The organism is Streptomyces xanthophaeus (assembly GCF_000725805.1).
GTDB classification, from domain to species: Bacteria; Actinomycetota; Actinomycetes; order Streptomycetales; family Streptomycetaceae; genus Streptomyces; species Streptomyces xanthophaeus.
In genome coordinates, this window is sequence record NZ_JOFT01000017.1 from 54,816 (window position 1) to 412,597 (window position 357,782).

The following is a 357,782-nucleotide window of genomic DNA, read 5'->3' on the forward strand; positions in this document are numbered from 1 at the left end:
GCCGTGGACGACGCGGCCGTCGCCTCCGAGCAGAAGATCGCCGACACCTTCACCGAACTGAAGCTCATCCCCGGCAAGGTCGTCTTCAAGGACTTCGTGGACACCCGTTTCAACCGCGACCTGCCGCCCTCCACCACCGCCCCCCGCACCTACGGGAAGGACTCCTGATGACGGTCCGCCTGCACTGGTTCCTGCCGACCGGCGGCGACGGCCGCACCCTGGTCGACCGGCACGCCTACGCGCACAACAAGGCCGCGCCCGGGGTGCGCGAGCCGGACATCGAATACCTCGCACAGATAGCCAAGGCGGCCGAACGGCTCGGCTTCGAGGCCGTGCTGACGCCCACCGGGACCTGGTGCGAGGACGCCTGGCTGACCACCGTGGCCCTCGCGCAGCACACCGAGCGCCTGAAGTTCCTGGTGGCCTTCCGGCCCGGCGTGATCTCGCCGACGCTGGCGGCGCAGATGGCCGCGACGTACCAGCGGATCACGCGCGGCCGGCTGCTGCTCAATGTGGTGACGGGCGGTGACTCGGCGGAGCAGCGGCGCTTCGGGGACCACCTCGACCACGACCGCCGGTACGAGCGGACCGCCGAGTTCCTGTCCGTCGTACGGGGACTGTGGCGCGGGGAGCCCTTCGACTTCCGGGGCGAGCACTACCGGATCGACGGCGGGCTGACCGCACTGCCGCCCGACCCGCTGCCGGAGGTCTTCTTCGGCGGGTCCTCCGCGGCCGCCGGCCCGGTCGCCGCCGAGCACGCCGACGTGTACCTGACCTGGGGCGAGCCCCCGCAGCAGGTGAAGGAGAAGATCGACTGGATCCGTGCGCTGGCCGAGGAGCGGGGACGCACGGTCCGCTTCGGCATCCGGCTGCACACGATCTCGCGGGACTCCGCGAAGGAGGCCTGGGGCGCGGCGGACCGGCTGCTCGCCGACCTGGACGAGGCGGACATCACGCGGGCGCAGTCGCTGCTCGGGGCGAGCGAGTCGGTGGGCCAGCAGCGGATGCTCGCCCTGCACGGCGGCTCGCGGGACAAGCTGGAGATCGCGCCGAACCTGTGGGCGGGCGTCGGACTGGTCCGCGGCGGGGCCGGTACGGCTCTGGTCGGCAGCCACGGCGACGTGGCGGACCGGATCGAGGAGTACCACGCGCTCGGGATCGAGAACTTCGTCCTGTCGGGGTACCCGCACCTGGAGGAGGCCTACTGGTTCGGCGAGGGGGTGACCCCGGAACTCGCCGCGCGCGGGCTGCTGGCGCCGTAGACGGCCGGGGGGTCGGGGGCCGGGGGAAGATCCCGCGGCCCTCGCGAGTTAGTAGAACCGTGAACGACATGGTGCGGGATGCGGCGGACGCGGCGGAGGTCGACGTCGTGGTGATCGGCGCCGGACAGGCGGGACTGTCCAGCGCCTACCACCTGACGCGGGCGGGGATCGGGCACGTGGCCCTGGACCACGCGCCCCGCCCCGGAGGGGCCTGGCAGTACCGCTGGCCCTCGCTCACCTACGGCAAGGTCCACGGGATGCACTCCCTCCCGGGCATGGAGCTCACCGACGCGGACCCGCGCCGGCGCTCGTCCGAGGTGGTCCCGGCGTACTTCGACGCGTACGAGCGCCGCTTCGGCCTGCACGTACGGCGCCCCGTGGACGTGACGGCCGTGCGCGACGGGGGTGACGGCAGGCTGCGGGTGGAGTCCTCGGCCGGCACCTGGTCCGCGCGCGCCCTGATCAACGCCACAGGGACCTGGGACCGGCCGTTCTGGCCGCGCTACCCGGGCCAGGAGACCTTCCGCGGGCGCCAGCTGCACACGGCCGGCTACCCGGGGCCGCAGGAGTTCGCCGGTGCCCGGGTGATCGTGGTGGGCGGCGGCACCTCGGCCGTGCAGCACCTCCTGGAGCTCGCGGAGGTCGCTGCGCGGACCACGTGGGTGACCCGGCGGCCCCCGGTCTTCCGCGACGGGAGCTTCGGCGAGGCCGAGGGGCGGGCTGCGGTGGCTCTGGTGGACGAGCGGGTGCGCCGGGGACTGCCGCCGCAGAGCGTGGTCAGCGTGACCGGTCTGCCGCTGAACGAGGCGGTCCGGGCCGGACTGGCCTCCGGGGTACTGGACCGGCGCCCGGTGTTCGAACGGATCACCCCGGACGGTGCGGTCTGGGCCGACGGCAGCCAGGTGGACGCGGACGTCATCCTGTGGGCCACGGGCTTCCGCCCGGCCGTCGACCACCTGGCACCCCTGCGCCTGCGCGAGCCGGGCGGCGGCATCCGCGTCGAGGGCACCAGGGCCGTGCGCGACGAGCGGATCCACCTCGTCGGCTACGGACCCTCCGCCTCGACCGTCGGCGCCAACCGGGCGGGCGGCGCCGCGGTGCGCGAGATCCGCCGCATGCTGTCGCGGGACCGGGCCGGGGCCCTCACCGCGTGACGCGCGGCGGAGAGGGCGCCGCCGGGAGGGCCGGTCTCATCTGTCTGCCGCGGCTCCCTGGCCGGCCGGGGAGCCCGCCCGGGCGCGGATCCGGTTGAACTCCGCCACGTGCTTCTTGTGTTCCGCGTACGTCGCGGAGAAGCGGGTGTCCCCCGGCTTCACGGTCACGAAGAACAGCCAGTCCCCGGGGGTCGGCGCCACCGCGGCCGCCATCGCTTCCAGCCCCGGGCTGTCGATCGGGGTGGGCGGCAGTCCCTGGCGCCGGTAGGAGTTGAAGGGGCTGTCGATCCGGGTGTCGGCGAGGGTGGTGTCGAGCGTGCTGCGGTTCAGCGCGTAGTTGAGGGTGGAGTCCATCTGGAGGGGCATGGACCTGGCCAGCCGGTTGTGCACCACGCGTGCGACCTTGCCCATGTCACCCCGCCGGTCGGCCTCGGCCTGGATGACGCTGGCCAGGGTGGCCGTCTGGTACGGGGTCATCCCGTGCGCCTTGCCGCCGTCCGCGACGGCGCGGGTGGCCAGCTTCTGGTGCGCCGTCCGCACCATGTGCGCGAGGAGGGCGGCCGGGGTGCTCTTCGATGTCACCGGGTACGTCGCCGGGAAGAGGTAGCCCTCGGGGTTGCCCTTGGCCTCGGCGGGCAGATCCAGTCCGGCGGTGGCCACGGCCGCCTTGGTGGAGCCGGCCGGGAGCTTCAGTTCACGGTCGACCGCCGCGTACACCTGGGGGGCCCGCCAGCCTTCGGGGATCACCAGCAGGCGCGGTGGTGCGGGCTCTTCGGCACCCCGCAGGAGCGGTATCAGGACGACTGCTCCGACTGCGAGGAGAGTGCCGAGGAAGAGCGCCAGCCGACCCCGACGGGTGAGCCGGGAGCGGGGCTGCGGCGGCCGGTACGCATCACGCATGCGGGAACGCTAACGCGCGAAGCCCTGCATTTCCGGCATCCGGCCCGTGCGCCCGTCATACGATCACACATTCACCGGAGCCAGCTGGGATCCCGGTTCCGTGCCCTGCACCGGTTCCGGCCGGGCGGCGCTCTCCGCGGGAAGTGCGGCGTCCCGGTCGCGGCGTACGAGGGCCGCGTACCGGCCGTCCGCCTTCAGCAGTTCCTCGTGCGTGCCGCGCTCGGCTATCCGTCCCGCGTCGAGGACCACGATCTGGTCGGCGTCCCGGACGGTGGAGAGGCGGTGCGCGATGGTGATGGTGGTGCGCCCCGCGGACAGGTTGTCGATGGCCTGCTGGACGGCGTGCTCGGTGCGGGTGTCCAGGGCACTGGTGGCCTCGTCCAGGATCAGGACCGGCGGGTCGCGCAGGATCGTGCGGGCGATCGCGAGCCGCTGCTTCTCCCCGCCGGAGAACCGGTAGCCGCGTTCGCCCACGAGGGTGTCGTAGCCCTCGGGGAGGGAGGCGATGTGGTCGTGGATCTGGGCCGCACGGGCCGCCTCGGCTATCTCGGCGTCGGTGGCGTCGGGCTTGGCGAAGCGCAAGTTGTCCGCGACCGAGGCGTGGAAGAGGTAGGTCTCCTGGGAGACCACGCCGATGGACCGGGCCAGGGAGTCGAAGTCGAGGTCGCGCACGTCCACCCCGTCGAGGGCGACCCGGCCGCCGGTCACGTCGTAGAGCCGGGGCACCAGGTAGCTGAGGGTGCTCTTGCCCGAGCCGGTCGGACCGACCACGGCGAGGGAGCCCCCGGCCGGGACCGTGATGTCGATCCCCTTCAGGGTCGGCCCGTTCTTGGCCTCGTAGGCGAAGTCCACGCCCTCCAGCCGGACCTCCCCCTTGGCCCGGTCCAGGCGCACCGCGTCCTCGCGCTCGGTGATGTCCACCGGCAGGTCGAGGTACTCGAAGATGCGGGCGAACAGGGCGAGCGAGGTCTGGATCTGCACGCCGGTCGACAGCAGGCTCACGGCGGGCCGGAAGAGGCCCTGCTGGAGGGTGACGAAGGCGACGAGGGTGCCGACGGAGAGGGAGGGGGCACCGGACTGGAGCGCCAGGCCGGCGGCCCAGTAGATCATCGCGGGCATGGCGGCCATCACGATGCCGATGGTCGACATCCGCCAGCGCCCGGCCATGCTGGAGCGCACTTCGAGGCCGACGAGCTTCTCGGACTCCTCGGAGAAGGCGGAGGTGAGCGAGTCGGAGCGGCCCATGGTGCGGCCCAGCAGGATGCCGCTCACCGACAGGGACTCGGTGACCGTGGCGGCCATGGCGGCCATCTGCTTCTGGCGCTGGAAGGTGATCTTCTTGCGCTCGTGGCCGACCCGGCGGCTGATCCACACGAAGACGGGGAGCAGGAGCAGGGAGACGAGGGTGAGCCGCCAGTCGAGCGCGAGCATGGCGACGACGGAGGCGATGACGGCCGTGAGGTTGGAGACCAGCGAGGTCGCGGTCGAGGTGACGGTGGCCTGCATGCCGCCGATGTCGTTGGCGATGCGGGACTGCACCTCGCCCGTGCGCGTGCGCGTGAAGAAGGCCAGCGGCATCCGCTGGAGCTGCGCGTAGACGGCGGTGCGCAGGTCGTGCATGACGCGCTGGCCGACGGTCGTCGAGATGAACGTCTGGAGCACGCCGAAGACGCTGGTGACGACGGCCGTGAGGATCATGCCGAGCGCGAGCAGGCTGAGCAGTCCGGTACGGCCCTGCGGGATCGCGACGTCGAGTATCTCCTTGAGCAGGAACGGCGAGGCGACGCCGACCAGCGAAGAGGCGCCGACCAGCAGGCCGACGACGGCGAGCCGCCCGCGGTAGGGCCGGAAGAGGCCCACGATGCGGCGCAGCTCGCGCGGACGCTCCGCCGGACCCGGGCGGGAGGGGTCGAGTGATTCTTTCGATGGGATCCACTTCGGTTCTTCGGGGCGCATGGGCCTCCTTCTGACGAGACTCGCATGAGCATAGCTCATTGTTACCTATACTCACAATGAATCTGGTCCTGATACTGTTTCCCAGTATGAGGACCTCTTCCGAGACCGACACCACAGACGGCGTTCTCGCGGAGCAGCTGCTGCGCCTGACCCGGCGGCTCCACCGCATCCAGAAACGCCATCTGGAGCCGCTCGGCATCACTCCGGCCCAGTCCCGGCTGCTGCGCCTGGTCTCGCACTACGACCGGGAAGAGTCCCCCCGAATGGCGGATCTCGCCGCCCGCCTGGAGGTCGTGCCGCGCGCCGTCACCACCCTCGTGGACGGCCTGGAGGCCGCCGACTGCGTGCGGCGCGTGCCCGACCCCGCGAACCGGCGCGTCATAAGGATCGAACTCACCGACACCGGCCGCGCCACGCTGCGCCGCCTGCGCAACGCGCGAACCGACGCGGCGGAGGAGATCCTGGCTCCATTGACCGCCGACCAGCGCGAGGTGCTCGGCGGCCTGCTGAACGCTCTGGCGGACGCTCCCCCGGAGCGCCACTGCTGAGAAGCCGAGAAGGCGAGGGGCCGCACATGCCGCTGCTGGAACCGGACCCCGGTGCCCTGCGCCCGCGCGGCGTCGGCGGCCCCGCCCCCGACCGGGTGCCCGGGCACCGGTCGGCCGGCACGCCCGAGCCGCTGCGCACCGAGCTGTGCGAGCTGCTGGGCCCCGAGAAGGTGCTGTGGAAGGTGTCGGACCTCGTCCGCTACGCGTCCGACGCCTCGCCCTACCGGTTCGTCCCGCAGGTCGTGGTGATCGCCGAGGACATCGACGACGTCTCCGCGGTGCTCTCGTACGCCCACGGCAGACAGCGCGACGTCGTCTTCCGCGCCGCCGGGACCTCCCTCAACGGGCAGGCCCAGGGCGAGGACATCCTCGTCGACGTACGCCGCCACTGGGCCGGGATCGAGGTGCTCGACGACGGGCACCTCGCCCGCATCCGCCCCGGCACCACGGTCCTGCGGGCCAATGCCGCTCTCGCCCGGCACGGCCGGATCCTCGGCCCCGACCCGGCCAGCGCCATCGCCTGCACCCTCGGCGGGGTCGTCGCGAACAACGCCTCCGGGATGACGGCGGGGACCACGAGGAACTCGTACCGCACGCTCTCCTCCCTCACCTTCGTCCTGCCCGGCGGCACCGTCGTGGACACGGCCGACCCGATGGCCGACGAGGAGCTCGCGCGGGCCGAACCGGCGCTGTGCCACGGGCTGATGGAGATCAAGCGGGAGATCGAGGCCGATCCGGCCCTCGTCGCCCGCATCCGCGCCAAGTACGAGATCAAGAACACCACCGGCTACCGGCTCGACGCCTACCTCGACGGCAACACCCCCGTCGAGATCCTGCGCGGTCTGATGGTCGGGTCGGAGGGCACCCTCGGTTTCATCGCCGAGGTCGTCTTCGACACCCTGCCGCTGGACCGCGAACTCACCAGCGGCCTGCTGTTCTTCCCGTCGCTGACCGCCGCGGCGGCGGCCGTCCCCCGCTTCAACGAGGCGGGCGCCCTCGCCGTCGAGCTGATGGACGGCAACACCCTGCGCGCCTCGGTCAGCGTGGCGGGCGTCCCCGCCGACTGGGCGGACCTGCCCCGGGAAACGGCCGCGCTCCTGGTGGAGTTCCGCGCTCCGGACGAGACCGGCCGGGCGGCGTACGAGCGCCGGGCGGCCGAGGCCCTCGCCGGGCTGGACCTGGTCGCGCCGGTGGCCTCCGTCACCAACAGCTTCACCCGGGACCCGGGGACCATCTCCGGCTACTGGAAGGCCCGCAAGGCCTTCGTCACGGCGGTCGGCGGGGCCCGCGCCCCGGGCACCACCCTGATCACCGAGGACTTCGCGGTGCCGCCGTCCCGGCTCGCCGAGGCCTGCGAGGCCCTCCTGGAACTCCAGGCGCGGCACGGATTCGACGCCGCCGTCGCCGGTCACGCGGCCCACGGCAACCTGCACTTCCTGCTCGCCTTCGACGCCGCGGAACCCGCCGACGTCGAGCGGTACGCGGCGTTCATGGACGCGTTCTGCCGGCTCACCGTGGAGCGGTTCGACGGATCCCTGAAGGCCGAGCACTCCACCGGCCGCAACATGGCCCCCTATCTGGAACTGGAGTGGGGCCCCGCGGCCACCGAGCTGATGTGGCGCACGAAGCGCACCGTCGACCCGGACGGGGTGCTCGCCGCACGGGTCCTCCTCGACCGGGACCCGCGGGCCCACCTGCGCGGCCTGAAGACCATCCCGCGCGTGGAGGCCGTGGCCGACCCGTGCATCGAATGCGGGTTCTGCGAGCCCACCTGCCCCAGCGAGGACCTGACGACCACCCCCCGCCAACGGATCGTGCTGCGCCGCGAGATGATGCGTCAGCAGCCCGGCTCGCCGGTGCTCGGCGAACTCCTCGACGCCTACGGCTACGACGCCGTCGACACCTGCGCGGGCGACTCCACCTGCAAGCTCGCCTGCCCCGTCGGCATCGACACCGGCGCCCTGATGAAGGACTTCCGCCACCGGCGGCACGGGCCGCGCGAGGAACGGGCCGCCGCGCTCGCCGCGCAGCGGTTCGGGACCGTCGAGGCCGCCGCCCGGCTGGCGGTGTCCGCGGCCGCGAAACTGACCGGCCTGGTCGGGGACCGGCCGCTGGCGGCGCTCACCGGCGCCGCGCGCAAGGCCGTGCGGCCCGACCTGGTGCCGCGGTGGCTGCCGCAGATGCCGGGCGCCGCCGCGCGCAGACTGCCGGCCACCGAACGGGTGGGCGCCGCGGCCGTCTACTACCCGGCCTGCGTCAACCGCATCTTCGGCGGCCCCCGCGACCGGCCCGGCCCCTCCCTGCCGGAAGCCGTGGTCGCCGTGTCGCAGCGGGCCGGCCTCCCCGTGTGGATCCCCCACGACGTGACCGGCACCTGCTGCGCGACGATCTGGCACTCCAAGGGCTACGACGCGGGCAACCGCCTGATGGCGAACCGGATCGTCGAGGCCGCCTGGGGCTGGACGGCGGGCGGACGGCTGCCCCTCGTGGTCGACGCCTCCTCCTGCACCCTGGGCATCGCGCACGAGGTGGTCCCGTACCTGACCGAGGACAACCGGGCCCTGCACGCGGAGCTGCGGATCGTCGACTCGGTCGTGTGGGCGGCGCAGGACCTGCTGCCGCACCTGGAGATCCGCCGCACGGTGGCTTCGGCGGTGCTGCACCCCACCTGTTCCATGCAGCACCTGGGCGACGAGGCACAGCTGCGCACGGTGGCCGGGGCCTGCGCCCGCGAGGTGGTGGTCCCGGCCGAAGCGGGCTGCTGCGCCTTCGCGGGTGACCGCGGCATGCTGCATCCGGAGCTGACGGCCTCGGCCACGGCCCGCGAGGCCGGGGAGGTGACGGCGCGGGCCTTCGACGCGTACCTGTCGGCGAACCGGATGTGCGAGGTGGGCATGGAGCGGGCCACGGGCCGGAGCTACTGCTCCGCCCTGCTCGAACTGGAGCGCGCCACCCGTCCCTGAGCCCCGGCCCCGACCTGCTGCGACGTCGTCCGGCACGACCGAAAACCCCTTGGCGAAAGCCCCTGGCCAGCGGAAAATCGTTTGCCGCGGCCAGGTCCGGAAGACGAACCTTGCACTGTTTGAGCCACCCGACCAGTCATGAGGCGTCATGCAGATCAGCGATCTTCCGTATCCGGATCCCGGGGTGCCCGACGCCCGTTCAGGTCCGCGTCTCCTGGCCTGGCTGGGCCGGGGGCAGATCGGCGGTCAGCTCAAGAGCCTGGCCTGGGGCATGCTGCACTTCTCCGGGGTCGTCGGACTTCCGTACGCGATCGGGCTGGGCGTCGAGGCGGTCGTCGACCGCGACTCCGACCGCCTGCTGCTCGTCGGCGGGCTGCTCGTGCTGCTCGGCATCGCCATCGCCGTCGGCGACACGATGCTCCACCGCACGGCCGTCACCAACTGGATCACCGCCTCCGCACGCGTGCAGCAGCTGCTGGCGCGCAAGACGGCCGAGCTGGGCGCCGCCCTGACCCGCCGGGTCGCCGCGGGCGAGGTGGTGGCCGTGTCGACCGGTGACGTGGAGAAGATCGGCTGGTTCGTCGAGGCGGTCTCCCGCTTCCTCGCCGCCGCCTTCGCGGTCGTCCTCGTCTGCGTCGGCCTGCTGTTCTACGCACCCGAGCTGGGCGTCGTCGTGGCGATCGGCGTACCGGTGGTCGCGCTGGCGGCGCTGCCGCTGCTGCCCCGCGCCACCAAGCGCGCCGACGTGCAGCGTGAGAAGGCGGGCAGGGCCACCGAGCTGGCGTCCGACACCGTCGCGGGGCTGCGCGTCCTGCGCGGCATCGGCGGCGAGGAACTGTTCCTCAGCCGCTACCGCGAGGCCTCCCAGGACGTCCGCGAGGCGGCCGTGCGCAGTGCCCGGATGTGGGCGCTGATCTCCGCGATCCAGGTGCTCCTGCCGGGTGCGCTGATGATCACGGTGGTCTGGTACGGCTCCGCGCTGGTCCTGGACGGGCGCATCGAGGTGGGTGAACTCGTCGCCGCGTTCAGTGCGGTGGCCACGATGCTCTATCCGCTGCGGCACTTCGAGGAGATCGCCATGGCGTACTCCTTCTCCCGGCCCTCCGCCAAGCGGGCCGCCCGGGTGCTGGCCCTGACCCGGACGGACGCCGCCGGCGAGCGGCCCGCGTCGACCTCAACGTCCGCGTCCGCGTCCGCGGGGACGGTGCAGGCCCCGGCTCCGGGCGGGGACCTGTACGACCCGGGGACCGGACTGCTGGCCCCCGCCGGCCGCTTCACCGCCGTCGTGTGCGGGGACCCGGACCTGGCGGGGCGGCTCGCGGAGCGGCTCGGCGGCCACCCCATGGCCGAGGCGTCCGCGGAAGGCGGCGGACCTTCGGTCCTGCTCGGCGGGGTCGCACTCGACGAGCTCGCGCTGGACACCGCGCGCACGCTGGTCCTCGTACAGGACAAGGACCCCGTGCTGCTGTCCGGCACGCTGCGCGACCTGTTCGCCGTACCCGCCTCGGGAGCGGTCGAGGTGGCGGACGCCCTGGAGGCGGCCCAGTGCGCGGACGTCCTCCAGGCGCTGCTGCAGTCCGCCCCGGACGGCACCTCGGACCCGATGGACGCGCGGATCACCGAGCGGGGGCGCTCCCTGTCCGGCGGCCAGCGCCAGCGGCTCGCGCTGGCGCGGTCCCTGGTCACCGACCCGGAGGTGCTGGTGCTGGACGAGCCGACCTCGGCGGTCGACTCCCACACCGAGGCCCGGATCGCGGAGGGTGTCGCAGCCCTGCGCGCCGGTCGCACCACCGTGGTCATGGCCTCCTCGCCGCTGCTGCTGGACCGCGCCGACCGGGTCGTCCTCATCGACGAGGGCACGGTGGCCGCGGTCGGGACGCACCGGGAGCTGCTGCGCGACGAACCGCGCTACCGGGCGGTCGTCACCCGCGAGACGGAGGACGAGCAGGAGAGCGCCCGCCTGGAACTGGACCGGCTCGAAGAAGCACTCACAGAGATCGAGGAATCCGCATGATCGGCGTGGCGCCACCGGAGTACGATCCGGCGGCCCCCGAGACGGCCGCGACGCTGCCCGTGGGCACGTCGCAGACCGTACGGGCTTATGTGCGCGGCCTGTTCCGGCGCCACCGGCGGGCCTTCCTGGCGCTGGTGTCGGTCAACGCGGTCGCAGTGATCGCCTCCATGGTGGGCCCGTACCTGCTGGGCGGGGTCGTGGACGATCTCGCGGAGGGGGCGCGGGAGCTGCACCTGGGGCGCGTGGCGCTGCTGTTCGGCGGGGCGCTCGTGCTGCAGACGCTGTTCGTCCGGCTGGTCCGGCTGCGCGGCGCGATGCTGGGCGAGGAGATGCTGGCCGATCTGCGCGAGGACTTCCTCGTGCGGTCGGTGGCACTGCCGCCGGGCGTCCTGGAGCGGGCCGGCACCGGTGACCTGCTGTCGCGGATCACCACCGACATCGACCGGCTGGCCAACGCGATGCGCGAGGCCGTGCCGCAGCTGGCCATCGGCGTGGTGTGGGTGGGACTGCTGTTCGGCGCGCTCGCGGTCACCGCGCCGCCGCTGGCGCTGGCCGCGATGGTGGCGCTGCCGGTGATGGTCCTGGGCTGCCGCTGGTACTTCCGGCGGGCGCCGTCGGCGTACCGCTCGGAGGCCGCCGGTTACGCGGCGGTGGCGGCAGCGCTGACCGAGACGGTCGACGCGGGCCGTACGGTCGAGGCCCACCGTCTCGGGCGGGACCGGATCGCGCTCTCGGAGCGGCGGATCACCGAGTGGGTCGCGTGGGAGCGGTACACGCTGTTCCTGCGGTCGGTGCTCTTCCCCGTCATCAACGTCACCTATGTGACGATCCTCGGATCGGTGCTCCTCATCGGCGGCTACTGCGTGATCCAGGGCTGGATGTCGGTGGGACAGCTGACCACGGGTGCGCTGCTGGCGCAGATGATGGTCGATCCGATCGGCCTGATCCTGCGCTGGTACGACGAACTGCAGATCGCCCAGGTGTCGCTGGGCCGCCTGGTGGGCGTACGGGAGATCGAGCCGGACGCGGGCGACGCGAAGGTCGCGCCCGAGGGCCGGGGCGTGCGCGCGCAGGAGGTCCACTTCGGGTACCGGGAGGGCGTGGACGTCCTGCACGAGGTGTCGATGTCCGTGCCGCCGGGCACCCGGATGGCACTGGTCGGCCCTTCGGGCGCGGGCAAGTCCACCCTGGGCCGGCTGCTGGCGGGCATCTACGCACCCCGGACCGGCGAGGTCACCCTGGGCGGGGCCCGGCTGTCGCAGATGCCGGCGGAGCGGGTGCGTGAGCACGTGGCACTGGTCAACCAGGAGCACCACGTGTTCGTGGGCTCGCTGCGCGACAACCTGCGGCTGGCCCGGACGGGCGCCGCGGACGCGGAGCTCTGGGCTGCGCTGGGCGCGGTGGACGCGGAGGGCTGGGCGCGGGCCCTGGAGGCCGGCCTGGACACCGAGGTCGGCTCCGGTGGTACGGCGCTCACCCCGGCGCAGGCCCAGCAGGTGGCGCTGGCCAGGCTGGTGCTCGCGGATCCGCACACGCTGGTCCTGGACGAGGCCACCTCGCTGCTGGACCCGCGCGCCGCACGGCACTTGGAGCGTTCGCTGGCCCGGGTGCTGGACGGCCGTACGGTCATCGCGATCGCCCACCGGCTGCACACCGCGCACGACGCGGACGTCATCGCGGTGGTCGAGGGGGGCCGCATCAGCGAGCTCGGCTCCCACGACGACCTGGTCGCGGCGGACGGCGCCTACGCGGCCCTGTGGCGCTCCTGGCACGGCTGACCGGCCGTGGTCCCGGCCCGGCCCGGCCCGGCCCCTGACCGGGTCAGGGGCCGGGCCGGGTCTAGATGAAGCCGAGGGCCGAGGCCCCGCCGAAGCCTCCGAGCAGGAGGAAGACCGGCATCAGGACCTTGAGCTCGACCCAGCTGCCCGCGCGGAAGCGCATCATCTTGGGCGGGCCGATCGGGTACCAGCGCTTGCCCGCGATGGGGAGCGGCCACAGGATCGGGCAGCCGGAGACGGTCAGGGCGTCGCCGATGTCGTGCACCAGGGCGCCGAGGAGGATCGGCAGGCCCAGCCAGAGGTACTCCTGGCCGGGTGCGGTGAACAGCCAGCCCGCGCCGTTGCCGGGCTGGTCGAGCACGCCCGCCAGGATCCAGGCGCTGGTGGCGCCCAGCAGCCAGACGAGGATGTCGCTGGACATCCGGGCGGCCCGCCACAGCAGACCTTCCACGGCCAGCACCAGGTGGACGAAGAGGATCGCCAGCACGCCCCAGCGGTCGGCGCTCACGGCGATGGCGGAGGCGCCGCCGCCGATCAGGACCGCCCAGAGCCAGGTGTGCGTCAGGGTGCGGTGGCCGCCGGTGCGGCGGGCGTCCTTGGTGGAGCGGGTGGCCTTGTAGACCGCGTAGGAAATCTTGTCGACCACCTCGCACATGCCCTTGGAGAGGGGGCCGAAGGCGCGCGAGATCGTCGCCGACTTGTGGTCGAGGTCGGGAGCGAGGGCGGCGCCGGCGCAGATCAGCGCGCCGACGACGAGGACCGGCCACGGCATGGGGTGTCCGGCGGCCGCGGTCGCCGCCCCCACCCCCAGCCAGGCCGCTGCCCCGGACAGTGAGTGAGCCGGACCCATCATGGTCGTTCCCCGCCCCGGTGGTGTGCTGGTCGGGCCCCGTCGACGGTTCGTTCGGGCCGCATCGACGGCACAGCGTACCGTCGGTGATCTTCCTTCCGTCCGCCGGTTCCCTCATCCGGGGGGAAGCCAGGCAAGATGGGGGGTGTGACCCTCATTGATCAGCTCCCGCCGAACGCCGACCCCGACGCCCTCTTCGAGGCTTTCTCCTCGTGGGCGGAGGACCAGGGCATCACCCTGTACCCGGCTCAGGAGGAGGCGCTGATCGAGGTCGTCTCCGGGGCGAACGTGATCCTTTCCACCCCGACCGGCTCCGGCAAGAGCCTCGTCGCGGCGGGCGCCCACTTCACGGCCCTGGCCCAGGACAAGGTCACCTTCTACACCGCCCCCATCAAGGCACTGGTGTCGGAGAAGTTCTTCGACCTGTGCAAGCTCTTCGGCACCGAGAACGTCGGCATGCTGACCGGCGACGCCTCCGTGAACGCGGACGCCCCGGTGATCTGCTGCACCGCCGAGGTGCTGGCCTCCATCGCCCTGCGCGACGGCAAGCACGCCGACATCGGCCAGGTCGTGATGGACGAGTTCCACTTCTATGCGGAGCCGGACCGCGGCTGGGCCTGGCAGATCCCGCTGCTGGAGCTGCCGCAGGCGCAGTTCGTCCTGATGTCGGCGACCCTCGGCGACATGAAGCGGTTCGAGGAGGACCTGACCCGGCGCACGGGCCGGCCGACCTCCGTGGTCCGCTCCGCCACCCGGCCCGTCCCGCTGTCGTACGACTACGTGACGACGCCGATCACGGACACCATCACCGAGCTGCTGGAGACGCGGCAGGCGCCGGTCTACATCGTGCACTTCACGCAGGCCCAGGCCGTCGAGCGGGCCCAGTCGCTGATGAGCATCAACATGTGCACGCGCGAGGAGAAGGACAAGATCGCCGAGCTCATCGGCAACTTCCGCTTCACCACCAAGTTCGGCCAGAACCTCTCCCGCTACGTCCGGCACGGCATCGGCGTCCACCACGCCGGCATGCTGCCCAAGTACCGGCGGCTCGTCGAGAAGCTCGCCCAGGCCGGTCTGCTCAAGGTGATCTGCGGTACCGACACCCTCGGCGTCGGCGTCAACGTGCCGATCCGTACGGTGCTGTTCACCGCGCTCACCAAGTACGACGGCAACCGGGTCCGGACCCTGCGCGCCCGTGAGTTCCACCAGATCGCCGGACGGGCCGGCCGGGCCGGCTTCGACACGGCGGGCTACGTGGTCGCGCAGGCGCCCGAGCACGTCATCGAGAACGAGAAGGCCCTCGCGAAGGCCGGCGACGACCCGAAGAAGCGCCGCAAGGTGGTCCGCAAGAAGGCCCCCGAAGGCTTCGTCGCCTGGTCGGACACCACCTTCGAGAAGCTGATCGCCGCCGACCCCGAGCCGCTGACCTCGCGGTTCAAGGTCACCAACATCATGCTGCTGTCGGTCATCGCCCGGCCGGGCGACGCCTTCAAGGCGATGCGGCACCTCCTCGAGGACAACCACGAGCCGCGCAAGGCCCAGCTGCGGCACATCCGGCGGGCCATCGCGATCTACCGTTCGCTGCTGGACGGCGGAGTGGTCGAGAAGCTCGACACCCCGGACGCGGAGGGCCGCACCATCCGGCTCACGGTCGACCTCCAGCAGGACTTCGCGCTCAACCAGCCGCTGTCCACCTTCGCGCTGGCCTCCTTCGACCTGCTGGACCCCGAGTCCCCCTCCTACGCACTGGACATGGTGTCCGTCGTCGAGTCCACGCTGGACGACCCGCGCCAGATCCTGGCCGCCCAGCAGAACAAGGAACGCGGCATCGCGGTCGGCCAGATGAAGGCCGACGGGATCGAGTACGAGGAGCGGATGGAACGTCTCCAGGACGTCACCTATCCCAAGCCGCTCGAGGAACTGCTCCTCCACGCCTACGACGTGTACGCCAAGAGCCACCCCTGGGTCCGAGACCACCCCGTCTCCCCCAAGTCGATCATCCGCGACATGTACGAACGCGCGATGACCTTCACCGAGTTCACCTCCTTCTACGAGCTGGCCCGTACCGAGGGCATCGTGCTGCGCTACCTGGCCGGAGCGTTCAAGGCGCTGGACCACACCATCCCCGACGACCTCAAGTCCGAGGACCTCCAGGACCTGATCGCCTGGCTCGGCGAGCTGGTCCGCCAGGTGGACTCCAGCCTGCTGGACGAGTGGGAGCAGCTGGCGAACCCGGAGGTGGAGACGGCGGAGCAGGCCCAGGAGAAGGCCGACCAGGTCAAGCCGGTCACGGCGAACTCCCGCGCCTTCCGCGTCCTGGTCCGCAACGCCATGTTCCGCAGGGTGGAGCTGGCCGCGCTCGACCACGTGAACGTGCTGGGCGAGCTGGACGGCGAGTCCGGCTGGGACGCCGACGCCTGGGGCGACGCCCTGGACGGCTACTGGGACGAGTACGACGACCTGGGCACCGGCCCCGACGCCCGCGGCCCGAAGCTGCTCCAGATCGAGGAGGACCCGGCGCACGGCCTGTGGCGCGTCCGCCAGACCTTCGCCGACCCCAACGGGGACCATGGCTGGGGCATCAGCGCCGAGGTCGACCTCGCGGCCTCCGACGAGGAGGGACGGGCGGTCATCCGCGTCACCTCGGTCGGCGAACTCGGCGCGCTCTGACCGGACCCCCCGACCCGCCGGATCCTTTGGACCTGACAGTGGAGAACCCCTGATGACGAACCCGGCCGAGAGACTGGTCGATCTGCTCGATCTGGAGCAGATCGAGGTCAACATCTTCCGTGGCGCCAGCCCGCAGGAATCCCTCCAGCGCGTCTTCGGCGGCCAGGTGGCCGGGCAGGCACTGGTGGCCGCCGGCCGGACCACCGAGGGCGACCGTCCGGTCCACTCGCTGCACGCGTACTTCCTGCGCCCCGGCATCCCCGGGGTGCCGATCGTGTACCAGGTGGAGCGGGTGCGCGACGGGCGGTCCTTCACCACGCGCCGGGTCACCGCGGTCCAGCAGGGCAAGACGATCTTCAATCTCACCGCCTCCTTCCATCAGCCGGAGGAGGGCAGCATCGAGCACCAGCTGCCTCCTCGCCTCGACTTCCCCCACCCGGACGCGCTCCCCAAGGTCGCGGACGAGATCCGCGAGCACCTGGGGGCGCTGCCCGAGGCGCTGGAGCGGATGGCCCGCCGCCAGCCCTTCGACATCCGCTACGTGGACCGGCTCCGCTGGGCTCCCGAGGAGCTCAAGGACGCCGACCCCCGCAGCGCGGTGTGGATGCGCGCGGTCGGTCCACTGGGCGACGACCCGCTCGTGCACACCTGCGCCCTCACCTACGCCAGTGACATGACCCTCCTCGATGCCGTGCGCATCCCCGTGGAACCGCTGTGGGGCATGCGCGGCTTCGACATGGCTTCCCTGGACCACGCGATGTGGTTCCACCGGCCGTTCCGCGCCGACGAGTGGTTCCTGTACGACCAGGAGTCACCCATCGCGCACGGCGGCCGCGGCCTGGCCCGTGGCCGCATCTACGACCTGGAGGGCAGGCTGCTGGTCTCCGTGGTCCAGGAGGGCCTGTTCCGTCCGTACTCCCCGCGGCCGGCCACGCCGGCCGAGCCGTCCCCGAAGAGCTGAGCGCCCCCATGGCCACCCCGGTCCTCCCCTGCCCCTGCGGGCTGCCCGCCGCCTACCCGCAGTGCTGCGGCCGCTTTCACTCCGGCGCGCAGCAGGCGCCCACGGCCGAACTCCTGATGCGCTCGCGCTTCAGCGCCTTCTCCGTGGGCGACACCGCCTACCTGATGCGGTCCTGGCACCCCTCGACCCGCCCGGGCCGGCTCGACCTGGATCCCGGACAGCGCTGGGAGCGGCTGGAGATCCTCGGTACGGAACGCGGCGGGATGTTCGAGACCGAGGGCTCCGTGGAATTCCGGGCGCACTACCGCGAGGGACGGCACACCGGTTCGCTGCACGAGCTGAGCGGCTTCTCCCGCGAGGCAGGGGCCTGGGTCTACGTCGGCCCGCTCTCCCCCGTCGACTTCGACTGACCGCGGGCCCCGGTCAGGGCGAAGTCGAGGCTGGTGCGGTACCAGAGGGTCTCCTCCCCGGGCCCGGCCTTCAGCAGCGTCAGCGCCACGGCGGCCGCGGCCGGGGCCTGCGGGTGCCCGTACGGCGGGGGCGGGGCCAGGACGGCGAGCACGATCCGCTCCGCCGGGTCGGGCACGGCCTCCCGCAGTTCGTCCTCGGGGAGCACGCAGGCCAGGACGGCCGCGCGCTCCCACGGGTCGGCGGTCCGTCTGAGCAGCAGCCCGACATGCCTCGCCCGCCATCGCCGCGGGCGCAGATCGGCCCGGGCTGCGATCAGCTCCCGGTCCTCGGGCGGCGCTGTCCCGCGCAGCAGGGCGGGCTCCCGCTCGGCGAACTCCCTCAGCTCCGCGGCCAGGTAGAGCCACACGACGGCCCGGTAGCGGTTGATCCGGTACCCCACCGGTGTCAGGTGCCCGCAGCGCGCGAGCCGGGTGAACCGGCTGGGTCCGACCCCCAGGACCTCCGCTCCGGCGTCCGCACCCGCCACGGCCCTGACCTTCTCGCGCAGGGCGTGGGCCCCGCTCTCCGCCGGCAGGCCCGCTGCCGCTGCGACCCGGTCCAGCTCGGCCCGGGCGTACCGCGCGCCGCCGCCGGGAGCCGGCCGTCCGGCGCGCACGATCCCGAGCTGGACGGCCCGGGCGAACTCACTGCGGCTCAGGCCCAGTTCCCCGGCGGCCTGCACGCCGCCCACCAGCCCGTCCGCCTCCGGCGCCGGCTCCGGCCGCCCCTGCGCCCGCGCCGGCCGGCAGTCGGACTCGGCGTCCCGCAGCGCGGTCTCCATCTGCATCATCATCACGGTCTCCCCCACCAGAAGTGATTACTCTGTGTGAAGACCGTAACTCCGGGCGACGGCGTCCCGCGAGGCCTGTGGACAACTCCCGGAACCTGCCCCGGACCTGCCCCGGACCTGCCCCGGACCGCCGCGGATCGGGCCGTTCAGCCGCCCGTGATGCGCCGCTCCGCCACCCCGAGGTGCTCACCCACCCGGTTGACCAGCAGGGTCATCTCGTACGCGACCTGGCCGATGTCGGACTCGGCGGCGCTCAGCACGCACAGGCAACTGCCCGCGCCCGCCGCCATCACGAAGAGGACCCCCTCGTCGTACTCGACCATGGTCTGGCGCACCTCACCGGCCCGGAAGTGCCGCCCCGAACCCTTCGCCAGGCTCTGCAGACCGGCCGCCACGGCCGCCAGGTGTTCGGCGTCCTCCCGCGCGAGACCCGCGCTCGCCCCCGTGACCAGCCCGTCATTGGACAGCACCACCGCGTGACGCACCTGTTGGACCCTGCGCGTGAGGTCGTCGAGCAGCCAGTCGAGCTGCTTGTCCAGTGCCATTCCGAGCCCCTCCCCGTCGACGCGGCCGACATGGCCGCGCCCCGCCCCGCGTAGTCGTCCCGCCAGCCTTCCCCACCAGTGCCTTTCCGGCAAGGAGGATGTCCCCATGGCGAAGAAGATGACTCAAGAGGAATGGCGGACTTTCGTCTCCCACTCCACCCGCACCGGAAAGCTGTCCACCGTCCGCGAGGACGGAAGCCCCCACATCGCTCCCATCTGGTTCGTACTCGACGGTGACTCCTTCGTGTTCAACACCGGCAAGGACACCGTCAAGGGGCGCAATCTCGCCCGTGACGGCCGGGTCGCGCTCTGCGTGGACGACGACCGGCCGCCCTTCTCCTACGTCGTGCTCCAGGGCAGCGCCGAGATCAGCGAGTACGCGGACGGACCGGAGGAGATCCTGACCTGGGCCACGCGCATCGGCGCCCGCTACATGGGGGCGGAGCGGGCCGAGGCCTTCGGCCGCCGCAACGCCGTCCCCGGCGAACTCCTCGTCCGGGTGCCCATCGCGAAGGTGATCGCCCAGGCGGGCGTGGCCGACTGAACGGGCCGCGCCCCGGCCGGACCTGCGGGCCCGGTTCACACGGAGCCGGACTGCGGCTCCACCGAGTCCAGCAGCCGGGCGGTGTGCACCCGCCCGGCGTACTCGACCAGCCTGATCAGCACTTCCTTCCCCGAGTCCTTGTCCCGCGCATCGCACAGCACCACCGGTGTCCCCTGTTCCAGATCCAGCGCCCGGGACACCTCGTTCGCCCCGTAGCGCCGCGCCTGCGTGAAGCAGTTGACGGCCACGACGAACGGGATGCGCCGGTGCTCGAAGTAGTCCACCGCCGGGAAGCAGTCCTCCAGCCGCCGGGTGTCGGCGAGCACCACCGCGCCGAGAGCGCCCTGCGACAGCTCGTCCCACAGGAACCAGAAGCGGTCCTGTCCCGGGGTCCCGAACAGGTACAGCGACAGCCCCGACCGGATGGTGATCCGGCCGAAGTCCATGGCCACGGTGGTGGTCGTCTTCTGGTCCACCCCTCCCGTGTCGTCGACCAGTTCGCCCGCCTCGCTCAGCAGCTCCTCGGTCCGCAGCGGCCGGATCTCGCTCACCGCGCCCACCAGCGTGGTCTTCCCCACCCCGAAACCGCCCGCCACGAGGATCTTCAGCGCGAGCGAGGCCAGTTCGGTGTCGGCTTCGGCATCGTGTCGTCCCATCACAGTGCTCGCAATCCCTCGATGACTTCCCGCAGAATCCGCTCGTCCGGCAGCTGGGCGGGCGGTACCGGCCTGCTCACCTTGACGTGCCCGCCCTCCAGCAGGTCCCCGAGCAGGACCCGCACCACCCCCACCGGCAGATCGGCGTCGGCGGACAGCTCCGCCACCGACTGGGTCTCGGACCGGCAGAGTCCGAGCAGCGCCCGGTGCTCGGGGCCGAGCAGCGACTCGGCCGCCGCGTCGGTTCCCTCCGGGTCCACCACGACGAGGGCGATCAGGTCGAAGCGGACCCCGTGGGGTCCCGGCTTCGTCCGCCCGCCGGTCATCGCGTACGGACGGACGAGGGGGCCCGCGTCGGCGTCGTACCACTGGCCTTTCATGTGCCGGACCGCCGCCCTCAACCGGCGGCCGGCGGCTGCGCCGCGAACCTGGGCGGGGTGTAGAGGTGCTCGCCGACCCGCTTCACCAGCCGGGCCATCTCGTACGCGATCAGGCCGATGTCGGCGCTGGCAGCGCTGAGGACGGCCAGGCAGGAGCCGTCGCCCGCGGCCGCGACGAAGAGGAAGCCCTCGTCCATCTCGACCATCGTCTGGCGCACGCCTCCGGTGTGGAAGTGCCGGCCCGTGCCCTTGGCCAGGCTGTGGAAGCCGGAGGCCACGGCAGCCAGGTGCTCGGCGTCCTCCCGGCTCAGTGCGCTGGAGGCGCCGACCGCCAGACCGTCGTTGGACAGGACCACGGCGTGGCGGACCTCGCGGACCCGGACGACGAGGTCGTCCAGCAGCCAGTCCAGTTCACCCGACCGGCGGACGCCGTCGAGGTCGATCCTCTGGTGTTCGATCATCACACTTCTCCTTCGCTGCCTGCGTGAGGGGAGTTCTCCCGGGTACCGCGGGCCCAGCCGTCCCGGTAGGCCGCCATCCGGTCCCGCGCCTGCTCGGGGCTGCGGTCCGGCGCGTCCGCGGGGTGCCCGTCGCGCGCCGGGTCCTTGGCGGGGGGCGCCTCGCGCAGCTGGGGGACGAGGCTGGCCTGGCGCACCCGGCGCGGCAGTTCGGTCACCGAGGCCGGGGGCTGGCCGGGGGCGCCGTGGGCCGCGGACGGGTGGGTACGGGTGGCCGCGGGGCCGGACCCGCGCGGCCGGAGCGAAGCCACCGGAGCCGGACGCTGCTCCGGTGGGGCAGCGGCCCGGCCCTGCCCCAGAGGAGCATTCGCGGGCCCGGGAGCCCGGTCGTGCCCCTGGGGCCGGTCGCCGGGAGCGGCGGCCCGGTCGGGGGCCGGGCTCCGGTCGGGGGCCGGGCTCGTGTCGGGTGCTGAGGGCCGGTCGGGTGCTGAGGGCCGGCCCGGGGCCGCGATGCCGCGTACCTCGTCCCGTACCGTCGCCCCGGCGTGCGCGTCCTCCCGTACGACGGTCATGGCGGGTGCCTGCTCCGCCCGCGGCGCCCGCGCGTCGTGGCGGTCCGGGCGGCGGACCGGCATCTCGGCCGGCTGCTCGGGGGCCGCGGCTCCGGCAGTGATGGCGCTCTGGAGCAGGGAGTTGGGCAGCAGGACCACGGCGGTGGTGCCACCGTAGGGCGACGTGCGCAGGTGCACCTTCACACCGTGGCGGGCCGAGAGGCGGCTGACCACGAAGAGCCCGAGCCGGTCACTGTCGAAGAGGTCGAGCGCCTCGGACTGCTCGATGCGGCGGTTGGCGTCGGTCAGCGTCTCCCGGCCCATGCCGAGCCCGCGGTCCTCGACCTCCAGGACGTAGCCCGCACCGACGGGCTCGCCGCTGACGCGGACCTTGGTGTGCGGCGGGGAGAACTGGGCCGCGTTCTCGATGAGTTCGGCGAGCAGGTGGGTCAGGTCGGCCACGGCTCCGCCGACGACCGCGGCCTCGGCGAGCTGACGGACCTCGACGCGCGGGTAGTCCTCGATCTCGGAGACGGCCGCCCGGACCACGTTCGTCAGCGGGACCGGCAGCCGCCAGGCCCGGCCGGGCGCGGCGCCGGAGAGGATGATCAGGCTCTCGGCGTGCCTGCGCATCCGGGTGGTGAGGTGGTCGAGACGGAAGAGGTCGCCGAGCTCGTTCGGGTCGTCGGCGCGCCGTTCCATCGAGTCGAGCAGGGTGAGCTGCTTGTGCACCAGGACCTGGCTGCGCCGGGCGAGGTTGACGAACACGCCGGAGACCCCGCTGGCCAGTTCCGCCCGCTCCACCGCGGCGCTGAGGGCGGCCCGGTGGACGGTGGCGAGGGCCTCGCCGACCTGGGTGATCTCGTCGTCGGCCGGAGGTCCGGGCGGTGCCTCCGCCTCGACGTCGATGTCCCGCCCCGCCCGCAGCCGGTCCATGGCGTCGGGAAGTTTGCGGTGGGCGATCTCCAGGGCGGTGTTGCGCAGGGAGACGAGTTCGACGACCAGGGCGCGGCCGATGCGCACCGAGATGAAGAGGGAGGCGGCCACGGCGGCCAGGCCGAGCAGTACGGCGGCGCCCGCGGGGCTCAGCGCTCCTTCGGCGAACGGGTCCGCGCGGTCGGCGGCCGCGGTGTGCGCGGCCTCGTCGATCTCCCGCATCGCGGCGCCGATGCCGGTGTGGGCGGCCTCCCAGCCCTGCGGGGCTCCCACCGCGTCCCGGGAGGTCCCGGCGGCCAGCGCCCGGTCCTCGGCGCCGGTGAGGTCGGCGTAGGCGGCGCTCTTGGCCACGGACTGCCATGCGGTCTGCTGGGCCGCGGGGAGGTCCGCGGTGGCGTCGGCGGTCAGGAAGCGGCGGGTCTCGACGGCGCCGGTCAGGCGGCGGACCGTTTCGGCAGAACGCGGGCCCGGCAGCGCCAGCAGTGCGTCCTCCCGGGAGAGGAACTCGCGGGCGCGGGCGAATTCGAGCAGCACGCGGGCGTCGGGGCCGAGTTCGGCATCCTGTCCGTCGGAAAGGGAGCCGACGACGGCGAGGGCCGAATCGACCACGCGCGTGTAGATCTCGAACGCCGCCTCCGGCGTGGCCCGGCGGCCGGCGATGTCCTTGCGTTGCGCGGTGAGCGCGTCGGCGGCGGCGACGAAGGCGTCCAGGCGGACCACCACATCGGTGCGGTAGCCGCCGGAGTCGGCGACGGTGTGCTGTTCGCCCAGGCGCAGCCGCTGGACGGCCGCGTCGGTACGGCGGGTCTGCTGGTCCAGGGCGGCGCCCGGGTCCGCGGCGGGATCGGCCAGCAGGCGGACCGCGGCGCGCCGTTCGGCCTGGAGCTCGGTGACGGCGGCGGAGACGGGGGTGCGTATCTCCGCGTCGACCTGCTGGACGCGGCTGAGCCGGGCGATGTCCTGGGCGGTGCTGACGGTGGCGAAGCCCCAGAGGGCGAGCAGCGAGACGACGGGGACCATCAGGAGGGAGACGATCTTGGCCCGTACGGTGCGGGGGCGCAGTCGCAGCCGGGGGCCGTCGCCGTGGACCGGCTCGGGGGCGCCCTGGGGGGTGCGGCGCAGCGGCGGTTCCTCGGCCGGCGGCCCGGCGTGGGCCCGGCGGCCGCGGGCCGCAGGCGCGGGCAGCCGCGGCGCCGCTGCGTCCGTATTTCTGCGGGGTGTGCGCATGGGCTCCTCGTTCCGGGGCGCTACGTGCCGGTGCGGTGGTGGGCGGCTGGGGTGCGAAGCGGTGGTGCGGAGGGGGCAGAGGCAGTCGGGGGCGTGCGGTCCCGGTTCAGTGCGCGGCGACCCGCTGGTCCCCCAGGTGCTGTGCGGAGGCGGAGGCGGCGCGTTCGTCAGCGGTCGGGGACAGCGCGACGAAGGCGGAGGTGATGAACAGGTAGGAACCGAGTCCGACGGCGAGGGGGAAGATGAACTGCATGGCCGTGGCCCCCGGCAGGGCGCCGTCCGAGGGGGTGACGCTGACGCCGACGGCCATCATTCCGGTGTAGTGCATGCTGCTGACCGCGGCGCCCATCACGAGGGAGGCGACGGCGACCGCCACCGGTGCCTTGATGTTGAGCGCGGCCCACAGGGCCGCCGTGGCGGCCACGACGGCGATGGCCACGGAGAGGCCGACGGCGAGAGGCTCGTACGATATGTCCCCGTGCAGGCGCAGGGCCGCCATGCCGAGGTAGTGCATGCTGGCGACGCCCAGACCGGTGGTGAGGCCGCCGAGTACGAGGGCCCGGCCGCGGTCCTTGCCGTAGCCGACGGCGAAGACCCCCGCGCCGACGACCAGCATGGCGACCAGCAGGCTGAGGATGGTCAGCGGCACGTTGTAGTGGATCTCGGTGCCGGTGACGTCGAAGCCGAGCATGGCGACGAAGTGCATCGTCCAGATGCCGGTTCCGATGGCGGAGGCCGCGGTGAGGAGCCAGTTGCGGCGGGAGGATCCGGTCGCGGCGAGCGCGCGGACGGTGCAGCGCAGGCCGAGGGCGGCGCCGATCGATGCCATCACGTATGACAGCGCGGGTGTCAGCCAGCCATAGGCGGCGTGGTCCAGGTGTCCCATGGCCACGGGACGCTAGTCCGGGTGAGGGCGCGAACAAGGGGCGCATTTCGAAAGACGCTGGAACTGCTGGAATATGACAGAGCTACGTTCAACTCCGATCACGCCACGTACCACCTTGCACACGGTCCGCACGCACAGGGGCGCGCGCCGGTGCGGGATCATGGGCTCATGAGCGAAGACCACACACACGTGCAGGAGTTCTTCGGGGCGCGCGCCGCCGACTGGGACCGCAAGTTCCCCTCGGACGGACCCGCCTTCGCCACCGCCGTGGCCGAGTTCGGGCTGCGCCCCGGTGACCGCGTGCTCGACGCGGGCTGCGGCACCGGGCGGGCACTGAGCCCGCTGCGCGCCGCCGTCGGGCCCTCCGGGCTCGTGCTCGGGGCCGACCTCACCCCGCAGATGCTGACCGCCGCGCAGCAGGCCGGGCGCGCCGCCGAGGGCGCGCTGCTGCTCGCGGACGTGGCGAGGCTGCCCCTGCGGGACGCGGCGCTCGACGCGGTGTTCGCCGCGGGGCTCATCGCCCACCTGCCCGATCCGGGGCGGAACCTGCGCGAACTGGCCCGGGTGGTCCGCCCCGGCGGCCGGCTCGCGCTCTTCCACCCGATCGGGCGCGCGGCCCTCGCCGCCCGCCACGGCCGCGAGCTGACCCCGCAGGACATGCGGGCCGAGCACAACCTCGGCCCGCTGCTGGCCGGTTCGGGCTGGGAGATGACCTCGTACGCCGACGAGGACGAGCGCTTCCTCGTGGTCGCGCTCCGCACGTCCTGACCCCGGGGGTCAGGACGGGGGCTGGGCCTCGGCCCCGGCCGGCCTGCGGGGCGGCGGCACGGGGCAGCCGCCCGCGCCGGGCACCGGGAAGGTGCCGAGTTCGCCCACGTCGTAGCCGCCGGGGTAGCTCTTGATCTCCGGGTTCTGCCGCCCGTAGTGCGGCTCCTTGCGCGGGGGCAGCAGCCGCACAGCCCTCCCGCGCAGCCGCAGCGCGCCCCGGACCAGCCGCCGGACCCGGGGGTGGGGGCGCTCGAAGCGGAAGGCCTCCAGCAGCGGCTCGTCCAGCAGGGCGAGGCTCGCGCCGCGCACCGCGGGGGCGAGCGGCGCCGGGTACCAGGAGGCCATCAGGCCGAGGGTGGCGTCCGCGACCTCGCGGGCGCCCGCGTCCCAGCCGAAGTGCTCCTTCTCGTAGGCGTCCAGGGTGGCCTCGAACTCCTCGAAGGAACCCGGGACCTCCTTGATGCCCAGGTGGCGGCCGAGCGTGGCGTAGTAGTTCGCCGAGGCGCGGCGCTCGTGACCGGTCAGCGCGCGCCAGCCGTACGCGTCCAGCCAGCGCGCCGGAATCACCACGAAGGTGCACAGGACGTACCGCATGTCCTCGTCGGAGATGTCGTAGCTTCGGTGCATCTGGTTGACGCGGCGGATCGCGGTGCGCGCGGTGTCGCTCTCGAAGCCGTGCTCCACCACCGCGTCGAGGAGCAGCGCCGTGTCGTCGTAGCGCTTCTGGGTCCGGGCGGTGAACTCGGCGGTCTCGGCGAGCAGCCCCCCGATGGCGGGCACGGCGTAGGTGCGGAACAGGGCGAGTTCCAGGGCCCGGGTGAAGTCCCACGGGAACTCGTACGTCGCGCTGAGCCGGTAGATGGCGAGGAAATCCTTGTCGGGATCGAGCCGGAGGATCTCCCTCAGCCGGTCGTAACGCTGCACCGGGTGCCCCTTTCTGTGGCGGGGTCCCAACTCTACGTGCAGGTAGCAGCCTTGGAAATCGTCACCTGCGGGCTCTCGACGCGCGGGTTACCCGCTGGTTAGGGTGCGCCGACGAGAGAGCTACCGGGAGGCCACGTGTCCGACGACGAGGGGGGCGGCTCGCTGTACGTGCTGACCGCCGTACTGCTGACCCCCGCGCAGTTCCCGGGCGTCCTGGGCGACGATTTCCCCGCGGCCTGCTCGCAGCTCGGCGTGGAGCCGTCCGGCGAGGGGTACGGGCTGGTGCTGGGCCAGGACGAGGAGGGCGCGCGCTGGACGGTCGTCGTGGACGACGTCTCGCTCGTGGCGACCGCGATCGCCTCCTGGGACTGCGGGATGGACTACGACCTCTCGCCCGACGAACGGACGATCGTGGTCTCGCTCGCGGGCTGGCCCCTCGACCTGTCGGTGGCCGCCCAGGGCATCCCGGAACCGCACGATCCGGAGCAGGGCGCGGACGGCACGGGCCGGGTTCCCCTCGCTCCCCCCTCGGCGGAGGCCTGGGGTCCGGTGCAGCGGCGCATGGGCGCGGACCAGATCGCCCGCGAGTGGGCGGACTGGCACGAGCGGGTGGCGGCGGACGGCGGGGCCGCGGCGGCCGCGCATCCGGGTCTGGCGCGGGCGCTCGACGAGGCGCTGGAGTACACACGGACGCCGCCGCCGCCCGGCCGGGTGCGGTCCTCGTTCGCGGGCGGGGGGGCGCGGACGCTGCGGGCGGACGGCCCCGGCTGGTCGCTGGTGGCCCGCACCGACGGCAACGCCTTCGTCCTGCTGGACGAGGAGCCGAGCGAGGTACTGCCGGTCCCCCACGACGGGGAGCCGGGACTGGCGCAGCTGCTGGCCGCGCTGGACGGCGTCGCCGTGCGCCCGGCCTGACGGACGGGCGGACGGGTGGGCGGACGGACGGACGGGTGGGCGGACGGACGGGTGGGCCCGTACGGGGACACGAGAGGAGAGTGGGCCGTGGAGTTCGAACCGGTCGGCACGGTGGTGGGTGGCCGCACGGAGGCCGTGGACGACGACTGGGGGCGGGAGACGGCCGTGATCCGCCTGGACGGCGGCCGGTTCGGCCCCGAGGCGCTCTTCGGTCTGGCCGACTTCTCGCACGTCGAGGTGGTGTACCACTTCGACCGGGTACCGGTGGAGAAGATCGAGACGGGCGCCCGGCACCCCCGGGGCAATCCGGACTGGCCCCTGGTCGGCATCTTCGCCCAGCGGGGCAAGAACCGCCCGAACCGGATGGGCGTCTCGCGGTGCCGGGTGGTGCGGGTGGAAGGTCTCGACGTCCATGTGGAGGGCCTGGACGCGGTGGACGGCACCCCCGTGCTCGATCTCAAGCCCTACATGGCCGAGTTCGGTCCGCGCGGAGAACTGCGGCAGCCCGCGTGGGCGACGGCCCTGATGCGGGACTACTACGCCCCGAACGGCGCGGACCGCGGCTGAAAATCGCTCTAGATCCACCTGGCTCAGAATGATCGAATCAGCGCCATAACGCGACACAACGGACGCACGCATGTCGTGATTCCGTTTCGAGCAGGAGGCCACACCATGAATTCGACGTCCTACCTGGACCTGCACCGGCAGTTATCCGAGGAGATCGAGACGGAGGTGGCAGCCGCCCTCGCGGGGATGGACGCGTCCTCCCGGGCGACCGGGAACGCGGTCGCCGCACTCCTGCGGCACCGGCAGCTGCGACATCCCCTGTCGGTGCTCCCGCTGCTCGTGCACGCGGTGGAGACCGGCAACCCAAGACCGGCCCTGCCGCTGTCCGCCGTTCACCTGCTGTGGTGGACCTCTGCTTGCTACCTGGACGACCTCGCCGACGGTCACGGCGTGGACCTGTCCTGCGCGCTCAGCGGCAACGAGGCCTTGCTCGCGTCCGTGGTGGCCGGCAACATCCTGCCGCTCCAGATCATCCAGTCGGAGCGGATCCCCGAGGCCGTACGCGGCGCCCTGACGGCCGAGTTCGCGAACTGCGGGGTCATGGCCGCCGACGGCCAGATCGCCGACATGCGCGGGGCCGTCGTGAGGGCCACGAGGGAATCGGTGGTCGCAACCTACCGCGGCAAGTCCGGAGCGCCCTTCGGCATGATCACCGCCATGGCCGCGATACTCTCCGGCGCGACGGGCGAGAGGATCGCGCTGTGGCGCGAATTCGGCTACGTCTTCGGCATCCTGTGGCAGTTGTTCAACGACCAGGAGGACATCCTCTCCGGCCGGAACGAGGACCTGCTGAACGGGACCGTCACCTATCTCCTGGCCTGCGCGGCCGAGGACGCCCCGCCGGTGTCCCGGGCCCACATCCTGGGCTTGTGCGCCGCCGCGGGAGGTTCCCGTCCGGCGAGGTCCGCACTGGCCGAGATCCTGCGGGGCCCGGCCCTGCTCCGCCGCTACGCCGAGGACCTCGACGCCTTCCGCGACGAAGCGCACCGCCTGCTGCGCCAGCTGGGCGGCGACGAGGGCTACCTGCCGGTGCTGCGGCGCCTGGTGGACCACTCGGCCCAGATGCTCCTGGAAGCCGACCGGGTCCCCGCCGGCGCTGCCCCGGGCGGATTCTGACCCGCCGGACCGCGACCCCGGCCCTGGCCTCAGCCCCGACCCCGTGAGGCCGGGGCCCGTGAGGCCGAGGCCGGGCGGGGCCAGGGCCGGGCGTCAGACCCGTTCGAGCGGGACGTGCGGGGTGGGAGGCAGCGTCACCGTGATCGGGTCGCCGGGGCGGATGGTGCCGCCCTCCCGGACCACGCCCATGATGCCTGCCTTGCGGATCAGTTCCCCGGCCTCGTCCCGGCTCACGACCTGCTTGAGCAGCCCGTGCTGGAAGGCGTCGATCTGAAGGCACGGATTGCGCAGGCCGGTCACCTCCACCAGCGCCTCCTCGCCGAACCGCAGCAGGGTGCCGGTGGGCAGGCCGAGCAGGTCTATGCCCTCGGTGGTCACGTTCTCCCCGAGCTGACCGGGCTCCACGCTGAAGCCCGCGTCCGCCACCTCTTCGAACAGCTCCCGGTGGATCAGGTGCACCTGGCGCAGGTTCGGCTGCGTCGGGTCCTGCGCCACGCGGGAGCGGTGCTTGACGGTCACTCCGGCGTGCACGTCCCCCTCCACGCCCAGCCCCGCGAGCAGCGTGATGCTCTCGCGCGTGGGCTTGGTGAACGAATACACGCCGTTGCTGCTGACCGCAGCGACCTGTGCCGCCTGCGCCGTGCTCATGAATGCCCCCCTCGCCGCCGTCAGCGGCCGATCTGTTTCCTGTTCCTGGATACGCCCCGCAGCCGACGGCGCTGGGAGGAGTCCAGCAGCAAGTAAGCAGCTGCCGGTACACCGATCAGGACCAACAGCCCCGCCCAGAACCCGACCGTCCAGAACAAGACGACAGCTGCCACGACACCGGCAACCGCGATCTTTCCGCTGGTGGACATCTGCGGACACCTCCTCCTGATCGTCGACCACTACCCTCTCAACGTGCCGCCGCATCCGCACGTTCCCGGACGGACCGTCCGGGTGGGGTACCCTCGGCCACCCCGTACCGAGTAGTCAAGTTTGAGGAATGCGTGCTGACCGAAATCGCCGGCCTCGTCCGCTGCTCCACCGTCTTCCTGCCCGCCGACCCGGCCCGCCGCGGCCGGATCGCCTTCTGGCAACCGGCGGACGCGGCCGCCCCGCAGGAGCAGGTGGCGCGGGCCACGGCCGGGGCCTTCGAGGACCTCACCGTCATCACCCCTGACCTGCGCCGGACCACCGTGACCGCGCTCGTGCTCCCCGTGGACGAGGCGCTGCCGCTCCTCACCCGCGCCCGGGCCGCGGCGGCGGCCGCCGCTGGTGCCGCTGCTGCCTCGACTGCCTCTTCTGCCTCTGCTGCCGTCACCGAGGGGCAACCGGAGGAGGACCCCGCCGGCCCGGCCGCAGCGGATCGCTCCACCGTCTTCTGGGGCGCCGCCGCGCTGCTGGCCCTGCGCTTCGCGGCCCGCGGCCTGCTCCTGCCCGGGCTGAGCCCGACGGGCCACGACGCCTGGCGGCTCGGCCCGCTGGACGCCTCCGACCTGACCGAGGTACGCGAACTGGCGGCCGCCATGCCGCCCGCCGCCCACTGCGTGCCCCTCGGCCCGGAAGCCGCGCCCCGGCTGCCGGCCCCCGAGCCGCTGCTGCGCGCCTTCCTCGACGCGGTCGCCGACACCCTGCCCCGCTCCCCCGCCGCCCCGGCCGCCGCGGGCGCACCCGCGTACGCCGCCCGCCCTCCCCGGCTCCACCCGGAACTGCGCGACTGGGCCGCGGAGGTGGCCGCCGGGCACGACGCGGGCGTCCGGATCTCCCTGCGGATCGAGCTGGACGGGCCCCCGGGAGCGGACCCCGCCTTCCGGGCCGTCCTCCAGCTGCACAGCCCTGCCGACGCGGGCCGGGTCGCCGACGCCGTGGACGTCTGGGCCGGTTCCGGGGCAGCGGCCGACGCCTTCGGGCCGCGCGCCCGGATGGACGCCCTGCGGGCCCTGCGGCGCGCCGCCCGGCTCTGGCCGCCGCTCGCCCCGCTGCTCGGCGCGGCGGTCCCCGACTCCGTCGAACTCGCCGACGAAGAGGTCACCGCGCTGCTCGGCGAGGCCGCCGCGACCCTGGCCGCCGACGGGGTACAGGTCCACTGGCCGCGCGAGTTCGCCCGTACCCTCGTCCCCCGCGCCGTCGTCCGTACGACCGCCTCCGCCGCCGCCTCCTCCGCTACGTCCTCCGCCGCCGCCTCCTCCGCCGCCGCCTCCTCCGCCGGCCTCCCCTCCGGCCTGCTCTCGCCCGGGGCCCTGCTCTCCTTCGGCTGGCGCCACGCCCTCGGCGACCAGGACGACCTCACCCGCGCCGAGCTGGACCGGCTCGCCGAGGCGAGCCGCCCGCTGGTGCGGCTGCGCGACCGATGGGTCCTGATCGACCCGGCCGAGGTCCGCCGGGCCCGCGCCCGCCAGGCCCGCGAGGTCCCGGCCGTGGACGCGCTGGCCGCCGTACTCACCGGGTCCGCGGAGATCGACGGCAAGCGGATCGAGGTGGAGGCCACCGGTCCGATGGAGCGGCTGCGGGCCCTGCTCACCGCCGGCCCGGAGCAGGACGACGGCCGGGGCGCACCGCCCGCCCCGCCCGCCCTCCGGGCCGACCTGCGCGCGTACCAGCTGCGCGGCATGCGCTGGCTGGCCCGGATGACCTCGCTCGGCCTCGGCGCCTGCCTCGCCGACGACATGGGCCTCGGCAAGACCGTCACCCTCATCGCGCTGCACCTCCACCGCGCCCAGGACCCCGCCACCGCCGGACCCACCCTGGTGGTGTGCCCGGCCTCGCTGCTCGGCAACTGGCAGCAGGAGATCGAGAAGTTCGCGCCCGGCACGCCCGTGCGCCGGTTCCACGGCGCCGGCCGCAGCCTCGCGGACCTGACCGACGGCTTCGTCCTCACCACCTACGGCACGATGCGCCTGGACGCGCCCGTACTCGCCGCCACCGGCTGGGGCATGGTCGTCGCCGACGAGGCCCAGCACGTCAAGAACCCGCACTCCTCCACCGCGAAGGCGCTGCGCACCATCCCATCCGCGGCGCGCGTGGCCCTGACCGGCACTCCCGTCGAGAACAACCTCTCCGAGCTCTGGGCCGTCCTCGACTGGACCACTCCCGGACTGCTCGGCCGTCTCGGCACCTTCCGCACCCGCTACGCCGAACCCGTCGAGAGCGGCCGCGACCCGCAGGCCGCCGCCCGGCTGGCGGCGCTGGTGCGGCCGTTCCTGCTCCGCCGCAAGAAGTCCGACCCGGGGATCGCGCCCGAGCTGCCGCCCAAGACCGAGACCGACCACACGGTGACGCTGAGCCGCGAACAGGCCGCCCTGTACGAGGCCGTGGTGCGCGAGACCCTCGCCGCGATCTCCGAAGCCGACGGGATGGAGCGGCGCGGCCTGGTGGTCAGACTGCTGACCTCCCTCAAGCAGGTCTGCAACCACCCCGCCCAGTTCCTGAAGGACCCCGCCGCCCGCGACACGGGCGCCGGGCCCCGCTCCGGCAAGCTGGAACTGCTGGACGAACTGCTGGACACGATCCTGGCCGAGGGCGGCTCCGTCCTCGTCTTCACCCAGTACGTGGCCATGGCCCGCATCCTGGAGAAGCACCTGGCGGCGCGCGGCATCCCGGCCCAGCTGCTGCACGGCGGTACCCCGGTCCCGCGGCGCGAGGAGCTCGTGGAGCGGTTCCAGTCGGGGCAGGTCCCCGTCTTCCTGCTCTCCTTGAAGGCCGCGGGCACGGGCCTGAACCTCACCCGGGCCGGACACGTCGTCCACTACGACCGCTGGTGGAACCCGGCCGTCGAGGAGCAGGCCACCGACCGGGCCTACCGGATCGGGCAGACCCAGCCCGTCCAGGTGCACCGGCTGATCGCCGAGGGCACGGTGGAGGACCGCATCGCCCGGCTGCTGGAGCGCAAGCGGGCGCTGGCCGACGCCGTCCTCGCGGGCGGCGAGGGCGCGTTGACCGAACTGACCGACGCCGAGCTGGCCGAGCTCGTGGCGCTGCGCCCGACCACGGGGAGCGAAGGATGAACGACCACGACCACCGGCAGGAGAAGACCTTCCCGGCGCTCCCGCCCGCCCCCGGACGCGGTTTCGCGACCACCTGGTGGGGCCTCGCCTGGCTGCGCGCGCTGGAGGACAGCGCTCTGGACGGGGAGCAGGTCAGGCAGGGCCGGCGGTACGCGCGCGCGGGCGCCGTGGGCGCGGTGTCGGTACGGCCCGGCGGGCTCACGGCGGTGGTGCGCGACCGGGACGGCACGGCGCACCGTACGGACGTGCTGGTGCAGGAGTTCACGCAGGCCCAGTGGGACCGGCTGCTGGGCCTGGCGGCCGCGGAGTCCGGGCACATCGCGGCGCTGCTGGAGCGGGAGGTTCCGCCGGAACTGGCCGAGGACGCGGCGGCGGCCGGGGTGGAACTGCTGCCCGGCATCGGCGACCTCGACCCGAGCTGCGACTGCGGCGAGTGGGACCACTGCCCGCACACCGCCGCGCTCTGCTACCAGGTGGCCCGGCTGCTGGACCAGGACGCCTTCGTGCTGCTGCTCCTGCGCGGGCGCGGCGAGCGGGAGCTGGTGGACGAGCTCGGGGAGCGGAGTACGGCGGAGGCGGCCGACGCCCAGGAGCCCGCGGCGGAGGGGATCGCCGCCGCCGAGGTCTACGCGGCCTGGGAGGGCGGGCCGGTGCCACGGCCGCCCTTGCCCGAGCCGCCCCCGCTGCCGGACGCGCCGGGGCAGGCGCCGATGCTGGACACCGAGGCGGAGCCCGAACTGGACGTGGATGCAGTGGAGTTCCTGGCGCAGGCGGCCGCGGCCGAGGCCTACCGGCTGCTGGCGCGGGCCCTGGCTCCGGGCCACGCCGACCGCCCCCTGCCGGCCCCGTACACGGTCGGCGAAGACGCCGTACGACTCACGGCCGAGGCCGATGACTTGCGGGTCCGGTCCCGCCTGGCCACGGCTTCCGGAAGGGACCGGGCCGCGATGCAACGGGCCGTACGGGCCTGGAGCTTCGGCGGGGCACCGGCCCTCGCCGCGCTGGAGGACGACTGGACGCCGGACCGGGCGACACTGGCCCGGGCCCGGGCGGCGCTGGCCGCGGCCTGGGCCGACGGCCAGGCACCGGAGCTGCGCCGGATCCGCGCCCGCTGGACCGAGACGGGCGGCGGCGGACGGCAGTTGCGGCTCGGCCGGGAGGGACGCTGGTGGCCGTACCGTGCCGAGGCGGACGGCTGGACCCCGGCGGGCCCGTCGGCCCCCGACCCGGCCTCGGCCCTGACGGCACCGGACCAGACGGACCAGACGGACCAGACGGACCAGACGGACGGGGCGGACGGGGCGGGCGGGGCGGGCGGGGCAGTCCGGGCAGTCCGCCAGGCGGCCCCGTAGCCCTCCGGCGGCCCCGCGCGGGGCGGCGCACGTACCGGCCACGGCGCTGGCCGACGTACGGCTTGCCGGGGCCCGGGGCCGGGACGACGATGGGGGGCGCTACGGGTACCGCGCACCACGGGAGGCCGGCATGGACGATCCTGCGGTGGCGCTGCCGGGCGGTGCGGATCCGGCCGTGCGCACGCGCGAACTGCAGCGCGCCCACGCCGCGTTCACCCGGGACGGGCGGGTCGAGACTCCCGTCCGGGCGGTCATCGCGAGGTCCTGGCGGCGGTGCGCCCGGGCCCGGGTCAGTCCGGAGTGCACCCCTCGGGTGGAGTTGACGGAGGCGGAGCTGCAGGCCTATCGCGAGGAACATCCGCTGGCGCGGGTGATGCCGCTGTTCCGGGACCTCGTCGGGGCGTTCGCGGCCCACGGGGCGCACCTGCTGGCGGTGTGCGACGCACGGGGCAGCCTGCTCTGGGTGGAGGGCGAACCGGGCACGCTGCGGCGGGCGGAACGGCTCGGCTTCGTCCCGGGGGCGCACTGGGCGGAGACGGCGATGGGCACCAACGCACCCGGCACGGCGGTCGCGGTCGGTGCACCCCGTGCAGGTCTTCGGGGCCGAGCACTTCAGCCGCCGGGTGCACCCCTGGACCTGTGCGGCGGCGCCGGTGCGCGACCCCCGGACGGGGCGGCTGCTGGGCGCGGTGGACATCACCGGCGGCGACGGCCTCGCCCACCCGCACTCCCTGGCCCTCGTCCAGGCGGTGGCCCGGGCGGCGGAGGCGCAGCTGACCCTGCTGGGCCCGCCACGGGAAACGGCACCGGCAGCCCCGCGGGACACGCTGGCCGCGCTCGGCCAGGACGAGGCGTTACTGGTCAGCGGCGGGGTGGCGACCCGGCTGGGCCGACGCCACAGCGAGATCATGGCGCTCCTCGCGCACCATCCGCAGGGCCTGTCGGGCGAGGAGCTCGCGATCGACCTGTACGAGGACGAGTCGGTGTCACCGGTCACCTTGCGCGCCGAAGTCTCCCGGCTGCGGGGGCTGCTGGGCCCCCGGGCCCCGCTCTCACGCCCGTACCGTACGGCCGGTCCGCTGGAGGCGGACTTCACCCTCCTGACCCGGCACCTGGCCTCGGGAGCCGTGTCCGCCGCCCTCGGCCGCTATCCCGGTCCGCTGCTGCCCGCTTCCACCGCGCCGGGCATCGTCCGGCTGCGCCGCCGCATCGAGGACCAGGCACGGGCCGCCGTGATCGCCCGGGCGGACACCGGGCTGCTGACCGACTGGGTGTGCAGTCCGTGGGGCGCGGACGATCCGGAGGCCTGGCGCGCCCTCGCGGCGGCGCTGCCGCCCGGGGCCCGCTCCGCCGCGCTGGCCCGCGTAGCCGCACTGGACCGCGAACTGGGCGCGTCCCACCGGGATCGGGCGGATCCGGCGGAGCCGCCGGGCGGCCCGCGGCGCGCAACGTATCCGCAACCTGCCCGCGCCTAGCCTCCTGCGCAGCGCCGTCCGGCAGTGGCCGGCGCCCGGCAAGGGGAGGACACCATGGCCCGTTACGCTGCGCCCGGTACCGAGGGGGCGCTCATGTCGTACGCGTCCCGCTACGACCACTTCATCGGCGGCGAGTACGTCGAGCCCGCCCGCGGCCAGTACTTCGCCAACCCCTCCCCCGTCACCGGCGAGACCTTCACCGAGGTCGCCCGCGGCAGCGCCGAGGACGTGGAACGGGCCCTGGACGCGGCCCACGCCGCCGCCCCCGCCTGGGGGCGGACCTCCGTGGCCGAGCGGTCGGGCATCCTGCTGCGCATCGCGGACCGGATGGAGCAGCACCTGGAGGCCCTCGCGGTCGCGGAGACCTGGGAGAACGGCAAGCCGGTACGGGAGACCCTGGCGGCCGACCTGCCGCTCGCCGTCGACCAGTTCCGCTACTTCGCGGGCGCGCTGCGCGCCCAGGAGGGGGCGCTCAGCCAGATCGACGACGACACCGTCGCCTACCACTTCCACGAACCGCTGGGCGTGGTCGGCCAGATCATCCCGTGGAACTTCCCGATCCTGATGGCGGTGTGGAAGCTGGCACCCGCGCTGGCGGCGGGGAACACCGTCGTCCTGAAGCCGGCCGAGCAGACCCCGGCCTCGGTGCACTACTGGCTGAGCCTGGTCGCGGACCTGCTGCCGCCGGGCGTCGTGAACATCGTCAACGGCTACGGCGAGGAGGCCGGCAAACCGCTGGCCTCCAGCCCGCGCGTGGCGAAGATCGCCTTCACCGGCGAGACCGCCACGGGCCGGCTGATCATGCAGTACGCGGCCGAGCACCTGAAGCCGGTCACCCTGGAACTCGGCGGCAAGAGCCCGAACCTGTTCTTCGACGACATCTGGACCGCCGACGACGACCTGCGCGACAAGGCCCTGGAGGGCTTCACCATGTTCGCCCTCAACCAGGGCGAGGTGTGCACGAGCCCCTCGCGGGCGCTGATCGAACGGGGCCGCTACGGGGACTTCCTGGACGCAGCGGTGGCGCGCACGGAACTGATCGTGCCGGGGCACCCGCTGGACACGGACACGATGATCGGCGCGCAGGCCTCCGAGGAGCAGCTGCGGAAGGTCCTCTCGTACGTGGAGATCGGCCAGCAGGAGGGCGCGAAGGTGCTCACCGGCGGTCGGCGCCAGGAGCTGGGAGGCGAGCTGGCGGGCGGCTTCTACGTCCAGCCGACCGTCTTCGAGGGCGACAACCGCATGCGGATCTTCCAGGAGGAGATCTTCGGGCCGGTCGTCTCCGTGACCTCCTTCGAGGACTTCGACGACGCGGTGCGCATAGCGAACGACACGGCGTACGGCCTGGGCGCGGGCGTCTGGACCCGCGACATCAACACCGCGTACCGCGCGGGCCGCGCGATCCAGGCGGGCCGCGTCTGGACGAACTGCTACCACGCCTACCCGGCACACGCCGCCTTCGGGGGCTACAAGCAGTCGGGCATCGGCCGCGAGACCCACAAGATGATGCTGGAGCACTACCAGGAGACGAAGAACCTCCTCGTCTCGTACTCACCGAAGAAGCTCGGCTTCTTCTAGCGGCACGAGGACCCGCTTCTGACCAGCGCTTCCGGACCGGTCACGGTCGAGCACGACCGCCCAGTCCTCGATGGCCGCCTCGGCGGCTACCGTGCAGGCCCTCCGTGCCGACCCCTGAGACCAGAGCGCGCACGGGCTCATTGGCTGGTGCGGATCTCGTCGATGCGGCGCGCCAGGGCCTCCGTCTCCGCGATCAGCCGTGCATGCGCCTTCTTCTGCTCCTCATCGCCCTGGGCCTTGAACGCCACGCTGAAGTGGGGTTGCAGCTGGGTCCACCAGCCGTAGTCCAGCATCGCCCACGCCTGTGGGCAGAGGGGGGCGCGGGTCTTGGGGAGCCAGCCGCTGTCGACCAGGGACTTCTGGTATTTCTTCGGGTCGCTTCCCTCCAGGTAGCAAAGGAAGTTGAAGGCCCGTTGCCGGGTGACGGGATGGTCGCTCGCCAGGCTTTCCAGGGTCGGCTGGCCTTCCTTGCGGGCGAGCTCTTCGAAGAGGACCGCGGCGGCCAGCGACGGGCCCGGCCCGACCTCGTTGACGGTGTAGAAGGATGCGAAGCCGTCAGCCGCGTCCTCTTCGAGGCCGAGGTTGGCCAGGAGGAGCTGGCGTTGCAGGGCGTGGCCCATCTCGTGGCCGAAGACGAACTCGGTCGCCAGCACGGTCAGATCGTCGGTGTTGTACTCGGACGCGGGGAACGCGGCGGGCCGTTCGACGGTCTTCACGACGTCGGCGAGGGCCTTCTCGATGGCCGTCAGGAACGACGGCGGGATGAAGATCGTCCTGCCGTCGGGCTGGGTGACGGCGTCGGTGACGCCGGGCGGCACTTCGGCGGTGACCTTCACGACCATGTCGTGCGGGAGGGTCAGAGCTCTGTTCACCCATGCGGCGGACCGCTCCAGCACGCGGGACTTCCGGATCAGCGCCACGGCCTGCCGGTCCTCCGCTTTGACCGTTCGGGCCTCGTAGACGACGGTGACCCTGCCGGAGCGCGCCGCCTGGGGGCGAGGCCCCGCTCCGGGCGGCTGCCCGGCGTCGCGGGCCTCGCCGCCGCACCCGGTCACGACGACCCCGGCGAGGGCCAGCACGCCGGACAGGACGATGCGCGCCCGCTTCGGGCGACCGGCGGTGTTCGGCATCATTGGTCGGCTCCCATCGCGTGCCCCCGCAGTGATCCTCCGGCCGTCCGGCGGCGGGCGCCCGTCGAGCCGCCCGTACGGGGGACCGTCCGCCTCGGTGTCGACGAAGACGACGATCCGAACATGCAGGCCAGCCGCCCGGACAGCGTCCACCCCGTCGGGGGTGCCCGCCCCCTGAGCGGACCTGCTCCAAGCCGGCGAGCGCACGGAACCTCGGCACCCGCCTGTACACCTTCATACCCACCAGGGAGGGGGCCCGGGCGGCGGTCCGGCGGCCATCGACCCGCGTGAAGATCACCCGTCGGGCCGAGGCGCGGAGGACCGCGCGGAGGACTGGCGCGGACGACCGGGTTTCCCGCTCGGGTGTACGGAAGCCAGTACGCCCGCCCCTTCTGCCGTATCCACGACATACGTGGCGTACACGCCGTTCGATGCACTCTCCGGGTCCCGCGCGCCGAAGTGCGCCGCACGCGCCTGCCCGGGGTCGCGCGCGGCCGCGAGGGGTCACCCGGTCAGCAGACCGCTCCTGCGGAGCTGCTGTCGTGTGGCGTCGGCCGATTCGAAGGGAATGCCGAGACCTCCGAGCCCTGCCAGCGCGTCCGTGTTCGCCCGCGTGTCGTCGATCAGGACCAGATCCCGCGGCTCGACGCCGGTCTTCTCGCACAGCAGGTGAAAGAACCGCTCGGACGGCTTGCGCACTCCGAACCGGTAGGAGGCGTAGATGTCGAGCCCCGTACCGTCGAGCACGTCCCGTGCGATCTCCTCGATCCACGACGGGTAGTTGGACGCGATCACGGTCCGATGCACCGCTGCGCACTCCGACACGAGCTCGCGCATGCCCTCCAGCCACGCGTAGCCGCTCCTCCTCGCGCGGTGGAAGACCGACGTGTCGAACGACAGCCCGGCGTCCCGCAGGGCGGCCCAGTAGGCCTCCTCCTCCATCTCACCGCGTTCCAGACGGTGATAGAGGCCCTCGGGGCGACGCTGCTCGAATTCCTCGTAGGTGATGCCGAATGCCTGTTCGTGCGCCGATCGATAGGGGTCCGATATCAAGGTGTCCATCAGATCGAAGGCGATGATCATGAGGTCTTCTTCCCTCCGGCGATCGCGAGAAGTGCTGCCACGTATGCCTTCAGGACCCGGGGCTCACGCTCGTGGACGATGTGGACGGGGCATCCCGAACCCATCGGGGTACCGACGGTCACGACTGCGGCATGGCGCCGCATCACGTAGCGCTCGGACGCCGCGGCATGGAAGGCCGACGGATCCTCAAGGGCCAGCTCGGCCCAGTCGTGCTGACCCTTACCCAGTGCCGTACGGGACGTCTCCAGCAGATCGGACCCGCACAGGCCGGGCCGCAGGGCGTCCACCATGATGCCGTCCACCGTGGTGGTGAGGTCCACGCAGACCGGCCCGTCGCGGAACCGCTGCTCCTCGACCGCGCCGAGTGCGGTCTCGGCGGCCCAGTCCTGCTCCGTCCCCCGACGTGGCAGCAGGAGCGCCAGGGCGAACGTGCAGGGCTGCTGCTGACCGGGAGGGACGCTCACTCTCCAGATCGCACAGATCCGGCGGGAGTTCCCCAGGGCGACCGCATTGATGTGGAGCCCCGTAGTCATGGATGTCATGCATTCGTTCCCGCGGTTGTTTGTGAGCGCCGGGGTCCGGCCTCCGGGACCGGACCCCGCCGGGCAGAGGTGCTCAGTGACTCAGCACGTAGCCGTCGCCGGGGCGATGGCTACGGGAGCGCCGTAGATCAGCCACCGCGAAGGTGCGCAAGAGCCAGCGGTCGCACCCGTCGTAGCGCGGCCGGAAGGCAGTCCTCCCGTGCGTGGTCACGCGGTTGTCCACGATCGCGAGATCCCCCGGGGTCAGCCGGACCGTGTGCGCGGTGGCGGTGATGGCCGCTTCCAGCTCGACGAGCGCCTGGCGCGCCTCGGGCGTCAAGGCCGTGGTGGCGGAGAAGTCCACCCGCAGGCCGGGGTCCCCCGGGGCGCCGTGGAGCACCGGGCGTGGCGGCGTGGCCCCGCCGGCCGTCCCGAAGGAGGGCGGCGGCTGCGTGCTGAACTCCGGGCGGGAAAGCACTTCCTTCGTCTTCTCCGACAGGGTCGGCAGCGCCTGGCGTATCGATCCGGTGCGCAGCCCCGCCGCGCCGTCGTGGTCCGCGCGCAGGCACAGCAGCATCACGAAGTCCGGACGGTGTGCGTGGAAGGCGTTCTCGATGTGGAAGGAGAGCAGGGTGGACCCGGCGTTGCCCTCGAAGTCCTCCTTGCCCGGCACCGGCACGACGTCCTGCACCAGCGCGCCGGACTTCTCCGGCACGTACGCGACGGGGTCACCCAGGCCCCCGGCCGCCATCATCAGCAGGATGGCGGCCGGTACCGTCGCCTCCCGGCGGACGGAGCCGTCCACCGTCGGAGTGGGCGGAAGCAGGGCCTCGTCGACGGGGAGCCCCCGCACCAGCATCACCCCGCTGTCCCCCGAGTCCCTGCGGAAGGTGCGCACGGCCGCCCGGAGGCGGCCCGGCAGCTCCTCCCAGCTCCCGCGTGCCGCGGCGGCCGTCTCCGGGTCGTCCAACTGGCCTTGCTCGGCGCGGCACATGCGCTCCGCGGCCCGCCGCACCTCCGCTGTCTCATCGGCGGACAGACCCAGCGTGAAGGGGGAACTCAACTGGAGGCTCGTGGAGTTCATCGGTTGTTCCCCGGTGTCTGCCAGTCCGTGGCCAGCTCGGCGGAGACCGGCGCCCGGGTGGGGTCGGCGTCCGGCGTCCAGGCGAGCACCCGGCTGTCCCAGGAGGCGGTGATCGCGTCGTCGCCGAGCCAGGACACCGCGCTCACCGCGCTGCCGTGCCCCTCCAGCACATGGCTGTGGAGCGGGGCGAGGCTGTCGGGGTCGAGGACCCACAGCCGGCCGGTGTAGTCGTACGAGCCCGTGACGAGCATGGGTTCACCGCCCGGGTGCCAGGCCGCGCATTTGGCCGACTCGTCGTGGCCGACCAGGACCTGGAGCAGCTCTCCGGTCTCCAGGTCGTAGATGCGGCTGGTGCGGTCGCGGGAGACGGTGGCAAGCAGCGCCCTGCCTGCCACGACGGTCACGGACCCGCCGTTGATCAGCTCGCCGTGACCGCCGAAGGAGCGGATCAGCGCACCCTCCGCGGTGATCAGATGGGCTTGGCGGTCGGTCGAGTAGGTGACCAGTCGGTCGGCGTCCACCCAGGACACGTCCTTGATGGACCCGTTGTGACCCTCGTAGTGGACCCCGGGGACCAGTTCGCTCCCCGTCCAGGTGTACAGGTCGAGCCCGCCCTCGTAGTCGGCGACCGCCAGTCGCTTTCCGTCCGGCGACCAGGCGGCCCGGTTCACCGGGTGCTCACGCTCGACGAAGGCGACATCGTGTCCCGTTACGGCATCGGCCACGCCCACCCGTCCGGAGAACGAGCCGTAGGCGACGAGTCCGGGCAACTCGGTGGAGACGGCGACCGTGTTGATCAGACTGCCGTTGCCCACCGGCACCTCGGTCGCGGTGGCGCCGCGGTGACTCCAGACGCGGACCGTGCCGTTGTCGCTGCCCGCCGCCAGCACCTCGCCGGCGGCGGCGACGTGGTTGACCCCGTGCGTGGACACCGGTGCCTGGAGCGTGATCTCCAGTACCTCGTCGGGCAGGGCGCCCGCCGGGATCTCGGGCACGTCGATCACCGCGGGCAGAGCCGAGAACGTACCCGCGATCACGGTGCTGCCGTCCGCGGACCAGTCCACCGAGCGGGGCCACAGGTGCGCGCCGTACCACCGCACCAGAGGGCGGCAGTCGGCGATGTCCCAGAGGGTGATCGTGCTGTCATAGGCGCCGATGACGATCCGGGAGCCGTCCTGGGACCAGGCGACCGACTTCACGGCAGCGGTGTACGGGCCGACCTTGGCGACCAGCTCACCGTCGGTGCGCACGATGTGCACGAAGCCGTCGTCACAGCTCGCGGCGAGCAGGGTTCCGTCGGGGGACCAGCGGCACATCTCGGCGTGACCGGCCTGGGGCAGGTCGCGCAGCAGCGCGCCGTTGGTGTCCCAGAGGCGGATGGTCGCATCCTCTCCGCAACTGGCCAGCACGCCCGTGGGGGCCGCGTCGACGGACATGCAGTGGTCGCTGTGGAAGATCACGCCCTCTTCGAGTACGCCGGTGCGGATGTCCCAGATCCGGCCCGTACCGTCCTGCGAGACCGTGACCAGACGGTTCTCGTCCAGCCACGCAAGTGCGTTGAGGTCATCGGGCTGCCGTGCGAGCAGCTGGATCTGGCGGCCGGTGGCCACATCCCAGATGCGGCAGGTCTTGTCGGCCGAACCGCTGGCGAGAAGCCGGCCCGAGGGCGAGAACCGCACCCCGTTGACCAGGCGCGAGTGACGGCCGATCCAGAGCGGAGCGCTACCGGAACGGTCCCACAGGGCCACGCGGCCGTCGTAGCCGGCGCTGGCGTAGTGGACGCCGTCCGGGCTGAACGCCACGGAGGTCTGGGGGGAGGCGTGAACAGCGGTGCCGTTGCTCGTGGGCTGCGGGTGGAATACGTCGACTGTCCGCATGATCTTCTCGAACTCCTGACAGAGCAGATGGAAGGAAAGGGAAGGAAAAGGGGAATGAGGGAGGGGAAGAGAGACGGCAGGCCCGGGGCGGGCCCGGGGCTAGGTCGTCTCTTTCGGATCTTGTCGGTCAGGTCCGCGTCGTCCGGTGCCGTGCCTCGGCGTGCTGCCGGGGCTGCCGTGTACTGGACGTACTCGGTTGCCCCGGCAGTGCGGCGAGGCGCGGTACCGGGCGGCGCGGACCCGGCAAGATCCGAAAGAGACGGCCTAGTGGTCGATGCCGAGTGGTGCCGCGGCGGCTGCCAGCTCCGCTCCGGCGTTCAGGCCCACCTCGGTCAGCCTGCGCAGCGGGTCCATGACCCGGTGCAGCAGCGGGAGCCCGACCACCTGGGCCAGGCCGCCCAGCGGGATGGTCTCGACAGCCCGCGCCCGGACGGCGGGGTCGGGGCCCGGGGAGCCTGCCGGTGCGAGATCCGGGGCGGCGGAGAGCCGTTCCAGGGCGATCCCGTACAGCACGGCGGCCGTCCAGGCCGCGACCGCGTGGTGGATCTGCAGTCCGGCGTTGGCGAGATCACGCAGCAGCACCGCGGGCGTCGGCTCGCGCCGTGCCAGCTCCCTGACCCGGCTCGGGTCGATTCCCAGCGCCCGGACGCTCTCGTCCCAGTAGGTCTTCACATACCTGCCGTCCGGGCCGTCGGGGGTGATCCCGTAGACGTGCCCCTTGAAGAAGTGGGGGTAGAAGTCCAGCGCTCCGAGCGTGACCTGGCTCCCCCGGCCGCCCGCCGCGTCGTCGGCGAAGCAGGGCGAGAGCCGGGGCCCTTGTACGTCGTTGCCCACCAGGCTGTCGCCGCCCTTGTGCTCGACCAGGTTGGGCACGGCGATGAACAGGGCCGTGTTCCGCTCCCGCAGGAACGCGGCGAGAGCCTCGTCGTCCGGGGGCGTGTCATGCGAGAGCAGCCGCTGTGCGTAGTCGGCGAACTCGCCTGCCAGGGCACAGGGCAGTGACACGGCCAGTGAGGGTGCGTACTCGTCCGGGATCGCCCTGGCCCAGCCGGCGCCGCTGAGCGCGGCAAGCCGCACGGCCGAACCGTTCCAGTGGTTCCAGTTGCTGTAGAAGGCGATCGGGTCGGTGGGGCGGTTCTCGATGGCCTCCGCGACCAGGTCCAGGAAACCGTTCGCGGGGAGCACGTCGTCCTGGAGTACGAGCCGGTGGCTCGCTTCGCCGTACGGCCCGGCCCAGGCGCACGCCGCGGTGCGCAGGGGGCTCGGCGGCCCGTCCGGATCCGGATCGAGGACGAGCAGTTGGTCATCGGTGCGCAGTTGGGCCAGCAGGGCCTCTGCCTGGTTCCGCCGCCGGGGATGAGCCATGACCCTGATGCCGGGGTATCGGGCCGTACGGGGGCCGTGTGCACCGGCCGAAGACTCGGTCATTTCACGTCCTTGGTGGATACGGGGGCGCGGCTTTCGTCCTGGCTGCTCCCGGGGGCAGCCGGTTCGTCGCTCCGGTGGTCCGCCGCAGGAGCGTCCGGTTGCTCCTCGGTCTCGGCGGGAGCGACCCGGTACGCGGTGGCCTGGATCCCGATCGCCGCGAGCAGTGCGATCCCGCCGAACGCGGTGCACACCCACAGGGCCCCGCGGTCCAGCACGAACCCTGCCAGCAGGGGGATGAAGAGGCCGGAAACCGCCCATGAGAGCTGGAAGAGCGACATGTACCGGCCACGGATCGCCGCGGGCGCACTGCTCGCCACCAGGGCGTTGGCCGCGGGCAGGCTGATCATTTCGCCCAGCGTGAAGACGAGCATCACGGGGACGAGCAGGACGATCGCGGTGGTGGCCGGCAGCTTGGTGACCAGGTACAGCCCGGCGAAGACCACGACGAAGACCAGTCCGGCCCTTACGATCAACCGCGGCCGCGGGACATGGGAGACCTTCGCCGTCACCGGCATCTGCGCCAGCATGATGGCGACGCTGTTGATGCCGAGGAAGAGGGCCGGAGCCCAGCCGGGCAGGTCCATGATCTCCACGGCGTAGGCGGGCAGGATCGTCGCGGGCAGCGCCCAGGCGAAGGTGAGGAGCATGAAGGAGAAGCAGAACCCGGTGAACGCGTGGTCCTTGAACGCGGCCCGCCAGCCGAGCTCCCCCTCCTCCTCTCCCGCCTTCGGGGCGGGTCGGTCCGTCGAGACCCGTACCCCGGCGAGGAGCACCGCGGCGACGAGCGACGTGATCACGTTCAGGGCCAGCACCAGGTCCGCGGCTCCGTGGCCGAAGGCGACGGTCAGTCCCGAGCTCACCAGGGCTCCGGTGGCCACGGTGAAGTTCTTGATGGTCCCGACCGTCGCGTAGGTGGCGTCGAGCGTGCGCCCCGACGCCAGGTCCACGACGATCACCGGCCAGCTCGCCCAGTACAGCCGGTCTCCGGCCATCACCAGGAACGTCGCCAGCGCGATCAGTGTCCATGTGGAGGCGAACGGGTAGAGGCCGTAGCCCACAGCCGTGACCAGATTGCTGGTCACCAGCACGGTCTTCGGGGAGAACCGGTCCACGAGCCAGCCGGCCAGCAGAGCCATGGGAAGGGCCGCGAGCGTACCGGCGCTGACCGCCGAGCCGATGGCCGAGAAGGACAGTCCGGTGCCGAAGGAGAAGTAGAGGAACGCCAGCGGGGCGAACAGGCCCCAGCCGAAGGTGTCGATGAAGACGGAGGAGAAGATGCGGCCGCGCTGCGGGATGCGGGGCAGACCCAGATCGATCACACCGTGTCCTTCCCCGGCTCCGGTCGTACCGTGTGCCATGTGTCGCGGCCGGTCGCCAGCTCCCAGACCGCGCGCCAGGCGGACGTCGACTCGAGGAGCTCGAACGGCAGCAGGAAGACCCAGCCCGAGCCCACCCTGAGTACGTCCCACACCGGATCGCGGGAGACGCTGCGGATGCGCAGCGCCTCACCGGCGAGCAGCGCGGCAGCGGGAACGCGCAGCGAGCGGTAGCGCACGGCTCCGGCCATCACCGGCAGCACGCTGAGCTGGCCGAGCAGGCTGAGGGTCATCAGCGCCACGGCGGTCCGCGGCTGCGTCGGCAGCGGCGCCCCGCGCAGCAAGCGGAATCCGATGTCCAGTTGGCCGCGGATCCATCGGGTGCGCTGGCGCAGCGCGGGCCCGACCACCGAGGTGCGGGTCCCGTACGAGAAGGAGACGATGCGCCCCATGCGCACACCGGCGGCGGCAGCGCGCACCGCCCACTCGTACAGCTCCTCGACGCCGTCCTCGCAGAGCGGTCCGACGTCGATCAGAGCCTTGCGACGAAAGTAGATCGAGCTGCCGAGCAGCATGTGCATGCCCGTACGGCGGTTGACGTACTCCATGGCGCCGAAGAACGCGGCCGACTGCGCGAGCGTGACGCGGTTGACCAGGTCGCCACCCGCCTCGGGCAGTTCGATGGCGTCGACGACATCGAGGTCGCGGGCGTCGAGCGCGGCCACGGCCTGGCGGATCTGATCCGGGTCCGGGACCGTGTCCGCGTCGTAGACCGCGACGATCGGGTCATCGACCTCGCGCAGCGCATGGTTGAGGGCCTTGGCCTTCGGTGTCATCGAGGGGACTGCCACGACCCGCAGCTCACCGCCGAAGCCCGCCCGCGCCGACGCGGCGACGGTCTCGGCGGCCGCCACGTCCTCGGGGCGCCGGGCGTCGACGAGCCAGCGCACGGACAGTCTGTCGTGCGGATAGTCCAGGAACTGGAGCATGCCGGCGGAGCGCCGCAGGATCTCGGCGGTCTCCCGGTAGAACGGGATGAGGATCGTGACCGGGGGCAGTTCCGGCACGTCGGTCCGGGGCTGCTCCTGAGGTGCGAGACGGGCGTTGGGGAGGAGAAATCCAGTCACTGTGTCCCTCTGGTCCAGGCGGCGGGCCGGAGTTCGACCCGCAGATCGCTTCCGATCCGCTCCACCGCAGTGATGCGCAGGCGTTGTCCCTCATCGATCGACCCGACTCCCAGCTCTCCCGTGGCACTCATGCCCTCGGAGCCCAGCAGCAGCGGCGCGATGTAGGCGACGACCCGGTCGGTGAGCCCTGCGCGGACGAAGGCGGAGGCGAGCGCCGGGCCTCCCTCGACCAGCACGGACCGCACTCCCCGTTCGTGGAGCGCTTCGAGCAGGGCGAGGGGTGGGAAGCGCCCGTGCGCGTCGGTCTTCAGACGCAGGACCTTGTCCTCGTCGATACCCGTGAGCGCGGTTCCGGGCTCGGTCACCACGAGCGTCGGGATGTCACCGTCCAGCAGCCGGGAGTCCGGCGGCAGCTCGCCGCGGGCGTCCAGCGCCACCCTCAGGGGAGGGTGCCCCACGACGCCGTGGCGCAGGTCCAGTCGGGGGTTGTCCGCACGCCAGGTACCCGACCCGACGAGGATCGCGTCGTGCCGGGCGCGCAGTTCATGCGCGTCCGCCCGGGACTCTGCAGAGCTGATCCAGCGGGACGATCCGTCGGCGGCGGCACTGCGGCCGTCCAAGGTGGTGGCGAACTTCCAGGTGACGAAGGGCCGTCCGGTGCGTACAGCGGTGAGCCACATCTCCAGGACGGTCTCGGCCTCGGCCTGGAGCACCCCGCCGACGACCTCGATGCCGGCGTCCCGCAGTCGTCGCGCTCCGCCGGCCGCGACCCGGTTCGGGTCCGCCACTGCGTACAGCACCCTGCGGACCCCGGCTTCGATCAGAGCCGTGGAGCACGGGCCCGTACGCCCCTGATGGTCGCAGGGCTCCAGGGTGACCACGGCGGTGGCGCCGCGCTGCCGGCCGCCCGCCTGCTGCAGCGCGGCGACCTCCGCATGCGGGGTGCCGGGCCCTCGGTGTACGCCGGTTGCGACGGTGGCACCGTCCACGTCGAGGATCACACAGCCGACCGCCGGGTTCTCACCGGTCGACCCCACCTGCGCCGCGGCGAGTTCCAGAGCTCGGCGCATGGCATCCAGCTCCCACGGGGCGGCGGCGCCCGCGGAGGAAGCCTGCGCCTCAGACTTCGAGGGCATGACCGGCTCGTTCGCGCTTGGCCGTCAGGTATGCGTGGTTGTTCTCGTTGACAAAGGTCCCCGTGGTGACGACTTCGGCGATGGCAACGCCGTGCGCACGCAACTGACTTGCCTTCTCCGGGTTGTTGGAAAGGAGCCGGATCTCGGGCACGCCCAAGGCCCTCAGCATTTCGGCAGCCACCCGGTAATCCCGCATGTCGTGACCGAAGTTGAGCACCGCGTTCGCTTCGAAGGTGTCCAGACCACTGTCCTGCAGCACATAGGCATCGAACTTGTTGTAGAGGCCGATACCGCGCCCTTCCTGTCGCAGATACAGGATGATGCCGCCTTCGTGCGAGCAAATGGCGAGGGCCTCATGGAGTTGTGGCCCGCAGTCACAGCGCTGCGAACCGAACACGTCGCCGGTGAGGCATTCGGAATGCACCCTCACCAGCGGATGGCTCCTGTTCTGCCATCCCGGCATGAGCAGGGCGACGTGCTCGCGACCGTCATGCAGCCCATGAAAGGTGACCATGGTGCTCGCCCGGCGTCCCAGGCCGGGAACATCGATCGGAACCTCGACCCGCGCCCTCACGCGAACGGACTCCGCGGGCGCAATGATCACGCCATCTTTTCCTTCTGTGCGCATGCCTGACCACCCTGCAGCTGGATTTGCGAATAGGAAATGCCGAGCGGAGCGGGGGTCATCCCCATTGCGAGTCGTCCGCCCCGGCGGCGGAGACAGACACCTCGGACCGGGGCTCGTGGGAGCTTGCAGCGAGCGATCCGAAAAGAATCAGAACCGAAAGGACAAACGCACCGACCACCCTGCGAAGATTCTTGCTGTTAACCATTCCATTACCCCTTGATTTCCCACCGTTGACGCCGGGACAAGTTGCCGCGGCGCTTGATGAGAATCTTGCTGCTCAAATCAATCTGAGAACAGAGGAGATTTGTGGCATGATCGTGCATCGCAAGAACCTGAAGGATGTGCAGATGTGTATCAAAGCGGACATGTGTGACGATATCCAGGCGCCTGAGATCTGCGAGAAAGGGCTCAAGTTCTATGCGCGAATTTTGAAAGGACACTCAATAATTCAGCAGCCCCCTGAGTGCCTGACGCGCCTGGGACTTCTGCGGCGGACAGCCGACAATCGACTGGTCGCCATTCAGCCCGGGCTGGCCGCCAGCGGTCTTTTGCGACCCATGGAAGCGGCCATCGACCGCCAGCGTCACGCCCTCGACTCGGTCCGCGCATCGATACTCCGCGCCGAGGAGGTCTACCGCGACAGTTACCGCGAGGACGGCGTCCAGGCGGCCCGTGTCATCAGCGGTGCGGACATCATCAGCACCACCCTCGCCTCCGCCGTGGAGTCCTGCCAGGAGGAGCTCCTCACCGCCCACCCCGGTGGCGGCCGGCCGCAGGAACTCCTGGCGAAGGCCCTGGACAGCGACCTGCCGGCACTGCGGCGCGGGGTGCGGCAGCGCACGATCTACCAGCACACCGTCCGCACCCACAGCCCCACCCTCTCCTACGTGGAGCAGATCTCCGCCGCAGGGGCAGAGGTGCGAACGCTGGACGATGTCTTCGACCGGATCATCGTGTGCGATCAGCGCATCGCATTCGTTCCCGACCCGGGTGAGCAGCGGAGTCAGACCGCCTTGGCGATAGAGCACCCGGGGCTGATCCGATACCTCATCAAGATGTTCGAGCACGCCTGGGAACGCGCCACCCCCCTCCAGTACTCGCCTGGCGCGCACCGACCGCCGCTGCTCGCCGATGAAAAGCGCCGGGCCGTCCTGCAGCTCATGGTGAACGGCTACACCGACGAGGCCATCGCCGGGCGGCTCGGCATGAGCGTCAGAACCGTGGCCACCCACGTACGCAAGGCGACGGAGATCTTCAACAGTCGAAGTCGCGCTCAGCTCGCCTATCTCATCGCCAAAGCCGGCTTTCTGGACGAAGGGATCGATGCTTGACGCCGCGGTCTCCCTCCGCACCCGGCACCGGTGATCGCGGGTGGACGGTGCATCCTGGCGAGTCCTGGACGGTGCATCAGGTGGCTCCGATACTGGGCCATGTCGGGCGGTTCGCGCACCTGCTTGGGGAGTTGTCGTGAGTCCTGGGGTTCGGCGTGGGGTGGGGGCCGTCGCGGCCGTGGCGGTGGCGGCCCTGGTGAACATCGCTACGGGCTGGTTCGCCGACGGGGCTGTGGTGTGGTGGGTTTCGGGTGGGGTTCTGCTGGTGGTCGGGATCGCCGTCCAGTGGTGGCTGACGTCGCCCCCGCAGGGCGATGGGGCGAGGTCGGTTTCCGCCTCGGGCCAGGGTGCTGTGGCTGCGGGAGGCTCGGCCCGTGACGTGTCGACCACGTTCCTGCGTCGAGGTGCAAGGCGGCCTGCGCGGCGGGGTTCCGGTGAGCAGGCCGAGCATCCAGGTGGCGTGTCCGCGTCGGGCGACGGGTCGGTGGCCGCTGGTGCGGATGCGACCGGGGTGCGTACCGAGGTCACGGACGACGGCCGTCCGGCGTGAGGCTTCCGTGGCCCGCCCGGCGCAAGAGCGGGGTGTCGGCGTCGGGGGACGGCGCGGTCGCCGCGGGCAGGGATGTGATCAACCCTCGTACGGCGGTCCACTATCACCTCCACCGTCCTGCGGAGTCTGCTGGTCCCGGGAGTGGCGACATCGCGCCCGCCGTCATCTTCGAAGCCCGGCCCCTCTACCCCCGCCTCGAGCTCTCCATCATCAACAGAGGTCGGACACCGATCCAGATAACTTCGATCCGTGTCATCAAAGCGTCCTCCATCAAGGCTGCCCATCGCGGTGACGGTGTGGATTTCCTGCCGGGCCCCCGTCTGAATCTCGACTTCGACCTCCGAACGGCGGGACAGGGCACCTGGACTTCGGCATTTCCCGGACAGGTATCGAACCTCGCACCTTATGAGGCGGAAGCGTTCGTCTTGGACCTGTCCACCAGAAACACGCTCAATCTCGTCGATATTGAATTCGAGTACATCCACTCGCTGACGCCGCACGTTCTGGTCGCCAGACCTTCCGAGATCATTTACGTCGACAGCCCCATCCCGAATGAGGGCTACGCCGGATCGATTCAGCTGATCTCCCGGTCGGCGGCATTCTCTTCACTCCTCGACGGATCGACTGCCCCCATCCATGGCCCCGCCATAGAATCCTGCCCGGAAGACGCAGGCATTCTCTTCCTCAGGGGCGTGGCGCATCTGTGCCATGACCATGTCGCCGATGGATGGCACGATGTGGTGAACCATTTCGAAGGCTCTTCCGGGCTCGGACCGGCGGTCGCCTCATTTGCGGAATTCGGTCAGGCTTGCGGCCTGCCGGACTCGGTACGCGACGGGCTGGAAGCGTGGCTGGGCGACCCGGCCGCGATACGCAGGGCGCCGATCTGGGACAACGAGTCGCATGCCGGGATAGTCGAGAAGTACCTGATCACGGAATTCCCTTCGCAGCTGGGCTCCCAAGAATTCACGATCACCCGGAGGGCCGTTCAGTGCTTCGAGCTGCTCGACTCGACCCTCACCGTCGACAAGGACGAAGGGCCCTCCGATGGCGATTTTTCTGAGTTTGCACGATATATTGCAGCGGAATCTGCCTTACAGATGACTCGGGAAGCCATCCTGCATCGGCTCATCGCATGCTACGGCGCAGGAACAGTCGAGTACCTCCTGGTCAATCTCAGGCTCTCGTCGCTCGGTGAAGTCCTGATGGAGCGCCTTCTTGAGGAGGTTCTCGGCAACGCGGCCCCTCCTCCAGGTCCATCGTCGGGTTCGGGTCCCATTCAAGAACGGTGGCGAGCGTGGTGGGAGTCGCAGGGCGATGTCCCGGTCCACTCGAAGCTGGGGTGGCGCCCGCTGTCTCCGCGTACCGCCGCCGCGGCGAGCGCGCTCTTTGCACGCACTCCAGAAGACGTACCCACCGCCAGGGATGGGCTCGTGATGCTGGCGGTCGCCCGCAACCCGTACATCGTCGATCGCTTCGCTTCGGAACTCATCAGGGCACCCGAGGTACAGATCCGACGAGAACTGGCGATGAGCCGCCATGTGTCTGCGAGGACACTGGAGATCCTCGGGCGGGATCCGTCTTCGATGGTCCGTCGATGGGTTGCCTCGAACCCCAACGCGGACGACACGACGCTGGCCGTCCTCCGCGAGGACGAGGAGGAGATCGTACGCTCGTTCCTCCACCAGAACCCGCGCCTCCCGGACGACTGAGTGGGCTTCCCACGTGGCACGTTCGGTGAATTCTCCGTCAGGAGTTCTGAGCCTCGATGTGCGCGGCCGACCTGGCGGCCTGCTCGATCTTCGCGCAGTGGGCTGCACGGGCTTCCTCGTCGATCTGCCTCTCGTGTTCGGCGCGCAACCCGGTCCGGCCGTCGACGCCCTCGCGCAGGACATCGGCTTGCCCGGCATGCCGGATGGACTCGCCGAGGACATGGACCATGATCGCGAACAGGTTCGTGCCGGCATACGGCTCCGGCCACCACGGCACGCGGCCGGGGGCGTCGAGGGGAAGCTCGTCGATCGTCGCGTCCGAGTGTTCCCACGTGCGCCGGTAGAACCTGATGATCTGGTCGCGGGTCTCGTCCTCGGTCGCCCACAGATCGCTGCCGTCGGAGTCCTGCCACCGGGGCAGCGGTTCCGGGGAGGGGCGCTCGAAGACCTCGCCGAAGTACCTGGCCTCGACGGTGGCCACGTGTTTGACCAGGCCGAGGAGGTTGGTCCCGGTCGCGGTCAGGGGCCGGCGGGCGTCGTATTCGGACAAGCCGTCGAGTTTCCAGAGCAGCGCCTCGCGGTCCCGCCGCAGTCTGCCGTGCAGGTTGCGCTTCGCGAATTCATCGATCATGCGGCACGAGCCTGCCACGGGCTGCTCGCCGTCTCAAGATCCCGTACGTGGTCCACGACGACGCAGGGCCCCCGGCCTGGCCATGGCCGCCGCCCTGACCTGCTACGAGCAGCCCGCGAAACAGGCAGCACATCCACCCTGCGGAAGATCGTCACGGTAGCGTGACCCTCTGCTGTACGGGGTGGCCAGGTGTCCGGCCGGTCCGTGCGGGGGCTTTCGACGGAGAGTGATGAGGATGCATGAGTGAACTGACGAAGCCCGAGGTCGACGTTCCGAAGGGTGAGGCTCCTACGGAGCTGACCATCCGGGACCTGGTCGTCGGGGACGGGCCCGAGGTGAAGCCGGGCATGGTGGTCCGGGTCCACTACGTCGGGGTGACCTTCGCCTCCGGGAAGGAGTTCGACGCCTCCTGGGACCGGGGCCAGCCGTACAAGTTCGCCCTGGGCAGTGGCAAGGTCATCAAGGGCTGGGACCGGGGGGTGAGGGGGATGAAGGTCGGCGGCCGGCGCGAGATCATCGTCCCCCCGCGCCTCGGCTACGGCAACCAGTCACCCTCGCCGTTGATCCCGGCGGGCTCGACCCTGGTCTTCGTGGTGGACCTGGTCGACTCGTACTCCAGCACGACCGGGTGGAGCAACACCCAGTGACCCTGGGCCGCTCCTAGGCAGTGTCTGAATTTGACGTGCGCCGGCGGCGTGCTGGTGATCACGCCCATCCGCTCCCACGCCGCCTCCGTCAACTCACCTCGGCCTGCCACAAGATCACTTCTTTCAGACAGGCCTTAGCATGGGCACGCCATCCCCCGTGCCGTGTCCAGCCGACGGAAGACACCCATGCGCCTCCAGCGGATATCCGCCGCGACCGCGGCCCTCGCCGCGCTCACCACCTTCGCCACCGCCTGCGAGGACTCCCCCTCCGCGAGCGCTGGGGGCGCCGCCCCCGCCTCCCCCACGGCCGCCGGCGCCACGCTGGCCGGGGCGCAGGCCCACGTACAGCAGTACACGTCCTGCGAGAATCTCAGCACCGACCCGAACGACAGCCGGGTTCCGCTGAGCGGGTTCATCGGCGCCGGGGACTGGGGCATCACGGAGCGCGGCGTCTGCACGGACAAGAAGGCGCGGGGCGAGATCGTCCTCTTCCTGACCCCGGACATGAAGGCCTTCCAGCAGGCCGCCAAGGACCACACCGCGAAGCTGCTCGCCGAGGGCCGAAACGACACCGACCTCGCCAGTCGCACGGTCGTGGGCAAGAACTTCGCCCTGACCGCGCTCGAGACCGCCACCGCCGTATCCCTGGTCGACCCGCCCAACTCCGACCTGCGCATCCTGAGCTGCAACCCCGACGTCTTCGTCCCGCAGGGGTTCAAGAAGGAGAAGGCCCTGGTCGAGGGCTGCTTCCTCACCGACTACGTCAACAGCCCCGACGGCCAGGGCAGCCCCCACCGCGGGGCGGTCCGCGACCCCTCCACCGTGGGAGCCGCGAAGCCGGGCCAGCCGTCCACCGGCAGCCTGGGCCTGCCGAGCGCCGGCAGCATCGCCGAGCTGAAGAAGCTCGTCAGCCCGCACACGGTCGACTGCACGAGCATGAAGGTCACCGACGAGCAGGTGCAGTCGATCGACTACATCCCGGTCGTCGACGGCCCCGCGATCGCTTGGGGCGTCAAGCAGCGAGCGGTCTGCGGCCAGCTCGGCGGGGAGCAGCGCGCGCACAACCTGAACTGGCTGGACACCGTCTCCGACATGAAGACCCTCCAGACCAAGGCCAAGGCGGCGCAACTGGCCGACCTGCAGGACGACGGGCGCCTCAAGGCCACTGCGAGCAAGCTGCTGGTCGGCACGGACATCGCCGTGGAGACCAACAACGCGAACGTCCGCCGCGGGCTGTACCAGCTCCAGTTCCTGTACCTGAACTGCGAGACCGGCTTCACCGCCCCGGCCGGCCACCGGCTGGAGAAGGCCCAGGTCGAGGGCTGCGTCCTGACCAACTACGAGCGCCCGAGCTGACACACGGCCGTCCGGGGCGTGCGCGGCGCACCCTGTCCGAACGGTTGCGATGCACGGCGGTCTTGGTCAGCGGGCGAGTACGTGGCCGTCGTGGGGGCGGTGGTCGCGGGAGCGGCGCAGGTCGGTGGTGACGTAGGTGCGTTGCAGCCAGCGGTCCGCTCCGTCGTAACGGGGCTGGAAGGCGGTGCGGCCGTGAACGGTGACGCGGTTGTCGATGACGACCAGGTCACCCGGCGTCAGGCGCAGGGTGCGGGCGGTCGCCTCGCAGGCGCGGCCGAATTCGGTCAGCGCCTCGGCGGCCCGCGGGGTGAGCGGGGTGGTGACGAGTTGGGCCATCCGTATGTCGGGATCCTCGGCCGATCCCGACAGCACCGGCCGGGGCTCGACGCCGGGCCCGGTCGCCGCGGTGCCGGGGCTGAAGGAGGGTGGCGGCGTGGTGATGAACTCCGGTGCGAACAGGGTCCGGCGGGCGGCCGGGGTGAGGAGCGGCAGGGCTCGGCGGATGCCGGCGACGCGCATGCCCGCGCGCCGGTCGTGGTCGGCGCGCAGGCACAGGAAGACCACGTAGTCGGGCGGGTGGGGGTGGAAGCCGTTCTCCGTGTGGAAGGACAGCGGCACCGATCCGGCATTGCCGTGGAAGCTCTCCTGCCCGGGTACGGGCACGACGTCCTGCACGAGGGCACCGGATTTCTCCGCCCGGTAGGCGAGCGGCTCGCCGAGCCCGCAGGCCACCATGGTGAGCACCGCCGCCGGGACGGTGGCCCGGCGCTGGACCGAGCCGGGTACGGACGGAGTCGCGGGCAGGGCCGCGCGATCGACGGGCAGGCCGCCGATCACCAGGGTGCCGTGCGGGCCGGAATGCCTTCGGAACCGGCGCACCCCACGGCGCAGCGGTAGCGGGAGGTCCTCCCAGGCGTCCCGGGCCCCAGCCACCCACTCGTGGCTGTCGACCTGATCGTGCCCGCCGGTGCACAGGGTGCGGGCCAGTCGCCCGCACGCGTCGGCATCGGCCGGGTCGAGTGCCCAGTCAGCGGCGACGGCAGAGCTTCGGGTGGTGCCGGGCGTCGTCTCGGGCATCGGGGTCTCCTGCCGGAAGTGAGGGCGGCGGACACGCGGACTCACGCGTGGCGCAGGCCGGCCACGGCGTCGGCGATGTAGTGGTCCCCGAATCGGATCAGCGGGGCGTACTGGGCCGCGCGGCGATGGCGCATGAGCCGCAGTTCGGCGACGGCGTTCTCGGGGCCTTCGGGTTTCTGAGCGATGGAACGACGCAGGTGCACCATCGAGTACGCGAGGGTGACGTGCCGTTCACCGTCCACGATGTCGGCTTCCAGCAGTGCGCCCCGCGCCTCGGCCAGTTGCGGGGCGCGGGCCGCCAAGTGCTCGTAGGAGTCGGGAACCACGGACAGCAGATCCCTCATCTCCGCCCGGAACAGCTTGTATCCGCGGTGCTGGCGCCCGCTCAGCGGGGCGTCCACCGACGGAGGCGCCATGGTGTGGCGTATCTCCGCCATGTAGTAGTCGGCCGGGACCGTACTGGCGTGGGTCATGGCCGCCGGGAAGCCCCGCACGTACACCGTCGCATCTGCCAGCCGCAGCAGGGCGGCGTCGCCGTCGCCGTGCCGCAGATGGCGGGTGGCGTCGGCCACGGCAACCGCGGCGCAGACGTTGAACAGGACGTGGACCTGGTGCCCGATGAGCCACCGGGCACTCCACACGCCCTCCAACGCCGCCCCCGCAGGCGCTTCGGGGGCGGCGACCGGCGGTACGGGGTCAGGGGCGGAGCCCGGCGCCGCGCCGGTGAGGTCGAGCACCGCCTGCCGCATCCCGGCCACCTCCAGCGCCAGGTCGGCACCTGACAGCGGGGCCTCGCACAGGTCTTCCAGGCCGCGGTGGACGACCAGGACGCCGTGCAGGGCGGCCTGCTGATCCGACAGTTCCTCCTCACGGACCCGGAAGAACGACTGGCTGGTCGACTCCGGGGGCAGGTCCTCACCGGCCACGGCCGGAGCCAGAGCCGACAGCGCGGCCACCAACTCACCTGCGGTCGCCGCGGCTTGCCGCAGCGCGACGGTCCTCTCGTCAGGTCTCGCATGGGTCGCCAACCCGGCCAGCACGCCCGCGGTCCGCTTCGCCTCGGCATCGACCCGCGGGCCCAGCAACGGGACGGACCGCCCGCCTCGGGGCTCTCGGAAAACAGCGACAGCAGGATGACCGGCGACCGGCGATAAGCCCATGGTTGAAGTACTTCGCCACGAACGCTGCATGCGAAACCCGATCTGCAAGACCAGTCCCGTTCGGTGTCACCTGTCCAGGTGGGCGAGGAGGAGGTTGGGGTCCTTGGCCGTGACGTAGGCGGCGCTCAGGACGTAGACGGTGTCGCCGCGCAGGGCGACGGACGTGGGGTTCTGCAGGCCGTCGGCAGCGGTCAGGACGGTGGAGCGGGTGCCGTCGGGCTGGACGAGGGCGACCTCGCCGGGACCGTTGAGCGCGGCCAGGATCTGATCGCCCCGGCCGGTGAAGGCGAAGTCGTCGATACCGGTGAGACCGGTGGCCCGGGTCTGGACCGCGCCGGCCCGCCCGTCCCGGAGGATGGGGATGCGAAGGAGGGTGCCCCGGTCGAGGTTGGTGGCCCACAGTGCCCCGTTGCGGATCTTCAGCCCGTTGGCGCCGAGGAATCCGGTGGAGGCCAGTTCGGGGGCGGTGGACCAGGTGCGGGGGGTACCGCCGCTCGTGGGCACGCTCGAGATGGTGCCGAGGACGGAGTCGGTGACGTAGAGGGTGTGGGTGCGCGGATCCAGGGTCAGGCCGTTGGGCAGACCGGCCGCGGGGAGCGCGGCGATGCGCTGCGGTTCGCCGCCCGGGCGCAGCCGCCACAGGCCGGTCAGGTCGGCGGTACCGGTGGCGTACAGGAAGTACAGGGTGCCGTCGTGCGCGCGGACGATCCCGGTGGTCAGGGCGAAGCCCAGGACCGGGGTGTGGATGCCGCCGTCGGCGGGTGCGGGCAGGGTGGCGAGGATCCGGGTGGTTCCGCGGGAGTCGATGCGGGCGACCTGGCGGGCGGCGGCGAAGGTGACGTACGCGCTGCCGTCGGGAGCCAGGGCGATGTTCTCGGGCATCTGGTGCCGGGTCAGGTCGAAGTGCGCGGCGATGCGCGTACAGCTCAACGGGGCGGAGGCGGCCGATGCCACGCCGGGGCCGGTTGCGACGGCGGTGGCCGCGGTCAGCACGGCGGCTGACAGGGCGGTCTTGGACCACTTGTTCTTGAACACGGGTTCCTTCACTCACTGGTTGTGGGCATGCGGCAGCGGTACGCCGACGCGCAGGGGTCTGGGGAGGTTTCGGCCGGGACGTCGTGCGCCGGTCAGCCGGCGTCGGCGAGGGCTCCCGGTCGCGCCGGGGCATCCTGGGGGCCGATGTGGGCGAGGAGGGACAGCGCGGTCCGCGCGGGAGAGCCGGCCTCCGTGGTGGCGACCACGATGTTCTGGCCGGGGCCCTGGCTCAGGGTCTGCTGGGTGACGGTCAGCGGGCCGAGCAGCGGATGCCGCATCTCGTAGGTGGCGACGGTGCATGCCTTGACGCGGTGGTCGGCCCACATCGAGGCGAAGTCGGCGCTCTTCGAGCTCAGTTCACCGACCAGCGTGTGGAGGGCGGTGTCGTCCGGATACCGGCCCGCCACCAGGCGCAGATTCCCCACCACGGCCCGGGCCTTGGCCGGCCAGTCCGCGTACAGGTCACGGGTGTGCGCGTCGAGGAAGACCAGCCGGGCCATGTTGGGCCGCTGCGCCGGCCGGTCGACGGAGCCCGGGTCCAGGTGTCCGGCGAACAGGGCGTGGCCCAGCCGGTTCCAGGCCAGGACGTCGCTGCGGCGGCCGGTCACGATCGCGGGAACGTCGGCCAATGCCTCCAGGAGCTGGCCGGTCGCCTCCGTCACCCGTTCCGGGGCGGGCCGCCGGCCTCGGTCAGGGCGCTGGGCGGACGACCGGGCCAGGTCGTGCAGGTGCAGGCGCTCGGTCTCCTCCAGCCGCATGGCCCGGGCGATGGCGTCCAGCACCTGCGGTGAGGCGTTCAGGGACTGCCCCTGTTCCAGGCGGGTGTAGTAGGAGGCGCTGACACCGGCCAGCAGCGCCAGTTCCTCGCGCCGAAGGCCCGGCACGCGCCGCCGCTCCCCGTAGGTGGGCACTCCGATCTCCTCGGGCAGCAGCTGGGAGCGTCGTGTCTGCAGGAATTCCCCGAGCTGCACTTTTCCGTTCATGGATCCGAGTATGGGTCGGGCCGAAGCGCACAGCCTGACCCTGGCGGGGGTAGGCACCGGGCCCCGGGGCGGGTCCGGGTTCGGGTCCTGGTTCGGGTCCTGGTTCGGCGGCCGCCCGTCCGGTGGTCATCGGTCATCGGTCATCGGTCATAGGGAGATCCTCACCTCCCCGTTGGGAAGGACGCACAGGTACACGGCGTCGAGGACCGTGCCGATCGGCGGGAAACGGTCCGGGGTGACGTGTTCGCGTCCATCGGTCAGATTGATGAAGTCGATGAACGCGGGCCTCCCCGGCTGCGGGGAGAGCAGTTCCACCTCCACCCCGAACCGGTGCCTATGGCCCGTGACCACGCAGCGCACCGGCTGGAGGAACTCCAGCTCGCCGTACGGTTCGGCCGACTCGTCACTCACCAGCGAAGCTCCCTGCTCGAAAACTGCCGTGCGCGGTACGGAGGCGACCGTTAGGGTCGTCCGCATGTGTTTCGTCATCCACAACTGGCAGGCCCTGCGCACCCGGTCGACGCGCTGACCGTGGTGTCGGCCGTTGCCGACGCCGGGTCCCGCGTCCACCGTTCACCTCAGGATGACGAGGATCTCCATCATGCGCGCAGATTCGCGCCCCACTTTCGTATGTGTTCACGGCGGCTCCAGCAATGCCCGGGCCTGGGGCCCGTTGCAGAACGAGCTGGCCCTGCTCGGCTACCGTTCGCACGCCGTCGACCTGCCCGGTCACGGCGACCTCGCCGATACGCCTGCCGCCTACTACCGGCAGCCCCAGGACCTTGCGGCGCTCGCTGCCGCTCCCTCCGCGCTGCGCGGTGTCACGCTGAAGGACAACGTGCGCCACGTGGTGGACACCCTGCGGCGGCTCGCGGCGTCCGGGCCGGTCGTCCTGGTCGGCAACAGCCTCGGCGGTCTGACCGTCAGCGCTGTCGCCAACGCCGCACCGGAGCTGCTGACCCGGGTGGTCTACCTCTCCGCGCTCTGCCTCAGCGACCCGGCGATGCTCACCGGGGCGTGGGACGGGGCCGACGACAGCCTGCTGGACGCCGCAGTGGCCCGGATCGCCGTGCCGGGCGTACGCGATCCGGGTGTGGTCCGGCTGAACTGGCGGGCCGCACACGCCGATCCGGAGCTGTTCGGCGCACTGAAGGCCGCTGTCATGGCCGACTCGACCGACCACCAGTTCCGGCTGCTGCTCGACTCCCTGGACCCGGACGAGACCTACTCGGCGATGGAGCCGGGTGCACTGGTCCGGGCCGATGCGTGGGGGCGGGTGCCGCACACCTACGTCCGGCTCTCCGCCGACCGGAGCCTTCCCCTGGCGGTCCAGGACCAGATGATCCGCGCGGCGGACGCGCTGACCCCGCACCACCCCTTCGACGTGCACACCCTCGCGGCCTCGCACATCGGCTACTTCAGCCGGCCGCAGGTCTTCGCGGAGCTCCTGGCGAGCCTCGTCTGAGACACCCCCGCGCCCCGGCCGACCGGGGCGCGGGGCACACCCGCGCTCGCTCCGCCGGCCGCGGTTGTGCCGGCAGCCCTGGCGCGATCACGGCCCGGTCTGTGATACTCGATCTTGATTGTCGACGGTGGAACGAGGAAGCCGGTGTGATTCCGGCACGGTACCGCCACTGTGAAGGGGGAGCGACTCCACACTGCCACGACTCCGTACGGGGGTCGGAAGGCGTGGAGGAGCCAGGATCCCGAGTCAGGAGACTCACACCGTCGAACCTCAGCAACCGGGGCGGATTTCCCCGAGAGAGGCCGGTGGTACCCATGTGCCAGTACCCGTACGGCGATTGCGCACTGCGCAGCGGCGACAGATCCACGGCGGTCCGCTCCGCCCGGCCGAGACGCCGCGGCAACCACGCGCCGCACCTGAACGTCTCCGCGTAACCACTTCTCCCTGATAACCGCCCGACGCGTGTGCGACTGCACCCCGGGCTTCTTCGGCGCGCCCTGGAAAAGAATAAATGGAATGACGCGTTTCACCGAACTCCCTTGGGAGGGGGTTGACTTCCGCTTCGCGATCGCTAAATGATCGTCGGGCAATACCAACTGTTCACCCAACTCCCGTGTCGGTGACGCGGGAAGAAAAGAGGGAGAGAGATGGCAAGCACCGAAGGAAAGAAGCTCCAGAAGTCCGACATCGACACGCTGAAGGCGCTGATCGGCAACCTGGAGAACGCCTCGGGCAAGAAGCCGAAGGCGGCCAAGGGCACCAAGATGTTCCACCACTACACCCGTTGATCCTCGTGATCGGGTGATCTCTCCGGCCGGAAGCCTTCAGGCTTCCGGCCGGAGTCCCGGCGAAACCGACCGGTGCAGGCAGCGCACAGGAGGCCGACCATGCAGCTTGGATTTCTCGGGCACAACGGATTCGCGGTGGGCGACCAAGGTGCCCCCGTACTGATCGATGCAATTCTGCTTCCGAGATACGGCGAGGAATACACGTCCAGTCCGGTGGAGATCTACCCGCCCCGGAAGATCACGCACGACCTGATGCCCACGCCGTCGGCAGTCGTCATCAGTCATGAACACTCCGATCACTATCACCTGCCGTCCCTCGACAAGCTGGACCGGTCCGTCCCGGTCGTCGTGGGGCCCCTGATGATCGACCGGGCGGTCGAAGCCGTCGAGGCGCTGGGCTTCACCGTCCACCGGCTGGCATTCGGCGAGACCCATCAGTACGGAACAGTCCTGATCACCCTCTTCCCGCCGGGGGCGGACACCGTCCTGTGGGAGAGCCGGGTGAGCCAGGTGTACGTCAGGGACGCCGAGGACCCGGAGATCGGCGGGATCTACCTCGGCATCGACGCATTGATCTCCGACGAGTTCGTGGCGCAGGTCGAGGACGGCTCGCTGCCCAGGCCGGCGGCCGTGGCGGTGAGCAACAACGCGCAGATCACGCCCCCCGGGGTGTTCGGCTCGCTGGACAACCTCGGCTCCACGGACTTGGCCGAGCACCAGGGCAGGCGAGGTGCGTTCGCCGGGCTGGAAATCCTTCAAGGCATCATCGCCGAAACAATTCGTCAGACAACCGTCTTCCAGGGAAGCCATTTCCTCGTCTGCGGAGGAGGGTTCCTGAAGGACTATGAACAGATGGGGCCTTTCCCTTTCTCCGAACAGAAGACCCTGGCAGAACTCGCCTCCCGGCTCATGCGCTGGGTGGACGTAGCAGGACCTGAACCGGGAGATCTCGTCGAGGTCGACCCCGACGGAATCCGCCGTATCGGGGAACTGTCCTGGCTGAAGACCGACCGCCGACGCTTCGCGGAGCTGCAGAACCGACGGGAGACCTTTCTCCGGTCGGGTGAATCCATCCCGCTGCGCCAGATCATTCCGTCGGGTAGTGCGGAGCAGGAACAAGCAGCCCTCCATGACATCGAGAAGGAGCTGACCTATCTCGCCCGGGTCATTCTGCTGTCTCCGCTCGGCCAGGACCTGATTCGGTCCGCCCGCTCGGGAACCCACGGCGTCCGGCCTCTGGTCCTCAAGCTTCTCGGGTCCCATTCCGGGGACACGTCACTGGCATTCGACCTCACCCACGGCGCCTTCGTTCCCGTCGAGGACATCCCGCTGGCCGACGCGCTCCGCACGTATCCGTACGGCATGGTCGTCCACGCCGGCGACCTCGCGGGCGTACTCCGCGGCAGCCTGCAGATCTGGGACATCGTCGGAATCGCCCTGCATTCCTGGTACGCCAACGATGCTTTCGGATCGCCGGTCGCCCTGCTGTTCGACGCACTCGGCGAACAGGCGCGTCCGGACATCAGCTGCCAGGTGTACGACCTGCAACTGGAAACAGTCGAGAAGGGGATCGAATAGAGATGCCGGACGCCATCACGTTTCTCGGGCAGCAGTCATGGCTCGTGGAGGTCGGGGGGACCCGGATCCTGGTCGACCCGGTGGTCGAAGCGTCCTTCGGGCACTCGCCCCGGCTGCGCTTCGAGATCCACCCCGCCCGCCGGATCGACCTGGACCTGATGCCCCGGGTGGATGCCGTGGTCGTCACCAACGAACATCTCGACCACTTCCATCTGCCCTCGCTGCGGCGCCTGCCCGCCGGCGTACCCGTCGTCACGCACCGGTTGATGCCCAAGGTCTGCACCGATGAACTCGAAGCGCTCGGACGGGAGGTACACCTTCTCCACCACGCCGAGACCCTGAAGATCGGCGGCGCCGAACTGTCGCTGCTTCAGGGCGACCCGGACGTGCCGGTCTGGGAGAGCCGGGTCACGAGCCTCTACGTGAAGCCCGTCGGCGCCGCGGGCGGAGGCGTCTTCATCCAGTCCGACACGGCCGTGAGCCAGGACGTGCCGGCCGACTGCACCCCCGAGGTGTTCATCGCCACGCACAACGCACAGGTGCCGCCCGCCGGTGAACTCGGCGCCTTCGACAACCTGCTGCCCTTGCCCGAGGCACAGGCGCCGGAGGTCGCCGGACTCGATCTGCTGTCCTCCCTGCTGAACGACACCGCGGCGCAGTTCCCGTCCGTACGGCTCTTCGCCCTGAGCGGCGGCGGCTACGTGCAAGTGCCCCGAAAGCACGGGGAGTTCCTGTGGAACGACTTCGGGCAGCTGGAGGAGATCGCCAACGCGCTCTCCATCGACAAGCAGCTGATCGGGCTGGCACCCGGCGAATCGGCCGTGTACGAGCGGGACGGGGCCGGCAAGGCCGACAAGGCCGGCGTGCCGTGGATCACCAGGACCGAACCGACCGTCCCCGTCGAGCCGTCGGACAGGCAGGCGCGCGGTGACTTCGACCCGGCCACCCCGATGCCCCCGGTCTTCGAACGCACCGCCGGCGAAGCGGACATGCGCCTCATCCATGAAGAACTCGCCGGGCTGGCCCCGTTGATCATGCTCTCCCCGCTCGGCCGGGAGCTGGTCAACACCAACGACTACCTCGGGCAGCCGACCGGCCCCCTGCGGTTCGCGGTCCATCTGCGCGGAACGCCCCAAGGGGACGTGGTCCACGCCCTCAACCTGAACAGCGCGCGGTTCGAGCCCCAGCCCGGGGGCTTGCGGGACGCCCTCTTCACGATTCCCAGTGGCATCGACGTCAACAGCGTCGACCTCGTCTCCGTACTGCGCGGTGAGATCCACATCTGGGAGCTCGCCGTGAGCCGACTGCGCCAGTGGTACGTGGGAGACAGGATGGACAGCCCGGTCGCCTTCCTCTACGGAGCCCTGAGCGAGCAGGTGCGCCCGGACCTCGCCGCCAGCCTCTACCGGTCCCTGCGGACCTGAGCCGTGGCCGTCGTCGTCGTCGGTCCGCCCGGTGCGGGGAAGAGCACCGCGGCCACGTCCATCGCCCGCGCCCTGGGCCGGGACGTGGTGCACTTCGACACCGTCCGCGCCCGGGCGTACCGGCCGTACGGGTACACCCCGGCCCGGGCGGACCGGCTCTTCCGGGAAGGCGGCGCGGGCGGGCTGCACCGCTACGAAGCGAGGTTCGAGGCCCGGGCCCTCGCCCGGGGCGCCGTGACCCACGCCGGATCGGTGCTCGACACCGGCGGCGGTGTGCTCCAGCAGTACACCGACGCGGACACCCTGCGCGTCCACCGGGCGCTCGCCGCCGCGGAGTTCACCGTCCTGGTCCTGCCCTTCGCCGAGGACCCGCAGCGGTCCGCCGACTGCCTGACCGACCGCGTCCGGGCCCGCGGCGCGGAGGACCCCTTCACCGACGAGTGGCTGGACGGCGGCGGCAGGCAACTGCTCCACGTCCTGGTCCTCGCCGCGCACGCCCACCTGCCGCTGGCCGATCTCGTCCTGGACACAGCCCGCCCGGTGCCGGCCGCGACCGGCACCGGCAGGAGGCCGGGGTCACCCCTGGCAGACCGCATCACGAACGCGCTGGGAGCCCACTGATGCCTTCACCCCGATCCGCCGGACGCGACTACGTCGTCCTCGCGACGCCGAGATCAGGCAGTACGTACCTGTGCGACGCCCTCGCCGGTGCGGGAGCCGGAGACCCGCAGGAATGGTTCTCCAGGGCGCTGATCCATCACCACGCGGGCGAGTGGGGCATGCGCAGCGCTTCCTCCACCGCGCAGAGCCCTGCCGTGCGCAGCCCCGTCGCGTACCTCGACGCCGTGGCGGCCCGCGCCCGGTTCGAGGGCATCCTCTCGGTCAAGGTGCACTGGCACCAGTACCGATCGGTCCAACAGCGCTTCGGTGTCGACCCGTTGCAGGTCTTCGGGGACCACGCGCGGCCCGCTGCGGTGCGGATCTACCGGAAGGACCTGCTGGGCCAGGCCGTGTCGAGCCTCATCGCCGACACCACCCACGTCTTCTTCCAGCGCAAGGGCGAGGAACCGTCGGTCTCCTTCGAGTACGAGGGGTCGGAGCGTTCCGAGACGGTGGTGTACGACTTCCACGGGATCCTGCGCCGCGTGATCCGCTTCGCCGAGGACGAGGAACACTGGTCCCGGTTCGTCGCGGACCGCGGCCTGCGGTCGGTGGGGGTCGCCTACGAGTCCCTCGTCGAGGACTTGGCGGGCACCGTCAGCGGGGTCCTCGACCACCTCGGCATCGCGGCCCGGAGCGAACCGGCGTCGAGCCTCGCCAAGCAGGCCACCGAGCTGAACCAGGAGTTCGGCGAACGTTTCCGGGCCGACCTGCGCACGTACCGGGTGCCGGATTCGCTGTCCGAGGGCATGGTGCACCGACTGGGGCTGGGAGGAGCGGCGGCATGATCATGCGTTCCCTCGGCGCCTCCGGGCTTCTGCTGCCGGAAATCGGGCTCGGCACGTGGAACTGGGGCAGGGAGGTCTCCCTGGAGGAGGCCAGGGCCTGCCTGCACGGCTATCTGGACGCGGGCGGCTCCCTCCTGGACACCGCCGCCTCCTACAGCGCCGGTGCCTCCGAGGAGTTCATCGGCTCCCTCGTGCGCAAGGGGCTGCGGGACCGGCTGGTCATCGCGACCAAAGCCGGTGTCGATCCACGGACCAAGGAGCTGGACGTGTCCCGGCGCGCGATGCTGCACGCACTGGACGCATCGCTGCGCCGGCTCGGCACCGGCCATGTGGACCTGTGGCAGGTCCACGCCTGGTCGGACGCCGTCGGCCTCGACGAGACCCTGTCCGCGTTGGAGACCGCGGTCGCCACCGGCCGCGCACGCCACGTGGGCCTGTGCAACTACCACGGCGAGCAGGTCACACGGGCGTGGACGTGGCAGCGCGAGCACGCGGCCGTCCCGCTGGTGTCCGTCCAGGCCGAGTACTCGCTGCTCCGGCGCGGCATCGAGCAGGACACGCTGCCCGCCGCCGCCCGCGCCGGAATGGGCTTGCTCGCCTGGTCACCGCTGGCCGGGGGCGCCCTGACGGGCAAGTACGGCGAGGACGAGGCGGCCACCACCGGCGCGCGCGCGGACAGCCCGCACTACGCGGGGTTCTCCGAGCACTACCTGGAACCACCGGACGGGAGGCGCGTGGTCGAAGCCGTCCGGCTCGTCGCCCGGGCCATGGAGGTACCTGCCGGTGCAGTCGCCCTGGCCTGGCTGCGTGAGCGCCCGGGGGTGGTCTCCGCCCTCGTGGGTGCCCGGAACGCCGCCCAGTTGCGCGACTCGCTCACCGCCTGCGCGGTACACCTGCCCGACGAGCTGGCCCAGGCCCTGGACGCGGTCTCCGCGGCAGCGCCGGAGCAGGCGGGCCGGAGCGGGCGGGCCGGCCTTGAGGACGGGCCGCACTCCCCCGGCCTGTCCGGCGCATCCCGTACAGCTCATGAAGAGGCCTAGTAGGAGGTGACAGTGTTCTCTGTTCTGCGGACCCCGAAGCTCGGGCGCGTGTGGGCGGGTCAGTTCGTCAGCATGGTCGGCGACGGGGTCTACGCCATCACCGTCTCCCTGTACCTGTTGCCCCGAGCCGACGCGGCGCAGGCACTGGGCACCCTGCTGGCGGCGACCGCCTTGGGCAGCATCATCACTCTGATCTTCGGCGGGGCCGTCGCCGACCGGGTCCGCAGGTCCCTGGTGGTCTGCGCCGCCGACCTCCTGCGGATCGTCGGTGTCGCCGCCCTGCTGCTCGCGGGGCCGGACGCCCCGATCGCGGTCCTGGCGGTCCTGGGAGCCGTGTTCGGCTGCGGGGCGGGCATCCACCGCCCGGCGTACACGGCGCTCATCGCCCAACTCGCCGGACGCGACAAGCGCCGTGAGGCATCGGCCCTGCGCTCGGCCACCAGCCGCTTCACCGGAATCGTCGGCCCGGTCATCGGTGGGTCCGTCGCCGCTGCCTCGTCCCCTCGGTGGGGCCTGCTGATCAACATCCTCACCTTCGTGTTCAGCCTCGCGACCCTGGTGAGACTGGATGAACCGGATGTGAGCTCGGGCAAGGCCGGACCGGACGGCCCGGACGGAACGGACGGCAAGGCCAAGCCCGGTTTGGTGCGCGAGGCGTTAAACGGCATCGGCTACGTCCGCGGCCAGAAGTGGATGATCGGCGTCATGCTCCAGGGGACGGCCCAGGCTGCCCTGGTCATCGCCCCGATGGCAGTGGTCGTGCCGATCGTGATGGGTGGCCGGGGGCCGGCGGCGCTCAGCCTCGTCACGAGCGCCACCGCGTGCGGCGCGCTCGCGGCGACCCTCACCGCCTCCCGGATACGCTCCCGGCGGCCCGGCACCGTCGCCATGCTCGGCCTCCTGTGCGAGCTGCCGCAGATCGTCGCCGTGGCGGTGGACGCGCCGACCGCGTGGGTGGTCGCCCTCAGCGCCCTGGCCGGTGCCGGAGCCTCGGTCTTCGCGGTCCTGTGGGGCGCGGCGCTGCAGGAACGGACCCCGGACCACATGCTCGGCCGGGTCTACGCCCTGGACGCGCTGCTCACCCAGGCCCTCATGCCGCTCTGCGTGGCCGCGGCGGGCTTCCTGCTGGGCGTGCTGTCCGCCTCGGCGATCGCCGGCTTCGCCGCCTGCGCCCTGCTCCTGACCGTGGTCGCCGTCCTGCCCGTGCCGGGGGTGGCGATGCTCGGCAGCGCCACCGCGGACGAGGAGCCGGACAGGACGCCGCACGACCAGAAGCCGGCCGGGCGCGCCTGACGGCGGCGCACCCGTCAGGCCGGAGGGGTGACCGCCCGGGCGACCCTGACCGCGTCCGCCGTGGCCCGTACGTCGTGGACGCGGACGGCCCAGGCGCCCTGGTGGGCGGCGATGGCCGACAGGGCGGCCGTTGCCGCGTCCCGGCGATGGGCCGGGGGCGGAGTTCCGTCGGCGTCCGCCAGGACGTGCCCGAGGAACCGCTTGCGGGAACCGGCGACCAGGACCGGCCGGCCCAGGGCGCGCAGCTCGGCCAGTCCGGCCACCAGGGCGAGGTCGTGCCGCGCTTCCTTGGCGAAGCCGAGTCCGGGGTCGACCACGAGCCGCTCCGGTGCGATGCCCGCGGTGACCGCGGCGTCCATGCGGGCACCGAGCTCTGCCACGACCTCTGCCACCACGTCCCCGTAGACGGCGCGGCTGTTCATGTCGCGGCTGAAGCCGCGCCAGTGCATCAGGACGAAGGGGACGCCGCAGGCTGCCACGGACGCCATCATGGCGGGGTCGGCCAGGCCCCCGCTGACGTCGTTCACGAGGACCGCGCCCGCCTCGGCCGCCCGCCGGGCGACAGCGGCGCGCATGGTGTCGACGGACACCAGGACGCCCTCGGCGACCAGTCCCCGGACGACCGGGACGACCCGGCGCAGCTCCTCGCGCTCGTCGACGCGGGACGCGCCGGGACGGGTCGATTCGCCGCCGACGTCGACCAGGTCGGCGCCGTCGGCCACAAGGCTCAGGCCGCGCTTGACGGCTGCGGCCGTGTCGAACCAGCGGCCGCCGTCGGAGAACGAGTCCGGGGTCACGTTGACGACTCCCATGACCGCGCAGCGGTCCCAGTCGGGCAGTCCCTCGACGGGCCGGGAGGCTGGGGTCGGTGCCCCGGCTGCGGGTTTCGCTGTCACGGAACTCTCCTTCGCGAGATGTGTCCAGGAACGTCCCGGCGAGGGGACTCGGACGCGAAGGAACGACACAACGGGCGGGCCAGGCACCGTAGTTGCCGCACGTGCCGCTCGATATGCACGCCGACCCGCCCACGAGGTCACCGGGATCTCCGCACGCGGAATCGTCCGTGCGCGGGCAACGGGCAGGTCTTCGGACTCGCGGACACGCCTGCCGGTCTCCCGGCGGGCCCCTACTGGCCGTCGCTTCCCAGGACCTGATCCGGTCCCAGTGCTCATGACGGCGGTCGTTCCCGCTCACCGCTGCGGGGCAGTCCCGGATTCCCACCGGGTTCCCTCTTACGACGCATCCCGCCTGGCGGACGGGGGCGAACCAGCTGCTCGGGCCACCCTAGAGCGTCCGGCCGGAATGCGAGAAGAGTCGGCCGCGACCGGGCAGCCGTAGCCGCCCGGCGCGGGACCACGGCTCACCCGCCGGGCCGTGCCCGGGACGCTCGGGTGGGGGCACCCGCCAGGGGGCGGCCTCAGACCCGGCGCCTGGCCGCCGCCAGGGCGTCCTTGACCTCCTGCGTCACGCGCGCCGCGTCCTCGGGGCGGTGCACCACGTCGGTGTGGTTCATGTCGACGACGAGGACCTCGCTGGCCGAGTAGTGCTTGTGCACCCAGTCGTCGTAGCCGGACCACAGCGTCCGGTAGTACTCGACGAGGCTCTCGTCCTGCTCGAAATCGCGGCCCCGCAGCCCGATGCGGTGCAGCACCGTCTCGAAGTCCGCCTTGAGGTAGACCATGAGATCGGGCGCCTTGCGGTACGGCAGGCCGTCGATCTCGCGCATCATCTCGCCCAGCAGTCCCTCGTACACCCGCATCTCGAGGGAGCTGATCCGGCCCAGGTCGTGATTGATCTTGGCGAAGTACCAGTCCTCGTAGATGGACCGGTCGAGGACGTTGTCGCCCTGCTTGTACGCCTCCTTGATCGCGGCGAACCGCGTCTGGAGGAAGTAGAGCTGGAGGAGGAAGGGGTAGCGCTTCGCCTGGATCTCCTCGGGGCTCGCCGTGTAGAAGAGCGGAAGGATCGGGTTGTCTTCCACGCTCTCGTAGAAGACCGTGCTGCCCAGCTCCTTAACGAGCAGCTCGGCCACGCTCGTCTTGCCGATTCCGATCATGCCTCCGACGCAGATCACTGGCATCCCTCGCTTCTCCCTGGGGGTCTTCTGTTCGCGTACGGGCGGGCTGGGCACCCCACACCGCATGGACGCGTGTCGGCGGTCACTCGATTCCCCAAGATCCTCATGATCAGCGTCATCCGGGTCCCCGTCCGGACCGGGGCACCGACGTACGCCGCGCTCCTCGACCGGCCGGACGGTCCGTTCCGCAGGAGCCGCGGTCACCGCGACGAGCCACCGCTCCGCGGCCGCCTTGAAGCATAAATGACGACGCGACCCACCCTGGCCAGAGCGCCGGCGCCCAGCCCGCGGCCGCGGCCCGTCAACTCCACGGCTACGAGGCGCCGCCCGGCCGTCTACGCGAAATCCCCCCACACGGCGGCCGCGCCCGCCGTGGGGCCGGCCGTGGCGTCGATGCGGTACGTGTCGTCCTTCGCATCGCGTCCGCCGACGGCGTGGTCGTACTGGCCGGCGAAGACGTGCTCGCCGGGCGGGACGGTCCTGCCGGGTTTGAGGGTCCACCGGTAGACGAGGAAGCCGCCTTCCCGGCGGGCGGAGAGGTCGAAGTCCGCGGCGGGGCGGGTCCGCCAGCTCCCGGTGTCCTCCACCCCCTCGGTGAGGGCGATGCGCAGCTCGACGACGAGTGCGGTGAGCGGCTGCCCCGCCTTGAGGGTGACGTTGCTCTGCGCCCAGTAGGCGTTGCTGTGGGGGTCGACCGAGCCGTCGCTCCACAGGGGACCGTCCTCGGTCCGGCTTCCCTGCATCGGCGGCGCCGAGGGGCCTGGGGCGGACGGCGCGGACGACGTCGACGGGGCCACGGCCGCGGCCGGCGGATCGTGCGGCGGGTCCGGGGTGTGCACGACGGCGACCACCGCGAGGGCGCTCACCGCCAGGGTCCCGGCGGTGGCCAGGCTCGCGAGGAGGGTCTTCGGCCAGGACAGGGGGCGAGTACGGGCACGGGCACGGGCACCGGTGCGCCCGCGGGCGGCGCCCGGGCCGGCCGCTGCCGTGCCGCGCTCGACCCGGGCCAGCATGCGGGCCCGGTCGGGCAGGTGGGCCTGCGCGCTCTCGCGCAGCCGGTCGCGCAGTTCGTCGGTCACCGGCTTCCCCTTCCCGCCAGCTCGTCGGCGGCTCTGCCACCGAGCAGCCGCTGCAGTTCCGCCGTCCCCTTCGAGGTCTGGCTCTTGACCGTACCCACCGATATCCCGAGCGCCTGCGCGGTGTCCTTCTCCGAGAGGTCGAAGGCGTACCGCAGTACCACGCAGGCCCGTTTGCGGAACGGCAGCCGGTCCAGCGCGGCCCGTACGTCCATGACGGCGGCCAGGTCCGGGCCGTCGGTGCGCTCCGGGCGGTGCGCCCAGAACAGCAGGACGCGCCGCCGCTCGCGCACCGTGCTCCGGATCCGGCTGCGGGCGAGGTTGGCGACGACCCCACGGGCGTAGGCCGCTGCGGAGTCGGCGCGGCGGGCCCTGTCCCAGCGGTGCCAGAGCGCGACCATCGCGTCCGCGGCGAGGTCGTCGGCGGCGTCGGCGTCCCCGGTGAGCAGGTACGCGAGGCGGGAGAGCTCGGCGTGGTGGCGTTCGAAGAACGCGTGGAAGTCCGCGGCCGCCTCGTCTTCGGTCATGGCCTCGGTACGGCCTCTCGGTGCGACGGGGGCGGTCTCGGGCAGGTGCCGGAGCGTAGCAGTGCGTTCGGGCGCCCTTCCGGGCGGCCGTTCGGGCTCCTCGGTTCGCCCGGGCCCGCCTCGTACGGTGGCGGTGGCGGTGGCGCCCATCAGCCCGTGGGGTTCCAGCCGTCGGTGCCCGCCAGGTAGGCGCGGGCGGTGTGGGCCGCGGCCTGGTCCGGGGTGAGCTGGGGCCGGTTCGCCCCGGTGCCGGCGCCGGGGCCCGTGTTGGCGTACTCGGCGAACCGGGCGGACTTCCAGGAGAAGCCCCCCATGTCGGTCCACGGCCCCTCGGTCTTCACGGCCGCGGGCAGGCTCGTGTTGCGGATGACCATCTGGCCGACCGCGCTCGCGCCCGGGTGCCAGGGCCGGCCGAGGTAGTAGGTCCCGGGCCGGGCGGGGCTGCTGATCGTGCTGTCGGTGATGAGGATCCCGTACGGCTTGGCCGCATCGGTGTTCGGCGCGGCGAGGTATCCGCCCAGTCCCCCGGCCGCGGCGCCCCGGTCGCGCAGGGTGAAGTTGACGTGGTCGTAGACGGCGGTGGCGTTGCCGAAGACGAAGTCGACGTCCCCCGCGACGAAGCAGTGGCGGAAGTACTGCCGGTACTGGCCGGTGGCCGAGGGGGCCCAGTTGAGGACGGTGTCCTGGTGCCCGATGAAACGCGAGTTGAGGTACTGCTGGCGGTCGCCGGACGCATTGACCGCCACGGCCTGGGTGTCCTTGACGCCCGGGTGCGCCGACCGCTCCCAGGTGTTCTCGATCGTGACGCCGGTGACGGTGATGTCGTTCGCCGAGAAGGTCGCGGTGGCACTTCCCGCGGTTCCGTGCGTACCGCCTCCGGGCCTGGGCGTGCCGGAGGCGTTGTCGTGGGTGATGACGACGTCCTCGGCGTTGCCGGTGGCGCCCTTGAGGGTCAGCCCGTGCTTGGAGGCGGGGACGTTCACCGTCTCCCGGTAGGTGCCGCGGGCCACGAGGACGGTGTCGCCCGGCGCGGCGGCGTCGACGGCGGCCTGTACGGAACGGTGGGCTGCGGAGCCGTCGGCGGCGACCGTCAGCGTACGGCCGCCGGCCGGGCCGGACGGGGCGGGAGCCTTGGCTCCGGGCTCGGTGAGGACGCCGGCGCCCGCCTTCGCCGCCAGCTTCGCCGGCAGCCCTGCGGCGGGCTCCAGTCCGGCGGTGAGGGTGGGCCGCCAGCCGACGGTGGTCTTGATCTTCTTCCCGGGGTTCGCGGAGTTGTATGCGGCGACGAGGTCCACGGGGGCCCCGTCGACGAGGTTGCCGCTGCCCTCGACGGCTCCGGTGCCGTCACCGCTGAGCAGTTGGGAGGTCTTGCGGTCGGGGGAGAGCTTCCAGTGGTTGTTCTGCGCGACGACCTGGGCGCCTGCGCGGGAGTTGATGCTGTAGCTGTGCGCGTAGCCCGCCGACGCCGTGGTGTCGTAGTGGTTGTCGTAGAGGTGGATCCGGCCCACCCGGGCGAGGGGGGCGCGCTGGACGACGCCCTGGAAGACGTTGTGGTGGAGGGTCACCCGCAGTTTGGTGTCCTGGTCGCTGCTGCCGATCAGCATGGTCTTGTCGTGGTTGCTGAACCTGTTGTACCCGACGGTGACCAGGTCGGATGCGTGGGTGATGTCGAGGGCGCCGTCGTGGACCTGGTACGGGCGGCCGAAGCGGACCGGATTGCCGGAGTCCGGGTGCGGGGCGTCGGAGAAGGTGTTGTGGTCGACCCAGACGTGGGTGGCGCCGCGCAGGCTGACGGCGTCGTAGGCGGAGTTCCAGTTGCCGGTGGAGCCGTCGGTCGGGTCCCACTGCGGGAAGCAGTCCCGGACGTCGGTGAGCGACAGGTTCCGGATGATCACGTCGTCGGCGTTCTTCACCACCAGGCTGCCGCCGGTGATGCCCGCTCCGGTACCGGGTACGCCGATGACGGTCGTCTTCGCGGGCACCGTGAACACCATGCGGGCGGCCTGCCTGGCCTGGGCCGCCCTGCGGGCGTCCTCCTGGGTGCCGGACGGCACCTTGGTCCGCCCCCAGACGGCGGGGTCGTAGGCCTTGAGGTAGGAGTCGAGCGAGTAGCCGGTGCCCGCGGCGTGGTCGGCGCAGCTCTGCGGCTTCCCGCTGTCGTCGGTGTTCGCGTCGATCAGGCCCTTGATCCGGACGATCCGCGGGGCGCCGGCCGGGCCCGCGGCCAGGGCTCTCGCCAGCTCGGCGCGGGTGGAGACGGTGAAGACGCGGGCTGCGGCCGCGTCCCGGCCGCCGGTTGTGCCGGAGCCGCTCGCGGCCCAGCCGTCCCGGGCGGGCAGTACGCCGTGGGCGAGGTCGGCGGGTGCCACGGCATCGGCCTTCACGACCAGCGGCACGGCTCCCAGGCCGGCGGCGGCCACGGCGGCCGCCGCGACCAGGGCGAGCCTTCGGCGTCCGGTCGGACGGCGGTGGGGGGAAGGGGACATGGGCGGCGGCTCCTTGGGGTGCGGTGCACTGTTCACCCGTCAGTTGCCGCCGGAGCCCGAAAGGTTGCCGGGCCCGCCCAGGAAGTTCCTCCACGCTGCCGGAGGAGGCGCAGCGGACGCGAATTCCACAAAATGTTGACGCACCTCTATCGGAACTGCCATCGCCCGATGGACGATTCAGGTAGCCTGCCCGCCTTCACCTGGCGTCCCGCCGGTGCGCGGAAGGCCGATCCCGTCCCGCGTTCGTTGGGAGGCCACACGACATGAACCCGCTCAGTGAGTGTCCAGGCTCCGCCTCGATCCCCTTACCGCCGACAACAGCAGGGCCCAGCCGTCGCGGCGTACTGGCCGGCCTGGGAATGGCCGCAACGGGGCCGCTCGTCCTGGGTGCCGGGAGACCCCGGCCGCACGGCGGTACGCCGACGGGGCGGCCCGTCGTCGTCAGGAACGCCGCACTCGTCCTCACCATGGATCCCTCCCTCGGTGACGGCCCCCTCGGTGCGGTCGAGCACGCGGACGTCCTCATGCGCGACGGCGCCGTCGCGGCCGTGGGCCGGCGGCTGCCGGCACCGCCCGGAACCCAGGTGATCGATGCCGCCGGCAAGCTGGTGATGCCGGGGTTCGTCGACATCCACACCCACCTGTGGCAGTCGTCGATGCGGGGCGGCTGCGCGGACCGGGACCTCTTCGGATGGCTGGCCGACTGCAACCGGGCGACGTTCTCCCGCATCACACCGGCGGACATGTACCGCTTCGTGCGCCTCGGCGCCCTGGACTCCGTGCAGTCCGGCGTGACCACGCTCGTGGACTGGGTGGACGCCCTCCCCTACGACACGACGGTCCAGTACGTACGGGCCCTGACCGACACCGGGGTGCGCTTCACCTACGCGATGTTCCAGGCCGAGCGGGAAGCCGCGCTGATCGCCCGGACGAAGAAGGAGCTCATCGACCCGGCCCCTCTCGCCTCGGCGCAGGTCGCCACCCACGCGGCCCGGGCCATCAGCGCTCTCAACCGGCTGCACTGGGACATCGCCCAGGACCTCGGGGTCATGCTCAACAGCCACGTCCTCGAACGCACCGAGCAGCGTGGGGACGACCCGATCGGCACCCTCACCGACATCGGCGCGATGGGTCCGCGCCTGCTGATGAACCACGCGATCCACCTCACCGACGACGAGGTCTCCGCGATCGCCGCGCAGGACGTACGGGTCGCGCACTGCCCGCTCAGCAACATGCGCCTCGCCTCGGGCGTCATGCGGCTGCCGGACCTCGGCCGGCGCGGCGTCAAGACCGGGCTCGGGCAGGACGGCGGCACCAACGACAGCTCCGACTTCTTCGCCCTCATGAAGACGGCCGTCGGTCTCCAGCGTTCCCGCGCACTGGAGACCTCGGTGTTCCCCCAGGTCCACGACGTCCTGCGGCTCGCCACGCTCGGCGGCGCCGAAGCGATCGGCATGGCCGACACGGTGGGATCCCTGACACCCGGCAAACGCGCCGACGTCATCGTGATCGACCCCGCCGCGCTCAACTTCGCGCCGCGCTTCGACTGGGTGAACCAGATCGTCTTCAACGGCCGGCCGGAGAACGTGCACGCGGTCTTCGTCGACGGCCGCCCCCTCAAGCTGGGCGGCCGCCTCGTCGACATCGACCCCGAGCGCGTCGTACGGGAGGCGGAGAGCGCAGCCACGCGCCTGCGGGCGGCCTCCTGAGCCCGGTGCCTCAGCCGGTCCCCCGCCGTAGCTGACGGCGGACCAGGTCGTGGAACGGACCGGCCGTGTCGGAGAGCAGCGCCGCGGGCGGGCCCTGCTGGACGATGCGGCCGTCCGCCATGACGATCACCCGGTCGGCGTCCATCACCGTGGACAGCCGGTGGGCGATCACGATGCGGGTCACGTGCAGGGAGCGGGTGGATTCGATGACCACGCGCTGGGCCTCGTTGTCCAGCGCGCTGGTGGCCTCGTCGAGGAACAGGACGCGCGGCTTGCGGATGAGGGCCTGGGCGATCATCAGCCGCTGGCGCTGGCCACCGGACACGGTGCCGCCGCCCTCGGACAGCATGGTGTGCATGCCCATCGGCATGGCCTTGATGTCCTCGGCCAGGCCCGCCATCGCAGCGGCCTCCCACGCCTCCTCCAGCGAGAACACCCCGGCGCCGCAGATGCATTCGAGGATCGAGCCGGTGAAGGGCTGGGCGTTCTGCAGGACGACACCGCACTGGCGGCGCACGGCCGCCTGGTCGAGGGCCGCCAGGTCCTGGCCGTCGTACAGCACGCTGCCTTCGGAGGGCTTGTCGAGGCCGATGAGCAGTCGCAGCAGGGTCGACTTGCCGCAGCCGCTGGCGCCGACGATCGCGACGAACTCGCCCTGCCGGACCTGGAGGCCGATGTCGTCCAGGACCAGCGGGCCGTCCTCGCTGTAGCGGTAGGACAGGTTCCTGGCCTCGACGGCGCCGGTCAGCTCGCCGGGCCGGGTGCTGGAACGGGCCACCTCGGGGGCCTCCCGCAGGAGCGGCACGACCTGCTCGAACATCGGCAGCACCGAGGCGGCCGAGATGAGCACGCCGGTCAGCTGCGTGACCGAGGACAGCATCATCGTCAGTGCGGTGCTGAAGGTCAGGAACTCTCCGGCGGACATGACGTCACGGGCCGGTCCGGCCAGCAGCACGAACATGATCAGCGTGCACAGCGGCAGGTGGACGGCGCCCAGCACCGTGGTGACGTTCTGGATCCGGCCGATGCTCTGCTGGAGATCGCGGGTACGGGCGAACTCCCGCGCCCAGGCGGCGTAGGCGAAGCTCTCGGCCGCGGCCACGCGCAGTTTGGACAGCCCGCGCAGGGTCTGGAAGGCCTGGTTGTCGAGCTGGTTGCCGAGTCTGACCAGCCGGCGCTGGTAGCGCAGCTGCCACAGCCCGAGGCCGAGGAAGACGGCCGCGATGACGACCAGCATGGCGACGGCGGCCATGGCCAGCGGGACGCTGTGGACGAGCAGCAGGACGAGGTTCATCGTGCCCATGGCGCCCGCCTGCACGCAGACCGGGCCGATGCCGGACAGCACGCGGCGGATGGCGCTGATGCCCATGGCCGCACCGGCCAGTTCCCCGGTGGAGCGGCCGGCGAAGAACTTCGTCGGCAGCCGCAGCAGCCGGTCCCATACGGCGGGTTGCAAGGTGGCCTCGATACGGCCCTCCATGCGCAGGATGGAGACGTTCTGCATCAGCATGAAGGCGGCCGAGACGACGCCGGTCGTGATGAGTGCCAGGGCCGTCTGCACGATGAGACCGGTCTCGGCGTCCGGTACGAACCGGCCGAGCACCTGGCCGGTGGCGATGGGCACCAGGGCGCCCAGGCACACCGCGACCAGCCCGCCCAGGATGATGCTGCGCAGCTCGGGGAGGGTGCCGCGGAGGCTGAAGCGCAGCAGTGCCGGCAGGCCCACCCGCCCGTCGGGGAGCGGGCGGTAGAACATGACGGCGGCCGGTTCGAAGGCGGCCGCGTTGCCCTTGCCGATGCGTTCGCGGGTGCCGGTGGCGGGGTCGGCCGCCTCGTAGCGGCCGCGGCGCCACAGCAGGGCGACCGGCGTCCCGTCCTTCTCGCGCCGGCCCACCAGGGGGCCGCTGTTCTCCCGCCACCAGGTGCCGGTGAGTGCGACCGTGCGGGTGCGGATCCGCGAGGCGAGCGCGATGCGCTCGACGGGGTCCCGCCGCTCGGCAGCGGTACTCGCCTCGCCCGGTTCGGTCAGGGTGATGCGGGCCTCGTGGGCGACGAGGCGGCACGCGGCGAAGGTCGCGTCGGTGCCCGCGCCCCGGTGGTCGCGTCCGCCGGAGCGGTCGATGGAGGCCAGCAGCGCCCGGTCGGCCTGGGTACGTGCGCACCGGCCGGCCTCGATACCGGCTGCCGTGCGGTCCTCGTGGGCGCGTTCGAGCTGCTCGATCCAGCGGTCCAGGGCGTACAGGAGCCGGTACTGCTGGTCGACCATGCCCTGCCACACGGCCGCGTCGACCAGGAGGGTGCCCACCGCCTCCGCCTCGTAGGCGGCTCCGTACTGCACGGCGCCGGGGGCGGTCTGCATCCACAGGATGTCCTCGTCGGCTCCGCCCTGCGCGGTGGTGGCGCGGCCGTCCAGGGGTGCCTGGTAGAGCACGCGCAGGCCCCGGCCGATGCCGCGCGCGAACGCGTCGTCGAGAGGGCTCGGTGGCGCGGCGGGGGCTCCGTACGCCCCTGGGGCGGCCTGGCCGTCCCACCACTGCCGGCCGGGGGCCCCGTACTCCGGGCCGGGCAGTTCCCGCAGCTCGATGCGGCGCAGCAGGCATCCTTGCAGGGGGCGGCCGACCAGGGTGTGTTCCGGGCCCTCGGCCGGGCCCAGCAGGAGCGTGCCCGGCCCCAGCCGGCCCAGGAAGTGCCAGTGCCCGGCCTGCGCGGCGTCGACGGCGAAGAGGTCCAGCTCGCCGTGGACGACGAGCCACAGCACGAGCGGGCCCTCCAGCGCCAGGCTGCGCAGGCCCGTGCAGTCGACGGGCGAGCCGAGTCCGCCGAGGGCCGCGACGACCGCGTCGACGCCCTGGGCCGGGGCAGGGGCCGGGTGTGCGGGGGGAGCCGTGGCCTGGACCTGGTGCGGGTACGTCACCTCAGTGCTCCTTCACCAGTCGGGCGTACGGGCCCTGCGCGGCGGCCAGGTGCTCGTGCCGCCCGCGTTCCACGACCGTGCCGCGGTCGAGCACGAGGATCTCGTCGCTGTCGCGCACGGTGCTCAGCCGGTGGGCGATGACCACGCAGGCGCAGCCGCGGCGGCGCAGGTTGTCGATGATGACCTGTTCGGTCGCCGCGTCCAGGGCGCTGGTCACCTCGTCGAGGACCATGATGCTGGGGCGGCGCACCAGTGCCCGGGCGATCTCCAGTCGCTGGCGCTGGCCGCCGGAGAAGTTGCGGCCGTCCTGTTCGACGCGGCTGTGGATGCCGCCGGGGCGGCGGGCGACCACGTCGTGGACGGCGGCGTCCTCCAGTGCGGCGACGACGGCCTCGTCCGTGATGGAGGGGTCCCACAAGGTGACGTTGTCGCGGACGGTTCCTTCGAAGAGGAAGACGTCCTGGTCGACGAAGGAGACGGAGGCGGCCAGCGCGCCGCGCGGGATGTCCTCCAGCCGCATCCCGTCGATGCGGATGGCCCCTTCCCAGGGGGTGTGGAGGCCGGAGATCAAGCGGGAGACGGTGGACTTGCCGCTGCCGGAGCCGCCGACGAGCGCGACCTGCTGTCCGGGGCCGACCGAGAGCGAGAAGTCCTTGAGCAGCGGGGCGTCGAGCGGGCTGTAGCCGAAGGTGACGTGGTCGAGCTGTACGTGGCCTTTGAGGCGACGGGTGGCGGCGGCGGGTTCGCGGCGCGCGAAGACCGGGTCGACGGGGAAGTTCTCGACGTCCCTGAGGCGGGCCACGTCCGCCGCGAAGTCCTGGATCCGTCCGGCGACGCCGCCCAGCCGGGAGATCGGCGCGGTGAAGCTGGTCACCAGGGCCTGGAAGGCGACGAGCAGACCCACGGTCAGGTGCCCCTCCACCGCCCGCAGGCCACCGATCATCAGGATCAGCGCGCTGTTGAGCGCCGCCAGGGTGGGCGCGACGACCGCCAGCCACGCACTGGGCACGCCGAGCCGCTGCTGCACGTCGAGGGTGACCGCGTGCTGTCCGGCCCAGCGGCGGAAGAAGCCGTTCTCGCCGCCGGTGGCCTTCATGGTCTCGATGAGCTGGAGACCGCTGTAGGAGGTGTTCGTCAGCCGGGCGCTCTCGGCGCGCAGCTTCTGCGTACCGGTGGCCCTCAGGTGGATCACGATCCGCATGGCCACCACGTTGAGCAGCGCGATCATCACGCCCACGAGGGTGAGCTGCGGGTCGTACGTCCACAGCAGGACCGCGTAGAGCACGACGACGACGGCGTCGACTCCCGCGGCGGCCAGGTCCCGGGCGAGGGTCTCGGCGACGGCGTCGTTGGACTGCAGGCGCTGGACCAGGTCGGCCGGGTTGCGCTGGGAGTAGAAGGCGACCGGAAGTCTGAGCAGGTGCCGGAAGAAGCGGGCGCTGCCCAGGGTGGAGGTGATGATGCGCCCGCGCAGCAGGTTGGCCTGCTGGAGCGCGGTGAGCGTCGCGGTGAGCACCAGGGTGGCGGCCATCGCCGCGAACAGCACGCCCAGCAGGGACGTCTGCTCGCCGATGAGGAACATGTCGATGTACGTACGGCTCAGGGCGGGCACCGCCGCGCCGACGGCCACCAGCAGGAGGCTGGAGATCACGACGGCGGTCATGGTGCCGGACGTTCCGTGCAGGCGGGCCGGCATGGCGCTCAGGACGCCCGGCTTGCGGCCGCCGCGGCGGAAGCCTTCGGCGGGCTCGAAGGTGAGCACCACACCGGTGAAGCTGGTGTCGAACTCCTCGATGGGTACGAACCGGCGTCCGTTGCCGGGGTCGTTGACGTACACGCCCCTGCGGCCGAAGCGGCGGCCCATGCCGTCGTAGACGACGTAGTGGTTGAACTCCCAGAAGAGGACGGCCGGGGCGCTCACCCCGGCGAGCGCGGCCAGGTCCATCTGCATGCCCTTGGCCCGCAGCCCGTACCCGCGGGCGGCCTTGAGCAGGTTGCTGGCGCGGGAGCCGTCGCGGGAGACGCCGCAGGCGATGCGCAGCTCCTCCAGGGGGACGAAGCGGCCGTAGTGGCCGAGCACCATGGCCAGGGCGGCGGCGCCGCACTCGACCGCCTCCATCTGCAGCACGGTGGGAGTGCGTACGGTGCGGGGCGTCCTGCCCTTGGGGGCGGGGGCGGCCTTGCGACGCGTGCCGCCCTTGGGCTCGGGGCGGTGGCGCCGGCGTCCGGCGGGGGGCAGCCGGGGCAGGGGTGCGGGTGCCCCTGTCTGCGGCGCGGTCACGGCAGCAGCCAGTCGACGGGACGCTGCGCGGCCAGGCGGACGGTTGCGGTGACGGGCGTCGTCGAGTCGACGGCGTACGGGGGCCCGTCGGCGGAGGACCACTTGTAGCCGGATCTGGTGGCGGAGGAACGCTCCAACTGCACGAGCACCGCTACGGGGTTGCCCTGGCGGGCGAATTGCGCGGCGAGCCCGCTGTCGCCGAGGAAGCCGCTGATCTGGGCCTGTGTCTGGGGCGCGCGGCCGACCGCCTTGACGCGGCCGCGCAGGACGCCGAACTGGTGCCGGGGTACGGACTGGACGCTCAGGTCGACCGGGGCGCCGACCGGGATCGTCGATCCGGCTCCGCCCGGCACGTACACCATGGCGACCAGGGGGTCGTCGGGATTCTCCACCCGTTCGACGGTGGCCACGTCCGCGCCGGTCGCCACGATCGAGCCGACTTCGGCGAGCAGGGCCGTCAGCCGGCCGCCGGTCACCGCGCGTACGGGCCGGTCGCCCTGGTCGGTACGGACGGTGAGCAGGGGTTCGCCCGGGGACAGGAGCCGGCCCTCCTCGGCGTTGACGCCGGTCACCTGCCCGGCGACCGGGCTCTGCAGGACGTAGCTGCCCTCGGCGTGGGTGAGGATGCCGGGCGCGCTCAGCGTGGAGGACACGGTGCCGGTGACGGCCCAGAAGCTCGCGGCGGCCACGGCCACGAGGGTGACGGCCAGGACGAGCCGTCCCTGCGGGCGCGCGAAGCGTACGGGCAGATCGAGTTCCTCGGGCGATTGCAGCTTGGAAAGAGCCTTTTGGCGAAACTGCACGGACTATTCCTTCAGCTGCATTCGTATCGGTCGGGCACGCGGGTACCTGTGAACCCCGGAGCCGTGGGGGATGCTCCGGGGTTCACGGGGTCACACCGGTCAGAAACCGGCGCGACCGGCGTTCACCGAAACGCCGGTGATGCCCGTGGCCAGGCCGGGGACGTGGGAGACGAGACCGGTCACGGCCTGCACGGTGTCGAGGGAGCCGACGACACCCACGACGCCGTTGACGTCGCTGGTCACGGCGCCGGCCAGGCCACCGTTGATGCTGACGAGACCGCCGGAAACGGCGTCCAGCTCGGCGTCGGCGATCTCACGGGTCTCGATGTCGTTACGCATTACGCGCACCTTTCATTTGATGGGGGGATTCCGCGGCAGCCCGGCGGACCGAAACTCGACCGCCATTCTTTTCAACAGCCGCAGCGGCCAAGATGAAAGCACGCGGACAGTCCGCGCAGCCAATCCGGTTGACGCCCTTTCACGGGCGGACGTCCACTCCGGACGGCCGGTGTGCAGCTTCATTCACCGAACGGTGACGACTTCTCCGCGAAATCGAGTAACAGATACGGGCACCCCGTCGCCCTCACGGAACTTAAGGGACAGAGAGGGATGAACCACACGAGGCAAGTCCGACATTTCGCGGAACCGTGAAGGCCCGCCGCCCCGGCCGCACACACCATGTGCAGGTTTTTCGAAGGCACACGGCGTGACGGACCCGTCACGACGGGTGCGGGGTCACCAGGTCACGTACAGCGTCTCCGGGGAGCGGTGGATCAGGGTGGGCCGCATCACCGGCGGCGGCCGGTCCTCGTCCAGCCGCAGGTCCGGCAGCTCGCGGGTGAACAGCTCCAGGGTCAGGCGCAGTTGCCCGCGGCCCAGCCGCGACCCGGGACAGCCGTGGGGCCCGTGCCCGAAGGCGAGGTGACTGCGGTCCTCCGGCCGCCTGATGTCGAACTCCTCGGCGCGCCCGTACCGTTGCTCGTCGCGGCCGGCCGCGCCGTACGCCACGAGCACAGTGGCACCGGCGGGCAGCTTCGTACCGGCGAGCGTCACCGGCCGGGTCGTGGTCCGCCGGAATGCCTGGACGGCCGAGTCGTAGCGCGCGCCCTCCTCCACCGCGGCCGGCACCAGCGCCGGATCGGCGCAGAGCAGCCGCCACTGCTCCCGGTCGGCGAGCAGGTGCAGCAGGGTGGTGACGATGAGCGCGCTGGTCGTCAGGAATCCGGCGATCAGCAGATTCTGCAGGTTCGACACCAGCTCGTGGCGCTGTTCGAGGGTCAGCTCGTCGTCCCCGGGGGCCAGGGCGGCCACCAGGTCCGAGCACAGGTCGTCGCGGGGTTCGGCCCGGCGGGCACGGACGTACCCGTCCAGCAGGTGCTGGAGAGCGACCACGTCCTCGGCGGCGGCCGCCTGCTCGGGCGGCGGGAGCGGGCGGAACAGCAGTTCCTCGGCCCGGTATCCGCCGTGCACGGCCGCGGGCACGTCCGCCGGGTCCAGTCCGATCAGCCGCCCGACGACCTGCCCGGGCAGCTGCCGGGCGTACGCCGCCACCAGCTCCGCGGACCCGTCGCCGGAGAAGGCGTCCACGAGCTCCCGGGCACACTGCTGCGCGTACGGCAGGAGCGCCGACACGCGTGCGGAGGACAGCCCCCGGTTCAGCGGGGCCCGCAGGCGCCGGTGGTCGGCCCCGTCCGAGGCGACGACGGTGGGCCGCGGCGCGAAACCGCGTGCCAGGACGCCGAGCGCCTCCTGCGACAGTGCGATGTCCGCCGTCAGGGCGTTCGCCGAGGAGAACTCCTCCGCACGCCCCAGCACCTCCCGTACGTCCCGGTCACGTGCCACCAGCCAGGCGTCGGCCTCCGGCACGAACACCAGCCCTTCGGCCCGGCGGGCGCGGGCGTAGAGCGGATGGGGGTCGCGGTAGAACTCGTCCCGCCTTGCCTGGTCGTGCTGTGCCGCCACGCGGGCCTCCGGTTCCGGACGGGGCCGGGCACCGCCCTGCACAGCCCTCGGTACGAGGATGCCCTGCGCCCGCCGCTCCGGGGAAGTACGCCGCCCGCCGCCGCACCGCCAACTCCGCCTTTGCAGGCGGGGGATGACGCGCGCCGGGGCGGCTCAGACAGGCGGATCCGCGGCCTCCTCGCTCCGGTCGACGAGGATCACCGCCACGTCGTCCGCCAGGCGGCTCTCGGTGTGGCGGAGCAATGCCTGGCGCAGGCCCTCCAGGAAGGCCTGCCTGGTGTGGTCGCGCAGGGTCAGCATGGCCCCGGGCAGGTCGAAGAAGGTGCTGTCCCGGTCGCGGGCCTCGATGACGCCGTCGGTGTGCAGCAGCAGCCGGTCCCCCGGTACGAACGGATAGCTGTCCGGACGCCCCGGAGGGCCGCTGATGAACTCCTCCAGCCCGAGCGGCGGCATGGGGACGCCGGGCATCAGGGAGCGGACCGTTCCGTCGTGCAGCAGGAGCGGCGGCGGATGACCGCGGTTGATCACCTCGATGTGGGGGCCGTCCGGGATCTGGGCCACCAGGGCGGTGACGAACCCCTCCAGCAGGATGTCGTCGCCGTCGGCCAGTCCCGCCACGACGGCGTCGCGCCGCAGGGCCGCTCCGCAGTGGTTGATGACCTCCACCAGGTCGGCCTCGTAGTGCACGGACTCCCGGAACGCACCCAGCACGACCGCGGCGGCCCGTACGGCGGGCAGTCCCTTGCCCCGGACGTCCCCGACGATCATCCGGACCCCGTACCGCGTCTGGACCACTTCGTACAGATCGCCGCCGATCTGCGCGCCCTTCTCGGCCGCCAGGTACATGCTCGCGGCCCGTACGGAGCCCAGCCGGTCCGGCACGGGCCGCAGGATGACGTCCTGGGCGGCCGTGGCGATCCGGCGGACCTGGTTGAGCTCGCTCTCCCGGCGCGTGCGCGCGGCGCGGCTCGTCATGAAGCTCGCGACCGAGACCAGGAACAGGGCGAGGAAGTTCGTGTAGACCTGCTGGCCGCCCCAGGCCTGGTTGTAGGTGGCCGTGGTCACGCTGACGCCGACGGCCACCCCCACCGCCGCGAGCGTTCCCCTGGGCCCCATCGTCACCGCCGCCAGGGCGGGCGTCGCGACCAGCAGGGGGCCGGTGTACAGGACGTGGGCGGGCGTGAACTCGATGAGGAGCACCAGCAGGGCGATCGCGAAGGGCACGCACTCTGCAAGGGTGAAAAGGACCTGGTGGTGACCGCCTGCTCCCGGTCCCGGGGGCGAGCGCACGGGCGCTCTCATGAGTACAGCCTGCCTCGCGCGGACACCAGGCCGCCACTCCGGTCCGCCCGCCGAGCCCGCCGAGCCCCGCCGAGCCCGGGGAGGGAGGTCACGGACGGGCATCCGTACCGGCCCACCGGTCCGTGATCAGCGCGGCCTGTTCCAGCAGCGCCGACACCAGCTCCTGGGCGCTGCGGGCCGCCGTCGAGTGCAGTACGACGACGCTGATCTCCCGGGTCAGCTCCGGCCCGGCCAGGGGGCGTACGACCAGGTCGGCGCGGGGAGCGCCGAGGGCGAGGCGCGGGACGAGGGCCACGCCCGTACCGGCGGCCACCAGGCCCTGGACGACCGCGTAGTCGTCGGTGCGCATGGCGTGAACGGGTTCGAACCCCTGCTGCGCGCAGGCCCAGGCCAGCACCCGGTCGCAGGGGTCGTGGGGGTCCGCGGCGCCCACCCACGCGGTGTCGCGCAGCGCGGTGAGGGGGACCCGGTCCAGGGCCGCGCACGGGTGGTCCTGCGGCATGACGAGGAGGAGCGGGTCGGCCAGCAGGGGGTGCAGTTCGAACGCGTCGTCCAGGTCGAGCCGGTCGCCGGGCTGGGAGAAGACGAGGGCGGCCTGGAGCTCCCGGGCGCGCAGCCTGCGCAGGAGCAGGGGAAGTTCGCCCTCGGTCAGGGAGATGTGCACGCCCTGCTGGTGGAGCCGCTTGACGGCGGGTGCCAGCAGCAGGGCGCCGGCGGTGGGGAAGGTGCCGATGTGGAGGGTGCGGGCGCCGCGCTCCGCGAGGTCGCGCACCTCCAGCTCGGCGTACCGCAGGCGCTCCAGCACGGCCTCGGCGTGCGGCAGCAGGGCCTCGCCGAGCTCGGTGAGCGCGGCGCCCCGCGGTCCCCGGTGGACCAGACGGGCGCCGAAGTGGTTCTCCAGGGCGGCCAGGTGGTGGGTGACGGTGGGCTGGCTGTAGTGCAGCGCGCGGGCGGCGCCGGCGAGCGAGCCCTCCTGGGCGATGGACCGGAGCACCTGGAGATGACGTACCTCAAGCATATAGACAGAGTATGGAGGGATACATAAAAGTCCACCATTCCTCAATAACCGGCCAGGTGTCACGCTCCCGGGGTGAACATGCGAACCACCCCTCCTCCCGGCCGCTCCCCCGCACCCGGCCAGGCCCGTGCCCCGTACGCCGAGGCCCTCCTGGCCCATGCGGGACGGGACTGGCTGCGGTTGAACGTCCCCGGCCACGCCGCCTCCCCGGGCTCGGACCTCGCGGACTTGTTCGGCCCCGGGGTCACGGCCCTCGACTTCCCGCCGCTGCTCGACGGCATCGACCTCGGCTCCGGCACCCCGCTGGACGAGGCCCTGGACCTGGCCGCCGATGCCTGGGGCGCGCGGCGCACCTGGTTCCTGACCAACGGCGCCTCCCAGGGCAACCAGATCGCCTCCATGGTCACCCCGGCCCTGGGACGCACCCTGGTCGTGCAGCGCAGCGTGCACTCCAGCGTCGTCGACGGTCTGGTGCTGTCCGGCCTGGACGCCGTCTTCGTGCGGCCGTCCGTCGACCCCGTCCAGGGCATCGCCCACGGAGTGAGCGCCGAGGACGTGGCGCAGGCGCTCGCCCGCACTCCGGACGCCGCGGCCGTGTACATCGTCTCCCCCAGCTATTTCGGTGCGGTGGCCGACGTACGCGCCGTCGCGGACGCGGCCCACGCCGCCGGGGTGCCCCTGATCGTCGACGAGGCGTGGGGCTCGCACTTCGGCTTCCACCCCGCCCTGCCCTCCGGCGCCCTCGCCCTCGGCGCGGACCTGGTCACCTCCAGCACGCACAAGCTCGCGGGGAGCCTGACCCAGTCGGCGATGCTGCACCTGGGCCACGGGCCCTTCGCGGACCGGCTCGAACCGCTGGTGGACCGGGCCTTCCGGCTCGTGCAGTCCACCAGCGCGAGCGCCCTGCTGACCGCCTCGCTGGACATCGCCCGCCGGGCCCTCGTCACGGGCACCGACCGGATCACGGGCTCGGTGGAGGCCGCGGACAAGGTGCGGGGCGTCGTGCGCGCGCTGGGCCGGTACGGGGTGGTCAGCGACGGGTTCCACGCGTTCCCCGACATCGTCGCGGCCGATCCGCTGCGCATCGCGATCGACACCCGGGCCGGCGGCATCACGGGGCACGAAGCCAGGCGCCTGCTCTTCCGTGACCACCAGATCATGGTCGAGGTCGCCACCGACTCGGCGGTCGTGGCCGTGATCGGCGCCGGGGCGGTGCCCGACACCGACCGCTTCATCGAGGCCCTGCACTGCCTGCCGTCGCCCCTGGCCGGCTCCGCCGCCGACGGGCCGGCGCCGCTCGCCCTGCCGCGGCCGGGCCCCGCACGGCTCACGGCCCGCGAGGCGTTCCTCAGCCCGACCGTCGTGGTGCCCGCGCAGGAGGCGGTCGGCGCGGTCAGCGCCGACACCCTGGCCGCGTACCCGCCGGGCATCCCCAACGTGCTGCCCGGCGAGGTCATCACCGCCGAGACCGTCGCGTTCCTGCGGCGCACCGCCGCCGCGCCGGGCGGCCACGTCCGCGGGGCCCTGGACCCCGCCGTCTCGCACCTGCGCGTCGTCGCCCCCTGACGGCCGGGCCCTGCCCGGACCTGCTCGCACCATCCCGGCCGAGCCGGCTCCCCCCGTATCCCTGTATTCAGCCCATGGAGCAGCCACCATGACCGTGCGCACACCTGCCCTCCTGCGCCGTAGCCTCGCGGCCCTCACCGCGCTCGCCGCGATCTCCACCGTCTCCGCGTGCGGTGACCAGACCAAGGACGACCGGACCGCGCTCCCGTCGGCCTCCGCGGGGACCGGGGCCCCGCTGCACGACCGGCTGCAAGAAGGTCGTCGTCCAGCGCGCCACCGCAGCGCACGACCTCGCCACGGCGGAGTCCGCCAAGTGCCCCGGCGGCAGACCGATCACCGTCGAGGCCTACGACAACGACCTGGAGGCCCAGACCCGCCTGCGCAGCGGCGGCGCGGACGCGGGCTGTTCGGACTTCCCCGTCGCCGCCTACGCCGTCAAGACCTCCGGCGGCGGCCAGGACTTCCAGCTCGTCGGCGCGCAGACGGGAGCCGCTCCGTACGGCATCGCGGTCGCCAAGGACCGGACGCAGATACGCGACGCGCTCGCCGCCGCCCTGGACGCCGTCATCGCCAACGGCCGGTACGCGCAGATCGTCGCCGAGTGGGGCGTCCAGGACGGCGCCGTCACCAAGGCGACCGTCAACGGCGGTTCCTGATGCCGGAACAGACCGATGCGATCAAGGCGGTCCCCGTCCGCCACCCCGGGCGCTGGCTCTGCGCCGTGCTGGTCCTGGGCGCGCTGGCCTTCCTCGTCCGCGCGTTCGCCCGCGGCCGGGTCGACTGGACCGCCGTTCCCTCCTACTTCTTCGACGACCTGATCCTGCGCGGCGTCGGCAACACGCTGCTGCTGACGGTGGCCGCCATGCTCCTCGGCGTCGTCCTGGGGCTGGTCCTGGCCGTGATGCGGATGTCCAGCAACCCGGTGACCAACGCCGTGGCCTGGGGCTACGTCTGGTTCTTCCGCGGCACCCCCGTCTACGTCCAGCTGCTCGTCTGGTTCAATCTCGGCCTCGTCTTCCAGTACATCGACCTGGGCCCGCTCTACCGCGACCAGTGGTCGGACTTCATGACCCCCTTCCTCGCCGCGCTGCTGGGCCTCGGCCTCAACGAGGCCGCCTACATGGCGGAGATCTGCCGGGCCGGTCTGCAGGCGGTCGACGAGGGCCAGACCGAGGCCGCGCACGCGCTCGGCATGAGCCGGGGCAAGACCCTGCGCAGGATCGTCGTCCCGCAGGCGATGCGGGTGGTCGTACCGCCCACGGGCAACGAGGTGATCAACATGCTCAAGACCACCTCGCTGGTCGTCGCCGTCCAGTACGACGAGCTGCTGCGGTCCGCGCAGAACGTCGCACAGACCTCGGGAGCCACTGCGGAGATGCTCTTCCTCGCCGCCGGCTGGTACCTCGTCCTGACGACCGTCTTCAGCACGGGCCAGTACTACCTGGAGCGGTACTACGCCCGCGGTTCGCTGCGCAGTCTGCCGCCGACCCCCTGGCAGAAGATCAGCTCCACCGTCCTCTCCTTCCGCCGTACGGAGGTGACCAAGTGACCGCCCAGCCGATGGTCAAGGCAGAAGGCGTCCACAAGTCGTACGGCGCCGCCCACATCCTCCGCGGCATCGACCTGGAGGTCGCCCCGCGTGAGGTCTTCTGCCTGGTCGGCCCGTCCGGCTCCGGCAAGTCGACCTTCCTGCGGTGCATCAACCACCTGGAGCGCGAGGTCGGCGACAACCTCGTCTTCATGGACGGCGGCGTCGTCGTCGAATCGGGCAACCCCCGAGACGTCCTCGGCGACCCCCAGCACGACCGCACCAAGGCATTCCTGTCCAAGGTGCTCTGACCCGCAGCACACACCGGCACACGCCCGGCAGACAGGCGCTCGCCAGACGCCCGAGGGGCGGTACGGCCACCCGTACCGCCCCTCACACGTCGGACCGTGCCGGGCTGTCGTCGAGGAAGCCGCCCGACTGGTGCTGCCACAGCTTCGCGTAGGCGCCCTGGGAGGCGAGGAGTTCATGGTGCGTGCCCTGCTCGACGATCCGTCCGCGGTCGAGGACGACGAGCCTGTCCATGTGGGCGACCGTGCTCAGCCGGTGCGCCACCACCAGTGCGGTGCGGCCCTCCATGAGGCGCCACAGCGCCTCCTGCACCAGGATCTCGCTCTCGGAGTCCAGGGCGCTGGTCGCCTCGTCGAGCAGGAGGATCGGGGCGTCGCGCAGGATCGCCCGGGCGAGCGCGACCCGCTGGCGCTGCCCGCCCGAGAGCTTGACGCCGCGCTCGCCGACCATCGTGTCGAGGCCGCAGGGCAGGGCGTCCGCGAACTCCGTGACGTGCGCCGCCTCGGCCGCGCGCCGGATCTCGGCGTCGGTGGCGTCCGGCCGGGCGAACGCGATGTTCTCGCGCAGGGTGCGGTGGAACATCGCCGGGTCCTGCGGCACGTACGCCATCAGCGAGCGCAGGTCCCGCTGGCGCAGCCGGCTGATGTCCCGGCCGCCGATCATGATCCGGCCCGCGTCCACGTCCGTCATCCGCAGCAGCAGCCGCGTGAGCGTGGTCTTGCCGCCGCCGGACCGCCCGACGAACCCGATCTTCGCCCCGCCGGGGACGGCCAGGTCCAGCCCCTCGAAGAGCGGGCCGGAGCCCGCGTGGGCGAAGGTGACCTGCTCGAAGCGGATGTCGGCGGCCTCGGCCGGAGGCGGCTCGGGCGACTCCGGGTCGATGACGGTCGGGGGCTTGAGCAGCAGCTCGGTGAACTGCGCGGCCTCCGTCATCGAGCTCTCCAGGCGACGGTAGATCTGGTTGAACTCGAACATGATCCGCGTGGCGTTGGAGTAGTAGGTGAAGGCGACCACGACCGCTTCCACCCCGTGCCCGTTCCCGGCGATCGTGACGGCGAGCAGCAGACCCAGTGCGTTGGTCAGCACGGACATCGGTGCGACCACGGTGTCGATGCGCAGGTTGCCGTAGTCCCAGGAGCGCAGCATGAGCCCGCGCGACTCGGCCACCCGGGAGCGGTGCTCGGCGGCCTCGCGCTCCTCCGCGGCGAAGGCGCGGACCGTGTCCATGTTCATGAGGCTGTCGGCGACGTGTCCCGACACCCGGGCGATGGCCTCCTCGCGCCGGTCCACCAGTGCCTGGCGGCGCCGGATGAGGGGCAGCACGCACACCGCCGTCACGGCGATCATGGCCAGGAGCGCCACGACGAGCAGCGGTTCGTAGTGCCAGAGCACGACCGACCCGAACAGCAGCGGCACGAACCTGCCGACGACGGAGAAGGTCAGCGTGTCGACGAACTCCTCGAAGCGGGAGGCGAAGCTCAGGACCCGCTTGGTCAGCGATCCGGCGAAGTTGTCGTGGAAGAAGGCGGTGTCCTTCGCGAACAGCTCGTCCATGCCGATCACGTAGAGGTGCTCGATGCCGAGGGCGTCGACGCGGTTCAGGCAGTGCAGGCCGATGCGCCACAGGGCTTCCGAGAGCAGCAGGACACCGGCGAAGACGAGGACGTAGGGGAGCATCGAGGCGAAGGTGGGAGCGGTGTCGTCGGCGATGCTGCCGACGAGCTTGGCGACGACCAGCGGGGCCACGTAGTTGACGCCGATGTTGCCCAGGGCCGGCAGCAGCATCGTGGGCGCCGTCAGCCACTTCAGCCGCGCCAGCTCCCGTCCGTAGTAGCGGAGTGCAAGGACAACCGGACTCTGTCCGGGCGGAACCCCTCGTGCAGCAGTCGATCCCATCGCAACCCTGTGGTGTCGTGGGCGGACGCGGAACCCGAAGTGTCCCGCGAGCGCGCCCGCGACGTCCAAGCGTTTTCCGTGTGGGCGACGCCCCGCACGGATGAACGATGTCCCCTACTGCCAGTCGTCCCAGGGCGGGTCGGTGTCGTCGTGGTCGGCGGGCGGCTCGTCGTCGAACGGCGCGTCCGGGTGCTCCTCCTGGCGGCCCGCCGCGCGGTCCGGACCTGCGGAGGCGACCGGGGCGGAGCCGGCGGCGGCGGTGCCGGCGGCCGCACCGCCGGCGGCGGTCTCCGCCAGGGTGTCGAGGACGCCCTGGGCGTACTTGGTCAGCTTGGCCTCGCCCACACCGCCGATGGTGCCGAGCTCCTCCACCGTGCCGGGCAGCCGCGTGGCGATCTCCCGGAGCGTCGCGTCGTGGAAGACCACGTAGGCCGGTACGCCCTGTTCGCGGGCCGTCGCGGCCCGCCAGGCGCGCAGGGCCAGGAAGACCGGTTCGGCCTCGGCGGGCAGGTCGACGGGTACGCGGGCGCCCTTCCCCGAGCGGGAACCGGACTCCTTGCGGGAGGGGGCGGCGGGCGCCTTCTCCTTGCGCATCTGGACGGTCCGGCGGCCTCCGAGCACCTCGCCGCTGTCCTCCGTCAGCACGAGCGTCCCGTAGTCGCCCTCCACCGCGAGGAGTCCCTGCGCCAGCAGCTGGCGTACGACCCCCCGCCACTCCGCGGTGCTCAGGTCCGCGCCGACACCGAACACCGAGAGGCCGTCGTGGTCGAACTGGATGACCTTGGCCGTCTTCTTGCCCTGCAGGATGTCGATGATCTGGCCCGCGCCGAACTTCTGGCGGCGCTCCTTCGCGAGCCGCCACACGGTGGACAGCAGTTTCTGCGCCGCGACCGTCCCGTCCCAGGACTCGGCCGGGGTCAGACACGTGTCGCAGTTCCCGCAGGGTTCGCCGGACTGCCCGAAGTAGGCCAGCAGCCGTGTCCGGCGGCAGCTGACCGTCTCGCACAGGGCGAGCATGGCGTCCAGGTGCATGCCCAGGGACCGTCGGTGGGACTCGTCGCCCTCCGATCCGTCGATCAGCTTGCGCTGCTGGACCACGTCCTGCAGGCCGTAGGCCAGCCACGCGGTGGCCGGCTCCCCGTCACGGCCGGCGCGGCCGGTCTCCTGGTAGTAGCCCTCGACCGACTTCGGCAGATCGAGGTGGGCCACGAAGCGCACGTCGGGCTTGTCGATGCCCATGCCGAAGGCGATCGTGGCGACCACCACGACCCCGTCGTCCCGCAGGAAGCGGGCCTGGTTCGCCGCCCGCGCCCGGGCGTCCATCCCCGCGTGGTACGCGACGGCGTCGATGCCCTGCTCGGCCAGGAAGGCCGCGGTCTTCTCCACCGAGGCCCGGGAGAGGCAGTAGACGACTCCGGCGTCCCCGTCGTGCTCGGTCCGGATCAGCTCCAGCAGCTGCTTGAGCGGGTTGTTCTTCGCGACGATGCGGTACTGGATGTTCGGCCGGTCGAAGCTGGCGACGAAGTGCCGGGCCTCCTGCAGACCGAGCCGCGCCACGATCTCGGCGTGCGTGGCCTCGGTGGCCGTCGCGGTCAGCGCGATCCGCGGCACCTTCGGCCAGCGCTCGTGCAGCATGGACAGCGCGAGGTAGTCGGGCCGGAAGTCGTGGCCCCACTGGGCGACGCAGTGTGCCTCGTCGATCGCGAAGAGCGACACCTTGCCCCGGTCGAGCAGCCGCTGCGTGGCCTCGCTGCGCAGCCGCTCGGGGGCCAGGTAGAGCAGGTCCAGCTCGTCGGCGAGGAAGGCCTGCTCGACGGCCTGGCGCTCGTACGGGTCCTGCGTCGAATTGAGGAACCCGGCCCGCACCCCGAGGGCGGTGAGCGCGTTCACCTGGTCCTGCATCAGCGCGATGAGCGGCGAGATCACCACGCCCGTGCCTTCTCTGACGAGCGCCGGGATCTGGTAGCAGAGCGACTTGCCACCGCCGGTCGGCATCAGCACGAGGGCGTCGCCGCCGCCGACGACCTGCTCGATGATCTCCTGCTGCTCGCCGCGGAAGGAGCTGTATCCGAAGACGCGGTGCAGTACCTGCAGGGAATCGGAGACGGTCTCGGGGGAAGCGTCGGAAAGGGCCATCCACGAAGCGTAACGGCCCCCGCCCACACCCCCCGCCCGGTCGCCCGGACCTGTGGACAACCGTCGGCCGGTGCCAGGAGCCACCCCGGTGCCCCACCGGGGCCGGGGGGAGCGTGCGGCGTACGCTGAGGGCTCCGTGGCGCGGTGCGCGCAGGCGATACGAGGAAGGCAGATCGTGCGAACTCCCCTCTCCTGGCTTGCCGGCAGGTACTCGCTCGAAGCGAGGAGCGTCCGGCTGGCCGCCCTGGTCTCGGTCCTGGCGGGCATCGCGATCATCCTGACCGGCGGGATCGTCCGCGTCACCGGATCGGGGCTCGGCTGCACGGACTGGCCGATGTGTACGGGAGAGACCCTGGCCCCCACCGCGGAAATGGGGATGCACGGGGCGATCGAATTCGGCAACAGGCTCCTCACCGGAGTGCTGTGCGCGGTCGTCGGGTGGGTGATCATCGCCGCGCGCCTCCAGAGGGAGCCCGCACCGAAGGTGCTGCGGGGTGCCTGGGCGCAGTTCTGGATCGTCGTGCTGAACGCCGTCGTAGGCGGCGTCACCGTGTGGATGCGGCTGAGCCCGTACATCGTCGCCGCGCATTTCATCGCCGCCACGCTGCTGCTCACCGCAGCCGTGTACACCTGGCACGCGGCGTACGCCGGCACCGGTGACGGGGCGGCCGCGCAGGAACCGGCCGGCGCCCGGCCGTCCGCACGCTGCCGGTCGCTGTCGGCCGCGCTGGTCGCGGTGACGGCCGCTCTGGTCGTCGTCGGAACGCTCGCCACGGGTACGGGGCCGCACGCGGGCGACTCCTCGGACGTGGAGCGCATGCCCTTCAACTGGACGGCCGTGACCGTCGTCCACGGCGTGCTGGCCGCGTCGGTGCTGGTCCTGTCCTGGTGGCTGCGGACCGCACTGCCCCGGGAGGGCGAGGCGCGCCGCAAGACGACGGTCTTCCTCGCCGTGGTCCTGGCCCAGGGCGGGGTGGGGCTGGTGCAGTCGCTGACGGGCCTGCCGTCGCTCGCCGTCGTCCTGCACCTGCTGGGGTCGGCGCTCGTGTGGGTCGGAGTGCTCCAGGTCCACCTCACCGTCAGGGGGCGGCATTCCGGGCCCGTGGACGCGGCCGGCGGCGCTCCGCTGTCCGGCCCGCTGAGCGAGCCGGCGCGCACCTGACCGTAGTATCAACTGGTCATCGCCGCGACGGGAGACAGGAAGCCGGTGCGATTCCGGCACGGTCCCGCCACTGTGACCGGGGAGTGCACCCTTCCGCACGGCACTGCGCACACCGCGCAGCGAAGGCCGGGGGGTACGTCGATCCGGGAGTCAGGACACTGGCCTGTCGCGGGCCCGTTCCGAGGAGCGCGGACTCCCCAGGAGGCTTCATCTTGTACCCCCGCACGCCCAGCGGCCAGGCCGGCACCCCCGGCACGCCGCCCCCTTCCCCTGCCCGCCGCTGCGTACGCCTCGCGGCGGCGGCCGCTGCCGTCGTCCTGTCGGCGACCCTGCTCACCGGCTGCGGCGGCTCCCGGGACGCGGACGGATCACCGGCTCCCACCGCGGCGGCAGCCGCCGGTTTCCCGGTGACCGTCGAGAACTGCGGCACGAGCACGACGTACGACCGGCCGCCCGCCAAGGCGGTCACCATCCACCAGCACCCCGCCGAACTGATGCTGGCCCTCGGCCTGAAGGACCGGATGGTCGGCACCGCCTTCCCCGACTCGGCCGTACTCCCCTCCCTCCAGAAGGACTTCGCGGCGATCCCGCAACTCTCCGAGAAGGAACCGTCGTTCGAACGCATCCTGGAGGCGGAGCCGGACTTCGTCTACGGCGGCTACGGCAGCGCGTTCGCCGAGAACGAGGGGCGCTCCCGCAAGGCGTTCGCCGACGCGGGCATCAACACCTACCTCAACCGCGAGTACTGCGGGAAGGACCAGGTGTCGATGCAGGACACCTACGACGAGATCCGCACGATCGGTTCCGTCTTCGGCGTGCCCCAGAAGGCGGACGAGCTGGTGGCCGACCTCCAGGGGCGCGTCGCCAAGACCACCGAGGCCGTGAAGGGCGTCACCCCCGTACCCGTGTTCGTGTACGACAGCGGGGACAAGTCGGCGTTCACCGCGGGCGGCAAGAGCCTGGGCAGCGAGATCATCTCGCTGGCCGGCGGCACCAACGTCTTCGACGACCTCGACAAGGTCTTCGGGGACGTCTCGTGGGAGCAGGTCGTGGCCCGCAAGCCGGAGGTCATCGCGATCTACGACTACGCGGGTGAGGCGGGCGTCGAGCAGAAGAAGGAGTTCCTGCTCGCGCAGCCGGCCCTCGCCGACGTGCCCGCGGTGAAGAACAAGCGGTTCGTGGTGCTGCCGTTGACCGCGACCCTGGTCGGTGTCCGTCCGCCCTACGCGGTCGAGGACCTGGCCCGCGGGCTGCACCCCGAGCGCTTCCGGTGACGCCCCCGGCGAAGGCCGGACCCGCCGCCGCATCCGCGGCACCCGCATCCGTACCCGTGTCCGCCCCCGCCGCGTCTGCGTCGCGGGGGCGGCGCCGCGGCGGCTTCGCGCTGACCCTGGCCGTGCTCGGGGTGCTGCTCCTGGTCTCCATGACCGCGGGCATGGCGATCGGTTCGGTGCGGGTGCCGCCCGGGGAGGTGTGGGGCATCGTGGTGCACGCGCTCGGCCTCGACGGGGCCGAGCCCACCTGGTCCCGGGCCCGCGAGACGATCGTGCTGGACGTCCGGGCGCCCCGGGTACTGCTGGGTGCGGTCGCGGGCGCGGGGCTCGCGGTGGTGGGCGCGGCCCTGCAGGCCCTGGTGCGCAATCCGCTCGCCGAGCCCTACCTCCTGGGAGTGTCCTCGGGGGCCTCGCTCGGAGCCGTCGCGGTGATCGTCTTCGGGGTGAACCTGTTCGGCGCGGTGTCGCTGTCGGCGGCGGCCTTCGCCGGCGCCCTGCTCACGCTGCTGCTCGTGTACACGACGGCCCGGTCCGGCGGCCGCGTCACCTCGGTGCGCCTGGTGCTGTCGGGCGTGGCGTTCGCCTCGCTCCTCACCGCGCTCATGGACCTGCTGCTGCTCACCGGGAACAAGGGCAACGAGGCCCGGGCGGTCCTCGCCTGGACCCTCGGCGGTCTCGGCGGCGTCCAGTGGGACACCCTGTGGCTGCCCGGCGGGGCGCTCACGCTGGGCATCGGCGTCCTGCTGGTCCAGGCCCGTTCGCTGAACCTGCTGCTGACGGGTGAGGAGGCGGCGACCACGATGGGCCTGGACGTGGGCCGCTTCCGGGGCCGGATGTTCGTCCTGCTGTCGCTGGTCACCGGGGTCCTGGTGGCGGCGACCGGGCCGATCGGCTTCGTGGGGCTGATGCTGCCGCACATCGTGCGCCTGTTCGTCGGGGGCGACCACCGCAGGGTGCTGCCGGCGGCCGCGCTCGGCGGAGCCACCTTCCTGATCTGGGCCGACATCGCGGCCCGTACGGTCGCCGCGCCCATGGAGATCCCCGTGGGCGTGCTCACCGCGCTGTGCGGGGGGCCGTTCTTCCTGTGGCTGATGCGCCGGGACGCCCGGCGCAGGACCGACCGAGGAGTGGCATGACCGCGACCGAACTGTCCTTGGAGGGCATCACCCTCACCGCGGGCGGCCGCCGGCTCGTACGGGACGTGTCGCTGACCGCCCGCCCCGGCGAGGTGATCGGCCTCGTCGGCCCCAACGGCAGCGGCAAGTCCAGTCTGCTGCGCGCCGTCTACCGGGTCCTGCGGCCCGCCGCAGGATCCGTCCGGGTGGACGGGGCCGACGCCTGGGCGATGCCGGTCCGGCGGCTGGCGCGCACCCTGGCCGCGGTGGTGCAGGAGCCGGGTGCGGACTTCGACCTGTCGGTGCGCGAGGTGGTCGCGATGGGCCGCACCCCGCACAAGCGGCTGCTCGACGGCGACACCGCCGAGGACGCCGCGCTCATCGCGGACGCACTGGAGTCGGTGGACGCGGCCGGGCTGGCCGGCCGGTCCTTCGACCAGCTCTCCGGGGGCGAGCGCCAACGCGTGCTGATCGCCCGCGCCCTGGCCCAGCAGCCCGCGCTGCTGGTGCTCGACGAGCCGACCAACCACCTCGACATCCGGCACCAGTTGGACGTCCTGGCCATCCTGCGCCGACTGCCCGCCACCGTCCTCGTCGCCCTCCACGACCTCAACCTCGCCGCCTCCTACTGCGACCGTCTGTACGTGCTGCGCGACGGGGAGGTCACCGCTACGGGCACGCCCTCCGAGGTCCTCACCCCACACCTGCTGGCCGAGGTGTACGGGGTGACGGCCGAGGTCGCCGTCCACCCGCGCACGGGAGCACCCCAGGTGACCTTCCTCCCCGACGAACTCCCCCGCCGGGCCCCGGCCGTGGAAAACCCCTGGCGGACGGGAGCGGCGCAGCCGTAGTCTCCGCGGTGATGAAGACCGATTCCGTTCACAGATCGGAGGTCCCGTCCGCGCAAGGTGAGTGCTGATGCCCACCGAGAACGCGACGGGGACCTCCCGCCTTTCCTTCTGGCCGCGCGTACGCGAGTTCGCCGTGCCCGCTTCCCTGATCGAGACCGCGACCGCCCGCCGCAACGCCGGCGACTGGGCCGGGGCGTGCGCCGCCGCGGGCTTCGACCTCGATCTCAGCCCACGGACCGTGGCACGTACCCACGGCCACGAACTCGCCGCGCTCCTGCGGGCCGACCTGCGCCACCTCGCCCCCGACCTGCTGCGCTGGCACATGCCGCGGGTCGCGCCCGACGGCCTGCTGCGCCCCGGGCTGACCGTCTCCCTCGCCGTGTACGACACCGCGGGGCGTGACGGCGTGCCTCCGGTGCACCTCGTGGCCCGGACCGCGCCGGCATGGGCGGACGCTGGCCAGCGGATCAGCCTCGCGCTGTGGGACGGGTCCCGTTCCGGGGCGGCCGCCCGCCGCCATCCGCACCCGCATCCCGACCGGCGGTTCCGCCTCGACCTGCACCGCCACCTGTGGGACGCGCGCAGGGCCGGTGAGCTGCGGGTCCGCTCCGGGGCCGGCCTGCCGCCCGGGCCGGACCCCGACGAGCGCTGGGCCGTCGGCCGCTGGGCGGCGGAGGCACGGCTGCTCCTGCGGGCCGAGGGCGGCGGCGCCGACACCGTCGCCGTACGCCTGGGCACCCGGGACAGGCTGCTGCTGGAGCCGGGCCCGGACGGGGACGGCCTCCACGCGGACGGCCCGCACGGGGACGGCGCCGCCGGGCCGCCCGCCGTCCGGGCCGAGGCGGTCTCCGCGCAGGCCTGCGACCCCGCGCTGCCGGTCCTGCCGGACGCCGCGACCTGGCTGTTGCCCGACCTGCGGCTGCTGCGCGCCGGTGCGATCGAAGCGGACGCGCTGCACCCGCTGGTGGCGGCGGCCCTGGTGCCGGGCCACGCGCCGGCCCCGCCGTCCCGCGGCACCGGCCCGGACCCGGGCGCGGACCCGGCCGAGCGGCCGCGCCTCGTGGACTGCCGGGGCGAGCTGCACCGGATCGCCCTGGTCGACGGGGTGCTCGCCCCGCTGGACCACGACCCGGAGGAACTCCGCCGCGAGGAACTGCTCGTCGCCCTGACCGGCACTCCCCTGCCCTGCCTCCAGGCCATCGACGTGGCGCACCGCCGCCCGGACTGCATCACCGCCGTGCGCGAACGCCTGCGGCACGGTGACGTCCGCGGCGCCCTGGCCGTCGTCGAGGGCCTGCTGGGCCCCGACGCGGTGCTGCGCGACGGCGTGCTGCGCGACGAACTGGAGGCGGCCGCGCGGCAGCGGATCACGCACGGCCTGTTCCGGGCCGGCCTGACCGGCCCGGCGCCCGCCTGGTTCCTGCCCGATGAACGCCGTGCCCCGCACCGCCGTCGGCGTTCGCGCCACGCCGCCGACCGCTGAACCCGCGGGACTGCACCCCCGCACCCCTTGCCGTACCCGTCACGAACCCCTGAGGTGATCACTCATGCCCGTACGCACCCCGCCCGCCCCCGCCGCACAGCTCGACGTCGCCGACGCCCTGATCGGCCTGCTGCGCGAGACCACCACCGAACCGCGGCCCGACATCCAACTGGATGCGCTGGCCCTGGCCGTGGCCGCCGACCTGCCCGTCCTCCTGTGGGGCGAGCCGGGCATCGGCAAGACGGCCGCCCTCACCCAGCTCGCGGACTCCCTCGACCTGCCGCTGACCACCGTCATCGCCAGCGTCCACGAACCCTCCGACTTCTCGGGCCTGCCCGTGATCGGGGACGACCCGGCGGAGCAGGGCGTCCCGATGGCCCCGCCGGACTGGGCGGTGCGCCTGGTCCGGGCCGGCCGCGGACTGCTCTTCCTGGACGAGCTGTCCACCGCGCCGCCGGCCGTCCAGGCGGCCCTGCTGCGCCTCGTACTGGAGCGGCGGATCGGTTCCCTCCAACTGCCGCCCGGCGTCCGCATCGTGGCCGCCGCCAACCCGCGGGCCTCGGCGGCCGACGGCTGGGAACTGAGCCCGCCGCTGGCCAACCGGTTCGTCCACCTCCAGTGGGTCCACGACCACGAGGTCGTCGTCCGCGGTCTCGGCGGGACCTGGCCGCGGACGACGCTGCCCCGCCTCGACCCGCAGGCGCTGGCCCCGGCCGTGGCCTTCGCCCGGCGCGCCGTCTGCGGGCTCCTCGGCGCCCGCCCCGCGCTCGTGCACCGGCTGCCCGGCGGCGAGGCGCGGCGCGGCGGGCCGTGGCCCTCGCCCCGCAGCTGGGACATGACCCTGCGGCTGGTCGCCTTCGCCACCGCGGCCGGCTCCGCCCGCGACGTCCTGTCGCTGCTGGTCAGGGGGACCGTGGGGGACGGTCCGGGGCTGGAGCTGCTGGCGAGCCTGGACCGGCTGGACCTCCCGGACCCCGAGACGCTCCTCGCCGATCCGGCCGGGGCCGTCCTGCCCGAACGCGGTGACCTGCGGCAGGCGGTGCTCGACGGGGTGGTGGCGGCGGTCCGCGAGCGCCCGGAGAAGTCCCGCTGGGACGCGGCGTGGGCGCTCCTGGTCCGGGCGCTGGAGACCGGGGCCCCCGATCTGGTGGTCGTCCCCGCGACCACGCTCGCCGCGCTGCGCCGGGAGGAGTGGGACGTCCCCGCGTCGATCGAACGGCTGGCGGGGGCGGTCTCCCTGTCCCGCCGGGCGGACCGGGTGGCGGCCCGGAGCGAGGCCCGCGCCGCCGCACGGGCCGTCACGGCGGGCCGGTGAGCGGCACTGCGCCGGGGGCGCTGGACCTGGACAAGCTCTACGCCGCCCGGCTGCACGCCGTACGGGCCCGGCCCTATCTGGCGACCGCGCTGTTCGCCCTGCACACCGTGGAGTCGAAGGCCGTGCCGACGATGGCGGTCGACCGGCACTGGCGTTGCTACGTCTCGCCCTCCTTCGTGGCGCTGACTCCGGTGGAGGACCTGGCCGGGGTGTGGGTGCACGAGGTGTCGCACCTGCTGCGCGACCACCACGGACGCAGTGACCGCTTCGCGCGCGCCCACGGGCTCACCGGCCGGGCGGAGCGGCTGCGGATGAACATCGCCGCGGACTGCGAGATCAACGACGACGTGTTCGGCGACGGGCTCGTCACTCCCGGGGGCGCCGTCCAGCCCTCGTCGCTGGGGCTGCCGTCCGGGGAGCTGATGGAGGACTACCTGCGCCAGTTCCGGCTGGGCTCCCGCACGGAGGACCTCGCCTGGCTGGACTGCGGCAGCGGCGCCGACGGGCTGGAGCGGGAGTGGGAGCTGGGCCCGGGGGGTGCGCACGGGCTCAGCGAACAGGAACGGGACGCGGTCCGCTTCCGGGTGGCGCAGGGCATCACCGGCCGCCCGGGAACCGCCTCGGCTGGCTGGCGGCGGTGGGCGCAGGAGGCCTTCCATCCGCCGCAGCCGTGGCGGGACCTGCTGGGGGCCGCACTCCGCTCGGCGGTGTCCGGCTCCGGCGCGGGCGACGACTACACGTACGGGCGGCCGTCGCGGCGCTCGGCGGGTGTGCCCGGGGCCGTCCTGCCCAGCCTGCGGCGCAGACCGCCGCGGGTCTGCGTGGTCGTCGACACCTCGGGTTCGGTCAGCGACGCGGAACTGGGCAGCGCGCTGCACGAGGTCACCGCGATCTCCCGGGCGGTGGGCGGCCGGCGCGACCTGGTCACCGTCATCTCGTGCGACGCGTCGGCCCAAGCCGTGCACCAGCTGTGCAGCGCCGAGGGGATCGCTCTGGTCGGCGGCGGGGGTACGGACCTGCGCACCGGGTTCGCCCGGGCGCTCGGCGCGCGGCCCCGGCCGGACGTGGTCGTGGTGCTGACGGACGGCCAGACCCCCTGGCCCGACCGGTGTCCGCCGTGCCGCACCGTGGTGGGCCTGTTCCCGCGGCCCTCGGCAGGTCGGTGGACGGACGACGAAGACGACGAGTACGTGCCCGACCGGCCGCCCGAGTGGGCCCGCGTGGTCGAGATCGGCTGAGGCCCGGCGGGCCTGCCGCGCGCGGTCACATGCCGGGGACGTCGTAGCCCGGGTCGGGGTGCTGGCGCGGGTTCCACCACTCGGTGAGCCCCCACGCCCCGAGGGCCAGCGCGGCCAGGGCCGCGAGGACCGCGGTCCAGGGACGGCTCGCCCCCCTGGTGGTGAGCGTCCAGACGGACAGCGGGACCAGCACCCCGCCGAGCACGATCAGCGGCAGGTCGACGTAGACCACGCTCAGGTCGCGGGCGTGGCCCTCGAATCCGCCGTCGATGCTGAAGGCGGCCCGCGGCAGCCACACGGTCACCGCGACCACCGCACCGAGGCCGGCCAGCAACCGCCCCATCGTTGTTGTGTTCATGCCCTGGACGGACGCGGCGGTGCGGTACGCGGTTCCGCCGGGCCGCGCTACCTGACGGCCCCGCCGTTGGAGGGCGGGTACCCGGGCCTGGCCGGTGCCGAGGGCCGTACGGGGGCGGGCCGGGGCAGCGGCGGCAGGGCGGGCTCGTACAACCAGGCCGCGAGCAGCTCGTCCAGCGGTTCGGCCGTGTAGCGCGCCGCATGGGCGGTGAACCCCGCCGTGGTCACGACGCCGTGGCGGTGCAGGGTGGCCCAGTCGCGCAGCATGCGGAAGAAGGCGACGTCCCCCAGGGCGCAGCGCACCGCGTGCACCACGAGCCCCCCGCGCTGGTAGAGCCGGTCGTCGAACATCAGCTTGCGGCCCGGGTCGGCGAGCCTCAGGTCCTGGGCCTGCGAGGCCAGCAGCCGGTGCGCGGCGGCGGCCAGGTCCTGGGCGCTGCGGCCGCCGGAGCGCTCCGACCAGAGCCACTCCGCGTACTTGGCGAAGCCCTCGTTCAGCCAGATGTGGCGCCAGTCGGCGATGGTCACGCTGTTGCCGAACCACTGGTGTGCGAGTTCGTGGGCGATGAGGCGCTCCGAGCCGCGCGCACCGTCGACGTGGTTGGCTCCGAAGAGGGACAGGCCCTGCGCCTCCACCGGGACGTCGAGTTCCTCGTCGGCGACGACCACCGCGTACTCGCCGAAGGGGTAGGGCCCGAAGAGCTCCTCGAACAGCTGCATCATCGCGGGCTGCCGGGCGAAGTCCAGGGAGAACTGCGACAGCAGGTGCGCCGGGACGTGGGCGCTCTGCGGGACGCCGCCGAGCCCGGGGTCCCCGAGGAGCACCATCTGGTAGGTGCCGATGGCCAGGCCGACCAGGTAGCTGGAGGTGGGCGCGGACTGCTCGTACACCCAGGTGGTGGTGCTGGCCCTGGTGGTACGGGTGAGCAGCCGGCCCCCGGCCACCACCGTGTAGGCGGAGGGCGTGTTGACGGAGATCTGGTACGAGGCCTTGTCGGCGGGCCGGTCGTTGCAGGGGTACCAGGAGGGCGCGCCGACGGGCTGGCTGGCGACCAGCGCGCCGTCGGTCAGTTCCTCCCAGCCGAGGCCTCCCCACGGGCTGCGCACGGGCTTGGGGTTGCCCGCCCAGTGCACCTCCACGGTGAAGGCGGATCCGGCGGGCAGCGGCTTGGCCGGCCGGATGCGGAGCTTGCCGCCCCGGTGGGCGTAGTGCGGGGCCCGGCCGTTCACCAGGACCCGGCCTATTCTGAAGTCCGCGAGGTTCAGGTGGAACTCGGCGAGCGGCGCCCGCCCCGCGATGGCGCTGAGCCGGGCGGTCCCGGCGAGCCGGTTGGGGCCGGGGCGGTATTCCAGAGCGAGTTCGTACCGGTGCACGCGGTAACGGTGGTCGCCGTTGGCCGGAAAGTACGGGTCCGATGCCGTTGTCTTCTGGCCGCTCACTGCCGCTTCCGCTCCCTGCACTGTGCTGTGGTGGTGCTGTGCCGTTCGGCGTGCCGGGCCGTGGCCCGTCCGGTCAGGACCGCCACGCCTCGATCGGGTTGCCCAGCCAGCGGGTGTCGGCGGGGACGGATTCCCCGGCCATCACGAGCGAGGCGGGACCCAGGGTGCTGCGGGCTCCGACCATGCTCCCCGGCAGGACGATGCCGCCCGGGCCCAGGGTGGCGCCCTCGCGGAGGACCACAGTATCCGTCCTCAAGATCCGATCGTGGAAGAGGTGGGTCTGCAACACACAGCCCCGGTTCACGCTGACCGCGTCGCCCAGTTCCACCAGGTCGGTCTCGGGCAGCCAGTAGCTCTCGCACCACACGCCCCGCCCGATCCGGGCCCCGAGCGCGCGCAGCCAGAGCGGCAGCAGCGGCGTACCGGGTACGGATCCGACCAGCCACGGAACGGCCAGGACCTCGACGAAGGTGTCGGCCAGCTCGTTGCGCCAGACGAAGCCGCTCCACAGCGGGTGCTCCCCCGTCCGGTGCCGGCCCACGAGCAGCCACTTCGCGGCCACGGAGACCGCGCAGGCGGCCAGGCCCGCGGCGAGCAGGACCACGCCGGAGAGCAGCGCGGCACCCCAGAGGTCCAGGGAGCCGGCCGTGGCGAGCGCGCAGAGCGCCGCCACGGTCAGGACGGCCAGCGCGGCCGAGCAGAAGACGGGGACGAGCCGGCACAGCTCCACCAGGCCGCGGGCCCACAGCAGGTGCGCGGGCGGGTCGTAGGTGCGGCTCTGGTCGGAGTCCGCGGCCGGGCGCGGCAGCCGGACCGGTGGCAGGCCCAGGTACGAGCTGCCCTTCTTGGCCTTCTTCGGGGTGGCGGACAGGACGCCGACCAGCCCGTCGTCGGGCACGCTGCGGCCCGGCGCGGTCATGCCGGAGTTCCCGAGGAACGCCCGGCGGCCGATCTCGGAGTGCCCGATCCGCATCCAGCCGCCGCCCAGTTCGTAGGGCGCGGTCAGGGTGTCGTCGGCGAGGAAGGCGCCCTCGCCCACGGTGGTGAGGCTCGGCAGGGCGAGGACGGTGGACACCTCCGCGCCCCGGCCGATCTTCATGCCGAGCAGCCGCAGCCACACCGGTGTGATCAGGGAGGCGTACAGCGGGAAGAGCGTCTCCCGGGACAGGTCCATCAGCTGGGTGACGGTCCAGGCCTGCCAGCCGGTCCTGCTGTGCGTCGGATGGTTGCCGCTGCGCAGTCCCAGGCTCAGCAGGCGTACGCAGACCAGCAGGAGCAGGGCGTACGCGAGCCCGAAGGCGAGCGCCCCCGGGACGACGGCGAGCAGCGCACCGCGCAGCGCCTCGGCGAGCGTGGCGTCGGCGGGCACGAAGCGGCTGAGCACGAGCAGGGCGGGCACGGCGGCGAGGACGGGCAGCGCGGTGAGGCAGAAGCCGGCCGCCCCGTACATGGCCCGCCAGTGGACCGCGCGCGGCGGGCGCTCCTTGGGCCAGTTGCGCTTGGCCTTGCCGGTCTTCCCGGCGGGCGCTCCGGCCCAGCGCTGGCCGGTCGGGATCTGACCGGCCACGGCGGAGCCGGGGGCCACCTCGGCCCGCTTGCCGACCCGTGCGCCGGGGAAGAGCAGGCTGCGGGTGCCGACGACCGCTCCGGCGCCGACCCGGACCGGGCCGATCTCCAGCCGGTCCCCGTCCAGCCAGTACCCGGAGAGGTCCACCTCGGACTCCACGGCGCAGCCCCGGCCGAGCCTGAGCATGCCGGTGACGGGCGGCAGGGCGTGCAGGTCCACCTCGGGGCCGATCTTGGCGCCGAGGGCCCGGGCGTAGCGCTCCAGCCAGGAGCCGGTCAGGGAGGTCGCTCCGGAGAACTCGGCCAGCCGCTCGGCCGTCCAGAGCCTCAGGTGCACGCTGCCGCCGCGCGGGTGGCGTCCGGCCTGCACACCGCGCAGCAGCAGGCGGGCGCCGCCCGCGGCGATCGCGAGGCGGCCGGGCGGGCTGAAGAGGAGCGCCGCACCCGCGGCGACGAGCCACCACGAGGCGGTCGGCGCCCACGGGTGGGCCCCGTAGTGGTGCAGCACGTTGCCGAGGGCGAGCAGCGCCACGGTCCAGCGCAGGCCGACGAGGGTGAACAGCGGGACCAGCAGGAGGGTCTGGATGACCTTGGCCCGCAGCGGGACGGGCACGACGGTCCGGACCGCGCCGTCCTCCTGTACGGACTTCTCCAGGCGGCGGGCCAGTTTGCGCAGCGTGGGCTGCTGATAGATGTCGAGGACGGCCGCGCTGGGGTAGCGGGTGCGCAGCCGGGTGGTGAGCTGGGCGGCGGCGAGGCTGCTGCCGCCGATGGCGAAGAAGTCGTCGGCGGCGCCGGTGACGGCCACTCCGAGGGTCTCGGCCCACTGTTCGGCGAGCCAGGCCTCGGTGCCGTACAGCTGCTCGGCGGGGCCGGAGGTCTCCAGTTCGGGCAGGGGCCAGGGCAGGGCGTCGCGGTCGACCTTGCCGGAGGTACGGGTCGGCAGTTCGGCGACGGGTGCGAGCAGCGGTACGAGGGCCGCGGGCAGCTCGGCGCGCAGCCTCGTGACGGCCGCGGCGTGGTCCCAGCCCTCCTGGGTGACCAGGTAGCCGACGAGCAGTTGATTGCCGCTGCGGGCGGTGCGGACGGCGGCGGCCGCGCCGGCGACGCCGGGCAGGGCCTGGAGGGCGGAGTCGACCTCGCCGAGTTCGATCCGGCGGCCGCCGAGTTTGATCTGCTCGTCGCCACGGCCGAGGAAGACCAGGCCCTCCGGTTCGGCCCGGACGAGGTCGCCGCTGCGGTAGGCGCGCTGCCAGCCGAGGGACTCCAGGGGGGCGTACTTCTCGGCGTCCTTGTCCGGGTCGAGGTAGCGGGCCAGGCCGACGCCGCCGATCACGAGCTGGCCGCTGCCGCCCATGGGCACGGGTTCGCCGGACTCGTCGACGACGGCCAGCTCCCAGCCGTTCAGCGGGAGGCCGATCCGGATGGGTTCCTCGCCGGTCAGCAGCGCGGCGCAGGCGACGACGGTGGCTTCGGTGGGGCCGTAGGTGTTCCAGACCTCGCGCCCCTCGGTGACCAGGCGCTGGGTCAGTTCGGGCGGGCAGGCCTCGCCGCCGAAGATGAGCAGCCGGACCTCGTCGAGGGTCTCGGGCTCCCAGAGGGCGGCCAGGGTGGGCACGGTGGAGACCACGGTGATCTCCTGCTCCACCAGCCAGGGGCCGAGGTCGGCGCCGCTGCGGACCTGGGCGCGGGGCACGGGCACGAGGCAGGCACCGTAGCGCCAGGCCAGCCACATCTCCTCGCAGGAGGCGTCGAAGGCCACGGACAGTCCGGCCATGACCCGGTCGCCGGGGGCGATCGGTTCCTCGGCGAGGAACAGCGCCGCTTCGGCGTCCACGAACGCGGCGGCGCTGCGGTGGCTGACGGCGACGCCCTTGGGCTTGCCGGTGGAGCCGGAGGTGAAGATGATCCACGCGTCGTGCTCGGGGCCGGGGCGCGCGGCGCCCTGGCCGCCGTGGCCGGGGGCGGCGGTGACGTCGATGCGCGCTCCGGCGCCCAGTACCGCCCGGACCCCGGCCTCGCCGAAGACCAGCTCGGCCCGCTCGTCGGGGTCCTCGGCGTCGACCGGGACGTAGGCGGCGCCTGCGGCGAGGACGGCGAGGACGGACACGTACAGCTCGTTGGTCCCCGACGGGACGCGTACGCCGACCCGGTCGCCGAGGCCCACTCCGGCGGCGGCGAGGGCGCGCCGCCTGCGCTCCACTTCGGCGGCCAGCGCCCGGTAGGTCAGCCGGCCGGTGCCGTCGTCCAGGGCGAGCTCGTCGGGGTACGCCCGGACGGTGGCCTCGAAGACGTCGACGAGGGTGCGGGCGGGGGCAGCGGGACCGGCACGGAAGAGGGCGGATTTCCCGGACCCCTCGGGGGTGTCGGCCCCGTCGAGGAGAGTGGTCTCACCGTGCTCTGGTGTTGCTGCCATCAGCCCTCGCGTCTCGTTCCCGGTCGCGTCCGGTACGTCGGCGGGACCCGGGTCTGCCCGGATCGTTCCGGTCCGGCGCCGAACAACCTGTCAGTCTAGTGCGTCATCAAGAATTTTCTGCTTGAAGCCTTGCGTGTGGCCGGGAAGTACGCCCCGGTGTCGCGGCCCGGCGGCTGCCTGATCAGCCCAGGAACGCCGCGGTGGCCGCCACGAAGCGCCCGGGGTCGTCGGTCCACGGGTAGTGGCCCGCTCCGGGCTGCACGACGAGCGTGGCGTCGGGGAAGAGCTCCGCGCAGGCGGCCGTCGGCTCGGGCGGGCTGTTCAGGTCGAACTCCCCGGTGAGCAGCAGAACGGGCGCGGCGAGGCGGGCGATCCCGGCGCGGGTGGCCGCGGGGTCGAAGGCCCCCTCGGCGCCGAAGAGGGCGACGACCTGCGGATCGGCCGGGCGGGCGGCGGCGTGGTGGCGCTGCGCCGCGGCGTCCCACCGGCCGTGGAAGAAGGGCGCTACGGCCTCCCAGTCGCTGCCGGTGCCCGCGGTGATCGCCTCCAGGGCGGCGAAGGCCGTCGGGAACCACGGCTCGGCGCTCCTGAGCAGCGCGAGCTCGCGGCGGGTCCGGGCCGTGACCGGTACGCCGACCGCGCGGGTGCCGGGCCCGATCAGGGCGAGCCTGCCCACCTGCGCGGGGTAGCGGGCCGCGTACTGCACGGCGAGGTTGGCGCCCGCGGAGTGGGCGAGCAGGTCCGCCCGGGGCAGGCCGAGGTGGGCCCGCAGGGCCTCGACGTCCTCGACCTGGCGGTCGCAGCGGCAGGAGGCGGGGTCCTCGGGCACGGCGGAGCGGCCGGTGCCGCGCGGGTCCAGGGCGATCAGCCGGCGGTGCGCGGAGAGTCCGCCGAGGTCGCCGAGGTAGCCGGCGTCCGTGGGGCCGCCGGGGAGGCACAGGAGCGGCTCGCCGGTGCCGTGGACCCGGTAGGCGAGCCGGGTGCCGTCGGGTGCGGTGAAGGTGGGCATGCCGGGGATACTGCCACCCACAACCTGGTTGTACAACCAGGTTGTACAGACCCTGGATACGGCACGCCCTCTGGGTGTATAACCGGGTTGTGGATGGTGAACGGAGCGGTACTGGCACACCCGGCGCCCCCGGGGCACTGACCGAGGAGCAGGCCGGGCGGATGCTCGCCGGGATGAACGAGGTCATCCGCGCGGGCGAGGAGATGCGGCAGCTGCGAGCCGAGATGATCAAGGTGCTGGCGGGCCTGGGCTGGACGCAGGAGCGCATCGCGCGGATCGCCGGGATGAGCCAGCCCGCCGTGTCCAAGCAGGTGGTGAAGTACCAGGCCGGGGCCCCGCTGCCACAGGTCGGGCTCGCCCTGGACCAGGGCGACGGCCCCTGGCTCGAAGGCCGTCTGTGGGGGCTCGCGGAGGAGCTCGCCGAAGTGCTCTCCGGGTCCCCCCACGGACCTGCCTCCTGCGCCCGCCGGACCGACGCCCTCGCCCGGGGCCGCGAGCGCTTCACGCCGCAGACCGTGGACGCGCTGCGGCGGCTGGTCGAGGAGGACCTGCGGCGCCACCGGGCGGAGCTGCCCGCGGGCTACCGGGGCGCGTACGACCGGATCAGCCGCGGTCTCGACGTGCCCGCTCCGGCCGCCGCCGCAGCGGTCGCCGGACCGCCGGCGGTACGCCGCGCCCTCGCCCGTCAGCTCCAGCGCGACGGGCTCCGCGACGCGCAGGGGCCCGGGGACTCGGCCTGACGCGACCCGGCCCGTCCGGACCCCCCGTCAGAGATCGGCCTCGTCCAGGTCCAGGAAGGCCGCGAGGTCCGGTTCGCGTCCGCCCTCGGCGCCGGGCAGGGCCTGTTCCGCCCAGATGACCTTGCCCTCGGGCGTGTACCGGGTGCCCCAGTGCTCGCTGAGCTGCGCCACCAGGAAGAGACCACGGCCTCCCTCGTCCGTGGTGGCGGCGTAGCGCAGGTGCGGGGCGGTACTGCTGCCGTCCCAGACCTCGCAGGTCAGCGCGTGGTCGAGGAGCATCCGTACGCGCACGGGTGCGCTGCCGTGCCGCAGCGCGTTGGTGATCAGCTCGCTGAGCATCAGCTCCGTGGCGAAGCCGAGCTCCGCCAGGTCCCATTCGTCGAGCTGCTTGGCCGCGAGGCTGCGCAGCGTGCCGACCGCGCTCGGCTCGAAGGGGACCTCCCACTGCGCCACCCGGTCTGCGCCCAGGGTCCGGGTGCGCGCGATGAGCAGGGCCACGTCGTCGGTGGGCCGCTCGGGCAGCAGGATGTCGAGCACGGCCCGGCAGCTCTCCTGCGGGTCCCGGTCCGGGTGGCTGAGCGCCGCGCGGAGCATCTCCAGGCCCTCGGTGATGTCCCGGCTCCGCTCCTCGACCAGCCCGTCGGTGTACAGGACGAGCTGGCTGCCCTCCTGGAGGTGCAGTTCAGCGGTCTCGAAGGGCATGCCTCCCAGTCCCAGCGGCGGCCCCGCGGGCAGCTCCACGATCTCCGTCGTGCCGTCGGGTGCGACGACCAGGGGCGGCAGGTGGCCCGCACGGGCCATGGTGCAGAGCTGGGACACCGGGTCGTAGACGGCGTAGAGGCAGGTCGCGCCCAGGACCCCGCCACCCGCCTCCTCGCCCTCCTGGTCGTGGTCGATGCGGTGCACGAGGTCGTCGAGGCGGGCGAGGATCTCGTCGGGCGGCAGGTCGAGGGTGGAGAAGTTGTGCACCGCGGTGCGCAGCCGGCCCATGGTGGCGGCGGCGTGCAGGCCGTGCCCGACGACGTCCCCGACGACCAGGGCGACGCGGCTGCCCGGCAGCGGGATCACGTCGAACCAGTCCCCGCCCACGCCGGACTGCGCGGGCAGGTAGAAGTGCGCCACGTCCACGGCGCTCTGCTCGGGCAGGGCCCGCGGCAGCAGGCTGCGCTGGAGGGTCTCGGCGAGGGCGTGCTCCCGGGTGTAGCGGCGGGCGTTGTCCATGCTGATGGCCGCGCGGGCGACGAGTTCCTCGGCGAGTGAGAGCTCGTCCTCGTCGAAGGGCTCCGGCTTGCGCGAGCGCCAGAAGTTGACCACCCCGAGCACGACGCCCCGGGCCGTCAGCGGGGCCGCGATGAGCGAGTGGATCCCGTAGTCGACGATGGCCCGGGCCCGGGGCGGGTCCTGGGCGTGCCAGCCCGGGGCGTCGGCGAGGTCGGGCACGAGCTCGGGGCGGCCGGTGCCGTAGCCCCGCGCCTGCGGGGTGGAGGGCAGGAAGTCGATCAGCCGGCCGCAGGGGTAGAGCGGATGGTCGGAGCGGATCCCGTTGACGGCCGTGCGCCGCATGTCGGCGCCGGGGCCGGGCTCGTCCCCGTCGAGCACGGCGTCGGCCAGGTCGACGGTGACGTAGTCGGCGAAGCGGGGTACGGCGACGGCGGCGAGTTCCTCGGCCGTGCGGACCACGTCGAGGGTGGTGCCGATGTCGCCCCCGGCGTCGTAGAGCAGCTTGAGGCGCCTGCGGGCGGTGTCGGCCCGCGTGGTGAGGACCTGCATCTCGGTGGAGTCGCGGATGGTGACGACGGTGCCCGTGGGCCGGCCCCGCAGGGAGGTGAGCCGCTGGTTGACCACGAGCAGCCGGTCGCCCGTCTCCAGGACCTCGTCGGTGGCCACCCGGCCGGACAGCAGCAGGTCGGCCATCCGGCGGTCCAGGCCCGGCACCTCCCCGATGTGGCGGCCCTCGGCGTGCTCCGGCAGCCCGAGCAGCCGGGCGGCCTCGTCGTTGGCCAGCAGGAGCCGGCCTTCGCCGTCGGTGATCAGCACCCCTTCGCGGACCGCGTGGAGCACCGCGTCGTGGTGCTCGTACATGCGGGTCATCTCCTGCGTGCCGAGCCCGTGGGTCTGGCGGCGCAGCCGTCTGCTGATCAGCGCGGTGCCTCCGGTGGCCAGGGCGAGGCCGGTGGCGATGGCGAGGAGGATGACCGGGAGCTGGCGGTCGACGACACCGCTCACGTTCTTCACGGTGAGGCCCGCCGACACCAGCGCGACGACCTTGCCGTCGGGCGCGGTGACCGGCACGACGGCCTGGATCTCCTTGCCGAGCGGGCCGTCCACGCTCTCGGTGTAGGTGCGTCCGGCGAGCGAGGGCTCGATCGTGCCGACGAACGGCTTGCCGATGCGGTCCGGCTGGGGATGGGTGTAGCGGATGCCCTCGGTGTCCATGACGACGATGAAGTCCACCCCGGCGGCCTTGCGCGTCTCCTCGGCCAGGGGCTGCAGGATGGCGGACGGATCCTGCGTCCGGAGCGCGTCCTGGAGGCCGAGGGAGTGGGCGAAGGTCTGCGCGACGGAGACCGACCGGTTGCGGGCTTCCCGGTCGATGTCGTGGCGGGACTGGAGCACGAGCGCCAGCAGTGCGGCGGCAGCGAGCAACACCACGATCGCCACCTGGAGGACGAATACCTGTCCGGCGACGCTCCTGAACCTGTTGCCTAGGGGTGACCGCACCGACGTGCCCGGCACGGGTGGCGAGGAAGGGTCACCCACCCAGTTGTAGCACTTCCCGGCCGCCCTGGCTGCCGAAATGCACATGCCGCGTCCGGCCGGTCGCGCCGGGCAGCCGGACGCGGCCGGGCGGGCCGCCGTTATCGCAGGGCGTGAACGGTGCTCGCGGGCGTGACGGAGGAGGGCCGAGGGGTCTGGACGGGCGGCGCGGACGGCCGGGTTCCGGGGGCCTGCGGGCTCTGGGAGGCCGGGGCCTGCGGGGTCCCGGGGGTCTCCGCGGGCTCAGGGGTCTTCGGGGAGCCGGGGGTCTTCGGGGAGCCGGGGGTCTCGGAGGCCTCAGGGGTGCAGGTGACCTCGTCGCGCGGCGTGTAGTGGGTCGTGAAGTCCTCGCGCCTGACCTCCTTGCCGCCCTGGACGAAGACCCGGCCGACGGCCACGTCGAAGCCCTCCAGCGGGGTCTGGACCTCACAGGTGGGTCCGGTACCCGTGCGCTTGCCGGGCGGGGTGACGTTCGTGCGCGGCCCCTGGGTCGCCCGGATCTCGTCGTACTTCTTCGTGCCCAGCAGGGTGATCGTCAGCGAGGTGTCGGTGGAGGTGGCCCGGACGTACAGGGCGTGACCGGTGTCGTTGACCCAGCGCAGGTCGAGGGAGCCCCAGGCGACGGTGGCCTCCCGGCCCTCGGGGTAGCGCTCGATGTAGAACGAGTGGGCGCCGTGCTCCACCGTCTTGACCCCCGCGAAGAACGCGGCGTTGTACATGGTGGTGGCGACCGCCGAGACGCCGCCGCCGGGCGACTTCACGAACTGGCCGTCGTTGATCATGATCCCGTCGACGAAGCCGTTCTCCGGGGTGCGCTCGCCGACCGTCCGGTTGAAGCTCCACTCCTTGCCCGGGAGGACCACCGAGCCGTTGATGAGCTCGACGGCGCGGCCGATGTTGGTGGTGCGGTAAGGGGCGGCCGGGAACTCGACGGTGAAGGACGAGACCTTCTCCTTGATCCCGAGGCGCTGCGCCTCGGCGCTGGTGAGGTCGGGCTGGACCTCCACGGTGGCGACCTCGGCGCTGCGGGCCGCGCCCGCCCGGGTCAGCAGGGGCATGACGGCGCGGCCGAGCGCCGCCTCGGTGACCTGCCGTCCCGCACGGCCCTGGTCCCCGACCACCACGCGGCCGTCGGCTCCGAGCCGCAGCGCGGCGTCGCGCGGTGCCCGGGTGACCGCCTCGACGGGGCGGGCCACTGCGGGGTCGGCGAGCAGGCCCTTGGAGTCCAGGGCGGGCACGAGGCGGCCCTGGGCGTCGGGCTTCATCTCCAGGTGACCGCTCAGAACGGCGGGGCCTATGGGTATCCGCTGACCGGCGACGGTGAGCGTGACGGGGCCGGACATCGCGGGCTCGGCGAACTGCCGCAGGGCCCTGCCGGTCTCCTCGGCCCCGATGCGCGGCTCGGTGCGCTCCACCGGCAGGACGACGGGGCCGGCCTGGGTCTTCAGGTAGGAGTCGCGCAGGGTCTGCACGGCCCGGTCGCCGATCAGGGCGACGCCGGGCAGGGGCGTGACGGTCTTGGGTGCGCCCTTGTCGAAGGCGATCGATCCCTCGCGGACCTGCTGGCGGGTGCTCGCGCCGATGCGCTCGACGGCGGCCCGGGCGGCCCGCTCGTCGAAGCGGGTGACCGGCTCCACCGCGCGCTCGCGGTCGGTGAAGAGCCTGCCGATGACGGTGACGGGGTCGTGGCCGGTGCGCGCGGCGCGCTCGACGGTGGCGGCGGTGTCCAGGGACAGCCCGAGCGAGGCAGGATCGGCCTGCTCGACGCGGTCACCGATCTTCATCGAGACCGGGGCCGCGGCCAGGGGTCCGAGCTCGCGGTCGAGCGTCCGCTGCGCCTCGGCCCGGCTCATCCCCCCGATGTCCACGCCCCGGACCCGGGTGCCCGGGTCGACGTCGCCGCCGGTCACGAGCCCGGTGACGTAGAGGCTGCCCAGCCCGAGCACGGCGGCGCCGCCTGCCATCGGCAGTGCGATCCGCCAGTCACCCGTCCAGCTGTGCGCGCGTCCCATGTCTCTCCCTGGCGCCGACCGACGGAGCGGTGGCGCGGGCCGCAGGAGCAGCCCCTAGATGACGGTTCCGGACCGCAATGATTCCCGCAAAACGGACTATTTGGGGGCGAATGTAATGGTTCTCACGGAGACGGAATCCGGACCGGCGCACCACGCAAGAGCGCCCGACACGAACAGGTGTTCGTGTCGGGCGCTCCGGTCAGGCCTTCGGAAGGCCGGGGGTCCGTCGAGGTCAGACCGCCGGGACCGGGTAGGTCGGGTACTCCACCCCGGACACGTGCTGGACCACGCGGATGACCTGGCAGGAGTAGCCGAACTCGTTGTCGTACCAGAGGTAGAGGATCGCGTCGTCGCCCTCGACCTTGGTGGCGCCCGCGTCGACGATCGAGGCGTGGCGCGAGCCGATGAAGTCGCTCGACACCGCGTCCGGGGCGGTCGTGAAGTCGATCTGGCGCTTCAGCGGCGAGGTCAGCGACACGTTCCGGAGGTAGTCGAGGACCTCCTCGCGGGTGGTCTCGCGCTTCAGCCGCAGGCTGAGGATGGCGATCGAGACGTCCGGCACCGGGACGCGGATCGAGCTGCCGGTGATCCGCGCGTTGAGGTCGGGCAGCGCCTTGGCGACGGCCGAGGCGGCACCGGTCTCGGTCATGACCATGTTGAGCGGCGCGGAACGGCCGCGGCGGTCGGAGCTGTGGTAGTTGTCCAGCAGGTTCTGGTCGTTCGTGAACGAGTGGACGGTCTCCACGTGACCGCGCAGGACGCCGTACTCGTCCGCCATGGCCTTCAGCGGCGGGACGATCGCGTTGGTGGTGCAGGAGGCGCAGGACAGGATCTGCTCGTCCGGCTTGATCGTGTCGTGGTTGACGCCGTGCACGATGTTCGGGACGTCGCCCTTGCCCGGCGCGGTCAGGACGACCTTCTCGATGCCGGGGCGCAGGTGCTTCGACAGACCGGCGCGGTCGCGCCACTTGCCGGTGTTGTCGATGAGGATGGCGTCCTTGATGCCGTACGCCGTGTAGTCGACCTCGGACGGGTCGTTGGCGTAGATCACCTTGATCTCGTTGCCGTTGGCGATGATGGTGCTCTTCGCCTCGTCAACGGTGATCGTGCCCTGGAACTGTCCGTGGATGGAGTCGCGGCGCAGCAGGGAGGCGCGCTTGACGAGGTCCTGCTCGCCACCCCCGCGGACGACGATGGCGCGCAGGCGCAGGCCGTTGCCCGACCCGGCCTTCTCGATCAGCAGGCGGGCGACGAGGCGGCCGATGCGGCCGAAGCCATAGAGGACGACGTCGCGCGACTCGCGGCGCTCGATCTTGTTCGCACCCGTGGCGCCGGCGACGGCCTCCGCGGTGAACGCCTCGACCGACAGACCGCGGCCGTCGACCTTGTACGTCGCGGCGAGCATGCCGATGTCGATCTGGGAAGGCCCGAGATCGAGGGTGGTGAGGGCCTGCAGGAACGGCAGGGTCTCGGTGACCGAGAGCTCCTCGCCGTCGATCTGGCGGGCGAATCGGTGGGTCTTGAGAATGCTCACCACGGACTTGTTCACCAGGGAGCGGCTGTGCAGGACGACCGTGACGTCCCGCTCCCGGTGCAGCTTCCCGATGATCGGGATCATCGACTCCGCGATCTCCTCGCGGTTCTTCCAGTTGGTGAACGAGTCGTCATTGACAGTCACAGGTTTATCTTTCGAGCTAGGCGGCGCTCACATGCTAACCCCCCTGTACTTTGATCATTCAAACGGTGCCCCCCGCCGCGCAGCTTCGTACGATTTACCCGGCCTTGTTCTCGGCGGTCCCGGCGGCCCCGGCGGCCTCCGGGACCCCCTCCGCGCCCGCGGGAACCTCGTGGATCCGCCCGTCGACCCCGGCCCGGTAGAGGCGGCCCGCCGAGAAGCCGCGCTCACCCTGCCCGTAGGCGACCTGGGTGGACAGGCGCAGCCCCGACTCCACGGCACACAGGCTCCCGCCCTCGGCCCGCCATATCTGCCCCGAGGCGTGGGTGGCGATCAGCGGGCGGCCCCGGCCGTCGAGGGTGAGCCCGTCGGGCAGGGCGAGCACGTCGGACGCTCCGGCGGAGATCCACCGGCGCGGGTGCGCCGGATCGCCGACGGGAATCCGGTAGAGCCCGGGGGCGACGGTCGTCTGGACCACGTAGACCTCGGACCCGTCCGGTGACACGGCGATCCCGTTGGGCTGCGGCACCGCGGCCCAGTGGGGATCGACCCGCCCGTCGGGCGTGACCCGGCCGATGCCGCGGCCGCCCAGGGTCGTGGTGTACACGGTGCCGTCGGGGGCGAGGGCCACTCCGTCGATGCCGCCGAGCCCCGAGGCGTAGGTGGAGACCTCGCCGGACTCCGGATCCACCTCGAGGAGCTTCGACACCGGGAACAGGTCACCGGTGAGCGAGTGGGCCAGGTCGTTGCCCGTACCGACGAGGAGCCGGCCGTCGGGGCGGACGACGACGCCCCCGTTGGCGCCGATGTCCCCGGTCAGGGCGACCGGGGCGCTGCCGGGCGCGTCGATGCGGTAGACCCGGCCCGTGAAGTACGCGGTGGCGAACATCCGGCCCCGCCGGTCGACGGCGATCGACTCGACCCAGTCGGGCAGTTGCGCCACCTGCACGGGCGGCGCGGCCGGTGCGCCGGCCGCCGCGCACGCGGGCGCGGCCGCGGCGGGGACGGGGGCGAGCACGCCCGCGGCCGCCGCCGCGGCCAGCACGCCCGCTGCCGCGTTCCCCGAGAAGGTGTGCAACAAGCTGCGCAGCCGCATGAGTTCCCCTCCGTGGCCACCGCCCCCGCGGCGGCCGGCCGACTCTCGTCGAAGGGGTCCACGATAGGGCCGGGGCCCCCGGCGCCGCCTGACGTCCGATAAGGGGACCGGAGTTGGCCGTAACCCGGCGGTCCGCGGCTGCGCCCCGCAGATCGCCCGGATCAGCTCTCGCGGGACTCCGCGAGGTAGGTGCGCGCCAGGGCCCCGGCGCGGGTGAACCAGTCCGTGAGGACGGCGGTCTGCTCCGGCGAGTACTGCGCGAAGAGCTCCGCGAGCAGCACGTAGTACGGCTCGTAGACCGCCTTCACGCGCTCGGCCGCGTCCGGGACGGCCACCACCCGCACCCGCCGCCGGTCGGCCGGGTCCGGCCGCCGGGCCACGAACCCGCCGCGCTCCAGGCGGTTGAGGATCCCGGTGACCGCCCCGGTCGTGACCTGGGCGCGGGCGGCCAGGTCGCCGGCGGTGACCGGATCGTCCCCGGCCTGCAGGACGTAGGCGAAGCACACCAGGTCCGTGACGCTCAGACCGAGGTTCCGGGCGAACTCCTGCTGGCCGACGATGCTCACCGCGATCAGGTCGTCCATCGCGCCGATCGCGTCCAGAGCGGTCGCTCCGGGCCTGATCTCCATTGAAATCCCTCACCATCCGTGCGATAAATCTCTTAGTTGCTAAGACATTATGGGTCGGGCAGCGCGGTCGGCGCTGCCCTGCCGGTCACGAGGAGGCAGGCACATGAGCGCACACCCTTACGACGAAGGCCACACCGTAGCCGGATGGACCGGTACCGCCGTGGCCACGGTCGGCAGCTCGCTCCTCGCCCTGGGGGTCATCGGCTGGACCCCGGGGCTGTGGCTGGGCGGCGCCGTCACGGTGGCGGCGCTGCTGATCACCTGGGGCCTGCACCTCTCCGGCTGGGGCAAGGGGCCCGGCCGCCGGCCCGCTGCGCAGTGGCGCATGGGGGTCAAGGACACGTCGGCGCGCCGGGGGCACGAGGACTGCCTCGGCTGCCGGCTGGCGGGTCGGGGCCCGTCCGCCGCAGCAGCGGACCCCGGGGCCCTCGTCGTCCCGCGCAGCGCGCCCGACCTCGCCTCCTGAGGCGGTTCCTCCGTAGCCGCTGGGCTCAGCGCGCCGCGACGGCCCATCCGTGCTGTGCTCGAAGGGGGACTTCACGACACGGGGGGGGACCCAGGACGAGCCGAGCGAGCCGAGGAGGAACCATGAACAGGAACCTGCGGGCCCGGGACATCATGAGCGAGGGCGTGCAGTGCATCCGGGAGGACCAGTCCCTGGTGGAGGCCTCGCGCATGATGCGCGACCTGAACGTCGGGTGCCTGCCCATCTGCGGCGCCGACGAGCGCCTCCAGGGCCTGATCACCGACCGGGACATCGTGATCAAGTGCTGTGCCGAGGGCATGGACCCCTCCCGGATGCGCGCCGGTGAACTGAGCGGGACCCTGCACTGGATCGACGCCGAGGCCAACGCGCAGGAAGCGGTGGACACGATGGAGATCCACCAGATCAAGCGGCTGCCCGTGATCGACGTGGCCGGCGGCCACCGCCTCGTCGGCATGATCACCGAGGCCAACCTGGCGAAGAACCTCTCCGACGAGGACATCGCCGAATTCGCCGTTCGCGTCTACGCCGCCAACTGACCGGGCAGGAGCACGGCCATGGGCACCCTCTCCATAGACCGACTGCGCGAACGCGTGCGCGGGCCGGTCGTCACCCCTGACGACGAGGGGTACGACGAGGCCCGCACGGTCCACAACGCGATGATCGACAAGCGGCCGTCCGCCGTGGTGCGCTGCGCCAATGCCGGGGACGTCATGGCCGCCGTCGACTTCGCCCGCGCCAACGGGCTCGACCTCGCGGTGCGGGGCGGTGGACACAGCGTTCCCGGCTTCGGCACCTGCGACGGCGGCCTGGTGGCCGACCTGTCCGCGATGCGCGGGGTCCGCGTCGACCCCGTACACCGCACGGCCCGCGCCGAGGGCGGCGCCACCTGGGGCGACTTCAACGCGGCGACGCACGCCTTCGGCCTCGCCACGACCGGCGGGATCATCTCCACCACCGGCGTCGGCGGGCTCACCCTCGGCGGCGGCATCGGCTACCTCGCCCGCGGGCTGGGGCTGAGCTGCGACAACCTCGTCTCGGCCGATGTGGTGACCGCGGACGGCCGGCTCCTCGTCGCCAGCGAGCAGGAGCACGCGGACCTCTTCTGGGCGCTGCGCGGAGGCGGCGGCAACTTCGGCGCCGTGACCTCCTTCGAATTCGCCCTGGCCCCCGTCAAGGAGGTCTACGGCGGACCGATCCTCTACGAGATCGGCAGCGCGGGCGCCGTACTGCGCGCCTTCCGCGAGCTGATCGCCGACGCACCCGAACAGCTCGGCGCCTTCCCGGCCTTCCAGATCGCCCCGCCGCTCCCGTTCATCCCGGCGGACCGGCACGGCGAGCCCTTCATCCTGATCGTGGCGTGCTGGTCGGGACCGGTGGAGGAGGGCGAGCGGGCCCTGCAGCCGTTCCACGACTTCGCACCGGTGGTCGCCGAGCACGTCGGCCCCATGCCGTACCCGGCGCTCAACAGCGCCTTCGACGCGCTCGTGCCGCCCGGCCTCCAGCACTACTGGAAGGCCAACTTCGTGACCGAGCTCAGCGACGACGCCATCGACGCGCACACCCGGCACGGGCCGCTCGTCCCCGCGGTGAACTCCACGGTCCACATCTACCCGATCAACGGCGCCTGTCACCGCGTCGCCGCCGATGCGACGGCGTTCGCCTACCGCGACGCCTCGTTCGCCACCGTCATCGCCGGCATGTGGCCCGACCCCGCGGACAACGAGGCCAACACCGCCTGGGTCCGCGACTACTACGAGGCGACGGCCCCGCACTCCGAGGAGGGCGGCTACGTCAACTTCATGGCCGGGGACGACCAGTCCCGGATCAGGGCCAACTACAAGGGCAACTACGACCGCCTGGTCGCGGTCAAGCGCAGCTACGACCCGGGGAACCTGTTCCACCTGAACCAGAACATCCAGCCCTGACACCCCCACCCGGCCCGGCAGGACGGCCGGGGGCGGCCCCACCGGCCGCCCCCGGCCGTCCTGTCGTGCGCCCGCTCAGCGTTCGGACAGCTCCGACGGCGCTTCCTGGACCACCCAGCTGTTGCCGTCCGGGTCCTCGAAGGACATGAACGAGTTCCAGGTGTCCCCCTTGCCCTCCGCCCAGCCCTTCTCCCCCACGTGCCGGATCACGGAGACCTCCACGCCCCGGCCCACCAGCTCCTGACGCGCCGCCTCGATGTCCGTGACGCAGAGCTGGAGTCCGTGCAGCGTGCCCGGCACCATCTCCGTCATGCCGGGCGCCTTGGGCATCCCCTGGATCATCGCGATCGAGCAGCGCGAGCCGGCGGGGGTCAGCTGGATGATGCGTACGCCGGGGGCGACCTCGTCGTCGAGGTCGACCTTGAACCCTGCCTTGACGGCGTAGAACTCCTTCGCCCGGTCCATGTCGGTGACGGGGACGGGGATGACTTCGAGCGTCCAGTTCACGGAGGAACTCCTCACGAACCTCGGGGACCAAAGGGCCCATTACAGCAGCCGCGGATGCCCTCACCGCTCAACCGGACGGTGTGGCCGCGCGGCGTACCAGGAAGCGTTCGACGGCCCGGACCGCACGCACAGCGGTCCGGGCCGCCCCCTGTGCCGCCCGGCCCGTACCCCTGCCCGGGTGACCCCGCTCCGGAGCGCTCGACGATCTTCCGTAAGCTCGTGCCGCTCGGTACGACCAACCGGGCGCTTGCACCGTCGAGTCCGCGAAGGCCTGCCCTGCGCGGGCGACTCAACCGACCAGGGGAATCCATGCACCTGCCCGTCAACCGACGTCTGGCCCTCGGCGCCACCGCCCTGCTGGCCCTGGTGGCCACCGCGGCGCCGGTGACCGCCGCACACGCCGCCCCGGTCTCTGCGGCCGAGGCCGCGCAGACCCCCGTACCGGCCCCCGACCTCGAGGGCCTGGCCCAGGCGCTGAAGAACACGACCGACGCGGGTGCACCGGGTGCCATGGTCCGGCTCACCGGCCCGCGCGGCGTGCTCACCAAGACGACGGGCGTGCGCGACAGGACCACGGGCGCGGCGATGGACACCCAGGCCCGCTTCCGGATCGGCAGCGTCAGCAAGACCTTCTCCTCCGTGGTCCTGCTCCAGCTGGTGGCCGAGAAGAAGATCGACCTGGACACCTCCGTCAACCAGTACCTGCCCGGCCTGCTGCCCGACGACCGGATCACGGTGCGTCACCTGATGACCCATCGGAGCGGGCTCGCGGACTACACGAACGCGATGTTCGAGCACACCGTGCCCGGCTTCGAGGCCGTGCGGAACAAGGTGTTCACCTACGAGGAGCTCGTAGGCCTGTCGCTGAAGGAGCCCAGGACCACCGAACCCGGCGCGGCGTACAAGTACTCGAACACCAACTTCGTGGTCGTCGGCATGCTCATCGAGAAGGCCACCGGCAACAAGGTGGCCAAGGAGTACGACCGCCGCATCATCAAGCGCCTGGGCCTGCGCAACACCTCGTACGTCCACCCCAGCACGGCGATCAAGGGGCTGCACACGCGCGGCTACCTCCACCCGGACGAGGAGGGCGGGCCCCTGGTGGACTCCACCGAGCAGACGGTGTCCTGGGCCCAGTCGGCCGGCGCGGTCATCTCCAACCCCGCTGATCTGAACACCTTCATGTCCGCGCTGCTCGGCGGGCGGCTGCTGTCGAAGCCGATGCTGGAAGCCATGATCACCATGACGCCGACCGACACCACCAACACCCGCTTCTACGGGCTCGGTCTGCGCCGCTACGACCTGTCCTGCGGCACCTCGGTCTACGGCCACACCGGCACCGTGCAGGGCTTCTACACCTACGCCTTCGCCACGCGGGACGGCCGCCGCAGCCTCGCGGCCATGGCCAACACCTCGAACAGGGGCTCGGCGAACACGGCGCTCGGCGGCACCCTGGAGGCGGCGTTCTGCGGCAAGCCCGCGCCCGCGGTGGCGCCCACCGCCCGCGGCTTCGCGGCCGCCGCCACGGCTCCGGTCCTGGCCCCGGCCGAGGTGGACCTGCCGGAGCGCAACGCACGCTGACACCGCGTACGCGAAGGCGGCGCGCGGGAGCCCACACCCCCGGCGGGGTGTGGGCTCCCGCGTTTCCCGCCGGGCGGATCCATCCCGTCTCCTGGCCCTTCCCGGACCGGTGCGGGACCCGCGACCGTACCGATCCGGCCGTCCGGCGGCGTGTTGCAGTCCCTCCGGCGTCCGGCCGGGGTGCAAAGGGCCCGGTGAGGGTTACGGTCGTACGGCCGTTTTGCCGAAACCGGTACGTATTCCTCGTCGGGGAGGAACAGCTGGGATGAGCGACGCACCTCTGTACCTGGAACCACGGCTGGCACCACGTCTGGCGTCCCTGCTGGACACGTCCGGCTTGCCGCACGCCCTCGTGGACGGGCTCGGATCGCCCCTGAACCTGGTCCTGCCGGAGCAGTTCGCGCAGAACGCGGCGGAGTTCCACTCCGTCCTCGGACGCCGGCGGCTCGGCGGCCGGATCTACTTCGCCCACAAGGCCAACCGCTCCAGCGCCCTGGTGCGGCGGCTCTGCGCCACGGGCGCCGCCCTCGACGCCGCCTCGCTCGGCGAGTTGCAGCACGCGCTGGCCTCGGGGTTCACCGGTGACCGGATCATGGTGACCGGTCCGAAGGACCCCGAGTTCCTGTGGCTCGCCGCGCGCTGCGGGGCGACGGTCAATGCCGACGGGGCCGGGGAACTGGAGGCCGCCGCCGCCCTCGTCGGCGCGTACGGGCTGCCGCGGCTGCGGGTGCTGCTGCGGCTGTCGGGCTTCGAGGTCTCCGGCGTGCGGGTGCTGTCGCGGCGCAGCCGCTTCGGGACCTCCGTCAAGGACCTGGACGCCCTGCTCGACGTGCTCGGACGCCACCGGGACGCGCTGGAACCGGTCGGGGTCGGCTACCACCTGGACACCACGAGCCTGGACGAGAAGGCGGCGGCCCTGGAGGGATGCCTGCGGGCCGTCGAGGAGTTACGGCTCCGCGGGTTCCAGCCGCACGTCGTCGACGTCGGGGGCGGCTTCGGCGTCAACTACCTGGCCCACGCAGCCCAGTGGGAGCGCTACACCACCGAGCTCACCCGCGCCGTGACGGGGCGGCGGCCCCCGCTGACCTGGGGAGGCCACGCGTACGGGCTGCGCGTGGAGAACGGCACCGTCAAGGGGGCGCTGGGGCTGTACCCCGCGCACCGCCCCCTCGCCGGGCCCGGCTACCTCGACGAGCTGCTCTCCCTGCCCGCGCCCACCCTCGGGCGACCGCTGGGCACGCTGCTCCTGGAGAGCCTGTGCGACCTGTACGCGGAACCGGGCCGGGCCCTGACGGACCAGTGCGGGGTCACCCTCGGCCGGGTGCTGGAGGTACGGCCCGACGCGGAGGGCGGACCGCACCTCGTGCGTCTGGCGCTGAACGCGGGGGACGTAGGCCTGGAGGACCACGGCGTCCTGGTGGATCCGGTGCTCCTGCGCCGCGGGAGCACCCCGCCCGGTCCGGGCGGCCCGGTCGGCGTGCACCTCCTGGGCAACCTCTGCCTGGAGGCCGACCTGATCACCCGCCGGACGGTGTTCCTGCCCGCGCTGCCGGATCCCGGCGACCTGCTGGCCTTCGCCAACACCGCCGGGTACTGCATGGACTTCACCGCCACCGGGGCGCAGCGGCAGCCCACGGCGCGCAAGGTGGCCGTGGAGGAGGTGGACGGCACCTGGCGCTGGTGCCTCGACGAGGAGTACTGGCCGGTCACACGTTCGGGGGGACGGTACGCATGAGGTACGAGAACATCACCGACGCCATCGGCAACACCCCGCTGGTCCGCATCGATCCGGCCGTGCACGGACTGCGGCACATCGACCTGTACGCCAAGCTGGAGATGCTCAACCCCTTCGGGTCGCTGAAGGACCGGGCCGCCTGGAACATGGTCCGCGGCCGCCTGCCCGGGGCCGGGGAGCGCGGCGAGACGGTCGTCGAACTGTCCAGCGGCAACACCGCCAAGGCCCTGGCCCTGATCGCCGGGATGCACGGGCTGCCGTTCAAGAGCGTCACCAACCGCATGCGCGTCCCCGAGATCAAGGACCTGCTCCTGCTGCTGGGCGCCGAGATCGAGGAACTCCCGGGCCGCAGCGAGTGCCTGGACCCCACCGACACCGAGGATCCGCTGACCCTCTTCCACCAGCAGCTCGGCCGTACGGGCGGCGCGCACCTCCACACGGACCAGTACTTCAACGCCCTCAACACCGCGGCGCACGCGACGGGTACCGGTCCGGAGATCGTGGCCGATCTGGACGGGCGGGCACCGGACTGGTTCATCGCCTGCGTGGGCACCGCCGGTTCCTCGACGGGGGTGGCCTCGGCGCTGCGCGCCCACGACCCGGCCGTGCGGGTCGTCGGTCTGGTCGGGGAGAAGTCCGACTTCATCCCCGGCATCCGCACCATCGACGAGGTCCAGGAGGTCGGCATCTTCGACCCGGCCACCTACGACGCGATCGAGCCGGTGAGCGCGGACGAGGCCCTCGACGGCATGCTGACGCTGCTGCGCCGCTGCGGGCTGCTCGCCGGGCCGACGGGCGGGGCGGCGTACTCCGGGGCCGTGCGCCACCTGCGGCCGCTGGACCGCGAGAGCGGCGGACCGGGGCGCAGGACCGCGGTCTTCATCGTCTGCGACCGGGTGGAGAGCTATCTCGGCTACGTGCGCCGGCGCCGCCCGGAGCTGCTGGGCGGGCCCGCGGTGCGCAACTCGGTGGCCGCGCTCACCGAGGCGGAGGTCGCTTCGGCTTCCGTGATCGAGGTCGCCGACGCGCGCAAGTGGCTGGAGGAGAGCCGTCCGCTGGTGGTCGACCTGCGCGGCCCGTTCGCGTACGCCGCGCTGCACATCGAGGGTTCGGTGAACATCGTGGACGAGCTCTTCGACGAACTCCTGCGGGGCGGCATGCCCTTCGGCAGGCGGCAGCCGGTGCTGCTGGCCTGCCCGGTCGGCGAGAAGTCCGCCCGGTACGCGGCCCTGCTGACGCGGATGGGGCATCACGACGTACGCAGTCTCGCGGGCGGCATCGTGGCCTGGCGGGACGCCGGGGCGCCTCTGGTGCGTGACTGACGTGGCGGCGGACCATGCGGGGGACCTCGCGGAGCTGGCGTCCTGGCAGCGCGGACTGCGCGCGCAGTTCCCGATCGTGCACGGCCACCCTTCCCTGGCGTACCTGGACAGCGCGGCCACCGCGCAGAAGCCGCAGGCCGTGCTGGACGCCGTGCAGGACTACCTCACGCGCTCGAACGCGAACGCGGGCCGGGGCTCCTACCCCTGGGCCAACACCACGACCGCGCTGGTGGAGGGCGCCCGTGAGCGGGTGAAGGAGTTCCTCGGCGATCCGCGGCCGGAGCGGTCGCAGGTGCACTTCACCAGCGGGACCACGGAGGGGCTGCGCACCCTCGCGCGGGACTGGCTGGCGGACCTGCTGAACGACGGGGACGAGATCGTCGTCCCGTTCGCCGACCATCAGGCGAACCTGTCGCCGTGGCTGGAGGCGCGGGACCTGCTGGCCCGTCAGGGGGTCCGCGTGCGGGTGCGGGAGCTGCCGCGCCAGGCGGGCTCCGGCGACTACGACCCGCGGGTGCTCGGCCGGATCACGGGACCGCGCACCCGCTTCGTCGCGGCCACCCACGTGCACCACGTGTTCGGGGTCGACATGAACGTGCACCGCATCCGCCGGGTGGTCGGGCCGGACGTGCCGATCTGCCTGGACGCCGCGCAGAGCGTCGGCCACCTGCCGGTGTCCGTGGCCGATCTCGACGTGGACTTCGTGGTCTTCTCCGGCCACAAGGCGATGGCGCTGCCCGGGACGGGCGCGGTCTGGGCCCGGCAGCAGCGCGGGCCCGCCTTCCGGCCGGGCGGCTGGAGCGGCACGCCGAACACGGTCGGGATCGTCTCGCTGGCGGCGGCCCTCGACTGGCTGGACGGCGCGGGGACCGGACGCATCGAGCGCTGGACCGTGGCGCTGACGGCCCGGCTGACCGAGGGCCTGCACCGGATGCCCGCGTACGAGGTCCTCGGCTGCCGTTCCAGTCTGCCGGCCGCGTCCGCGGTGCAGCGGCGGAGCAGCATCGTGACGTTCCGCCATCGCGGGATCGATGCGCAGGACCTCGGGTTCGTCCTGTTCAGCCGCGGTTTCATGGTGCGGTCCGACGGTCACTGCCAGGCGGGCGCGGAGGACCGGGAGGGGTCGGTGCGGGTGAGCCTGCACGTGCACAACACACCGGAGGAGGTGGAGGAGTTGCTCTCCGTCCTCGCCAGTCTGCAATGATTTCCATTATGGGTATGAGTACGGCGACGGCGGCGCACTGGGTGGAGCGCTGGGAGAACCAGCAGGAGCGGTACGCGGTCGACCGGGAGGAGCGGTTCACGGTCATGGCCGACGTGGTCGAGCACGTGACGGCCGGTCAGCCGGCCCCGCTGGTGCTCGACCTGGGCAGCGGACCGGGGGCGCTGGCCGCCCGGCTGGCCGCCCGGATGCCGGCCGCCGAGGTCCTGGCCGTGGACGCCGATCCCCTGCTGCTGGAACTGGGCGCCTCCTACTACGGGCCGGTCCTGCGCCACGTCGAGGCGGTGATCGGCGGGCCCGGCTGGCTGGACTCGCTCGGCCTGGACCGCCCCGTGGACGCGGCCGTGTCGGCGACGGCCCTGCACTACCTGGGCGAAGCCGCGCTGCGCCGGGTCTACGGGGAGCTGGCGGCGCGGCTGCGGCCCGGCGGCGTCCTCGTCAACGGCGACCACATCAGCCCGGACGCCCCGGCGCTCTCCCGGCTCGCGCTGCACATCGGGCTGCGCCGCTCACGGCCCCACCTGGACACCGCCGAGGACTGGGAGTCGTGGTGGTCCCAGGCGGCCGCGGACCCGGAGCTGGCCCCGCGGCTCGCCCGCTGCGCGCCGCACCGGCATCCGCAGTGCGAGGGCAACGACCTGACCCTGGCGGGCCACCTCGCCCTGTTGCGCGAGGCCGGTTTCGGGCAGGTCGGCACCGTCTGGCAGTACGGCCACAGCCACGTGGTGGTCGCCGTGCGCTGAGCGGCGGCGCCGCTCCCCCGGTTGGCGGACGGCTCGCGGGGTAGCCCTGGGTACGGACGGCGGTGATCACGAGGAACCGCCGGCCCGCCGGGTCACGGCCCCGCGCCCGCCACCGAACCCAGGAGTCACGTGTGTCTGCCGCGTCGAGCTATGCGTCCGGGGTCTGCGAAGTGCCGCTGCTGGGCGACACGATCGGGGAGAACCTGGACCGCACCGTCCGCAGGTTCCCCCGGCACGACGCCCTGATCGACCGGGCCGCCGGACGCCGCTGGACGTACGAGGAGCTGGCGGCGGACGTCGACGCCCTCGCGCTCGGCCTGCTCGGCCTCGGCATCGTCAAGGGGGACCGGGTCGGCATCTGGGCCCCCAACCGCGCCGAGTGGACGCTCGTGCAGTACGCCACTGCCCGGATCGGGGCGGTGCTCGTCACCGTGAACCCCGCCTATCGCTCGCACGAACTGGCCTACGTACTGCGGCAGTCGGGAATGCGCATGCTCGTCGCCGCGGAGCGCTTCAAGCGCTCCGACTACGCGGCGATGATCGAGGAGGTGCGGCCGGACTGTCCGGAGCTGGAGTTCGTCGCGCTCCTGGAGGGTCCGCTCTGGTCCTCCCTGCTGGAGCGGGGCCGGCGCGGCGACCCGGCCGACCTCGCCCGGGCGCAGGCCGCCCTGAGCCCGGACGACCCCATCAACATCCAGTACACCTCGGGCACCACCGGCTTCCCCAAGGGCGCCACCCTGTCCCACCACAACATCCTCAACAACGGCTATTTCGTGGGCGAGCTGTGCCACTACACCGAGCTGGACCGGGTGTGCATCCCGGTGCCCTTCTACCACTGCTTCGGCATGGTGATGGGCAACCTCGCCTGCACCAGTCACGGCGCGGCCATGGTGATCCCCGCGCCCTCCTTCGATCCGGCGGCCACCCTGGCGGCGGTCGAGGCGGAGTCCTGCACCTCGCTCTACGGCGTGCCCACCATGTTCATCGCCGAGCTGGCGGACCCCGGGTTCGACGGGTACGACCTGTCCAGCCTGCGGACGGGGATCATGGCGGGCTCGCCCTGTCCGGTCGAGGTGATGAAGGAGGTCATCGACCGGATGGGCATGGCCGAGGTCTCCATCTGTTACGGGATGACGGAGACCTCCCCGGTGTCGACGCAGACCCGCGCGGACGACTCGGTGGAGCGCCGGGTCTCGACGGTGGGCCGCGTGGGACCGCACCTGGAGGTGAAGGTGGTGGACCCGCAGTCCGGGCGGACCGTGCCCCGGGGGGAACCGGGGGAACTGTGCACCCGCGGCTACTCCGTCATGCTCGGCTACTGGGCCGAACCGGAGCGGACCGCCGAGGCGGTGGACGCGGCGCGCTGGATGCACACCGGCGACCTCGCGGTGATGGACGACGAGGGCTACCTGAGCATCACGGGCCGCATCAAGGACATGGTGATCCGCGGCGGGGAGAACCTCTACCCGCGGGAGATCGAGGAGTTCCTGCACGCCCACCCCGACGTCCTGGACGTGCAGGTCATCGGCGTCCCCGACCCGAAGTACGGGGAGGAGCTGATGGCGTGGGTCCGGATGCGCGAGGGCGCCGAGCCGCTGACGGCGGCCGCCGTCCGTGCGTACTGCGACGGACGGCTGGCCCACTTCAAGATCCCGCGCTACGTCCACGTCGTGGAGGAGTTCCCGATGACCGTCACCGGGAAGATCCGCAAGGTCGAGATGCGCGAGGAGGCGGCGCGGCTGCTCGGCCTGTGACGGTGCGTGACGGTCAGGGACGCGGGGACAGCTCGGCCATGGCGCTCCAGCCCTGGCCGGGCACCTCGACGTTGATGATCTCCGGGGTCGAGGCGATGGCTCCCGCCAGGGTCTCCATGCCGGCCTTGAAGTGCTCGGACGCGACATGCAGAGCGCCCGCGTCGGCGTCGACGAAGGCCTCCAGCAGGGTGTACTTGTTCGGGTCGTCGACGCTGCGCGACCAGTCGTAGAAGAGGTTGCCCGGCTCGTTGCGGGTGGCTCGGGTGAAGTCGTCGACGAGCGCGAGCCAGTTGTCGCTGTGCTCCGGGCGGACGTCGAACCTGACTGCGATGAAGATCATGGGTTCAGCCTCTCAGGAGGGGACCGGGGCCGCACCCGGGGCGTGGCCGGATTCCGGCAGGGCCGGAAACCCGGCGGCCGCGGGCCGCCGGGTCAGGGAAGCAGGGCCGCGGCCCGCTCCAGCGCGTCGCGGATCTGCGCCGGACGGCGGCGGAACTCCTCGGTCGGCAGCGACACCGACAGGGCGTGCACCGCGTCCCCCTCGGGCGGCCCCGGCAGCGGCACGGCCACGCAGGTGTACGCGGGATCGGCCTCCCCGAGGGAGACCGCGTAGCCCTGCCCGCGCACCCGGGCCAGCTCCGCCTCCAGGGCGTCCGCGCTGACGATGGTCGAAGAGGTCAGGCGGGCCATCCCGTGCTCGGCGAGATAGCGCCGCCGCACCGGCCGGGGCAGCTCCGCCAGCAGGGCCTTGCCGTGCGCGGTGGCGTGCGCGCGGGTCTCGCGCCCCGGGGCGAAGGGGTGGGCGGTGTCGGTGACCGGAGCGGTGGTGTCGACGACGGTGATCAGCCCGCCCCGGTAGGCGGTGTAGTACGCCTCGGCCCCGGTGGCCCGGCGCAGCCGGGCCAGCAGCTCGGTCATGGGGGCGGCGGGCTCCAGATGGCGCAGGTAGCCCCGGTGCAGCCGCGGGATGCGGGGCCCGGGCACGTACCCGCGTGCCGTGCGCAGCAGGTAGCCGCGCTCGGTGAGCGGGCCCAGCAGGTGGTACGCCGTGGACAGCGAGCACCCGGTCTGCCGGGCCAGGGCCTTCGCGCTGACCGGGCCGGGCGCCTCGGCCACGGCGTCGAGGACCGCCAGCGCGCGGTCGACGGACTGCGGACCGCTCTGCGGCATGACGGCTTCCCCCGGGGCGGACGGTACGACGGACCTCCGAGCCTACGGGGCGTGCCGGGGCCCTCCGCGGCAGCCTGCGGAACGTGACACCCGTCACTTCGAGTGACGGATGGGACATGACTGCCGGAGCCCGGGGCACGCGCGGTGCTTGCAACACCACCGCGGGTCCACCGCGGTGCCGGAACCGGAGGTACAGCGCGTCGTGTCGGAACAGAAGACCATTCACATCGCCGGAACCTGGCGGTCCGCCGTCTCGGGCGCGGTCAGGGAGGTCCTGGACCCAGCGGACGCGCAGGTGCTCGCCGTGGTCGCCGAGGGCGGGACGGCGGACGCCGACGCGGCCGTCGGCGCCGCCCGGGCCGCCTTCGACGGCGGCGAGTGGCCGCGTACGCCGGTCGCCGAGCGCGCCGCGCTGCTGCGCCGCACGGCGGACCTGCTCCAGCGCGACCGCGAACGCATCGGGCTCCTGGAGAGCCGGGACGCGGGCAAGACCCTCGAAGAGGGCCGGGTGGACGTGGACTGCGTCAGCGACGCCTTCCGCTACTTCGCCGACCTGGTCGTCGCCGAGGGGGCGGGCCGGGTCGTGGACGCCGGGTCCTCCGAGATCCACAGCGTGGTCGTCCACGAGCCCGTCGGGGTGTGCGCCCTGATCACCCCGTGGAACTATCCGCTGCTCCAGGCCAGCTGGAAGATCGCTCCGGCCCTGGCTGCGGGCAACACCTTCGTGATCAAGCCCAGCGAGCTCACCCCGCTGACCACGGCGGCCCTGATCGGGCTGCTGGCGGAGGCGGGGCTGCCGGCCGGGGTGGCCAATCTGGTGACCGGCGCCGGCGATCCGGTCGGCGCCCGCCTCGCCGAGCACCCCGACGTCGACCTGGTCTCCTTCACCGGCGGCTTCACCAGCGGGACGAAGGTCATGCGCGCGGCCGCCGACACCGTCAAGAAGGTGGCGCTGGAACTCGGCGGGAAGAACCCCAACGTCGTCTTCGCCGACGCCTGCGCCACCGAGGCGGGCTTCGACACCGCCGTCGACCAGGCCCTCAACGCCGCCTTCATGCACAGCGGCCAGGTGTGCTCGGCGGGTTCGCGGCTGATCATCGAGGAATCGGTCAGCGAGCGCTTCGTCACCGAACTCGCCCGCCGCGCGGAGCGTATCCGCCTCGGCCGCGGCACCGACCCGGGCGTGGAGTGCGGGCCGCTGGTCTCGGCCGCCCAGCTCGCGCGGACCGAGGCGTACGTCGCCTCCGCGCTGGAGGAGGGCGCCGTCCTGCGCTCCGGGGGCGAACGGCCCGAGGTGCCGGGCTACTTCTACCGGCCGACCGTCCTCGACCGCTGCCACCGCGGGATGCGGGTCGTACGGGAGGAGGTCTTCGGGCCGGTCCTGACCGTCGAGACCTTCCGCACCGAGGCCGAGGCCGTCGCCCTGGCCAACGACACCGAGTACGGGCTGGCCGGCGGCGTGTGGACGACGGACCAGGGCCGCGCCGCACGGGTGGCCGGACGGCTGCGCCACGGCACCGTCTGGATCAACGACTTCCACCCCTACCTGCCGCAGGCGGAGTGGGGCGGCTTCGGCAGGTCCGGGACCGGGCGCGAGCTCGGCCCGGCGGGCCTCGCCGAGTACCGCGAGACCAAGCACGTCTACCAGAACCTCGCTCCGCGCCCCGTGCGCTGGTTCGCTGGCTGAAAGGGCATGAGAGAGATGACCACGGACACCACGCAGCACCACGATCACGCGCCCGGACAGGGACACGAGCAGGAGTACGACTACGTCGTCGTCGGCGGCGGCACCGCCGGATCGGTGATCGCCTCGCGCCTCACCGAGGACCCGGACGTCACCGTCGCCGTCATCGAGGGCGGACCGAGCGACGTCGACCGCCCCGACGTGCTGACCCTGCGCCGCTGGATGGGCCTGCTCGGCGGGGAGCTCGACTACGACTACCCCACCACCGAACAGCCCCGCGGCAACTCCCACATCCGGCACAGCCGGGCCCGCGTGCTCGGTGGCTGCTCCTCGCACAACACCCTCATCTCCTTCAAGCCGCTGCCCTCCGACTGGGACGAGTGGTCGCGGGCGGGCGCCGAGGGCTGGCACGCGGCCGCCATGGAGCCGTACTTCGACCGGCTGCTGAACAACGTCGTGCCGGTCGCCGAGGCGGACCGCAACGCCATCGCCTCCGACTTCGTCGAGGCCGCGCAGGGCGCCCTGGGCGTGCCCCGCATCGAGGGCTTCAACCAGAAGCCGTTCCACGAGGGCGTCGGCTTCTTCGACCTCGCCTACCACCCCGAGACCAACAAGCGGTCCTCCGCCTCGGTGGCGTACCTCCACCCGGTCATGGACGAGCGCCCCAACCTGCACCTGCTGCTGGAGACCTGGGCGTGCCGCCTGGAACTGGAGGGCACCCGCGCCCGCGGTGTGCACGTCAAGGCCAAGGACGGCACCCGGTCGCTGGTCACCGCGCGCCGCGAGGTGCTGGTGTGCGCGGGCGCCGTCGACACCCCGCGGCTGCTGCTGCACTCCGGCATCGGTCCGCGCGCGGACCTGGAGGCCCTGGGCATACCGCCCGTCCACGACCTGCCCGGTGTGGGCGAGAACCTGCTGGACCACCCGGAGTCGGTGATCGTCTGGGAGACCGACGGCCCGATCCCCGAGAACTCGGCGATGGACAGCGACGCGGGTCTGTTCGTGCGGCGCGACCCGGACTCCCCCGGGCCGGACCTGATGTTCCACTTCTACCAGATCCCCTTCACCGACAACCCGGAGCGGCTGGGCTACGAACGCCCCGCGCACGGCGTCTCGATGACCCCCAACATCCCCAAGCCGCGCAGCCGCGGCCGTCTTTACCTCACCAGTGCGGACCCGGAGGTCAAGCCCGCCCTCGACTTCCGCTACTTCACGGACGAGGAGGACTACGACGGCCGGACCCTGGTGGACGGCATCAAGCTGGCCCGCGAGATCGCCGCGACCGAGCCGCTGGCCGGCTGGCTGCGGCGCGAGGTCTGCCCGGGTCCCGAGGTCACCGGTGACGAGGAGCTGAGCGCGTACGCCCGTTCGGTGGCCCACACCGTCTACCACCCCGCCGGGACCTGCAAGATGGGCGCCCCCGACGACGAGAGCGCCGTCGTGGGCCCGGACCTCAGGGTCCGCGGGCTCGACGGCCTCCGGATCGCCGACGCCTCGGTCTTCCCGACGATGCCCGCGGTCAATCCCATGATCGGCGTGCTGATGGTCGGCGAGAAGGCCGCCGAGCTGCTGGCGGGTGAGACCCGGTGAACGCCCCGCATACCGGCACGAGCGCCGGCCCCGGCCGTACTGCTTCTCCCGCGTCCGACGACTCCCCCGTCTTCTCGGTCAGGGGCCTGTGGAAGGTCTTCGGCCCGAAGGCCGCGGCCGCGAAGGTACCGGGCTCGGCGCACGCCGACCTGCCCGCCGCCGAACTGCGCGAGCGCACCGGCTGCACCGCGGCCGTCCGCGACGTCGGCTTCGACGTCCGCAAGGGCGAGGTCTTCGTCGTCATGGGCCTCTCCGGCTCCGGCAAGTCGACGCTGGTGCGCTGCCTGACCCGGCTGATCGAGCCCACGGCCGGGTCCCTGTCCATCGACGGGGAGGACGTCCTCGCGATGGACGCGGCCCGGCTGCGCTCCCTGCGCCGCCACCGCGCCGCCATGGTCTTCCAGCACTTCGGCCTGCTGCCGCACCGCAGCGTGCTCGACAACGTGGCCTACGGCCTGGAGATCCAGGGCATGAGCCGCACGGACCGGCGCGCCAAGGCCGCCGAGATGGTGGCGAAGGTCGGCCTGGAGGGCCTGGAGGACCGCAGGCCCGGACAGCTCTCCGGCGGTCAGCAGCAGCGCGTGGGGCTCGCCCGCGCCCTCGCCGCCGACCCTGAAGTGCTCCTGTTCGACGAGCCGTTCAGCGCGCTCGACCCGCTGATCCGTCGCGAGATGCAGGAGGAGGTGGCCCGGCTCCACCACGAGGAGGGCCGCACCATGGTCTTCATCACCCACGACCTGAACGAGGCCCTGCGGCTGGGTGACCGGATCGCCCTGATGCGCGACGGCCGGATCGTCCAGCTCGGCACCCCCGAGCAGATCGTGGGCTCGCCCGCCGACGACTACGTACGGGACTTCGTCCGCGACGTGCCGCGCGAGCAGGTGCTCACGGTGCGCGGCGCGATGCGTCCGGCGGCCCCCGGCGAGGCCGACCGCGGTCCCGCGCTCTCCCCCGGCTCCACCGTGGCCCAGGCCATCGAGGCGGTCGCCCGCAGCGGCGAGCCGGCCCGGGTCGTCGACGGCGGCAGGTGCCTGGGCGTGGTCGACGACGCGGCGCTGCTCGCCGTGGTGGCCGGTCTGCCCGGCGCGCACGCCGGGGAGGTGGCGGCATGAGTGACCGTACGCGTGTCCGCGTGCCCGGCCCGGGGCGGTGGTGCAGATGACCACGACCACCCCGTCCGTACGGGAGCCGGGCGAGCCCGGGCGGTCCGCCCGGACGTCCCTGTCCAAGACCGCGGAACGGCCGGCCGGGGGCTCACGCGCCGCTCGTAGCGCGACCGGCGCGACCGGGGCGACCGGTGCGACCGGGGCGACCGGGGCTCGGACCGGACGGCTGCGGGGCCTGAGCCCGCGCCGGGCCGGCCGCGCTCTGCTGCCGCTCGCGGTGGCCGCCCTGGTCCTGCTGCCGCTCGCGGTGCTCTTCCCCGGCGCGGGCAGCTGGCCCGCCGCCCTGGACGTCGACCTGTCCGGGCCCCTCGGCCGGGCCGGCGACTGGATCGTCGACAACCGCGACGGCCACCCGCTCTTCCTCTACTTCTTCGGCCACGTCAGCAACGTCGTGGTGGTGTCCGTCCGCGCGGTGTACGTGGTCCTGCTCGCCGCGGGCTGGACCGGAGTCACCGCGCTGGCGGGTCTGGTCGCCTGGCGCCTCGCGGGCGTCCGGCTGGCCCTGACCTGCGTCGCCGCGTTCGCCGCCTGCGGACTGCTCGGCATGTGGGTGCCGACGATGCAGACCCTCGCCCTGATGGCCGTGGCCGTCGCCGCCTCCGTGGTGGTCGGCGCCCTGCTCGGTCTGGCCGCCGGGCTCTCGCCGCGCACGGGCCGCGCGCTGCGCCCGGTGCTGGACACCATGCAGGTGCTGCCCGCCTTCGCGTACCTGCTGCCGATGGTGCTGGTCTTCGGCATCGGCGTACCCGCCGCCGTCCTCGCCACCGTGGTGTACGCCGCCCCGCCGATGGCCCGCCTCACCGCCCTCGGCCTGCGCGAGGCCGACGCCGGGGTGCTGGAGGCCGCGGACTCCCTCGGCGCGACCGGGCGGCAGCGGCTGCTGACCGCGCGGCTGCCGTTGGCCCTTCCGCGGCTCCTGCTCGGTGTCAACCAGGCCGTGATGATGGCGCTGTCGATGGCGGTCATCGCCTCCGTGATCGGTGCGGGCGGCCTCGGTGACCGGGTCTACCAGGCCCTCGCCTCCGTCGACGTGGGGGCCGCGCTCGCCGCGGGCGTCCCCATCGTGCTGCTCGCCGTGGTGCTGGACCGCACCGCCGACGCGGCGGGCCGGCGACTTGCAGCCGATCCGCCCCCGCTGGCCGAACGGCACCTGCTGCGCCGGGTGTTCGCGGGCTGGTACGGGCGCCTGCTCACGGTCCTCGCCGCGGTCGCCGTCGCGGTCGCGGGCCGGATGGCGGGCACCTCCCTGTGGCCCGACACCTGGACCGTGCCGGTCGCGGAACCGGTCAACCGCGTGGTCGGCTGGATGACCGACCACCTCTACTCCGGCGTCCCGCTGGTCGGCGGCACCGCGGACTGGGCGGCCGGCTTCACCGGCTGGGTCCTCGACCCGCTGCGCACCGGACTCCAGGCCATGCCCTGGTGGCTGGTGCTGCTGCTGGTCGCCGCACTGGGCCTGCTCGCCGGCACCTGGCGCACCGCGCTGACCGCGGTCCTCGCCATGGCCGCCATCGGCGTCCTCGGTGTCTGGGAGCCCTCGCTGGACACCCTCTCGCAGGTGCTCGCCGCCGTCGCCGTCACCCTGGTGCTGGGCTTCGCGACCGCCGTCGCCGCCGCCCGCAGCGCCCGCGCCCAGCGGTTGCTGCGGCCGGTGCTCGACGTCTGCCAGACCATGCCGCAGTTCGTCTACCTCATCCCGGTGGTGGCGCTGTTCGGCGTCGGACGGGCGCCCGCCGCGGCGGCCGCCGTCGTGTACGCGCTGCCCGCCGTCGTCCGCATCACCGTCCAGGGTCTGAGCCAGGTGAATCCGGCCGCCATGGAGTCGGCGCGCTCGCTCGGCGCCACCCGCTCGCAGCAGCTGTGGCAGGTCCAGCTTCCGCTGGCCCGGCCCGCGTTGCTGCTGGCCGTCAACCAGGCGGTGGTCCTGGTCCTGGCCGTCGTCATCATCGGCGGCCTGGTGGGCGGAGGTGCGCTCGGCTACGAGGTCGTCCTCGGCCTCGCCCAGGGCGACCTGGCCACCGGTCTGGTGGCGGGCGCCGCGATCGTCTGCCTGGGCCTGGTGCTCGACCGCGTCACCCAGCCCGCGAAGGAGGCCTGAGATGCCGGACCGGCACCAGGGGCGCAGCCCGCGCCGCCGTACCCGTACCGCACTGACCGCCCTGACCGCGGCCGTGGGCTGCCTCGCCGTGCTCACCGGCTGCGGCGCGGCCGACATGACCCGCCAGGCGTCCCCGTACGCGGCGGCCGAGGACGCGAAGACCGTCACGCTCTCCGTGCAGTCCTGGGTCGGCGCCCAGTCGAACACCGCCGTCGCCGCCTACCTGCTGGAGCACGAGCTCGGCTACCGCGTGGACACCGTCCAGGTCGACGAGGTCCCCGCGTGGGACGCGCTCAGCCAGGGCCGCGTCGACGCGATCCTGGAGGACTGGGGTCACCCGGAGCAGGAGAAGCGGTACGTCGAGGGCAAGAAGACGATCGCGCCCGGCGGCGAGCTGGGCGTGACGGGCCACATCGGCTGGTTCGTCCCCACGTACTTCGCCGAGGCCCATCCCGACGTCACCGACTGGAAGAACCTCGACAAGTACGCGGACCAGCTGCGCACTCCGGAGAGCCGGGGCAAGGGCCAGCTGCTGGACGGGTCCCCTTCCTACGTCACGAACGACAAGGCGCTGGTGAAGAACCTGGGGCTGGACTTCGAGGTGGTCTTCGCCGGGTCCGAGGCTGCGCAGATCACCCAGATCAAGCAGTTCGCGAAGGAGCGCAAGCCCTTCCTGACCTACTGGTACAAGCCGCAGTGGCTGTTCGAGCGGGTCCCGATGACGGAGGTGCAGCTCCCGGAGTACAAGGAGGGCTGCGACGCCGAGCCGGAGGCGGTGGCCTGCGCCTATCCGCACACGCCGCTGCGCAAGTTCCTCAACGCCCGCTTCGCGCAGTCGGGCGGGAAGGCGGCCGACTTCCTCAAGGCCTTCCGCTGGGACACCGCGGAGCAGAACGAGGTGTCCCTGATGATCGCCGAGCAGAAGCTGTCACCGGAGCAGGCGGCGAAGAAGTGGGTGGAGTCCAACCGCGAGGTGTGGGAGCCCTGGCTGCGCTGACGGGTCCGCCGCAGCCACGAACGGGCCGGGGCCGCCGCACCCTTGGAGGGTGCGGCGGCCCCGGCCCGTTCGGGTGCGTCCGCTACTCGGCGGACACCTTCAGCAGCTTGTTGGGGGTTCCCGCGCTGGGGTTGGTGATCTTGCCCGCGGTGGCCCCGGTGGTCAGGGCCTGGGCGACCTGCGCCGGTGACGCGTCCTTGTGGGCGGCCAGGTAGAGCGCCGCCGCTCCGACCACGTGCGGGGTGGCCATGGACGTGCCCGAGATGGTCTTCGTGCCCGTGTCGCTGTCGTTCCAGGCCGAGGTGATGTCCGAGCCGGGCGCGTAGAGGTCCACGACCGAGCCGAAGTTGGAGAAGGAGGACTGGGAGTCGTCCGCCGCGCTGGAGGCCACCGTGATGGCTTCCTGGACCCGCGAGGGCGAGCCCTGTCCCGCGTCGCTCGACTCGTTGCCCGCGGCGACGGCGAAGGTGACGCCGCCGCTGACGGCCCTGCGCACCGCCTCGTCGAGCGCTTCGTCGGCTCCGCCGCCGAGGCTCATGTTGGCGACCGAGGGCCCGCTGTGGTTCTGGGTCACCCAGTCGATGCCCGCGACCACCTGTTCGGTGGTGCCCGAGCCGTTGTCGTCGAGCACGCGGACGGCGACGACCTTGGCCTTCTTGGCCACCCCGTGGGCCTGGCCCGCTATGGTGCCGGCGACGTGCGTGCCGTGGCCGTTGCCGTCGTCCGCGCTCTGGTCGTTGTCCACGGCGTCGAAGCCGTGCTGGGCCCGGCCCTCGAAGTCCTTGTGGGTGATGCGGACACCGGTGTCGATGACGTAGGCCGTCACGCCCTCGCCGCCCGCGTCGGGGTAGGTGTACTTCTTGTCGCCGGGCGTCGCCGTCTGGTCGATGCGGTCCAGCCCCCAGGAGGGCGGGTTCGGCTGGGTGGTGCTGAGGGAGAACTTCTTGTTCTGGACGACCTTGCCGACCTTGGGGTCGGCGGCCAGCCGCTTGGCGTCCGTCTCCGAGAGCCCGGACGCGGAGAAGCCGTTGACCGCGGAGCTGTACTCGCGCCGCAGTTCGCCACCGTACTTCTTGGCGAGCGCCTGCTTGTCCGCGTCCTTGTCGAGCATGACGATGTAGCTGCCGCTGAGGGCGCCGGGCGCGCCCAGTCCGAACACCGTCCCCTCGGCCGGAGTGGTCGCACCGGCGAAGGGTGAGAACAGGATGCCGGCGCCGGCTACGGTCGCAGCGCCTGTGAGCACGGCCAGGAGCCGGACTTTCCGGGACCGGGTGGAGGCGTGCCTGTGAGTTGACATGAAGGAAGTACTCCTCGCGTTGACGTGTGGGGCGTCAAGAAGCGCTGTCGCGCTGACCTCCAAGAGCTGCAAAATCTCCGGGGGTTGGTTCGAAACCCTGACCGATTCGCGGGAGCGTTTCAAGGTCGCCCAGACCTCTGCGCGTTATTCAACAAGGTTTCTTAAGGGGACCTCCCCATCCGCTCCTCGGAACGGGCACACTCTTCGAATCTTCTGCACAACTAGGGCACTTCTCGTGTGCGTGAGCGAAGTCGGGCACGCGGAAGACCCCCGTCCGCAGTTGCGGCGGGGGTCGGTGACAGGGGTTCAGGCGTCGGCGGGGCCGCCGCCCGGGGGTACCTCCGGGGGCCAGCGGTGCGTCGTGCGGGCCGAGGTGAGCTGGTCCACCACCTCGGCGAGGTCCTGGCAGGCCTGTTCGATCCGCATCCGGATGTTGATCTGCTCCGTGACGAGCGCCGACAGCAGCAGGGAGGTCAGGGCCGCACTGCCGTTGAGGGCCTGGAGGTTGACCATGCTCTCGGTCGTGGTGTGGTGCGCGAACGGGCCGGCGAGGGCGTCGGCCGAAGCGTTCGCCAGCACGGACACCAGCAGCATGCAGGGCGCGCTCCCCGCCAGCTGGAACCGCAGGGCCGCCCAGATGAGGACCGGGAAGACCAGGAAGAGCAGGGCGAGTTCGCTCCTGGTGGCCAGCAGCGTGACGGCCACGGCCGTCACCGCCAGGGCGGCCGCCTCGGCCCACCGGTAGGTGTCGGCGTCCCGGGGGATGCGGGCCCTGCGCAGGACGAGGAGGAGCGGGGTCACCACGAGCACGCCCATGGCGTCGCCGGCCCACCAGGTCCACCACGCGGTCCAGAACCCGCTCGCCGGCATGCTGCCGGTGAGCAGCAGCAGCCCGGCCCCGACCGTGGCGCTGATCAGCATCGGCACCAGGCCGCCCAGGAAGACCAGGGCCAGACCGTCCCGGAGCCGGTCCAGCCCGACCCGGAAGCCGACGCGGCGCAGCATCAGGTAGGCGCACACGGGGGCCAGGGTGTTGCCCACCATGATGCCGAGGCCGACGGGTTCGAACGGGCCGAGCGTCTGGATCACGAGGTAGGTGCCGAGGGCGATCCCCGGCCAGACCCGCAGCCCCAGCCAGAGCAGGCAGGCGAGGGCGATGCCCGTGGGCGGCCACAGGGGGGTGATGACAGCTCCGTCGATCACCACCTGCTGGAGCAGGCCGATCTGTCCGCCCGCGTAGTAGGCGCCGGCCACGGCGAGGATCCGGAGCACAGCCAGGCACAGACGTCGGAAGCCCTCGGTGCGCATCACTTCATCAGACAGGAACCGGCCCCTCCGGCGGCGTGTGACACGCCCTACGGGCCGGCGGCGTCCGCCCCGCCGGTCCCCCGGAAGGTGTCCTGGCGGCCCGGGGCCCCTTCGTGGCTGAGGACGAGCACCGCGGCGTCGTCCGCGTGGCCGGTGGAGTCGGCGACCTTCATCACCTCGGCGGCCAGCTCCCCCGGGTCCGACCCGGCGGCGGCCCTGACCACGTCGGCGACCCGTGCGAGCCCGGCCTCGATGGGGAAGGACGGCCCCTCCACCACCCCGTCGGTGACCAGGACGAAGGAACCGGCCTGGCCGAGGCTGCGGCGGGTCACGGGATAGGACGCGCCGGGCAGCATGCCCAGCGGCGGGCCCCCTTCGTCCTCCACGACCCCGTACCGGCCGTCCTGCGTGGCCCAGACCGCCGGCACGTGCCCGGCGCGGGCGCTCTGGATCTCCCAGGTCACGGGGTCGAAGCAGAGGAAGGTGCAGGTCGCGAAGAGGTCGCAGTCCACCGAGAGCAGCAGGTCATTGGCCCGGCTCAGGACCTCGCCGGGGTCGGCCGCGGCCGCGGCCACGGCCCGTACGGCGATCCGCACCTGCCCCATGAAGGCCGCGGCCTCGACGTCGTGGCCCTCCACGTCGCCGATGGAGAAGCCCAGCGCACCCTCGGGCAGCAGGAAGCCGTCGTACCAGTCGCCGCCCACGCTCAGTCCGTGGCGGGCGGGGGCGTACCGGGCTGCGGTGCGCAGTCCCGGCACGCTGGGCAGGGAGGCGGGCAGGATCTCCCGCTGGAGGGCTTCGGCGAGCTCCACCCGGGCCTGATGGAGCTCGGCGCCCTCCTTGGCCTGCGCCGTGAGCCGCCCGAGCCGGGCCAGCAGGTCGTCGGCGCTCGCCGCCCGCGTGGACCGATGGGGGGTCATGGACCGCTCCGAGATGCTGTCGACGTACGCCGGCTTCCAGGCCCTGGCTCAAGAACCCCGTTCATCATATTTCCGCCGCCCGTGGATCACATCCCGGCAGCTCGTGGCCCCTGCGGCCGCCACCGGGATCGTGGCGGCCGCCGGGGCCCGGTCAGCGCACGGATCCGGCCGGGTGCAGCGCGGACTCCGTGCAGGTGGCGAAGGTCCGCTGGTGGTAGACCAGCGGGGGCTGCGGGTCGGAGACCGCCTGCTCCACCGCCCCCTGCACGATCACGTGGTCCCCGCCCGGCGTCAGTGCGACCACCCTGCAGGCCATCCAGGCGGGGACCCCGGGGAGCCGCGGCACTCCGCCCTGGCTGCTCAGCGGTATCCCGTCCGCCTTGTCCCGCCCCTTCGCGGCGAAGGCCCGGGCCCAGTCCTCCTGGCCGTCGGCCAGGACGTTGATCCCGAACCGTCCGGCCTTGCGGATGATCCCCAGCAGCTCGGAGTCCTCCGCGAGGGCGACCATGACCAGGGGCGGGTTGCGGGACAGGGAGGCGACCGCGCTGACGGTCGTACCGTGCGCGCGCGTGCCGTCGTAGGCCGTGACCACGGTGACGGCGCAGGGGAAGGACGCCATCGCGTCCCGGAAGTCGGCGTCGTCGACCGCAGGTGGTGCGTACCCGTTCATACCCGCTCCCTCGGAATCCGGCCCGGTCATGAGGCCTCGGCCTTGCGACGGAGCAGCTTCGGCCCGGCCACGGCCAGAACGGCGCCCACGAGCATGAACAGCGAGCCGATCAGCTGGCCCGTGCCGATGGACTCGTCCAGCAGCACGAAGGACAGCACCGTGCCGGAAACCGGGACCAGGAACATCAGCACGGAGGCGGTGGTGGGTCCGACCTGGCGCACGCCGCGGTAGAACAGCGCGTACGCGATCGCCGTGGGGCCCAGCACCAGGAAGGCCATGGTCCACCAGAAGCTGCCCGAGAGGCCGCTCCAGGCCACGTCCCCCACGTCGGGGACGGCGAGCGCGGCGAGCACGAGCGAGCCGAAGGCCATGGAGTAGGCCGTGGCCCGGACCGGCTCGATCTGCACCAGGATGCGCTTGCCGATCATGGTGTACGCGGCCCAGCTCACGGCCGCGACCACGTACGCCAGCTCGCCCAGGAGACGGTCCCGGCCGCCTCCGTCCTCGGCGACGCCGAGGAAGAACAGCACCGCACCCGCCGCACCCGCGGAGAGTCCGGCCACCCGGTGCCACTGCGCCTTCTCCCAGCGCAGCAGGAGAGCGGCCGCCGTGGTGAGGATGGGACTCAGGATGGGCACGATGATCGCGCCGTCCACGGCCGGTGCGTAGGAGAGGCCGAAGAACAGCACGGCGTTGTACACGAAGACGCCGAGGAAGCCCGCGATGGCCAGCGGGCGGATCTCGGACCGGCTGATGCCGGCGCGTCCGGGCAGGAGCAGCGGCAGGATCAGCAGGAGCACCAGGGCTCCCGAACCGAACCGGACGGCCGCGGCGACGCTGTGGGGGATGTCCTCCACGACGATCTTCGAGACCACGAACCCGCTGCCCCACAGCGCCATCGTGATCAGCAGGGGCGGCATCGGGTGGTGCAGGGCTCCGGGGGGCCGGCCCGTGGTGGCGGCGGGGGCGTCCTTCGCGTCAGTGGACATGTGCGGGTGTCTCCGGCTGCTCGGGCAGGCTGCTCAGCGACACGGCCAGCTCTTCCATCGACAGGCCGCTGTCGTCGAGCGTTCCCTGCAGGTGGGCGTCGTAGGCCGCGAGGTCGAACTGGCCGTGCCCGCTCAGGCAGAGCAGGAGGACCGGATCGGCGCCCTCGGCCGTGGCCTTCCTGGCCTCGACGATGGCGGCGTGCACGGCGTGGGAGGACTCGGGCGCCGGGATGATGCCCTCGGCGCGCGCGAACTGCAGCCCGCTCGCGAGGACTTCGTTCTGGCCGTAGGCGACGGACTCGATCGTGCCCGTGGAGTACAGGGAGCTGACGATCTTCGCCGTGCCGTGGTAGCGCAGTCCGCCGGCGTGGATGGCCGCCGGGGAGAAGGCGTGTCCCAGCGTGTACATCTTCTGCAGCGGGGTGGCGCGCGAGGAGTCGGTGAAGTCGTAGCGGTAGACGCCGCGCGTCAGCTTGGGGCAGGCGGTCGGCTCCACGGCGATGCACCGGGGGCCCTCGCCGCCGCGCAGCTTGTCGCGGAGGAAGGGGCCGGCGAGGCCGCCGAAGTTGCTGCCCGCGCCGAGGCTCGCGATGACCACGTCGGGCCGCTCGCCGAGGGCGGCCATCTGCTCCTGCGCCTCCAGGCCGATGACGGTCTGGTGCAGGAGCGAGTACGACTCGCCGCTGCCCGTGGCGAACCGGCTGCCGCTGTCGAGCCGCGCGTCCTCCAGCGCCTCCGCCATGGCGATGGCGAGGCTCCCGCCGGTCCCGGGGTTCTCGGCGAGTGCCGCGCGCCCCGCGTCCGTGCCGGGGGTGGGGCTGGGGACGACGGTGGCGCCGAGCATCTCCATGACCACGCGCCGGTAGGGCTTGGCCGCGTAGCTGTTGCCGACCATGTAGACGTGGCATTCGAGGCCGAAGGCCCGGCAGGCCGCCGCCAGTGCGGTGCCCCACTGGCCGGCGCCGGTGGCGGTCACCAGGCGCTTGGCGCCCGCCTGCTTGTAGTAATAGGCCTGCGCGAGGGCGCTGTTCAGCTTGTGGCTGCCGCTGACGTTGCCGCCCTCGTACTTGTAGTAGATGCGCGCGCTGACGCCGAGCTCGCGCTCCAGGTTCTCGGCCCGGCGCAGCGGCGTGGGCCGGAAGGACCGGTAGTGCTCCAGGACCTCGGCGGGTATGGCGATGTCGCTCGCCTTGCTGAGTTCCTGCCGCACGAGCCCGGTCGGGATCTGCGGGTTGAGTCCGGGGCCGCCGCCGGGGGCGGGCAGGTCCGGGGCGATCGGCTCGGGCAGGTCGGGGATGATGTTGTACCAGGTGGTGGGGATGCTGGTCATGGTCAGGCTCCCTTGGCGGCCGCGACGGCGCTCTGCGCGTATCCGACGACGTCGCCCAGGGTCGCCTTGCGCACCTCGGCGAAGAGCTTGTCGGCGAAGGCCACGCCCAGTTCGTCCTCCACGGCGATGAGGCCCTGCACGTAGGCCATGGAGCCGACCGGGAGTTCCTCGGAGCCGATCTCCGCCGTGAGCGCGACGGTCGGGTCCAAGGCGAGGCCGGCGGCCTCGGCGAGGTGGCGGATGACGAGCTCCGGGAGCTGCTGGTCGATACCGGTGTCCGGCATGGTGGTCCTCTCGTACGGGATGGAGCGGTAAGTGGTCAGTTGTCGTGGCCGGCGGGGCCGGCGGGCGCCGGTACGGCGCTCTCGTCCGCCGCCAGTTGTCTCAGGGCCGCCACCAGCGGCTGGGTGCGCGGCCCGCCGGGGCGCAGCAGCGACAGGCGCGCGAAGCGGATCATCATGGGCAGGCGTGCCCAGTCGGCCGCCAGCGCGGTGAGCCGTTCGACGGCCGCCTCGTCGGGGGCCTCGGCGGTGCTGCCCTGCCGGGTCAGGTACCGCAGGTGCAGTGCGCGCTGGCGGGCGGCGGTCCATATCTCGTCCGCCTGTACGTAGCCGTCCTCGTGCCCGCCGTACTGCTCGAAGTGAGCGGCGAGCGCGTGCACGGCGTCCGGTCCGGACAGCCAGTCGCCCGGGCGGGCGTCGGGCGCGGGTCCTTGGCCGGCGGCGCCCCGCACGGCGAACCACTGGTGGTCGTCGTAGAGCGCGGCGTCGTCCTCGTCCCCGAAGGCGTGCCGTTCCTGGAGGAGGAACGGCAGGGTGAGCTCGGGCACCCGGCGCGCCCAGGCGCGCAGGTGGGCGTCCTCGGCCCAGCCGCTCCAGGAGCTCTGGTCACCGAGGTCGTCGCTGGCCCGGAAGTCGTCGCGGACGTGCCACCGGCCGTCCTCGTACCCGTCGACCACGAACCAGTGCGGTGCGTGCCGCTGTTGGTGCGCGGTGAGCCAGGGCAGGTTGAAGGAGTCACCCACGACCACGACCGCGCCGTGGGCCGCGTGCTCCGCCGCGATGCCCGCCAGTGCCTGCGACGCGTGCGGGGCGCCGCGGCGCACCAGCGGGAGCGGTCCCCCGGCGGCCCGCAGTCCGGCGGGCAGGTGGCGGAAGGCGTGGACGCCGTCGGCTTCGGGCCGCACGTCCAGGGGGCAGGAACTCCCCAGGGCGGAGAGCCAGTTCCGGCCGGTCGCGTCGAGGTACGCCGCGAGCGCCGCCCCGTAGCAGGACAGCAGTTCGCCGTCGACGGCCGGTACGTCCGGCCGGGCCGCGGTCACCATGAGTACTCCCGGTCGTGGGCGCCGGCCGGGGCCGTGGCCACGGCGAGCGCGAGGTCCTGGCGGCTGTCCAGCCGCATCCAGCGCACGGCCCCCCAGGCGCCCTGGTCCCGGCCGGATTCGACGGGGATCTGCCAGGGCCGGGCGGCGAGGCCCTCGCCGACGGCCTTGGCGCAGGCCTCCTGGACGGTCCAGGTACGGGTGAACCGCTGTGCCTGCTCGGTCCCTTCGAGCTCGGCCAGCCCCCGGTAGGAGGGGTACGAGGCCCAGCGGCGCAGCGTCGCCGCCTGGGGGACGGTCACCGGTTCGACGTCGATGCCGACGCTGGCGCCCACGCAGACGGCTACCGCTGCCATGCCCCCGCTGTGGGACACGCTGGTGCCGAGCCCCGGTGCCTGGGCGAACCGCGGCGGGCCGCCGTCGGTGTCCTCCGCGGGAGTCAGCTCCCGGACGGGGCGGTGCAGCACCAGGGCGGCGGCGCGGCGCAGCAGGCTCCGCCCGAAGGCGAACTCGGCGCGCCGGACCGGGGTCATCCGGGCGGCTGCGGCCCGCTCGGTGGAGGTGAGCAGCGACAGGTCCGGGTCGCGGGGGATCTCGCCGAGGAGCGTGTGCACCTCGGCGTCCCCGAGGCGCACGGACGCGTGCACCACACCGTCAGGCAAGGCGCACCTCGGGGTCGAGGAGCGTCAGGGTGCCGTTGGCCGTGGTGAGGCGGTCGTTGGAGTAGTTGAGCCGGGCCGACTTGATGTCCCGGAACAGCCGCTCCATGGGTATCGCGGAGCTGCGCATGTAGCCGTGCCGCAGGCCCAGCAGGTCCATCAGGCGGTCGGCGGCGTCCATCAGGGTCTCCGAGGCGAACACCTTGAGCCCGTTGAGGCGCAGTTGGACGGGGGCCGCGCCGATGTCGCCGCCGGTGAGCCGGAGGTCCTCGATCTCCCGGACGACCGTGCCGAGGAAGGCGTCCACGGCGTCCACGTCCATGCGGATGCGGGCGATGCGGTCCAGCACCAGATCGGAACGGAGGTTGAAGTCCCGCCGCTTGGCCGGGTCGCGGAGCATGGTCAGGGTGTCGCGGAGCACGCCGCAGACGGCGCCGAGCCAGCTCGCCGACCAGCCGATGTGCGCGGCGGGGGCGAAGACCGCTCCGGAGATGTCCGCGAAGGCGCCCGCCCCGCCCACCTGCTGGTCCGCGGGGACGGTCCCGTGCAGGGTCATGGCCACGCTGTGCGTGGCGCGCATGCCCATGGGGTTCCAGCCGTCGCGCTGGGTGGTCTCCAGCTGTTCCCGGTCCGCGTAGACCAGGGTGACCGCGTTGGAGGAGGCGTCGGCCGCGTCCCGCATGGTGATGAGGAAGCCGTCGGCCTGGGCTCCGCCGGTGACGATCGGGGCCTCGCGGTGGATCAGCAGGTCGTCGGTCTCCCGGTCGAGCGCGGCCCCGGCGGAGGTCAGGTGGCCCCCCTTGCCGGCCTCCGAGGTCACGGAGGCCACGTAGACCTCGCCGCGGGCGATGCGGGGCAGCAGCCGGTTCTTGAGGGCGGGCGTCGCGTACTCGGCGAGGGTGACGACCTGCTGGCAGTGCATGGCCCAGATCAGGGCGGTGGACAGGGAGCCGCGCCCGAGTTCCTGGGCGACGGCCGCCATGTCGGCGAGGGAACCGCCCAGGCCGCCGTACTCGACGGGGACGGACAGGCCCATGAGGCCCGAGGCGCGCAGCGCGTCGAGCGCGGCCACGGGGAAGGACGCGCTCTCGTCGGCCGCCGCGGCGGTGTCCCGCAGTACGGGGACCAGCTCGCGGGCCAGTTCGGTCGGGACGAGGGGGCGGGTGCGCGTCTGCGCGCCGGTGGCGCTCATGCGGAGACCCGCGCCTGCTCCAGGGCCGCGCGCAGGCCGCCGAGGCTGTTGAAGGTGTCGGGCCGCAGGGCCGCATCGGGCAGGCTCACGCCGAAGGTGTCCTCGATGTCGAAGAGCACGTCGACGGCGCGCATCGAGTCGAGGCCGAGTTCCGCGAGGGGTGAGTCCTCGGTGATCTCGGTGTCCTCCGTGAGCTCCGGCAGATGGCGGCGGACCACGGCGAGGAGCTCGGGGTCAGGGGTGGTCATGGTGTCAGGTCCTCTCGACAGGGATGCGGGTGAAGACAGCGCGCGAAGCGGTGGTGGGGCGTCCGCCGCCCGTGACCACCTCGACCGGTGCGGGGTAGCTGAGGAATCCCACCAGGCTGGCTGTCAGGCCGTACGCGCCTGTGTTGGGCACCGCCAGCAGGTCGCCGGCGTGCAGCTGGGGAAGGTCGGAGGGGCTGCCCCACTGGTCCAGCGGGGTGCACAGCGGGCCCACCAGGTTCACGGTCCGGCCGGTGGGCTCTTCGTCGCGCCCGTCGCCGGACAGCCGCAGCACGCCCGGGCGCAGCGGGGGCAGCCTGCGCAGCCCGGCGAGGCCGCCGAGGTGGTGGATGCCGCTGTCGAGGAGGGCGTACTGCTGGCCCTTGGACTCCTTCACCTCGACGACCGAGGTGACGAGGGTGCCGCTGGAGCCCACGAGGTAGCGGCCGGATTCGAAGGAGACGGCGGGGCCGCCGTCGCGCCAGGTGGGTACGTGCTGGTCCAGGAGCTTTTCGAGTCCGGCGCGCAGGCCGGGGAATCCGGGGCGTTCGCCGGGCACCGCGTAGGGGGTGCCGAACCCGCCGCCGAGGTCCAGTTCCTCGAAGTCCCGGCCGAGGGCACCGGCCAGCTCCCCGCACATGGCGAGGGCGGCGTCGAACTGGCCGAGGAGGACCTCCTCGGTGGGCAGGTTGGTGCCCATGTAGAGGTGCAGGCCCGTGATCCGTACCCGTCCGGCGTCCTGGAACGCCTGCGGGTCCTGGAGCACCTGGGCGAAGTCCACGCCGAACTTGGTGCTGACGCCGGCCATGGCCAGGCCCATGCCGGGCACGGGCCGGTCGGCGTTGATGCGCAGCAGGACCTCGATCGGGTCCGCCGCGCCGGCCGGGTCCTGCCCGGCGGTGTGCGCCACGGCGACGAGGGTCTCCAGGTCGCGGACGGACTCGACGGAGAACCGGGTGACGCCCGCGCTCAGCGCCTGTCCGATTTCCAGCGCCGTCTTTGCGGGGCCGCTGTAGGTGATGTCTGCTGCCGCAAAGCCGGCCACCAAAGCGGAATCGAGCTCTCCAGTGGAACTGACCTCGGCACGGCATCCGAGTCCGGCCAGGACTCCGGCGACCTCGGGGTGCGGATTTGCCTTCAGCGAATAGTGGATGACCGCCCCCTCGGGGAGGGCCGCCACGAGGTCCGCATGGGATTCGGCCACGACGTCGAGGTCGTAGAGGTAGAGCGGCGTGCCGAAAGTGATGGCGGCGGATTCCGGTGTTGTCGCCGGAAAAAGCGGAATGCTCTCTGTCATCGTGTCCCCGCAGAGGTGAGTGAGCCCAGGGCCGCCTTGTCGATCTTCCCGTGGGGAGTCAGCGGAAGCGTCTGGAGAACCTCGCACACTTCGGGAATTTTGTGCGGCTCAAGACGGTCCCGGAGTCCGGCCAGGATTTCCGGAACGTTTACTTCACCACTCACGAACAGGCGCGCGGGCCCGTCACCGACGGGCGAAAGCGCCGCCGCCTGGTCGACTCCGGAAATGTCCAGCGCCGCCTGTTCTATCTCCATGGTGCTGACGCGGAATCCCTTCCGCTTGTAGACGTCGTCGTCGCGGCCGAGGAAGTAGATGTAGCCGTCCTCGTCCATGCGGCACTGGTCCCCGGTGTACAGGGAGGTGCTGCCGTCCGGGCCGGGCCGGAAGCGGCGCGCGGTGAGCTCGGGCGCGTTCCAGTAGCCGGGCATCACGTGCGGACCCGACACGACCAGTTCGCCGCCGGTGCCGGGCGGGAGCACCCTGCCCTGCTCGTCCACGACCGCGCAGGAGGTGCCCGGCAGCGGGCGCCCCACGGAGCCGGGCCGCGCGTCCACGCCCTCCGGCTCCAGGACCGACACCCGCTTGCACTCGGTCAGCCCGTACATGGGGGCGACCTGCAGCCCGGGGATCGCGGAGCGCAGCGAGGAGATGTGGGACTCGCCGAGGGCGGCGCCCGTGTTGGTCACGAGCCTGAGCTTCAGCCCGTGGCTGCCGGCGCGGGCGGTGAGGCGCACCAGGGTGGCGGCCAGGGCGGGGACCAGCGGGAAGACGGTGGCCCCGGTCTCCTCCAGCCTGCGCAGCAGGGCGGGTCCGGCCGAGGCGTCGCCGTCCAGGACCAGGTGCGCGCCCGCGGCCAGGGAGAGGAAGACCTGGTAGAGGCCGTAGTCGAAGGAGAGCGGGGTGCACGAGAAGACGGTGTCCTCGGCCGCGTAGCCGAGCACCTGGCCGATCGCACCGACCGCGAAGGCCATCTGCCGGTGCGGGGACATCACTGCCTTGGGCATGCCGGTGCTGCCCGAGGTGTAGATCAGGCAGGCGAGGTCGTCCTCGGAGCGGTCACCGGCCCCGGGAAGGACCGCGACGGGGTCCGGGCCGGCCTCCCACAGCTCCTCCTCCAGCACGAGGGTCCGTACGCCCGTGCCGGTGTGGGCTCCGGTCAGGTCGGGCGCGACGAGGGCCAGCGCCGGAGCGCAGTCCGCGGAGATGTGGTCGAGGTGGAAGGGGCGGACGCGGGGGTTGAGGACCACCGCGACTGCGCCCGCGTAGGAACAGGCGAAGAGCGCGGCCACGGTGCCCGGCCCGTTGGGCGCGTGGATGACGACCCGGTCGCCCTTGGTCACTCCGAGACCCGAAAGGCGCCCGGCCAGGTTCACGGCCCGGTCGCGGAGTTCGGCGTAGGTCCAGGTCACGCCCCCGGCCGTGAGCGCGGGACGGGTCTCCTCGGTATTGCATTGTTCGTCGAGCAGATCATGTAGGAAACGCAAGACTTACCCCTCGTAAGCATGACGGACGCTCCAGCCTCTCAAAGAGGGCAGGGCGTGTCTCAGCGGGAGCCGCCGGAATGTGTTGCAGGTTCGTGAAAATCGCGGTGGTACCGGAGACGTCACGGCCCGGAGCGCAAAAGAGGACGACGACGGCCGCGCTGCCGTCGCCGAATGCATGCTGCATCCGCGTTCACTTGCCATGGCCCCCGCCACTCTCCCCCGCCCACGCACCGGAATTCCAGATTTCGCTTTCTGGGAACCGATGGAATGCGGAGTTGCCATCCAATGGCCTGCGGCGCACAGAAGATCATTTGCGGTATCGGATCGCAACCCCTTATCCGAATACCGAGACGAGAAGGTGAGGTCTCATCGGGGCCATTTCCGAGTATGTTCGCCCCGAACCGGCCATAGCCCGCCGATCCCGCACAGACCTGCGATCGCACGAGGTGGAGTACGCGGGCGGGGTCCCGGAGGGCGGCGGGAAGCACGGTGCCGGGCCGCTCGCGTCGGACGGAGCGGCCCGGCACCGTGGCGGGGCTGGGCGGGGTGGGGAGGGGTGGGGAGGGGTGGTCGGCGGGCCCGGGCCGTCAGCCCGTGCGCGTCCACTTCTGGTTCGCGGCGCCGGTGCAGGTCCATATCTGCAGCCGGGTGCCGTTCGCCTGGTTGCCGCCCGCCACGTCCAGGCACTTGTTCGCCTGGGGGTTGACCACGTCCCGCGCCGCCGGGAAGGCCCACTGCTGGGCGGGGGTCCCGTTGCAGTCCCAGAGTTGTACCGCGGTGCCGTCGGCCGTACCTCCCGATGCGACGTCCAGGCACTTGCCGAGCGCGCGGACCGTGCCGTCGCCTCCGACGCTCCACTGCTGGGCAGCGGTGCCGTTGCAGTCGTAGAGCTGTACGGGAGTCCCGTTGGCGGTGCCGGCCGCCGCGACGTCCACGCACTTGCCGCCGAGCCCGGTGATGGCCCCGGCTCCCGGCTGGCCGCCGCCGGAGGTGACCCGGACGTAGTCGACCAGGAGTTGCTGGGGGAAGGCCGTGCTGCCGTCGGGGTCGCCGGGCCAGTAGCCGCCGACCGCGAGGTTGAGGATCACGAAGAACGGCTTGTCGAAGACCCATTGGCGGCCGCCGAGGTCGGCGGGGGTGCGCCGCTGGTACACCGTGCCGTCGACCGACCAGGTGATCGCGTTCGGGCTCCAGTCGACGGCGAAGGTGTGGAAGGCGTCGGCGAAGGCCTGCCCGCCGGGCAGGGTGTACCCGGCGCCGATGCCGCCTGACCCGGAGTAGCCGGGCCCGTGGAGGGTGCCGTGGACGGTGGACGGCTCGAAGCCGACGTTCTCCATGACGTCGATCTCGCCGGAGGCCGGCCAGCCGACCTGGCCTATGTCATCGCCCAGCATCCAGAACGCGGGCCACATGCCCTGCCCGCGCGGGACCTTCATCCGGGCCTCGACGCGCCCGTAGGTGGTGGTGAAGCGTCCGGCGGTGTTGAGCCGTGCGGAGGTGTACTCGCACCGTCCGTACCAGCACTGGTAGTTGCCCGGGTTCTCGCGGCGGGCGGTGACCACCAGGTGGCCCTGGCCGTCGAGGGCGGCGTTGCGGTTGCCCGCCGTGTAGTACTGCCGCTCGTGGTTGTTGACGTTGTCGCCCGTCTCGGTCTGCCACTTCGCTCCGTCGACGGCGGCGCCCGCGGGCCCGTCGAACTCGTCGGAGAAGGTGACCGCCGCCGCTGCGGCGGCCGGAGCGGGAGCGGGTGCGGGCGCGGCGGGTACGGGGCCGCCCTGGGCCGTTCCCGTGGACAGGGCCGCGAGGGCGAGGACCGAGGCGAGGGACAGCAGCAACCGCCGGGATAAGCGCGGGGAGCGGGGGGAGCGGGGGGAGTCCATGACTCTCCCTTCCGTGAGCGTGGGGGGAGACGCTTAGTTCAGTACGTGATTTAAGAAGTGAACAAATTCCCCGTCAAGGGGTTGGTGTGGACCAAAGCTCCGAACGCGGGCCACGGCCGGCCGGCACCTGACGGGAATCGGCCGATTCCGCAAGACGCTCCGGGCCGCCGCACGACCGGCTCCCGCACGCCCGCCGTCCTGACCTCCGGCGGGTTCCGCAGCACAGCGCGCCGGGCGCGCCCATGCCCGCGGGCCAGCGGCGCCAACGGTTTTCGGACAGGACGCGCGACGCCAACTGAACGAGTCCGTCCGCATCATGACCTGTTGTCAAGACCTGTGCATTGAACCGATAAGATCCCGGGCTGTTGTCCAATGATCTTTCGCTTTCGATCGTTTGAGGATTCTGATGGTTCGAGAGGGATCGTCGCCCGGTAGTCCAGGGCCCGCCTCACCCGTCGCATGGGCGCTGCCCGCCGTGCTGACCGCCGCGGCCGCCGCGGTCGCCGTCTCGGTGGTCTCCGCGCCCGCACGCACTCCCGTCGCCTGGATCGGCGCCGCGGCCTTCGTCGCCGTCGCGCTGGCCTGTGCCGAGGCCGCCCGGCGCGGCAAGGCCGTGGTGGCGCTGCGGGCCACGGTGGCCGCGCAGGAGGCGGCCCTGTCACGCCAGCAGGACGCAACCGTGCGGCTGGCCGAGACCCTGCTGCCGGACGTCGTGGCGCGGCTGCGCAAGGGCGAGTTCCCCGAGGACGTGCTCTCCTCGCTGGAGGACCCCGACGCCTACCGGTCCGGCCTCACCCCCGCGTTCATGGCCGCCCACCAGGCGGTGCTGCGCTCGGTGCTCGACGCCGTGGTCGCGGAGGAGGACCTGCGCGACTCGGCGCAGCGCGCCTTCGTGAACATCGCCCGCCGCGTCCAGGCCATCGTGCACCAGCAGGCCACGGAACTGCGGGAGATGGAGGACCGGCACGGTCAGACCCCGGCCGTCTTCGGCGACCTGCTCCGGCTCGACCACGGCACCGCGCTCATCGGCCGTCTCGCCGACTCCATCGCCGTCCTCGGCGGTGCGCGGCCCGGCCGCCAGTGGAGCAAGGCCGTACCCCTGTACAGCGTGCTGCGCGGTGCGATGTCCCGGATCATCGACTACCAGCGCGTGGAGCTCCACTCGGTGTCCCAGGTCGCGGTCGTCGGCCCGGCCGTCGAACCGCTCATCCACGCGCTCGCCGAACTGCTCGACAACGCCACCCGCTACTCCCCGCCGCAGACCAAGGTCCACCTGACCGCCGTCGACGTGAACTCGGGCATCGCGGTGGAGATCGAGGACGGCGGCCTGAGCATGAGCGAGGAGGCCCGCAGCCGGGCCGAGCGCATGCTGCGCCAGGCCCAGCAGGGCATCGACCTCACCGACCTGGGCGAGACCCCTCGCCTGGGCCTGGCCGTGGTCGGCCGCCTCGCGCAGGCCTACGACTTCCAGGTCTCGCTGCGCTCTTCGGCGTACGGCGGCGTGCGCGCCGTCCTCGTCATCCCGCAGGACCTGATCACCACCGTCTCCGCCGCGACCGGCGTGGCCCACGGCATCGGCACCTCGTCGGGGCCGCGGACCGCCCTGACGCCGGCGACCGGCCCCGGCAGGGAACCGGCCGTACGGCAGAGCGCGGCGCAGCCCGCGCCCCGGGCCGCGGACCCGCGGGTGGCGCGCCCGGCCACCGGGCCGCGCCCCGTGGCGGCGGAGCACGCCCATGCGGGCGAGGAACTGCCCGCCGTGGTCGAACGGACCACCAACGGACTGCCCCAGCGGCGCCGCAAGACCCGCGCCACGGCGCCGGTCCAGACCGCGGCCCCCGACCAGGCCGGCAGCTGGGCCCCGGAGCGGGCCGAAGCCGAGCCCGAGCCGCAGGTGCAGCCGGGCATGTGGCTGGCCGCCTTCCAGAGCGGCCTCGCCGAGGACAGCCAGACCGGTCCCGGGCGGACCGGAGCAAGCCAGAACAGTGACGCCTCGCCGGACTCGGCGAGCAAGGGGGAACAGCCATGAGTCAGCTGCAGACCAATATGGACTGGATGCTCAAGGACCTGGCCGAGAGCGTTCCGCAGACCCGCCACGTGATCGTGCTCTCCGCCGACGGCCTGCGCATGGCCCAGTACGGTGCGGAGACCGACACGGCCGACCGGCTCGCCGCGGCCTGCGCCGGACTGCAGAGCCTGGCGGGCGCGGTCGCCTCCGAACTCCCCAACAGCAACGGCCGGATGCGGCTCGTCGTGATCGAGATGGACGGCGGGTTCTTCTATCTGATGGCGGCCGGCGCCGGTGCCTACCTCGCGGTGCTGGCCAACGAAGGCGTGGACGCCGGACTGATGGGGCAGCGCATGCGGGACCTGGTGGCGCGGATCGGAGAGCACTTGAGCAGCCCGCCGCGCCGCGACGGACAGACCGCGTGAGTGACCCGGGCCCGCACTGGGAGGACGGCACTCCCGAGCGGCTCTACGTCATCACGAACGGCCGCAGCGGACCGTTAACGACCAGCACCCTCGACCTGGTGACACTGATCATCGCCAGGTCGGGGCCCAGGCCAGGGATGCAGCCGGAGCACGCGGCGATCATGCGCATGTGCCAGTCGCCGCTCTCGGTGGCGGAAGTCTCCGCGTACCTCGCCCTGCCGGTGAGCGTGGTCACCGTACTCATCGGTGACCTGCTCGCCGCCGACCACGTGCTCTCCCGCGCACCGGTCGCCCTCGCCCAACTCCCGGACCTGGCATTGATTGAGGCAGTGATCGATGGACTTCGAAAGCTCTGACCCTCCCGCGGGGCCGCGGCGTGAGGACGCGTTGCCCGCCACGGCCGCCGCTGCGGTCAAGGTGGTGATCGTGGGCGGTTTCGGGGTCGGCAAGACGACCCTGGTCGGCTCGGTGAGCGAGATCCGCCCGCTGACCACGGAAGAGACGATGACCCAGGCCGGGGTCGGCGTCGACGACACGGCGGGCGTGGAGCGCAAGAGCTCCACCACCGTGGCCATGGACTTCGGCCGGATCAGCATCAACGAGGAGTTGGTGCTGTACCTCTTCGGCACACCGGGCCAGCAGCGCTTCTGGTTCCTGTGGCACGGCCTGTTCGAGGGCGCGCTGGGGGCCGTGGTGCTGGTCGACACCCGTCGGCTGGAGGTCAGCTTCGACGTGATCGGCCGGCTGGAGGAGCGCGGGGTGCCCTTCGTGGTCGCCGTCAACTCCTTCCCCGAGGCGCCCGATCACCCGGTGGAGGAGCTGCGGGCCGCCCTGGACCTGCCGGACTCCGTACCGCTGGTGCTGTGCGACGCCCGGCGCCGCGACTCCAGCCGGGACGTCCTGATGACCCTGATGCGCTACCTGCACTCCCTCGCGGTGACCCCGGAGGCCTCGTGACCGCCCCGTCCGCCGGTCCCCGGGGCGCCGCACCGGCGAAGTGAGCACGCGTGCGGGCGGAGCCGGCCCGACGTCAGTTCGGCTCCTCCCGTACGCGGATGACGAGCTTGCCCGCGGCGTTGCCGTCCATCAGGTCCCGTACGGCCGCCGGGACTCCGTCCAGCGGGTAGCTCCGGCCGACGGCCGGGGTCACCGAGCCCGCCTCGATGAGCTCCGTGAGCTGGTCGAGTTCCTCGCGCCGTGCCACGGCGAGGAGTCCCCGGAGCCGGTGGCCGACGAACGGTGACAGCAGCAGGGCGCGCAACTGGCGGTCGTTGCCGCCGATCCACGGGCCGCCGCCCTCGCCGCCGACGATGACCAGGGTGCCGCGCGGGGTGAGGGCGCGGCGCAGGGCGGTGAGGGAACGGTTGCCCGCGATGTCGAGGACGAGGTCGTAGCGGCGGCTTCCGTCCGTGGGGTCCACGCGCGTGTAGTCGATGACCTCGTCGGCGCCCAGGGAGCGGACCAGCTCCGCCTTGGAGCCGCGGCACACCCCGGTGACGCGGGCCCCGAAGGCCTTGGCCAGCTGGACGGCGTAGCTGCCGACGCCGCCCGAGGCCCCGATCACCAGGACGCTCTGCCCGGCGGTGACTCCCCCGGTGTCCCGCAGGGCCTTCAGGGCCGTGCAGGCGGACACCGGGACGGCTGCCGCCTGCTCGAAGTCCAGGTTCCGCGGCTTCGGGGCGAGCTGGTCCTCCTTGGCGCAGGCGTATTCGGCGAACGATCCGCTGCCCGTCCCGTACACCTCGTCCCCCACCCGGAAGCGGCCGGCCTGCGGCCCGACGGCCACCACCCGCCCCGCCAGGTCCAGGCCGCGCACCCGGGTCCTGGGTGCGCGCAGGCCGAAGCCCGCGCGGACCAGGTACGGCCGCCCCTCCAGGAGGTGCCATACCCCGCGGTCGACGCCGGCCGCGTGGACCCGTACGAGCACCTCGCCCTTCCCGGGGAGCGGCTGCTCCACCTCGGCCGGTCTCATGACCTCGGGCGGGCCGTACACGTCGTGGACGACTGCTTTCATGGTGCGTCTCCCTCTGTCTCGGGGTACTGGAACACCTGGTCGAGCGGGACGGCGAACACCCGGGCGATCTGGAAGGCCATCTCCAGGGTGGGCGAGTAACGGCCCTGCTCGATGGCGATGACGGTCTGACGGCTGACGCCGATCCGGCGGGCGAGCTCGGCCTGGGTCATCTCCTCGTGGGCGAAGCGCAGGGTCCGGATCGTGTTGGTGACCCGCGTCGACCTCACCACGGGTGGAACCCGAAGCGGTAGGCGACGATCTTCGCGACCGAGGACAGGACCGCGGACAGGACGAAGGCCAGGTAGATCGCGTTGGCGATCCAGAACGGTGCGGCCCCGGCCATGGCCAGGACCAGCCCGGACACTGCTCCGACCACCACGAACGACTGCCCGACGTACTCGCCGAACCGGTGGATCTCCCGGTCGCGCTGGTCCTTGGTGTTCTCGCAGTCGGGCGAGAAGGCCGTCACGAGCACGTGCAGCAGGATCGACGCCGCGATCGCCCCGCCGACGGTCCACAGCAGTGCGGCCCGGTACGGCGTCTCGGCCAGGGCCGTGCCCGCGGACGGCCCGAGGACCACGCCCAGGTAGACGAGGTACGCGACGACCGTGACCACGAGCATGGTCCAGGCCCGTCTCTCTTCTGCGGCCATTCCCGCCCCCACTCTCCATGTAAAGCAAACCTGACACCGCCAGTGTCAAGGAGTCGCAACATGGTGTCAAGTTTTCTGTACATCACGCGGGACCGGGAACCCGGGGCTCCCGCCGTCCGACTACTGCCCCGTGGGCGGGCGACGGCCCGCGGACCGCCGGGACCCACCCGGCCGGGCAGGAGCGAGGAGCGCGATGGGCGGGCTGGACGTACGGATGCGGGAGGTCGCCTGCCGTCACGGCCGGGTGGAGGCCGTCAGTGCGGTGGACCTGGAGATCGCGGCCGGTGAGCGGGTCGCCCTGACCGGGACCAACGGCTCGGGCAAGAGCACCCTGCTGCGGGCCGTACTGGGCCTGCACCGGCAGGTCACCGGCTCGATCCTGGTCGGCGGCAGGGGCACGGCCACACCCGCCCAGTGGGCCTGGCGGCGCCGGGCCTGCGCCTGGATCCCGCAGAAGCCGGTGGCGGGCCGCTTCCCGCTCCTGGGCGAGGAGTTGCTGGCGGCGAGTGCGGCCCCGGCCGAAGCCGCGGAAGCCGCTGCCCGGCTCGGCGTGGCCGGGCTGACGCGACGCCCCCTGCACACCCTGTCCGGCGGGCAGCTGCAACGCATGTACCTGGCCCGGGCCATGGGCTGCGTCGCCGCCGGGGCGCAGGTCCTGCTGGCCGACGAACCCACCGCCGCCCTCGACTTCGCCGGGCAGGACGAGGCGGCCGACGTCCTGACCTCCCTGCCGGTCACCCTGGTCGTCGTGACCCACGACCGGGCGCTCGCCGAACGCTGCGACCGGGTCCTGGAGATGGCCGCCGGCCGGCTGCGGGAGGTCCGGTGAACCTGGCCGCCACCGCCGACCTCGGCGAACTGCTCCAGCTGATGCCCGTCCGCAGAGCCGCGGCCGCCCTGCTGCTGGCCGCGGTGGGACTGCCCGTCATCGGGGTGGTGATCGTCGGGCTGGACATCATGCCGGTGCGCTTCGCGATGATGCACGTCGCCCTGCTGGGCATCGCGACCGGGCTGCTGACCGGACTGGACCCGATGCTGTGCGCCCTGGTGGCCTGCGCCCTCGCGGGCGCCGGGGTCGCCCCGCTGGCGCGCACCCCGGACGGACTGTCCGGGGCCATGGGCCTGCTGATGAGCCTGGCCATCGCCGCCGCCCTGCTCCTGCTGTCCGTGTCGGGAGTCAACGCCTCCGGGGCCTTCGCCCTGCTGTGGGGGTCGATCCTGTCCGTCGGCACCGCCGACCTGATCGTCCTCGGGCTGCTCGCCGTGGCCGTACCGGGGCTGTTCTGGTGGAAGCGGCGCGAGCTGGCCCTGCTGCTCCACGACCGCGAACTCGCCCAGTGCTCGGGCGTACCGGTGGGCCCCCTGACCCTCGTCCTGCTCGTCCTGGTCGCGGTCGCCGTGGCCGGGGCGATCAAACTGACCGGCGCCCTGCTCGTCGACGCCCTCACCCTGCTGCCCGCCCTCGCGGCCCGCCGGCTGGGGACCTCCCTGAAGTCGATCACCCTGTGGGCGGTCGGCATCGGCGTCACCGTGAACCTGACGGGCTTCCTCCTCGCCCTCTGGCTGGACTGGCCCCCCGGGCCGGTCCTCGTCCTGACCGCGGGGGCCGTCGTCCTCGCGGTCCACCTCGTCCCCGAACGGAGAACCAGCTCATGGCGCGCACCCGCGTCCGCATCTCTTCCCTCCTCGCACTGACCACGGCGGCCCTGGCCCTCGTGACCGGCTGCGGCAGCGACGACGCCCCGTCCGAGGCGGGCGGGTCCCCGCGCGGGGGCAAGCCCGTGGTGGTCGTGACCACCACCTGGGAGGGCGCCTTCGCCAAGGCCGCCGGAGCCGAGGACGTCACGGTGATCGTGCCGACCTCCGTCCACCACGCGCCCGACTACGATCCCAAGCCCTCCGACCTCGCCGCCGTGGCCAAGGCCGACTTCGTGCTGTACGCGCCGTTCGAGCCGTACGCCGCGAAGATCAAGGAGGCCGCGGGCTCCAAGGCCCGGCTCGTGGAGGTCTCCCTCGACAACGACGCCGACAAGGCGGGCGCCGAAGTGGCCCGGCTGGGCAAGCTGTTCGGCACCGAGGAGGCCGCCGCCCGCTGGAAGACGGGCCTGGACACCGAGCACGCGAAGCTCAGCGCCGAGCTGAAGGCCGCCTGGCCCGGCGGCCGCAGCCCGGCCGTGGTCTCCCAGGTCTTCACGGCCTGGTCGGCGAAGCTGGCGGGCGCCACCACGGTCGGCACCTACGGCCCTGAGGCGGTCACCCCCGCCCAGCTCGCGGAGCTCTCGGGCAAGGAGCCCTCCCTGGTGCTGGACAACGTCCACATGTCGACCGGGGCCGTCCTGCCCGACTCGGGAGCCCGGCAGGTGCCGATCGTCAACTACCCCGGTGACGACCTCGACCTGCTGGCCGTCTACCGCAACGCGGCCGCCGAACTGAAGAAGGCCATGGCCGCCACCTCCTGAGGCCCCACGGCCGCGAGGGGGCCGCACCGCCCATGAGCAGCCCGCCTTCCGGGGCGGGCCGCAGGGCGTCGCAAGCGCGTGTGGTCCCCACCCTGTCCGAACCTGTTCGCCGGCGAGGACGGCGCCGCCTGCGGACGGCGCTACCTGCGGTACGCCAGCACGTGCCGCCCCTCGTGGCGCTCACAGTCCGGGCTGCCGTCACGATCGACCAGCGTCAGCCAGCTGCCCGCCTCCCACTGGAGGCCCATGCCGCAGATCATGCACGTGCCGGCGTACCGCCGGTACGGCGGGGGCACTTCGTGCGGCTTTCTCTTCGCCATCCCCTGAGCGTAGGACACCCCGCGCCGCCTCCCTTCCCTGGGCGACGGGCGCGGGGCCCTCTTCCGGTGGCCGGACCCTCAGGCCGTGAGCCGTGCGCGCAGCGCCGCCCGGTCGGGCTTGCCCGCCGGAGTGAGCGGCAGCGCGGTGACCAGCAGCAGCCGCTCGGGGTGCTTGCCCCGCTCCAGCCCGCACCGGGTGAGGTGCTCGCCCAGCGCGGCGAGGGTGAGCACGGACTCCGGGCCGGGCGAGGTGGCGTCCGCCCGCGGGACCACGCAGGCCGCCAGCCGCTCCCCCATCAGCGCGTCGGGGACGCCGAGGCAGACCACGTCACGGACCAGTGGGTGCGAGGTGAGCTCGCGTTCCACCTCGGCCGGGCTGATGTTCGCCCCGCCCCGGATGACGATGTCCTTGAGGCGGCCGACCACGTGCAGTACGCCGTCCTCGTCGAGGAAGCCGAGGTCACCGGTGCGGACCCAGCCGTCGGGGGTGCGGTAGCGGGCGTCGAGCTCGGGGGCGGCCACGTAGCACAGCGGGGTCATCGGGCCGCGCGCGACGATCTCCCCGACGGCGCCGTCCGGCAGCGGTGCACCGGTGTCCGGGTCGGTGATGCGGATGTCGGCGACCCGGGGGTCGGGCCGTCCCGCCACCACGTCGGAGCCGTCGCCGAGCGGTGTACAACCATCCAGACCCGTATGGCAGTTGACCCCGTCCGCGGAACCGTACAGATTCACGACCGGGCAGCCGAATGCCTTCGCGGCGCTGACGGCGGTCGTCCCGTCGAGCGGAGACCCGCCGAGGACGAGGGCCGTGGGAGCGGGCAGCGGCGGCCCGTCGTCCTCCAGCCGGTCTAGCATCATCCGCACCATCGTGGGCACGCCCAGGACGTGGGTGGGCTCGTGCTCCCGGATCGCCGCGAGGGCCGCCTCGGGGGTGAACCGGTCGAGCAGGACGAGCGTGCCGCCGTGCCGGGCCAGGGTGACCGCGGTGCCGTTGGAGCCGAAGGCGGAGGCGAGCGGTACGAGGAACAGGCAGCGCGGCGGGGTGCCGTCCGGGATGAGGGAGGCGAGGAAGTTGCCGCGGCCCCCGGCCAGCGCGTTGTGGGAGTACGCGACCATCTTCGGCTCGGACTCGGAGCCGGAGGAGACGAGGATGCGGGCGGCGCTGTCGGGGTCGGGACGGGCGGGGACGAAGCCGTTCGGGTCGCTGCGCAGCAGCCGGGACAGCGCCACCGTGCCCTGCGGGACCGTCCCTTCGGGTCCGGCGGCCACCACGTGGCGCAGGGCGGGCAGGGCCGGGGCGAGGGCCTGGAGTTCGGCGGCGTGCGGGATGCCGCGGTGCTCCACCGCGGCGATGACGGCGACGGCCCCGGAGCGGCGCAGGAGGTGCTCGGCCTCCAGGACGCCGCGGCCCACCGGGAAGGGCAGGGCGACCGCGCCGAGTGCGGCCAGGGCCAGGTCGGCGATGACCGCGTTGCGGTCGTCGGGCAGTTGGACGCCGACCACGTCGCCCGGGCCGGTGCCGAGTGCTCTGAGGCCGGCGGCCAGACATCGGACCTTGCGGTCCAGGGCCGTGTAGCAGAGCTTGCCCTTGGCATCGAGGACGGCCGTCCGGTGCAGGTCCGCGATCTGACGGGCCCGGAAGAGGCTGTAGAGGTCGAGGTCGGGGCAGGTGCCGTCCACCACCCAGGAGCGGCGCAGCGCGGAGGGCAGCAGGTCGTCGAGGGCGGGTGCGTCGGCGGTCATACGAAGCTCCAGGGGTCGGGAACAGCGGGGGCGCCGTACGCGTCGCGGCTGATCGAGCCGGCGAAGCGCGGGTCGTGGTGCAGGTCGGCCAGGTCGGTGGTCACGCGGGTGGCGGTCAGTCCGTGCTCCCGCAGCAGCCGCAGGGCCTGCCCGGTGGGCAGGTGGCGCAGGCCGTACGCGGCCGCGGCGGTGGCGCAGGCGTCGGAGGGGGCGACCCAGCCGTCCGCCGTGGGCAGCGGGCGGCGAAAGCCGGGGGGCCGTCTGGCGCCGGAGCCGCGGGCCGCCCGCGCGAGGGCCGGGGCGGTCAGCAGGTCGGCCGCGCCCAGCAGGGAGGAGTCCACCCGCACGCCCCGGCCGGTGCGTTCGCGCAGCAGCAGGCCGGCGAGCACGGCCTCGGCTCCGAGCAGTCCGCCGAGCACGTCCAGGAGGGTCATCAGGGAGGGCGCGGGCGGTTCTCCCTGCGGGCGGACGGCTTCCCCGACGCCGGTGCGGGCCTGGACCATGAAGTCCGTGCCCATCGGGGCTCCGGGGAGGCGGTCCGCCCAGCCGCTGGTGTACGCGTAGACCAGGGCGGGGTTCGCCGCGGCCAGGTCCGCGGCGTCCAGGCCCAGGGCGGCGGCCTTGCCCGGGGCCCAGTTGTGGAGGAAGACGTCCGCCCCGGCGGCCAGCTCCCGCAGCCTGCGCCGGTCCCGCTCCGCCTTGATGTCGATCTCGACGGCCCGCTTGCCCCGGTTGAGGGCGAGCCAGCGGGCGGAGATCCCCGAGCAGGCGGGCGGCATCCCGCGCAGCGGGTCCCCGCCGGGCGGTTCGATGCGGATCACCTCGGCGCCGAGCAGGCCGAGCAGGTGCGCGGCGAGCGGGGCCTGGATGCGCCGGCCCGCCTCCAGCACGGTGAGCCCGGTGAGGGGCCGCCCGGCGCTGACGGCTGCGGCGCTGACGGCTGCGGCGCCGCCGGTCCGCGGGGCGGCGGGGCCCGTCGGGGCCAGCGACCAGGGGGCGGCGCCGTCGTGCTCCGCAGCCCGTTCGGCGAGGGTGCGCAGGGCGCACACCTCGGCGCCGGAACCGGCCGCGGCCCGGCGGATCCGCTCCCAGGGGTGGGCCCGGGCCGTGGTGTGGAGGGAGCCGGGGAAGGGCGCGCAGGCGGTGGCGTACCGGAACTGGAAGGGCCGCCAGCCCGCCCGGACCGCGTCGCGGGGTGCGTCCAGGGCGTACCAGAAGGCCGCCCAGGCGCCGGGGTCCAGCGTCTCCAGTTCGAAGAGGACCCCGTCGCCCGAGGTGAACGGCGGTCCGCCGGGGGCGAGTTCGGCCGCCTCGCCTTCGTCGGCCCCGGTGGCGGCGAAGTACTGGGAGACGGCCAGCAGGCCTGCCCGGTCTGCGCCGGTCCGTACGGAGACCGCGTCGGCGCCGCGGGCCTGCGCCAGCAACGCGGCCAGGAGGCCCTGCACGGCGAGGACCCCGGCGGCGGTCGCCGCGTAGTCGGCGGCGAGGGCGCGGGGCTCCCCGTCGCGCCGGCCGTGGACGGCCATCATCCCCGTGGCGGCCTGGACGGTGGCCTCGTCGACGACCCCGCCGGCCCGGTCGCCCCAGGACAGCCGGGCCTCGACGGGCCGGAAGTCCGCCCCGGTCAGCACGGTGCGTCCCGCGTCCTGCGGCCCCGAGCCGTCCGTACCACCGCCCTGGGAGGTGGTGCCGGCAGCGCCGAGCAGCCGGAGGTGTCCGGCGACGACGTCGGCGGTTCCCGGGGGCCCCGACGCGGCGAAGCTCAAGGCGTCGAGCGGCCGGGCCGTCCGCGTGGTGACTGGTGACGCCATGCCTGTCCTCTCCTGGCGCGGCGGTGGCCTCGCCTGCGGGTGTTCGCTGCCTGCGGGAACCAGGGGGCCGGTGCGCCCGACCAGTTCCACAGAGGAACAGTCGGACAGCCGTTCCCACGGGTTCCCGGCGAACTGGAGGAAAGACGTGCCCGATCGAGCCCTACCGCAGCGCGTTGCGGAGTTCGTGCGCACCCGCGTGGTGCCGCAGGAGCCGGTCCTGGACGCGGGCGGCCCCGCCGCCGCAGCCGTCCTGCGCGCCCTGCGCGAGGAGGCCCGCACGAGCGGACTGTGGGCCCTGCCGCTGCCCCGGGAACTGGGCGGCGGCGGACTGACCCTGCGCGAGTACGCGGTCCACGCGGAGGCGGAGGGCGCGAGCGACCACGGCCCGGCGGCGCTGGGCTCGGCTCCGCTGCTCGACGTACGGATGCTGGCGCGGCACGGCAGCCCCGCGGTGCGCGAACGCTGGCTGCGGCCCCTGGTCACCGGGGAGCTGCGCTCCTGTTACGCGATGACCGAGCCCGGGGTCCCGGGCACCGAACCCCGGCTGACGGCGGCCCGCGCGCACGCCCGGCCGGACGGCAGCTGGCGCGTCAGCGGCCGCAAGTGGTTCACCTCCGGCGCCGCGGACGCCGCTCTCGTGACCGTCCTCGCCCGTACCGACGGGACGGAAGGGGACCGCGAAGGCCTGTCCCTGCTGCTGGTGCGCACCGACTCGCCCGGCTTCCGCCTCGTGCGCGAACTGCCCGTGTTCGGCGCGGGCGGCCAGTGGGAGATCGAGCTCGACGGGGTCCCGGTGCCGCAGGACCACGTGGTCGGAGCGCGCGGCGGAGCCCTGGCCGTCGCCGGGGAGCGGCTCCAGTGGGGCCGCACCCTGCGCTGCCTGCGCTGGCTCGGCCAGGCGCAGCGCGCCTTCGACCTGATGTGCGCCCGGGCCGCCTCCCGGACCGGGTCCGGTGGTCCGCTCGGCGGGCACCAGCTGGTCCAGCAGCACGTGTTCGAGGCCCTGCTGGCCCTGCGCACCACCCGTCCGCTGGTCCACGAGGCGGTGGCCCTGCTGGATGCCGGGCGCGACGCCCGTACCGAGACGGGCCTCGCCAAGGTCGCCGCGGCCCGCATGCTCCAGCGGGTCGCGGACTCCGCCATCCAGGTGCACGGCGCGGCCGGCCTGGGACCGGACACCCCCCTGCCCGCCCTGTTCCGCAGCGGCCGCGCCGCCCGCATCCTGGACGGTCCGGACGAACTGCACATCACCTCGGTGGCCCGGCGGGTGCTGCGCGCGTACGGCGAGGAAGGCCCCTGCTGAGCCGCGCGTGAGGCCAACTCTCGGCCAGAGCGCCGAATTGGCTGCTTCTCGTCTGCCTCCCGGCGCCGCCCGGGCGCTTAATGGTGCTCCCGCCCGCGCAGGTGGGAGCCACGAGCACACGGGGGGACACATGGACACCAGCAGCGCCGCGGCACCACCACCCGGGCCCCCGCCCGGACCGCCTCCCCAGCCGCCGTCGGGAGCAACTCCCGGGCCTCCGCCGGGGCCGCCGCCCGGACCGCCGCCGCCTCGGTCGCCGTCCGGGCCGCCGCCGTTCGCATCGATACCGCCTGCGCCCAGCAGGGGACGCGTCCTGGTCCTCCAGGTCAGCCGCAGGATGCTGTGGATCGGCTCGGCGGCCTTCCCGTTGCACAACATCACCCGGGTCGAGGCCTTCAAGGTCAAGCCCGACCTCGGCGCGACCCTCCTGCGCCTCCTGAAATGGCTCTTCGTCACCGCGGTGGTCTACGCCGTCGTCAACTACGCCAGCAGGGGCGACGCGCGGGTCGGCGAGGACGGCAACCCCTTGTTCCTCGTGATACTCGTCGTCCTGGTGGTCCTCTGCCTCAAGGACCTGTTCCAGGCGTCGAAGCCGGTACTGGCCGTCGAGACCGCCAGCGGCTCGGCGGTGGTCGTGACCCTGCCGAACATGGACGAGCTGCGGCAGATCGCCGGCCTGATCACCCACGCCATCGACAATCCGGCAGCCGAGTTCAGCGCCTACGTCAATCAGATCAACAACACCACGAACCACTACGGCCCCGTCGTCAACATGAACAACGGGCAACGGAACACGGGGTTCAGGCTGTGAGCGACGCGTCGAACTACTACGGTCCCGTGGTCAACATGAACGACGGGCACCACAACACCGGCATCAGCTACGGCGCCCCCGGCGGCTCCCAGGACGAGAACCTCCGCGCGCTCGTCGCCGAGCTGACCCGGCTCCTCCAGGAACTGCACCAGCACCTCACCCCGGAACAGGCCCGGACGGTCGAGGAAGCCCTGCCCGCGCTCACGCCCGACCGCACCGCCCTGCGCGAACGCGGCCTCCTCCTGGCATCCGTCGCGCAGATCGCCGCCGCGGTCGGCACGGTGGGCCAGCCGGTCACGGACGTGATGGGACGGCTGCTCGCCCTGCTGGGCCCGTGACCCTCATACACGGGTGATGTCCACCAGGCCGGTCACCGAGGCGAGCGCGAGCGCCAGGAAGAAGTCGCCCCACACCAGTTCGTGCCGTACGGCGCTGCCCCCGGCGGCGTCGTAGCAGCCGTCCAGCAGCATCCCGGCCGGGCGGCCGCCGCCGGGCGCGGACAGGTGCGCACCGGTCAGCCGGGCGAGGATCTCCCCGGCCCGGTCCGTGTACGCCGCCTGCCGGAGGCCCGGCAGGCGGGCGAGCTTGAGCAGGGCGACGGCGGTGACGGCCGCGGCCGAGGTGTCGCACGGGCCGCCGGGCCGGTCCTCGTCGGCGGGCGGCACGAGCGGGCCGTGGAACCCGCCCGGTCCGTGCGGCAGCAACCGCCGGAGCGCCGCCTCCAGCCGGTCGGGGCGCCAGTGCGGGCCGCCGCCGGAGCGGTGCAGGGCATCGGCAACGGCCAGCAGCAGCCAGGCCCGGCCCCGGCTCCACCCGGCCGCGGGTTCCACGCAGGGCCGCCAGCCCGCCTGCGCGTCGAAGCTCCAGGCGGGCCTCAGCCCGTCGGCGCCCAGGCACAGGTCGAGGTGGCGGTGCAGGTGCGAGGCGGCCGCGGCGCCGTCGGGCTCGGCCTCGGCCAGCAGCGGCACCATGCCCGGCACGCCGTCGGCGCGGGCCAGCAGCCGGGGCCCGCCCAGGGCCGAACCCCAGGGCACCAGGCCGAGTTCCGGGTCCAGAGCGGCCAGGCAGGAACGGGCGGCCCGGGCCCGCAGCTCCCCGGCCGCCCCGTCGTCCGGGGCTGCGGCCGTCCCGTACCAGAGGATCAGCCCGCGGGTGGCGGTGTCGGCCCCGGCCCACGGCGCGAGGCGGGCGGTGCACCGTACGGCGGCCGCCCGGTCCGCCGCGTCCCCGGTGTGCCGGGCCCGCAGCCGGAGCAGCCCGGCCCAGAACCCGCCGGCCCACGACCCGCGCCCGGTCGTCGTCCACCGGCCGGTGCCGGGGTCCGCGAACAGGGGGAAGCGGGGCCCGACTTCGGCGGCGGTGACGGCCACCCGCCCGAGTACGGCTGCCAGGGCCCGCTCCGCCCCCTCGGGCGCGGTCATGCCCGGACCCCGGCGGAGTCGGTTCCGTCCACCCGCCCGGCCCGGCCCGCCCGGTCGCGTACTGCCCAGGCGAACGCGACGACGCAGGCCGCCCCGAACTCGGCGGCCACCAGGCTCCAGCCGAGCCCGTAGCGGCCCGCCTCGGCGAGCAGGCCGAAGAGCGGCGGCCCCACCGCGAACCCGGCGAAGAACCCCGCGGCGACCAGGGCCGAGTCCTGACCCGCCCGGCCCGGCAGGGCCCGCTGCATCACCAGCACCATCGAGACCGCGTTGCCGGAGACCGCGAACACCCCCACGGCCACGGCGGCCGCCCAGGCCGCCGGGCCCGCGGCCTGGGCGGCCGCCGCCACCAGCAGGGCCGCCGCCACGACCGCGCCCGCCGCCAGGACGCCCGGCAGCCACTCGGCCCGGCCCGGCCGGGCCGCCTTCGACCAGCCGATCCGGCCCACGACCCCGGCCACGCCCAGTACCGCCACGAGGGCCCCGGCGGCGGTGGGGCCCAGGCCGAGGCGCTCCGTACCGAACAGGGCGAGATAGGTGTTGACCGAGGCGATGCCGCTGCCCAGGAAGAGCGAGAAGACCGCCAGCCAGAGCACCACCGACGGGACACGGCCTCCGACGTCGGGAGCGGGCCCCGCCGTGGGCGGATCGGGCGGCAGCACCCGCAGCGCCCACAGGCCGGTCAGCAGCGCCGCACCCGCCGCGGTCCACACCGCGCCCCGCCAGCCGACCCCGGCGGCGAGCGCCGCGAGCGGCAGCCCGGCGACGAACGCCCCCAGCTGCACCCCCGACTGCTTCGTCCCGGTCACCTGGCCGCGCCGCCCGGCCGGTACGGCCGCCACGACGGCCTTGTTGGTGGCGGGATTGGCCAGCGCCTGCGGCAGTCCGCCCAGGGCGACCGCGCCCAGCAGCACCCCCGTACCGGGGGCGGCCCCGATCAGGGCGAGGGCCGCCGCGGAGGTCAGGAGCAGCAGGACGAGGGCGCGGCGCGGACCGATCCGGTCCACCGTCCGGCCGCTGGAGGGCGACAGGACCGCCGCCGTCCCGAAGCCGATCGTCGTCGTCAGCCCCAACACGGTCGGCGAGAGGCCCAGTTCGGCCACGAGGCGCGGTCCGAGCGCCCCCAGCAGGAACAGCTGCAGCATGGAGAAGGCCATGGCGCAGGTGAGCAGCGCGGTGAACCGCCGGCCGGGTGCACCGGCCGTCCGCGCCGTCTCCCCGGTCGCTCCCATCGCGCCATCCCCTCCCCCACCAGCCCTGCGGATCAGGACAGTTGTCGGCTCCGCCCTCCACCCGGTTCCCCAACGCCCTTGTGGTGTCTCTCACATCACTGGTGGCCCTTGTCGTCGGGTGACAAGTTCCTTACCTGCTCATCCCCTTGTCGGGCGGGGACTGCGAAGATGAACCCGCCATGATTCCGGGCCGGTGTTGCCGAGCGGTACGGGCCGCGGTGTTCGCGGCCACCTGCGGGCTGCTCGCGGCGCTCGGCCACGTCCTGATGTCGGGGACGTCCGTCCCCTGGTGGGCGATGGCCCCGGCGCTCGCCGGAGCGGGCGCGGCGGGCTGGTCACTCGCCGGCCGGGAACGCGGCGTACTCGCCGTCACCTCGGTCGCCGTCCTGGTACAGGCGGCCCTGCACGGCGGGTTCTCCCTGGCCCAGGCCGCCGCCGCCCGAAGCTCCGGCACGGAAACCGGCTCGCTGACCCGCGCATGGGTGCGTCACCTGCTGTGCGGCGCCCCGGACGCCGTCGCCGCACCGCTGCCGGCCACGGCCGACGCACTGCACCTCGTCACACGGGCCGGGCACGGCGGTCCGGCGCACCTGCCTCCGGGCACGGCCGACGCGGCCCTGACGGGCGCCGCGCACGCCCACCACACGGCCACGGCGCTGACGCAGACCGCCGCGCCCGCGCACGACATGTCCGGCGCCTCGTCCGGCGGCATGCTGGCCGCCCACCTGCTGGCCGCCCTGCTGTGCGGCCTGTGGCTCGCGTACGGGGAGAAGGGCACGTTCCGGATGCTGCGGGCGGGCGCCGGCTGGCTGCTCGCCCCGCTGCGCCTGGTCCTGCGCCTGCCCGCGCCGCCGCACCGGCCGCGGGTCCGCCCGTACCGCGAGTGCCGCACGCACCCGCTGCTCCAGCTCCTCCTCGACCACACCGTCACCTCTCGGGGTCCGCCGCCCGGGACCGCTGTCCTCTGACAGCCGGCTCCCCGGCGGCGCGACCCTGTGCGTCACGCCCCGGGCACCGGCCGCGCACTGCTGTGCGCGGCCGTGGACCTCACCGGCGCCGCTCCTCCCGCGGCGCCGGATCCCGCATCCTTCCCGAAGGACCCCAGGCGATGACTCCTGCCCTGAGCACCCTCCGCACGCCCGAAAACAGGCCGGCCCGGCACACCGCGACCTCCGACGAGGCGGTGACCCGGCTGGCGCTGGCCGCCCGCGGCGGCGACCCGCGGTGCACCGACCGGTTCGTCCGCGCCCTCCAGCGGGACGTCTGGCGCTACGTGGCCTACCTCAGCGCCGATCCGCAGGCCGCGGACGACCTCACCCAGGACACGTTCGTCCGGGCCCTGGGCGCCCTGCCCCGCTTCGAGGGCCGTTCGTCGGCCCGGACCTGGCTGCTGTCCATCGCCCGCCGGACGGTGGTGGACAGCCTCCGGTACGCCGCCGCCCGCCCCCGGACCACGGACCGGACGGACTGGCAGGCCGCGGCCGAGCAGGCGCAGCCTCGTGACGTGCCCGGCTTCGAGGACGGCATAGCCCTCGCCGAGCTCCTGGCGGCCATCCCCGCCGAGCGCCGCGAGGCCTTCGTCCTCACCCAGCTGCTGGGGCTGCCGTACGCCGAGGCGGCCCTGGCGGTCGGCTGTCCGGTGGGGACGGTGCGCTCCCGCGTGGCGCGCGCCCGCACCGCGCTGATCGGCCTGCTGACGGACACCGGGGAGGCGTGGGTCGAGACGCCCGCGCCGCGGCCTGCGCACCAGGCCGGTGATCCGCGTCCGGGCGACGGGCTCCGGCAGGCGGTGACGGCCACGACCGCTCCGTGAACCGAGACGGCCCGCCGCCCCGGGAGGGGCGGCGGGCCGTCTTCGGTCCTGCGTGCGTGGCTAGCGGCCGCGCGGCTTGCCGCGCTTGGCACCCTTGGCACCCTTGGCACCGCCGGAGGCGCCGCGCGAGCCCTTGCCGGACCCGGCGGACTTGCCGGAACCCGCGGACCTGCCGGACCCGGAGGTCTTGCCCGCGCCGGGCTTGCGCTGGGCGCCGCCCGTCTCGGCGCGCTTGCCCTTGGGCTGCGGGGGCGTCGGGGGACGGCCCCGGGTGCTGTTGACGGTCCGCCCGCGGACGATCCCGATGAACTCCTCGACCAGGTCGGTGGTCTCCTCCTGCGGCCAGGACAGCGCGACGCGCGACTCCGGGACGCCCGAGACCGGCCGGTAGGTGAGGTCCCTGCGGTGGTAGAGGCGGGCCAGCGACTGCGGGACGACGAGCAGGCCGACCCCGGCCGCCACCAGCTCGATGGCGTCCTCCGTCGTGGCGGGGCGTTCCATCGCGGGGCGCCCCGGGGGGTTCTCCCAGTCCAGGGTGTCGTCGAGGGGGTGCAGCACGATCTCTTCGGCGAGGTCCTCGGCAGACACCTCCTCGACGGCCGCCACGAGGTGGTCCTTGGGGATCACGACCACGGTCGTCTCGGTGTAGAGGGGGATCGCGCTGAGGTCGTCCCGGTCCACGGGCAGGCGTACGAATCCCGCGTCGGCGCTGCCGCCGCGCAGCACGCCGAAGGCCTCGGCGGCCGGGGCCGCGACGAGGGTCAGGGGGACGTCGGGCAGCCGCTCGTTCCAGATCCGCACCCACTTGGTGGGCGTCACTCCAGGGACATACGCGAGCCGGAACGAAGGGGATGTTTCCGAGCCTGTCACTCCGCCAGGTTACCGGTCGTGGTCGGCGGTAGCGCACATGCTCGATACCCTTGGCAGCATGACGTCGCACCAGAGCACCCAGACCATGAAGCCCGCGACTGCGGCGAAGAAGCTGGGTGTGTACCTCGAGGCCACCCCCGCAGAGTTCCAGGAGGGTGTCGTCTCGCGCACCGAGCTGGCCGCGCTGCAGGCCGACCCGCCCCAGTGGCTGCAGGACCTGCGCGCCAACGGCCCGCACCCGCGTCCCGTGGTCGCGGCCAAGCTCGGCGTCTCCATCGCGGGCCTGGCCCGCGGCGGGGTCACCGAGCCGCTCACCACGGAGCAGATCGACGCGCTGAAGAACGAGCTGCCCGACTGGCTCCAGAAGGAGCGCGCCACGCAGGCCGAGGTCCGCAAGGAGACGGTCCGCATCAAGGAGAAGAAGGCCGAGCAGGCCCAGAAGCAGCAGGGCGGGACGTCTGCTTCCTGACGTCCTGGACGTCCTGCACGTCCTGGACGTCCTTCGCAGGAAAACGCCGTGGGGCGGGGGTCCGAAGACCCCCGCCCCACGGTGGTTCCACAGGTCAACGGGTCAGTCGTTGACGCAGACGTTGCCGGCGGCCGGGTTCAGCGCACCGATCACGTTGATGCTGTTGCCACAGAGGTTGATCGGGATGTGGATGGGGACCTGGATCACGTTGCCCGAGAGCACGCCCGGGGAGCCGATGGCCGCACCCGAGGCGTTGGAGTCGGCGGAGGCCGCCGACGCTCCGCCGGCGATCGCCATGGCAACGGCCAGGGCCAGGCCGGCACTCTTCAGAACACGGGACATGGAAAGTCTCCTCGTTGCTGCAGGACGGCACCTGAGCGCCGCGCGTCCCCAACGGGTCCGCATCTTCTCTTCGGCACGAAAGCCCTCCACGTTCGGCCTGAGCGGGCCGGTTCCCTCGAAAGGGTGGGCCCGGCCCTGCTGCATTCGGGCCCTGCGCCGCGGCCTCCGACGGGTCAGGAGCGGCCCAGCAGGGTGCTCATCACCTCGTGCAGGACCGCCTGCGGATCGTCGACCGCCTGCGTCCAGCGCCAGGCGACGAATCCGTCGGGGCGTACGAGGACCGCACCCTCGGGGTGCGTGCCGTGGACCTCGGCCCAGTCGGCCCCGTTCTCGGGGATGACGTCGGCTTCCGCCCCGATGCCGATGGCGTACGCGTCCAGGCGCATGCCCAGCTGTTCCGCGACCTCCTGGGCCGCCGCGCGCCAGGGCGTGCCCTCGGAGCTGAGCAGGACGAAGGAGCGCTCGTAGAGGTCGATGGTGGACTTCCGCTCCCCGCCCAGGCCGATCCACATGTGCGGGGCCCGGGTACCGGGGTCGGCGGAGAGCTGCATCCGCTCGGGCACGACGGGCCCGTCGGGGTCGGTGCCCACGACGGCGCCGCGGTTGTAGTGGTAGCCCATGGCCACGGCGAGGACGCCGCCGGGACGTGCGCCGGAGGCCCCCGGGGCGGGCGCGTACCCCGGGTGACTGTGCTCCGCCGAGCGGGCCGAGGCCCGCTCGCCGGTGGCCTGTGCCACCGGCTGCCGCTCGGCCTCGTACGTCTCCAGCAGGCTCGGGCCGGCCCAGCCCTCCAGCACGGCCGCGAGCTTCCAGGCGAGGTTGTGGGCGTCCTGGATGCCGGTGTTCGAGCCGAACGCCCCGGTCGGTGACATCTCGTGGGCGGAGTCCCCGGCGAGGAAGACGCGGCCTGATCCGTACTGGCGCGCGACCCGCTCCGCGGCGTGCCAGGGCGCCTTCCCGGTGATCGTGACGTCCAGGTCGGGTGCGCCGACCGCCCTGCGGATGTGCTCGATGCAGCGCTCGTCGGTGAAGTCCTCCAGGGTTTCGCCCTGGTCCGGGTGCCAGGGGGCGTGGAAGACCCACTGCTCGTGGTTGTCGACCGGCAGCAGGGCCCCGTCCGCGTCGGGCTTCGTCAGGTAGCAGACGATGAAGCGCCGGTCGCCGACGATGCGGGCCAGCGCGTGGGACCGGAAGGTGATGCTCACGTTGTGGAAGAGGTCGCCGGAGCCGCTCTGGCCGATGCGCAGCTGTTCCCGGACGGGGCTGCGGGGGCCGTCGGCGGCGACGAGGTAGTCGGCACGCACGGTGGTGTGCTCGCCGGTGTCCCGGTTCTTCACGATCGCGGTGACGCCGGTCTCGTCCGGGTCGAAGGACAGGAGTTCGGTGGAGAACCGCAGGTCCGCACCGAGGGTGGGGGCCACCGACATCAGGACCGGCTCGATGTCGTTCTGGCTGCACAGGCACCAGGTCGACGGGCTGAAGCGCGCGATGGCGCCCCCGGGGTCGATCTCCTCGAACAGCCACTCCTGGTCGTCCCCGGTGAGCGATCCGCCCTGGAGGATGCCGTGGTTGTCCGACAGCACCGAAGCCGCCTCGCGGATCCGTCCCTCCACGCCGGCGACCCGGAACACCTCCATGGTCCGTACGTTGATTCCGCGTCCGCGGGGATGCATCGAGGTGCCCGAGTGCTTCTCGACCAGCATGTGCCTGATGCCGTGCCGGCCCAGGAACAGGGAGGTGCACAGACCCACCAGGGAGCCACCCACGATGAGGACCGGCACACGGTGTTCAACGTTTTCCGTCATGTCTCATTCATGCCCTTTCGTACGGGGTTTCCCCCGCCCATTCACCCGCTTGGTTCTCCCCTCTCGCGCCGATCGCAGTACCGGACCACGATCGATTCCGGGTAGCGCCGCCCCCTCATCCGGGGGCTGACCGACCGCATCCGCAGGCGGATCACCCACGCGGATTCCACCGACGACTGACGACGTGCCACGGGATGCGGCGAACACGCGCGGTCTCGAAGGAGTGTGAACGATGACAACTTTGTCGGAACGGATATCGCAGTCCGCCTTCGACGGCTCCAGGCTTCGGGTCGTGCTGCTGCTCGACCTGTACGACGGCGCCCAGAACCAGTTCCTCCAGGTGTACGAGGACCTGCGTGCCCAGGTCTCCACCGTCCCCGGTCACATCAGCGACGAGCTGTGCCAGTCGATCGAGAATCCCTCCCAGTGGCTCATCACCAGCGAATGGGAGAGCGCACCGCCGTTCCTGGCCTGGCTGGGCAGCGAGGAGCACGTCCGGTCGGTCCAGCCGCTGCACGGCTGCGTACGGGACACCCGCTCGCTGCGTTTCAGCGTCCTGCAGGAGAGCGGCAAGACCGTGGTCACCGACGTCCCGGTACCCGTCAAGGGCCGTCTGCAGAGCGCGCCCCGGCGCGGGGACGGCGTGGTCCGCCACGCCCTCACCTTCACCGTCAAGCCGGGCAGCGAGTCCGTCGTCGCGAAGCTGCTGGCCGGGTACGCCTCCCCGCAGGCCCGCGTCGACGAGAACACGCGGCTGCGCCGCACCTCGCTGTTCATGCACGGCAACCGGGTCGTCCGGGCGGTCGAGGTGGAGGGCGACCTCCTCGCGGCGCTGCGGCACGTGGCCCGCCAGCCCGAGGTCAGGGCCCTCGAAGAGGCCGTCAACCCGTACCTGGAGCATGACCGGGACCTCGACGACCCGGCCTCCGCCCGGCTCTTCTTCACCCGGGCGGCGCTCCCGGCCGTGCACCACGTGGCGGCGGGCGGGGAGGAGTCCGCGGGCGTGGAGCGGCACGCCCTCTCCTACTGCGCCAAGCCCGGGTACGGCATGGCGCTCGCCCGGCTGCTCGCCGGGCAGGACGAGGCGGCCGTCGACGACCAGACGAGCCCCCTGGAGGCCAGCACCGTGTTCCAGCGCGACGACCTCGTCGTACGGCTGCTGGACGTGCGCGGCCCGCTCGACGCGCGGCCCGCCCTGGCGCTGGGTGTCGAGGGCGAGCGCAAGGCGGCGGTGCTCGCCCGGCTGCTCGACGACGGCGACGGCAGCGGAGCGGGCGCGGGCGGGGAAGGTCTCCTCGCCACCGACCGCGGGCTGTCCCGCTTCCTCGCGCAGTCCACCATGCGCCGGATCACCGACCGGCGGGCTTCCTCCGAAGCCTGACCCGCCCGTCCCACCGTGAGAAGGAGAACTCCGTCATGACCGCTCAGCTGACCATCGAAGAACTGGCCGCCCTGATGAAGAAGGGCGCCGGTGTCACCGTCGACCCCGTCGACATGGCGAGCCGCCCCGACTCGGCCTTCGACGAGTGGGGCCTCGACTCCCTGGGGCTCCTGGGCATCGTCGGCGAGCTGGAGAACCGGCACGGCCGGCCGCTGCCCGCCGACGCGGACCGCTGCAAGACCCCGCGGGAGTTCCTCAGCCTCGTCAACGACACCCTGGTGGCGGGCGCCTGAGGTGCGCCGGCACCCCGAGTCCGGCGCGGCGCCGGACTCGAGGTGCGGTCGCGGGTGCGCCCGCAGTCACCCGGGCACGCTGCATTCGAACGCGTGCAGGTAGGCGTTGACGGGGCGGACCTCCCCGATCACCAGCCCGGCGTCCGTCAGGCGGGTGACGAGGCTCTGCCGGGTGTGCTTCGCACCGCCGACGTTGAGCAGCAGCATCAGGTCCATGGCCGTGGTGAACCGCATCGACGGGGTGTCGTCGACGAGGTTCTCGATGACGACGACCCTGGCACCGGGGCGGGCGGCCGCGAGGACGTTGCCCAGGGTCCGGCGGGTGCTGTCGTCGTCCCACTCCAGGATGTTCTTGATGATGTAGAGATCGGCTTCGACCGGGACGGCCTCGCGGCAGTCACCGGGGACGATCGTGGTCCGCCCGGCGAGCGATCCGCCGTCCCGCAGCCGGGGGTCCGCCTTGGCGGCCACCCCGGGGAGGTCGAGCAGGGTGCCGTGCACCGCCGGGTGCTTCTCCAGCAGGCTCGCCAGGACGTGGCCCTGGCCGCCCCCGATGTCGGCGACCGAGCTGACGCCGGTGAGGTCCAGCAGGGCCGCGACGTCGAGGGCCGACTGCACGCTGGAGGTGGTCATGGCCCGGTTGAACACGTGGGCCGACTCGTGGGCGTCCTGGTGGAGGTAGTCGAAGAAGCCCTTGCCGAAGACGCCCTCGAAGACGTTCCCGCCGGTGCGCACGGCATCGTCGAGGAGCGGCCAGGCCTGCCAGGTCCAGGGCTCCGTGCACCACAGGGAGATGTACCGCAGGCTGTCCGGGTCGTCCTCGCGCAGCAGCCGTGACATCTGTGTGTGGACCCACCTGCCGTCCTCGGTCTCGGCGAAGACCCCGTAGCAGGACAGGGCGCGCAGCAGCCGCTGGAGGGGCTGCGGCTCGGCGTGGACCGCGGCGGCGAGTTCCTGCGCGGTGGCGGGCGTGTCGCCGAGGGCGTCGGCGACGCCGAGGCGGGCGGCGGCGCGCACGGCCGCGGCGCACGCGGCGCCGAAGACGAGCTCCCTGAGCCGCATGCCCGGCGGAGGGGCGAGCGGGGTGAGCGGTGCGGGGGACGCGGGGTCGGCGACGGTGGTGGGGGTGGGGCTCACGGTGGTCATACAGCCTCGTTTCTCCTGATGACGGGGAACACCGGTCAGCACATCCCTGCGGGCTGGGAGACCTCGCACCGGTTGCCGGCGAACGTGTTCCCCGTGCCGGTGCCCTGGTTGGCCAGGTCCGCGGGCTTGTTGCCCAGGACGACGTTGTCCCTGATGACGTTGTCGGTGTTCTGGGCACCCACGAAGCTCTTGAAGAGCAGGATTCCGCCCGAGATCGGCGAGTTGCCGACGTTGTCGCGGACGGAGTTCCCGCGCAGGGTCGTCTCCTCGGCTCCGGTCAGGACGATGCCGGCGCCCTGGATGTCCGGGAGGCGGCTGTTGCCGCGGCAGAACTTGTTGTTGGCGTGGATCTTGTTGCCCTGGACGGTCATGTCTCCGGCGCCCGGATCGCCCTCGTCCCCGACGACGAACACGCCGCCGCAGTTGCCGGTGAGGGTGTTGTCCTCGATGGCCAGGTTCCTGACCCGTCTGGCCGTCACCCCGATGCGGTTCCCGGTCATCGTGTTGTGGCGGACGACGGCGCCCAGGGTGTCGGTGGCGCCGCCTTCCCGTTCGACGGTGTTGGCGATGAAGATGCCGGACTCGGCGTTGTCGCGGGCGAGGTTGTTGAAGAACCTCCCCCGGGTGGAGCGCTCCTGGGCGATGCCCCAGGTGCCGTTCTTCTCGGAGAGCACCCCTTCGACGGCCAGCCGGTCGGTGTAGGAGGCCCAGAGTCCGTTGCGCTTGAAGCCGGAGAGGGTCAGCGACCGGATGGTGACCCGGTCGACCGTCTGCTCCGCGGTGCCCATGACGCAGATTCCGGTGTCGGCCTGCGAGCAGGCGGTGGCCGCCCGGCCGGGCAGCGGGGCCGGAGCCGCCGCCGGCGGCGTGATCACCGTCCGCTTGCCCCACCCGCGCAGGGTCAGCGGCTTCGTGATCAGCACGTTCTCGCGATAGGTGCCGGGCATGACGGTGATGACGTCTCCCGGCTTTGCGGCGTCCACCGCTTCCTGGATCGACTCGCCCGCGCGCACCATGTGTCTGGCCGCTGCCGCCGTGGGGGTGGCGGTGGCGGTCGGCGCGACGGCGCCGATTCCCGTGGCCATGACGACGGAGATGCAGGCGAGGTACTTCAACTGTCGGTTCGTCACATTCCGAAGCTAGGGGCGATCAGCACCTCTCGCCACACCGGGTAAGCGGATGGATACATATGGTGCGCAAACGGCCTCATTTTCCTCCCGGACGGAGGCCCGGACGCGTACCCGGACCCGACCCCCTCCCGGTTACTCGCGAGGAAACACGGCCTGCGGCTATGGTGAGCGCCCTCGATCAGGTGTTCCTTCGGATCGCATGAACAAAGGCGCATTCGCTGTGCTGATCGAAGGATGTCCCGCCAATCCGGGGCGCAATCGCAGTGCAGAGCGATGTTCCGTCGGCAACACCGCCCGACGTCGGCTCGGCACGAGCCGGCCTGCCCCCGTCCTGCCATCCGGGACCGGGGGCGGCGGCCCTCTCTCATTCACCTACCTCGCGAAGGCAAGGCAGAGATGGCACGACGCATCCCCCGACAGTCCCCCCGACGGACCCCGCACCAGCAGGTGCACCCCGTCGACGAGTTGCTCCCCCTCCCCCGGCTCGCCCTCTACGGCCTCCAGCACGTCCTCGCGTTCTACGCGGCGGCGGTCATCGTCCCCGTCCTGCTCGGCAACGCCCTGGGCCTCTCCCGCGAGGAGCTGGTCCACCTCATCAACGCCGACCTGCTGACCTGCGGCATCGCCTCGATAGTCCAGGCGCTCGGCGTCTGGAAGGTCGGCGCCCGGCTGCCCCTGGTCCAGGGCGTCACCTTCACCGCGGTCTCGCCCATGATCGCCATCGGTACGGGCGCCGGCGGCGGCACCGCGGGCCTGCTCGCCGTGTACGGCGCGGTGATCACGGCCGGCATCGCGACCTTCCTGTTCGCGCCGGTGTTCAGCAAGCTGGCGAAGTACTTCCCGCCCGTGGTGATCGGCACGATCCTCACGATCATCGGCATCACGCTGATCCCGGTGGCCCTGCAGGACGCGGCCGGCGGCGCGCAGCTGATCGGCAGCCCCGCGTACGGGGACCCGAGGAACCTCGCGTACGCGCTGGGCACCCTGCTCTTCATCCTGGCGGTCGTCCGCATCGGCAAGCCCTTCCTCGGCAGCCTCGCCGTACTGCTCGGGCTGGTGGCGGGTACGGCCGTCGCCTGGTTCCTCGGCGACACCGATTTCGGGGCGGTGCACGACAGCGCCTGGTTCGGCGTCACCACCCCGTTCCACTACGGCATGCCGCGCTTCGAGCTGCTGCCGGTGGCCGCCATGCTCGTCGTCATGCTGATCACCATGGTGGAGACCACCGGCGACGTGTACGCCATCGGTGAGATCACCCGCAAGCGGGTGGACGGCGACACCGTCGCCCGGGCGCTGCGCGCCGACGGCGCGGCCACGGTGCTGGGCGGCGTCCTCAACTCGTTCCCGTACGTGGCCTTCGCCGAGAACATCGGTCTCGTGCGGATGTCCCGGGTGATGAGCCGGTACGTGGTCGTCGCGGCGGGGGTGTTCATGATCGTCCTGGGTCTGGTGCCGAAGGCGGGCGGCCTGGTCGCGGCGATCCCGCACCCGGTGCTGGGCGGGGCGGCGCTCTCGATGTTCGGCATGGTCGCCGCGGTCGGCGTCCAGATCCTCGCCAAGGCCGATCTGCGCGAGGAGCGCAACGCCCTGATCCTCGGGGTCAGTCTCGGCGCCGCGATGCTGCCCTCCACCGTCGGGCCGTTCTTCGACCGGATGCCCGACGGCCTGCGGACCGTGCTCGACAGCGGCATCACCCTGGGCGCGCTCACGGCCATCGCCCTGAACCTGCTGTTCAACGTCTTCACCACCCGTACGGCGATGGAGATCGACTGGGACCGGATCGGCGAGGGCGGCGCGGCCGGTCCGCCCTCCGGCGCGACGGCCCGCTGACGCCCTCGGGCCCACGGGCATGAGCCCGCGGGTCCCGCTCCGGCGGGGCCCGCGGGCGCGCGACACTCCGTCAGCGGCCGCCCAGGGGGAAGGGCGAGGCCTCGCCCGCCTCGCCGACCAGCTCCCAGAAGTGGTCGACGAGCCGGTCGAGGAAGGCGGCGCGCTCGGCGGCGATCTCCTTGAGGCGGGTGTCGTCGTTCAGGGCGACCACGTGCCCCATGTACCGCTCCGAGAACTGCGCGAACTCCCCGTGCATGGTCCGCAGGGCGTCGCCCACGCTGGTGGCGTCGACCACCGCGATCCGGACCACCGGCTCCACGTGCGCCTTCCAGCGCCCGTCCACGGCCGTCCGCAGGTGAGCGGCCAGCTCCTCGCCGCGGCCCATGATCCCGATGAGCTTGCTCAGGGACAGGCCCAGGGCCTCCACCAGGGCCCTGGTCTGCCGGGCGTCACCGTGCCACTGCCGGGCCGACTCCGCCGCGCGGTACTCGGACGGGTCCATGCCGATGCGGTACGCCAGCCGTTCCACGGTGAGCTGACGGGCCAGCCGGTGCTCGGCCAGGGTCCGGGGCTCCACCCCCATCAGGGCCGTGGCCTCGCACCACAGGACGTCGGCCAGGGAGAACAACTGCTGGTCGGAGGGCACGTGGGAACCGTGCTCCCAGGCGACCACCAGGTCGGGGTGGACGGGGACCCCGCAGGCCGCCATGGAGCGGGCCACCTGGGCGGGGGTGAGGCCCATGCGGGCCCGCGCGGACCGGGCTTCCGCGGGGGAGAACGGAGTGCTGTACACGTACAAAACACCTCGCAGCACCCTCGGACGGCGGGCGCCCGAGGGGAGACGGATCGGTGGATGAACATCCAGGAGCGGGCACATTAACAGATGTTCTATGGGTACGATCATCCATATCCCTTCGATCCGAAGGTGATACTCCCTGTTCGGCAAATGATCGTGCTTCTTCGCGTCAACAGGTCCCCGCGGAGCAGATGTTCCTCCCGGGCCTCCTCCCGGGCCGTTGCCTCCCCCCTCACGAGCGGCCAGGTCAGGGCGGGTTTCCCGGCCGGGCGGCCGAAGGGCAACAGGAAACCCGTCGACCCCCGGCCGGCCGCGGGACAGGCTGAAGGTGTCCGCACGAGGCAAGACCCACGAGGGGAAATCATGCGCAAGATGTTCCGCGGCGCTGCCGCGCTCGCCACCGCAGCCGTCGCCGTGATCGCGCTGGGCGGTACGGCCGGGGCCGCGCCGGCCGACGCCTGGGCCGGATGCCCGGACGGAGCGGTCTGTATCTACCCGCAGAACCAGAACCCGGCCGTCAAGCCGACCCACATCTTCTACGCCTACGGGGCCCACAACCTGAGCAACCAGTTCGGCAACCACTGGGTCCTCAACAACCAGACCGGCGGCGCGACCGCGAACCTGTGCAGCGGCTCCAACGGCGCGGGCTGCGGCGGCGCCATCCTGGCAGGCCACGGCGTCTACGCCGACCTCGGGCCGATCAACTCGATCCGCCTGAACCGCCCGTGACCGCGGGCTGACGGGGGGGGTGTCCGGAGCCGCCGACCACGGCTCCGGACCGCCCCGCCCCCGCCCGTACCGGAATCGTCAGTTGGCTGTCCGTCCGACCCCCGCGATAGCCTTGGCGGCGTCATCTCGCTGCCTGGGCGTGCTGTGCCATGGGGGATGTTGTGGGGGATCCGGACCGCCGGCGGAACGCCGATCACCAGCACGAGCCGTCCGAGGACGCCGCGCCGGCCTTTCCTGCGCAGCTGCGGCGCCTTCGGGTGCAACGCGGCCTGTCACTCGCCGACATGGCCCGCCAGACGCACTACAGCAAGGGCTACCTCAGCAAGATCGAGACCGGCTCCAAGCGCGTCACCGTCGATGTCGCACGCCGTTGCGACGAGGTACTGCGAGCAGAGGGTGAGCTCCTGCGCATGGCCCGGGAGGCGGAATCGCCCGGCGGCAACGCCCTTGCCGCCGTCAGCGCGGGCGACCCGCGCACGACCGGAAGCGGAACCGGAATCCAGCCGCCCGGTCCGCAGTCGGAGGGCGACTGTCCCTACCGCGGCCTGCCCGCCTTCACCTGCCTGGACGCCGGGTGGTACTTCGGGCGGGAACGCGCGACGGCAGAGCTCGCCGAGCGGGTCTTCGAACGCATCGGCCACGGACCGCTGATGCTGGTCGCCCCCTCGGGCGCGGGCAAGTCCTCACTGCTGAACGCCGGTCTGCTGCCGGCCCTGCGGCGCCGGGGCGGCTTCCCGATGCCGGGCGCCGAGAACTGGCCGGTGGTCAGGTTCACCCCCACCGCGCACCCCCTGGAGGAACTCCTCGACTGCACCGCGAAGGTGCTGGGCAGCGACCTGGGCATCACCGCCGACCAGGTGCGCGCGCGGCCCGCAGCCCTGCTGGAGGCCGTCCGCCGGCTCTCGGACGCCGGCACGGACGCCGGCACCACGGGCGCCGCCCGGGACCCTCAGCCTCCGCCCGTCCGACCGGTCCTGGTCGTGGACCAGTTCGAGGAGCTGTTCACGCTCTGCACGGACGAGGCCGAACGGCGGTCCTTCGTACGGGTGATCCGGGCGCTCGCCACGGCCGCCCCGGGCGGCTGCGGGCCCGACCCCGCGGTCGTGGTCCTCGGCCTTCGGGCCGACTTCTCCGGGAACTGTCTGGACCTGCCCGAGCTGGCCTCCGTCTTCACCGAGGGCCTGTTCGTCCTGCCCCCGATGTCCCTGGCGGAACTGCGGGAGTCGATCGCGCGCCCGGCGGCCCTCGCCGGACTCACCCTCGAACCCGGCCTGGTCCCGCTGCTGCTGCGCGACGCCGGCCTCAGCGAGGAGCCCGGCCCCTCCGACCCGGCCGGGGTGCCGGGCCACACCCCGGCCGGTGTGCTGCCCCTGGTGTCCCACGCGCTGATGGCCACCTGGCAGCGGCGCGAGGGCTCCACCCTGACCGTCGCCGGGTACGAGCACAGCGGCGGCATCCGCGGGGCGGTCGCCCGTACCGCCGAGAACGTGTTCGCCCGCCTGTACCCGGCCGAGCAGCAGACCATCCGCCGCGTCCTGGTGCGCCTGGTCCACGTCGCCGACGGTACGGGCGCCACCCGCCGCCGCGTCGCCCGGAGCACCCTGATGGGGCAGGCGGCCGATACCGAGGGCGTCACGGCGGCCCTCGACCCCTTCGTCCAGGCCCGGCTGGTCACCATGGGCAGCGACACCGTGGAGATCACCCACGAGGCCCTGCTCCAGGCCTGGCCCCGACTGCACGGCTGGATCCACGCCGACCGGGCCGGGCTGCTCCTCCACCAGCAGCTGACCCACGCGGCCGACGCCTGGGAGAGCGAGGGCCGCGACCCCAGCGCCCTCTACCGCGGGACGCGGCTGGACGGCGTACGGTCCTGGGCCGACGAGTTCGACGGGCGCAGCAGGCTCGCCCCCCGGGAGGAGGCCTTCCTGCGGGCGAGCCAGGAGGCCGAGGACCTCCGGGAACGGCAGGGCAGGCGTCAGGTCCGGCTGCGCCAGGGGATGCTGGCCACCCTCGTCGTCCTGCTGACCCTCGCCCTGACCGCGGGCGCCCTGGCCTACCAGCAGCGGACGGGCGCCCTCGCCCAGGAGCGCGCGGCCCGCTCGCGGGCCCTCGCGCTCCAGTCCACCTCGCTCGCCGCCGGTCAGCCGGAACGGTCGATGCTGCTCGCCGGTGCGGCCTACGGGGCCGGGACGACGGCCGAGGCGCGCGGCGCGCTGCTGAGCACCCAGGCGCAGCCCTTCGTCGCCCGGCTCGGCGGGCACGGCGGGCCGGTCAACGCGGTGGCCTTCGCGCCCGGCAACCAGCTGCTCGCGACGGCCAGTTCCGACGGCACGGTGACCCTGCGCCGGCTGGCGGACCGGGCGACGACCACGACCTTCACCGTCCCCGGCCGGGTGCGCTCGGTGGCCTTCGGTCCCGACGGCCGCACCCTCGCCGCGACCGCCACCGACGGGCCCGCGCGGCTCTGGGACCTCACCGGTCCCCCGGCCGAGTCCGTCCTGCCCGCGAGCACCTCGGGCGCCCGCGCGGTGGCCTTCGCACCGGACGGGAGGACCCTGGCCACGGCGGGCGCCGACGGCACCGTACGGCTGTGGGAGGCCGCCGGGGACCACCGGGAGCCGACCGCCTCCCTCACCGGGCACACCGGCAGGGTCAACGCGCTGGCCTGGGCGCCGGACGGCCGGACCCTGGTCTCGGCCGGTGCGGACCGGACCGTACGGCTGTGGGACGCGGATCGGGCGCGGCCGCTCGCCGTGCTCCCCGGGCACACCGACGAGGTCCTGGGCGCGGCGTTCTCACCGGACGGGAAGACGGCCGCGACCGGTGGCGTGGACCGGACCGTGCGGCTGTGGGACGTGGCGGCGCGCCGCCAGAGCGCGACACTGACCGGGCACAGCGACGACGTCAACGCGGTGGCCTACACCCCCGACGGGACGACCGTCGTCAGCGCGGGCGGCGACGGGACGACCCGGCTGTGGGACGTCGCGGGCGCCCGCCCGGTCGCCACGCTCGCCGGGCACACCGACTACGTGCTCGGGGTGGCCGTGGACTCCGCGGGGACCCTGCTGGCCACCGCGGGGTTCGACCAGTCCGTGGTCCTGTGGGACCTGCGCGGCCGGATGCTGACGGCGCGTCCGTTCACGGAGGTCTGGGACGCCGCCTACAGCCCGGGGGGCGAACTGCTGGCCACCGCAGAGGCCGACCACGCGGTGCGACTGTGGGACGTGGCGCGGCGGCGGGTGGTGACCTCCTTCACCGGTCACAGCGAGACGGTGTTCTCGGTGGCCTTCGCACCCGACGGGCGCACCCTGGCCTCGGCCGGGTCGGACGGCACGGTCCGCCTGTGGGACGTGTCCGCCCGGGCAGAGCTCGGCACGCTCACGGGCGGGCAGGGGACGGTGTTCTCGGTGGCCTTCGCACCCGACGGGCGCACCCTGGCCTCGGCCGGGGCGGACGGGTCCGTCCGCCTGTGGGACGTACCGGGCCGCCGGCTCCTCGCCACGCTGACCGGGCACACGGACTTCGCCAACGACGTGGCGTTCGGCCCGGACGGGCGGACCCTGGCGAGCGCCGGTGACGATCTGACGGTCCGGCTGTGGGACGTCGCGGCGCGGCGACCGCTGGCCGCGCTCACCGGACACACGGGGGCGGTGCGGGGCGTGGCCTTCAGCCCGGACGGGCGTTCCCTGGCGAGCAGCGGCAACGACGGGACCGTACGGCTGTGGGACGCCGGCCGGCACCGCCTGCTGGCCTCGCTCGCCGGGCACACCGGATCCGCGCGCGGCCTCGCCTTCTCCCCCGACGGGCGCACCCTCGCCTCCAGCGGCAACGACCGTACGGTGCGCCTGTGGGAGGTGGCAGGGCGCCGGCTCGGGGCCACGCTGACCGGGCACGCCAACGCGGTGTGGGGCGTCGCCTTCGCGCCCGACGGGCGGACGGTGGCCAGCAGCAGCACCGACGGCACCGTGCGGCTGTGGGACCTGGACGTCGGGAAGCGGCTGGCGCAGGTGTGCCGGATGCGGGCGGCCCTCGGCCCGCGGCAGCTCGCGGCGCTCCTGCCGGAGCTGACCGGCGCCGCCGGGCCCGGCTGCCCGGGGACCTGACGCGGGTGCGGGGCGCTCGGCCCGGAGGGTTTCCCCGGGGGTTTCCCGTTGCCCGTCCCGGTGGGGCGTCCCCGGAGCCTCGACGCGCGGGAGCCACGGCCACCAGGCTGCGACACGACCGACCACGACCCGACCCGGCCGACCTGCCCGGCCGCCCACCCGCCTGACTGCCCGCCCGACCGACCGACCGCCCAGACGAATCGAGGTCCGCATGCCCCGCAGGTCCGCACCCTTCGGTCCGCTCCTCACCTTCCTCGCCCTGCTCTGTCTCCTGCTGTGCACGCCCGCCCCGGCCGCGGCCGCCGCCGACGGCGCGTGCGCCGTCCTGGCCCCGGGAGCCTCCCCGGCGGCCGAACGGGCCGTGGCCGCGACCTGCGCCCAGGTCGACGCCGACGTCTGGTACACCTGGGGCGGCGGCCACGGTCCGCAGCCCGGTGCCACGTACGGGCAGGTAGACCCGTCCGACCCGGCCAGCGAACACGACCCCGAGCGGCTGGGCTTCGACTGCTCCGGGCTGGTCCGGTACGCCTACGCCCAGGCCACCGGTTCGGACCTCCTCAACGGGGTCGCCAGCAGCCAGTACTACACGCACCGGGCCGCCGGACGCTTCACCGCCGAGCAGGGCCTCGGCCCGCTGCTCCCCGGTGACCTGCTGGTGTGGGGCACCTCCCGCAAGCTCCACCACATCGCCGTCTACCTCGGCGCGGGCAAGATGGCCGAGGCCCGGCAGTCCGGCACGAAGCTGATGGTCAGTGACGTCCGGCTGGACGGCGACTACTACGGGGCGGTGCGCATCGACCCGGGCCCGGTGACCGGGCACGTCTTCCAGACCTGGGGCACCGGCGTGTGGACCAAGGCCGAACCGTCCCTCGCGGCCGCCCGGGTCTACGCCTTCCCGGGGCCGACGACGGTCCGGGTCGGATGCCAGAAGCACGCCGAGGAGGTCACCTCGGACGGCTACACCAACGACGCCTGGTCCTACCTGCCCGACTACCGCGCCTGGGTCAGCAACATCTACGTCCGCGGGCCCGCGTGGCTGGACGGGGTGCCCACCTGCAAGGACTGACCCCGCGCGCACCGTCACCCCTCACCCGTCACCCGTCGACGACGGTCAGCACCTCGCGGTGGACGGCGTACGGGCCCTCGGCCTCCAGCCTCAGGACCCAGGTCCCCGCGGCCCCGGCCGTGAGCGCGGCGCGCAGCAGGCCCTCGCCGTCCGGGGTGAGCGCGACCGGTTCCCCGGCCGGCTGCGCCGCGCCGGCGGCGGAGAGGCTCGCGCGGACGGGCCGGCCGGCCTGCGCCCCCTCGACCAGCACCTCGAAGGGCTCCCCCGCCACCGCGAAATCGGGCGCGAGGACGCCGAACTGTTCCTCTCCGGTGAGCGTCTGACCGGCTCCGCGGCCCCGGACGACGGACGCCAGCTGGTGCCCGACGGTGTCCGCGCCGGTCAGGTCCACGTGGCGGTGCCCGCTCCAGACCGCGTCGCTCATCTCCTCCAGGGCCCAACCCGCGAACGCCGACTCCTCGGGCACCGTGCCGTCCCCGGTCCAGGGCTCCACCTCGTCCAGCGCGGTGGGGAACTTCAGTCCCTCCGGGGCCAGCAGCACACCGTGCACCGTGGGATGGGCCCGTCCGCCCAGGCAGTGGACCTTGTACGGCAGCCCGCCCTCCCCGCTGCGGCGCCGGTTGCGGGCGAGGGCGTCCTCGAACTCGGTGTGGAAGGCGAACGCGTCCTTGACCAGCTCCGACGGCAGGTCCGGTACGGAGATGCCCTCGTCGTCGAGGTAGCGGGTACGGGTCAGCCCCGGCAGCATCACGGCCCGGTACACGGGCAGCAGCTGCCCGACCGAAGGGAAGCTGCGGCACAGTTCGGCGAGGGCCGGGTTGAGCCAGGTCCCGGCCAGGGTCAGCGCCTTGCGCCCCAGCAGCCGCTGGTCGTCGCCGGGCCCGATGCCGTTGCGGGTCAGGAAGCGCACCGCCTTGGCGGCCCCGCGGTGCGGGGTCCCCAGGGTCACCAGCGAGCGGGCGGTCTCCCGCCCGCCGAGGCACTCCAGGTAGTAGCGGGTGACCAGGCCGCCCATGGAATGGCACAGGAAGATCACCTTGGGCTCGTCGGCGGCCTGCGGGTAGTACGCGCGCACCCGTTCCCGCCACCGGGTCAGGGCCCGTCCCACGGCGGTTCCGAGGTCGGCGGCGGTGAGCCGGTTGGAGAGCCGCCAGTCGTAGGTGAAGGCGAGGTACTGCTCCTCGTGCAGGTCGCCGACGAGGGCGCGGAGGTCCGGGTATCCGAGGGAGGACAGCAGGCCCGGCAGCGCGGAGGGCGTCTTGACCAGCCCGTCGGCCGCGACCGCCCAGGGCGCTTCGGGCCGGTTGTCCCCGATGCCCGGCGGCAGCGCGAGCCGGTCGAAGGCCGCGCCCGGGCTGCGCGGGTGCGCGGCGAGCTCCTTGGCCAGGTGCAGGGCGGTGCGCAGGGACTGGTGCCACACGTCCTGGTCCCCGCGGGTGAGCCTGCTGCCGAGGATGCCGGGGACGTAGACGACGAGGTCGTGGCGCAAGGCGGGGTCTCCCGTTCGGGGTCTTCGAGGTTTTCGGGGTCTGGGATTCGGGTGCGGGGGAACGCGGACTCGCGGGCACGGGCTCGCGGGCACGGGCTCGCGGTTCCCCGGGCGGGCGGGCCGGTGGCGCGGGTTCCCGCGGCGTGCCCCGTCACAGGCGCGCCGTGCCCCTGCGCCCGGCCGGGCGGGCCGGGAGCGCGGCCCGCAACCGGATCAGGTCGCAGCGCTGGAGTGCCTGGAGCGCGACGGTGATGCCGCGCTCCGCGTCGAAGACCGCTTCGAGGGCGGCCACGTCCGTACCGCGGTAGGGCACGGTCAGCCCGGGCACCCAGGCTCCGTACCGCACGTCCCAGACGGTCAGGGGCCGTTCGCCACCGCCGACCAGGAGCAGCGGGCGTTCGGGGCCGCCGGAGAAGGCCAATGCCGTGACGCCGGGCTCCCCGGCCCGGACCGTGGTCCGCTTCCAGCGGCGGCCGACGCACTCCGCGAGCTGGACCAGCGGGCCCTCGGCCCAGGCCAGCAGGGGGATGGACTCGCCGTCGACGCGGTACTCCCCCAAGGCGGCCGGTGCGGTGGGCTCCCAGACCTCGGTGGCGCCCGCCTCGGCGAGTCCCTCGGGGGTGCTGCGCCACAGCCGGTGGCGGTTGCCGACGTCCGTGACGACCCAGGTGGAACCGTCCGCCGTGGTGCGCGCCGCGAGGCCGCAGACGAGGATCCCGGCGTGCGCCGTCCCCGCGTCGCGGGCGTGCGTGCCGGTGACCGTCCAGCACCTGACCCGGCCGCCGGCCGGTACGAAGAGCCGCACGGACCCGTCGGCGGCGGTGAGGCCGATCCCGGGGACCTTCAGGCCGGGGTCCCCGCCGAGTTCGAGCGGTTCGCCCTGGTCGCAGGTGTCCAAGCCGGGCGAGAGCCGCCACAGCCGGGTGCGCCGGCCCGCGGCGACCGCCACCGTCCAGCCGTCCTCGTGCCACAGCGCCCGTACGGCGGTCACGGGGTCCTCGTGCGGCAGGACCACGGGTTCCGCGTCGGCGCCCGGCCCAGCCGTGAGCCCGGCGAGGACCTCGCCGCCCCATACCCGGCACAGCAGGGCGGCTTCGCCGGGGCCTGCGGCGAGCGCGAGCACCGGCCGCTCGTGGTGGGCGCGGCGCCGGGCCCGGCTGCCCGTGCGGACGGCGGAGCCCACGTCCAGCAGCCGCACGTCGGGCCCGTCCCCGGCGGCCACCAGGCCGGAGCCGCCCGGGTCGAAGGCGAGGGCCTCGGGTTCGCGCTGGCTGCGCAACGGGAACGAGCACTCCGCCGCGGTCTCGTCCAGGACCCGTATGCGGACGGCGCCGCCCTCGTGCAGGGCGATCACCGGCCGGTCCCCGAGCCGCCCCAGGGCCAGGCCCCGGGCCTTGGAGTGCAGGGTGAGGTGGGTGTGCCAGCTCGGGTCCGGCTGCGCGGTCGCGTCCGAGCCGAGTGCGAGCCGCCACACCGTCACCGCCTGCCCGTCGGCGGTGGCCAGCCAGGCGCCGCCGCCCGTGGGATCGGGCAGGGCCCCGGCCGCGTACACCGGACGGCCGCCCTCGCGCAGCACCCAGCTGCCGCCGAGGAGTCCGGATCCGCTCCGGGCCTTCGGGTGCAGCTCGCGCAGGGTCACCTCGGCGTCGGCCAGGAGCAGGAAGCTGCGGCGGTCCAGGTGGAGCAGGGCGATCCGGCCGGCGGCGGCGCCGCTGACGTCGGCGAGGCCGCCGTCGGCCGGGCGGCCCCGGTAGGGCCAGCGCCAGGCCCAGGTGCGGTGGCCGTCGGCCACGACGGTCAGGGCGGTGTCCTGATGGCGGAGGGCCGTCAGGCTGTGCGGCGCGCCGCCCCACCGGTAGACCTGGGAGGGGAGGCGTTCGGTTCCGATCCAGAAGTGGACGGCCCCGCTGTCGCGGGCGGCCGTCACCCGGTGGGCTCCGGTGCCCAGTTCGCGGACCTCGGTCAGTGCCTCGCGCCGTCCGCCGCGTTCCGCGGCGGTGCGGCGGGTGAGCAGGCGTTTGCCGGTGAAGGCGTCCTGCACCACGATCTCGCCCTGGCCCGCGACGGAGAGGGTCCGGCCGTGGTCGGCGGTGCTCCAGTTGACGGCCCGGGCGCCGCCGAGCGGGGCCGGCCAGCGCAGCTCCAGGGCCTCGGGCGGCGCGTCGGTCCACAGTTCGCGCCACGGCAGTGCGGCGAAGTCCGGCCGGTCGCGTAATCGCCGGTACAGGCCGGGGCGGTGGCTGACGAACGCCGTCGCGAGGAGCAGGGCCCGGCGCTCCGCGGCGGTGGTGCGGAAGCGGAACTCGTCGGCGACGCGCGCGTACAGGGCGGCGCCCTCGCAGGTGCGCAGGACGGGGGTGCTGAGCGGCAGCAGCACGTCCGGGTCGGTGTGCACGAGGAAGTCCGGGTCGTCGAAGAGCAGTTCCAGCAGGCCCGATCCGGCGCCCGCGGCGTGCGCCCCGAGGTGGCGGCGGACGTAGGGATGGGCGTGTTCCCAGGCTCCCGTGCCCCGGGCGCGCAGGGTCTCGACGAGGCGGCGGTGTCCGTCGGCGGGGGCCAGGCCCGCACTCTCCAGGAGGTAGGCCCCGTAGCTGGGGTGGGCCAGGCCCCAGACGGTGCGGCCGTCGGGTTCCGCCTGGGCGGTGACGAGGCTGCCGGTGGCCGCGGTCAGGACGCGCCGCAGGGCCTGCGCGGTGAGGGCGGGGGTGCCGTCGTCGCGCAGGGCGTCGGCCAGGTCCAGCCAGAGTCTGCGGTCGGCGGCGGACCCGTGGGACAGGCCCGGGCCGTGGACGAGCGCCAGGGGCCGCAGGAGTTCGGCGGTGCGCAGGGTGCCGGTGGCGCCGATGTGGCCGATCTCGTCGGCGAGGCGGTCGCGGAGCCCGGCGCCGCCGGCCCGGATGTGCTGTGTCAGCCGGTCCTCGGGGACGCGCTGCGGGCGGCGGACCAGTTCGGCGGCGATGAGCCGGGCGATCAGGAACAGCCGGCCGCTCTCCTCGGCGATGCGCGTGGCGGCGGCGGTGCGTTCGGCCTCGGCCCCCGGTTCGGCGTACGGGGAGCCCGGTGCGCCGAGGACGGTCTCCACCATGTCGGCGATGTCGCGCTCGGTCTCCTCGTCCTCGTCGAGGACGAGGGAGGGCGCCGTGCGGTCCAGGGTCTGCAGGAGGCTCTCGTCGGGCTCCCGGTAGGCGATCTGCTGGCGGGGCTGGGGGCGGGTGCCCACCACGACCTTGACGCCGGCGCTGCGGGAGAGGGGGTTGAGCAGGTGGCGGGCTATCTCGTGGCTCTGTTCGGGCATGGCCTCGTCCAGGGCGTCGAAGACGAGGTTGACGGCGCCTTCGCGGGCCACGAGCGCGCCGATGGCCGCCAGCGTCTGTTCCACGGTGACGGTCCCGGCGGGCGGGACGGCCATGCCCTCGAAGGCGGTGAGCAGCTCCCACAGTGCCCGGGTCAGGGTGGTCACGGACTGGCCGCGGCAGGAGACGAGGGCGTGTACGGTGCCGGGGCGCGGGCGCACCTGCGGGGGCGGCGGCGGGTCGAGCCGGTCGCACTTGCGGGGGACGGACATCAGGGCGAGGCGCCCGAGCAGGGCGGTCTTGCCGCAGCCGGCGGGTCCGGTCACCGCGAGGAGCCCCTGCTGGTAGGTCTCCAGCCAGCGGACGAGACGGCTCAGGGGTCCGTGGCGGCCGGAGAAGGTCCGCTCCAGTTCGCCGCCGTCCTCCAGCCCGAAGTGCTCGGCGCCCAGCCAGGGGCCCGGTCCGTCCTCCCCGAGCTGGGCGGTGCCGCGGATCACGCCCTCGTCGGCGTAGTACGGATTGTGCAGGAAGCCGTTGGGCAGCGAGCGCACCTCGACGTGGCCGGGGCGCTCCTCCGGTTCGTCCAGCCCGGACGCGGCCGCGGCCCCGTCGATGCCCTCCAGCAGGTACTCCACCGGCAGGTAGAGGGCGGAGGGGTCCAGGGGGCGGGCGTGGTCCCTCATCTCCAGGTCGGGGGCGGCGAGCACCTGCTCCAGCCACTCCACCCAGCGGCCTTCGGGGATGACCCGGCCGACTCCCGAGGTGCCGACGACGACGAAGCCGCCCGCGCGCTCCCGGTAGGCGCGGCCGACCGTCTCGCGCTCCTTGCTCAGGGCGCGGTCGAGGGCCTCGGGCAGGTGGCCGTGCGCCGAGCAGGCGTCGATGACCAGCAGGGTGTCGGCCGTGTGGGAGGGGTCCAGGAGGCGGTCGACCAGATCGGCGACGGCGATCGCCCGGGCGGGGTCGAAGCCGCCCGCCGCCCAGGTGTCGCGGCAGGCCAGGAAGTAGCCCGCGGCGCCGCGGTCGATGCCGTGGCCCGTCCAGTAGAGGACCTTGCGGCGCGCGTCGTGGGCGACGAAGGCGTCGAGTCCCGCCGAGAGTCCGGCGCGGGTGGCGCCCTCCTCGTCCAGCCGCATCCGGTGGCCGAAACCGAGCCTGGTGCCCGCGAGTTCGGCGACCCGGCCGCGGACGGCCTCGACGTGCGCGAGGGTCTCCCGGCCGCCCGGCCGGGCCGGGTTGTCGTAGTCGGCGACGGCTGCCGTCGCGACCAGTCCTTCGCGCCGGTACGCGCCGCGCTCCGCGAGCCGGGACACGCCCCCCACCCCCACCCAGGCCCTCCCCCAAGATCCTCAGCCTGGGTCATACTCTCACCAACTACCCCACCATGAAAGGACTTTGATGGCACAGCGCGACAGGTTCACTCTGGCCGGGCGACAGACCGACTGCCATGTCTTCGAGGGGGACGGGACCCGTCCGATCAGCGAGGAGAACGTCCGCGTCCACCACATCCCGGAGCGGGTGGAGTTCCCCGAGGAGATCGCGGGCTGGCGGCGGGCCATCGAGGACGAGGAGCGGCGCAAGGAGGCCGCCGGCCTGCCGCACCGCTGGAACAACCCCCGCTTCGCGGTCGACCGGCTGGTGGTGACCCGCACCGACCGCCTGGAGGAACCGGTCGCCACGCTCACCCTGCGCGACGCGGACTACTACGACTTCCTCACCACGTCCATCAACCTGGACCGGGCCCAGAAGAACGGGCTGACGCTGCGCCGGCAGTACCTGGAGGGCCAGGACCCCGTCGACGCGCCGCCGTACATGTTCTGCAGTTTCGGCGTGAACGTCGCCGTGCGCACCGGCCCGGACGACAAGGTGCTGTTCTCGCACCGCAGCCCCGCGGTCGTGGGCCCCAACCGGTCGCGCTGGAACTCCTCGGCGAACGAGGGCATCGCGGCCAACCACGACCTGGCACCCGACGGCCGGATCAGCCTGCACGCCGTGGCCCGGCGCGCCCTGCGCGAAGAGCTGGCGGTCCAGGAGTCCGACGCGGTGGAGCTGGAACTGCTCGGCTTCGGATTGGACCTGCGCAACAACCAGTGGGCGGGCTTCTTCGGGGCCGTGCTCCACGACCTGGACGAGGAGGCCCTGCGCCGCCGTTGGACGCGCGGCGTCGAGGACAAGTGGGAGCACGACGAGCACGCCTTCGTGCCCGCCGATCCCGAGTCCGTGCTGTCCTTCATGATGGACAAGCCCGCCGAGTCCTGGACCCCGTGCGCGCCCGCCCTGTTCTACCTGGCGCTGGTGCGCGCCGCCGTCCGCGCGCGCGGCGGCGACCCGTCCGCCCGCCTGGACGTCGAGGCCGCGGAGCTACGGGTGCTGCGCCGCCTGGAGCAGGCCGCCGACTGACGGACGGCCCACGGCCACGCGCTAGGCGTTCGCGATGACGAGGAGGGTGCGGGCGGCGTCGGGGCCGGGCAGGCGGCAGCGGTGCGGGACCTCGCCGCGGTGGTGGGCGCTCTGGCCGGCGCGCAGGAGCAGTGGTTCCTCACCCTCGACCTCCAGCAGGATCTCCCCTTCGAGGACGTACAGGAAGTCCTCGCCGGGGTGCTCGAACCAGCCCCGCTCGCCCCGGCCGGGCTCGAAGTGGTGCTCGTAGGCCTCCATGACGCCGCTGCGTCCGCCCGGGATGAGGACCTGGGCGACCTGTCCGGCGGCCTCGTTCACCCTGATCACCTGCGGGTCGCTCTCGTGGCTGACCTCGCCCGGGCGGGCGGGCGGCCTGAGGAAGGTGCCCGGGGTGACGTCGAGCGCCTCGGCGATCCGGTAGATCGAGCTGAGGCTGGGCGTGGCGAGGCCGCGCTCCAGCTGGCTGAGGAAGGGCTGGGAGAGGCCCGAACGGGTGGCGAGGGCGGCCATCGAGACTCCGCGCTGCTTGCGGCAGCTGCGGATCACCCGTCCGACCTCGATCGCCTCGGGCGTGGGTTCGGGTCGCGACACGCAGGTGAACGTACCCCATCGACGATCACCGGCCGGGAGGCCCCGGAAGGTTTCGCACTGCCGCAACACTGCCGTCATAAGCGTGGTCAATTATTGACCTCACTTATCGACGACAAGGAGCCGCACCGTGCACGCCACCCCCTCACCACCCGGCCGCGTCCAGGTCCGAGCCCTGCGCCGGCTCGGCCCGGCCCTGGCCGTGGCCGGTGCCGTGCTCGCGCTGTGGTACCTGACCGCCCGGTCCGGGGCGGTGGCCCCCGGGCTCCTGCCCACCCCCGCCGAGACCCTCGCCGCCCTCGTCGACAGCGCCCGCAGCGGCGTACTGGCCACCGACCTCGGCGCCAGCCTGACCCGCGCCGGCCAGGGGTTCGCCCTGGGCGCCCTCGTCGGCAGCGCCCTCGGCTTCGCCACCGGCTACCTGCCCTGGCTCTCCGCCGCCGTCACCCCGGCGATCTCCTTCCTGCGGCCGATCCCGGCCATCGCCCTGGTCCCGCTCGCGACGGCCTGGTTCGGCATCGGGGAGACCGCCAAACGCCTGCTCATCGCGTACGCCGTCCTGCTCGCCGTATGGCTGTACGTCCACGACGGGGTCTCCCGGGTACCGGCCTCCCACCTGCGGGCCGCCCGGTCCCTCGGGGCGCCGCTGCACCGGCGGTTCACCGAGGTGCTGCTGCCCGCCGCCACCCCCGCCCTGCTCGCGGCGCTGCGCTACGGGGCCTCCGTGGCCCTGCTCGCCCTGGTGGCCGCGGAACTGGGCGGCGCCGACAGCGGACTGGCGTACCGCCTCCAGGTGGACGGCCAGTTCCTGCGCGTGGACCGGATGTTCGCCGGCCTGCTGGTCCTCGGCCTGCTCGGCGTGGCCGTCGACCTCGTCCTGGCCGCCGTCGGCCGCCGGTTCGCCCACTGGAGCACGTCATGAGCCTGGACGTACGGCTGGAGGCACTGTCGCTCGGGTACGGGGCCGCGCCCGTACTGGAGTCCACCGACCTGGAGTTCCCGGCGGGCTCGTTCACGGCCCTGCTCGGGCCCAGCGGCTGCGGCAAGTCGACCGTCCTGGGCGCCGTGGCCGGATTCGTGGCGCCCCTCGCCGGCCGGGTGACCGCGGGCGGCCGGGCCGTCCGCGGGCCCGGGGCGGACCGCGGCGTGGTCTTCCAGCACTACGCGCTCTTCCCGTGGCGCACGGCCCGCGGCAACGTCGAGTTCGCCCTGAAGCGGCTCGGCCTGCCGCGCCGGGAACGCCGCAGGCGCGCACTGGAGGCGCTCGCCGAGGTCGGCCTGGCGGACGGCACCGGCAAGTACCCGGCGCAGCTGTCCGGCGGCATGCAGCAGCGGGTGGCCCTCGCCCGGGCCCTGGCCGCCGAGCCCGAAGTGCTGCTGATGGACGAGCCGTTCGGGGCGCTGGACGCCCTGACCCGGACCCGGATGCAGACCCTGCTGCGGGAGCTGTGGCAACGCCGGGGCACCACCGTCCTGTTCGTCACCCACGACATCGACGAGGCGCTGGCCCTCGCCGGACGGATCGTCGTCCTCGGCGGGACACCCGGCCGGGTGCTGGCCGACCACCCGGTCCCCGACGGTCCGGCCGACCCCGGCCTGCGGGCACTGATCGCCCGCCACCTGGGCTCGGACTGAACCCTCCCCTTCGGCACCCTCCTCTCCCCCCTCCGTCCCTGGAAGGACACCCCACCATGCCCAGACCCGGACCCCGTGCGGCGACCGCCGTGCTCGTGGCGCTCCTGCTCTCCGCCTTCGCCACGGCCTGCACCGGCGGCTCGGCCCCGGCGGGCTCCGGCGGTGCGGGCGGCCGCCAGGCCGTCAGCGTCGCCGCCAGCGACCACCTCGGCGGCGCTCCCGTCTACGTGGCCCAGGAGCGCGGACTGTGGTCCGCCGAAGGCCTGGACGCCACCGTCACCACCCAGCCCACCGGACGGGACGCGCTCAATGCCGTGCTCGGCGGGCAGGCGCAGCTCGGCGTCGTGGGCGATCTGCCCGCGGTGACCGCCGTCCTGGGCGGGCGGGAGCTGCGCATCGTCGCGGACCTGTCCCGGTTCTCGGACTGGCGCCTGCTCACCCGGACCGACCGCCAGATCACCGGTTTCGCCGCCCTGAAGGGCCGCAAGGTCGGCGTCCCGCAGGGCACGAACGTGGAGTACGCACTGTCGCGGATGCTGGCTTCGGCCCAGCTGACCGCCGCGGACGTGACCGTGGTCAACCTCGCCCCGAACCAGGTCCCCGCGGCGCTGGCCCGCGGGGACGTCGACGCCGGGGTGACCTTCCCCAGCTTCTACGACGCCGCCCGCACCGCGCTGGGCGACCGGTACGCGGAGCTCCCCTTCACCGGCTACACCGCCCGGACCCTGCTCGTCGCCGGCCCCTCGGCCGAGGAGGGGACCACCACGGCCGTGCTCCGTACGCTGCTGCGCGCCCAGCGCGAGATGACCGCCGATCCGGCCGCCACCCGCAAGGACGTGCTCACCCAGTCCAAGGGCGCCCTCCAGGCCGGGTACGCGGACGCCTTCCAGCCCCGCTACGGCTACGGCGCGACCCTCTCCCCCGAACTGCTGGCCGAGCTGGAACAGGAGGCCGCCTGGGCCAAGGCCGCCCAGGGCCTGCCGGGCTCCGCCGACCGCGCCGCGCTGCTGCAGCACCTGCAGCCCGGGCCCCTGACGGCCGCCGACCCGGCCGCCGTCACCGTGCGCTGAACCCGCCCGACCTACCCCTCCCCACCCCGTCCCGCTCCACCCCGACAGGAGATCCCCATGACCGTCGACCAGAACACCCTGCGCCGCCGCGGCGTCGGACTCATCGCGCATGACCCCGACCGCAGTTACGGCGGCTACACCCTCTACACGCCCATCACCAGCAGCGGCGCGATCCACCTCGTCGACATCGAGGGCCGGCCCGCCCACACCTGGAACTCCCCGCACCCGCCCGGCCGCCAGGCGCAGGTCCTCCCCGGCGGCAACCTCTTCTACGCGGCCAAGGACACCAGCAGCCCGACCCTCTTCCCCATCTGGGACGTCTACCACGGCGGGATCTTCCAGGAACTGGCCCCGGACTCCACGGTCCTGCGCGAGACCCGGCACGCCTTCCACCACCACGACGCCTCGGTCCTGCGCAACGGCAACCTCCTGGTCACCGTCGTGGAGCCGCTGTCCCCGGCCGACGCGGCCCGGATCCGGGGCGGCATCCCGGGCTCCGAGGCGCCCGGCGGGGTGATCTACGGGGACGTGGTGTACGAGCTGACCTGGGACGGGGAGGAGGTCTGGCGCTGGGCAGCCATCGACCACCTCGACCCGGAGGTGTTCCCGCTCAACGCGCACTTCGCCCGCGAGCACTGGCCGATGGCCAACACCGTCAACGAACTGGCGGACGGCTCGGTCGTGGTGGGCTTCCGCAGCGCGTCCACGACCGTGGCCGTGAACCGGGCCGACGGCTCGGTCAAGTGGCGCATCGGACCCGACGTCCTGGCCCAGCAGCACCACCCCCACGAACTGGCCGACGGCAACATCCTGGTCTTCGACAACGGGACCTACCGCGACACCACCTCGGTGCCGTACTCGCGGGTGCTGGAGCTCGACCCGCGCACGGGCAAGGAGGTGTGGTCCTACGAGGACAACCCGCCGCAGAACTTCTACAGCCCCTACATGTCCAGTGCCCAGCGCCTGCCGAACGGCAACACCTTCGTCGCCGAGGGTTCCTTCGGGCGCCTCTTCGAGGTGACCCCCGGCGGGGACGTGGTCTGGGAGTTCGTGGTCCCGCAGTTCCGGTCCTTCGGTGAGGGCGTGGGCCTGGAGTCCTCGGCCGGTGCCCAGAACTCCGTCTTCCGCGCCTACCGTTACTCCGCCGAAGAGCTCCCCTGGCTCTGATCCGGGGACGGCCGCCCGGCCCCCGGGCCCGCCAGCCGGGCGAGCTCGTCCCGGCGCCGGGTGAGCCGGGCGATCTCGGCGTCCAGGGCGGCGATGCGCCGGTCGACGACCGGCGCGAAGCCGCCGTTCCCGCCCGGGGAGCCGTCGCACCGGGGCGGCGGGTCCCCGGCGAGCAGCGGCAGCCGGTCCGCGCGGGTGCGCAGGTCCTCGATGGTGAGTCCGTGGGCGAGCAGCTCGCGGATGACGCGCACCAGGGCCACGTCCTCGGCGCCGTAGCGGCGCTGGCCGGACGGGGTGCGTCCGGGTGGGGGCAGCAGGCCGCGCTGTTCGTACAGGCGCAGTGCCCGCGCCGTGGTCCCCGCGGCGGCCGCCGCGTCACCGATCCGCATTCCGCTGCCCGTCCCCTCGTCCGTCGTCGGCCGTCCGTCGTCCCGTGCCCGTCTCCGTCACCCCCCGCCTAGGGGAGCCGTACCACCACCGCGCCGAAGTGGCGGCCCGCGATGAGGTCCGGCAAGGCCGCCGCGGCCCGGTCCAGCCCCTCGATCTCGGTGTGGGGGAAGCGGATCTCCCCGGAGCGCAGCCACCCGCCGAACCGGCGGTTCCACTCGCTCTCCACATCGGGGTGGTCCGCGCCGCTGTACCCGTGCAGGGAGATGCCGCGGAGCACCAGGTGGAAGGTGTCGATGGCGACGGGTGCCCGGTCGCCCGCCGTATCGGGCGAGAGCTGCCCGCCGAGGGCGCCGACCAGTGCCACCCGGGCTCCCTGCCGGGCCGCTCCCAGGGCGGCCGCCAGCTGCGCGCCGCCCACCGTGTCCAGGACCACGTCCACCCCCTCGGGGGCGGCCTCGCGGAGCTGCTCCGGGAAGGGCTGCCGGCCGGGCGCGTCCACGAGCACGTGGTCGTAGCCCAGTTCGCTCACGAGGCGCTCCGCCTTGTGCGGGGAACGGGTGGTGCCGATCACCCGTGCGGCTCCGAGCAGCCGGGCGATCTGGCCGGCCAGCGTCCCCACCGCTCCCGCGGCGCCGGTGACCAGGACGACGTCGCCCGGGCGGACCCGGGCCAGCCGGGTGAGGGCCCCGTACGGCGCCGCTCCCTGGGCGAGGTGCGCCACCGGCGAGGGCAGCACCTCATCGGCCGGGACGGCCTGCTCGGCGGGCAGCAGGGCGTGGTCGCACCAGCCCGCCATGTGGACCACGAGGTCCCCGGCGCGCAGGCGGCCGTCACCCGGGGCCGCGACCACCTCGCCGACGGCGGGTCCGAAGAGGGCGTCCCCGGCGGCGAGGGAGGGCAGCGGCAGCCCTTCGGTGCGGCCTCCGATGAGGGTGCGCAGTCCGGGGAAGACCAGGAAGTACCGGTTGCGCACGAGCACCTGGCCGGGTTCCGGGGCGGCCAGGGGTGTCCGGTCGAGGCGGAAGTGCCGGGGTTCGGGCAGGCCGTCGGGGACGGCGGCGAGCCGGATCCGGAGTGCGGTGCGGGGCAGGGCTGCGGTCGTCATGCGCGGCCTCCTGAAGGCTCGGGCGGGCGGGTGCGCAGACGCTAACCCCTGACCCGCGGGTCAGGGGCAAGCAGCGGCCGGGGGCCGGACGGCACGGGTCTCGTGCCGTCCGGCCCCGGGTGGGGGTTTCGCGGGTGTCAGCGGGTGTCAGCCGCGGTCGCGGACGGCGACGATGCCGTTGAAGACGCCGATGTAGGCGGTGCCGTCCGGGCCGAGGGTGATCGGTGCCCAGTTGTTGTCGTACAGGGGTCCGGTGCCGGTCAGTTGGCGCCAGCGCCGTTCACCGGTGCGGAAGTCCACCGCGGTGAGGTACCAGGCGTCGATGCCCCAGGCGTTGGGCTCCTTCTCGTAGAAGTAGAGCAGCCCGTTGGCGGTGGAGAGCTTGGGCACGGTGGAGGGCGAGCGGATCCCGCTCTCCCACACCGTGTCGCAGCCGCTGCCGTCGGCGCGGACGTCGATGCGGCTGACGCCGCCGACGACGGACTTGCCGAGGAGCAGGGTGGTGGGGTTCTCGTAGCCGTAGTTGTTCTCGACAACGATGCTGTTGCCCCAGGTGATCAGGGAGTTGTCGGTGGTCGAGGCCCCGGATCCGAAGACCGGGACCTTGCAGACCAGCCGCCGGTCCGCCGGGACGTCCGTGCCCCGGCGGTAGACCAGGACGTTCATCCGGTCGTCGGCGTTGTCGGTGATGGCGACGTAGCCGTTGCCGAAGAGGTCCGGGGTGGTGCCCGAACCCTGGTTCACGGAGCCGGGTTTGGCTGCCGTACCCCGGTCGTAGGTCTGGCGCCACTGCACCTCGGGGGTGCCGTCGGCGGAGGCCCGGAAGCTGTAGAGCGCGTGGTCGGTGACGATGGAGACGCCGTCCACGGCGACCGAGAAGGAGTTCTGGATCTCCTCGCCGCGCAGCTGGACGGAACGGATCTGCGAGGTCGCCGGGTCCACGGTGCCCACGCGGCCCTGGCGGGTGACCCACCAGATGCGGCCGTCCCAGTCGGGCATGACGGAGGTGACGGGGTCACAGGTACCGCTGGGCCACAGGTTGGTCCAGCTGACGCAGTCGTGCGGGACCTGGCCGGTGAGGTCCCAGTCGTCGTCGACGGTGAACTTCCAGCTGCCGTCCGGGTTCTGGGAGTGGGACAGGCGCAGGATGTGCTGGCGGGAGTCGGCCAGCACGGCCCGGTCCTGGTTGTCCAGGTAGAAGTAGGCGCCGCCCGAGGTGTCCTTGAATATCTTCGAGAAGTCGAGCGAGGTGATCGCCTCGACCGTCGAGGAACGCTGCGGGAGCTGGTGTTCCGCGAGCGTGGCGAGCGTACGGGGATCGAGGAGCTTGACCTTGAAGCCGGAGAAGGTGCCGCACACCGTGACCAGGCGGCCGCCCGTGTCGAAGGTGGCGGTGGCGCACTCGCCGCCGAGGGCGGCGATCTTCTCGCTGGTCACCTGCGGGTCCTTGCCGAGCGGCCCGGACCAGGGGGACGTGGCACTGCCGGCCGCGTCGGAGTGCATGCCGCTGCGGCCGTTGGGCGCGAGGTGGGGGTGCTGCGGCGGGGCTTGCCCGGGCAGCGGGGCGGCAGTGGCGGGGCTGCCGTCGTAGTGGCTGACCAGCCGGTGTCCGGGGGCCTTGGGTATGTCCTCGGCCTGGGCCGGGGAGATCCCGTACAACGCCGTGAGGGCGGCGAGCACCGGGACCACGGCGCAGTTCAGCGTTCTTCGGAGCATGCGGGGGCTTCCTCCGTCTCTCTTCACTCTTGTTGACAATGCGTCTGACATCGCGCCGCCGCCCGACGCTAGGTCGCGTTGTCCGAAGAGTCCATGGAGGTGCCGGATGATTCATGAACGCGCAACAGTCGCCCCGGGGCTACGGCTTGAGGCCGGAGACGACGTTCGCGGTGGCGGCCAGGCCGTTGTGGATCGTCGCGGCCATGCTGCTGCTCGCGAGGTAGAAGCCCAGCAGGACGCAGACGAGGGCGTGCGAGAACTTGAGACCGCCGCTGCGCACGAAGATCCACGCGAGGACGAGGAGCAGGACGACCACGGAGAGGGAAAGCACCATCGAAACCTCCTTACTCGGCGCCATGGTGGCGCAGCCAGGGGTGCCTCCGGGCGAAAGACGTGTCCGCCGTACGGGTGTTGACCGTCCGTGACGGGCGGTCAGTCCTTGACGATCTCGTCCCAGTGGGTCGTACGGTCGCACCAGCGGGCGAGCAGCACCGGGTCGTGGCCCACCGCGAGGAGCCCCGCCCCGGACTCGGCCCGGTACTCCTCGACCACGCCGACCAGGGCGGCCGTGGTGGAGGCGTCCAGCATCGCGGTCATCTCGTCGCAGACCAGCCAGCGCGGACGCAGCACCAGGGCCCGGGCCAGGCAGGCGCGCTGGAGCTGACCGTCGCTGACCTCGTGCGGACGGCGGCCGAGCAGATCCGCCCCGAGGCCGACGCGTTCGGTCAACCCGGGCAGGGTGGACTCCACTTCCGCCCGGCGGCCGGTGGCCCGCAGTGGCTCGGCGACCAGGTCGTACAGGCTCAGGCGGGGGTCGGCGGAGAGCCGGGGCTGCTGGAAGACGACACCGACCGCGGTGCGCAGGGAGCGGGGGGCCCGGTGGCGGAAGCCGGTCACGGCGTGGCCGTCGAGGGTCACGCTCCCCCGGTCGGGACGGTGCAGCAGGGCGGCGACCCGGGCGAGCGTGGACTTGCCGCAGCCGCTGGGCCCCAGCAGGCCGAGGGAGGCACCGGGGTGCAGGGTGAGGCGGGCTCCGCGTACGACGGGGTCGCGGCGGTCGTACCCGGCGGTGATGTCCTTGAGCTCAAGCACGGTGGCAGGCCACCCCTTCGGTGAGCACGGGCCGTTCGGCGCGGCAGAGCGCGTCGGCGAGGGGGCAGCGGGCGGCGAAGGCGCAGCCGTCGGGCAGGGCGCCGAGTTCGGGCGGGGCGCCGGGCACGGGGACGAAGGCGCGTTCGGGCAGGGCTTCGAGGAGTCCGCGGGCGTAGGGGTGGCGGGGGCCGGGCGCGCCGAAGAAGGCGCGGGCCGGGGACAGTTCGACGATCCGTCCGGCGTACATGACGGCGACGGTGTCCGCGATGCGCTCCGCCGCGGCGAGGTCGTGCGTGATCATCAGCAGCGCCCGGCCGGCGTCGCGGGTGTGGGCGCGCAGTTCGTCGGCGGTGCGGTGGACGAGGTCCCGGTCGAGCCCGGTGGTCGGCTCGTCGGCGAGCAGCAGCGGCGCGTCGCCGACGAGCGCGAGGGCGGTGGCGGCGCGCTGGGCGAGGCCGCCGGAGAGTTCGTGGGGGTAGCGGTCGAGGTGGTCGGCGGGAAAGGCCGCCCGGGCACCCGCCGCCTGCGCCGCCACCCGCACCCGGCCCCGCGAGGGGCGCCTCCGGCGCCGCGGGAACAGCCGCGGCGCGGCCCCGGAGGCGGGCGCGGACGCCGACGCCGAGGCGTGCCCCGAGGCAGGCTCGCACCCGGACACGGACGCGGGCCCGGACACGGACGCAGACGTGGGGTCGTGCGTGGGGGCGGGCGTGGGCTCGGGCCTGGGCTCCGGATCGTCCGGGCCCAGTTCTCGGACGGTTTCCTCCAGGTGGGACCGGACGGTGCGGACCGGGGTGAGGTGCGCCGCCGGGCTCTGCGGGACCAGGCCGACGCGGCGGCCCCGTACCGTCCGGGCGAGGGTGCGTTCGTCGGCGGCGAGCAGGTCCAGGCCGTCGGCCAGCCGGGCCGATCCCGCGGTCTCGGCGTTGCCCGGGAGCAGGCCGAGCAGGGCGGAGGCGAGCACGGACTTGCCGCAGCCGCTCTCCCCGACGAGGGCCAGGCACTCGCCGGGGGCGAGCCGGAAGCCGGCGTCGGTGACGGCCTCGACGTAGCGGCCTGCGGGCATCCGGAAGCGGACGGAGAGCCCCTCGACGCTGAGCACTGCCGGAGCAGCGGGCGCGGCGGGCGCGTCGGGCACCGCCCGCGCGGCGGGTACGGGGTGGTTCACAGCGAGAGCTCCGAGCGGCGGCGGGGATTGAGGCGGTCGCGCCAGGCGCCCGCAAGCCCGGCGATGGCCAGGGTCGGGACGATCAGGAGCAGGCCGGGGAAGAGCGCGGGCCACCAGTCGCCGGCCAGCAGGGAACCCCGCGCGCTCTGGACGAGGGAGCCGAGGCTGGCCTGGTGCGCGGGCAGCCCCAGGCCCAGGAAGGACAGCGCGGACTCGTGCCACATCGCGTGCGGGACCATCAGCACGGCGGCCAGGCCCGCCTGCGGGAGGACGCCCGGCACGAGGTGCCGTACGGCGACCCGCCACCGCGAGGCGCCGCCCGAGACCGCCGCGTCCACGTACGGCCGGCCCCGCAGGGACAGGACCTCCGCGCGGACGATGCGGGCCGTCGACAGCCAGTGGGTCACGGCGACCGAGACGATCACCGGCCAGACGCCCGGCCGGAACATCGCCACGACGAAGATGCCGAGGAGCAGGTGCGGGATCGAGGACAGCGCGTCCACCACCCGCATCACCAGACGGTCCGTCCAGCCGCCCAGGGCGCCCGCGGCCGCGCCGACCGCGGTGCCGAGCACGGTGGCGGCGAGCGCCGCGACCAGGCCGACGGCCAGTGAGACGCGCAGCCCGTAGACGCACCGCAGCAGCAGGTCGCGTCCGACGTCGTCCGTCCCGAAGGGATGGGCCCACGAGGGCGGGAGGAGCTTTGCCGACAAGTCGACCGCCTGCTGGTCCAGCTGTGCCAGCGGCGGGACCAGCAGCACGGCTGCCACGGCCAGGGCGACGAAGGCGGCCGAGGCCCGCACGCGCAGGGTCCGCGTCGAACGCCGGGTGCGTCCCGCGGACCTCCACTCACGGTCCTGGGTCCGGCCCGCGGTCAGGTCAGCCATCGAAGCCCACCCTGGGGTCGGCCAGCCCGTAGAGCAGGTCGGACAGCAGGTTCCCCGCCAGCACCGCCGCGGTGGCCAGCACGGTCAGGGCCGCCAGCAGCGGGAAGTCCACCGAGGTGGCCGCCTGGACGGTCGCCGCGGCGATGCCCGGCCAGCTGAAGACGGTCTCGACGAGCAGGGCGCCGGTGATCAGTTCCGGGACCCGCGAGCCGATCAGGGTCAGCATCGGCAGCATGCCGGAGCGGAGGCCGTGCCCGAGCAGGACGGTCCGCTCCGCCAGGCCCCGCGCGCGGGCCCCGCGTACGGGGTCCTCCGCGAGCGCGTCGGCCACGCCCTGGCGGACGTACAGGAAGAACCAGGGGAGTTGGGACAGCCCCAGCACCAGTGCGGGCAGCACCAGGTGCGAGGCGACCTGCCCGAAGGTGACCACGTCGCTGCCCGCGTCCGTCAGGCCGCCGGAGGGCAGGGCGCCCAGCCGGACCGAGAAGAACCAGATGGCCAGCAGGCCCAGCCAGAACGCCGGGGCGGCTTCCAGGGTGTACGCGAGGCCGGACACGGCCCGGTCCAGGAGGCCGCCCGGCCTGCGCGCGGCGAGCACGCCGAGCCCGGTGCCGGCGAGCACCGCCAGGGTGAAGGCGCAGGCCGCGAGCAGGGCGGACCAGCCCAGCCGCCCGGCGATGACGTCGGCGACCGGCTGCCGCATGACGGACGAGGTGCCGAGGTCTCCGGTGAGTGCCGAGGTGAGCCAGTCCCACCAGCGCGTGACCAGCGGCTGGTCCACGCCCAGATTGGCCCGCAGCTCGTCCAGGCGGTCCTGGGAGGCGGTGAGGCCGGCGGTGCCCGCGTACGCCTTCACGGGGTCGAAGGGCGACAGCGCGGCGACGGCGAAGACCCCGAAGGTGACGGCGAGCAGGACGGGGGCGGCGAAGAGGGTCCGCCGCCCCGCCATGCGCGCCATCGGCCCCCAGGGGAGCCGGACGGAGCGGGAGGTCACTGTGCTCGGCTCACTTCTGCTTCGGCTTCCAGCTCTCGACGTTCCACCACGGGCCGGAGCCGAGGCCGTGGTCGTGCGGCTCGACCTGGGTGGTGAGCCCCTCCCACTTGTCGTTCACGACGTACAGGTGGTCGATGTGGGTGAGGAAGACGTAGCCCGGGTCCTTCACGAGCTCGCGCTGCACGGTGTCGTAGGCCGCCTTGCGGGCGGCCGGGTCACCGCTCCTGCGGGCGTCGGTGAGGGCCTGGTCCACCGTCGGGTTGGCGTAGCGGGCCATGTTGTTGAAGCCGTCGCCCGCGAGGGAGGAGGTCAGCAGCTGGTACTGGTCGAAGTCGGGGTCGGCCGGGGAGCCGCCGCCGGCGAGGACCGCATCGGTCTTCATCCGGGGCTCGATGACCTCCCAGGTGCCGGCCTCGGTCCTGACCTCGATGCCCGCCTTCTTGGCGTCGGAGGCGAAGGCGAGCGCGTGGTCCTGGCGGATCTTGTCGCCGGAGGTGTACCAGAGCGGGAAGGAGGCGCGGACCCCGTCCTTGACGCGGATGCCGTCGTCGCCCGGCTTCCAGCCGGCCTCGTCGAGGATCTGCCGTGCCCGGTCGGGGTCGTACGGGCGCTCGGTGCCCTCCGCGAACCAGGGGCTGCCGGTGGGGACGGGTCCGTAGGCGGGCTTGCCCGCGCCTTCCAGGAGCTTGTCGACCATGGCGCCCCGGTCCACGGCGACGTCCAGCGCCCGGCGGACGGCGACGTCACCGGTGACCTTGTTCTCCGTCGGGAGGGTCACGTTGCGGTAGTCGAAGGTCTTGGCCGCGTACGTGCGCGCGGCGCCCTTCTCGAAGCCCTTGGCGAGGTTCGGCGGGAGGATCGCCGCGTCCAGCTCGCCGGAGCGCAGCCGGGTGAGGCGTACGTCGTCGTCCTTGATGACGGCCATGGTGAACTTCTTCACGGCGGGCTCGCCGCCCCAGTAGCCGGGATTGGCCTTGAAGCTGAGCTTCTCGCCCTTGGACCAGCCGGTGAGCACGTACGGGCCGGTCCCGACGGGCTGCGTGGTGAAGTCCCCGCTGTTCACGTCCTGCCGTCCCGCGACGTGCTCGGGGGCGATGGGCAGGACGGTGCGCTCGGCGAACGGCGCGTAGGGGTACTTCAGGGTGAAGACGACGGTGTCGTCACCGCGGGCCTCGACGCTCTCGACGGCGTCCAGTTCCGTCTTGGACGCGTTGTTCGTCGCGGGGTCGAGGATGGTCCGGTAGGTGAAGACGACGTCCTTGGCGGAGAAGGGCACCCCGTCGCTGAACTTCACGCCCTGGCGCAGGACGTAGGTGTAGGTGCGCCCGTCCGCGGAGACCTCGGGCAGGGCCTGGGCCAGCGCGGGCTTCAGCTTCATGTCCGCGTCGTGCGTGAGCAGTCCGTCGAAGACCTTGGAGTTGCCGTCCTTGCCGTAGCCCAGGAGCGGGCTGAGGCTCTCCGGTTCGGTGGCGATGCCCACCACGGCGGAGGCTGCGTCCCCGGTACCCGCCGCGGCTCCTCCCGCGGGGTTCGAGCAGGCCGCCACGCCCGTGATGAGTGCGGCGGCCAGCATCGTGCCGGCCGCTCCCCGTACTGTCCGGGCCGTCATGCTGTGCACATCCCTGTTTACGATCATCTGTTATTGCAAAGAGATCGCAATAATGCCAGACGAGGGCAGAAGAAGACGAACCGGGCCACATCGAGGACCATTTCCGGCCACCGGTCCGACCGCGCACGGGTCTTGCCGGGCCTCCGCCCCGCGTGCCATATATGTCTAGACCTTTACGAGGACGCGGAAGAAGGCACCCCCCGTGCGACGCACCGCCCCCACGCTCGCCCTCTGCCTGGCCCTCTGGGGTGCGGCGGCGTGCACCGCCGCCGACACCGAGCCCCCGCCCGCCCCGGCCGGGCTCACCGCCCAGGCCGGCAGCGCCACCACCGTGCACGTCATGTGGGAGGCCGCGGCGCCCCGCGACGGGGTGACCGGCTACCAGGTCTTCCAGGGCGGCCAGCTGGTCCGGGAGCTCCCGGCCGAGAAGACCATGACGGATGTCACGGGGCTCAGCCCGCAGACCGGCTACGCGTTCACCGTCCGGGCCCGGGACGCCGCCGGGAACCTCTCCGCGGACAGCCCGGCCGCCCAGGTGACCACCCCGGAGGCCAAGGCCGAGGACCGCTCGCCGCCCACGGCCCCCGCGACGACCACGGCCCGCCCCACCGGCCCGCGCACCGCCCGGGTGTCCTGGTCCGCGGCGACGGACGACACGGGCGTGACGGCATACGACGTCTACCAGGGCGGTGTCCGGATCCACACGGCCGGCCCGGCCGAGAGCGGCACCGACCTCACGGGTCTCCAGCCCGACGCCGTCTACACCTTCACCGTCCGGGCCCGGGACGGGGCGGACAACTCCTCCTCCGACGGCCCCGCGGTGGACGTGACCACCCCGCCCGCTTCCGGACGGGGACCGGGCACCGCACCCGCCGAGTTCACCGCCACCGCCTCACCGGGCACGGTCACCCTGACGTGGACGGCCCCGGAAACCGGCCGCGAGACCAGCGAGTACCAGCTCTACGTCAACGAACAGCCCACGACCGTCATCCAGTTCGGTGCAGGAGCGGTACCGAGCGGCAGAGCCGAACACCAGCTCACCGTGACCGAGCCGGCGGGTACCGTCTGGGCCGTGAAACTGCGGGCCAGACTGCCCGACGGCAACTGGGGCGCCTTCTCCGCCGAACGCCGGATCGTGCTCGTAGCGTGAAATCCGACAGTCGATCTGGCTCGATCGGCACTGCCGCGAAATAAGATCACGCACAATACATCCGTGTTCGGTGAGTACTCGGTCAACAACAATCAGGCAGGACCCGCGGACGGCGACCCTGCGCCAGACTGTGGCGCCGTGCCGGGAAACCTGCCGCCGGAATCGGCGAGCTTCGTCGGCCGGGAGCACGAACTCGGCTTATTGAAAGACCTCTTGGGGGAACGGAGACTGATCACCCTCACCGGGGTGGGCGGTGTCGGCAAGTCCCGCCTCGCCCTGCGCGCCGTCAGCGGCGGCCGCCAGGCGCGGCGCGACGGCGTCTGGTGGGTGGAGCTGTCGCCGATGCGCGACCCGGCTCTGCTCACCACCACCGTCGCGCACGCCATCGGCCTCGCCGACCATTCCTCGCGCCCCCTGGACGAGGAACTGTGCGCCTGGATGGCCGACAAGGACCTCCTCCTCGTCCTCGACACCTGCGAGCACCTGGTGGCCGAATGCCGGCACCTGGTGGGCGAACTCCTGCAGTCCGCACCCGGACTGACCGTGCTCGTCACCTCCCGTGAGCCGCTCGGCTCCCCCGGGGAGACCCTCTTCGAAGTCCGCCCGCTGCCCTGCGACGGCCCCGACAGCGACGCCCTCGCCCTCTTCCGGACACGCGCCCTCGCCGCCACCCCCAGGGCGGCCGCCGCCTTCGAGGACCCGGCGCTGTGCGCCGTCGCCGCCGAGGTGTGCCGCCGCCTGGACGGGATCCCGCTCGCCCTGGAACTCGCCGGTGCACGGCTGCGGTTGTGGACGCTGGAGGAGATGGCCGAACGGCTCGGCACCCGCCTCGACGTCCTGTCCGACCCCCGCCCCGAACTGCTGCCGCGGCACCGGACGATGCGCACCGCGATCGGGTGGAGCCACGAACTGTGCGAGCCGCTGGAACGGCTGCTGTGGGCCCGGCTCTCGGTCTTCACGGGGGACTTCGACGTCGCCGCCGCCCGCGCCGTGTGCTCCGGCGGCCCGCTGCCCGCCGCGCGGGTGGAACGGGTACTGGCCGGCCTGGTCGCCAAGTCGGTGGTCCGCTGCACCGACGAACGGGGGGCGGGCGCCCGCTACCGGATGCTCGACACGATCCGCGAGTACGGCCACGACTGGCTGGACGAGCTCGGTGAGACCCGGGTCGTCGCCGACCGCCACGCGCACTGGTACGCGGCCCTCGCCCAGGCCGCCGACCGCGGCTGGCTCGGCCCCTCCCAGGTGGACTGGTACCGCAGGACGACCGCCGAGCACCCCCAGCTGCGCACGGCCCTGGAACACCTGCTGGGCGCCGACCCGACGGCCGCGCTGGAGATGGCCGGCGCCCTGTGGTTCTACTGGTTCGCGTGCGGGCACGTGCACGAGGGCCGGAACTTCCTGGAACGGGCCCTGCGGGCCGCCCCGCACGCCGGAGCCGCCTACACCCAGGCGCTGTGGGCCCTCGGGCTGACGACCCTGCTCCAGGGCGACCTGGCCGTGTCCCGGGAGCTCGGCATGGAGTGCACCCGTGAGGCGGCCCGGCTCGCGGACCCCGAGCGGGAGCTGCGGGCGGCCTATCTGCACGCGGTGGCGGTCCTCATGCCCGGGGACCCCGTACGGGCCCTGGAACTGGCCGGTCCGCGGGCCCGGGCGGGCCACGGCGGCCGGACCAGCGCGCCCGGCTGGCTGCTGTGCCGCCTGGCCACGGGGTACGCACTGTGCGACCTCCAGCGCTACGAGGAGGCGGCCGAGGAGGCACGGGCCCTGCGGGAGGCCTGCGCGGAGCTGGGCGAGCGCTGGCTGCGGGCCTACGCGGACTACATCCTGGCGGTGTCGGCGCTGGGCCTGGGCCACCACGGCGAGGCCGCCCGGCACGTCCGGGCGATGCTGTCCGGGAAACGGCTGCTCGGCGACCGCTTCGGCATCGCGCTGGGCCTGGACGTACTGGCGGCGGCGGTGGCGGCGCTGGGCGACGGGGAACTGGCGGCGCGGCTGCTGGGCACCGGGCACGCCTGGTGGCGCACGGTGGGGCGGCCGCAGATGGGCGGCTCGCCCTCGCTGACGGCCCTGCGGGACCGAGGCGAGCGCCAGGCGCGGGCGGCGATCGGTGACGCGGCCTTCGAGGCGGCGTTCCTGGGCGGCGCGGCGGCGCCCACCGGCTGAGCGGCTGCCGGTGGGCGCGCCGGGTCCTGGGCTCCCGTCAGTACGGGAGGGGTCTGCCCGACGGTGTGCGCAGGTCCAGGTCTCGGGGGGCGGGCTTGGGGACGGGCTTGCGGATCAGCTGCTGGCGCATGCTGCCTCCTCGGTCAGACCAGGGCCGGGCGGCGGGGTTCCACCGCGCGGCCGTCGGGGAGCAGTTCACCGGTGTCGTCGAAGACCACCGCGCCGTTGCAGAGCAGGCTCCAGCCCTGTTCGGGGTGGAAGGCCACGGTGCGGGCGGCATCATGATCGGCGCTGTCGGCCGTAGGGCAGGGGGGCTGGTGGGAGCACATGGCGCACCTCCTCGCAGAGTGGGGCGGGAGGGCCGGTGGTCACCCGGTCGAATCCGCGATCCACGGTGGCGGTGAGTATTGCTGATCGCCACCCCTGGACGGAACCCATATTCGTGGTCCAGTTCAGGGTGTGTATGCCCGATTACGATGCGCTCATGCCCGTTATCCGGATCGTTCACCGCACGTTCCTGCCGCCCTCCGAGGCATGGCTGAGGCTGACGGACTGGGAGCGGCACGGCGCCCAGGTCCCCCTCACGCGGACGATCGTCACGACGGCGCCGCCGAACGGAGCCGGGACGGTCTTCACGGCGCGCACCGGAGTGGGCAGGATCACCTTCGACGACCCGATGGAAGTCGTGCTCTGGCAGCCTCCGACGCCGGGGGCGCCGGGCACGCCGGGGCTGGTCCGCCTGGAGAAGCGCGGGCGGACGGTGACGGGCTGGGCGGAGATCGAGGTCAGGCCGGTGCCCGCCGGGGGCAGCGAGGTCCACTGGCGCGAGTCCCTGCGCGTACGCCCCCTCCCCCGGTTCCTGGACCCCCTGGTCACGGCGGCGGGGCGGGTCTTCTTCGGCCGCGCCCTGCGCGGCCTGCTGCGCCCCTGAGCCCGGGGCGCCCGGGGCGGCGCCCAGGGCGCGGCCGGGCGTGACCCGGGCACGGCCCGGGTGGGGGTCCGGGCCGTGGCCGGGTCACGGCCGTGCGGGGGTGCGGGCGTACGGGCGTACGGGCGTACGGGCGTACGGGCTGGTGCCTAGCGGATCGGCATGTCGGAGATCGTCCGCGCGATCACCAGCCGCTGGATCTCGCTCGTGCCCTCGAAGATGGTGTAAATGGCGCTGTCACGGTGCATGCGCTCGACCGGGTACTCGCGGGTGAAGCCGTTGCCGCCGAGGATCTGGACCGCCTGGGCGGTGACCTTCTTGGCCACCTCGCTCGCGAACAGCTTCGACATGGAGCCCTCCGCCGAGGTGAAGGGCCGGCCCGCGACCGCCATCCAGGACGCCCGCCACACCAGCAGCCGGGCCGCGTCGATCTGGGTGCGCATGTCGGCGAGCTGGAAGGCCACGCCCTGGTTGTCGATGATCGGGCGGCCGAACTGGGTGCGGGTCTTCGCGTAGTCGAGGGCGACCTCGTACGCGGCGCGCGCCGTGCCGACCGCCATGGCGCCGACGGCCGGGCGCGAGGCCTCGAAGGTGGCCATGGCCGCGTTCTTCACGCGCTCGCCGGAGCCTCCGCTGCGGGCCCGCTCGTGGGCCCGGGCGAGCCGCTCGTCCAGCTTCTCCTTGCCGCCGAGGAGGCAGGAGCCGGGGACCCGGACGTCCTCCAGCACCACTTCGGCGGTGTGCGAGGCCCGGATGCCGTGCTTCTTGAACTTCTGTCCCTGGGTCAGCCCCGGGGTGCCCGGCGGGACGATGAAGGAGGCGTGCCCCTTCGTGCCGAGGTCCGGGTCGACGACGGCCACGACGATGTGGACGTTGGCGATGCCGCCGTTGGTCGCCCAGGTCTTGGTGCCGTTCAGCACCCACTCGTCCTTGGCCTGGTCGTAGACCGCGCGGGTGCGCATCGCGCCCACGTCGGAGCCCGCGTCCGGCTCGGAGGAGCAGAAGGCGGCGACCTTCACGTCGTCCGGGGTGCCGTACATCTGCGGGATCCAGGTGCCGATCTGCTCCTCGGTGCCGTTGGCGACGACGCCGATGGCCGCGAGCCCGGTGCCCACGATCGACAGGGCGATGCCCGCGTCGCCCCAGAAGAGCTCCTCCATCGCCATCGGGATGCCGAGGCCGGTGGGGTCGAAGAACTGCTGGGCGTAGAAGTCCAGGGAGTAGATTCCGACCTTGGCGGCCTCCTGGATGACGGGCCAGGGAGTCTCTTCGCGCTCGTCCCATTCCGCGGCCGCGGGCCGGATCACGTCGGCGGCGAAGCCGTGGATCCAGTCGCGGACCTGCTTCTGGTCGTCGTTGAGCTCCATGGTGAACTCCGCCATGTCCCCTCCAGCTGTCTGTGCTCGTCCACGTGCATGTTACTACCGGTAACCGGCAGAGTGGCCACAGTCTGTTACCGGCGAGTAAGCACTGTCAAGCAGCGTCGGAACACCCGGAGGACCACCACCGATTCGATCGCGAGGGTGTGCGGGGTGTTACGTTGCGTGGGCGTCACGCACATCGCAAGGGCGGGGAGAGAAACACGTCATGGAGACCACGCAGCGGGCCGGCGAGCCGGGAGCGGCCGAACGCCGGCGGCGGGAACTGCTCGAAGCGGCCGACCGGGTCGTGCTCAGGGACGGCCCGAAGGCCTCCATGAACGCCATCGCGGCCGAGGCGGGGATCACCAAACCCATCCTCTACCGGCACTTCGGCGACAAGGCGGGGCTCTACCAGGCCCTCGCCGTCCGGCACACGGACGCCCTGCTCGACTCGCTGCGGGCGGCGCTCGACGCACCGGCCGAGCGCAGGCAGCGGGTGGAGGCCACGCTGGAGACCTACCTGGCCGCCATCGAGGCCCGCCCGCAGGTCTACCGCTTCCTGATGCACCCGGCCGAGGACCCGCAGGCCACCGAGCGCGGATTCGACGTCGGCCAGCACTCGGCCCCGCTGCTGCGCCGGCTCGGCGAGGAGCTGGCCCAGGTCATCGGCGAACGCGTGGACCTCGGCCCCGGCGGCGAACGCCTCGCCCGCATCTGGGGCCACGGCATCGTCGGCATGATGCACGCGGCCGGGGACTGGTGGCTCGTCGAACGCCCCTGCACGCGTGCGGAGCTGGTCGCAGGCCTGACCGACCTCCTGTGGGGGCGGCTGGCCACGGCGGGCAACCGGGCCGACGGCCCCGGCTTCTGAGAGGGGGCCGGGCCGGGCCGCCCGGCCGGCCCGGCTCAGACCGCCGAAGCCCCGGCGCCCCACGGGGTCTTGCGGATCGCCCGGCGGAGCCTGCGCGCGCGCAGCCCCGTGACCCGGTCCGCGTACACCGTGCCCGCCAGGTGGTCGCACTCGTGCTGGAGGCAACGGGCGAAGAAGCCCGTACCGGAGATCCGCACGGCGGCTCCGTCGGAGGTGACCCCCTCGACCACCGCGTGGTCGAAGCGGGCCGTGCCCGCCTCCAGGCCCGGCAGCGAGAGGCAGCCCTCGGGGCCGAGGAACTCGTCCCCGTCGGCCGTCAGCAGGCGGGGGTTGACCACGTGCCCGACGTGGCGGACGTCCTCGTCGTCGGGGCAGTCGTATACGAACACCCGCTGCCCGACGCCGATCTGGTTCGCTGCGAGGCCGACGCCCTCGTGGGCGTACATCGTCGCGAACATGTCCTCGATGAGCCGGTCGAGGGCCGGGCCGAACTCGGTGACCTCCGCGCAAGCGGAATGGAGCACCGGATCGCCCAGCAGGCTCATGGTGCGGACGATGCCGGAGGTACCGGGGATGGGGCGCTGTCGCATGGCGGTAAGAGTACGACGGGCGAATATATGAGGAGATCTGCGGCGACCCGGGGGCGCCGCGGTCAAGGCCCCGGCAGGTACTGGATAGGCTGGGGCCGACCGACGCAAGGAGGACAAGGGACGATGGCAGGCAACACGGAGCCGCTTTCGCCGCGGGCCAAGCTGGCCGTGACGGCGGGCAAGGCCGCGGCGGCGGTGTCGCGGGCCGCGGGACGCGGAAGCGGATCGGTGATCGGTGGCAAGGTCGCACTCAGGCTCGACCCCGATCTCCTCGGAGCGCTGGCGCAGCATCTCGATGTCGTCCTCGTCTCCGCGACGAACGGCAAGACCACGACGACCCGGCTGATCGCGGAGGCCCTGCGGGCCAGCGGTCCGGTCGTCTCCAACGCCCTCGGCGCGAACATGCCGGCGGGCATCACCTCGGCACTGGCGGGCGGCTCGGACGCCAAGTACGGCGTCATCGAGGTCGACGAGAAGTACCTGGCCGGAGTGGCCCGGGACGTCACCCCCAAGGTGATCGCCCTGCTGAACCTCTCGCGCGACCAGCTGGACCGCGCCGCCGAGACCCGCATGCTCGCGGAGAAGTGGCGCGAGGGCCTCTCGGGCTCGAAGGCGGTCATCGTCGCGAACTGCGACGACCCGCTGATCGTCTGGTCGGCCTCCTCGTCCCAGAACGTGGTGTGGGTCGCGGCCGGCCAGGAGTGGAAGGACGACGCCTGGTCGTGCCCCTCCTGCGGTGGCGTGATGCAGCGCCCGGGCGACGACTGGTTCTGCGGCGAGTGCGGTTTCCGCCGCCCCACCCCCAGCTGGGTGCTCTCCGGCGACCACGTGCTCGACCCGCACGGCAGCGCCTGGCCGATCCACCTCCAGCTGCCCGGCCGCGCCAACAAGGCGAACGCCGCCACCTCGGCCGCAGTGGCCGCGGTCTTCGGCGTCCCGCCGCAGGTGGCCCTGGAGCGGATGTACCAGGTGCAGGCCGTGGCCGGCCGCTACGACGTGGTGAACTTCCAGGGCCGCGAACTGCGGCTGCTGCTCGCCAAGAACCCGGCCGGCTGGCTGGAGACGTTCTCGCTGATCGACCCGCCGCCGACCCCGGTGATCCTCTCGGTGAACGCGCGCGGCGCCGACGGCACCGACACCTCCTGGCTGTGGGACGTGGACTACCCGCGCCTGGCGGGCCACCCGATCTTCGTGATCGGTGACCGCAAGCTGGACCTGGCGGTCCGCCTCGAGGTCGCGGGCCTGGACTTCCGGGTGTGCGAGACCCTCGACGAGGCCGTGCAGCTGGCGCCGCCCGGACAGATCGAGCTGATCGCCAACTACACCGCCTTCCAGGACGTGCGCCGCCGCGTCGGCAACTAGTACCCATAAGGACAAGAGCATGAGCGACAACAGCCTGCGTCTGGTGTGGGTCTACCCCGACCTGCTCAGCACGTACGGAGACCAGGGCAACGCCCTCGTGGTGGAGCGCCGCGCGCGCCAGCGCGGCCTGGACGTGCAGCGCGTGGACGTGCGCAGCGACCAGCCGATCCCCACCTCGGGCGACATCTACCTGATCGGCGGCGGTGAGGACCGCCCGCAGCGGCTGGCCGCGGAGCGCCTGGTGCGCGACGGCGGTCTGGAGCGGGCCGTCTCGAACGGGGCGATCGTCTTCTCCGTCTGCGCCGGTTACCAGATCCTCGGCAACGAGTTCGTCAACGACATGGGCGAGCGCCAGCAGGGCCTCGGCCTGCTCGACGTGGTGACCGTGCGCGGCGAGGGCGAGCGGTGCGTCGGCGACGTCCTCGCCGACATCGACCCGCGCCTGGGCCTGCCGCAGCTGACGGGCTTCGAGAACCACCAGGGCGTCACCCACCTCGGTCCGACGGCGCGGCCGTTCGCCCGGGTGAGCATGGGCCGCGGCAACGGCACCGGCGACGGCACCGAAGGCGCGTACAACGACACCGTGTTCGGCACCTACATGCACGGTCCCGTGATGGCGCGCAACCCGCACATCGCGGACCTGCTGCTGAAGCTGGCCCTCGACGTGAACGCGCTGCCGGCCATAGACGACCGGTGGTACGACGCGCTGCGCGCCGAGCGCATCGCGGCGGCGACGCAGCCCGCGTAGCGCCGCGCGGGCCGCTCATCGGGGCGGCCCCGACGCCATATGTTCGGCCCGGATTCCCTTGGGGGGACCGGGCCGACGTGGTTTCGCACGAGGTGCGCGACCAGGATGTGGAGGATGGTTCAGTCCACTGCTCCGGCGCTTGTAGGGTGACGTTAGTTCCCACCGGACGACGTGGTCCGGTCCTCGGCCACGTTGCAAAGGTCTCTTCCTGCCATGCGCATTGGTGTGCTCACTTCCGGTGGCGACTGCCCCGGCCTCAACGCCGTCATCCGCTCCGTCGTACACCGGGCCGTCGTCGACCACGGCGACGAGGTGATCGGCTTCCACGACGGCTGGAAGGGCCTCCTGGAGGCGGACTACCGCAAGCTGGACCTGGACGCCGTCGGCGGCATCCTGGCCCGCGGCGGCACCATCCTCGGCTCCTCCCGGGTCCAGCCCGCGCATCTGCGCGACGGCGTGGAGCGCGCCCGCGGGCACGTCGCCGACCTCGGTCTGGACGCCATCATCCCGATCGGCGGCGAGGGCACACTGAAGGCCGCCCACCTGCTCTCGCAGGCCGGTCTGCCGATCGTCGGCGTCCCGAAGACCATCGACAACGACATCGCGTCCACCGACGTCACCTTCGGCTTCGACACGGCCGTCGGCGTCGCCACCGAGGCGCTGGACCGGCTGAAGACCACCGCCGAGTCCCACCAGCGCGTGATGGTGGTGGAGGTCATGGGCCGCCACACCGGATGGATCGCCCTGCACTCCGGCATGGCGGCCGGCGCGCACGCGATCGTCGTCCCCGAGCGCCCCTTCGACATCGACGAGCTGACGGCGATCGTCGGCGAGCGGTTCTCCGCGGGCAAGCGCTTCGCCATCGTCGTGGTCGCCGAGGGCGCCAAGCCGCGCGCCGGCTCGATGGACTTCCAGGAGGGCGGCACGGACATGTACGGGCACGAGCGGTTCGCCGGCATCGGCAACCTGCTCGCAGTCGAGCTGGAGAACCGCCTCGGCAAGGAGGCCCGGCCGGTGATCCTGGGCCACGTGCAGCGCGGCGGCACGCCCACCGCGTACGACCGGGTCCTGGCCACCCGCTTCGGCTGGCACGCCGTGGAGGCCGCGCACCGCGGCGAGTTCGGCATGCTGACCGCCCTGCGCGGCACGGACATCGTGATGGTCCCGCTCGGCGATGCGGTGCAGACCCTCAAGACGGTCCCCGGGGACCGGTACGCCGAGGCGCAGAACGTGCTGTGACGCCCGCCCCGCGGGTGGCGGCCCCCGGGTGCGGATGCGCCCGGGGGCCCCATTACTGTGGTGGGGCGTCACAGTCAAGGGAGTGAACAGATGGATCACAACGGGCACGGCATGGACATGCACATGGACCTGCCGCCCTTCACTCTCGGTCGCGGTCTGGAGTTCTCACCCGACGGCTTCTTCCTCGTCGGCTCGCTGCTCGGGCTCGCCCTGTACGGGTGGGGCGTGCTGCGGCTGCGCAGGCGCGGGGACGCCTGGCCGCTGGGCCGGACCGTGGCCTTCACCCTGGGCGTGCTGAGCGTCGTCCTGGTGATGTGCACCAAGCTGAACGACTACGGCATGGTCATGTTCAGCGTGCACATGGTCCAGCACATGGTGATCAGCATGATCACCCCGATCCTGCTGCTCCTCGGGGCGCCGATGACACTGGCGCTGCGCGCGCTGCCGCCCGCCGCACGCGGCAGCAAGGGGCCGCGCGAGCTGCTCCTGATGCTGCTGCACAGCCGGTACATGCGGATCGTCACGCACCCGGCCTTCACCATCCCGATGTTCATCGCCAGCCTCTACGCACTGTACTTCACTCCGCTCTTCGACTTCCTGATGGAGAGCCGGACCGGGCACATCGCGATGATGGTGCACTTCCTCGCGGTCGGCCTGATCTTCTTCTGGCCGATCATGGGCATCGACCCGGGTCCGCACCGGCCCGGCTACGTGATGCGGATGCTGGAGCTCTTCGCCGGGATGCCGTTCCACGCCTTCTTCGGCATCGCGCTGATGATGGCCAGCGAGCCGATGATCAAGACGTACGCGAACCCGCCCGCTTCCCTCGGCATCGATCCGCTGCTGGACCAGCAGTGGGGCGGCGGCATCGCGTGGGCCTTCAGCGAGATCCCCTCCGTGCTGGTGCTGATCGCGCTGGTCTACCAGTGGTACCACTCCGAGCAGCGGGCGGCGAAGCGCTCCGACCGGGCCGCGGACCGTGACGGCGACCAGGAGCTGGAGGCGTACAACGCTTATCTGGCCTCACTCCAAGCGCGTGGTCAGTAGCGGATTCCCGCCTCGGCGCGCCACCATGGGGCATGACCGGATCTGTTAAGGCGATGGCTGTCATGACCTTCGCCGCTCTGGTGGCCGTCGCCGCGTATTCCGTGGCCCTCGGCAGCAACGGCTGGCTGTGGTTCGGCTGGGTGGTGCTGGGGCTCCTGACCGCCGGGATGGCCGCCTCCCGCAGCACGTGAGCGCGACCGGTGCCCGGACCGCTCGATCAGGCCAGTGTGATCAAAGGTGGCCCCGCGCTGCCGGACCGGCACTGACTGTCCGTACGATGGCCGTGACAACGGGACATCGACGGGAGCGGCCTGGTGTTCTACCACTTGCTCAAGCACGTGTTGCTCGGTCCGCTGCTGAGGCTGCTGTTCCGGCCGCGGATCGAGGGACTTGAGAACATCCCGGCAGAGGGGGCCGCGATCATCGCGGGCAACCACCTGTCGTTCTCCGACCATTTCCTGATGCCCGCGATCCTCAAGCGGCGCATCACCTTCCTGGCGAAGGCCGAGTACTTCACCGGCCCCGGGGTCAAGGGCCGGCTCACCGCCGCGTTCTTCCGCAGCGCCGGCCAGATCCCCGTGGACCGCTCCGGCAAGGACGCGGGGCAGGCCGCCCTGCGCGAGGGGCTCGGGGTACTGGCCAAGGACGAGCTCCTGGGCATCTATCCCGAGGGCACGCGCTCGCACGACGGGCGGCTCTACAAGGGCAAGGTGGGCGTGGCCGCGATGGCGCTGGGCGCGGGGGTGCCCGTCGTACCGTGTGCGATGGTCGGCACCTTCGAGATCCAGCCGCCCGGGCAGAAGATCCCCAAGGTCCGGCGGGTGACGATCCGCTTCGGCGAGCCGATGGACTTCTCCCGCTACGCGGGGCTCGAAGGCGAGCGGGCCGTCCTGCGGGCCGTCACCGACGAGATCATGTACGCCATCCTCGGACTGTCCGGCCAGGAGTACGTCGACCGCTACGCGGGCGAGGTCAAGGCCGAGGAGGAGGCCGCGCGGAAGAAGGCCCGGCGCACCTCGCGCTGAGCCTTCTCCCCCTGCGTGCCTACGCGGCCACGGGACTGCAGGTCTTACGGGACTGCAGGACCTACGGGACTACGGGCGGACCGTCTGGCGGACCGCCGGGAGCTCCTCCTGCGCCGGGAGGTCCGAGGCCGGAGCCTGCTCCAGGGACTTCGCGGCGGCCGGCGCCGGGGCGACCGGGGCGGCGTGCGAGGCGCACGTCACGTCCTTGGCGTCGACCTTGCCGGTCAGCAGGTAGGCGTCCACCCGCGTGTTGATGCAGGGGTTCACCAGACCGGTGACCCCGTGGGAGCCCGCGTCCCGCTCGGTGATCAGACGCGATCCGGCCAGCCGCTTGTGCAGCGAGACCGCACCCTTGTACGGGGTGGCGGCGTCCCGCTCGGACTGGACGATCAGCACCGGCGGCAGACCGCGCTTGGCACCGACCTCGATCGGGGTGCTCTGCTTGGACTTCCAGGTCGCGCAGGGCAGGTTCATCCACGCGTTGGACCAGGTCAGGAACGGGTACTTCGCGTGCAGCTTGCTGTTGTCCCGGTCCCACTTCGCCCAGCTGGTGGGCCACTTCGCGTCGGCGCACTCGACGGCGGTGTACACGGCGTTGCCGTTCTCGGAGGCCGCGTTGCCCTGGATGTCGGACATGTCCGGGGCGATCGCGTCGACCAGCGCCTGGGTGTCCCCGGCGAGGTACTTGCTCCAGGTCTGGGCGACGGGCACCCAGGAGGAGTCGTAGTACGGGGCGCCCTGGAAGAAGCCGATCAGCTCGGCCGGGCCGACGACCCCGCCGATCGGGTCGGCCTTGGCCGTGGCGCGCAGCTCCTGGTACTTGGCCTCGACCTTGGCGCGGGTGTCGCCGATGTGGAAGACCGCGTCGTTCTTGGCGACCCAGTCCTGCCAGTCGTGCCAGCGGGTCTGGAAGGCGACGTCCTGACCGAGGTTGGCCTCGTACCAGATGTTGTCCTGGTCCGGGTCGACCACGCTGTCGACGATCATGCGGCGCACGTGGGTCGGGAACAGGGTCGCGTAGACCCCGCCGATGTAGGTGCCGTAGGAGACGCCGAGGAAGTTCAGCTTCTGCTCGCCGAGCGCGGCGCGGATGACGTCCAGGTCGCGCGCGGTGTTCGGCGTGGTCATGTGCGGCAGCATCTCGCCGCTGCGCTCCTTGCAGCCGTCCGCGTACTCGGCGGCGAGTTTGCGCTGGGCACGCTTGTCGGCCTCGGAGTCCGGGACCGGGTCGGCCTTGGGGGCCTTCACGAACTCCTGCGGGTCGATGCAGGAGATGGGCGCCGAGTGGCCGACGCCGCGGGGGTCGAAGCCCACGAAGTCGTAGGCCTTCGAGGCGTTCACCCACAGCGGGCTCTTGGTGGTGACCCGGCGCGGGAAGCGCATGCCGGAGCCGCCGGGGCCGCCCGGGTTGTAGATGAGCGCGCCCTGGCGCTCCTCCTTGGTACCGGTGCTGCCGATCCGGTCGACCGCGATCTCGATGGTCTTGCCGAACGGCTTGGTGTAGTCGAGCGGGACCTTCACCCAGCCGCACTGGATGGGCTTCTCGAAGCCCCAGTCGGCAAGACAGTCCTTCCAGTCGATCCCGGTGCGCGCGGCGCGGGCGGCGGCGATCTGCACGCCCGCCGCCTCCGCGGCCCCGTTGTCACGGCCGGCCGAGGCCGCTCCGGCGGGCGGGGCGAGCAGCAGGCCCGCCGCGAGTGCGCCGGTGATGAGAGTGGCGGCGCTCCCGAGCGTCGCGGTGCGTATCACGTGGTGGTTCCCCCTGCGTCATGTGCCGCCGTGGGCAGCCTGGTTCGGTCGGGTTCGGTCATCCCGGGTGCAAGGGGATCCTTGTCGCTCACCAGTACCCGGCAACAGGGCGTGGCCGCGTTCTTTGCCAACCCGATAACCGGGGAGGTGTGTACCGCTGAGCGGAGCCCGCTTCGTCCCCCCGCGCCCGGCCCTCCGTCACCAGCCGTACGACTCCAGGGCCGCGTCGAGGAGTTCGCGCAGCCGCAGGGCGTCGGGGGCGAGGGCCGTGACGAGGAGGGCGGGCCCGGCCAGCGGGGTGACCGCGGCGAACTCCCCGAGTACGGCCGCCTCGGGGGGCGCCTCGGCGAAGGCCGGGTCCACGAGCAGGAGTTGGCCGAGCGCCCGGTGGCCTGCCAGTCCCGCCGGGCCGTCCCAGCCCCCGGGCGCCCCTGGTCCGCAGCGCAGCTCCTGGTCCAGGAGCGGCCGGCCGCCGCGGTTGACGGTGAGGCGGCTGCGCAGCAGGCCCGGGCTCTCCCCCGTACGGCCCAGCACCTGTTCCTCGCGCAGCAGCAGCCGTGCACCGGGGGCCAGTTCGGCCCGGGTGTGCATCCGCAGGTCACTGCCCCGTACGGAGACCAGCGGCTCCGGCAGCCAGCGCACCTCGGCTCCGTCCTCCAGGGTCAGGCGTACGTCGTAGCGCGCGGGTTCGCCGCCGCGGCCGGGCAGCGCCAGGGTGGCCGCCGCAGAGGTGAGGGCGAGCCGGGCCCCCGGTCCGGCGGTGGCCTCGACGGTGAGGTGGTCCCCGCCCAGCGGGGCGCTCATGGCACCGACCAGCACGACCCCGGCCCCGGCCCCGCGGCCCCGGACCCGGCGCAGCGCGAGCGGCCCCTCCCCCGCCAGCAGGGGCAGGGCGGTGGAGCCCCGCCCGTCGGCGACGGCGTGGATCCGGGCGGTGGCCCGCAGACCCGCAGCGGGCGGGGCCGGCACGGTGGGCGGGGTGACGGGCGGGGCAGGCGGGGCGGCAGCCGGGGCGACGGTCACCGTGCGGCCCATGCGGCGATCCGCTCGCGCACCCAGGCGGCCACCGGTGCCACCCCCTCCGGCCCGCGCAGCGACTGGAAGGCGACGGGCAGTTCGCCGCGCTGCTCGGCGGCGTCGCGGGCCATCCGGTCCAGGTCGGAGCCGACGTGGGGGGCGAGGTCCGTCTTGTTCACCACGAGCAGGTCGGCGGTGGTGACGCCGGGGCCCCCCTTGCGCGGGATGTCGTCCCCGCCTGCCACGTCGATGACGAAGATCTGGGCGTCGGCCAGGCCGCGGGAGAAGGTGGCGGTGAGGTTGTCCCCGCCGGACTCGACGAGGATCAGGTCGAGCGGACCGCTGTCCCGGAAGGCCTCCTCCAGTTCCTCGACGGCCTCCAGGTTGGCGGAGATGTCGTCGCGGATGGCGGTGTGCGGGCAGGCCCCGGTCTCCACGGCGGTGATCCGCTCCGGCGGCAGCACGGCCTCGCGGAGCAGGAACTCGGCGTCCTCGCGGGTGTAGATGTCGTTCGTGACGACGGCCATGGAGAACTCGCTGCGCAGGGCGCGGCAGAGCGCGGCGACGGTGGCGGTCTTGCCGGAGCCGACGGGCCCGCCGAGGCCGATGCGCAGGGCCCGGCGCGAGCCGTCCGCGCGCAGGGGCGCGGCGCTGTGGGTGTGCCGGTGCGGGTAGGTCACGGCGTGGTCGAGGTGCACGGGGTTCTCCTTGAGGTGGTGGGTCGGTCGTCCGGGGCGCCGGTTCAGGAGGCGAAGAGGCGTACCGCCCAGTCGGCATGGACCTGCGCCGCGATCTCCAGCAGCGGTGAGGAGGCGGCCGGCAGGGCGTCCGGGCCCTCGGTACGGGCGCGCAGCGCGGCCCGCTCCGCCCGGGCGGCCACGGCGTCGAGCTCCGGGGCGAGCCGGGCCAGCACCCCGCTCGCCTCGAAGGGGTCCAGGCCCAGCAGTCGCACGGTCGCGGTGGCGGGCCCGCCGACGGCCTCGTACGCCGCCACGTGCGCGGCGTCGCGCGGTCCGAGTCCGGCCGCCCGGGCGGTGACGCCGAGCACCACCGGCTGGTGCGCTCCGCGCGGGAAGGCGGCGGCCAGGTCGTCCAGTTCGGGGGCCGGCCAGGTGGCACGGGCGGCCCTCATCAGCTGCCGGCCCAGCCTGCGGGCCGCGGTGCGCAGTGCGGGCGAGGGGGTGCGGGCGTCGGCGGCGGCGTCGAGCTGCGCCGGGTCGAGCCCGAGGGCCGCGGCCGCGGCGAGTCCGGCGGCGGTGAGGCCCGCGGTGTGCAGGCGGCCCCGGCAGAACTCCTCCAGGGTGGCGGCGTCGTGGATGCGGCCCGCCTTGCAGGCGGCCTCGGCCCCGCCGGAGTGAGCGTGGCCCCCGGCGGGGAAGCGGCCGTCGGCGAGGACGAGGAGCGCGGCGAGGCTCATCGGGTGAGGTCTCTCATCAGAAGAGGAAGTAGCGCTGGGCCATGGGCAGTTCGTGGGCGGGGGCAGGTTCCACGACTTCTCCGTCGATGCTGACGGTGAAGGTGTCGGCGTCGACCTCCACGCGCGGCATCGCGTCGTTGCCCCGCATGTCCGCCTTGCTCACCTTGCGGGTGCTCTCGATGGCCACGAACTCCTTGCCGAGGCCGAGCCGTTCGGGGAGTCCGTCGTCGAGCGCGGCCTGCGCGGTGAAGTTGAGCGAGTTCAGCCCCGGTGCGCGGCCGCGGGCGCCGAACATGGGGCGGGGCAGGACGGGCTGGGGGGTGGGGATGGAGGCGTTGGCGTCGCCCATCTGCGCGTAGGCGATCTGGCCGCCCTTGATGACCAGTTCGGGCTTGACCCCGAAGAAGGCGGGGCTCCACAGCACCAGGTCGGCGAGCTTGCCGGTCTCGACGGAGCCGATCTCGCGGGCCAGTCCCTGGGCCACGGCCGGGTTGATCGTGTACTTGGCGACGTAGCGGCGGGCCCGGAGGTTGTCGGCGGGGCCGTCGCCGGGGAGGAAGCCGCGGCGCTTCTTCATCACGTGGGCGGTCTGCCAGGTCCGCAGGATCACCTCGCCGACCCGGCCCATGGCCTGGGAGTCGGAGGAAATGATGGAGATGGCCCCGAGGTCGTGCAGGACGTCCTCGGCGGCGATGGTCGAGGGCCGGATGCGGGACTCGGCGAAGGCCAGGTCCTCGGGGACGGCCGGGTTGAGGTGGTGGCAGACCATCAGCATGTCGAGGTGTTCCTCGACGGTGTTGACGGTGTGCGGCCGGGTGGGATTGGTGGAGCTGGGCAGCACGTTGGGCTCGGAGACCACGGTGATGATGTCGGGCGCGTGCCCGCCTCCGGCGCCCTCGGTGTGGTACGAGTGGATGGTCCGCCCGCCGATGGCCGCGAGGGTGTCGCCCACGAATCCGGCTTCGTTGAGGGTGTCGGTGTGGATGGCGGCCTGGACCCCGGTCTCCTCGCACACGCTCAGGCAGGCGTCGATGACGGCGGGGGTGGTCCCCCAGTCCTCGTGGAGCTTGAAGCCGAGGGCGCCGCCGCGCAGCTGGGAGTGCATGCCCTCGCGGGACATGGTGTTGCCCTTGCCGAGCAGGCCGATGTTGACGGGGTAGGCCTCCAGCGCGGCGAACATCCGGGCCAGGTGCCAGGGGCCGGGGGTGACGGTGGTGGCCTTGGTTCCCTCGGCGGGTCCGGTGCCGCCGCCCACGAGGGTGGTGGTCCCGGAGGCGAGGGCCGCCTCGACGACCGTCGGGGAGATGAAGTGCACGTGGGCGTCGACGGCTCCGGCCGTGACGATCTTCCCGTTGCCCGCGATGATCTCCGTCTCCGGTCCGATGACCAGGGCGGGGTCCACCCCGTCCATGGTGTCGGGGTTGCCCGCCTTGCCGATGCCGCAGATCCGGCCGCCGCGGATGCCGAGGTCGGCTTTGACGACCCCCCAGTGGTCGAGGACGACGACCCCGGTGATCACGGTGTCCGCGGCTCCCTCGGCGCGGGTGGTGCGGGCCTGGCCCATGGATTCGCGGATGACCTTGCCGCCGCCGAAGACCGCCTCGTCGCCGGAGCGGCCGGGGCCGCCGCTGAGGTCCTGCTCGATCTCGACGAAGAGGTCGGTGTCGGCCAGCCGGATCCGGTCACCCGCCGTCGGCCCGAAGAGGTCGGTGTACTCCTGGCGCGAGAGCTCAGCCATCGAGCGGCCCCCCGGTCTCCCCGCGCAGTCCCGGTACGGTGCGCAGTCCGCCCAGCGGTACGAGTTCCACCGCGACCGGGATGCCCGGCTCGAAGCGGACGGCTGTGCCCGCGGCGACGTTGAGCCGCAGTCCGCGGGCGGCGGCGCGGTCGAAGTCGAGGCCGGGGTTGACCTCGGCGAAGTGGTAGTGGGAGCCGACCTGGACGGGGCGGTCGGCGGAGTTGAGGACGACGAGACGGGTGACGGTGCGGCCCTCGTTGAGGAGCACCGGGCCGTCCCCGTGGGCGATTTCGCCGGGGATCATGCGGATCCGCCCCTTCAGACGATCGGGTCGTGGACGGTGACGAGTTTGGTGCCGTCCGGGAAGGTCGCCTCGACCTGGACGTCGTGGAGCATCTCGGGGATCCCCTCCATGACCTCATCGCGGCCCAGGACCGTACGCCCGGAGGACATCAGCTCGGCCACGGTGCGGCCGTCGCGGGCGCCTTCGAGGATGTGCGAGGTGATGAGGGCGACCGCCTCGGGATGGTTGAGGCGCACCCCCCGCGCCTTGCGCTTCGCGGCCACGTCGGCGGCCACATGGATGAGCAGTCTTTCCTGCTCGTGCGGTGTCAGGTGCACACGTATCACCAAGCTTCCGGGACAAGATCAACATCGCGCCGGGGCGACCGTACCGCCCGTCAACTCTCTGTTGACCTGCGCTTATCCGAGCCGATCGAGTCTTGCCCAACGCAGTGCAAGGCTTTCCGTCCCGACCACCGCCGCTTTACCGGATCATGGGCGATCATTGGCGGAGCGACGTGGCCGCCACGCTAGGGGCCGCGCTTTTCCGTTGAGTTAACCCACGTTTCGGGAAGGCACCCGGTTCAACGGCCGGGCCCGGCAGAGCCCGTTCCGTATACAGCCGCCGGACGGCCGTCCGGCGGTCCTGCGGGCAGCACCCACTGAGGAGAACCGTGTTCATCAACCCCGTCGCACACATCACCTTCGACGCCCTCGACCCCTACCGGGCCGCCCGGTTCTGGTCCGAGGTGACCGGCTTCGCGGTCCACCCGGACGACAAGGAGGGTGACGACGAGGTCCTGCTGGAGCCGCAGCCCGCGCAAGGCGGCGTACCGGGGCTGCTCTTCGTCCGCGTCCCCGATGCCAAGTCCGTGAAGAACCGGGTCCATCTGGACATCCGGCCGCCCACCGGTACGCGGGACGAGGCCGTCGAGCGGCTCACGGCGCTCGGCGCCCGGATCGTGGACGACCGGCGCGCACCGGACGGCGTCCTGGGCTGGGTCGTGCTCGCCGACCCCGAGGGCAACGAGCTGTGCATCGAGCGCGGTGCGGCGGAACGCGGTCCCGCCTGAGCGGGCGCCCGCCGCGGTTCAGCAGCCGGTGACGGCGGTGCGCGCGGGGGCTCCGACGGTCCAGGGCAGGGCGATCCACACGGTCTTGCCGCCGTCCTCGGTGGGGGTGACCGAGAGCCTGCCGCCGGCTTCGGCGGTGAGCCACCGGATGATGACCATCCCCCGCCCGTTGTCCTGCTGCACCGCCGCGGGGAGGCGCTTGGGCCAGCGCGGGTGGCTGTCGGTCACCCCGACGCGCAGCCACTCCTCGCGCTCCAGGCGGACGTCGACGGTGAAGGTGGGGGACTGGCCGAAGGTGTGCTGGACGGCGTTGGTGGCGAGTTCCGAGACGATCAGCCGGACACTGTCCGCGGTGTCGGTGTCATCGGGCAGTCCCCATTCGTCCAGCACCTCCGCGACGTAGCGGCGGGCGGCGGCGACCGAGGCCGGATCGCTCGGCAGAGTGACGGATGCTTCCTGGTGATCTGCCATGGCGACGGTCCCTTTCCCACCGGGGCCAAGCCGCCCCGGATCTGTGCTGGACGCCAGAGTGCCACCCATCGTGCCGCCGTTTCTGCCGTTCCCCCAAGATATGCATATATCTGTCCCTCAATGCGGTGAACTCTGCTACGGAAGAGCGTATTTGGACGGCAAACTGGTGCGAGCTGTGCCGGTGGAAGGAGGCGGGTGTGCAGCACGGTCCCGCGGTGCGCCGACGCAAGCTCGGCGAGGAACTGCGTGCCCTGCGCGACCGGTCCGGACTCACCAGTGGTGAGGCGGCCCGGATCGTGGGGTGGCACCAGTCGAAGATCAGCCGCATCGAGACGGGTCGCAGCGGCGTGAAGCCGCAGGACATCCGGCTGCTCCTCGATGCCTACGGGGAGATCGTGAGCCCCCAGCAGCGCGCCCTGCTCGAAGCCCTGTCGGCCTCGGCCGCGGGTCCCGGGCCGGGCGTGGACACCGGGCGCGGCCGGCAGTGGTGGCACGACTACCGGGGGCTGCTCCCCCAGGAGTACCGCGACTTCATCAGCCTGGAGGCCGGCGCCCGGTCGGCCCGTACGGTGGAACTCTCCGTGGTGCCCGGCCTGTTGCAGACCTCCGGGTACGCGCGGGCGGTGACCCGGGCGGCGCTGGGCGGACTGCCCGAGCCGAAGGTGGACGCGCTCGTCGAGGTGCGGCTGGCGCGGCAGGCGGTGCTGCGGGCCGATCCCCCGCTGGAGCTCAGCGCCGTGCTGGACGAGGCGGTGCTGCGCCGGCAGATCGGCGGCCCGGGGGTGATGGCGGAGCAGCTGAGGCACCTCGTGGAGGTGGGGCGGCTGCCCCAAGTGCGCCTACAGGTACTGCCGTTCAGCGTGGGGGGTCATCTCGGCCTCACCGGACCGTTCGTCATCTTCTCATTTCCGAACATCGCCGATCTGGATGTGGTGGTACTCGACCATTTGACGAGTAGCCTCTATCTGGAGCGGAAGGAAGACCTTGAGGCGTACAGCGCCGCGTTCCGCACCATCCAGGCGCACGCCCTCCCGCCCCAGGACTCGTCGGACCTGATCAGCTCTCTCGCTGACGACGCGTAAGGAGGCACCCCCCGTGTCCGCAACCCCCTTATCCACCAGCGGACTTATGAACAGCGCGCGGTGGCGGCGGAGCAGCCGCAGCACCGGAATGAACAACTGTGTGGAAGCCGCCGCCCTCAGCGGCGGCCTGCTCGCCGTCCGCGATTCCAAGCGGACGGACGGCCCGGCCGTACTCTTCACCGGGCCGGCCTGGCAGGGCTTCCTCGCCTCGGTCCGGGCGGACCTGCACGTGTGACCCCGCCTAGCGGTCCGTGGCACCGGCGGGCGCGGTCCGCAGGATCGTCTCGACGGCCCGGTTGATCTCCTCCCCCGTGAGATCGGCCCGGGCGGTCAGCCGCAGCCGGGAGATGCCGTCCGGCACCGACGGCGGACGGAAGCACCCCACGGACAGACCTGCCTCGCGGCAGTCGGCGGCCCAGCGCAGTGCCGCCGAAGCCGACGGGGCCCGTACCGACACCACGGCCGCGTCCGGCCTGGCCGCGGTCAGGCCGGACGCGGTGAGCCGTCCGTACAGCTCGGCGGCCACCTCGCGGGCCCGGGCCGCGCGCTCCGGTTCCTGCTGGAGCAGACGCAGGCTCGCGAGCGCCGCGCCCGCGGCGGCGGGCGCGAGCCCGGTGTCGAAGATGAAGGTCCGGGCCGTGTTGACCAGGTGCCGGATCACCTTGGCCGGGCCCAGCACCGCACCGCCCTGGCTGCCCAGGGACTTCGAGAGGGTGAGCGTGGCGACCACGCCCGGCGCGCCCGCGAGCCCGGCGGCGTGCAGCGCGCCCCGGCCGCCGTCGCCCAGGACGCCCAGCCCGTGCGCGTCGTCCACGACCAGGGCCGCGCCCTCGTCCCGGCAGGCGGCCGCGTACTGCTCCAGCGGGGCGGCGTCCCCGTCGACCGAGAAGACGGAGTCGCTGACCAGCAGCGCCCGGCCCTCGTGCGAGGCGAGCGTCTTGCGCGCCGCGTCCGGGTCGGAGTGCGGGATCACCGCGGTCCCGGCCCGCGAGAGGCGGCAGCCGTCGACGATCGAGGCGTGGTTCCCGGCGTCGGAGACGACCAGGCTGCCCCGGTCGCTGAGCGCGGTGACGGCCGCGAGGTTGGCCGCGTACCCGGAGGAGAGCACCAGCGCCGCCTCGAAGCCGCAGAAGGCCGCGAGCTCCCGCTCGAGCTCGGCATGAAGCTCGGTCGTGCCCGTCACCAGCCGCGATCCAGTGGCTCCGGCCCCCCAGCGCTCGGCCGCCTCACGCGCCCCGCGGACGGTTTCGGGGTGGCGGGACAGCCCGAGGTAGTCGTTGCTCGCGAGGTCCAGCAGCGGCGAGGAAGCAGGGCGCGGACGCAGCGTCCGGACCAGTCCTGCCTGCTCTCGGGCCCGTTCGGCGTCATCAATCCAGGCGAAGACGTCAACGGGATCGGGGCTGTGCTCGGGCATCGGCGCGTCCTCGGTTTTTGTCGGCAGTCCACAGACCTGCCCGACCTTAACCGCCGGGACTTGTGCGCCAGGTGTGGCGATACACACACTCGGATCAGGCCATGTTGTTCATTCTCTCCTTGGCCGGGAGTGGTCGTGTGGTCCAGGATCGGCGTCATGGATCTGCTGAACACCCTGGTTGACAAGGGCCTGCGGCGCGAGCTGCCGACCCGCGAAGAGGCACTCGCCGTGCTGGCGACCTCTGACGACGAACTGCTCGACGTGGTGGCCGCCGCGGGCAAGGTGCGCCGCCAGTGGTTCGGGCGTCGGGTCAAGCTGAACTACCTGGTCAACCTGAAGTCGGGCCTGTGCCCCGAGGACTGCTCGTACTGCTCCCAGCGTCTGGGATCCAAGGCCGAGATCCTCAAGTACACCTGGCTGAAGCCGGAAGAGGCCTCCCAGGCCGCTGCCGCCGGCGTCGCGGGCGGGGCCAAGCGGGTCTGCCTGGTCGCCAGCGGCCGCGGTCCGACCGACCGGGACGTGGACCGCGTGGGCAAGACCATCGCGGCGATCAAGGAGCAGAACGAGGGCGTCGAGGTCTGCGCCTGTCTGGGCCTGCTCTCCGACGGCCAGGCGGAGCGGCTGCGCGACGCGGGCGCGGACGCGTACAACCACAACCTCAACACCTCCGAGGCCACGTACGGCCAGATCACCAAGACCCACACCTACGCCGACCGGGTCGACACGGTGCAGAAGGCGCACGCCGCCGGCCTGTCCGCCTGCTCCGGTCTGATCGCGGGCATGGGCGAGAGCGACGAGGACCTCGTCGACGTCGTCTACTCGCTGCGCGAGCTGGACCCCGACTCGGTGCCGGTCAACTTCCTGATCCCGTTCGAGGGCACCCCGCTCGCCAAGGAGTGGAACCTCACCCCGCAGCGCGCCCTGCGGATCCTGGCCATGGTCCGCTTCGTCTGCCCCGACGTCGAGGTCCGGCTGGCCGGCGGCCGCGAGGTGCACCTGCGCTCGATGCAGCCCCTCGCCCTGCACCTGGTCAACTCGATCTTCCTGGGCGACTACCTCACCAGTGAGGGCCAGGCCGGCCAGGCCGACCTCGACATGATCGCGGACGCCGGTTTCGAAGTGGAGGGCGCCGGTACGACGACCCTTCCCGCGCACCGCGCCGACGTGGCCGAGTCGGCCACCGGCGGGGGCTGCGGCTCCCACGGCGGCGGGGCCTCGGTCTGCGGACCGGCGGCCTCCGCCGACACGGCCGACGGCGCGGGCTGCGGCTCGGCGTGCGGCGGCTGCTCGGGCCACGGGCACGCGGAGCAGGCGCCGGCTGCGGCCGCGGCCGCAGCCGTGACGGGTACGACGGCGACGGGCACGAGGGCGACGGCGGTCCAGGCCGCGGCCGGTGAGGTCCGGTCCGACCTGGTGTCGGTGCGGCGTCGCGGCGCGGGGACGGATCTCGCCCCCAATGCCTGATCCGCACCACGCGCACGACTCGCTGCCGGTCCAGGACCTGCTCGCGCTGGACCGGCAGCACGTCTGGCACCCGTACGGCCCCATGCCCGGGCGGCAGGAGCCGCTGGTCGTCTCCTCCGCCTCGGGGGTCCGGCTGCGGCTCGCCGCCGAGGCCGAGGGGCGGGACGAGCTCGTCGACGGCATGTCCTCCTGGTGGTCGGCGATCCACGGGTACAACCACCCCGTGCTGAACGAGGCCGTGACCGGCCAGCTGGGCCGGATGTCGCACGTGATGTTCGGCGGGCTCACGCACGAGCCCGCCGTCCGGCTGGCCGCGAAGCTGGTGGAGATCACCCCGGCAGGTCTGGAGCACGTCTTCCTCGCCGACTCGGGCTCGGTCTCCGTCGAGGTCGCCGTCAAGATGTGCCTCCAGTACTGGCGTTCCCTCGGCCGGACGGGCAAGACCCGGCTGCTGACCTGGCGGGGCGGCTACCACGGGGACACCTGGCAGCCGATGGCCGTCTGCGATCCCGACGGCGGGATGCACGAGCTGTGGCAGGGCCACCTGCCCCGGCAGGTCTTCGCGGACGCCCCGCCCGGCGGCTTCGACACGCCGGTGGATCCCGCGTACACCGCCCACCTGCGGTCCCTGGTCGCCGCTCACGCGGACGAACTGGCCGCGGTGATCGTGGAACCGGTCGTACAGGGCGCGGGCGGCATGCGCTTCCACAACCCGGGCTACCTGCGGGTGCTGCGCGAACTGTGCGACGAGTACGGGGTCCTGCTGATCCTGGACGAGATCGCGACGGGCTTCGGACGTACGGGCGCGCTGTTCGCGGCCGACCACGCGGGGATCACGCCCGACGTGATGTGCCTGGGCAAGTCGCTGACCGGTGGTTACCTCACGCTCGCCGCGACCTTGTGCACCGAACGGGTGGCGCAGGGGATCTCGCAGGGCGAGGTCCCCGTTCTTGCCCACGGCCCCACCTTCATGGGCAACCCGCTCGCCACCGCCGTGGCGCTGGCCTCCGTCGACCTGCTGCTGGGCCAGGACTGGGCCCGTGAGGTCAAGCGGATCGAGGCGGGCCTGCGCGTGGGCCTGGCGGCGGCCTCGGACCTGCCCGGGGTGCGGGACGTACGCGTCCTCGGCGCCATCGGCGTGGTCCAGCTGGACCACGAGACCGACGTGGCGGCCGCCACCCGGGCGGCGGTGCGGGAAGGCGTCTGGCTGCGCCCGTTCCGGGACATGATCTACACGATGCCGCCCTTCGTCACCGGCGACGCCGACGTCGCCCGCATCTGCCGCGCGGTGTGCGCGGCGGCGCAGGAGGGCTGAGATGTCCGTACTGATCGTGTCCGGCACCGGCACCGAGATCGGCAAGACGGTGGTCACCTCGGCGATCGCCGCTGCCGCGCAGGCCGGCGGCCTGTCGGTGGCGGTGCTCAAGCCCGCGCAGACGGGCGTGGGCCCGCAGGAGCCGGGGGACGCCGCCGAGGTGGTCCGGCTGGCGGGCCCCTCCGTCACGGCGGTGGAACTGGCCCGCTACCCGGAGCCGTTGGCCCCGGACACGGCGGCCCGCCGCTCGGGGCTGGCGACGCTCTCGCCCGCGGACGTGGCGCAGGCCGCGGAGCGGCTGTCCGCGGACCACGACCTGGTGCTGGTCGAGGGCGCGGGCGGGCTGCTCGTCCGCTTCGACGAGGCCGGGCACACGCTCGCGGACGCGGCCCGGCTGCTCGGCGCACCGGTGCTGGTGGTGGCCCCGGCGGGACTCGGCACGCTCAACTCCACCGCTCTGACGGCGGAGGCCCTCCGGGCCCGGGAGCTGACCGGGCTGGGCGTCGTGGTCGGCAGCTGGCCCGCGGCTCCGGACCTGGCCTCGCGCTGCAACCTCGCGGACCTGCCGAAGGTCTCGGACCTGCCGCTGCTGGGCGCGGTCCCGCACGGCGCGACGGCCGGCTCCCCGGCGGACTTCCGCGCGGCGGCCCCGTCCTGGCTGGCGGAGCCGCTGTACGGTACCTGGTCGGCCCGCTCCTTCCTGGCCACCTGGCCGGCATGACCCCGGGGCCGGCCGGGCCGGCGTGACCCGGGGACTGGGCCTGGCCGACATGACCCCGGGCCGGGCCCGGCTGCCGCGGCCGCCTGCCGGGCGTGGACCCCGGGGCCGGGCATGGCCGGCGTCACCGCAGGCCGGGCGTGAACTCCGGCCTGGCGGCCCGCTCCCTCCCGGCCGCCTGGCCGGCATGACCCCGGGGCTGAGCCCGGCCGGCGCAACCCCGGGGCCGGGCGTGGCCGATGTGACCCCGGGCCGGGCCCGGCTGCCGCGGCCGCCTGCCGGGCGTGGACCCCGGGGCCGGGCCCTGTCGGTGTGACCCGGGGCTTGGCCCGGTCGGTGTGACCGTCTGCCGGGCGTGAACCCCGGCCCGCACTGCCGGTGAGGCCCGCACGGCCAGGCCGGCGTGACCCCGGGCCGGGCCCGGACGGTGTGACCGTCTGCCGGGCGTGAATCCCGGCCCGCCGGGGCCCGTCGCTTCTGGCGGCGGGGCCGTGGCGACGTGGCGCCCTTTCCTCGGGGCGCCTCCCCGGCCGGGCCGGATCGGGGAGCGGCGTCCGGCGGCGGGATCGCCGGGCGGCGGGCCCCCGTACCGGAGGTTCCCCGAAGCCCCGGCGAGGTCCGAAAGGGACTGCCCCGGCCGCCACCGGGGATGAGCCGCCGCGGACCGGGCACCCTGGAGGTATCGCGCCCGTCCGTCGCCCCCGGAGGTCCGTCATGTCGTCGCGCCCCCATCCGGCACCGTCGCCCGACCCCGTCCACCACCCCCTCTTCGCCCGGTTCTACGCACGCGCCAGCGCCACCGCCGAGACGCGCGGGGGCGTCGCGGCCCTGCGCCGCGAGCTGCTGCACGGCGTGTCCGGCCGCGTCATCGAGATCGGTGCCGGCAACGGCCTGAACTTCGCGCACTACCCCCGCGCGGTCTCCGAGGTGGTGGCCGTCGAGCCCGAGGCCACCCTGCGCCGGCTCGCGGTCTCCGCGGCCCTGCGCGCCGAGGTCCCCGTGGACGTCGTACCCGGCGTGGCCGAGGCCCTGCCGGTCAAGAGCGAGGCCTTCGACGCCGCGGTCGCCTCCCTGGTGCTGTGCACCGTACGGGACCTGCCGCGCACCCTCGCCGAGCTGCACCGCGTGCTCCGCCCCGATGCCGAACTGCGCTTCCTCGAACACGGGCTGGCGCCCGGCCCGGGGATGGCCGCCGTCCAGCGCGCGCTGGACCGGACGCTGTGGCCCCGGCTCTTCGGCGGCTGCCACACCGCCCGAGACCCGCTCGCCTCCATCGAGGCCGCGGGCTTCCGGATCGTCTCGCAGCGTGCCTTCCGGCTGCCGGAGCGCGGTCCGGCCTTCCCCACCTCGTACTGCGTGATCGGTTCGGCCCGCCGGTCCCCCGCGTGAGGGTCAGCGGGCGAGGGGCTTCACCCAGCGGGTCCAGTGGTCCTCGGGGCCGTATCCGGCTGGGTCCCAGGCCCCGTGCGCCTGCGCGTTGCGGTCGAGCACCATGGCGTCCGCGCGACGCCCGCCGAGTGCGGCGAACCGTTCCTCGGCGGCGGCCAGGAGCGCCGTCCCGATCCCCTGCCGGCGGTGCCCCGGGTGGACCGCGAGCCGATACAGGTGGCAGCGCCAGCCGTCGAACCCGGCGATCACGGTGCCGACGAGCTCGCCGTCGCGGCGGGCGAGCAGCAGCGCGTGGGGGTCCCGTTCGTGGAGCCGCTCCATCCCGGCGAGGTCGTCGCTGATACTCGTTCCCTCGGCCGCGTTCTTCCAGAAGCCGAGCACGGAGCTGAGATCGGCTGCCGTCGCGGGGCCGATATGAAGATCACTCATGTCCGGATCCCATCATCCGGCGCACCGGGCCGAAAAGGACGAGGCCCCCTCTTTACCCCTCCTTTGCCCGGTGGACGCCAGTCCGCCCGAACGAAAGGTGTGAGCGTCCGCCCATGGGCGAGCCCTCCGGTCCCCGGCACCGCGGTGCACGACACCGCGCGACACCCCGCCTCCTGGCCGATCATGGGACGGAGGTGATCCACCGATGACCGAAGTGCTCCTGCTCGTCGTGGCGCTGTTGCTCTGCCTTGCCTGCGGCGTCTTCGTGGCGGCCGAGTTCTCGCTCACCACCGTCGAGCGCAGCGAGCTCGAACGGGCCGTCGAGCGGGGCGAGCGCGGCGCCGAGAGCGCCCTGGCCGCCGTCCGCAGCCTGACGTTCCAGCTCTCCGGTGCCCAGCTGGGCATCACCGCGACCGGCCTGGTCATCGGCATGATCTCCAAGCCCTCGATCGCCGCCCTGCTCCAAGGCCCCTTCGAGGCCGTCGGGATGTCGTCCGGCGCCGCCGCCTCCACCGCTCTGGTCCTCGGCACCGCGCTGTCGACCGTCGTCCTGATGGTCGTCGGCGAGCTCGTGCCCAAGAACTGGGCGATCTCCTCCCCTCTGGCGATCGCCAAACGCGTGGCGACGATGCAGCGGATCTTCAGCCGGGCCTTCAAGCCGCTCATCGGCCATCTGAACACGACCGCGAACCACATGGTGCGCCGGTTCGGCATGGAGCCGGCCGAGGAGCTGGCCTCGGCCCGTACCCCGCAGGAGCTGGTCGCGCTGGCGCGGCACTCGGCCAAGGCCGGGGCGCTGGAGAAGGACACCGCCGAACTGTTCGTGCGGACCTTGAACCTGGCGGATCTGACCGCGGAGAACGTGATGACCCCGCGCGTCCAGGTTACGGCCCTCGAAGTGCAGGCCACCGCCGAGGACGTGGCGAACGCGACGCTGGCCACCGGCCTGTCGCGCTTCCCCGTGTACCGCAGCAGCCTCGACACCGTGGTCGGGACCGTCCACATCAAGGACGTACTGGCCCTGCCCGCCAAGGAACGCCCCCGCACGCCGGTGTCGCAGCTGATGCGTGAACCGCTCCTCGTACCGGAGTCCCTGACGGTGGACCGGCTGCTCGACCGGCTGTCGGGCAAGCGGACGATGGCCGTGGTCATCGACGAGTACGGCGGCACGGCCGGTGTGGCCACGCTGGAGGACATCGTCGAGGAGGTCGTCGGCGAGGTCCGCGACGAGCACGACCCGCACGAGACCCCCGACCTGGCCCCGGCCGGTACGGACGCCTCCGGGCGCCCGCTGTACTCCGCCGACGGCGCCGCACGCACCGACCAGCTCCAGCGGATCGGGCTGCGGGTGCCGGACGGCCCCTACGAGACCCTGGCCGGCCTGATGGCGACCCAGCTGGGCCGGATCCCTGCCGTGGGCGACAGCCTGGAGCTGGACGGCTGGCGGCTGGACGTGGTGGACGCCACCGGACGGCGCGCCGCGCGGGTGCTGCTGCACGCACCGGACGGGCTGGACGGGCTGGACGGGCCGGCGGGGAACCAGAGCGCGGAGGGGGACCGATGACCGCGATCCAGTTGCTGATCGGCCTGGCGACCCTGGTCGTCAACGCCTTCTTCGTCGGCGCGGAGTTCGCGCTGATCTCGGTCCGGCGCAGCCAGATCGAGCCCTACGCCGAGGAGGGCGACCGGCGCGGCCGCGCCGTCCTGTGGGGCCTGGAGCACGTGTCGGCCATGATGGCGGCCGCCCAGCTGGGCATCACCCTGTGCACCCTGGTGCTGGGCGTGGTGGCCGAGCCGGCCATCGCGCACCTGCTGACCCCGGTGTTCGACCTGATCGGGGTGCCGGCCGGTCTGACGCACGCGATCTCCTTCGTGATCGCGCTGACGCTGGCCACCTACCTGCACATGCTCTTCGGCGAGATGGTGCCGAAGAACGTGGCGCTGGCGGAGCCGGTGCGCACCGCCCTGGCACTGGGCCCGCCGCTGGTGACCCTCACCCGGGCGCTGAGGCCGGTGATCTTCGCGATCAACGCCTTCGCCAACGCCCTCCTGCGCCTGCTGCGGGTGGAGGTGAAGGACGAGGTCGCGGCGACGTTCACGGACGACGAGCTGGCCCGGATGGTCAAGGACTCGAGCGACGCGGGGCTCCTGGACGACCGGGCGAGCGAGCGGCTGCACGACGCACTGGAGCTGGGCCGCCGGCCGGTCACCGACGTGGTGCTGCCCGCGGACAGCGTGGTCACCGCCCGGCTCGGCATCACCCCGACGGACCTGGAGCGGCTGTCGGCCACCTCGGGCTACTCCCGTTTCCCCGTCGTGGACGCCCAGCACGGGATCCTGGGCTACCTGCACGTCAAGGACGCCCTCGACGCGGAGGGGGCGGAGCGGGACGAGCCGTTCCCGGCGACGGCCCTGCGGGCCATCGCCCAGGTGCGCGCGGAGACCCCGCTGGACGACGTGCTGACCGCCATGCGGCGCAGCCGTACCCATCTGGCGGCCGTGCTCGGACCGGACGGCACCATGGCTGGCCTGGTGACGATGGAGGACGTCCTGCGCGAGCTGTTCGGCAGACCGGCCTCTGCCTGAGCCGCCCTGCACGGCCGGGGTACCGGGCGGTAGCATCGCTCCGTCATGGAGATGAATGCCTCTTACACCAGTTTCGTCGCGGTCGGCGACTCCTTCACCGAGGGAATGTCCGACCTGCTCCCGGACGGCTCCTACCGGGGCTGGGCCGATCTGCTGGCCGCCCGGCTGGCCACCCGCGAGCCGGGCCTGCGCTACGCGAACCTCGCGGTCCGCGGGAAGCTGATCGCGCAGATCGCCGAGGAGCAGGTGCCCCTGGCCGCGGCGATGCGCGCCGACGTGGTGACCCTGGTCGGCGGGCTGAACGACACCCTGCGGCCCAAGGTCGACATGGGGCGGGTGCGCGCGCACCTGGAGGAGGCCGTCGGCCTGCTGGCCCCCTCCTGCAAGCAGCTCGTCCTGATGCGCTCCCCGGGACGCAACGGGCCGGTGATGGAACGCTTCCGCCCGCGCATGGAGGAGCTCTTCACCCACATCGAGGAGCTTGCCGCCCGGCACGGCGCCCTGGTCGTGGACCTGTACGGGACCCCTGCGCTCGCGGACCCGCGGATGTGGGACGTGGACCGGCTGCACCTGACCGCGGAGGGCCACCGCCGGGTGGCGGAGGCCGTCTGGCAGGCCCTGGGCCTGCCGCCCGAGGAGGACTGGCGCACCGAACTCCCCGTCACCGCGCCCCCCGGCTGGGCCGTCCGCCGCTCCCAGGACCTGAGCTTCGCCCGGCAGCACCTGCTGCCCTGGGTCGGCCGCCGCCTGACGGGCCGCTCCTCGGGCGACGGCCGTCCTGCCAAGCGTCCGGACCTGCTGCCGTACGAGCCGCTCGGGGGCGAGCGGCTCTCGTAGCAAGGCACAATCGGAGGCGGGGTCCCTACCTGCGTAAACACACAGCTGCGGCCCAAGTAGAATCCCTACACGTGACAGCCAAGCCCCGCATCCCCAATGTCCTGGCCGGCCGCTACGCCTCTGCGGAGCTCGCCGTCCTGTGGTCCCCCGAGTACAAGGTGACGCTGGAGCGGCGGCTGTGGCTCGCCGTGCTGCGCGCCCAGAAGGACCTCGGTATCGAGGTCCCGGACGCCGCCCTCGCCGACTACGAGCGCGTCCTGGAGACGGTCGACCTCGCCTCCATCGCCGAGCGCGAGAAGGTCACCCGGCACGACGTGAAGGCCCGCATCGAGGAGTTCAACGCCCTCGCCGGCCACGAGCACGTCCACAAGGGCATGACCTCGCGCGACCTGACCGAGAACGTGGAGCAGCTGCAGATCCGGCTCTCCCTCGAGCTGGCCCGCGACCGCACCGTCGCCGTGCTCAGCCGCCTCGGCAAGCTCGCCGGCGAGCACGCCGAGCTGGTCATGGCCGGCCGCTCCCACAACGTGGCCGCCCAGGCGACCACCCTCGGCAAGCGCTTCGCCACTGCGGCGGACGAGCTGCTCGTCGCCTACGACCGCCTCGAGGACCTGCTCGGCCGCTACCCGCTGCGCGGCATCAAGGGCCCGGTCGGCACCGCCCAGGACATGCTCGACCTGCTGGGCGGCGACGCCGCCAAGCTCGCCGACCTGGAGCAGCGCATCGCCGCCCACCTCGGCTTCGCCCAGGCCTTCACCTCGGTCGGCCAGGTCTACCCGCGCTCGCTCGACTACGACGTGGTCACCGCCCTGGTGCAGCTGGCCGCGGCCCCGTCGTCGATCGCCAAGACCATCCGCCTGATGGCCGGCCACGAGCTGGTCACCGAGGGCTTCAAGCCCGGCCAGGTCGGCTCCTCGGCGATGCCGCACAAGATGAACACCCGCTCCTGCGAGCGCGTGAACGGCCTGATGGTCATCCTGCGCGGCTACGCCTCGATGACCGGCGAGCTGGCCGGCGACCAGTGGAACGAGGGCGACGTGTCCTGCTCCGTGGTCCGCCGCGTGGCCCTGCCGGACGCCTTCTTCGCCTTCGACGGTCTCCTGGAGACCTTCCTGACGGTCCTGGACGAATTCGGCGCCTTCCCGGCGGTCGTCGCCCGCGAGCTGGACCGCTACCTGCCCTTCCTCGCGACCACCAAGGTCCTGATGGGCGCGGTGCGGGCCGGGGTGGGCCGCGAGGCAGCCCACGAGGTCATCAAGGAGCACGCGGTGGCCTCCGCGCTCGCCATGCGCGAGCAGGGCGCCGAGCGCAACGAGCTGCTGGACAAGCTGGCTGCCGACGAGCGGATGCCGCTGGACCGGTCCCAGCTGGACGCCCTGATGGCCGACAAGCTGTCCTTCACGGGCGCCGCCGGTGACCAGGTCGCCGCAGTCGTCTCCCGTATCGAGGCGATCGCCAAGCAGCACCCGGAGGCCGCCGGGTACGCGCCGGGGTCGATCCTCTGACTCCCGACGAGCTGAACGCCGCCCGTGACCGCGTCCTCCCGGACGTGGTCACGGGCGGTCTTCGTGTGCTGTTCTGCGGAATCAATCCGGGTCTCCTCTCCGCCGCGACGGGCCACCACTTCGCCCGCCCCGGCAACCGCTTCTGGCCCGTCCTGCACCTGTCGGGCTTCACCCCGCGCCGCCTGGCTCCCGCGGAGCAGGAGGAGCTGCTGACCTACCGGCTCGGCATCACCAACGTCGTGGCCCGGGCCACGGCCCGCGCCGACGAGCTGAGCCCCGAGGAGTTCCGCGAGGGCGGCCGCATCCTGACGGCCAAGGTGGAACTGCTGCGCCCCCAGTGGCTGGCGGTCGTCGGCGTCACGGCCTACCGCACGGCCTTCGGCGAGAAGAAGGCGCAGATCGGCCCCCAGGAGCGGATGATCGGCTCCACCCGTGTCTGGGCCCTGCCCAACCCCAGCGGCCTCAACGCCCACTGGACCGCCGACACCATGGCCCAGGAGTACGCCCGCCTCCGCATGGCCGCGGAAGCAGCAGAGGCGCCCGACACCCCGTAACTCCCGTCCCCTGGCGCCCGGCCCCGGGTCACTCGCGCCGGGGGCCACGGCCGGGGGCTACGGCGGGTCGACGACGGTGACCCCCGCCATCAGCACGTACGCGTCCTCGGCGCCCCCGTCGACCACCCAGACCACCAGCCACTGCTCCCCCGCCCGCCAGGCGTGCACATGGCTGGTGGAGCCGCTCAACTCGCCCCAGGGCTCCGGTATCTCCTCCCCGCCGGACCCCCGGTCCAGCACCGAAGTCAGGGCGAAGACCTGCGGCTCCCCCCACCGCTCGGCCAGGGCCTGGGTGAGCGCCCCGTACTCGGCACCGATCTGGTCGGCGGCCTCGGCACGGCCTGCCCCGCCGTCCTCCCGGAAGTCCGCGGTCCAACCGACCTGTACCAGGTGGTAACCGGGGCCGCTGCTCTGCCCGCCGGACCGGACCGGCTCGGGCGGGAATTGCGTCACCCGGAGCCGGTCGATCCTTTCGAGATGCTCTGCCGTGGTCATACCGTCAGTATCCCGACCGGCACTGACAACTGGCCCGGCGTCACGCGTCCCTGCGCCGCACCGCGATCCAGCCCGCGACGACCGTGACCACGGCCCAGAGCGCCATCACGCCCAGCCCGGTCCACGGACCGAGGTCACCGTGCGGCTCGATCCGCATCACCATCTGCCCGGCACGGTCGGGCATGTACTGCCCGAACCCGCCCACGGCCTCGCCGACCACGAAGGACACGATGAGGACGAAGGGTATGAGGAGGCTCAGTACGGCCGCACCGCTGCGCAGCACCGCCGTCAGCCCGGCCGAGAACAGCGCCATGACGGTCAGGTAGAGGCCGCTTCCGACGATCGCACGCAGCGTCCCCGGGTCCCCCAGCTCCAGGGCGTACGGACCCATGAACGCCTGACCTGCCAGGAAGGTCAGGAGCCCGGTGATCTGGCCCGCGACGAGGGCGAGTCCGCCCACCATCGCGATCTTCGAGAGGTAGAACCGGGTGCGGTCGGGCACGGCAGTGAGGCTGGTGCGCAGAGCGCCGTTGTGGAACTCGGCGGAGAGGGCGCTCGCGCCGAAGGCGATGGCCGCTATCTGGCCGAAGTTGAGCCCGTAGAAGGCGGCGAGGAGAGGATCCTCGCCCATGCTGCCTTCTTCCGCCTGGCCTATCGCCGCAGCTGTCAGCGCTTGGATCCCGACGGTGGCGACCAGGACGGATATCAAGGCCCCGAAGGTGCCCCGGAGGGACCGGATCTTGATCCATTCCGAATGCAGGACGGGCAGGGTGGGCAGGGCGGAGCTCATGGCAGGGCCTCCTGGGGAGTGGGAAGAGCGGGAAGGTCAGGGGGTGGCGGCGAACTGTGCGTGGCCGGCGGTGAGGTCCAGATAGGCCTGTTCCAGGGAGGCGCGCTCGTCGGCGAGCTCAAGCATCGGGATCCCTTCGCGGGCGGCCATGGTGCCGATCTGTTCCGCCCGTATGCCTTCGACGGTCCAGCGCCCGCCGTCGGCGCCCACCAGCTCGAGGCCGTCCCGGGCGAGGGCGGCGCGCAGCCGGATCGCGTCCGAGGTCCGCAGTCGCACCCTGGGGGTGCTGCGAGCGTCGATGAACTCCTCCATCGAGGTGTCGGCCAGCAGCCGTCCCGCGCCGAGCACCACCAGGTGGTCGGCCAGGGCTGCCGTCTCGGACATGAGATGGCTGGAGACCAGGACCGTGCGGCCTTCCGCGGCGAGTCCGCGCATCAGCTCACGGATCCAGATGATGCCTTCGGGGTCGAGCCCGTTGGTCGGCTCGTCGAGCAGCAGCACTCCGGGGTCGCCCAGCAGGGCAGCGGCGATGCCCAGACGCTGGCGCATGCCCAGGGAGAAGGTCTTCACCCGGCGCCGGGCCGCGGCTGCTATGCCGGCCTGCTCCAGCACCTCGTCCACCCGGCGCACCGGTATCCGGTGCGTGGCGGCGAGGAAGCGCAAGTGGTCACGGGCCGTGCGCCCGCCGTGGATGGACTGCGGGTCCAGCAACGCCCCCACGTGGCGCAGCGGGTCGGTCATGGCGGTGAACTGGCGCCCGCCGACGGTGGCGGTGCCGGAGGTCGCCCGGTCCAGGCCCAGCAGGAGCCTCATCGTGGTCGACTTGCCTGCGCCGTTGGGGCCGAGGAAGCCGGTGACCCGGCCGGGCAGCACGTCGAAGGTGAGGCGGTCCACGGCACGGATCGCGCCGTATTCCCTGGTCAGTTCTCGGATCTCGATGCTGTTCATGTCTCAAGGTTCGCTGTCGCCCGCACCCCCTGCCCTCCCCCGTGCGGGGGGACCGTCTCCCCCGCACGGGGGAGACGGCGGCCGGGCGCCGACTGTCAGGATGAACGCATGTACCGATTGCTTCGTGCGCCTCTCCGGGGGGTCACGTACACACGCTGGCTGCATCTGCTCGTCCCGATCCTGATCGTGTCCATCTGGCTCTTCATAGAGCCTGCGTGGCCCTGGATGCCCGCCCTGATCGTCGCTCCGTTCGGGCTGCTCCCGTGGGTCCGGCTGGCCGAGGGGCTCCAGGCGCAGTTCCTGCTGACCCCGCATGAGCGGGGCCGGCCCGACGGTTCCATCAGCACGGCGGCGTCGGCGCGTTGGTCGGACCGCTGGCGGACGGTCGCGTGGCTGGAGATACGCCTGCTGCTGGCCGGCGCGGCCATGATGGCGACGGTGTGGCTGCCGATGATGACGCTGGAGCTCGCCTTCACGGGAGCGGGGCGCAGTCTCGGGTCGGACGTCGAGATCCTGCCCTTCGTCCCTCCGCGCTGGGCGGCCCTGCTGCTGCTCCCGGTGCCGGTGATCCTGCTGCTGGTCATCGTGGTCCTGCTCGGCGAAGCCGTCACGGCCATCGCCGCACGGCTCCTGGGGCCTTCGGCGGCGGAGCGGCTCAGCGCCCTGGAGGCGCGTACCGAGCAACTGCTGGAACGGACCCGGATCGCGAGGGAGTTGCACGACTCGATCGGGCACGCGCTGACGGTGGCAGTCGTCCAGGCGGGGGCCGCCCGGGCCGCGGGTGACCCGGCGTTCACCGAGCGCGCGCTGTGCGCGATCGAGGAGACCGGCCGGGCCGCGATGGAGGACCTGGAGCGGGTGCTGCTGGTGCTCCGCGAGTCCTCGCAGCCTCCCTCCCAGCGGCCGACCCTGGCCGACGCGGACCGGCTGCTGGAGTCGGCGCGGGCTTCCGGCGCCTCGGTGGATGCCGAACTGTCCGGCCCGCTGGAGCAGTTGCCGGGCCCCGTCACCCGGGAGGGGTACCGGATCCTCCAGGAGGCGCTGACCAATGTGCTGCGGCACAGCGGGCCGGTTCCGGTGCGCGTACGGATCGAGATGGCGGTGGGGAGACTGGACCTGGAGGTGACCAATCCGCTCCCGTCGGGGCCCGCGCTCATGACGGGCCGCGGCAGCGGTCTGCGCGGTATGCGGGAGCGGGCGGCCCTCCTCGGAGGGGAGGCCGAGACCGGTCCGCACGAGGGCAGTTGGAGAGTGCGCGCCCGGCTTCCGCTGGAGCGAATACGCTGACCGGATGCCGGTTACCGTAATGATCGTCGATGACGAACCCCTGGTCCGCGCGGGTCTGCGCGCCGTCCTGGATGCCCAGCCCGATATCGAGGTCGTGGGTGAGGCGGCCGACGGCGCCTCCGTCGTCCCGCTCGTGCGCCAGCTGCGGCCGGACGTCGTGGCGATGGACGTGCGGATGCCGCTGCTCGACGGGATCGAGGCGACACGGGCGGTCCTGCGCTCGGTGGACTCCCCGCCGAAGATCCTCGTGGTGACCACCTTCGAGAACGACGAGTACGTGTACCAGGCCCTGCGGGCCGGCGCCGACGGGTTCCTGCTCAAGCGCGCCCGGCCTTCGGAGATCGTGCACGCGGTACGGCTGGTGGCGGAGGGCGAGACGCTGCTGTTCCCGGCGGCGGTGCGGGCCCTGGCCGCCGAGTACGGCAACCGGCAGGCCCGGGCGGTGCTGGAGCGGGCCGCCCTGACGGAGCGGGAGGAGGCGGTCCTGCGCCTGATGGCGCGGGGCCTGACCAATGTAGAGATCGCCGCCGAGCTGATCATCGGCGCGGAGACGGTAAAGTCGCACGTCAGTGCGATCCTGGCGAAATTGGGGGCCCGGGACCGCACCCAGGCCGTGATCACGGCGTACGAGTCGGGGTTCGTCGCCCCGGCCTGAGGGAGGCCGGTTCCGGCCGATGGGGGGCTGCTTCTCGCCGCGGCCCCCGGTGGGCAGTACGATCCGGCTGACAAGCTCGCTAGCTGGGAGGACACACGTTGGGGCAGCTGACCGGCGGAGATCCCTCTCTGCTCCGGCGGATCAATTCCGCCGTGGTGCTCAGAGCACTGCGCGCGGCCGGATCGCCGACCCTCACCGACCTCACCCGGGTGACCGGGCTCTCCCGGCCCACCGTCGAGGGGGTCGTGGAGGGGCTGATCGGGACAGGGCTCGTCATCGAGGCCGACGCGGAGGAAGGCGCCCGCCGCCAGGGACGACCGGCCCGGCGCTTCCGGTTCCGGGCCGAGGCCGGGCACCTGCTGGGCATCGAGATCGGCTCGCGCCGGATCGCGGTGCTCCTGTCCGGGCTGGACGGGCGGGTGATCGGGGCCGGTACCAAGGACGTCGCCGAGACGGCCTCGGCCGACGAGCGCCTGGAACGGGTCCGCACGGCGGTCGCCGACCTGTTGCGCCGGGCCGGTGTGCCCCGGGACAACCTGCGGGCGGTCGGCGTCGGCAGCCCGGGCATCGTGGAGGCGGACGGCACCGTCCGCCTGGGCACGGCGCTGCCGGGCTGGACCGGACTGCCGCTCGGGGAACGGCTGCGGCGCTCGTTCCGCTGCCCGGTGCAGGTGGAGAACGACGCCAATGCGGCGGCGGTCGCCGAGCACTGGAAGGGGGCCGCGCGGGACACCGACGACATGGTGTTCGTGATGGCGGGGCTCAGCCCCGGCGCCGGTTCGCTGATCGGCGGACGGCTGCACCGCGGCTACGGCGGGGCGGCCGGCGAGATCGGCGCGCTGCACCTGCTGGGCCGCGAGGTCACGCCGGAGAAGCTGCTGTCGACCACCGGCGAGCCCCTGCACCCGCTGGACGAGGCGGCGGTCGCCGAGGTCTTCGCCATGGCCAAGCGGGGCGACGAGCGGGCGGTGGCCGCGGTGGAGCGGTTCCTGCAGCGGCTGGTGCACGACGTGGCGGCCCTGGTCCTGGCCATGGATCCGGAACTGGTCGTGGTCGGTGGCTGGGCGGCCGGGCTGGACGGGGTCCTGGAGCCGCTCCGGCAGGAGCTGGAGCGCTACTGCCTGCGGCCGCCGCAGGTGACCCTGTCCCTGCTCGGTGAGGCGGCCGTGGCCACCGGAGCGCTGCGGCTCGCGATGGAGCACGTCGAGGAGGAGCTCTTCGCCGTGGAGAAGACGGTCACGGCCCGGCGCCGCTGACGGCTGCCCGGCCGGCTCCGCCGAGGTCCGGGTGCGCCCACGCCTCGTCGACCTCGTCGCGGTCCGGGCGGATCCACGCCCTGCCGACTACGTCGAGGTCCGGGCGGATTCACGCCCCGCCAACCACGTCGAAGTCCGGGCGGGCTCACGCCCCGCGGGCCCTGACGAGGTCCGGGCGGATTCATGCCCCGCAGGCCCTGACGAGGTCCGGGGGGGATTCATGCCCCGGCGGGTCCGGGGAGTCCGGGCGGACCCGCCCCCAGCAGGATCCGGCGGGCCCGGCGGATTCACGCCCGGGCGGAGCCGGCGGCGTCCGGCCGATCGGCACCCGGCCGACTCCGGCGAGATGCCGACGGACGCATGTCCCGGCCCACTCCGGCCAGATCCCTGCGGACCCGCGCACCGGCCGACTCCGGCAGAGGCCCGGCGGAGGCCCGGTGGAGGTCAGGAAGCCACGCGGGGTTCGTGGGTGATCTCGACGGCGCCCGAGTCGCCGAAGGTGAGGCGGCAGGTGTCGGCGCGGTAGGTGGCGACCGAGACGGCGGCCGTACCCGCGGCGGTGAAGTAGCGGGTGGTGACCAGGAGGACCGGAGCTCCGGGCAGCCGGTCGAGTTCCTTGGCGTCGTCGGCGCGGGCGGAGCCGAGCTCCACCGAGCGGTCCTGGCCCTCGAGGACCAGCCGCTGGAGTTCGCGCAGGACGGCGCGGGCGCGGGCGGGTCCGGCCGGGGCCTCGATGGCGGGGAGGCCGGGCACGGAGACGGCGGGTACGTAGAGCAGCTCGGCCGCGACGGCCTGGCCCTGTGCGACGCGGGTCCGGCGCACCGAGTGGACCGGCTGGTCGGCGGCGAATACCCCACCGGTGGCAAGGAGCTTCAGGACCGCGGCCGGAGCCACGCCCTCGATCGCGTCCACCGGCTCCCAGCCGTCGCCGCCCTCGCCGGGCCAGTCCTGCTGCGCGGTGCCGACGTCGACGCCGACGCGCGGCGGGGCGACGGTGGTGCCGACACCCCTGCGGCGCTGCAGGCGCCCTTCGAGTTCCAGCTGTTCCAGGGCCTGGCGCAGGGTCGCGCGGGCAACTCCGAAGCGGGCGGCGAGCTCACGCTCGTTGGGCAGGACCTCGCCGACGGCGAAGTCCTGGTCGAGCGCCTCGCTGAGGACGGTCTTGAGGTGCCAGTACTTCGGCTCCGGCACCGTTTCGAGCTGCGTGGTCCCCACCCTGACTCCTCCTGCTGCCATCGCTGCACTCGCCGTGTTCCAGCGGCAGTTCCGCGCCCTTGTTTATTAAAGGTTCCTGCACTATCCCTGCGACGATAGGACGGCGCACCCCCTTGGTCAAGACCAATGCTCATCCCTTTGCGGGCAGACCGGGCATAGGTATCAAGCCGTTCATGGGATGTTCTCGTGCGCACCGAAGGCTTGTAGTCAAGGGCTACCGGACGGTAGTCATGGCGGTAGCGACTACTGACAGCCTGTCTCACACGCGTCCACCCGACGAGGAGCAGCATGACCGCCACCGTCTCCTTCACGATCGATTCGCCGCTCGGCGCCCGCACCGCCACCGTCGCCTACGAACGCAAGGGCGCGGGCGAACCGCTCCTCCTCCTGCACGGCATAGGCCATCACCTCCAGGCCTGGCAGCCGGTGACCGACATCCTGGCCGCCGAGTACGACGTGATCGCGGTCGACCTCCCCGGCTTCGGCGCCTCGGAGCCGCTGCCCGAGGGGGTCCCGTACGACCTGGGGACCGTCGCGTCCGCGCTCGGGGCGCTCTGCAAGGCCCTCGGCGTCACGCGTCCGCACGTGGCGGGCAACTCCCTCGGCGGCCTGCTCGCGCTGGAAATGGGCCGGAGCGATCTGGTCCGCTCGGTCACCGCCCTCTCCCCCGCCGGCTTCTGGACGCAGGGCGAGCGCCGCTACGCCTTCGCCGCACTGCTCGCGATGCGCGCGGGTGCCAGGGCGCTGCCCCTGCCAGCCGTGGAGCGGCTCGCGCACAGCGCCGCGGGACGCGCAGCCCTCACCGGCACCATCTACGCCCGCCCCGACCGGCGTTCGCCCGCCGCCGTGATCGCGGAGACCCTCGCCCTGCGCCATGCCACCGGCTTCACGCAGACCCTGGCCGCGGGCGGTTCCGTACGGTTCACCGACGACGTGCCCGGTCTGCCCGTCACCATCGCGTGGGGCAGCCGGGACCGGCTGCTGCTGCGCCGTCAGGGGGTGCGCGCCAAGCAGACCGTCCCGGGCGCCCGGCTGGTCCGGCTGCCCCGCTGCGGCCACGTCCCGATGAACGACGACCCCGCGCTGGTCGCCCGGGTGATCCTGGACACGGCCCGCAGCGCGAGCCGCCCGCTGCCCGTCTGAGATCCCGGAGCCCAAGGCTCCGGGCGGACGGACGGAACGGCGGGAGCGCAGGAGGCCGGACGGAAGGGCAGGCGGGGCCGGGCGGCAGACGGGTGTTCATCCGCGGTTCGCGTGGCGGACGCGGCCGGGCCGGTGTGCGACGGCACGCTGGTACGGCCCGTCCCCGCCGGCCCCTGGAGAAGCACCGATGGCACCGATGCCGCACACCCGACGGACCCTCCTCGGCGGGTCCCTCGCCCTGTCCTCCGCGCTGCTCGCCACGCCGTTGCTCGGGGCCCCCGCCCTCGCCCGCTCCGGCCGCCCGAGCGCGGCCTGGGGCGTGCAGTCCGGTGAGATCACCGCCCATTCGGCCACCGTCTGGACGCGCTCCGACCGCCTGGCCCGGATGTTGGTGGAGACCTCCCCGAGCGAGTCGTTCCGCTACGCCGTACGCCGCCACCGCGGTCCGCTGCTCGGCCCGGCCACCGACTTCACCGGGACCACCGTCCTGCGCGACCTGCCGCCGGGGCAGCAGATCCACTACCGGGTGGTCCTGGCCGACCCGGACGACCCGCGGCGCACCGGAGCACCTGTCCACGGGACCTTCCGCACCACCCCCGTCTCACGCCGCCGCGACGTGCGCTTCCTGTGGTCCGGGGACCTCGCGGGCCAGGGCTGGGGCATCAATCCGGACCTCGGCGGCTACCGCGTCTTCGAGGAGATGCGGCTGCGCGACCCCGACTTCTTCCTCTTCAGCGGGGACACCATCTACGCCGACGGCCCGATCCAGCCCTCGGTGCCCCTGCGCGACGGCAGTCTCTGGCACAACATCACCACCGAGGAGAAGGCCAAGGTCGCCGAGACCCTCGCCGAGTTCCGGGGCAACTTCCGCTACAACCTCCTCGATGGCAGCCTGCGCGGCTTCAACGCCCAGGTGCCGGTCCTGGCCCAGTGGGACGACCACGAGGTGCGCAACAACTGGTACCCGGGCCAGGTGATCGACGACCCCCGCTACACCGTCCGCGACGTCGACACCCTCGCCGCGCGCGCCCGCCGCGCCTTCGGCGAGTACTTCCCCGTCACCGACCTGCGCGGCGGCCCCGCCGAGGGCCGGATGTACCGGGTGATGCGGTACGGGCCGCTGCTCGACGTGTTCGTGCTCGACATGCGCACCCACCGCAACCCCAACTCCCCCGGTACCCAGGCCGAGGACCCGATCGGCATCCTCGGCCCCGAGCAGCTGGCCTGGCTGCGGCGCGAGCTCTCGCGCTCGCGCGCCACCTGGAAGGTCATCGCCTCCGACATGCCCCTGGGCATCGTGGTGCCCGACGGCGCCACGGACTTCGAGGCCGTGGCCCAGGGCGACCCCGGTGCGCCACTGGGCCGCGAGCTCCAGATCGCCGAGCTGCTGCGCCACATCAAGCACCAGCGCATCACGGGCACCGTCTGGCTCACCGCCGACGTCCACTACACCGCCGCCAACCACTACGCCCCCGAGCGCGCCGCCTTCACCGACTTCGCGCCCTTCTGGGAGTTCGTCTCGGGCCCGATCGGCGCGGGCGGCTTCCCGGCCGGGCGGCTGGACGCCACCTTCGGCCCGCGGACGGCATACGTCCAGTCGGCTCCGCTCGCCAACATGTCCCCGTCCGAGAACCCTCCGTACTACGGTGAGGTGGACATCGACGGGGCCACCGGGGAGCTGACCGTGCGCCTGCGGCGCCAAGGCGGCGGCGTACTCTTCACCCAGACGCTGCGCCCCGGGCAGGTGGGCCAGTAGCCCCGCATTCCGGGCACGGGGCCCGCACCGGCATGCGGACGCCGCATTCCGCAGATGGCGCGGAAAAGCGGGTGAAATCGGCCAGATGGATACTTAACCAGTCGGTCACAGATCGTTCGCGATCACGCAACACCCCTGCGCCACAGTGATGTGCATGACTGACCGTAACCCCGCTTCCGCGCCCGCGTCCGCCGCCACCACTGGCGCCGCGACCTCGTCGAACTCGCCGCCCTGTTCTGCGCCGTCGCGGTCGCGGACGCCATCGCCAACCTCGTCGTGCACGGTCCGAGGGGCCCGGTCCTGCTGGTCGCCTCGGCCGTCGCACTCCTGGTGACCGCCGCGTTCCACACCTGGTGGGCGCGGCGCCACAGCCATGCGCCGCCGCCGGACACCACCGCGCCCACGGATCCGGCGGCGTACCCCGCGGCTGCCCCCCTCGCGACCGCGTCGAGCGCCGCGCTGTGGCGCATGCGGACGACCGTACGGGACGAACCCGGCTCCCTGGCCGCGCTGTGCACCGCCCTGGCCGGGAGCGGTGTCGACATCCTGACCCTCCAGACGCACCCGCTCCCCGAGGGCGGCACCGTCGACGAGTTCCTGCTGCGCGCACCGCAGCAGCTGCCCTCCGCCGACCTCACCCGCGCCGTCGCCCGGGCCGGCGGCCACAGCACCTGGATCGAGCGGGCCGACGCCCACGACCTCGTCGACACCCCGACGCGCGTCCTGGGCCTGGCCACCCGCACCGCCCTGGACGCCGCCGAACTCCCCCTCGCCCTGCGCCAGCTCCTCGGCCGCTGCACCATCCACTCGATCCCGGCGACCACCCTCTCCGGGCGCCCCAACGCGGGAGCCGACGCCCCCGTCGAAGGCGTCCTGGAGGCCACCGTCATGCGGCTGCGCGACCCTTCCGGCGGCGCCATCACCGTGGAGCGGCCCTACCTGCCCTTCACCCCGACCGAATTCGCCCGGGCCCGCGCCCTCGTCGAGCTCGACGCCCGGCTCGGACCCCGCGTCCCGCGCAGCCAGGACGTGCTGACCCTGCCCGAGGGCAACGAGATCACGGTGCGCCGCGCCGACGGCTCCGACCAGGCGGCCGCCCGCGCGATGCACGACCGCTGCTCCGAGCGCACCCTGTCGCTGCGTTACCACGGCCCCGTCGCCGACGCCGACCGCTACCTCGGACACCTGCTGAGCCCCCGCTTCGGCCGCACCCTCGCCGCCACCACCGCCTCCGGCAAGCTGGTCGCCCTCGGCCACCTGCTGTGGGACGGCGACGAGACCGAGGTGGCACTGCTCATCGAGGACGACTGGCAGCGCCGCGGCGTCGGCACCGAACTCCTGGGCCGGCTGATCGCGATGGCCGTCGAGGCCGGGTGCGACAGCGTGTACGCGGTCACCCAGGCCTCCAACACCGGCATGGTCGCCGCCATGCGCGGCCTCGGCCTCCCCCTCGACTATCAGATCGAGGAGGGCACCCTCGTGATCACGGCCCGGCTGGACGCGACTCCGGTCAGCTCCCGCCTGCCGTACGAAACCCCGCGCTAGCGGGTGTCCCCTTCGGGGCACGGCGGGCCATTGGTCCTGATCAGGTCAGCAGGTTGACAGTAAACGGTGATGACGGGAGCGCCCGGCCGTACGAAGATGGCCCCATGTCAGAGATCCTCCAGGGTGGCAGCGCCACCCGGCTGCCCCGCCAGGTGGCCGACGCCTACGTCGACGACCTCATCGCCCTCGACCCCATCGCGGGCACCTTCCTCGGTGTCGCCGCGAGCTCCAGCAAGCTCCCGGACTTCTCCCCCGCGGGCGCCGCGGCGATGGCCGGGCTGGCGCGGACCACCCTCGCCCGCCTCGACGCCGCCGAGCAGCTGCCCGGCGCGGACAGCGACGCCGAGCGCCGCTGTGGCCGGCTGCTGCGCGAGCGGCTGAACGCCGAGCTCGCGGTGCACGAGGCCGACGAGCACCTGCGCGCCGTCAGCAACATCCACTCCCCGGCCCATTCCGTCCGCGAGGTCTTCACCCTGACCCCCGCCGACACGGACGAGGACTGGGCCGCGATCGCCGAGCGGCTGCGCGCCGTACCGGCCTCGTACGCCGGCTACCGCGAGAGCCTCGCGCTCGGCCTGGAGCGGGGCCTGTACGGTGCGCCGCGCCCGGCTGCCACCTTCATCGAGCAGCTCACCACCTGGGCCGGCCAGGACGACGACGGGGCGCGCGACTTCTACGGCTCCTTCGCCGCCGCGGGACCCGAGTCGCTGCGCGCGGAACTGGACGAGGCCGCGGCCACGGCCACGGCGGCGGTCGTGGAGCTCCGCGACTGGATGCGCGACGTGTACGCCCCGGCCGTCGCGGACGCGCCGGACACGGTGGGCCGCGAGCGCTACGCCCGCTGGTCGCGCTACTTCAACGGCACCGACCTGGACCTGGACGAGGCGTACGCGTACGGCTGGTCGGAGTACCACCGGCTGCTGGGCGAGATGAAGGCGGAGGCGGCCAAGATCCTGCCGGGGGCCGGGCCCTGGGAGGCGCTGCGCCACCTGGACGAGAACGGCACCCACATCGAGGGGGTCGACGAGGTCCGGGCGTGGCTGCAGGGCCTGATGGACGAGGCCATCGAGAACCTCGACGGCACCCACTTCGAACTCGCCGAGCGGGTCAAGCGGGTCGAGTCCATGATCGCCCCCTCGGGCGGCGCGGCCGCTCCGTACTACACCAACCCGTCGGAGGACTTCTCCCGGCCGGGCCGCACCTGGCTGCCGACCATGGGCCAGACCCGCTTCCCGGTGTACGACCTGGTCTCCACCTGGTACCACGAGGGCGTTCCGGGCCACCACCTCCAGCTCGCGCAGTGGGCGCACGTGGCGGACCAGCTCTCCCGCTACCAGGCCAGCGTCGGCCTCGTCAGCGCGAACGTCGAGGGCTGGGCCCTGTACGCGGAGCGTCTGATGGACGAGCTGGGCTACCTCAAGGACGCGGAGCAGCGCCTGGGTTACCTGGACTGCCAGATGATGCGTGCCGCGCGGGTGATCGTGGACATCGGCATGCACCTGGGCCTGGAGATCCCGGCGGACTCGCCGTTCCACCCGGGCGAGCGGTGGACGGTCGACCTGGCGCAGGAGTTCTTCGGGCTGCACAGCGGGCGCCCGGCGGACTTCATCGTGAGCGAGCTGACGCGCTACCTGTCGATGCCGGGGCAGGCCATCGGGTACAAGCTCGGTGAGCGCGCCTGGCTGCTGGGCCGGGACAACGCCCGCGCCGCGCACGGTGAGTCCTTCGACCTGAAGGCCTGGCACATGGCGGCGCTGTCGCAGGGTTCGCTGGGGCTGGACGACCTGGTGGACGAGCTCTCGAAGCTCTGACCCCGCGCGTCCACCTCGTACGGGCCGCCCGTTCCCCCGAGGGGGAGGGCGGCCCGTACGCGTGCGAGGGGGCCTCGGTTCAGCAGCCGCAGTCGTCCGAGTCGGTGGGGGCGGTCAGCGGGTCGGCCTCCGCGCGCCGCTCCGTGCCCTGCCAGGTCTCGACCTCGAAGCCCTCGCGGATCCAGTACTCGATCCCGCCGAGCATCTCCTTGACCTGGAAGCCGAGTTCGGCGAGGGCCAGGGCGGAGCGGGTGCCGCCGTTGCAGCCGGGGCCCCAGCAGTACGTGACCACGGGCACGTCCTTGTCCAGGAGCCGCTCCGCCTGTTCGGGGACGAGGGCGGTGGGCAGGTGGACGGCGCCGGGCACGTGGGCCTGGTCCCAGGACGGGGTGGAGCGGGAGTCGACCAGCTGGAAGCCGAGCTCGGCGCCCTCCTCGCGGTGGGCCTTGAAGGCGGCGGCGACGTCGGACACGTCCGCATGGAAGGCCAGGCTCGCGGCGAAGTACGCGGCGGCCGCGGCCGGGGAGGCCGGGGGCACCCGGAGCACGGGGTTCACGGTGGCCGGGGCGGCGGCGCCGGTGGTGGCGGCAGGGGCGGCGGCGGTGTTCCGGTTCGTCGTCATGACTCAGAATCTACGATCTGTTGATCTTCGGGAGAAGTGACTTTCCCCGGCCTTCTCCCTGTCGCTCCGGGGATTCCACTGCTAGACATGCGAGATGACCGCATATTCCCCTGACGCCACCGACTGGCGGATCCTTGAGGTCCTCCAGCAGGACGGACGCGCCAGCTTCACCGAGCTGGCCCGTGCCGTGTCCATGTCCGCCAGCGCCGTCACCGAGCGGGTGCGCCGCCTGGAGGAGTGCGGGGTCATCACCGGATACACGGCCGTGGTCGACCACGAGAAGCTGGGCAAGTCGATCCTCGCGCTGGTGCGCCTGCGCTACCCGCACGGCAACTACAAGCCGTTCCACGACTTCCTGGACTCCACCTCCGAGATCCTGGAGGCCCACCACGTCACCGGCGACGACTGCTTCGTCCTCAAGGTCGCCGCCCGTTCGATGGCACACCTGGAGGAGGTCACCGGCCGGATCTCCGGGCTCGGCCCGGTGACCACGAGCATCGTCTACTCGTCCCCGCTCGGCAGGCGCCCGCTCAGTCCGTGAGCGCGGCCGTACGGTGGCGCACCACGGAGCCGCCGCGCTGCTTGACGATCTCCAGCTGGGCCTGGACCCGGGACCTCAGGTCGGCGACGTGGCTGACGATGCCGACGCTGCGGTCGCGCTCGCGCAGCGAGTCCAGCACGTCCAGCACCTCGTCCAGGGCCTGGTCGTCGAGGCTCCCGAAGCCCTCGTCGATGAAAAGGGTGTCCAGCCGCATGCCGCCCGCCTCGTCGGTCACCACGTCGGCGAGGCCGAGGGCGAGGGCGAGGGAGGCGAAGAAGGTCTCGCCGCCCGACAGGGTGGCGGTGTCGCGCTCGCTCCCGGTCCAGGCGTCGACCACGTGCAGACCGAGGCCGGAACGGCCCCGTCCGCCCGCCCGTGCGTCGGAGTGGACCAGGGTGTAGCGGCCGCCTGACATGCGCAGCAGGCGTACCGTCGCCGCCGCGGCGACCTGCTCCAGGCGGGCCGCCAGTACGTACGCCTCCAGCCGCATCTTGCGCTCGTTGTCGGCGGAGGTGCCCGCGGTGAGTCCGGCCAGCCGGGCCACCCGGTCGTAGGCCTCCCGCAGCGGGCCGAGCGCCCGCAGCTCCTGTTCCGCCTGGCGCGAGAGCCGGTCGAGCTCCGCGCAGCGCACCCGGGCCGCGTCGAAGGCCGAGCCGGCCGTACGGAGCTTCGCGGCGGCCGTGGCCGCGTACGCCTCGGCCCGGTCCGGTTCGGCCGGGGGCAGGGCCGCGGCCTCGGCGGTGCCGGCCTCGGCGCGGCGGTCCGCCAGCGTGGCCTCCTCCGCCTGCCAGGCGTCCATCCGGTGCTGGAGGGCAGTGCGTTCGTACTCGGGCAGGACGGCGTCGGAGGCGGCCTCGACGGTGTCGAAGCCGGCCCGGAAGGCGGCGTCGGCGAGCTGGTCGTCCGCCTCCTTCAGCCGGGCGGCGGTGGTCTCGGCCCGGCGCAGCGCGGCCGCGGCACCCGAGACCATCCGGACGCGGTCCTCCAGGGTGCGGGCACGGGCCGCGACGGTGGGGGCGTCACCCCGTACGCGGGCCAGTTCGGTCTCCAGCGAGGCCTGTTCCCGGTCCAGGGCCTCGCGGCGCGACGCCCTGGCGGCGACCCGCCGCTCGGAGTCGAGCCGGTCGGCGCTGCGCGCGGCGTGCTCCCGTTCGGCGCGGGCGAGCCGCTCGCGCGCGGTGTGCAGCCCGGCCGCCGCGGCGTGGGCGGCGGCGTGCCGGGAGCTCAGGTCCGAGGTCAGGTCGAGGAGTTCGGCGGTGGTGGCGTCCCCGGCGGCGGCCGCGGCCTCGGTACGGGCCTCCTCGACCGCGGCGAGGCGGCGCTCCACGGCGGCCCGTGCCTCCTCGGCCCGTTCGAAGGCGGCGTGGGCGGCGTCCTCGGCGGCCCGGTCCACGTGGCCGGGCGCCGGGCGGGCCGGGGCGGGATGTTCCGCGGAACCGCACACCGCGCAGGCCTCGCCCGGCTCCAGCGCCTCGGCGAGTTCGGCGGCGATCCCGCGCAGCCGGGCCTCCTTCAGCTCCAGCCAGCGCTCGCGTGCGGCGGCGGACTCCTCGCGTACGGAGAGCAGTTCGCCCGAGGCGCGCTCCGCGTCGGCGGCCAGCGCGTCCCGCCGCCGGGCGGCGTTCAGGTGCAGCCGGGCCGGTTCGAGCCGTCCGGCGAGCTGCTCGGCGAGGGTGGCGGCCTGCTGGGCGGCGTCGGCGCGCTCCTGGAGGGCCGAGCGGGTGGCTTCCCAACGGGCCAGCCACTCGGCGGACTCCTGGTGCTGTTCCTCGGCCGCGCGGGCCTCGCGCTCCAGGTCGGCGCGCTCGCGGCCGATCTCTGCGCTGCGCTGCTCGGCCCGGCGGGCGGCGCCCAGGGCGCCCAGGTCCTCGCGCAGCCGCTGCTCGACGGAGGCCAGTTGCGCGGTGCCCGCCTCGGCGAGGGCGGGCGGCAGTTCGGCCCGGGCGGCCGTCTCCGCGTGTGCGGCGGCCAGGTGGGCGGCGGAGGCCGCGCCGCGCAGTTCCAGGGCGGGTGCCACCAGGGCGCCCCGCCGGGCCCGGTCCAGCAGGCCGCGCACCCGCTCCCGGTCGGGCGCGGCCTCGTCGAGCAGGGCGGCGCGCCGGGCGGTCTCGGCGTGACGGCGCTGGAGCCGGTCGAGTTCGCGGGCGTCCTCGGCGGCCCGGCGGGCGGCCGCGTGCCGGCTCTCGACGGCGGCCAGCGCGTACTCGGCGACCGTGAGGCGTTCCCGGGCGGAGCAGCGCGCGACGGCCGCCCAGGCCCGGACGGCCGCGGCGAGCCCGGGATCGCCGGGCTGGTGGCCGGGCAGCGGCCAGGCCCGCAGGTCGGCGCTGTCGCCACAGGCCTGGGCGAGGCGCTGGGCGGTGTGCAGCACCTTCTCGTCGCCGGCCCGCACCTTGGCCTCGGCGGCCCGGCGGCGTTCGCCGAGGAGGGCCTCGACGGCGGCGAAGCGGCGGGTGTCGAAGAGCCGGCCGAGCAGTCGGCCGCGGGCGGCCTCGTCGGCCCGCAGGAAGCGGGCGAACTCCCCCTGCGGCAGGAGCACGACCTGGCAGAACTGCTCGCGGCTCATGCCGAGCAGCTGCTCGATCTCCTCGCCGATCTCCTGGTGCGAGCGGCTGAGGGCGGCCCAGCCCTCGCCGGTGTGCTCGCGCAGCCAGCTCTGGGCCTTGTCCTTGGTGGTGCCGGTGCCGCGCTTCTTGGGACGGTCCTGTTCGGGGCGGCGGGTGAGCTCCAGCCTGCGGCCGCCCGCGGTGAGCTCCAGGGTGACCTCGGTGGGGGTCTCGGCCGCCGCGTGGTCGCTGCGCAGGCTGGTGCCGGGGGCCTGGCGCGGGCCGGGGACCGATCCGTAGAGGGCGTAGCAGACGGCGTCCAGGACGGAGGTCTTCCCCGCACCGGTGGGTCCGTGCAGCAGGAAGATCCCGGCGCCGGACAGCGCGTCGAAATCGATCTCCTGGGGTTCGGCGAACGGCCCGAAGGCGGTGATCGTCAGCCGGTGCAGCCTCATCGATGGGTCTCCTGGCGGCTGTCCTGGGTCCGTACGTCGTCGAAGGCGTCCTGGAGGACGGCCCGTTCTGCGTCGTCGGCGTGGCCGGAGCCGCCGCGCACGTGGGCGACGAAGTCCTCGGCGATCTCCTGGTCGCTGCGGCCCTTGAGGCGCTGCGCGTAGGACCCGCCGGTGTCCTCCTCGCGGCCCTCGGGGTCGAAGGCGAGGCTGAGGGTGTGCGGGAAGCGGGTGGCGAGGCGGGCCATGGGGTCCTGGGGGCGGACCGGGTCGGTGAGCGTGGCCTCGACCCAGCGGTCCTCGTACGGCTCGTACGCCGGGTCCTGCAGCAGGGCGTCGAGGGGGCCGCGGAGGCGGGCGAGGGCCCGCGGGACGGGGGTGTCGATCCGCTCGGCGGTGGTGATCTCCCCGTCGGCGCCGAGTTCGATCAGCCACACGGTCTTGCGGTGGCCGTCCTCGGAGAAGGAGTAGGCGAGCGGGGAACCGGAGTAGCGGACCCGTTCGTTGATCGTCTGGCAGCCGTGGAGGTGACCGAGGGCGGCGTAGTCCACCCCGTCGAAGACGGAGGCGGGCACGGCCTCGACGCCTCCGACGGCGATGTCGCGCTCGCTGTCGCTGGCCTGGCCGCCGGTGACGAAGGCGTGGGCCAGCACCACGGAGCGGGTGCCCGGCGCGCGGGTGGCCAGGTCGGCCCGGACCCGGTCCATGGCCGCCGACAGCACTGCCTCGTGGCTCACCCCGGCCGCACCGAACTCCTCCTTGACCAGGGCCGGTTCCAGGTACGGCAGCCCGTACAGCGCCACGTCCCCGTGTACGTCGGCCAGCACCACGGGATCGGCGCAGCCGGCCGGGTCGGTCCGCAGGTGGATCCCGGCGCGGTCGATGAGCCCGGCCCCGACACCGAGACGGCGGGCCGAGTCGTGGTTGCCGGAGATCAGCACGGTGGGCACGCCGAGCTCGGCGAGCCGGTGCAGGGCCCGGTCGTACAGCTCGACGGCGGGCAGCGGGGGAACGGCCCGGTCGTAGACGTCCCCGGCGATCAGGACGGCGTCGACCTCGTGCGCGCGGGCGGTCTCGACGAGGTGGTCGACGAACTCGGACTGGGCGCCGAGCAGGTTCACGCGGTGGAAGGACCGGCCGAGGTGCCAGTCGGAGGTGTGCAGGAACTTCACTCGCCGGCCCCGCCGCACATGCCGTCTCCCCCTGGTCGTCTCCCGCTCGCTGAACCCCTCTACGCTAACCCGTCCCCAGGACGCTCAGGGCGCGTACGTCTCCCCGCCGAGGGTGAGGGTGGCGCTGCCCGCCGTGCTGTCGGCGAGCCAGGCCTCGAAGGCGGGCAGCTCCGCCTCCGGGAGGGCGACCTCGATCTCCACCGCCGCCCCGTAGCGCAGGTCCACCACGGTCCGGCCGGTGGAGCGCAGGTCGTTCTGGGTCTTGCCGGCCCGCTGGTGGTCGACGGTGACGGTGGCCAGCCGGTAGCGGCGCCGGGTGACGGTGCCGAGCTCGTCGAGGGCCTCGCCGACCACGCCCCCGTAGGCCCGGATGAGACCGCCCGCACCGAGCTTGACGCCGCCGTAGTAGCGCGTGACGACGGCGACGGCGTAGCGGACGTCGCGCCGCATGAGCATCTGCAGCATGGGCACCCCGGCGGTGCCGCCGGGCTCGCCGTCGTCGCTGGCCTTCTGGACCGCGGCGTCGGCGCCGATGACGTAGGCGAAGCAGTTGTGCGAGGCGGTGGGGTGCTCCTTGCGGATGCGCGCGACGAACTCCTGCGCCTCCTGCTCGGTCGCGGCGGGCGCGAGCGCGCAGAGGAACCGCGAACGGTTGATCTCGGACTCGTGCACGCCCTCACGGGCCACCGTCACGTACTGGTCTGCCTTCACCGCTCCACCCTACGGGGAATCGGACATGTGTCCTTTCGGTTGTACGCGGCAGCAGAGCAGCTCCATACCCGCAGGAGGCGGCACACGTGTACGGCGATCCGGCAACCATCCGCAAGATCCTCACCGAACTCGGCGACACCTGGGCCGTGGTGGGCCTGTCCAACAACCGGGACCGGGCGGCGTACGGGGTGGCGCGCGTCCTGCAGGGGTTCGGCAAGCGGGTGGTCCCGGTGCACCCCAAGGCGGAGACCGTGCACGGGGAGCCCGGGTACGCCTCGCTGGAGGAGATCCCGTTCAAGGTGGACGTCGTGGACGTCTTCGTGAACAGCGCGCTGGCGGGTCCGGTCGCCGACCGGGCGGCGGCCATCGGCGCGGAGGCCGTGTGGTTCCAGCTCGGTGTGATCGACGAGGCCGCCTTCGAGCGGACCCGGGAGGCGGGCCTGACCATGGTCATGGACCGCTGCCCGGCGATCGAGATCCCGGCGCTCTGACGGCCGCGTCGGTGCCGGTCAGCGGCGTGGAGCCGGGTCCGGCGGGGTGAAGCGGTGAACTACCGTGAACGGTGTCCGACGCTGCACCGCAGTGTTCACCGCACCGCACTGCGAGGCTCCGCATGACCGCCCTCTTCGCCCTGGCCACCGCCGTGCTGTGGGGCCTGGCCGACTTCGGGGGCGGGCTGCTCACCCGCCGGATACCGGCCCTGACCGTGGTGGTCGTCTCGCAGGTGGTCGCCGTCGTCGTCCTCGGCGCCCTCGTGGTCGCCACCGGCGCCTGGCGGGAGGCCGGGCCGCAGCTGTGGTTCGCCGTCGCGGCGGGGCTGGTCGGGCCGGTGGCCATGCTCAGCTTCTACAAGGCGCTGGCACTCGGCCCGATGGGCGTGGTGTCCCCGCTCGGCTCCCTCGGCGTGGTCGTACCGGTCACCGCGGGCCTGCTGCTGGGCGAACGGCCCGGTCCCGGCCAGTTCGCGGGGATCGCGGTGGCGGTCGTCGGCATCGTCCTCGCGGGCGGCCCGGAACTGCGCGGGGCGCCCGTGCAGCGGCAGGCCGTCGTCCTCACCCTCGTCGCCGCCTTCGGCTTCGGCGCGGTGATGGCCCTGATCGCCGAGGCCTCCACCACCCTGACCGGGCTGTTCCTGGCCCTGTTCGTACAGCGGGTCACCAACGTGGCGGTGGGCGGCGGCGCCCTGTGGGTCCGGACCCGGCGCGGCACCCCGGCCCTCCCGGCGGGTACGGGCCCGCGCATCCTGTGGACCCTGCTGCCCGCCCTGGCCTTCGTCGGCCTCGCGGACGTCGCGGCGAACGGCACCTACTCCGTCGCCGCCCAGAACGGCCCGGTCACCCTGGCCGCCGTCCTGTCCTCGCTGTACCCGGTGATCACCGCGCTCGCCGCCTTCGCCGTACTGAAGGAACGCCTGCGCGCGGTCCAGGCAGCGGGCGCCGGCCTGGCCCTGGCCGGTACGGCCCTCCTGGCGGCGGGCTAGGCCGGCTAGACCTGCTGGGCCTGCTCGCCCTGTTCGGCCTCCGCCAGTTCTGCCAGGCCGCGCAGTTGCTGCGGGGTCATGCCGTCCGGGATCGGGACCGGGGCGGGGGTGCGCAGCGGCGGCTGCCAGCCCGTCTCGGGCTCCCAGCGCCGTACGATCCGCGCCGGGGCGCCCGCCACCACCGCATGGTCGGGCACCTCGCCCCGTACGACGGCGCCCGCGGCCACCACCACGTTGCGGCCCAGCCGCGCCCCGGGGAGGATCACCGCGCCCGTGCCCAGCCAGCAGCCGGGGCCGATCTCCACGGGCTCGCTGCGGGGCCACTGCTTGCCGACGGGCTGGTGGGGGTCGTCGTAGCTGTGGTTGGTCGAGGTGATGTAGACGCCCGGACCGCAGAAGGTGTCGTCCCCGATGGTGATCCGGTGGTCGGCGATCACGTGGCTGTCCCGGCCGATCACCACGCCGTTGCCGAGCACAAGCACCGGTTCGGCGCCGAGGTCGAGGTCCGGCATCATCCCGGCGGTGAGGGTCACCTGTTCGCCGATGATGCAGTAGTCGCCGAGCCGGATCCAGGGCTCGCCGAAGACGGTGCCCTGGGGGAAGGCGAGCCGGGTGCCGTAGCCGATCGCGCCGAAGCGCAGCCGCCCGGGGGTCTGCGCGGTGACGGCTCCGGCCTGCTGCATCCAGCGCCAGCCGGCGTGGACGGCACGGTTCGCGAGCCTGCGGCGCAGGGCCGTCAGAGATGAGAACGTGTTCTGGTTCTTCGGCACCCGGCCACGGTAGTGCGCCGCACCACGGTCGTCCGGGCGGTGATCCTGTGATGTTCACCCCATCACCCGGTCCGGGGGCCGCGTGCTCTACGGTGCCGGTAGGCGCGGCATCCCCACGACGAAGCACAGAGGTAGAGCGACATGACGCATCAGGCGGCCCCGGCCCTCGTGGCAGCGGTGGGCGGGAAGACCCCGGACATCGACCCCACGGCCTTCACGGCGCCCACTTCCGTCGTGGTCGGCGACGTCACCCTGGCGGCGGGTGCGAGCATCTGGTACTCGGCGGTGCTGCGCGCCGACTGCGGCCCCATCACCCTGGGCGCGGACAGCAACGTGCAGGACAACTGCACCCTCCACGTGGACCCCGGCTTCCCGGTGTCCGTCGGTGAGCGCGTCTCCATCGGCCACAACGCCGTCGTGCACGGCTGCACCGTCGAGGACGACTGCCTGATCGGCATGGGTGCGACCGTCCTGAACGGCGCGGTGATCGGTGCCGGCTCGCTGGTGGCCGCGCAGGCGCTGGTCCCGCAGGGCATGGTGGTCCCGCCCGGTTCCCTGGTCGCCGGGGTTCCGGCGAAGGTGCGCCGCCCGCTGACCGACGAGGAGCGCGAGGGCATCAAGGTGAACGCCGCGATGTACGTGGAGCTGGCCAAGCAGCACGCCGCCGCGATGGCCCCGCAGGTCTGAGACCCGGTACCCGGTACGGGCGCATGGCGCTGCCCGTACGCGCCGCGGCCCGCCGTCCTCGACGGCGGGCCGGAGCCTCAGTCGCCGACGGCCACCGGCACCGGCTCCTCGGCCGGACGCGCCGCCGCGGCGGCCTTCTTCATCCGGCTGCGCAGCACCAGCGTGACCGTGAGCCCGATCAGGACGGCCACCAGCAGCGCCATCCAGGAGAACCGCTTCAGCCACGGCTCCGCGACGATGCCGACCGAGTAGATGACGGCCGTGGTGCCGCCCGCCCAGAGGATCCCGCCGAAGACGTTCGCGACGAGGAACCGCCAGTACGGCATGTGCAGCACGCCCGCCAGCGGCCCGGCGAAGATCCGCAGCAGGGCCACGAAGCGGCCGAAGAAGACGGCCCACATGCCCCACTTGTCGAAGGCGCGCTCCGCCATGGCCACCTGGTCCGGCCCGAAGTGCTTGGGGAAGCGCCGCCCGAGCCGCTCCAGCAGGGGCTTGCCTCCCCGGCGTCCGATCGCGTAGCCGATCGAGTCGCCCACGATCGCCCCGGTGATCGCGCAGATCCCGAGGACCACGGGGTCGATCTCCCCGTGCTGCGAGGCCAGCAGCGCCGAGCTGACCAGGATGATCTCCCCCGGCAGCGGGATGCCCAGGCTCTCCAGCCCGATCACCAGCCCCACCAGGAGGTAGATGGCGACCGCCGGAATCGTCTCCAGCCATTCCTGGATGTGCACCGGTGTGTCCTCCAAAGTCGTCCCGGCGCGCCCCCTGTGACACGCCGAACGGGCAGCCTATCGGCTCCTCACCACCGCCTTTGACTTCAGTGGCAGTTCGCGCGAGGACCGGCCCGCGAACACCTCCCGGCGTCCCCGGCCCAGGACCCAGGCGTGCTGCTCCGGGTCCCAGGACGACAGCGCCCTCGCGTCCACGTCCACGGTGACCCGCTGCGCCTCGCCCGGCGCCAGGGTGAGCCGCCGGTAGCCGGCCAGGGCGCGCACCGGCTGGTCGAGCTTCAGCTCCGGGGAAGGGCCGACGTAGACCTGGGCCACCTCCGTGCCCTTGCGACGGCCGGTGTTGCGGACGGTGAACTCCACGCGCAGCCCGCCGCCGTCCGCGCGGGCACCGCCCGGCCGGACCGTGAGCTTCTCGTACTGCCAGGTCGTGTACGAGAGCCCGTGCCCGAAGGGGAACAGCGGGGCCACCTGCTGGGCGTCGTACCAGCGGTGGCCGACGTGGACGCCCTCGGCGTACTCCTGCCGGCCGCCCACGCCCGGGTAGCGCAGCACGTCCCCGCCGACCGGGGTCGACCGCTCGTCGGCCGGGAAGGTCTGGGTGAGCCGCCCGCCCGGGTCCGTGTCCCCGAAGAGGATGCCGGCGGTGGCGCCCGCGCCCTCCTGGCCCGGGTAGTACATCTGCAGGACGGCGCCGGTACGGGACAGCCACGGCATGGTCGTGCTCGAAGAGGTGTTGAGCACGACCGTGGTGCGCGGGTTGACGGCGGCGACCGCCTCGATCAGCCGCTCCTGTCCTCCCGGCAGGGCGAGGGAGGTGCGGTCGCGGCCCTCGGTGGCGTCCTCGTAGGCGAACAGCACCACGCTGCGGGCCGCCCGGGCGGCCCGCACGGCCTCGGCGAGGTCGGCGGCCCGGGTCGCCCCGGTGGTGTGCCGGAGCCGGAAGCGCTGGCCGCCGGCTCCGCCCTGCGCGTTCACGGAGAGCCGGTGGGTGCCCGCCTTGAGGGCGAGGGTGCGGCGGCGGACGGACATCCCGTCGGGCGCGGTACCGAGCAGTCCGCCCGCGAACTGCTCGGCCGCGCCCTGCTGGACGGGGAACAGCTCCTCCCCGTCCAGACGTACGCCCGGGCGCTGCCCGGTGTAGTGGACGAGCAGGGTCCACTCGTCGTCCGCCGCGAGGCGGAACTCGCCCTCGTGGCTCCAGGCGCGCCCGGCGTCCACCCTGCGGTCGTCCAGGGCGGCCGCAGGGGTGAGCAGCCGGGGCGGCAGGGGCCGCCCGTACAGGTCCTCGCCGAGGGCGTACCGCACGGTGGAGCCGTTGCCCGCGCGGCGGCGGATGGCGTCGAACGGGGCGGCCGCGGCGTCCGGGACCACGTGCGCGCTGCCGCCACCGCTGACGAAGGGCACCTGGCCGGTGGGCCCGATCACCGCGATCGAGCGGGCGGCGGCGCCGGTCAGCGGCAGGGTGTCGTGCTCGTTGCGCAGCAGCACCGCGCCCGCGGTGGCCACCTGGCGGGCGATGCGGGCCCCGGCCGCGGCGTCGCGCGGGGGCCGCCGCGCGGGGCGGGCGGCCAGCAGTCCGAGGCGGTCCCGGGTGGCGAGGACGCGGCGTACGGCGAGGTCGACGCTCCCCTCGGGTACGGAACCGGCGCGCACCGCCTCGCGCAGCGGGCGCCCGAAGTGGGTGCCGCCCGGCAGCTCCATGTCCAGGCCCGCGCCGATGGCGGCGACCGTGCTGTGGGTGGCGTCCCGGTCGGACATCACCCAGCCGTCGAACCCCCAGGTGTCCCGCAGCAGTTCGCCGAGCAGCGGTGCGCTCTCGCAGGCGTGGACCCCGTTGACCTTGTTGTACGCGGCCATCACCGCCCCGGCTCCGGCGGCCACCGCGGCTTCGAAGCCCCGTAGTTCGGTCTCGTGCAGGGTCTGTTCGGCGGCGATCACGTCGAGGGTGTCGCGGTCCTTCTCCTGGTTGCCGAGGGCGAAGTGCTTGACGGTTGCGGCGAGCCCCTCGTCCTGGATCCCGCGGACCACCTCGGCGACCAGGTCCGCGGTGAGGCGCGGGTCCTCGGCGAAGGTCTCGAAGTTCCGCCCGGCGTACGGGGTGCGGATGAGGTTCGCCATGGGCGCCAGCAGGACGTCCTGGCCCAGTGCACGCCCCTCGCGGCCGAGGACGCGGCCGTACTCGCGGGCCAGCGCCGGGTCGAAGGCGCAGGCCAGCATGACCGGCGCGGGCAGGGCGGTGGCGGTGGCCGCGACCCGGACGCCGGCGGGCCCGTCGGCCAGCCGCAGCTCCGGGATCCCGAGCCGCGGCACGCCGGGCACGTAGGCCGCCTGGCCCAGCGGGGCCGGGTCGGGGGCGCCGTGCAGCAGGGCGGTCTTCTCCTCCAGGGAGAGCCGCTCCAGCAGGGAGTCGATCCGGGCGGCGCGGCCGGGCCCGGCCGCGCCGCCCGCGGGGGCCGTCGGGGTCGGGGGCGGGGGTCTGCGCAGGGCCGCGTCGGGCGGCACCGTGGCCATGCAGCCGCCCGTGCCGAGGACCGTGCCCACCGCTGCGAGCAGCCGCATCGCCGAACGTCTGGACACGGCCTGGTTCATGGGCGCTCCCTGCGGCGTGGGGGGGGGGGGGGGGGGGGCGCCGGGCCCCCCCCCCCCCCCCCCCACGGGGGCGCCCGCCGCAACTCCCTGCCGGGCTAGGCCGCCTCCCTGCCGGTCTAGGGGGTGTCGCGGGGGACCCGCGCCTCCGTGCGGTGCCCGCGGGCGATGTAGTCCCGTACGACGGCCTCCACCGCGTCCTGCGGCGAACCGACTCCGGCGAGGACCATCACTTCCACCACGAGCTCGGCATCGAGGCTGATGTTGACCTTGGCCACGGGTACCCCCTCCATCGTCGTGCGGGGACTCTATCCGGCCGGGGCCGCACGCGAGAAGCCGCCGCGGATTGCGCCGTTCTGCCCCCGCGGGAGTGGCCGGAGGTCTATGCATGTCCCTGGGGCCGGCCTGTCGTCGAGGACCGCGCGGCCCACGCCTTCCGGTGCGCCCGCACCCGCGCGCGCGGGGTGGGGGCCGTCTCGCTCCGTGTGCCGCCAGGCAGCGGAATTCAACATTCTATGTAATCTCGCTGCGCGCTCATGGCAATCCGTGCCACGCGCACTCCGATCCCCTTGCAGGAGCCCCCGTGCACCCGTCGCCCGGCCAGCCGCCGTACCCCTACCCTCCGGCGCAGCCCCAGGACCGCCGCTGGAATCCCGCGTGGGCCGTACCCACGGTGATCGCCGTCGGGCTCTTCCTCCCGCCGGTCGCGGCCGCGCTGGCCTTCGTCGCCCGCTGGGGCAAGGCGGCGAGGATCGTGACCGTGGCACTGGCCTCGGTGTGGTTCCTGGTCCTCGTCACCATGGGCGCGGACCCGAAGAAGCCGCAGGACGACGCGAAGCCGCTGCCCGCGGTGACCGTGACGGCCACGGTGACCGCGGCGGCCGTCGCACCCCCGAGCCCCACGCCGACGCCGACTCCGACGCCCCCGCCCAGCTCCACGCCGACCCCTGAGGCGCCTGCGAGCCCCACGCCGCCGCCCGCACCGGCGCCGGCCCCCGAACCGACCCAGGAGGCCGCGCCCCGGCCGGACCCCGACGAAGGCGGCGCCTCCGGTTCCTCCGCCACCGGCGGCAGCGTCTCCTACAAGAACTGCACCGCGGCCCGCGCGGCCGGCGCCGCCCCCGTACGCCGCGGCGACCCGGGCTACGGACGCCACCTGGACCGCGACGGCGATGGCGTGGCCTGCGAATAGGGGCGCCGGAACGCACGAAGGCCCCCGCCCCGTGAGGGGGCGGGGGCCTTCGCCGGTCCCGGCGGCTACGCGTTGGGGCGCAGGGTCCAGACGACGGTCCTTTGGATGCCGTGATCTTGCACCTGGGGCAATGACCGGCAATACCGCTACTGACCTGTGGTTTCACGTCCCTGCGCGTCCCGACACATCCCGGGGTTTCCCGCTGACATGTGCTCAGTGGGTGCTCAGTGGCGAGCAGTTGGTTCCGATGCCGCCGTAGCGGCTCCCCGGCGGGGCCTCTGCACATGCAGAAGGCCCGGAGTTGGACGCTCCGGGCCTTCATGCATCAGGGCTACGCCGACCCGAAGGCCAGTGACCGCTAGGAGCAGCAACTCCGTCCCGGTCTCAAGTTCTGCATCACCAGAACCCGGTTACCCCAATGCCTCGAAAGACTTCGGGGGCCACACCTCACCCCAGCGGTGCGGACGCCTCCAGGATGGCACAGCGCCCGCGGGCCGTGCATCCCGCTCCCCCCTTCGAGGGGATCACTTTTCAGCCGACCTCTGGCCGATCACAAGATGTAGACCCGGGACGTACCGGGACACCCAGGGATAGTCATGCGCTGTCGGAACCTCGTGGGCTGTCCGGGGTACAAGCGGCGCGTCGTGCTGACGGCGGTGTCCGATGACTGTCGGCACGGCCGTAAAGAATACGGCCCAGCGATCCGCGCCCTGGACGAACCGCACCGGCAACCACGGTGACCATCTTGACGTCCGCTTCCACGCCCGGCGCGAGGTGCACGACGAAACACGCTCCCCCTTCGCCGCCGAGCGCGCGGCCGTCGTGCGGCACCTCGTCAAGCTGGTGGAGTCGGGCAAGGTCGGCGCCTTGCGCCCCGCCGCGGATGCCGGGGAGTGGCGCCACGCCGTCGAAGCGCACCCCGCACTCGGCACCGTCCGCAGCGACTTCCACGCCGTCCTCGTGGCCGTGTCCAAGGCCCTGGCGGTCGTCTCCCACCAGGAGGCCGCCACGGTGCGGCAGCGGCACGTGCTGCTCGCCGAGAAAGCCGCCGAGCTGGCCGGCCGCGCCATCTCAACGCGGCAGGTGGCCCGCTCCATCAAGCGCCTCGCCGAGCACGGCCTGATCGTCGTCCTCGTTGCCGGTCGCGTCGGCAACCCTGCCACGGGGGCCTCGCCCGTCGTCCCGCTGTACGCGCTCACAGTGCCCCAGGTCGTCGAGGACGTGATCCCGGACCGCACCCCGAACGGGCGTGGCCGCACCGCCGCCGACCGCACCGCCGACCGTGAGCACCGGATCCGGAAGGCCCTCGGGCTGCCTGTGGATGAAAGTGGTCACCTGGAGCGACCTGCGGTTTCTTCCGACGCGTCGGAGCGTTCGGAGGACCGGCGGGCCTCTGTCCTTGTGGACGGAAGTGGTCACCGAAACCTGGGTAATACCCAGGTGGGTGGTGATTCCCCCCTACCCCCCGCACGCCGTCCGCCTCGCTCCGGCCGCCGCTCCAGCACTCGCCCAGGAAGCGGTGCGCCGCGTCCGCGGCGTGGGGAGATCACCCAGACCCAGAAGAACCACCACCACACCCGCCTGCTGCGCGACGGCATCGGGCACCACGTGGTGCTGCACCGGATCACGCCCGGCCGTCTCGCCCGTCTGCTGGAGCCGTTCGCCCTCGCGGGCTGGAGCCCCTCCGACATCCGGCACGCGATGGAGCACGGCCCTGACGGCGGCCAGCACATTCAGACCGACCGCGTCCGCAAGTCGTGGTCCTGGCTCCGGTACCGGCTGAGCTTCTGGATCGACCAGGCCGGCGCCCCGCTGCCCTCGAAATCCCAGACGGTCCGCCCCGGATGGCACTGGACCGGCTACACCGCCAACTCCTCGGCCACCCCGTCGAGCCGACCGTGGACCGTGCGGTTCGAGGAGCCGCTGGAGCCCGGCCCCACGTGGTCCGACCCTGTTGCAGCCGCCCACGACACCACCCGCACCGCGGCCGAGTTCAACCAGATCATGGCTGCGCAAGAGCGGGCCGACGCCGAAGCTGCCCGCCAGATGCAGCGCGCCGCCTGGGATGCCGCCACGCACATCGCCGAGGCCGCCGAACGCCGCCGCCTCGCCGACGAACAGGCCGCGCTCAGCCGGTACACCGACCTGGACAGCCCGATCCTGCGGTACCGCCGCGAGACCGCCAGCGCCAGCCGCCGGGCCGCCCTGCTCCGCAAGCGGGCCGAGGAAACAACAGCCGCCCCTGTGGGCCCCCGTGAGACCCGGCCCAGCGTCCAGGACTTCACCGCCGAGATGGCCGTCTACGACCCCGCCCCGCTGATCTTCGACGCACCCACCGAGGCGGAGCGCCTCGTGGACCTTGACCCGAACGGATGGAACTCATGACCCCGGACATGACGAAGGCCTTCACAGGTGCCCGCAAGACCCTGGCCATGGCCGTCGGGGTTGGCTCCCTGATCATCGCCGGTATCGGTTTCGCCGGGTCCTACGCGGCCGTCGTAGACCTGGCCCGCAGGAAGGGCTTCGGAGACTTCGCCCTGGTCTTCCCCATCGGCATCGACGCGGGCATCGCTGTGCTCCTCGCGCTCGACCTGCTGTTGTCGTGGATCCGAATGCCCTTCCCGCTCCTGCGGCACATGGCATGGATGCTGACGGCCGCCACGATCACCTTCAACGGCGCGGCAGCATGGCCCGACCCTCTCGCCGTTGGGATGCACTCGGTCATGCCCGTCCTCTTCGTCGTGGTGGTCGAAGCCGTACGCCACGCCGTCGGCCGACTCGCGAACATCACCGCGGACAAGCACATGGACTCCGTCCGGATCTGGCGCTGGATCCTCTCGCCCCTCCCCACTGCGAAGCTGTGGCGGCGGATGAAGTTGTGGGAACTGCGCAGCTACGAACAGGCCTTGGGCCTCGACCAGGACCGCTTGGTCTACGAGGCCCACCTCCAGGCCCGGTACGGCCCTGCTTGGCGCTGGAAGGCCCCGGTGGAGGCCCTGCTGCCCCTGCGCTTGGCTCGTATCGGTGTCCCGCTTACGGATACTGCGGCTGCTGGCCTGGCTGCGGCGGGAATCGAGATCAAGTGGCGTTCCGCGGCCACCGCGCCGGCGCTCCCTCCGGAAACTCTCCCTGCCTTCGAGGAGCACACCCTGGGGGCGGTGGCGGTCGTAGGCCAAGCGGTCATCTCCTACGCGGACACGCCGACCCTGCCCCAAGTCCCCATCCACCCCGAGGACGCCGAGGAGTTCCCCTCTATCCGCGCCCTCGTTCCCGCCCGAACGCACGCGTTCGCGGCGGAGGACAAGCCGCGGAAGAACCGCGAGGAGGTCACCGCCCGTATCCCGGCAGACCGCGACCTGGAGGAGGACATGCCAGAGTGCCAGGACACCGGACATGCCGACGGAGGACAGGCCGAAGAACCGTCGCCCTCACCTGCACCTGGGGGTGCGGCCAAGCAGGCGAACAGGTCTGACGCCGCATCGGCAAAGACGCAGGTCCCTCCCGTTAGTCCGGAGCCCGGCAGCCCGCTGACCGAGCGGAACGCGCGGGCCGCCGAAGAAGGGGCCAAGCGCCGCGTGACCTATGCGCTGGGCTGGCACCAGGTCCAGCTGGACAAGCCGACGACGACCCAGACCGAGTACGCCAAGCACCTCGGCATTTCCACCCGGACACTCCGCCGGGCGATCCACGAGAACACCCCCGCCTGACCGGCTGCACATGGTCCTGCTGGAACCGCCCCCGGATCGAGCGGGAGCCACGGGCCGCCAGCCCGCACGCACGCCCCGAAGGAGTAGCTCCGATGAATGGACCGATCCGCTGGCACTGCCCCGAGGACCACGACGGCCTGTCCGCCCCGACCTACGGCATCCACTCCAGCCGCCCGAGTTCATCAGGGCCAGCGTCGACCGCCGCGCCTGCGAACACATCAGCGCCGCCGAGCGCGCCGAGCTGTACGCGGGCCGCGTCCCCGCCCGCCTCCAGGAGGAGGGCGAGCAGTGACCGAGCCGAGACCTCCCCCGGCAGCAGTCCGGCCCCACGGGGTGAACCGGAGCTGGCCGTCCGGATGTTGAAACTGACTAGTTGTCACCCATTCGGCCCTGTACGGTGCTTGCACAACGTCGCCGTCGCCCGCATACGGGCGCTGACACCGTGTCGCCGTCACCCTCTGGGGTGCTGACACTCAGATAGGAGAGGTATGTCCCCCAAGGACTACAGCTACGACATCCCGGACCACCCCATCGAGTACACGAAGGTGGACCCCCGGACCATCAAGTTCGACCACCGCGCGCAGCGCAACCTCAACAAGGCCCGCGGGGCGGCCATCGCCGAGAAGCTGGTGCCCACCGCTCTCGGAACGCCGATCCTCTCCAAGCGCGCGGACGGCCTGTATGCGGTGGACGGTATGCACCGCATCTACGCTTGCCAGCTCATCCTGCTGGGTCAGGTCAAGGTCTCGAAGAAGGTCCGCGAGGCTGTCCAGGCCATCACCTGCGAGATCCACTACGACCTGTCGATGCCCAACGAGGCATCCCTGTTCATCATCAAGAACAAGGAGTCCTCGAAGGTCGGCGCGAACGACGAGTTCCGCATCGGTCTGCTGGCAGGCCACCCGCTCTTCCAGGACACCAGCGCCGTTCTGGAGAAGCACGATTTGAAGGTGGGAAGCGGTGCCACGAACGGGGTTCGCGGCATCAAGGGCATCCTCAACATCGTCGTCGAGCACGGCCCCGAGGCACTGGACCTGGCGCTCACCATCGCCGAGGACACCTGGGGGCGCACCCACAAGACCTGGGACGCCGTCACCGTCGGCGGGATCGCCTCCGTGATGGCCAAACACTCCGACGTGATCAAGCCCGCGGAACTGGTGCAGAAGCTCAAGGTCCAGGGCGATTCTGCCGTCTTCCGGGCCAAGATCCAGACCATCGCCACCAACGGCAACACCCACGGTGACGGAACCAAGGGGCGCCTCAAGGCTGCCCACTTCGCGGTCGCCTCCGCCTGGAACAAGAACCGCTCAACCCGAAAGGTTCCCGTCCCCAACATCTTCGAGTAGTCCGACCCCAGCACCATCAGGAGCCCCCGCCCCCGGATCAGTCCGGACCAGGCGGGGGCTTCGTCAATCAACAGAAGGAGAGCACCCATGGCTGTCTGGCTGATCAGGGCCGGAGGGAGCGGCGACCCGTTCCTCCCTCAGTTCCACGAGTACAACGCGGCCGTCTTCTCCTACAAGGAGGGGGAGGACATACGCGGGCTCACCAAGGAGGAGATGATCGCCCGCTTCGAGGGCAAGCCGTACCTCGACCCCGACCGCGCCGGCGAGGTCATCAGCGCCTACAACGCAGGAAGATACGCGCGGGAACTCATCAAGATCCGCGACGAGGTGAAGCGGGGCGACTACCTCTACACCTCCGTCAAGGGCAGGAAGGAGTATCTCATCGGCCGCGTCAAGAAGAACCCGTACGAGTATCACCCCGAGCACGACCGCGACCACCGCCACATCGTGCGCACCAAGTGGGCCGCTCCGGTCCTCGCCGCGGATCTCGGAGAGCTCTTCCCGTACCTGAACACCGCGCGACGCACCATCCGCATCCCCGAGCAGCAGGAGGAGCTGGCCGAGTACGCCGCGCAGCTCTTCGTCTGACCCATCCCCCGCACCGGCACCCAGCTGGCCAGCGGGGGCTTGTCGTCAGCGGCCCTCGCCCACAGCCGGCGGGGGCCTTCTGCGTTTCCGGGCGGACCTTGGTCATCCGGCGATCTGGCGAATCTGCGAAGACACCTCTTCCGTGAGACGACGAAGCGTCGCCGCAAGATCCATCAGGTCCTCCGCGGAGACACGTTCCAGCTTGTCGGGACCACCCTTCCTCCCAGTGCGGAAAGTGAAGATGGAGGGACCCTCTTCGGTATCGTTGAGCAGCCACGCGCCGTGGACGTACTGATGTCTGCGATCAAACGCCTCCTCGCACTCGTCGAGAATCTTGCACCCGGCCGCGGACGCGAGCTTCTTGCTATCCGCGATGTTCGTCCCGACCGCCGCACCCTTCACCGGGCCGTCCCAGGGCTTACCGGTGAGTTGCGCCGTCAGCACCCCGATCGCGTGCTCCAGGTGGCAGCTCTCAAAGACCGTCTTGCCCAGCAGCAGGAACAGCTCATCTTCATTAGTCATCCCGCGAGGGTACGAACGCCGGCTGCTGGGCGCCAGGAAGAATTCGGGTCGCCGTCGGCTTGCGGAACGTCGCCTGAACTCTCCGGGCCAGCGGGGGCTTCCGGGTTCTGAGATCCCTTGGCCAAGGGCCGCCGCCTGCCTGCTCCCGGCGGTACCGTCGCGTCAGAAGCGGTCGCAGATCGGGGTGGTGGATGTGAGCGGGTACATCGAGGAGCAAGAGCGGATCGGGCAGCGGGTCCGGCGACAGCGGCTCTCCGTGGGAATGACCCAGGCCGACCTCGCCGCCGCGCTCGGCCGGACGCAGGGATGGGTGTCCAAGCTGGAGAAGGGCCGGATCGAGCTGGACCGGGCCGGGCTGATCAACGCCGTGGCCGCCGCCCTGCATTGCCACCCGAACACCTTGATCGAGCGCCCGTACACGGGCGGCGGCGCCGAGACCAAGTGGCAGGTGTCCGCGGCCTCCATCCTGCGCGAGCTGCGCCGCTACGACCTGGCCCCCGTGTTCGACGGCACCCCGCGCCCGTCCGAGGTGCTGTGGCACGACATGAAGCGCCTGCTGCGCCTTCGCGACGCGGCGGCGAACGGCGCCGTCTTGAGCGAGCTGCCGGACATGCTGCGCGAGGCCCGCGCCCTCGCCGAGGTCTCCACCGGCCACGAACGCGAAGAGGCGTTCGCGATCTACGCGGTGGCCTGCAAGTTCGCACACACTGCCGCCCACGCCCTCGGGCATCCCGAGCTGGTCGCCATGGCCTGCGAGCGGGCCACGTGGTCAGCGCAGTTCTCCGGCGACCCGGTGATGCCCGCGATGGCGCTGTGGATGCGGATGTGGGACACGTGGGCCTCGGCCGACTGGGACGACGCGCTCGCCCTGGGGGACAAGGCCCTCGCCGGCATCGAGGCGGAGTACGAATCCGGTGACCCGCTCGCCCTGCGCATGTGGGGCGCCCTCCACCTTCGAGCCGCGATCTCGTGCGCACGGAGCGGGAACGCGGCCGGGTCGGACGAGCGCCTGGCCCTGGCCCGCACGGCGGGTGAGCGGGTCAACGCCTACGTGGGGCCCGAGATCCATGACCGGCACTCGGTCACGTTCAGCCTCGGCAACGTCATCATCCACAGCGTCAGCGCCGCCCTGGAGATGAGCGACCAGACGAAGGCGCTCCGGCTCAACCGCGAGGCGGACCCGGCGCACATCGCGGTCCTGCCGAACTCCCGGCTCGGGCACCACCACATGGACCTCGCCCGCGCGTGGCTGTGGGACGGCAACCGGGACCAGGCCCTGACCGAGTTGGAGACCGCCGAGCGCATCGCCCCGCAGCTGGTCCGCAACCATCCCGTTGCGCGGGCGACTCTGCGGAAGATCGTCTACGCCGAGCGGGTCGCCACTCGGCAGCGGCTGCGGGGTATGACTGGACGTTTTTCGCTGGACTGATCTGCGGGTATTCCACGGATTCATATTTGGGCGTAGCGGGCCGCCTACGGTCCGCTACATGACCTCTACGCGTCGCACTGACCATGACCGCGTACGACAGCAGGCGGACGATCTTGACCCCCGCTGGCCCCTGCGCGGCGATCTCGCATACGACACCGCCACCTCCCGCACCGGGGTGGTCATAGACGTCCCTGCGGACACCGCGACCACCTTCTACCGCCTGACCCCCGAGGGCGGCGGCGAGGAGGGCTGGAACGCTTCCCTGGACACGCTGATGCCCGCCGAGGACGCCCCCCGCCCGCTCCCGTGCAGGACCCCCGGCGGCGCGGCGCAGGACGAACCCGAATTCGCGCCCTGGGACGACGCCTTCGGCAGCCCCGACCCCAGCCCCAGCCTTCAGGCTCGCGCCGAGTGCGGCATGCAGCGATTTCTGAAGTCTGCCGGCGAAGGTGCCGGAGAGGACGATGCCACGTGAACAGGCTGCCCGACTGGCTGCATGAGGGCGCCCGAGTCTTCGACCCCGCGAAGGACAGCGAGGCGATCATCCAATTTATCGGCGAGCATGAGGATTCGGCCACCCGAATCGTCGTCCCTTGCGCCGTGTTCCTGCGCCCCGAGGGCGGCGGCAAGGAGTGGATCGTGCCGGACTATCAGGCCCTGCGCCAGGCGGACCCCCGATGACTGACCGGAGCCACTTACCTGATCCCGGCCGGGGGATGATCGGCGCCCTCCTCGCGATCGGCCTTGCCGGTCCCGCCGTCGTCCTCAGCGGTCACGGCCTCGACCTGGCCGAGTCGGTGAGCGCGCCCCCTCCGGCCACCGCGCCGGACGTCGAACCGCCGTCGTAGGCGGCCCCCGAGCTCCCCGCCCCGGTGGTCTCGCAGGCACCACCCGGGCGGGGGCCTACCTCCGCCCGCCCCTTCCCGCGCAGCGGGCGGAGCACGGCGCCGGGGGTTCCGTCCCCACGGTCCCCGGCGCCATCCACGCACCACTCGTTCAAGTCGAGAGGAGCACGATGCACAGCGCCTTACGGCTCGCGACCGCCCCCCGGTCCGTGATCATGCAGCCGACCACCCAGTGCCTCCCCATGGACTGCACCTACTGCTACCTGCCATTCCGGAAAATGAAGCACCTGATGCCAGCGGCCGTCGCCGCGGCCGTCGCCGCGGCCGTCGCCGCGGCCGTCAACCCCTGGGCAGCCGACGATCCGGCGTTCGAGGTCGTGTGGCACGGCGGCGAACCCCTGGCCACCGGCCGCGAGCACCTGGCCGCCCTCATGGCCCCCTTCAAGGGCGTGAAGCACTCCGTGCAAACGAACGCCGCACTCATTGATGACGCATGGTGCGAGTTCCTGCTGGAGCACAACGTGCATGTGGGCGTCAGCATCGACGGCCCCGAGGACATGAACACCCACCGCGTCACCCTCGCCGGCCACCCCGGATTCCGTGTGACCCTGCGCGGTATCGAACGCCTGGGCAGCCGCGGCATCCCGTACTCCGCCATCGCTGTCGTCTCCGACCCGGCCCCGGAGAACGCGGCACGCTTCTACGAGTTCTTCGCCGACCTGGGCGTGACCACCCTCGGCGTCAACGTCGAAGAGGAGGAAGGCGTCAACCTCGGCTCCAAGGCCGCCGACCCTGTGCAGGCGGCGGAGTTCTGGGCGGCCCTCGCCGACGCCTGGCGAGCCAACCCCGTCATCCGCCTGCGCGAAGTGCAGCGGGTCCTCAATTTCGCCGGGGCCGTCCTCCGTGGACACGAGACGGCCCCACTGCCCGCGGCCTCGCCGTGGGATCCGCTGCCGACGGTCGCCTACGACGGCGGAGTGGTCATGCTCTCCCCTGAGCTGGCCGGGTTCACCGATCCCCGGTTCGGCGACTTCACCACCGGCAACGTCCTGCGGACTGGCCTGGACGTCCTCGTCACCGAAGCCGAGCAGCGCACGCCATGGATCACCGAATTCTGGGACGGCGTAGACGCCTGCCGCGCCACCTGCCCCGCCTTCGCGTTCTGCGGCGGCGCGCACCCCGCGAACCGGTACTTCGAGCACGACGGCCGATTCGACGGGACCAGGACCAGGTACTGCACGACCTCGAAAATCGCCCTACTCGAAGGAGTCACGCGACATGTCCGCGAACACGCACACTGACGCCACCTCGCTCGTGATGGACTCGGCGGAGGGATTCCGATCCCTGCTGGAGGCCGCCGGCTCCACGTCTGTCGCCCGCTGGGACAACGACTGGAGCAACCACGAGTTCGACAACCAGATCACGGCCGCGGCCACCTTCGACAACCGGCCCACCTGGGACAACCCGCAGCCCACGTTCGACAACCGGCCCACCTGGGACAACTGGAAGAACAAGTAGCCCGTCGGGGCGGCCCTCCACGCCGAGGGTCGCCCCGGAACCACCTTGGAGGAGCACAGCATGGCCACCCGCACCTTCGGCCGCGTCGCCGTCACCCTGCCCGGCCTGGACGAGCCCGGCCTGTACGTGTCCGCCGTTGACGGCCTCGACAGCCCGCGCGGCATCGTGCAGGACTTCACCTTCGGTGAGGCTGATCTGCGGTCGCTCGACCTCGCGGACACCCAGCTCATCACCGGCCGCATCACGGGCCTGCGGTCCAAGCGGACGGAGTTCGAGGCGTTGAACCTGCACGGCGTGGAGATCACGAACTGCGACCTCGGGGCGGTCCGCTGGACGGAGAGCAAGCTCACCCGCGTACACCTGCGGGACTGCAAGCTCATGGGTGCCGCCCTTGACGGCCTAGTGCTCGATGACGTCCTTTTCGAGGGCTGCAAGCTGGACTTCGCCACCTTCGAGAAGGTCCGCGCCACTGGCCCCGTCGCGTTCATCGGCTGTGTCCTGACCGAGGCCACGTTCACCGACTGCGATCTGTCCGACGCGGTGTTCACGGACTGCACGCTCCGGCTTACCGAGTTCGGCGCCGGCCGCTACCGGGACACCGATTTCCGCGAGAACGACCTCTCCGCGATCCGCGGCGTCGCCAACCTCGCCAAGGTCCGCATCGACCACGGCCAGCAAGCCGACCTCGCCGAGGCCCTCGTGAACGAACTCGACGTCGCGTTCGGCGACGACTGAGGAGACTCTGGTGCCCCTGCACTTAGCCTTCACCGACCTGGACGCCTTCCGGGCCCGTTGCGACATCTCCGGCGTCCGCACCGTCAAGGACGCACCCGCCTACGAGGACGGCGCGGTCGTCCCGTCCGGGCTGTGGCAGCCGCTCACCGAGGAGACGGCACGCACTCTCGTGGCGCCGCCGTGGGCCCCGCCCAGCACCCTCGTGGAGATCGTCCGCCCGCCTGTCCCCAGGGGGCCGCTGGACGACCTGACGCGGGCGATGGGCGACGAGCGGGCCCAGTACCTCGGGCAGGCTCTCGCCAAGCCGGACATGCCCACCACCACCGACAACTACCAGGACGGCCGCCTGATCGGCCTCCACCTCGACAACTGGGACAAGCTCAATTACGGGCACAAAACGACCGGCAGGCGGCGCCTCGCACTCAACCTCGGCCCCGGCACCCGCTACATCCTTCTCGGCACCCTCGACGCCCAAGCCGTCTGTCGAGCCGTTCACCCCACCGACTACACCCGCCGCTACCCCTACACCGACGACTACCGCGCCCACGTCGCCGCGGGCCACCCCGTCCGCTGCCTCCGCATCCGGATCGACCCCGGCGAGGGCTACATCGCCCCCACGGAGTACCTGCTGCACGACGGCTCCACCGAAGACCAGGACAAGCCGTCGGCCATGGCCTTCTGGCTCGGTCACTGGCACCGCGGCACCCTGCCGTCCCTCGTCTGATCACCGCTCCAACACACCCGGGCCCCGCCCCATCAGCATCGGGAGCGGGGCGCAGTGCTGCCCGGCTTCGGTATGGTGCTGCCCCTGCTCCTGGGAGGTACGACGTGGAAGACGAACCGCTCGACCGGTGGGCCGCACGACGCCAAGGCCGCCTGCGCAAGCCCGGTGAAAAGAAGGCCATCACCCTCGGGGCCGGCCCCCAGAGAGCCGCCCATCTTGATCCGGACGCCCCACGCATGATCTTGGAGTGGGACGGCTTCGCCTGGCAGGCGCTGATGATGGTGGAGAACTACGCGGCAGCCTGCCGTGCCCTCAGCCCGGCCTCTGAAGCCGCTCCCGCCGGCCAGCCCGAGACGACCGGCCCCATCACCGGACGCAACCCGCAGGCACCGGGCACCGGGCGTCATCGAAAGCCCCGGCCTTGAACCATGCCGACCCGCCCGCCCTCAGGGCCATCAAGAGCGAGAGCCATGCTGTCTACGCCGGGGCGGTCGTGCCCTCCAGAACGGTGGATGGGGCGCTCTCGCCCGAGGTGTTCACTGCCCGCACTGTGAGCTTGTACGGGCTGCTCGGCTGATAGCCGCCTACCGTCGCCGACGTCGCTGGGGCTTGGACGACCATCTTGAGCGTGCCCGACTCGTACAACCGGAACTCCCGGACCGGCGGTGACACGGGCGTGTCCATGTTCCACGTCACGGGCACCGAGTTGGCCGTCGCCGAGGAGGAAAGTCGCAAGCTGGTCGGTTGAGCAGGCGTCGAGGTCTTCGGCAGAACGGTCATCAGCGAGCCAGCGAAGGCCGAGTAGGAATTCCCGCCCAACTGCTCCGGCCGGACGGCCCGCACCTTCAACTCGACACGGTCGCCAGCCTTGAACGGCGAGTCGAACGACACCTTCACCGGGGCCTGGGAGTCCACAACCAGCGGCTGCGCCGCGGCGCCAAGCAGCTGATCACCCTCCATGAGACCGATCGTCGCCGACATGCCCGGCCGCGGGTTCGAGTTCCCGTAGACCTGGTACGACGCCGCGCCGTGGGTGGCGTTGAACTCCAAATGCCAGATGCCCGGGTTGCCCGACGCCGGGTTCGGGGTGGCGCGCCCCTGCTGGAACGAGAGCGGCCCCGGCGTCGCCAGCGGTGCGAGCTGTCCGTAGGCGACCGGCGGCAGGACGCTCGGCGTCTGGATCTGGAGCACCGCGGACTTGAGCCCCACCGAGCCGTCCAGGTTGATCGGCTCCACGATGATCGCGTACGCGGTGCTCGGCTTGATCGGCGTCCAGATCGGCAAATCTTGTGGGGCCGGCGGGGTCGGCGGCGGGGCCGGGACGTAGTAGCCGACGATCACGGTTTCCATGTCGGGCGTGGTCAACGCCAGGAACGGGATGGTCGGCGGGACGGGGGCCGGTACAGGCTGGCCTTCCGCGGGCATGGGCAGTGATCCGATGTAGATGTTCCAGCCGCGGACTCGGGGCAGCTCGACGCCCTTCGATCCCATTCCGCCCGGGGTCGGCGTCACCGCGAGTGCACCCGCCAGCAGCTGCCAACGCAGCTGGATCTCCTTGCCGGTGGCGTAGCCGCCGGTGATGGGATCGCCCTTCATGATCCGGCGGGCGGGCGGGAGGATCGACGGTGAACCGTCGGCGGATGCCTTGTACCAAACAGGCGGGGTGGGAGCGTAAGGGGGAGTGGGAGGAGACGGCGGGGTCTCGTCCTTGACTACGGGGTCACCGAATGTCGCGCGGGTCATCGTGGATCTCTTCTCTGTGGAGGTTCGGGGGTTAGCTGTACGACCAGGGGGCCCAGCCGCATTCGGCCTCGGGCAGCTCCTTCTCGTCCGGCCGTTTCGGCGGCGCCGTGCGGTTCCAGGGCAGGACCCAACCCAACCGCTGCCGCTGCTCGACCGTCTTCCGAATGGTCAAGTGGTTGATGTAGCCGTTAGTACGCGTCGTCGGGTCGTCCTGGCGGTACCCGGGCCATGGCTGTTCGGGGTGGCCGTGGCCTGCCTGCCGTAGCCGGTCGCGCTGGTCCTCACGCTGCAACTCGTACGCGGCCTGTCCGCGGCGTCCTTCCCACAGCCGGAGAGGCTGCTCGTCCACCCATGCGGTCGGGTTCCCGGCACCGTCGAACACGGGCGTCGGGTGCACCATCCACGCGGGTGGCTCGCCGCTGTACGGGGCGCTGGGGCAGCTGGGCGGGGCTTCGGAAAGGATCTGGTCCGCGAGCGCTCGGACGGGGCTCGGATCGGCGCCCACGGGGTCCTGGTGCTGGGGCTGTTGGGCGGCCTCGGCGGCGGCCCGCAGCTTCTCACGTCGCCGTCGACTGCGGGTCATCATCAGGGCCCCCACACATCAGGCGCCGCCTGGCTCGGCTTCGAGGCGGGTGGCGCCGACTTGCGGGTCAGAGCGAACGTCGGGGGCGGGTCACCGTCACCGCGGCGCCGGACGACGGGCGGGGTCGGCGGACGGGAGAAGTCCACCGCGGGGCGGGCCTTCTGGTAGGCCCTCTCCTTGGCGGCCAGGACCTCCTGGTACTCGCTCCGGGCCTCGGGGGTGGACAGGTCGATGACCGGCTCGGGCTGCTGCCGGCGGAAGCGCGTGAGAAAGCCGTGGAACTTGAAGTTCATGCGAGGGGTCCTGTCTGGGGGTAGCCGCCGAGCGCACCGACACGCCGTTCGTATGTGCGGTGCAGCTCCCGATTGCGTGCTGCCGCAGCAGCCGCACCCGGGTACTGGTGCTGGGAGTAGGAGACGGGGCGCGGGTCGCCCTGCGGTGCGGTGAACTCGCCCGCCTGGCCTCCGTCCAGGCCCTCGGGGAGGGGCATTCGCGGACGGCCGCCCGGATGGGGTGGACCGGCACGGTAGGTCGGCGACCGCGGCGTCCGCTCCAGCGGGACGTACTCGGCGGGGTACGTGAAGGACTCCGCGCCGTAGAACTCCACCAGCTGCTTGATAGCAGTCGGCACGCGTGTGCCGTTCTCCGCGGCCCGCAGTGTCGCCGGGGGAATGCCTGTTGCCTCACACACCGCGGCGCGAGTCATTCCGTGAGTCTCGCGGGCGTCCCGAAGACGACGCGCCCGTTCAAGGTTGATTTGCCTTTTAGCCATATGGCAATTCTGCGCGCTCCGAGATCCAGAGTGATAACTGATAACAAACCCGGTTTGCGGATTTGTTCACAGGGAGCAAGGCGCGTTAACGGGGGTTGCGACTGTTATCACCGAAGACCCTGCGGCGCACGGCGCAAACACAGACTGGGACCCCGCAACCCGCATGGGCCACACGGGGACGGCGGGGTCCTGGTCGTCATTGAGGGAGTAGCTGGTTCTCCTGTTTGCGCGCCGCAGTGCGGTCCTCGCCCAGCGCCGCGGCAAGGATGCGCCAGCCTGGCACCGCCTCGGGCGTCCTGACGGCCTGCCAGCCACCCCGGCCCCACCTGCGGAAGGTGACCGGGACCCATGCGGCGCCCCAGACCTTCGCGGCCTCGGCCACGGCCTGACCGGAGATCCACACATCCCGCAGCAGCCGCCAGCCGTCCCGCTCAGTGTGGTCGACAACCAACACGTCGGCCCGGGTCGCCACGGTCACGCGCCGGCCGTTGTGCTTGTGCCCGATGGCCTTCGGCAGCAGCAGCACGACCGCGTGCACCGGCCGCCACCACTGCACCCCACCAGCCCAGAACGTGCCCTTCTGCGGCTCTGGGTGCAACCGCTCGAACGCCCTGGTCTGCCCACCCCTCAAGCCGCCGCCCCGCAGTGGGCAGGCCTCCTGCGGGGCGGGGTCCTGCGGAGTGGGCTCGGGGTCACCGTGTGCCGCTACGCGGGCCAGGATCGCCGCTCTGCGCTGCGGCCCCGTCCGGTAGGGCGAGGTACCCCGACCCATCAGCAGACGTCGGAGAACGAACGGCGCGGGGCGTCGGCGGGGTTCAGGCCGTCAAAGAGGCCGCGGCCCGTCCGGGAGTTCGCGACCGGCGCGGAGAGCATGCCCTGGGGCGTCGTCAGCCGGTCCTTGTTGTAGTAGGACTGGATGGCGTTCTGGAACGAGCGTTCGCGCATGTCGTGAACGTTGGCACCGAAACCCATCGGCTCGTTGGCGAAAGGGCGGATACGTGCGGTGTCGCTCATGGTGTGTGCTCCTAGGATTCGCGATCTGAGTGACTGGCGCTTCAATTGTGCTCCGAGGAATTCGCGGCGCGATACTGGTCCTAAATATTCACCAACAACAGGGAGAAACGAATGCGCTGGCGCCTGAGCGACACAAAGGTAGACGTACAGAAGGAGACTCGGCACAGTGAGGCCGAGGAGCCCCGCCACACGGTGAACCTGGACTATTTCCACACGGGCGAGGTCCACGAGATCTCGGGACACCACCCCGGTCAGTTCTTCTCAGACCCGCAGATCAATCCCGCCCTACAACGGGTACCCCGCGAGCTGAGCGGGCAGCCCCACAACGAGGAGTACCAGTTCGAGCACAGCCACGAGCAGGCCTTGCGGCCCGCGGGCACGTTCAGCCCCAGCAGCTACCGCAGCGAAGCCGCCCTCCAGCGGCGCAGCACATGCCCGCGCAGCTCGGGGATGACTACCGCTAGGAGCAGCTCCAAACCAAAGCCCTTTTAAGGATCTTGCTTGCGTGCTCGGTACCGGTCGATAGAGTTGCTCATCCGCTGGGGATCAGAGGAGGAGTCGGGTATGGCCGTAGCTGAAGATGGGGCTGACCGGAAGGTGGATTTCCCTCCCGTCGACAACGGGCTCGACTACCTCCTGAGCGTGGTTCACCACCTGGCACCGCGCGCTGTCGACACTCAGCCCACGGCTCGGGAGTTGAAGTACGCCGTGCTCCACCTGCAAGCGGCGGTCGAGGTGCTGCTGAAGGCTCGGCTCCTGCGGGAGCACTGGTCCTTGGTCTTCTCCCGCGTCGACGTAAAAGATGCGACTAAGCAGAATTTCAAGCAGGGCAACTTCAGCAGCACCACCCCAGAAGAAACGGTCCGCCGACTCAGGGAGATCGCGGGACTCAAGTTCGCCAAGGCAGACCTGGATGCGATGACGGCTCTCGTCAAGGACCGAAATGCACTCCAACACTATGGCCTCACCGCCAGTGCGGAGGCCATCGAGTCACGTGCTGCTGAAGTTCTTGACTTCTTGATCCGATTCCTCGACGAGCAGCTACTTCCAGGACTGGAGTCTGATGAGCGGGCCAGATCCGAAGCCGACATGGTGCTCGTGAGGCAGGGGCTTGTGAAGATTCGGAGCTTCGTGTCCACGCGTATGGCACGGCTTGAAAGGCAGCTCACGCCCAGACTTGGCTCCACCGTCGAGTGCCCGGCTTGTCGACAGATGGCCTACGTGATCCAAGAAGGCAAGCTGGCATCCTGTCTCTTCTGCACGCATCAGCCAGATGGATGTGAGGAGTGGGACGGGTTCGGGGTCGAATCACAACTCGCGGCGATTGAGTATGCCGGGAGGGTTCTCGGCACCGAGTGGAAGCCAGGCGGTAAGGCCGACCCAAGCGACCCGTTCACTGATCCCAGCACCCCGCCGGTCGAGCGGTGTCTAACCTGTGGCGATAACGCTGTTGTACTCGGCGCCAGGATCGCGCTCCATCCCGAACGAGATGTGGCCTTCTGCTTTGCCTGCACGCGGAAGTACGATCGCTGCGAAGAATGCCGTAACCAGATCAGTCCCGACGGATACCCCTACGACCAGCCGTATGAGAACGAGAAGCTTTGCCGCAAGTGCTTCCACTTCAAACTGCAACTCCTGGGGGTCATCTAAGGACAGGGAACCAAAGCGGCTCCCTCGCCACCCACGTCACTCGATCAGTGGCCAAGCTGCAAGGGTTCAGTTAGATCCCGAGAGCCCGACCATCACACAGTGACCTCCGCAGCAGTCCAAGGACGAGGCGGGAGGTTGGGCCCACCGCTCAGCGCGCTCAACTCACGCAACCACCTGGCCACACGCCCAGGCGACGCCGGGACGTTCGGCAGTTCGAGCCAGAGGCGCAAGAAGAACATGGCTGCGAACAGGACGGCTTCGACGCTCGACTGGTCGTTCTCCGTCACAGCCTGCTCCACCCATGCCTCTTCAGTACCACGGAACATGTTTGCAATCAGGGCACCGGGAGCCGCATGAGCCTGCTCCGACCAGAGTCGGAACAGAATGTTGTACTGGTGGGCGCGCATCGGATCCGATGACAGTTTGGCAAGTTCGGCCGTGTCCTTCCGGCACCAGCTCGGCACCCACCTCACTGACCCGTCTGCCTTCGGCTTTCCCTGAAAGTCACTGAAGTCGTTCGCCAGGTGCCGATCCACCATCGCGACCAACTGAGCGTCGACCGAATGCCCCTTCTCCTGCTGGTAGGCAGCCTTCCTCTGCTGGGCAAGCAGCATCTGAAGCAGGCCGAACCGGGCGAACAGCAGAGTCCCCTCCCCACGGTCCTCCATCGCACTCAGGTACTCCATGTTCACCAGCAGCTCGAACAGCTGACGGGTCACACCGACCGCGGGCTCCCAATGGCCCTGCTCCAGCAGAGTTCGGACCGCCTTCATGCTGTTGGCGCCACGCATCAAGATCTCGATGTCGAAGCGGACGAGCTGATCAGCGGCGTTCGGCGTCGACTGTGCGGTCTGCTCGGCTGCCACCGCGATCTCGCCCAGTAGCTTGAAGAACGGCCCCAGCCGGCCCTTGGGGGACGCTGAGCGCTGCACCTGGGGGTTCCCCGACAACTGCGCACCGGGATGGTTCCGCTGGTTCTTCTTCCGCTTCTTGCTCTGCGCCATGTCCGCACCATAGCCAACCCAGCCAAGGGCTTGCTCGGAGTTTCCACCAACTCGGAGCCAGACCACGGCGATTCAATCGGCACGATGCACTTCTGATCAGTTAGGGACACCCCTTAGGCCCCTGGACAAAGGGCAGCGCCCCCGTCGCCAAGTGGGGTTGGCGGAGCCCTTACTTGCAGCGAATACAGGATGGCCGTGCCGCACACTGCTTTAAATGGTGGCTATACAGCACTTTTGCGAGGCCCCATGGCCTGCCATGATCCGGGCCGTGCCGAGGCAGGCCGCTTGACCGTGTTGGAAGAGGTCGGCTGACCCTCGTGCTTGCCGTACGAGATGTCTACGTACGGCCATGTCACATGGAGAGCCTGCATGACTTCGGCACTCATGTGGGCCGGGAATTCCGCATAGCTGCCAAGTTCGTTCCACGCGAATGTGCCTGCGGGGAAGCGGGAGACGATATCAGCGGGAGCGACATCCTCGGGATAGTGAAGATGCCCGGGGACATGCTGGTCGGTAGAGAGGAAGATGAGGGGCTGGGTGCGCTGCTTGGATGCCATGACGACATCTTGGCTCCCGTTAATTCGAGGCCGATAACAAACCTGTTCACCTATAGCCAAAGGGGCCGCCGCACCCATTTCACACTAAAGGCGCACACCCTCCAGCACCCTCTCCGTCTAGGATCTTCTACAGGTGACACCAGGACGCTGCAATCGCGCTCGGCGGCAGGTGCTGCCAGAGCGCCCCCAGCTTGCCGGCCGGGGGCGTTTGCCTTTTCCGAGATAAAAAGCAAAGGGTGTCGCTTTGACCGAGCCCCTCCGCACCCCCGCCGCGCCCCACCAGAACGGCCTGGCCCCAGGTGCGCCCGCGGTACTGCTCGGGGAGGCCCTATGGATCCCCCCATCGTCATCCACGAACCTGACGCCGACGGCGGCCGTCGCGTGCACGTCGACTTCACCATTCTCGGCCGTACAGCGAGATGGACCTGCGGGAGTTTTTGCGCCGGGCCGGCCTACCCGATTGGGACAGAATCCATGTCACGGATACGGGGATGTTCCGGTGGGAGGGCGGCGGCCCAAAAATGTGGCCGGGCTAAAAATTCGGCGCGGACGGAGGCGCCTGGACCACGATCACGTATACGACGGGCACGACCACAGCATTGGACGGGGCGAACAGGGAGTAGATCAGGAGTAGCCGGTCGAAGAGGACCGGGGGCAGCACTCCGAGGAGCATGAACCCTAACAGGATCGCAACGAGTAGCAGCTGAATTAACAGTGATTTAGACAAAGCTGTCCCTTAGTAGGTAACGGGCATTTAAGGGGAGCGCGTCCGCAGTAAGACTCCTCGCACCGACAGGCCGCTCGGCAGCCAGGGGGAGCTGGACGCTTCCTGACCCTACCTGGGCTGGTGGTGATTGAAACCCCTAGATCACAAAGACCGCAGGGATGTGATCTGCACCGCGCACTCCCTCACGCCAAAGAAATACCCACCCATCAAACTCGGGAAGCAGCCGGTTGTAAGGTCGACCTGTTCAACACCCATCAGGGCTCGCGCGACTTGCCGTTCGGGCCCACACCCACTAGGCGCACGCACTCCAGACCAGGCAGGGCGTGGAGGCTCCAGGGCAACATCCAGTAGTGATGCGCGCAGGCTCTAACAGGTAGGGCCGGCGCCGGTCGATTTGGGGTCCGCGGCAGTGGCCTCTTCCGCTGCCCGTATACCCATTGTTGTTGCCGAGAGCGTTTCTAGTGTTTCTAGTGGCTTTTCCAATGCGCTGGCAACGACGAGCGGCCCCCTTCACAATCCGAAGGGGGCCGCTCGTGATTTTCTGGGGAGTGCCGGCTGGCTTTTCTGGGCTAGGTGAACTGCGGTTCCACGGTGACCCCGTGGGCCGCGCAGGCTCCGCAGATGCCGGAGGCGGTAAGGGCTCTGGCCTCGCCGCAGCCCGCGCAGGCCTGCCTGCCGGTGGCCCGCTGGTGGATGTTCACCACCTCGGGCTCGTCGGGATCGTCGGGCAGCGTGATGGTGCGGGCCAGCAGGTGCGCGGGGTGCTTGTCGAGCTGGCCGCGGCGCCGGTTGTACTTCTGGGTGGTGCGGGGGTCTTTCTGCCCGGCGGCGTCCTGGACGTCTTGGAGCGCGGCGCCGTTGTCGAGCGCGTCGGTGATGCCGGTGTGGCGAAGGGCGTGGGGCTTGATGCTGTCGGCCTGCGGGATGCCCGCGACCCTGGCGAGGGAGCGCAGCAGTTTCCAGACTTCGCTTTCGCCCATGCGTCGGCCGGTGCGCGTCATGAACAGCGGCCCGGTGGTACGGCCGTTGAGCATGCGCAGGATGGCGTCCAGCAGGGCGGGCGGCAGGGGGACGCGCTGTTTCTTGCCGCCCTTCCTGGTGAGCGGGACGGTGTAGTGCCCCTGGACGTAGCGGACGTCCTCGACGTCCAGGCCGAGCACCTCGGAGACGCGGGGGAACAGCAAGTACAGGAACAGCGTGAGGGCGTAGGCGCGGGGGCTGCGCTTCTTCGCGGTGGCCAGCAGCGCCTCGGTGTGCTCGGGGTCGAGTCCCTCGGTGGGGGATTCGTCGTGGTCGACGGCGGGGCGCTCCACTCCGTCGAATGGGTTCCGCTCGGCCGTCTCGTTCTGCATGGCGTAGATGTAGAACCCGGAGGCGATGCCAAGGAGGTGTTCGCGGGTGGCCGGCGAGAGCGGCAGGCCCTTGTTCTTTCCGCGGGTCACCAGGGTCTGCTCCAGGTGCCGGGCGTAGGACTCGGCGAGGGGGCGGCGGACCTGGAGGACATCGGATTTGGTGGAGCGGACGTACGCCTCCCAGCGGACGAAGCCTTTCGCGCGGGCCTCTCTCGTCTTTACCGATTTCTTCGCCGCGACCCAGGCCCCGGCGAGCAGGGTCAGGGGGTGGTCGTCGCCGTAGATCCCGGCGAGGTGAGCGCGGAGCCACTGCGCCCACTCCGGCCAATCAGTCCGCGGATCGTGCCGGTCGGTCGAGACCTCCCCCGACGAACGCAACGCCAACTCGGTCATCTCGCCCTATCTCCATATCTAAGTGCCCGCATCGGGTGCACAGTTGATGCCCGACCTCGAAGTGCAGACTAAGGTTTCTTAGTCACCATCCGCAGATCCGTTCCGGATCTTGGACGGACCGGCGCCCGATGCGCTCCACCTGATCCCTGAATGATCTGAACATCCGTTTCGCACCTCGACCCGGAGTCAGTTGAGCATCGAATACTCCAGGCACGAAAACTTCAGTCTCGAATCCTTGGCTCGACGCCGGCCAGCCTCTGCTCACCGTCGGGGCGACCCCGCTCCGACCGCAGCCGGCCAACCCCGATTCGGGTCCCGGATCCCGAACCTGATTTCGCGCCCGCGAGGCAGTGCGGTTTCCACAGCGTCCGCGCTTCCGCGGCCGGCCGACCCGCCATTCCCTTAGGGGCGAGGGCACCTTACGCACTGCTCCCGCCCGGCCAGACCGAACATCGGCCCCCCCGCACCGGGGGCACTTCGGGCGCGCGGCCCGGTGGTCCACCACGGGAGGCAGCCCCAGCAGCACCCGCCGTCGCGCCTCCGCCTCCTCCCGCCCCTGGTCCACCCGCGCCACCTGCTGACGAGCCCGCTCCTGTATCGCCCGCTCCGCCTCCACCGCTTCACGGGCCCACCCCTCCCGCCACCGGGGCAGCGCCCTGCGCACTGCGACGAGCGCCCATATCAGCAGCGCGTCAATGACGGCCAGGACGACCAGGGCCGGGACGTACTCGACGCTGACGAAGAGCTGCCCGCCCAGAGACAGCACGGCGAAGGTCACGGGGATGATGAGGCACCAGAGCAGGCCCATGAGCATTCCGATCGCCTCTTCGTCGGTCTCTGGGACAGGCACTCCCCCTCCGCCGCCTCGCCTGACGTGCGGGCTGACCCACGTGCCGTCTCTCCTGTAGTAGCCGCGTACGAAATGCATGTCCGCTCCCCTTCAATCTGGATCATCATCGTCAGCCGGGGCGGTGGTGCACTCACCGCCCCGACCAATCCCCGCGCTAGCCGCTGACCCCCCGCGCCCAGCCCTCCGCCCAGCCTGCCTCGGCCAGCCCCACCACCGACGCGGCCAGCCCCCACGCCGTCCGCCACGGCCTCACCCTGGCCGTCACCGGCCCGTACACCACCGGCTCCAGCTCCTCCCGTACGGCTGCCGCCTGCCGCCGCATCACGGCCAGTTCCGCCGTCCTCATCTCCATCAGCTCCAGCTCTGCCCGACGCACCACCTCTTCGGCTGCCGCGACGACCAACGCGCCCACGTACGAGACCACGTCGTCCAGCTCCGCCGACCAGCGTTCGAAGTCCGCCCGCTCCGCCGCCAGCTCGGCCCGCAGTGCGACGAGTTCGTCCTCGGTCACCGGCTCCGGCTGGGCATAGTCCATCCAGGCAATGCGGGGGTCAGCGGGTGCGGGCTGCGGGTAGTCCATCCACGCCCGGCGCGGGTCGACGTCCACCGGCTGCTCCGGCTTCTCCGGCATGGTCGGCATGGTCGGCATGGTCGGCATCATTACGCCGCCGCAGACGACGTACCCTTCGGCCACCAGGTCGCGGGGCTCCAGGTGCTCCAGGTGACCCGGCTCGGCGCCGTCCATCTCCACCAGGGTCTTGCCGATGGTCGCGCTGACGACCCGCCCCGCGCGGCCCTCGAAGATGACGCGCTCACCGATCTCCCAATACCCGCGCCCTGTGCTGGGCAGGACGGCCGCCGGGGCTTCCACCGCGTCGGCAACCTCGACCGGCTCAGCGCCCTGGGTGACAACCCGGTGAACCATGCGGGTTCCAGCGTCACGGACGGCCCGCTTGTCTCCGACCTCACGGCACAGGTCGAGCAGCTCCTCAGCGATCGCGCAAGGCTCCTTCGCGACGCGCACCAGCTTGCCGGGCAAGGACACCTTGCCGTTCTCGGTCTGCCACTCGTCCAGCCGGGCCAGCGCGGTCCACTTCCCGTTGCGGTGGTTGATCTCGAAGCCGTAGCCCCAGCCGTCCGCGAAGAGCCACCAGGGCTGTGCCCAGCCCGGGTTCATGGGGCGGATGGTCTCCCCTTCGAGGACCGCCGGGGGCGTCGGCTCCGGCTTGCCGTGCAGGGTCTTGCCGTAGCCGGTGAGGTCGGTTCGCTCGCCGCTGTACTCCTTCACGAGCATGGCGTGTGCGGTGTGCCGCTCCTTGCGGGCCAGTCGTGACCGGTGGCCGTCCTCCCGGACGCGGTAGGCCATACCCGTACGCACCTGCTTCTCAATCTTGGCCAGGGTGCGCGGAACCTTCGGCATGAACAGTCCACCGCAGATGACCGGCAGGGCCGTGACGGTCTCGACGCCGGGGACGTAGCCGCCCTCGCCCTCCCACACGTCCACCGCGTCGGCCTCGACGGGCTCGCCGGCGTGACCAGGACCCTGAACCTGAATTTTTTCGCCGTCGGCCGGAGACTTTTCTGCCGATTCCTCGTTCTGGTGCTGCGCGACGTGACCCAGCCACAGCAGCACCGCACCGGCGTACGTCTTGCACCAGGAGTCGCCGCCCTCGTGCGAGATGATCCCGCCGATGGTGCCGGGGCACTGGCAGTTCACCCACCACTCGCCGTAGTGGCCCGCGCTGGACTTCCGGGCGGTGTTCTTCATGATGTTGGCGGAGTGCCCGTGAAGCTTCCGCGCGGTATCGAAGTCCACCCCGGCTGCCTCACATGCGGTGCGGGCCTGCTCCTCCTCCTGCTTGGGGTCGAGGTAGGGCCCCTCCTCGGCCACGTGCGCGGCCCACAGCTCCCGCGCCTCCTCCACCGTCTTCCGCCATGCGGTGGCCCTGCTGTGCCCCGGCTCGACCAGTTCCATCCAGTCCTCGCACACGCACGTCACCCGGAACTTCCCGGTTCGCTTCGACGCGATGGCCTGATGGATTCGGCCCCGGTGCCCGTCGGCCTCGACCTGCTCGGGCTTGGCGAAGACCTCGAACTCCTCGCGCGTGATGGGTATGAGGGTGGCAGCGCAATGCATCTTGGAGGGGGTGTCGCCGTCGGCGCCGTGCCAGGTCACGTCAGCCACCCACCGGCCGCACGTGTAGACCTTGGCGACCGTGCCGAGGGTGTCCGCCTCCTCCCACTGGCTGATCACCAGGTCACCCGGGACGAAGTCGGGGCGGTTCTCCGGGCGCCCGTAGTTGTAGCGGTCACGGGACTGGTGCACCCGCTTGGACCACGGCACATCCCGCCAGGACACCGGCGCGGCCGCCACCTGCTCCTCGGCGGCCTCGCGCTCCAGGGCCAACCGCAGGGGCCGGGGCAGGCTCTGCGCACTCTCCCCCACCGGCTCCGGCTGCTCCTCGGTCGCGGGCTCCACCGGCTGCTCCTCAGCCACGCCGCGGGCTACCGCGTCGGCGAGGATGGCACGCTTCATGGCGGCCCGGCTCCGCTCCTCCTTGAGGATCTCCACCCCGGTGGCGATGTGCTTCACGAAGTACATTCCCGCGAGCATCTTCACGCCGTAGCCGTGGCCCGTCAGGTCTGCCCGCTCGTGGCCCTTCGCGCCGGTGAACACGATGTCCCCGACCTTGGGTGCCGTCATCTTCTTCGGTGCCAAGCTGCCGCGCCCCATGGTGTTGCTCTCCCTCGTGCTGGTGCTCGTCTGCGCCGTCCTCGCGGCCGTCCCCTCCTGCTTCGCCCGGACCACTTCGGCCTCCGCGAGCAGGGCCGTCACGACGTCGGGGCGGGGGTTGTGCTCCCACGCGTCCAGGGCGGCCGTCACCATCTCGGCCACGAGGTCGCAGTAGCGCTCCTCCCACTCGAGCCGCGTCCCCATGGCCCCGTTCGTCTTGCCGCAGAGCTCGTAGGCCGTCTCCCACGGGTTTCCGATGTGTCCTTGTGCCTGCGCCAGCGGCCGGGCGAGGTGCAGCGCACACACGCCAACCGTGCCCATGACCGAGCCGTCCGCGGCGAGGATGTCCGCCACGAACCGCGCGGGCGCGTTCTTGTTCCAACACGCGCCGATGCACAGCCCCGACTCATCCCACGACCCGGGCCCGCACTCCATGGCCGTCTTGCCGTGCACGCCGTACTTCTCCCGCACCCCGTAGGTGCCCGTGATCACCCACCGCTCAAGGGGGATTTCCCGCAGCCCGGCCACGGTCAGCCGGTGGATAGCCCGCTTGCGGAACATGCCATCCACGGCACCGCTCGTACCGGCCTCCGCCAGCCACCCCGTCGGACGGGCCTCCCAGCCCCACGGATTCCTCGTCGCGATGCCGACGCGCCCGTACCGCTCGAACCGCCAGACGTTCGGCTCCAGCTCGGTCTCCGTCAGCTCAGCCGACCACGCCACGCGCTCCGCGTTCATGTGCCCGTACTGCTTCACCACACCTGCCGCCCACGTGGCAGACGCCGAGTCGGCCCGGCACCACGCCACAGCAGCCGCAAGGCTGTTGTCCTCGCCTGTCTCGGCCCACCAGAACGAGGAGTCGTGCAGCCCGCGCGCCACGTTCCACTCCCCCGGGGTCCGCTTGTAGGACGGCGACCACAGCCGGTAGGCGTGCCCGGCCTCAGTCGTGAACGACCAGTCGTAGCCGTCGCTCTCCTCCTGGTGGTGCTTGCCCTGGTACGGCTCGATGCGCTCACCGGCCAGCACTTCCCCGGGGAACTGGAGCGCCCACGCGGCCAATTCCTCCATGCGTTCCATGTCGAACCTGGCATGCCGCAAGTGGTGGTTAGCGCGCATGTAGGCGTGGTCCTCGGACATGCCGGGCGACGTCTGGACCCATCCGCAGATGCAGGAGATCCGGTGTCCGTCCGCCAGTGCGGTGACCGACGTCGTGTGGATCGGCTCGGGCTCCGGGGCAGACTCCTCCACCAGCTCCGCGCGCTGCGCCTCGGCCTGCGGGATCATGCTCGTGAGGTAGGACTCCGCCAGTACGGTCACTACCGGCTCGCCCACCGCATCCTCCGGCGCGTGCTTCGCGGCATAGTCCATCCCCCACGTCCAGCGGTGATCACCGGGGCCGGTATTGCCCGTGGACCATACGGTCATGGAGAACTTGGACTCGTTCGCGTCCCGCTGGATCGCAGACATGGCGTAGTCACCGGGGAGCGTGAATTCCGGGTCCGCCGGAATTTCCTGGGGCTCCTCTACGGGCTCCGCCTCTTCGATCACCTCGAACTCCACAATACCCTCGTGCTTGGCGAGGATCTCTTCCGGAGTAAGCGGCTTCTCCTGCTTGACCTCCGTCAGCGTGGACGTCCATTCAGGCTTCGGACGCTTGGCAGCGCGCTCGATCTTGTCCTGCACCTTGGCTTCCAGCGCTGCTCGCTTGGCGATGTAGTCGCGCATGACTATCTCGGCAGACGAGCGGGTGCCGGAGTCGGCGAAACCGACGGTTTTCATATCGGTGGCACCATTGCCGCTGTTCAGGTGTCGACGCACACGGAGAACGCGCTGCCCCTTGCGGGTGACATAGTCGGTGCCGAAGGTCATGCCACGCCACGACGCGCGGGCGATGGCCGCGCCCAGCAGCTCCGTCCACGAGAACGTGATCTCCTGGTTTTGGGTAGAGCTCTCCCCTTGAGCGTGAGCCATCTTCGAAAAACCCCTATCGCGAGTTGCCGTATCCGGGCGGCCCGGTCCTACGCGGGCATGACCCAATTCTCGCAATTTCTCGACCCTAATGCCAGGGCGGGGGCACCCTTAAGTCATTTTATTCAGGATTTCCCTGCCTGGACCTGCGCACAGAAATGCTGAATTCAAAAAGAGGCAGTGCCAATTCCGCAGGCAGTATCAGCCGAGGCAGTGACACCGCCGCGGCGCTGCTGGTAGTGTCGGAACCGATCGCGAGTCGTATCCGGGATCACCAAGAGCGCCGGGTCCTAACCCCTCCTTCGGGAGGCGGCCGGCGCTCTTTCTCATGCCCGGGGCTGGCTGCCTCCGCCGCTATCCGGGCGGGGCGTCACCGTGCCGCCCTCGCCGGCCTAGCCGATGACGAGAAAGTTGTCGACCGGGGCCCAGGTGAAGGCGGTTACGCGGAGCCGGAAGAGTCGGCCCTGACGCAGCCTTAGAGTCACCGCCATGGCGATAACCCTGTACCACTTCACCAAGCCCGAGCACTGGCCCGCGATCGAGGCCTCCAGCTCCCTGGAACCCCGCTGGGGCGCCGCGGGAGGGGATGTACCGAAGACCGTGCACCTCAGCGACTCGCAGGATCGCGAACTCCTTCCGTGGGCGTTCCGGGCGGACTACCCCATCCGCTTCCAGGTGCAGATCCCGGAGGCGGACGCGCACGAGTGGCACCCCTGGGGAACGAAGCACGTTCCGATCAACGCCCACCAGTCACTCGGCATCCCTGTACGACGCCCTGACGGATGGCACCTGTCCCAGTGGAACCAGGGCAGTGCCCACTGGCGTGTGGTCGAGCGCCTCATTCCGCGGTTGGAGTGGATCGAGGTCGTTGACCTGGAGCACAACACCGTCTTGTGGAAGGCCTGAACGTTTCTTGAGTGGCCAGCCGCGGAGACGAGGGGCTGCTGACCGGTCGGCGCACCCATCCGACAAGGCGGACTCCCTGCCGCACCACCGGTGAGTTCCGGACGAGCTGTTCTCGGAAGCCCTCGGACGGCCTCACCGGAACTCACCGGAACTCACCTGTTCCGGCTGGCTGATATGACCCCAAGCGACGTGAGGCTGCACTGGAGACATGCCAGACTCCCGCCATGACCGCATCAAACCGGCCAACTTACGCTCCGACTACCTAGAGGTTCTTAGAGGCCTTTAGAGCCTGTTAGAGGCCACTCCCCTAAAACAGCTGGTGGACACCGTTCGCCCCCTGGTGGCCACGAGGAGACACGGTTCCTGGCGGGATTCGCCGCGGATAGTCGCCAGCCTCGTCCGCCGCTCCCAACCTCCAGTCAGTCCCGGGTTTCGGGAAATGCAGACCCTCAACACACATGCACCGAAGGAGACTTCGCCATGTCCAAAAGCACCTCATCAACCGAGAAATCCGGCCTCCTTCGCCAGCTCCTGCGCGACGCCGCTCCCTACGCACTGCGCGGAGCCGCGTTCAAGCTCGGCGCCGCAGCAGTGACGCTGCTGATCCTCTGGATACAGGCGATGTAGCTGCGGACAGCCCTTGTGGAAGACGCCAGGTCCATGAACTGCGCCGGCTGGGCGACGCGATCGTCTACCCAGCTGGGCACGAGACGACCTGTCGGCCAATCCAGCAGACCTTGGGCCGCGGGCTCTGCCGGGTGCGCTCCGGCAGGGTCTCCGCACCCATCGTGCCGGAATACCCGTCCTCGTGGCGTCCGAGCAGCTGCGGAGACCGTTCTCATGCTTCAGCGGCTCCCCGACGCGTACGCGGGGGAAGTCCCCTGCGGGTACTGACGGAAGCGCCAGATCTTCAGGACGTGATCCCTCCGGTCCCAGTAGTCATCCGGGACCAGCTTGGCAAGAAGCGCTGGCTCGGGCTCCTCTCGCAGCGCCCCGTGGGCCATGTGTGGGCCACAGGCAGGGGCTGCACTCCCGATCTGGACGTCAGCGCAGGTCAGCGCGATGTGGCGTCCTGAAGCACGGCGGTCCAGGTCTTAGCCGTTCAGCCCGTCGGAGTCGACTTAAAGCCCGCGCAGGGATGGAGGCATCGGTGGCACGAGACGTCACGGCCGTTGGGATTCCCTCCCAAGGTGCGGGCTAGAAGGCCAGGATTGAGTTCGAGTTTTGAAATGCGGGCCAGCGGGTCTCTGGGCCTGCGCACCAAAGTCACTTCATGGATTCTAAATTCATCCATCACTGGGTGTGGGTAAACCCGTGCAATTTCACCATCGCCATGCAAGCAATTAGGGCGCCCGCAGGCACTACATGTCCCATCGGGGCTACGCTCGACCCGAACTTCATAAGAAGTGTCGAGTAGGTGCGGGCATAAGTCGATATCTTCTCTACACAGGGAGCATCGCCGCGCCGCTGTGAATCCGGCAGACATTCCCACCCTTTTATGCATCAGCGAGAGCCGACAGGTGTCCCAATAGCTACCTTCGCTATACTCGATGCGGCATCCGAAGATTCCGCAGACCAGCGCTGCCACCCCATGGGCATGCTGATGAGCCAGTTCGGACAGGTCTGTATCCTCCAGGAAATTGAATGCATCGACAGCCCGCACGAGGGACTCCCGCGCCGTTCTTTCCAAGGCCTGCCAAGGATCAACGTGCCCCTGTTCGCGCGCATTCAAATCGAGCCCTTCCGCCATCACTTCGTAATGTCGGACGTCAAATTTTTTGGCGCGCAGGGCGGGGAGTTCAATATTGAGCGGAGAGGCATTTGCCCGCCTGCTAATTTCACGGCGAAGCTGCTTTCGCGCAGGCGACCACACCTTGACGAGGAATTGCTTTTGAGATTCCATCGATCGTAAGCCATTGCGCTGAATTGACTTGGTAGTGGCTTCCCACGAAGGAAGCTTCGAATGCCCCAACCCCCAGGTTTGCGTCACGCTACGGCAGCATTCCCCATACAGGCGCGCGGACTCCCGTAGCGCCTCCACGCCGTCCTGGCGTAGCATCGCCAAGCGTGCCGGACCTGATGCCGGAGGAAGGGGAACGCCGGTGCGAACTATGTAACCCGAAAACCTCATTCGGGTGCGTCTTCCGAAGGGGCAGAGCTCGGGCTTCCAGAAGATAGTTCTGTCGGATGGCGGTCAGAAAGTGCGCCGCGCAGGAGATTTTCAATGTCTGCCACAGGGCTGGTGATCTCCAGGCCGCGAATTACAGTCTCTTGATCACTCCTTACGATCTCCGCGATCCTGACTGTCACATACGCGGACTCGACTTCCTCTCCAGGAGAAGCGGACCCGATCACGGAACGCGCACGTTGCCATGCTGTCCGAGCAATGCTCTTGATGACATCGCCAGTATAGTTCCCTGCCACTGCAAGCGCGATCACCGCCACCACCTCACCGGCGGCGCCGTATTCACTGAGGTACCGCCGGTCTTCCCTGACCGAGGCGAAATCAATATCCACGCCGTTGTGCCTCAGTGTTTTTACGAGGCCGGCCACATCGTCCCGATAGATTCCAACCCCATCGATCGTCTTGTCGGGCAACAGGAACAAGCGGCCGTCCATCGCTGCGGTCAAGACTTGCTTGGGAAGGTTCTCTTGAGGAACATCCCAACGCGTCACAAGTTCCTGCGAGGGGTTAGCATCCGTCATCGCCGAACCCACCTCCATTTAAGCGGCCAGCAGTACCTTTGAAGACTAGCGCCAAGCGTGCGGTCGCAGTCAGTTTCGGGGCTTTTAGTCCTGTGAGCCCCGCCCGCGTGGGCAGCCCTCGGTCCAAGGCGACCGACAGTCGTCTCCCCCTGCATCTGCCGTTAGTACCTGAAGGCGTAAATCTGTCCGAACTGGCTCATCGTCATGCCCGCAGGGTGGCAGCGTTGGTGTGCGGCATCGACAGAACAGTGGCGCCGCCAGCTTCTCGCATCGTGGCCCATGCGTGGACACGAGCAGCCTCATCGCGTTCTGTGTCTTCGTCGCGGTGCTGCACCGGACTCGAAGCGGGCAGGGCGAGCCGTTGAGGTGCTGCGCGAGCTGCTGCGCTTCCTCAAGCCGTTCTCGCGCATCTAAGCGCAGTCACCCGCACCGGCCTGTTCGCGCGATTCGATGTGACGTTCGCGAGCGGGCCGGAGCAGGCAGTCAGGTCGTCGTTCCGAGGATGTGCTGCGGAACGTGGTCGCAGGCGTCCACCTTGGCCTTGCGGGCGTCGCGAACGCGGTTCTTGACGGTGCCGATCGAGACCTTGAAGTCCGCGGCAATCTGCTCGTACGTCTCCCCGGCAAGCGCAAGCTTGACGATCGCGGCGTCCTGCTGCGGAGTGGTGGACGGCTTCCGGCCACCTCCGACTCCGCGGCCGACGCCCTTGCGCTTCTTCGACTCCGGCTGATTCGTCGGCGCCTCCGCAGGCAGCAGCTCCGAACGTTCCGCGGAGGGCGCGGGGACGACCTCGCCGCGTAGTGTCAGCTCCTCCTGGGCACAGCCGGTGCAGATGCCGGTGTCCATGCCGACCTCGGTCACGCCGCAGTGGCACAGGCCGCTCCGGGTGCGGCCGGTGCGCGACGCGACGAGGACTTCGGTGGCGATCCGTTCCAGGCGGGCGAGGTGCTCCTGCTCGCGCCGCTCCGCCTTCGTGGCGACGCGGGTGGCGTTCGGCTCGGGGGTGCGGGAGTTCGATTTCGAGCGGTTGGCTGGGGCGTCTTCGACTTCTTGTTCTTGGCCTTCATCTTCACCAACAGAAACTTCGCTACCAGTTCCCGGTTCCGGTCCGCCCCTAGAGGGGGCGGGACCGGTGGGACCGGTGGACCGGTTGGACTCTGGCCCGGCTCCGGGACCGGTTGGGAACCGGTTCGGAACCGGTTGGTCGATGTCCTGCTCGAAAATGTTGGACGCCCCGTCCTGCTCGACGTCGTCCTGGTCGCCGGTCTGCCAAGGCGTGTCAACGAACGACTTGGTGAAGGTGTGGAGGTGGGACTGCCCCTTGATCTCCCGCTCCACAAAACCCTCGTTCACGAGGATGTCGAGCGCCCGCAGCACGTTCTCCTTCCGGCACTTGATCCCCTTGGACTTGATCCGCTCGAAGATGGCGTTCGACGCCAACGGTGCCGGCGTGGGGCTGGCCTTGAATTCCTCCAACACTTCGGAAGCCATCTGCATGAGGTAGGTCGGCCGCTCGGGTCCGCTCTTCTCCTCGCTCGGCTCCTTCGGCGGGACGAGTGCGACGGCGAGGCCGAGGCCCTGGGTGGGGTCGACGGAGAACGTTCCGAGGACGTCGCGCCCTTCCTCTTCGACGCACAGGGCGAGGACTTCACCCACGCGGTCCTTCTCCACGGTGATGACGGACCAGCCCTTTCGGGCCGGGCTGGACTTCTTCACCAGGCGAACGCCGAACTGGATGCCGGTGAGACCGCCGAGCTTGTAGCCCGCGCCGACGGCCCAGCGCCCGCGGGTTGCCGGGTCCTTGGCCACGTGGTCGTTGACGCTGACCGCGGGGCCACCGAGGCCGTCCAGGCATCGAATGCGGCACAAGGCGCCAATGAACTCGCGGGCGAAGGTCGCGGCGTCGTCGTTGTCGTTGGTCTTCATCCCGAACAGACTGAGCGCGGCCGTCATCGAGTCGATGTTGACCAGGGTGGAGAGTTCGGCGTACCGCTTGATCACTTGCCAGGCGCTCTCTCCGGGCTTCCGGTCCGGAGAGAAGAAGTGGAGCCGGTGGAGGATGGCGTCGTTGTCGACGCCCATCCGCTGGAGGCGGTCCACGTAGAGGCCCAGGCCGTCCTCCAAGTCGATGACGACGACGTGGTTGCCCTTGTTCAGCTCTACGCGGGCGTTGTGCTGCTGGAACCAGCTCTTCATGCCGTTCGGCTCGCCCGAGAAGGAGTGGCTGCGTTGCCGGTAGAGCAGCGGTTCACCGTCGCTCCGTTCGCCCACAGTCGGCTTCTCGGGGGTGTACGTGCCATCGAGGTAGGGCCCGGGGTCCTGGCGAACCCAGCCCCCTTCCGCGGCTTCCGCATCTTGCTGGCGGACCCGCTCCTTCTCCTCCTCGACCGCGCGTCGCCGACGTTCAACAAGGTCCTGGTCATACTGCGGGTCGTCGTCTCCGACTTGCTCGGCTACGCGCTCCGGGCCGGCGGCGGAGTCATTTTCTGTGCCGAGGAGTCCTACCTGCTGCATCAGCTCCCGGACCTCGGGGACGTGCCGACGGTGGGGGGCGTCGGCATCACCGACGGCGCGGTCGAACGCGGCCCATGTCGTGTCGGTGGTCATGCCGCCACCTGCCGGGCGACAGTACGAACGGCGCGGGTGAGGGCGTTGCGGGCCTCCCAGGCGGTAAGCCCGAGCCGTTCCGCGCACACGCCGAGGACGCCGCGGACAGCAGTCTCATCGACCCCGTCCAGCACAGCCTCAGCGCAACGGCAGGCTGCCCACCACAACAGGTTGTTGCGGTTCCCCTCGTCCTGGTCCCGGAGCTTCGCGAGGACGCCCACCAGGTCCGAGGCGTCTACCGGATCCTCTCCCCGGCGGCGGCGCGGGCTGAGCGGGGTGGCTCGCAGCAGAGACGCGATCCACCCGGGCAGCGGGATGATGTCGGCGTCCCAGTCGCAGGCGGTGTAGACCGCGTTCGTCTCGTGGCGGGAGCCGGGGGCGATAACGTAGCCGCCGTGTTCGGAGGTGGCGGTGGCGCCGCCCCGGATGTCGAAGCCGCGGCCGGTGAGCGCGCCGAGACCGTTGCCCAGCGGGGTCTCGGGATCTGGCTGGAGGAAATAGTGGTGGCGGCGGCCGGCCCGGGTCCCGACCGTGAAGGTCTTGGGCATCTCGCGGTCGTGGTCGGCGCACAGGTCGGCGAGGGCGGTTCCGGTGTCGTCGTCCAGGACCAGGAGGCCAGAAGGCGCGCACGCGATCCCGATGTTGCGGGGGGTACCCGTGTACCAGCGTGCCGCGGTCGACGGGTCGTTCGCAGCCGCCGAGGACCACCGCAGTGTGGGGTGCTTACCGCGCGGGTGGAGCGTTCCCTTGGCCCGTTCGGCGCGGATCTGTTCGGGGTGGTGCATCCGCAAGCAGGCGGGTTCGGGGAGATGCGGGTGGTCGGCCGGGAACAGGTAGAGGCCCATGCGGTGCAGGCGCTCGGCGGAGTCCCCCAGGCGGGTGCATTCCGAGCTAAGCGATTGCTTAAAATCGGACGTTTCGGGGTAAGCTGTCATTGGTGATTGCGCTCCTGTCGGGTGGATGTCATCAGCGGCTTCCATGGGTTGGCGCCGCGTTGGGATGTGATCGAGGCCCCCACGCGGGGCCTCCGTCATGTGCGACCCCGTACGCGCGGTGTCGCGTGCGCCATCGGCCGCCACTGCTCGCCGTGACGGTGGAGCGGCACCCACCAGCCCAACGCCCAGCTGCCGACCGGGCCGCCGAGCTGGCGCAGGTGGTGCGCGAGGTGAAGCCGCCGCGGACCGTCGTCAAGCACGTTGCCCTCGTGGCTGAGGTAGCGCACCCGCACGTCCATACAGGGGCGGCGCTCACCCTGGACAACACCGAGGCGCTGGAGGGCCACCAGGCGACCGCTGTAGGACGTCGGACGCATCAACGGCACCAGGTCGCCACCGGCACGCGGAAGAGATCCAGGACGGGCCGTCAGCAGCTTCACGGCCCGTGCGACGGTCATTCCGTCGGGGAGGTGGGGCGAGTCGCGTACCGGTGCGGCAGCTGGGGGGCGGATAGTGGGTGCTGACACAAAATGCTCCATTCGAGTTCCTCCTCAGCGCCGGTGCAGGCCGGGGCTGTTGGCGTTTCCGGGGGTCAGACAGCGATCGGGGCGGCCGCGGGGCGACGGGCCCACCGTCGTTGCAGCGGGGGCGCCGCAGTCTCGTCGCGGCCGTGCTGCGCTTCGAGAAGGTGGAGTTCGGTGAGCGCCCGCAGGACGGGGTCCGTCGGGTCGGGCTCGTAGAGGTCGACGGCGCTGATCCCGAGGCCCTGCGCGATCAGCCCGACGACATGGTTGGGCGGGATCGCCTTGTTGTTCTCGTAGGTCCACACCGCGGAGGTCGTCCGCTCGATGAGCGCGGCGAGTTGGGGTTGACTGAGTCCGGCTTGAATACGTGCGGCAAGCAGACGGTGCGGCGAGAAGGTGGGCATGGTGAGGCTCCCGATTCGTTCGAGTGTGGCGAACCGGCACCAATCAACCATTCATGATTTTTGGAGCATAAATGCCTGTAGGTAATTAACTCAGACGGCGTAGTTCGCGCGCGAGAGCCGCCGCAGGAGGGCATACAGGCAGTGGCAGGGCCACGCTCTGAGGAGTCCGTGCGAAGAGGCCCGGCGTGTCCCGCAGCGTCCCGGTCGACGCGAGTGGTTGGATTGCTCTCGCATCAGCGCAACCGGTATCAATCTCGAAGGACTCCACTCCGCGTTCAAGAAGCTAGTTCTAGGGCACCTCGATGCCCTTCACTGCTCCTTGATACGTTGGAGTATTTTTATGCGCCCAAGCGCCGCCAGCGCGTCCAGCTGTGTAACTGACCGGCTGTGGACGACCGCGGAGGCCGCCGACTATCTCGGCTTGGCCGCCAAGACCTTGCGCAACAAGAGGTCAGCGGGACAGGGTCCGGCGTACGTAATGCTCCCGGGACATCGCTGGGCCTACTACCAGCCCTCCGACGTCAAGGCGTGGCAGAAGAAGAACACCCGGGTGATCAACCCAGAGACGAAAACCAACACGAGGAGGCGCGCGCGCTAATGGCGACGTATGACGACCGGTGGCACAAGAACCGGCCGAAGCCGGAAGACGAGCCATGCGGGTGCGGGACGGCGAGGACGCCGAAGTACCCGACCGCGGAGCACGGTATGACGATCAAGCGTCACCGCGTCCGCTACCGGGACCCCGACGGCCGTCAGTGTGCGCCGTGCTTCAAGACCAAGTCGCAGGCCCTGGCGCATAAGACCGACATAGAGAACCGGCTGCGATCGGGAACGTACTTGGTACCGGAGTCGAAGGAGGTGACGGTGGAGACGTACGGGGCGCGCTGGCTGGATAAGAAGGGCGACGTCGGCACCCTGGCCCAGTACGAGCGGCATCTGCGGCTGCATGTGAACCCGATCCTCGGGGACCGGGTGGTGGCGAGACTGAACGCGAAGGACATCCGGGATTTCGTGAAGTGCCTGGACGCCGGCTCGACCTACGGGGAGTCGATCTTCACGACGCTGGCGACGATGCTGACCGCGGCGGTGGACGACGGCCTGCTGGGCACGAATCCGTGCTGGGCGGATTCGGTGCAGCCGGTCAAGCCGCGCGCCCGGAGGGGCTCCCCCGTCTCCCGCCGCGTGCACGTGTGGACGGACGAGAAGACGTCGGCTGTGATCCGGGCTCTCCCCAAGCGGTACCGGGCGAAGGGCGCGGTGGGCGTCGGTTCCGGCCTGCGTCCCGCGGAACTGATCGGCGTCTCCCCTGACGATCTCGACCCGGAGGGCGGCTGGGTGAACGTGGTCCGTCAGGTGCAGTGGGTACCGGGGCACGGGTGGTGCTTCAAGCTGCCGAAGGGGGGCAAGGTGCGCCGCTCGCCCCTGTCTGACGGGCTGGTCGATGTGCTGGCCCTGCACGCGGAGGAGTTCCCGCCGGCGGAGGTGGTGCTGCCCTGGTACGACCCGGACGCGCGCGCGGACCGGCAGTTCCGCAAGCGGTCGGTGCGGCTGATGTTCACCACGCCGCAGATGCGGGTGGTCAGCTCCAAGGTCTTCAATGCCGACGTCTGGAAGCCCGCCCTGGTCCAGGCAGGGGTGATGCCGGACACCCCGGGCCCCGGCGCCACCAAGTATGCCGCGTCGCCGGAGAACGGGGTCCGGATGCTGCGGCACATCTTCGCGACACGCCAGATCGAGGCGGGTGAGTCGCCAGTCGACGTGGCGGATTGGCTGGGCCACCAGGACCCGCAGATCACGTTCGATCGGTACGTCCACGGCCGGAACGATGCGGGTGATCGCGGGTCCCGCGCCGTAGACGCCTTCCTCTCCGCTACGCTACGTGTGCCAACTCCGCGTAACAGAAACGGAAGTGACCACAGTGTGCTCAGCTACTGAGCTTCGGGTCATTTCCCCTGGTCATTGGGCCTCAAGGTCCACACCACGGTCATCTCGCCCGTCACGGCCTCGTCCTCGCGCTGGATGGCGATGGTGACCGGGAACTCGGGGCGGCCGCCCGCGTCGAGTTCGGCCACGACCTCCGCCGCGGGGCGGCCGAGCGTGGCGGTGGCGGTCACGACACCCTTGGCCAGCTTCTTGTAGCCGATCTCGGCCTTGACGGCCAGCGGCACGGCGCGCGAGAGCTGGTCGCCGAAGGCGGCCAGGACGATCGCGCCGCTCGCGGACTCGGCGAGGGTGAACATGGCGCCCGCGTGCGGGCCGCCGACGTGGTTGTGGAAGTCGGGCTGGTCCGGCAGCCGGACGACCGCACGCTCGGGAGTGGTCTCCAGGAACTGGAGGTTCAGGGTCCGGGCCATCGGCACGGTCGCGGCGAGCAGTTCGCCCACGTTCATCTGGTCTGCGCTCATGACGCGCGATGTTACCCGCGAGTAGAGCACCTTGGCCAGACTCCAGCCGGGGGTGGCCGTGGCTCCGCCGCTGCGCTCCCACTATCGTTACCGGCCATGTGGCCAGGACAGCAGCAGCCGCCCGGGGGCGAACCCGACCCCCAGGACGCGCAGAAGAACCCGTACCAGCAGCAGCCGGGACAGCCGGGGCAGCCGAACCCGTACCAGCAGCAGCCGGGACACGGCGAGCAGCAGCCCGGTTACGGGTACCCGCAGCAGCCGGGATACCAGCAGCCCCCGACCGTTCCCGTGCAGTCCTGGGGCCAGCCCCAGGCACCCCAGGCACCCCAGGGCGGCGGCGGAAGCCCGTTCTCGACCAAGACCGTGGCCATCGTGGCGGCCTCGGCGGTCGTCGTGACGGCCGCCGCCACCGGCGCCTTCGTGCTGACCCGGGACGACGACAAGAAGATCGAGGCGAACGACAAGCCCCCGGCCTCCTCCTCCGCGCCGCCCACCAGTGCGGCGCCCGCCCCCGCCGGCAGCAGCGCGAACCCGCGCGCCGGTGAGGACATCAAGCCCGTGATCCCGGGCTGGAAGGTCGTCATCAATCCGAAGTACGGCACGGCCTTCGACGTCCCGCCCGAGTGGAACGTCGCCGGCTCGGGCGTCATCACCGGCTTCTCGGACGAGACGAAGAACGACGGCACCCCGTTCGTCAGCATGTCGGCACCGGCCTACCTCAAGGAGGACTGGTGCAAGTTCGACTCCGACAAGAACGGCAGTGAGGAGACCTACGGCCTGGCCGGCACCGGCACCAAGGGCGCCCAGGGCGCCAAGGACACGGGCGAGGCCTCCCGCAACGCGGCCGCCAGCTGGGTCGTCGGCGCCTACGCCCAGAAGGCTCCGAAGGAGTCCATCAAGGTCTCCGAGGCCAAGGAGTTCACCTCCTCCTCGGGTCTGAAGGGGCACGTGGCCACGGCGACCGCGAGCGGGCTGCCGAAGGAGAACAAGTGCTCCTCCGACGGCCGCTCCATGGCCTTCAGCTTCAAGACCACCAACGGTGACTTCTCCAGCTGGATCCTGCACAGCCGGGTGGGCGTCCAGGGCGAGGTCACCCAGGAGACCTACGACAAGATCGCGAGCTCGGTCCGCCTCACCACTGGCTGATCCCCTCCTCGCCACTCCCCCGGGCCGGAAATTCGTTTGGATTCCCGGCCCGGGCCGGACAGAGTCCGGTGGTGAGCTCTCCACCCGCACCCCCTCCCCTCAAGCCGGCGCCGCGCACGCCCGCACCCCGCCGCCGACGGCCCGACTGGGCGGGCCGCAACTACAGCCTGCTGACGGGCGCGGCTGTCGTCACGAACCTCGGCAGCCACGGAGCGCACATCGCGGCCTCCTTCGCCGTCCTGGAGGCGGGCGGGTCCGTCGGCGACGTCGGCCTGGTGGCCGCCGCCCGTACGCTCCCGCTGGTCCTCTTCCTCCTCGTCGGCGGTGCGATCGCCGACCGGCTCCCGCGCCATCACGTGATGGTGGCCGCCAACGTCCTGAACTGCGTCTCGCAGGCGGCCTTCGCCCTGCTCGTCCTCACCGGGGACCCGCAGTTGTGGCAGATGATGCTGCTCACCGCGCTCTGTGGCACCGGCACGGCCTTCTTCAACCCGGCGGCCGAGGGCATGCTGCTGGCCACCGTCTCCGGCGAACACGCCAACCGCGCCTTCGCGTTGTTCCGCATGGCGATGAACGGCGCCGCGCTCGGCGGCGCGGCCCTCGGCGGGGCGATGATCGCGGCGATCGGGCCGGGCTGGGTCCTGGCCGTGGACGCGGCGGCCTTCGCGGTCGCGGGGGCCCTGCGGGCCTTCCTCCGGGTCGGCCGCATCCCCGAACGGGCTCCGGGCGGCGGGCTGCTGGCCGATCTGCGCGAGGGCTGGGTGGAGTTCCGCACCCGGCCGTGGCTGTGGAGCATCGTGCTCCAGTTCTCCGTCGTGGTCGCCGTGGTGGGCGCCGCCGAAGCGGTCTACGGTCCCGTCGTCGCCCGGGACCAGCTGGGCGGACCCGCCCCGTGGGGCATCGCCCTGGCCTTCTTCGGGGTCGGCACCATGGCCGGAGCCGTCCTGATGATGGTGTGGAAGCCCCGCCGGCTGCTGCTGGTCGGCACCGTGTGCGTGTTCCCGCTGGCGCTGCCCTCCGCGGGGCTGGCGGTGCCCCTGCCGGTGTGGGGGCTGTGCGCGGTGATGTTCGTCAGCGGGGTCACGCTCGAGGTGTTCGGCGTGAACTGGATGACGACCATGCACCAGGAGATCCCGGAGGACAAGTTCTCCCGGGTCTCCGCCTACGACTGGTTCGGCTCGGTGTCGATGCTCCCCCTGGCCACCGCCCTGGCGGGTCCGGCCGAATCGGCCTTCGGCCGCTCCGAGGCCCTGTGGGGCTGCGCGGTCCTGGTCCTCGTGGTCACCGCGCTGGTCCTGCTCGTGCCCGACGTCCGCCGGGTGACCCGCAAGGAGCCGGCCCCGGCCGGAGCAGCCACACCGGCCGCACCGGCCGGAGCAGCCCGGGACGCCGTCAGTCCAGGCTGAAGGCACCCTGCGGCGGCTCCGGGGAGGCCACGGCGTCCGCGTCCGCCACCGGCAGGGCCCCGCGCATGAGGCGGTCCAGCGGGGCCCCGGACTCCACCCGGGCCGCGAAGGCGTCGGCAGCGCAGCGGCGGGCCAGCGCGGCGACTTCCAGCGGGGCGTCGGAGGCCAGGAGCACCGCGTTGCCGAAGCGCCGGCCGCGCAGCACCGACGGCTCCGCGATCAGCGCGAGCTCGCCGAAGACCTCGCCGAAGTTGGCCAGCTGCGACCGCAGGAAGGCGAACGGGGCCCCGTCGGCCAGGTTCGCCGCGTACAGCCCTCCGGGCCGCAGGACCCGCGCCGCCTCGCGGGCGTACTCCACCGAGGTCAGCTGGGCGGGTACCCGTGCGCCGCCGAACACGTCGGCCACCAGCACGTCCGCGCTCCCCGCTGGCGCCGTCTCCAGCCAGGTCCGGGCATCGGCGGCGTGCACCGTGACCCCGGAGTCCTCGGGCAGCGGCAGGTGCTCCGCGACCAGGTCCACCAGGGCCGCGTCGAACTCCACGACGGTCTGGCGGGAACCGGGCCGGGTCGCCGCCGCGTAGCGGGGCAGGGTCAGCGCGCCGCCGCCGAGGTGCAGCAGGTCCAGGGCGAGCCCGGGCCCGGCGGCGCAGTCCAGGACGTGGGCGAGGCGGCGTACGTACTCGAACTCCAGGTGCTCGGGCTCGTCCAGGTCCACGTACGACTGCGGAGCGCCGTTCACGGTCAGCAGCCAGGCCCGGTCCCGGTCCACGTCCGGCATCAGCTTGGCTGTGCCCTGGCCCACGTCCCGGATCACCGGGATCTGTTCGTCGCTCACCCCACCATTGTCGGGCCGGGCTCAGCCCGACCAGACGGCGGCCGCTTCGGCGGCGTGCGCGGCGGCCTGCGCCAGGCCCGCCCGGGCGGCCGGGTCCCGGCGGGCCGGGTCGAGGACGTTGCGGCCGAAGGCCTTGCGGGCCGCGGCCGACGGGGTGATCACCAGCACCCGGGCGCCCGCGGCGCGCAGTCGGGCGGCCTGGGCGGCGGGCGAGGGGACGAGCCCGGAGCCGAGCGCGATCGGGGCGAGGACCACCACCCGGGCGTAGCCGGCGGCCAGGTCGGCATTGGTGGCGGAGCGGACGCCTCCGTCGATGAACCGGCGCCCGCCGACGGTCACCGGCGGCCACACCCCGGGGACCGCGCAGCTCGCGGACACGGCGTCGACCAGCCCGGCCTCGCCGGCCCGGTCGAAGTCGGCCGGTTCGCCGGTGTGCGCGTCCACGGCGGTGACGACGAGCCGCCGCTCGGGCCAGGTGTGCGAGACCAGGCGGGCGGCCAGTACCTCGCGCCGCTCGGCCTCCTCGGCGGCCGTGCGGGCGGCCAGTGCCATGGCGCCGACCCGCTGCCGGTAGGCCTTCGGGTTCCGCGAGCGCGCCATGGCGAGGGCGTACCGGGCGATCACGGCGGCCCCCAGCTTCGCCCTGCTCTCCCCGGTGGCGTCGCCGAGCTGGCGCTCGTACAGCTCCTGCGGGGTGAGCAGTCCGGAGGTCAGCTGGGCGCCGACCACCGAACCGGCCGAGGTGCCGACGACGAGGTCGGCGGCGGTGAGGTCGACGCCCGCGCGCGCGAGTCCGTAGAGGATCCCGCACTCCCAGCCGATGCCGGTCAGTCCGCCGCCGCCCAGTACCAGTGCCGTCTCGCCGCTCATCCCGGCCCGCCCTCCGTGTCCGCCCGTGGTGACGGCAGTCTGACGCAGCCACGCCGCCGCCACCACAGAGGGGTCCGGATCAGCCGAGCACGGTGGTCACCGTGCCCGCGCCGACGGTCCGGCCGCCCTCACGGATCGCGAAGCCGAGCCCGGCCTCCAGGGGCACGTCCCGTCCGAGCTCGACGGTCATGGTGACCGTCTCCCCGGGCCGGGCCACCCCGGCCGCGCCCAGGTCCACCTCCGCGACCACGTCGGCGGTCCGGATGTAGAACTGCGGCCGGTACCCGCTGGCCACCGGGGTGCTGCGGCCTCCCTCGCGGGCGGAGAGCACGTACACCTGCGCGGTGAAGCGCCGCTTGGGGCTCACGCTGCCGGGGGCGGCCACCACGTCCCCGCGGCGCACCTGGTGGCGCTGGACCCCGCGCAGCAGCAGCGCGACGTTGTCCCCGGCCTCCGCGGACTCCATCGGCTTGCCGAAGGTCTCCAGCCCGGTGACGACCACCGTCTGGTCGGAGCCCTCGTCGCCGCCGTGCAGGGTCACGCGGTCGCCGAGGCGTACGCTGCCCCGCTCGACGGCGCCGGTCACGACGGTCCCGCGCCCGGTGATGGTCAGGACGTTCTCCACCGGCAGCAGGAAGGGCGCGTCCGTGTACCGCACCGGCGTCGGCACGTACGTGTCGACCGCGTCCAGCAGCGCCTCGACCGCCCCGGTCCAGCGCGGGTCGCCCTCCAGCGCCGCGAGTCCGGAGACCCGGACGACCGGCGCGCCGTCCCCGCCGTAGCCGTGGGCGGTGAGCAGCTCGCGGACCTCCAGCTCGACGAGGTCGGCCAGCTCGGGGTCCGCGGCGTCCGCCTTGTTGAGCGCGACCACGATGTGGTCGACGCCGACCTGGCGGGCGAGGAGCACGTGCTCGGCGGTTTGTGGCATGACCCCGTCGAGGGCGGAGACGACGAGGATCGCCCCGTCGAGCTGCGCGGCGCCGGTGACCATGTTCTTCACGTAGTCCGCGTGGCCCGGCATGTCCACGTGGGCGTAGTGCCGGGTGCCGGTCTCGTACTCGACGTGCGTGAGGTTGATGGTGATCCCGCGCCGGGCCTCCTCGGGGGCCCGGTCGATCCGGTCGAACGGCACGAAGGAGGCACCGCCGCGCTCGGCGAGGACCTTGGTGATGGCGGCGGTGAGGGTGGTCTTGCCGTGGTCGACGTGACCCATGGTGCCGATGTTGAGGTGCGGCTTGGTCCGCACGAAGGCCGTCTTGGCCATGATGATTTCCCGTAGCTCGAAGCCTGGACGGGACCCCTGAACCGAACCGACCCTCCCCCTGCGGGGTCCGCCGGACGATCCGGGAAGGGTCAGCTTCGTGCGCCGCCGGTTGCGGCGAAGGCGGGTGCGCCTGCGAATTCCGTTGCGGCAGCCTTCGGCGCGTCCGCGACTGCGGACGGCGCTGCGGGGAAGGCGTACCGGGACATGTCCCCGATCCTGCCGGACGGCCTGCGGGCCGTCGACCGAATTTCCTTGTCCCCGGCAGCTCTTGGGCGAGCCCCCCGCTGCCGCGGAGCGCCGCGGGCGCCGGGGGCGCGCCCGCCGGGGCCCATGGTGACGCGGGTCACCGTGCGGAGCCCGGGCGTCGCCGGGGGTTCTCCCGGGTGAGGCACAGATTACGGCGCGACGCCGTACGGGTCGGTTACGCTCCCGGAATGTCCCTCCTCCTCGCGCCGCGCGTCCGGCTGTCGCTGCTCGTCGTGCTCCTCGCGGCAGCGGGGGCGGGCGTGCTGCTGTTCGAGCCCCAGCGCTTCCTGTCGGAGGGCTGGCCCGTGGGGCTGCCGGTCGGTGCGGCGGTCGTACTGTTCGCGGTCGCGTACGGCGTGTGCGCGGCGGCCTTCGTCCCCCGCCCCCTGCTGAACCTGGCGGCGGGCGCCCTCTTCGGGGCGCAGTTCGGGCTGGTGGCCGCGGTGGGCGGCTCGGTGCTGGGTGCGGGCATCACCTTCGGCCTGGGCCGGGTCCTGGGCCAGGAGGCCTTGCGTCCGCTGCTGCGGGGCCGCTGGCTGGAGGCGGCCGACGGCCAGCTCAGCCGGCACGGCTTCCGCTCGGTCCTCGCGCTGCGGCTCTTCCCCGGCGTGCCCTTCGTGGTGGGCAACTACTGCGCGGCGGTGTCGCGCTGCGGCTGGGCCCCCTTCCTCCTTGCCACGGGGCTGGGCGTGGTCCCGAACACCACCGCCTACGTGATCGCCGGAGCCAGTGCTTCCACCCCCGGTTCCCCCGCTTTCCTGATCTCCTTCGGCTTCATCGCGCTCTCCATGACGGCCGGTGCGGCCGTCGCCTGGCGCAAGCGGCACCGGCTGGCAGCGCCTCGAACGCCCGTATCGGCGTACGAACTGGTGCCCCAGCACCCCCCTGTGGTCAGCGGCGCCTCGCACGGGCCCTAGCATCGGACGCGAACTGCCCGACGATCACAAGGACGAGCGCACCCCGACATGAGCTGGTTCGAATCCCTAATCCTCGGTCTCGTCCAGGGGCTTACGGAGTTCCTCCCGATCTCCTCCAGCGCCCACCTGCGGCTGACCGCGGCGTTCGCCGGCTGGCACGATCCCGGAGCGGCCTTCACCGCGATCACCCAGATCGGCACCGAGGCCGCCGTGCTGATCTACTTCCGCAAGGACATCGCGCGGATCGTCTCCACCTGGTTCCGGTCCCTCTACACCAAGGCCCTGCGCTCCGAACAGGACGCGAAGATGGGCTGGCTGGTGATCGTCGGCTCGATCCCGATCGGTGTCCTGGGCCTGGTGTTCAAGGACGCGATCGTGGGTCCGGCGCGTGACCTGCGGCTGACGGCCACCACCCTGATCGTCATGGGCATCGTGCTGGGCGTCGCCGACCGGCTGGCCGCGCGCGACGAGGAGGGCGGCCGGCACCGCGCCGTCCGCGAGCGCAAGACGCTGGGCGAGCTGGGCGTCAAGGACGGTCTGGTCTTCGGTCTCTGCCAGGCGATGGCCCTGATCCCGGGCGTCTCCCGCTCCGGCGCGACGATCTCCGGCGGTCTGCTGCTGGGCTTCACCCGCGAGGCCGCGGCGCGCTACTCCTTCCTCCTCGCCATCCCGGCCGTGCTGGCCTCGGGAGCGTTCGAGATCAAGGACGTGGTGGAGAACCCCGGGCACATCTCCTGGGGGCCGACGGTCTTCGCGACGGTCATCGCCTTCTTCGTGGGCTACGCCGTGATCGCCTGGTTCATGAAGTTCATCTCGACCAAGAGCTTCATGCCGTTCGTGATCTACCGGATCGCCCTGGGCATCCTGCTGTTCGCGCTGATCGGCACGGACGTCCTGAGCCCCCACGCGGGTGAGTCCGGCTCGTAGCACGACCCCGCACCACCACTTCGCGTGAACCGCAGGCCGCCCGGGAACGTTCCCGGGCGGCCTGCGCGTCGTTGACCCACAGAGACCTGAAGGCAAGCAGCAGGGGGTGTCCCAATGGGTCGAGTGGTGCTGGAGCGTTTTCCGGCCGGAAGTCCGAGGGGGAGCTGGCCCGCCGAGGAGTACGCGGCGCAGCGGATGCGCGAGGGCGTGCCGGCCGAGGTGGTCATGGACCTGGACAGCGACGCGTTCCTCGTCGTGGTCCGGCAGCGGGAGGTGCGTTCCGGCCGCTGACGGGCCCGCGGAGCCGTTTTCGGCGAGCCCGTCGGGAACAGACCCTTGGCGTCGGGCGCCCGCAGCCCCACACTGACCCGATGACGCAGCGTGTGGACCTCGCGACCGTAATGGACCGGCTGGCCGTCGACGAGGTGGTCACGGGGTACGCGGTGGCCGTGGACGACGGCGACTGGGCGGCGTACCGCGCCCTGTTCACCGCCGGTGGCCGGGCCGACTACAGCTCGGCGGGCGGCATCGAGGGGCCCGCCGGGGAGGTGGCCGACTGGCTCGCGGAGACCATGAAGCTGTTCCCCGTGCGCCAGCACCTCGTCGTCAACCGGCTGGTGCGGCTGGAGGACCTGGGCGGTTCGCCCGGGGACCGCGCCGAGGTGCAGGCGGACTTCCTCAATCCGATGCGGCTGGCCGGGCCGGAGGAGGCCGCGGGCCCCACCGCGCCCAATTTCGTCGCCGCCGGGCGCTACACCTTCCTCCTGGAGCGCACTGCGGACGGCTGGCGGCTGAGCCGGGTGACGGTGCACGAGAAGTGGCGCCACCTCTCCGTGTGACCGGCCCTGCCCGGGCCGCCCGACACTGCCACACTGGATACGGAGGCGCGCCATGGTCCCGGTTCACAACGGATGGTCACCGAGGTGGCGCCCGGCGGCCGCGCTCGTCTGCGGCGCCCTTCCCGCCCTCGCCTTCCCCGCTCCCGCCCTCTGGTGGTTCGCCTACGTCGCCCTCGTGCCCTGGATGCTGCTGCTGAGGTCGGCCGCCACGGGGCGGCGCGCGGCCCTGGAGGGCTGGCTCGGCGGCGCCGCGTTCATCGTGGCGGTACACCACTGGCTCCTGCCCAGCCTGCACGTGTTCCTGGTGCCCGTGGCCGCGCTGCTGGGCCTGCTCTGGATCCCCTGGGCCCTGCTGGTACGGGAGTTGCTCCAGGGGGTCCCGGGGGCCCGGCGGGCGGCGGCCGCGCTGGTCCTCGTACCGGCGGGCTGGCTGCTGTCGGAGCTGGTCCGGTCCTGGCAGGGCCTGGGCGGGCCCTGGGGGCTGCTGGGGGCCAGCCAGTGGCAGGTCCCGCCCGCGCTGCGGCTGGCTTCGGTGGGCGGCGTGTGGCTGGTGAGCCTGCTGGTGGTGGCGGTGAACTGCGCGCTGGTCCTGCTGCTGGCGGTACCGGGGGCGCGGGCCCCCGCGGTGGCCGGGGTGACGGGGTGCGTGGTGCTGACGGGCGTCGTGTGGCTGTGGGCGCCCCGGCCCGAGGTCACGGGCGCGCTGCGCGTGGCCGTCGTCCAGCCGGGCCCGGTGGGCGGGCCGGACAGCGTGGAACGCCGGTTCGACGCGGGGGAACGCCTGACCCGGTCCCTGGCCGGGGGCGGGACCGGAGCCGGGGGCGGGACCGGGCCGCCGGTGGACCTGGTGGTGTGGGGCGAGAGCAGCGTCGGCGCGGACCTGACGGCGCGCCCCGACCTGGCGCGCCGGCTGGCCGCGCTGTCCGCGGAGGTCGGGGCCCCGCTGCTGGTGAACGTCGACGCGCGGGGCCCGGACCGGCCGGGGATCTACAAGAGCTCGGTGCTCGTCGGCCCGGGCGGTCCCGTCGGGGAGCGGTACGACAAGATGCGGCTGGTCCCCTTCGGGGAGTACGTGCCGGCCCGCGCCCTGTTCGGCTGGGCCACCTCCGTCGGCAAGGCCGCGGGCGAGGACCGTGTGCGCGGCTCCGCACCCGTGGTCATGGACCTCCCCGGAGGCGTCCGTCTCGGTCCGCTGGTCTGCTTCGAGTCGGCCTTCCCCGACATGGGCCGGCACCTGACGCGCACGGGGGCCGGCCTGCTCGTCGCCCAGTCGGCGACCTCCAGCTTCCAGGACAGCTGGGCCCCGGCCCAGCACGCCTCGCTGGCCGCCCTGCGGGCCGCCGAGAGCGGCCGCCCGATGGTGCACGCCACCTTGACCGGCATCAGTGCGGTGCACGGCCCGTCCGGGGAGCGGATCGGTTCGGCCCTGCCCACCTCGGCGAGCACCGCGGCCGTGTACGAGGTCCCGCTGGCCCGCGGCACGACCCCGTACGTCCGGTTCGGGGACTGGCCGGTGGCCGCGGCGCTGGCGGCCCTGGCGGCCTACTGCGCGGCCGAGGGGGCCCGCGTGCTCAGGAGGCCTGGCCGAGAGCCGAGCTCACCACCCGCTCGCAGAGTTCGTGGGTGAGCAGTGCGTCCCTGGCGCTGAGGGTCTTCCCGGCCGCGACGGCCTCCAGGAAGGCGTCCACGACCTGTTCGATGCCGCGCTGGCGGGCGACCGTCACCCAGTCCCCGCGGCGCCGCACGGTCGGCTGGCCCTTGTGGTCGATGATCTCCGCGAGGTTGACGACCTGGCGCTTGGTGTCCTGGCCGGAGACCTCCAGGATCTCCTCGGTGGAACCGGACAGCCGGTTCATGATGCCGAGCGCGGTGAAACCGTCACCGGACAGCTGGAGCACCACCTGGTGCATCAGTCCCTCGCGCACCACGGCGCGGACGTCGATGTGGTCCGGCTCCCCCGGCAGGAGGAAGCGCAGGGTGTCGACGACGTGGATGAAGTCGTCCAGCACGAGCGTGCGCGGGTCCTCGGGGAGACCGACCCGGTTCTTCTGCATGACGATCAGTTCGCGCGGGTGCTCGGCGCACTGCACGTATCCGGGCGCGTGACGCCGGTTGAAGCCGACGGCCAGCGACACCCCGCGCTCCTCGGCCAGTTCCACCAGCCGCTGTGAGTCGGCGAGGTCGTAGGCGAGGGGCTTGTCCACGTACGTCGCCACCCCGGCCTCCAGCAGCCGCGTGACGATCTCCGGGTGCGCGGGGGTCGGCGCGTGCACGAACGCCGCGTCGATCCCTTCGGCGAGCAGGGAGTCGAGATCGGTGTGGCGGCGCTCGCCCGGGATGTGGTGGAGGGCGCCGATCCGCTCCAGTGTCGCGGGGGTACGGGTCTGCAGGTGCAGCTCGACTCCCGGGCGGGTGGTGAGGACGGGCAGGTACGCCTTCTGCGCGATGTCGCCGAGTCCGATGCAGCCGACCTTCACCGGGGGCCTCCTGGTGGGTTGCGTGTGCGTTCCTTGTGGGACGCCAGCAGCTTAATCCCTGGTGGGAGGGGCCGGGGTTCACCGAGTATGGGCGGCATGACCACCAGTGACGGATCCCATCGCACCGAACCCTCCACCACCGCCGACGAGCGCGAGATGCTGGACGGCTGGCTCGACTACCACCGTGCCACCCTCGCCTGGAAGTGCGAGGGCCTCGGCGACGAGCAGCTGCGCCGCACTTCCCTCGCCCCTTCGGAACTCAGTCTGCTGGGCCTCGTACGGCACTTGGCGGAGGTGGAGCGGTACTGGTTCCGGGAGATCATCCAGGGCGAGGAGCTCCCCGAGCTGTACTGCACGAGCGAGGAGCCGGACGGAGACTTCCACTTCACCGACACGGACACCTGGGCCGAGGCCGAGCAGGTGTGGCAGACGGAGGTGGAGCTGGCCCGGCAGGCCGTCAAGGGCCTTTCGCTGGACGCCCGGTCGGACCCGGCGAGCCACCACCGCGGTGAGGAGTTCAGCCTGCGCTGGGTGTACACCCACATGATCGAGGAGTACGCGCGCCACAACGGCCACGCCGATCTGCTGCGCGAGCAGATAGACGGGGCCACGGGCGAGTAGCACCGCGCCGCGGGAGCCCGGTCCGCCGCAGACCGATCCGCCGGACACCGCCGTGCGCGTCACCCGTGCGGGGTGAATATCGGCTGCGGGTTTTCGCAACGGGGTGTTCACACAGCAGAGTTGCGCGGGTGCATCCAACCCGAACCACGACAACGCTGTTGCTCGGAGTCGCCTGTGCCGTTTCGGCCGTCTCCGGCTGTGTGAATGTGAGCCCCGGTCCCGGGCATCCCGCGGGCGCCCCGGCCTCGGGGGTGCCGCCGCACCACGAGCCGCGCGTCGGCCCGGGCAGCCTGCCGGTGGTCGTCCAGGCACCTGCCCTGGAGGCCTTGAAGGCGGCTCCGGCCCGGCCCGCCCGGCCGGACGCCTCTGCCCCCGCCCCCGCCGGCCCGGTCTCCCGGAACGCGGCGCGGGAGGCGCCCGTACGGCCCGCGGAGGCGGCGCCGCCGCCCCTCCCCTCGGCCGCCCGGCCCGCACGGCCCGCCGAGCGCACCGCGCAGCACCCGGGCGGCCGGCCGCAGCGCGCCGGGAAGGACGTGGAGGTGCCGCGCGAGCTGATGCGGGAGCTGCCGGTGCGCCCCTCGGACGTGTGCGCGCTGGGCCGCCGGCACGGCCACTGGCACCCGGACAGCCCGGAGGCCCGGATCTGCGCCGGTGTCCGCGACGGCTGACGCGGCGGCTCTCTGAACACCCTCGGAACGGGCTCGGGCGGCCCTCAGAGGGCGCTCAGGGGGACTGTTCGGGGAAGGGGCGGTGGTTGCGGGGACCGCCGTCCGGTTCGGTGGCCAGGCGCCGCTCCAACCGGGCGATGGCGGCCCGTACGCCGTTCCCGTACCCGTCGTCGGACAGGGCTCCGGTGGCCGCCCGGGCCCGGGCCAGGTGGACCCGGGCGGCCTCGGGCCGCTTGAGCTTGACGTAGTCGGCGGCCAGGCTGAGGTGCAGGGACGGGTAGAAGACCCGCACGGCGAGGTGCGGCTCCGGTTCCGTCTCCTTCGAGAGGGTGTCGTACCGGAGCCCGTCGGCGGCGGTCAGGGCGCGCAGGTCCCAGGCCAGTTCGTCGGCGGGGTCGTCCTGGGCGTCGGCCAGGTAGTGCGCGAGCGTGCACCGGTGGAGGGAATCGCCCTCCTCGCCGATCTCGGACCAGAGCTCGCCGAGCCGGTTGCGGGCCTCCTCGCGGTCCCCGGCGTGCAGCAGGATGACGGCCTGGCCGATCCTGGTCATGACGGCGTCCTCCGACGCCTCCTGCTGCTCCGTCAAGGCGGCCTCCGGCTGGCTCTGCCGGACCTGCTCCGGTCCGATCGTCTAGAAGCTAGCCGGAGGCACCGGCAATGGCGCCGAGGCGCGGTGGGAGGTCAGCCGAGGTCCGGGATCCGCCAGTCGATCGGCTCATGCCCCTGGGCCGCGACGGCCTCGTCGATCTGGGTGAAGGGCCGGGAGCCGAAGAACTTCTTGGCCGACAGCGGGGAGGGGTGGGCGCCCTTGACGACGACGTGCCGCTCCTCGTCGATCAGGGGGAGCTTCTTCTGGGCGTAGGCGCCCCACAGGACGAAGACGGCCGGGTCGGGGCGCTCGGACACGGCGCGGATCACCGCGTCGGTGAACTTCTCCCAGCCCTTGCCCTTGTGCGAATTGGGCTCGGCCTCACGGACGGTGAGCACCGCGTTCAGCAGGAGGACGCCCTGGCGGGCCCACGGCATCAGGTACCCGTTGTCCGGGACGGGGAGGCCGAGCTCCTCCTTCATCTCCTTGTAGATGTTGCGCAGCGAGGGCGGGGTCTTGACCCCGGGCTGCACGGAGAAGCACAGGCCGTGGCCCTGGCCGGCGCCGTGGTAGGGGTCCTGGCCGAGGACGAGGACCTTCACCTGGTCGAAGGGCGTGGCCTCCAGGGCGGCGAAGACCTGGTCGCGGGGCGGGTAGACCGGCCCGTTCGCCCGCTCCTTCTCGACGAACTCGGTGAGTTCCCTGAAGTAGGGCTGGTCCAGCTCCCCGCCGAGGACGGGGAGCCAGGACTCGGGCAGCATCTGGGTCACGGCGACAACCTCCGGTACAAGTTCGTGCAACTGCTCAGAACCTACCGGTGGCCACTGACAACGCCTCCCCCGCCCGTGCCGCCGCGGCGGCTACCAGCTGGTCTTGCGGTACAGCTCCCACATCTGCATGGCGGTCTGCGGGTCCAGCGCCCGCTCGGCGCCCGCGATGTCCTCGCGTGCGGCGACGTAGAGCTTGCCCTGCCACAGGGGCAGCAGCCGGACGTCCTGGGCGAAGGTCTGCTGGGCCGCCTCGAACTCGCGGACACCGGCCGACCGGTCACTCTCGCGGCGGGACTTGGGCAGCAGGTCGTTCAGGATGTCGGTGGGCTCGTACGGGGTGCCGACCGCGTTCTCCTTGCCGACGAACGGCGCGATGAAGTTGTCCGGGTCCGGGAAGTCGGGGAACCAGCCGCGGCCGAAGATCGGGTACTCGCCGTTCTTGTAGCCCTCCTGGAAGGCCTTCCAGGGCTGGCTGCGCAGGGTGATCCTGAAGAGCCCGCTCTCGTCCAGCTGGCGCTTGAGCTCGGTGAACTCGTCGGCCGTCGAGGAGCCGTAGCGGTCGGTGGTGTACCAGAAGGTCAGGTCCACCGGCTGGTTGATCCCGGCGGCCTTGAGGATCTTCTTGGCCTTGTCGACGTCCGCGTGCCCGTACAGGTCGTAGAAGGGCGTCTTGTGGCCGACGACGCCCTTGGGGACCATCGAGTACAGGGGCTCGGCGGTGCCCTGGTAGACCTTGGAGACGAGGGCCCCGCGGTCGATGATCTGCGCGATCGCCTGGCGGACCGGGAGCTTGTTGACCGCCGGGTCCTTGGGGTTGAAGACGAGGTAGCGGATCTCCGCGCCGACGTTCTCGACGACCTGGACGCCCGCCGCGTGCGAGTCGGGGCTCTGGAGGTCGCGGATCTCGGGGGCGGACAGGCCTCGGTAGGTGGCGTCGATGTCCTTGGACTTGAGGGCCGAGACCATCTTCGTGGAGTCCGTGAAGTAGCGGATGGTCACCGCGTTGTTACGCCGGTTGGCGAAGCCCGTGTAGCTGTCGTTGCGGCTGAGGACCGACTCGGCGCCTTCCTTGTACGAGTCGAGGACGTACGGGCCGGAGCCGGTGACCTTGCCGTCCTGGCGGACCTTGTCCGCGGGGTACTCCTTGGGCGCGACCAGGGAGGCGGCGGGCGAGCCGAGGACGTACGGGAAGGTGGCGTCGGCGGTGTTCAGGTGGAAGACCACCGTGAGCGCGTCGGGGGTCTCGATCTTCTCCAGGCTGCCGAAGAGGTCCTTCGGGCCGACCTTGGAACCGATGGTCTTGATGCGGTCCAGGGAATGCTTGACGGCCTTGGAGTCGAGGGGCTCCCCGTTGGAGAACTTCATGCCCTTGCGCAGCGTGCACCGGTACGCCTGGTTCGCGGTGTCCGTGAATTCGCAGTTCTGGGCGGCGTCGGGCTGGGGCTTGGTGGAGCCCGTGGGGAACGCCAGCAGGGTCTGGTAGACGTTCCGGTACAGCTCCCAGGAGCCGTCCCACGCAGCCGCCGGGTCGAGGGTGCTGGGTGCGCTGGTCGTGCCCACGACGATGCGCTTGGCCTCGTCGTCTCCGTCATCCGAGAGCAGGCCGCATCCGGCGAGCAGGGATATGGACGCAAGGGCCGCAGTGATCTGCAGGCATCTGGTCCGGTTGAACACGTGCACGCTCCTCGATCAGCCAGGGGTGCGGCAGACCCTACCGCAGTGCCCCACGAATCCAATGGGGGAGGTTTCGTGAGGCACTTGACCGGTTCCGTGCATATTCGGTATGCATTTACCTCCCCTTGTGAGGGAAATGCGTCCGATTATCGGTCAGTGGACTCCGGCATTGAGGAACATTCCTCCGTCAACGACCAGAGTTTGCCCAGTGATCCATTCCGCTTGTGCGGAAGTAAGGAATGCCGCGGCCCCGCCGATGTCCTCCGGCACCCCCAGCCGGCCCAGCGGGTAGGCGGCCGCGGCCTCCTGCTCGCGGCCTTCGTAGAGCGCCTGCGCGAACTTCGTCTTGACCACGGCGGGGGCGATCGCGTTCACCCGGACCCCGGGAGCCATCTCGTGGGCGAGCTGGAGGGTCAGGTTCACCATGGCGGCCTTGCTCATCCCGTAGGCGCCGATGAAGGGCGAGGCGGAGACCCCGGCGATCGACGCGATGTTCACGATCGCACCGCCGTTGTCCTTCTGCCACGCGTGCCAGGTCCGCTGGGCGAAACCGAGCGCCGAGATCACGTTCGTCTCGAAGACCTTGCGTGCCACCCCGAGGTCCAGGTCCGCGATCGGACCGAAGACCGGATTGGTGCCGGCGTTGTTCACCAGGAAGTCGACGCGGCCGAAGGCCTCCATCGTGCGCTCCACGGCGACGGCCTGGTGGGCCTCGTCGTGCGCCTTGCCCGCCACCCCGATCACCCGGTCGGCGCCGAGGCGCTCGACGGCCTCCTTGAGGGCCTCCTCGTTGCGCCCGGTGATGCAGAGCCGGTCACCGCGGGCGACCAGCGCCTCGGCGATCCCGTAGCCGATGCCCCGGCTCGCGCCGGTGATCAGTGCGACCTTGCCGCTGTCGATACCGTCGTACGTCATTGCCTGCGACCTGCCTCTCGGGAACGCGTCAGTTGAGCGGGCCGCCGGCCACGTACATGACCTGGCCGGAGACGAAGCCGGCGGCTTCGCCGGTGAAGAAGGCGATGGCGTTGGCGATGTCGTCGGGGCGGCCGACGCGCTGCACGGGGATCTGGGTGGCCGCGGCCGCCTGGAAGTCCTCGAAGCCCATGCCGACGCGGGCCGCCGTCTGGGCGGTCATCTCGGTGACGATGAAACCGGGCGCGACGGCGTTGGCGGTGACGCCGAACTTGCCGAGCTCGATGGCCAGGGTCTTGGTGAAGCCCTGGAGGCCGGCCTTCGCGGCCGCGTAGTTGGCCTGGCCGCGGTTGCCGAGGGCGGAGCTGCTGGAGAGGTTCACGATGCGGCCGAACTTGGCCTCCACCATGTACTTCTGACAGGCCTTCGACATCAGGAAGGCACCGCGCAGGTGCACGTTCATGACCGTGTCCCAGTCGGTCTCGCTCATCTTGAACAGCAGGTTGTCGCGGAGCACGCCCGCGTTGTTGACGAGGACGGTCGGAGCGCCGAGCTCGCCGGCGACGCGCGCGACGGCCGCCTCCACCTGTGCGGCGTCCGAGACGTCGCAGCCGACCGCCAGGGCCTTGCCGCCCGCCGCGGTGATCGCCTCCACGGTGTCCTTGCAGGCCGCCTCGTCGAGGTCGAGCACGGCGACCGCACGGCCCTCTGCGGCCAGGCGCACGGCGGTGGCCGCGCCGATGCCCCGGGCCGCCCCGGTCACGATCGCGACGCGCTGCTCGGTGGTGGACATGCTGGATCTCCTCGCCCTTGAGAGACGGCCGCCCGGAGGTGAGCAACCGCTTAGTAGCTTCAGCTGAGGAGACGCTAGGAGCCCTGGCACCCGGTGTCAACGGCACCGGGTCCCAGGGCTCGGGGATGTACTGCGCTCAGCGGACCAGCAGGTCGAGCAGGCGGTCGATCTCGGCCGCCGGGTCGGCGGTCAGGCCGGTGTGCACCGGGCCCGGCTGGACCACCGTGCTGCGCGGGGCGATCAGCCAGCGGAACCGGCGGCCCGCGTCGTCACCCGCCGCCTGGCCGGCTTGCTCACCGCCTCCGCACACGCCCTCGACACCGCGCAGGGCGGCCCGGACGCCGGCCACGTCGGCCTTCGGGTCCAGGGCGAGGAGCTTGGCCTCGTCGAGGTGGGTGCGGGCGGCGACGTAGGAATGCGCCCGGCAGTAGACGATCACGCCCGCGTTGAAACACTCGCCGCGTTCCATCCGGGGCACCACGCGCACCAGCGCGTACTCGAACACGTCCCGCTTGATCACTCGCTGTCGCTCTTCTTCCGGTGGGGCTGGGGGGCGAGGCGCTCGGCGAGCCAGCCGGGGGGTCCGGACCGCGGCTTCACCTCGGCCTGCATCGAGATCCTCTCGTGGATCGTGGCCGCGCGCGGCAGCAGGACCTCCACGTAGGCGCGGCGCAGCGCGTCGGTCGAGTCGAAGCCGGGTTCGTCGACCAGCCACTCGTCGGGCACGTCGGCCGTCACCTCGGTGAGCAGTTCCTCGGTGACCAGCGGTGCGAGCGCGGCGGCAGCGGCCGCGACGTCCGGACCGACGGGGGCCAGGACGTGGTCGGAGGCGTTGTACGGCTTGGCGGCCGCGGCCTGGGCCGTGGGCCAGTTGTGGTGCCAGATCATCGTGGCGCCGTGGTCGATGAGCCAGGCGTCCCCGTGCCAGACGAGCATGTTGGGGTTGCGCCAGGACCGGTCGACGTTGTTGATCAGGGCATCGAACCAGACGACCCGCCCCGCCTCGACCGGGTCCACCTGGTAGGCGAGCGGGTCGAAGCCGATCGAGCCCGGCAGGTAGTCCATGCCCAGGTTCAGCCCGCCGCTGGCCTTGAGCAGCTCCTGGACCTCCTGGTCGGGCTCGCCGAGCCCGATGACGGGGTCGAGCTGCATCTGCACCAGCCGCGGGACCCGCAGGCCCAGCCGCTGGGCCAGGCGGCCGCAGATGACCTCGGCGACCAGGGTCTTGCGGCCCTGGCCGGCTCCGGTGAACTTCATGACGTAGGTACCGAGGTCGTCGGCCTCGACGATTCCCGGGAGCGAGCCGCCCTCACGCAGGGGCGTGACGTAGCGGGTCGCGATCACTTCGGACAGCATCCGCCCAGGCTAACGGGCGATCGGGCCGAACCTTCAACGATATGTCCCGGCCCGGCCCCTCAGGCGGCGAGTTCCGCGAGGGAGGTGCGCAGGGTCTCCCACAGGCGGCCCATCTGCTCCGCGCCGTAGGTCCAGCCGTCGTACTCGTTCTGGATGAGCAGGCGCCCGCCGAAGCCGGCGACGGCGATCTTCGGGGGCATGCCCGGCGCGTTCGCGGCGCCTCCCGAGCGCAGCAGGCGCACGCCCTCGGGGACGGGGTGTCCCGGGATCCGTCCCGCGTTGGAGATGTCATAGCTGACGGCCGGGACCGGGAGCACCGCGCCGCGGGAGGCGGCCCGGAGCGAGGCGAGCAGGTACCGCTCGGGGTCGCGGCGGCCCAGGGCGCAGGTGAACTGGTCGGCGACCTCGGCCCCGATGAGGTCGGGGTGGTCGCCGTGCGAGACCTTCACCGGGGTCAGGAGTCCGGTGGTGCAGTTGAGCACGGTGTCCAGCGGCAGTTCGGGGGTCAGGCGGGTGCGCAGGTCGACGCCGTGGCCGCACACCATCGCCAGCGGTCCCGTGGCGGGGCTGAGCTGGGCGCGTACGGCGGTGAGCAGCAGGCCGGTGACCATGCTGTTGACGGTGGCGCCGCGGTCGCGGGCGGCCGTGACGAAGGCTTCGGTGGCCTCCGGTCCGAACTCCAGGCGGTCCACGACGAACCGGCGGGCGGCCGGGGGGCGGCCGGGGCCGTCCGCGGCCTCGGGGACGAGGCCCGCGGGCGGGTGGACCTGCTCCTCGGCCGCCGCGGCCAGGTTCTCGGCGAGGACGCCGATCTCGCGGTCCGGGAAGGTGCCGGCCAGCCGGACGTCGACGGCCTCGGGGAGTTCGTCGCGCCGCTCGGGCGTCGGGCGGGCCCCGGCCGCGAGGGCGGTGTAGGTCCGCCAGAACTCGGCCAGCAGGGCGAAGGCGGACCGGCCGTCGGCCACGCCGTGGTGCACGCCGAGTACGACCCGGTGGTGGTCGCCGTCGCTGAGCAGCCAGGCGTGCAGCATGCTCTCGGTCCAGTCGGGCCGGGAGCTGATCAGTTCGGCGAAGGCATCGCCCGCGCCGTCGAGGACCGTGAGCGGCGGCTGGACCCGGTCGCGTACGCGCAGCAGGAGCCCCGTGTCACCGTCGGCGACCTCGGACCGCAGCATCGGATGACGGGCGGTCAGCATGCCGAGCGCGCGGGACACCAGGGCCGGGTCCATGGGACCGCGGACCTCGGATTCGACGTAGGCGGGCATGTCGTACAACGGGAGGGCGGCGGCCCCCAGGTCGAGGAAGTAGGGGCTCTCGAAGGGCGAGATGAGGCGCTGGCTCGTCATGGCGTCCGGGTCTCCCGTGTACGTGGTGAGCGGGCCGGCGGTCCTGGCACCGCGGCGGCCCCTGCCACCCCAGTACGCCGGGGCGCACTTGAGGAGCCCTGTAATGCGACTCCAGACGGCTCGGCGCAGCCCGCCGGGGAGCTGACGGCTGACGAGGCCGCCTCCGCGAAGGCCTGCCGCACGGGCTCGGCGGCCGGGCTCGGCGGCCGGGCTCGGCGGCCGGGCTCGGCGGCCGGAGTCAGGCCCGCTTCGGGGTCCGGCCCGCGACCCGGCCGTGGTCGGCGTAGTGGCGGGCGGCCCGGACCCGGTTGCCGCAGCGGTCCGAGCACCACCGCCGGGCGGCGTGCGCCCGGATGAACAGCCGGGTACAGCCCCGGGCCCCGCACGCCGAGAGCTTGGCCGCGGCGGGCCCGGTGAGCAGCTCGCAGGCGTCCTCGGCCAGCAGGGTGAGCGCCACGTCGATCCGCGCACCGGCCCGCTGGCGCACCGTCAGCGCCGGTCCCGCGCCGCTCCAGGCGAGTTCGCGCACGCCCGGCGCCGCCGCCAGGGCGCCGTTGAACCGTTCCAGGGCCTCCGGGGCCGGACGTCCGCCCGCGATGTGGGCGCTGAACACCTCTCGGAAGGCCTCGCGCAGGAGGCGCAGCCTCCGCAGTTCCTCCGCGTCGATCCCCGCGCCGCGGGCGGGCAGCAGGCCGCGCCCGCGCAGCCATTCCCGTGCGGCAGCCGCGTCGGGCAGCCCGTCGTACGGGCCGCCCGGCAGCTCGAACTCCGTGTTGACCAGGGCGAGCGAGTCGTGACCGGCCTCGCCCGGGGCCGATCCCTGTACCGAGGGCACCTGTTCGGCAGCATCCATGGCCCTAACGGTATCACTTGAGATTTTCCGTGACGCAGCGTACGGTCACGATCGGCCATAACGGCAAATGGATGCACCTTCCGTTAGGAACCGAGGACACGGGTCCCAGGCGAGGGCATCGACCGAGGAAGGATCCATGACTACAACGGACAAGCGACTCAACCTGCGGTTCGTCGCGCTCGCCATCGGCATGTTCGCCATCGGCACGGACAGCTTCGTGGTGGCCGGCATCCTGCCGAGCATCGCCGAGGACCTGAACACGGACGTCCCGACCAGCGCCGAGCTCATCACCGCCTACGCCCTGGCCTACGCGATCCTGTCGCCGGTCGTGGCCACGGTCGCCGCCCAGGTCTCCCGCAAGGTGCTGCTGATCGGCGGACTGGCCGTCTTCATCGCCGGCAACATCGGCACCGGGCTGGCGCCCACCTTCGAGGTGGCGATGGTCTTCCGCGTGGTCGCCGCGCTCGGCGGCGCGATGTTCACCCCCACCTCCGCGGGCGCGGTCGTCGCACTGGCCGGCCCCGAGAAGCGGGCGACCGCCCTGTCGATCCTCTTCGGCGGACTGAGCGCGGCCACCGCCCTCGGCTCCCCGATCGGCACCGCCATCAGCGGGGTCACCGACTGGCGCGGCACGATGATGTTCGTGGCCGCGGTCGGCGCGCTCGCCGCCGTGGCGGTCATGATCGGCCTGCCCGCCATCCCCAAGCCGCCCGCGGTCTCGTTCAAGCAGCGGCTCTCCCCGCTCGCCGACGCCCGGATCACGCTCACCCTGCTGCTCCTGCTCGTGGCCTACACCGGCCTGTTCGTCCTGTACACCTACGTGAGCCAGGCCTTCGGCGCCGCCACGGACGACAACGGGACGACCCTGGCCTGGCTGCTCTTCGCCTGGGGCGCCGCCGCCGTGGTGGGCAACATGTTCGCCGGGCGGCTCACCGACAAGTTCGGGAACCGGGTGGTGATCAACACCGCCGGCGTCACGGCCGTCGTCGTCTTCGCCACGACCCCCTGGACCAGCCAGCACCTCGTGACGGCCTTCGTCGCCGTGATGATCTGGGGCGCCTGCGGCTGGGCCATGCTCGTCCCCATCCAGCACCGGCTGGTCGGCGTGAATCCTGCGGCCGCGCAGCTCTCGATCTCCCTGAGCTCCTCGGCCAACTACATCGGCGTCTCGCTCGCCCCGGTCGTCGGAGGCTTCCTCCTCGACCACGTGGTGTCCGCGAAGCACCTCGGCTACCCGGCGGCCGCCATCATCGCGGCCGGGCTGCTGATCGGCGAGCTGAGCCACCTGCTGATCCGGCGCAGGGCGCGGGCCGAAGGCTCCGCACCCGCTCCCGGTTCCTCCCCGACCGCGGCTGTGCCGCTCGCCGAACGCCGCTGACCCCCGCAGCGGCGCCGGCCGCCCCGTACCGCAGCAGACCGGCGGTACGGGGCGGCCGGGCACCGGTCGTCGCGGAGCTACCCCCCCTTGGCCATCAGGTGGTGCTCCGCGTACAGCTCCGAATCGGGGTCGCCGACCAGCCTGCGCAGGTCGGCGGCAGCGTCCTTGACGGCCCTGACGTACGCGTCGCACCGCAAGGGCACGGCGTTCGCGGGCTTGAGCACCAGGACGGCGCCGAGGACGCTGTCGTCCCAGATCACCGGCGCCGCATAGGAGTTCCAGCCGGGCACGCACTCCTGGAGGCCCACCGCGTAGCCCCTGACCCGGATCTGGGCGAGCGAGGCGATGAGCTGCTCCCGGTCGTGGTACGCCCCCGGGCCCGCCCCGTGCGGGAGCGGCTCCGCGATGACCCGGCGCCGCAACGGCTCGGGCAGATGGGCGAGGATCACCCGGCCGGCCGCGCCGACCCGCAGGGAACGGTTCACGGTGAGCACGTCCCGCAGGCTGGCACCGAGCTCGGACAGGTCCGAGTTGCCCACCGACATCTCGATGCACTGCCGCTGCACGCGGCCGAAGTGGTTCAGCCCGAACAGGAAGGCCAGGCCGCCGTGGGTCTCCCGGTGGAGCCGGTCCAGCCGCGTCGAAAGGTCCTGCGGTCCCGTCGAGTTCATCAGCGCGTGGGTGCCGAGCCGGGCCGCCGACGGGCCGAGCCGGTAGCGGCCGCGCCCGACCTGGAGGAAGGCTCCGCGGTCGACGCCCGAGCGAAGTATTCGGTAGACCGCCGAATCGTCCACTCCCGATGCCCTGGCCAGTTCGGCCAGCCCGTGCACCTCGCCTCCCAGCTGGGTGAAGGCGTGCTGGACCTTGAAGACGCGCTCGGCGTGGCTGGTTCCTCCGGACCGGGTGATCGAGGTGGTTCTCGGCGCGGGCCGACGGGTGAGGAATCCGGACTGCGCGGACCCGGTGGCCTGAGTGGGGATGGACATCTTTTTACCTCCGCAAGACGTAAATGGGGGGTGGGATGCCGCTGCTCGCCGGTGTCGCGGAGGATGGTTCGCCGTCGCGGGCACGATGACGACGCACGGCCCACGGTCTCCCCCCGTGACGGCCAATGGGCCGCACGTAACACGAATCCTCCCCCTCCTACGGCCAGTTGACCGCCTCGTACGCCGAAGCCACCGCGGTGGGGCGGGCACTTCGGCGCGTGCGAAAAGTTCTACTGGAAACGCAGCTCGAATGACGTTATACCCGCCCCGGGTGCGACGCTATGGCAGCCCTCACAGCACCGAACGACGACGGCCCGCCCCTCCTGCGTCCAGGAGGGGCGGGCCGTCGTCGTGCCGCCGGGCGGCGAGGGGTGGCGCTACAGGGTCGGCACCGCCCGCAGACGCGCCGTCAGATGGCGCTGCATGGGCTGCCCCACCGCCGCCATGAACTGGGTCACCGTCAGGTCGCCGTCCCGTACGGCGTAGTGCCGGCGGGTCCCCGTGACCTCCTTCGCGAGGGGGGTCCGCGCCACGCCCTCGGTCTCCATCTCGCATTCCGCGCCCGCGGCCCGTCCGACGTACGTCTCGACGATGCCGGTGGGATGGGCGAGCAGGACCTCCAGGGTGGCGTCGGGGGTCACCCGCCACCATCCGCTCTCGCGCCCCGAGGGGCGCACCGCGGCGCCGGACTCGTCGATCAGCCAGGCCCGCGCCTCGTAGCAGAGGAAGGGCCTGCCGTCGTGACTGAAAGTGATCTCCTGCCGGTAGCGGAAACCCTGTTCGAGGGTGGCGTACTCACCACGCCCCTCACCCTGCCACCGGCCCAGCAGGGGCAGTACGGGATCCAGCCACGGGTGCGGTCGGGGGCCCTCGCCGAGGACTCGGCTGTCCGGGAACGGATTCTCCTGCGCCGCTTCGTGCACGCTGCGCACTCCTTTCGTGATTATCCCCCCACTCTTTCGGATCCTAACGCCGGAGAGGGCGCGATCCGATACCGCCCCAAGAGTCTCAGGATGCTTTCTCGGCTGGCGAGAAAGTATCCCGCCGACCGCCGCGCGACCACCGCTCTTCTCATTCGACGAGAAATGCATGGCTTTCTCATGGAGCGAGAAGCCGCAGGTCCGAGGCCTCTTCAATATAAATTGACAGGCCAAGTTGATTTGTTATGGTGCTGACACCGGATTCGATCCGGGGCGTTTTCGTTCACATTCACGTTACATTCACGGCCAACGGGGGGCCTTCGTGTATGACGCCATTGTCGTCGGCGCGCGCATTTCCGGCGCATCCGTGGCGATGCTGCTGGCGCGTCTCGGACACCGTGTCCTGCTGGTCGACCGGGCCCGCTTCCCGAGCCCCACCTCGTCGTCCACCAACCTGATCCACCCGCCGGGCGTCCAACGGCTGCAGGAGTGGGGGGTCCTGGACCGGCTGAGCGGCCACACGATCCCCCGCATCACCAGCTACCGGCTGCAGAGCGGCCCCGTGGGCATGGAGGCCCGGCTGCCGCGGGTCAAGGACGTCGACTACGCGCTGTCACCTCCGCGGCTGGCCCTCGACGAGGCTCTCGTACGGTGCGCGGTCGACGCCGGCGCGGAACTGCGCGAGGAGACCTCCGTGCAGGACCTGCTGCGCGACGACGACGGCACCGTCGTCGGGGTCCGCGGCACGACCAAGGGATCGGGGCCCTTCGAGGAGCGCGCCGCCGTCGTCATCGGGGCCGACGGCAAGAACTCCAAGGTGGCGCAGCTGGTCTCCGCGGCCAAGTACCGCGACCAGCCGGTGCTGAGCAAGAGCCTGTGGACGTACTGGGACGGGCTGCCGCAGCCCTCCCTCGTCCGTACGTACCGCAAGAACCGGCGGCACCCCTTCACCTGGCCCACCCATGACGGTCTGACCATCGTGGGCGTCGCGTGGCCGACGGAGGACTTCCCCTCCCCCGGCTCGGACGAGGCCACGGACAAGGCCGTGACCGACGCCCTGGCCGACGTCGACCCGGAGTTCGCGGAGCAGATGCGGGACAACCGGCGCGCCGACCGCTGGCTCACGGGTGCCGTTCCCAACTTCCTTCGCACGCCGGCCGGTCCCGGATGGGCCCTGGCCGGTGACGCCACGGCCACCCGGGACCCCATCACGGCCTCCGGCATCACCTACGCCGTGCTGGGCGCCGAACTCCTGGCGGCCGCCGTGGACAAGGGCCTCACCGGCCGCGTCCCGATGCGCCGGGCCCTGGCCGGCTACGCCCGGGAGCGGGAGCAACTGGTCACCGGCCACTACGACTACACGCTCGACTACGCGCGCATCGCCGACCACGGTCCGGAGGAGCGCGCGCTCATCGAGGCGATGGGGCGCAGCCCCTGGCACGCACGCGACATGATCGGCCTCTTCGCCACCGTCGTGCCGCCCTGCGACTTCTACTCCCGCGCCAACTTCCGCGCGCTCTTCGACTATCTCGACGACGAGAACGGCCTGCCGCCCAAGATCCGGATGCTGCGCTGGCTCCTGCACGGCGTGCCGGGCCTGCCCGCGGCCCCCGCCAGACTCGCCGACCGGCTCGTCGCCGCCAATCTCGGCCCGATGGGTGACCTGCTGCTGCGCAGCGCCAGGCCCTGAGCCGCGCCTCATCCGCGCGCTCGACCCGTCCCACCACTGCTCACCGCCGATGGCGTGCCGAGGCTGCCCCGAGGGGCCGCCCGTGCAACGCCGCGTTCCGAGGGGATCCCCAAGATGTCCAGCACTCCGCCCGCCTCCGGGCCCGTACTCCTCTTTCCCGGCCAAGGCGGCTTCGACGGCGCCGCGTTCAGCCGTGCCGTCGCCGGACACCCGCAGTTGCGCGCGGTGTTCGAGTGCATCGACCCGGTGACGGAGGAGGCCTACGGACGGCGGCTGACGGACACCCTGTTCCAGGACGCGCCGCTGGAACTCGCCCAGCTGCTCCGGGACGAGGCGTGGGTCTCCCAGCTCGCCATCTACGGCACCGGCCTGGCCGCGTACCGCATCCTGACCGACAACGGGGTCCGGCCGTCGGTGCTCGTGGGCCACAGCCTCGGCGAGATCACCGCGCTCGTCGCCGCGGGCGCGTACTCGCTCGAGGACGGCGCACGGATCGTCCTGCGGCGTACGAGCGCCATCGCCGGGCGGGACACGGGCAGCGGGGCGATGGTCGCCCTGTCCGCTTCGCCGGAACGCAGCGCGGGCATGGTCGCCCTCGTCGGGGACCCCGCACTGGCCGTCGCCACGGAGAACCACGACGCCCAGACCGTGCTGAGCGGTCCGGGCGCGGCGATCGCCAAGGTCAAGGCCGTCGCGGAGCAGCTGGGCATCGGCTTCGCCCAGCTGGACGCCTCCTTCGCCTTCCACAACCCCACCCTCGCGGGGGCGGCCCCCGGTTTCGCCGCGGACGTCCGCGGACTGCGGCAGCGCCCGCTGGCCGTACCGGTCTACTCGCCGATCCTGCAGCGGTTCTACGAGGACGACGAGAGCCTCGGCGACCGTCTGGCCGACCACTTCACCCAGCCGGTCCGCTTCTCCGCCGCCGTCCGGTTCCTGCACGAGCGCGGTGAGCGCACCTTCGTCGAGGCGGGCGGCCGGGCCACCCTGGCTTCGCTGGTCCCCAAGGCCCTGCTCGGGGTCGCGGCCGAGGACCTCACCGTGCTGTCCACCCTGTCGGTCGGCCGGGGCAACGCGCTGCGGCTGCCGGACACCCTGGAGACCCTGCGGGAGGCCGGGCTGGCCTCGCGGCCCGGCGGCCTGGACGCGGTGCGCCTGCACCTGGCGCCCGGTCTGTCGGAGGACGAGTTCACCGCCTTCTGGGCGCAGTCGGGGCGCGAGGTCGCGGACCTGGTGGCCCGACGGCTGACCGTGTTCCGGGACACGGCCGGCGCGATCGGCACCGCCGTGGCGTCCGCGGCACCCGCGGCACCCGCACCGGCTCCGGCTCCGGCTCCGGCCGTGGAGGAGTCGCGGCCGTCCGCCGCGGCCGCCCCCGCCGACCGGCCGGGACGCGAGGAGGTCTTCGCCGTGCTCCGCACCCTGTACGCGCAGGCCCTGGAGTACCCCGAGGAGGTCTTCACCCCCGGCGCACTGCTCGAAGCGGAGCTCGGCGTGGACTCCGTCAAGCAGGTCGAGCTCCTCTCCCGCGCCTCCACCCACTACGGACTCCCCGCACGCGCCTCGGACTTCCGCCTCGGCGACTACGCGGGCCCCGCAGAGCCCGCGCCCGCGCCCGTACCCGCGCCCGCGCCCGCCGCGGCACCCGCCGCCTCCGCACCCGCGGAGGAGGAGGTCTTCGCCGTGCTCCGCACCCTGTACGCGCAGGCCCTGGAGTACCCCGAGGAGGTCTTCACCCCCGACGCGCTCCTCGAAGCGGAACTCGGCGTGGACTCCGTCAAGCAGGTCGAGCTCCTCTCCCGCGCCTCCACCCACTACGGACTCCCCGCACGCGCCTCGGACTTCCGCCTCGGCGACTACAGCGGGCGAACCGGAGGAAAGACCCCCATGAACGACCTGAACGACCTGAGCGGCAAGATCGCCCTCGTCACCGGCGGTGCCCGCAACGTGGGCAAGGCCATCTCCACCGCCCTGGCCGCGCGCGGGGCACACGTACTGATCAACTACTTCCACTCCCACGAGCAGGCCAAGCAGACGCAGGATGAACTGCGGGCCCTCGGCGCCGAGGTCGACCTGCTGCGTGCGTCGGTGGCGCGGCCCGAGCAGGTCACCAAGATGTTCTCGGAGATCGAGCGCCGCTTCGGACGGCTCGACATCCTCGTCAACAACGCGGCCAACGGGGCGCTCGTCCCGGGGCCGGAGGTCACCGACGAACTGCTCGACAAGGCCCTCGACACCAATCTCAAGGGCGGTCTGCGCTGTGCCCGCGCCGCCGCGCCGCTGATGGCGCGCGGGGGCGGCGGCTCCGTCGTCAACGTGTCCGCGCTCGGCGGTTCCCAGATGGTCATGGCCAACTACCTGGCCTGCGCCCCGGCGAAGGCCGCCGTCGAGGCGGCCGCGCGGTACCTGGCCGTGGAGTTCGCCCCCCAGAACATCCGGGTCAACACCGCGTCCGCCGCGATGCTCACCAGCGAGGTCGCGGACGCTTTCCCCGACGCCGAGGCCATGCAGGCCGCGATCGTGGCGGGCACCCCGCTGGGACGGCTGGGCCGGCCCGAGGAGTTCGCCGAGCTGGTGGCCTTCCTCGCCTCGGACCGGTCCTCCTGGATCACCGGGCAGCTGATCCTCGCCGACGGCGGCCTGACCCTGGGCGCCCCGCTGCTGTCACCCCCGGCCCGGACCGCGGAGGCCCCCGCGGCGGCCCCGGAGCCCGTCGAGGAAGTGCACGAGGAGACGTCCGCCGAGGCACAGGCCGAGCCACGGCCCGGCTCTCCCGCCGAGGCGCAGATCGACGCACCCGCCGAAGCGCAGGCCGAGGGACACGACGACGCGTACGACGCGTACGCCGACCACGACATCGCCGTCGTCGGCATGGGCCTGGCCGTCAGCGGAGCCAGCTCCCCCGAGGAGTTCTGGCAGCTGCGCACCACGGGCCGCGAACTCTTCGTCGAGGTGCCCGAGGACCGCTGGGAACGGGCGAACTTCTCGTCGCGCGAGCGCACCGACGAGGACAAGTCGTACCAGGACACCTGCGTGTTCATCACCGACTTCCACCCCGAGCGCGCCGCGCTCGACGGCCTCACGGACACCCCCGACGAGACCGAGCTGACCACGCTGTGGCTGCGCCACTCGCTCGTCCAGGCCCTCGACGGGGTCCGCCACGCCCCGTCCGACCGGTTCTCCTTCCACGTCGGCTACACCGCCGACGGCAGCCAGCACCTGGAGGAGGCGGGGGTCCTCGCCGCCGCCCGCCACCTGACGTCCGAGGTGGCCGCGGACATCGACCTGCCCGCGGACTCCCGCGCGAACCTGCTGGGCCGCGTGGACAAGGTCCTCTCCGGCCGCTACCACCGCGGCGCCACGGCCACCCCCCGCTTCCTGCCCCACCAGGTGGGCCGCCAGGCCATGGCCGGCGTGCTGCCGGACCACACCCAGATGCAGATGGTCGACACCGCCTGCTCCTCCTCCCTCTATGCCATCGACATCGGCATCAAGGGCCTGCTCATGGGCAAGCAGGACATCGCCGTGTGCGGCGGGGCCTTCGCCCTGGCGCCCCGTGGCACGGTGCTGTTCTCCAAGCTCAAGGGCCTGTCCCAGCGGGGCGCCGTGCACGCGCTCGACGCCGAGGCGGACGGGGTGATCTTCGCCGACGGTGCGGGGGTCGTCGTCCTCAAGCGCATGAGCCGCGCCAAGGCCGACGGGGACCGCGTCCTCGGGGTGCTGAAGGCCTTCGGGTCCTCGTCCGACGGCAAGGGGAAGGCGATCTACGCGCCGAGCTCGACCGGGCAGAACCTGGCCGTCCAGCGGGCGCTGGAAGCCGGTGGCCTGGAGGGTTCGGACGTGGACTGGGTCAACGCCCACGCCACCGGCACGCCCGCCGGCGACCTCGCCGAGTTCACCACGCTGCGCCAGCACTACGGCCTCGCCCGGACCACCGCGGTGACCTCGAACAAGTCCCTGATCGGGCACACCGGCTGGGCCGCGGGCGTGGTCTCGCTCATCGAGTCGATCCTGGCCATGCGGGAGGAGACCATCCCCGGCCAGTACCGCTTCTCCTCCGCCCCCGGCTCGTTCGAGCTGGACTCCTCCCGCCTGGACATCTCCAGCAGCGCCCGCCCGTGGCCCGCCGTACCGGGACGGACCCGTGCGGCGGCGATCTCCGGCTTCGGCTTCGGCGGCACCAACGCCCACCTCATCCTCACCGAGCAGGGCGGGACCGGGCACGGCGGCGCGGAGCAGCGCGCTGCCGTGCGGAGCGCGCGGACCGGGGCCGGTACGTCCGGGCCCATCCCCGGCACGGACCGCATCGCCGTCGTCGGCTGGTCGGCGAAGCTCCCGGGGGTGGACGAACGCGCCCAGGTGCTCGACTGGCTGGCGGGCTCGCGCGAGGTGGAGAACGGGTTCGGCGAGAAGTACCCGACTCCCCCGTTCCAGCAGGTCCGGATGCCTCCCGCGACCGTCCGCACCATCGACCGGTGCCAGCTGATGATCCTGGCCTGCGCCCACGACCTGCGGGACCAGCTCCCGGAGTTCTGGCAGCGCCACGCCAAGCGCACCGGCGTCGTCATCGGGCACATGGGACCCACCCGCGCCGCGATGCTCTACGCGAACCGCTGCTACCTCGACGACATCGAGCGCGGCCTGCGCGAGGACGGCGAGCTCGCGTCGGCAGCCGGGCTCACCCCGCTGCTCGACGGGCTGCGCGAGCGGGTCCGCTCGATGGTGCCGGCCTCGAACGAGGACTCCTTCCCCGGGATGATGCCGAACGTCATCTCCGCACGGGTGGCGAACTACTTCGACCTCAACGGCCCCAACATCACGCTCGACGCGGGGCTCGCGTCGACCGTGTCGGCCTTCGCGACCGCCGCCCGCTACCTCCACAGCGGCGAACTGGACTTCGTCCTCGCCGGCGGCATCAACGGCAACAGCCTGCCCGAGTACGGCGACCTGCTCGGCGAGGTCTTCGAGCAGCCGGTGGACCTGGCCGAGGGCGCCTTCCTCTTCGGCCTCACCACCGAGCGTGCCGCCAAGGAGGCGGGCCTGCAGATCCTCGGCTACGTCGACGAGGCCGACGCCGGTGCGACGGCCCGCCGCGACGACGCGGGCCGCACCGTCCTCGACTGCGGCTCCCGCGGGGAGTCCGGCCGCTACCTCGGCGCCTCGGGCGCGGTGGAGATCCTGCGCGCGCTCCAGCGCGGCGCGGGCCCCACGGAGATCCGCTGCCGTGAGAACGGCCACGACGTGGCGACGCGTCTGCTGGTGACCGGCCCGCAGGAGGAACGGCAGGAACAGCAGCCTCAGGAGGAACAGCAGGAGCAGGAGCCGCAGGGCGCTGCCACCGGGCTCCGGTCCGGCGCGCCTGCGGAGGTCACCGGCACCGTCGAGCGCTACGCGTCCACCCTGCGGCCCGAGCCCGCGGCTCCGCGCGGAGCCGCGGCGGCAGCCGTCCCCGACGGCGCGCTCGTCCTCACGGACCGGCCCGAGCTGGCCGCGCGCCTCGTGGGCGGGGCCACCGGCTGTGTGGTGCTGAGCACCACCGGGGAGGCGGCCGAGCGCCTCGGGGTGATCCACGTGCGCCCCACGCCCGAGGCCGTCACCGAGGCGCTGCGCGCCGTCCCCCACCCGCTGCGCCACGTCGTCCTGGTGAGCGACCTGTCCGCCTCCGCGCCGCCCTCCTCCGCCCTCACGGCGCAGCACCCGGGCCTGACCGCCCTGCACGACCTGGCCTTCCTGGTGGTGCAGCAGCGGTACGAGGAACTGGGCCACGCTTCGGCGTCCGTGGTGTTCGCCCTGCTCGGCGCCGTGCCGGACGGGGTGGCGCACCCGCTGGTCGGACTGTTCACCGGTCTGGTCAAGTGCGTGCGCCTGGAACTGGCCGACGCACAGGCCTTCGCCCTCGTCATGGCCACGGCCGACGCGGACGGGGCGGCCGCGCTGATCGGCACCGAGCGGGTCAGCGAGCGCGCCTTCCCGGTGGTCCACCACGACGGGACCCGCCGGCTCGTCCCGGCGCTGGTCCCGCAGAGCTCCACGGCGCCCGCCGTCGCGGGCACCACGGGGGCTCGGCCGCTGGAGCGGGAGTCCGTCGTGGTCGCACTGGGCGGTGCCCGGGGCATCACGGCCGAACTGCTCGTGGCCCTCGCCGAGCGGCACGGCAGCCGGATCTACGCACTGGGCAGCAACCCGGTCGACTCGTACCCGCCGGAGGTGTTCCGGGGCACGGACGAGGAGTTCGCGGCCACCCGCGCCGCCTACATCAAGGAACGGCTGAAGGCCGGCGGGCAGACCGTCGCCGAGATCAGCAGGTCCTTCGACCGGATGGCCGACGCCCGCACCGCCCGCGCGAACCTCGAACGGATGGAGCGGCACAGCGGCGCGGGCCGGGTCACGTACCTGACGTGCGACGCCCGTGACGAGGCCTCGGTCCGCGCGGCCTTCGACACCGTCCACGCCGAGCAGGGCCGCGTCGACCTGGTGATCAACGCACCGGGGCTGAACCGGTCCGGGCTGATCCGGGACAAGGACTTCGGCGAGTTCCGCAGCATCCGCGACCTGAAGGTGTCGGCGCACCGCAACCTGCACCGGGCGCTGGCCGGACGGCCGCCGCGGATGTGGTGCGACTTCGGTTCGCTGCTCGGGTTCTTCGGGCAGCGCGGGGAGGCCGACTACGCCTCCGGGAACGACTACCTGGCGACGGCCGCGGGGTACGCGGCCCGGGCCACCGGCACCGACGAGTTCGTCGTGGGGTGGACCCTGTGGGACGAGGTCGGCATGGGCGCCGACGAACTGACCCGCGAGTACTTCAAGCGGGCCGGCTCGTACACGCACATGCCGGTCGCCGAGGGGGTGCGGCACTTCCTGGCGGAGCTCACCACCCCGCACCGGGTGCCCTCGCACGTGCACCTCGGTACGGCCGAGCGCGCCACGGTGGAGTCGTTCTACCCCGGCTACCTCGACGGTCCGGACGCGGCCGCGGCGGCGCCCTCCGACCGGCGCGGCCGGTTCTACCTGCGCCGGACCGCCGGGGAAGAAGCCGGGACGGTCCGCTTCGAGTGCCCCTTCGACCTGGACACCGACGCGTACCTCCACGGGCACCTGGTCCGCGGTGTACCCACCCTCCCCGGCACGTTCGTCACCGAGGTCGCGGCCGAGGCCGCGCTCGCCCTGGTGCCGGGCGGCTCGGTCGTCGCCTTCGAGGACGTGCGCTTCCTGCACTTCCTCCAGGTCCGCGAGGGGGTGGCCCAGGGCCCGAAGAAGATCACCGCCACCCTGGCGGAGCGGGTCGGCGACGTGACGGCGGTGGACGTGTCCATCACCCACGACGTGGTGGCCCCTTCGGGTGTGCTGCTGGTGGCCGACAAGCCGCACTTCACGGCCCGCGTCCTGGTCAGTGACGCCTTCCCGGCCGCGCCCACCTGGCAGGCCTGGGACGACGAGGGCGGCTTCCCCGTCGCCGACCCGTACCACGCGGCCTCGGCGCCGGTGCTGCTCAGCGGTGACTTCGAGGTCACGACCGGGACGCGCAGGTACCCCGAGGGGTCCCGGTCGCTGTACCGGCCGTCCTTCGGTACGGCGTCCGGCCCCTGGAAGGACTTCCTGATGCCGGCCGTCCTGCTCGACGCGATGGCCCGTACCGGGGTGCTCGACCCGGTCGACGGTCTCGTGCCGGTGGCCGCGCCGCTGTCCATCCGCCGGATCGACCTGTACCAGAGCGCCAACGACCTCGAACTCAGCGAGCGGCACGGGCCCTTGGATCTGTACGTGACCAACCCCGGGTTCTCCGGGGAGCGGCAGGAGGGGAACCGCTTCGTCGCCGTGGCCCCCGGCGGCCGGGTGGTGGCGCAGATGAAGGACCTGGACGCGACCGTGATCGGGCACCTGGACCCGCAGACCGGTGTGGTGCACCCGCCCGCACCCGTGGCGGCCGGCCGGCAGGCGGCATCGGCATGACCGTACTGACCGAGGCCGCGACCGCGGCTGCCATCGCGACCGCGACCGCCGAGGGCTCTGCGGGGGCCGTCACCGCGGCTGCCTCCGATCCCACGACCCGTCCCGTGCAGCGCATGGTCTGGCGGCTGGCCACGGCCCCCGCTCAGGAGCCCGCCCGGTCCCTCGCCGGCCGCCGGATCACGGTGGTGGGCGGCGATGCGGCGACCGCCGGCAAGGTACGGGAGGCCCTGCGGCTCCAGGGTGCGACGGTCGCACCGGCGGGCCGGCCGGCGGCCGGGACGGCGGGTCCGGCCCCCGACACGGTCGTGGACCTGACCCTGGCCGAGCGCTTCGTCCCCGGCGTGCCCGGGCAGTGGCGCGAGGCACTGCTGCGCACCTTCGGGATGCTGCGGGACTGCTACGAGGAGTGGAGCCGGGAGACGGCGGCCGACCGCCTGACCTACCTCGCCGTCACCTACCACGGCGGCGGGATGGGATACCACCCCGCCGACGATCTCGCCCAGCCGCTGGGCGGCCTGTGGGCGGGCCTGGCCAAGACCCTGCACCGGGAGCTCCCCAACTGCCGGGCCCGGGTGCTGGACACGGCCCTCGCCGACCTGGACGCCCTCCCCGGGCGGATCGTCTCGGAGCTGGTGCGCCCCGGGCTCAGCGAGATCGGCCACCGGGACGGCAAGCGCTGGACGCTCGCCCCCGACCGAGTGCCGCCGGGCCGCCCCGCCCTGCGGTGGACCGCGGCCGACACCGTGCTGGTCAGCGGCGGCGGACGGGGCATCGGGATGGCCTTCGCACGGCAGCTGTGCTCCGAGTTCGGCCTGCGCGCCGTGGTCACCGGCCGCGCCGAACTGCCGCCCGAGGACACCTGGGACGGCTACACGGCCGAGGCCCTCGCGGAGCGCCGCGGCGCGCTGTGGGCGACCCACCGGGAGGGCCGCGCCGTGTCCCGGATCCGCCAGGACATCGCCCGCGCGGAGAGCACCTGGGAGCTGGTCGCCAACCTCCGCTCGGCCCGTGCCGAGGGACTGCGGCTGGACTACCGGCCGTGCGACTTCACCGACGGCGAGCAGGTCCGAGCCCTGGTGGCCGGGCTCCCCGGGCTGACGGCCGTCGTCCACAACGCGGGCGTGGACCGGCCGACCCGGCTGCCGAACAAGACGGACGAGGACATCGCCGCCGTGGTGTCCACGAAGGTCGACGCCTTCGTCCATCTGGTGGCGGCGGTGCGCGGCCTCGACCTGAAGGTGCTGTGCACGGTCGGCTCGCTGACCGGCAGGCTGGGCGGCATGGTCGGCCAGTTCGACTACGCCGCCGCCAACGAGTGCCTGGCCCGGCTGGGCATGTGGGCCGAACGGCAGGTCTCCTTCCCGGTGATGACGCTGGCCTGGCCGACCTGGGCCAGGCTCGGGCTGATCGCCAACTTCGAGGCGAGCCTGCGGTACATGACGGCCATGGACGTCACGGAGGGCCTGGCGCACTGGCGGGCCGAGCTGCTGGCCGGCAGCCGCGGCGAGGTGTCCTTCGTCGGACCCCTCGGCCGCGCCCTGGACCCCGTACAGGCCCTGGGCTATCCGATGACCCCGTCGCTGCCCGGCTACGCCGAGACCTATCCGAAGGTGTTCCACGTCGGCCGGCCCGAGGTGTTCGAGACCCATGAACGCCTGTGCTCGGTCGTCGAGTTCGACCCGTCGACGAGTCCGGCCGTGGGTGACTTCACCGTGCAGGGCGCACCCGCCCTGCCGGTCGGGCTGCTGCTGGAGAGCGCCGTGCGCGGCGCGGAATGGGTCGTGCCGCAGGACCTGCCGGAGCAGACCCTGCACGCGGTCGAGGACGTACGGGTGCCGTGGCCGCTGCTGCGCTGCCCGGCGGACGGTCCGCTGCGGCTGCGCCGTGACGTGCGGGCGGCCGGCCTCGTGGACGGACGGTGGACCGTACAGGTCACCTTCCGCCCGGTGGACGCGACGGACGCGACGGACGCCCCCGCGACGGCCCCGGACACGGACGGGGACACGGCGCGGATGCGCCTGGTCTTCGCCGAGGCGCCGGCACCCGGGGCCGCGGACGCCGCCGACTCCGCGGCCGTCGCTGCGGACGCGGACCTCCCGCCCGCCGCCCCGCTGCCCGCGGCCCGCACCGGCAGCCGGTCCGGCGCAGCGGTGACCACCGTGTTCACCGACGCGCCGGTACTGGGCTGGCGGGGCCTCGTGGTCCCGCTGGGCACGTGGCGGCCGGCCGGCCGGCACGGGATCACCGTCGAGGTGGGCCGCTGCCACCCCCACGACCTGTGGGCGGTTCCGCAGCCCCCCACCTGCACGCTGCCGGTGGCCGCGGTCGAGAACCTCGTCCGCGCGGTCACCGAACGCACCCCGGGGCTGTACTCCACCCCGGACCCCCTGGTCGTCCAGCAGCTGACGCTGCACGGGGCGGCCCCCGAGCGGGTCCGCCTGACCGGCGACCCCGCCCTCGGTGTCTGGCGTCTCGACGACGCCGCCACCGGACGCACCGTGGCCCGCGTCCGCGGGCTCGCGGCCCATCGCATCTGACCCTTCCCCACCCCAGAGGAGAACCACCGTGACCACGACCGAGACCACCCAGGTCAGCGCCAACCGCCGGGTCCTGGAGCACTACTACGAGGAGTGCCTGAACAAGGGCAACCTCGACGCCGTCTACGACAAGGCGATCCCGGGGCACATCAGCCACGGCACGCGTGCGGACGGCTTCGAGGGCGTCGAGCACCTGCGCGAGTGGGTCCGCATCCAGCGCGCCTCCTTCCCCGACCTCCACGTGGTCGTCGACGAGTGGATCGAGGAGGGCGAGAAGGTCGTCCAGCGGTTCACCGCGCGCGGCACCCACTCCGGCGACGACTACTACGGCGTCCCCGCCACCGGCCGGAAGATCGAGATCTCCGGCATCGTCATCGACCACTTCGTCGACGGAAAGATCGTCGAGAGCTGGTTCTCGATGGACGGCATGGAGATCGCCCAGCAGCTCGGCATGCTCGGCTGACCCCTCCGGCGGGGCCCCGGCCCCGCCCCCCGGACCCGGACCGCCGAGGGCACGAACTTTTCGTCGATGCCGTGTCCCGGCGGTCCGTCACCACCCCATCACCAGGCACTACGGACAGGAAGGGCAGACGCGATGACTCAGGCGCCGACCGCTCTCGTCACCGGTTGTTCGTCGGGTATCGGCCGTGCCACCGCGCTGCGGCTGCACGCCGCCGGGTACACGGTGTACGCCACCGCGCGCAAGCCCGAGACCCTCACCGCACTCACCGCCCTCGGCATGCACGCGCTCGCACTGGACGTCACCGACCCCGCCTCCGCCCGGGCCGCCGTGGAGCGGATCGAGTCGGAGCACGGCTCGGTGGACGTGCTCGTCAACAACGCGGGCTACGGGCTCTCCGGCACCTTCGAGGAGACCGGACTCGACCAGGTACGGGAGCAGTTCGAGACCAATGTCTTCGGCCTGGTCGGGCTGACCCAGCTGGTGCTGCCCGGCATGCGCCGGCGCGGCCGCGGCACCGTCGTCAACGTGTCCTCGATCTTCGGCAAGTACGCGGTGCCCGGCGGGGGTTACTACCACGCCAGCAAGCACGCCGTCGAAGCCCTCAGCGACGCGCTGCGCCTGGAAGTGGCCGGCTTCGGCATCCGGGTCGTGGTCGTCGAACCAGGCCCGGTCCGCACCCCCTGGGGGCAGACCTTCCTGGACCGCATCCCCGACGGCCGCAGCCGCGCGGACTCCCCGTACGCCCGGTTCCACGAACGCGCCGCCGCGTACTACGACGCGATCTACAACGGCACGCGCAGGACGCTCGCCGGAACCTTCGCCATCGAGGCCGAGCAGGTGGCCGAGGCCATCGAGAAGGCCGTACGGCGGCGCCGGCCGCGGGCCCGGTACCCGGTCGGGTTCCTGGCCGCCAGCACGATCGCACTGCGCCGCGTGGCCCCGGACCGGATCTTCGACAGCGCCTTCATCAGGCGCCAGTTCCCCGTCCCGTGACCCACGGGTGCGGGCGCGGCAGCAGTCTTCCAGGCGAATCTACGAGGTGACGAGACGATGACCACGACGGCGCCGACCCCGGCGACCACGGCACGCGGGAAGACCGCGACCGGACCACGAGGCGTTCCCGTCCTCGGCAACCTGCCCCAGTGGAAGGGCGACACGGCGGAGTTCCTGCTGCGCGCGCAGCGCGACCACGGGGAGGTCTCCCGGCTGCGCCTGGGGCCGTACACGGTCCACCTCGTGACCGAACCCGACGCGGTGAGCCGCGTCCTGAGGGAGAACAGCGGCAACTACGTCCGCGGGGCGCTGTACGAGCAGTTCCGCACGGTCATGGGCGAAGGGCTGCTGACCACCGACGGCGACTACTGGAAGGCCCACCGGCGGGCCGTCCAGCCCGTGTTCCTGCGCAAGGCGGTCACGGCCGTCGAGCCCAACGTCGTCCGGGCGACGAACGAGATGCTCGACGAGTGGGAGGTCAAGGCCCGCCGCGGCGAGCCCGTGGACCTGGTCGCCGAGACCCTGCGCCTGACCCTCGTCACCCTGAGCCGGGCCCTGTTCGGCTACGACATCCGGCCCGCCACCCCCGTGCTCAAGGACGTGGTGAACAACGTCATCGAGGTGATGTTCAAGCACGGCTCCGTCGGCGAGATGCTGCCCTCGTGGATGCCGACCCGCCGCAACCGGCTCATCGCCCGCGACCGCAGGATCTTCACCCGGCTCGTCACGGAGATCAGGGACCACCACGCGTCCACCGGCGAAGGCCCCCTGATGGAACTCATCGAAGCGGCCACCGACCCGGTCACCGGGGCGCGGTGGAGCGACGAGGAGATCCGCGACGAGATGCTCACCATCTACCTCGCCGGGCACGAGACGACGGCCGTGTCCCTGCTGTGGACGCTCGTCTCGATCGCCAACCACCCCGGTGTGGCCGAGGAGCTGGACGAGGAGCTCACCCGGGAGCTCGGCGGGGCCGTCCCGACCGCCCAGGACGTGGAACGGCTGCGCTACACGCAGCAGGTGGTCGACGAGAGCCTGCGCATGTACCCGCCGATCTGGATCTACCCGCGCGACGCCGTCGCCGACGACGAGCTCGCCGGCTTCCACATCCCCGGCGGGTCCTCCGTGCTGCTGTCCCCGCTGGTCTCCCACCGCAACCCGCGCTTCTGGGACAACCCCGAGGCCTTCGACCCGCACCGCTTCGACCCCGACCGGGTCAAGGAGCGCCCGCGGATGGCGTACTTCCCGTTCGGCGCGGGCGCCCGGATGTGCATCGGCAACTTCATGGCGCTGCTGGAGCTGCGGATGATCGTGGCGATGATCCACCAGCGGTTCCGGCTCAGCCTCGTGCCCGGGGACTTCCTGCGCTACGGGGACACCGCGATCTCGCTGCGCCCGCGCTCCAAGGTCATGGTCCTGCCCCAGCCGCGCGAGCGGGGGACCCGGCCGTGACCGCCGTGATCCCCGACCACCGCCCGGGCTCCGGGACGGCGTCCGGACCGGCGGCGGTCGCCGGGGCCGTGGACGGCGCGCGCCGCGCCCAGCCGGACTGGGAGGCGCTGGGCTTCTCCGGCCGTAAGAAGGCCCTCGACGCCTGGCGGGTGCTGATCCTGCGCCGTACGGAGGAGCTGGTCGCCCTGATCCGCGAGGAGACCGGCAAGACCGCCGACGACGCCCGTCTCGAAGTGGTCCTCGTCGCCGACCACCTGCGCTGGGCCGCCGCCCACGCGGGGCGGGTGCTCGGCCGCCGCAGGGTCTCCTCCGGCCTGCTCATGTTCAACCAGTCGGCCACCGTGGAGTACCGGCCGCTGGGCGTGGTCGGGGTCATCGGCCCGTGGAACTACCCGGCGTTCATCCCCATCGGTCCGGTCGCCGCCGCGCTCGCCGCGGGCAACACGGTCGTCCTCAAACCGAGCGAGCTGACCCCGCGCGTCGGCGCATGGCTCGCCGCAACGCTTGCGGAGGCCGCCCCCGGGCCCGAGGTGCTGCGCATCGTGACGGGCGACGGGGACACCGGTGCGGCGCTGTGCCGGGCCGCCGTGGACAAGGTCTCCTTCACCGGCTCCAGCGCCACGGGACGGCGGGTCATGGCGGCCTGCGCCGAGAACCTGACCCCCGTGGTGATCGAGGGCGGCGGCAAGGACGCCATGATCGTCGCCGCGGACGCCGATCTGGAGGCCGCGGCCGACGCCGCGGTGTGGGCCGCCATGTCCAATGCCGGCCAGACCTGCGTGGGCCTGGAACGGGTGTACGTGGTGGACGGGGTGGCCGACCGCTTCCTGGACCTGGTCACCGAGCGGGCGGCCGCCCTGCGCACGGGAGAGCGGCCCGACGCCGACCTCGGACGGATCGTCCTCCCCCGGCAGGTCGAGGTCATCCGGTCCCACGTGCAGGACGCGGTGGCGCGCGGCGCCCGCGTCCTCCTGGGCGGTCCGCGGTCCATCTCCGCACCGTACGTGGCCCCGGTCGTGCTGGCCGAGGTGCCCGAGGACTCCACCGCCCTCACCGAGGAGACCTTCGGCCCGGTGCTCGTCGTCAACCGGGTGTCCGGCGTCGACGAGGCGGTCGCCCGCACCAACGCCAGCGCCTACGGGCTGGGGGCCTCGGTGTACACCCGTGACCGCGCCCAGGGGCGGCGCATCGCGGCCCGGCTGCGCACCGGCATGGTGTCGGTCAACGCCGTGATCGCCTTCGCGGGCATCCCCGCCCTGCCCTTCGGCGGGACCGGCGACTCGGGCTTCGGCCGGGTCCACGGGCCGGACGGACTGCGCGAGTTCAGCCGCAGCCAGGCCGTCACCACCCAGCGGTTCCGCCCGCTCATGCAGCCCAATTCCTTCGGCCGGCACCCGGACACCATGCGGACCCTGGTCCGGATGGTGCGGGCCCTGCACGGCCGCCGGGCCCTGTCCGGTGGACCGTCGCCGCGCCGCGGCCTTCCCCATGGAGAACGGACAACGTGACCACATCCCTGTCGCCCGACCTGGCCCGCCTCGCGGACCCCGCCGTCCGGCCCGATCCGTACGAGGTCCTGCGCGCGCTGCGCGAGGCCTCCCCGTACGCCGACCCGGCCAGCGGGATCGTCGTCGTGGGACGGCGCGCGGACTGCGAGAGCGTCCTGCGCAGCCCCAAGGTCAGCAGTGACCGCCGGGGGGCCGGCGTGACCAAGGTGCCCCAGATGCCCAACCTGATGAACCTGGACGCGCCCGACCACACGCGGCTGCGCAAGCTGGCCGGGAAGGCCTTCAAGCCACGCCTGATCGAGCAGTGGCGGCCCCGTATCGAGGAGATCGTCCAGGAGCTCCTCGCGGAGATCGCGGCCGGCGGGGACTGCGCCGACATCGTGTCCGCCTTCGCCTACCCGCTGCCGGTGCGCGTCATCTGCGAGATGCTCGGCGTGCCCCGGGAGGACCATCCGGTCTTCGAGACGTGGGCCCGTTCCATCGCCTACACCGTCGACCCCCAGCTGGTTCCCGGCGAGCTCTCCACCGAGGTGGCGGCGGAGGTCGAGGAAGCCCGGACCGGGTTCATCGGCTACTTCCGCCGGCTGATAGCCGAACGGAAGGCGGACCCCCGCGACGACGTCCTCTCCGAACTGATCGCGGCCGAGGAGGCGGGCGACCAGCTCACCGAGACCGAGCTGATCATCACCTGCGTCCTGCTGCTCGTCGCCGGGCACGAGACCACCGCCAATCTGATCCTCAACGGGATCCTGGGCCTGCTGCGCCACCCGGAGCAGCTGCGCCTGCTGCGCGAGCGGCCGGAACTGGCCGGGGCCGCGGTGGAGGAGGTCCTGCGCTACGACGCCCCCGCCCAGATGATCACCCGCATCGCGCGCGAGCCGTTCACGCTCGGGGAGCTGGAGGTGACCCCCGGGACCCCGCTGCTGGTGCTGCTCGCCGCGGCGAACCGCGATCCGCAGGTGCACCGGGACCCGGACACCTTCGACATCACCCGCGGGGACCCCGGGCACCTCGGGTTCGCGGCGGGACCCCACTTCTGCCTGGGTTCCGTACTGGCCCGGCTGGAGGGCGGCATCGCCCTGAACGCCTTCGCCCAGGCCTTCGTCGAGCCGCGTCTGGACACCGCCGGCCTGCGCTACCGGCCGCACGTGTCGGTCCGCGGACCGGACCGGATGCCGGTCTCGTTCGAGGAGATCCGCCTCGGGGCCGTCCCCGCCGCGGGCTCCGGGCAGGGGACGGGGGCCGGCCGGTGAGCGACCAGCTGTGGGAGCTGTCCGTCGAGCGGAGCCACTGCCAGGGATCGGGGGTGTGCGTGTCGATCGCCCCCGGCCACTTCGGGCTGCGGGACGGCCGCGCCCACCCGCTGAGGCCCGTCGTCAGCGCCGAGGAGACGGTGCTGGAGGCGGCGGAGACCTGCCCGATGGAGGCGGTCTTCGTCCGCGAGTCCGGGTCGGGCAGACTGCTGGCCCCGCCGGAATGACCGGCGACGCAGCGGCGGGACAGGGCGATGCGGTCGTCGTCACCCACCCCGCCCATCCCTTCCGGGGCCGGCGGCTGCGCGTGCGGGCCGTACGCGGCCACGGGCCGGCCGAGGTCCTCGTCTGCGCGGGCCCGGACGGCGCCCCGATGACCGTGCTGCGGTCCTGGACGGACCGTGCGGCGCCCCCGGCCGCGGAGTGCGCGGCCGGGGGCGGCCGGGCCGCCCGTCGGCCCCTCCCGTACGACGAGGGGGGCCGCCCGTTCCGGGTCTCCGAGGCCGCGCTGCGCAGCCTGCGGAGCTCCGTCGAGGAGACGGTCGGCCGGCTCGCGGGCATCGAGGCCCCCGCCGGACGGCCCTCCCCGTGCGCGTGAGCCCCGGCGGCCGTCGCGCTGCCGGGGCCCGCGCGTCACGCGAAGTACTTCTGGGCGGCGCGCACCCCGCGCGCCAGGGCCTCGACCTCGTCGGCCGTGTTGTAGACGTAGAAGCTCGCGCGGGTGGTCGCCGGGACCCCGTAGCGGCGCATGAGCGGGCGCGCGCAGTGGTGGCCGACGCGGACGGCGACGCCCTGGTCGTCGAGCACCTGGCCGACGTCGTGCGGATGGATGCCGTCCACCGTGAAGGAGACGGTGGAACCGCGGTCCTGCGACCCGGACGGGCCGATGATCCGTACCCCGGGGACCTCGGAGAGCAGACCGAGCGCCAGTTCCGTCAGCGCGTGCTCGTGCCGCTCCACCCGGTCCATGCCGAGGGCGTCGAGGTAGCGGACGGCCGCTCCCAGGCCGACGGCCTGTGCGGTCATGGGCACGCCGGCCTCGAACCGCTGGGGCGGCGGGAGGTAGGTGGAGTGCTCCATGGTGACGATCTCGATCATCGAGCCGCCGGTGAGGAAGGGGGGCAGCTCCTCCAGGAGCTCGTAGCGGCCCCACAGGACGCCGATGCCGCCGGGGGCGAGCATCTTGTGGCCGGAGAAGACGAGGAAGTCCGCGCCGAGGGCGCTCACGTCGACCGGCCGGTGCGGCACCGACTGTGCGGCGTCGACCAGCACCAGTGCTCCGGCGCGGTGGGCGCGCTCCGCGATCTCGGCGACCGGGTTGAGCGTGCCCAGCACGTTCGACTGGTGCGTGAGGGCCACGACGGCCGTGTCCTCGGTGATCAGGTCGTCGATGCCCGACAGGTCCAGCCGTCCGTCGTCGGTCAGCGGGAACCACTTCAGGGTCGCGCCGGTCCGCCGCGCGAGCTCCTGCCAGGGGACGAGGTTGGCGTGGTGCTCCATCTCGGTCACCACGATCGTGTTCCCGGCCTTGATGCGGCCCGTCTGGCCCAGGGAGTACGCCACGAGGTTGATGCCCTCGGTGGCGTTCTTGGTGAAGACCACCTCGTCCTGGCGGGCGCCGACGAAGGCGGCCACGGTCGCGCGGGCGTCCTCGTAGGCCTCGGTGGCCTCCTCGGCGAGCTGGTGGGCCCCCCGGTGCACCGCGGCGTTGTGGTTCAGGTAGAAGTCGCGCTCGGCGTCCAGGACTTGCAGCGGCTTCTGCGTCGTGGCCGCCGAATCGAGGTAGACCAGCGGCGCACCGCTGCGCAACACCTTGCGGAGGATGGGGAAGTCCGCCCGGATCCTCCCGGTGTCGAGCTCCGAAATCCCTGCCCGTGCCTCGGCCGACGTGCTCACGTGTACCCCTTCCCTCCGACGAGTTCGTGCACTTCTAACGACCTTATCGCACGTATTCCGTTGCAACGCCGCCGGTGGGCTCCGCCGGGCCGGTGGCCGCGGGGACGGGCGGGAGTCGGGGCGGGAAGCGGGGCGGGCGGCGGGCGAAGGGGATTGAAACACCTCGCGCGCAATTGCGCAGTGGACGAAAGTACACGTGATACGGACCACGAATTCAGGGGCAACTCGGCTCCCCTTGCGCAGTGTTGACCGTGTGGCACAATGCGAGGCGTCTTTGCGCCTGGCCGGAGCAAAGCGTGCCGCAATGGCCTCTTCACGCAACGCCACGTGCTCCGGGCGAAACATCTTGGGGGATGAGCAGCACGTGACGAGCACTGCGACCGACGCCACACCGGCGCCGCATGCCGCTCCGGTGTGGCGGCAGCGGGATTTCCGGCTCCTCTGGGCGTCCCAGACGGTGAACGAGACCGGCGCCCGCATTTCAGGGGTGGCCATTCCGCTGCTCGCGGCGAACGAACTCGACGCCTCGGCCTTCGAGGTGTCCGCCATCACGGCACTCACCTGGCTGCCCTTCCTCTTCTTCTCCCTGCCGGCCGGGGTCGTCGTGGACCGGTTGCCGCGGCGCCGCCTGATGATCTGCTGCGATCTGGCGCGCCTGGCCCTCATGCTCTCGCTGCCCGCCGTCGCCCTCTTCGGGACGGCCACCCTGGCCCAGGTGTACGTGGTCGTGACGGCCTGCGGAATCCTCACCGTGTTCTTCAACGTGGCCTTCCGCACCCAACTGCCCGGCATCGTCGCGCAGACGCAACTGGTCGAGGGCAACGGCCACCTGAGCATGGGCCAGTCGGTCGCCAAGCTCGTCGGCCCGGCCCTCGGCGGCGTCCTCGCCGGAGCCTTCGGCGCCCTGCGGACCGTCGTGGCCGATGCCGCGTCCTTCCTGGTCAGCGCCGTGCTGCTGGGTCTGCTCCGCACCCCGGAGCAGCATCTCGGGGCCACCGGTGCGGGGGCCCGTCCGACCTTCACCGCCGCGGTCCGCGAAGGTCTGGGGTTCGTCGTGCGGCACCCGGCGCTGCGCCCGCTGCTGCTGTGCAGCACCTCCACCAACTTCTTCTTCATGGCGATGGGGGGGCTCCAGACCGTCTACCTGGTGGACGAGTTGGGGGCCACTCCCACGGTCGTCGGCCTGGTCTTCAGCGCGGGAATGGCCGGGGGCGCCCTCGCGGGGATGTTCGCCGGGCGGATCGGCCGGCGGATCGGCACCGCCCGCATCACGTGGGTGTCGCTGCTGGCCGCCGGCCCGCTGTGCCTCCCGATCCCCTTCGCCCGGCCGGGCTGGGGAATTTCCCTCTTCGCCATCGGCCTCACCGTCATCTCGGTGAGCCAGGTCCTCTACAACACCGCGGAGACCTCCTACCGGCAGCACGTCTGCCCGCCGGAGTTGCTGGCCCGCGCGAATGCGTCCGTGCTGTGGGTCGCCTTCGGAGCCATTCCGTTCGGCGCCCTTTTCGGCGGCGTCCTGGCTTCCGTTTCCGATATCCGGACGGCATTGGCCGTCTGCGTCCTGGGAATGTGGGCAAGCCCCCTCTTCCTGGTGTTCTCGCCGGTGCGCAGGATCCGCGACATTCCGATCGAAAATCTGGGGAAGTGAAATGACACAGCAGGAAAAGGCGCCCGAGGTGCTCTTCGTCGGAGGAGCCGGACCGGCCCCCTTGAGCATCGACGTGGTCGCCACGGCCCTTGCACAGGCGCAGGCGCGCGGGCTGGCCACCAGGCTCCTGAGCCATGCGGCGGACCTGCCCCGCACGCAACGGGCCGTCGCTCTCGCCGACGCGGCCGACGCGGTCGAGTTCACCGACGCCGACGCCATGGTGGCGTGGGCCGCGGAGCGTTCCGTGGGTGACCCCCGGCCCCGTGTGGTGTTCACCGGCCGGGAGCCCGCCCTGGGTCCGGCCGCGCGGATGGCGCAGGAACTGGGCGTCGCGGGCAATCCCCCGTGGTCGGTGGAGACCGTCCGGAACAAGGACGCCTGCCGGGAGTTCCTCGCCCGGGCCGGTTTCCGCCAGCCGCAGGTACGCCTGTGCCACGGCCGCGAGGAGGCCGAGCGGGCCCTGCGGGAGACGCGCGGCCCCTGGGTGGTCAAGCCGCGGGTCGGCGGCGGGAGCCTCGGGGTGAGCAAGGTGACGGATCCCGCGGAGCTGCCCCGGGCCCTGGACCTGCTGCCCGGTCAGGAGCCGTTTCTGGTGGAGGAGTTCGTCGAGGGCGAGGAGTACAGCGCCGAGGGCCTGTTCCTGGACGGCTCCCCGCACGTGCTGGCCGTCACGGCCAAGCGCAAGCTGCCGCCGCCGCACTTCGTGGAGGTGGGCCACTCCCTGCCCGCTCCGCTCCCCGCGGCGGTTTCGGCCGAGGTCGCGCACACGGTCACCGAGGCGCTGCGGGCACTGAAGCTCCGGTTCGGCCTGTTCCACGTCGAGTTCTGGCTGACGGCCGAGGGCATCGTCCTGGGAGAGGTGCACGCCCGGCTCGCGGGCGGCTACATCCACCGCATGCTCGCGCACGCCGTACCCGGTCTGGAGATGTTCGGAGCGGTCTTCGACGACGCCCTGGGCCGGCCCCCGGCCGCCTCCGCCCTGGCCTGCACGCGCGCGGGGGCCTCGCGCTTCTTCACGCCGCCCGCGGGCCGGCTCCTCGCCGTGGAGGGCTGGGAGGAGGCCGCGGGGCACCCGTCGGTGCTGGCGGCGGAACTGCGGGTCGCCCCGGGTGACCTCATCGCCCCGTACACGCACGCGGAGGAGCGGGTCGGGGCGCTGGCCGTCGGCGCCGACACGGTGGGCGAGGCGGAGGAACTGGCAGGCCGTCTGGTGGCGTCGGTGCGGTTCCGGGTGGAGCCGGTCGCGGGGCCCGCAGCGGAGCCCGCCTCATGAAGCGCTCCCCCGCCGCCGGCGGCCTCCTGGCCCCCGCCCTCCCCCGCCCGTACCGGCCCGGCGCCGTGCCGGGCCGCTGGCGGGACGGGGGTCCGCAGCTGTGGCTCGTCGACAGTCGCGGGCCCGCCGCCCCGGCCGCCGGGTCCGAGGCGGTCCTGGACCCCTCGGAACGGGCCCGGGCGGACGCCTACCGGCTGGAGGCGCACCGCAGGATCTACGTCGCCACGCACGTGGCCCTGCGCTTGCTGCTGGGCTCCTACCTGGAGCAGGACCCGGCCGCCCTGCGCCTGGTACGGGAGCGCTGCCCGGGCTGCGGCGGTCCGCACGGGCGGCCCGCCGCGGCCGGATCGCCCGTGCACTTCTCCGTCTCGCACAGCGCGGGCGTGGCGCTGCTCGCCTTCGCCGGGACCCCGGTCGGCGTCGACCTGGAGAAGCCCCCGACCCAGGAGGCCCTCGGCCATCTCGCACCGTCCCTGCACGTGCGCGAACGGGCCGAACTCGACGCCCTGGCGCCCGAGGAGCGGCCCACCGCCTTCGCCGCCTGCTGGACGCGCAAGGAGGCCTACCTCAAGGGGACCGGTCTGGGCCTGGCCAGGGGTCTGCACCTCGACTACGTGGGCGTCGGGGCCGGCGCCGCGTCCCCGCCGGGCTGGACCCTGACGGGCGTCACCGCACCCCCCGGGTTCGCCGCCGCCTGCGCCGTCCGCCACCGGACTCCCTGAGGTACGGCACGGCCCCGGGGCGCAACCTCACCTCAGGTGGGATGCGCCCCGGGGCTGCCGGGTGCCGGGCGCCGGATCAGGCGGCCGCGGGGGCCGGCACGATGGCGGCGAACGAATCCGTGCAGGGATGGCCGTCGGCGGGCTCGTCGGCGTACGGCTCGCCCGCGCGCCGGAGTCCTGCCGTCAGCCATCCGGCGGCGCGGGCCGCGGTCAGCTCCGCGGTGCGGTCGCTGAGGAAGAGGATCCGCTCCGCGGGGACGCCGAGGGAGCGGGCGATGGCCCGGTAGGAGTCGGGCTGTTGCTTCGGCCCCGCGTTCTCGGTGTCGAACATCTCCCCGACCAGGGGCAGCAGGTCGCCTTCCGGGCTGTGGCCGAACCAGGCGCGCTGGGCGGCCACCGATCCCGAGGAGTAGACGTGCAGTCCCACCCCGGCGCCGTGCCAGCGCCGCAGGGCCGGCAGGACATCGGCGTAGAAGTGGGAGACCAGCTCACCGGTGGCGAATCCCTGCGCCCACACGATTCCCTGGAGCGTCTTGAGGGGGGTGGCCTTGCGGTCCTCGTCGAGCCAGGAGTTCAGGACCTCCTCCACCCGGGCCGCGTCCGCGTCCGGTTCCCCGATGAGTTCGCGGACGCGGGCGACGGCGTCCCGTACGGCGGGTTCACCGGCGCGCTCGGTCAGGAGTGCGCCGAACGCCGCCCGGGAGTAGGGGTAGAGCACGTCGACGACGAAGCCCGTGGAACTCGTCGTGCCCTCGATGTCCAGGACCACGCAGTCGGCGTCGAAGCGCAGGCTCACGCCGGCTGCCCGGTGTGCTCGGCGTGGATCCGGTCGAAGTCGGGGAAGCGCGAGGCGATGTCGCTGCCGGTGAAGTTCCCGATCCACCCGTCCTCCTCGTGGAAGAAGCGGATGGCCGTGAAGGAGGGCGAAGTGCCCATGTCGAACCAGTGCGTGGTCCCCCGGGGCACGCCCAGGAGATCGCCCTTCTCGCAGTAGACGGCGTGGATCTCGCCGTTCACGTGCAGGTAGAAGATTCCCGCGCCGGCGACGAAGAACCGTACCTCGTCGTCATCGTCGTGGGTGTGTTCCCGGAGGAACTTCTCACGCGCCGCCTTTGCCGTCTGCGGCCATTCCGGGGATTGCGTCGGATGGAGCGACACCACGTCCACCGTGGTGAAGTCCTCTTCGTCGTTGAGCTTGTCGATCTGTTCGCGGTACGCGGCGAATACGGTCTCGGCCGGAGCCCCTGCGGGAACGTCGTCGCGGACCGGCCACTGTTCGTACCGCACCCCGATCGGGGATAGCGCATCGGCGATCTCGGTGGGGTCCGTGGTGCGGCGCACGGTGGTATCCGGACCCGATTCCGGCCATGTGATCAGCAGTGTCATTTCAATCCCCCTGATGAATTATTGCGGGTGAGTGTGATATTTTCGTGAACAGTTCAGCCCGCGGCGCATGTACGGGAATACGGGGCTGCCTTGCGCGTGTAGGACTGCGCCACGAGACCGGCCTGGAGCCGTGACTCGAGCTGGAGCTTGGCCAGGACACGCGTCACGTGCGCCTTGACGGTGCGCTCCGTGACGAGCAGGAGGCGGGAGATGGCCTGGTTCGACAGGCCCCGTCCGAGCAGGATGAACACGTCGAACTCCCGCTCCGTGAGTTCACGGATGCGGCGCGCGGAGGTCTCGAGCCAATCGGCCTCCGCGTCTGCGATCAGCGAATTTATCCGATTCCACACGTCGTCAGGTGTCGTCACCCCTCCTTCTGCCCCATGGGTGGGTCCACGTTGCACGGTGATCATGCTCCCCCTGCCGGCCCTCGGGCGCATCACGTGGTGCGCCCTGCCAGGCAGCCTCCGGGCAGCCCCCGACGAGGTCGGGGCGCAGCCCGCACTCTGAACTGGAGAACGGCTGCCGGGTTCGAGAGGCCTATGTCGATTGGTTCGGCGACTTGTTGCGGGCATGGCGGACACGCATCGCGGGGCGCGGTCGGGTTACGGACACCGCCCGGACCCCCTCAGGGTCGGCCGGGCACCGGCCACGGCATCACCGCGTACGCCCGCCATTCTCGGCCAGACGAATTCCTGACCGCTTCATTGACCGCCAGCCTAACAGAAAGAACCACCCACGGGATTGACCAATTACCTGGGCCCGTGCGAGCCGGTCGCGGCTATGCGCCGAGCACGCCGAGACGCCGTACCGCCTCTTCCAGAACCGAAGTGCGCTTGCAGAAGGCGAACCGAACAAAGGGGACAGGTCGGTCCGGAGCGTCATAGAAAGCACTGTTCGGAATCGCCACGACTCCCGCCCGACCCGGCAGCTCTCGGCAGAAGGAGAATCCGTCCGTCGCACCCATTGGCCTGATATCGACGGTGACGAAATACGTTCCCGCCGGTTCGTACACCCCGAATCCCGCCGACTCCAGGCCCGCGACGAGCAGGTCCCGCTTCGCCCGCAGGTCGTCGCGGAATGACGCGAAATAGCTGTCGGGCATGCGGAGCGCCTCGGCCACCGCGTACTGGAAGGGACCGGAGGAGACGTAGGTCAGGTACTGCTTCGCACTGCGCACCGCCGCCACCAGTTCCGGTCGCGCCGTGACCCAGCCCACCTTCCACCCGGTGAAGGAGAAGGTCTTGCCGGCCGACCCGATGGAGACGGTGCGCTCGCGCATCCCCGGAAGTGTGGCCATCGGCACATGCGCGCCGTCGAAGACCAGGTGCTCGTACACCTCGTCCATCACCACCAGCAGGTCGCGCTCGACGGCGAGTTCGGCGATGGCGGTCAGCTCCGCGCGGGTGAGCACGGTTCCGGTGGGGTTGTGGGGGGTGTTGAGGAGCAGCAGCCGGGTGCGTGGGGTGACCGCGTCGCGCAGCTCGTCGAGGTCCAGCCGGAACGCTCCCTCGTGCGGCCGCAGGGTCACGGGCACCCTGGTCCCACCCGCCAGTTCCACGCAGGCGGCGTAGGAGTCGTAGTACGGCTCCAGCGCGATCACCTCGTCGCCGGGGCGGACCAGGGCGAGCAAGGTGGCGGCGATCGCCTCCGTCGCGCCCGCCGTCACCAGCACTTCCGTGTCGGGGTCGTACGTCAGGCCGTACCAGCGGCTCTGGTGCTCCGCCACCGCCGTGCGCAGTTCGGGGACGCCGGCTCCCGGCGGGTACTGGTTGCCGCGGCCGTCCCGCAGCGCGCGCACCGCGGCTTCCCGGATCTCCTCGGGCCCGTCGGTGTCGGGGAACCCCTGGCCGAGGTTGACGGCCCCGGTGCGGGCGGCCAGTTCGGACATCTCGGCGAAGACGGTGGTGCCGAAGCCGCTCAGGCGGTGTTCGACCGGGCTCCCCCGGTGTGCCGTCACGGCAGGTCCAGCGGGACGCTCATGCCGTCGAGGACCTGGGAGCAGCCGCAGCCGCGCTCGGCCGGGAGCTCCCGGATGGTCTCCAGGACGACCTTCCGCAGCTGCTGGACGTTCTGCGCGAACACCTTGAAGACCTCCTCCTGCGAGACGCTCTCCTCGGCGCTGATCCCGGCGTCGAGGTCGGTGACGAGGGCCACCGAGGTGTAGCAGAGGGCGAGTTCGCGGGCGAGGACGGCCTCCGGGTGGCCGGTCATGTTCACCAGGGACCAGCCGGCCGAGGCGTACCACTGCGACTCCGCGCGGGTGGAGAAGCGCGGTCCGTCGATGACGACCATCGCGCCCCCGTCGGTGGCCACGGTGCCCGCGGCGGCGGCGCCCTTGAGGGCCGCGGTCCTCCCGTGCGGGCAGTACGGGTCGGCGAAGGAGACGTGGACGGCGCCCTGGTCGTAGAAGGTCTGGATGCGCCCGGTGGTGCGGTCGACGATCTGGTCGGGGACGACCACCGAGCCCGGGCCGAGCTCGCGGCGCAGCGATCCGACGGCGCAGGGCGCGAGGATCTGCCGTACGCCGAGGGAGCGCAGGGCCCACAGGTTCGCACGGTAGTTGATCTTGTGGGCGGGGTGCTGGTGGCCCTTGCCGTGCCGGGGCAGGAAGGCGACGGCGCGGCCGCCGACCGTGCCCACGGTGATCGTGTCCGACGGCGCACCGTAGGGCGTGTCCACCTCGATCCGCTCGGCTTCCTCCAGCAGCTCGTAGAAGCCGCTGCCGCCGATGACGGCGATCTCTGCCTGGACTGCCTGCACTGCCGGCTCTGCCATGGGGTTCCTCCTGAAGACGTGTGACGGGGTTGCGGACGGCGCGGCGGTCAGTCCACGCCGAGGGTGAGCAGCTGGCAGATCGCCTCGAAGCACTCCAGGCGGTTGCGCGCCTGGGCGAGGTCGCTCCCCCAGACGGTGATGCCGTGGTCGGCGATCAGCAGTCCGGGCGGACACCGCTCGGCGCGGCCGAGGTGGCCGGCCACCTCGGCCGCGATCCGCGGTACGTCGGGCCAGTTGGGGAAGACGGGGACCTCGGTGCGCTCCGCAGCGTCCAGCCCCAGGCCCTTCAGGAGCTCGAACCGGGTGAGTTCCAGCGAGGTGGCGTGCTCGCGGGCACCGGCCCGGCACGCGGCGACCGTGGCGTACGGGGAGTGGACGTGGATGACGGCTCCCGCGTCCGTGGTCCGGTAGACCGCCGCGTGGATGGAGGTCTCCGCCGAGGCGCGCAGGGGGCCGGGGTGCAGCACCTCGCCGCTCCCGGCCCGGACGGCGACCATGTCGTGCGCCGTGAGTTCGCCCTTGGCCCGGCCGCTGGCCGTGATGAGCGCGGTGTCCGCCTCAGCCCCGGGGAGCCGCACCGAGAGGTTGCCCGAGGTGCCGGGCATCCAGCCCCGCTCGTAGAACATGCGGGAATAGCGGGCCAGTTCGGCTCCCACGGCCTCGTGCCCGGCGGGCGCGCCGGTGTCCGGGACGGCCGTCATACCGGCACCTCGCACAGGGCCGTGACGGGGTGCTCGGCCAGGGCCTCGCGGCCGCCGAGCCCGGTCAGTTCGACGAGGACCACGAGCCCCGCGACCTTCGCCCCGCAGGCCTGGGCGAGCCGGGCCGTCGCGCCGAGGGTGCCCCCGGTGGCCAGGACGTCGTCGACGCACAGCACCCGTTCGCCGGGGGCGAGGGCGTCGGTACGGATCTCCAGGCGGTCCTCTCCGTACTCCAGCGCGTACGCCGCCGAGTGCACGGCGCCGGGCAGCTTCCCGGGCTTGCGGACCAGGGTGAGCGGCAGCCCGGCGCGGGCCGCCACGGCCGCGCCGAGCACGAAGCCCCGGGACTCCACGGCCAGGACCCGGTCGTACGCTCCGCCGAACTCGGCGACCACCTGGGCGGCGAGGGCGGCGAGCAGGCCCGGCTCGGCGTAGACGCGGGACAGGTCCCGGAAGACCACGCCGGGGGTGGGGTGGTCGGGGAACTCCTCCAGCAGCCCGGCTATCCGCTCCGACGGAGCCGGAGACAGGGACGGCGCGCTGCCGGGGACGGCCCGGCCCCCGTCGAACACCCGGTGCTCGGTGACGACGGCGGTGATCAGCTCGGCGGGCGTGACGTCGAAGGCGGGGTTGAACACGGCGGCGCCCTCGGGCGCGGTGGGGACCCCGGCGAAGCCGGTCACCTCGTGCGGGGAGCGCTCCTCGACGACGATCTGCGAGCCGTGCGCCAGCCGTTCGTCCCAGGTGGATTCGGGAGCGACCACGATGAACGGGATCCCGTGCCGGGCGGCGGCCACCGCCAGGCCGTAGGTGCCGATCTTGTTCGCGGTGTCGCCGTTCGCCGTGATGCGGTCGGCGCCGACGAGCACGCAGTCCACCAGCCCCTGGGCCATCGCCGCGGCGGCCGCCGAGTCCACGCACAGCCGGTACGGCACGTCCGCCTCGCCCAGCTCCCAGGCGGTCAGCCGGGCCCCTTGCAGGAGCGGGCGGGTCTCGTCGACGAGCACGTCGGCGACCCGGCCCCGGCGGGCGAGTTCGATGATCGTGCCGAGCGCCGTGCCGACCGCGGCCGTGGCCAGCCGGCCGGTGTTGCAGTGGGTGAGCAGGCGCAGCGGCCGGTCCGGGGCCAGCGACTCGACGAGGGCGGCGGCCCGCTGCACCATGGCGGTGTTGACGGCCACGTCCTCGGCCAGCAGGGCGAGCCCCTCGGCGAGCACCGCATCGGCTCCCCCGTCCAGGCGGGTCAGGACGCGGCCGACCGCCCAGGCCAGGTTCACCGCGGTGGGGCGGGCCGCGGCCAGTCGCTCGGCGTCGGCCCGTACCTTCGCCTCGTCGAGCGTGCCGCCGTGCGTGTGGGCGTAGGCGCTGAGCGCGACGCCGAGCGCGCCGGCCAGGCCGATCGCGGGAGCTCCGCGTACGGCCAGGGTGGTGATGGCGTCGACGACCTGGTCGACCTCGGTCAGGCGCAGGGTCCGGTGCTCGCGCGGCAGGGCGCGCTGGTCGAGCGTGACGATCGCCCCGTCCTCCCAGGCGAGGGAGACCGCCGGGGCCGTTCCGGTGGGCCGCTCGCTCATGCCCCCACCGCCGTGCGCAGGGCGTCGACGCGGTCGGTGCGCTCCCAGGTGAAGTCGGGCAGCTCGCGGCCGAAGTGGCCGTAGGCGGCGGTCTGGGAGTAGATCGGGCGCAGCAGGTCGAGGTCGC

At 72.4% G+C, this 357,782-nt stretch carries 318 protein-coding genes, 4 pseudogenes and 3 riboswitches (1 of these 325 only partly in view); of the genes and pseudogenes, 157 read left to right on the forward strand and 165 right to left on the reverse strand.

The window, feature by feature from the left end; translation table 11 throughout:
• The 3 genes from IO30_RS0110930 to IO30_RS0110940 form a co-directional block, all read left to right on the forward strand.
• A protein-coding gene (locus IO30_RS0110930; protein WP_031141739.1) for an ABC transporter substrate-binding protein crosses the window boundary here: on the forward strand, nucleotides 1-168 show its end. It extends 873 nt beyond the left edge of the window; the window shows 168 of its 1,041 coding nt (coding positions 874-1,041); the start codon falls outside the window, past its left edge; it ends in the stop codon at nucleotides 166-168.
• Complete coding sequence (locus tag IO30_RS0110935) at nucleotides 168-1,262, forward strand: LLM class flavin-dependent oxidoreductase (protein ID WP_031141741.1); 1,095 nt, start codon at nucleotides 168-170, stop codon at nucleotides 1,260-1,262. Before IO30_RS0110930 ends, IO30_RS0110935 begins: the two co-directional genes overlap by 1 nt.
• 68 nt (nucleotides 1,263-1,330) lie before the next feature.
• Nucleotides 1,331-2,416 carry an NAD(P)-binding domain-containing protein gene (locus IO30_RS0110940; protein ID WP_031141743.1) on the forward strand — a complete coding sequence of 362 codons (1,086 nt, stop codon included), beginning with the start codon at nucleotides 1,331-1,333 and terminating at the stop codon, nucleotides 2,414-2,416.
• 36 nt (nucleotides 2,417-2,452) lie between these two features.
• Here the strand turns inward: IO30_RS0110940 and mltG are convergent, their stop codons facing one another.
• Both mltG and IO30_RS0110950 read right to left on the reverse strand, forming a co-directional pair.
• The gene (gene mltG, locus IO30_RS0110945; protein WP_031141745.1) at nucleotides 2,453-3,316 is read right to left on the reverse strand and encodes an endolytic transglycosylase MltG; all 864 of its coding nucleotides are present in this window, start codon (nucleotides 3,314-3,316) and stop codon (nucleotides 2,453-2,455) included.
• Nucleotides 3,317-3,379: 63 nt separating this feature from the next.
• Nucleotides 3,380-5,272 carry an ABC transporter ATP-binding protein gene (locus IO30_RS0110950; protein WP_051859070.1) on the reverse strand — a complete coding sequence of 631 codons (1,893 nt, stop codon included), beginning with the start codon at nucleotides 5,270-5,272 and terminating at the stop codon, nucleotides 3,380-3,382.
• An 86-nt stretch (nucleotides 5,273-5,358) separates the two neighbouring features.
• Between IO30_RS0110950 and IO30_RS0110955 the strand changes: the two genes are divergently transcribed.
• The 4 genes from IO30_RS0110955 to IO30_RS0110970 all read left to right on the forward strand — a co-directional run bounded on the left by IO30_RS0110955 (nucleotide 5,359) and on the right by IO30_RS0110970 (nucleotide 12,575).
• Nucleotides 5,359-5,820 carry a MarR family winged helix-turn-helix transcriptional regulator gene (locus tag IO30_RS0110955; protein ID WP_031141749.1) on the forward strand — a complete coding sequence of 154 codons (462 nt, stop codon included), beginning with the start codon at nucleotides 5,359-5,361 and terminating at the stop codon, nucleotides 5,818-5,820.
• Between the two features lie 26 nt (nucleotides 5,821-5,846).
• Nucleotides 5,847-8,783 carry an FAD-binding and (Fe-S)-binding domain-containing protein gene (locus tag IO30_RS0110960; protein ID WP_031141751.1) on the forward strand — a complete coding sequence of 979 codons (2,937 nt, stop codon included), beginning with the start codon at nucleotides 5,847-5,849 and terminating at the stop codon, nucleotides 8,781-8,783.
• 148 nt (nucleotides 8,784-8,931) lie between these two features.
• Nucleotides 8,932-10,797, forward strand: a complete 1,866-nt coding sequence (locus tag IO30_RS0110965; protein ID WP_031141753.1) for an ABC transporter transmembrane domain-containing protein — start codon at nucleotides 8,932-8,934, stop codon at nucleotides 10,795-10,797.
• Nucleotides 10,794-12,575, forward strand: a complete 1,782-nt coding sequence (locus tag IO30_RS0110970) for an ABC transporter ATP-binding protein (protein WP_031141755.1) — start codon at nucleotides 10,794-10,796, stop codon at nucleotides 12,573-12,575. The genes IO30_RS0110965 and IO30_RS0110970 overlap by 4 nt, the downstream gene beginning before the upstream one ends.
• Nucleotides 12,576-12,636: 61 nt before the next feature.
• Here the strand turns inward: IO30_RS0110970 and IO30_RS0110975 are convergent, their stop codons facing one another.
• Nucleotides 12,637-13,428, reverse strand: coding sequence for a metal-dependent hydrolase (locus IO30_RS0110975; protein ID WP_031141757.1), 792 nt, complete (start codon nucleotides 13,426-13,428; stop codon nucleotides 12,637-12,639).
• A 144-nt stretch (nucleotides 13,429-13,572) separates the two neighbouring features.
• Here IO30_RS0110975 and IO30_RS0110980 point away from each other — a divergent pair, with 144 nt between their 5' ends.
• Genes IO30_RS0110980 through IO30_RS0110990 form a run of 3 tightly spaced genes read left to right on the forward strand, consistent with a single transcriptional unit; the run spans nucleotide 13,573 to nucleotide 17,466 of the window.
• Nucleotides 13,573-16,095 (forward strand): DEAD/DEAH box helicase, encoded by a 2,523-nt coding sequence (locus IO30_RS0110980; protein ID WP_031141759.1) that lies wholly within the window; start codon nucleotides 13,573-13,575, stop codon nucleotides 16,093-16,095.
• 52 nt (nucleotides 16,096-16,147) lie between these two features.
• Entirely contained in the window at nucleotides 16,148-17,056 is a 909-nt protein-coding gene (locus IO30_RS0110985; RefSeq protein ID WP_031141761.1) for an acyl-CoA thioesterase, read from the forward strand.
• 8 nt (nucleotides 17,057-17,064) lie between these two features.
• Complete coding sequence (locus IO30_RS0110990) at nucleotides 17,065-17,466, forward strand: YchJ family protein (RefSeq protein ID WP_031141763.1); 402 nt, start codon at nucleotides 17,065-17,067, stop codon at nucleotides 17,464-17,466.
• Here IO30_RS0110990 and IO30_RS0110995 read toward each other — a convergent pair.
• Both IO30_RS0110995 and IO30_RS0111000 read right to left on the reverse strand, forming a co-directional pair.
• The gene (locus tag IO30_RS0110995; RefSeq protein WP_157853177.1) at nucleotides 17,430-18,299 is read right to left on the reverse strand and encodes a DUF6397 family protein; all 870 of its coding nucleotides are present in this window, start codon (nucleotides 18,297-18,299) and stop codon (nucleotides 17,430-17,432) included. The genes IO30_RS0110990 and IO30_RS0110995 overlap by 37 nt on opposite strands.
• Before the next feature lie 143 nt (nucleotides 18,300-18,442).
• Complete coding sequence (locus IO30_RS0111000; RefSeq protein WP_031141767.1) at nucleotides 18,443-18,841, reverse strand: roadblock/LC7 domain-containing protein; 399 nt, start codon at nucleotides 18,839-18,841, stop codon at nucleotides 18,443-18,445.
• Nucleotides 18,842-18,947: 106 nt separating this feature from the next.
• On the opposite strand from IO30_RS0111000, the gene IO30_RS0111005 reads away from it, so the two are divergent.
• The gene (locus IO30_RS0111005; protein ID WP_031141769.1) at nucleotides 18,948-19,385 is read left to right on the forward strand and encodes a PPOX class F420-dependent oxidoreductase; all 438 of its coding nucleotides are present in this window, start codon (nucleotides 18,948-18,950) and stop codon (nucleotides 19,383-19,385) included.
• A gap of 35 nt (nucleotides 19,386-19,420) precedes the next feature.
• On the opposite strand, the gene IO30_RS0111010 is transcribed toward IO30_RS0111005, so the two are convergent.
• From IO30_RS0111010 to IO30_RS0111030, 5 genes are all read right to left on the reverse strand, one after another.
• Nucleotides 19,421-20,041, reverse strand: a complete 621-nt coding sequence (locus IO30_RS0111010) for a GTP-binding protein (RefSeq protein ID WP_031141771.1) — start codon at nucleotides 20,039-20,041, stop codon at nucleotides 19,421-19,423.
• Nucleotides 20,041-20,421: a DUF742 domain-containing protein gene (locus IO30_RS0111015; RefSeq protein WP_031141773.1), complete on the reverse strand. Its 381-nt coding sequence runs from the start codon at nucleotides 20,419-20,421 to the stop codon at nucleotides 20,041-20,043. Before IO30_RS0111015 ends, IO30_RS0111010 begins: the two co-directional genes overlap by 1 nt.
• 17 nt (nucleotides 20,422-20,438) lie before the next feature.
• Nucleotides 20,439-20,882, reverse strand: coding sequence for a roadblock/LC7 domain-containing protein (locus tag IO30_RS0111020; RefSeq protein ID WP_031141774.1), 444 nt, complete (start codon nucleotides 20,880-20,882; stop codon nucleotides 20,439-20,441).
• Nucleotides 20,882-23,593: a sensor histidine kinase gene (locus IO30_RS0111025; protein WP_031141776.1), complete on the reverse strand. Its 2,712-nt coding sequence runs from the start codon at nucleotides 23,591-23,593 to the stop codon at nucleotides 20,882-20,884. The genes IO30_RS0111020 and IO30_RS0111025 overlap by 1 nt, the downstream gene beginning before the upstream one ends.
• Before the next feature lie 106 nt (nucleotides 23,594-23,699).
• The gene (locus tag IO30_RS0111030) at nucleotides 23,700-24,479 is read right to left on the reverse strand and encodes an MHYT domain-containing protein (protein WP_031141778.1); all 780 of its coding nucleotides are present in this window, start codon (nucleotides 24,477-24,479) and stop codon (nucleotides 23,700-23,702) included.
• A gap of 168 nt (nucleotides 24,480-24,647) precedes the next feature.
• On the opposite strand from IO30_RS0111030, the gene IO30_RS0111035 reads away from it, so the two are divergent.
• Complete coding sequence (locus IO30_RS0111035) at nucleotides 24,648-25,247, forward strand: class I SAM-dependent methyltransferase (protein ID WP_031141780.1); 600 nt, start codon at nucleotides 24,648-24,650, stop codon at nucleotides 25,245-25,247.
• A 9-nt stretch (nucleotides 25,248-25,256) separates the two neighbouring features.
• On the opposite strand, the gene IO30_RS0111040 is transcribed toward IO30_RS0111035, so the two are convergent.
• Nucleotides 25,257-26,171: an oxygenase MpaB family protein gene (locus tag IO30_RS0111040; protein WP_031141782.1), complete on the reverse strand. Its 915-nt coding sequence runs from the start codon at nucleotides 26,169-26,171 to the stop codon at nucleotides 25,257-25,259.
• A gap of 135 nt (nucleotides 26,172-26,306) precedes the next feature.
• Here IO30_RS0111040 and IO30_RS0111045 point away from each other — a divergent pair, with 135 nt between their 5' ends.
• From IO30_RS0111045 to IO30_RS0111055, 3 genes are all read left to right on the forward strand, one after another.
• On the forward strand, nucleotides 26,307-27,086 hold the full coding sequence (locus IO30_RS0111045) for a hypothetical protein (RefSeq protein ID WP_031141783.1): 780 nt from the start codon (nucleotides 26,307-26,309) through the stop codon (nucleotides 27,084-27,086).
• A gap of 87 nt (nucleotides 27,087-27,173) precedes the next feature.
• Nucleotides 27,174-27,653, forward strand: a complete 480-nt coding sequence (locus tag IO30_RS0111050) for an SAM-dependent methyltransferase (protein ID WP_031141785.1) — start codon at nucleotides 27,174-27,176, stop codon at nucleotides 27,651-27,653.
• A 105-nt stretch (nucleotides 27,654-27,758) separates the two neighbouring features.
• Entirely contained in the window at nucleotides 27,759-28,769 is a 1,011-nt protein-coding gene (locus tag IO30_RS0111055) for a polyprenyl synthetase family protein (RefSeq protein ID WP_037893704.1), read from the forward strand.
• A 93-nt stretch (nucleotides 28,770-28,862) separates the two neighbouring features.
• Here IO30_RS0111055 and IO30_RS0111060 read toward each other — a convergent pair whose 3' ends face one another.
• Entirely contained in the window at nucleotides 28,863-29,417 is a 555-nt protein-coding gene (locus IO30_RS0111060) for an MOSC domain-containing protein (RefSeq protein WP_031141789.1), read from the reverse strand.
• Nucleotides 29,418-29,437: 20 nt separating this feature from the next.
• Nucleotides 29,438-29,626 carry a hypothetical protein gene (locus IO30_RS0111065; protein ID WP_031141791.1) on the reverse strand — a complete coding sequence of 63 codons (189 nt, stop codon included), beginning with the start codon at nucleotides 29,624-29,626 and terminating at the stop codon, nucleotides 29,438-29,440.
• Nucleotides 29,627-29,758: 132 nt separating this feature from the next.
• On the opposite strand from IO30_RS0111065, the gene IO30_RS0111070 reads away from it, so the two are divergent.
• The 4 genes and pseudogenes from IO30_RS0111070 (at nucleotide 29,759) to exaC (ending at nucleotide 37,160) form a co-directional block, all read left to right on the forward strand.
• Nucleotides 29,759-32,755 (forward strand): DEAD/DEAH box helicase, encoded by a 2,997-nt coding sequence (locus tag IO30_RS0111070; protein ID WP_031141793.1) that lies wholly within the window; start codon nucleotides 29,759-29,761, stop codon nucleotides 32,753-32,755.
• Nucleotides 32,752-34,107 carry an SWIM zinc finger family protein gene (locus IO30_RS0111075; RefSeq protein WP_063768435.1) on the forward strand — a complete coding sequence of 452 codons (1,356 nt, stop codon included), beginning with the start codon at nucleotides 32,752-32,754 and terminating at the stop codon, nucleotides 34,105-34,107. Before IO30_RS0111070 ends, IO30_RS0111075 begins: the two co-directional genes overlap by 4 nt.
• Before the next feature lie 130 nt (nucleotides 34,108-34,237).
• A pseudogene (locus IO30_RS40340) lies at nucleotides 34,238-35,582 on the forward strand (GAF domain-containing protein).
• 54 nt (nucleotides 35,583-35,636) lie between these two features.
• Nucleotides 35,637-37,160, forward strand: a complete 1,524-nt coding sequence (exaC, locus tag IO30_RS0111085; protein ID WP_031141798.1) for an acetaldehyde dehydrogenase ExaC — start codon at nucleotides 35,637-35,639, stop codon at nucleotides 37,158-37,160.
• Nucleotides 37,161-37,297: 137 nt separating this feature from the next.
• On the opposite strand, the gene IO30_RS0111090 is transcribed toward exaC, so the two are convergent.
• The 10 genes from IO30_RS0111090 to IO30_RS0111135 form a co-directional block, all read right to left on the reverse strand.
• Nucleotides 37,298-38,293 carry a DUF4344 domain-containing metallopeptidase gene (locus IO30_RS0111090; protein WP_234321843.1) on the reverse strand — a complete coding sequence of 332 codons (996 nt, stop codon included), beginning with the start codon at nucleotides 38,291-38,293 and terminating at the stop codon, nucleotides 37,298-37,300.
• A 501-nt stretch (nucleotides 38,294-38,794) separates the two neighbouring features.
• A complete protein-coding gene (locus tag IO30_RS0111095; protein ID WP_031141802.1) occupies nucleotides 38,795-39,373 on the reverse strand; it encodes an HAD-IA family hydrolase in 579 nt (192 codons plus the stop codon).
• Nucleotides 39,370-39,915 (reverse strand): hypothetical protein, encoded by a 546-nt coding sequence (locus IO30_RS0111100; RefSeq protein WP_031141804.1) that lies wholly within the window; start codon nucleotides 39,913-39,915, stop codon nucleotides 39,370-39,372. The genes IO30_RS0111095 and IO30_RS0111100 overlap by 4 nt, the downstream gene beginning before the upstream one ends.
• A gap of 73 nt (nucleotides 39,916-39,988) precedes the next feature.
• The gene (locus tag IO30_RS0111105; protein WP_031141806.1) at nucleotides 39,989-40,978 is read right to left on the reverse strand and encodes a clavaminate synthase family protein; all 990 of its coding nucleotides are present in this window, start codon (nucleotides 40,976-40,978) and stop codon (nucleotides 39,989-39,991) included.
• Nucleotides 40,975-42,855 carry a WD40 repeat domain-containing protein gene (locus IO30_RS0111110; protein ID WP_031141807.1) on the reverse strand — a complete coding sequence of 627 codons (1,881 nt, stop codon included), beginning with the start codon at nucleotides 42,853-42,855 and terminating at the stop codon, nucleotides 40,975-40,977. The genes IO30_RS0111105 and IO30_RS0111110 overlap by 4 nt, the downstream gene beginning before the upstream one ends.
• Nucleotides 42,856-43,119: 264 nt before the next feature.
• Nucleotides 43,120-44,283, reverse strand: a complete 1,164-nt coding sequence (locus IO30_RS0111115) for a hypothetical protein (protein ID WP_031141809.1) — start codon at nucleotides 44,281-44,283, stop codon at nucleotides 43,120-43,122.
• The gene (locus IO30_RS0111120; protein ID WP_031141811.1) at nucleotides 44,280-45,602 is read right to left on the reverse strand and encodes an MDR family MFS transporter; all 1,323 of its coding nucleotides are present in this window, start codon (nucleotides 45,600-45,602) and stop codon (nucleotides 44,280-44,282) included. The genes IO30_RS0111115 and IO30_RS0111120 overlap by 4 nt, the downstream gene beginning before the upstream one ends.
• Entirely contained in the window at nucleotides 45,599-46,726 is a 1,128-nt protein-coding gene (locus IO30_RS0111125) for a glycosyltransferase family 2 protein (RefSeq protein ID WP_031141813.1), read from the reverse strand. Before IO30_RS0111125 ends, IO30_RS0111120 begins: the two co-directional genes overlap by 4 nt.
• Nucleotides 46,723-47,862 (reverse strand): bifunctional diaminohydroxyphosphoribosylaminopyrimidine deaminase/5-amino-6-(5-phosphoribosylamino)uracil reductase RibD, encoded by a 1,140-nt coding sequence (ribD, locus tag IO30_RS0111130; RefSeq protein ID WP_342449976.1) that lies wholly within the window; start codon nucleotides 47,860-47,862, stop codon nucleotides 46,723-46,725. The genes IO30_RS0111125 and ribD overlap by 4 nt, the downstream gene beginning before the upstream one ends.
• Nucleotides 47,846-48,490: a GTP cyclohydrolase II gene (locus tag IO30_RS0111135; protein ID WP_031141816.1), complete on the reverse strand. Its 645-nt coding sequence runs from the start codon at nucleotides 48,488-48,490 to the stop codon at nucleotides 47,846-47,848. Before IO30_RS0111135 ends, ribD begins: the two co-directional genes overlap by 17 nt.
• A 311-nt stretch (nucleotides 48,491-48,801) precedes the next feature.
• On the opposite strand from IO30_RS0111135, the gene IO30_RS0111140 reads away from it, so the two are divergent.
• Nucleotides 48,802-49,821 (forward strand): helix-turn-helix transcriptional regulator, encoded by a 1,020-nt coding sequence (locus IO30_RS0111140; RefSeq protein WP_234321841.1) that lies wholly within the window; start codon nucleotides 48,802-48,804, stop codon nucleotides 49,819-49,821.
• An 846-nt stretch (nucleotides 49,822-50,667) separates the two neighbouring features.
• Nucleotides 50,668-52,083: a hypothetical protein gene (locus IO30_RS0111150; RefSeq protein WP_209439890.1), complete on the forward strand. Its 1,416-nt coding sequence runs from the start codon at nucleotides 50,668-50,670 to the stop codon at nucleotides 52,081-52,083.
• 37 nt (nucleotides 52,084-52,120) lie between these two features.
• On the opposite strand, the gene IO30_RS0111155 is transcribed toward IO30_RS0111150, so the two are convergent.
• Nucleotides 52,121-52,714 (reverse strand): DinB family protein, encoded by a 594-nt coding sequence (locus IO30_RS0111155; protein WP_031141820.1) that lies wholly within the window; start codon nucleotides 52,712-52,714, stop codon nucleotides 52,121-52,123.
• Nucleotides 52,715-52,953: 239 nt separating this feature from the next.
• On the opposite strand from IO30_RS0111155, the gene IO30_RS0111160 reads away from it, so the two are divergent.
• Nucleotides 52,954-53,361, forward strand: a complete 408-nt coding sequence (locus IO30_RS0111160; protein WP_051859639.1) for an FKBP-type peptidyl-prolyl cis-trans isomerase — start codon at nucleotides 52,954-52,956, stop codon at nucleotides 53,359-53,361.
• A gap of 186 nt (nucleotides 53,362-53,547) precedes the next feature.
• On the forward strand, nucleotides 53,548-54,717 hold the full coding sequence (locus IO30_RS0111165; protein WP_031141822.1) for a hypothetical protein: 1,170 nt from the start codon (nucleotides 53,548-53,550) through the stop codon (nucleotides 54,715-54,717).
• Between the two features lie 66 nt (nucleotides 54,718-54,783).
• On the opposite strand, the gene IO30_RS0111170 is transcribed toward IO30_RS0111165, so the two are convergent.
• From IO30_RS0111170 to IO30_RS45320, 5 genes are all read right to left on the reverse strand, one after another.
• A complete protein-coding gene (locus IO30_RS0111170; RefSeq protein ID WP_031141823.1) occupies nucleotides 54,784-55,794 on the reverse strand; it encodes a clavaminate synthase family protein in 1,011 nt (336 codons plus the stop codon).
• 41 nt (nucleotides 55,795-55,835) lie between these two features.
• Nucleotides 55,836-56,750, reverse strand: a complete 915-nt coding sequence (locus tag IO30_RS44540; RefSeq protein ID WP_234321840.1) for a hypothetical protein — start codon at nucleotides 56,748-56,750, stop codon at nucleotides 55,836-55,838.
• A 270-nt stretch (nucleotides 56,751-57,020) separates the two neighbouring features.
• Nucleotides 57,021-57,989 carry a hypothetical protein gene (locus IO30_RS0111180; RefSeq protein ID WP_031141826.1) on the reverse strand — a complete coding sequence of 323 codons (969 nt, stop codon included), beginning with the start codon at nucleotides 57,987-57,989 and terminating at the stop codon, nucleotides 57,021-57,023.
• 92 nt (nucleotides 57,990-58,081) lie between these two features.
• Nucleotides 58,082-58,972, reverse strand: coding sequence for a helix-turn-helix domain-containing protein (locus IO30_RS0111185; protein WP_031141828.1), 891 nt, complete (start codon nucleotides 58,970-58,972; stop codon nucleotides 58,082-58,084).
• A gap of 147 nt (nucleotides 58,973-59,119) precedes the next feature.
• Complete coding sequence (locus IO30_RS45320; protein WP_157853181.1) at nucleotides 59,120-59,383, reverse strand: hypothetical protein; 264 nt, start codon at nucleotides 59,381-59,383, stop codon at nucleotides 59,120-59,122.
• 190 nt (nucleotides 59,384-59,573) lie between these two features.
• Between IO30_RS45320 and IO30_RS0111195 the strand changes: the two genes are divergently transcribed.
• The 8 genes from IO30_RS0111195 to IO30_RS0111230 all read left to right on the forward strand — a co-directional run bounded on the left by IO30_RS0111195 (nucleotide 59,574) and on the right by IO30_RS0111230 (nucleotide 68,008).
• Nucleotides 59,574-60,437 carry an alpha/beta fold hydrolase gene (locus tag IO30_RS0111195; protein WP_031141832.1) on the forward strand — a complete coding sequence of 288 codons (864 nt, stop codon included), beginning with the start codon at nucleotides 59,574-59,576 and terminating at the stop codon, nucleotides 60,435-60,437.
• A gap of 108 nt (nucleotides 60,438-60,545) precedes the next feature.
• Nucleotides 60,546-60,716: riboswitch (cobalamin riboswitch) on the forward strand.
• 368 nt (nucleotides 60,717-61,084) lie between these two features.
• The gene (locus IO30_RS45325; RefSeq protein ID WP_157853183.1) at nucleotides 61,085-61,225 is read left to right on the forward strand and encodes a hypothetical protein; all 141 of its coding nucleotides are present in this window, start codon (nucleotides 61,085-61,087) and stop codon (nucleotides 61,223-61,225) included.
• A 99-nt stretch (nucleotides 61,226-61,324) separates the two neighbouring features.
• Nucleotides 61,325-62,803 (forward strand): MBL fold metallo-hydrolase, encoded by a 1,479-nt coding sequence (locus IO30_RS0111205; RefSeq protein ID WP_078904633.1) that lies wholly within the window; start codon nucleotides 61,325-61,327, stop codon nucleotides 62,801-62,803.
• Between the two features lie 2 nt (nucleotides 62,804-62,805).
• Entirely contained in the window at nucleotides 62,806-64,227 is a 1,422-nt protein-coding gene (locus tag IO30_RS0111210; RefSeq protein WP_031141835.1) for an MBL fold metallo-hydrolase, read from the forward strand.
• A 3-nt stretch (nucleotides 64,228-64,230) separates the two neighbouring features.
• Nucleotides 64,231-64,848 carry an AAA family ATPase gene (locus tag IO30_RS0111215; protein ID WP_031141837.1) on the forward strand — a complete coding sequence of 206 codons (618 nt, stop codon included), beginning with the start codon at nucleotides 64,231-64,233 and terminating at the stop codon, nucleotides 64,846-64,848.
• Nucleotides 64,848-65,675, forward strand: coding sequence for a Stf0 family sulfotransferase (locus IO30_RS0111220; protein WP_078904634.1), 828 nt, complete (start codon nucleotides 64,848-64,850; stop codon nucleotides 65,673-65,675). The genes IO30_RS0111215 and IO30_RS0111220 overlap by 1 nt, the downstream gene beginning before the upstream one ends.
• Nucleotides 65,672-66,715, forward strand: coding sequence for an aldo/keto reductase (locus IO30_RS0111225; RefSeq protein WP_063768437.1), 1,044 nt, complete (start codon nucleotides 65,672-65,674; stop codon nucleotides 66,713-66,715). The genes IO30_RS0111220 and IO30_RS0111225 overlap by 4 nt, the downstream gene beginning before the upstream one ends.
• A gap of 12 nt (nucleotides 66,716-66,727) precedes the next feature.
• Entirely contained in the window at nucleotides 66,728-68,008 is a 1,281-nt protein-coding gene (locus IO30_RS0111230) for an MFS transporter (protein ID WP_031141843.1), read from the forward strand.
• 14 nt (nucleotides 68,009-68,022) lie between these two features.
• Here IO30_RS0111230 and folP read toward each other — a convergent pair whose 3' ends face one another.
• The 6 genes and pseudogenes from folP to IO30_RS48100 form a co-directional block, all read right to left on the reverse strand.
• Complete coding sequence (folP, locus tag IO30_RS0111235) at nucleotides 68,023-68,820, reverse strand: dihydropteroate synthase (RefSeq protein WP_031141845.1); 798 nt, start codon at nucleotides 68,818-68,820, stop codon at nucleotides 68,023-68,025.
• 248 nt (nucleotides 68,821-69,068) lie between these two features.
• Nucleotides 69,069-69,294, reverse strand: a riboswitch (cobalamin riboswitch).
• A gap of 131 nt (nucleotides 69,295-69,425) precedes the next feature.
• A complete protein-coding gene (locus tag IO30_RS0111240) occupies nucleotides 69,426-70,088 on the reverse strand; it encodes a deoxynucleoside kinase (protein WP_031141846.1) in 663 nt (220 codons plus the stop codon).
• Nucleotides 70,089-70,420: 332 nt separating this feature from the next.
• Nucleotides 70,421-71,164, reverse strand: a complete 744-nt coding sequence (locus IO30_RS0111245) for a hypothetical protein (protein WP_031141848.1) — start codon at nucleotides 71,162-71,164, stop codon at nucleotides 70,421-70,423.
• Nucleotides 71,161-71,688, reverse strand: coding sequence for a SigE family RNA polymerase sigma factor (locus tag IO30_RS0111250; protein WP_031141850.1), 528 nt, complete (start codon nucleotides 71,686-71,688; stop codon nucleotides 71,161-71,163). The genes IO30_RS0111245 and IO30_RS0111250 overlap by 4 nt, the downstream gene beginning before the upstream one ends.
• 149 nt (nucleotides 71,689-71,837) lie before the next feature.
• Nucleotides 71,838-72,782 (reverse strand): pectinesterase family protein, encoded by a 945-nt coding sequence (locus tag IO30_RS48095; RefSeq protein ID WP_237403325.1) that lies wholly within the window; start codon nucleotides 72,780-72,782, stop codon nucleotides 71,838-71,840.
• A gap of 51 nt (nucleotides 72,783-72,833) precedes the next feature.
• Nucleotides 72,834-74,174 (reverse strand): annotated as a pseudogene (locus IO30_RS48100) (pectate lyase family protein); the annotation flags it as partial.
• 467 nt (nucleotides 74,175-74,641) lie between these two features.
• Between IO30_RS48100 and IO30_RS40345 the strand changes: the two are divergent.
• On the forward strand, nucleotides 74,642-75,883 hold the full coding sequence (locus IO30_RS40345) for an amidohydrolase family protein (RefSeq protein ID WP_237403304.1): 1,242 nt from the start codon (nucleotides 74,642-74,644) through the stop codon (nucleotides 75,881-75,883).
• A 10-nt stretch (nucleotides 75,884-75,893) separates the two neighbouring features.
• Here the strand turns inward: IO30_RS40345 and IO30_RS0111265 are convergent, their stop codons facing one another.
• The 7 genes from IO30_RS0111265 to IO30_RS0111295 form a co-directional block, all read right to left on the reverse strand.
• On the reverse strand, nucleotides 75,894-78,797 hold the full coding sequence (locus IO30_RS0111265) for an NHLP bacteriocin export ABC transporter permease/ATPase subunit (protein WP_031141855.1): 2,904 nt from the start codon (nucleotides 78,795-78,797) through the stop codon (nucleotides 75,894-75,896).
• 1 nt (nucleotide 78,798) lies between these two features.
• Nucleotides 78,799-81,078 carry an NHLP family bacteriocin export ABC transporter peptidase/permease/ATPase subunit gene (locus IO30_RS0111270; RefSeq protein ID WP_031141856.1) on the reverse strand — a complete coding sequence of 760 codons (2,280 nt, stop codon included), beginning with the start codon at nucleotides 81,076-81,078 and terminating at the stop codon, nucleotides 78,799-78,801.
• Nucleotides 81,075-81,881: an HlyD family efflux transporter periplasmic adaptor subunit gene (locus IO30_RS0111275; RefSeq protein ID WP_031141858.1), complete on the reverse strand. Its 807-nt coding sequence runs from the start codon at nucleotides 81,879-81,881 to the stop codon at nucleotides 81,075-81,077. The genes IO30_RS0111270 and IO30_RS0111275 overlap by 4 nt, the downstream gene beginning before the upstream one ends.
• A 99-nt stretch (nucleotides 81,882-81,980) precedes the next feature.
• Nucleotides 81,981-82,220: a hypothetical protein gene (locus IO30_RS0111280; protein ID WP_031141859.1), complete on the reverse strand. Its 240-nt coding sequence runs from the start codon at nucleotides 82,218-82,220 to the stop codon at nucleotides 81,981-81,983.
• A 396-nt stretch (nucleotides 82,221-82,616) separates the two neighbouring features.
• Complete coding sequence (locus IO30_RS0111285) at nucleotides 82,617-83,843, reverse strand: cytochrome P450 (protein ID WP_031141860.1); 1,227 nt, start codon at nucleotides 83,841-83,843, stop codon at nucleotides 82,617-82,619.
• Nucleotides 83,844-83,996: 153 nt separating this feature from the next.
• The gene (locus IO30_RS0111290) at nucleotides 83,997-85,145 is read right to left on the reverse strand and encodes a PP2C family protein-serine/threonine phosphatase (protein ID WP_031141862.1); all 1,149 of its coding nucleotides are present in this window, start codon (nucleotides 85,143-85,145) and stop codon (nucleotides 83,997-83,999) included.
• Between the two features lie 88 nt (nucleotides 85,146-85,233).
• A complete protein-coding gene (locus IO30_RS0111295; protein ID WP_031141864.1) occupies nucleotides 85,234-86,163 on the reverse strand; it encodes a LysR family transcriptional regulator in 930 nt (309 codons plus the stop codon).
• A 78-nt stretch (nucleotides 86,164-86,241) separates the two neighbouring features.
• On the opposite strand from IO30_RS0111295, the gene IO30_RS0111300 reads away from it, so the two are divergent.
• The 4 genes and pseudogenes from IO30_RS0111300 to IO30_RS0111315 all read left to right on the forward strand — a co-directional run.
• Entirely contained in the window at nucleotides 86,242-87,729 is a 1,488-nt protein-coding gene (locus IO30_RS0111300) for an aminotransferase class I/II-fold pyridoxal phosphate-dependent enzyme (protein ID WP_051902156.1), read from the forward strand.
• A 251-nt stretch (nucleotides 87,730-87,980) separates the two neighbouring features.
• A pseudogene (locus IO30_RS0111305) lies at nucleotides 87,981-88,385 on the forward strand (transporter substrate-binding domain-containing protein); the annotation flags it as partial.
• A complete protein-coding gene (locus IO30_RS0111310; protein ID WP_051902121.1) occupies nucleotides 88,385-89,278 on the forward strand; it encodes an amino acid ABC transporter permease in 894 nt (297 codons plus the stop codon). The pseudogene IO30_RS0111305 and the gene IO30_RS0111310, both read left to right, overlap by 1 nt.
• 11 nt (nucleotides 89,279-89,289) lie before the next feature.
• Nucleotides 89,290-89,487 (forward strand): annotated as a pseudogene (locus IO30_RS0111315) (ATP-binding cassette domain-containing protein); the annotation flags it as partial.
• 163 nt (nucleotides 89,488-89,650) lie between these two features.
• Here IO30_RS0111315 and IO30_RS0111320 read toward each other — a convergent pair.
• Nucleotides 89,651-91,462, reverse strand: coding sequence for an ABC transporter ATP-binding protein (locus IO30_RS0111320; protein ID WP_078904241.1), 1,812 nt, complete (start codon nucleotides 91,460-91,462; stop codon nucleotides 89,651-89,653).
• Nucleotides 91,463-91,576: 114 nt separating this feature from the next.
• Nucleotides 91,577-93,598: a DNA helicase RecQ gene (gene recQ, locus IO30_RS0111325; protein ID WP_031141875.1), complete on the reverse strand. Its 2,022-nt coding sequence runs from the start codon at nucleotides 93,596-93,598 to the stop codon at nucleotides 91,577-91,579.
• Nucleotides 93,599-93,773: 175 nt separating this feature from the next.
• Between recQ and IO30_RS0111330 the strand changes: the two genes are divergently transcribed.
• From IO30_RS0111330 to IO30_RS0111360, 7 genes are all read left to right on the forward strand, one after another.
• Nucleotides 93,774-94,760: a COX15/CtaA family protein gene (locus IO30_RS0111330; RefSeq protein ID WP_234321836.1), complete on the forward strand. Its 987-nt coding sequence runs from the start codon at nucleotides 93,774-93,776 to the stop codon at nucleotides 94,758-94,760.
• A riboswitch (cobalamin riboswitch) is annotated at nucleotides 94,757-94,941 on the forward strand. It overlaps the preceding gene by 4 nt.
• A 31-nt stretch (nucleotides 94,942-94,972) precedes the next feature.
• On the forward strand, nucleotides 94,973-96,034 hold the full coding sequence (locus tag IO30_RS0111335) for an ABC transporter substrate-binding protein (RefSeq protein WP_051902123.1): 1,062 nt from the start codon (nucleotides 94,973-94,975) through the stop codon (nucleotides 96,032-96,034).
• A gap of 56 nt (nucleotides 96,035-96,090) precedes the next feature.
• Nucleotides 96,091-97,170 carry a FecCD family ABC transporter permease gene (locus IO30_RS0111340; protein ID WP_031141880.1) on the forward strand — a complete coding sequence of 360 codons (1,080 nt, stop codon included), beginning with the start codon at nucleotides 96,091-96,093 and terminating at the stop codon, nucleotides 97,168-97,170.
• On the forward strand, nucleotides 97,167-98,000 hold the full coding sequence (locus tag IO30_RS0111345) for an ABC transporter ATP-binding protein (RefSeq protein ID WP_107065188.1): 834 nt from the start codon (nucleotides 97,167-97,169) through the stop codon (nucleotides 97,998-98,000). The genes IO30_RS0111340 and IO30_RS0111345 overlap by 4 nt, the downstream gene beginning before the upstream one ends.
• A 67-nt stretch (nucleotides 98,001-98,067) precedes the next feature.
• On the forward strand, nucleotides 98,068-99,483 hold the full coding sequence (locus tag IO30_RS0111350; RefSeq protein ID WP_031141884.1) for a hypothetical protein: 1,416 nt from the start codon (nucleotides 98,068-98,070) through the stop codon (nucleotides 99,481-99,483).
• A 64-nt stretch (nucleotides 99,484-99,547) separates the two neighbouring features.
• The gene (locus tag IO30_RS0111355) at nucleotides 99,548-100,798 is read left to right on the forward strand and encodes an AAA family ATPase (protein ID WP_031141886.1); all 1,251 of its coding nucleotides are present in this window, start codon (nucleotides 99,548-99,550) and stop codon (nucleotides 100,796-100,798) included.
• Nucleotides 100,795-102,036, forward strand: coding sequence for a vWA domain-containing protein (locus IO30_RS0111360; RefSeq protein ID WP_031141888.1), 1,242 nt, complete (start codon nucleotides 100,795-100,797; stop codon nucleotides 102,034-102,036). Before IO30_RS0111355 ends, IO30_RS0111360 begins: the two co-directional genes overlap by 4 nt.
• Nucleotides 102,037-102,061: 25 nt before the next feature.
• On the opposite strand, the gene IO30_RS0111365 is transcribed toward IO30_RS0111360, so the two are convergent.
• The 4 genes from IO30_RS0111365 to IO30_RS0111380 all read right to left on the reverse strand — a co-directional run bounded on the left by IO30_RS0111365 (nucleotide 102,062) and on the right by IO30_RS0111380 (nucleotide 108,824).
• Nucleotides 102,062-102,394, reverse strand: coding sequence for a hypothetical protein (locus IO30_RS0111365; protein ID WP_031141890.1), 333 nt, complete (start codon nucleotides 102,392-102,394; stop codon nucleotides 102,062-102,064).
• Nucleotides 102,395-102,441: 47 nt separating this feature from the next.
• Nucleotides 102,442-103,833, reverse strand: coding sequence for a M1 family metallopeptidase (locus IO30_RS0111370; RefSeq protein WP_031141892.1), 1,392 nt, complete (start codon nucleotides 103,831-103,833; stop codon nucleotides 102,442-102,444).
• A 73-nt stretch (nucleotides 103,834-103,906) separates the two neighbouring features.
• Complete coding sequence (locus IO30_RS0111375) at nucleotides 103,907-107,815, reverse strand: Pls/PosA family non-ribosomal peptide synthetase (RefSeq protein WP_031141894.1); 3,909 nt, start codon at nucleotides 107,813-107,815, stop codon at nucleotides 103,907-103,909.
• 181 nt (nucleotides 107,816-107,996) lie between these two features.
• The gene (locus IO30_RS0111380) at nucleotides 107,997-108,824 is read right to left on the reverse strand and encodes an alpha/beta fold hydrolase (protein WP_031141895.1); all 828 of its coding nucleotides are present in this window, start codon (nucleotides 108,822-108,824) and stop codon (nucleotides 107,997-107,999) included.
• A gap of 89 nt (nucleotides 108,825-108,913) precedes the next feature.
• On the opposite strand from IO30_RS0111380, the gene IO30_RS0111385 reads away from it, so the two are divergent.
• The gene (locus IO30_RS0111385; RefSeq protein ID WP_051859627.1) at nucleotides 108,914-109,564 is read left to right on the forward strand and encodes a hypothetical protein; all 651 of its coding nucleotides are present in this window, start codon (nucleotides 108,914-108,916) and stop codon (nucleotides 109,562-109,564) included.
• 27 nt (nucleotides 109,565-109,591) lie between these two features.
• On the opposite strand, the gene IO30_RS0111390 is transcribed toward IO30_RS0111385, so the two are convergent.
• The 5 genes from IO30_RS0111390 to IO30_RS0111410 form a co-directional block, all read right to left on the reverse strand.
• Nucleotides 109,592-112,285: a SpoIIE family protein phosphatase gene (locus tag IO30_RS0111390; RefSeq protein ID WP_031141899.1), complete on the reverse strand. Its 2,694-nt coding sequence runs from the start codon at nucleotides 112,283-112,285 to the stop codon at nucleotides 109,592-109,594.
• 137 nt (nucleotides 112,286-112,422) lie between these two features.
• The gene (locus IO30_RS40350) at nucleotides 112,423-114,333 is read right to left on the reverse strand and encodes a VanW family protein (RefSeq protein WP_078904637.1); all 1,911 of its coding nucleotides are present in this window, start codon (nucleotides 114,331-114,333) and stop codon (nucleotides 112,423-112,425) included.
• 232 nt (nucleotides 114,334-114,565) lie between these two features.
• Nucleotides 114,566-116,011: a glyceraldehyde-3-phosphate dehydrogenase gene (locus IO30_RS0111400; RefSeq protein ID WP_031141903.1), complete on the reverse strand. Its 1,446-nt coding sequence runs from the start codon at nucleotides 116,009-116,011 to the stop codon at nucleotides 114,566-114,568.
• Nucleotides 116,012-116,105: 94 nt separating this feature from the next.
• Nucleotides 116,106-117,104: an SMP-30/gluconolactonase/LRE family protein gene (locus IO30_RS0111405; protein WP_051902125.1), complete on the reverse strand. Its 999-nt coding sequence runs from the start codon at nucleotides 117,102-117,104 to the stop codon at nucleotides 116,106-116,108.
• Nucleotides 117,105-117,265: 161 nt separating this feature from the next.
• Nucleotides 117,266-117,733: a MarR family transcriptional regulator gene (locus tag IO30_RS0111410; protein ID WP_031141906.1), complete on the reverse strand. Its 468-nt coding sequence runs from the start codon at nucleotides 117,731-117,733 to the stop codon at nucleotides 117,266-117,268.
• A 103-nt stretch (nucleotides 117,734-117,836) separates the two neighbouring features.
• Here IO30_RS0111410 and IO30_RS0111415 point away from each other — a divergent pair, with 103 nt between their 5' ends.
• The 3 genes from IO30_RS0111415 to IO30_RS0111425 all read left to right on the forward strand — a co-directional run bounded on the left by IO30_RS0111415 (nucleotide 117,837) and on the right by IO30_RS0111425 (nucleotide 120,145).
• On the forward strand, nucleotides 117,837-118,199 hold the full coding sequence (locus tag IO30_RS0111415) for an HGxxPAAW family protein (RefSeq protein ID WP_037893711.1): 363 nt from the start codon (nucleotides 117,837-117,839) through the stop codon (nucleotides 118,197-118,199).
• 122 nt (nucleotides 118,200-118,321) lie between these two features.
• On the forward strand, nucleotides 118,322-118,756 hold the full coding sequence (locus IO30_RS0111420) for a CBS domain-containing protein (protein WP_031141908.1): 435 nt from the start codon (nucleotides 118,322-118,324) through the stop codon (nucleotides 118,754-118,756).
• Between the two features lie 18 nt (nucleotides 118,757-118,774).
• A complete protein-coding gene (locus tag IO30_RS0111425; RefSeq protein ID WP_031141910.1) occupies nucleotides 118,775-120,145 on the forward strand; it encodes an FAD-binding oxidoreductase in 1,371 nt (456 codons plus the stop codon).
• 75 nt (nucleotides 120,146-120,220) lie between these two features.
• On the opposite strand, the gene IO30_RS0111430 is transcribed toward IO30_RS0111425, so the two are convergent.
• On the reverse strand, nucleotides 120,221-120,652 hold the full coding sequence (locus IO30_RS0111430) for a VOC family protein (RefSeq protein WP_031141912.1): 432 nt from the start codon (nucleotides 120,650-120,652) through the stop codon (nucleotides 120,221-120,223).
• Between the two features lie 309 nt (nucleotides 120,653-120,961).
• On the opposite strand from IO30_RS0111430, the gene IO30_RS0111435 reads away from it, so the two are divergent.
• From IO30_RS0111435 to IO30_RS0111460, 6 genes are all read left to right on the forward strand, one after another.
• A complete protein-coding gene (locus IO30_RS0111435; protein ID WP_031141914.1) occupies nucleotides 120,962-122,233 on the forward strand; it encodes a serine hydrolase domain-containing protein in 1,272 nt (423 codons plus the stop codon).
• Between the two features lie 265 nt (nucleotides 122,234-122,498).
• The gene (locus IO30_RS0111440) at nucleotides 122,499-123,968 is read left to right on the forward strand and encodes a type III PLP-dependent enzyme domain-containing protein (protein ID WP_031141916.1); all 1,470 of its coding nucleotides are present in this window, start codon (nucleotides 122,499-122,501) and stop codon (nucleotides 123,966-123,968) included.
• Complete coding sequence (locus IO30_RS0111445; RefSeq protein ID WP_031141918.1) at nucleotides 123,965-125,290, forward strand: pyridoxal-phosphate dependent enzyme; 1,326 nt, start codon at nucleotides 123,965-123,967, stop codon at nucleotides 125,288-125,290. The genes IO30_RS0111440 and IO30_RS0111445 overlap by 4 nt, the downstream gene beginning before the upstream one ends.
• Before the next feature lies 1 nt (nucleotide 125,291).
• Complete coding sequence (locus IO30_RS0111450; RefSeq protein ID WP_031141920.1) at nucleotides 125,292-126,494, forward strand: aminotransferase class V-fold PLP-dependent enzyme; 1,203 nt, start codon at nucleotides 125,292-125,294, stop codon at nucleotides 126,492-126,494.
• Nucleotides 126,495-126,502: 8 nt separating this feature from the next.
• Nucleotides 126,503-127,255: a class I SAM-dependent methyltransferase gene (locus IO30_RS0111455; protein WP_031141922.1), complete on the forward strand. Its 753-nt coding sequence runs from the start codon at nucleotides 126,503-126,505 to the stop codon at nucleotides 127,253-127,255.
• A gap of 131 nt (nucleotides 127,256-127,386) precedes the next feature.
• Nucleotides 127,387-129,009: an AMP-binding protein gene (locus tag IO30_RS0111460; RefSeq protein WP_031141923.1), complete on the forward strand. Its 1,623-nt coding sequence runs from the start codon at nucleotides 127,387-127,389 to the stop codon at nucleotides 129,007-129,009.
• A gap of 13 nt (nucleotides 129,010-129,022) precedes the next feature.
• On the opposite strand, the gene IO30_RS0111465 is transcribed toward IO30_RS0111460, so the two are convergent.
• Together IO30_RS0111465 and IO30_RS0111470 are read right to left on the reverse strand one after the other, a co-directional pair.
• Nucleotides 129,023-129,349, reverse strand: coding sequence for a putative quinol monooxygenase (locus IO30_RS0111465; protein ID WP_031141924.1), 327 nt, complete (start codon nucleotides 129,347-129,349; stop codon nucleotides 129,023-129,025).
• A 92-nt stretch (nucleotides 129,350-129,441) separates the two neighbouring features.
• The gene (locus tag IO30_RS0111470; RefSeq protein WP_031141925.1) at nucleotides 129,442-130,179 is read right to left on the reverse strand and encodes an IclR family transcriptional regulator; all 738 of its coding nucleotides are present in this window, start codon (nucleotides 130,177-130,179) and stop codon (nucleotides 129,442-129,444) included.
• Nucleotides 130,180-130,381: 202 nt separating this feature from the next.
• Here IO30_RS0111470 and IO30_RS0111475 point away from each other — a divergent pair, with 202 nt between their 5' ends.
• Genes IO30_RS0111475 through IO30_RS0111495 form a run of 5 tightly spaced genes read left to right on the forward strand, consistent with a single transcriptional unit; the run spans nucleotide 130,382 to nucleotide 137,714 of the window.
• Nucleotides 130,382-131,866, forward strand: a complete 1,485-nt coding sequence (locus tag IO30_RS0111475) for an aldehyde dehydrogenase family protein (RefSeq protein WP_031141926.1) — start codon at nucleotides 130,382-130,384, stop codon at nucleotides 131,864-131,866.
• A gap of 15 nt (nucleotides 131,867-131,881) precedes the next feature.
• A complete protein-coding gene (locus IO30_RS0111480; RefSeq protein WP_031141927.1) occupies nucleotides 131,882-133,453 on the forward strand; it encodes a GMC family oxidoreductase in 1,572 nt (523 codons plus the stop codon).
• Nucleotides 133,450-134,565: a quaternary amine ABC transporter ATP-binding protein gene (locus IO30_RS0111485; protein WP_051859629.1), complete on the forward strand. Its 1,116-nt coding sequence runs from the start codon at nucleotides 133,450-133,452 to the stop codon at nucleotides 134,563-134,565. Before IO30_RS0111480 ends, IO30_RS0111485 begins: the two co-directional genes overlap by 4 nt.
• Nucleotides 134,566-134,611: 46 nt before the next feature.
• A complete protein-coding gene (locus IO30_RS0111490) occupies nucleotides 134,612-136,717 on the forward strand; it encodes an ABC transporter permease subunit (protein WP_078904651.1) in 2,106 nt (701 codons plus the stop codon).
• 1 nt (nucleotide 136,718) lies between these two features.
• On the forward strand, nucleotides 136,719-137,714 hold the full coding sequence (locus IO30_RS0111495) for an ABC transporter substrate-binding protein (RefSeq protein ID WP_051859631.1): 996 nt from the start codon (nucleotides 136,719-136,721) through the stop codon (nucleotides 137,712-137,714).
• 82 nt (nucleotides 137,715-137,796) lie between these two features.
• Here IO30_RS0111495 and IO30_RS0111500 read toward each other — a convergent pair whose 3' ends face one another.
• The 14 genes from IO30_RS0111500 to IO30_RS0111565 all read right to left on the reverse strand — a co-directional run bounded on the left by IO30_RS0111500 (nucleotide 137,797) and on the right by IO30_RS0111565 (nucleotide 152,306).
• Entirely contained in the window at nucleotides 137,797-139,011 is a 1,215-nt protein-coding gene (locus IO30_RS0111500; protein WP_031141931.1) for a S8 family peptidase, read from the reverse strand.
• Between the two features lie 306 nt (nucleotides 139,012-139,317).
• On the reverse strand, nucleotides 139,318-140,322 hold the full coding sequence (locus tag IO30_RS0111505) for an MASE1 domain-containing protein (protein WP_037893714.1): 1,005 nt from the start codon (nucleotides 140,320-140,322) through the stop codon (nucleotides 139,318-139,320).
• 44 nt (nucleotides 140,323-140,366) lie between these two features.
• On the reverse strand, nucleotides 140,367-141,239 hold the full coding sequence (locus IO30_RS0111510) for a PP2C family protein-serine/threonine phosphatase (protein WP_051859632.1): 873 nt from the start codon (nucleotides 141,237-141,239) through the stop codon (nucleotides 140,367-140,369).
• A 151-nt stretch (nucleotides 141,240-141,390) separates the two neighbouring features.
• Entirely contained in the window at nucleotides 141,391-141,909 is a 519-nt protein-coding gene (locus tag IO30_RS0111515) for a flavin reductase family protein (protein WP_031141934.1), read from the reverse strand.
• A gap of 26 nt (nucleotides 141,910-141,935) precedes the next feature.
• A complete protein-coding gene (locus IO30_RS0111520; RefSeq protein WP_078904245.1) occupies nucleotides 141,936-142,898 on the reverse strand; it encodes a DMT family transporter in 963 nt (320 codons plus the stop codon).
• The gene (locus IO30_RS0111525; protein ID WP_031141936.1) at nucleotides 142,888-144,228 is read right to left on the reverse strand and encodes a TrpB-like pyridoxal phosphate-dependent enzyme; all 1,341 of its coding nucleotides are present in this window, start codon (nucleotides 144,226-144,228) and stop codon (nucleotides 142,888-142,890) included. Before IO30_RS0111525 ends, IO30_RS0111520 begins: the two co-directional genes overlap by 11 nt.
• 2 nt (nucleotides 144,229-144,230) lie before the next feature.
• The gene (locus IO30_RS0111530; protein ID WP_031141938.1) at nucleotides 144,231-144,512 is read right to left on the reverse strand and encodes a hypothetical protein; all 282 of its coding nucleotides are present in this window, start codon (nucleotides 144,510-144,512) and stop codon (nucleotides 144,231-144,233) included.
• A 35-nt stretch (nucleotides 144,513-144,547) separates the two neighbouring features.
• A complete protein-coding gene (locus IO30_RS0111535; RefSeq protein WP_031141940.1) occupies nucleotides 144,548-145,552 on the reverse strand; it encodes a hypothetical protein in 1,005 nt (334 codons plus the stop codon).
• On the reverse strand, nucleotides 145,546-146,199 hold the full coding sequence (locus IO30_RS41850; protein WP_157853186.1) for a 4'-phosphopantetheinyl transferase family protein: 654 nt from the start codon (nucleotides 146,197-146,199) through the stop codon (nucleotides 145,546-145,548). Before IO30_RS41850 ends, IO30_RS0111535 begins: the two co-directional genes overlap by 7 nt.
• 4 nt (nucleotides 146,200-146,203) lie before the next feature.
• Entirely contained in the window at nucleotides 146,204-147,400 is a 1,197-nt protein-coding gene (locus IO30_RS0111545; protein ID WP_078904246.1) for an acyl-CoA dehydrogenase family protein, read from the reverse strand.
• A complete protein-coding gene (locus IO30_RS0111550; protein ID WP_078904247.1) occupies nucleotides 147,397-147,648 on the reverse strand; it encodes an acyl carrier protein in 252 nt (83 codons plus the stop codon). Before IO30_RS0111550 ends, IO30_RS0111545 begins: the two co-directional genes overlap by 4 nt.
• A 4-nt stretch (nucleotides 147,649-147,652) precedes the next feature.
• Complete coding sequence (locus tag IO30_RS0111555) at nucleotides 147,653-148,942, reverse strand: type III PLP-dependent enzyme domain-containing protein (protein WP_031141947.1); 1,290 nt, start codon at nucleotides 148,940-148,942, stop codon at nucleotides 147,653-147,655.
• Complete coding sequence (locus tag IO30_RS0111560) at nucleotides 148,939-150,426, reverse strand: class I adenylate-forming enzyme family protein (RefSeq protein WP_063768230.1); 1,488 nt, start codon at nucleotides 150,424-150,426, stop codon at nucleotides 148,939-148,941. The genes IO30_RS0111555 and IO30_RS0111560 overlap by 4 nt, the downstream gene beginning before the upstream one ends.
• Before the next feature lie 587 nt (nucleotides 150,427-151,013).
• Nucleotides 151,014-152,306 (reverse strand): glycoside hydrolase family 16 protein, encoded by a 1,293-nt coding sequence (locus IO30_RS0111565; RefSeq protein ID WP_031141952.1) that lies wholly within the window; start codon nucleotides 152,304-152,306, stop codon nucleotides 151,014-151,016.
• Between the two features lie 406 nt (nucleotides 152,307-152,712).
• On the opposite strand from IO30_RS0111565, the gene IO30_RS0111570 reads away from it, so the two are divergent.
• Genes IO30_RS0111570 through IO30_RS0111585 form a run of 4 tightly spaced genes read left to right on the forward strand, consistent with a single transcriptional unit; the run spans nucleotide 152,713 to nucleotide 155,696 of the window.
• Nucleotides 152,713-154,335: a sensor histidine kinase gene (locus IO30_RS0111570; protein ID WP_037893718.1), complete on the forward strand. Its 1,623-nt coding sequence runs from the start codon at nucleotides 152,713-152,715 to the stop codon at nucleotides 154,333-154,335.
• Nucleotides 154,332-154,739: a roadblock/LC7 domain-containing protein gene (locus IO30_RS0111575; protein WP_031141956.1), complete on the forward strand. Its 408-nt coding sequence runs from the start codon at nucleotides 154,332-154,334 to the stop codon at nucleotides 154,737-154,739. The genes IO30_RS0111570 and IO30_RS0111575 overlap by 4 nt, the downstream gene beginning before the upstream one ends.
• Nucleotides 154,736-155,095: a DUF742 domain-containing protein gene (locus IO30_RS0111580; RefSeq protein WP_031141958.1), complete on the forward strand. Its 360-nt coding sequence runs from the start codon at nucleotides 154,736-154,738 to the stop codon at nucleotides 155,093-155,095. The genes IO30_RS0111575 and IO30_RS0111580 overlap by 4 nt, the downstream gene beginning before the upstream one ends.
• On the forward strand, nucleotides 155,076-155,696 hold the full coding sequence (locus tag IO30_RS0111585) for a GTP-binding protein (protein ID WP_031141960.1): 621 nt from the start codon (nucleotides 155,076-155,078) through the stop codon (nucleotides 155,694-155,696). The genes IO30_RS0111580 and IO30_RS0111585 overlap by 20 nt, the downstream gene beginning before the upstream one ends.
• A gap of 73 nt (nucleotides 155,697-155,769) precedes the next feature.
• Here the strand turns inward: IO30_RS0111585 and IO30_RS0111590 are convergent, their stop codons facing one another.
• Genes IO30_RS0111590 through IO30_RS46885 form a run of 3 tightly spaced genes read right to left on the reverse strand, consistent with a single transcriptional unit; the run spans nucleotide 155,770 to nucleotide 157,405 of the window.
• Nucleotides 155,770-156,753 carry an NAD(P)-dependent alcohol dehydrogenase gene (locus tag IO30_RS0111590; protein WP_031141962.1) on the reverse strand — a complete coding sequence of 328 codons (984 nt, stop codon included), beginning with the start codon at nucleotides 156,751-156,753 and terminating at the stop codon, nucleotides 155,770-155,772.
• Nucleotides 156,750-156,983 carry a helix-turn-helix transcriptional regulator gene (locus tag IO30_RS46880; RefSeq protein WP_031141964.1) on the reverse strand — a complete coding sequence of 78 codons (234 nt, stop codon included), beginning with the start codon at nucleotides 156,981-156,983 and terminating at the stop codon, nucleotides 156,750-156,752. The genes IO30_RS0111590 and IO30_RS46880 overlap by 4 nt, the downstream gene beginning before the upstream one ends.
• Entirely contained in the window at nucleotides 156,977-157,405 is a 429-nt protein-coding gene (locus tag IO30_RS46885; RefSeq protein WP_031141966.1) for a hypothetical protein, read from the reverse strand. Before IO30_RS46885 ends, IO30_RS46880 begins: the two co-directional genes overlap by 7 nt.
• A gap of 193 nt (nucleotides 157,406-157,598) precedes the next feature.
• On the opposite strand from IO30_RS46885, the gene IO30_RS0111605 reads away from it, so the two are divergent.
• From IO30_RS0111605 to IO30_RS0111615, 3 genes are read left to right on the forward strand one after another with little or no spacing between them, the layout of a single operon-like run.
• Nucleotides 157,599-158,234, forward strand: a complete 636-nt coding sequence (locus IO30_RS0111605; protein ID WP_031141968.1) for an ABC transporter ATP-binding protein — start codon at nucleotides 157,599-157,601, stop codon at nucleotides 158,232-158,234.
• A 41-nt stretch (nucleotides 158,235-158,275) separates the two neighbouring features.
• Nucleotides 158,276-159,100, forward strand: coding sequence for a metal ABC transporter permease (locus IO30_RS0111610; RefSeq protein WP_373316432.1), 825 nt, complete (start codon nucleotides 158,276-158,278; stop codon nucleotides 159,098-159,100).
• Nucleotides 159,058-159,864: a metal ABC transporter solute-binding protein, Zn/Mn family gene (locus tag IO30_RS0111615; protein ID WP_031141972.1), complete on the forward strand. Its 807-nt coding sequence runs from the start codon at nucleotides 159,058-159,060 to the stop codon at nucleotides 159,862-159,864. Before IO30_RS0111610 ends, IO30_RS0111615 begins: the two co-directional genes overlap by 43 nt.
• Before the next feature lie 140 nt (nucleotides 159,865-160,004).
• On the opposite strand, the gene IO30_RS0111620 is transcribed toward IO30_RS0111615, so the two are convergent.
• The 3 genes from IO30_RS0111620 to IO30_RS0111630 form a co-directional block, all read right to left on the reverse strand.
• Complete coding sequence (locus IO30_RS0111620) at nucleotides 160,005-160,184, reverse strand: hypothetical protein (protein WP_157853188.1); 180 nt, start codon at nucleotides 160,182-160,184, stop codon at nucleotides 160,005-160,007.
• A gap of 78 nt (nucleotides 160,185-160,262) precedes the next feature.
• Nucleotides 160,263-161,927 carry an AMP-binding protein gene (locus IO30_RS0111625; protein WP_031141975.1) on the reverse strand — a complete coding sequence of 555 codons (1,665 nt, stop codon included), beginning with the start codon at nucleotides 161,925-161,927 and terminating at the stop codon, nucleotides 160,263-160,265.
• Complete coding sequence (locus IO30_RS0111630) at nucleotides 161,924-163,738, reverse strand: CoA transferase (RefSeq protein ID WP_031141977.1); 1,815 nt, start codon at nucleotides 163,736-163,738, stop codon at nucleotides 161,924-161,926. Before IO30_RS0111630 ends, IO30_RS0111625 begins: the two co-directional genes overlap by 4 nt.
• A gap of 145 nt (nucleotides 163,739-163,883) precedes the next feature.
• Here IO30_RS0111630 and IO30_RS0111635 point away from each other — a divergent pair, with 145 nt between their 5' ends.
• The 3 genes from IO30_RS0111635 (at nucleotide 163,884) to IO30_RS0111645 (ending at nucleotide 166,190) form a co-directional block, all read left to right on the forward strand.
• Nucleotides 163,884-165,041 carry an acyl-CoA dehydrogenase family protein gene (locus IO30_RS0111635; protein ID WP_031157363.1) on the forward strand — a complete coding sequence of 386 codons (1,158 nt, stop codon included), beginning with the start codon at nucleotides 163,884-163,886 and terminating at the stop codon, nucleotides 165,039-165,041.
• Nucleotides 165,042-165,354: 313 nt separating this feature from the next.
• A complete protein-coding gene (locus IO30_RS0111640; protein ID WP_272933185.1) occupies nucleotides 165,355-165,852 on the forward strand; it encodes a DUF6232 family protein in 498 nt (165 codons plus the stop codon).
• Entirely contained in the window at nucleotides 165,849-166,190 is a 342-nt protein-coding gene (locus IO30_RS0111645; protein ID WP_031141983.1) for a hypothetical protein, read from the forward strand. Before IO30_RS0111640 ends, IO30_RS0111645 begins: the two co-directional genes overlap by 4 nt.
• 3 nt (nucleotides 166,191-166,193) lie before the next feature.
• On the opposite strand, the gene IO30_RS0111650 is transcribed toward IO30_RS0111645, so the two are convergent.
• A complete protein-coding gene (locus IO30_RS0111650) occupies nucleotides 166,194-167,273 on the reverse strand; it encodes a hypothetical protein (RefSeq protein ID WP_031141984.1) in 1,080 nt (359 codons plus the stop codon).
• On the reverse strand, nucleotides 167,270-168,505 hold the full coding sequence (locus IO30_RS0111655) for an MFS transporter (protein WP_051902130.1): 1,236 nt from the start codon (nucleotides 168,503-168,505) through the stop codon (nucleotides 167,270-167,272). The genes IO30_RS0111650 and IO30_RS0111655 overlap by 4 nt, the downstream gene beginning before the upstream one ends.
• A 179-nt stretch (nucleotides 168,506-168,684) precedes the next feature.
• On the opposite strand from IO30_RS0111655, the gene IO30_RS0111660 reads away from it, so the two are divergent.
• Both IO30_RS0111660 and IO30_RS0111665 read left to right on the forward strand, forming a co-directional pair.
• Nucleotides 168,685-169,473, forward strand: coding sequence for a hypothetical protein (locus IO30_RS0111660; RefSeq protein WP_031141988.1), 789 nt, complete (start codon nucleotides 168,685-168,687; stop codon nucleotides 169,471-169,473).
• A 140-nt stretch (nucleotides 169,474-169,613) separates the two neighbouring features.
• Nucleotides 169,614-170,318: a sigma-70 family RNA polymerase sigma factor gene (locus IO30_RS0111665; RefSeq protein ID WP_078904418.1), complete on the forward strand. Its 705-nt coding sequence runs from the start codon at nucleotides 169,614-169,616 to the stop codon at nucleotides 170,316-170,318.
• A gap of 60 nt (nucleotides 170,319-170,378) precedes the next feature.
• On the opposite strand, the gene IO30_RS0111670 is transcribed toward IO30_RS0111665, so the two are convergent.
• Nucleotides 170,379-171,188, reverse strand: coding sequence for a LysR family transcriptional regulator substrate-binding protein (locus tag IO30_RS0111670; RefSeq protein ID WP_031141992.1), 810 nt, complete (start codon nucleotides 171,186-171,188; stop codon nucleotides 170,379-170,381).
• Between the two features lie 58 nt (nucleotides 171,189-171,246).
• Between IO30_RS0111670 and IO30_RS0111675 the strand changes: the two genes are divergently transcribed.
• Nucleotides 171,247-171,657 carry a DUF5997 family protein gene (locus tag IO30_RS0111675; RefSeq protein WP_031141994.1) on the forward strand — a complete coding sequence of 137 codons (411 nt, stop codon included), beginning with the start codon at nucleotides 171,247-171,249 and terminating at the stop codon, nucleotides 171,655-171,657.
• 102 nt (nucleotides 171,658-171,759) lie between these two features.
• On the opposite strand, the gene IO30_RS0111680 is transcribed toward IO30_RS0111675, so the two are convergent.
• Entirely contained in the window at nucleotides 171,760-171,999 is a 240-nt protein-coding gene (locus IO30_RS0111680) for a chaplin (protein ID WP_031141996.1), read from the reverse strand.
• 173 nt (nucleotides 172,000-172,172) lie between these two features.
• Nucleotides 172,173-173,804, reverse strand: a complete 1,632-nt coding sequence (locus tag IO30_RS0111685; protein WP_031141998.1) for an FAD-dependent oxidoreductase — start codon at nucleotides 173,802-173,804, stop codon at nucleotides 172,173-172,175.
• A gap of 232 nt (nucleotides 173,805-174,036) precedes the next feature.
• Here IO30_RS0111685 and IO30_RS0111690 point away from each other — a divergent pair, with 232 nt between their 5' ends.
• Both IO30_RS0111690 and IO30_RS0111695 read left to right on the forward strand, forming a co-directional pair.
• Entirely contained in the window at nucleotides 174,037-175,185 is a 1,149-nt protein-coding gene (locus IO30_RS0111690) for a SchA/CurD-like domain-containing protein (protein WP_031142000.1), read from the forward strand.
• 35 nt (nucleotides 175,186-175,220) lie between these two features.
• Nucleotides 175,221-175,478: an acyl carrier protein gene (locus IO30_RS0111695; protein WP_031142002.1), complete on the forward strand. Its 258-nt coding sequence runs from the start codon at nucleotides 175,221-175,223 to the stop codon at nucleotides 175,476-175,478.
• Between the two features lie 66 nt (nucleotides 175,479-175,544).
• Here IO30_RS0111695 and IO30_RS0111700 read toward each other — a convergent pair whose 3' ends face one another.
• Together IO30_RS0111700 and IO30_RS0111705 are read right to left on the reverse strand one after the other, a co-directional pair.
• Complete coding sequence (locus IO30_RS0111700; protein ID WP_031142004.1) at nucleotides 175,545-176,624, reverse strand: methyltransferase; 1,080 nt, start codon at nucleotides 176,622-176,624, stop codon at nucleotides 175,545-175,547.
• A 35-nt stretch (nucleotides 176,625-176,659) separates the two neighbouring features.
• Nucleotides 176,660-177,754, reverse strand: coding sequence for a right-handed parallel beta-helix repeat-containing protein (locus IO30_RS0111705; protein WP_031142006.1), 1,095 nt, complete (start codon nucleotides 177,752-177,754; stop codon nucleotides 176,660-176,662).
• A gap of 396 nt (nucleotides 177,755-178,150) precedes the next feature.
• On the opposite strand from IO30_RS0111705, the gene IO30_RS0111710 reads away from it, so the two are divergent.
• Complete coding sequence (locus tag IO30_RS0111710) at nucleotides 178,151-179,584, forward strand: nucleobase:cation symporter-2 family protein (protein ID WP_051859908.1); 1,434 nt, start codon at nucleotides 178,151-178,153, stop codon at nucleotides 179,582-179,584.
• Between the two features lie 70 nt (nucleotides 179,585-179,654).
• On the opposite strand, the gene IO30_RS0111715 is transcribed toward IO30_RS0111710, so the two are convergent.
• Nucleotides 179,655-180,377, reverse strand: coding sequence for a helix-turn-helix domain-containing protein (locus IO30_RS0111715; RefSeq protein ID WP_031142009.1), 723 nt, complete (start codon nucleotides 180,375-180,377; stop codon nucleotides 179,655-179,657).
• A gap of 366 nt (nucleotides 180,378-180,743) precedes the next feature.
• On the opposite strand from IO30_RS0111715, the gene IO30_RS0111720 reads away from it, so the two are divergent.
• The 3 genes from IO30_RS0111720 to IO30_RS0111730 all read left to right on the forward strand — a co-directional run bounded on the left by IO30_RS0111720 (nucleotide 180,744) and on the right by IO30_RS0111730 (nucleotide 186,278).
• Entirely contained in the window at nucleotides 180,744-181,109 is a 366-nt protein-coding gene (locus IO30_RS0111720) for a hypothetical protein (RefSeq protein ID WP_031142011.1), read from the forward strand.
• Between the two features lie 284 nt (nucleotides 181,110-181,393).
• On the forward strand, nucleotides 181,394-185,212 hold the full coding sequence (locus IO30_RS0111725) for an nSTAND1 domain-containing NTPase (RefSeq protein WP_237403305.1): 3,819 nt from the start codon (nucleotides 181,394-181,396) through the stop codon (nucleotides 185,210-185,212).
• A gap of 211 nt (nucleotides 185,213-185,423) precedes the next feature.
• Complete coding sequence (locus IO30_RS0111730) at nucleotides 185,424-186,278, forward strand: NlpC/P60 family protein (protein WP_031142015.1); 855 nt, start codon at nucleotides 185,424-185,426, stop codon at nucleotides 186,276-186,278.
• Between the two features lie 28 nt (nucleotides 186,279-186,306).
• Here the strand turns inward: IO30_RS0111730 and IO30_RS0111735 are convergent, their stop codons facing one another.
• Together IO30_RS0111735 and IO30_RS0111740 are read right to left on the reverse strand one after the other, a co-directional pair.
• Complete coding sequence (locus tag IO30_RS0111735; protein WP_031142017.1) at nucleotides 186,307-187,767, reverse strand: lipase family alpha/beta hydrolase; 1,461 nt, start codon at nucleotides 187,765-187,767, stop codon at nucleotides 186,307-186,309.
• 151 nt (nucleotides 187,768-187,918) lie between these two features.
• Nucleotides 187,919-192,373, reverse strand: coding sequence for an ATP-binding protein (locus IO30_RS0111740; RefSeq protein WP_051902133.1), 4,455 nt, complete (start codon nucleotides 192,371-192,373; stop codon nucleotides 187,919-187,921).
• A gap of 85 nt (nucleotides 192,374-192,458) precedes the next feature.
• Between IO30_RS0111740 and IO30_RS0111745 the strand changes: the two genes are divergently transcribed.
• Nucleotides 192,459-193,460 (forward strand): hypothetical protein, encoded by a 1,002-nt coding sequence (locus IO30_RS0111745; protein WP_037893727.1) that lies wholly within the window; start codon nucleotides 192,459-192,461, stop codon nucleotides 193,458-193,460.
• 21 nt (nucleotides 193,461-193,481) lie between these two features.
• Here IO30_RS0111745 and IO30_RS0111750 read toward each other — a convergent pair whose 3' ends face one another.
• A complete protein-coding gene (locus IO30_RS0111750) occupies nucleotides 193,482-194,051 on the reverse strand; it encodes a helix-turn-helix domain-containing protein (protein WP_031142023.1) in 570 nt (189 codons plus the stop codon).
• Nucleotides 194,052-194,178: 127 nt separating this feature from the next.
• Here IO30_RS0111750 and IO30_RS0111755 point away from each other — a divergent pair, with 127 nt between their 5' ends.
• Genes IO30_RS0111755 through IO30_RS0111770 form a run of 4 tightly spaced genes read left to right on the forward strand, consistent with a single transcriptional unit; the run spans nucleotide 194,179 to nucleotide 197,920 of the window.
• The gene (locus IO30_RS0111755; RefSeq protein ID WP_031142025.1) at nucleotides 194,179-194,970 is read left to right on the forward strand and encodes an ABC transporter permease; all 792 of its coding nucleotides are present in this window, start codon (nucleotides 194,179-194,181) and stop codon (nucleotides 194,968-194,970) included.
• Nucleotides 194,967-195,683: an ABC transporter ATP-binding protein gene (locus tag IO30_RS0111760; RefSeq protein WP_031142027.1), complete on the forward strand. Its 717-nt coding sequence runs from the start codon at nucleotides 194,967-194,969 to the stop codon at nucleotides 195,681-195,683. The genes IO30_RS0111755 and IO30_RS0111760 overlap by 4 nt, the downstream gene beginning before the upstream one ends.
• Nucleotides 195,684-195,739: 56 nt before the next feature.
• A complete protein-coding gene (locus IO30_RS0111765) occupies nucleotides 195,740-196,753 on the forward strand; it encodes an ABC transporter substrate-binding protein (RefSeq protein WP_031142029.1) in 1,014 nt (337 codons plus the stop codon).
• 57 nt (nucleotides 196,754-196,810) lie between these two features.
• Nucleotides 196,811-197,920: an aryl-sulfate sulfotransferase gene (locus IO30_RS0111770; RefSeq protein ID WP_031142030.1), complete on the forward strand. Its 1,110-nt coding sequence runs from the start codon at nucleotides 196,811-196,813 to the stop codon at nucleotides 197,918-197,920.
• Here IO30_RS0111770 and IO30_RS0111775 read toward each other — a convergent pair.
• The 9 genes from IO30_RS0111775 to IO30_RS0111815 all read right to left on the reverse strand — a co-directional run bounded on the left by IO30_RS0111775 (nucleotide 197,890) and on the right by IO30_RS0111815 (nucleotide 206,878).
• The gene (locus IO30_RS0111775; RefSeq protein ID WP_031142031.1) at nucleotides 197,890-198,309 is read right to left on the reverse strand and encodes a MerR family transcriptional regulator; all 420 of its coding nucleotides are present in this window, start codon (nucleotides 198,307-198,309) and stop codon (nucleotides 197,890-197,892) included. The genes IO30_RS0111770 and IO30_RS0111775 overlap by 31 nt on opposite strands.
• Before the next feature lie 68 nt (nucleotides 198,310-198,377).
• A complete protein-coding gene (locus tag IO30_RS0111780; protein WP_031142033.1) occupies nucleotides 198,378-199,415 on the reverse strand; it encodes an MDR family NADP-dependent oxidoreductase in 1,038 nt (345 codons plus the stop codon).
• Nucleotides 199,416-199,562: 147 nt separating this feature from the next.
• Nucleotides 199,563-201,131, reverse strand: coding sequence for a hypothetical protein (locus IO30_RS0111785; RefSeq protein ID WP_031142035.1), 1,569 nt, complete (start codon nucleotides 201,129-201,131; stop codon nucleotides 199,563-199,565).
• A gap of 139 nt (nucleotides 201,132-201,270) precedes the next feature.
• Nucleotides 201,271-201,465 (reverse strand): hypothetical protein, encoded by a 195-nt coding sequence (locus tag IO30_RS0111790; protein WP_031142037.1) that lies wholly within the window; start codon nucleotides 201,463-201,465, stop codon nucleotides 201,271-201,273.
• 98 nt (nucleotides 201,466-201,563) lie between these two features.
• Nucleotides 201,564-202,223 (reverse strand): ABC transporter ATP-binding protein, encoded by a 660-nt coding sequence (locus IO30_RS0111795; RefSeq protein ID WP_031142038.1) that lies wholly within the window; start codon nucleotides 202,221-202,223, stop codon nucleotides 201,564-201,566.
• Nucleotides 202,216-203,388 (reverse strand): ABC transporter ATP-binding protein, encoded by a 1,173-nt coding sequence (locus IO30_RS43295; RefSeq protein ID WP_078904639.1) that lies wholly within the window; start codon nucleotides 203,386-203,388, stop codon nucleotides 202,216-202,218. Before IO30_RS43295 ends, IO30_RS0111795 begins: the two co-directional genes overlap by 8 nt.
• Entirely contained in the window at nucleotides 203,385-204,275 is an 891-nt protein-coding gene (locus IO30_RS0111805) for an ABC transporter permease (RefSeq protein WP_031142042.1), read from the reverse strand. Before IO30_RS0111805 ends, IO30_RS43295 begins: the two co-directional genes overlap by 4 nt.
• The gene (locus IO30_RS0111810; protein ID WP_031142044.1) at nucleotides 204,268-205,233 is read right to left on the reverse strand and encodes an ABC transporter permease; all 966 of its coding nucleotides are present in this window, start codon (nucleotides 205,231-205,233) and stop codon (nucleotides 204,268-204,270) included. The genes IO30_RS0111805 and IO30_RS0111810 overlap by 8 nt, the downstream gene beginning before the upstream one ends.
• Before the next feature lie 46 nt (nucleotides 205,234-205,279).
• Entirely contained in the window at nucleotides 205,280-206,878 is a 1,599-nt protein-coding gene (locus tag IO30_RS0111815) for an ABC transporter substrate-binding protein (protein WP_031142046.1), read from the reverse strand.
• Nucleotides 206,879-207,080: 202 nt separating this feature from the next.
• Between IO30_RS0111815 and IO30_RS0111820 the strand changes: the two genes are divergently transcribed.
• Together IO30_RS0111820 and IO30_RS0111825 are read left to right on the forward strand one after the other, a co-directional pair.
• A complete protein-coding gene (locus tag IO30_RS0111820; RefSeq protein ID WP_037893731.1) occupies nucleotides 207,081-208,028 on the forward strand; it encodes a fibronectin type III domain-containing protein in 948 nt (315 codons plus the stop codon).
• Between the two features lie 138 nt (nucleotides 208,029-208,166).
• Complete coding sequence (locus IO30_RS0111825) at nucleotides 208,167-210,191, forward strand: ATP-binding protein (protein ID WP_031157336.1); 2,025 nt, start codon at nucleotides 208,167-208,169, stop codon at nucleotides 210,189-210,191.
• 143 nt (nucleotides 210,192-210,334) lie between these two features.
• Here IO30_RS0111825 and IO30_RS0111830 read toward each other — a convergent pair whose 3' ends face one another.
• Nucleotides 210,335-210,520 (reverse strand): DUF5999 family protein, encoded by a 186-nt coding sequence (locus IO30_RS0111830; RefSeq protein WP_031142052.1) that lies wholly within the window; start codon nucleotides 210,518-210,520, stop codon nucleotides 210,335-210,337.
• Nucleotides 210,521-210,675: 155 nt separating this feature from the next.
• Here IO30_RS0111830 and IO30_RS0111835 point away from each other — a divergent pair, with 155 nt between their 5' ends.
• Nucleotides 210,676-211,122 carry an SRPBCC family protein gene (locus tag IO30_RS0111835; RefSeq protein WP_031142054.1) on the forward strand — a complete coding sequence of 149 codons (447 nt, stop codon included), beginning with the start codon at nucleotides 210,676-210,678 and terminating at the stop codon, nucleotides 211,120-211,122.
• Between the two features lie 146 nt (nucleotides 211,123-211,268).
• Here IO30_RS0111835 and IO30_RS0111840 read toward each other — a convergent pair whose 3' ends face one another.
• Nucleotides 211,269-212,501: an acyl-CoA dehydrogenase family protein gene (locus IO30_RS0111840; RefSeq protein ID WP_031142056.1), complete on the reverse strand. Its 1,233-nt coding sequence runs from the start codon at nucleotides 212,499-212,501 to the stop codon at nucleotides 211,269-211,271.
• Nucleotides 212,502-212,706: 205 nt separating this feature from the next.
• Here IO30_RS0111840 and IO30_RS0111845 point away from each other — a divergent pair, with 205 nt between their 5' ends.
• Complete coding sequence (locus tag IO30_RS0111845; RefSeq protein ID WP_031142058.1) at nucleotides 212,707-213,351, forward strand: TetR/AcrR family transcriptional regulator; 645 nt, start codon at nucleotides 212,707-212,709, stop codon at nucleotides 213,349-213,351.
• A 35-nt stretch (nucleotides 213,352-213,386) separates the two neighbouring features.
• Here the strand turns inward: IO30_RS0111845 and def are convergent, their stop codons facing one another.
• Nucleotides 213,387-213,941 (reverse strand): peptide deformylase, encoded by a 555-nt coding sequence (gene def / locus IO30_RS0111850; RefSeq protein ID WP_031142060.1) that lies wholly within the window; start codon nucleotides 213,939-213,941, stop codon nucleotides 213,387-213,389.
• A gap of 123 nt (nucleotides 213,942-214,064) precedes the next feature.
• Between def and IO30_RS0111855 the strand changes: the two genes are divergently transcribed.
• The 6 genes from IO30_RS0111855 (at nucleotide 214,065) to IO30_RS0111880 (ending at nucleotide 219,362) form a co-directional block, all read left to right on the forward strand.
• On the forward strand, nucleotides 214,065-215,303 hold the full coding sequence (locus tag IO30_RS0111855; RefSeq protein ID WP_031142062.1) for a MurT ligase domain-containing protein: 1,239 nt from the start codon (nucleotides 214,065-214,067) through the stop codon (nucleotides 215,301-215,303).
• A gap of 19 nt (nucleotides 215,304-215,322) precedes the next feature.
• Nucleotides 215,323-216,051, forward strand: coding sequence for a type 1 glutamine amidotransferase (locus IO30_RS0111860; RefSeq protein ID WP_031142064.1), 729 nt, complete (start codon nucleotides 215,323-215,325; stop codon nucleotides 216,049-216,051).
• A 213-nt stretch (nucleotides 216,052-216,264) separates the two neighbouring features.
• A complete protein-coding gene (locus tag IO30_RS0111865) occupies nucleotides 216,265-217,290 on the forward strand; it encodes a 6-phosphofructokinase (protein WP_031142066.1) in 1,026 nt (341 codons plus the stop codon).
• 90 nt (nucleotides 217,291-217,380) lie between these two features.
• Nucleotides 217,381-218,337, forward strand: coding sequence for a cytochrome c oxidase assembly protein (locus tag IO30_RS0111870; protein ID WP_031142068.1), 957 nt, complete (start codon nucleotides 217,381-217,383; stop codon nucleotides 218,335-218,337).
• 32 nt (nucleotides 218,338-218,369) lie between these two features.
• The gene (locus tag IO30_RS45920) at nucleotides 218,370-218,528 is read left to right on the forward strand and encodes a hypothetical protein (RefSeq protein WP_031142070.1); all 159 of its coding nucleotides are present in this window, start codon (nucleotides 218,370-218,372) and stop codon (nucleotides 218,526-218,528) included.
• Between the two features lie 123 nt (nucleotides 218,529-218,651).
• A complete protein-coding gene (locus IO30_RS0111880; RefSeq protein ID WP_031142072.1) occupies nucleotides 218,652-219,362 on the forward strand; it encodes a lysophospholipid acyltransferase family protein in 711 nt (236 codons plus the stop codon).
• Between the two features lie 69 nt (nucleotides 219,363-219,431).
• Here IO30_RS0111880 and IO30_RS0111885 read toward each other — a convergent pair whose 3' ends face one another.
• The 7 genes from IO30_RS0111885 to IO30_RS0111915 all read right to left on the reverse strand — a co-directional run bounded on the left by IO30_RS0111885 (nucleotide 219,432) and on the right by IO30_RS0111915 (nucleotide 225,904).
• Nucleotides 219,432-221,111 (reverse strand): alpha/beta hydrolase, encoded by a 1,680-nt coding sequence (locus IO30_RS0111885; RefSeq protein ID WP_051902135.1) that lies wholly within the window; start codon nucleotides 221,109-221,111, stop codon nucleotides 219,432-219,434.
• Between the two features lie 198 nt (nucleotides 221,112-221,309).
• Nucleotides 221,310-222,146, reverse strand: a complete 837-nt coding sequence (locus tag IO30_RS0111890; protein WP_078904640.1) for an urease accessory protein UreD — start codon at nucleotides 222,144-222,146, stop codon at nucleotides 221,310-221,312.
• Complete coding sequence (gene ureG / locus IO30_RS0111895; RefSeq protein WP_031142078.1) at nucleotides 222,131-222,826, reverse strand: urease accessory protein UreG; 696 nt, start codon at nucleotides 222,824-222,826, stop codon at nucleotides 222,131-222,133. Before ureG ends, IO30_RS0111890 begins: the two co-directional genes overlap by 16 nt.
• Nucleotides 222,827-222,870: 44 nt before the next feature.
• Nucleotides 222,871-223,545 (reverse strand): urease accessory protein UreF, encoded by a 675-nt coding sequence (locus tag IO30_RS0111900; RefSeq protein WP_031142080.1) that lies wholly within the window; start codon nucleotides 223,543-223,545, stop codon nucleotides 222,871-222,873.
• 16 nt (nucleotides 223,546-223,561) lie between these two features.
• Nucleotides 223,562-225,283 carry an urease subunit alpha gene (locus IO30_RS0111905; protein WP_031142082.1) on the reverse strand — a complete coding sequence of 574 codons (1,722 nt, stop codon included), beginning with the start codon at nucleotides 225,281-225,283 and terminating at the stop codon, nucleotides 223,562-223,564.
• Nucleotides 225,276-225,587 carry an urease subunit beta gene (locus IO30_RS0111910; RefSeq protein ID WP_031142084.1) on the reverse strand — a complete coding sequence of 104 codons (312 nt, stop codon included), beginning with the start codon at nucleotides 225,585-225,587 and terminating at the stop codon, nucleotides 225,276-225,278. Before IO30_RS0111910 ends, IO30_RS0111905 begins: the two co-directional genes overlap by 8 nt.
• 14 nt (nucleotides 225,588-225,601) lie before the next feature.
• Entirely contained in the window at nucleotides 225,602-225,904 is a 303-nt protein-coding gene (locus tag IO30_RS0111915) for an urease subunit gamma (protein WP_031142086.1), read from the reverse strand.
• A 341-nt stretch (nucleotides 225,905-226,245) separates the two neighbouring features.
• Between IO30_RS0111915 and IO30_RS0111920 the strand changes: the two genes are divergently transcribed.
• Nucleotides 226,246-226,638: a VOC family protein gene (locus tag IO30_RS0111920; protein ID WP_234321942.1), complete on the forward strand. Its 393-nt coding sequence runs from the start codon at nucleotides 226,246-226,248 to the stop codon at nucleotides 226,636-226,638.
• 18 nt (nucleotides 226,639-226,656) lie between these two features.
• Here the strand turns inward: IO30_RS0111920 and IO30_RS0111925 are convergent, their stop codons facing one another.
• Nucleotides 226,657-227,109, reverse strand: a complete 453-nt coding sequence (locus tag IO30_RS0111925) for an ATP-binding protein (protein WP_031142090.1) — start codon at nucleotides 227,107-227,109, stop codon at nucleotides 226,657-226,659.
• A gap of 197 nt (nucleotides 227,110-227,306) precedes the next feature.
• On the opposite strand from IO30_RS0111925, the gene IO30_RS0111930 reads away from it, so the two are divergent.
• Together IO30_RS0111930 and IO30_RS0111935 are read left to right on the forward strand one after the other, a co-directional pair.
• Nucleotides 227,307-228,191 carry a helix-turn-helix domain-containing protein gene (locus IO30_RS0111930; protein WP_031142092.1) on the forward strand — a complete coding sequence of 295 codons (885 nt, stop codon included), beginning with the start codon at nucleotides 227,307-227,309 and terminating at the stop codon, nucleotides 228,189-228,191.
• Between the two features lie 13 nt (nucleotides 228,192-228,204).
• Nucleotides 228,205-228,426 carry a DUF397 domain-containing protein gene (locus tag IO30_RS0111935; RefSeq protein WP_031142094.1) on the forward strand — a complete coding sequence of 74 codons (222 nt, stop codon included), beginning with the start codon at nucleotides 228,205-228,207 and terminating at the stop codon, nucleotides 228,424-228,426.
• A gap of 6 nt (nucleotides 228,427-228,432) precedes the next feature.
• On the opposite strand, the gene IO30_RS0111940 is transcribed toward IO30_RS0111935, so the two are convergent.
• Nucleotides 228,433-229,605, reverse strand: a complete 1,173-nt coding sequence (locus IO30_RS0111940) for an 8-amino-7-oxononanoate synthase (RefSeq protein WP_031142096.1) — start codon at nucleotides 229,603-229,605, stop codon at nucleotides 228,433-228,435.
• A gap of 156 nt (nucleotides 229,606-229,761) precedes the next feature.
• Between IO30_RS0111940 and bioB the strand changes: the two genes are divergently transcribed.
• From bioB to IO30_RS0111960, 4 genes are all read left to right on the forward strand, one after another.
• Nucleotides 229,762-231,069 (forward strand): biotin synthase BioB, encoded by a 1,308-nt coding sequence (gene bioB, locus IO30_RS0111945; protein ID WP_031142098.1) that lies wholly within the window; start codon nucleotides 229,762-229,764, stop codon nucleotides 231,067-231,069.
• Entirely contained in the window at nucleotides 231,062-232,384 is a 1,323-nt protein-coding gene (locus IO30_RS0111950; RefSeq protein WP_031142100.1) for an adenosylmethionine--8-amino-7-oxononanoate transaminase, read from the forward strand. Before bioB ends, IO30_RS0111950 begins: the two co-directional genes overlap by 8 nt.
• Before the next feature lies 1 nt (nucleotide 232,385).
• A complete protein-coding gene (gene bioD / locus IO30_RS0111955) occupies nucleotides 232,386-233,105 on the forward strand; it encodes a dethiobiotin synthase (RefSeq protein WP_031142102.1) in 720 nt (239 codons plus the stop codon).
• A 711-nt stretch (nucleotides 233,106-233,816) separates the two neighbouring features.
• Nucleotides 233,817-234,491 (forward strand): class I SAM-dependent methyltransferase, encoded by a 675-nt coding sequence (locus IO30_RS0111960; protein ID WP_031142104.1) that lies wholly within the window; start codon nucleotides 233,817-233,819, stop codon nucleotides 234,489-234,491.
• 3 nt (nucleotides 234,492-234,494) lie between these two features.
• Here IO30_RS0111960 and IO30_RS0111965 read toward each other — a convergent pair whose 3' ends face one another.
• Nucleotides 234,495-234,920: a GNAT family N-acetyltransferase gene (locus IO30_RS0111965; RefSeq protein WP_031142106.1), complete on the reverse strand. Its 426-nt coding sequence runs from the start codon at nucleotides 234,918-234,920 to the stop codon at nucleotides 234,495-234,497.
• 205 nt (nucleotides 234,921-235,125) lie between these two features.
• Between IO30_RS0111965 and IO30_RS0111970 the strand changes: the two genes are divergently transcribed.
• The 5 genes from IO30_RS0111970 (at nucleotide 235,126) to mug (ending at nucleotide 240,402) form a co-directional block, all read left to right on the forward strand.
• Nucleotides 235,126-236,484: a hemolysin family protein gene (locus IO30_RS0111970; RefSeq protein ID WP_031142108.1), complete on the forward strand. Its 1,359-nt coding sequence runs from the start codon at nucleotides 235,126-235,128 to the stop codon at nucleotides 236,482-236,484.
• Nucleotides 236,481-237,506: a hemolysin family protein gene (locus tag IO30_RS0111975; protein WP_031142110.1), complete on the forward strand. Its 1,026-nt coding sequence runs from the start codon at nucleotides 236,481-236,483 to the stop codon at nucleotides 237,504-237,506. The genes IO30_RS0111970 and IO30_RS0111975 overlap by 4 nt, the downstream gene beginning before the upstream one ends.
• 45 nt (nucleotides 237,507-237,551) lie before the next feature.
• On the forward strand, nucleotides 237,552-238,343 hold the full coding sequence (locus IO30_RS0111980) for an SGNH/GDSL hydrolase family protein (protein ID WP_031142112.1): 792 nt from the start codon (nucleotides 237,552-237,554) through the stop codon (nucleotides 238,341-238,343).
• A gap of 71 nt (nucleotides 238,344-238,414) precedes the next feature.
• Nucleotides 238,415-239,848 (forward strand): adenylosuccinate lyase, encoded by a 1,434-nt coding sequence (gene purB / locus IO30_RS0111985; RefSeq protein WP_031142114.1) that lies wholly within the window; start codon nucleotides 238,415-238,417, stop codon nucleotides 239,846-239,848.
• Nucleotides 239,845-240,402, forward strand: coding sequence for a G/U mismatch-specific DNA glycosylase (gene mug, locus IO30_RS0111990; RefSeq protein ID WP_078904641.1), 558 nt, complete (start codon nucleotides 239,845-239,847; stop codon nucleotides 240,400-240,402). Before purB ends, mug begins: the two co-directional genes overlap by 4 nt.
• Before the next feature lie 57 nt (nucleotides 240,403-240,459).
• On the opposite strand, the gene IO30_RS0111995 is transcribed toward mug, so the two are convergent.
• From IO30_RS0111995 to IO30_RS0112005, 3 genes are read right to left on the reverse strand one after another with little or no spacing between them, the layout of a single operon-like run.
• Nucleotides 240,460-240,897, reverse strand: a complete 438-nt coding sequence (locus IO30_RS0111995; RefSeq protein WP_031142118.1) for a hypothetical protein — start codon at nucleotides 240,895-240,897, stop codon at nucleotides 240,460-240,462.
• Between the two features lie 40 nt (nucleotides 240,898-240,937).
• A complete protein-coding gene (locus tag IO30_RS0112000) occupies nucleotides 240,938-241,687 on the reverse strand; it encodes an ABC transporter permease (RefSeq protein WP_031142120.1) in 750 nt (249 codons plus the stop codon).
• A 36-nt stretch (nucleotides 241,688-241,723) separates the two neighbouring features.
• Nucleotides 241,724-242,635 carry an ABC transporter ATP-binding protein gene (locus IO30_RS0112005; RefSeq protein WP_031142122.1) on the reverse strand — a complete coding sequence of 304 codons (912 nt, stop codon included), beginning with the start codon at nucleotides 242,633-242,635 and terminating at the stop codon, nucleotides 241,724-241,726.
• Between the two features lie 108 nt (nucleotides 242,636-242,743).
• Between IO30_RS0112005 and IO30_RS0112010 the strand changes: the two genes are divergently transcribed.
• From IO30_RS0112010 to IO30_RS0112020, 3 genes are all read left to right on the forward strand, one after another.
• On the forward strand, nucleotides 242,744-243,922 hold the full coding sequence (locus IO30_RS0112010; RefSeq protein WP_031142123.1) for a sensor histidine kinase: 1,179 nt from the start codon (nucleotides 242,744-242,746) through the stop codon (nucleotides 243,920-243,922).
• Nucleotides 243,923-243,926: 4 nt separating this feature from the next.
• Complete coding sequence (locus tag IO30_RS0112015; protein ID WP_031142124.1) at nucleotides 243,927-244,577, forward strand: response regulator; 651 nt, start codon at nucleotides 243,927-243,929, stop codon at nucleotides 244,575-244,577.
• Between the two features lie 98 nt (nucleotides 244,578-244,675).
• The gene (locus tag IO30_RS0112020; protein ID WP_031142125.1) at nucleotides 244,676-245,833 is read left to right on the forward strand and encodes an ROK family transcriptional regulator; all 1,158 of its coding nucleotides are present in this window, start codon (nucleotides 244,676-244,678) and stop codon (nucleotides 245,831-245,833) included.
• Nucleotides 245,834-246,277: 444 nt separating this feature from the next.
• Here the strand turns inward: IO30_RS0112020 and IO30_RS0112025 are convergent, their stop codons facing one another.
• Nucleotides 246,278-247,048 (reverse strand): GntR family transcriptional regulator, encoded by a 771-nt coding sequence (locus IO30_RS0112025; RefSeq protein ID WP_031142126.1) that lies wholly within the window; start codon nucleotides 247,046-247,048, stop codon nucleotides 246,278-246,280.
• A gap of 288 nt (nucleotides 247,049-247,336) precedes the next feature.
• On the opposite strand from IO30_RS0112025, the gene IO30_RS0112030 reads away from it, so the two are divergent.
• Nucleotides 247,337-248,191: an alpha/beta fold hydrolase gene (locus IO30_RS0112030; protein WP_031142127.1), complete on the forward strand. Its 855-nt coding sequence runs from the start codon at nucleotides 247,337-247,339 to the stop codon at nucleotides 248,189-248,191.
• 196 nt (nucleotides 248,192-248,387) lie between these two features.
• The gene (locus IO30_RS0112035) at nucleotides 248,388-249,947 is read left to right on the forward strand and encodes an alkaline phosphatase D family protein (RefSeq protein WP_037893804.1); all 1,560 of its coding nucleotides are present in this window, start codon (nucleotides 248,388-248,390) and stop codon (nucleotides 249,945-249,947) included.
• Nucleotides 249,948-250,052: 105 nt separating this feature from the next.
• Here IO30_RS0112035 and IO30_RS45330 read toward each other — a convergent pair whose 3' ends face one another.
• The gene (locus IO30_RS45330; RefSeq protein WP_157853190.1) at nucleotides 250,053-250,229 is read right to left on the reverse strand and encodes a hypothetical protein; all 177 of its coding nucleotides are present in this window, start codon (nucleotides 250,227-250,229) and stop codon (nucleotides 250,053-250,055) included.
• Here IO30_RS45330 and IO30_RS0112045 point away from each other — a divergent pair.
• Nucleotides 250,179-251,492, forward strand: coding sequence for a GNAT family N-acetyltransferase (locus tag IO30_RS0112045; RefSeq protein ID WP_031157312.1), 1,314 nt, complete (start codon nucleotides 250,179-250,181; stop codon nucleotides 251,490-251,492). The two genes, IO30_RS45330 and IO30_RS0112045, sit on opposite strands and share 51 nt — an antisense overlap.
• A gap of 104 nt (nucleotides 251,493-251,596) precedes the next feature.
• Nucleotides 251,597-253,303, forward strand: a complete 1,707-nt coding sequence (locus IO30_RS0112050) for a DUF885 domain-containing protein (RefSeq protein WP_031142130.1) — start codon at nucleotides 251,597-251,599, stop codon at nucleotides 253,301-253,303.
• Nucleotides 253,304-253,382: 79 nt separating this feature from the next.
• On the opposite strand, the gene IO30_RS0112055 is transcribed toward IO30_RS0112050, so the two are convergent.
• Nucleotides 253,383-253,925 (reverse strand): rhodanese-like domain-containing protein, encoded by a 543-nt coding sequence (locus IO30_RS0112055; RefSeq protein WP_031142131.1) that lies wholly within the window; start codon nucleotides 253,923-253,925, stop codon nucleotides 253,383-253,385.
• A gap of 94 nt (nucleotides 253,926-254,019) precedes the next feature.
• Between IO30_RS0112055 and IO30_RS0112060 the strand changes: the two genes are divergently transcribed.
• Nucleotides 254,020-254,466: an Lrp/AsnC family transcriptional regulator gene (locus IO30_RS0112060; protein WP_031142132.1), complete on the forward strand. Its 447-nt coding sequence runs from the start codon at nucleotides 254,020-254,022 to the stop codon at nucleotides 254,464-254,466.
• Here IO30_RS0112060 and IO30_RS0112065 read toward each other — a convergent pair.
• The 3 genes from IO30_RS0112065 to IO30_RS0112075 form a co-directional block, all read right to left on the reverse strand.
• A complete protein-coding gene (locus IO30_RS0112065; RefSeq protein WP_031142134.1) occupies nucleotides 254,456-257,467 on the reverse strand; it encodes an AAA family ATPase in 3,012 nt (1,003 codons plus the stop codon). The two genes, IO30_RS0112060 and IO30_RS0112065, sit on opposite strands and share 11 nt — an antisense overlap.
• Entirely contained in the window at nucleotides 257,464-258,636 is a 1,173-nt protein-coding gene (locus tag IO30_RS0112070) for an exonuclease SbcCD subunit D (protein ID WP_031142135.1), read from the reverse strand. The genes IO30_RS0112065 and IO30_RS0112070 overlap by 4 nt, the downstream gene beginning before the upstream one ends.
• A gap of 84 nt (nucleotides 258,637-258,720) precedes the next feature.
• The gene (locus IO30_RS0112075; RefSeq protein ID WP_031142138.1) at nucleotides 258,721-259,347 is read right to left on the reverse strand and encodes a YigZ family protein; all 627 of its coding nucleotides are present in this window, start codon (nucleotides 259,345-259,347) and stop codon (nucleotides 258,721-258,723) included.
• An 86-nt stretch (nucleotides 259,348-259,433) separates the two neighbouring features.
• Here IO30_RS0112075 and IO30_RS0112080 point away from each other — a divergent pair, with 86 nt between their 5' ends.
• Nucleotides 259,434-259,838 carry a CoA-binding protein gene (locus IO30_RS0112080; protein WP_031142139.1) on the forward strand — a complete coding sequence of 135 codons (405 nt, stop codon included), beginning with the start codon at nucleotides 259,434-259,436 and terminating at the stop codon, nucleotides 259,836-259,838.
• Between the two features lie 122 nt (nucleotides 259,839-259,960).
• Nucleotides 259,961-260,827: a DMT family transporter gene (locus IO30_RS0112085; RefSeq protein WP_031142141.1), complete on the forward strand. Its 867-nt coding sequence runs from the start codon at nucleotides 259,961-259,963 to the stop codon at nucleotides 260,825-260,827.
• A 5-nt stretch (nucleotides 260,828-260,832) separates the two neighbouring features.
• On the opposite strand, the gene IO30_RS0112090 is transcribed toward IO30_RS0112085, so the two are convergent.
• A complete protein-coding gene (locus IO30_RS0112090; protein ID WP_031142143.1) occupies nucleotides 260,833-261,597 on the reverse strand; it encodes an acyltransferase in 765 nt (254 codons plus the stop codon).
• Nucleotides 261,598-261,738: 141 nt separating this feature from the next.
• On the opposite strand from IO30_RS0112090, the gene IO30_RS0112095 reads away from it, so the two are divergent.
• The gene (locus IO30_RS0112095) at nucleotides 261,739-262,284 is read left to right on the forward strand and encodes a gamma carbonic anhydrase family protein (protein ID WP_031142144.1); all 546 of its coding nucleotides are present in this window, start codon (nucleotides 261,739-261,741) and stop codon (nucleotides 262,282-262,284) included.
• A 77-nt stretch (nucleotides 262,285-262,361) separates the two neighbouring features.
• Here IO30_RS0112095 and IO30_RS0112100 read toward each other — a convergent pair whose 3' ends face one another.
• The 3 genes from IO30_RS0112100 to IO30_RS43300 all read right to left on the reverse strand — a co-directional run bounded on the left by IO30_RS0112100 (nucleotide 262,362) and on the right by IO30_RS43300 (nucleotide 265,879).
• A complete protein-coding gene (locus IO30_RS0112100) occupies nucleotides 262,362-263,015 on the reverse strand; it encodes a DedA family protein (RefSeq protein WP_031142146.1) in 654 nt (217 codons plus the stop codon).
• Nucleotides 263,016-263,072: 57 nt separating this feature from the next.
• Nucleotides 263,073-265,604 carry a beta-glucosidase gene (locus IO30_RS0112105; protein ID WP_031142148.1) on the reverse strand — a complete coding sequence of 844 codons (2,532 nt, stop codon included), beginning with the start codon at nucleotides 265,602-265,604 and terminating at the stop codon, nucleotides 263,073-263,075.
• A gap of 116 nt (nucleotides 265,605-265,720) precedes the next feature.
• Nucleotides 265,721-265,879, reverse strand: a complete 159-nt coding sequence (locus IO30_RS43300) for a type II toxin-antitoxin system VapB family antitoxin (protein WP_078904642.1) — start codon at nucleotides 265,877-265,879, stop codon at nucleotides 265,721-265,723.
• A gap of 305 nt (nucleotides 265,880-266,184) precedes the next feature.
• Here IO30_RS43300 and IO30_RS46890 point away from each other — a divergent pair, with 305 nt between their 5' ends.
• The 5 genes from IO30_RS46890 (at nucleotide 266,185) to IO30_RS0112135 (ending at nucleotide 272,434) form a co-directional block, all read left to right on the forward strand.
• The gene (locus IO30_RS46890; RefSeq protein WP_237403307.1) at nucleotides 266,185-266,793 is read left to right on the forward strand and encodes an excalibur calcium-binding domain-containing protein; all 609 of its coding nucleotides are present in this window, start codon (nucleotides 266,185-266,187) and stop codon (nucleotides 266,791-266,793) included.
• Nucleotides 266,794-267,456: 663 nt separating this feature from the next.
• On the forward strand, nucleotides 267,457-269,178 hold the full coding sequence (locus IO30_RS0112120; RefSeq protein ID WP_031142151.1) for a hypothetical protein: 1,722 nt from the start codon (nucleotides 267,457-267,459) through the stop codon (nucleotides 269,176-269,178).
• A gap of 8 nt (nucleotides 269,179-269,186) precedes the next feature.
• A complete protein-coding gene (locus IO30_RS43310; protein ID WP_078904652.1) occupies nucleotides 269,187-270,500 on the forward strand; it encodes a DUF2637 domain-containing protein in 1,314 nt (437 codons plus the stop codon).
• A 488-nt stretch (nucleotides 270,501-270,988) separates the two neighbouring features.
• Nucleotides 270,989-271,846, forward strand: coding sequence for a DUF6551 family protein (locus IO30_RS0112130; RefSeq protein WP_031142155.1), 858 nt, complete (start codon nucleotides 270,989-270,991; stop codon nucleotides 271,844-271,846).
• 87 nt (nucleotides 271,847-271,933) lie between these two features.
• Nucleotides 271,934-272,434: a hypothetical protein gene (locus IO30_RS0112135; protein WP_031142156.1), complete on the forward strand. Its 501-nt coding sequence runs from the start codon at nucleotides 271,934-271,936 to the stop codon at nucleotides 272,432-272,434.
• A gap of 102 nt (nucleotides 272,435-272,536) precedes the next feature.
• Here the strand turns inward: IO30_RS0112135 and IO30_RS0112140 are convergent, their stop codons facing one another.
• A complete protein-coding gene (locus IO30_RS0112140) occupies nucleotides 272,537-272,956 on the reverse strand; it encodes a hypothetical protein (RefSeq protein WP_031142158.1) in 420 nt (139 codons plus the stop codon).
• A 193-nt stretch (nucleotides 272,957-273,149) separates the two neighbouring features.
• Between IO30_RS0112140 and IO30_RS0112145 the strand changes: the two genes are divergently transcribed.
• The 9 genes from IO30_RS0112145 (at nucleotide 273,150) to IO30_RS45335 (ending at nucleotide 278,632) form a co-directional block, all read left to right on the forward strand.
• Nucleotides 273,150-274,385, forward strand: a complete 1,236-nt coding sequence (locus tag IO30_RS0112145; protein WP_031142160.1) for a helix-turn-helix domain-containing protein — start codon at nucleotides 273,150-273,152, stop codon at nucleotides 274,383-274,385.
• A 58-nt stretch (nucleotides 274,386-274,443) separates the two neighbouring features.
• Nucleotides 274,444-274,860, forward strand: coding sequence for a hypothetical protein (locus IO30_RS0112150; RefSeq protein ID WP_031142162.1), 417 nt, complete (start codon nucleotides 274,444-274,446; stop codon nucleotides 274,858-274,860).
• Complete coding sequence (locus IO30_RS0112155; protein WP_031142164.1) at nucleotides 274,857-275,066, forward strand: hypothetical protein; 210 nt, start codon at nucleotides 274,857-274,859, stop codon at nucleotides 275,064-275,066. Before IO30_RS0112150 ends, IO30_RS0112155 begins: the two co-directional genes overlap by 4 nt.
• A 35-nt stretch (nucleotides 275,067-275,101) precedes the next feature.
• On the forward strand, nucleotides 275,102-275,233 hold the full coding sequence (locus IO30_RS47600; protein ID WP_272933182.1) for a hypothetical protein: 132 nt from the start codon (nucleotides 275,102-275,104) through the stop codon (nucleotides 275,231-275,233).
• Between the two features lie 239 nt (nucleotides 275,234-275,472).
• Nucleotides 275,473-276,531, forward strand: a complete 1,059-nt coding sequence (locus IO30_RS0112165) for a radical SAM protein (protein WP_272933186.1) — start codon at nucleotides 275,473-275,475, stop codon at nucleotides 276,529-276,531.
• Nucleotides 276,509-276,748: a multiple cyclophane-containing RiPP AmcA gene (gene amcA / locus IO30_RS0112170; protein WP_031142168.1), complete on the forward strand. Its 240-nt coding sequence runs from the start codon at nucleotides 276,509-276,511 to the stop codon at nucleotides 276,746-276,748. Before IO30_RS0112165 ends, amcA begins: the two co-directional genes overlap by 23 nt.
• Nucleotides 276,749-276,808: 60 nt before the next feature.
• A complete protein-coding gene (locus IO30_RS41855) occupies nucleotides 276,809-277,483 on the forward strand; it encodes a pentapeptide repeat-containing protein (protein ID WP_051902137.1) in 675 nt (224 codons plus the stop codon).
• A 10-nt stretch (nucleotides 277,484-277,493) separates the two neighbouring features.
• Nucleotides 277,494-278,207 carry a hypothetical protein gene (locus tag IO30_RS0112180; RefSeq protein WP_031142172.1) on the forward strand — a complete coding sequence of 238 codons (714 nt, stop codon included), beginning with the start codon at nucleotides 277,494-277,496 and terminating at the stop codon, nucleotides 278,205-278,207.
• Nucleotides 278,208-278,311: 104 nt separating this feature from the next.
• Nucleotides 278,312-278,632 (forward strand): DUF6087 family protein, encoded by a 321-nt coding sequence (locus IO30_RS45335; RefSeq protein ID WP_031142174.1) that lies wholly within the window; start codon nucleotides 278,312-278,314, stop codon nucleotides 278,630-278,632.
• 52 nt (nucleotides 278,633-278,684) lie between these two features.
• Here the strand turns inward: IO30_RS45335 and IO30_RS0112190 are convergent, their stop codons facing one another.
• From IO30_RS0112190 to IO30_RS0112215, 6 genes are all read right to left on the reverse strand, one after another.
• Nucleotides 278,685-279,950 carry a fibronectin type III domain-containing protein gene (locus tag IO30_RS0112190; RefSeq protein WP_157853192.1) on the reverse strand — a complete coding sequence of 422 codons (1,266 nt, stop codon included), beginning with the start codon at nucleotides 279,948-279,950 and terminating at the stop codon, nucleotides 278,685-278,687.
• A gap of 31 nt (nucleotides 279,951-279,981) precedes the next feature.
• Nucleotides 279,982-280,536, reverse strand: coding sequence for a hypothetical protein (locus IO30_RS0112195; protein ID WP_157853194.1), 555 nt, complete (start codon nucleotides 280,534-280,536; stop codon nucleotides 279,982-279,984).
• Complete coding sequence (locus IO30_RS0112200; RefSeq protein WP_031142180.1) at nucleotides 280,536-280,826, reverse strand: hypothetical protein; 291 nt, start codon at nucleotides 280,824-280,826, stop codon at nucleotides 280,536-280,538. The genes IO30_RS0112195 and IO30_RS0112200 overlap by 1 nt, the downstream gene beginning before the upstream one ends.
• Entirely contained in the window at nucleotides 280,823-281,305 is a 483-nt protein-coding gene (locus tag IO30_RS0112205) for a helix-turn-helix domain-containing protein (RefSeq protein WP_078904644.1), read from the reverse strand. The genes IO30_RS0112200 and IO30_RS0112205 overlap by 4 nt, the downstream gene beginning before the upstream one ends.
• 196 nt (nucleotides 281,306-281,501) lie before the next feature.
• Nucleotides 281,502-281,843, reverse strand: a complete 342-nt coding sequence (locus tag IO30_RS0112210; protein WP_157853197.1) for a hypothetical protein — start codon at nucleotides 281,841-281,843, stop codon at nucleotides 281,502-281,504.
• A 233-nt stretch (nucleotides 281,844-282,076) separates the two neighbouring features.
• Entirely contained in the window at nucleotides 282,077-282,319 is a 243-nt protein-coding gene (locus IO30_RS0112215) for a hypothetical protein (RefSeq protein ID WP_031142185.1), read from the reverse strand.
• A gap of 564 nt (nucleotides 282,320-282,883) precedes the next feature.
• Here IO30_RS0112215 and IO30_RS41865 point away from each other — a divergent pair.
• Entirely contained in the window at nucleotides 282,884-283,969 is a 1,086-nt protein-coding gene (locus tag IO30_RS41865) for a hypothetical protein (protein ID WP_051902142.1), read from the forward strand.
• 92 nt (nucleotides 283,970-284,061) lie between these two features.
• Here IO30_RS41865 and IO30_RS0112230 read toward each other — a convergent pair whose 3' ends face one another.
• The 5 genes from IO30_RS0112230 to IO30_RS0112250 form a co-directional block, all read right to left on the reverse strand.
• Nucleotides 284,062-284,973, reverse strand: a complete 912-nt coding sequence (locus tag IO30_RS0112230; protein WP_031142191.1) for a DUF5677 domain-containing protein — start codon at nucleotides 284,971-284,973, stop codon at nucleotides 284,062-284,064.
• Between the two features lie 221 nt (nucleotides 284,974-285,194).
• Entirely contained in the window at nucleotides 285,195-285,530 is a 336-nt protein-coding gene (locus tag IO30_RS45340) for a hypothetical protein (protein ID WP_157853199.1), read from the reverse strand.
• A 532-nt stretch (nucleotides 285,531-286,062) separates the two neighbouring features.
• Nucleotides 286,063-286,203, reverse strand: coding sequence for a hypothetical protein (locus IO30_RS0112235; protein WP_157853201.1), 141 nt, complete (start codon nucleotides 286,201-286,203; stop codon nucleotides 286,063-286,065).
• Between the two features lie 623 nt (nucleotides 286,204-286,826).
• Nucleotides 286,827-288,002, reverse strand: a complete 1,176-nt coding sequence (locus tag IO30_RS40360; RefSeq protein WP_051902144.1) for a tyrosine-type recombinase/integrase — start codon at nucleotides 288,000-288,002, stop codon at nucleotides 286,827-286,829.
• 1,004 nt (nucleotides 288,003-289,006) lie between these two features.
• On the reverse strand, nucleotides 289,007-293,365 hold the full coding sequence (locus IO30_RS0112250) for a hypothetical protein (RefSeq protein WP_157853203.1): 4,359 nt from the start codon (nucleotides 293,363-293,365) through the stop codon (nucleotides 289,007-289,009).
• 678 nt (nucleotides 293,366-294,043) lie between these two features.
• On the opposite strand from IO30_RS0112250, the gene IO30_RS0112255 reads away from it, so the two are divergent.
• Together IO30_RS0112255 and IO30_RS45345 are read left to right on the forward strand one after the other, a co-directional pair.
• A complete protein-coding gene (locus IO30_RS0112255) occupies nucleotides 294,044-294,460 on the forward strand; it encodes a hypothetical protein (protein ID WP_031142199.1) in 417 nt (138 codons plus the stop codon).
• 480 nt (nucleotides 294,461-294,940) lie between these two features.
• Entirely contained in the window at nucleotides 294,941-295,087 is a 147-nt protein-coding gene (locus IO30_RS45345) for a hypothetical protein (RefSeq protein WP_157853205.1), read from the forward strand.
• Between the two features lie 475 nt (nucleotides 295,088-295,562).
• On the opposite strand, the gene IO30_RS43320 is transcribed toward IO30_RS45345, so the two are convergent.
• From IO30_RS43320 to IO30_RS44565, 6 genes are all read right to left on the reverse strand, one after another.
• Nucleotides 295,563-296,363, reverse strand: a complete 801-nt coding sequence (locus IO30_RS43320) for a hypothetical protein (protein WP_237403309.1) — start codon at nucleotides 296,361-296,363, stop codon at nucleotides 295,563-295,565.
• A gap of 224 nt (nucleotides 296,364-296,587) precedes the next feature.
• The gene (locus IO30_RS43325; protein ID WP_078904653.1) at nucleotides 296,588-297,166 is read right to left on the reverse strand and encodes a hypothetical protein; all 579 of its coding nucleotides are present in this window, start codon (nucleotides 297,164-297,166) and stop codon (nucleotides 296,588-296,590) included.
• Between the two features lie 483 nt (nucleotides 297,167-297,649).
• Nucleotides 297,650-299,773, reverse strand: a complete 2,124-nt coding sequence (locus tag IO30_RS0112270) for a sigma factor-like helix-turn-helix DNA-binding protein (RefSeq protein WP_031142201.1) — start codon at nucleotides 299,771-299,773, stop codon at nucleotides 297,650-297,652.
• Nucleotides 299,770-300,618: a bifunctional DNA primase/polymerase gene (locus tag IO30_RS41870; protein WP_031142203.1), complete on the reverse strand. Its 849-nt coding sequence runs from the start codon at nucleotides 300,616-300,618 to the stop codon at nucleotides 299,770-299,772. The genes IO30_RS0112270 and IO30_RS41870 overlap by 4 nt, the downstream gene beginning before the upstream one ends.
• Before the next feature lie 185 nt (nucleotides 300,619-300,803).
• Nucleotides 300,804-301,085: a hypothetical protein gene (locus IO30_RS0112280; protein WP_157853207.1), complete on the reverse strand. Its 282-nt coding sequence runs from the start codon at nucleotides 301,083-301,085 to the stop codon at nucleotides 300,804-300,806.
• Nucleotides 301,086-301,300: 215 nt separating this feature from the next.
• Complete coding sequence (locus IO30_RS44565; RefSeq protein WP_157853209.1) at nucleotides 301,301-301,636, reverse strand: helix-turn-helix transcriptional regulator; 336 nt, start codon at nucleotides 301,634-301,636, stop codon at nucleotides 301,301-301,303.
• Nucleotides 301,637-301,976: 340 nt separating this feature from the next.
• Here IO30_RS44565 and IO30_RS48105 point away from each other — a divergent pair, with 340 nt between their 5' ends.
• Both IO30_RS48105 and IO30_RS0112295 read left to right on the forward strand, forming a co-directional pair.
• The gene (locus IO30_RS48105; RefSeq protein ID WP_031142210.1) at nucleotides 301,977-302,234 is read left to right on the forward strand and encodes a helix-turn-helix transcriptional regulator; all 258 of its coding nucleotides are present in this window, start codon (nucleotides 301,977-301,979) and stop codon (nucleotides 302,232-302,234) included.
• Nucleotides 302,235-302,341: 107 nt separating this feature from the next.
• Nucleotides 302,342-303,571: a site-specific integrase gene (locus tag IO30_RS0112295; protein ID WP_051902147.1), complete on the forward strand. Its 1,230-nt coding sequence runs from the start codon at nucleotides 302,342-302,344 to the stop codon at nucleotides 303,569-303,571.
• 8 nt (nucleotides 303,572-303,579) lie between these two features.
• Here the strand turns inward: IO30_RS0112295 and IO30_RS0112300 are convergent, their stop codons facing one another.
• Entirely contained in the window at nucleotides 303,580-304,041 is a 462-nt protein-coding gene (locus tag IO30_RS0112300; protein ID WP_078904648.1) for a DUF4442 domain-containing protein, read from the reverse strand.
• A gap of 96 nt (nucleotides 304,042-304,137) precedes the next feature.
• Between IO30_RS0112300 and IO30_RS0112305 the strand changes: the two genes are divergently transcribed.
• Nucleotides 304,138-305,187, forward strand: a complete 1,050-nt coding sequence (locus IO30_RS0112305) for a DUF8017 domain-containing protein (protein WP_031142216.1) — start codon at nucleotides 304,138-304,140, stop codon at nucleotides 305,185-305,187.
• Between the two features lie 71 nt (nucleotides 305,188-305,258).
• Nucleotides 305,259-306,593 carry an MFS transporter gene (locus IO30_RS0112310; protein ID WP_051859914.1) on the forward strand — a complete coding sequence of 445 codons (1,335 nt, stop codon included), beginning with the start codon at nucleotides 305,259-305,261 and terminating at the stop codon, nucleotides 306,591-306,593.
• Here IO30_RS0112310 and IO30_RS0112315 read toward each other — a convergent pair.
• The 3 genes from IO30_RS0112315 to tuf all read right to left on the reverse strand — a co-directional run bounded on the left by IO30_RS0112315 (nucleotide 306,580) and on the right by tuf (nucleotide 309,562).
• A complete protein-coding gene (locus IO30_RS0112315; protein WP_051859913.1) occupies nucleotides 306,580-307,371 on the reverse strand; it encodes a spermidine synthase in 792 nt (263 codons plus the stop codon). The genes IO30_RS0112310 and IO30_RS0112315 overlap by 14 nt on opposite strands.
• Before the next feature lie 78 nt (nucleotides 307,372-307,449).
• A complete protein-coding gene (locus tag IO30_RS0112320) occupies nucleotides 307,450-308,298 on the reverse strand; it encodes a patatin-like phospholipase family protein (protein WP_031142222.1) in 849 nt (282 codons plus the stop codon).
• 79 nt (nucleotides 308,299-308,377) lie between these two features.
• On the reverse strand, nucleotides 308,378-309,562 hold the full coding sequence (gene tuf, locus IO30_RS0112325; protein ID WP_031142225.1) for an elongation factor Tu: 1,185 nt from the start codon (nucleotides 309,560-309,562) through the stop codon (nucleotides 308,378-308,380).
• A gap of 434 nt (nucleotides 309,563-309,996) precedes the next feature.
• Here tuf and IO30_RS0112330 point away from each other — a divergent pair, with 434 nt between their 5' ends.
• The 5 genes from IO30_RS0112330 (at nucleotide 309,997) to lnt (ending at nucleotide 314,118) form a co-directional block, all read left to right on the forward strand.
• The gene (locus IO30_RS0112330; protein WP_031157296.1) at nucleotides 309,997-310,725 is read left to right on the forward strand and encodes a TVP38/TMEM64 family protein; all 729 of its coding nucleotides are present in this window, start codon (nucleotides 309,997-309,999) and stop codon (nucleotides 310,723-310,725) included.
• 48 nt (nucleotides 310,726-310,773) lie between these two features.
• Complete coding sequence (locus tag IO30_RS0112335) at nucleotides 310,774-311,652, forward strand: undecaprenyl-diphosphate phosphatase (protein ID WP_031142229.1); 879 nt, start codon at nucleotides 310,774-310,776, stop codon at nucleotides 311,650-311,652.
• 114 nt (nucleotides 311,653-311,766) lie between these two features.
• On the forward strand, nucleotides 311,767-311,943 hold the full coding sequence (locus tag IO30_RS45925; protein ID WP_167347255.1) for a hypothetical protein: 177 nt from the start codon (nucleotides 311,767-311,769) through the stop codon (nucleotides 311,941-311,943).
• An 80-nt stretch (nucleotides 311,944-312,023) separates the two neighbouring features.
• Nucleotides 312,024-312,491 (forward strand): nuclear transport factor 2 family protein, encoded by a 468-nt coding sequence (locus IO30_RS0112345; RefSeq protein ID WP_031142231.1) that lies wholly within the window; start codon nucleotides 312,024-312,026, stop codon nucleotides 312,489-312,491.
• A 52-nt stretch (nucleotides 312,492-312,543) separates the two neighbouring features.
• Complete coding sequence (gene lnt / locus IO30_RS0112350; RefSeq protein ID WP_031142233.1) at nucleotides 312,544-314,118, forward strand: apolipoprotein N-acyltransferase; 1,575 nt, start codon at nucleotides 312,544-312,546, stop codon at nucleotides 314,116-314,118.
• On the opposite strand, the gene IO30_RS0112355 is transcribed toward lnt, so the two are convergent.
• Nucleotides 314,063-314,968 (reverse strand): Gfo/Idh/MocA family protein, encoded by a 906-nt coding sequence (locus IO30_RS0112355; RefSeq protein ID WP_031142235.1) that lies wholly within the window; start codon nucleotides 314,966-314,968, stop codon nucleotides 314,063-314,065. The two genes, lnt and IO30_RS0112355, sit on opposite strands and share 56 nt — an antisense overlap.
• Before the next feature lie 96 nt (nucleotides 314,969-315,064).
• Between IO30_RS0112355 and IO30_RS0112360 the strand changes: the two genes are divergently transcribed.
• A complete protein-coding gene (locus IO30_RS0112360; RefSeq protein ID WP_031142237.1) occupies nucleotides 315,065-315,589 on the forward strand; it encodes a DinB family protein in 525 nt (174 codons plus the stop codon).
• 206 nt (nucleotides 315,590-315,795) lie between these two features.
• The gene (locus IO30_RS0112365; RefSeq protein WP_237403311.1) at nucleotides 315,796-316,257 is read left to right on the forward strand and encodes a hypothetical protein; all 462 of its coding nucleotides are present in this window, start codon (nucleotides 315,796-315,798) and stop codon (nucleotides 316,255-316,257) included.
• Between the two features lie 55 nt (nucleotides 316,258-316,312).
• Here the strand turns inward: IO30_RS0112365 and IO30_RS0112370 are convergent, their stop codons facing one another.
• From IO30_RS0112370 to IO30_RS0112410, 9 genes are all read right to left on the reverse strand, one after another.
• Entirely contained in the window at nucleotides 316,313-316,843 is a 531-nt protein-coding gene (locus IO30_RS0112370; protein WP_051902149.1) for a hypothetical protein, read from the reverse strand.
• 95 nt (nucleotides 316,844-316,938) lie between these two features.
• A complete protein-coding gene (locus IO30_RS0112375; RefSeq protein ID WP_031142243.1) occupies nucleotides 316,939-317,607 on the reverse strand; it encodes a uracil-DNA glycosylase in 669 nt (222 codons plus the stop codon).
• A gap of 99 nt (nucleotides 317,608-317,706) precedes the next feature.
• Complete coding sequence (locus tag IO30_RS0112380) at nucleotides 317,707-319,290, reverse strand: ABC transporter substrate-binding protein (protein ID WP_031142245.1); 1,584 nt, start codon at nucleotides 319,288-319,290, stop codon at nucleotides 317,707-317,709.
• A gap of 153 nt (nucleotides 319,291-319,443) precedes the next feature.
• Nucleotides 319,444-320,205: an SDR family oxidoreductase gene (locus tag IO30_RS0112385; protein ID WP_031142246.1), complete on the reverse strand. Its 762-nt coding sequence runs from the start codon at nucleotides 320,203-320,205 to the stop codon at nucleotides 319,444-319,446.
• Between the two features lie 28 nt (nucleotides 320,206-320,233).
• Nucleotides 320,234-320,995 (reverse strand): 3-oxoacyl-ACP reductase FabG, encoded by a 762-nt coding sequence (fabG, locus tag IO30_RS0112390; RefSeq protein WP_031142248.1) that lies wholly within the window; start codon nucleotides 320,993-320,995, stop codon nucleotides 320,234-320,236.
• 136 nt (nucleotides 320,996-321,131) lie between these two features.
• Complete coding sequence (locus IO30_RS0112395) at nucleotides 321,132-321,515, reverse strand: DUF3037 domain-containing protein (protein ID WP_031142250.1); 384 nt, start codon at nucleotides 321,513-321,515, stop codon at nucleotides 321,132-321,134.
• Nucleotides 321,512-322,351, reverse strand: coding sequence for a HipA family kinase (locus tag IO30_RS0112400; RefSeq protein WP_031142252.1), 840 nt, complete (start codon nucleotides 322,349-322,351; stop codon nucleotides 321,512-321,514). The genes IO30_RS0112395 and IO30_RS0112400 overlap by 4 nt, the downstream gene beginning before the upstream one ends.
• Nucleotides 322,352-322,410: 59 nt before the next feature.
• Nucleotides 322,411-323,697 (reverse strand): phthiocerol/phthiodiolone dimycocerosyl transferase family protein, encoded by a 1,287-nt coding sequence (locus tag IO30_RS0112405; RefSeq protein WP_031142255.1) that lies wholly within the window; start codon nucleotides 323,695-323,697, stop codon nucleotides 322,411-322,413.
• Between the two features lie 238 nt (nucleotides 323,698-323,935).
• Nucleotides 323,936-324,550 carry a CGNR zinc finger domain-containing protein gene (locus IO30_RS0112410; protein WP_031157285.1) on the reverse strand — a complete coding sequence of 205 codons (615 nt, stop codon included), beginning with the start codon at nucleotides 324,548-324,550 and terminating at the stop codon, nucleotides 323,936-323,938.
• Nucleotides 324,551-324,686: 136 nt separating this feature from the next.
• On the opposite strand from IO30_RS0112410, the gene IO30_RS0112415 reads away from it, so the two are divergent.
• Entirely contained in the window at nucleotides 324,687-325,928 is a 1,242-nt protein-coding gene (locus tag IO30_RS0112415; RefSeq protein WP_063768441.1) for an MFS transporter, read from the forward strand.
• Nucleotides 325,929-326,005: 77 nt separating this feature from the next.
• Here the strand turns inward: IO30_RS0112415 and IO30_RS0112420 are convergent, their stop codons facing one another.
• On the reverse strand, nucleotides 326,006-326,914 hold the full coding sequence (locus tag IO30_RS0112420; RefSeq protein ID WP_078904412.1) for an IclR family transcriptional regulator: 909 nt from the start codon (nucleotides 326,912-326,914) through the stop codon (nucleotides 326,006-326,008).
• A gap of 377 nt (nucleotides 326,915-327,291) precedes the next feature.
• Nucleotides 327,292-327,837 (reverse strand): heme-binding beta-barrel domain-containing protein, encoded by a 546-nt coding sequence (locus tag IO30_RS0112425; RefSeq protein WP_031142263.1) that lies wholly within the window; start codon nucleotides 327,835-327,837, stop codon nucleotides 327,292-327,294.
• Nucleotides 327,838-328,156: 319 nt separating this feature from the next.
• Between IO30_RS0112425 and IO30_RS0112430 the strand changes: the two genes are divergently transcribed.
• From IO30_RS0112430 to IO30_RS0112475, 10 genes are all read left to right on the forward strand, one after another.
• On the forward strand, nucleotides 328,157-329,524 hold the full coding sequence (locus IO30_RS0112430) for an NAD(P)/FAD-dependent oxidoreductase (protein ID WP_157853211.1): 1,368 nt from the start codon (nucleotides 328,157-328,159) through the stop codon (nucleotides 329,522-329,524).
• Between the two features lie 114 nt (nucleotides 329,525-329,638).
• Entirely contained in the window at nucleotides 329,639-337,471 is a 7,833-nt protein-coding gene (locus tag IO30_RS0112435) for a type I polyketide synthase (RefSeq protein WP_051902150.1), read from the forward strand.
• Nucleotides 337,468-340,008 (forward strand): KR domain-containing protein, encoded by a 2,541-nt coding sequence (locus IO30_RS0112440; RefSeq protein ID WP_051902152.1) that lies wholly within the window; start codon nucleotides 337,468-337,470, stop codon nucleotides 340,006-340,008. Before IO30_RS0112435 ends, IO30_RS0112440 begins: the two co-directional genes overlap by 4 nt.
• A gap of 28 nt (nucleotides 340,009-340,036) precedes the next feature.
• Complete coding sequence (locus IO30_RS41875; protein ID WP_051859871.1) at nucleotides 340,037-340,471, forward strand: ester cyclase; 435 nt, start codon at nucleotides 340,037-340,039, stop codon at nucleotides 340,469-340,471.
• Nucleotides 340,472-340,603: 132 nt separating this feature from the next.
• The gene (locus IO30_RS0112450; protein ID WP_031142273.1) at nucleotides 340,604-341,464 is read left to right on the forward strand and encodes an oxidoreductase; all 861 of its coding nucleotides are present in this window, start codon (nucleotides 340,604-340,606) and stop codon (nucleotides 341,462-341,464) included.
• Between the two features lie 57 nt (nucleotides 341,465-341,521).
• The gene (locus IO30_RS0112455; RefSeq protein ID WP_051859868.1) at nucleotides 341,522-342,916 is read left to right on the forward strand and encodes a cytochrome P450; all 1,395 of its coding nucleotides are present in this window, start codon (nucleotides 341,522-341,524) and stop codon (nucleotides 342,914-342,916) included.
• Entirely contained in the window at nucleotides 342,913-344,424 is a 1,512-nt protein-coding gene (locus tag IO30_RS0112460; RefSeq protein WP_051859865.1) for an aldehyde dehydrogenase family protein, read from the forward strand. The genes IO30_RS0112455 and IO30_RS0112460 overlap by 4 nt, the downstream gene beginning before the upstream one ends.
• On the forward strand, nucleotides 344,421-345,677 hold the full coding sequence (locus IO30_RS0112465) for a cytochrome P450 (protein ID WP_051859864.1): 1,257 nt from the start codon (nucleotides 344,421-344,423) through the stop codon (nucleotides 345,675-345,677). Before IO30_RS0112460 ends, IO30_RS0112465 begins: the two co-directional genes overlap by 4 nt.
• Nucleotides 345,674-345,904, forward strand: coding sequence for a ferredoxin (locus IO30_RS0112470; protein WP_031142281.1), 231 nt, complete (start codon nucleotides 345,674-345,676; stop codon nucleotides 345,902-345,904). Before IO30_RS0112465 ends, IO30_RS0112470 begins: the two co-directional genes overlap by 4 nt.
• Nucleotides 345,901-346,275 (forward strand): DUF5372 family protein, encoded by a 375-nt coding sequence (locus IO30_RS0112475; RefSeq protein ID WP_031142283.1) that lies wholly within the window; start codon nucleotides 345,901-345,903, stop codon nucleotides 346,273-346,275. The genes IO30_RS0112470 and IO30_RS0112475 overlap by 4 nt, the downstream gene beginning before the upstream one ends.
• A 35-nt stretch (nucleotides 346,276-346,310) precedes the next feature.
• Here the strand turns inward: IO30_RS0112475 and IO30_RS0112480 are convergent, their stop codons facing one another.
• Nucleotides 346,311-347,573, reverse strand: a complete 1,263-nt coding sequence (locus IO30_RS0112480) for a cysteine desulfurase (RefSeq protein WP_037893745.1) — start codon at nucleotides 347,571-347,573, stop codon at nucleotides 346,311-346,313.
• Nucleotides 347,574-347,937: 364 nt separating this feature from the next.
• On the opposite strand from IO30_RS0112480, the gene IO30_RS0112485 reads away from it, so the two are divergent.
• From IO30_RS0112485 to IO30_RS0112495, 3 genes are read left to right on the forward strand one after another with little or no spacing between them, the layout of a single operon-like run.
• Entirely contained in the window at nucleotides 347,938-349,221 is a 1,284-nt protein-coding gene (locus IO30_RS0112485; RefSeq protein ID WP_031142287.1) for an MFS transporter, read from the forward strand.
• Between the two features lies 1 nt (nucleotide 349,222).
• A complete protein-coding gene (locus tag IO30_RS0112490; RefSeq protein ID WP_031142289.1) occupies nucleotides 349,223-350,494 on the forward strand; it encodes an ATP-grasp domain-containing protein in 1,272 nt (423 codons plus the stop codon).
• On the forward strand, nucleotides 350,491-351,216 hold the full coding sequence (locus IO30_RS0112495) for a 4'-phosphopantetheinyl transferase family protein (protein ID WP_078904408.1): 726 nt from the start codon (nucleotides 350,491-350,493) through the stop codon (nucleotides 351,214-351,216). Before IO30_RS0112490 ends, IO30_RS0112495 begins: the two co-directional genes overlap by 4 nt.
• 76 nt (nucleotides 351,217-351,292) lie before the next feature.
• Here the strand turns inward: IO30_RS0112495 and mtnC are convergent, their stop codons facing one another.
• The 8 genes from mtnC to IO30_RS43345 form a co-directional block, all read right to left on the reverse strand.
• Entirely contained in the window at nucleotides 351,293-352,012 is a 720-nt protein-coding gene (gene mtnC / locus IO30_RS0112500; RefSeq protein WP_031142293.1) for an acireductone synthase, read from the reverse strand.
• Nucleotides 352,009-352,602, reverse strand: a complete 594-nt coding sequence (locus IO30_RS0112505) for a 1,2-dihydroxy-3-keto-5-methylthiopentene dioxygenase (RefSeq protein ID WP_031142295.1) — start codon at nucleotides 352,600-352,602, stop codon at nucleotides 352,009-352,011. Before IO30_RS0112505 ends, mtnC begins: the two co-directional genes overlap by 4 nt.
• Nucleotides 352,603-352,655: 53 nt before the next feature.
• Nucleotides 352,656-352,970: a response regulator transcription factor gene (locus IO30_RS46340; RefSeq protein ID WP_199921139.1), complete on the reverse strand. Its 315-nt coding sequence runs from the start codon at nucleotides 352,968-352,970 to the stop codon at nucleotides 352,656-352,658.
• 413 nt (nucleotides 352,971-353,383) lie between these two features.
• Nucleotides 353,384-354,562, reverse strand: coding sequence for a pyridoxal phosphate-dependent aminotransferase (locus IO30_RS0112515; protein ID WP_031142299.1), 1,179 nt, complete (start codon nucleotides 354,560-354,562; stop codon nucleotides 353,384-353,386).
• Nucleotides 354,559-355,380, reverse strand: coding sequence for an S-methyl-5'-thioadenosine phosphorylase (locus tag IO30_RS0112520; RefSeq protein ID WP_031142301.1), 822 nt, complete (start codon nucleotides 355,378-355,380; stop codon nucleotides 354,559-354,561). Before IO30_RS0112520 ends, IO30_RS0112515 begins: the two co-directional genes overlap by 4 nt.
• A 47-nt stretch (nucleotides 355,381-355,427) precedes the next feature.
• A complete protein-coding gene (gene mtnB, locus IO30_RS0112525) occupies nucleotides 355,428-356,081 on the reverse strand; it encodes a methylthioribulose 1-phosphate dehydratase (RefSeq protein WP_051902154.1) in 654 nt (217 codons plus the stop codon).
• Nucleotides 356,078-357,655: an S-methyl-5-thioribose-1-phosphate isomerase gene (mtnA, locus tag IO30_RS46345; protein ID WP_078904406.1), complete on the reverse strand. Its 1,578-nt coding sequence runs from the start codon at nucleotides 357,653-357,655 to the stop codon at nucleotides 356,078-356,080. The genes mtnB and mtnA overlap by 4 nt, the downstream gene beginning before the upstream one ends.
• On the reverse strand, nucleotides 357,652-357,782 hold a 131-nt coding region (locus IO30_RS43345), incomplete at its 5' end, for a methionine adenosyltransferase domain-containing protein (protein WP_167347256.1). The genes mtnA and IO30_RS43345, both read right to left, overlap by 4 nt.

Coding starts and splice junctions, on each gene's coding strand:
- IO30_RS0110935 (WP_031141741.1), top strand. CDS start 168: ATGACGGTCCGCCTGCACTGGTTCCTGCCGACCGGCGGCGACGGCCGC.
- IO30_RS0110940 (WP_031141743.1), top strand. CDS start 1,331: ATGGTGCGGGATGCGGCGGACGCGGCGGAGGTCGACGTCGTGGTGATC.
- mltG (WP_031141745.1), bottom strand. CDS start 3,316: ATGCGTGATGCGTACCGGCCGCCGCAGCCCCGCTCCCGGCTCACCCGT.
- IO30_RS0110950 (WP_051859070.1), bottom strand. CDS start 5,272: ATGCGCCCCGAAGAACCGAAGTGGATCCCATCGAAAGAATCACTCGAC.
- IO30_RS0110955 (WP_031141749.1), top strand. CDS start 5,359: ATGAGGACCTCTTCCGAGACCGACACCACAGACGGCGTTCTCGCGGAG.
- IO30_RS0110960 (WP_031141751.1), top strand. CDS start 5,847: ATGCCGCTGCTGGAACCGGACCCCGGTGCCCTGCGCCCGCGCGGCGTC.
- IO30_RS0110965 (WP_031141753.1), top strand. CDS start 8,932: ATGCAGATCAGCGATCTTCCGTATCCGGATCCCGGGGTGCCCGACGCC.
- IO30_RS0110970 (WP_031141755.1), top strand. CDS start 10,794: ATGATCGGCGTGGCGCCACCGGAGTACGATCCGGCGGCCCCCGAGACG.
- IO30_RS0110975 (WP_031141757.1), bottom strand. CDS start 13,428: ATGATGGGTCCGGCTCACTCACTGTCCGGGGCAGCGGCCTGGCTGGGG.
- IO30_RS0110985 (WP_031141761.1), top strand. CDS start 16,148: ATGACGAACCCGGCCGAGAGACTGGTCGATCTGCTCGATCTGGAGCAG.
- IO30_RS0110990 (WP_031141763.1), top strand. CDS start 17,065: ATGGCCACCCCGGTCCTCCCCTGCCCCTGCGGGCTGCCCGCCGCCTAC.
- IO30_RS0110995 (WP_157853177.1), bottom strand. CDS start 18,299: ATGATGATGCAGATGGAGACCGCGCTGCGGGACGCCGAGTCCGACTGC.
- IO30_RS0111000 (WP_031141767.1), bottom strand. CDS start 18,841: ATGGCACTGGACAAGCAGCTCGACTGGCTGCTCGACGACCTCACGCGC.
- IO30_RS0111005 (WP_031141769.1), top strand. CDS start 18,948: ATGGCGAAGAAGATGACTCAAGAGGAATGGCGGACTTTCGTCTCCCAC.
- IO30_RS0111010 (WP_031141771.1), bottom strand. CDS start 20,041: ATGGGACGACACGATGCCGAAGCCGACACCGAACTGGCCTCGCTCGCG.
- IO30_RS0111015 (WP_031141773.1), bottom strand. CDS start 20,421: ATGAAAGGCCAGTGGTACGACGCCGACGCGGGCCCCCTCGTCCGTCCG.
- IO30_RS0111020 (WP_031141774.1), bottom strand. CDS start 20,882: ATGATCGAACACCAGAGGATCGACCTCGACGGCGTCCGCCGGTCGGGT.
- IO30_RS0111025 (WP_031141776.1), bottom strand. CDS start 23,593: ATGCGCACACCCCGCAGAAATACGGACGCAGCGGCGCCGCGGCTGCCC.
- IO30_RS0111030 (WP_031141778.1), bottom strand. CDS start 24,479: ATGGGACACCTGGACCACGCCGCCTATGGCTGGCTGACACCCGCGCTG.
- IO30_RS0111035 (WP_031141780.1), top strand. CDS start 24,648: ATGAGCGAAGACCACACACACGTGCAGGAGTTCTTCGGGGCGCGCGCC.
- IO30_RS0111055 (WP_037893704.1), top strand. CDS start 27,759: ATGAATTCGACGTCCTACCTGGACCTGCACCGGCAGTTATCCGAGGAG.
- IO30_RS0111060 (WP_031141789.1), bottom strand. CDS start 29,417: ATGAGCACGGCGCAGGCGGCACAGGTCGCTGCGGTCAGCAGCAACGGC.
- IO30_RS0111065 (WP_031141791.1), bottom strand. CDS start 29,626: ATGTCCACCAGCGGAAAGATCGCGGTTGCCGGTGTCGTGGCAGCTGTC.
- IO30_RS0111075 (WP_063768435.1), top strand. CDS start 32,752: ATGAACGACCACGACCACCGGCAGGAGAAGACCTTCCCGGCGCTCCCG.
- exaC (WP_031141798.1), top strand. CDS start 35,637: ATGGCCCGTTACGCTGCGCCCGGTACCGAGGGGGCGCTCATGTCGTAC.
- IO30_RS0111090 (WP_234321843.1), bottom strand. CDS start 38,293: ATGATGCCGAACACCGCCGGTCGCCCGAAGCGGGCGCGCATCGTCCTG.
- IO30_RS0111095 (WP_031141802.1), bottom strand. CDS start 39,373: ATGATCATCGCCTTCGATCTGATGGACACCTTGATATCGGACCCCTAT.
- IO30_RS0111100 (WP_031141804.1), bottom strand. CDS start 39,915: ATGACATCCATGACTACGGGGCTCCACATCAATGCGGTCGCCCTGGGG.
- IO30_RS0111105 (WP_031141806.1), bottom strand. CDS start 40,978: ATGAACTCCACGAGCCTCCAGTTGAGTTCCCCCTTCACGCTGGGTCTG.
- IO30_RS0111110 (WP_031141807.1), bottom strand. CDS start 42,855: ATGCGGACAGTCGACGTATTCCACCCGCAGCCCACGAGCAACGGCACC.
- IO30_RS0111115 (WP_031141809.1), bottom strand. CDS start 44,283: ATGACCGAGTCTTCGGCCGGTGCACACGGCCCCCGTACGGCCCGATAC.
- ribD (WP_342449976.1), bottom strand. CDS start 47,862: ATGCCCTCGAAGTCTGAGGCGCAGGCTTCCTCCGCGGGCGCCGCCGCC.
- IO30_RS0111135 (WP_031141816.1), bottom strand. CDS start 48,490: ATGCGCACAGAAGGAAAAGATGGCGTGATCATTGCGCCCGCGGAGTCC.
- IO30_RS0111140 (WP_234321841.1), top strand. CDS start 48,802: ATGATCGTGCATCGCAAGAACCTGAAGGATGTGCAGATGTGTATCAAA.
- IO30_RS0111155 (WP_031141820.1), bottom strand. CDS start 52,714: ATGATCGATGAATTCGCGAAGCGCAACCTGCACGGCAGACTGCGGCGG.
- IO30_RS0111160 (WP_051859639.1), top strand. CDS start 52,954: ATGAGTGAACTGACGAAGCCCGAGGTCGACGTTCCGAAGGGTGAGGCT.
- IO30_RS0111165 (WP_031141822.1), top strand. CDS start 53,548: ATGCGCCTCCAGCGGATATCCGCCGCGACCGCGGCCCTCGCCGCGCTC.
- IO30_RS0111170 (WP_031141823.1), bottom strand. CDS start 55,794: ATGCCCGAGACGACGCCCGGCACCACCCGAAGCTCTGCCGTCGCCGCT.
- IO30_RS0111185 (WP_031141828.1), bottom strand. CDS start 58,972: ATGAACGGAAAAGTGCAGCTCGGGGAATTCCTGCAGACACGACGCTCC.
- IO30_RS0111195 (WP_031141832.1), top strand. CDS start 59,574: ATGCGCGCAGATTCGCGCCCCACTTTCGTATGTGTTCACGGCGGCTCC.
- IO30_RS45325 (WP_157853183.1), top strand. CDS start 61,085: ATGGCAAGCACCGAAGGAAAGAAGCTCCAGAAGTCCGACATCGACACG.
- IO30_RS0111205 (WP_078904633.1), top strand. CDS start 61,325: ATGCAGCTTGGATTTCTCGGGCACAACGGATTCGCGGTGGGCGACCAA.
- IO30_RS0111210 (WP_031141835.1), top strand. CDS start 62,806: ATGCCGGACGCCATCACGTTTCTCGGGCAGCAGTCATGGCTCGTGGAG.
- IO30_RS0111220 (WP_078904634.1), top strand. CDS start 64,848: ATGCCTTCACCCCGATCCGCCGGACGCGACTACGTCGTCCTCGCGACG.
- IO30_RS0111225 (WP_063768437.1), top strand. CDS start 65,672: ATGATCATGCGTTCCCTCGGCGCCTCCGGGCTTCTGCTGCCGGAAATC.
- folP (WP_031141845.1), bottom strand. CDS start 68,820: ATGGGAGTCGTCAACGTGACCCCGGACTCGTTCTCCGACGGCGGCCGC.
- IO30_RS0111240 (WP_031141846.1), bottom strand. CDS start 70,088: ATGCCAGTGATCTGCGTCGGAGGCATGATCGGAATCGGCAAGACGAGC.
- IO30_RS0111250 (WP_031141850.1), bottom strand. CDS start 71,688: ATGACCGAAGACGAGGCGGCCGCGGACTTCCACGCGTTCTTCGAACGC.
- IO30_RS40345 (WP_237403304.1), top strand. CDS start 74,642: ATGGATCCCTCCCTCGGTGACGGCCCCCTCGGTGCGGTCGAGCACGCG.
- IO30_RS0111280 (WP_031141859.1), bottom strand. CDS start 82,220: ATGCGTAACGACATCGAGACCCGTGAGATCGCCGACGCCGAGCTGGAC.
- IO30_RS0111290 (WP_031141862.1), bottom strand. CDS start 85,145: ATGAGAGCGCCCGTGCGCTCGCCCCCGGGACCGGGAGCAGGCGGTCAC.
- IO30_RS0111295 (WP_031141864.1), bottom strand. CDS start 86,163: ATGCTTGAGGTACGTCATCTCCAGGTGCTCCGGTCCATCGCCCAGGAG.
- IO30_RS0111300 (WP_051902156.1), top strand. CDS start 86,242: ATGCGAACCACCCCTCCTCCCGGCCGCTCCCCCGCACCCGGCCAGGCC.
- IO30_RS0111310 (WP_051902121.1), top strand. CDS start 88,385: ATGCCGGAACAGACCGATGCGATCAAGGCGGTCCCCGTCCGCCACCCC.
- IO30_RS0111320 (WP_078904241.1), bottom strand. CDS start 91,462: ATGGGATCGACTGCTGCACGAGGGGTTCCGCCCGGACAGAGTCCGGTT.
- recQ (WP_031141875.1), bottom strand. CDS start 93,598: ATGGCCCTTTCCGACGCTTCCCCCGAGACCGTCTCCGATTCCCTGCAG.
- IO30_RS0111345 (WP_107065188.1), top strand. CDS start 97,167: ATGACCGCGACCGAACTGTCCTTGGAGGGCATCACCCTCACCGCGGGC.
- IO30_RS0111350 (WP_031141884.1), top strand. CDS start 98,068: ATGCCCACCGAGAACGCGACGGGGACCTCCCGCCTTTCCTTCTGGCCG.
- IO30_RS0111355 (WP_031141886.1), top strand. CDS start 99,548: ATGCCCGTACGCACCCCGCCCGCCCCCGCCGCACAGCTCGACGTCGCC.
- IO30_RS0111365 (WP_031141890.1), bottom strand. CDS start 102,394: ATGAACACAACAACGATGGGGCGGTTGCTGGCCGGCCTCGGTGCGGTG.
- IO30_RS0111375 (WP_031141894.1), bottom strand. CDS start 107,815: ATGGCAGCAACACCAGAGCACGGTGAGACCACTCTCCTCGACGGGGCC.
- IO30_RS0111380 (WP_031141895.1), bottom strand. CDS start 108,824: ATGCCCACCTTCACCGCACCCGACGGCACCCGGCTCGCCTACCGGGTC.
- IO30_RS40350 (WP_078904637.1), bottom strand. CDS start 114,333: ATGGGACGCGCGCACAGCTGGACGGGTGACTGGCGGATCGCACTGCCG.
- IO30_RS0111405 (WP_051902125.1), bottom strand. CDS start 117,104: ATGCGGCTGCGCAGCTTGTTGCACACCTTCTCGGGGAACGCGGCAGCG.
- IO30_RS0111410 (WP_031141906.1), bottom strand. CDS start 117,733: ATGGAGATCAGGCCCGGAGCGACCGCTCTGGACGCGATCGGCGCGATG.
- IO30_RS0111415 (WP_037893711.1), top strand. CDS start 117,837: ATGAGCGCACACCCTTACGACGAAGGCCACACCGTAGCCGGATGGACC.
- IO30_RS0111420 (WP_031141908.1), top strand. CDS start 118,322: ATGAACAGGAACCTGCGGGCCCGGGACATCATGAGCGAGGGCGTGCAG.
- IO30_RS0111425 (WP_031141910.1), top strand. CDS start 118,775: ATGGGCACCCTCTCCATAGACCGACTGCGCGAACGCGTGCGCGGGCCG.
- IO30_RS0111435 (WP_031141914.1), top strand. CDS start 120,962: ATGCACCTGCCCGTCAACCGACGTCTGGCCCTCGGCGCCACCGCCCTG.
- IO30_RS0111440 (WP_031141916.1), top strand. CDS start 122,499: ATGAGCGACGCACCTCTGTACCTGGAACCACGGCTGGCACCACGTCTG.
- IO30_RS0111445 (WP_031141918.1), top strand. CDS start 123,965: ATGAGGTACGAGAACATCACCGACGCCATCGGCAACACCCCGCTGGTC.
- IO30_RS0111455 (WP_031141922.1), top strand. CDS start 126,503: ATGGGTATGAGTACGGCGACGGCGGCGCACTGGGTGGAGCGCTGGGAG.
- IO30_RS0111465 (WP_031141924.1), bottom strand. CDS start 129,349: ATGATCTTCATCGCAGTCAGGTTCGACGTCCGCCCGGAGCACAGCGAC.
- IO30_RS0111470 (WP_031141925.1), bottom strand. CDS start 130,179: ATGCCGCAGAGCGGTCCGCAGTCCGTCGACCGCGCGCTGGCGGTCCTC.
- IO30_RS0111480 (WP_031141927.1), top strand. CDS start 131,882: ATGACCACGGACACCACGCAGCACCACGATCACGCGCCCGGACAGGGA.
- IO30_RS0111490 (WP_078904651.1), top strand. CDS start 134,612: ATGACCACGACCACCCCGTCCGTACGGGAGCCGGGCGAGCCCGGGCGG.
- IO30_RS0111495 (WP_051859631.1), top strand. CDS start 136,719: ATGCCGGACCGGCACCAGGGGCGCAGCCCGCGCCGCCGTACCCGTACC.
- IO30_RS0111500 (WP_031141931.1), bottom strand. CDS start 139,011: ATGTCAACTCACAGGCACGCCTCCACCCGGTCCCGGAAAGTCCGGCTC.
- IO30_RS0111510 (WP_051859632.1), bottom strand. CDS start 141,239: ATGACCCCCCATCGGTCCACGCGGGCGGCGAGCGCCGACGACCTGCTG.
- IO30_RS0111515 (WP_031141934.1), bottom strand. CDS start 141,909: ATGAACGGGTACGCACCACCTGCGGTCGACGACGCCGACTTCCGGGAC.
- IO30_RS0111520 (WP_078904245.1), bottom strand. CDS start 142,898: ATGTCCACTGACGCGAAGGACGCCCCCGCCGCCACCACGGGCCGGCCC.
- IO30_RS0111525 (WP_031141936.1), bottom strand. CDS start 144,228: ATGACCAGCATCCCCACCACCTGGTACAACATCATCCCCGACCTGCCC.
- IO30_RS0111530 (WP_031141938.1), bottom strand. CDS start 144,512: ATGCCGGACACCGGTATCGACCAGCAGCTCCCGGAGCTCGTCATCCGC.
- IO30_RS0111535 (WP_031141940.1), bottom strand. CDS start 145,552: ATGGTGACCGCGGCCCGGCCGGACGTACCGGCCGTCGACGGCGAACTG.
- IO30_RS0111545 (WP_078904246.1), bottom strand. CDS start 147,400: ATGAGCGCCACCGGCGCGCAGACGCGCACCCGCCCCCTCGTCCCGACC.
- IO30_RS0111550 (WP_078904247.1), bottom strand. CDS start 147,648: ATGACCACCCCTGACCCCGAGCTCCTCGCCGTGGTCCGCCGCCATCTG.
- IO30_RS0111555 (WP_031141947.1), bottom strand. CDS start 148,942: ATGACAGAGAGCATTCCGCTTTTTCCGGCGACAACACCGGAATCCGCC.
- IO30_RS0111565 (WP_031141952.1), bottom strand. CDS start 152,306: ATGGACTCCCCCCGCTCCCCCCGCTCCCCGCGCTTATCCCGGCGGTTG.
- IO30_RS0111570 (WP_037893718.1), top strand. CDS start 152,713: ATGGTTCGAGAGGGATCGTCGCCCGGTAGTCCAGGGCCCGCCTCACCC.
- IO30_RS0111575 (WP_031141956.1), top strand. CDS start 154,332: ATGAGTCAGCTGCAGACCAATATGGACTGGATGCTCAAGGACCTGGCC.
- IO30_RS0111585 (WP_031141960.1), top strand. CDS start 155,076: ATGGACTTCGAAAGCTCTGACCCTCCCGCGGGGCCGCGGCGTGAGGAC.
- IO30_RS0111590 (WP_031141962.1), bottom strand. CDS start 156,753: ATGAAAGCAGTCGTCCACGACGTGTACGGCCCGCCCGAGGTCATGAGA.
- IO30_RS46885 (WP_031141966.1), bottom strand. CDS start 157,405: ATGGCCGCAGAAGAGAGACGGGCCTGGACCATGCTCGTGGTCACGGTC.
- IO30_RS0111605 (WP_031141968.1), top strand. CDS start 157,599: ATGGGCGGGCTGGACGTACGGATGCGGGAGGTCGCCTGCCGTCACGGC.
- IO30_RS0111610 (WP_373316432.1), top strand. CDS start 158,276: ATGCCCGTCCGCAGAGCCGCGGCCGCCCTGCTGCTGGCCGCGGTGGGA.
- IO30_RS0111615 (WP_031141972.1), top strand. CDS start 159,058: ATGGCGCGCACCCGCGTCCGCATCTCTTCCCTCCTCGCACTGACCACG.
- IO30_RS0111620 (WP_157853188.1), bottom strand. CDS start 160,184: ATGGCGAAGAGAAAGCCGCACGAAGTGCCCCCGCCGTACCGGCGGTAC.
- IO30_RS0111625 (WP_031141975.1), bottom strand. CDS start 161,927: ATGACCGCCGACGCACCCGCCCTCGACGACCTGCTGCCCTCCGCGCTG.
- IO30_RS0111630 (WP_031141977.1), bottom strand. CDS start 163,738: ATGGCGTCACCAGTCACCACGCGGACGGCCCGGCCGCTCGACGCCTTG.
- IO30_RS0111650 (WP_031141984.1), bottom strand. CDS start 167,273: ATGACCGCGCCCGAGGGGGCGGAGCGGGCCCTGGCAGCCGTACTCGGG.
- IO30_RS0111655 (WP_051902130.1), bottom strand. CDS start 168,505: ATGGGAGCGACCGGGGAGACGGCGCGGACGGCCGGTGCACCCGGCCGG.
- IO30_RS0111660 (WP_031141988.1), top strand. CDS start 168,685: ATGATTCCGGGCCGGTGTTGCCGAGCGGTACGGGCCGCGGTGTTCGCG.
- IO30_RS0111665 (WP_078904418.1), top strand. CDS start 169,614: ATGACTCCTGCCCTGAGCACCCTCCGCACGCCCGAAAACAGGCCGGCC.
- IO30_RS0111675 (WP_031141994.1), top strand. CDS start 171,247: ATGACGTCGCACCAGAGCACCCAGACCATGAAGCCCGCGACTGCGGCG.
- IO30_RS0111680 (WP_031141996.1), bottom strand. CDS start 171,999: ATGTCCCGTGTTCTGAAGAGTGCCGGCCTGGCCCTGGCCGTTGCCATG.
- IO30_RS0111685 (WP_031141998.1), bottom strand. CDS start 173,804: ATGACGGAAAACGTTGAACACCGTGTGCCGGTCCTCATCGTGGGTGGC.
- IO30_RS0111690 (WP_031142000.1), top strand. CDS start 174,037: ATGACAACTTTGTCGGAACGGATATCGCAGTCCGCCTTCGACGGCTCC.
- IO30_RS0111695 (WP_031142002.1), top strand. CDS start 175,221: ATGACCGCTCAGCTGACCATCGAAGAACTGGCCGCCCTGATGAAGAAG.
- IO30_RS0111700 (WP_031142004.1), bottom strand. CDS start 176,624: ATGACCACCGTGAGCCCCACCCCCACCACCGTCGCCGACCCCGCGTCC.
- IO30_RS0111710 (WP_051859908.1), top strand. CDS start 178,151: ATGGCACGACGCATCCCCCGACAGTCCCCCCGACGGACCCCGCACCAG.
- IO30_RS0111720 (WP_031142011.1), top strand. CDS start 180,744: ATGCGCAAGATGTTCCGCGGCGCTGCCGCGCTCGCCACCGCAGCCGTC.
- IO30_RS0111725 (WP_237403305.1), top strand. CDS start 181,394: ATGGCCCGCCAGACGCACTACAGCAAGGGCTACCTCAGCAAGATCGAG.
- IO30_RS0111730 (WP_031142015.1), top strand. CDS start 185,424: ATGCCCCGCAGGTCCGCACCCTTCGGTCCGCTCCTCACCTTCCTCGCC.
- IO30_RS0111745 (WP_037893727.1), top strand. CDS start 192,459: ATGGCACAGCGCGACAGGTTCACTCTGGCCGGGCGACAGACCGACTGC.
- IO30_RS0111760 (WP_031142027.1), top strand. CDS start 194,967: ATGAGCCTGGACGTACGGCTGGAGGCACTGTCGCTCGGGTACGGGGCC.
- IO30_RS0111765 (WP_031142029.1), top strand. CDS start 195,740: ATGCCCAGACCCGGACCCCGTGCGGCGACCGCCGTGCTCGTGGCGCTC.
- IO30_RS0111770 (WP_031142030.1), top strand. CDS start 196,811: ATGACCGTCGACCAGAACACCCTGCGCCGCCGCGGCGTCGGACTCATC.
- IO30_RS0111775 (WP_031142031.1), bottom strand. CDS start 198,309: ATGCGGATCGGTGACGCGGCGGCCGCCGCGGGGACCACGGCGCGGGCA.
- IO30_RS0111780 (WP_031142033.1), bottom strand. CDS start 199,415: ATGACGACCGCAGCCCTGCCCCGCACCGCACTCCGGATCCGGCTCGCC.
- IO30_RS0111785 (WP_031142035.1), bottom strand. CDS start 201,131: ATGCTCCGAAGAACGCTGAACTGCGCCGTGGTCCCGGTGCTCGCCGCC.
- IO30_RS0111790 (WP_031142037.1), bottom strand. CDS start 201,465: ATGGTGCTTTCCCTCTCCGTGGTCGTCCTGCTCCTCGTCCTCGCGTGG.
- IO30_RS0111805 (WP_031142042.1), bottom strand. CDS start 204,275: ATGGCTGACCTGACCGCGGGCCGGACCCAGGACCGTGAGTGGAGGTCC.
- IO30_RS0111810 (WP_031142044.1), bottom strand. CDS start 205,233: ATGGCGCGCATGGCGGGGCGGCGGACCCTCTTCGCCGCCCCCGTCCTG.
- IO30_RS0111815 (WP_031142046.1), bottom strand. CDS start 206,878: ATGACGGCCCGGACAGTACGGGGAGCGGCCGGCACGATGCTGGCCGCC.
- IO30_RS0111830 (WP_031142052.1), bottom strand. CDS start 210,520: ATGTGCTCCCACCAGCCCCCCTGCCCTACGGCCGACAGCGCCGATCAT.
- IO30_RS0111835 (WP_031142054.1), top strand. CDS start 210,676: ATGCCCGTTATCCGGATCGTTCACCGCACGTTCCTGCCGCCCTCCGAG.
- IO30_RS0111840 (WP_031142056.1), bottom strand. CDS start 212,501: ATGGCGGAGTTCACCATGGAGCTCAACGACGACCAGAAGCAGGTCCGC.
- IO30_RS0111845 (WP_031142058.1), top strand. CDS start 212,707: ATGGAGACCACGCAGCGGGCCGGCGAGCCGGGAGCGGCCGAACGCCGG.
- def (WP_031142060.1), bottom strand. CDS start 213,941: ATGCGACAGCGCCCCATCCCCGGTACCTCCGGCATCGTCCGCACCATG.
- IO30_RS0111855 (WP_031142062.1), top strand. CDS start 214,065: ATGGCAGGCAACACGGAGCCGCTTTCGCCGCGGGCCAAGCTGGCCGTG.
- IO30_RS0111860 (WP_031142064.1), top strand. CDS start 215,323: ATGAGCGACAACAGCCTGCGTCTGGTGTGGGTCTACCCCGACCTGCTC.
- IO30_RS0111865 (WP_031142066.1), top strand. CDS start 216,265: ATGCGCATTGGTGTGCTCACTTCCGGTGGCGACTGCCCCGGCCTCAAC.
- IO30_RS0111870 (WP_031142068.1), top strand. CDS start 217,381: ATGGATCACAACGGGCACGGCATGGACATGCACATGGACCTGCCGCCC.
- IO30_RS45920 (WP_031142070.1), top strand. CDS start 218,370: ATGACCGGATCTGTTAAGGCGATGGCTGTCATGACCTTCGCCGCTCTG.
- IO30_RS0111890 (WP_078904640.1), bottom strand. CDS start 222,146: ATGGGCCGCACGGTGACCGTCGCCCCGGCTGCCGCCCCGCCTGCCCCG.
- IO30_RS0111900 (WP_031142080.1), bottom strand. CDS start 223,545: ATGAGCCTCGCCGCGCTCCTCGTCCTCGCCGACGGCCGCTTCCCCGCC.
- IO30_RS0111905 (WP_031142082.1), bottom strand. CDS start 225,283: ATGGCTGAGCTCTCGCGCCAGGAGTACACCGACCTCTTCGGGCCGACG.
- IO30_RS0111910 (WP_031142084.1), bottom strand. CDS start 225,587: ATGATCCCCGGCGAAATCGCCCACGGGGACGGCCCGGTGCTCCTCAAC.
- IO30_RS0111925 (WP_031142090.1), bottom strand. CDS start 227,109: ATGGCAGATCACCAGGAAGCATCCGTCACTCTGCCGAGCGATCCGGCC.
- IO30_RS0111940 (WP_031142096.1), bottom strand. CDS start 229,605: ATGCCCGAGCACAGCCCCGATCCCGTTGACGTCTTCGCCTGGATTGAT.
- bioB (WP_031142098.1), top strand. CDS start 229,762: ATGGATCTGCTGAACACCCTGGTTGACAAGGGCCTGCGGCGCGAGCTG.
- IO30_RS0111950 (WP_031142100.1), top strand. CDS start 231,062: ATGCCTGATCCGCACCACGCGCACGACTCGCTGCCGGTCCAGGACCTG.
- bioD (WP_031142102.1), top strand. CDS start 232,386: ATGTCCGTACTGATCGTGTCCGGCACCGGCACCGAGATCGGCAAGACG.
- IO30_RS0111960 (WP_031142104.1), top strand. CDS start 233,817: ATGTCGTCGCGCCCCCATCCGGCACCGTCGCCCGACCCCGTCCACCAC.
- IO30_RS0111965 (WP_031142106.1), bottom strand. CDS start 234,920: ATGAGTGATCTTCATATCGGCCCCGCGACGGCAGCCGATCTCAGCTCC.
- IO30_RS0111970 (WP_031142108.1), top strand. CDS start 235,126: ATGACCGAAGTGCTCCTGCTCGTCGTGGCGCTGTTGCTCTGCCTTGCC.
- IO30_RS0111975 (WP_031142110.1), top strand. CDS start 236,481: ATGACCGCGATCCAGTTGCTGATCGGCCTGGCGACCCTGGTCGTCAAC.
- IO30_RS0111980 (WP_031142112.1), top strand. CDS start 237,552: ATGGAGATGAATGCCTCTTACACCAGTTTCGTCGCGGTCGGCGACTCC.
- IO30_RS0111995 (WP_031142118.1), bottom strand. CDS start 240,897: ATGACCACGGCAGAGCATCTCGAAAGGATCGACCGGCTCCGGGTGACG.
- IO30_RS0112000 (WP_031142120.1), bottom strand. CDS start 241,687: ATGAGCTCCGCCCTGCCCACCCTGCCCGTCCTGCATTCGGAATGGATC.
- IO30_RS0112005 (WP_031142122.1), bottom strand. CDS start 242,635: ATGAACAGCATCGAGATCCGAGAACTGACCAGGGAATACGGCGCGATC.
- IO30_RS0112010 (WP_031142123.1), top strand. CDS start 242,744: ATGTACCGATTGCTTCGTGCGCCTCTCCGGGGGGTCACGTACACACGC.
- IO30_RS0112015 (WP_031142124.1), top strand. CDS start 243,927: ATGCCGGTTACCGTAATGATCGTCGATGACGAACCCCTGGTCCGCGCG.
- IO30_RS0112030 (WP_031142127.1), top strand. CDS start 247,337: ATGACCGCCACCGTCTCCTTCACGATCGATTCGCCGCTCGGCGCCCGC.
- IO30_RS0112035 (WP_037893804.1), top strand. CDS start 248,388: ATGCCGCACACCCGACGGACCCTCCTCGGCGGGTCCCTCGCCCTGTCC.
- IO30_RS0112050 (WP_031142130.1), top strand. CDS start 251,597: ATGTCAGAGATCCTCCAGGGTGGCAGCGCCACCCGGCTGCCCCGCCAG.
- IO30_RS0112055 (WP_031142131.1), bottom strand. CDS start 253,925: ATGACGACGAACCGGAACACCGCCGCCGCCCCTGCCGCCACCACCGGC.
- IO30_RS0112060 (WP_031142132.1), top strand. CDS start 254,020: ATGACCGCATATTCCCCTGACGCCACCGACTGGCGGATCCTTGAGGTC.
- IO30_RS0112065 (WP_031142134.1), bottom strand. CDS start 257,467: ATGAGGCTGCACCGGCTGACGATCACCGCCTTCGGGCCGTTCGCCGAA.
- IO30_RS0112085 (WP_031142141.1), top strand. CDS start 259,961: ATGACCGCCCTCTTCGCCCTGGCCACCGCCGTGCTGTGGGGCCTGGCC.
- IO30_RS0112095 (WP_031142144.1), top strand. CDS start 261,739: ATGACGCATCAGGCGGCCCCGGCCCTCGTGGCAGCGGTGGGCGGGAAG.
- IO30_RS0112105 (WP_031142148.1), bottom strand. CDS start 265,604: ATGAACCAGGCCGTGTCCAGACGTTCGGCGATGCGGCTGCTCGCAGCG.
- IO30_RS0112120 (WP_031142151.1), top strand. CDS start 267,457: ATGACTGTCGGCACGGCCGTAAAGAATACGGCCCAGCGATCCGCGCCC.
- IO30_RS43310 (WP_078904652.1), top strand. CDS start 269,187: ATGACGAAGGCCTTCACAGGTGCCCGCAAGACCCTGGCCATGGCCGTC.
- IO30_RS0112130 (WP_031142155.1), top strand. CDS start 270,989: ATGTCCCCCAAGGACTACAGCTACGACATCCCGGACCACCCCATCGAG.
- IO30_RS0112135 (WP_031142156.1), top strand. CDS start 271,934: ATGGCTGTCTGGCTGATCAGGGCCGGAGGGAGCGGCGACCCGTTCCTC.
- IO30_RS0112140 (WP_031142158.1), bottom strand. CDS start 272,956: ATGACTAATGAAGATGAGCTGTTCCTGCTGCTGGGCAAGACGGTCTTT.
- IO30_RS0112150 (WP_031142162.1), top strand. CDS start 274,444: ATGACCTCTACGCGTCGCACTGACCATGACCGCGTACGACAGCAGGCG.
- IO30_RS47600 (WP_272933182.1), top strand. CDS start 275,102: ATGATCGGCGCCCTCCTCGCGATCGGCCTTGCCGGTCCCGCCGTCGTC.
- IO30_RS0112165 (WP_272933186.1), top strand. CDS start 275,473: ATGGACTGCACCTACTGCTACCTGCCATTCCGGAAAATGAAGCACCTG.
- amcA (WP_031142168.1), top strand. CDS start 276,509: ATGTCCGCGAACACGCACACTGACGCCACCTCGCTCGTGATGGACTCG.
- IO30_RS41855 (WP_051902137.1), top strand. CDS start 276,809: ATGGCCACCCGCACCTTCGGCCGCGTCGCCGTCACCCTGCCCGGCCTG.
- IO30_RS0112190 (WP_157853192.1), bottom strand. CDS start 279,950: ATGACCCGCGCGACATTCGGTGACCCCGTAGTCAAGGACGAGACCCCG.
- IO30_RS0112195 (WP_157853194.1), bottom strand. CDS start 280,536: ATGATGACCCGCAGTCGACGGCGACGTGAGAAGCTGCGGGCCGCCGCC.
- IO30_RS0112200 (WP_031142180.1), bottom strand. CDS start 280,826: ATGAACTTCAAGTTCCACGGCTTTCTCACGCGCTTCCGCCGGCAGCAG.
- IO30_RS0112205 (WP_078904644.1), bottom strand. CDS start 281,305: ATGGCTAAAAGGCAAATCAACCTTGAACGGGCGCGTCGTCTTCGGGAC.
- IO30_RS0112215 (WP_031142185.1), bottom strand. CDS start 282,319: ATGAGCGACACCGCACGTATCCGCCCTTTCGCCAACGAGCCGATGGGT.
- IO30_RS41865 (WP_051902142.1), top strand. CDS start 282,884: ATGGCCGTAGCTGAAGATGGGGCTGACCGGAAGGTGGATTTCCCTCCC.
- IO30_RS0112230 (WP_031142191.1), bottom strand. CDS start 284,973: ATGGCGCAGAGCAAGAAGCGGAAGAAGAACCAGCGGAACCATCCCGGT.
- IO30_RS45340 (WP_157853199.1), bottom strand. CDS start 285,530: ATGGCATCCAAGCAGCGCACCCAGCCCCTCATCTTCCTCTCTACCGAC.
- IO30_RS0112235 (WP_157853201.1), bottom strand. CDS start 286,203: ATGCTCCTCGGAGTGCTGCCCCCGGTCCTCTTCGACCGGCTACTCCTG.
- IO30_RS40360 (WP_051902144.1), bottom strand. CDS start 288,002: ATGACCGAGTTGGCGTTGCGTTCGTCGGGGGAGGTCTCGACCGACCGG.
- IO30_RS0112250 (WP_157853203.1), bottom strand. CDS start 293,365: ATGAAAACCGTCGGTTTCGCCGACTCCGGCACCCGCTCGTCTGCCGAG.
- IO30_RS0112255 (WP_031142199.1), top strand. CDS start 294,044: ATGGCGATAACCCTGTACCACTTCACCAAGCCCGAGCACTGGCCCGCG.
- IO30_RS45345 (WP_157853205.1), top strand. CDS start 294,941: ATGTCCAAAAGCACCTCATCAACCGAGAAATCCGGCCTCCTTCGCCAG.
- IO30_RS43320 (WP_237403309.1), bottom strand. CDS start 296,363: ATGGAATCTCAAAAGCAATTCCTCGTCAAGGTGTGGTCGCCTGCGCGA.
- IO30_RS43325 (WP_078904653.1), bottom strand. CDS start 297,166: ATGACGGATGCTAACCCCTCGCAGGAACTTGTGACGCGTTGGGATGTT.
- IO30_RS0112270 (WP_031142201.1), bottom strand. CDS start 299,773: ATGACCACCGACACGACATGGGCCGCGTTCGACCGCGCCGTCGGTGAT.
- IO30_RS41870 (WP_031142203.1), bottom strand. CDS start 300,618: ATGGGCCTCTACCTGTTCCCGGCCGACCACCCGCATCTCCCCGAACCC.
- IO30_RS0112280 (WP_157853207.1), bottom strand. CDS start 301,085: ATGCGTCCGACGTCCTACAGCGGTCGCCTGGTGGCCCTCCAGCGCCTC.
- IO30_RS44565 (WP_157853209.1), bottom strand. CDS start 301,636: ATGCCCACCTTCTCGCCGCACCGTCTGCTTGCCGCACGTATTCAAGCC.
- IO30_RS48105 (WP_031142210.1), top strand. CDS start 301,977: ATGCGCCCAAGCGCCGCCAGCGCGTCCAGCTGTGTAACTGACCGGCTG.
- IO30_RS0112295 (WP_051902147.1), top strand. CDS start 302,342: ATGACGATCAAGCGTCACCGCGTCCGCTACCGGGACCCCGACGGCCGT.
- IO30_RS0112300 (WP_078904648.1), bottom strand. CDS start 304,041: ATGAGCGCAGACCAGATGAACGTGGGCGAACTGCTCGCCGCGACCGTG.
- IO30_RS0112305 (WP_031142216.1), top strand. CDS start 304,138: ATGTGGCCAGGACAGCAGCAGCCGCCCGGGGGCGAACCCGACCCCCAG.
- IO30_RS0112315 (WP_051859913.1), bottom strand. CDS start 307,371: ATGCCGGACGTGGACCGGGACCGGGCCTGGCTGCTGACCGTGAACGGC.
- IO30_RS0112320 (WP_031142222.1), bottom strand. CDS start 308,298: ATGAGCGGCGAGACGGCACTGGTACTGGGCGGCGGCGGACTGACCGGC.
- tuf (WP_031142225.1), bottom strand. CDS start 309,562: ATGGCCAAGACGGCCTTCGTGCGGACCAAGCCGCACCTCAACATCGGC.
- IO30_RS0112330 (WP_031157296.1), top strand. CDS start 309,997: ATGTCCCTCCTCCTCGCGCCGCGCGTCCGGCTGTCGCTGCTCGTCGTG.
- IO30_RS0112335 (WP_031142229.1), top strand. CDS start 310,774: ATGAGCTGGTTCGAATCCCTAATCCTCGGTCTCGTCCAGGGGCTTACG.
- IO30_RS45925 (WP_167347255.1), top strand. CDS start 311,767: ATGGGTCGAGTGGTGCTGGAGCGTTTTCCGGCCGGAAGTCCGAGGGGG.
- IO30_RS0112345 (WP_031142231.1), top strand. CDS start 312,024: ATGACGCAGCGTGTGGACCTCGCGACCGTAATGGACCGGCTGGCCGTC.
- lnt (WP_031142233.1), top strand. CDS start 312,544: ATGGTCCCGGTTCACAACGGATGGTCACCGAGGTGGCGCCCGGCGGCC.
- IO30_RS0112360 (WP_031142237.1), top strand. CDS start 315,065: ATGACCACCAGTGACGGATCCCATCGCACCGAACCCTCCACCACCGCC.
- IO30_RS0112375 (WP_031142243.1), bottom strand. CDS start 317,607: ATGCTGCCCGAGTCCTGGCTCCCCGTCCTCGGCGGGGAGCTGGACCAG.
- IO30_RS0112385 (WP_031142246.1), bottom strand. CDS start 320,205: ATGACGTACGACGGTATCGACAGCGGCAAGGTCGCACTGATCACCGGC.
- fabG (WP_031142248.1), bottom strand. CDS start 320,995: ATGTCCACCACCGAGCAGCGCGTCGCGATCGTGACCGGGGCGGCCCGG.
- IO30_RS0112400 (WP_031142252.1), bottom strand. CDS start 322,351: ATGCTGTCCGAAGTGATCGCGACCCGCTACGTCACGCCCCTGCGTGAG.
- IO30_RS0112405 (WP_031142255.1), bottom strand. CDS start 323,697: ATGACGAGCCAGCGCCTCATCTCGCCCTTCGAGAGCCCCTACTTCCTC.
- IO30_RS0112410 (WP_031157285.1), bottom strand. CDS start 324,550: ATGGATGCTGCCGAACAGGTGCCCTCGGTACAGGGATCGGCCCCGGGC.
- IO30_RS0112415 (WP_063768441.1), top strand. CDS start 324,687: ATGACTACAACGGACAAGCGACTCAACCTGCGGTTCGTCGCGCTCGCC.
- IO30_RS0112420 (WP_078904412.1), bottom strand. CDS start 326,914: ATGTCCATCCCCACTCAGGCCACCGGGTCCGCGCAGTCCGGATTCCTC.
- IO30_RS0112435 (WP_051902150.1), top strand. CDS start 329,639: ATGTCCAGCACTCCGCCCGCCTCCGGGCCCGTACTCCTCTTTCCCGGC.
- IO30_RS0112440 (WP_051902152.1), top strand. CDS start 337,468: ATGACCGTACTGACCGAGGCCGCGACCGCGGCTGCCATCGCGACCGCG.
- IO30_RS0112450 (WP_031142273.1), top strand. CDS start 340,604: ATGACTCAGGCGCCGACCGCTCTCGTCACCGGTTGTTCGTCGGGTATC.
- IO30_RS0112455 (WP_051859868.1), top strand. CDS start 341,522: ATGACCACGACGGCGCCGACCCCGGCGACCACGGCACGCGGGAAGACC.
- IO30_RS0112475 (WP_031142283.1), top strand. CDS start 345,901: ATGACCGGCGACGCAGCGGCGGGACAGGGCGATGCGGTCGTCGTCACC.
- IO30_RS0112490 (WP_031142289.1), top strand. CDS start 349,223: ATGACACAGCAGGAAAAGGCGCCCGAGGTGCTCTTCGTCGGAGGAGCC.
- IO30_RS0112495 (WP_078904408.1), top strand. CDS start 350,491: ATGAAGCGCTCCCCCGCCGCCGGCGGCCTCCTGGCCCCCGCCCTCCCC.
- IO30_RS0112505 (WP_031142295.1), bottom strand. CDS start 352,602: ATGACACTGCTGATCACATGGCCGGAATCGGGTCCGGATACCACCGTG.
- IO30_RS0112520 (WP_031142301.1), bottom strand. CDS start 355,380: ATGGCAGAGCCGGCAGTGCAGGCAGTCCAGGCAGAGATCGCCGTCATC.
- mtnB (WP_051902154.1), bottom strand. CDS start 356,081: ATGACGGCCGTCCCGGACACCGGCGCGCCCGCCGGGCACGAGGCCGTG.
- mtnA (WP_078904406.1), bottom strand. CDS start 357,655: ATGAGCGAGCGGCCCACCGGAACGGCCCCGGCGGTCTCCCTCGCCTGG.